The 461373-nt window shown below is 56.8% G+C and carries 403 protein-coding genes, 9 tRNA genes, 3 rRNA genes, 1 other RNA gene, 2 pseudogenes and 1 other annotated feature (2 of these 419 running past the window's edge); of the genes and pseudogenes, 152 read left to right on the top strand and 266 right to left on the bottom strand.

Translation table 11 applies throughout. The features are described 5' to 3' along the window. Nucleotides 1–72 carry the final stretch of a pyridoxal phosphate-dependent decarboxylase family protein gene (locus SOM40_RS15565; protein ID WP_320530309.1) on the top strand. The gene continues 1395 nt to the left of window position 1, outside the view, so only the last 72 of its 1467 coding nucleotides appear in the window; the start codon falls outside the window, past its left edge; the stop codon is at nt 70–72. Between the two features lie 46 nt (nt 73–118). Here the strand turns inward: SOM40_RS15565 and SOM40_RS15570 are convergent, their stop codons facing one another. The 3 genes from SOM40_RS15570 to SOM40_RS15580 are packed head-to-tail and all read right to left on the bottom strand — an operon-like array spanning nt 119 to nt 3887. Beyond that, nucleotides 119–2302 (bottom strand): polysaccharide biosynthesis tyrosine autokinase, encoded by a 2184-nt coding sequence (locus SOM40_RS15570; RefSeq protein WP_320530310.1) that lies wholly within the window; start codon nt 2300–2302, stop codon nt 119–121. Next, nucleotides 2284–2748 (bottom strand): arsenate reductase/protein-tyrosine-phosphatase family protein, encoded by a 465-nt coding sequence (locus SOM40_RS15575; protein WP_106995309.1) that lies wholly within the window; start codon nt 2746–2748, stop codon nt 2284–2286. The genes SOM40_RS15570 and SOM40_RS15575 overlap by 19 nt, the downstream gene beginning before the upstream one ends. Next, nucleotides 2748–3887: a polysaccharide export protein gene (locus SOM40_RS15580; protein WP_106995310.1), complete on the bottom strand. Its 1140-nt coding sequence runs from the start codon at nt 3885–3887 to the stop codon at nt 2748–2750. The genes SOM40_RS15575 and SOM40_RS15580 overlap by 1 nt, the downstream gene beginning before the upstream one ends. 499 nt (nt 3888–4386) lie before the next feature. Here SOM40_RS15580 and SOM40_RS15585 point away from each other — a divergent pair, with 499 nt between their 5' ends. After that, nucleotides 4387–4719, top strand: a complete 333-nt coding sequence (locus SOM40_RS15585; protein ID WP_032612537.1) for an RcnB family protein — start codon at nt 4387–4389, stop codon at nt 4717–4719. 106 nt (nt 4720–4825) lie between these two features. On the opposite strand, the gene apbC is transcribed toward SOM40_RS15585, so the two are convergent. Beyond that, complete coding sequence (apbC, locus tag SOM40_RS15590) at nt 4826–5935, bottom strand: iron-sulfur cluster carrier protein ApbC (protein ID WP_166182974.1); 1110 nt, start codon at nt 5933–5935, stop codon at nt 4826–4828. Nucleotides 5936–6071: 136 nt separating this feature from the next. Here apbC and metG point away from each other — a divergent pair, with 136 nt between their 5' ends. Then, a complete protein-coding gene (metG, locus tag SOM40_RS15595; protein WP_106995313.1) occupies nt 6072–8105 on the top strand; it encodes a methionine--tRNA ligase in 2034 nt (677 codons plus the stop codon). 105 nt (nt 8106–8210) lie between these two features. Here the strand turns inward: metG and SOM40_RS15600 are convergent, their stop codons facing one another. Genes SOM40_RS15600 through SOM40_RS15610 form a run of 3 tightly spaced genes read right to left on the bottom strand, consistent with a single transcriptional unit; the run spans nt 8211 to nt 11130 of the window. Next, nucleotides 8211–8681, bottom strand: coding sequence for a YehS family protein (locus SOM40_RS15600; protein WP_106995314.1), 471 nt, complete (start codon nt 8679–8681; stop codon nt 8211–8213). Between the two features lie 47 nt (nt 8682–8728). After that, nucleotides 8729–9448: a two-component system response regulator BtsR gene (gene btsR / locus SOM40_RS15605; protein ID WP_106995315.1), complete on the bottom strand. Its 720-nt coding sequence runs from the start codon at nt 9446–9448 to the stop codon at nt 8729–8731. After that, nucleotides 9445–11130, bottom strand: coding sequence for a sensor histidine kinase (locus SOM40_RS15610; protein WP_106995316.1), 1686 nt, complete (start codon nt 11128–11130; stop codon nt 9445–9447). The genes btsR and SOM40_RS15610 overlap by 4 nt, the downstream gene beginning before the upstream one ends. Before the next feature lie 217 nt (nt 11131–11347). Between SOM40_RS15610 and mlrA the strand changes: the two genes are divergently transcribed. Both mlrA and SOM40_RS15620 read left to right on the top strand, forming a co-directional pair. Beyond that, the gene (gene mlrA / locus SOM40_RS15615; protein ID WP_106995317.1) at nt 11348–12082 is read left to right on the top strand and encodes an HTH-type transcriptional regulator MlrA; all 735 of its coding nucleotides are present in this window, start codon (nt 11348–11350) and stop codon (nt 12080–12082) included. A gap of 59 nt (nt 12083–12141) precedes the next feature. Next, nucleotides 12142–12255: a protein YohO gene (locus tag SOM40_RS15620; RefSeq protein WP_106995318.1), complete on the top strand. Its 114-nt coding sequence runs from the start codon at nt 12142–12144 to the stop codon at nt 12253–12255. On the opposite strand, the gene SOM40_RS15625 is transcribed toward SOM40_RS15620, so the two are convergent. The 8 genes from SOM40_RS15625 to bglX form a co-directional block, all read right to left on the bottom strand. Further along, the gene (locus SOM40_RS15625; RefSeq protein ID WP_166182977.1) at nt 12230–12967 is read right to left on the bottom strand and encodes an ABC transporter permease; all 738 of its coding nucleotides are present in this window, start codon (nt 12965–12967) and stop codon (nt 12230–12232) included. The genes SOM40_RS15620 and SOM40_RS15625 overlap by 26 nt on opposite strands. Continuing rightward, the gene (locus tag SOM40_RS15630; RefSeq protein ID WP_320530311.1) at nt 12951–13901 is read right to left on the bottom strand and encodes an ABC transporter ATP-binding protein; all 951 of its coding nucleotides are present in this window, start codon (nt 13899–13901) and stop codon (nt 12951–12953) included. Before SOM40_RS15630 ends, SOM40_RS15625 begins: the two co-directional genes overlap by 17 nt. Further along, nucleotides 13894–15051 (bottom strand): ABC transporter permease, encoded by a 1158-nt coding sequence (locus tag SOM40_RS15635; protein ID WP_320530312.1) that lies wholly within the window; start codon nt 15049–15051, stop codon nt 13894–13896. Before SOM40_RS15635 ends, SOM40_RS15630 begins: the two co-directional genes overlap by 8 nt. Nucleotides 15052–15066: 15 nt before the next feature. Further along, nucleotides 15067–15984 carry a glycine betaine ABC transporter substrate-binding protein OsmF gene (osmF, locus tag SOM40_RS15640; protein WP_166182979.1) on the bottom strand — a complete coding sequence of 306 codons (918 nt, stop codon included), beginning with the start codon at nt 15982–15984 and terminating at the stop codon, nt 15067–15069. Nucleotides 15985–16054: 70 nt separating this feature from the next. After that, nucleotides 16055–17290: an MFS transporter gene (locus SOM40_RS15645; protein WP_320530313.1), complete on the bottom strand. Its 1236-nt coding sequence runs from the start codon at nt 17288–17290 to the stop codon at nt 16055–16057. A gap of 48 nt (nt 17291–17338) precedes the next feature. Next, nucleotides 17339–18898, bottom strand: a complete 1560-nt coding sequence (locus tag SOM40_RS15650; protein WP_320530314.1) for an MFS transporter — start codon at nt 18896–18898, stop codon at nt 17339–17341. After that, nucleotides 18895–20247: a glycoside hydrolase family 28 protein gene (locus SOM40_RS15655; RefSeq protein ID WP_320530315.1), complete on the bottom strand. Its 1353-nt coding sequence runs from the start codon at nt 20245–20247 to the stop codon at nt 18895–18897. Before SOM40_RS15655 ends, SOM40_RS15650 begins: the two co-directional genes overlap by 4 nt. A gap of 314 nt (nt 20248–20561) precedes the next feature. Then, nucleotides 20562–22859 carry a beta-glucosidase BglX gene (gene bglX, locus SOM40_RS15660; protein ID WP_312995371.1) on the bottom strand — a complete coding sequence of 766 codons (2298 nt, stop codon included), beginning with the start codon at nt 22857–22859 and terminating at the stop codon, nt 20562–20564. A 188-nt stretch (nt 22860–23047) separates the two neighbouring features. Between bglX and dld the strand changes: the two genes are divergently transcribed. Further along, a complete protein-coding gene (gene dld, locus SOM40_RS15665) occupies nt 23048–24793 on the top strand; it encodes a D-lactate dehydrogenase (protein WP_106995327.1) in 1746 nt (581 codons plus the stop codon). Between the two features lie 100 nt (nt 24794–24893). Beyond that, nucleotides 24894–25448, top strand: coding sequence for a GNAT family N-acetyltransferase (locus tag SOM40_RS15670; RefSeq protein WP_320530316.1), 555 nt, complete (start codon nt 24894–24896; stop codon nt 25446–25448). A gap of 90 nt (nt 25449–25538) precedes the next feature. Here SOM40_RS15670 and pbpG read toward each other — a convergent pair whose 3' ends face one another. Together pbpG and SOM40_RS15680 are read right to left on the bottom strand one after the other, a co-directional pair. Continuing rightward, nucleotides 25539–26459: a D-alanyl-D-alanine endopeptidase gene (gene pbpG, locus SOM40_RS15675; protein ID WP_106995329.1), complete on the bottom strand. Its 921-nt coding sequence runs from the start codon at nt 26457–26459 to the stop codon at nt 25539–25541. A 167-nt stretch (nt 26460–26626) separates the two neighbouring features. Beyond that, on the bottom strand, nt 26627–27214 hold the full coding sequence (locus SOM40_RS15680; protein ID WP_106995330.1) for a Yip1 family protein: 588 nt from the start codon (nt 27212–27214) through the stop codon (nt 26627–26629). A 150-nt stretch (nt 27215–27364) separates the two neighbouring features. Between SOM40_RS15680 and SOM40_RS15685 the strand changes: the two genes are divergently transcribed. Together SOM40_RS15685 and SOM40_RS15690 are read left to right on the top strand one after the other, a co-directional pair. Then, complete coding sequence (locus SOM40_RS15685; RefSeq protein ID WP_106995331.1) at nt 27365–27631, top strand: hypothetical protein; 267 nt, start codon at nt 27365–27367, stop codon at nt 27629–27631. A gap of 24 nt (nt 27632–27655) precedes the next feature. Next, a complete protein-coding gene (locus SOM40_RS15690; protein WP_106995332.1) occupies nt 27656–28216 on the top strand; it encodes a DedA family protein in 561 nt (186 codons plus the stop codon). A gap of 1 nt (nt 28217) precedes the next feature. On the opposite strand, the gene SOM40_RS15695 is transcribed toward SOM40_RS15690, so the two are convergent. The 7 genes from SOM40_RS15695 to map all read right to left on the bottom strand — a co-directional run bounded on the left by SOM40_RS15695 (nt 28218) and on the right by map (nt 36795). Beyond that, entirely contained in the window at nt 28218–28991 is a 774-nt protein-coding gene (locus tag SOM40_RS15695; RefSeq protein WP_320530317.1) for an SDR family oxidoreductase, read from the bottom strand. Nucleotides 28992–29042: 51 nt separating this feature from the next. Further along, nucleotides 29043–30461, bottom strand: a complete 1419-nt coding sequence (mdtQ, locus tag SOM40_RS15700; RefSeq protein ID WP_320530318.1) for a multidrug resistance outer membrane protein MdtQ — start codon at nt 30459–30461, stop codon at nt 29043–29045. 134 nt (nt 30462–30595) lie between these two features. Then, on the bottom strand, nt 30596–31990 hold the full coding sequence (locus tag SOM40_RS15705; RefSeq protein ID WP_106995335.1) for a glycoside hydrolase family 1 protein: 1395 nt from the start codon (nt 31988–31990) through the stop codon (nt 30596–30598). Between the two features lie 12 nt (nt 31991–32002). After that, entirely contained in the window at nt 32003–33868 is a 1866-nt protein-coding gene (gene bglF, locus SOM40_RS15710; RefSeq protein WP_106995336.1) for a PTS beta-glucoside transporter subunit IIABC, read from the bottom strand. Nucleotides 33869–34002: 134 nt separating this feature from the next. Then, nucleotides 34003–34836, bottom strand: coding sequence for a BglG family transcription antiterminator LicT (gene licT / locus SOM40_RS15715; protein ID WP_106995337.1), 834 nt, complete (start codon nt 34834–34836; stop codon nt 34003–34005). A 157-nt stretch (nt 34837–34993) separates the two neighbouring features. Then, the gene (dusC, locus tag SOM40_RS15720) at nt 34994–35926 is read right to left on the bottom strand and encodes a tRNA dihydrouridine(16) synthase DusC (protein ID WP_106995338.1); all 933 of its coding nucleotides are present in this window, start codon (nt 35924–35926) and stop codon (nt 34994–34996) included. Between the two features lie 89 nt (nt 35927–36015). Next, on the bottom strand, nt 36016–36795 hold the full coding sequence (map, locus tag SOM40_RS15725) for a type I methionyl aminopeptidase (RefSeq protein ID WP_106995339.1): 780 nt from the start codon (nt 36793–36795) through the stop codon (nt 36016–36018). Between the two features lie 215 nt (nt 36796–37010). Between map and SOM40_RS15730 the strand changes: the two genes are divergently transcribed. The 6 genes from SOM40_RS15730 (at nt 37011) to SOM40_RS15755 (ending at nt 41900) form a co-directional block, all read left to right on the top strand. Beyond that, on the top strand, nt 37011–37409 hold the full coding sequence (locus SOM40_RS15730) for a CidA/LrgA family protein (RefSeq protein ID WP_106995340.1): 399 nt from the start codon (nt 37011–37013) through the stop codon (nt 37407–37409). Continuing rightward, nucleotides 37406–38101 (top strand): CidB/LrgB family autolysis modulator, encoded by a 696-nt coding sequence (locus SOM40_RS15735; protein ID WP_142486475.1) that lies wholly within the window; start codon nt 37406–37408, stop codon nt 38099–38101. Before SOM40_RS15730 ends, SOM40_RS15735 begins: the two co-directional genes overlap by 4 nt. A gap of 128 nt (nt 38102–38229) precedes the next feature. Then, a complete protein-coding gene (cdd, locus tag SOM40_RS15740; RefSeq protein ID WP_313825156.1) occupies nt 38230–39114 on the top strand; it encodes a cytidine deaminase in 885 nt (294 codons plus the stop codon). Nucleotides 39115–39242: 128 nt separating this feature from the next. Continuing rightward, on the top strand, nt 39243–39965 hold the full coding sequence (sanA, locus tag SOM40_RS15745) for an outer membrane permeability protein SanA (protein ID WP_106995343.1): 723 nt from the start codon (nt 39243–39245) through the stop codon (nt 39963–39965). Nucleotides 39966–40092: 127 nt separating this feature from the next. Continuing rightward, complete coding sequence (locus SOM40_RS15750) at nt 40093–41442, top strand: type II toxin-antitoxin system HipA family toxin (protein ID WP_320530319.1); 1350 nt, start codon at nt 40093–40095, stop codon at nt 41440–41442. Beyond that, nucleotides 41439–41900, top strand: a complete 462-nt coding sequence (locus SOM40_RS15755) for a helix-turn-helix domain-containing protein (RefSeq protein ID WP_166182992.1) — start codon at nt 41439–41441, stop codon at nt 41898–41900. Before SOM40_RS15750 ends, SOM40_RS15755 begins: the two co-directional genes overlap by 4 nt. A 39-nt stretch (nt 41901–41939) precedes the next feature. Here SOM40_RS15755 and mglC read toward each other — a convergent pair whose 3' ends face one another. The 7 genes from mglC to SOM40_RS15790 form a co-directional block, all read right to left on the bottom strand. Continuing rightward, complete coding sequence (gene mglC / locus SOM40_RS15760) at nt 41940–42950, bottom strand: galactose/methyl galactoside ABC transporter permease MglC (protein WP_106995346.1); 1011 nt, start codon at nt 42948–42950, stop codon at nt 41940–41942. 15 nt (nt 42951–42965) lie between these two features. Then, nucleotides 42966–44486 carry a galactose/methyl galactoside ABC transporter ATP-binding protein MglA gene (mglA, locus tag SOM40_RS15765; protein WP_106995347.1) on the bottom strand — a complete coding sequence of 507 codons (1521 nt, stop codon included), beginning with the start codon at nt 44484–44486 and terminating at the stop codon, nt 42966–42968. A 71-nt stretch (nt 44487–44557) separates the two neighbouring features. Then, on the bottom strand, nt 44558–45556 hold the full coding sequence (gene mglB / locus SOM40_RS15770; RefSeq protein ID WP_166182993.1) for a galactose/glucose ABC transporter substrate-binding protein MglB: 999 nt from the start codon (nt 45554–45556) through the stop codon (nt 44558–44560). A 294-nt stretch (nt 45557–45850) separates the two neighbouring features. After that, nucleotides 45851–46873 carry an HTH-type transcriptional regulator GalS gene (gene galS, locus SOM40_RS15775; protein WP_225758399.1) on the bottom strand — a complete coding sequence of 341 codons (1023 nt, stop codon included), beginning with the start codon at nt 46871–46873 and terminating at the stop codon, nt 45851–45853. Nucleotides 46874–47028: 155 nt separating this feature from the next. Beyond that, a complete protein-coding gene (yeiB, locus tag SOM40_RS15780; RefSeq protein ID WP_225758398.1) occupies nt 47029–48186 on the bottom strand; it encodes a DUF418 domain-containing protein YeiB in 1158 nt (385 codons plus the stop codon). 17 nt (nt 48187–48203) lie between these two features. Beyond that, entirely contained in the window at nt 48204–48872 is a 669-nt protein-coding gene (folE, locus tag SOM40_RS15785; protein WP_106995351.1) for a GTP cyclohydrolase I FolE, read from the bottom strand. A gap of 117 nt (nt 48873–48989) precedes the next feature. Then, nucleotides 48990–50123, bottom strand: coding sequence for a YbfB/YjiJ family MFS transporter (locus tag SOM40_RS15790; RefSeq protein WP_106995352.1), 1134 nt, complete (start codon nt 50121–50123; stop codon nt 48990–48992). A 141-nt stretch (nt 50124–50264) separates the two neighbouring features. Here SOM40_RS15790 and fghA point away from each other — a divergent pair, with 141 nt between their 5' ends. Continuing rightward, nucleotides 50265–51101, top strand: coding sequence for an S-formylglutathione hydrolase (gene fghA, locus SOM40_RS15795; RefSeq protein WP_320530320.1), 837 nt, complete (start codon nt 50265–50267; stop codon nt 51099–51101). 93 nt (nt 51102–51194) lie between these two features. Here fghA and cirA read toward each other — a convergent pair whose 3' ends face one another. From cirA to yieE, 3 genes are all read right to left on the bottom strand, one after another. Beyond that, entirely contained in the window at nt 51195–53165 is a 1971-nt protein-coding gene (gene cirA / locus SOM40_RS15800; RefSeq protein WP_320530321.1) for a catecholate siderophore receptor CirA, read from the bottom strand. A gap of 189 nt (nt 53166–53354) precedes the next feature. Then, entirely contained in the window at nt 53355–54824 is a 1470-nt protein-coding gene (locus SOM40_RS15805; protein WP_262672863.1) for an amino acid permease, read from the bottom strand. A gap of 178 nt (nt 54825–55002) precedes the next feature. Further along, on the bottom strand, nt 55003–55872 hold the full coding sequence (gene yieE, locus SOM40_RS15810) for a DNA-binding transcriptional regulator YeiE (protein WP_106995356.1): 870 nt from the start codon (nt 55870–55872) through the stop codon (nt 55003–55005). 122 nt (nt 55873–55994) lie between these two features. Here yieE and SOM40_RS15815 point away from each other — a divergent pair, with 122 nt between their 5' ends. From SOM40_RS15815 to SOM40_RS15825, 3 genes are all read left to right on the top strand, one after another. Then, nucleotides 55995–57041, top strand: a complete 1047-nt coding sequence (locus SOM40_RS15815) for a YeiH family protein (protein ID WP_320530322.1) — start codon at nt 55995–55997, stop codon at nt 57039–57041. Nucleotides 57042–57106: 65 nt separating this feature from the next. Next, nucleotides 57107–57964, top strand: a complete 858-nt coding sequence (gene nfo / locus SOM40_RS15820; protein ID WP_320530323.1) for a deoxyribonuclease IV — start codon at nt 57107–57109, stop codon at nt 57962–57964. A 2-nt stretch (nt 57965–57966) separates the two neighbouring features. Then, entirely contained in the window at nt 57967–59043 is a 1077-nt protein-coding gene (locus SOM40_RS15825) for a sugar kinase (protein WP_320530417.1), read from the top strand. A 34-nt stretch (nt 59044–59077) separates the two neighbouring features. Here the strand turns inward: SOM40_RS15825 and SOM40_RS15830 are convergent, their stop codons facing one another. The 5 genes from SOM40_RS15830 to rihB form a co-directional block, all read right to left on the bottom strand. Continuing rightward, on the bottom strand, nt 59078–60334 hold the full coding sequence (locus tag SOM40_RS15830; RefSeq protein WP_320530324.1) for a NupC/NupG family nucleoside CNT transporter: 1257 nt from the start codon (nt 60332–60334) through the stop codon (nt 59078–59080). Nucleotides 60335–60424: 90 nt separating this feature from the next. Further along, entirely contained in the window at nt 60425–61360 is a 936-nt protein-coding gene (locus tag SOM40_RS15835; RefSeq protein ID WP_320530325.1) for a pseudouridine-5'-phosphate glycosidase, read from the bottom strand. Continuing rightward, nucleotides 61353–62288 carry a pseudouridine kinase gene (locus SOM40_RS15840; protein ID WP_320530326.1) on the bottom strand — a complete coding sequence of 312 codons (936 nt, stop codon included), beginning with the start codon at nt 62286–62288 and terminating at the stop codon, nt 61353–61355. Before SOM40_RS15840 ends, SOM40_RS15835 begins: the two co-directional genes overlap by 8 nt. Before the next feature lie 264 nt (nt 62289–62552). Next, nucleotides 62553–63806 (bottom strand): NupC/NupG family nucleoside CNT transporter, encoded by a 1254-nt coding sequence (locus tag SOM40_RS15845; protein ID WP_320530327.1) that lies wholly within the window; start codon nt 63804–63806, stop codon nt 62553–62555. Nucleotides 63807–63902: 96 nt separating this feature from the next. Next, nucleotides 63903–64835 (bottom strand): ribosylpyrimidine nucleosidase, encoded by a 933-nt coding sequence (rihB, locus tag SOM40_RS15850; RefSeq protein WP_320530328.1) that lies wholly within the window; start codon nt 64833–64835, stop codon nt 63903–63905. Nucleotides 64836–64963: 128 nt separating this feature from the next. Here rihB and SOM40_RS15855 point away from each other — a divergent pair, with 128 nt between their 5' ends. Then, nucleotides 64964–65662 carry a transcriptional regulator YeiL gene (locus SOM40_RS15855; protein WP_320530329.1) on the top strand — a complete coding sequence of 233 codons (699 nt, stop codon included), beginning with the start codon at nt 64964–64966 and terminating at the stop codon, nt 65660–65662. A gap of 41 nt (nt 65663–65703) precedes the next feature. On the opposite strand, the gene fruA is transcribed toward SOM40_RS15855, so the two are convergent. Genes fruA through fruB form a run of 3 tightly spaced genes read right to left on the bottom strand, consistent with a single transcriptional unit; the run spans nt 65704 to nt 69486 of the window. After that, nucleotides 65704–67401 (bottom strand): PTS fructose transporter subunit IIBC, encoded by a 1698-nt coding sequence (gene fruA, locus SOM40_RS15860; protein WP_225758391.1) that lies wholly within the window; start codon nt 67399–67401, stop codon nt 65704–65706. Between the two features lie 16 nt (nt 67402–67417). After that, nucleotides 67418–68356 carry a 1-phosphofructokinase gene (gene fruK, locus SOM40_RS15865; RefSeq protein ID WP_039031046.1) on the bottom strand — a complete coding sequence of 313 codons (939 nt, stop codon included), beginning with the start codon at nt 68354–68356 and terminating at the stop codon, nt 67418–67420. Then, complete coding sequence (gene fruB / locus SOM40_RS15870) at nt 68356–69486, bottom strand: fused PTS fructose transporter subunit IIA/HPr protein (protein WP_166183003.1); 1131 nt, start codon at nt 69484–69486, stop codon at nt 68356–68358. The genes fruK and fruB overlap by 1 nt, the downstream gene beginning before the upstream one ends. Nucleotides 69487–69843: 357 nt before the next feature. Between fruB and setB the strand changes: the two genes are divergently transcribed. Further along, complete coding sequence (gene setB / locus SOM40_RS15875; protein WP_320530330.1) at nt 69844–71025, top strand: sugar efflux transporter SetB; 1182 nt, start codon at nt 69844–69846, stop codon at nt 71023–71025. Here the strand turns inward: setB and SOM40_RS15880 are convergent. Further along, nucleotides 71022–71276: a YkgJ family cysteine cluster protein gene (locus tag SOM40_RS15880; protein ID WP_142486493.1), complete on the bottom strand. Its 255-nt coding sequence runs from the start codon at nt 71274–71276 to the stop codon at nt 71022–71024. The two genes, setB and SOM40_RS15880, sit on opposite strands and share 4 nt — an antisense overlap. 163 nt (nt 71277–71439) lie before the next feature. Between SOM40_RS15880 and yeiP the strand changes: the two genes are divergently transcribed. Then, complete coding sequence (yeiP, locus tag SOM40_RS15885) at nt 71440–72012, top strand: elongation factor P-like protein YeiP (RefSeq protein ID WP_014884579.1); 573 nt, start codon at nt 71440–71442, stop codon at nt 72010–72012. 60 nt (nt 72013–72072) lie between these two features. Here the strand turns inward: yeiP and uxuA are convergent, their stop codons facing one another. Next, the gene (uxuA, locus tag SOM40_RS15890; protein WP_106995366.1) at nt 72073–73263 is read right to left on the bottom strand and encodes a mannonate dehydratase; all 1191 of its coding nucleotides are present in this window, start codon (nt 73261–73263) and stop codon (nt 72073–72075) included. A gap of 205 nt (nt 73264–73468) precedes the next feature. On the opposite strand from uxuA, the gene SOM40_RS15895 reads away from it, so the two are divergent. From SOM40_RS15895 to yejF, 9 genes are all read left to right on the top strand, one after another. After that, nucleotides 73469–74935 (top strand): mannitol dehydrogenase family protein, encoded by a 1467-nt coding sequence (locus SOM40_RS15895; RefSeq protein ID WP_106995367.1) that lies wholly within the window; start codon nt 73469–73471, stop codon nt 74933–74935. Nucleotides 74936–75056: 121 nt separating this feature from the next. Beyond that, on the top strand, nt 75057–76043 hold the full coding sequence (locus SOM40_RS15900) for a CobW family GTP-binding protein (protein ID WP_106995368.1): 987 nt from the start codon (nt 75057–75059) through the stop codon (nt 76041–76043). Between the two features lie 32 nt (nt 76044–76075). Beyond that, on the top strand, nt 76076–76780 hold the full coding sequence (locus SOM40_RS15905) for a phosphatase PAP2 family protein (protein ID WP_106995369.1): 705 nt from the start codon (nt 76076–76078) through the stop codon (nt 76778–76780). 426 nt (nt 76781–77206) lie between these two features. Then, nucleotides 77207–77776, top strand: coding sequence for a bifunctional murein DD-endopeptidase/murein LD-carboxypeptidase (gene mepS / locus SOM40_RS15910; protein ID WP_106995370.1), 570 nt, complete (start codon nt 77207–77209; stop codon nt 77774–77776). Nucleotides 77777–77957: 181 nt separating this feature from the next. Beyond that, on the top strand, nt 77958–79514 hold the full coding sequence (gene pdeN / locus SOM40_RS15915; RefSeq protein WP_225758388.1) for a cyclic di-3',5'-guanosine monophosphate phosphodiesterase PdeN: 1557 nt from the start codon (nt 77958–77960) through the stop codon (nt 79512–79514). Nucleotides 79515–79589: 75 nt separating this feature from the next. After that, nucleotides 79590–81395: an extracellular solute-binding protein gene (locus tag SOM40_RS15920; RefSeq protein WP_320530331.1), complete on the top strand. Its 1806-nt coding sequence runs from the start codon at nt 79590–79592 to the stop codon at nt 81393–81395. Between the two features lie 9 nt (nt 81396–81404). After that, entirely contained in the window at nt 81405–82499 is a 1095-nt protein-coding gene (locus tag SOM40_RS15925; RefSeq protein WP_312188484.1) for a microcin C ABC transporter permease YejB, read from the top strand. Beyond that, nucleotides 82499–83524, top strand: coding sequence for an ABC transporter permease (locus SOM40_RS15930; protein ID WP_312188482.1), 1026 nt, complete (start codon nt 82499–82501; stop codon nt 83522–83524). Before SOM40_RS15925 ends, SOM40_RS15930 begins: the two co-directional genes overlap by 1 nt. Nucleotide 83525: 1 nt before the next feature. Further along, a complete protein-coding gene (gene yejF, locus SOM40_RS15935; protein ID WP_106995375.1) occupies nt 83526–85115 on the top strand; it encodes a microcin C ABC transporter ATP-binding protein YejF in 1590 nt (529 codons plus the stop codon). Nucleotides 85116–85118: 3 nt separating this feature from the next. Here yejF and SOM40_RS15940 read toward each other — a convergent pair whose 3' ends face one another. The 3 genes from SOM40_RS15940 to rsuA all read right to left on the bottom strand — a co-directional run bounded on the left by SOM40_RS15940 (nt 85119) and on the right by rsuA (nt 87716). Beyond that, nucleotides 85119–85463: a YejG family protein gene (locus tag SOM40_RS15940; RefSeq protein WP_106995376.1), complete on the bottom strand. Its 345-nt coding sequence runs from the start codon at nt 85461–85463 to the stop codon at nt 85119–85121. Nucleotides 85464–85796: 333 nt separating this feature from the next. Next, nucleotides 85797–86993 carry a Bcr/CflA family multidrug efflux MFS transporter gene (locus tag SOM40_RS15945; protein ID WP_320530332.1) on the bottom strand — a complete coding sequence of 399 codons (1197 nt, stop codon included), beginning with the start codon at nt 86991–86993 and terminating at the stop codon, nt 85797–85799. 15 nt (nt 86994–87008) lie between these two features. Further along, a complete protein-coding gene (gene rsuA / locus SOM40_RS15950; protein ID WP_106995378.1) occupies nt 87009–87716 on the bottom strand; it encodes a 16S rRNA pseudouridine(516) synthase RsuA in 708 nt (235 codons plus the stop codon). 151 nt (nt 87717–87867) lie between these two features. Here rsuA and radD point away from each other — a divergent pair, with 151 nt between their 5' ends. Continuing rightward, nucleotides 87868–89628 carry a DNA repair helicase RadD gene (gene radD, locus SOM40_RS15955; protein ID WP_320530333.1) on the top strand — a complete coding sequence of 587 codons (1761 nt, stop codon included), beginning with the start codon at nt 87868–87870 and terminating at the stop codon, nt 89626–89628. Nucleotides 89629–89754: 126 nt separating this feature from the next. Then, entirely contained in the window at nt 89755–90039 is a 285-nt protein-coding gene (gene rplY, locus SOM40_RS15960) for a 50S ribosomal protein L25 (RefSeq protein WP_106995380.1), read from the top strand. Nucleotides 90040–90090: 51 nt separating this feature from the next. On the opposite strand, the gene yejK is transcribed toward rplY, so the two are convergent. Continuing rightward, complete coding sequence (gene yejK, locus SOM40_RS15965; protein ID WP_106995381.1) at nt 90091–91098, bottom strand: nucleoid-associated protein YejK; 1008 nt, start codon at nt 91096–91098, stop codon at nt 90091–90093. A 134-nt stretch (nt 91099–91232) separates the two neighbouring features. On the opposite strand from yejK, the gene SOM40_RS15970 reads away from it, so the two are divergent. From SOM40_RS15970 to SOM40_RS15980, 3 genes are all read left to right on the top strand, one after another. Then, nucleotides 91233–91460: a YejL family protein gene (locus SOM40_RS15970; protein ID WP_032612681.1), complete on the top strand. Its 228-nt coding sequence runs from the start codon at nt 91233–91235 to the stop codon at nt 91458–91460. A gap of 19 nt (nt 91461–91479) precedes the next feature. Beyond that, nucleotides 91480–93240 (top strand): LPS biosynthesis-modulating metalloenzyme YejM, encoded by a 1761-nt coding sequence (yejM, locus tag SOM40_RS15975; RefSeq protein WP_106995382.1) that lies wholly within the window; start codon nt 91480–91482, stop codon nt 93238–93240. 71 nt (nt 93241–93311) lie between these two features. Next, nucleotides 93312–93388 (top strand) — tRNA-Pro (locus tag SOM40_RS15980). A 50-nt stretch (nt 93389–93438) separates the two neighbouring features. On the opposite strand, the gene SOM40_RS15985 is transcribed toward SOM40_RS15980, so the two are convergent. From SOM40_RS15985 to SOM40_RS15995, 3 genes are all read right to left on the bottom strand, one after another. Further along, entirely contained in the window at nt 93439–94842 is a 1404-nt protein-coding gene (locus SOM40_RS15985) for a DUF1996 domain-containing protein (RefSeq protein ID WP_320530334.1), read from the bottom strand. Nucleotides 94843–94933: 91 nt separating this feature from the next. Next, nucleotides 94934–96118: an MFS transporter gene (locus SOM40_RS15990; RefSeq protein ID WP_320530335.1), complete on the bottom strand. Its 1185-nt coding sequence runs from the start codon at nt 96116–96118 to the stop codon at nt 94934–94936. Nucleotides 96119–96143: 25 nt separating this feature from the next. Next, nucleotides 96144–96404, bottom strand: a complete 261-nt coding sequence (locus SOM40_RS15995; protein ID WP_106995385.1) for a DUF2534 family protein — start codon at nt 96402–96404, stop codon at nt 96144–96146. Between the two features lie 192 nt (nt 96405–96596). On the opposite strand from SOM40_RS15995, the gene eco reads away from it, so the two are divergent. Beyond that, entirely contained in the window at nt 96597–97094 is a 498-nt protein-coding gene (eco, locus tag SOM40_RS16000) for a serine protease inhibitor ecotin (RefSeq protein ID WP_166183018.1), read from the top strand. 36 nt (nt 97095–97130) lie between these two features. Here eco and mqo read toward each other — a convergent pair whose 3' ends face one another. After that, a complete protein-coding gene (mqo, locus tag SOM40_RS16005) occupies nt 97131–98786 on the bottom strand; it encodes a malate dehydrogenase (quinone) (protein ID WP_320530336.1) in 1656 nt (551 codons plus the stop codon). A 188-nt stretch (nt 98787–98974) separates the two neighbouring features. Between mqo and SOM40_RS16010 the strand changes: the two are divergent. Next, a pseudogene (locus tag SOM40_RS16010) lies at nt 98975–100265 on the top strand (SulP family inorganic anion transporter). Here the strand turns inward: SOM40_RS16010 and mgtE are convergent. The 6 genes from mgtE to SOM40_RS16040 all read right to left on the bottom strand — a co-directional run bounded on the left by mgtE (nt 100228) and on the right by SOM40_RS16040 (nt 107601). After that, nucleotides 100228–101664 (bottom strand): magnesium transporter, encoded by a 1437-nt coding sequence (gene mgtE / locus SOM40_RS16015; protein WP_166183021.1) that lies wholly within the window; start codon nt 101662–101664, stop codon nt 100228–100230. The pseudogene SOM40_RS16010 and the gene mgtE overlap by 38 nt on opposite strands. 140 nt (nt 101665–101804) lie before the next feature. Next, nucleotides 101805–103448 (bottom strand): multidrug ABC transporter permease/ATP-binding protein, encoded by a 1644-nt coding sequence (locus SOM40_RS16020; protein WP_261644365.1) that lies wholly within the window; start codon nt 103446–103448, stop codon nt 101805–101807. A 76-nt stretch (nt 103449–103524) separates the two neighbouring features. Beyond that, nucleotides 103525–104175, bottom strand: coding sequence for a DNA oxidative demethylase AlkB (gene alkB / locus SOM40_RS16025; RefSeq protein WP_320530337.1), 651 nt, complete (start codon nt 104173–104175; stop codon nt 103525–103527). Next, nucleotides 104175–105239 carry a bifunctional DNA-binding transcriptional regulator/O6-methylguanine-DNA methyltransferase Ada gene (gene ada / locus SOM40_RS16030; RefSeq protein ID WP_320530338.1) on the bottom strand — a complete coding sequence of 355 codons (1065 nt, stop codon included), beginning with the start codon at nt 105237–105239 and terminating at the stop codon, nt 104175–104177. Before ada ends, alkB begins: the two co-directional genes overlap by 1 nt. A gap of 72 nt (nt 105240–105311) precedes the next feature. Continuing rightward, nucleotides 105312–106367 (bottom strand): FAD:protein FMN transferase ApbE, encoded by a 1056-nt coding sequence (gene apbE / locus SOM40_RS16035; RefSeq protein WP_166183025.1) that lies wholly within the window; start codon nt 106365–106367, stop codon nt 105312–105314. Between the two features lie 121 nt (nt 106368–106488). After that, a complete protein-coding gene (locus SOM40_RS16040) occupies nt 106489–107601 on the bottom strand; it encodes a porin OmpC (protein ID WP_320530339.1) in 1113 nt (370 codons plus the stop codon). Between the two features lie 738 nt (nt 107602–108339). On the opposite strand from SOM40_RS16040, the gene rcsD reads away from it, so the two are divergent. Together rcsD and rcsB are read left to right on the top strand one after the other, a co-directional pair. Then, nucleotides 108340–111012 carry a phosphotransferase RcsD gene (gene rcsD / locus SOM40_RS16045; RefSeq protein ID WP_106995395.1) on the top strand — a complete coding sequence of 891 codons (2673 nt, stop codon included), beginning with the start codon at nt 108340–108342 and terminating at the stop codon, nt 111010–111012. Between the two features lie 16 nt (nt 111013–111028). Further along, on the top strand, nt 111029–111679 hold the full coding sequence (rcsB, locus tag SOM40_RS16050; RefSeq protein WP_106995396.1) for a response regulator transcription factor RcsB: 651 nt from the start codon (nt 111029–111031) through the stop codon (nt 111677–111679). 115 nt (nt 111680–111794) lie between these two features. Here rcsB and rcsC read toward each other — a convergent pair whose 3' ends face one another. Together rcsC and gyrA are read right to left on the bottom strand one after the other, a co-directional pair. Then, nucleotides 111795–114638: a two-component system sensor histidine kinase RcsC gene (rcsC, locus tag SOM40_RS16055; RefSeq protein ID WP_320530340.1), complete on the bottom strand. Its 2844-nt coding sequence runs from the start codon at nt 114636–114638 to the stop codon at nt 111795–111797. A gap of 143 nt (nt 114639–114781) precedes the next feature. Next, nucleotides 114782–117418 carry a DNA topoisomerase (ATP-hydrolyzing) subunit A gene (gene gyrA / locus SOM40_RS16060; protein ID WP_106995398.1) on the bottom strand — a complete coding sequence of 879 codons (2637 nt, stop codon included), beginning with the start codon at nt 117416–117418 and terminating at the stop codon, nt 114782–114784. Between the two features lie 132 nt (nt 117419–117550). Here gyrA and ubiG point away from each other — a divergent pair, with 132 nt between their 5' ends. The 4 genes from ubiG to yfaE all read left to right on the top strand — a co-directional run bounded on the left by ubiG (nt 117551) and on the right by yfaE (nt 122365). Then, entirely contained in the window at nt 117551–118279 is a 729-nt protein-coding gene (gene ubiG / locus SOM40_RS16065) for a bifunctional 2-polyprenyl-6-hydroxyphenol methylase/3-demethylubiquinol 3-O-methyltransferase UbiG (protein WP_320530341.1), read from the top strand. Between the two features lie 334 nt (nt 118280–118613). Further along, nucleotides 118614–120899, top strand: coding sequence for a class 1a ribonucleoside-diphosphate reductase subunit alpha (nrdA, locus tag SOM40_RS16070; RefSeq protein WP_225758373.1), 2286 nt, complete (start codon nt 118614–118616; stop codon nt 120897–120899). Nucleotides 120900–120980: 81 nt separating this feature from the next. Then, complete coding sequence (nrdB, locus tag SOM40_RS16075) at nt 120981–122111, top strand: class Ia ribonucleoside-diphosphate reductase subunit beta (RefSeq protein WP_106995401.1); 1131 nt, start codon at nt 120981–120983, stop codon at nt 122109–122111. Then, on the top strand, nt 122111–122365 hold the full coding sequence (yfaE, locus tag SOM40_RS16080; RefSeq protein ID WP_312077429.1) for a class I ribonucleotide reductase maintenance protein YfaE: 255 nt from the start codon (nt 122111–122113) through the stop codon (nt 122363–122365). Before nrdB ends, yfaE begins: the two co-directional genes overlap by 1 nt. 23 nt (nt 122366–122388) lie before the next feature. On the opposite strand, the gene glpQ is transcribed toward yfaE, so the two are convergent. Together glpQ and glpT are read right to left on the bottom strand one after the other, a co-directional pair. After that, on the bottom strand, nt 122389–123441 hold the full coding sequence (gene glpQ, locus SOM40_RS16085; RefSeq protein WP_320530342.1) for a glycerophosphodiester phosphodiesterase: 1053 nt from the start codon (nt 123439–123441) through the stop codon (nt 122389–122391). Between the two features lie 11 nt (nt 123442–123452). Further along, complete coding sequence (gene glpT / locus SOM40_RS16090) at nt 123453–124805, bottom strand: glycerol-3-phosphate transporter (RefSeq protein WP_166183030.1); 1353 nt, start codon at nt 124803–124805, stop codon at nt 123453–123455. 256 nt (nt 124806–125061) lie between these two features. Between glpT and glpA the strand changes: the two genes are divergently transcribed. From glpA to glpC, 3 genes are read left to right on the top strand one after another with little or no spacing between them, the layout of a single operon-like run. Continuing rightward, nucleotides 125062–126690 (top strand): anaerobic glycerol-3-phosphate dehydrogenase subunit A, encoded by a 1629-nt coding sequence (gene glpA / locus SOM40_RS16095; protein ID WP_312188447.1) that lies wholly within the window; start codon nt 125062–125064, stop codon nt 126688–126690. Further along, a complete protein-coding gene (gene glpB, locus SOM40_RS16100) occupies nt 126680–127897 on the top strand; it encodes a glycerol-3-phosphate dehydrogenase subunit GlpB (protein ID WP_320530343.1) in 1218 nt (405 codons plus the stop codon). Before glpA ends, glpB begins: the two co-directional genes overlap by 11 nt. Next, nucleotides 127894–129084, top strand: coding sequence for an anaerobic glycerol-3-phosphate dehydrogenase subunit GlpC (gene glpC, locus SOM40_RS16105; protein ID WP_320530344.1), 1191 nt, complete (start codon nt 127894–127896; stop codon nt 129082–129084). Before glpB ends, glpC begins: the two co-directional genes overlap by 4 nt. 31 nt (nt 129085–129115) lie before the next feature. Here glpC and SOM40_RS16110 read toward each other — a convergent pair whose 3' ends face one another. Both SOM40_RS16110 and SOM40_RS16115 read right to left on the bottom strand, forming a co-directional pair. Further along, nucleotides 129116–130315, bottom strand: a complete 1200-nt coding sequence (locus SOM40_RS16110; RefSeq protein WP_320530345.1) for a nicotinamide mononucleotide deamidase-related protein YfaY — start codon at nt 130313–130315, stop codon at nt 129116–129118. Between the two features lie 93 nt (nt 130316–130408). After that, entirely contained in the window at nt 130409–130951 is a 543-nt protein-coding gene (locus SOM40_RS16115) for a YfaZ family outer membrane protein (RefSeq protein ID WP_106995409.1), read from the bottom strand. A gap of 270 nt (nt 130952–131221) precedes the next feature. On the opposite strand from SOM40_RS16115, the gene SOM40_RS16120 reads away from it, so the two are divergent. After that, nucleotides 131222–132670, top strand: coding sequence for a catalase (locus SOM40_RS16120; RefSeq protein WP_320530346.1), 1449 nt, complete (start codon nt 131222–131224; stop codon nt 132668–132670). 39 nt (nt 132671–132709) lie between these two features. Here SOM40_RS16120 and SOM40_RS16125 read toward each other — a convergent pair whose 3' ends face one another. The 9 genes from SOM40_RS16125 to SOM40_RS16165 all read right to left on the bottom strand — a co-directional run bounded on the left by SOM40_RS16125 (nt 132710) and on the right by SOM40_RS16165 (nt 141029). Further along, nucleotides 132710–133069: an Rpn/YhgA-type helix-turn-helix domain-containing protein gene (locus SOM40_RS16125; protein WP_320530347.1), complete on the bottom strand. Its 360-nt coding sequence runs from the start codon at nt 133067–133069 to the stop codon at nt 132710–132712. Between the two features lie 23 nt (nt 133070–133092). Next, nucleotides 133093–134460 (bottom strand): o-succinylbenzoate--CoA ligase, encoded by a 1368-nt coding sequence (gene menE / locus SOM40_RS16130; protein ID WP_320530348.1) that lies wholly within the window; start codon nt 134458–134460, stop codon nt 133093–133095. Further along, nucleotides 134457–135422 (bottom strand): o-succinylbenzoate synthase, encoded by a 966-nt coding sequence (gene menC / locus SOM40_RS16135; RefSeq protein WP_320530349.1) that lies wholly within the window; start codon nt 135420–135422, stop codon nt 134457–134459. Before menC ends, menE begins: the two co-directional genes overlap by 4 nt. Then, nucleotides 135422–136279, bottom strand: a complete 858-nt coding sequence (gene menB / locus SOM40_RS16140; RefSeq protein WP_312995293.1) for a 1,4-dihydroxy-2-naphthoyl-CoA synthase — start codon at nt 136277–136279, stop codon at nt 135422–135424. Before menB ends, menC begins: the two co-directional genes overlap by 1 nt. Continuing rightward, nucleotides 136276–137052 carry a 2-succinyl-6-hydroxy-2,4-cyclohexadiene-1-carboxylate synthase gene (menH, locus tag SOM40_RS16145; RefSeq protein WP_320530350.1) on the bottom strand — a complete coding sequence of 259 codons (777 nt, stop codon included), beginning with the start codon at nt 137050–137052 and terminating at the stop codon, nt 136276–136278. The genes menB and menH overlap by 4 nt, the downstream gene beginning before the upstream one ends. After that, nucleotides 137049–138719, bottom strand: a complete 1671-nt coding sequence (gene menD / locus SOM40_RS16150) for a 2-succinyl-5-enolpyruvyl-6-hydroxy-3-cyclohexene-1-carboxylic-acid synthase (protein WP_320530351.1) — start codon at nt 138717–138719, stop codon at nt 137049–137051. Before menD ends, menH begins: the two co-directional genes overlap by 4 nt. Before the next feature lie 88 nt (nt 138720–138807). After that, complete coding sequence (gene menF, locus SOM40_RS16155; protein WP_320530352.1) at nt 138808–140103, bottom strand: isochorismate synthase MenF; 1296 nt, start codon at nt 140101–140103, stop codon at nt 138808–138810. Between the two features lie 96 nt (nt 140104–140199). After that, a complete protein-coding gene (gene elaB / locus SOM40_RS16160) occupies nt 140200–140505 on the bottom strand; it encodes a stress response protein ElaB (RefSeq protein WP_106995417.1) in 306 nt (101 codons plus the stop codon). Between the two features lie 62 nt (nt 140506–140567). Next, nucleotides 140568–141029 (bottom strand): GNAT family N-acetyltransferase, encoded by a 462-nt coding sequence (locus SOM40_RS16165; RefSeq protein ID WP_320530353.1) that lies wholly within the window; start codon nt 141027–141029, stop codon nt 140568–140570. 73 nt (nt 141030–141102) lie between these two features. Between SOM40_RS16165 and rnz the strand changes: the two genes are divergently transcribed. Beyond that, the gene (gene rnz / locus SOM40_RS16170) at nt 141103–142020 is read left to right on the top strand and encodes a ribonuclease Z (RefSeq protein ID WP_166183043.1); all 918 of its coding nucleotides are present in this window, start codon (nt 141103–141105) and stop codon (nt 142018–142020) included. 66 nt (nt 142021–142086) lie between these two features. Then, nucleotides 142087–143091 carry a chemotaxis protein gene (locus SOM40_RS16175; RefSeq protein WP_106995420.1) on the top strand — a complete coding sequence of 335 codons (1005 nt, stop codon included), beginning with the start codon at nt 142087–142089 and terminating at the stop codon, nt 143089–143091. 93 nt (nt 143092–143184) lie between these two features. Here the strand turns inward: SOM40_RS16175 and nuoN are convergent, their stop codons facing one another. The 14 genes from nuoN to lrhA all read right to left on the bottom strand — a co-directional run bounded on the left by nuoN (nt 143185) and on the right by lrhA (nt 159696). After that, nucleotides 143185–144642, bottom strand: a complete 1458-nt coding sequence (gene nuoN / locus SOM40_RS16180; RefSeq protein WP_320530354.1) for an NADH-quinone oxidoreductase subunit NuoN — start codon at nt 144640–144642, stop codon at nt 143185–143187. 6 nt (nt 144643–144648) lie between these two features. Next, nucleotides 144649–146178 carry an NADH-quinone oxidoreductase subunit M gene (nuoM, locus tag SOM40_RS16185; RefSeq protein ID WP_106996020.1) on the bottom strand — a complete coding sequence of 510 codons (1530 nt, stop codon included), beginning with the start codon at nt 146176–146178 and terminating at the stop codon, nt 144649–144651. A gap of 76 nt (nt 146179–146254) precedes the next feature. Further along, nucleotides 146255–148096, bottom strand: a complete 1842-nt coding sequence (gene nuoL, locus SOM40_RS16190; protein ID WP_261644415.1) for an NADH-quinone oxidoreductase subunit L — start codon at nt 148094–148096, stop codon at nt 146255–146257. Then, a complete protein-coding gene (gene nuoK / locus SOM40_RS16195; protein WP_032612773.1) occupies nt 148093–148395 on the bottom strand; it encodes an NADH-quinone oxidoreductase subunit NuoK in 303 nt (100 codons plus the stop codon). Before nuoK ends, nuoL begins: the two co-directional genes overlap by 4 nt. Beyond that, a complete protein-coding gene (nuoJ, locus tag SOM40_RS16200; RefSeq protein WP_106996022.1) occupies nt 148392–148946 on the bottom strand; it encodes an NADH-quinone oxidoreductase subunit J in 555 nt (184 codons plus the stop codon). Before nuoJ ends, nuoK begins: the two co-directional genes overlap by 4 nt. Nucleotides 148947–148957: 11 nt before the next feature. Continuing rightward, nucleotides 148958–149500 carry an NADH-quinone oxidoreductase subunit NuoI gene (nuoI, locus tag SOM40_RS16205; RefSeq protein WP_225758355.1) on the bottom strand — a complete coding sequence of 181 codons (543 nt, stop codon included), beginning with the start codon at nt 149498–149500 and terminating at the stop codon, nt 148958–148960. Nucleotides 149501–149513: 13 nt separating this feature from the next. Continuing rightward, nucleotides 149514–150491 (bottom strand): NADH-quinone oxidoreductase subunit NuoH, encoded by a 978-nt coding sequence (gene nuoH / locus SOM40_RS16210; protein ID WP_142486547.1) that lies wholly within the window; start codon nt 150489–150491, stop codon nt 149514–149516. After that, nucleotides 150488–153211, bottom strand: a complete 2724-nt coding sequence (nuoG, locus tag SOM40_RS16215) for an NADH-quinone oxidoreductase subunit NuoG (protein ID WP_225758354.1) — start codon at nt 153209–153211, stop codon at nt 150488–150490. Before nuoG ends, nuoH begins: the two co-directional genes overlap by 4 nt. Nucleotides 153212–153266: 55 nt before the next feature. Beyond that, entirely contained in the window at nt 153267–154604 is a 1338-nt protein-coding gene (nuoF, locus tag SOM40_RS16220) for an NADH-quinone oxidoreductase subunit NuoF (RefSeq protein WP_225758353.1), read from the bottom strand. Continuing rightward, complete coding sequence (nuoE, locus tag SOM40_RS16225) at nt 154601–155101, bottom strand: NADH-quinone oxidoreductase subunit NuoE (protein ID WP_320530355.1); 501 nt, start codon at nt 155099–155101, stop codon at nt 154601–154603. The genes nuoF and nuoE overlap by 4 nt, the downstream gene beginning before the upstream one ends. Before the next feature lie 2 nt (nt 155102–155103). Continuing rightward, nucleotides 155104–156906, bottom strand: a complete 1803-nt coding sequence (gene nuoC, locus SOM40_RS16230) for an NADH-quinone oxidoreductase subunit C/D (protein ID WP_225758352.1) — start codon at nt 156904–156906, stop codon at nt 155104–155106. 89 nt (nt 156907–156995) lie between these two features. Beyond that, a complete protein-coding gene (nuoB, locus tag SOM40_RS16235; protein ID WP_032612787.1) occupies nt 156996–157670 on the bottom strand; it encodes an NADH-quinone oxidoreductase subunit NuoB in 675 nt (224 codons plus the stop codon). 15 nt (nt 157671–157685) lie between these two features. Beyond that, the gene (gene nuoA, locus SOM40_RS16240) at nt 157686–158126 is read right to left on the bottom strand and encodes an NADH-quinone oxidoreductase subunit NuoA (RefSeq protein WP_166183049.1); all 441 of its coding nucleotides are present in this window, start codon (nt 158124–158126) and stop codon (nt 157686–157688) included. A 631-nt stretch (nt 158127–158757) separates the two neighbouring features. Continuing rightward, nucleotides 158758–159696 (bottom strand): transcriptional regulator LrhA, encoded by a 939-nt coding sequence (gene lrhA, locus SOM40_RS16245; RefSeq protein ID WP_320530356.1) that lies wholly within the window; start codon nt 159694–159696, stop codon nt 158758–158760. 947 nt (nt 159697–160643) lie between these two features. Between lrhA and SOM40_RS16250 the strand changes: the two genes are divergently transcribed. Together SOM40_RS16250 and yfbR are read left to right on the top strand one after the other, a co-directional pair. Further along, complete coding sequence (locus SOM40_RS16250; RefSeq protein WP_032612793.1) at nt 160644–161858, top strand: pyridoxal phosphate-dependent aminotransferase; 1215 nt, start codon at nt 160644–160646, stop codon at nt 161856–161858. Between the two features lie 95 nt (nt 161859–161953). Further along, the gene (gene yfbR, locus SOM40_RS16255) at nt 161954–162553 is read left to right on the top strand and encodes a 5'-deoxynucleotidase (RefSeq protein WP_106996029.1); all 600 of its coding nucleotides are present in this window, start codon (nt 161954–161956) and stop codon (nt 162551–162553) included. Nucleotides 162554–162610: 57 nt separating this feature from the next. Here the strand turns inward: yfbR and SOM40_RS16260 are convergent, their stop codons facing one another. From SOM40_RS16260 to yfbV, 4 genes are all read right to left on the bottom strand, one after another. Beyond that, entirely contained in the window at nt 162611–164443 is a 1833-nt protein-coding gene (locus SOM40_RS16260) for an SLC13 family permease (RefSeq protein WP_312188406.1), read from the bottom strand. Nucleotides 164444–164520: 77 nt separating this feature from the next. Next, nucleotides 164521–165180, bottom strand: coding sequence for a sugar phosphatase (locus SOM40_RS16265; protein ID WP_225758349.1), 660 nt, complete (start codon nt 165178–165180; stop codon nt 164521–164523). 11 nt (nt 165181–165191) lie between these two features. Continuing rightward, nucleotides 165192–165686: a YfbU family protein gene (locus SOM40_RS16270; protein WP_106996032.1), complete on the bottom strand. Its 495-nt coding sequence runs from the start codon at nt 165684–165686 to the stop codon at nt 165192–165194. A gap of 92 nt (nt 165687–165778) precedes the next feature. Beyond that, nucleotides 165779–166234 carry a terminus macrodomain insulation protein YfbV gene (gene yfbV / locus SOM40_RS16275; RefSeq protein ID WP_106996033.1) on the bottom strand — a complete coding sequence of 152 codons (456 nt, stop codon included), beginning with the start codon at nt 166232–166234 and terminating at the stop codon, nt 165779–165781. A 336-nt stretch (nt 166235–166570) separates the two neighbouring features. On the opposite strand from yfbV, the gene ackA reads away from it, so the two are divergent. Together ackA and pta are read left to right on the top strand one after the other, a co-directional pair. Beyond that, complete coding sequence (gene ackA, locus SOM40_RS16280; protein WP_166183053.1) at nt 166571–167773, top strand: acetate kinase; 1203 nt, start codon at nt 166571–166573, stop codon at nt 167771–167773. Nucleotides 167774–167849: 76 nt separating this feature from the next. Beyond that, a complete protein-coding gene (gene pta / locus SOM40_RS16285; protein ID WP_320530357.1) occupies nt 167850–169988 on the top strand; it encodes a phosphate acetyltransferase in 2139 nt (712 codons plus the stop codon). 55 nt (nt 169989–170043) lie between these two features. Here pta and yfcD read toward each other — a convergent pair whose 3' ends face one another. From yfcD to yfcF, 3 genes are read right to left on the bottom strand one after another with little or no spacing between them, the layout of a single operon-like run. Next, a complete protein-coding gene (gene yfcD / locus SOM40_RS16290) occupies nt 170044–170586 on the bottom strand; it encodes an NUDIX hydrolase YfcD (protein WP_106996036.1) in 543 nt (180 codons plus the stop codon). Between the two features lie 55 nt (nt 170587–170641). Continuing rightward, on the bottom strand, nt 170642–171193 hold the full coding sequence (gene yfcE / locus SOM40_RS16295; RefSeq protein WP_320530358.1) for a phosphodiesterase: 552 nt from the start codon (nt 171191–171193) through the stop codon (nt 170642–170644). Between the two features lie 44 nt (nt 171194–171237). Then, a complete protein-coding gene (yfcF, locus tag SOM40_RS16300) occupies nt 171238–171882 on the bottom strand; it encodes a glutathione transferase (RefSeq protein ID WP_225758348.1) in 645 nt (214 codons plus the stop codon). A 144-nt stretch (nt 171883–172026) separates the two neighbouring features. On the opposite strand from yfcF, the gene yfcG reads away from it, so the two are divergent. From yfcG to SOM40_RS16320, 4 genes are read left to right on the top strand one after another with little or no spacing between them, the layout of a single operon-like run. After that, entirely contained in the window at nt 172027–172656 is a 630-nt protein-coding gene (yfcG, locus tag SOM40_RS16305) for a GSH-dependent disulfide bond oxidoreductase (RefSeq protein WP_262663466.1), read from the top strand. 51 nt (nt 172657–172707) lie between these two features. Beyond that, entirely contained in the window at nt 172708–173076 is a 369-nt protein-coding gene (gene folX / locus SOM40_RS16310) for a dihydroneopterin triphosphate 2'-epimerase (RefSeq protein ID WP_106996039.1), read from the top strand. 13 nt (nt 173077–173089) lie between these two features. Next, nucleotides 173090–173983 carry a TIGR01777 family oxidoreductase gene (locus SOM40_RS16315; RefSeq protein WP_320530359.1) on the top strand — a complete coding sequence of 298 codons (894 nt, stop codon included), beginning with the start codon at nt 173090–173092 and terminating at the stop codon, nt 173981–173983. Nucleotides 173984–174040: 57 nt separating this feature from the next. Beyond that, on the top strand, nt 174041–174550 hold the full coding sequence (locus SOM40_RS16320; RefSeq protein WP_166183064.1) for a GNAT family N-acetyltransferase: 510 nt from the start codon (nt 174041–174043) through the stop codon (nt 174548–174550). 50 nt (nt 174551–174600) lie between these two features. Here SOM40_RS16320 and hisP read toward each other — a convergent pair whose 3' ends face one another. The 15 genes from hisP to pdxB form a co-directional block, all read right to left on the bottom strand. Further along, nucleotides 174601–175374, bottom strand: coding sequence for a histidine ABC transporter ATP-binding protein HisP (hisP, locus tag SOM40_RS16325; protein ID WP_106994731.1), 774 nt, complete (start codon nt 175372–175374; stop codon nt 174601–174603). Nucleotides 175375–175382: 8 nt separating this feature from the next. Further along, a complete protein-coding gene (gene hisM, locus SOM40_RS16330; RefSeq protein WP_106994730.1) occupies nt 175383–176096 on the bottom strand; it encodes a histidine ABC transporter permease HisM in 714 nt (237 codons plus the stop codon). Beyond that, entirely contained in the window at nt 176093–176779 is a 687-nt protein-coding gene (locus tag SOM40_RS16335) for a histidine ABC transporter permease HisQ (RefSeq protein WP_106994729.1), read from the bottom strand. The genes hisM and SOM40_RS16335 overlap by 4 nt, the downstream gene beginning before the upstream one ends. Nucleotides 176780–176867: 88 nt before the next feature. Beyond that, the gene (gene hisJ, locus SOM40_RS16340) at nt 176868–177650 is read right to left on the bottom strand and encodes a histidine ABC transporter substrate-binding protein HisJ (protein WP_032612831.1); all 783 of its coding nucleotides are present in this window, start codon (nt 177648–177650) and stop codon (nt 176868–176870) included. 242 nt (nt 177651–177892) lie between these two features. After that, the gene (gene argT, locus SOM40_RS16345; protein WP_106994728.1) at nt 177893–178675 is read right to left on the bottom strand and encodes a lysine/arginine/ornithine ABC transporter substrate-binding protein ArgT; all 783 of its coding nucleotides are present in this window, start codon (nt 178673–178675) and stop codon (nt 177893–177895) included. A gap of 297 nt (nt 178676–178972) precedes the next feature. Beyond that, entirely contained in the window at nt 178973–179542 is a 570-nt protein-coding gene (locus tag SOM40_RS16350; RefSeq protein ID WP_106994727.1) for a UbiX family flavin prenyltransferase, read from the bottom strand. A gap of 88 nt (nt 179543–179630) precedes the next feature. Then, on the bottom strand, nt 179631–181148 hold the full coding sequence (purF, locus tag SOM40_RS16355; RefSeq protein WP_106994726.1) for an amidophosphoribosyltransferase: 1518 nt from the start codon (nt 181146–181148) through the stop codon (nt 179631–179633). 33 nt (nt 181149–181181) lie between these two features. Next, nucleotides 181182–181670, bottom strand: coding sequence for a colicin V production protein (cvpA, locus tag SOM40_RS16360; RefSeq protein WP_106994725.1), 489 nt, complete (start codon nt 181668–181670; stop codon nt 181182–181184). Between the two features lie 185 nt (nt 181671–181855). Beyond that, a complete protein-coding gene (gene dedD, locus SOM40_RS16365; protein WP_225758345.1) occupies nt 181856–182551 on the bottom strand; it encodes a cell division protein DedD in 696 nt (231 codons plus the stop codon). Next, the gene (folC, locus tag SOM40_RS16370) at nt 182541–183809 is read right to left on the bottom strand and encodes a bifunctional tetrahydrofolate synthase/dihydrofolate synthase (RefSeq protein WP_106994724.1); all 1269 of its coding nucleotides are present in this window, start codon (nt 183807–183809) and stop codon (nt 182541–182543) included. Before folC ends, dedD begins: the two co-directional genes overlap by 11 nt. A gap of 68 nt (nt 183810–183877) precedes the next feature. Beyond that, nucleotides 183878–184783 carry an acetyl-CoA carboxylase, carboxyltransferase subunit beta gene (gene accD / locus SOM40_RS16375; RefSeq protein ID WP_039030948.1) on the bottom strand — a complete coding sequence of 302 codons (906 nt, stop codon included), beginning with the start codon at nt 184781–184783 and terminating at the stop codon, nt 183878–183880. Between the two features lie 142 nt (nt 184784–184925). Then, complete coding sequence (locus SOM40_RS16380; RefSeq protein WP_106994723.1) at nt 184926–185585, bottom strand: DedA family protein; 660 nt, start codon at nt 185583–185585, stop codon at nt 184926–184928. A 27-nt stretch (nt 185586–185612) separates the two neighbouring features. Further along, entirely contained in the window at nt 185613–186425 is an 813-nt protein-coding gene (truA, locus tag SOM40_RS16385) for a tRNA pseudouridine(38-40) synthase TruA (RefSeq protein WP_166183072.1), read from the bottom strand. Next, complete coding sequence (locus tag SOM40_RS16390; protein ID WP_262672917.1) at nt 186425–187438, bottom strand: aspartate-semialdehyde dehydrogenase; 1014 nt, start codon at nt 187436–187438, stop codon at nt 186425–186427. Before SOM40_RS16390 ends, truA begins: the two co-directional genes overlap by 1 nt. A 67-nt stretch (nt 187439–187505) precedes the next feature. Then, nucleotides 187506–188642 carry a 4-phosphoerythronate dehydrogenase PdxB gene (gene pdxB / locus SOM40_RS16395; RefSeq protein WP_262672918.1) on the bottom strand — a complete coding sequence of 379 codons (1137 nt, stop codon included), beginning with the start codon at nt 188640–188642 and terminating at the stop codon, nt 187506–187508. 113 nt (nt 188643–188755) lie between these two features. Between pdxB and flk the strand changes: the two genes are divergently transcribed. Beyond that, nucleotides 188756–189760, top strand: coding sequence for a flagella biosynthesis regulator Flk (gene flk, locus SOM40_RS16400; protein WP_262663456.1), 1005 nt, complete (start codon nt 188756–188758; stop codon nt 189758–189760). A gap of 89 nt (nt 189761–189849) precedes the next feature. Here the strand turns inward: flk and SOM40_RS16405 are convergent, their stop codons facing one another. Together SOM40_RS16405 and fabB are read right to left on the bottom strand one after the other, a co-directional pair. Further along, on the bottom strand, nt 189850–191028 hold the full coding sequence (locus SOM40_RS16405) for an MFS transporter (RefSeq protein ID WP_320530360.1): 1179 nt from the start codon (nt 191026–191028) through the stop codon (nt 189850–189852). Nucleotides 191029–191095: 67 nt separating this feature from the next. Beyond that, nucleotides 191096–192313, bottom strand: coding sequence for a beta-ketoacyl-ACP synthase I (fabB, locus tag SOM40_RS16410; protein ID WP_166183080.1), 1218 nt, complete (start codon nt 192311–192313; stop codon nt 191096–191098). A gap of 158 nt (nt 192314–192471) precedes the next feature. On the opposite strand from fabB, the gene mnmC reads away from it, so the two are divergent. Beyond that, nucleotides 192472–194475, top strand: a complete 2004-nt coding sequence (mnmC, locus tag SOM40_RS16415; protein WP_320530361.1) for a bifunctional tRNA (5-methylaminomethyl-2-thiouridine)(34)-methyltransferase MnmC2/FAD-dependent 5-carboxymethylaminomethyl-2-thiouridine(34) oxidoreductase MnmC1 — start codon at nt 192472–192474, stop codon at nt 194473–194475. A 35-nt stretch (nt 194476–194510) separates the two neighbouring features. Here the strand turns inward: mnmC and SOM40_RS16420 are convergent, their stop codons facing one another. From SOM40_RS16420 to prmB, 6 genes are all read right to left on the bottom strand, one after another. Continuing rightward, the gene (locus tag SOM40_RS16420; RefSeq protein ID WP_106994715.1) at nt 194511–194789 is read right to left on the bottom strand and encodes a YfcL family protein; all 279 of its coding nucleotides are present in this window, start codon (nt 194787–194789) and stop codon (nt 194511–194513) included. A 13-nt stretch (nt 194790–194802) separates the two neighbouring features. Beyond that, a complete protein-coding gene (locus SOM40_RS16425) occupies nt 194803–195348 on the bottom strand; it encodes an elongation factor P hydroxylase (protein WP_106994714.1) in 546 nt (181 codons plus the stop codon). Further along, nucleotides 195348–196157 carry a sulfite exporter TauE/SafE family protein gene (locus SOM40_RS16430; protein WP_320530418.1) on the bottom strand — a complete coding sequence of 270 codons (810 nt, stop codon included), beginning with the start codon at nt 196155–196157 and terminating at the stop codon, nt 195348–195350. Before SOM40_RS16430 ends, SOM40_RS16425 begins: the two co-directional genes overlap by 1 nt. After that, the gene (gene mepA / locus SOM40_RS16435; RefSeq protein ID WP_320530362.1) at nt 196157–196981 is read right to left on the bottom strand and encodes a penicillin-insensitive murein endopeptidase; all 825 of its coding nucleotides are present in this window, start codon (nt 196979–196981) and stop codon (nt 196157–196159) included. Before mepA ends, SOM40_RS16430 begins: the two co-directional genes overlap by 1 nt. Before the next feature lie 2 nt (nt 196982–196983). Continuing rightward, nucleotides 196984–198069, bottom strand: coding sequence for a chorismate synthase (aroC, locus tag SOM40_RS16440; RefSeq protein ID WP_106994711.1), 1086 nt, complete (start codon nt 198067–198069; stop codon nt 196984–196986). Between the two features lie 76 nt (nt 198070–198145). Further along, nucleotides 198146–199078, bottom strand: coding sequence for a 50S ribosomal protein L3 N(5)-glutamine methyltransferase (gene prmB / locus SOM40_RS16445; RefSeq protein ID WP_312079998.1), 933 nt, complete (start codon nt 199076–199078; stop codon nt 198146–198148). 157 nt (nt 199079–199235) lie between these two features. Between prmB and smrB the strand changes: the two genes are divergently transcribed. Then, the gene (smrB, locus tag SOM40_RS16450) at nt 199236–199787 is read left to right on the top strand and encodes an endonuclease SmrB (protein ID WP_106994709.1); all 552 of its coding nucleotides are present in this window, start codon (nt 199236–199238) and stop codon (nt 199785–199787) included. A 45-nt stretch (nt 199788–199832) separates the two neighbouring features. Here smrB and sixA read toward each other — a convergent pair whose 3' ends face one another. The 4 genes from sixA to SOM40_RS16470 all read right to left on the bottom strand — a co-directional run bounded on the left by sixA (nt 199833) and on the right by SOM40_RS16470 (nt 204427). Beyond that, nucleotides 199833–200318 (bottom strand): phosphohistidine phosphatase SixA, encoded by a 486-nt coding sequence (sixA, locus tag SOM40_RS16455; protein WP_106994737.1) that lies wholly within the window; start codon nt 200316–200318, stop codon nt 199833–199835. A gap of 210 nt (nt 200319–200528) precedes the next feature. Next, the gene (gene fadJ / locus SOM40_RS16460) at nt 200529–202676 is read right to left on the bottom strand and encodes a fatty acid oxidation complex subunit alpha FadJ (RefSeq protein WP_320530363.1); all 2148 of its coding nucleotides are present in this window, start codon (nt 202674–202676) and stop codon (nt 200529–200531) included. Continuing rightward, the gene (fadI, locus tag SOM40_RS16465; protein ID WP_225758337.1) at nt 202676–203986 is read right to left on the bottom strand and encodes an acetyl-CoA C-acyltransferase FadI; all 1311 of its coding nucleotides are present in this window, start codon (nt 203984–203986) and stop codon (nt 202676–202678) included. Before fadI ends, fadJ begins: the two co-directional genes overlap by 1 nt. Nucleotides 203987–204142: 156 nt before the next feature. After that, the gene (locus tag SOM40_RS16470) at nt 204143–204427 is read right to left on the bottom strand and encodes a YfcZ/YiiS family protein (protein WP_106994706.1); all 285 of its coding nucleotides are present in this window, start codon (nt 204425–204427) and stop codon (nt 204143–204145) included. A 371-nt stretch (nt 204428–204798) separates the two neighbouring features. On the opposite strand from SOM40_RS16470, the gene fadL reads away from it, so the two are divergent. Continuing rightward, nucleotides 204799–206136: a long-chain fatty acid transporter FadL gene (gene fadL, locus SOM40_RS16475; protein ID WP_106994705.1), complete on the top strand. Its 1338-nt coding sequence runs from the start codon at nt 204799–204801 to the stop codon at nt 206134–206136. 47 nt (nt 206137–206183) lie between these two features. Here fadL and mlaA read toward each other — a convergent pair whose 3' ends face one another. Beyond that, nucleotides 206184–206936: a phospholipid-binding lipoprotein MlaA gene (mlaA, locus tag SOM40_RS16480; protein ID WP_106994704.1), complete on the bottom strand. Its 753-nt coding sequence runs from the start codon at nt 206934–206936 to the stop codon at nt 206184–206186. Between the two features lie 315 nt (nt 206937–207251). Between mlaA and SOM40_RS16485 the strand changes: the two genes are divergently transcribed. The 5 genes from SOM40_RS16485 to SOM40_RS16505 all read left to right on the top strand — a co-directional run bounded on the left by SOM40_RS16485 (nt 207252) and on the right by SOM40_RS16505 (nt 209986). Further along, the gene (locus SOM40_RS16485) at nt 207252–208193 is read left to right on the top strand and encodes a formate/nitrite transporter family protein (RefSeq protein WP_106994703.1); all 942 of its coding nucleotides are present in this window, start codon (nt 207252–207254) and stop codon (nt 208191–208193) included. A 75-nt stretch (nt 208194–208268) separates the two neighbouring features. Further along, nucleotides 208269–208340 (top strand) — tRNA-Arg (locus tag SOM40_RS16490). 131 nt (nt 208341–208471) lie between these two features. Further along, nucleotides 208472–208693: a hypothetical protein gene (locus tag SOM40_RS16495; RefSeq protein ID WP_320530364.1), complete on the top strand. Its 222-nt coding sequence runs from the start codon at nt 208472–208474 to the stop codon at nt 208691–208693. Between the two features lie 124 nt (nt 208694–208817). Continuing rightward, entirely contained in the window at nt 208818–209357 is a 540-nt protein-coding gene (locus SOM40_RS16500; protein ID WP_320530365.1) for an isochorismatase family protein, read from the top strand. An 89-nt stretch (nt 209358–209446) separates the two neighbouring features. After that, entirely contained in the window at nt 209447–209986 is a 540-nt protein-coding gene (locus tag SOM40_RS16505) for a DUF2058 domain-containing protein (RefSeq protein WP_106994700.1), read from the top strand. 42 nt (nt 209987–210028) lie between these two features. Here the strand turns inward: SOM40_RS16505 and SOM40_RS16510 are convergent, their stop codons facing one another. The 8 genes from SOM40_RS16510 to SOM40_RS16545 form a co-directional block, all read right to left on the bottom strand. After that, a complete protein-coding gene (locus tag SOM40_RS16510) occupies nt 210029–211393 on the bottom strand; it encodes an HlyD family type I secretion periplasmic adaptor subunit (protein ID WP_106994699.1) in 1365 nt (454 codons plus the stop codon). Then, nucleotides 211380–213566, bottom strand: coding sequence for a type I secretion system permease/ATPase (locus SOM40_RS16515; RefSeq protein ID WP_261644457.1), 2187 nt, complete (start codon nt 213564–213566; stop codon nt 211380–211382). The genes SOM40_RS16510 and SOM40_RS16515 overlap by 14 nt, the downstream gene beginning before the upstream one ends. Nucleotides 213567–213662: 96 nt before the next feature. Continuing rightward, nucleotides 213663–215012 carry a TolC family outer membrane protein gene (locus SOM40_RS16520; protein WP_225758327.1) on the bottom strand — a complete coding sequence of 450 codons (1350 nt, stop codon included), beginning with the start codon at nt 215010–215012 and terminating at the stop codon, nt 213663–213665. 181 nt (nt 215013–215193) lie between these two features. Continuing rightward, complete coding sequence (locus tag SOM40_RS16525; RefSeq protein WP_320530366.1) at nt 215194–220122, bottom strand: hypothetical protein; 4929 nt, start codon at nt 220120–220122, stop codon at nt 215194–215196. Nucleotides 220123–220389: 267 nt separating this feature from the next. Beyond that, a complete protein-coding gene (locus tag SOM40_RS16530) occupies nt 220390–220731 on the bottom strand; it encodes a tryptophan synthase subunit beta (RefSeq protein WP_106994696.1) in 342 nt (113 codons plus the stop codon). A 26-nt stretch (nt 220732–220757) separates the two neighbouring features. Then, entirely contained in the window at nt 220758–222704 is a 1947-nt protein-coding gene (gene lapD, locus SOM40_RS16535) for a cyclic di-GMP receptor LapD (RefSeq protein WP_320530367.1), read from the bottom strand. A 9-nt stretch (nt 222705–222713) separates the two neighbouring features. After that, the gene (gene lapG / locus SOM40_RS16540; protein WP_166183224.1) at nt 222714–223409 is read right to left on the bottom strand and encodes a cysteine protease LapG; all 696 of its coding nucleotides are present in this window, start codon (nt 223407–223409) and stop codon (nt 222714–222716) included. Nucleotides 223410–223418: 9 nt separating this feature from the next. After that, nucleotides 223419–225080 (bottom strand): Mur ligase, encoded by a 1662-nt coding sequence (locus SOM40_RS16545; RefSeq protein ID WP_414672280.1) that lies wholly within the window; start codon nt 225078–225080, stop codon nt 223419–223421. A gap of 128 nt (nt 225081–225208) precedes the next feature. Between SOM40_RS16545 and SOM40_RS16550 the strand changes: the two genes are divergently transcribed. From SOM40_RS16550 to SOM40_RS16575, 6 genes are all read left to right on the top strand, one after another. Further along, nucleotides 225209–226087: an alpha/beta fold hydrolase gene (locus tag SOM40_RS16550; RefSeq protein ID WP_501050320.1), complete on the top strand. Its 879-nt coding sequence runs from the start codon at nt 225209–225211 to the stop codon at nt 226085–226087. A gap of 10 nt (nt 226088–226097) precedes the next feature. Continuing rightward, nucleotides 226098–229457: a CapA family protein gene (locus SOM40_RS16555; RefSeq protein ID WP_320530369.1), complete on the top strand. Its 3360-nt coding sequence runs from the start codon at nt 226098–226100 to the stop codon at nt 229455–229457. Nucleotides 229458–229525: 68 nt separating this feature from the next. After that, a complete protein-coding gene (locus SOM40_RS16560; protein WP_320530370.1) occupies nt 229526–229876 on the top strand; it encodes a hypothetical protein in 351 nt (116 codons plus the stop codon). Beyond that, a complete protein-coding gene (locus tag SOM40_RS16565) occupies nt 229873–231318 on the top strand; it encodes a hypothetical protein (RefSeq protein ID WP_320530371.1) in 1446 nt (481 codons plus the stop codon). The genes SOM40_RS16560 and SOM40_RS16565 overlap by 4 nt, the downstream gene beginning before the upstream one ends. 238 nt (nt 231319–231556) lie before the next feature. Next, a complete protein-coding gene (gene lpxP / locus SOM40_RS16570; RefSeq protein ID WP_207630124.1) occupies nt 231557–232477 on the top strand; it encodes a kdo(2)-lipid IV(A) palmitoleoyltransferase in 921 nt (306 codons plus the stop codon). A 373-nt stretch (nt 232478–232850) separates the two neighbouring features. Continuing rightward, on the top strand, nt 232851–232910 hold the full coding sequence (locus SOM40_RS16575) for a hypothetical protein (RefSeq protein ID WP_223610505.1): 60 nt from the start codon (nt 232851–232853) through the stop codon (nt 232908–232910). A gap of 62 nt (nt 232911–232972) precedes the next feature. On the opposite strand, the gene alaC is transcribed toward SOM40_RS16575, so the two are convergent. Both alaC and SOM40_RS16585 read right to left on the bottom strand, forming a co-directional pair. Then, a complete protein-coding gene (alaC, locus tag SOM40_RS16580) occupies nt 232973–234202 on the bottom strand; it encodes an alanine transaminase (RefSeq protein ID WP_106994688.1) in 1230 nt (409 codons plus the stop codon). A gap of 126 nt (nt 234203–234328) precedes the next feature. Then, nucleotides 234329–234559 (bottom strand): hypothetical protein, encoded by a 231-nt coding sequence (locus SOM40_RS16585; RefSeq protein ID WP_225758318.1) that lies wholly within the window; start codon nt 234557–234559, stop codon nt 234329–234331. Between the two features lie 29 nt (nt 234560–234588). Between SOM40_RS16585 and SOM40_RS16590 the strand changes: the two genes are divergently transcribed. Together SOM40_RS16590 and SOM40_RS16595 are read left to right on the top strand one after the other, a co-directional pair. Further along, a complete protein-coding gene (locus SOM40_RS16590; RefSeq protein ID WP_166183240.1) occupies nt 234589–236295 on the top strand; it encodes a sensor histidine kinase in 1707 nt (568 codons plus the stop codon). Nucleotides 236296–236298: 3 nt separating this feature from the next. Then, complete coding sequence (locus SOM40_RS16595; RefSeq protein WP_320530372.1) at nt 236299–237036, top strand: LytR/AlgR family response regulator transcription factor; 738 nt, start codon at nt 236299–236301, stop codon at nt 237034–237036. 41 nt (nt 237037–237077) lie between these two features. On the opposite strand, the gene glk is transcribed toward SOM40_RS16595, so the two are convergent. Beyond that, a complete protein-coding gene (gene glk / locus SOM40_RS16600) occupies nt 237078–238043 on the bottom strand; it encodes a glucokinase (protein WP_312080191.1) in 966 nt (321 codons plus the stop codon). Nucleotides 238044–238247: 204 nt separating this feature from the next. On the opposite strand from glk, the gene SOM40_RS16605 reads away from it, so the two are divergent. After that, nucleotides 238248–239483: an ion channel protein gene (locus SOM40_RS16605; protein ID WP_320530373.1), complete on the top strand. Its 1236-nt coding sequence runs from the start codon at nt 238248–238250 to the stop codon at nt 239481–239483. Here the strand turns inward: SOM40_RS16605 and ipdC are convergent, their stop codons facing one another. Next, nucleotides 239484–241139 carry an indolepyruvate decarboxylase gene (gene ipdC, locus SOM40_RS16610; protein ID WP_320530374.1) on the bottom strand — a complete coding sequence of 552 codons (1656 nt, stop codon included), beginning with the start codon at nt 241137–241139 and terminating at the stop codon, nt 239484–239486. A 183-nt stretch (nt 241140–241322) separates the two neighbouring features. Here ipdC and SOM40_RS16615 point away from each other — a divergent pair, with 183 nt between their 5' ends. After that, entirely contained in the window at nt 241323–242321 is a 999-nt protein-coding gene (locus SOM40_RS16615; protein ID WP_320530375.1) for an aldo/keto reductase, read from the top strand. Between the two features lie 126 nt (nt 242322–242447). Further along, nucleotides 242448–242786 carry a DUF2502 domain-containing protein YpeC gene (ypeC, locus tag SOM40_RS16620; protein WP_106994681.1) on the top strand — a complete coding sequence of 113 codons (339 nt, stop codon included), beginning with the start codon at nt 242448–242450 and terminating at the stop codon, nt 242784–242786. A gap of 29 nt (nt 242787–242815) precedes the next feature. On the opposite strand, the gene SOM40_RS16625 is transcribed toward ypeC, so the two are convergent. Then, nucleotides 242816–244057: an Nramp family divalent metal transporter gene (locus SOM40_RS16625; protein WP_106994735.1), complete on the bottom strand. Its 1242-nt coding sequence runs from the start codon at nt 244055–244057 to the stop codon at nt 242816–242818. Between the two features lie 347 nt (nt 244058–244404). Between SOM40_RS16625 and SOM40_RS16630 the strand changes: the two genes are divergently transcribed. Continuing rightward, nucleotides 244405–245592, top strand: coding sequence for a NupC/NupG family nucleoside CNT transporter (locus SOM40_RS16630; protein WP_166183252.1), 1188 nt, complete (start codon nt 244405–244407; stop codon nt 245590–245592). Nucleotides 245593–245642: 50 nt separating this feature from the next. Here SOM40_RS16630 and SOM40_RS16635 read toward each other — a convergent pair whose 3' ends face one another. The 3 genes from SOM40_RS16635 to SOM40_RS16645 all read right to left on the bottom strand — a co-directional run bounded on the left by SOM40_RS16635 (nt 245643) and on the right by SOM40_RS16645 (nt 248232). Next, nucleotides 245643–247829 (bottom strand): EAL domain-containing protein, encoded by a 2187-nt coding sequence (locus SOM40_RS16635; protein ID WP_320530376.1) that lies wholly within the window; start codon nt 247827–247829, stop codon nt 245643–245645. Between the two features lie 210 nt (nt 247830–248039). Beyond that, nucleotides 248040–248115 (bottom strand) — tRNA-Ala (locus SOM40_RS16640). Between the two features lie 41 nt (nt 248116–248156). After that, a tRNA-Ala gene (locus tag SOM40_RS16645) sits at nt 248157–248232 on the bottom strand. Between the two features lie 220 nt (nt 248233–248452). On the opposite strand from SOM40_RS16645, the gene SOM40_RS16650 reads away from it, so the two are divergent. Both SOM40_RS16650 and SOM40_RS16655 read left to right on the top strand, forming a co-directional pair. Then, complete coding sequence (locus SOM40_RS16650; RefSeq protein ID WP_106994678.1) at nt 248453–248812, top strand: YfeC-like transcriptional regulator; 360 nt, start codon at nt 248453–248455, stop codon at nt 248810–248812. 1 nt (nt 248813) lies between these two features. Next, entirely contained in the window at nt 248814–249209 is a 396-nt protein-coding gene (locus SOM40_RS16655; protein ID WP_106994677.1) for a YfeC-like transcriptional regulator, read from the top strand. 42 nt (nt 249210–249251) lie between these two features. Here the strand turns inward: SOM40_RS16655 and gltX are convergent, their stop codons facing one another. Next, nucleotides 249252–250667 (bottom strand): glutamate--tRNA ligase, encoded by a 1416-nt coding sequence (gltX, locus tag SOM40_RS16660; protein WP_106994676.1) that lies wholly within the window; start codon nt 250665–250667, stop codon nt 249252–249254. A 257-nt stretch (nt 250668–250924) separates the two neighbouring features. On the opposite strand from gltX, the gene SOM40_RS16665 reads away from it, so the two are divergent. From SOM40_RS16665 to SOM40_RS16685, 5 genes are all read left to right on the top strand, one after another. Next, nucleotides 250925–251000: transfer RNA gene (locus tag SOM40_RS16665), tRNA-Val, on the top strand. A 42-nt stretch (nt 251001–251042) separates the two neighbouring features. After that, a tRNA-Val gene (locus SOM40_RS16670) sits at nt 251043–251118 on the top strand. A 30-nt stretch (nt 251119–251148) separates the two neighbouring features. Beyond that, nucleotides 251149–251224: transfer RNA gene (locus SOM40_RS16675), tRNA-Val, on the top strand. Between the two features lie 4 nt (nt 251225–251228). Further along, nucleotides 251229–251304 (top strand) — tRNA-Lys (locus SOM40_RS16680). A 129-nt stretch (nt 251305–251433) separates the two neighbouring features. Beyond that, nucleotides 251434–251775 (top strand): FlxA-like family protein, encoded by a 342-nt coding sequence (locus SOM40_RS16685; RefSeq protein WP_166183260.1) that lies wholly within the window; start codon nt 251434–251436, stop codon nt 251773–251775. Here the strand turns inward: SOM40_RS16685 and SOM40_RS16690 are convergent. After that, nucleotides 251772–252707, bottom strand: a complete 936-nt coding sequence (locus SOM40_RS16690) for a LysR family transcriptional regulator (RefSeq protein ID WP_262672944.1) — start codon at nt 252705–252707, stop codon at nt 251772–251774. The two genes, SOM40_RS16685 and SOM40_RS16690, sit on opposite strands and share 4 nt — an antisense overlap. Before the next feature lie 89 nt (nt 252708–252796). Between SOM40_RS16690 and SOM40_RS16695 the strand changes: the two genes are divergently transcribed. Next, entirely contained in the window at nt 252797–253795 is a 999-nt protein-coding gene (locus tag SOM40_RS16695; RefSeq protein ID WP_106994673.1) for a bile acid:sodium symporter family protein, read from the top strand. Here SOM40_RS16695 and SOM40_RS16700 read toward each other — a convergent pair. The 3 genes from SOM40_RS16700 to zipA all read right to left on the bottom strand — a co-directional run bounded on the left by SOM40_RS16700 (nt 253792) and on the right by zipA (nt 257070). Continuing rightward, nucleotides 253792–254007, bottom strand: a complete 216-nt coding sequence (locus SOM40_RS16700) for a DUF3820 family protein (protein ID WP_032612964.1) — start codon at nt 254005–254007, stop codon at nt 253792–253794. The two genes, SOM40_RS16695 and SOM40_RS16700, sit on opposite strands and share 4 nt — an antisense overlap. Nucleotide 254008: 1 nt before the next feature. Further along, nucleotides 254009–256024 carry an NAD-dependent DNA ligase LigA gene (gene ligA, locus SOM40_RS16705; RefSeq protein ID WP_262672946.1) on the bottom strand — a complete coding sequence of 672 codons (2016 nt, stop codon included), beginning with the start codon at nt 256022–256024 and terminating at the stop codon, nt 254009–254011. Between the two features lie 68 nt (nt 256025–256092). Then, entirely contained in the window at nt 256093–257070 is a 978-nt protein-coding gene (gene zipA, locus SOM40_RS16710; protein ID WP_320530377.1) for a cell division protein ZipA, read from the bottom strand. Nucleotides 257071–257300: 230 nt separating this feature from the next. Between zipA and cysZ the strand changes: the two genes are divergently transcribed. From cysZ to crr, 5 genes are all read left to right on the top strand, one after another. Then, nucleotides 257301–258062: a sulfate transporter CysZ gene (gene cysZ / locus SOM40_RS16715; RefSeq protein ID WP_320530378.1), complete on the top strand. Its 762-nt coding sequence runs from the start codon at nt 257301–257303 to the stop codon at nt 258060–258062. A gap of 154 nt (nt 258063–258216) precedes the next feature. Next, a complete protein-coding gene (cysK, locus tag SOM40_RS16720; RefSeq protein WP_106994669.1) occupies nt 258217–259188 on the top strand; it encodes a cysteine synthase A in 972 nt (323 codons plus the stop codon). 379 nt (nt 259189–259567) lie between these two features. Then, nucleotides 259568–259825: a phosphocarrier protein Hpr gene (ptsH, locus tag SOM40_RS16725; protein WP_000487600.1), complete on the top strand. Its 258-nt coding sequence runs from the start codon at nt 259568–259570 to the stop codon at nt 259823–259825. Nucleotides 259826–259870: 45 nt separating this feature from the next. After that, nucleotides 259871–261598, top strand: a complete 1728-nt coding sequence (gene ptsI / locus SOM40_RS16730; RefSeq protein WP_320530379.1) for a phosphoenolpyruvate-protein phosphotransferase PtsI — start codon at nt 259871–259873, stop codon at nt 261596–261598. A gap of 43 nt (nt 261599–261641) precedes the next feature. After that, nucleotides 261642–262145: a PTS glucose transporter subunit IIA gene (gene crr, locus SOM40_RS16735; protein ID WP_032612978.1), complete on the top strand. Its 504-nt coding sequence runs from the start codon at nt 261642–261644 to the stop codon at nt 262143–262145. Nucleotides 262146–262193: 48 nt separating this feature from the next. Here the strand turns inward: crr and pdxK are convergent, their stop codons facing one another. The 10 genes from pdxK to SOM40_RS16785 form a co-directional block, all read right to left on the bottom strand. Beyond that, nucleotides 262194–263030: a pyridoxine/pyridoxal/pyridoxamine kinase gene (gene pdxK / locus SOM40_RS16740; protein WP_320530380.1), complete on the bottom strand. Its 837-nt coding sequence runs from the start codon at nt 263028–263030 to the stop codon at nt 262194–262196. A 5-nt stretch (nt 263031–263035) separates the two neighbouring features. Next, a complete protein-coding gene (gene cysM / locus SOM40_RS16745; RefSeq protein ID WP_106994666.1) occupies nt 263036–263947 on the bottom strand; it encodes a cysteine synthase CysM in 912 nt (303 codons plus the stop codon). Nucleotides 263948–264061: 114 nt separating this feature from the next. Then, nucleotides 264062–265156: a sulfate/thiosulfate ABC transporter ATP-binding protein CysA gene (gene cysA / locus SOM40_RS16750; protein ID WP_320530381.1), complete on the bottom strand. Its 1095-nt coding sequence runs from the start codon at nt 265154–265156 to the stop codon at nt 264062–264064. Continuing rightward, nucleotides 265146–266021, bottom strand: coding sequence for a sulfate/thiosulfate ABC transporter permease CysW (gene cysW, locus SOM40_RS16755; protein WP_106994663.1), 876 nt, complete (start codon nt 266019–266021; stop codon nt 265146–265148). Before cysW ends, cysA begins: the two co-directional genes overlap by 11 nt. After that, nucleotides 266021–266854: a sulfate/thiosulfate ABC transporter permease CysT gene (cysT, locus tag SOM40_RS16760; RefSeq protein WP_106994662.1), complete on the bottom strand. Its 834-nt coding sequence runs from the start codon at nt 266852–266854 to the stop codon at nt 266021–266023. The genes cysW and cysT overlap by 1 nt, the downstream gene beginning before the upstream one ends. Further along, a complete protein-coding gene (locus SOM40_RS16765; protein ID WP_106994661.1) occupies nt 266854–267870 on the bottom strand; it encodes a sulfate ABC transporter substrate-binding protein in 1017 nt (338 codons plus the stop codon). Before SOM40_RS16765 ends, cysT begins: the two co-directional genes overlap by 1 nt. A 175-nt stretch (nt 267871–268045) precedes the next feature. After that, nucleotides 268046–268945 (bottom strand): Dyp-type peroxidase, encoded by a 900-nt coding sequence (locus SOM40_RS16770; protein WP_166183274.1) that lies wholly within the window; start codon nt 268943–268945, stop codon nt 268046–268048. A gap of 93 nt (nt 268946–269038) precedes the next feature. After that, nucleotides 269039–269614: an RpoE-regulated lipoprotein gene (locus SOM40_RS16775; protein ID WP_312191340.1), complete on the bottom strand. Its 576-nt coding sequence runs from the start codon at nt 269612–269614 to the stop codon at nt 269039–269041. Between the two features lie 62 nt (nt 269615–269676). Further along, nucleotides 269677–270126 carry a DUF2919 domain-containing protein gene (locus SOM40_RS16780; RefSeq protein WP_106994658.1) on the bottom strand — a complete coding sequence of 150 codons (450 nt, stop codon included), beginning with the start codon at nt 270124–270126 and terminating at the stop codon, nt 269677–269679. Then, a complete protein-coding gene (locus tag SOM40_RS16785; RefSeq protein ID WP_106994657.1) occupies nt 270113–270538 on the bottom strand; it encodes a GNAT family acetyltransferase in 426 nt (141 codons plus the stop codon). The genes SOM40_RS16780 and SOM40_RS16785 overlap by 14 nt, the downstream gene beginning before the upstream one ends. 213 nt (nt 270539–270751) lie before the next feature. On the opposite strand from SOM40_RS16785, the gene amiA reads away from it, so the two are divergent. Together amiA and hemF are read left to right on the top strand one after the other, a co-directional pair. Beyond that, nucleotides 270752–271627, top strand: a complete 876-nt coding sequence (amiA, locus tag SOM40_RS16790; protein WP_106994656.1) for an N-acetylmuramoyl-L-alanine amidase AmiA — start codon at nt 270752–270754, stop codon at nt 271625–271627. Then, entirely contained in the window at nt 271627–272526 is a 900-nt protein-coding gene (gene hemF / locus SOM40_RS16795; RefSeq protein ID WP_320530382.1) for an oxygen-dependent coproporphyrinogen oxidase, read from the top strand. Before amiA ends, hemF begins: the two co-directional genes overlap by 1 nt. A 103-nt stretch (nt 272527–272629) precedes the next feature. Here hemF and maeB read toward each other — a convergent pair whose 3' ends face one another. Continuing rightward, nucleotides 272630–274909 carry an NADP-dependent oxaloacetate-decarboxylating malate dehydrogenase gene (gene maeB, locus SOM40_RS16800; protein ID WP_320530383.1) on the bottom strand — a complete coding sequence of 760 codons (2280 nt, stop codon included), beginning with the start codon at nt 274907–274909 and terminating at the stop codon, nt 272630–272632. A gap of 290 nt (nt 274910–275199) precedes the next feature. Here maeB and tal point away from each other — a divergent pair, with 290 nt between their 5' ends. Both tal and tkt read left to right on the top strand, forming a co-directional pair. Further along, nucleotides 275200–276150 (top strand): transaldolase, encoded by a 951-nt coding sequence (tal, locus tag SOM40_RS16805; RefSeq protein WP_106994652.1) that lies wholly within the window; start codon nt 275200–275202, stop codon nt 276148–276150. Between the two features lie 19 nt (nt 276151–276169). Beyond that, nucleotides 276170–278158, top strand: a complete 1989-nt coding sequence (gene tkt / locus SOM40_RS16810) for a transketolase (RefSeq protein ID WP_320530384.1) — start codon at nt 276170–276172, stop codon at nt 278156–278158. Between the two features lie 68 nt (nt 278159–278226). On the opposite strand, the gene SOM40_RS16815 is transcribed toward tkt, so the two are convergent. The 3 genes from SOM40_RS16815 to aegA all read right to left on the bottom strand — a co-directional run bounded on the left by SOM40_RS16815 (nt 278227) and on the right by aegA (nt 281985). Next, nucleotides 278227–279270 (bottom strand): DUF1176 domain-containing protein, encoded by a 1044-nt coding sequence (locus SOM40_RS16815; protein ID WP_320530385.1) that lies wholly within the window; start codon nt 279268–279270, stop codon nt 278227–278229. 124 nt (nt 279271–279394) lie between these two features. After that, a complete protein-coding gene (gene nudK, locus SOM40_RS16820; protein WP_106994734.1) occupies nt 279395–279970 on the bottom strand; it encodes a GDP-mannose pyrophosphatase NudK in 576 nt (191 codons plus the stop codon). 65 nt (nt 279971–280035) lie between these two features. After that, entirely contained in the window at nt 280036–281985 is a 1950-nt protein-coding gene (gene aegA / locus SOM40_RS16825; RefSeq protein ID WP_320530386.1) for a formate-dependent uric acid utilization protein AegA, read from the bottom strand. 217 nt (nt 281986–282202) lie between these two features. Here aegA and narQ point away from each other — a divergent pair, with 217 nt between their 5' ends. Then, the gene (gene narQ / locus SOM40_RS16830; protein WP_320530387.1) at nt 282203–283897 is read left to right on the top strand and encodes a nitrate/nitrite two-component system sensor histidine kinase NarQ; all 1695 of its coding nucleotides are present in this window, start codon (nt 282203–282205) and stop codon (nt 283895–283897) included. Between the two features lie 196 nt (nt 283898–284093). After that, nucleotides 284094–287207 (top strand): multidrug efflux RND transporter permease AcrD, encoded by a 3114-nt coding sequence (gene acrD, locus SOM40_RS16835; RefSeq protein ID WP_225758303.1) that lies wholly within the window; start codon nt 284094–284096, stop codon nt 287205–287207. Between the two features lie 107 nt (nt 287208–287314). On the opposite strand, the gene ypfM is transcribed toward acrD, so the two are convergent. Next, nucleotides 287315–287374 carry a protein YpfM gene (gene ypfM / locus SOM40_RS16840; RefSeq protein WP_015572204.1) on the bottom strand — a complete coding sequence of 20 codons (60 nt, stop codon included), beginning with the start codon at nt 287372–287374 and terminating at the stop codon, nt 287315–287317. A gap of 388 nt (nt 287375–287762) precedes the next feature. Between ypfM and SOM40_RS16845 the strand changes: the two genes are divergently transcribed. Genes SOM40_RS16845 through SOM40_RS16855 form a run of 3 tightly spaced genes read left to right on the top strand, consistent with a single transcriptional unit; the run spans nt 287763 to nt 289474 of the window. Next, nucleotides 287763–288119, top strand: a complete 357-nt coding sequence (locus SOM40_RS16845; RefSeq protein ID WP_106994645.1) for an ArsC family reductase — start codon at nt 287763–287765, stop codon at nt 288117–288119. Nucleotides 288120–288122: 3 nt separating this feature from the next. Continuing rightward, the gene (gene dapE / locus SOM40_RS16850) at nt 288123–289250 is read left to right on the top strand and encodes a succinyl-diaminopimelate desuccinylase (RefSeq protein WP_262663399.1); all 1128 of its coding nucleotides are present in this window, start codon (nt 288123–288125) and stop codon (nt 289248–289250) included. A gap of 26 nt (nt 289251–289276) precedes the next feature. Beyond that, nucleotides 289277–289474 carry a YpfN family protein gene (locus SOM40_RS16855; RefSeq protein WP_095453344.1) on the top strand — a complete coding sequence of 66 codons (198 nt, stop codon included), beginning with the start codon at nt 289277–289279 and terminating at the stop codon, nt 289472–289474. Nucleotides 289475–289924: 450 nt separating this feature from the next. On the opposite strand, the gene ypfH is transcribed toward SOM40_RS16855, so the two are convergent. From ypfH to dapA, 6 genes are all read right to left on the bottom strand, one after another. Next, entirely contained in the window at nt 289925–290620 is a 696-nt protein-coding gene (gene ypfH / locus SOM40_RS16860) for an esterase (protein ID WP_320530388.1), read from the bottom strand. A 73-nt stretch (nt 290621–290693) separates the two neighbouring features. Further along, the gene (locus SOM40_RS16865) at nt 290694–292694 is read right to left on the bottom strand and encodes a tRNA(Met) cytidine acetyltransferase TmcA (protein ID WP_320530389.1); all 2001 of its coding nucleotides are present in this window, start codon (nt 292692–292694) and stop codon (nt 290694–290696) included. A gap of 15 nt (nt 292695–292709) precedes the next feature. Further along, the gene (gene ypfJ, locus SOM40_RS16870) at nt 292710–293573 is read right to left on the bottom strand and encodes a KPN_02809 family neutral zinc metallopeptidase (RefSeq protein WP_106994641.1); all 864 of its coding nucleotides are present in this window, start codon (nt 293571–293573) and stop codon (nt 292710–292712) included. A 122-nt stretch (nt 293574–293695) separates the two neighbouring features. Next, nucleotides 293696–294409 (bottom strand): phosphoribosylaminoimidazolesuccinocarboxamide synthase, encoded by a 714-nt coding sequence (gene purC, locus SOM40_RS16875; protein WP_032613044.1) that lies wholly within the window; start codon nt 294407–294409, stop codon nt 293696–293698. 109 nt (nt 294410–294518) lie between these two features. Beyond that, nucleotides 294519–295553, bottom strand: coding sequence for an outer membrane protein assembly factor BamC (gene bamC, locus SOM40_RS16880; RefSeq protein WP_106994640.1), 1035 nt, complete (start codon nt 295551–295553; stop codon nt 294519–294521). Nucleotides 295554–295569: 16 nt separating this feature from the next. Next, nucleotides 295570–296448: a 4-hydroxy-tetrahydrodipicolinate synthase gene (gene dapA / locus SOM40_RS16885; RefSeq protein WP_166183304.1), complete on the bottom strand. Its 879-nt coding sequence runs from the start codon at nt 296446–296448 to the stop codon at nt 295570–295572. Nucleotides 296449–296593: 145 nt separating this feature from the next. On the opposite strand from dapA, the gene SOM40_RS16890 reads away from it, so the two are divergent. Next, nucleotides 296594–297163, top strand: coding sequence for a glycine cleavage system transcriptional repressor (locus SOM40_RS16890; protein WP_207630081.1), 570 nt, complete (start codon nt 296594–296596; stop codon nt 297161–297163). Then, nucleotides 297163–297633: a thioredoxin-dependent thiol peroxidase gene (gene bcp / locus SOM40_RS16895; protein WP_166183306.1), complete on the top strand. Its 471-nt coding sequence runs from the start codon at nt 297163–297165 to the stop codon at nt 297631–297633. The genes SOM40_RS16890 and bcp overlap by 1 nt, the downstream gene beginning before the upstream one ends. A 138-nt stretch (nt 297634–297771) precedes the next feature. On the opposite strand, the gene SOM40_RS16900 is transcribed toward bcp, so the two are convergent. After that, nucleotides 297772–298833, bottom strand: coding sequence for an AI-2E family transporter (locus tag SOM40_RS16900; protein ID WP_106994636.1), 1062 nt, complete (start codon nt 298831–298833; stop codon nt 297772–297774). A gap of 221 nt (nt 298834–299054) precedes the next feature. On the opposite strand from SOM40_RS16900, the gene bepA reads away from it, so the two are divergent. Further along, nucleotides 299055–300518, top strand: a complete 1464-nt coding sequence (gene bepA, locus SOM40_RS16905; protein ID WP_320530390.1) for a beta-barrel assembly-enhancing protease — start codon at nt 299055–299057, stop codon at nt 300516–300518. A gap of 10 nt (nt 300519–300528) precedes the next feature. Continuing rightward, nucleotides 300529–300888, top strand: a complete 360-nt coding sequence (arsC, locus tag SOM40_RS16910) for an arsenate reductase (glutaredoxin) (RefSeq protein WP_106994634.1) — start codon at nt 300529–300531, stop codon at nt 300886–300888. Nucleotides 300889–300921: 33 nt separating this feature from the next. Here the strand turns inward: arsC and SOM40_RS16915 are convergent, their stop codons facing one another. From SOM40_RS16915 to SOM40_RS16930, 4 genes are all read right to left on the bottom strand, one after another. Then, the gene (locus SOM40_RS16915) at nt 300922–301623 is read right to left on the bottom strand and encodes a DnaA inactivator Hda (protein WP_207630125.1); all 702 of its coding nucleotides are present in this window, start codon (nt 301621–301623) and stop codon (nt 300922–300924) included. Between the two features lie 95 nt (nt 301624–301718). Then, nucleotides 301719–303008, bottom strand: a complete 1290-nt coding sequence (gene uraA, locus SOM40_RS16920; RefSeq protein ID WP_106994632.1) for a uracil permease — start codon at nt 303006–303008, stop codon at nt 301719–301721. Nucleotides 303009–303095: 87 nt separating this feature from the next. Next, a complete protein-coding gene (upp, locus tag SOM40_RS16925; RefSeq protein WP_106994631.1) occupies nt 303096–303722 on the bottom strand; it encodes a uracil phosphoribosyltransferase in 627 nt (208 codons plus the stop codon). Between the two features lie 248 nt (nt 303723–303970). Then, nucleotides 303971–305401: a 6-phospho-beta-glucosidase gene (locus tag SOM40_RS16930; protein WP_320530391.1), complete on the bottom strand. Its 1431-nt coding sequence runs from the start codon at nt 305399–305401 to the stop codon at nt 303971–303973. 279 nt (nt 305402–305680) lie between these two features. On the opposite strand from SOM40_RS16930, the gene purM reads away from it, so the two are divergent. The 4 genes from purM to ppx all read left to right on the top strand — a co-directional run bounded on the left by purM (nt 305681) and on the right by ppx (nt 311163). Further along, entirely contained in the window at nt 305681–306718 is a 1038-nt protein-coding gene (gene purM, locus SOM40_RS16935; protein ID WP_106994629.1) for a phosphoribosylformylglycinamidine cyclo-ligase, read from the top strand. Next, the gene (gene purN / locus SOM40_RS16940; RefSeq protein ID WP_225758298.1) at nt 306715–307356 is read left to right on the top strand and encodes a phosphoribosylglycinamide formyltransferase; all 642 of its coding nucleotides are present in this window, start codon (nt 306715–306717) and stop codon (nt 307354–307356) included. Before purM ends, purN begins: the two co-directional genes overlap by 4 nt. A gap of 201 nt (nt 307357–307557) precedes the next feature. Next, nucleotides 307558–309618, top strand: coding sequence for a polyphosphate kinase 1 (gene ppk1 / locus SOM40_RS16945; protein ID WP_261645233.1), 2061 nt, complete (start codon nt 307558–307560; stop codon nt 309616–309618). 3 nt (nt 309619–309621) lie between these two features. Next, nucleotides 309622–311163, top strand: a complete 1542-nt coding sequence (gene ppx / locus SOM40_RS16950) for an exopolyphosphatase (protein WP_106994626.1) — start codon at nt 309622–309624, stop codon at nt 311161–311163. Between the two features lie 7 nt (nt 311164–311170). Here the strand turns inward: ppx and SOM40_RS16955 are convergent, their stop codons facing one another. Further along, nucleotides 311171–313411 carry an EAL domain-containing protein gene (locus SOM40_RS16955; protein WP_320530420.1) on the bottom strand — a complete coding sequence of 747 codons (2241 nt, stop codon included), beginning with the start codon at nt 313409–313411 and terminating at the stop codon, nt 311171–311173. Nucleotides 313412–313757: 346 nt separating this feature from the next. On the opposite strand from SOM40_RS16955, the gene SOM40_RS16960 reads away from it, so the two are divergent. Continuing rightward, a complete protein-coding gene (locus SOM40_RS16960; RefSeq protein ID WP_106994624.1) occupies nt 313758–313946 on the top strand; it encodes a YfgG family protein in 189 nt (62 codons plus the stop codon). Between the two features lie 60 nt (nt 313947–314006). Here SOM40_RS16960 and SOM40_RS16965 read toward each other — a convergent pair whose 3' ends face one another. The 7 genes from SOM40_RS16965 to guaB form a co-directional block, all read right to left on the bottom strand. After that, complete coding sequence (locus tag SOM40_RS16965) at nt 314007–314732, bottom strand: fimbrial biogenesis chaperone (protein ID WP_475421998.1); 726 nt, start codon at nt 314730–314732, stop codon at nt 314007–314009. Then, nucleotides 314729–316048, bottom strand: a complete 1320-nt coding sequence (locus tag SOM40_RS16970; RefSeq protein WP_225758297.1) for a fimbrial protein — start codon at nt 316046–316048, stop codon at nt 314729–314731. The genes SOM40_RS16965 and SOM40_RS16970 overlap by 4 nt, the downstream gene beginning before the upstream one ends. Nucleotides 316049–316063: 15 nt before the next feature. Further along, nucleotides 316064–318583: a fimbria/pilus outer membrane usher protein gene (locus SOM40_RS16975; protein WP_320530392.1), complete on the bottom strand. Its 2520-nt coding sequence runs from the start codon at nt 318581–318583 to the stop codon at nt 316064–316066. 59 nt (nt 318584–318642) lie between these two features. Beyond that, nucleotides 318643–319353: a fimbrial biogenesis chaperone gene (locus SOM40_RS16980; protein WP_320530393.1), complete on the bottom strand. Its 711-nt coding sequence runs from the start codon at nt 319351–319353 to the stop codon at nt 318643–318645. Nucleotides 319354–319429: 76 nt separating this feature from the next. After that, nucleotides 319430–319984 carry a fimbrial protein gene (locus SOM40_RS16985; protein WP_313824568.1) on the bottom strand — a complete coding sequence of 185 codons (555 nt, stop codon included), beginning with the start codon at nt 319982–319984 and terminating at the stop codon, nt 319430–319432. A gap of 688 nt (nt 319985–320672) precedes the next feature. Then, nucleotides 320673–322250, bottom strand: coding sequence for a glutamine-hydrolyzing GMP synthase (guaA, locus tag SOM40_RS16990; RefSeq protein WP_106994618.1), 1578 nt, complete (start codon nt 322248–322250; stop codon nt 320673–320675). 63 nt (nt 322251–322313) lie between these two features. Further along, nucleotides 322314–323780, bottom strand: a complete 1467-nt coding sequence (gene guaB / locus SOM40_RS16995; protein ID WP_106994617.1) for an IMP dehydrogenase — start codon at nt 323778–323780, stop codon at nt 322314–322316. 159 nt (nt 323781–323939) lie between these two features. On the opposite strand from guaB, the gene xseA reads away from it, so the two are divergent. From xseA to SOM40_RS17010, 3 genes are all read left to right on the top strand, one after another. Then, nucleotides 323940–325313: an exodeoxyribonuclease VII large subunit gene (gene xseA / locus SOM40_RS17000; protein WP_320530394.1), complete on the top strand. Its 1374-nt coding sequence runs from the start codon at nt 323940–323942 to the stop codon at nt 325311–325313. Between the two features lie 135 nt (nt 325314–325448). Then, a complete protein-coding gene (locus SOM40_RS17005) occupies nt 325449–326468 on the top strand; it encodes a M4 family metallopeptidase (protein WP_320530395.1) in 1020 nt (339 codons plus the stop codon). Next, on the top strand, nt 326469–326819 hold the full coding sequence (locus SOM40_RS17010) for a protealysin inhibitor emfourin (protein ID WP_142486688.1): 351 nt from the start codon (nt 326469–326471) through the stop codon (nt 326817–326819). Here the strand turns inward: SOM40_RS17010 and SOM40_RS17015 are convergent. The 13 genes from SOM40_RS17015 to SOM40_RS17075 form a co-directional block, all read right to left on the bottom strand. After that, nucleotides 326816–327037 (bottom strand): zinc ribbon domain-containing protein, encoded by a 222-nt coding sequence (locus SOM40_RS17015; RefSeq protein WP_106994614.1) that lies wholly within the window; start codon nt 327035–327037, stop codon nt 326816–326818. The genes SOM40_RS17010 and SOM40_RS17015 overlap by 4 nt on opposite strands. 52 nt (nt 327038–327089) lie before the next feature. Beyond that, nucleotides 327090–328124: a Gfo/Idh/MocA family oxidoreductase gene (locus SOM40_RS17020; protein WP_320530396.1), complete on the bottom strand. Its 1035-nt coding sequence runs from the start codon at nt 328122–328124 to the stop codon at nt 327090–327092. Between the two features lie 62 nt (nt 328125–328186). Next, nucleotides 328187–329740: a peptide MFS transporter gene (locus tag SOM40_RS17025; RefSeq protein ID WP_106994612.1), complete on the bottom strand. Its 1554-nt coding sequence runs from the start codon at nt 329738–329740 to the stop codon at nt 328187–328189. A 300-nt stretch (nt 329741–330040) separates the two neighbouring features. Then, entirely contained in the window at nt 330041–331513 is a 1473-nt protein-coding gene (gene der, locus SOM40_RS17030; protein ID WP_166183342.1) for a ribosome biogenesis GTPase Der, read from the bottom strand. Between the two features lie 110 nt (nt 331514–331623). Further along, nucleotides 331624–332802 (bottom strand): outer membrane protein assembly factor BamB, encoded by a 1179-nt coding sequence (bamB, locus tag SOM40_RS17035; protein WP_106994610.1) that lies wholly within the window; start codon nt 332800–332802, stop codon nt 331624–331626. Between the two features lie 10 nt (nt 332803–332812). Further along, nucleotides 332813–333433, bottom strand: coding sequence for a YfgM family protein (locus SOM40_RS17040; RefSeq protein ID WP_225758293.1), 621 nt, complete (start codon nt 333431–333433; stop codon nt 332813–332815). Between the two features lie 13 nt (nt 333434–333446). Then, nucleotides 333447–334721 carry a histidine--tRNA ligase gene (gene hisS, locus SOM40_RS17045; protein WP_106994608.1) on the bottom strand — a complete coding sequence of 425 codons (1275 nt, stop codon included), beginning with the start codon at nt 334719–334721 and terminating at the stop codon, nt 333447–333449. A gap of 91 nt (nt 334722–334812) precedes the next feature. Next, nucleotides 334813–335931 carry a flavodoxin-dependent (E)-4-hydroxy-3-methylbut-2-enyl-diphosphate synthase gene (ispG, locus tag SOM40_RS17050; protein ID WP_106994607.1) on the bottom strand — a complete coding sequence of 373 codons (1119 nt, stop codon included), beginning with the start codon at nt 335929–335931 and terminating at the stop codon, nt 334813–334815. A 30-nt stretch (nt 335932–335961) separates the two neighbouring features. Continuing rightward, nucleotides 335962–336960, bottom strand: a complete 999-nt coding sequence (rodZ, locus tag SOM40_RS17055; protein WP_106994606.1) for a cytoskeleton protein RodZ — start codon at nt 336958–336960, stop codon at nt 335962–335964. Nucleotides 336961–337252: 292 nt separating this feature from the next. Then, the gene (rlmN, locus tag SOM40_RS17060) at nt 337253–338419 is read right to left on the bottom strand and encodes a dual-specificity RNA methyltransferase RlmN (protein WP_106994605.1); all 1167 of its coding nucleotides are present in this window, start codon (nt 338417–338419) and stop codon (nt 337253–337255) included. 169 nt (nt 338420–338588) lie between these two features. Further along, complete coding sequence (gene ndk / locus SOM40_RS17065; protein ID WP_320530397.1) at nt 338589–339020, bottom strand: nucleoside-diphosphate kinase; 432 nt, start codon at nt 339018–339020, stop codon at nt 338589–338591. A 155-nt stretch (nt 339021–339175) separates the two neighbouring features. Continuing rightward, nucleotides 339176–341500: a peptidoglycan glycosyltransferase PbpC gene (gene pbpC / locus SOM40_RS17070; RefSeq protein ID WP_320530398.1), complete on the bottom strand. Its 2325-nt coding sequence runs from the start codon at nt 341498–341500 to the stop codon at nt 339176–339178. A gap of 1 nt (nt 341501) precedes the next feature. Continuing rightward, nucleotides 341502–346469 (bottom strand): alpha-2-macroglobulin family protein, encoded by a 4968-nt coding sequence (locus tag SOM40_RS17075; protein ID WP_320530399.1) that lies wholly within the window; start codon nt 346467–346469, stop codon nt 341502–341504. A gap of 286 nt (nt 346470–346755) precedes the next feature. Here SOM40_RS17075 and SOM40_RS17080 point away from each other — a divergent pair, with 286 nt between their 5' ends. The 4 genes from SOM40_RS17080 (at nt 346756) to SOM40_RS17095 (ending at nt 351387) form a co-directional block, all read left to right on the top strand. Beyond that, a complete protein-coding gene (locus SOM40_RS17080; protein WP_106994601.1) occupies nt 346756–348300 on the top strand; it encodes a PTS transporter subunit EIIC in 1545 nt (514 codons plus the stop codon). 11 nt (nt 348301–348311) lie between these two features. Then, nucleotides 348312–349679: a 6-phospho-alpha-glucosidase gene (locus SOM40_RS17085; protein ID WP_262663366.1), complete on the top strand. Its 1368-nt coding sequence runs from the start codon at nt 348312–348314 to the stop codon at nt 349677–349679. An 89-nt stretch (nt 349680–349768) separates the two neighbouring features. Continuing rightward, on the top strand, nt 349769–350617 hold the full coding sequence (sseA, locus tag SOM40_RS17090) for a 3-mercaptopyruvate sulfurtransferase (protein WP_225758288.1): 849 nt from the start codon (nt 349769–349771) through the stop codon (nt 350615–350617). Continuing rightward, nucleotides 350617–351387, top strand: coding sequence for a MurR/RpiR family transcriptional regulator (locus tag SOM40_RS17095; protein ID WP_106994598.1), 771 nt, complete (start codon nt 350617–350619; stop codon nt 351385–351387). The genes sseA and SOM40_RS17095 overlap by 1 nt, the downstream gene beginning before the upstream one ends. Before the next feature lie 18 nt (nt 351388–351405). Here SOM40_RS17095 and sseB read toward each other — a convergent pair whose 3' ends face one another. From sseB to trmJ, 11 genes are all read right to left on the bottom strand, one after another. Next, on the bottom strand, nt 351406–352182 hold the full coding sequence (gene sseB, locus SOM40_RS17100) for an enhanced serine sensitivity protein SseB (protein WP_106994597.1): 777 nt from the start codon (nt 352180–352182) through the stop codon (nt 351406–351408). 95 nt (nt 352183–352277) lie between these two features. Further along, on the bottom strand, nt 352278–353564 hold the full coding sequence (gene pepB, locus SOM40_RS17105; protein ID WP_106994596.1) for an aminopeptidase PepB: 1287 nt from the start codon (nt 353562–353564) through the stop codon (nt 352278–352280). A 60-nt stretch (nt 353565–353624) separates the two neighbouring features. Continuing rightward, nucleotides 353625–353825, bottom strand: coding sequence for a Fe-S cluster assembly protein IscX (gene iscX / locus SOM40_RS17110; protein WP_106994595.1), 201 nt, complete (start codon nt 353823–353825; stop codon nt 353625–353627). Between the two features lies 1 nt (nt 353826). After that, entirely contained in the window at nt 353827–354162 is a 336-nt protein-coding gene (fdx, locus tag SOM40_RS17115) for an ISC system 2Fe-2S type ferredoxin (protein WP_106994594.1), read from the bottom strand. A 1-nt stretch (nt 354163) separates the two neighbouring features. Beyond that, a complete protein-coding gene (hscA, locus tag SOM40_RS17120; protein ID WP_312998897.1) occupies nt 354164–356014 on the bottom strand; it encodes a Fe-S protein assembly chaperone HscA in 1851 nt (616 codons plus the stop codon). Between the two features lie 14 nt (nt 356015–356028). Next, nucleotides 356029–356544 (bottom strand): co-chaperone HscB, encoded by a 516-nt coding sequence (gene hscB / locus SOM40_RS17125; protein ID WP_106994592.1) that lies wholly within the window; start codon nt 356542–356544, stop codon nt 356029–356031. A gap of 77 nt (nt 356545–356621) precedes the next feature. Further along, on the bottom strand, nt 356622–356945 hold the full coding sequence (gene iscA, locus SOM40_RS17130; RefSeq protein WP_039029731.1) for an iron-sulfur cluster assembly protein IscA: 324 nt from the start codon (nt 356943–356945) through the stop codon (nt 356622–356624). 15 nt (nt 356946–356960) lie between these two features. Beyond that, nucleotides 356961–357347, bottom strand: a complete 387-nt coding sequence (gene iscU / locus SOM40_RS17135) for a Fe-S cluster assembly scaffold IscU (protein WP_004866383.1) — start codon at nt 357345–357347, stop codon at nt 356961–356963. Nucleotides 357348–357370: 23 nt separating this feature from the next. Further along, a complete protein-coding gene (locus SOM40_RS17140) occupies nt 357371–358585 on the bottom strand; it encodes an IscS subfamily cysteine desulfurase (protein WP_320530400.1) in 1215 nt (404 codons plus the stop codon). A 117-nt stretch (nt 358586–358702) separates the two neighbouring features. Then, nucleotides 358703–359194, bottom strand: a complete 492-nt coding sequence (gene iscR / locus SOM40_RS17145; protein ID WP_032613130.1) for a Fe-S cluster assembly transcriptional regulator IscR — start codon at nt 359192–359194, stop codon at nt 358703–358705. A 234-nt stretch (nt 359195–359428) separates the two neighbouring features. Further along, nucleotides 359429–360157: a tRNA (cytosine(32)/uridine(32)-2'-O)-methyltransferase TrmJ gene (gene trmJ, locus SOM40_RS17150; protein ID WP_106994590.1), complete on the bottom strand. Its 729-nt coding sequence runs from the start codon at nt 360155–360157 to the stop codon at nt 359429–359431. A gap of 138 nt (nt 360158–360295) precedes the next feature. Here trmJ and suhB point away from each other — a divergent pair, with 138 nt between their 5' ends. Continuing rightward, complete coding sequence (gene suhB, locus SOM40_RS17155; RefSeq protein WP_207630082.1) at nt 360296–361102, top strand: inositol-1-monophosphatase; 807 nt, start codon at nt 360296–360298, stop codon at nt 361100–361102. A gap of 46 nt (nt 361103–361148) precedes the next feature. On the opposite strand, the gene SOM40_RS17160 is transcribed toward suhB, so the two are convergent. Together SOM40_RS17160 and SOM40_RS17165 are read right to left on the bottom strand one after the other, a co-directional pair. After that, on the bottom strand, nt 361149–362114 hold the full coding sequence (locus SOM40_RS17160; protein ID WP_320530401.1) for a nickel/cobalt transporter: 966 nt from the start codon (nt 362112–362114) through the stop codon (nt 361149–361151). After that, complete coding sequence (locus tag SOM40_RS17165; protein ID WP_320530402.1) at nt 362105–362743, bottom strand: DUF1007 family protein; 639 nt, start codon at nt 362741–362743, stop codon at nt 362105–362107. The genes SOM40_RS17160 and SOM40_RS17165 overlap by 10 nt, the downstream gene beginning before the upstream one ends. 123 nt (nt 362744–362866) lie before the next feature. Between SOM40_RS17165 and csiE the strand changes: the two genes are divergently transcribed. Next, the gene (gene csiE / locus SOM40_RS17170; protein ID WP_166183369.1) at nt 362867–364144 is read left to right on the top strand and encodes a stationary phase inducible protein CsiE; all 1278 of its coding nucleotides are present in this window, start codon (nt 362867–362869) and stop codon (nt 364142–364144) included. Here the strand turns inward: csiE and SOM40_RS17175 are convergent. The 4 genes from SOM40_RS17175 to SOM40_RS17190 form a co-directional block, all read right to left on the bottom strand. After that, complete coding sequence (locus tag SOM40_RS17175) at nt 364141–365277, bottom strand: 3-phenylpropionate MFS transporter (protein ID WP_106994585.1); 1137 nt, start codon at nt 365275–365277, stop codon at nt 364141–364143. The genes csiE and SOM40_RS17175 overlap by 4 nt on opposite strands. A gap of 81 nt (nt 365278–365358) precedes the next feature. Further along, nucleotides 365359–366195, bottom strand: a complete 837-nt coding sequence (locus SOM40_RS17180; RefSeq protein WP_320530422.1) for an aldose 1-epimerase — start codon at nt 366193–366195, stop codon at nt 365359–365361. Next, nucleotides 366192–367634, bottom strand: coding sequence for a sugar porter family MFS transporter (locus tag SOM40_RS17185; protein ID WP_320530403.1), 1443 nt, complete (start codon nt 367632–367634; stop codon nt 366192–366194). The genes SOM40_RS17180 and SOM40_RS17185 overlap by 4 nt, the downstream gene beginning before the upstream one ends. Before the next feature lie 71 nt (nt 367635–367705). Next, nucleotides 367706–370981, bottom strand: a complete 3276-nt coding sequence (locus SOM40_RS17190) for a DUF5107 domain-containing protein (RefSeq protein WP_320530404.1) — start codon at nt 370979–370981, stop codon at nt 367706–367708. Nucleotides 370982–371096: 115 nt separating this feature from the next. Between SOM40_RS17190 and SOM40_RS17195 the strand changes: the two genes are divergently transcribed. Continuing rightward, complete coding sequence (locus SOM40_RS17195; protein WP_320530405.1) at nt 371097–372293, top strand: ROK family transcriptional regulator; 1197 nt, start codon at nt 371097–371099, stop codon at nt 372291–372293. A gap of 126 nt (nt 372294–372419) precedes the next feature. Then, nucleotides 372420–372842: a DoxX family protein gene (locus SOM40_RS17200; protein WP_106994580.1), complete on the top strand. Its 423-nt coding sequence runs from the start codon at nt 372420–372422 to the stop codon at nt 372840–372842. Between the two features lie 48 nt (nt 372843–372890). On the opposite strand, the gene glyA is transcribed toward SOM40_RS17200, so the two are convergent. Then, entirely contained in the window at nt 372891–374144 is a 1254-nt protein-coding gene (gene glyA, locus SOM40_RS17205; protein ID WP_320530406.1) for a serine hydroxymethyltransferase, read from the bottom strand. 305 nt (nt 374145–374449) lie between these two features. On the opposite strand from glyA, the gene hmpA reads away from it, so the two are divergent. From hmpA to SOM40_RS17230, 5 genes are all read left to right on the top strand, one after another. After that, nucleotides 374450–375640 (top strand): NO-inducible flavohemoprotein, encoded by a 1191-nt coding sequence (gene hmpA, locus SOM40_RS17210; protein ID WP_320530407.1) that lies wholly within the window; start codon nt 374450–374452, stop codon nt 375638–375640. A gap of 441 nt (nt 375641–376081) precedes the next feature. Beyond that, nucleotides 376082–376564 (top strand): PAAR domain-containing protein, encoded by a 483-nt coding sequence (locus SOM40_RS17215; protein ID WP_225758278.1) that lies wholly within the window; start codon nt 376082–376084, stop codon nt 376562–376564. A gap of 113 nt (nt 376565–376677) precedes the next feature. Continuing rightward, nucleotides 376678–377838, top strand: a complete 1161-nt coding sequence (locus SOM40_RS17220; protein WP_320530408.1) for a YPO3983 family protein — start codon at nt 376678–376680, stop codon at nt 377836–377838. Beyond that, the gene (locus SOM40_RS17225) at nt 377831–378238 is read left to right on the top strand and encodes a DUF943 family protein (RefSeq protein WP_225758277.1); all 408 of its coding nucleotides are present in this window, start codon (nt 377831–377833) and stop codon (nt 378236–378238) included. The genes SOM40_RS17220 and SOM40_RS17225 overlap by 8 nt, the downstream gene beginning before the upstream one ends. Before the next feature lie 96 nt (nt 378239–378334). Further along, complete coding sequence (locus SOM40_RS17230) at nt 378335–378409, top strand: hypothetical protein (protein WP_501050877.1); 75 nt, start codon at nt 378335–378337, stop codon at nt 378407–378409. A gap of 265 nt (nt 378410–378674) precedes the next feature. Here SOM40_RS17230 and glnB read toward each other — a convergent pair whose 3' ends face one another. The 5 genes from glnB to purL form a co-directional block, all read right to left on the bottom strand. Then, nucleotides 378675–379013: a nitrogen regulatory protein P-II gene (glnB, locus tag SOM40_RS17235; RefSeq protein WP_106994577.1), complete on the bottom strand. Its 339-nt coding sequence runs from the start codon at nt 379011–379013 to the stop codon at nt 378675–378677. A 79-nt stretch (nt 379014–379092) separates the two neighbouring features. Next, nucleotides 379093–380430, bottom strand: a complete 1338-nt coding sequence (gene glrR / locus SOM40_RS17240) for a two-component system response regulator GlrR (protein ID WP_166183382.1) — start codon at nt 380428–380430, stop codon at nt 379093–379095. After that, nucleotides 380427–381185 (bottom strand): two-component system QseEF-associated lipoprotein QseG, encoded by a 759-nt coding sequence (gene qseG, locus SOM40_RS17245; protein ID WP_225758275.1) that lies wholly within the window; start codon nt 381183–381185, stop codon nt 380427–380429. Before qseG ends, glrR begins: the two co-directional genes overlap by 4 nt. Continuing rightward, a complete protein-coding gene (gene qseE, locus SOM40_RS17250) occupies nt 381182–382615 on the bottom strand; it encodes a two component system sensor histidine kinase QseE/GlrK (protein ID WP_106994574.1) in 1434 nt (477 codons plus the stop codon). The genes qseG and qseE overlap by 4 nt, the downstream gene beginning before the upstream one ends. A 550-nt stretch (nt 382616–383165) precedes the next feature. Further along, entirely contained in the window at nt 383166–387053 is a 3888-nt protein-coding gene (gene purL, locus SOM40_RS17255; protein WP_320530409.1) for a phosphoribosylformylglycinamidine synthase, read from the bottom strand. Between the two features lie 267 nt (nt 387054–387320). On the opposite strand from purL, the gene mltF reads away from it, so the two are divergent. Then, entirely contained in the window at nt 387321–388877 is a 1557-nt protein-coding gene (mltF, locus tag SOM40_RS17260) for a membrane-bound lytic murein transglycosylase MltF (RefSeq protein WP_146145531.1), read from the top strand. Here mltF and tadA read toward each other — a convergent pair. From tadA to murQ, 4 genes are read right to left on the bottom strand one after another with little or no spacing between them, the layout of a single operon-like run. Beyond that, nucleotides 388759–389298: a tRNA adenosine(34) deaminase TadA gene (gene tadA / locus SOM40_RS17265; RefSeq protein WP_225758273.1), complete on the bottom strand. Its 540-nt coding sequence runs from the start codon at nt 389296–389298 to the stop codon at nt 388759–388761. The two genes, mltF and tadA, sit on opposite strands and share 119 nt — an antisense overlap. 30 nt (nt 389299–389328) lie before the next feature. After that, nucleotides 389329–389964: a phosphatidylglycerophosphatase C gene (gene yfhb, locus SOM40_RS17270; protein WP_106994571.1), complete on the bottom strand. Its 636-nt coding sequence runs from the start codon at nt 389962–389964 to the stop codon at nt 389329–389331. Between the two features lie 3 nt (nt 389965–389967). Further along, nucleotides 389968–391320 carry a PTS transporter subunit EIIC gene (locus SOM40_RS17275; RefSeq protein WP_106994570.1) on the bottom strand — a complete coding sequence of 451 codons (1353 nt, stop codon included), beginning with the start codon at nt 391318–391320 and terminating at the stop codon, nt 389968–389970. A gap of 10 nt (nt 391321–391330) precedes the next feature. Then, entirely contained in the window at nt 391331–392224 is an 894-nt protein-coding gene (murQ, locus tag SOM40_RS17280; protein WP_166183389.1) for an N-acetylmuramic acid 6-phosphate etherase, read from the bottom strand. Between the two features lie 118 nt (nt 392225–392342). On the opposite strand from murQ, the gene SOM40_RS17285 reads away from it, so the two are divergent. Together SOM40_RS17285 and SOM40_RS17290 are read left to right on the top strand one after the other, a co-directional pair. Then, a complete protein-coding gene (locus SOM40_RS17285) occupies nt 392343–393191 on the top strand; it encodes a MurR/RpiR family transcriptional regulator (RefSeq protein WP_166183391.1) in 849 nt (282 codons plus the stop codon). Between the two features lie 56 nt (nt 393192–393247). Beyond that, nucleotides 393248–393508 carry a YfhL family 4Fe-4S dicluster ferredoxin gene (locus SOM40_RS17290; protein WP_106994567.1) on the top strand — a complete coding sequence of 87 codons (261 nt, stop codon included), beginning with the start codon at nt 393248–393250 and terminating at the stop codon, nt 393506–393508. Here SOM40_RS17290 and acpS read toward each other — a convergent pair. From acpS to rseD, 12 genes are all read right to left on the bottom strand, one after another. Then, on the bottom strand, nt 393505–393885 hold the full coding sequence (gene acpS, locus SOM40_RS17295; protein ID WP_106994566.1) for a holo-ACP synthase: 381 nt from the start codon (nt 393883–393885) through the stop codon (nt 393505–393507). The genes SOM40_RS17290 and acpS overlap by 4 nt on opposite strands. Next, nucleotides 393885–394616 carry a pyridoxine 5'-phosphate synthase gene (pdxJ, locus tag SOM40_RS17300; RefSeq protein WP_106994565.1) on the bottom strand — a complete coding sequence of 244 codons (732 nt, stop codon included), beginning with the start codon at nt 394614–394616 and terminating at the stop codon, nt 393885–393887. Before pdxJ ends, acpS begins: the two co-directional genes overlap by 1 nt. 27 nt (nt 394617–394643) lie before the next feature. Continuing rightward, entirely contained in the window at nt 394644–395351 is a 708-nt protein-coding gene (gene recO / locus SOM40_RS17305) for a DNA repair protein RecO (protein WP_262673035.1), read from the bottom strand. An 11-nt stretch (nt 395352–395362) separates the two neighbouring features. Next, the gene (gene era / locus SOM40_RS17310) at nt 395363–396268 is read right to left on the bottom strand and encodes a GTPase Era (protein ID WP_106994563.1); all 906 of its coding nucleotides are present in this window, start codon (nt 396266–396268) and stop codon (nt 395363–395365) included. Continuing rightward, complete coding sequence (rnc, locus tag SOM40_RS17315) at nt 396265–396945, bottom strand: ribonuclease III (RefSeq protein WP_106994562.1); 681 nt, start codon at nt 396943–396945, stop codon at nt 396265–396267. Before rnc ends, era begins: the two co-directional genes overlap by 4 nt. Nucleotides 396946–397168: 223 nt before the next feature. Beyond that, nucleotides 397169–398143: a signal peptidase I gene (gene lepB, locus SOM40_RS17320; protein WP_142486736.1), complete on the bottom strand. Its 975-nt coding sequence runs from the start codon at nt 398141–398143 to the stop codon at nt 397169–397171. A 17-nt stretch (nt 398144–398160) separates the two neighbouring features. Next, nucleotides 398161–399960: a translation elongation factor 4 gene (gene lepA / locus SOM40_RS17325; RefSeq protein WP_106994560.1), complete on the bottom strand. Its 1800-nt coding sequence runs from the start codon at nt 399958–399960 to the stop codon at nt 398161–398163. Between the two features lie 183 nt (nt 399961–400143). Next, nucleotides 400144–400620 carry a SoxR-reducing system protein RseC gene (gene rseC / locus SOM40_RS17330; protein ID WP_106994559.1) on the bottom strand — a complete coding sequence of 159 codons (477 nt, stop codon included), beginning with the start codon at nt 400618–400620 and terminating at the stop codon, nt 400144–400146. Next, a complete protein-coding gene (rseB, locus tag SOM40_RS17335; protein ID WP_106994558.1) occupies nt 400617–401570 on the bottom strand; it encodes a sigma-E factor regulatory protein RseB in 954 nt (317 codons plus the stop codon). The genes rseC and rseB overlap by 4 nt, the downstream gene beginning before the upstream one ends. Continuing rightward, on the bottom strand, nt 401570–402220 hold the full coding sequence (gene rseA / locus SOM40_RS17340; protein ID WP_106994557.1) for an anti-sigma-E factor RseA: 651 nt from the start codon (nt 402218–402220) through the stop codon (nt 401570–401572). Before rseA ends, rseB begins: the two co-directional genes overlap by 1 nt. 31 nt (nt 402221–402251) lie before the next feature. Then, complete coding sequence (rpoE, locus tag SOM40_RS17345; protein ID WP_032613187.1) at nt 402252–402827, bottom strand: RNA polymerase sigma factor RpoE; 576 nt, start codon at nt 402825–402827, stop codon at nt 402252–402254. Continuing rightward, entirely contained in the window at nt 402824–402901 is a 78-nt protein-coding gene (rseD, locus tag SOM40_RS17350) for a rpoE leader peptide RseD (protein WP_223263911.1), read from the bottom strand. Before rseD ends, rpoE begins: the two co-directional genes overlap by 4 nt. Nucleotides 402902–403249: 348 nt before the next feature. Between rseD and nadB the strand changes: the two genes are divergently transcribed. Continuing rightward, complete coding sequence (gene nadB, locus SOM40_RS17355) at nt 403250–404869, top strand: L-aspartate oxidase (RefSeq protein ID WP_106994556.1); 1620 nt, start codon at nt 403250–403252, stop codon at nt 404867–404869. Here nadB and trmN read toward each other — a convergent pair. Continuing rightward, on the bottom strand, nt 404854–405591 hold the full coding sequence (trmN, locus tag SOM40_RS17360; RefSeq protein WP_225758267.1) for a tRNA(1)(Val) (adenine(37)-N(6))-methyltransferase TrmN: 738 nt from the start codon (nt 405589–405591) through the stop codon (nt 404854–404856). The two genes, nadB and trmN, sit on opposite strands and share 16 nt — an antisense overlap. Nucleotides 405592–405723: 132 nt before the next feature. Between trmN and srmB the strand changes: the two genes are divergently transcribed. Beyond that, nucleotides 405724–407052 carry an ATP-dependent RNA helicase SrmB gene (srmB, locus tag SOM40_RS17365; RefSeq protein ID WP_106994554.1) on the top strand — a complete coding sequence of 443 codons (1329 nt, stop codon included), beginning with the start codon at nt 405724–405726 and terminating at the stop codon, nt 407050–407052. A 51-nt stretch (nt 407053–407103) separates the two neighbouring features. On the opposite strand, the gene grcA is transcribed toward srmB, so the two are convergent. Then, nucleotides 407104–407487: an autonomous glycyl radical cofactor GrcA gene (gene grcA, locus SOM40_RS17370; RefSeq protein WP_039029771.1), complete on the bottom strand. Its 384-nt coding sequence runs from the start codon at nt 407485–407487 to the stop codon at nt 407104–407106. Nucleotides 407488–407801: 314 nt separating this feature from the next. Here grcA and ung point away from each other — a divergent pair, with 314 nt between their 5' ends. Further along, nucleotides 407802–408491 (top strand): uracil-DNA glycosylase, encoded by a 690-nt coding sequence (gene ung, locus SOM40_RS17375; protein WP_166183406.1) that lies wholly within the window; start codon nt 407802–407804, stop codon nt 408489–408491. Nucleotides 408492–408580: 89 nt separating this feature from the next. Here ung and SOM40_RS17380 read toward each other — a convergent pair whose 3' ends face one another. Continuing rightward, on the bottom strand, nt 408581–409681 hold the full coding sequence (locus SOM40_RS17380; protein ID WP_320530410.1) for a tRNA/rRNA methyltransferase: 1101 nt from the start codon (nt 409679–409681) through the stop codon (nt 408581–408583). Nucleotides 409682–409887: 206 nt separating this feature from the next. Between SOM40_RS17380 and trxC the strand changes: the two genes are divergently transcribed. The 5 genes from trxC to SOM40_RS17405 all read left to right on the top strand — a co-directional run bounded on the left by trxC (nt 409888) and on the right by SOM40_RS17405 (nt 415609). Further along, entirely contained in the window at nt 409888–410307 is a 420-nt protein-coding gene (trxC, locus tag SOM40_RS17385; RefSeq protein WP_106994551.1) for a thioredoxin TrxC, read from the top strand. Between the two features lie 71 nt (nt 410308–410378). Beyond that, complete coding sequence (locus tag SOM40_RS17390) at nt 410379–411077, top strand: tRNA-uridine aminocarboxypropyltransferase (protein WP_106994550.1); 699 nt, start codon at nt 410379–410381, stop codon at nt 411075–411077. Nucleotides 411078–411112: 35 nt separating this feature from the next. Continuing rightward, the gene (locus SOM40_RS17395; RefSeq protein WP_320530411.1) at nt 411113–413776 is read left to right on the top strand and encodes a bifunctional acetate--CoA ligase family protein/GNAT family N-acetyltransferase; all 2664 of its coding nucleotides are present in this window, start codon (nt 411113–411115) and stop codon (nt 413774–413776) included. Nucleotides 413777–413886: 110 nt separating this feature from the next. Further along, nucleotides 413887–415242, top strand: coding sequence for a CDP-diacylglycerol--serine O-phosphatidyltransferase (pssA, locus tag SOM40_RS17400; RefSeq protein ID WP_261645259.1), 1356 nt, complete (start codon nt 413887–413889; stop codon nt 415240–415242). A 61-nt stretch (nt 415243–415303) separates the two neighbouring features. Then, the gene (locus SOM40_RS17405; RefSeq protein ID WP_501050879.1) at nt 415304–415609 is read left to right on the top strand and encodes a YfiM family lipoprotein; all 306 of its coding nucleotides are present in this window, start codon (nt 415304–415306) and stop codon (nt 415607–415609) included. Here SOM40_RS17405 and SOM40_RS17410 read toward each other — a convergent pair. The 9 genes from SOM40_RS17410 to rluD form a co-directional block, all read right to left on the bottom strand. After that, on the bottom strand, nt 415606–416913 hold the full coding sequence (locus SOM40_RS17410; RefSeq protein ID WP_106994547.1) for an MFS transporter: 1308 nt from the start codon (nt 416911–416913) through the stop codon (nt 415606–415608). The genes SOM40_RS17405 and SOM40_RS17410 overlap by 4 nt on opposite strands. Nucleotides 416914–417065: 152 nt before the next feature. Then, nucleotides 417066–417521 (bottom strand): DUF4385 domain-containing protein, encoded by a 456-nt coding sequence (locus tag SOM40_RS17415; protein WP_320530412.1) that lies wholly within the window; start codon nt 417519–417521, stop codon nt 417066–417068. Between the two features lie 115 nt (nt 417522–417636). Further along, a 5S ribosomal RNA gene (gene rrf, locus SOM40_RS17420) occupies nt 417637–417752 on the bottom strand. Between the two features lie 96 nt (nt 417753–417848). Beyond that, nucleotides 417849–420754 (bottom strand): 23S ribosomal RNA (locus SOM40_RS17425). A 219-nt stretch (nt 420755–420973) separates the two neighbouring features. Continuing rightward, nucleotides 420974–421048 (bottom strand) — tRNA-Glu (locus SOM40_RS17430). A gap of 87 nt (nt 421049–421135) precedes the next feature. Beyond that, nucleotides 421136–422675: ribosomal RNA gene (locus SOM40_RS17435) — 16S ribosomal RNA — on the bottom strand. Together the 16S, 23S and 5S rRNA genes with 1 tRNA gene alongside form the textbook arrangement of a ribosomal RNA operon. Before the next feature lie 433 nt (nt 422676–423108). After that, on the bottom strand, nt 423109–425682 hold the full coding sequence (gene clpB, locus SOM40_RS17440) for an ATP-dependent chaperone ClpB (protein WP_320530423.1): 2574 nt from the start codon (nt 425680–425682) through the stop codon (nt 423109–423111). Nucleotides 425683–425811: 129 nt separating this feature from the next. After that, a complete protein-coding gene (yfiH, locus tag SOM40_RS17445) occupies nt 425812–426543 on the bottom strand; it encodes a purine nucleoside phosphorylase YfiH (protein WP_320530424.1) in 732 nt (243 codons plus the stop codon). Beyond that, nucleotides 426540–427520 carry a 23S rRNA pseudouridine(1911/1915/1917) synthase RluD gene (gene rluD, locus SOM40_RS17450; RefSeq protein ID WP_106995040.1) on the bottom strand — a complete coding sequence of 327 codons (981 nt, stop codon included), beginning with the start codon at nt 427518–427520 and terminating at the stop codon, nt 426540–426542. The genes yfiH and rluD overlap by 4 nt, the downstream gene beginning before the upstream one ends. Nucleotides 427521–427648: 128 nt before the next feature. Here rluD and bamD point away from each other — a divergent pair, with 128 nt between their 5' ends. The 4 genes from bamD (at nt 427649) to pheA (ending at nt 430430) form a co-directional block, all read left to right on the top strand. Beyond that, nucleotides 427649–428386, top strand: coding sequence for an outer membrane protein assembly factor BamD (bamD, locus tag SOM40_RS17455; RefSeq protein ID WP_106995039.1), 738 nt, complete (start codon nt 427649–427651; stop codon nt 428384–428386). Between the two features lie 275 nt (nt 428387–428661). Beyond that, nucleotides 428662–429003, top strand: coding sequence for a ribosome-associated translation inhibitor RaiA (gene raiA, locus SOM40_RS17460; protein ID WP_106995038.1), 342 nt, complete (start codon nt 428662–428664; stop codon nt 429001–429003). Between the two features lie 110 nt (nt 429004–429113). After that, nucleotides 429114–429239: a sequence feature (Phe leader region), on the top strand. Beyond that, entirely contained in the window at nt 429115–429162 is a 48-nt protein-coding gene (locus tag SOM40_RS17465; protein WP_193312005.1) for a hypothetical protein, read from the top strand. It overlaps the preceding feature by 48 nt. 30 nt (nt 429240–429269) lie before the next feature. Next, complete coding sequence (pheA, locus tag SOM40_RS17470; RefSeq protein ID WP_106995037.1) at nt 429270–430430, top strand: bifunctional chorismate mutase/prephenate dehydratase; 1161 nt, start codon at nt 429270–429272, stop codon at nt 430428–430430. On the opposite strand, the gene SOM40_RS17475 is transcribed toward pheA, so the two are convergent. Genes SOM40_RS17475 through aroF form a run of 3 tightly spaced genes read right to left on the bottom strand, consistent with a single transcriptional unit; the run spans nt 430427 to nt 433562 of the window. Then, nucleotides 430427–431299: an SMP-30/gluconolactonase/LRE family protein gene (locus SOM40_RS17475; RefSeq protein WP_320530425.1), complete on the bottom strand. Its 873-nt coding sequence runs from the start codon at nt 431297–431299 to the stop codon at nt 430427–430429. The two genes, pheA and SOM40_RS17475, sit on opposite strands and share 4 nt — an antisense overlap. A gap of 60 nt (nt 431300–431359) precedes the next feature. Beyond that, entirely contained in the window at nt 431360–432481 is a 1122-nt protein-coding gene (gene tyrA / locus SOM40_RS17480) for a bifunctional chorismate mutase/prephenate dehydrogenase (protein ID WP_106995035.1), read from the bottom strand. 10 nt (nt 432482–432491) lie between these two features. After that, nucleotides 432492–433562 carry a 3-deoxy-7-phosphoheptulonate synthase AroF gene (gene aroF, locus SOM40_RS17485; protein ID WP_106995034.1) on the bottom strand — a complete coding sequence of 357 codons (1071 nt, stop codon included), beginning with the start codon at nt 433560–433562 and terminating at the stop codon, nt 432492–432494. Between the two features lie 559 nt (nt 433563–434121). Between aroF and SOM40_RS17490 the strand changes: the two genes are divergently transcribed. Both SOM40_RS17490 and SOM40_RS17495 read left to right on the top strand, forming a co-directional pair. Further along, nucleotides 434122–434517 (top strand): DUF2382 domain-containing protein, encoded by a 396-nt coding sequence (locus tag SOM40_RS17490; protein WP_320530426.1) that lies wholly within the window; start codon nt 434122–434124, stop codon nt 434515–434517. A 34-nt stretch (nt 434518–434551) separates the two neighbouring features. Beyond that, nucleotides 434552–435565 carry a YsnF/AvaK domain-containing protein gene (locus SOM40_RS17495; protein WP_320530427.1) on the top strand — a complete coding sequence of 338 codons (1014 nt, stop codon included), beginning with the start codon at nt 434552–434554 and terminating at the stop codon, nt 435563–435565. A gap of 138 nt (nt 435566–435703) precedes the next feature. On the opposite strand, the gene SOM40_RS17500 is transcribed toward SOM40_RS17495, so the two are convergent. The 7 genes from SOM40_RS17500 to ffh all read right to left on the bottom strand — a co-directional run bounded on the left by SOM40_RS17500 (nt 435704) and on the right by ffh (nt 441104). Further along, complete coding sequence (locus SOM40_RS17500; RefSeq protein ID WP_320530428.1) at nt 435704–437041, bottom strand: PepSY-associated TM helix domain-containing protein; 1338 nt, start codon at nt 437039–437041, stop codon at nt 435704–435706. Nucleotides 437042–437102: 61 nt separating this feature from the next. After that, nucleotides 437103–437420: a DUF2946 family protein gene (locus SOM40_RS17505; RefSeq protein WP_501050881.1), complete on the bottom strand. Its 318-nt coding sequence runs from the start codon at nt 437418–437420 to the stop codon at nt 437103–437105. Between the two features lie 199 nt (nt 437421–437619). After that, the gene (rplS, locus tag SOM40_RS17510) at nt 437620–437967 is read right to left on the bottom strand and encodes a 50S ribosomal protein L19 (RefSeq protein WP_006178051.1); all 348 of its coding nucleotides are present in this window, start codon (nt 437965–437967) and stop codon (nt 437620–437622) included. A gap of 41 nt (nt 437968–438008) precedes the next feature. Then, entirely contained in the window at nt 438009–438776 is a 768-nt protein-coding gene (gene trmD, locus SOM40_RS17515; RefSeq protein ID WP_106994998.1) for a tRNA (guanosine(37)-N1)-methyltransferase TrmD, read from the bottom strand. Nucleotides 438777–438806: 30 nt separating this feature from the next. Next, a complete protein-coding gene (gene rimM / locus SOM40_RS17520) occupies nt 438807–439343 on the bottom strand; it encodes a ribosome maturation factor RimM (protein ID WP_370635116.1) in 537 nt (178 codons plus the stop codon). A 15-nt stretch (nt 439344–439358) separates the two neighbouring features. Further along, entirely contained in the window at nt 439359–439607 is a 249-nt protein-coding gene (rpsP, locus tag SOM40_RS17525; RefSeq protein ID WP_106994996.1) for a 30S ribosomal protein S16, read from the bottom strand. Between the two features lie 135 nt (nt 439608–439742). Then, nucleotides 439743–441104, bottom strand: coding sequence for a signal recognition particle protein (gene ffh, locus SOM40_RS17530; RefSeq protein ID WP_320530430.1), 1362 nt, complete (start codon nt 441102–441104; stop codon nt 439743–439745). Between the two features lie 166 nt (nt 441105–441270). Here ffh and SOM40_RS17535 point away from each other — a divergent pair, with 166 nt between their 5' ends. Then, nucleotides 441271–442062: a cytochrome C assembly family protein gene (locus SOM40_RS17535; protein ID WP_106994994.1), complete on the top strand. Its 792-nt coding sequence runs from the start codon at nt 441271–441273 to the stop codon at nt 442060–442062. 18 nt (nt 442063–442080) lie between these two features. After that, nucleotides 442081–443367: an HlyC/CorC family transporter gene (locus SOM40_RS17540; RefSeq protein ID WP_106994993.1), complete on the top strand. Its 1287-nt coding sequence runs from the start codon at nt 442081–442083 to the stop codon at nt 443365–443367. Nucleotides 443368–443420: 53 nt separating this feature from the next. On the opposite strand, the gene grpE is transcribed toward SOM40_RS17540, so the two are convergent. Further along, complete coding sequence (grpE, locus tag SOM40_RS17545; protein WP_146145537.1) at nt 443421–444014, bottom strand: nucleotide exchange factor GrpE; 594 nt, start codon at nt 444012–444014, stop codon at nt 443421–443423. A 121-nt stretch (nt 444015–444135) separates the two neighbouring features. Between grpE and nadK the strand changes: the two genes are divergently transcribed. From nadK to bamE, 3 genes are all read left to right on the top strand, one after another. Continuing rightward, nucleotides 444136–445014 carry an NAD(+) kinase gene (gene nadK, locus SOM40_RS17550; protein ID WP_077227861.1) on the top strand — a complete coding sequence of 293 codons (879 nt, stop codon included), beginning with the start codon at nt 444136–444138 and terminating at the stop codon, nt 445012–445014. 85 nt (nt 445015–445099) lie between these two features. Beyond that, entirely contained in the window at nt 445100–446761 is a 1662-nt protein-coding gene (gene recN, locus SOM40_RS17555) for a DNA repair protein RecN (protein WP_166183439.1), read from the top strand. 151 nt (nt 446762–446912) lie between these two features. Further along, a complete protein-coding gene (gene bamE / locus SOM40_RS17560) occupies nt 446913–447254 on the top strand; it encodes an outer membrane protein assembly factor BamE (protein ID WP_166183442.1) in 342 nt (113 codons plus the stop codon). 95 nt (nt 447255–447349) lie between these two features. Here bamE and SOM40_RS17565 read toward each other — a convergent pair whose 3' ends face one another. Together SOM40_RS17565 and SOM40_RS17570 are read right to left on the bottom strand one after the other, a co-directional pair. After that, nucleotides 447350–447637 (bottom strand): RnfH family protein, encoded by a 288-nt coding sequence (locus SOM40_RS17565; RefSeq protein ID WP_106994989.1) that lies wholly within the window; start codon nt 447635–447637, stop codon nt 447350–447352. Beyond that, nucleotides 447627–448064, bottom strand: a complete 438-nt coding sequence (locus SOM40_RS17570) for a type II toxin-antitoxin system RatA family toxin (RefSeq protein WP_207630083.1) — start codon at nt 448062–448064, stop codon at nt 447627–447629. Before SOM40_RS17570 ends, SOM40_RS17565 begins: the two co-directional genes overlap by 11 nt. 156 nt (nt 448065–448220) lie before the next feature. Here SOM40_RS17570 and smpB point away from each other — a divergent pair, with 156 nt between their 5' ends. The 3 genes from smpB (at nt 448221) to SOM40_RS17585 (ending at nt 450227) form a co-directional block, all read left to right on the top strand. After that, nucleotides 448221–448703, top strand: a complete 483-nt coding sequence (gene smpB / locus SOM40_RS17575; RefSeq protein ID WP_039030084.1) for an SsrA-binding protein SmpB — start codon at nt 448221–448223, stop codon at nt 448701–448703. Nucleotides 448704–448793: 90 nt separating this feature from the next. After that, nucleotides 448794–449156: a transfer-messenger RNA gene (gene ssrA / locus SOM40_RS17580) on the top strand. A 201-nt stretch (nt 449157–449357) separates the two neighbouring features. Next, on the top strand, nt 449358–450227 hold the full coding sequence (locus SOM40_RS17585; RefSeq protein WP_320530431.1) for an HNH endonuclease: 870 nt from the start codon (nt 449358–449360) through the stop codon (nt 450225–450227). Nucleotides 450228–450347: 120 nt separating this feature from the next. On the opposite strand, the gene SOM40_RS17590 is transcribed toward SOM40_RS17585, so the two are convergent. From SOM40_RS17590 to SOM40_RS17625, 8 genes are all read right to left on the bottom strand, one after another. Then, nucleotides 450348–450560, bottom strand: a complete 213-nt coding sequence (locus tag SOM40_RS17590; protein ID WP_320530432.1) for an ogr/Delta-like zinc finger family protein — start codon at nt 450558–450560, stop codon at nt 450348–450350. A 68-nt stretch (nt 450561–450628) separates the two neighbouring features. Further along, nucleotides 450629–451729 (bottom strand): phage late control D family protein, encoded by a 1101-nt coding sequence (locus tag SOM40_RS17595; protein WP_320530433.1) that lies wholly within the window; start codon nt 451727–451729, stop codon nt 450629–450631. Further along, the gene (locus SOM40_RS17600; protein ID WP_320530434.1) at nt 451726–452211 is read right to left on the bottom strand and encodes a phage tail protein; all 486 of its coding nucleotides are present in this window, start codon (nt 452209–452211) and stop codon (nt 451726–451728) included. Before SOM40_RS17600 ends, SOM40_RS17595 begins: the two co-directional genes overlap by 4 nt. Next, nucleotides 452208–455282 carry a phage tail tape measure protein gene (locus tag SOM40_RS17605; protein WP_320530435.1) on the bottom strand — a complete coding sequence of 1025 codons (3075 nt, stop codon included), beginning with the start codon at nt 455280–455282 and terminating at the stop codon, nt 452208–452210. Before SOM40_RS17605 ends, SOM40_RS17600 begins: the two co-directional genes overlap by 4 nt. Further along, nucleotides 455275–455394: a GpE family phage tail protein gene (locus SOM40_RS17610; RefSeq protein ID WP_007848878.1), complete on the bottom strand. Its 120-nt coding sequence runs from the start codon at nt 455392–455394 to the stop codon at nt 455275–455277. Before SOM40_RS17610 ends, SOM40_RS17605 begins: the two co-directional genes overlap by 8 nt. Before the next feature lie 14 nt (nt 455395–455408). Next, nucleotides 455409–455711 carry a phage tail assembly protein gene (locus SOM40_RS17615; protein WP_059307185.1) on the bottom strand — a complete coding sequence of 101 codons (303 nt, stop codon included), beginning with the start codon at nt 455709–455711 and terminating at the stop codon, nt 455409–455411. Between the two features lie 53 nt (nt 455712–455764). Beyond that, the gene (locus SOM40_RS17620; protein ID WP_320530436.1) at nt 455765–456280 is read right to left on the bottom strand and encodes a phage major tail tube protein; all 516 of its coding nucleotides are present in this window, start codon (nt 456278–456280) and stop codon (nt 455765–455767) included. 9 nt (nt 456281–456289) lie between these two features. Beyond that, entirely contained in the window at nt 456290–457462 is a 1173-nt protein-coding gene (locus SOM40_RS17625; RefSeq protein WP_320530437.1) for a phage tail sheath protein, read from the bottom strand. A gap of 120 nt (nt 457463–457582) precedes the next feature. Here SOM40_RS17625 and SOM40_RS17630 point away from each other — a divergent pair. Continuing rightward, a pseudogene (locus SOM40_RS17630) lies at nt 457583–457867 on the top strand (tail fiber assembly protein); the annotation flags it as partial. Here the strand turns inward: SOM40_RS17630 and SOM40_RS17635 are convergent. The 4 genes in view from SOM40_RS17635 to SOM40_RS17650 are tightly spaced (each overlapping or abutting the next) and all read right to left on the bottom strand, a layout consistent with a single transcriptional unit that may run on beyond the window. After that, on the bottom strand, nt 457839–458438 hold the full coding sequence (locus SOM40_RS17635) for a tail fiber assembly protein (RefSeq protein WP_320530438.1): 600 nt from the start codon (nt 458436–458438) through the stop codon (nt 457839–457841). The pseudogene SOM40_RS17630 and the gene SOM40_RS17635 overlap by 29 nt on opposite strands. After that, nucleotides 458438–460222: a phage tail-collar fiber domain-containing protein gene (locus SOM40_RS17640; RefSeq protein ID WP_501050321.1), complete on the bottom strand. Its 1785-nt coding sequence runs from the start codon at nt 460220–460222 to the stop codon at nt 458438–458440. Before SOM40_RS17640 ends, SOM40_RS17635 begins: the two co-directional genes overlap by 1 nt. Then, on the bottom strand, nt 460219–460824 hold the full coding sequence (locus SOM40_RS17645) for a phage tail protein I (RefSeq protein ID WP_312997798.1): 606 nt from the start codon (nt 460822–460824) through the stop codon (nt 460219–460221). The genes SOM40_RS17640 and SOM40_RS17645 overlap by 4 nt, the downstream gene beginning before the upstream one ends. Continuing rightward, nucleotides 460817–461373, bottom strand: partial view of a baseplate assembly protein gene (locus SOM40_RS17650; protein WP_320530440.1) — the 3' portion only. 352 nt of this gene lie beyond the right edge of the window; only the last 557 of its 909 coding nucleotides appear in the window; its start codon lies off the right edge, out of view — the gene reads right to left on this strand; it ends in the stop codon at nt 460817–460819. Before SOM40_RS17650 ends, SOM40_RS17645 begins: the two co-directional genes overlap by 8 nt.

A 461373-nucleotide genomic window follows, 5' to 3' on the forward strand; every position in this document is an offset into this window, starting at 1 on the left:
GTGACGCTGGAGGATGTCAAAGTCCTGCTGTCACTGGTAGAACGCACGGCGCACGAGCTGCTGGCGAAGTAAGTTGTTCAACCCGGCAGCGCTCGCTGCCGGGTCTTTATTCCCCTCGTTATCTCGCTTTATTCTTTGCGCTCTGCGCTGCGGAATAGCCGTAAGCATCGTAACCCGAAGCATAATAGCTGGCCGCAGACTTCACGACGTCGTTCAGGATAGCCCCTTTAATGTTGACCCCCATCTGCTGCAGGCGACGCTGGCTGACCTCCATCTCCCGGACGCTGGTAACGTTGAAGCGTGCCACCAGCAGCGTGGAGGCTGCCACCCGGCCCACCAGCGCGGCATCCGTAACGGCCAGAATCGGCGGAGTATCGACAATCACCATGTCGTACTGCGCGCTGGCCCAGACCATAAACTCGCGGAAACGGTCGTGCATCAGCAGCTCAGACGGATTGGGCGGATAATGCCCGCAGGTTACCACATCAAACTGGCCGCTGGCGTAAGTCTGAATTGCCTGCGGAAAGGCCACTTTACCTGATAGCACGTCCGACAGGCCGGCATCATTGCGCAGGCCAAAAATATTGTGCACGTAGCCTTTACGCATATCGGCATCGATAAACAGCACCCGCTGATCGACCTGGGTCACCAGCGCTGCCAGCGAGGTGCTAACCAGCGTTTTGCCGCAGTCCTGAGACGGGCCACTGAACATCAGAATGTTATTTTCGGCATCCATCATGGCGAAGTGCAGGCTGGTACGTAACCCGCGCACCGCTTCGACAAAATTATCCAGCGGCCTGTCGATCGGTAAAAAAGGCACGTCGGTGGTTTTATGCCGTCTGCAGTAGTGGAAGAAATAGCGGTTTCCCACCCGGGTTTTACCGTGCAGCCACTCCGAATGAGGCAAGGTGGCATAGACGCTAATCCCTTCACTTTCCAGCTGTTCAGGGGCGTTGATCCCGCGTCGCAGTGCCGATCTCGCCAGCACCCCGCCTGTCGAGACGAAGAAGCCAAACAGGGTCGCAATGACCACGATTAACGCCTTACGCGGCTTAATGGGTGCAGGCTGCGTTACCGCCGAATCGATAATACGTACGTTACCGATGGTACTGGAGCGGGAGATATTCAGCTCCTGCTGTCGGGTTAGCAGCTGCAGGTAAACCGCCCGGCCAGAATCGACATCGCGGCTGAGGCGCAGGATCTCCTGCTGCGTCGACGGCATCGTCCCTACCCGTTTGTTCAGCCGCTCCCGCTCGCTCTCTAACGTCTGACGTTTTTCACGCAGCGCCCGATAGGTGGGATGGTCCTTTTTAAAGTGCTGGGAGATCTCGGCTTCGCGGAAGGTCAGCTCATTCAGCTGATTATCGACGTTAACGATCTGCTCCAGCACCGACTTGGCTTCGAGGGTCAAATCCACCGAATCGCGCTGCTTACGGTAGGTGTTCAGACGCTCTTCAGCCAACTCCAGTTCACTGCGGACCTGTGGCAGCTGGCGCTGAAGGAAGCTGAGGCTCTGTGAGTCCTGCGCAGCCTGACGAGCAATGTTCTGTTGCAGATAGCTCTGCGCAATGTGATTCAGCACGGTGGCGATGCGCGCGGGATCCTGCCCGGTCAGGCTCAGCGAGAGGATCCCGCTCTCTTTGCCCTGCTCCGTGACGCTAAACTGGCGGCTCAGGGCGTTTATCGCTTCCAGCTGCGCGTGCTGCCGCAGTCTGAAACGCGTCCCTGCCGGTGCCGTCAATTCGCGAACGGCGATCGTTACTCCGGCGTGCTGCAGCGGGGTCCCTACGGTGCCGCGCGCGCTAAAGCCCTCCCCTTCCAGCAGGTAGTGCCCGTTCTCTTCGGCGGTAAGGGTCATGCTTTGGGTGGCCGGAAGCGTCAGATTATCGAGGATCACTGTGGCGGCAGGTTGTCCGGTAAGCTTCGCCCAGGCCTTGCCGATAACCGGCAGACGAACCTGGGTTATCTCATCGCGTAAGCGCAATGCCTCTACGGTTTCACCGAGGATCATCCGCGATTTCAGCAGTTGCATCTCGGCGCCGGAATCCGATGCCCGCTCCGGTGCCAGCTGGTTTAAGGTTTTGAGAATGCTGTTCTGCTGCTTATTTTCTACTTGCACCATGGCATCTGCGACATAGACCGGCGATGCAAATAACGCATACAACGTCCCGCAGAGCGCAAACAATAGCGTGACGCTAAGAATACACACGCGATGATCAATTAACTCCCCCAGAAGACGTGCCAGATCCAACTCTTGATTATCAACAGCATAACCCTGTGCATTCACGTTTTTCGACGACATGACCGTAATCCCTTTACTGTAAGTCGGTTAGTCCATTCCTGACTTGCTTCGCCAAGCAGGCGAAAAACATATTCAAAGGCTTCCATGCCTTTACCGTACGGATCGGGGATCTCCTGTTCCCTTAGCCATTGCCCATACAGCAAGGCCTTACCACGCGCCTCCGGTGCGATGAGCGAAATCCGGTTAATTTGTCCTGACTCCATGGCGAGGATCAGATCGTATTCCCGCATCATTGCCGCCGTGAGCGGGCGGGCAACGTGATCTGCCAGCGACAGGCCATACATGGCCGCGATCTGCTGGGCATGGCGATCTGCCGGATGACCGGCCAGACCGCAAATGCCCGCCGAAGCGATGGATAATGCCGGTAACTGCTGCTGTAAGAGCCGTTCCCCGAGCGGGGAGCGGCATATATTTCCAGTACACACCACCAGAATGGACTGGATCATTATTCAGGCCACGACTTAATAAAGCGCACGGTTTCCGTCAGATCATGTACACCGCTGATGGTAGGCACCAGTTGGGTCAGCACCCGGTTCCAGCGAGAGACCGGCGCCGTCGTCACGTAGACGATATCGTAGGGCTGGAGCTGAAACTCTGTGCCGAGCACCATGGCTGACGCGTCGCGGGCATTCAGCTGCCAGATGCGCGCAATTTTGCCGTCCGGGCTTTTCCCGGTGGTGGAGCGGATGACAAAGATGCCGGTCGCATCGGCCATGTCCTGATTCAGACCACCGGCGCTGGCCAACGCTTCTGCCAGCGTCATACCGCTGCGATCCATCTTCAGGGTGCTCTGTTTCACCACCTCGCCCATGACAAAGACTTTCAGGGCATCATTGCGCGGGATAAACAGAATATCCCCCGGCCACAGCAGGCGGTTTTGCGTGAGATCGCCATGCTGCATCAGGGCGTAGAGGGAAATTCGCGTATCTTTGCCGCCGTGGGTGAGCACCACGTTGCGCCAGTCGGCATCAGCAGACAGGCCTCCCGCCGCATTGATCGCATCCATAATGGTCAGGGGGATATTGGTAATCGGCTGCTGGCCGGATTTGACCACTTCGCCAGTGACATAGGCTTTCTGCGAACGGAACGCCGCGATACTGACATCGACCTGCGGGCTTTCAATCACCCTGTCCAGCCGGGCGGTGATCTCCTGGCGCACCTGAGCGAGGGTCTTACCCGCAACCTGGAGCTTACCGACATAGGGATAAAAGAGCGTGCCGTCGGCACCGACCCAGTTACCGGTATCGCTGGCGCTACGATACTGCCCCGCCGGTGTGGTGAGTTCCGGGTGATCCCAGACGGTGATCATCAGCACATCCCCGGGGCCAATCCGGTATTCCCAGTTTTTTAATTCCTCGTCCAGATTCGGATTTGACTGAGATTTCTCACGATCGCCGCGGAGCTGTTCAATGACGGAGGGTGTTAACGGCCAGACATCCACTTTCTTATCCAAATCAAGCGAACTGTCGGCGACAGCAACGTTATTTTTCCCAGAAGTATTGATATGTTGGCCGGGCGTAATTGTGCAGCCTGCTAATAACAGGGCGGCCAAAAAACCCGCGCCGGTGCGGAGTGGGATTGTCATTAATTAATAATACTCTACGAATTACGTTAATAGCCCATTAATTTCTGGATAACTCCCGGCAATAGATATACGTAATTAATATTTAAAATATTAATTAATATCAGAGAGTTACAATAAAATAACCTGACAAAAGAAATGCACCAGCCGGGCTGACGATTGTCTGGTAACTTCTTTAGATAGGAGAAAGCAAAAACAACACCAATAAATTAGGCTTTATCATAAGCATTCTACAAACAAAAAAATACATCCCAGACACGACTATATTGGCATTGGGGATTGCTTTCGGATTTTATAAAAGGAAACATAGAAAATATAAAGATAAAATAACAATGCATTCACGATAAAAATAATTAGAACCAGCCCGGCATGTACAAGGATGTGTTGATTTGTTACATTTTTTACCAGCCCAGCCAGCCGGCAAAACATAAAATGGAGTATCTGTTGCTCGGTCACGAATCAGCAGACCAAGAGTAATGGCCACGGTTAATCTGGAGAAAAAATGACGAAAGGTAAAATTCTACTTCTGGGCGTACTGATGTCACTGGCGAGCGCGGCGTTTGCTGCCCCACAAGCCGCCGCGGCACCCTCTGGCATCCAGGCCTATGAGGAACAGGAGTTTGTAGCCGATTTTACGAAATTTAAGATTGGTGATTTCGCCCCGGCACAGTATCTGACACCTGAGTACACCATCAAGCAATATAAGCTGCGCAACCTGCCTGAACCACAAGCTGGCACGCACTGGACCTATATGGGTGAGAACTACGTGCTGGTGGGTGATACCGACGGCAAGATCTATAAAGCGTATAACGGCGATATCTTCTACCACCGTTAATCGCAAGGTAAACGTAAAACGGTCGCCCTGAGGTGACCGTTTTTTGTGTTTGCACCCTCTCCCGTGGGAGAGGGTCGGGGTGAGGGCATCAGGCCGCACCCAAATGTTACACCGCGCGGAACGCGATATCCCCGGGGATCACTTCTCCCTGCCAGTAGAGCTGGGCCGCGACGCGATCCGCCAGCTGGCGATACATCTCAGCAAACTCACTTTCAGGACGGTTGACCACGGTCGGCTTCCCGCTGTCGAGATCTTCACGCAGCGTAATGTGCAGCGGCATCTGCCCCAGCAGCTGGGTGTGATACTGCGCCGCCAGCTTCTCTGCCCCGCCTGCGCCAAAGATCGCTTCATGATGACCACAGTTGCTGCAGATATGCATGCTCATGTTTTCGACCACGCCCAGCACCGGCACTTCAACCTTCTCGAACATCACGATGCCTTTTTTGGCGTCGATCAGCGCGATGTCCTGCGGCGTGGTGACCACTACCGCCCCGGTAACGGGGATGTTTTGCGCCAGCGTCAGCTGAATATCACCAGTACCCGGCGGCATATCCAGCACCAGATAATCGAGATCCGGCCACATCGTCTCCTGCAACATCTGCAACAGCGCTTTGCTGGCCATCGGCCCGCGCCACACCATGGCATTGTCGTCGGTCACCAGATAACCAATCGAGTTGGTTGCCAGGCCGTAAGCCATGATCGGTGCCATATGGGTGCCATCCGGCGAGGTTGGACGCTGATTTTCGGCGCCCAGCATGTTCGGAATGGAAGGCCCGTAGATATCGGCATCGAGGATACCGACCTTCGCCCCTTCGGCAGCCAGCGCCAGCGCCAGGTTCACGGCGGTGGAGGATTTGCCCACCCCACCCTTGCCGGAGCTGATGGCGATAATGTTCTTCACGCCGTTGATGCCCGGTTGGTTTTTCACCCGCTTCAGGGTGGCGATAGCGTGGGACAATTTCCAGTCAATGGCCTTCGCCCCGGTGATGCGCAGCAACTCAGCACTGGTTTGCTCTTTCAGCGTCTCAAACGCATTGTTCCAGACGAAAGGCATCTGCAGCTCAACATGCAGGGTATCATCCAGCCACGCCACGTGATGCAACGCCTTGAGAGCAGTGAGATTGTGCTTCAGGGTGGGGTGCTGAAAATTAGCCAGCGTTCCGGCGACCATTGCGCGCAAGGCTTCCGGTGATTTGGCCTGGGATTGAGAACTCATCCCGACTCCTTTTGTTATTGTGGATAAGAGCTTTGTTGAACAAGTTTACCTGAAAGGCCATGGTTTGTGCTTACTTAATAATGCCCCATTTGGTACTATCAAAGCCCTTTTCACTACCAAAGAAGTAATGTCCACTATGACTCAAGTCGCGAAAAAAATTCTGGTAACGTGCGCTCTGCCGTACGCAAACGGCTCAATCCACCTCGGCCACATGCTGGAGCATATCCAGGCTGATGTCTGGGTCCGTTACCAGCGAATGCGCGGCCATCAGGTTAACTTCATCTGTGCAGACGACGCACACGGCACGCCGATCATGCTTAAAGCTCAGCAGCTTGGTATCAGCCCGGAACAGATGATTACTGAAATGAGTCAGGAGCATCAGACGGATTTTGCTGGCTTCGACATCAGCTACGACAACTATCACTCCACGCACAGCGACGAGAACCGTGAGCTGTCGGAGCTGATCTACACCCGTCTGAAAGAGAACGGTTTTATTAAAAACCGCACCATCTCTCAGCTCTACGATCCGGAAAAAGGCATGTTCCTGCCGGACCGTTTTGTGAAAGGCACCTGCCCGAAATGTAAATCCCCGGATCAGTATGGCGATAACTGCGAAGTGTGCGGCGCGACCTACAGCCCGACCGAGCTGATTGAGCCGAAATCTGTGGTATCCGGTGCGACGCCAGAGATGCGTGACTCCGAACACTTCTTCTTCGACCTGCCGTCCTTCAGCGAAATGCTGCAGGCGTGGACCCGCAGCGGCGCGCTGCAGGAGCAGGTGGCGAACAAGATGCAGGAGTGGTTTGAATCCGGCCTGCAGCAGTGGGATATCTCCCGCGATGCGCCTTACTTCGGCTTCGAAATCCCGAACGCGCCGGGCAAATACTTCTACGTCTGGCTGGATGCGCCAATCGGCTACATGGGTTCCTTCAAGAATCTGTGCGACAAACGCGGCGACACCACCAGCTTCGAGGAATACTGGAAGAAAGATTCCGACGCCGAGCTGTACCACTTCATCGGCAAAGACATCGTCTACTTCCACAGCCTGTTCTGGCCGGCAATGCTGGAAGGCAGCGGTTTCCGCAAGCCTACCAACCTGTTCGTGCACGGCTATGTGACGGTGAACGGCGCGAAGATGTCCAAATCCCGCGGCACCTTCATCAAGGCCAGCACCTGGCTGAACCACTTTGATGCCGACAGCCTGCGCTACTACTATACGGCGAAGCTCTCTTCCCGTATCGACGATATCGACCTGAACCTGGAAGATTTCGTCCAGCGCGTCAACGCCGACATCGTCAATAAAGTAGTCAACCTGGCTTCCCGTAACGCCGGCTTTATCGCCAAACGTTTTGACGGCGTGATGGCGGCTGAACTGGCGGATCCGGCGCTGTACAAAACCTTCACCGACGCGGCTACCGTGATTGGCGAAGCCTGGGAAAGCCGTGAATTCGGTAAAGCGGTGCGTGAGATCATGGCCCTGGCCGATCTGGCTAACCGCTACGTTGACGAGCAGGCGCCGTGGGTAGTCGCCAAACAGGAAGGCCGCGATGCCGACCTGCAGGCGATCTGCTCCATGGGTATCAACCTGTTCCGCGTGCTGATGTCCTATCTGAAGCCGGTACTGCCACAGCTGGCCGCGCGTACCGAAGCGTTCCTGAACACCGAACTGAGCTGGGACAGCATTAACCAGCCGCTGCTCGGCCACAAGCTGAACGCCTTCAAGGCGCTGTACAACCGCATTGAGATGAAGCAGGTCGAAGCGCTGGTTGAGGCGTCGAAAGAAGAGGTGAAAGCCGCAGCCGCACCGGTTACCGGCCCGCTGGCGGACGATCCGATTCAGGAGACCATTACTTTTGATGATTTCGCCAAAGTTGACCTGCGCGTAGCGCTGATCGAGAACGCGGAATTCGTCGAAGGCTCTGACAAGCTGCTGCGTCTGACCCTGGACCTGGGCGGCGAGAAGCGCAACGTCTTCTCCGGCATCCGTTCTGCTTACCCGGACCCGCAGGTGCTGATTGGTCGTCAGACAGTGATGGTGGCGAACCTCGCCCCACGCAAGATGCGCTTCGGCATCTCGGAAGGGATGGTGATGGCCGCAGGCCCTGGCGGGAAGGACATCTTCCTGTTAAGCCCTGATGAAGGCGCGAAGCCTGGTCAGCAGGTGAAATAACAAAAAAGCCGGATTCATCATCCGGCTTTTTTTATGGCATTTTGTTTTCTCCCTCTCCCCGTGGGAGAGGGTCGGGGTGAGGGCATCAGGCCGCACCCTGCCGCATCACGCCTTCGGGTGATGCACCCGGTGCGTCAGTCCGCGCAGGAAATTACGCAGGAACTGGTCCCCGCACTCGCGGTAGTTTTTATGATCCGGGGCGCGCATCATGGCGGTGATTTCCGGCATTGAGACGCGGTATTTCTGCTCGGTCATGATCGCCAGAATATCGTCAGTCTTCAGGGAAAAGGCGATGCGCAGCTTTTTCAGCACCGTGTTGTTGTTCACCCGACGCTCCAGCGCCAGCTCAGGCGCGGACTCATCTTTGCCGCGCTTGTCGTAGATCAGACCGTTCAGGAAACCTGACAGGATGATGTCCGGGCAGCGAACAAACCCGTCTTCATCTTCTTTGGTCATCCAGGTGTCGAAACCTGCCGACGTGGACTCCATATCGGAAAGCGCAAGAATGCGCACCATGTCGTTATTGTTTGCTTTCAGGGTGTAGCGCAGGCTACGAAGAATGTCATTGCTAATCATGTGTGCCTTTAACTGTCGATGATGCTCTGCCGCGCAGTGTACCAGTTTTACAGCCCTATCGCCTCTTTCAAACTTTTCAGATAGCGACGGCTGACCGGCACCGTCTGCCCGGCCCGCAGCACCAGCTCCGCCTGCCCGTTCTCCTCGAGGCGGATCTCTTTCAGGTGCGCCATGTTCACCAGATACTGGCGATGACAGCGCAGCAGCGGCGTGCGGCTCTCCAGGGTGCGCAGCGTCAGCTCGGTAAAGCCCTCTTTGCCTTCACCGCTGGTGACAAATACCCCGCTCATCCGGCTGCTGACGAAGGCCACGTCGTCCATCTGCAGGAGATAAATGCGGCTGTGGCCAGTACAGGGGATAAACTTCAGCGGCTGCTGATGCTCCGCCAGCAGGGACACGTCCTGCACGTTGCGCTCCTGGCGCAGACGGTTGAGGGTCTTTTCCAGCCGCTGTTCTTCAATGGGTTTCAGCAGGTAGTCAAAGGCGTGCTCTTCAAAGGCTTTGACCGCGTACTCGTCAAAGGCAGTAAGAAACACGATGTAGGGTCGATGCTCCGGGTCGAGCATCCCCACCATCTCCAGGCCGCTGATGCGCGGCATCTGGATGTCCAGGAACAGCACGTCCGGGCGCAGCTTATGCACCGCGCCGATGGCTTCGATGGCGTTAGCACATTCGCCAACAATCTCGATATCACTCTGCTCCTGCAGCAAAAACCGCAGGTTTTCCCGCGCCAAAGGCTCATCATCGACAATCAGCACATTCATCATGCGTGCTCCTCCAGAGGCAGTCTTAAGGTTATGCGGGTAAAGCAGTCCGGCTCGCAGACGACGGTGATGCCGCAATCCTCACCAAAATGGGCGCGCAGGCGTTTATCCACCAGCCCCATCCCCAGGCCGCCGCCCTCGGTAGTTGAGGTATAGAGCCCGGCGTTATCTTCAATATCCAGCACCAGATAGCGGTTAAAGCGGCTGGCGGTGATGGCAATTTCTCCGGTGCCCAGCAGCTGCGAGGTGCCGTGCTTAATCGCATTCTCGACGATCGGCTGCAGGGTAAAGGCCGGCAGCTGCTGCCAGGCCAGTTCATCCGGCACCGAGAGCGTGACATGCAGGCGCGACTGAAACCGTGCCTGCTCAATTTGCAGATAGGCGTTCACATGTTCGATCTCATCGGCCAGGGTGACGATCTCCGACGGCCGCTTCAGGTTCTTGCGGAAAAAGGTCGAGAGAAACTGCACCAGCTGCGTCGCCTGCTCGCTGTCCCGGCGGATCACCGCCTTGAGGGTGTTCAGGGCATTAAACAGAAAATGCGGGTTGACCTGAGCGTGCAGGAGCTTGATTTCCGACTGGGTCAGCAGCGCCTTCTGCCGCTCGTACTGTCCGGCCAGGATTTGCGCCGACAGCAGCTGGGCAATCCCCTCCCCCAGAGTTCGGTTGATGGAGCTGAACAGGCGGTTTTTCGCTTCGTACAGCTTAATGGTGCCCATCACCCGCTGATTTTCGCCGCGCAACGGGATCACCAGCGTTGAGCCCAGCTTGCACTGCGGGTGCAGCGAGCAGCGGTACGGCACTTCGTTACCGTCGGCGTAGACTACCTCACCAGTCTCGATCGCGCGAAGCGTATAGGTGGACGAAATCGGTCTCCCGGGCAGGTGGTGATCGTCCCCGGTGCCGGTAAAGGCCAGCAGTTTTTCGCGATCGGTGATGGCGACGGCGCTGATATCCAGCTCCTGATGCAGGACCTGGGCCACCTTCATGCTGTTCTCTTCGTTAAAGCCCTGGCGCAGGATCCCCTCCGTCGAGGCTGCGACCTTCAGCGCAGTGGCCGAGAAGGCGGAGGTGTACTTTTCAAACATCGCCCGCTTGTCGAGCAGAATGCGCATAAACAGCGCGGCGCCCACCGTGTTAGTAACCATCATCGGCGCGGCAATGCTGCCGACCAGATGCAGGGCATCCTCGAACGGGCGGGCGATGAGTAAAATGATCAGCATCTGTACCAGCTCGGCAACCAGGGTGACCATCCCCGCCGTGAGCGGACTAAAGACTTTATCCGGGCGGCCGCGCCGGACCATCACGCTGTGGACCAGGCCGCCGAGCAGCCCTTCGACGATGGTCGAGATCATACAGCTCAGCGCCGTCATTCCGCCCATCGAATAGCGGTGCAGCCCTCCGGTCAGGCCCACCAGCCCGCCGACCACCGGGCCGCCGAGCAGGCCGCCCATCACCGCGCCAATCGCCCGGGTGTTGGCAATGGAGTCTTCAATGTGCAGGCCGAGATAAGTGCCAAGGATGCAGAAGATGGAGAAGGTAACGTAGCAGAGCAGCTTGTGCGGCAGGCGGACGGTGACCTGCATCAGGGGGATGAACAGGCGTGTTTTACTCATCAGCCACGCGATGACCAGAAACACACACATCTGCTGAAGCAGCAGCAACACCAGATTAAATTCGTACATGCCCACAAACCACAACGCTAAAACCGCGTAACATACACTGAAGCGTCTTAACTTGCCTGGCAGCACGCGGATAAAAATGTGTTTTCGTGTCAGGCATCACACCTTTTACTCAACGTATTCCGAAATTCACATTAATAGTGCAAAAAAAGAGCAATCCTTCCTGGTTCAGCAAACTGCGTCTACAGTTAATCTGGGCATGTGCAAGCCGGGGGAAAACATGGCGCTCTACACGATTGGGGAAGTGGCACTCCTGTGTGATATCAACCCTGTAACGTTACGCGCATGGCAACGACGTTACGGACTACTCAAACCACAGCGAACCGACGGCGGGCACCGGCTGTTTACCGATGCAGATATCGATCGCATCCGGGAGATCAAGGGCTGGATTGATAACGGCGTTCAGGTTGGCAAGGTCAAGACGCTACTGAGCCCGGAAGGTCAGGAGGAGCAGGACATCTGGCGCGAACAGCAGGAGGTGCTGCTGCGTTATCTGCAGTCCGGCCATCTGCATCGCCTGCGCGTGTGGCTCAAGGAGCGCGGCAGCGAATACCCGGCGCAAACCTTAATTTCGCACCTGTTCGTCCCGTTACGCCGCCGACTCCAGTCCCAGCAGCCCACGCTGCAGGCGCTGCTGAGTGCGCTGGACGGGGTATTGATCAACTACATCTGCATCTGTCTGGCCACCGCGCGAAAGAAGAACAGCAAGGATGCGCTGGTTGTCGGCTGGAATGTGCAGGATACCACCCGCCTTTGGCTGGAGGCGTGGATAGCCGCGCAGGAGGGCTGGCGCGTCGACGTGCTGGCGCACTCGCTGGTGCAGCTGCGCCCGGAGCTGTTCGACGGGCAGACGCTGTTGGTCTGGTGCGGCGAATCCCCTACCGCAGCGCAGAAGCAACAGCTTACCCAGTGGCAGGCGCATGGCTATCCCGTGTTCCCGCTTAAAGGCAATTAATGGTTCATTAACAGCCGTGCTTCACCGTATAATCGCTCTGTTAACATCAGGAGCACATTATGAAGGCAACCAAAGTCGCGGTTATCACCCTGTTCATTCTCATGGCCGTTAGCGGTATTGGCGGCGTGATGCTGGCAGGGTATTCGTTTATTGTCCGTGGCGGTGTCGGCTGAGGCGCTTAGCCAGCCGCTCAAAGGCACGATCCACCACAATCGCCGCCAGCGCCACCAGCAGCGCCCCCTGGATAATATAGGCCGTATTAAACCCGCTTAAGCCGATAATAATCGGCGTCCCCAGCGTGTTAGCCCCCACCGTGGAGGCAATGGCCGCCGTACCGATATTGATAATCACCGAGGTGCGGATCCCGGCCAGCATAACCGGCGCGGCGAGCGGCAACTCCACGTTGCGCAGGCGCTGCCAGCCGCTCATCCCCATCCCTTCCGCCACGCTGATGGCCGCTGCGGGCACTGACGCCAGCCCCGCCAGCGTCGCCTGCAGAATCGGCAATACTCCGTAAAGGATCAGCGCGATAATCGCGGGCTGCTGTCCAAATCCCATCACCGGCACCGCAATCGCCAGTACCGCCACCGGCGGAAAAGTCTGTCCGACCGCGGCGATGGTCTCCACCAGCGGGCGAAACTCACGCCCGGCCGGGCGGGTGACGGCGATCCCGGCTCCGGCGCCCAGCACAATCGCGATCAGGCTTGAGGCACCCACCAGCCAGAAGTGGGACAGCGTCAGGCTAACAAAGCTCTCCTGCTGATAGACCGGGCGCGGCAGCTCCGGGAACAGGGCGCTGAACAGCGGTCCGCTGTGGGGCATCCACAGGAGGAGCGCCACGAACAGGGCCACCAGCCACGGGAGCGGATCACGTAACCACGTCATGCGCCGCCTCCTGATTGAGCAGATCGCGGAACCAGAGGGTGCCGCACGGGCGATCCTCGTCGTCCACCACCGGCAGGCTTTCGCTGCCGCTGCTGACAAAGGCCGAGAGCGCATCGCGCAGGCTCATGGAGGCCCGCAGCGGGCTGACCTGACTGACGGCGATCTCCCGTCGCATCGACTCGCCCACCGTGCGCAGCGACAGCAGGCGCACGCCCAGCTCGCTGCGGCCAAAAAACTCGCGCACGAACTCATTCCCGGGCTGGGTCAGCAGCGTCAGCGGCGTCCCCTGCTGCACCACTCTGCCGTTATCCATCAATACCAGATGGTCCGCCAGCCGCAGGGCTTCGTCGATATCGTGAGTGACCAGAATAATGGTGCGGCCCAGGATGCGGTGGATGCGGGTCATCTCCAGCTGCAGGGCGCTACGGGTCACCGGATCGAGGGCGCCAAAGGGTTCATCCATCAGCAGCACCTCCGGGTTAGCGGCCAGCGCACGCGCCACCCCTACCCGCTGCTGCTGACCACCGGAGAGCTGATGCGGAAACCGCTCGCGCAGCACCGGATCCAACCCCAGCAGGGCCATCAGCTCATCCACCCGATCGTCGATTTTTTGCCGGGACCATTTTTGCAGCTGCGGCACGGTGGCGATGTTGCGCGCCACCGTCCAGTGCGGAAACAGCCCGATGGATTGAATGGCGTAGCCCATCCGGCGACGCAGCTCCAGTACCGGCAGGCTGCGGATCTCCTCTCCGGCAAAGCGGATCAGGCCGCTGTCGTGCTCCACCAGTCGGTTGATCATCTTCAGGGTGGTCGATTTGCCCGACCCCGAGGTACCAATCAGCACCGAAAAAGCCCCTTCGGCAAAGGTCAGGTTCAGATCGCTGACCGCCGGCTCCCCGGCAAAGGTTTTATTTACATCATGAAATTCAATCATTGGTCTTCCTTCCCAACAGGGCGATCCACAGGGCAAACAGCGCATCCACCACCACCGCCAGGACGATAGTCGGGATCACCCCCAGCAGGACCAGATCCAGCGCGCTGCTCAGCAGGCCCTGGAACACCAGTGCCCCGAATCCTCCCGCGCCGATTAACGCCGCAATCACCGCCATCCCCACCGTCTGTACCGCTACCACCCGCAGGCCACGCAGCAGCACCGGCAGCGCCAGCGGAAGCTGGATCTGCCAGAAACGCTGACGGGTGTTCATCCCCATCGCGTCGGCGCTCTCCAGCACCTCGGCCGGCACCTGGCTGAGCCCCGCCAGCACCCCGCGCGCCAGCGGCAGCAGGGCATAGAGCACCAGCGCGATTAGCGCCGGGGTCATGCCGGTCCCGGCAATCCCCAGCGACGACAGCCACGGCCAGGCGCGGGTCAGCCCGGCCAGAGGGGCAATCAGCAGGCCGAACAGCGCCACGGACGGCACGGTCTGAATCACGTTCAGCACCGCAAACACCGGCCCCTGCGTCGTCGGGCGGCGATAACAGAGGATCCCCAGCGGCACCCCGACCAGCAGCGCCGGCACCAGGGTTCCTGCCAGCAGGGTCAGATGCTGGGCGAGGGCAGCGTTAAAAATATCCTCGCGGTTGGCATACTCTTTCAGCAGGGAGAGAGAATGGAGTTCGCCGCTGAATAACAGCCCCAGCGGCAGGATCCAGATTTGCACCTGCAGCAGCCAGCGCCAGATCGGCTGCGGGCTGAGCCGGCGAATGGCATCACTGCAGGCCAGCAGGCAGAGCGCCAGCCATAGCCACAGGCCGCTGCCCACCGCGGTACGCGCCAGCGGGCTCTCCGCGGTGGCGAGATGCGACGCCGCCAGCCCGGCACTCCAGACCAGCCCGGCGAATAGCAGTTCGCACACCACCAGCGTCGCCACTAACGCCCATCGCCCGCGGACCAGGGTTAACCCCAGCAGCAGGCCCAGCGGTAACAGCAGCAGCGCAGGGGAAAACGACCACACCTGCCAGAGGGCACGCCCCTCTCCGGACACCAGCCGGTTAGGAGCGAAATTAACGAAAGGTAACGCGCCTGCGGCCAGGGCTATGACAGCCAGCAGCAGCAGGACGCGGTTATGACATCTTATCGGCACTGAACTATCCTGGGGCTACTTCACCAGCCCTTTCTGCTTCAGGTAATCTGCCGCCACTTTTTTGGCATCCAGCCCTTCCACTGCAATGCTGGCATTCAGCTGTTGCAGGGTTTTTTCATCCAGAGTTTCAAATACTGGCTTCAGCCAGGCATCCAGCTCCGGGTAGGCTTTCAGCACCGCTTCGCGCACCACTGGCGTAGGAGCATAGATCGGCTGAACGCCTTTCGGATCGGTCAGGGTTTGCAGACCCAGCGCCGCTACCGGACCGTCGGTACCGTAGGCCATCGCCGCATTCACGCCCGAGGTTTGCTGGGCCGCCGCTTTGATGGTCACCGCGGTATCACCGCCCGCCAGGGAGAGGAGCTGGCTTTGGTCCAGCTTGAAGTCGTAGGCTTTTTCAAAGGCTGGCAGGGCGTCCGGGCGCTCGATAAACTCCGCCGAGGCGGCAAGCTTAAAGTCGCCCTTCTCTTTCAGATAGCGGCTCAGATCGTCGAGGGAGGTGAGCTTGCCTTTCTCCGCCACGTCCTTACGCACCGCGATGGTCCAGGTATTGTTGGCCGGTGCCGGAGTGAGCCATATCAGCTTGTTCTGTTCGGCATCGAGCTTTTTGACTTTCTCATACCCGGCGCTGGCATTTTTCCATGCCGGGTCGTTTTCATCTTTGAAGAAGAAGGCCCCGTTGCCGGTGTATTCCGGGTAAATATCCAGCTCGCCGGAGGTGATAGCTCCGCGTACCACCGGGGTGGTGCCGAGCTGCACTTTATTGACGGTTTTTACGCCGTGACTCTCCAGCACCTGCAAAATGATATTGCCGAGCAGCGCGCCTTCCGTATCAATTTTTGACCCGACCTTTACCGGCTCTGCGGCCTGCAAAGGCAGGCTCAACGCCGCCAGCAGCGCCGTTGAGCCAACAATCCCCTTTAAGATAGTCATTCCACTTTCCTCATGATTTTGCCGCCTTTTTCAGAGGCTTGAGAGAAAAGCGTAGTCGAAAAGCGAGGTTTTAGCCCTGGTCCGGCAGTTTTAACGGAAGGGTAAGCACGCTGGCGGCAAAGTACAGAATGGCAATCACCCACAGCGTCCCTTCCACGCCGAGCGGGGCCACGCACAGGGTGACAATCAGCGGGCCGACAAAGTTGCTCAGGCCGGAGCCCAGATTAAGGCAGGAGATGGCCGCGCCTTTGTTATCCGGTAATAACGATGGGATCAGGGCGCTGAGCGGTCCGAACGCCCCCAGCCCGATGGCATAAAGCGCCAGCGCGCAGAACAGCGCCGTTTCGCTGTCGCCAAACAGCACCGGGGCGTAACACACCGCCAGCATCGCCAGCCCGCACAGGGTGCCGGAGAACCAGACCACGGTGTTGCGCCAGCCGATGGTGTCCCCCAGCCAGCCAAAAAAGTAGCTGGCGAAGATGTTAACCAGGTTCACCAGCCCCCAGACGGTAAGCCACTGTGCAATGCTGAAGCCGAAGCGCGGCAGGTAGACCGGCATCAGGATCACCAGCGAGAACTTGCCGATGTCGTTGATGGTTTTGACGATTACCCCCAGACGCATTTTCGGTTCGCGCACCAGCACCATGATGCCTTCAGTGAGCGCCGCGCCCATGCCGCTCCCCTGCTCCACCTGCGGGCGATCGCGATTGAGCACCAGGGCGCAAAAAGCCCCGAGCATCACAAAGACAAAGCCGCTCAGCAGGGTGGCAGTTTCGCCGACTTCAGGCAGCATCAGGCTGGAGTACCAGGGCCCGACGATGGTCATCCCCACGCCAAAGGCGATCCAGAACCAGGAGACCGCCCGGCCGAGGATCCGCGGCTCGCAGCGCTGGTTGATCCACACCAGGAAGGAGTAGGCAAACAGCGGGTAAGCCACGCCGCGCAGGGCGTGACTGGCCACCATCAGCGGGTAGTTGCCCTGCGGCAGGGCATAGCCGATAAACGGAATCGAGCCGAGAAAGTAGACCGCCGTCGCGGCCCACATCAGGCGACGCAGGCCCAATACCCCGGCACCAATTCCCGAGAACCAGGAGACGGCCGCCACGCTCAGGCCAAATACCGACGAGAGCAGGCTGATGTGGAAGGCGTCATAGCCGCGGTTTTGCAGCATCGAGGCCAGCCAGCTTTGCTCGATGGTGGCGCCGGTAATAAACAGGAAAATGCCGATAAAGCCCCAGCTCAACTCCCGGGGCAGCCCCAGCCGGGCCCAGATCCCTTGCTGTATGAATACGCTGTGTTCTGTCATCTGTGTGGTCTTAACGGACCGGGCACGGGGCCCGGTGCTGGTTGAGGATTATGCATTTTTCAATTGCGGGGAGGCGTGACGCGCCAGCATCCGTTTACGGTTGAGGTAGCCGACGCTGTTCTCGCCCCAGCAGTGCTCGTACGGCATGCCGGTCAGGCTCTCGATGACCTGACGGTTTTCGGCGCTGACGCTGGCTTTGCTGCCGCCCTGCTTCAGACGCGCCACCTCTTCGTTAAGAATGGCGTGGGTCCGGCTGTTGACGCGGAACTGGAAGGCAGACCAGATCCCCCAGATAGTAAGGATCACCGGGAGCACAATCATGATCACCATGATCATGTTGATGGCCGACTGTGGCTGGGCGGCCTGCCCGGAGACAAAACCCGACATCTGCAACGCCACGCCAACGAGGAAAATCGACATCGCCTGCGAGGCTTTACGCAGCAGGCTCATAAACCCGGCGAAGATCCCCTCCCGACGCTGGCAGGTGAGGAGCTCGTCCACGTCCGCCACGAAGGTGTAGTTGTTCCACGGAATGGCGTAGATCCCACCGCGCGCCAGACCGGCAATCGCCGCCCCGGCATACAGCAGCACCATCCCGCCGGTCTGGTGGAAGTACGCCGACACCAGCAACGCGAAAGCCACCAGCGCCATCGACGCCTGAGTGGCAAAGGCGCGGGACGGGGAATAACGCAGGGTCAGCCAGGTGGCGATCCCGACGCCGAAGAACTGCAATGCGTTGATGACGCCGAGCAGATTAGAGGCCATCACTGAGGAGGTCATCAGGGCAAAGACCACGAAGTAGGTAAAGACCGAGTTGAAAATATCCTGTGCTACCGAACCGCCGAGGTACATCCCCAGGTGCGAGCGGAAGGTTTTAATTTTCAGGGTCGAGACGAAGTCGTAGTAGATGTGGTACACACGGGTCGCCAGGGGCTCTTTCGCCTCCTCTGCGTCATGAACTTCGCTCTGCTGGATCTCCTCCAGCGAGCGCTCCCAGGTGCCGAAGTAGACAAAGAACAGCACGATCATGAACGAGACGGTAAAGATAGCCCCGGTGTAGAAGAATGAGTCTGAGGATTCGGGACCGAAGTAGGCCACCAGGCGGCCCGGCAGGAAGGCGGCGGCAAAACCGGCCAGCTGGGCAATGTACATGCGGGCGCTGGTCAGTTTAGAACGCTTTTTAAAGTCGGAGGTCATCTCTGCCGACAGGGTGTCGTAAGGGATGATGATCATGGTGTAGACGATCTCAAACAGGATATAGAACAGCAGGTACATCCAGTAGTTGAAGCCCTCCACCCACAGCAGGCTGTAGACCGACACCAGCGGGATGCTGGCCAGCAGGAAGAAGCGGCGTCGGCCAAAGCGACGGCCAAGCGCGGTCTTATGGAAGTTATCGGAAATGTAACCGATGACCGGACACATGATCACATCGACAATACGCGCCACCGCAAACAGCGAGCCGGCCTGGATCGGCGTCAGCCCGCAGAAGGTGGTTAAGAAAAACAGCAGCCAGGCGCTGACCAGCGTAAAGGCACCGGAGCCAATCACGTCCGCCAGCCCGTAACAGACATAGTTACGCAGTTTTATTTCTCGCACTTTTTTTATCATTTTTGTTCCCCTGAATTTGCCGGGTCGATACGGATGCTCTCTTCATCCCAGCCCGCGGGTAACGGCTGCGGACGGGTGATCTGGATAGCGTGCAGCTGTAATCCCTCAATCCCTGCGGCATACAGCCCGGGCAGGCCGTGCGGATAAGGCTCCACCCCGTGGGCGCGGCCGGTTTGCGGGTTGAGTCGCCAGGCATTATCCCGCCCCATCCCGGTCGGGCGTTGCGGGTTGCAGGGCGGGCGCAGGTCATAGCAGCCCTGCTCGTCGCTGGCGCTCAGGCGCTGGGCGAAGTTCAGGCCGTTGAAGGTCACGTCGTGGAGAGCGCCGGGGATATCGCTGTGCAGGTTGATGGCCCCTTCCCCGCTGCCGCTGAGATTCGAGAAGGTGATCTGGCTTATCGCCCCCGGCTGAATATCCGGGGCGCGATGGCGGACGGAGATAAAGACCGGATCGGCTTTGCCCCAGTGGCAGGGGTCCCCGTGCTGGCAGTCGAAAATAATGTTGCTGAACAGCATCTGGCTGAACTGGCCGCCATCCCGGGAGACCAGGCCGATAGCGCGGTTGGATTCGAAGATGATGCAGTTGCTGACCACCAGGTTGCGGATATCAGCGAAGGTCTCGGTCCCGACTTTGATGGCGCAGCTTTTCGAGCGGATGATGCAGTTGTTGACCGTCACGTTCTCGACCGGCTGCTGTAGTTCTGCGGCTTTGGCGGTGGTTTTCAGGCAGATGCCGTCATCGGCGGCGCTGAAATAGCTGTCGCTGAGGTGGACGTGCTGGCAGCTGTCGATATCCAGGGCATCGGTATTGGAGAGGGTGAGATCGTTATCGATAGTGATGTTGTGGATGAACACATGGTTGCAGCTGACCAGGTGCGCGGTCCACATCGGCGCGTCACACAAGGTGATATCGCGGATCCGCACCTGCTGGCACCCTTCCAGCACCAGCATCCGCGGGCGACGGGTTTTCGGCTGGCGGTAGCCCTGGGCGTCCGGGTGCGGAGCAAACCAGGCGCTGGCATTGCCGTCGATGCGGCCTGCGCCGCTCAGGGTCAGGTGATGCGCGTCGCGGGCGTAGAGCAGCGCCATCCTTGATTGCTCGGCCATGCTTTGGGTTTCGGCGGCCAGGTAGTCAACCGCGTGGGGGCTGGCCAGCAGATGCGCGCCCGCCTCCAGATGCAGGGTGAAGTTGGACGGTAACACCAGCGTGCCCGTCAGCCAGATCCCCGGCGTCACCACCAGCGTGCCACCCCCGGCCTGGTCGATGGTATCGATCAGGCTCTGCAGCGCAGTGGTAACGGAAGTCAGACCGCTGCGGTCGAGGTCGAGTTGTTCTAACGAGAGCTTCATGTTGGTACCTGTCAGCTGTTAAGTGACAGGCATTACACGCGGTTTTATCCCCCGGCTCGCGGGCCGTTTCTGCGGATTTTGAGCGAAGAGTGAAGATCATCACGCCTGAATGCGATGGTATAAAGCGCTTTTGATGGGGGTCACGTTTTGGCGCAGGAGGCAAAAATGAAATGTGGAAATCATCACAATTCATTGTCTGGAAAGGGGAATAAAGCGAGGGTTAAACGCATTTCTGGACAAAGGAAAGAAAAAGTGCGGGGCCGGTCACGTATTCAGTGACGCGGCCCCGTTTGGGTATTGCCGGGTGGCGCTATTTACAGCAGCTCGAACTCGCCCTTATTCACACGGGCAGAATCGACGCCAATAAAGACGTTGAACTTGCCCGGCTCGGCGGCGTATTTCATCTGCTGGTTCCAGAACTTAAGCGCATCCACGTCAATCGGGAAGCTGACAGTTTTGGTTTCGCCGGGTTTCAGGTGCACCTTCTCGAAGCCACGCAGCTGTTTCACCGGACGACTCATGGAGGCGGTCACATCCTGGACGTACATCTGGATCACCGTATCCCCTTCACGTTTGCCGCTGTTGGTCACCTCGACGCTGGCCGTTACCGTGCCATCCGCTTTCATCGTTGGCGCCGACATTTTCACGTCGGAAACGGTGAAGGTGGTGTAGCTCAGGCCATAGCCAAACGGATAGAGCGGGCCATTGGCTTCGTCGAAATAGCGCGAGGTGTACTTGTTCGGTTTATCCGCGTTGTAAGGACGACCGGTATTCAGGTGGCTGTAGTACACCGGGATCTGCCCGACGGAGCGCGGGAAGGACATCGGCAGTTTGCCCGACGGATTGTAATCGCCAAACAGCACGTCGGCGATAGCGTTCCCGCCCTCGGTGCCGGCGAACCAGGTTTCCAGAATCGCATCCGCCTGCTGGTTCTCGTCAACCAGCGCCAGCGGACGGCCGTTCATCAGCACCAGTACCAGCGGTTTACCGGTGGCTTTCAGCGCGGCAATCAGCGCCTTCTGGCTCTGTGGCAGAGTGATATCAGTACGGCTCGACGCTTCATGGGCCATGCCCTGCGCTTCACCCACGACGGCAACCACCACGTCGGACTGCTTCGCGGCGTTAACCGCCTCGTCGATCATCTCCTGCGCCGGGCGCGGATCGACCTTCACCGCCTCTTCATACTGGTTGAGGAAGGTGACGATGTCGTTGTCGCTGGTAACGTTGGCGCCTTTGGCGTAAATCACCTTGCCCTTGTCGCCCAGAGCGTCTTTGATGCCGGTCAGCACGGTCACGGACTGATCGGCCACGCCTGCCGCAGACCAGCTGCCCATCACGTCGCGCTTGCTGTCCGCCAGCGGGCCAACCACCGCAACGGTGCCGGATTTGGCCAGCGGCAGCGTTTCCAGACGGTTTTTCAGCAGCACCAGGCTTTCGCGCGCCACGTCGCGGGCTTCTTTGCGATGTAAACGGCTCTCGGCGTTGGTGTCCGTCGGATCGGACTCTTTCGGCCCCAGGTGGCTGTAAGGATCGTTAAACAGCCCCATGTCATACTTCACGTTCAGAACGTGGCGCGTGGCATCGTCCAGCTCCGCCATAGTGACTTTACCGCTCTTCACCAGACCCGGCAGATACTTGCTGTAGTACTCGTCGCTCATGCTCATGTTGATGCCGGACTTCAGCGCCACCCGCACCGCGTCTTCCGGGTCAGAGGCCGTGCCGTGCTTGATCAGCTCTTTGATCGCGCCGTGGTCGGAGACGGTGATGCCCTTAAAGCCCCACTGGTCGCGCAGCACATCTTTCAGTAGCCAGGCATCGGAGGTCGCAGGGGTGCCGTTCAGCGAGTTCAGGGCCACCATAACCGCGCCGCTCCCGGCATCGAGACCGGCTTTGTACGGCGGCATATAGTCGTTAAACAGGCGCTGCGGGCTCATGTCGACGGTGTTGTACTCCTTCCCGCCCTCCACTGCGCCATAGGCGGCGAAGTGCTTAACGCTGGTCATCACCGAGTAGCGATCGGCTGGGCTTTTGCCCTGCATCGCTTCAACCATGGTTTTGCCCATCGTTGCGGTTAAATAGGTATCTTCCCCGAAGCCTTCTGAGCCACGGCCCCAGCGCGGATCGCGTGAGACGTCGACCATCGGCGCCCAGGTCATGTTGAGGCCATCATCCGCCGCTTCGTAAGCCGACACGCGGCCGACGGTTTTCACCGCCTCGAGGTTAAAGGAGGAGGCCAGCCCGAGGCTGATTGGGAAGACGGTACGCTGGCCGTGAACCACGTCATAGGCGAAAAATAATGGGATTTTCAGGTGGCTGAGTTCCATCACCTGATCCTGCATTTTGCGGATATCCTGACGGGTGACGGTGTTGAAAATTGCCCCCACCTGCCCGTTTTTAATCATCTCGCGGATGGCTTCTTTCGGGTTATCCGGGCCGACGCTAATCAGACGCAGCTGGCCGATTTTCTCATCGACCGACATCTTTGTGAGCAGATCGGTGACAAAAGCGTCGCGGGCTTCCGGCGTCAGCGGATGATTGCCAAACAGGTCATCAGCCAGCGCGGGTTGCAGCGCCAGACTCACAGCTACCCCTACAGAACAAAGCCATTTCATCTCGTTTACTCTCTCATCAATAACCGCCGGATAGTCGCGGCCAGACCGTACGAAAAGCGCAGTGTGCCATAAACCCTGTGAACCTTGCAGGGTTTATTCTCTGATTTTTCTGGTGAATACTGGTTCGCTTAAACATTAATCGCGCTATGATTTTGGACACGCATTTGAATAACCACAAGGGGTGGACGATGTCTTCTGATAACACCAGCTTCATTAACGAACTGTCACGTCTGGTAGGCCAGGCGCACCTGCTGACCGATGCCGCGAAAACGGCCCGCTACCGCAAGGGCTTTCGCTCCGGACAAGGCGACGCGCTGGCGGTGGTCTTCCCTGGCACCCTGCTGGAGCTGTGGCGGGTGCTCAGCGCCTGCGTGGCGGCAGACAAAATCATTCTGATGCAGGCGGCCAATACTGGCCTGACCGAAGGCTCCACGCCGAACGGCAACGATTACGACCGCGACATTGTAATTATCAGCACCCTGCGCCTCGACAAGCTGCATCTGCTGGATAAGGGCGAGCAGGTGCTGGCCTATCCGGGCACCACGCTCTACTCCCTGGAGAAGGCGCTGAAACCACTGGGCCGCGAGCCGCACTCGGTGATCGGCTCGTCCTGTATCGGCGCCTCGGTGATCGGCGGGATCTGCAACAACTCCGGCGGCTCGCTGGTGCAGCGCGGCCCGGCTTATACCGAAATGTCCCTGTTTGCGCGTATTGATGAACAGGGCAAACTGACCCTGGTGAACCACCTGGGTATCGATCTGGGCGTCACGCCGGAGCAGATCCTCAGCAAGCTGGATGACGATCGCGTCAAGGACAGCGATGTACTGCACGACGGCCGCCATGCTCACGATCATGACTACATCTCCCGGGTACGCGAGATCGACGCCGACACCCCGGCGCGCTATAACGCCGACCCGGATCGTCTGTTTGAATCTTCCGGCTGTGCCGGCAAGCTGGCCGTCTTTGCCGTGCGCCTCGACACCTTCCCGGCCGAGAAACGGCAGCAGGTGTTTTACATCGGCACCAACCAGCCTGAGGTGCTGACCACCATTCGTCGCCACATCCTCGGGGAGTTCACCCACCTGCCGGTGGCCGGTGAGTATATGCACCGGGATATCTACGACATTGCCGAACGCTACGGCAAAGATACCTTCCTGATGATCGACAAGCTCGGCACCGACAAGATGCCCTTCTTCTTCACCATGAAGGGGCGCACCGATGCGATGCTGGAGAAGGTATCGCTGTTTAAGCCGCACTTTACCGACCGCTTTATGCAAAAGCTGGGCAATGCCTTCCCGGCGCACCTGCCGCCGCGGATGAAAAGCTGGCGGGATAAGTACGAACATCATCTGTTGCTGAAAATGTCGGGCGACGGCATTGCCGAAGCGCAGACCTGGCTGGCGGAATTCTTTAAAAGCGCCGAGGGCGACTTCTTCGCCTGCACCCCTGAGGAGGGCAGCAAGGCCTTTTTACACCGCTTTGCCGCCGCCGGGGCCGCGATCCGCTATCAGGCGGTACACGCCGACGAGGTGGAAGACATTCTGGCGCTGGATATCGCCCTGCGCCGCAACGATACCGAGTGGTTCGAGCAACTGCCGCCGGAGATCGATAGCCAGCTGGTGCATAAGCTCTATTACGGCCACTTTATGTGTTATGTCTTCCATCAGGATTACATCGTCAAAAAAGGGGTGGATGCCCACGCCCTGAAGGCGCAGATGCTGGCGTTGTTGAAGGCGCGCGGCGCGCAGTACCCGGCGGAACACAATGTGGGTCACATTTACGAAGCTCCGGCCGCATTAAAGCAGTTTTATCGCGAAAATGACCCGACAAACAGCATGAACCCGGGCATTGGTAAAACCACCAAGCATAAAAACTGGAAAGAGCAGCCTGAAACAGCGGGGCATGGTGCGCAAGCCACTGATCAAACCAGTTAGCCAGGGTGGGCCCGCTATTAAGCCCATACAAATCGTACTAGAGTAGCCACGGGTCGCCAGGGAAACGTTTCTCTGGCTTTTTTGCGAGGAGCGGACACCTATGTCGGCTATTGAAATTTTTTCCGAAACTGACGTTCAGATTCGCGATGCAGAGGCGGAGGACGCGCATGCCATTGCCGCCATTTACGCCTGGCACGTCCTTAACGGGCGCGCCTCCTTTGAAGAGGTTCCCCCTGGCGTAGACGAGATGCGCCAGCGTATTAGCGCGGTGACCAGTCAGGGTTTGCCGTGGCTGGTGGCGCTCTATCGGGGGATTGTGGTGGGCTTCAGTTACGCCACCCTCTATCGCCCGCGCCCCGGGTACCGTTACACCATTGAAGATTCGGTTTACGTCGAGGCCAGCACGCCCGGACGCGGCTTTGGCAGCGCACTGCTGAGTGCCCTGATTGCCCGTAGCGAAGAGGGGCCGTGGCGGCAGATGATCGCCATCGTCGGGGATGGGCCAAACAATGCCGGTTCGTTACGCCTGCATAAAAAACATGGATTCGAAGTGGCGGGACAGCTCAGAAGCGTGGGCTACAAGAAAGGGGACTGGCGCGATACGCTGATTATGCAGCGCCCCCTCAATGACGGTGACTGGACGCTGCCGGAATAGTGTTTTATCGCCGGGTGGCGCTGCGCTTACCCGGCCTACACACCCCGTAGGCCCGTGCAAGCGAAGCGCCGCCGGGCATTTACAAACAACTCAATCGTTTTGCGCTGTCGCCATCTGGGCGGCTTTTTGCTTTTTATAGCTCAGCGCCGCGGCCGGTACCGGCTGCACCTTCCCGGTTTCAATCCAGGTCCGCAGACGGCTTGCATCGGCAAAGTGGGTATATTTGCCGAAGGCATCCATCACCACCAGCGCCACCGGCTTGCCATTAAAGACCGTACGCATCACCAGACAGTGGCCCGCGGCGTTGGTAAAGCCGGTTTTGGTCAGCTGAATATTCCAGTTATCGCGGTAAACCAGATGGTTGGTGTTACGAAATGGCAGGGTATAGGCCGGATTCGAGAAGGTCGCCATCTCTTCACGGGTGGTGCTGAGCTGGCCGAGCAGCGGATACTGCTTAGTGGCAATCAGCAATCTCGTCAGATCCTGCGCCGTCGAGACGTTATGAATCGACAGGCCGGTTGGCTCCACAAAGCGCGTCTGAACCATCCCCAATGCCTTCGCTTTCGCGTTCATCGCGCGGATAAAGGCGTTATAGCCGCCCGGATAGTGATGCGCCAGGCTTGCCGCAGCGCGGTTTTCCGAGGACATCAGCGCCAGCAGCAGCATGTTTTTGCGGCTGATTTCACTCTTCAGGCGCACCCGGGAGTAGATCCCTTTCATCTCCGGCGTCTGGCTGATATCGACCCGCAGTTTTTCATCCAGCGGCAGTCGGGCATCAAGCACCACCATCGCGGTCATTAATTTGGTAATCGAGGCGATCGGGCGCACCAGATTCGGGTGGCTGGAGTAGATCACTTTGTTGGTATTCAGATCGACGATCATGGCGCTACCGGAGGCAATCTCCGGCTGGGCCGCAGTAGCCACAGCGGCAGGTTTGGCGATCGCCGGGGTCGCCACTGGCACAGCCAGCAACAGTGCAAGACTCAGTAAAGAAACGCGGAATTTCAGCATGGTGAGATTTCTGATAATTATTCATGCACGTAATAACGTACACCGCCCGGGTGATGGCGCGAACGCGGGCTGGCTAAGGCATCATAGCCGTCCGGATGCCTTGCTGCCAGTAGTTAATCGTGAACAGATGCTGCATTGCTGGCAATTACGCCAGCAATGCAGTGACCTCAGAAGAGACGATATCCATAACCCCAAAGAATAACCGTCAGCGCCAGCAGCACCTCAAGTAACAGCACGCCGATGGCGAGAGTAGAGCCGGAGAAGCTACGGCCCTCTTCTTTGTTGATCTTCAGGAAGGTAGGAATACCGATATAGAGCAGATACCCGGTATAAAACAGCGCCAGGGTTCCTACCAGCGCGCATAGCCAGACGATCGGATAGAGCGCCACAATCCCGCTCAGAAACAGCGGTGTTGCCACATACCCGGCAAACACCATGCAGTGCGTCAGCGAAGGCCGCTGCGGATATTTGCGCGCCATCCAGTAAATCACCCGCCCCATCGCCGCCACCCCGGCCAGCATCAGCGCATAAAACACCACGGCCAGCGCCAGGCCGGTGGTCCACGACAGTTTGACGATATTGCCGTCATCAAAATCCCAGCCTATTTGCGTGGTACCAATAAACGCGCATATCACCGGCACGGCGGCCATCAGCAACACATGGTGGGTATAGTGATGGCTGACCGTTTCGTTTTCGCCTCTGATCACGTGCATTTCACGATCGGGATGGGAAAAGAGTCCCCAGACATGGTTCATAACGCCCCCTTGTTGTCGGCCCGCTAGCTATTACTCAAGTATAATGCAGGCCTGAGATTATTTTTTGTACAGTATAAAAATGCCGCTAATGGCGTGGGGTTCTGATATGTTAACCCCTGTTAAACAGGGTTTTACAGGAAGGAGTCTCTGATGCCGGAATTCGTTTTTTTCAAAAAGGGAAACAAAACTACTGCACTTGAGAAGTCCGATGTGCAGGGAGCCGCGCTGTTCATCAATCAGGGGTATGAAAAGCAGTTCGAGGAGATTATTGCCCCGGACGGCCAGCACGCGCTGGCCCGATTGGCCGATATTAAAAAAGAAGAAGAGATCGCCCCTTTTGCCTGGGCGACAGGTGCTGCCTTTTTTGGGGTTATCTTCGCCATTATGATGGTCGTGGGATACCTGTTCGGCAACTAACGTATCCTGCGCTACGCTTAACCCATGGATATCAATACTCTCATTGCACAGTATGGCTATGCCGCGTTGGTTGTTGGCAGCATAGCGGAAGGCGAAACCATCACCCTATTGGGGGGCGTGGCGGCGCATCAGGGACTGCTACGTTTCCCCCTGGTAGTGGCCGCCGTGGCGCTCGGCGGGATGATCGGCGATCAGTTGCTCTACCTGGTTGGGGTGCGGTTTGGTCCGGCAATCCTGCGACGTTTTTCCCGCCATCAGAAGAAAATCGACCGCGCCCAACAGCTGATTCAGCGTCACCCCTACCTGTTCGTCATCGGCACCCGCTTTATGTACGGCTTTCGCATCATCGGCCCGCTACTGATCGGCGCCAGCCGTCTGCCGCCAAAAATTTTCCTGCCGCTCAACATTGTCGGGGCCATCATCTGGGCGCTGATCTTCACTACCTTAGGGTACGTCGGGGGTGAAGTGCTGGAGCCATGGCTGCACTCGCTAAACCAGCACCTGCGCCACTGGATCTGGCTGATCCTGGTGGTGGTGCTGGTTCTCGCGGTACGCTGGTGGCTAAAACGCCGGGATCGCCACTGATTTACTCCGCCGGTTTAAACTGCGGATTGCCCAGCATAAAGCCGCCATCGACGATAAAGGATTGTCCGGTGGCGTAGCTGGCGTCGGTGTCACACAGCCAGGCCACCAGGCTGGCGATCTCTTTGGTATGCCCCGGTCTTGCGAGCGGAATGTTCGGCATCGAGCCCGGCTCCACTTCACTGTCGTCCATGTCGTTCATCGGCGTGGCGATGGCCCCCGGCGCGACGGCGTTAACCAGAATATTGTGATGCACCAGCTCCATCGCCATCGACTTGGTGAGGCCGCCGAGGGCATGTTTTGCCGAGGTGTAGGCGCTGGCATCCGGCAGCGGGGTATGTTCATGCACCGAGGTGATATTGACGATCCGCCCGCCCTCACCCTGCTTTACCATCTGCCGGGCGGCGATCTGCGAGCAGAGAAACGCCCCATCCACGTCGACGCTAAAAATGGATCGCCACTGCTCATACTCCATCTCCAGAAACGACGCTTTGACCATCGTCCCGGCGTTGTTGACCAGCACGTCGATACGTCCGAAGCGCTCAATCAGGGTCTCGATCGCCTTCGCCCCGTCCGGTAGCTGGCTGAGATCCAGATGAATGGCCTCGGCCCGCTGTCCGCGCGCCTCGATCTCACGACAGGTTTTCATCGCCCCCTCTTCATCCGAGTGCCAGGTGACGCCAATATCAAACCCACGCTCCGCCAGCATCAGCGCCGTGGTTTTACCAATCCCTGAATCCGATGCCGTCACAATAGCCACACGATTGTTTGAACCCATACTCACCTCCAGAAAGAAGACAAAGAGATAAGTATAGTTACTTCTCATTTTCTACCCGTGCTGATAGCCGCCGCCCAGCGCGGAGGTCAGCTGCAGGGTGGCATCGATGTACTGCCCCTGCAGCGTGAGCGCGGCCAGGTGTTCCTGCAGAGCCGGTATTCGCGCTTCGCTGACGCGCGTTCCGGCGATAATTCCCGCCTTATAACGCGCCTGTGCCAGGGCCACCACGCGCGCGGCATCCGCCTCAACGCGCTGCTGGTGCTGATTTTTTTCCATTAACGTTTCGACCTCGCTGGCGGTACGGGTCACCTGATTCACCGCCTCCACCACCGCTTTGTTGTAGTTGGCGATCGACAGATTGCTTTGGGCCTGGGCGATATCGAGGTTGGCATTCAGGCGTCCGCTGTCAAAAATCGGCAGGGTCAGACCGGCGGTGACGCCCATCTGCTGCGCCGAGGAGCGGAACAGGTCGCTTAAGTGCAGCGCATCCTGCTGCAGAAACGCCATCAGGTTCACATCGGGATAAAACGCGGCTTTCGCGGCATCCACCTCATGCAGGGAGGCTTCAATATACCAGTGGGCTTCCTGCAGATCGGGGCGGCGGGCCAGCAGCTGGTAGCCCAGCGAGACCGGCAGCGTGGTCGCGACGGTGGGTAAGGCGTGCGGGGCGAGGGTTACCGACGGGGTGTTGGTCAGGGCTTCAAGGCGTGCCTCGATGGCTTTCAGGTTGCCGTTCACCTCAGCCAGCCGCTCATCGGTTTTACCGGCATTGATGTCGATTTCAACCCCTTCCACGGACGAGGTGATGCCATGCTGATACAGCTCCCGGTCGGTACTGATAATATTCCCCTGCTCCTGCCTGATGGCGGTTAAGACATGCCCGACCGCAGCCTGGGTCTGCCACTCCCAGTAGAGGCGCGCCACGCTGCTGGCAAGCAGCTGCCGGGTCTGCTCCAGCTCCGCCTGTTGCGCGTTAACTTTCCCGATGCGGGCCTCCACCTGAGCCCGGTCTTTGCCCCATAAATCCAGATCCCAGCCAGCGGTAACGCCAAAGTTGCCGTTGGTGTACCACGGGCCGGTGGTGCCGGCCGCCGGATCGGTGATCGCAAAGGGCCCCATCAGCCCTTCGGCGGACATTTTTTGCCGCTCGGCATCGGCAGAGAAATCCACCTCCGGGCCTTCAGCAGCCATCGCCATTTTGGCCTGCGCTTCGGCAAGAGCAATGCGCTGACGGGCAATCTGCATATCCGGCGCGTCGGCCTGGGCCTTTACGATCAGGGCCGTCAGCTGCGGATCGTGCAAATCCTCCCACCACGCATTTTTGGGCCATTGCCCGGCCGCCAGCCCGGTCTCTATTTTCATGACGGGGATCTGTTGATGAAGCGAGGCCGCCGTATCATGGTGAGGGGCACAGGCAACCAGGAAAAGGGAGAGAGGCAGGCAGAAACAGTAAAAACGTGAAGGTTTCATCAGGTTATTCACATAAAAAAGAAGGCTGCAAAATACGCCCGCTGCGCTTCATTTTTTTAGGAATCGGTGGCAATCCACACTTTGTCATACCTTTACACAGATAGAAAAGGCGCCCGGCGGGCGCCCTTGTGGCATTAGTCTTTCAGCGACGCGCCTTTGGTGGCAATCACCTCCTGATACCAGTAAAAACTCTTCTTACGGCTGCGCGCCAGGGTGCCTGCCCCGCTGTCGTCGCGATCGACGTAGATAAAACCGTAGCGTTTCGAGAGCTCTGCTTTGGAGGCGCTCACCAGATCGATTGGCCCCCAGCTGGTGTAGCCCATCACCTCCACGCCGTCGTCAATCGCCTCGCGCACCTGCACCAGATGGTCGTTGAGGTAGCTGATGCGGTAATCATCCTGCACCACGCCGTCGGCGTCCGGCTTGTCCTTCGCCCCCAGACCGTTCTCGACGATAAACAGCGGCTTCTGATAGCGATCCCAGAGCACGTTCAGGAGGGTGCGCAGGCCCACCGGGTCGATCTGCCAGCCCCACTCTGAACTGGCCAGATGCGGGTTCGGCACCATATTCAGGATGTTGGCCCGCGCCTGCTGGTTCAGCTCTTCGTCGGTGGTGACGCAGCCGGTCATGTAGTAGCTGAAGGAGATGAAGTCGATGGTCGATTTCAGCGCCTCGCGATCCGCCTCGGTGATATCCAGCTGAATGCCATTATCAAGGAAGTAGCGCAGCATGTAGCCCGGGTAGGCCCCGCGGCACTGCACATCGCCGAAGAACTGCCAGGCGCGGTTCTCCTGCAGGGCTTCCAGCACATCGTCCGGCTTGCAGGTCAGGGGATAGACCAGGCCGCCCAGCAGCATGTTGCCGATTTTCGCGTCCGGGATGATCTCGTGGCAGGCTTTTACCGCCAGAGCGCTGGCCACCAGCTGATGGTGGATCGCCTGATAGACCTCCGCCTTGCTGCTGGTTTCCGGCAGGCCGACGCCGGTCATCGGCGCATGCAGAGACATGTTGATCTCGTTAAAGGTGAGCCACAGCTTGACCTTGTGCTGGTAGCGGGTGAAGACGGTGCGGGCGTAGCGCTCGAAGAAACCGATCACCTGACGGCTGCCCCAGCCGCCGTACTGCTTCACCAGGCCCCACGGCATCTCGTAGTGCGAGAGGGTCACCAGCGGCGTAATGTTATGCGCCGCCAGCTCGTCAAACAGCCTGTCATAGAAGGCCAGCCCGGCCTCGTTCGGCTGCTGCTCATCGCCATTCGGGAAGATCCGCGTCCAGGCTATGGAGACGCGCAGACAGCTGAAACCCATCTCGGCGAACAGTTTGATATCCTCCGGGTAGCGATGATAGAAATCGATCGCCACATCCTTGATGCCGCTGTCGCCCGCCACCCGCTCTACTACCGGGCCAAACACCCCCTGCGGCTGGACGTCAGAGGTGGATAATCCTTTACCATCGTCCAGGTAAGCGCCTTCTACCTGATTCGCGGCAACCGCGCCGCCCCATAAGAAATCATCCGGGAAAGTTTTCATTACGTTCTCCTGTTATTGATGGCTGACGCAAAGCAACGGTGCGCCGGCCTGAACGGCGGTCGCCGCCACGGTCGCGACATCACGGTAGTCGTCACTATTGCTGATAATAATCGGGGTCGCCAGATCGTATCCGGCATCGAGAATGGCCTGACGGTCGAACTCCAGCAGCAGATCGCCCGGCTGTACTTTGTCACCCACCTTGACGTGGGTGGTGAACGGCTTGCCGTCGAGCTTCACGGTGTCGATCCCGACATGGATCAGCACTTCGATGCCGCTGTCGCTCAGCAGGCCGATGGCATGTTTAGTGGCAAATATTGAGGCCACTTCCCCGGCAAAGGGGGCAATCACTTTGTTATCGGCAGGAATAATCGCCGCCCCCTGCCCCAGCAGGCCGCTGGCAAAGGTGGCGTCCGGCACCTGGTCCAGCGCCAGCACCGTGCCGCGCATCGGGGAGAGGACCGTCTCTTCATCGGCGTTAACCACCGCCGGGGAAGAGTCCGGGGCCGGGCTGGCAGGCATGCCGGCGATCAGGGTCAGGGCGCAGCTCAGCACCAGCGCCACCACCATTCCCGCAATCCCGCCCCACAGCGTGGCGTCCACCCCGGTTGGGGGGATCATCTGCGCGATGGTGAAGATATTGCCGAAGCCAAAGGAGTAAACGTGAGTATCGAAGAAACCGACAATCGCGCCGCCCACCGCTCCGGCCACGCAGCCGAAGATAAAGGGACGACGCAGGGGCAGGTTCACGCCATACACCGCCGGTTCAGTGATACCGAAAATCCCGGCCGTGACCGAGGAGCCCGCCAGCATTTTCAGCCTGGTATCCCGGGTACGCAGGAACACGCCGAGCGCGGCCCCCACCTGGCCCATCACCGCCGGTAACAGCATCGGCAGCATCGAGTCATGGCCCAGCACCGCGAGGTTATTGATCATCAGTGGTACCAGCCCCCAGTGCAGGCCGAAGATGACGCACACCTGCCACACCGCGCCCATCGCGGCACCCGCCAGCCACGGGGCAAGCACGTAGATCCACTGATAGCTGTTGGCCAGCATCTGGCTGAGCCAGGTCGCCACCGGGCCAATCACCAGAAAGGTCAGCGGTACCGTAACGCCGAGGCAGATCAGCGGGGTGAAGAAATTTTTCATCGCCGACGGCAGGCGTTTATTGCCCTGCTTCTCGAGCCAGCAGCTGACCCAGGCGGCAAGGATGATCGGAATGACCGACGTGCTGTAGTTAAACCAGATCACCGGAATGCCGAGAAAGGCATTGGCCGCCGCGCCCGCCTGCTGGCTGGCCTCGAAGGCCTGAATCATGGTCGGGTGCACCAGCGCCCCGCCAATCACCATGGTGATAAACGGGCTGCCGCCAAACTTTTTCCCGGCGGTATAGCCGAGCACCAGCGGGAAGAAGAAGAACAGCGCGTCACTGGTGGCAAACCAGATTTTGTAGGTGCCGCTGTCGGTAGTCAGCCAGCCGCACACCACCGCCAGCGCCAGCAACCCCTTCAGGATCCCCGAGGCGGCAAGGACGCCGATAAAAGGGGTAAAAATGCCGGAGACAATATCGATAAGCTGGCCGCCAGGGCTGGTTTTTTCGCCCTGTTCCTCGATGACAGGTGCCGCGTCGTCAGCCAGCCCCGCCTCCTGGCACACCGCCTGCCAGACGTCGTGAACGTGGTTGCCAATCACCACCTGAAACTGGCCGCCGCTTTCGACCACCATGATCACGCCAGGATGTTTCTTGAGCCCTTCACTATCCGCTTTGTGTTTGTCTTTCAGTTTGAAACGCAGCCGGGTCGCGCAATGAACCAGGCTGACGATGTTCTCTTTGCCGCCAATGTGGCCGAGAATATCCTTCGCCAGTGCTTGATATTCCATCTCTGTTTCCTTCTTCACTGCCCGCTGGCAGGGTTTGACTGAGTCTAAAAACAAAAAAACCCGAGAACGACGCCCTTTCGGGAGCCGCGCTCAGGTTTTGCCTGCGTAGTGCAGTAACAATCCAGGTTGGGGACTTAGCGCCCCTCTTTTCTCACGCGCTCAATATGAATGGTGAGAAACATAATTTCTTCGGTGGTCAGCTCGCGCTGATAACTCTTTTGCAGATGCCGGGCGATCTTCTCGGCGCACACCCACGCTTTCGCGTAGTTATCTTTTACCGCCGAGTGCAGCGAGGCATCGTCATCCGCGACCACGGTGCGGGTCAGCATCCGCTGGGCGAAAAACTTCAGATGGGTGACGAAGCGCTGATAACTTAGCGACTCCTCGTCATACTCCAGCTGTAAGCTGTATTTCACCAGCTGCAGGATCTCCTGCATCACCCGGGTGACGTGCATCACCTCCGGCATCTCGCTGTGGAGCTGGGCGGTGACCAGATGCAGGGCGATAAACCCGGCTTCATCTTCACCCAACTCCACGCCCAGCCGTTTCGCGATGATGGCCCGGGCCTGCTGGCCCAGCTCAAACTCGCGCGGGTAGAGCCGCTTGATGTCCCACAGCAGCACGTTTTTGATCGCCAGCCCCTTCTTCTGCCGCTCAATCGCAAAGTAGCAGTGGTCGGTTAAGGTGATGTACAAACTCTCCTGCAGCTTGCCCAGCCGCTGCGCCGCCAGCCCGATAATGCGGTCGCAGGTGGTCATCACTTCCAGCGGGATCTGGCTGAGTAACTCCCCCAGCCGCTGCACCAGCTCATCGCTTTGCAGGGCAAACACTTTCTCGATGTTCTCTTTCGGGACCGCGTCGCCAGGGTGCTTTTGAAAGGCCAGCCCACGGCCCATCACCACCTGTTCGCGCCCCTGCTCATCCAGAACAACCACCACATTGTTATTCAGTATTTTGGCGATTTTCATTCCATGCCCCAGAAACAAAAAAACCTGACCTCCGGCAGATGCCAGAAAATCAGGTTTTGCCTGCCGCAGCAGTAACAATCCAGTTAACGCACTTTACCAGTTTCGCGCTTCGCCTCAATGCGCCCCGCTGAAAAACGTGACGCAGATCGACGTTGGCTTATTTTGACTGAATCACCCGGGCGATCTCTGCCGAAGATTGCAGGGCGCGGATCTCCTGAAACAGGTCCAGCGCGTCGTCGTACTCTTTACGCAGATAGCTCAGCCACTGCTTGATGCGCGCCACGTGGTACAGGCCAGTGTCGCCCTGCTTTTCGAGGCGGGTATATTTCTTCAGCAGAGTCACCACCTCCGGCCACGGCATTCGCGGCTCGTTGTATTTGATCACCCGGCTGAGGTTAGGCACGTTGAGCGCCCCGCGCCCGATCATCACTGAATCGCAGCCGGTTTCCGCCATACAGGCCAGGGCGCTTTCGCGATCCCAGATTTCGCCGTTAGCCACCACCGGAATGGTCAGACGCCTGCGGATCTCGCCGATGGCCTGCCAGTTAATGCGTTCGGCTTTGTAGCCATCCTCTTTGGTGCGGCCGTGAACCACCAGCTCGCTGGCACCCGCCTGCTGCACCGCATCGGCAATTTCAAACTGCCTTTCGCCGCTGTCCCAGCCCAGACGGACCTTCACCGTGACCGGCAGATGGGAGGGCACTGCCTCGCGCATCGCTTTCGCGCCGCGGTAGATTAGCTCGGGATCTTTAAGCAGCGTGGCCCCGCCGCCGCTGCCGTTGACCATTTTCGATGGACAGCCGCAGTTCAGATCCACGCCCCAGGAGCCCAGCTCAACGGCGCGGGCGGCATTTTCCGCCAGCCACTCGGGATATTGCCCCAGCAGCTGTATTCGCACCAGAGTACCGGAAGGGGTGCGGCTCTGGTGATGCAGCTCCGGGCAGAGTCTGTAAAACGATTTTACCGGCAACAACATATCCACCACCCGCAGGAACTCGGTGATGCAATGATCATAATCGTTAACGTCGGTCAGCAGCTCACGCACCAGCGAATCGAGCACGCCTTCCATCGGTGCCAGTAATACACGCATATCAGTACCCGTCAAAAAAGAGGCGCTATAGTAGCCGCTCCCGCCAAAGGTGGGAAGCGTCAGGACAGAGATGCGTGTGGGTTGCGGCTTTAATCGGGAATGGACTCTTCGGGACGCAGGGTCAGCACCTCAAACCCATCTGCTGTCACGGCGATGGTATGTTCCCACTGGGCAGATAGCTTTTTGTCACGGGTCACCACCGTCCAGCCATCTTTCTTCGTTTTGATCCGGCTGCCGCCCTGGTTGATCATCGGTTCGATGGTAAAGACCATCCCCTCCTGTAATACAGGGCCTTCGCCAGGTTTGCCGTAGTGCAGGATCTGCGGCTCTTCATGCATCTCCTTGCCAATGCCGTGGCCGCAATATTCCCGCACCACGCTGTAGCCCTGGCTTTCAACGTATGACTGAATGGCGTGGCCGATATCGCCCAGTGTGGCACCCGGTTTGACGGCCTTGATCCCCTTCCACATCCCTTCGTAGGTCGCTTTCACCAGCCGGCGGGCCAGAGGCGAAACGTCACCAATGAGATACATTTTACTGGAGTCGGCGATCATGCCCGCGTTTTCGAGGGTGATGTCGACGTTGACGATAGCCCCGGATTTAAGGTGTTCCGACTCTTTAGGGATCCCGTGGCAGACCACGTCGTTGACCGAGGTGTTCAGCACGTAGGGGTAATCATATTGCCCTTTGCTGGCCGGACGGGACTTAAGCTGATCGACGATAAAGGCCTCGGCGCGATTGTTGATCTCCATAGTGGATACGCCAGGCTTAATAAAGTCGTCCAGCATGGTGAACACCGAGGCCAGCAGTTCACCCGCGTGGCGCTGGCGAGCCAGCTCGTCGGCGGTTTTAATGAGAATTGATGGCATTGTTTACCTCCAGTAAAGGGTAAGGGCCGGATTTGAGCATCATTATCTTTATCTGTTGATCGTATCTTGTCAGCGCCGCGTTGTCTCCTGCGGTTTGGGGAAATGCCCAACGTTCCAGAAAGTAATGTCTGGTATGCTCAAAAGTCATGATGTGATCCGTAGCACGTTTCCGGTTTTAATTGTATGATGAATGCGTTCCATTAAGGACTTTCACCATGAAGAAATCATTGATAGTTGTCTGGCAATACCTGCGCGCCTTCATCCTGATTTATGCCTGCCTCTATGCGGGTATCTTTCTCGCCTCCCTGCTGCCCATTACCATTCCCGGCAGCATTATTGGCATGCTGATCCTGTTTGTGCTGCTCGCGCTGCAAATCCTCCCGGCAAAATGGGTCAAGCCCGGCTGCTCGGTATTAATCCGCTATATGGCGCTGCTGTTCGTGCCGATTGGCGTGGGGGTGATGCAGTATTACGACCTGCTGAGTGCGCAGTTTGGCCCGATATTTGTCTCCTGCACCATAAGTACGCTGGTGGCATTTTTAGTGGTGAGCTGGAGCACGCATCTGGTGCACGGGGAACGTAACGTGGTTGGACAGAAAGGACAGAACAAATGATGGCCAATATCTGGTGGTCGCTGCCGCTTACCGTGGCGGTATTCTTCGCCGCCCGCAAGCTGGCGGTGCGCCTGAAGTTCCCCCTGCTTAACCCCCTGCTGGTGGCGATGGTGGTGATTATTCCGTTCCTGCTGCTGACCGGCATTCCTTATGCGAAATATTTCCAGGGCAGCAAGGTCCTCAACGATCTGCTCCAGCCTGCGGTGGTGGCGCTGGCGTTTCCGCTGTATGAACAGCTGCACCAGATCCGCGCCCGCTGGAAGTCGATCATTACCATCTGCCTGGTGGGTAGCGTGGTGGCGATGATCACCGGTACGTCGGTGGCATTGCTGATGGGGGCGACGCCGGAAATCGCGGCCTCTATTCTACCTAAATCCGTGACCACGCCGATCGCAATGGCGGTGGGTGGCAGTCTCGGCGGTATCCCGGCGATCAGCGCCGTGTGCGTTATTTATGTCGGTATTCTCGGGGCGGTATTAGGGCATACGCTGCTGAATGCGATGCGCATTCGCACTAAGTCAGCCCGTGGTCTGGCGATGGGCACCGCCTCGCACGCCCTCGGCACCGCCCGCTGTGCGGAGCTGGATTATCAGGAAGGGGCATTCAGCTCCCTGGCGCTGGTGATCTGCGGGATCATGACCTCCCTTATCGCGCCGTTCCTGTTCCCGATTATTCTGGCGGTCATGGGCTAAAATTTGCGACGCGTCGCGCATTTTTCATTTGAGTTTCATAAGTTGCACAAATAATGAGATCTGAGTCACATATAAAGCCGCATCGGCTCCGTACACTACCGATCCATTAACCTTTAAGAGGCAACGTCATGCATCCACGTTTTCAATCAGCTTTCGCTCAGCTTGCAGAGAATTTGCAGTCAGCCCTGGCCCCGGTTCTGGCGGATGCACACTTCCCCGCCCTGCTGACGGCTGAACAGGTCACCGCCCTGAAAGGTGCTACCGATCTGGATGATGACGCGCTGGCCTTTGCACTTCTGCCCCTGGCGGCGGCCTGCGCCCGTGCGGACCTCTCTCATTTCAACGTCGGCGCCATTGCGCGCGGCGTGAGCGGCACCTGGTACTTCGGCGGCAATATGGAGTTTATCGGGGCCACCATGCAGCAGACCGTGCATGCAGAACAGAGCGCCATCAGCCACGCCTGGCTGCGCGGGGAACACTCCCTGCAGGCCATTACCGTGAACTACACGCCGTGCGGCCACTGTCGTCAGTTTATGAACGAGCTCAACAGCGGTTTGCAGCTGCGCATCAACCTCCCGGGCCGCGCCCCGCATACCCTGGAAGATTATCTGCCGGACGCCTTCGGACCTAAGGATCTGGAGATTAAATCCCTGCTGATGGATGAGCAGGATCATGGTTATGCCGTCAGCGGTGACGCGCTGGCCCAGGCGGCAATTCTCGCTGCTAACAAGTCACACGCACCGTACAGTAACTCCCCGAGCGGCGTGGCGCTAGAGTGTCGCGATGGCCGACTCTTCACCGGCAGCTATGCCGAGAACGCCGCCTTTAACCCGACGCTGCCCCCGCTGCAGGGCGCCCTGAACCTGCTCAGCCTCAACGGTTACGACTACCCGGACATCCAGCGCGCCATTCTGGCGGAAAAAGCCGACGCACCGCTGATCCAGTGGGATGCCACTGCCGCCACGCTGCGCGCCCTGGGTTGCACCAGCATCGACCGCGTTCTGCTGGCGTAAGTCCTTGATGCGGGCAGCAATGCCCGCACAATTGATGAAAATCCCTCCAATTAAACCGCCGTTTCTTGCGCTTACCAGACGGGTAAAGTAGCCTGAGTGAAATTTCACCTTTGGTAAGAGTCATCTGTATGTTAAAGCGCGTGTTTTACAGCCTGGTTGCCCTGATCGCCATTGTGCTGCTGACTGCGCTGGGCCTCGACCGCTGGATGAGCTGGAAAACGGCCCCCTATATCTTTGATGACCTTCAGGACCTGCCCTACCGTCAGGTCGGCGTAGTGCTCGGCACCGCCAAGTATTACCGCACCGGGGTGATCAACCAGTATTACCGTTACCGCATTCAGGGAGCACTCAACGCCTACAACAGCGGGAAGGTCAACTACCTGTTGCTGAGCGGCGATAACGCGCTGCAGAGCTACAATGAGCCGGTCACCATGCGTAAGGATCTGATTGCCGCAGGCGTTGACCCGGCGGATATCGTGCTCGATTACGCGGGTTTCAGAACCCTCGATTCGATTGTGCGCACCCGCAAGGTGTTTGATACCAACGATTTCATCATCATCACTCAGCGCTTCCACTGCGAGCGCGCGCTGTTTATCGCCCTGCATATGGGCATTCAGGCGCAGTGTTATGCCGTCCCGTCACCGAAAGACATGCTCACCGTGCGGGTGCGCGAGTTTGGCGCTCGCCTCGGGGCACTGGCCGATCTCTATGTCTTCAAACGTGAGCCACGCTTCTTAGGCCCGCTGGTGCCAATCCCGGCGATGCTCGAAGTGCCGGAAGATGCCCAGGGCTATCCGGCGGTCACGCCAGAGCAACTGCTGGAGATGCAGAAGAAGAAAGCCACCCCCTGAGTTTAATGCGTCCTGTAGCACACATTAAAACCTTCCATGCCCATCCGTGAGTAATATAAGTTACATTAACTGGCAAATTGCTGGTTAATGCGTAATATTTTACTCATGTGGCAAGGAGGAGACGATAATGGAGTCATTAACAATACAGGCGTGGTTGTACAGCGAATGGCAAGACATTGCGATCGTCACTTTCCCTTATAGCGATAATGACGACTGGCGAACCACGGAGGTCAATTATCTCTCTGATTACGCTATCGATTTTCTTGACTACGACGATCATCATGCCGTCTCACTGAATTATCCTGTCTCCCTCTACTTTGATGATCGGGGTAAACCAGGCTGGCTGAGATTCCTGGATGACATCATTCCAGGCGGCGCGAGTCGTCGTTACTGGATAAACTATCTCGACATTAACGATCTGCCCATCGGCCAGCAAAATTTTATCCTGCTGAAATATGGCACGATGTCTCCTGTTGGTAACCTACGTATTAAAGAATCCGTTCCCGATTATCATCCGCGCGCGGAAGCGCACTATTTTACGGTAGAAGATGTTATTAACCGCGCCGCCGATTTTCTCGATTATGCTCAGGAGAGAGGCGCTGCAGCCGGTGGGGCAACAGGTGCCGGCGGGGAGGCGCCAAAATTATTGTTGCGTTGCAGCAAGGAACAAAAGATCTGGATCGATACCTGGCAAAATAACCCTGGTAACCAGGACAGTTATTATCTGGTTAAGTACCCTCGGGGTGCGCGAAACGAAATCGACTGCAATATATTGAGAGCTGAATTTCATTATTATCATGAGCTGACAGCCATGGGGTTCAGTACTATCCCCACCGAAGGGATGAGGCTACTGGAAGGTCGTAGCTACCCTTCCTTATGGCTGCCCCGTTTTGATATCGCAAGAAATGCGCAAGGGGAGTTAATCAAGTTAGGGATGGAATCTGTCTATTCCCTGTTACAAAAGGGCCCGGGGGTTACTCTCGATCATGAAACAACGCTTCGCACATTAATCGACAAAATCACACGCAGTAATATGTGTTGCGAGCAGGGATATAATTTCAATATTCCTGACTTTGTTGTCGAATGGGTTCGCCGAGACCTGTTGAATATTTTGTTTGGCAACAGTGACAATCACGGTCGTAATACCGCTTTTATCAGAACGGAAAATAAAATTTATCTGGCCCCCATATACGATTTTGCCCCAATGAAAGCAGATCCGGAAGGGATACCACGCTCAACAAAGTGGTCATCACCCTATGAATCAGGCGGTGAGTACGATTTCAACGGTATCGCTCAGGCGCTGTCTGATTTAGTTCCCGCTCCCCAACTGTTAGCTGCATTACGGGAAACATCAGCGCAGCTTGCTGGGCTTAAAGCACGCTTACAAGACCGTGGTGTGCCCGGGCAGATTCTTGAGATGCCCGCTACTGGTTTCAACTTTATTGCCGATAAACTGACGCGCTGGAAATTGTTATGAAATCTTCTGATAAGAAACAGTCAGACCTGAGTGCCACGCTGGCAAATCTACGCAGCCGTAATCAGCGTCTCCCCTCCTCTCCGCTCCCCATAGCGGACGAAGCGCTTATTACAGGATCAGGCCGTCAGCGATTCTCACCCAATAAACCCAGAGTCAATACGCTGGACCGTAAACCGGTGATGCATGCCATTATCCGGGACCTGTTACTGGGGAATATCACGCAAGGCCAGGCATTGAAGCGACTCAGGATCGAAGTTTTAGGGCTGCGTCAGGATGATTATGCTCGTCTGGTGAAGGTGGCACGTAAGACGTTATCAGAAGTGGAAAATGATAAAGGCAATTTTTCTGCGGAGATGATTAATAAAGTCTTTAAACCGTTCGGGCTGGAAACCGGACTGGTCCCCACCTCAAAATCACTTATCGTGTCGCTGTTAGCAAATGAACCCCAGCAACCATAAAAAAACCCGCATTACGCGGGTTTTTTATTATCACCAATCTTACTTCTTACGTGCGTACTTCAGGGAGTCCAGCGCAACGGCGAAGATAATGATCGCGCCTTTAATAATGTACTGCCAGTACGGGTTCACGCCGATATAGGTCAGGCCGTAGTTGATAACGGTGAAGATGATCACACCGGTTACCACGCCCAGCACAGTACCCACACCGCCGCTGAAGGAGACGCCACCCACCACGCAGGCCGCAATCGCATCCAGCTCATACATAAAGCCGAGGTTGTTTGTGGCAGAGCCGATACGGCCCGCTTCCAGCAAACCACCGAACGCGTAGAACACGCCGGAGAGGGCATAGATAACCAGCAGGTTCAGCGCCACGTTAACACCGGAGACTTTCGCCGCTTCCGGGTTGCCGCCGATAGCGAAGATGTTTTTACCGAAGCGGGTTTTGTTCCACAGCACCCAGACAAAGGCCACTGCAATCAGGGCGTAGAAGGTGATGTAAGAGAGGCGGAAGCTGCCCAGCGCGATAAAGCCCTGCGCAAAGGTAGAGAAGCCGCTGTCGAAACCGGAAATCGGCGAGGCACCCACGAAGTCGTAGTACAGGGAGTTGATACCGTAAACGATGATCATCGTACCCAGGGTGGTGATGAACGGCGTTACGTTCAGGTAAGCGATAATGATGCCGTTAATCAGACCGATGATCGCACCGATAGCGCAGACAATCAGGACTACCACGATAATCGGCATGGTCGCCATCTCCGGGAACACCTTGTTGGCGTTTTCCATCGACTGCAGAAGCGTTGCCGCGACAACCGCCGCCAGACCAACCTGACGACCGGCTGACAGGTCAGTACCCTGGGTGACGATCAGACCCGCTACGCCCAGGGCGATAATAATACGCACCGAAGACTGGGTCAGAATGTTACTTAAGTTCAGGAGACTTAAGAATGTCGGATCCTGGAAAATAATAATGGCCAGCAAGACTAAAAGAACAACGTAAATACCGCCTTCTTTCAGATAAGTAAGAAAACTTTTCTTATTTAACGCACTCATGAGGAGCCCCTAATCTTAAAGGTGCAAAGACGCAAGACGCAAAATTTCGTTTTGCGTTGTCGTTTTGGTTTCAACAATTCCGGCAACGAGACCATTGCTCATGACCAGAATACGATCTGTGATCCCTAACAATTCCGGCATTTCGGACGAAATAATAATGATCCCTTTATCTTTCTTGGCTAATTCAGCAATCAGCTGATAAATTTCAAACTTTGCACCCACGTCGATACCACGGGTGGGTTCATCCAGCATCAAAATTTCAGGCTGGGTTAATAACCAGCGTCCGATAATTACCTTCTGCTGATTACCACCGGAGAGCGAGCCAATTTGCGTGCGGTGACCTGGGGTTTTCACGCGCATCGAGTCAATTACCCATTGGGTATCGCTCTTCATGCGGGAATTATCCAACAGACCGATTTTATTTTTGTAATTCTGAATATTAGAAATTAACGAGTTAAAGTTAATATCCAGATAGGCGTAAATACCGGTTGAGCGGCGCTCTTCCGTCACCAGCGCAAAACCGTGGTTAATGGCTTCGTTGGCGTTATGATTATTGATCTTTTTCCCGTGCAGAGTGATGGTCCCGCCGGATTTCTCGCGAATACCAAACAGGGTCTCCACGATATCGGTACGCTTGGCCCCCACCAGACCAGCAATCCCGAGGATCTCCCCTTTATGCAGGTCGAAGGAGATATCGCGAATGGAAGGCTGACGCAGCGACGTGAGGTTGCGTACTTCCAGAATCACTTCACCCGGCTTGTTCTCTTTCGTCGGGAAACGCTGGTTCAGGGAGCGACCCACCATCATGGCGATGATCTTGTCCATGTCCAGCCCTTCCAGCGGCTGAGTGGCAATCCACTGACCGTCGCGCAGCACCGTGATCTCATCACACAGCTGGAAGATCTCTTCCATTTTGTGCGAGATATAAACGATGCCGCAGCCACGATCCTTCAGCTTACGGATAATGGTGAACAGGTGGTTCACCTCTTTCTCCGTTAATGAAGAGGTCGGCTCATCCATAATCACGATTTTGGCGTTATAGGAGAACGCCTTGGCGATTTCGATCATCTGCATCTGTGAAACCGATAACGTACCCACGCGCGCACGCGGATCGATATCAATATCCAGTTCATCAAAAATGGCTTTCGTATCGCGATACATTTTGTCCTGATCGACAAATACGCCTTTGGTCGGATAACGACCCAACCACATATTGTCCATCACCGAACGCTGAAGTACCAGGTTAAGTTCCTGGTGAACCATCGAAATACCGTTTTCCAGTGCCTCTTTGGCAGAATGGAAATCGATCTCTTTCCCCTGAAAAACAATGCTGCCAGAATCTTTTTGATAGATCCCAAATAAGCATTTCAATAATGTTGATTTACCCGCACCGTTTTCACCCATTAAAGCGTGAATGGAGTGAGGCCGTACTTTTAAATTAACATTATCCAGTGCTTTAACCCCGGGAAAAGACTTGTTGATATTGCTCATTTCCAACAAGAATTCACCGGACGACTGAGTCGTTGTGCTGACCATAATTATACCTTCTCGGCCTCGCGTCGCGTGATAAAAGGGCGCAGAAACTGCGCCCAGTGGAATACTAAAACTTATTTACTGGTGAACTGCGCCAGGTTTTCTTTATCTACGCCAACGTACGGTACGCGAACAACTTTGTTTTCGATTTTCCAGTTGGTACCGTCAGCAGCGCCTTTGCCGTCTGCCAGGTTTTTCGCCAGATCGAAGGTAGCTTTCGCCTGGTTGTTAGCATCGTTCAGCACGGTACCGGCCATTGCGCCAGATTTAACCAGCGCCATTGCTTCAGGCAGGGCATCCACGCCAAATACCGGCACAGAAGATTTGTTGTGAGCTTTCAGCGCTTCTACAGCACCCATTGCCATCGCATCGTTGTTGGCGATAACCACTTCGATTTTGTCAGCGTTCGGGCCGGACAGCCAGGCGTCCATCTTGTCTTTCGCCATCGCGGTATCCCACATGGCGGTATCTAACGCCAGCTGCTGGGTTTTCAGACCCTTGTCGTTCAGCTCTTTGATCACGTAAGTGGTACGGGCTTCAGCATCCGGGTGGCCCGGCTCGCCTTTCAGCAGAACGAACTGAACCTGACCGTCTTTGTTCAGATCCCAGTTCGGGTTAGCAGCCCAGTGTTTAGCAATCAGGTCGCCCTGAATGATGCCGGATTCTTTGGAGTCGGTGCCCACGTAGAAGGCTTTGTCATAGCTATCCAGCGCTTTACGGGAAGGTTCTTTGTTGAAGAACACGATTGGCACATTCTGGCCACGTGCTTTCTCAATAACGGTGCCCGCAGCAGCCGGGTCAACCAGGTTGATTGCCAGGGCTTTTACGCCTTTAGCCAGCAGGACGTCAATCTGGTCGTTCTGTTTGGACTGGTCATTCTGAGAGTCATTCATCAGCAGCTGAACGTCTGGCGCCCCTTTGCCCTCTTTCTCGATGGCTTTACGCACAACAGACATAAAGTTGTCGTCGTATTTATAGATAGTCACACCAATACGGCTATCTGCGGCGTGCGCGGTCGCACCAAAAAGCATGCTTGCCATAACAGCAGACAGAGTCAACACCTTCTTATTCATGATATCTCCGGTTTTTTTTATGCAGGGTAGTTCGTGTGAATAACGATCGGCGGCGGCATGTTAAAGAAACGTTACTGCCCGCCGAAGTCCACTTATAAAATTTCTATCTTCCTTGGTCGGTAACGCTCCAGAATGCGTTTTTTTGGATGTTTAACGTGCCGTGGCTATAGTAAAAACGATTACTCACCGTTACATAGCGTTTCAGTCACTAAAACGCTGACATCATAGACAGCGCATTGTTAACTTACTGTGAATTTACTCACAAATTGAAAACGGTTACATCACGACGAATTATTAGTTAGTGATCGGCACCACAATTTGCCGAATGGCAACCGAATGGCGACGCACTAAAGTCGGCATGAAACAGTGGGTTGCGTTGATATCGAGCTTGCCAGCGGCCCCCTGTAACGCCAGCTCCGTGGCCAGCCGCGCCATAGAGGCGATGGGGTAGCGCACCGTTGTCAACTGCGGGTCCGTGTAACGGGCAATGGGAATATCATCGAAACCAATCAGTGACAAATGCTGTGGCACCGCAATGCCGTTATCTTTCAGCGCGGTTAGCGCCCCTGCGGCCATGCTGTCATTGTAGGCAAAGACCGCGGTCAGCTGCAGATTGCGCCCGAGCAGCTCCACCATGGCTGCCTCCCCGCCCTGCATGTCCGGCGAGCCGGTGCCGATCCAGCTGTCCGGGGCGGTAATACCCTGCTCCAGCAACGCTTTTTGCCAGCCTTCACGACGCATTTCGTCATCTTCAATGCGGTGGTTTGACGCAAGATAGCCGATGCGCTGATGGCCATTATTCACCAGCATCCGCGTCGCCATCATCGCTCCGCTGACGTTATCAAGGCAGACGCAGCGGTGGGCATAGCCCGGCACGATGCGGTTGACCAGCACCATGCCGGGGATCTGCTCCATCAGGGCAGACAGCTCCTCATCGCTTAAGGCTTTTGAGTGAACGATCAGGGCGTTACAGCGCTGACGGATCAACACCTCAATGGCGTTACGCTCTTTTTCCGCCTCGTGGTAGCTGTTGCCGATCAGCACATTTTTCTGGTGCTCCTGAGCAACCATGTCTACGGCTTTCACCAGGGCACCAAAGAAGGCGTCAGACACATCCATCACCACCACGCCGATGGTATCGCTGACCTGGGTTGCCAGTGCCTGAGCATTCGCATTAGGCCGGTAGCCCAGCGCCGTGACGGCTTTCATCACGCACTCACGCGTCTCCGGACTGACCAGCGCGCTGTTATTAAGAACCCGGGAAACGGTGGCGACAGAAACGCCCGCCTGACGCGCGACGTCACGAATGGTGATCATATTCACCACCCTTATTTAGATTGCAGCAACTCACAGACACCCCCTGTGTTTAGCAAGGTGACTATTCTGGCAGCGAGAAAGGGAGGACTACGTGAAGAAGCTCACAAGGATGAAAACGGTTACATCCGTTTTGTTAATGATTGTGATCCAGATCGTTATCCGGATGTATTACTTAATGAAACACCTGCAGCACGTGCGGTTAATTGCCGCCATAGCCATTCCAGCGGCCCCTGACGGAAATAACGCAGCCAGAAAACAGAGAAAAGGATATTTACCAGCCATATTGGCAGGACGAAACCCATTAGCTGCAGGCGATCAAACTGCATAAACAGGCCGAGGTGATAGAACAAGGTGGTGCAGATCAGCGTCTGTAAAAGGTAGTTGCTGAGCGCCATGCGTCCGACGCAGGCCACCGCGATCACCAGACGGTAACGGCAGAGCTGCGGCCAGAAGCCATAGATGAGTGCGGCATAGCCTATCGTCTGCAACGGCGCGCTCAGTTCACGCGGTGCCTGTAATAAAAATGCGCACCAGCGGTAATCCCAGTGCAGATACCACTGGGCGATCACCGCCGGAAGATTAATCGCCAGCCCGGCCAGCACCAGCCAGATCCCGGTTCGCCGGTAATGACGCAGGCTAAACTCGCCTTTCAGCCAGCCGGTACGCATCAGCGCGGCGCCGATCAGCATCATCCCTGCCAGCTGCCAGCCGTACTGCGCCCCGAGCGCCAGCAGGCTGTTGCCAATCATATCGGCCCGGTTGCTGATGGCCTCCATTCCGCCGCCCAGCTTCCAGTACTGCTCGTACTGCAGGTTGGCCGCATCCGGCACCCAGGAACGGTTGGTGGAGCCGCCAGAGATCACCCCCAGCAGCAGCAGGATAGCCACGCCGATAAGGAACAGCACCACGCCGGTATTGAAGAGATTTTTGATATCGTGCGCATCGCGGATGATGCGCCAGCAGATCAGCCCCACCAGCCCGTAGGCCAGCAGAATGTCGCCGTCCCAGAACAGCAGGCCATGAATAAATCCGAGCAGTACCAGCAGCGAAAGCCGGGCCTGGATCCAGCGTTTACCGCGCTTCAGCAGCAGCTGAAGGCCGGCCCCGAACAGCAAGGCAAACAGAGTGAGGAATTTGACCTGGGCGAAGAGATCCAGCACTGCCCATGTCCAGGCGTCGCTGAGGGTAATATCGCCATACCAGGCGGGATTGAGATAAGCGGCTTTCGGCAGACCGAAGCCGCTGATATTGAGCAGCAGAATACCCAGAATAGCGACGCCACGAACGAAATCCAGCGTGACATTTCTTTCCATCTATTCTGCCCTGATGATCAGTCGTGGTGACGCACGGCGCGCAGGAACTCCTGACGGGTGTTCTGGCTGGATTTAAACAGGCCGCCCAGCGAGGTGGTCGTGGTAGCGCTGGTCGCATCGCGAATACCGCGCGCTTTCACGCAGTAATGCACCGCGTCAATGGAAACCGCCACGTTGTTAGTGCCAAGCAGCGTCTGCAGCGCGATCAGGATCTGCTGGGTTAAACGCTCCTGCACCTGCGGACGCTGGGCAAAGAACTGCACGATGCGGTTAATTTTCGACAGACCAATGACTGCATCTTTCGGAATATAGGCCACGGTCGCTTTGCCGTCGATGGTCACAAAGTGGTGTTCACAGGTGCTGGTCAGGGTGATATCACGCACCGTTACCATCTCATCCACCTTCATTTTGTTTTCAATGACGGTGATTTTTGGGAAATTGGCGTAATCCAGGCCGGAGAAAATCTCATCGACATACATTTTGGCGATGCGACGCGGGGTCTCCATCAGACTGTCATCGCTCAAATCGAGATTCAGCAGCTGCATGATTTCGGTCATATGGCCTGAAATAAGACGTTTACGTGTTTCGTTGTCCAGATCCTGAACCGGTGGACGCAACGGGGTTTCAAGGCCGTGCGCAACCAGTGCTTCGTGGACGAGAGCTGCTTCTTTACTCATTGATGACATTCTTTTCTCCTGCAGGTGTGGCGCGCTTCTGCCCTACATGGGGCAAAATGTGCAGTCATTGTGCGCGAGGCGGCGAGCATAATCCAGTATTCACCGCGATAATTATTGCAATTGCCGTTACCTTTCAACCTGACGCTGCCAGACCAGCCCGCCCGCCACGAAAAGGGCGATACCCGCAAGGCCCAGAGCGGGCTCCAGCTGGTGGGTGAGCCAGCTCGACAACGCCGAGGTCATCGGGCCAATCAGCTGCCCGATGGCATAGCCAGTGGTGAGTAATCCGGCCATGTAACGCGTATGATTCGGTGCCAGTTCACGCCCGTAAAGCAGCGAGAGCTGTACCGCACATAAAAATCCGCCGCCCACCAGCAATGCACCGGTCACCAGACCGGCCATCCCCGGCAACAGCCAGGCAGCAATCACCCCCACCGCCTGCAGCCAGAGCACCAGCGCCAGTCTGCGATTCGTGGTGGAGAGATGGCGCAGAGCGATACTCAGGGCAATGCCCAGCACCGAAGCCACGCCGAAAACCGGCCAGACAAACTGGGCAAACGCGCTGCCAGGAAAGCGCAGCGCCGCCATCTGCGACAGAAAGGTCGCCGGGAGAATATAGCCAAACCCGGCCAGACTGTAGCTCCAGACCAGACGACGCAGATCCCGGGTCAGCGCCAGCGGCTCCGGCGTGGTACCCGGGCGGTGCAGCTGTCCGGCACGCGGCAGATAGCGAGCCACCACGGCGATCAGCACCAGTGCCAGCACGCCGTAGATTTGCCATGCCGCGCTGGCCGACAACCCCTGGGCCTGGATCCACACCGCCAGCAGACCGCTTATCGTGATGCCTGCCCCCGGCCCGGCGAAGACCGCGGCACTGAGGCCTGGCTTACCGAAATGGGCCAGCCGATCGTTGGTCCAGGCGGCGATCAGTACCATCGACCAGCCACTCATGCAGCCAATGACAAACCGCAGCAGCCCGTGGACCACAGCGTTATCGGCGACGGCCGAGAGCAGGGTCAGCGCCACCGCGCCAACAATCCCCAGCCACAGACGGCCTTCGACAAACCGGTGCGCGCGCATGGCATCCCATGCCCCCACCAGATAGCCGAGGTAGTTCATGGCCGCCACCAGCCCGGCGCTGGTCAGGGTCAGTTGCCCTGCCGCAATCATCAGCGGCACCTGGGGTGTAAAGGCGAAACGCCCTATTCCCATCGCCACCACCAGAACCACAAAACCGCTGAGCGCGATACGCAGCGCCATGACCACTCCAGATGTTAAAGTTTCGTAAATTCATGATGCAGGATATGTCGTTAATGCGGAAGTGAAAGTTACTCACTCGTTATTGAATTATCTGTATTATGACCTTCATCTCTTTATACAACCTTCCTGAAGGAGCCCTGCATGGAACTGCTCGAAGAGCACCACTGTTTTGAAGGTCGACAGCAGCGCTGGCGTCATGACTCGGCAGTGCTGAACTGCGCCATGACGTTCAGCATTTTTCTGCCACCAACTAACGGTGCCGCAAAACCGCCGGTGCTGTACTGGCTCTCCGGCCTGACCTGCAACGATGAGAACTTCACTACCAAAGCGGGCGCCCAGCGCGTGGCAGCGGAACTGGGGATCGCTCTGGTGATGCCGGATACCAGCCCGCGCGGTGACTACGTGGCAGACGATGCCGGTTACGACCTTGGCAAAGGTGCCGGGTTCTACCTCAACGCCACTCAGGCACCCTGGGCGAATCATTACCGGATGTACGATTACCTGCGCGATGAGCTGCCGGCGCTGATCCAGGCGGAGTTTGCGGTATCCGATCGCTGTGCCATCAGCGGCCACTCAATGGGCGGCCACGGTGCGCTGGTGATGGCGCTGAAAAACCCGGGTAAATATGTCAGCGTGTCGGCCTTTGCACCGATCGTGAATCCGGCTCAGGTGCCGTGGGGGCAAAAAGCGTTCAGCCATTATCTGGGTGAGGATGCAGCGACCTGGCAGGAATGGGACAGCTGCGCGCTGATGCTGGCCAGCCTGCCGGAACAGGCGATCCCGACGCTTATCGATCAGGGTGATGCCGATCAGTTCCTGGCGAGCCAGTTACAACCGGCGGTACTGGCGGAAGCCGCGCGCCAGAAGGCCTGGCCGCTGACGTTACGCATCCAGACCGGCTATGATCACAGCTACTACTTTATTGCGTCGTTTATTGAAGATCATCTGCGCTTCCATGCGCAGCAGTTGTTGAAGTAAGTGCGGCCTGATGCCCGGTGGCGCTTCGCTTACCGGGCCTACAAGTGCCCTATGTAGGCCGGGCAAGCGCAGCGCCGCCCGGCGATCCCACCATCAGAACTGGTAATCCACCGCCATAAAGTAACGGCGTCCTTCTTCGGTGTAGCTGTAGTCGTCGCGGCTCAGATCTTTATCCAGCAGGTTCATGACCCCCGCACGCAGCTTGACGTTTTTGGTTGCCTGCAATGCGCCACCGGTATTCCACACCACGTAGCCGCCCGGCGTTGCATCCCCATCGGTAACGGTGCGTTTCTCACCGGTGTAATTGCCCTGCACGTAGAAGGACCACGCCTGCGTTGCCTGCCAGTCAAGGGTGCCGTTCGCGGTATGGAAAGGCATGTCGGAGAGCGGCTTGTTGTCGCCGTTGCTGATATCACGCCCGTCGTTGTAGGTGTAATTCAGCGTCATGCGCCAGTCTTCGGCAATCGGGAATTTCACCTCCGTCTCCAGGCCGCGGATACGCGCCTTGTTGACGTTGTAGTAACGGAACACCGGTTCGCCGTCGGCGTTCAGGCCGACGTAGTTCGGATAGCCCTGCGCCTGATTAACGTTCGCGGTACGCAGAATGCTGATGCGATCATCAACGTCGTTCTGGAAAGCGGTAATGCTACCCTGCACGCCCTCTAACCAGCCCTCTTCCCCGTTATAGTAGAGACCCAACTCGATGCTTTCGCTGGTTTCCGGCTTCAGATCCGGGCTACCGACAATTTCACAGGCACCGCGGCAGGAGCCGGTGGTCCAGTCCGGGCTCAGTTGCAGCAGGGATGGCGCTTTGAATGCCGTCGCCCAGCCGCCTTTTACCGTCAGGGTGTCGGTGGCGTTGTAGACCAGATAAGCACGCGGGCTCCAGTGGTCGCCGTAGGTTTCGTGATCGTCCATACGCACGCCGGTGGTCAGCGCCAGCGGCTCGAAGATCCGCCATTCATCTTCCAGGAACAGCGCATACTGGCTGGCAGAGGTGTTACTGCTGCTACCGCCGGTGATGTTAACCGGATCTTTCAGCTTGTCATGACGCCATTCCCCACCAAAGGTCAGGAGCTGGTTAATCTCTCCCAGCGGCAGAACGTATTTGCCGTCAATAGAGTTGCTTTCGGAAGTGATTGGGTTGCTGTTGCTCGGGTTCTTGTTATCCACCTTCTCGCCGTAGAATTTCAGCTCGCTGTTGCCCAGGCCCCAGCGGCCGTTGTGGCTCAGGGAGTAGTTCTGGCGCTCAAGGCGGTTCTGATCCAGCGAGTCGGAATCGCGGTCCTGACGGTCAAAGCCGTAGCCGGCGGTGAAATCGTGGTTCTCGTTCGGGGTCCAGGCAAATTCCACGTTGGCATCACGGCTGGTGAAGCCCTCGATACGCGGGGTTTCCCCGGTGGCGCTGGTTGTTGAATCCTGAGGATCGTCTTTATCGCGTTTTGACAGGCTACCAAAGGCTTTCAGCCCGAGGACGCCATCCACCAGCGGACCGCTGGTATAGAACTGGCCACCGTAGGTGTCACCGCGATCGCGATGCTCCTGAATGGTGGTGTCGGCGGTGAGGGTGCCGGTCCATTTCTGGCCGATCTTTTTGGTGATGATGTTGACCACACCGCCCAGGGCATCGGAGCCATAGAGGGAGGACATCGGCCCGCGCACCACTTCGATACGCTCGATAGCATCAACCGGAACCCAGTTAAGGTCGAAGTCGTTATGGCGGAAAACGGCGTTGCGCGAGTTGACGCGTTTCCCGTCAACCAGGATCAGCGTATAGCTGCTGTCCAGACCGCGAATACTGACACCCTTACGGTTGTCCCCTTCGTCAGTTAATTGCACGCCCGGAACGTCCCGTAACACATCTTTCAGGTTCTGCACTGGCTTACGCTGCAGATCCTGCTGGGTAATGACGCTGATACTGGCCGGGGCATCCTTCAGGTTTTGCTCGTTGGCCGAAGCGGTCACCACCATCGTGTCGCCAGATTCCGCCGCAACAACCGGCAGGGTCAGGGACAGAGCAGACGCACACAGCCCTCCCCGAACGAAGGGATTCAACCTAAACATTTACTATCTCCATGAGGTAAACACAGCAAAATCAAATATGTACTGCTCACAACTGCTTTTTATTAATTCGATAATGATAAGGCAAACGATAACTATTATCAATTCAATTGTTAAAAGTTATGTCAAGATGGCATACTGTGGAGATAAAAAAACCCGCTCGGATGAGCGGGTTAAAGAGAGGCGTTGCGTTTATTTTTTGAAGCTATTCGGGAATTCCATTTCGCTATAGCTGACAAACTTCGATCCCTTCGTCAGCTTGTAGCCAAACCAGATGATCAGGAACAGCGGGATACCAATATAGGTCGCTGCCACGCCGCCCCAGTCGATGGTGTCAGCCAGGAAGGCTTCGTAGTTCTGACCGAGGGTAATGATCAGACAGAGCACAAAGGCGAAGATCGGACCCAGCGGGAAGAACCCGGAACGGTACGGCAGATTATTAATGTCATAACCCTGCTTCACGTAGCCGCGACGGAAACGGTAGTGGCTGATGGCGATACCCAGCCAGGCGATAAAGCCCGTCATCCCGGAGGTGTTCAGCAGCCACAGGTAGACCGTCTGGTTGCCGAACATCGAGGTCAGGAAGCACAGGCAGGCAATCACGGTAGTGGCATACAGCGCGTTACGCGGCACGCCGCCCCGGGACAACTTCGCGAAGATACGCGGCGCTTTGCCGTCGCAGGCCAGGGAGTAAAGCATACGGGTAGAGGCGTACATCCCGGAGTTACCCGCCGACAGTACCGCCGTCAGGATCACCGCATTCATCACCGCCGCCGCTGAGAGCAGACCGGCATGCTGGAACACCAGGGTGAACGGGCTGACGCTGATGTCTTTTACATCGTTACGCAGCAGGCTCGGATCGGTATACGGAATGATCAGGCTGATAATCAGGATAGCGAACACATAGAACAGCAGGATACGCCAGAAGACCTGCCGCACCGCGCGCGGAATGTTCTTCTCCGGGTTTTCGGATTCACCGGCGGCAATACCGATAAGCTCCGTACCCTGGAAGGAGAAGCCGACGATCATCGCCACGCCAATCATTGCCGAGAAGCCCCCGGCAAACGGCGCATCGCCAATCCCCCAGTTGCTCCAGCCCGCAGGTTCGGTGCCTTTGAAGATGCCAACAATCATCGCCACACCTACGATGATAAAGATGATTACCGTGGCGACTTTGATCAGCGAGAACCAGTATTCCGCTTCGCCAAAACCGCGCACGGAGATGTAGTTCAGCAGGAAGATCACCCCGAGGAAGAGCGCACTCCAGATCCAGCCCGGCGTATCCGGGAACCACCATGTCATCACCAGCTGCGATGCCACCAGATCCACGGCGATGGTGACCGCCCAGTTGTACCAGTAGTTCCAGCCCAGCGCGAAGCCGAAGCCTTCTTCCACGTATTTCTGACCGTAGGTAGAGAAAGAACCGGATACCGGCATGTACGCCGCCAGTTCACCCAGGCTGGTCATCAGGAAGTAGACCATCAAACCGATCAGGATATAGGAAAAGAGCGCGCCGCCCGGGCCCGCTGCAGAAATGGTCGCACCAGAGGCGACAAAAAGACCTGTACCAATAGAACCGCCAATGGCAATCATCGTCAGGTGACGCGCCTTGAGTTCGCGACGTAGCGCGGGCGCTTCTGTGGTTTTAGTTTCGGAAACCATATGAAAATGCTGTCCATTCAAAAAATGAGGCGCGATTGTAGCAGACGATCGCCAGCTCTTCCGGCACAAATGCCCGGTTATAAGAGAGCTTCATGACCGGACCAGGATTATAAGTAAAGCAGAGAATAGTATTGGTGCGCGGAATAGATCCCGGCGGACAAAACGCCGCCGGGCGGGATTACATTTCGCAGTAACGCAGAAAACGCTGCAGGGAGTTAGAGAGGTGCTTCTGGCGGTGATGGATGCGCCACAGGGTGCGCACCAGCTTGTTCGGCAGCGGAACGGGGATCTCCACCAGCGTGCCGCTCTCCAGCTGTTCGGCAATCACCCGGCGGGACAGGCAGCTGATGCCGAGACCGTGGCGTACCGCATGTTTGATGGCTTCCGAATTGCCCAGCTCCATGCCCATATGGAACTGTGGCAGGTGCGATAGCAGCAGATAATCGACGATCTCCCGCGTGCCTGACCCCTGCTCGCGCAAAATCCACGGTGCCTGCGCCAGCCGCTCCAGGGTTACCTCCTGCTGTAATAAAGAAGAGGCCGGCGAGGCGAAGACCACCAGCTCATCCTCCAGCCAGGGATCAGCAATGATGTCGGCGTTGTGGCACGGCCCTTCGATAAGGCCGATATCCACCCGAAAATCGATCACCGCGTTGATCACGTCCTGGCTGTTGCCAACGCTCATTTCCAGCGGCAAACCCGGGAAATCGCGGCGATAGCGGGCAATCACCTCCGGCAGGATGTAGTTGCCGATGGTGCTGCTGGCATAGACGCGGATGGCGCCGTTGTCTTCACGAAACAGCTGTTCGATCTCGACGGTCTGCTCCAGCAACGCCAGCGCGCGGGGATAGAGCAGGCGCCCGTGCTCGTTCACCACCAGCCGCTTCCCTACCCTGTCAAAGAGCTGAACCCCCAGCTGACCTTCCAGATCGGTCAGCGCGGCGCTGACCGCAGACTGGGACAGAGCCAGCATCTGGGAAGCCTGGGTAGTCGACCCGCTTTTCAGCACTTCGGCAAAGACCTCAAGCTGGCGTAATGTAATGTGCATAGTTGCCATCCGGAACGGTAAGCACCCTGCTTACCACTTATAGAGATTAATTATAAATATATAATCAATTTTATTTTTAAACCAGCGCGCCGTAACCTTTAGCCAGAGAAAAGGAGAAGGCTATGACAACACTCACCCTACAGCATCATCATTCAGTCCGGCGCTACATTCCTGGCCTGGCGCTGAGCGCGCTGGTCACCGGAGTGGCCTTATGGGGCGGCAGTATTCCGGCGGTGGCCGGGGCGGGATTCAGTGCCCTGACGCTGGCCATCCTGCTGGGTATGGTCGTCGGGAATACGGTCTATCCGCACATTTACAAACCCTGTGATAGCGGCGTGATCTTCGCCAAACAGCACCTGCTGCGCCTCGGGATCATCCTGTACGGTTTTCGCCTGACCTTCGCGCAGATTGCTGACGTTGGCGTCAGCGGGATCGCCATCGACGTGTTAACCCTGACCAGCACCTTCCTGCTGGCCTGCTTTATCGGCCAGAAGGTGTTCGGGCTCGACAAACAGACCAGCTGGTTGATTGGCGCCGGGAGCAGCATTTGTGGCGCCGCGGCGGTGCTGGCGACCGAGCCGGTGGTGAAGGCCGAGGCCAGCAAGGTGACGGTTGCCGTGGCGACGGTGGTGATCTTCGGTACCCTGGCGATCTTCCTCTATCCGGCGATGTATCCGCTGATGGCGCACTGGTTTAGCCCGGAAACCTACGGGATTTATATCGGCTCGACGATGCATGAGGTGGCCCAGGTGGTAGCAGCGGGTCACGCCATCAGCCCGGAAGCAGAGAATGCGGCGGTGATCGCCAAAATGCTGCGGGTGATGATGCTGGCCCCCTTCCTGCTGATTCTGGCGGCGCGCGTGAAACAGCTTGCTCCGGCGGGCAACGGCGAGAAGAGCAACATCACCATTCCGTGGTTTGCGATCCTGTTTATTGTGGTGGCGGTGTTTAACTCATTCCATCTGCTGCCTAAAGCGGTGGTCGAAATGCTGGTGACGCTGGATACGGTACTGCTGGCGATGGCGATGGCGGCGCTGGGTTTGACCACTCACGTCAGCGCCCTGAAAAAGGCCGGAGCCAAACCGCTGCTGATGGCGCTGGTGCTCTTCGTCTGGCTGATTGTCGGCGGGGGTGCCATTAACCTGGCGGTACACAGCCTGCTGGCATAAACCACTTCATCCTTCTCCTGTTAACCCGCTATCATAAGCGTTTGCGGGTTAACAGGAGTCCTAGTATGAAATATGTTGGAGCGCACGTCAGCGCTGCTGGCGGTCTGGCAAATGCCGCCATTCGTGCCGCCGAAATTGAGGCGACCGCTTTCGCCCTGTTCACCAAAAATCAGCGCCAGTGGCGCGCCGCGCCGTTAACCACTCAGGTAATTGATGAGTTCAAAGCGGCCTGCGAAAAATACCATTTTACCTCCGGTCAGATCCTGCCCCACGACAGCTTCCTGATTAACCTCGGTCACCCGGAACAGGAAGCGCTGGATAAATCCCGCGCGGCTTTCCTCGATGAGGTACAGCGCTGCGAGCAGCTCGGCCTGACGCTGCTGAATTTCCACCCGGGAAGCCATCTGTCGCAGATCGACGAAGATGCCTGTCTGGCGCGGATCGCCGAGTCGATCAATATCGTGCTGGAACAGACTCAAGGGGTGACGGCAGTAATTGAAAATACCGCCGGACAGGGCAGCAACCTCGGGTTCCGCTTTGAGCATCTGGCGGCCATCATCGACGGCGTGGAGGATAAAACCCGCGTCGGTGTCTGCATTGATACCTGCCACGCCTTTGCCGCCGGTTACGACCTGCGCAGCAGTGAAGATTGTGCAAAAACCTTCGCGGAATTTGAACGCATTGTGGGCTTTAAATACCTGCGCGGCATGCACCTCAACGATGCGAAAAGCACCTTTGGCAGCCGCGTTGACCGCCACCATAGCCTGGGTGAAGGCAATATCGGCCACGACGCGTTCCGCTTTATCATGCAGGACCCGCGTTTCGACGGTATTCCGCTGGTGCTGGAAACCATTAACCCGGATATCTGGGCGGAAGAGATCGCCTGGCTGAAAGCACAGCAGCACGCTGAGGCCACCGCATAATGATGAACGAAAGGGAAAAGCAGATCCTGAAGATCCTGCGGCGCAACCCTCTTATTCAGCAGCATGAAATCGCCCAGATCCTCGATATCAGCCGCTCGCGCGTGGCCGCGCACATTATGGATTTAATGCGGAAAGGGGCGATCAAGGGTAAGGGCTATATCCTCACCGAACAGGATTATTGTGTGGCGCTTGGCGCGATCAATATGGATATTCGCGGCGTGGCCGACATTCGCTTCCCTGAACCCTCCTCCCATCCGGGGGCGATTCATTGCGCGGCAGGTGGCGTGGCGCGAAATATTGCCCATAACCTGGCGCTGCTGGGCCGCGAGGTACACCTGATCTCCGCGGTCGGCAGTGATTTTTATGGCGAAACCCTGCTGGAGCAAACCCGGCTGGCGGGCGTAAACGTTCAGAGCACGATCCGCCTGCACGGGCAAAGCACGGCGACCTACCTGTCGATTGCTAATCCGCAGGACGACACCGTGCTGGCCATCAATGATACGCACATCCTGCAGGAGCTAACGCCGCACTTGCTGAACCAGTCGCGCGAGCTGCTGGCCCATGCCGGGGTGGTGCTGGCCGACTGTAATCTCACGGCGGAGTCCCTGGAGTGGGTCTTTACCCTCGCCGGAGATGTTCCGGTGTTTGTCGACACGGTTTCAGAATTTAAAGCCGACAGAATCAAGCCCTGGCTGTCGCGCATCCATACCCTCAAGCCGACGCTGAAAGAGCTACAGATTCTGGCGGAGTGCGACGATCGTCAGGCCGCGCTGACCGCCCTGCATGAGAAAGGGGTGCAGCGGATTGTGGTGTGTCTGGAAGATGATTCGGTGCTGTGCAGTGAGCAAGGCGCGGAGCCGTTCCTGCTGGCCCCTCCTGAGCACCCTGTGGTCGACCGTTTTGGTGCCGATGATGCCTTTATGGCAGGTCTGATTTACGGTTTCCTCGACGGGAGCGATTTTGCTGATGCGGCGCGGTTTGCCCTCGCCTGCGCGGCGCTTTCCCGCGCCAGTGAAAGCATTAACAATCCGAGCCTGTCAGTGGATAACGCCTGGTCCCTGCTGAACAATCCGCAGTAAAAAAGCCGGGTAGTGTCGCTACCCGGCCTGAATGTCACGAGCCCGCTAAACCGATAAAGAACCCGGCGATGGTGGCGCTCATCAGATTAGAGAGCGTTGCCGCCACCAGCGCCCGCACGCCAAGCTGGGCGATCTCAGGGGCGCGCTGGGGCGATACTGCAGAAAAGGCCCCCACTACTACCCCAATCGAGCCGAAGTTCGCGAAACCGCACAACGCGAACGAGATAATGGCGATGGTTTTCACGTCCAGTTGACCGACAGTTTGCAGATACGGCGAGAAGTTGAGGTAGGCGACGAACTCGTTAATCGCCAGCTTCTGGCCAATCAGGCTGCCCGCCAGGGTCGCATCCTGCCATTCGACGCCCATGATCCACGCCAGCGGCGCGAGGGCGTAGCCAAACAGTCCTTCGAGGCTCAGACTTTCGATGCCAAACCAACCGCCGATGCCGCCCAGGATACCGTTCAGCAGGGCAATGATCGCTACAAACGCCATTACCACCGTCGCGACCCCGGCGGCGATTTTCAGCCCGGTCATCGCCCCGGTGGCTGCGGCTTCGATAATGCTTTTTGGCGGCGTCTCGCTGAAGGAGAGATTATCAAAAGTGACCTGCGATTCCTCGGTGGCCGGACTGAGCAGGCGGGCAAACAGGATCCCGCCGGGGATCGCCATCAGCGAGGCGGCCAGCAGATAGTCAATCGGCACCCCCATCCCCGCGTAGCCAATCAGCATCGACCCGGCAATCGACGCCATCCCGCTACAAATGGCGGTAAACAGCTCGTTGCGGTTCAGCTTATCGACAAAGGGTTTGACGATCGCCGGGATCTCGTTCTGCCCGAGGAAGATGGTGGTCACCGCGACAAAGGATTCAATTTTGCTGATGCGCAGCGCTTTCTGGAAAATACCGCCCAGCACGCGGATCAGCAGCCCCATCACCCCGATGTAGTACAGCAGGCTGATCAGCGCGGTGACAAAAATAATGGCGGGCAGCACCCGGAAGGCAAACACGAACCCGGCCCCGTCAAAGAGAGTGTCCATCTTTGGCCCGACCAGCGCCCCAAAGATAAAGGCGCTGCCGGCATCGCTGTAGGACATGACCTTACTCACCCCGATAGCAGCCTGTTCGACCAGCCATTTGCCGGGTGGGAAATAGAGCATGATGCCGCCGATCGCCACCTGCAATACGAATGCGGCGCCGACGGTGCGCAGGCTGATACGGCGTTTATTGACCGACAGGAGGAAGGCTATCGCCAACAGTACCGCCATACCCAGCAGACTTCTCATTACGTCCATAATGATTTCCTTACCTGAAAACCCGGCGACAGGCCGGGTATCCGTGATTCCACTGCGAAGACAGGCGACGGCAAACTGCCTGTGAAAGGGTTACGCCATACGCTGATACGCCTTCGCGATATCGCAGGCCAGGCGGGCATTGTTAAAGACCAGCTGGATATTTGATTTCAGGCTGTCGCCGCCGGTCAGTTCCGCCACACGGGCCAGCAGGAACGGGGTGCTGGCTTTGCCGGTCACGCCCTGCTCTTCCGCTTCCCTTACCGCCTGGTCGATAGCCGCATTGATAGTCTCTTCCGCCATCGCAAACTGCTCGGGAATGGGATTGGCAATCACCAGGCCGCCGTTGAGACCGGTCTGCCATTTCACCGCCATTGCCCGGGCGATGGCCTCGGCGCTGTCGAGACGGATGCTGACCTCAAACGGGCTGGAGCGGCAGAAAAAGGCCGGCAGGGACTGGGTCTGGTAGCCAATCAGCGGCACGCCATTGGTCTCTAAGTATTCGGTGGTTAAGCCGAGATCGAGAATCGATTTCGCCCCGGCGCAAACTACGGCGACGTTGGTTTTCGCCAGCTCCTGTAAATCAGCGGAAATATCAAAGGTGTGCTCTGCGCCACGGTGAACGCCGCCGATCCCGCCGGTGGCAAAGATCTTAATCCCGGCCATCGCGGCAATGATCATGGTAGAGGCCACCGTAGTGGCGCCGTTGATGCCTGCAGCCACCACAAAAGGAAGATCCCGGCGGCTGACTTTGGTCACCGCATGGCCTTCGCGGCCTAATAATTCAATCTCCTCTTTACTCAGCCCAACTTTCATTACGCCACCAATAATCGCAATGGTGGCCGGAATAACCCCCTGCTGGCGGATCGCATCTTCGACTTCCAGCGCCGTCTGGGCATTTTGCGGGAAAGGCATGCCGTGAGAAATAATGGTGGATTCAAGCGCCACAATTGGTTTGTTATTATTTAAAGCGTCCTGAACCTCAGGAGAAATTTGCAGGAACTCAGCAGGAAATTTTAATTCAGACATGTTCTCTCTCCATTAATGCGTTAACGTTTTCAGACGATAAATCAGGGTTATTGGTATATACGGAAGCCAGCGCCAGCGAAGAGCAGCCCTGGGCAAAACGAACGGAATCTTTAAATGTGGCGCCTGCCAGCCAGCAAAAAGCGAGCCCGGCCATCATTGCATCCCCCGCGCCGGTGACGTTGACTACCTGAGTTTTAAACGGCGCTGACCAGCCGCTTTCACCCGCGTTCTCACTGTAATAAACGCCGTCACCGCCCATACTCAGCACCAGCCGGAACAGGCCATGCTGGTGAAACCAGGCCGCCACTTTCGGCGCGTCCGCCGCGCAGGAGAGCGGGATGCCGCTCAGGGTTTCTGCCTCCAGCCGGTTGGGTTTCAGGGTGTGGATATGGCTCAGCCAGTCGCTAATTTTGCTGCACTTCCAGGCCGAGACCGGATCGACGAACAACGGCGTCTGGCCTGCATTCTCAAAGATCCATGCGAGGGCTGACTCGCTGAGATTGCAGTCCACCACTACCGCTTTTGCCGCGCGGATAAACGCCAGATGATGGGCCAGATAGTGCGGATTGATGTGGTCAGAAATCGCCATATCGTTGATGGCAACCAGCATCTCCCCGGTATTGTCGAGTAACGATAAATAGCTGGAGGTGCCTTCTCCCGGAATAACCTGGCACTTATCGATCTGCACCCCGGCGGCCTGGGTTTGTGACAGCAGCGACTGACCGTAAAAATCGTCGCCTACCGCGGAAAGGAGCCAGACATTTTTACCCAGTAGCGCCAGATTTTGCGCAATATTGCGGCCTACGCCCCCGGGTGTGAATTTTATTTTTCCTGGATTAGAGTCGGCGTAATTGAGGGAATCATGTGAATATCCCGCCACGTCCATATTTGCAGAACCAATAACAACAATATAATCCTTTTCACGCATAGAACATCCTCTGGCACGCTGGCCATCGCAATGACAATTAAGCGATTCGGTAACATTAAAAGTTATTAGAGCATATGTTTACATTCGAACACGTGTTCATATTATGCACAAGGAGGGGGAAGTAAAGGGAATGGAATAAGGATCGTTAAACGATCATGAACAGAATCACAATTATTTGTAGAGACAGTTTTTACTTCGACAAAATAGTGCGATCGGCGACACGTTTAAGCATCATAAAAAATCGCCGCTTTCGCGGTGATTGCCTTATCCAGCCAGCCCAATAAAGAACCCGGCGATGGTGGCGCTCATCAGATTAGAGAGCGTGGCGGCTGCCAGCGCCCGTAATCCCAACTGCGCAATCTCAGGTGCGCGTCGGGGCGAGACGGCAGAGAACGCCCCCACCACTACGCCAATAGAGCCGAAGTTAGCAAAACCACACAGGGCAAAAGAGATGATGGCGACGGTCTTCGTATCCAGTTGCCCCGCGGTTTGCAGCCAGGGCGAAAAGTTGAGATAGGCAACAAATTCATTGATCGCCAGCTTTTGACCAATCAGGCTACCGGTAAGATGGGCATCGCTCCAGTCTACGCCCATCAACCATGCCAGCGGGGCCAGCAGATAACCAAAGATCCCCTCCAGCGTGGCGTGACCATACCCGAACCAGCCCCCGACGCCGCCGATAATACCGTTGATCATCGCGATGATGGCCACGAACGCCATCACCACCGTTGCCACCCCGGCGGCAATTTTTAGCCCGGTCATTGCGCCACTCGCCGCCGCTTCAATCACGCTTTTTGGCGGTGTTTCGGTAAAAGAGAGATTATCGAACGTCACCTGCGACCTTTCCGTTGCCGGGCTCAGTAATCGGGCAAACAGGATGCCGCCCGGGATCGCCATCAGCGACGCGGCCAGCAGGTAGTCAATCGGCACGCCCAGGGCTGCATAGCCAATCATTGTCGAACCAGCGATGGAGGCCATCCCGCTGCAAATCGCGGTAAAGAGCTCGTTGCGGTTAAGCCGATCGATAAACGGCTTCACGATCGCCGGGATCTCGTTCTGCCCAAGGAAAATCGTTGTGACGGCGACAAAAGATTCGATTTTGCTGATGTTAAGTGCTTTCTGAAAAATACCGCCAAGAATACGGATCAGCACGCCCATCACGCCAATGTAATAAAGCAGACTGACCAGCGCGGTTATAAAAATGATGGCAGGCAGCACGCGAAAGGCGAAGACAAACCCGGCGCCGTCAAACAACCTATCCATTTTGGGCCCGACAAGAGACCCAAAAATAAAGGCACTGCCTGCGTCGCTGTAGGTCATCACCTTGTGTACGCCAAGCGCCGCCTGCTCGGCCAGCCATTTACCCGGTGGAAAATAGAGCATGATGCCGCCAATGGCGATTTGCAGCAGCAGCGCCGCCCCTACGGTGCGCAGACTGATGCGCGTTTTATTTACTGACAGCAGAAACGCAATTGCCAGTAATACCCCCATACCCAGAACACTTCTCATGACGTCCATAATGATTATCTCTTAATGGCCGATTGGATCGCGTGACGGGCAACCCGGGGTCACCCGTCAGGGCCGCGCAGCAGAAATACCCTGCGCTTATGGGAGTCAGGCGTACTTGCGCACGCACTCTTCCACTAAATCCCAGAACCAGCCGGTATCGATAGTGATACCGACTTTGGTATTCGCCGGTTTACCGAGCACACCCAGTTCATCGCAGACGGTACGGCCATAGCAGGGACCGCTATTGACGTCGATTTCGACATACATCTCCTGGGTTTTAATCCCGGCAGGATTAATCAGATAGCCGATGCAGGTGGCGTCGTGTACCGGGCCGCCGGCTAAACCGTAGTTTTCAAACTGGGTTTTGAGGGTGAAGTTCATGATGTCGCTGAACAGCTTGCCGGCCGGGCCGCCGACGTTTTCCATCCTGGCGATAACGTCGGCGGTGCAGACCGTCTGGTTGGTGAGATCCAGGCCCATCATCACCAGCGGCACGCCGGAGGTGAAGACCACCCGAGCCGCTTCCGGGTCGGCAAAGATGTTAAATTCCGCAGACGGGGTGAAATTACCTGTTCCGTATGCCCCGCCCATCAGCACGATTTCGCGAATCTTCGGCAGAATAGCGGGCTGCATACGCATCGCCACCGCAATGTTAGTCAGCGGGCCAACGGGAACCAGGGTGATATCACCCTCGCTTGCCATCAGCGTATCAATAATGTATTTCACCGCGTGGGTACTTTCTGCTTTGCGGGTTAATGGCGCGAATACCGGACCGTCCAGGCCCGTTTCGCCATGAATATTATCGGCTACGATCTGCTGGCGCATAATCGGCTGTGGCATCCCCGCGTAAACCGGAACGTTAATATCCAGCGACTGGCACACATTTAATCCATTGACTAAGGTTTTATCCAGCGTTTGATTACCGGCAACGATCGTTATTCCTAATAAATCAATCGCCGGATGTTTTGCCGCTAGCATTATGGCAATCGCGTCATCATGGCCAGGATCGCAATCAAGAATAATCTTTCTCTTTTCCATTTTTACTTCCTCAGTTCGCTGTTACGTTAATTGAGATTCATCAAAGGCACGGGGGTTATGTCGACGATTGAATCCTAACAACGGACTACGTATGCTAAATATGAGAAATCTCACATCAGGAAGCCGCCGTGAAAGAGATCCACAATGAGGCGTTAAAAGAGCAATTGATTCAGGAATCTGGCTATAAGCAACGGTTTTCTGCGGATATTTTACGCGATACCCGCTTAGTACAGATGGCGGCCGGGGGGTTTATTGTCAAAGAGGGCAGCCAGCCGACTTATCTCTTCTACCTGGTGCGCGGGCGGGCAAAACTGTACGCCACCCTGCCCAACGGCAAGGTCTCGCTGATCGATTTCTTTAGTGCGTCCTGTTTTATTGGCGAAATTGAATTAGTCGATGCCGATCACGAACCGCGGGCGGTTCAGGCCATTGAGGAGTGCTGGTGCCTGGCATTACCGATTAAACAGTACCGCCCTGTATTATTAAACGATGCGACTTTTTTACGACATCTTTGCGTTACGTTGAGCCATAAAAATTACCGTAATATCGTCTCCTTAACTCAAAACCAGTCTTTCCCGCTGATTAATCGCCTGGCAGCATTTATATTACTCACACAGAATTGTGATATATATCGCGAAAAACATACCCAGGCCGCCGAATACATGGGCGTATCGTACCGGCACCTTTTATTTGTTATTGCGCAATTAACGCACGACGATGTGCTGGTGAAACAGAAGGCAGGATACATTATTAAAAATAAGCCGCGGCTTACCGCTCTGGCGCGGGAAATGGATCCGGGAAACAACTTCACGACCTTATTACAATAAAAAAAGGCAGAGTTTCCTCTGCCTTTTATCTTTCTGCGTAATTATGCTGCTTTCGCGGCAACCACTTCAGCTTCCGGGCGTTTCAACACCGCGTAAGAGAGACCTGCCACCAGCGTACCGGCGATAATCGCGAACAGGTAACCCAGCACCGGGGTAATCGCACCCGGGATCAGCAGAACAAACAGACCGCCATGCGGCGCCATCAGTTTTGCGCCAACCGCCATGGAGATGGCACCGGTCACGGCACCGCCGACGATACAGCACGGCAGAACGCGCATCGGGTCACGGGCAGCAAACGGGATAGCCCCTTCGGTGATAAAGCACAGGCCCAGAACCAGCGCTGCTTTACCGCCTTCCTGCTGCGCCTTGTCGAACTTACGACGGGCAATGATAGTCGCCAGGCCCAGCGCCAGCGGTGGCACCATACCTGCCGCCATAATCGCCGCCATCGGAGCATACGTCTGGGTACTCAGCAGGCCAACGCCGAACGCGTATGCTGCTTTGTTCACCGGACCACCCATATCGGTACACATCATGGCGCCGAGGATCGCACCCAGCAGGACCGCATTGGCGGTGCCCATGGTCTGCAGCCAGTGGGTCAGGCCTTCAAGGATACCCGCGACCGGCTTACCGATCAGGTAGATCATAGCCAGACCAACAACCAGGCTGGAGAACAGCGGAATGATCAGAATCGGTTTCAGCGCCTCCATGCTCTGCGGCAGTTTCAGCTTCGAGCTGATCAGCTTCGCCACGTAGCCTGCGAGGAAGCCCGCGATGATCCCGCCGATAAAGCCAGAGCCAGTGCTCACGGCCAGCATACCGCCGATCAGACCCGGGGTCAGACCCGGACGGTCAGCAATGGAGAATGCAATGTAACCTGCCAGCACCGGCACCATCAGCGCGAACGCCGAGCCGCCACCAATCTGCATCAGCGCCGCCGCCAGGGTACCTGGCTCTTTGAAGGCTTCGATACCAAAGGCGAAGGAGAGCGCGATACAGAGACCGCCCGCTACCACCATCGGCAGCATGTAGGAGACGCCCGTCAGCAGGTGACGATAGGCCCCGGCGGACTCTTTCTTGCCTTCAGAGGCCGAAGAGGCGGTGTTACCTGAAGGCTGGAACAGTTTGGCTTCCGCCTGCGCTTTATCCAGCTCCTGAGCCGTTTTCTTCAGCGCCAGACCGGTGGAGGTGCGGTACATCGGCTTACCGGCAAACTTCGCCAGATCCACTTCGATATCCGCGGCCACGATCACCAGGTCCGCTGCCGCCACCTCTTCCGGAGTGATGGCATTGCCTGCGCCCACTGAACCACGGGTTTCAACTTTTACCCACCAGCCACGTTTTTTGGCTTCGGTTTCAATGGCTTCTGCGGCCATAAAGGTGTGCGCGACGCCGGTCGGGCAGGCGGTAACCGCCACTACGCGTTTCGGACCGCTGGAAACAGCCGTTGCCGTTTCCGCAGCTACAGGGGCGGTATACAGCGCCGCATGGCCTTTCGCTTCGCTCAGGAACAGTTCCGGGTGGGCGACGGCGCGATTGATATCGCCCAGCCACACTTTTTTGCCGTTCAGCGAGCTGTCGGCCGGGATCTTGTCGCCCAGGACGATAACCAGTTCGGCATCGCCCGGGTTGTCGATGAAATCAAGGTGTGCTTTATGTCCCGCCGAACCCAGCAAGGTTTTCGCCATATAGGCGCGCGCCTGTCCGAGTGCAGAGTCAATAATCAGCAGCGTTTTCATTATGCCTCTCCTGCTGTCAGTTAAAAGGTTTCAAGTCAACGCGCGCCATCATCGCGGCTAACTGGGTACGATCGGTGATCCCAACATTGCTCTGGCTGACGGCCAGGGCAGCAACGGCGGTGGCAAGACGTAACGTATGTTCACTGGATTCACGCATCAACAGGCCGTAAATCAACCCGCCCACCATCGAATCGCCGGCACCCACGGTGCTGACCACTTCCATCGACGGCGGTTTGGCGATCCACTCGCCGGACGCGTTAACCCACAGCGCGCCCTCGGCACCCAGGGAGATCACCACATGAGCGATACCCTGCTCACGTAAGGCATGGGCGGCTTCAATCACGTCTTTTAATTCTGGCAGCTTACGGCCGGCCCAGATCTCAAGTTCGCGACGATTCGGTTTCACCAGCCACGGCGCGGCTTTCAGACCGGCCACCAGCGCATCGCGGCTGCTGTCAAAGATGATGCACGGACACTGGCTGCGCAGGCGCGTCATCCAGTCGGTGAACGCTTCCGGGCTGACGCCGGACGGCAGGCTGCCGCTGACGCAGACCATGTCGAACTGGCCCAGCCAGGTGAGGGAGTCATTAACGAAACGCTCCCAGTCGGCCTGAGTGACTTCAAAACCGGAGAAGTTCAGGTCGGTCACTTCACCATCTTTTTCGGTCATTTTCACGTTGATGCGGGTACGGCCCTGCACCACCTGAAAACGGTTGGCGATCCCCAACTCGCTGAACAGCTGCTGGAAACCATCCTGGTTATCTTTGCCAAGGAAACCGCCGACGGTGACGTCGATCCCGAGATCCTTCAGCACTTTCGCAACGTTAATCCCTTTACCTGCTGCGTGCAGGCCAGTGGTACGCACGAGGTTAACTTCGCCGCGTTCAATTTCCGGGCAAAAGCCCACGAGGTCGTAAGCCGGGTTCAGCGTAATGGTGGCAACACGTCTGCTCATTATGCGCCCTCCCCCAGACCGGCCGCGATGGCCTCGCCAATCGCTTTCAGCGCCTGTTCAGCATCGGCACCCTGCGCGGTGAAACGCAGGCGATGGCCTTTCTTCACGCCCAGCGCGACAACCTTCATCAGGCTGCGACCGTTGGCCGGTTTCCCGCTGCCGTCGAGGTTGGTAACGGTAACGTCGCTGTTGAACTGCTTAATGGTATTGACCAGCATGGTGCCCGGACGTGCGTGCAGACCATGTTCGTTACGCACCACAAACTCGGCGCTCAGCAGTTCATCGGTATTTACATCGTCGCTGGTCAGCAGCGCCAGCAGGGTCGCGGCATCGGCTTTCAGCAGTTGTTCAGCTTTTTTGTTCAGCAGCAGGTCGCTCAGGCGCTTCAACACCTCAACCGGCTGGTCATCAGCCATCGCCACGGTAACCAGCATGGCGGCACTTTCACCGGCGGTATCGAACGGCGTGGCCGCACGGCTGACGGCAATAGCGCTGCGCAGGTTGCCTTCAGCACAGTCGTTCAGCCAGACGCCCTGACCGAGGTTCAGCGGCTTATCGTTAATAGCGTGAGCCACAAAGGCGGTATCCACGGCACCGGCCTCTTTCAGGCGACCGGCGTTGAGCGCCTGCAGGGTCACCAGATCAGATGCCACTACGTCGAGGGTCAGCATGTCGTTATCCAGCTTCAGGGCTTCGCTCTGCTTTTCACCCATCAGCAAGGCGCGCAGCTCTTCAGCGGTAGTGGCGGATTTCAGCTGTTCAGCCACCGAGTCATCGCTCAGGACGTGCGTCAGCTGACGCAGCAGGCCGAGGTGTTCATCACTGCTGGCGGCAATCCCAATGGCGACATAGGCCACCTGGCCTTCGCCCCAGAGCACGCCCTGCGGGAACTGATAAACCTGAACGCCGGTTTTCAGCACCTGATCGCGGGTATCGGTGGTGCCGTGTGGAATGGCGATGCCATTGCCAAGGAAGGTTGAGGTCTGTTGTTCACGAGCGAGCATGCCGTCAACGTAGCCGTTGGCGACGTTGCCCGCCTGCACCAGCGCGGCGGCGATCTGCCGGATAGCCTCTTCTTTAGTACCGGCCTGTTCGCCGGGATGAATGTCCTGTACGGATAACTGGAACATGGTTCTCCACTCCTGCTGAAATTGAATCGTTTCAGCTTAAATGTGAAAAAAGGCGCCAATCCGTTTAGGTTAGGTAAACCAATTAGCGCTGAAACGTTTCAAGAAGTCTTGCGCTTTACGCGTTACCTTGCAAGTAATGGCTGATTTCAGCATGCAAAATTTAGAGTTACAGCACATTTTTGCTTCAGATTCACGCTTCCGACACCGAGCCACCGCTCGGTTTCAGCAACTTCAGCAAGCGCAGCGACAGGATGAAATACCTTTTTGATTTTTTGTGAGGTAAGGGGTGTGGATATCTGTCTATTTTCTGACAAGCGGCGTACACTCCGCCTCTCTTCATATCACTGATACAGAAACATGCACACGACCCCCGCCGCTGCCTCTCCGAAGTCATTTGATTTGACCTCATCGGCATTTCTCATTGTTGCCTTTCTCACCGGGATTGCCGGGGCGTTACAAACCCCTACCCTGAGCCTGTTCCTCACCAACGAGGTGCATGTCCGTCCGGCCATGGTCGGCTTCTTCTTTACCGGGAGTGCCATCATCGGCATCCTGGTCAGCCAGTTTCTGGCCGGGCGTTCGGACAAGAAAGGCGACCGCAAATCGCTGATCGTCTTTTGCTGCCTGATGGGCGTTTTCGCCTGCCTGCTGTTTGCCTGGAACCGTAACTATTTCGTGCTGCTGTTTGTCGGCGTCTTTCTCAGCAGCTTTGGCTCTACCGCTAACCCGCAGCTGTTCGCCTTAGCCCGGGAGCATGCCGACTATACCGGCCGCGAGGCGGTGATGTTCAGCTCGATCCTGCGTGCCCAGGTGTCACTGGCATGGGTGGTCGGGCCGCCGCTGGCTTACGCCCTGGCAATGGGATTTGGTTTCACGGCGATGTATCTCAGCGCCGCGGTGGCGTTTGTGGTCTGTGGGGCGATGGTGTGGTTTTTCCTGCCGACGATGCGCAAAGAGCCGAAGCTGGCCACCGGGGTGCTGGAATCCCCCCGCCGCAACCGTCGCGACGCCCTGCTGCTGTTTACGGTTTGCACTTTAATGTGGGGCACCAACAGCCTGTACATCATCAATATGCCGCTGTTTATTATTAATGAGCTGCATCTGTCCGAGAAGCTGGCCGGGGTGATGATGGGCACGGCCGCCGGACTGGAGATCCCGACGATGTTGATTGCAGGCTACTATGCTAAACGCTTCGGTAAGCGCTTCCTGATGCGCGTTGCCGCCGTTGCGGGTCTGCTGTTTTACGTCGGGATGCTGAGCGCCCACTCGCCGGTGGTGCTGCTGGGATTACAGCTGCTGAACGCCATCTATATTGGCATTCTCGCCGGGATCGGCATGCTCTACTTCCAGGATCTGATGCCGGGCCAGGCGGGTGCCGCCACGACGCTGTATACCAATACCACCCGCGTGGGCTGGATTATTGCCGGTTCAGTGGCCGGGGTAGTGGCCGAGATCTGGAGCTATCATGCGGTATTCTGGATTGCGCTGGGGATGTGCATCCTCACCACGCTCTGCCTGACGCGCATTAAAGATATTTAAGGCGCGGTGAGCGCCTCGAGTTCGAGCAGCCAGGTCATGGCCTGCCCGCGCGAGGTGCTGCACATCTCAAGCGACGGCTGGAGCCCGGCACAGACTTTCGGCCGCAAGCTCGAGCCGAAGATTTTGCAGCGCTGCTGCGCGTCCAGCTGGACGCAGGGGGTGTTAGCAGGCTTGCCGTTGGGCATCCCGGGAATAGGACTTGAGATGGAGGGGGCGGTGCAACATGCTCCGCAGTCCGGACGGCAATCCATAAACGTACATTACCTGAAAGAAAGCCGCTCCCGCGGGCGTGACGCGCACAGTAACACCTTTTGCGTATTGATAGCAAAAGCCACGAAATCCACTTGCCTGAAATGCCGCGCGCGAGTACTTTGACGCGATATTTTTGACCTTCCCGTGAACAGGATTACTGCAATGCCAAGAGCGAACGAAATTAAGAAAGGTATGGTGCTGAATTACAACGGCAAGCTGCTGATTGTGAAAGACATCGATATTCAGGCACCAAGCGCCCGTGGCGCAGCAACGCTGTACAAAATGCGTTTTGCTGATGTGCGTACCGGTCTGAAAGTTGAAGAGCGTTTCAAAGGCGACGATATCGTGGATACCGTTACCCTGACCCGTCGCTATGTCGATTTCTCCTACGTTGACGGCAACGAATACGTATTTATGGATAAAGAAGATTACACCCCGTACATCTTCACCAAAGATCAGATTGAAGAAGAGCTGCTGTTCATCCCGGAAGGCGGAATGCCGGATATGCAGGTTCTGACCTGGGATGGCGTGCTGCTGGCACTGGAACTGCCGCAGACCGTCGATCTGGAGATCGTGGAAACCGCACCAGGCATCAAAGGTGCCTCCGCTTCCGCACGTAACAAACCAGCAACCCTGACCACCGGTCTGGTGGTGCAGGTTCCGGAATACCTCTCCGCAGGCGAGAAGATCCGCATCCATATCGAAGAAAAACGCTATATGGGTCGTGCTGACTAATGTGGTCATTGCCCGGTGGCGCTGCGCTTACCGGGCCTACAAAAAAACCGGCAACTGAACCTACAGAAGTTCTGGATACTTCGTCATCTTCAGCGCCAGCTCCACGCCGCGCACCTCGGCCATCCCCTTCAGACGCCCAATCGCCGAGTAACCCGGGTTGGTTTTCTTACGCAGATCGTCCAGCATCTGATGCCCGTGATCCGGACGGAATGGAATAGGACGCAGATCGCCTGCCTGCTTACGGCGCTGCTCCTCACGCAGAATCGCATCGACTACCGCCACCATGTTCACGTCGCCGCCAAGGTGCGCCGCTTCGTGGAAGGTTTTCGGGTTATCTTCCCGGCAGGTGGCCCGCAGGTGGGTGAAGTGGATCCGGTCGCCAAAGGTTTCAATCATCTGCACCAGGTCATTATCGGCACGCACGCCGTAGGAGCCGGTACACATGGTGAAGCCGTTGTTGATGCTGTCGACGGTCTCTTTCAGCCACTGCATATCCTCAATAGTGGAGACAATACGCGGCAGGCCGAGGATCGGACGCGGAGGATCGTCCGGGTGGATCGCCAGACGTACGCCCGCCTCTTCCGCTACCGGCACGATGGCGCGCAGGAAGACGGCCATGTTTTCCCGCAGTTGGGCTTTGTCGATGTTGCCATACTCCGCCAGACGCGCGCGGAACTGGTCGAGGGTGTAGCCCTCTTCCGCACCCGGCAGGCCGGCGATGATGTTACGGGTCAGTTTTTCAATATCGGCATCGCTGGCATTGTCGAACCATACCTGGGCCTGCTGCTGCTCTTCGGCAGTGTAATCTGCCGCCGCGCCGTCGCGCTTCAGGATGTGCAGCTCGAAGGCGGCAAAGGCGATCTGGTCAAAACGCAGCGCTTTTGAGCCGTCCGGCAGTTCATATTCCAGGTCGGTACGCGTCCAGTCGAGGATTGGCATAAAGTTGTAGCACACGGTATCAATCCCGCAGGCCGCCAGGTTGCGGATGCTCTGCTGGTAGTTGGCAATCCAGGTCTGGTAGTCGCCGGAGTGAGTTTTGATCTCTTCATGAACCGGGATACTTTCCACCACCGACCAGGTCAGTCCTTTCTCTGCCAGCAGCGCCTGACGCGCTTTGATCTCCTCCACCGGCCATACCTGACCGTTGGGAATATGGTGCAGTGCGGTGACGACGCCCGTTGCGCCAGCCTGACGCACATCATCAAGAGAAACCGGGTCTTTCGGCCCGTACCAACGCCAGGTTTGTTCCATTGATTCACCCTCTAAAGTTGTTATACCAATATTATCTACCGAGATGACGACTACCATACATGCCTGACCAGACAGGTCAATGTGTCTCGCTATATTGATTGATCCATCTCACAGTTCCCGGATAATTACGGCTCACCAATTCAATTTGCTGTCATATAACTTTACACTGGCATTGTTAATTAATGGTTAATCAGGTGTTTATTTCATGAAGACAATTGCCTCCACCGCGCTACCCGCTCACGTGTTACAGCCGCAGTACGATCGCCAGGCATTACGCTCCCGTATCGTCCATTTCGGCTTTGGTGCCTTTCATCGGGCGCATCAGGCGCTCCTGACCGATCGGGTGCTCAACGCCAACGGCGGCGACTGGGGGATATGTGAGATTAGCCTGTTTAGCGGCGATACGCTGATGAGCCAGCTGCGCGCGCAGGATCACCTGTTTACGGTGCTGGAAAAAGGCGCTGAGGGTAATCAGCCGATCATCATCGGGGCGGTCCATGAATGCCTGAACGCTAAGCTTGATTCGCTGGCGGCCATTATCGAGAAATTTTGCGAGCCGCAGGTGGCGATTGTCTCGCTGACCATCACCGAAAAGGGTTACTGCATCGATCCGGCCACCGGCAAGCTCGATACCCGCAATGAACGCATTATTCACGATCTGGACCATCCCGATGCGCCGCACTCCGCGCCGGGGATCCTCGTCGAAGCCCTCCATCGCCGTCGCGAGCGCGGTCTGACCCCGTTCAGCGTGCTCTCCTGCGATAACATCCCCGATAACGGCCACGTGGTGAAAAACGCGGTGCTGGGGATGGCCCATAAGCGTTCCCCGGAACTGGCAGAGTGGATCGCCGCCAACGTCAGCTTCCCGGGCACCATGGTGGACAGGATCGTACCCGCCGCCACCGACGACTCGCTGGCCGAAATCGCCCGTGAAGTGGGGGTTGAAGATCCGTGCGCTATCAGCTGTGAGCCCTTTATCCAGTGGGTGATCGAGGACAATTTCGTCGCCGGTCGTCCGGAGTGGGAAGTGGCTGGCGTGCAGATGGTGCAGGACGTCCTGCCGTGGGAGCAGATGAAGCTGCGCATGCTCAACGGCAGCCATTCGTTCCTGGCTTATCTCGGCTATCTGGCCGGTTTTGCCCATATCAACGACTGCATGGCGGACAGCGCCCTGCGTGACGCCGCCCGTCGTCTGATGCTTGAAGAACAGGCTCCGACGCTGCGCATTACCGGGGTGGATTTGACCGCCTACGCCGACAGCCTGATTGACCGCTTCGCCAATCCGGCGCTGCAGCACCGCACCTGGCAGATTGCGATGGACGGTAGCCAGAAGCTGCCGCAGCGGATGCTGGAGAGTATTCGTCTCCACCGCCAGCGCGATACCGCCTGGCCGCTGCTGGCCCTCGGGGTTGCGGGCTGGATGCGTTACGTCAGTGGCGTGGATGATGCGGGTAATGCCATTGATGTCCGCGATCCGCTGAGCGATAAAATTCGCGCCATTGTTGAGACCAGCAGCGAAGAGGAGCGCGTCACCGCCCTGCTGGCGCTGAGTGAAATCTTTGGCACCGACCTGCCGCAGGATCCGCAGTTCGTGGATGCCGTTACCGCGGCTTACCAGCGCATCCGCCAGTCGGGCGCCCGCCAGGCCATTATCGATACGCTCCAGGGTTAACCGGTGCGTTTCAGGCGAGCGGGACGTCTCCCGTTCGCCCTCCCCCTTCCCAGGGCTGTTTTTTTGCGGCAGGATTACTGATAATTGTTATAGCATTACATTTATCACCCCTGGAGCACCTGTGACTAAAACCAATCTCATTACTGGCTTTCTCGGCAGCGGGAAAACCACGTCGATACTGCACCTGCTGGCGAATAAAGATCCCGGTGAAAAATGGGCCGTGCTGGTCAATGAATTTGGCGAGATCGGCATTGATGGCGCCCTGCTGGCCGATAACGGGGCGCTGGTGAAGGAGATCCCGGGGGGATGTATGTGCTGCGTGAACGGCCTGCCGATGCAGGTGGGGCTGAACACCCTGCTGCGTCAGGGCAAGCCCGACCGGCTGCTGATTGAACCCACCGGGCTGGGCCATCCGAAGCAGATCCTCGACCTGCTGACCGCCCCGGTCTATGAGCCGTGGATCGATTTGCGCGCCACCCTGTGCCTGCTCGACCCGCGTCAGCTGCTGGACGAAAAATATGTCCAGAACGAGAATTTCCGCGATCAGCTTGCCGCTGCCGACATCATCATTGCCAATAAAGAGGATCGCGCCACCGCGGAAAGCCGTGCCGCGCTGGATATCTGGTGGCAGCACTTCGGCGGTGAACGTCAGCTCTCGCACACCACCCAGGGGAATATCGATAATGCCCTGCTTGACCTGCCGCGGCGTAATCTGCAGGCGTTGTCCGCCAGCGCTGCCCATGCCCACAGCCACGGCGAAAAACAGGGTCTGGCCGCGCTGAGCCTGCCTGCTCACCAGCGCTGGCGTCGCAGCCTGAACAGCGGCCAGGGGCATCAGGCCTGCGGCTGGGTATTCGATGCCGACACCTGCTTCGACACCATCGGTTTGCTGGAGTGGGTCCGGCTGGCACCGGTCGACCGCGTGAAGGGGGTGATGCGTATTCCCGAGGGGCTGTTACAGGTCAATCGCCAGGGGGCCGATTTTCACATCGAAACCCAGGGTGTCACGCCGCCGGATAGCCGAATAGAGTTAATTAGTGCGGTTAACACCGACTGGAACGCCCTACAGTCGAGCTTGTTGAAGCTTCGTTTAGGTTCGGGCGACTAACGTTGCCTGTTTTGACAGCTCAGGGCATGATGATGAAAACCCGACTAATTCCCATTTTATTGCTCAACCTCGCTGGCCTGGCGCTCTTTTTATCCTGGTATCTGCCGGTCAACCACGGTTTCTGGTTCCCGCTGGACAGCGGGATATTTCACTTCTTTAACCAGCAACTGGTAGAGAGTCGCGCCTTCCTGTGGCTGGTGGCGATCACCAATAACCGGGCCTTTGACGTCTGCTCCCTGCTGGCGATGGGCTACCTGATGCTGACCTTCTGGCGCAACGAGAGTGCTGCCGGGCGGCGGCGTATTCTGATGATCGGCCTGGTGATGCTGCTGACGGCAGTGGTCTTGAACCAGCTGGCACAGGCTCTTATTCCGGTGAAACGCTCGAGTCCGACGCTATTTTTCCCGGATATCTACCGCGTCAGTGAATTGCTGCATATTTCGACAAAAGACGCCTCGAAGGACAGTTTCCCGGGCGATCATGGCATGATGCTGCTTATTTTCACCGCCTTTATGTGGCGCTATTTTGGTCATAAGACTTTCGCATTAGCCCTGATTATTTTTATGGTTTTCTCTTTCCCGCGGGTAATGATTGGCGCGCACTGGTTCAGCGATATTGCCGTCGGATCCCTTTCAGTGGCGTTGATTGGGCTTCCCTGGTGTCTGATGACCCCCTTAAGCGATCGCTTAATAGGCTTATTTGATCGCTATCTGCCCCGGGTAATTCAACAATCTTAAAACAAATTTCTAACCAAAATTAATAGTTTCAGTCAGGGATTATCACCAATCCCTGATTGATTATCTTCCTGCATCCCTCCCCACTGTCATCTTCCTGTAATAGTAATAACGTTAGAAATTAACAGGTTGTTCAATACTTAACCTAAATTAAGCCGCCATATTGCTTTGCCGGTTGCTCACTTTCGGTATCACATTTTCTTATAAAAAAAAGGATATTTTTGCTCGCAATGACCGCGTCGATCGGGTACTCTCAGACTCGTTTTACCTCAGCGCTGCAATTATTATCGTTGTAAATAAATTTGTGCGATTCGCCACAGATTTGACCATAAAGAATTGTCTGATAGTGCGCAGGTATTTAGTCTCGTCTCGCTTGGCATTTTTTATAACGATATTTGTCGTTAAGGACTTCAAGGGATAATAAACAACATGGTCAAATCTCAACCGATCTTGAGATACTTCTCACGGGTGATCCCGGCGATTGCAGTAGCGGTTCTGCTTTCAGCTTGTAGCGCATCGAATACCGCAAAGAATATGCATCCTGAGACGCGTGTTGTGGGGTCGGAAGACGCCTCTTCACTGCAAGCTTCTCAGGATGAATTTGAAAAAATGGTCAGCAATCTGGATATTAAATCCCGATTAATGGACCAGTATGCTAGCTGGAAGGGCGTGCGCTATCGCCTGGGCGGCGATACACGTAAAGGGATTGATTGTTCCGGTTTCGTACAACGTACTTTCCGCGAGCAGTTTGGTTTAGAACTTCCGCGTTCGACCTATCAACAACAGGAAATGGGCAAATCGATCTCGCGTAGCAGCTTACGCACCGGCGATTTAGTGCTGTTCCGTGCGGGTTCTACCGGCCGTCATGTCGGCATCTATATTGGTAACGACCAGTTTGTCCACGCGTCCACCAGCAGTGGTGTGACTATCTCCAGTATGAACGAACCGTACTGGAAAAAGCGCTACAATGAAGCGCGCCGTGTACTGACTCGCAGTTAACCGCCTGTGCTGTCCGTTTCCCTTGACTGACAGCATGGTAAAAAAGCACTGCTTATGCAGTGCTTTTTTTTTGTACCTCAACATGGAAATCAGGTCTGGCCGTTCCAGGCTATAGTCTGATAGTTGCGTGAGTTTAGCCGTCATGATAACGCGGGCGGCACATCAGGATCCGATAACATTTATGTTTACCCGCCATTTATCAACCCGTCGAAGAGTGCTGATGCTCAGCGTCCTTGTCGGTCTTATTGTCGCCCTGCTCTGCGGCGGTATGCAGTTTTTTTTCAGTTATCACAAACGGGAAGTGAAATACGATAATCTGATTACCGACCTCCATGACTACATGGCCGATTATTTTAAAGAGCTGCGCATCTCAGTTGATGAATTGCAGCCGCTGACCTTAAGCCAGTGCCACGAAGTCAGCGCCGAACTAACTTCCCGCGCCGCATTCAGCCTTAACGTCCGGGCCTTCCTGCTGGTAAAAGATAAAATCGCCTTCTGCTCGTCAGCTACCGGGCCATTGCATGTGCCCCTCAGCGAGCTGGTGCCGGATATCGACATTAGTAAAGAGGTCGATATGGTCCTGCTGCCCGGTACGCCGATGATGCCGAAAAAACCGGCCATTGTGTTATGGCACCGAAATCCGCTGCTGGATAACGGCGGGGTATTTACCTCTATTAATCTCAACCTGACCCCCTATCTGTTATATACCGCCCGCCAGGATGAATTTGCCGGTATTGCCCTTATTATCGGCAAGACCGCTTTTTCGACCTATTCAAACCAGTTAATCCCTGTTTCGGACCTGAAGGAACACCCTGCGCGCGCCAGCCAGATTGAGGGGCTGCCGCTCACCATTCATCTGTACGCCGAAACCTGGACGCTGGCCGATTTGCAATTTGCGCTGCTGTTTGGGCTGATGTGTGGCTCCAGCATTGGGGTGCTCTGTTTCTACGGGCTGATGAACCGCGCCAATCCGCGGAAAGAGATCCTCACCGCCATTAAGCAGAACCAGTTTCACGTGGTCTATCAGCCGGTCGTGGATGCGGTTACTCTACAGCCGGGCGGCGTGGAGGTGCTGATGCGCTGGCACCATCCCGGCGCCGGGGAGATCCCGCCTGATGCCTTTATTAGCTTTGCGGAAGCGCAGAAATTAATTGTGCCACTGACGCTGCATCTCTTTGACCTGATCCTGCGCGACGCCCCGGCGCTGAAAAAATGCCTCCCGCCGGGTTCCAAGCTGGGGATTAATATCTCGCCGGGCCATCTGCATGCCGACAGCTTCAAGGACGATATGCGCAAATTCGCCGCCTCGCTGCCGCCAGATCATTTCCAGATTGTGCTCGAAATTACCGAGCGCGATATGCTGAATCAGCGGGAAGCGACGAAGCTGTTTGAGTGGCTGCATCTGGAAGGGTTTGAAATCGCGGTAGATGACTTTGGGACCGGGCACAGCGCCCTGATCTACCTTGAGCGTTTCACCATGGACTATCTCAAAATCGACCGGGGCTTCGTCAACGCCATCGGCATGGAGACCGTCACCTCCCCGGTGCTGGACACGGTGCTGACCCTCGCCCGGCGGCTGAATATGGTGACCATCGCCGAAGGTGTCGAGACCCCCGAGCAGGCGAAATGGCTGCGCGATCACGGCGTCAATATGCTTCAGGGCTACTGGATCAGCCGCCCGATGCGCCTGGAGCAGCTTATGACCTGGAAACCGGATATACATCCCGACAGCGAATAATTTCCCAACCACCGCTACGTCACTTATTATTCAGGTATCCGGCCCGGCCAGAGTGTAAGAGGAAAACGTAGCGGAATGATTGTGCGCATAATAGTGCTGCTGATGGCGATGATGAGTGGGCTCAGCCAGGCGCAAACCTTCAAAGAGAGCTACGCGTTCGCGGTGATTGGCGAGCCGAAATACGCCATCAACTTCGATCATTACGATTACGTCAACCCCGCTGCGCCGAAAGGGGGCAGCGTCACCCTGGCGGCCATTGGTACCTTCGACAACTTCAACCGCTACGCCCTGCGCGGCGTGGCGGCCGAGCGCACCGACGCCCTCTACGATACCCTCTTCACCACCTCTGACGATGAGCCCGGCAGCTACTATCCGCTGGTAGCAGAGCAGGCACGCTACGCCGATGATTTTTCGTGGATGGAGCTGACCATCAACCCGCTGGCGCGCTTTCATGACGGCACGCCGGTGAAGGCCAGCGACGTGGCCTTCACCTTCCATAAATTTATGACCGAAGGGGTGCCGCAGTTCCGGCTGGTCTATAAAGGGGCCACGGTGACGGCCATCGCCCCGCTGACGGTGCGCATTACGCTGACCAAACCCAATAAAGAGGATATGCTGAGCCTGCTGACCCTGCCGGTGATGCCTGAAAAGTTCTGGAAAGATCACAAGCTCAGCGATCCGCTCGCCACCCCACCGCTGGCTGGCGGGCCGTACCGCATCACCCGCTGGCGGATGGGCCAGTATCTGATCTACTCCAGGGTGAAGGATTACTGGGCGGCCAACCTGCCGGTGAACCGGGGCCGCTGGAATTTTGACACCCTGCGCTACGACTACTATCTGGACGATAACGTGGCCTTCGAAGCCTTCAAAGCGGGTGCCTTTGATATGCGGGTGGAGAGCAGCGCCAAAAACTGGGCCACGCGCTACATCGGGAAAAACTTTGACCGCGGCTTTATCGTGAAAGAGGCGCTGAAAAACGACTCCGCTCAGGATACGCGCTGGCTGGCGTTTAATATTCAGCGCCCGGTATTCAGCGATCGCCGTGTTCGCCAGGCCATTACCCTCGCCTTTGATTTTGAGTGGATGAACAAGGCGCTGTTCTATGGCGCCTACAGCCGGGTTAACAGCTATTTTCAGAATACAGAGTACGCGGCAAAGGGATACCCGGATGCCGCGGAACTGACCCTCCTCGCCCCGCTGAAAAGCGCGATCCCCGCCGAGGTGTTTACCACCGTCTTCCAACCGCCGGTCTCAAAGGGCGATGGCTACGATCGTAATAACCTGCTGAAAGCCAGTCAGCTGCTGGACGAGGCTGGCTGGGAGATCAAAAATAAGCGGCGGGTCAACAAGCAAACCGGCAAACCGCTGAGCTTTGAGCTGCTGCTGCCCTCGGGCGGTAATAACCAGTGGGTGCTACCGTTCCAGCACAATCTTGAACGGCTGGGCATTACCATGAACATCCGCCAGGTGGATAATTCGCAAGCCACCAACCGCATGCGCAACCGTGATTACGATATGATGCCGCGCCTGTGGCGGGCGATGCCCTGGCCCGGGACTGACCTGCAGATCTCCTGGTCCTCGGAATACATTGATTCAACCTATAATGCGCCGGGGGTGAAAAACCCGGCCATCGACGCCCTGATTGCGCAAATCGTTGCCGCACAGGGCGATAAAGAGAAGCTGCTGCCCCTCGGGCGGGCGCTGGATCGGGTCCTGACCTGGAACTATTACATGCTGCCAATGTGGTTTATGGCCCAGGACCGGGTAGCCCGCTGGGATAAATTCGCCCTGCCGGCCCAGCGCCCGGTCTATGCGCTCGGGTTTGAAAACTGGTGGTATGACGTTAACAAAGCGGCGAAATTACCCGCCGAGCGGCGTTAAGGATACGCAATGGGCGCTTATTTACTTCGTCGTTTACTGCTGATAATCCCCACCCTGTGGGCGATTATTACCATCAACTTTTTTATCGTGCAGATCGCCCCGGGCGGCCCGGTGGATCAGGCGATTGCCGCCATCGAGTTCGGCAACAGCGGGTCGATGCCCGGCGGGGGCGATGAAGGGATGCGCGCCAGCCACGCCCGCACCGGGGTGGGCAATATCAATGAGAGCCACTATCGCGGCGGGCGCGGCCTCGATCCGGAGGTGATCGCCGAGATCACCCAGCGCTACGGCTTTGATAAACCTATCCACGAACGCTACTTCAAAATGCTGGGGGACTATCTGCGCTTTGATTTTGGCGACAGCCTGTTCCGTAGCGCCTCGGTGCTGCATCTGATCAAAGAGAGCCTGCCGGTGTCCATCACCCTGGGGCTGTGGGGGACCCTGATTATCTACCTGGTCTCGATCCCGCTCGGCATCCGCAAAGCGATGTATAACGGCAGTCGGTTCGATATCTGGAGCAGCACCTTCATTATTATTGGCTATGCGATCCCGGCGTTCCTCTTTGCCGTGCTGCTGATCGTCTTTTTTGCCGGGGGGAGTTATTTCGACCTCTTCCCGCTGCGCGGGCTGGTGTCGACCGATTTCAGCACCCTGCCGTGGTACAAGAAGATCACCGACTATCTGTGGCACATCACTCTGCCAGTGCTGGCGACGGTAATCGGCGGCTTTGCGGCCCTGACCATGTTGACCAAAAACACCTTCCTCGACGAGATCCGCAAGCAGTACGTGGTCACCGCCCGCGCCAAAGGGGTGAGCGAGCGAGGCATCCTGTGGAAACATATTTTTCGTAACGCCATGCTGCTGGTGATCGCCGGCTTCCCGGCCACCTTTATCAGCATGTTCTTTACCGGCTCCCTGCTCATTGAGGTGATGTTCTCCCTCAACGGTCTGGGGCTGCTCGGCTACGAGGCCACCGTCTCGCGGGATTATCCGGTGATGTTTGGCACGCTCTATATTTTCACCCTGATTGGCCTGCTGCTGAATATCCTCAGCGATATCTGCTATACGCTGGTCGATCCACGCATTGATTTTGAGGGTCGCTGATGCCGCGCTTAAGCCCCATCAACCAGGCCCGCTGGGCTCGCTTTCGGGCCAATCGCCGCGGCTACTGGTCGCTGTGGATTTTCGCCCTGTTTTTCGTCCTCAGCCTGTGCTCAGAGCTGATTGCCAACGATAAACCGCTGCTGGTGCACTTTAACGATCGCTGGTACGTCCCGGTGGTGAAAACGTACAGTGAAAGCGACTTCGGTGGCCCTTTCGCCACTGCGGCGGATTATCAGGACCCGTGGTTACAGGCGCAGCTCAACGACCATGGCTGGGTGCTCTGGACCCCGGTCCGCTTTGGTGCCACCAGCATTAACTTTGCCACCACCACCCCGTTCCCGTCTCCGCCTTCGGCGCAAAACTGGCTGGGTACCGATGCCAACGGCGGGGACGTGCTGGCGCGCATTCTCTACGGGACGCGGATCTCGATTCTGTTTGGCCTGCTGCTGACCCTGTTTTCCAGCGTGATGGGGGTGCTGGCCGGGGCGATTCAGGGCTACTACGGCGGCAAAATTGACCTCTGGGGGCAGCGGTTTATCGAAGTCTGGTCCGGCATGCCGACGCTGTTCCTGATCATTCTGCTCTCCAGCGTGGTACAGCCCAACTTCTGGTGGCTGCTGGCGATCACGGTACTCTTTGGCTGGATGGCGCTGGTGGGCGTGGTGCGGGCCGAGTTCCTGCGCACCCGTAACTTCGACTATATCCGCGCCGCCCAGGCGCTGGGGGTAAGCGATCGCGGGATCATTTTCCGCCACATGCTGCCGAACGCCATGGTGGCCACCCTGACCTTCCTGCCGTTTATTCTGTGCAGCTCCATCACCACCCTCACCTCGCTCGATTTCCTCGGCTTTGGCCTGCCGCTGGGGTCGCCGTCGCTGGGCGAGCTGCTGTTACAGGGCAAAAACAACCTGCAGGCGCCATGGCTCGGGATTGCCGGTTTTCTCTCCGTCGCCGTGCTGCTTTCGTTGCTGATTTTTATTGGCGAAGCGGTCCGCGATGCCTTTGATCCGAATAAGGCGGTGTAAGATGACCCAGCCTCTGCTTCACATTGACGCCCTCTCCATTGCCTTTCGCCAGCAGGGTGAGTTGCGCACTGTGGTGAATGATATTTCCCTGCAAATCGATGCCGGGGAGACGCTGGCGCTGGTGGGGGAATCGGGTTCCGGGAAGAGCGTCACCGCCCTCTCCGTGCTGCGCCTGCTCCCCGCCCCGCCGGTGGTCTATCCGCAGGGCGATATCCTGTTTCACGGCCAGTCACTGCTGCATGCCGACGAGCGCACCCTGCGCGGGGTGCGGGGCAACAAGATCGCCATGATTTTCCAGGAACCGATGGTGTCGCTGAACCCGCTGCATACCCTCGAAAAACAGCTCTACGAGGTGCTCTCCCTGCACCGTGGGATGCGTAAGGAGGCTGCCCGCGGGGAGATGCTCGACTGCCTCGAGCGCACCGGGATCCGCAACGCCGCCAAACGGCTGGCGGATTTTCCCCATCAGCTCTCCGGCGGTGAACGCCAGCGGGTAATGATTGCCATGGCGCTGCTGACCCGCCCGGAATTGTTGATCGCCGATGAACCCACCACCGCCCTCGATGTTACGGTGCAGGCGCAGATCCTCCAGCTGTTACGCGAGCTGCGCGACGAGCTGAACATGAGCCTGCTGTTTATCACCCACAACCTCAGCATCGTAAAAAAGCTGGCCGACCGGGTGGCGGTGATGCAGAGCGGCCGCTGCGTGGAGCAGAACCGGGCCGCGACGCTGTTAGCTGCCCCGCAGCATCCCTACACCCAACGTCTGCTCAACAGCGAGCCTGCCGGGGACCCCGTTCCGCTGCCAGATACGGCGCAACCGCTGCTGAGCGTAAAAGATCTGTCCGTGGCGTTTCCGGTGCGCAAAGGCCTTCTGCGTCGGGTGGTGGATAATAAGCAGGTGCTGAACAACGTCAGCTTCACGCTGCGCCCCGGAGAAACTTTGGGGCTGGTGGGCGAGTCCGGCTCGGGGAAGAGTACGACCGGGCTGGCGCTGCTGCGCCTGATCGCCTCGAAAGGGGAAATTGAGTTTGACGGCCAGCCGCTGCACCGCTGGGATCGCCGACAGATGTTGCCCGTCCGCCACCGGATACAGGTGGTGTTTCAGGATCCGAACTCCTCCCTGAATCCGCGTCTCAACGTACAGCAAATTATTGAGGAGGGGCTACGGGTGCATCAGCCTGACCTCAGCGCGCAGGCGCGTGAAGAGGAGGTCATTCGGGTGATGGGCGAAGTGGGGCTGGATCCGCAGACCCGGCATCGCTATCCCGCCGCCTTTTCCGGCGGCCAGCGCCAGCGCATCGCCATTGCCCGCGCGCTGATCCTGCGCCCGGAGCTGATTATTCTGGATGAACCGACCTCATCGCTGGATAAAACCGTGCAGGCGCAAATCCTGGCCTTGCTGAAAAATCTGCAGGAGAAACACCGGCTGGCCTATATCTTTATCAGCCACGATTTACAGGTGGTCAGGGCGCTGTGTCATCAGGTGATTGTGCTACGGCAGGGAGAGGTGGTCGAGCAAGGGGAGTGTCAGCGCGTGTTTGCCGCGCCGACGCAGGAGTATACGCGTCAGCTGTTAGCGTTACGCTGACGCTCAGACAGGAGCCTGACCTGCTACGGATTCGGCGATCGCCACCCCGAAGTTTTTCAGGCGGCAGGTCGCCGCGAACTCATCCTGGCTTTTCACGAACAGGCACGGTTCGCCTTCGCACTCCAGGACCGAGCTGTAAAGCTCAATATCGGTCAGGGCCTGACTCAGTTTTTCCATCACCGGCCATGCGTTGCCCTCTTCCGGGCCCAGCAGCTTGAGCGCCACCAGACAGTTGTCACCGTTCGCGGCATTTTGCGGAATCGGTTCAACCTTCGAGCCTGCAAAACCCGCCGACCAGCGATAGCTTTGCGGCAAGCGATGAATAATGGAGAGCTGTAATGTATTCACGTCTGTTCCCCGGAAGCACAATATACTTCACAATCTATTTACATTTATAGTAACACATCATTAAACACTTGCTCTGTTTTGAGTAAGAAAACGCTTACACCCAGTTCCTGCGGGCTCTGGCGTCTTATTTATCAGGGCTTTTAGTCAGTGTTTCAGATCGATAGCGGCGCTATATGTACCCGTTTCTGTGATCTAACACAACCTTTTTAGGTACAAAGCTGTGACTATTTACACAAATATATTTTACATAAAAGAAACAAACATGGCCTCAGAGAAACCAGTTTTGATTGACCCGAATCAAAAAAGGGCCCCATCGGGACCCTTTTTTGTGCGTTATTTCACCGCTTTTCGGGGCCGACTGGCGTAGAGGCAGAACAGAATTGAGCCGGTGGCGCACAACGCAATTGACCAGAGCATCGGCCAGGCGCTGGTAAAGGTCGCGAGCGACAGCAGCGCCCCAACAATGGCACCAATGCCGAAGCGGAAAGTGCCCGCCAGAGACGAGGCGGTCCCGGCCATATGCGGGAACTCGTCGAGGATCACCGCCATCGCGTTAGACGACACCATCGAGATACAGCCGACAAACGCCGCGATACCCACCACCAGCGTCCAGAAGCCGACGTCGAAGAAGGCAGTCACCACCATCCACACCGCCATCACGAACTGGATCCACAGTCCGATGCGGAACATGTTCAGCGCCCCCACCTTGCGGACGAAGCGGCTGTTAATCATGGTCAGCACAAAGATGAACACCACGTTCAGCGCAAAGTAGTAGCCAAAATGCTGCGGGGAGACGTGGTTAAGCTCGATGTAGACAAACGGCCCGGCGCTGAGGAAGGAGAACATCCCGGCAAAGCTGAAGCCGCTGGACAGCATATAGCTCAGCACGCGCTTATGGCGAAACAGTGAGGCAAAGTTACCGAGGGTGGTGCGGATATGAAACTTCTGCCGATGCTCAGCGGGCAGGGTTTCCTTAATAAAGAAGAAGATCATCGCCGAGGCCAACAGAGCCGCCAGCGCCAGGATCCAGAAAATCGCGTGCCAGCTGAACCACACCAGCACCGCGCCCCCGACCATCGGGGCCACCAGCGGCGCAACGGTGGTGACCAGCATGACGAATGACATCATGCGGGAGAACTCTTCTTTCGGGTAAATATCACGCATCAGGGCGTTGATCACCACGCTGGCCGCCGCGGCCGCCAGGCCGTGGAAGAAACGCATTACAATCAGGTGATCGATGGACTGCGCCATCGCACAGGCCGCTGCGGCAGCGGCAAACACCAGCGTCCCGCCCAGCACCACCGGTTTGCGGCCCAGGCTGTCGGCCATCGGCCCGTACAGCAGCTGGCCGAGGGCAAAGCCGAGGATGTAGGTGCTGAGGGTCATTTGTGCGCTACCCGCCGGGACGCCAAATTGCTCAGCGATCACCGGCAGCGCGGGCAGATACATGTCGATGGACAGCGGCATCAGCATGGCCAGCAGGCCAAGGATAAAGACAATGCTGAACGACGATTGTGGCCTGGTGGTCACAGTTAACTCCTGAAATTAGCGGGAAGAGAGGCCAACGCTGGCAATTTCTTCTTCCGTCAACGGGCGGTATTCGCCTGGCGCAAGGTCCGGGTCGAGAGCGATCTCGCCGATCCGTTCGCGATGCAGACCGACAACGTGATTACCCACGGCCGCAAACATGCGTTTTACCTGATGGTAGCGCCCTTCGCTGATGGTCAGACGCACTTCGGTAGGGGTGATCACTTCCAGCACGGCGGGCTTAGTCAGATCTTTTTCATTATGCAGCTGGACGCCATGGGCGAATTGTTCTGCCGTGCTGTCGCTCACCGGCGATTCCAGGTTCACCAGATAGGTCTTCTCGCACTGGTGGCGCGGGGAGGTAATACGGTGCGACCACTGACCATCATCGGTCATCAGCACCAGGCCGGTGGTGTCGATATCCAGACGTCCGGCGGCGTGCAGCTTGTGTGCCACAGGCTCATCCAGGAAGTAGAGCACGGTCGGATGATCGGGATCGTCAGTCGAGCAGACATAGCCTTGCGGCTTATTGAGCATGAAGTAACGCGGGCCGTTCTGCTGGGTCAGCGAATTGCCTTCATATTCCACCTGATGCTCAGGCTGGAGTTTGAACGCGCTGTCTCGCACAATATCGTCATCCACAGTAACGTGGCTGCCGCGAATCAGACGCGCAGCAATAGCGCGGCTTACGCCGAGTTGCTGAGCGATAAACTTATCAAGTCGCATGAAATAATTTTAGCCTTAAAGGTGCCAGGAGCCGGACGAGGCGCCCGGAAAAGAAGCAGTTAACAACAGCTCAGTATAACGGGCTCTGTGCGCCACTCAAGGGAAAAAGTTTCGTGGCATACTATATGCGGGATAACAAAGCTGAGTAACCATGACCTTTACACTTCGCCCCTATCAACAGGAAGCCGTGGACGCCACCCTCGCCCACTTTCGTCAGCATAAAGAACCGGCCGCCATCGTCCTGCCCACCGGGGCGGGCAAAAGCCTGGTGATCGCCGAGCTGGCGCGCCTGGCACGCGGGCGCGTGCTGGTGCTGGCGCACGTCAAAGAGCTGGTGGCGCAGAACCATGCCAAGTATCTGGCGCTGGGCCTCGAGGCCGATATTTTTGCCGCCGGGTTACAGCGCAAAGAGAGCCACGGCAAAGTGGTATTTGGCAGCGTGCAGTCGGTGGCGCGCAATCTGGACAAGTTTCAGAGCGAGTTCTCGCTGCTGATCGTGGATGAGTGCCATCGCATCAGCGATGACGATGACAGCCAGTATCAGCAGATCCTGGCCCACCTGAAGAGCGTGAACCCGCACATCCGTCTGCTGGGGCTTACCGCCACCCCGTTCCGCCTCGGTAAAGGCTGGATCTATCGCTTTCATTATCACGGCATGGTGCGCGGCAATGAAAAGGCGCTGTTCCGCGACTGCATTTACGAGCTGCCCCTGCGCTACATGATTAAACACGGCTACCTGACGCCGCCGGAGCGGCTGGACATGCCGGTAGTGCAGTACGATTTCAGCCGGTTGCAGGTGCAGAGCAATGGCCTGTTCAGCGAGGCGGATCTCAACCACGAGCTGAAAAAGCAGGATCGTATTACCCCGCACATCATCAGCCAGATAATGGAGTTTGCCGCCGAACGCAAAGGGGTGATGATTTTTGCCGCCACCGTGGAGCACGCCCGGGAAATCACCGGCCTGCTGCCCCCCAGCGAAGCGCGGCTTATCACCGGCGAAACGCCGGGCAACGAGCGCGACCGACTGATTGACGATTTTAAGGCGCAGCAGTTCCGCTACCTGGTCAATGTGTCAGTGCTCACTACCGGCTTTGACGCCCCGCACGTGGATCTGATCGCCATTCTGCGTCCGACTGAATCGGTCAGCCTCTATCAGCAGATTGTCGGCCGCGGCCTGCGCTTAGCCCCCGGCAAAACCGACTGCCTGATTCTGGATTACGCCGGGAACCCACACGACCTGTACGCCCCGGAAGTTGGGGCGCCAAAGGGGAAAAGTGACAACGTCCCCGTGCAGGTATTTTGTCCCGGCTGCGGGTTTGCCAACACCTTCTGGGGCAAAACCACCGCCGATGGCACCCTGATTGAACACTTTGGTCGCCGCTGTCAGGGCTGGTTTGAAGATGACGAGGGCCATCGCGAGCAGTGCGACTACCGCTTCCGCTTTAAAAACTGTCCGCAGTGTAACGCCGAAAACGACATTGCTGCCCGCCGCTGTCGCGCCTGCGATACGGTGCTGGTCGATCCCGACGATATGCTGAAAGCGGCCCTGAAGCTGAAGGACGCGCTGGTGCTGCGCTGCAGTGGGATGGTGCTGGCCCACGGCGCGGATGAGAAAGGCGAATGGCTGAAAATTACCTATTACGATGAGGATGGCGCTGATGTGAGTGAGCGCTTCCGTCTGCAGACGCCCGCCCAGCGTACCGCCTTTGAGCAGCTGTTTATCCGCCCGCATACCCGCACGCCGGGTGTGCCGCTGCGCTGGGTAACCGCGGCGGACATCGTCCATCAACAGCCGCTGCTGCGCCACCCTGACTTCGTGGTGGCGCGGAAAAAAGGGCAGTTCTGGCAGGTGCGTGAGAAAGTTTTTGATTATGAAGGTCGCTACCGCCGGGCCAATGAATTACGGGGATAAAGGGACTTTTCATTGATGTGCGGGTCATTTGAGTATAAAATGCCGCCCGCTTCACATCCGTGAGGCTGAACACTTACCTGCTGCTGGGTCGCCTGTAGCAGGAATAATATGTACAGAGAGAAATCAATGTTAACTATCAATGTAGAAGCACGTAAAGAGCAGGGCAAGGGTGCGAGCCGCCGCCTGCGCGTAGCAAACAAATTCCCTGCCATCATCTATGGCGGCGAAGCTGCTCCGATCGCAATCGAACTGGACCACGACAAAGTGTGGAACCTGCAGGACAAGCCTGGTTTTTACGGCGAAGTTCTGACCCTGGTTGTTGACGGTAAAGAAGAAAAAGTGAAGGTTCAGGCTGTTCAGCGTCACCCGTTCAAGCCAAAACTGTCTCACATCGACTTCGTTCGCGCGTAATCGCTAACGTATCGAGAAAAAACCCCGCATTGCGGGGTTTTTTTATGGCTGTTATTTACCGCCAGAGGTGCGGCGCTGCAGCTGATCGCGCAGGTTTGGCGGGGTGCCTTTAATGGTCAGCGTGTCGGTCGCCGGATCCCAGAAAATGCGCTCGCCCAGCAGCATGGCATCGAAGTTAATGGTTAGCCCACCGCCGCTACCGGCAAATTTGGTGAGCTGACGCAGGGTGCTGCGATCCGCCGGGAAGCTCTCTTCCAGCTCATAGCCTTTCTCTGCCGTAAAGTCCTGGAAACTCACTTCGCTGACGCCGGCCAGCTCTTTAGAGAGGGATTCCAGTTCGATCTCCTCTCCCGCCTGCAGCTGCTCGTTGCAGTAGGCGTACACCTGCTGACGCACGTTCTGGCGCTCGGATTTGTCCAGCTCGGCTTCCGCGGTGAAGTCATCCACCGCCTGTAGCAGGCCTTTGTTCTGTGCTTTGGCGTTCAAACCTTCGCTGGCGCCGAGGAAATCCATAAAGAAGTCGGCAACCTTGCGCCCTACCCGCCCTTTCAGGAAGGTCAGATAGCGGGTCGATTCCGGATTGGTTTCCCATTCGGTCAAATCGATACGCGCCACGATATCCGCGTGGTTGATATCCAGATAGTGGGTAGAGCTGATATCCAGCTGCTCATTGACGCGCATGCTGCTTAAGTTGTTCAGTACCGCCACCAGCAGGTACTCCACCGCCAGGTAACGATAGTGGCAGAACAGGACGATACCACCGTCGGCAAACGGGTACTTTGCCAGCTCATCGCGCAGACGGCCGGTAGCGGCCCGGCTGAAGGCGAGGAAATCCTCTTCGCCCTGACGCTGCAGGCGCAGGGTCTGCGCCAGTTCACTCTCTTCGCTGAACAGGCCATAGGCTTTGTTTTTGGCGCTGTACACCCGGTGCAGCTCCGCGATCATGTCGACCGCGGTAGGGGTAGGTTCCAGTAACGAATCGCGCAGCACCAGCTCAAGGGTTTGCTCATCACGCTTGATAAGCTGGTGCAGGGCAATCTGGTTGATATCCAGACTCATGATAAACTCTCCTTTTAGACCGGGCCGTATTCAACCACCCGCCAGACATGTATGCAACCGAAGATAAAAAAGGGGAAAAAAAGCTGTTGCTACGGTAATATGTTGCCCTTTCCTCTACAAACAGATTTCGATTTATGCCACAACTCTCCCGCTACAGTGATGAACACGTTGAACAAATGCTCAGTGAGCTGCTCAACGTACTGGAAAAACATAAGGCGCCAACCGACCTTTCCCTGATGGTTCTGGGCAATATGGTGACTAACCTTATCAATACCAGCGTTGCGCCGGCCCAGCGCCAGGCGATCGCGAAATCTTTCGCTCAGGCCTTACAGTCCTCGGTTAACGACGACCAGGCGCACTAAGGGAAACGAACGACAGTTTATGGTGACGAATCGTCAGCGCTACCGTGAAAAAGTCTCCCAGATGGTTAGCTGGGGGCACTGGTTTGCCCTGTTTAACATTCTGCTGGCGATGGTGCTGGGCAGTCGTTATCTGTTTGTCGCCGACTGGCCGACGACACTGGCCGGACGCGTCTATTCGTGGATGAGCGTCATAGGCCATTTCAGCTTTCTGGTCTTCGCCACCTATTTACTGATCCTCTTCCCGCTGACCTTTGTTGTCATGTCGCAGCGGCTGATGCGGTTTGTCTCCGCGATCCTGGCCACTGTGGGCATGACGCTGCTGCTTATCGACAGCGAAGTCTTTACCCGTTTCCACCTGCATCTTAATCCTGTCGTCTGGGAACTGGTGATTAACCCCGACCAAAACGAAACTGCGCGCGACTGGCAGCTGATGTTTATCAGCGTGCCCATTATCCTGCTGATTGAGATGCTGTTTGCCACCTGGAGCTGGCAAAAGCTGCGCAGCCTGACGCGTCGTCGTCGCTACGCCAAACCGGTTGCCGCTCTTTTCTTCGTGGCCTTTATCGGCTCGCACTTCATGTACATCTGGGCTGATGCCAACTTCTATCGGCCGATCACCATGCAGCGCGCGAACCTGCCGCTCTCTTATCCGATGACCGCCCGCCGCTTCCTCGAGAAACACGGCCTGCTGGATGCGCAGGAGTATCAGCGCCGCCTGATTGAGCAAGGCGATCCCGAAGCGGTATCGGTGCAGTATCCGCTCAGCGATCTGCGCTACCGTGATATGGGCCAGGGCCAGAACGTCCTGCTGATCACCGTTGACGGCCTGAACTACTCGCGCTTTGAGAAGCAGATGCCGACGCTGGCGGAGTTTGCCGATAAGAACATCAACTTTACCCAGCATATGAGTTCCGGTAACGCCACCGATACCGGGATCTTCGGCCTGTTCTACGGCATTTCGCCGGGCTATATGGACGGCGTGCTGTCGTCGCGTATTCCTGCGGCGCTGATCACCGGCCTGAACCAGCAGGGTTACCAGCTGGGGCTGTTCTCGTCTGATGGCTTCAGCAGCCCGCTCTTCCGTCAGGCGCTACTGTCCGACTTCTCGCTGCCGGCCACCCGCAGCCAGTCCGACGCTCAGACCGCCGGACAGTGGATCAGCTGGCTGAACCGCTATGCCCAGGACGATAACCGCTGGTTCTCCTGGGTTGCCTTCAACGGCACCACCCTGGATGACAGCAACCAGAAAACCTTTGCCCGTCGCTACGCTCAGGCTGCCGGCGATGTGGATGCCCAGATTGCCCGGGTGCTGAACGCCCTGCGTGAATCCGGCAAGCTGGAGAATACGGTGGTGGTGATCACCGCGGGTCACGGCGTGCCGCTGGGCAACGAGCGCAACGATGTCGACTGGTCCCGCCCTCGTCTGCATGTTCCGCTGGTGATCCACTGGCCTGGCACACCATCGCAGCGCATTAACATGCTGACCGATCATAAAGATGTGATGACCACTCTGATGCAGCGTCTGCTCCACGTCAGCACGCCAGCCAATGAGTATTCCCAGGGTCAGGATCTGTTCAGCGCCACCCGTCGCCACAACTGGGTGACCGCCGCCAGCAACAATACGCTGGCCGTCACGACGCCAGCCCTGACGCTGGTCCTGAGCAGCAACGGGAATTACAAAACCTATAACCTGCAGGGTGAAAAACTCAACGACCAGACGCCGCAGCTCAGCCTGCTGTTACAGGTGTTGACGGATGAAAAACGGTTCATCGCTAACTGATTTAAAATTAATCAGTTAGCCTGAACTGACCTTGCATTAAACGCGGAAATAGGTAGTATAAATTTTCGTGTCGGCACGTAGCGCAGCCTGGTAGCGCATCGTCATGGGGTGGCGAGGGTCGAGAGTTCAAATCTCTCCGTGCCGACCAAAAATTCCTCAAAAAAAACCAACCGCTTGCGGTTGGTTTTTTTATGCCTGTCAGATTTCCGGAGTATGTTTGTACCCGGTCAGCATCAGCATCAGGCTCTCTCTGGAATCCGCCGGGCTGAACTGGTAGTGGTTGCCCTGACGATCGCCACCGATGTACCAGGAGATCTCCGTTTTCCCTGCGGCCAGCGCTTTACGCACCGCCTTGTCGACATCCACCATCCGGTACTCACGCTTGTTGTTGAGATACAGGATCGCATCCGAACTGTAGTTGCAGGAAGGCCGTTTTTTCCAGGTAACGGTGGCCGGATCCCAGTCGTTGCTGGCGGGATAGAAGAAGATCTGATCCGCGCCGTTAGCTTCGACTTTCCCACCGAAGATACGCACTTTGTACTTAAACAGAGACGGATCCTGGCCGGTCGGCAGTGCAGGGATCTTAAATTTCACCAGGCTCATGGTCTCGACGTTACGGGTACGACCGCCGTTCTTCCAGTTATCCTGAATTAACAGGGTCTGTGCCGTCGGAACCGGCGTGGTTGGCGCCTCGCTGCTCACCCAGACGTTGGCCTTCGCTTTCGAATAGCCATACGGGACGTTGGTGCCGCAATCCATGCCCTGGTTCATGCACATCTCGGTCATAAAGCGCGCTCCCTCTTCGGTCCAGCCGTTCATAAAGTCGGCATGGGCGGTGTACAGACTGCCCCAGTGCTCCTCGCGCGCGTCGCCGTTCATGGTGGGATCGAGGGACAGCTGCGCTTTGGCGGTATCCAGGGAGGTGATACCGTGCAGCACGTAAGCCACGTTCATGTTCACCGTCGGGATCTTCACCGGGAAGCCGGAAGGACACTGCCCTTTCACATCATAGGCCGCGTTAGCCATCCCGTGGTGCGGCTTCAGGTTGATGCCATCCCAGCAGTTGGGGAACTGGATGCCGATGTTAAACTGCACCGCATCTTTGGCTTTTCTCAGGCCGCACACCTCCCCGATTTTATTGCTGTAACCTTTGCCATTGGCGCATAAAAAGGTGATCCGCGAGTTAGGCCTGGTGCCGTGATGATCCCCCGCCACCATCGCCAGCCCGGCAGGGAACGGGCTAAGTGGATATTGATCGACGTTGTTCGCCTGGTAGTAAGTTTTCTGATAGGCAGGCTTGACCACCGTGCCGTCCGGAAGACGCAGGGAGGGTGCCCAGTAGGCCGAGCTGTCGGCTTTGTTATCGCAGGTGGTTTCTGACTGCTTGCGCAGCGAGGCATAGGATGAGAACGCATCGGTGCGGGTGTTGCCAAAAAAGTCGTGCCACATCGCCTGATTGACTTTGCCGAACATCATTACGGCGTCGTCCCCCAGAGTGTGGTTGTAAGCGCAGACAACGTGCGCCTGCGGGCCGGCATGAGCGTAAAGAGAAGGCAGCAGCAGAGCTGATGCCAGCGCGGAATACAGTGTGGTCCTTTTCATAAAAATCTCCTGATAGAAAGGACCACATTGGTAACAAAACGGCGCTAACTCTCCGAATTTTTAACGCAATAATTTTCCGCAGCTGCGCACTTTACAACGCTGCCGGTCGCCTGAGGAGATAGGCCAGGGTCACGAGGCAGATCGCCGCTCCGGCGTAGAAGGTATATTCCGCCCCCCACACTTCCCAGATGATGCCCGCGCCCAGGCTGGCAATCAGCAGCGCCACGCCGCTCACCATGCTGAACAGACCAAAGGCGGTACCGCGCAGATCGGCGGGTGCCGTTTTCGCGATCATCGCGGTGAGCAGTCCCTGAGTCATCCCCATATGGATGCCCCACAGCGCCACGCCGAGAATAATCCCCGCCCAGTGGGTGGTGAGCGCCAGCACGATATCCGCCGCGATCAACACTACCAGCCCCCACTGCAGCAGGCGGGTGTGGCTCATGACGTCAGAGAGTTTGCCGAACGGATAAGCAGAAAAGGCATAAAGCAGGTTCATGGCGACCATCACCAGCGGGATCAGCGCCAGCGGAATATCCGCCTGCTGGGCTCGCAACACCAGAAAGGCCTCACTGAAGCGGGCCAGGGTAAAGACCGCGCCGAGACCAATCACCCACCAGCAGCTGGCGCCGAGGCGTTTCAGGTTCTCTTTTTTGATCGGATTGGTGCGTTTATGGGCGACGGGAGAGGTAGGTTCATGCAGGCCAAAAAAGAGCAGCGCGACGGCAAGCACGCCGGGGATAACGGCGATCCAGAAGATGGTGCGAAAGTCGTCGTTCCACAGCAGCATCATGCCGACCGCCAGCAACGGACCAAGAAACGCGCCGATGGTGTCCATCGACTGACGCAGCCCGTATGCCGCCCCGCGCAGTTCCGGCGGCGTCACATCGGCCACCAGCGCGTCACGGGGCGCGCCGCGGATCCCCTTCCCTACCCGGTCAATTAAGCGTGCCCCGAGGATCATCCCCGACGAGGAGGCGAGCGCAAACAGTGGCTTGCTGGCCGCACCCAGCCCGTAGCCCAGCAGCGCCAGCCCTTTGCGTTTCCCCAGATAGTCGCTGATGGCGCCGGAGAAGACCTTGACGATCAGCGCCGTGGCTTCCGCCAGACCTTCGATTAGGCCAATAAAGATGACGCTGGCACCCAGCGTAGTCACCATAAACAGCGGTAATAAGCTATGAATGATCTCCGAAGAGATATCCATCAACATGCTGACGCCGCCAACCACCCAGACCCCTTTGGGGATCCGGCTCAGCGTGGAAAAACGGGAGACCATGCGCCACTCCTGCTAGCGGGAAAACTCAGTGCTTATCGCTGTCCCCGAGGAAAAAAATCCCCAGCGGAATTGCCAGCAGAACGGTAAAGACCGTGCTGTAGACCAGCACCATCGCAGATTGCAGAACGTACATGCTGGTGGTCCACGACGTCAGCGGGATGTTGTACTGCTCAATCACACCGACGATCGTCACACGGCCCACTCCAATCACCGCGATCATAAACACCGTCAGCAGTGCCAGCAGAAATTTTTTCCCGGCCGGCGTGTTAAGTTTTTGGCGTACCATGCATTTATTCCTTCACAGATGAATAACAATGATTGCCGCTCACCCTACCACGATCGTCGCCCCGGCACCAATCCAGTATTTAAAACCACAATAAAGGCAAATAACCAGTGATATAAACCAGATATAAATAAAATAAAGGCAATAAACACCACTTATGATAGTGTAGACGAGAATCGTTTGACATAAAAAGGAATGACTGTGAAAAACGCACCTAAAAGCGTCGTCGCCCTGCTGGCCCTGGCCTGTGCCAGCGCATATGCCGCCCCTGCCGCTCAACCGCTTGAGAAAACGGCCCCGTATCCGCAGGCGGAGCACGGGATGAAGCGCCAGGTTATCGACCTGCCCGCGCAGAAAGATGAAGCAAATTATAAAGTTGAGCTGTTGATCGGCCAGACGCTGGAGGTGGACTGCAACGTGCACCGCCTCGGCGGGCAGTTAACCAGCAAGACGCTGGAAGGCTGGGGCTATGACTATTACGTCTTTGATAAGGTCACCTCGCCGGTCTCTACCATGATGGCCTGTCCGGAAGGGAAAAAGACCGCCAAATTTGTGACCGCTAACCTGGGTGAGCACAGTCTGCTGCGTTACAACAGCAAACTGCCGATTGTGGTCTATACGCCGGAAAACATTGAGGTGAAATACCGCATCTGGCAGGCCGACGAGAAGGTCGGGAACGCCGTCGCGCGTTAATAAAAAAGCCGGGTCAGATAACCCGGCTTTTTTGTATCAGAGCGCGATATCCGCGACCGGTTTGCTTTCCGGCTGGGATGTCGCCTGCGGCTCAGCCTGAGGCGCCGCATCCGGTGCCTGCGGCTTTTCATACTTCAGCTGCAGTACGCGGCTGGTGTACTCCAGCTCCTGCTCGGTAGCGTCAACGTTGCCGTTCAGCGCCGTACCGTAAGACGGAATAATGGTCTTCAGCTTCGCCTGCCATTCCGGGCTGGCGACTTTGTCTTTGAACACTTTTTCCATCAGATGCAGCATGATCGGTGCAGCAGTGGATGCCCCCGGGGATGCACCCAGCAGCGCGGCCACGGTGCCCTCTTTATCGCTGACCACTTCGGTGCCCAGACGCAGCACGCCGCCTTTCTCTTCGTCACGCTTGATGATCTGCACGCGCTGACCCGCCTGCCACAGACGCCAGTCTGCCTGCTTCGCGTCCGGGTAGTACTCTTTCAGCGCCTCAAAGCGATCGTCATCGGAGAGCATCACCTGGCTAATCAGGTATTTCACCAAATCGAAGTTATCCAGACCAACATCGACCATGGGTCCCACGTTCGAAGTGGTGGTAGAGCTGAGCAGATCCCACAGCGAACCGTTCTTCAGGAACTTGGTTGAGAAGGTCGCGAACGGCCCGAACAGCACCACACGCTTGCCGTCAAGAATACGGGTGTCGATGTGCGGTACCGACATCGGTGGTGCGCCCACGGACGCCTGACCATACACCTTCGCCAGATGACGGTTCACCACTTCCGGGTTTTCCGACACGAGGAACTGGCCGCCAACCGGGAAGCCCGCGTAGTTTTCCGCTTCCGGAATGCCGGTTTCCTGCAGCAGCTTCAGCGCCGCGCCGCCCGCACCGATAAAGACGAACTTCGCCTTGATGACGTGCTCTTCTTCATTGTGCTTGAGATCGGCAACGGTCACGCTCCAGGTGTTGTCCGCGTTACGCTTAAAGCCGCGCACTTCGCTGTTCAGCGACAGGTTGAAGTTCTCTTTTTTCTGCAGAGAGCCCACCAGCTGACGGGTAATTTCGCCGTAGTTCACGTCGGTACCGATTTCGGTCCGGGTCGCCGCAACTTTCTGGTTCGGGTCTCGCCCTTCCATGACCAGCGGTGCCCACGCTTTGATCTGAGCGTGATCTTCGGAGTACTTCATCCCGCGGAACAGCGAGCTTTGCTGCAGGGCAGCATAACGACCGCGCAGGAAGTTAACGTTGTCGTCGCCCCAGACAAAGCTCATGTGCGGGACGGTGTTAATGAAGCTGTGCGGATCGTGCAACACGCCGCTGTTCACCTGGTGAGACCAGAACTGACGGGAGATCTGGAATGCTTCGTTGATCTCCACGGCTTTCTCAATGCTGATAGAGCCGTCTTTCTTCTGCGGAGTGTAGTTCAGCTCCATTAAGGCCGAGTGGCCGGTACCGGCGTTATTCCAGCCGTTGGAGCTCTCCTGCGCCACGCCGTCCAGACGTTCAACCATGGTCATGGACCAGTTCGGCTCAAGTTCGTGCAGATAGGTTCCCAGCGTGGCGCTCATGATCCCGCCGCCAATTAACAGAACGTCCGTTTCCTGATCCTGCGATGCCTGAGCCTTCGCCGCCATCGGGGCAACGCTAAAGCTTGCCGCCGCAGCCAGCAACAGGGCAGTCATTTTTTTCATAATTAGTGCCTTCGTAATAAGCGTTTTGTTCGCTATGTATGCAGATGAAGTCGATTGCGGCGCCACGGTAGCAATAATTAAATATTGTTTAAAGGTTAAATAATTATTGTAATTATGATAATTAATGTCGTGATGTTTGTAGGGGCATAACGCTGCCGGGCTGGCAACCTGGGCGTTTTCCCGCTACTATGCTGCCCTTTGTGATCGGCCGCACAGATCCTGCCCAGCGCCACTAACCTGCGAAAAACTATGTCTCAAACCCATACCTCTCCCCGGACCTTATCGGTTCTGCGTTCTCCGTCGCTGTTGATGCGTGAAACCCTGGCCGGTGTCATCACCGCCCTGGCGCTCATTCCGGAGGTCATCTCCTTCTCGGTAGTGGCGGGCGTCGATCCGAAAGTGAGCCTGTTCGCCTCGGTGGTGCTGTGCCTGGCGCTGTCGGTAATGGGGGGACGCCCGGCGATGGTGACCGCCGCTGCGGGTTCCGTGGCGCTGGTGATTGGGCCGATGGTTCATCAGCATGGCGCGCAGTATATTCTGCCGGCGGTGCTGCTGGCGGGCCTGATCCAGATCCTGTTTGGTGCGCTGGGGATGGCGCGCCTGATGCGCTTTATTCCCCAGTCGGTAATGACCGGGTTTGTGAACGCGCTGGGGATTTTAATTTTCTTTGCCCAGGTGCCGCATTTCTGGAGCAAAAGCCCGCTGATTGTCGGCCTGTTTGTTCTGACTCTGCTGATTGTGCTCTGGGCGCCCCGCTACATTAAAAGTATTCCTTCTCCGCTGATTGCGATTGTGGTCCTGACCCTGTTTACCGTTACCAGCGGCCAGCTGCTGCCGACCGTCGGCGACGAAGGCTCGATCGGCGGCGGTCTGCCGGGGATCACCCAGATGCTGGTGCCGCTTAACCTGCATACCCTGAGCATTATCTGGCCCTGCGCGCTGAGCATTGCCTTTGTTGGCCTGATGGAGTCGCTGCTGACGGCGAAACTGGTGGATGAGCTGACGGCCACCCCATCCAGCAAGCGCCGCGAGAGCATGGGGCTGGGCGTGGCCAATATCATGGCGGGCTTCTTTGGCGGGATCGCCGGGTGCGCGATGATCGGTCAGACCATCGTTAACGTCGAAATGGGTAAAGGCCGCAGCCGCGTCTCTACCCTGGCCGCCGGGCTGGTGCTGCTGTTGTTGGTCACTGCCCTGAGCGAGGTGATGGCCAAAATCCCGATGGCGGTGCTGGCGGGTATCATGGCGATTGTCGCGGTGAAAACCTTCAACTGGCACAGTATTCAGCCGGGCACCGTCAAAGATGCCCCCGTGGCTGAAACGCTGGTGATGCTGGTGACCGTCGCGGCCACCGTCTCAACCGGCAATCTGGCAATTGGCGTGCTGGGCGGGATTATCCTGATGGCGATCCTCCCTGCCCGCCTGCGACGCCATAGCGCCGCTACAGCAGAAACAGCGTCGCCAGACCAAGAAAAATAAAGAACCCGCCGGTATCGGTGATAGCGGTGATCATCACGCTCGACCCCACTGCGGGGTCGCGCCCGAGGCGGGTCATGGTTAACGGAATGATCACCCCCATCATCGCCGCCACCAGCAGGTTCAGCACCATCGCCAGGGTCATCACCCCGCCCAGGGCCATATCGTCGTATAGCCACCAGGTGATACCGCCCATAATTCCGCCCCACACCAGGCCGTTGATCAACGCCACCCCCAGCTCACGCAAAATCAGGAAGGTAAAGTTGCCCGGCTGAATGTGCTGCAACGCCAGGGCGCGCACAATCATGGTGATGGTCTGGTTACCGGTATTGCCGCCAATGCCTGCCACGATGGGCATCAGCGAGGCCAGGGCCACCAGCTGGGAGATGGTGTGTTCAAATCCATCGATGACACGGGAGGCAATAAACGCGGTGCAGAGGTTGATCGCCAGCCATGCCCAACGGGTTTTCACCGCCTTGCTCACCGGGGCATAAACATCCTCTTCCGCGCTGAGGCCCCCGAGGGCGCGCATATCGTTGTCGGTCTCTTTATAGACCACATCGACGATCTCATCGATGGTCAGTCGCCCTAACAGCTTGCCCACGGCATCCACTACCGCGGCGCTGAGCAGGTTGTCACGCTCGAAGGTACGCGCGGCTTTTTCAGCATCATCTTCCGGGGAGAAGAGCATCGGCTGGGGGTCCATCACCTCGCTGACCTTGCTCTGGGCGCTGTTGAGCAGAATGGTCTGCAGCTCCAGCTCGCCGAGCAGGGTTTTATCCCGGGAAGTCACAAACAGCTTATCGGTGTTTTGCGGCATTTTACCGAGCCGACGCAGGTAACGCTGGACCGTGCCCAGGGTGACGTCCGGGCGTACGGTGATCACGCTGAACTCCATGATCGCCCCGACGCGGTCCTGCTCATAGTGCATGACCTGGTGGACGCGGGCGCGTTCCTGAGGCGGCAACGACGCCAGCAGGCGTCCGGTCAGGTTGCGCGGCAGGTGCTGAACGAGATAGATCTGATCGTCGATATCCAGGGTACGCAGCGCATCGAGGATCGCGTCGTCGCTCATCTCATCGATCAGATCTTCCCAGACGTTCTCGGACGCCTCCACCAGCACCTGACCACGCTCGTGATCCTGCACCAGCCGCCACAGGGCATGGCGCTCTTCCGAAGGTAAGGCTTCGAGGGTGTCGGCCAGATCCGGCGGCGGTAAATGGGCTACCAGCGCCCCTACCTCAGCAATATCGTCGGCTAAGGTGCCGACGTCATATTGCTCAGCCAGGGTCAGTTTACCCAGCAGGGTAGAGGTGAGCGCTTTGTCGGTGGTCATCAGCCAGATCAGGCGCGCACGCTCTTCATCGCGCAGCCGTGCGCTGTTCTTATTCAATACAGACATAATTCATAAATCCATTAAATGAGTTGGCATTAAGCATAGCGCGGGGTTGTGTAAATTTTAATAAACGAATCGGCGGGAAGAACAAAAAAGCGGCAGTTACAGACCGGGGACGGCGAAACCGCCCCCGGCATATTTGATACTCAGGCGGTACGGGCTACCGCATCACGCGACGCGGCATCGCGTTCAGCGCCGGTCAGCTCACTCAACTGACCGCTGCGCATCTCCAGCAGGCGGTCGGCATGAATAAAGTAGTGATCGTCATGGCTGATGGCGAAGATGGTTTTACCCATCTGCTGCATCAGCGGCAGCAGCACCTGGTAGAACTCGCGGCGGAAATGCGGGTCCTGATCTGCGGCCCACTCATCCAGCAGAATGATGTCGCGCTCTTCTGCCAGCGCCAGCAGCAGCGCCACGCGCTTCTTCTGCCCTTTCGACAGCTTGAGGTTGAGGATCTTGCCATCCTGCAGCTCCAGCTTGTGCGACATTTGCAGATGCGCCAGCCACTTCTCCACCAGCGCCGGATCGGCCTGCTTGCCTTCCGGGCCCAGCAGCTGATCGAACAGCCACACGTCGGTGAACACCGCAGAGAACAGCTTGCGGTAATCTTCCGGTTTTTCGGCGCTCAGCGGTTTACCGTCCAGCAGGATCTCCCCCGACTGGGGCTGATACAGGCCGGTGAGGAGCATCGCCAGCGTCGATTTTCCGCTGCCGTTACCGCCAATCAGGAACAGCAGCTCGCCGCGGTTAAGGGTTAAGTTCACCGGCCCGACGGAGAAGTCGTTGTCCTGATAGGTAAAGGTGACGTTGCGCAGCTCCAGCGTCTGCCAGTCCGGGAAGGCCTGCGGGCGCGGGAATTCCGCTTTGTAAGGGGCCAGCGAAAACTTGCGCAGCTTGTTAAAGGCCACCTGGGCGCTGAGCAGGGTCGGCAGCGCACCGACGGCGGAGAGCAGCGGCGTACGCAGGAACAGCAGGGTCAGCGAGTAGGTAGCGGCGACGTTGGTATCCGCCCAGCCGAGGCTGTTCGCCATCCAGAAGACCAGGCCAATCGCCCCCAGCATCATGATATTTGACCAGTTGACCGCGCTCAGGTGGAAAGTATCGGCCCGCACAATGTGGTGGCGATATTCGCGGGCATCCGGGATATAGAGATTGTTGAAGATGTGCTCGGCACGCTCGCGGTTCAGGGTCAGCTCTTTGCGCCCTTCCAGCACCGTCTGATAGTCGTTATAGAGCTTATCTTCGGTTTCACGCAGCACCGCCATGTGTTTGTAGACGCGCGACACCAGCATGTAGCCGCCCCAGATGGTGATCACAATCCACAGGGCGGTGATCGCCAGCATTTTGGTGGAGAGCCAGGCCAGATAGGCGGCTGAGCCGAAGGTCAGAATAATCCCCTGCACCAGCTCCGGCAGACGCACAAAGGCGATGGTGATTGAGCGCACATCACTGGTCAACCCGGCCAGCAGAGAGGCGCTGCCCAGCTGCTCGACGCGTTCAACCTGGGTATCCAGAATACGCTTGATAAACTCGCTGCGCAGGCGGAAGACGAAGTGGTGACCGAGGGTGGTAAGCGCCAGCTGCGAACCCAGGGTGACCGCCATCAGCAGCACCAGCAGGCCGAGAAATTCCGGCAACACCATCAGGGTGGTGTCCACCGTTTCAATTAAACGCAGGTTAATAAAGGCGATAAGCCCAATACCCAGGGCGGCGCTGAGCAGGCTTAAGGCCATCACCGCGATAAACGGCCAGCGGTATTGGCGCCAGACCAGTAACAGGAGTTCCATGCAGAGCAATCCAGACAAGAAAAAACAGCCAGCAGTGTAAACTGCTCGCCACTTACATCAAGAATAATTCTTATTTTTATTCGTTATTCGCCGCCTGACGGAAGGTCAGGTTGTAGCGATACTCCCCTGTGACAGGGTGTTCTCCCGGCTTAAGAGGCTGGATACCGTGATAAAACAGGCGGGATGGCCCGCCCCACACCACCACATCACCGTGCTCCAGCAGCAGGCGTTGCAGCGGATCGTTGCGGCGTAATCCGCCGAACTGGAAGACGGCGGGCAGGCCGAGTGAGACCGAGACAATCGGCGCCCGCAGGTCGGCTTCGTCTTTATCCTGATGCAGGGAGAGTTTGGCCCCGATGGCGTAGCGGTTGATCAGACAAGCATCCGGCTTAAAGTCGGGATAACCGGCCGCGCAGGCCGCATCATGGCACAGGGCGGCAAAAGCGTCCGGCATTGGCGGCCAGCGGGTGTCAGTCAGGGGATCGTCCGGAGAATAGAGGTAGCCGCGTTGATTGGTGGTCCAGCCCAGCCCGCCGCAGTTGGTCATCGCCACCGACATGGTGTATCCCCCCGGGGTGACCATCTGGCGAAACGGCGAGGCGCTGGCGACCTGTTCGATCCCTTGCATTAAGGCCGGGGCCCGTGCCAGCGCAAAGCGGCGCAGGATCACCGCCCCGGGCGCCAGCGGCTCCTGCCAGGGTTCAGCATCCGCAAAAAGATCCAGCATTATACCTCCTCTTTATTGGCTTCACGGCGCAGCAACGCCGCTTTACGGGCCGTGCCCCAGCGGTAGCCCGAGAGTCCGCCGTCGCTACGCACCACCCGGTGGCAGGGGATAATAATCGCCAGCCTGTTGGCGGCACAGGCCCGGGCCACCGCCCGCACCGCACCGGGATGACCTATGGCGTTGGCCACCTGCTGATAGCTCGCGGTCTCCCCACCCGGAATGGCACACAGAGCCTGCCAGACCTGACGCTGGAAGGCGGTACCGCGAATATCCAGTGGCAGGGCCAGTGCCACGGCGTGATTATCCACGCTGGCGATCACCTGGGCGACGCGCGCGGCGAAGGCGGCATCGGCCTGTTCTCGTTGGGCGTGGGGAAAGAGTGTCTCCAGCTCGGCAATCAGGGCGCGATCCTCATCCCCGGGTAAAATGGCGCAGACGCCGCGCGCGCTCTCCGCCACCAGGCAGCGCCCCAGCGTGCAGCTGCTCAGGGCATAACGCACGGTGGTTTCCTCCCCGCCGTTGCGGTACTGCTTCGCCGTCATGCCCAGCGTGGCGTCAGCCTTGCGATAGTAGCTGCTGCTGTCGGGAAAACCCGCCGCCAGCACCGAATCGGTGATCTTCTCGCCCTGGGCCAGGGCGTCGCGGAGTCGTTTCGCCCGGGCCGCCTGCTGCCAGGCTTTCGGCGTCATGCCGGTGAAGGATTTGAACAGACGATGCAGGTGATACGGGCTCACCGCCACCGCTTGCGCCAGCATGTCCAGCGTCAGCGGTTGCTCCTGCTCCAGTAAGCGACAGGCTTTTTCGATGGTGGCGATCCGCTGCGCCTGGGGATCCAGTTGATCCGGGCGGCAGCGCTTGCAGGGACGAAAACCCGCCAGCTCAGCCTGACGGGCATCGGCGTAAAAGCGAACGTTTTCGCGCAGAGCGTGGCGCGCCCGGCAGGAGGGACGGCAGAAGATGCCGGTGGTCTGTACGGCAAACACAAACTGACCGTCGGCACTCTCATCACGGGCCAGCACCGCCAGCCAGCGTTGATCATCATTTATCAGGTTCGGCTTTTTCATGATCGGCTCCTTATATAAGCATACGCCTAGCCTGCCTGAACGCCACCCGACAAAAACCTGCAACCTTGCTTTTTAATTCGCCCCATTGACGAGGAAGCTGGCGAACTGCGGGGACATCCAGGTTTTGAAGCCCTCCCCTTCGCGGACGATCATATAGACCGCCAGACCCTGCTCGCGCACGATCTCTTTGGCTTTCTCTGTTCCCAGCACCATCAGGCCGGTATCCCAGGCATCCGCTTCCAGCGCCGTCGGGGCGATCACCGTCACCGACACCAGATTGTGGGTAATCGGGCGGCCGGTCTGGGGATCGATCACATGGGAGATGCGTTTTCCGTCCAGCTCATAATAGTTACGGTAACTGCCGGAGGTGCTGATGCCGTGGCCGTTAATATCCACAATGGCCTGCACGGCATTTTGCCGATCGGTGGGTTTCTGGATCGCCACGCGCCAGGGCTTATCGCTGGCATTCATGCCGCGGCTGACCAGCGCCCCGCCCACCGACACCAGGTAGCGCGGGATCCCCTCTTCGGCCATCAGTTGGGCCAGGTGATCGGCGGCATAGCCCTCTCCGACCGTCGATAGATCAACGAACAGATCGGGGATATCTTTTTCGAGGTATTGCTTGCCGGATTGATTAATGACCGTCAGATGCTGCAGGCCCGTCTGCGCCCGGGCATCGTCAATCTGTGCCTGATCGGGAGTTTTCACCGGCTGTTTGTTCGGGCCAAAGCCCCAGAGGTTAACCAGCGGACCGACGGTGATATCCATCGCGCCGTTGGTTTTATAACCCACCCGCAGCGACTCGGTGACGATATCGGCCATCGCCTCACTCACCGGCCAGGGGGAGGTGCTCTGGGAGTGATTAAAGCGCATCAGGGCGGAGTCATTTTTATAGGTAGACATCAGCTGGTCATCGCCGTCCAGCTGGGACTGGATCTTCCCACGCAGCTCTTCCGCCCGGGCCGCCGGGAGATCAATCACGCTAACGCGCCAGAAGGTGCCCATGGTTTTGCCTTCCAGCACCGTGGCGGCAGCGGTTTCGCTCTTGACCGGAGGAGTGGGTGCATCGCACGCAGACAGCATAAAAAGTGTCGCCAGAAAACCGACGCGCAGAAAAGTAATTTCCATTGGTTATTATCCTCAAGCCTGAGACCGGCAAGAGTACACTAAAAAGCAGGCTTTGTAAGGCGCTGATAGTAAGGCCAAAAAAAGGGGCCAGTTGGCCCCTTTTTGCACTACTGCGTAAGACTTAGAACTGGTAAACCAGGCCCAGGGCTACGATGTCATCAGTGCTGATGCCGGCACGGTCGGTGAAGGCATTTGCATCCAGCAGGTTGATTTTGTAATCAACATAGGTGGACATGTTTTTGTTGAAGTAGTAAGTCGCGCCAACATCAACATATTTCAGCAGATCCTGGTCGCCGTTACCTTCGATGTCCTTACCTTTAGACTGCAGGTAAGCCACGGATGGACGCAGGCCGAAGTCGAACTGGTACTGTGCAACCACTTCGAAGTTCTGTGCTTTGTTCGCAAAGCCGTAAACAGCGTTAGGGGTATCGCTCTGAGAGTCACCAAAACGGGTCGCGTTGTAAGTCTGGGAGTACTGCGCTGCCAGATACAGGTTGTTCGCGTCATATTTCAGGCCGCCGCTGTACACTTCAGCACGGTCGCCTCGGCCGTAAACGCCTGGGCCGTTCTGGTCTGCGGTACGTTTGGAAGAGGCTGCTGCTGCACCTACGCTGAAGCCTTCGCCCAGATCATAGGTCAGGGAACCGCCGAAGCCGTCACCGTTCTGTTTCAGCAGGCTACGACCACCCTCGTTTTCACCGCTGACGCTGCCATTTTTACCTTGGTACTGCAGAGCAAAGTTCAGGCCATCAACCAGACCGAAGAAGTCCTGGTTACGGTAGGTCGCAACGCCGTTACCACGGGATTGCAGGAAGTTGTCGGCACCATAGGTGTCGCCGCCAAACTCTGGCAGAACGTCGGTCCATGAGGTTACGTCGTAGATCACGCCGTAGTTACGACCGTAGTCGAAAGAACCTGCTTCAGCGAATTTCAGACCGGCGAAGGCCACACGCGTCCAGGACTGGTTGTCGCTCTCGCTGGTGTTGCCCTGAATCTGGTATTCCCACTGACCGTAGCCAGTGATCTGATCGTTAACCTGAGTTTCGCCTTTGAAGCCGAGACGCATGTAGGTCTGATCGCCATCAGCGCCGTCGTCATCAGAGAAATAGTGCAGACCGTCTACTTTGCCGTAGAGATCTAATTTGTTGCCGTCTTTGTTGTAAATTTCAGCCGCATTTGCTGCGCCTGCTACCAGCAGTGCTGGTACCAGGAGGGACAGTACTTTAACTTTCATTATTTTAACCCTCTGTTATATGTCTTTTATTACCACTGCTTACTGATTAACCCTCTTAACCAGTCGGCAAGTTCATTCTCCTCAAAAATACAGAATAATCCAATAAGAATATGATACGAAAACTTTTAAGATGTTTCATATTGCCGCATAGATGTTTCAGTTTGTAAAAATGAGGGAACTTTTTTGCCGCACGCAAAGTTAAAAAATAAAGCACTAAAAAACAAAATTTTAAAATTAATTATAAAATTCAATGAGTTATATAAAAATTCATTATAGCACTGATTGTCAAAACAAAAATTCATCCGGCTACTAAAATATCTCTCGCTATCATCATTAACTTTATTTATTACCGTCATTCATATTTGAATGTCTGTTTATCCCGAATTGAACCGAATGCAATGCGTTCGGTTTTTTTTTACCTTTCTTTACGCAAATCTCGCATATTTGTGCTACCTACCTGAAACTATAACGACTATTAATTAAATCTTAGCGTGCTATTTTTAGCTTTAAAAATAGAATGCCTAATTTAATTTCTTGTTAATTCGTGCTATTTTTTCCATATATTGTCCCTTATTTGTACAATAAAAGTTCTACCGTACAGATTTAAGACACCCCCTCTGCCTCACGCAACGGAGCGAAAAAGTCAGCCTCTAAGTGGCGTGAAGCTGGAAATTCGATTATTACGCTTTATACTGCCCTATTCGCCTGAAGCGCAGCCATAACGGGTTAAACACATCAATGAGTCAGTCAGAAACCACAGCCGCGAACAAATTTTCTCTGCTTCCGGGCAGTATTACCCGTTTCTTTCTTCTATTGATCGTTGTGCTGTTAGTCACCATGGGCGTAATGGTACAGAGCGCGGTGAACACCTGGTTAAAAGACAGAAGCTATCAGATTGTTGATATCAGCCACGCCATGCATAAACGTATCGACACCTGGCGCTACGCAACCTGGCAGATTTACGACAACATCGCGGCCACCCCAACGACCTCCTCCGCTGAAGGATTGCAGGAGACGCGCCTGAAGCAGGACGTCTACTATCTGGAGAAAACGCGGCGCAAAACCGAAGCCCTGATTTTTGGCTCACACGACAGCGCTACGCTGGAGATGACCCAGCGCATGTCGACCTATCTCGATACGCTGTGGGGCGCGGAGACCGTGCCCTGGTCGATGTACTATCTCAACGGTCAGGACAACAGCATGATCCTGATCTCCACCCTGCCGCTGAAAGACCTCTCCTCCGGTTTTAAAGAGTCGTCGGTGGGTTCGATTGTCGATTCCCGTCGTGCGGAGATGCTGCAGCAGGCCAATGCCCTGGATGAGCGCGAAAGCTTCTCTTCCCTGCGCCGACTGGCCTGGCAGAATGGCCACTACTTTACCCTGCGCACCACCTTCAACCAGCCAGGCCATCTGGCGACGGTGGTGGCCTTCGATCTGCCGATCAACGATCTGATCCCCCCGGATATGCCGCTCGACAGCTTCCGCCTCGAGCAGGACACCTCGGTGCAAAACCAGCGCGCGCAGACGGACAAAGAGAGCCCCGATAGCGTCTCGATCTCCTTTAACGGATCGAAAATCGAGATTGCTTCCTCCCTGAACACCACCGGTATGCGTCTGGTCTGGCAGGTGCCTTTTGGTACGCTGCTGCTGGATACGCTGCAAAATATCCTGCTGCCGCTGCTGCTCAATATCGGTTTGCTGGCGCTGGCGCTGTTTGGTTACAGCACCTTCCGCTCGCAGCCGGGTCGCCAGAGCGATGTTCCCGTCGCCAGCGGCACCAGCAACGAGCTGCGCGTCCTGCGCGCATTGAATGAAGAGATTGTCTCGGTGCTGCCGCTCGGTCTGCTGGTGCACGACCAGGAGGCCAACCGCACGGTGATCAGCAATAAGATCGCCGATCACCTGCTGCCGCACCTGAATCTGCAGAACATTACCAGCATGGCCGATCAGCATCAGGGCGTGATTCAGGCCACCATCAATAATGAGCTGTACGAGATCCGCCAGTTCCGCAGCCAGGTGGCGTCACGCACGCAGATCTTTATCATTCGCGATCAGGATCGCGAGGTGCTGGTGAATAAAAAGCTCAAGCAGGCTCAAAGGCTGTACGAGAAGAACCAGCAGGGCCGGGCGGCCTTTATGCAAAATATTGGCGACGCCTTCAAACTGCCGCTGAAGGCGCTGGCCAGCGAAGCAGCGCAGTTAAGCAGCCCGGAAAGCCTACAGCTGTCCAGTCATGCCGATACGCTGGTGCGGCTGGTGGATGAGATCCAGCTCGCCAATATGCTGGAAAATGACAGCTGGAAGAGCACCGCCACGCTGTTCTCGATTCAGGATCTTATCGATGAGGTGGTGCCGGAAGTGCTGCCGGTGATCAAGCGTAAAGGGCTGCAGCTGCTGATTAACAACCCGCTGCGCGCCAACGATGAGCGCCACGGCGACCGTGACGCGCTGCGTCGCATCCTGCTGATGCTGATCCAGTACGCGGTGACCACCACCCAGATTGGCAAAATCACGCTTGAAGTGAGCAGCGATGAGTCGGCCGATGACCGTCTCACCTTCCGTATCCTCGATACTGGCGAAGGGGTCACGGCCAGTGAAATCGACAATCTGCATTTCCCGTTCCTGAACGATACCCAGGGTGACAACTACGGTAAAGCCAACGCCCTCACCTTCTGGCTGTGCGATCAGCTGGCGCGTAAGCTTGGCGGTCACCTGAATATCAAAGCCCGTGAGTCGCTGGGCACCCGTTATTCATTGCATGTGAAAATGCCGGCCACCCCGCAGGAAACCGAGGACGATGAGGGCCTGCTGGACGACGTGGTGATTATGGTGGATGTGACGTCGAATGAGATCCGCAGTATCGTGGTGCGTCAGCTGGAAAACTGGGGTGCGACCTGTATCTCCCCGGACGAAAGGCTGGCAAGTCAAGAATATGATCTCTTTTTAACGGATAATCCGTCTAATCTTACTGCCTCGGGCTTGCTTTTAAGCGATGATGAGCCAGGCGTGCGAAAAATTGGCCCCGGCCAGGTGCGCGTCAACTTTAATATGAGCAATGCGATGCAGGAAGCTGTACTACAACTAATAGAGGAGCAACTGGCGCAGGAAACGATCCCGGAATCCCCACTGGGCGGCAATGAAAATGCCGAACTGCAGGCCAGCGGCTATTATTCTCTCTTCGTAGACACAGTACCAGATGATGTTAAGAGGTTGTATACTGAATCCGCCGCGAACGACTTCGCAGCGCTGGCTCAGACAGCACACCGGCTCAAAGGGGTGTTTGCCATGCTTAATCTGGTTCCAGGCAAGCAATTATGTGAAACGCTGGAACATCTTATTCGTGAGAAAGATGCCGCCAGCATAGAAAAATACATCAGCGACATTGACGATTATGTCAAAAGCTTGCTGTAGCAAGGTAGCCTTATACATGAACAATATGAACGTAATTATTGCCGATGACCATCCGATTGTACTGTTCGGTATTCGCAAATCACTTGAACAGATCGAGTGGGTGAATGTAGTCGGCGAATTTGAAGACTCCACAGCACTGATTAATAACCTGCCAAAACTTGATGCGCACGTGCTCATCACCGACCTTTCCATGCCTGGAGATAAATACGGTGACGGGATCACGCTGATCAAATACATCAAGCGTCATTTCCCGAGTATTTCGATCATCGTGCTGACCATGAACAACAACCCGGCTATTTTAAGTGCCGTTCTGGATCTCGATATCGAAGGGATTGTCCTGAAACAGGGCGCACCAACCGATCTGCCAAAAGCGCTGGCCGCGCTGCAGAAAGGGAAGAAATTTACCCCGGAAAGCGTCTCCCGTCTGCTGGAAAAAATCAGCGCTGGCGGTTACGGTGACAAACGTCTGTCACCGAAAGAGAGCGAAGTGTTGCGTCTGTTTGCAGAAGGTTTCCTGGTAACGGAAATTGCCAAGAAGCTGAACCGCAGCATCAAGACCATCAGTAGCCAGAAGAAATCTGCGATGATGAAACTGGGTGTGGAAAACGATATCGCCCTGCTGAACTATCTCTCTTCCGTGACCCTGAGTCCGGCAGATAAAGACTGATAACTACATGCCCGGCGGCATGGTAAATGTAAAAAGGCAACGTAAGTTGCCTTTTTTTATGTTTGCGCCCTCTCCCGGTGGGAGAGGGTTGGGGTGAGGGCATCAGGCCGCACTCCTATACTCGCGTTTTCCTCACCCGCTCCGCATACACCGACAGCGTCTGTTTCAACACGTCCAGCGTCACCGGCTTGGAAAGACAGCTGTCCATCCCCGACTCCAGACAACGCTGCTTCTCTTCTGCCAGCGCGTTGGCGGTGACGCCCACCACCGGCAGCGTCAGGCCCAGCTGGCGAATACGCTGGGTGAGGCGATAGCCGTCCATGTTCGGCATGTTCACGTCGCTCAGGACGATGTCGATATGGTTTTTACTCAACACGTTCAGCGCATCCACGCCATCGTTCGCGGTTTTACACTGATAGCCCAGCGAGCCCAGCTGATCGGCCAGCAGACGGCGGTTAATCGGATGGTCATCCACCACCAGGATCATCATGTCCTCGTTCAGCGACTGCGCTGATTCAGGGGACGGCAGCGCGGCCGAGCCATCGCCTGCGTCCATCTCGATACGATAGATGCGCGCCAGCAGCGCAATCAGCTCGTGCGGCGAGGCCACGCTGTTCACCCACTCGCCGTGGGCACGCTCCTGAGCAATACCGATGTGGCGACGGCAGAAGATCACCGCCGCTTTGCCCTGCCACGGCTGCGTCAGCTCATCGTCGGTGAGGAGTATGTCTTCCGCATCCGGTGTTTGCCCGGTGTAGCGCGCCACACGAATACCGTGCGGCGTCAGCAGGGACTCCAGATAGGCATACAGCGAGGCATTATTGACCGCCAGCCAGCAGCGTTTATCACTTAATCCATCCACCACGATGCTCGGGGACTGCGCGGCATAGAGCGGAATGCGGATGGTAAACTGACTCCCCATACCCGGCTCGGTATCCACCGAGATATCGCCGTCCATCATGCTGATCAGTTTTTCACAAATCGCCAGCCCCAGACCGGTACCCTGGAAGTTACGCTGCACCCCCGTTCCCACCTGGAAGAACGGATCGAAGAGTTTGACCACCTCTTTGGCCGGAATACCCACCCCGGTGTCGCGCACGCGGATGCTCAGATAGTCCCCTGCCCTCGCGACATGCATCACGATGCAGCCCATATCGGTGAACTTAATGGCGTTGCTGAGCAGGTTGGAGATCACCTGCTGCAGGCGCATCGGATCGCCCTCCAGCGATACCGGCACGTCCGGCTCAATAAAGCAGTACAGCCCCAGCTGTTTCCGCACCACCAGCGGCAGATAGTTGGCGCTGATATGGTTCATCACCTCGCGCGGCGAGAATTCGCGCGGTTCAATTTTCAGCTGTTCGGACTCAATTTTGGAGAAGTCGAGAATATCGCTGATGATTTTCAACAGCAGGCTGGAGGAGTTGTTCATCGCCGTCACCAGACGGTCAACGCCCCGGGGCAGCTCTTTAGTCTGCAGCAGATCGAGGTTACCGATAATTCCGTACAGCGGGGTGCGCAGTTCGTGGCTGACGGTGGCGAGGAACATCGATTTCGACTGGCTGGCCTGTTCAGCCGACTGGGCCATATCCTGCAACGACTCTTCCATTTTGACGCGCGCGGAGACATCCACCAGCACGCAGATGGCGACGTTCTCATTGCGATAGCGCGAGTGCACAAAGCTGATCTGCAGGTTGGTGTTGTTGCTGGTCAGTACGTCGACGAAGTTGACCTGCTGCCCGCAAATGATCTGCGTCAGCCGCTGCCGGTCCTCGTGTGTCAGCATATTCAGATAGTTGTGCGCCAGCTCGTTACTGAGGATGTTGGTACCGTCCAGGGTACGCAGAATACAGATCCCCACCGGCGCAGAGGCGACAATCTTGCGGTTGAACTGCTCATGCTCTTCGAGGCGCTGGGCGTCGATCTCCGCCGGAATAAAGATTTTGCGCTCGTACATCCGCGCCAGCGTAAACAGCGCAATCCCCACCAGCACGTTCAGCAGTACCGAATTGAGGATCAGCATGCGGATACGCTCCAGCACCAGATCCACCGGAACGGAATAGACGATGCTCAGGGACGATGGCGGCAGGCTGTTTTTCAGCACCAGATCGCGGAAACCGGAGGTATAACCAAACCACGACCGCTCCTGCATCCAGCGAGGGTCGACCTTGAGACGGGATTCCGGCCCCGCCAGGGAGATAAGGGGATGGCCATTTTCATCGAGAATAGTCACGCCCATCGGCAGGTTGCCGGGGGTGAAAAAGTTCTCCATGCGGATAGTCTGTTCAGTGCCGAGCATCGCCTGCAGGCGGTTGGCCAGATAGACCGGCGTCATGGCGTAAAAGTACCCTACCCCGGGACGCGGGCCCTGGCTTATCCAGAACAGATTGTTGCCGCGCTCATCCTGCGGCGCATTGCGGTATTTCATGATCCGCTCATGCAGGCTTTTCAGGGCGTTATCACGATCCATCGGCACGTCACGCAGGCCAAAGTTGGCCATGCAGAGGTTTTCACTACCAATCAAAAAGACCCGGTTCAGATCGTAAGCTGCCGAGAAGTTATCGCGCCAGTAGCGCATAAACCAGGCCAGCGACTCCAGCGACCCGCGCCATGCCGGGCCCATCGCAGAGCAATCAGAATCGGGGAACAGCGGCTCAAAGCTGGGCACTTCGGTTTTGCTGTCGCGCCCGCGGGTGGCCAGCACGCCGTTTTCCGCCGTCAGACGGTTCTCGGCGATGTACTTGAGCTCCTTCATGACGTCTGCGGTGCGCTGAATGTAGCGCTGGGACTGTTCGTAGCTGAGGTTAAATTCCTGACGGATCTCCGACTCCTTCTGGTGCAGCGCGTTGACGATGTAAAACACCGAAAACAGGGCGATCAACACCCAGATCAGGAGCGCCAGCGCCCGAAACAGATAGCGAGAAACTTTCAGCGTGGTTCGAAAGGAGACGAGGTATTTCAAGGGGGCGAGGCTCCGCCATCAGGGTCAAAAGGAATGGGCTTAAGGTAGCGGTAAACGCGCGCGGTCGCAATGTTAGGTTGTCTGCAATTACGTGTGCTACAAAAGAAAAGGGCCGGAAACCGGCCCTTTATCGTCAGGAGACGTTACTCTTCAGCATCATCCGCTGCATCGTCGTCGGTGTCCGCTTCCGGTGCGATCTCATCGTCACCTTCTGCGACGCTGCCGTCGATGGAGTCGAGCTCTTCGTCATCCACCGGCTCAGCGACGCGCTGCAGACCCACTACGTTTTCATCTTCCGCAGTACGGATGAGGATAACGCCCTGGGTGTTACGGCCCACCACGCTGATCTCAGACACACGGGTACGCACCAGCGTACCGGCATCGGTGATCATCATGATCTGGTCGGCATCATCAACCTGGACCGCGCCAACAACGGAGCCGTTACGCTCGGTCACTTTGATCGAGATAACGCCCTGAGTGCCGCGGGACTTGGTTGGATACTCGTCCTGGGCGGTACGTTTACCGTAGCCGTTCTGCGTGACGGTCAGGATTGCGCCTTCGCCACGTGGAACAATCAGGGAGACCACGCTGTCTTCGCCCGCCAGTTTGATGCCGCGAACGCCGGTCGCGGTACGACCCATGGCGCGCACGGCGCTCTCTTTAAAGCGCACCACTTTACCGGCGGCAGAGAACAGCATCACTTCGTCGGAACCGGAGGTCAGATCCACACCAATCAGTTCATCGCCTTCGTTCAGGTTGACGGCGATGATACCGGCAGAACGTGGGCGGCTGAACTCGGTCAGAGCGGTCTTCTTCACCGTACCGCTGGCGGTCGCCATAAAGACGTTCACGCCCTCTTCGTACTCACGTACCGGCAGGATTGCGGTAATACGTTCGTTCGCTTCCAGCGGCAGCAGGTTAACGATCGGACGACCACGCGCGCCACGGCTCGCTTCCGGCAGCTGATAAACCTTCATCCAGTACAGACGACCCCGGCTGGAGAAGCAGAGGATGGTGTCATGGGTGTTGGCCACCAGCAGGCGGTCGATAAAGTCTTCTTCTTTAATACGTGCTGCAGATTTGCCTTTACCACCACGACGTTGTGCTTCGTAGTCGGTCAGCGGCTGATATTTCACATAGCCCTGATGAGACAGGGTGACCACCACGTCTTCGCGGTTGATCAGATCTTCAATGTTGATATCAGAACTGTTGGCGGTGATTTCAGTGCGACGCTCATCGCCGAACTGATCGCGGGCCAGCTCCAGCTCTTCACGGATCACTTCCATCAGACGATCGGCGCTGCCAAGGATATGCAGCAGCTCGGCAATCTGTTCCAGCAGTTCTTTGTACTCGTCGAGCAGTTTTTCGTGCTCAAGGCCGGTCAGTTTCTGCAGACGCAGATCCAGGATGGCCTGAGCCTGCTGTTCGGTCAGGTAATACTGACCATCACGTACGCCAAACTCTGGCTCCAGCCACTCCGGACGCGCAGCATCATCGCCCGCACGTTCCAGCATCGCAGAGACATTCCCCAGCGCCCATGGCTGAGCCACTAAACCTGCTTTCGCTTCGGCAGGGGTTGGGGCACGACGAATCAGCTCGATGATTGGATCGATGTTCGCCAGCGCAACCGCCAGGGCTTCAAGGATGTGCGCACGATCGCGAGCTTTACGCAGTTCGAAAATGGTACGACGGGTCACCACTTCACGGCGGTGACGGACGAACGCGCTCAGAATGTCTTTCAGGTTCATGATCTTCGGCTGGCCATGGTGCAGCGCAACCATGTTGATGCCGAAGGAGACCTGAAGCTGGGTCAGGGAGTAGAGGTTGTTAAGAACCACTTCCCCTACCGCGTCACGTTTGATCTCAATCACGACGCGCATGCCGTCTTTATCAGACTCATCACGCAGCGCGCTGATCCCTTCAATACGCTTCTCTTTAACCAGCTCGGCAATCTTCTCGATCAGGCGCGCTTTGTTCACCTGATACGGGATTTCGTGGACGATGATGGTCTCACGGCCGGTTTTGGCGTCCGCTTCCACTTCAGCGCGGGCGCGAATATAGATCTTGCCGCGACCGGTACGGTACGCTTCTTCAATGCCGCGACGGCCATTAATGATGGCGGCGGTCGGGAAGTCCGGACCCGGGATGTGTTCCATCAGCCCTTCAATGCTGATCTCTTCATCGTCGATATAGGCCAGGCAGCCGTTGATCACTTCCGTGATGTTGTGCGGCGGAATGTTGGTCGCCATACCTACGGCGATACCGGATGCACCGTTTACCAGCAGGTTAGGGATCTTGGTTGGCATCACATCCGGAATGCGCTCGGTGCCGTCGTAGTTATCGACGAAATCAACGGTCTCTTTTTCCAGATCGGCCATCAGCTCATGGGCGATTTTCGACATACGGATTTCCGTATAACGCATCGCCGCGGCGGAGTCGCCGTCAACCGAACCGAAGTTACCCTGACCATCAACCAGCATGTAACGCAATGAGAATGGCTGCGCCATACGGACGATGGTGTCATAAACTGCTGTATCACCATGCGGGTGATATTTACCGATTACGTCACCAACGACACGGGCAGATTTTTTGTAGGCTTTATTCCAGTCATTGCCCAATACGTTCATGGCGTATAGTACGCGACGGTGTACCGGCTTAAGTCCATCGCGGACATCCGGCAGCGCACGGCCAACAATGACCGACATCGCATAATCCAGATAGGAGCTCTTCAGCTCTTCCTCGATGTTAACCGGTGTAATTTCTCTCGCAAGGTCGCTCATCTAACCGCTATCCCTCTACTGTATCCCGGATTCAAAGGTCGGAAATTATAACACACCCGCTTAGGTTTAAACTAATTTGCTTTGTTATCCTGATATACTTCCTCGTCTTTAAATTACGGAGTAAAAGCGTCCATGAATGCGGAAAAATCCCCGGTGGCTCCCAACGTTGACCAGGAAGAGATCGCCAAATTCGAAGCCGTCGCCTCGCGCTGGTGGGATCTTGAAGGTGAGTTTAAACCCCTGCACCGCATTAACCCCCTGCGTCTGGGCTATATCGCCGAGCGTTCCGGCGGCCTGTTCGGTAAAAAAGTGCTCGATGTAGGCTGTGGCGGCGGCATCCTGGCAGAGAGCATGGCGCGCGAAGGCGCTACCGTGACCGGCCTGGATATGGGCTTCGAGCCGCTACAGGTGGCGCGACTGCATGCGCTGGAAAGCGGCGTTCAGGTGGAGTACGTGCAGGAAACCGTCGAAGAGCACGCGGCGAAACATGCCCATCAGTATGACGTCGTCACCTGCATGGAGATGCTGGAGCACGTTCCCGACCCGCAATCGGTGGTAAAAGCCTGTGCGGCGCTGGTGAAACCGGGCGGCCAGGTGTTTTTCTCCACCATCAACCGCAACGGCAAGGCGTGGCTGATGGCAGTAGTCGGCGCGGAATACGTGTTGCGGATGGTGCCAAAAGGCACTCACGACGTGAAAAAATTCATCAAACCCGCCGAATTGCTGGGCTGGGTCGATGGCACCTGGCTGAAAGAGCAGCATATCACCGGGCTGCATTACAATCCTCTGACCGACACGTTCAAACTGGCGCCAGGCGTGGACGTTAACTACATGCTCCATACCACTGCAAAAAAAGACTAAGGTTAGCCACTCTTTTTCTAATGAATGCGCAACCCTCAGTTGCGCATTTTTGACGACCCGTTGAAGAAATCAGCAGTCGATCAAATTTTCATTTTTTTTTCTACATTATTGACATCACGTCCAGGCCTTACGGCACGAGGACTTACGCTTTTTTACCCTTTCACAACCTGAATTTAACCTCAAAATCAACTCTTGTGCTGAAAAGAATCCTTACTAGAATACTCACCATCTTGCGTTATGCTTAACGCACAACCCCTATATATAGTATTTATCCACAGAGGTCTGTGGATAAGCGGGGGATATTTTCATTTTTCACGGACAGGTAAAAACCCACATGAATCAGAGTCTGCTGGTGACAAAGCGCGACGGTGCTACCGAGCGTATCAATCTGGACAAAATCCATCGTGTTCTCGACTGGGCAGCAGAAGGACTGAACAACGTATCTATTTCTCAGGTGGAACTGCGATCTCACATCCAGTTCTATGACGGCATCAAAACGTCTGATATCCACGAAACCATTATCAAAGCTGCGGCGGATCTGATCTCCCGCGAAGCACCGGATTATCAGTACCTCGCTGCCCGTCTGGCCATTTTCCACCTGCGTAAAAAAGCTTACGGCCAGTTTGAGCCGCCAGCGTTGTTCGATCATGTGGTGAAGATGGTAGAGCTGGGCAAATACGACACGCATCTGCTGGAAGACTACACGGAAGAAGAGTTCAAGCAGATGGACGGGTTTATCGATCACTGGCGTGATATGAACTTCTCCTACGCCGCGGTGAAGCAGCTGGAAGGTAAATACCTGGTCCAGAACCGTGTGACCGGCGAAATCTACGAGAGCGCCCAGTTCCTCTACATTCTGGTTGCCGCCTGCCTGTTCTCTGGCTATCCGCGCGATACCCGTCTGGAATACGTGAAGCGTTTCTACGATGCGGTGTCCACGTTCAAAATTTCTCTGCCAACGCCGATCATGTCCGGCGTGCGCACCCCAACCCGCCAGTTCAGCTCCTGCGTGCTGATCGAGTGCGGCGACAGCCTGGACTCTATTAACGCCACCTCCAGCGCCATTGTGAAATACGTTTCCCAGCGCGCCGGTATCGGCATCAACGCCGGTCGCATTCGTGCCCTGGGTAGCCCGATCCGCGGCGGTGAAGCGTTCCACACCGGCTGTATCCCGTTCTACAAACACTTCCAGACCGCAGTCAAATCCTGCTCCCAGGGCGGCGTGCGCGGTGGTGCAGCGACCCTGTTCTACCCGATGTGGCATCTGGAAGTTGAAAGCCTGCTGGTCCTGAAAAACAACCGTGGCGTGGAAGGTAACCGCGTGCGTCACATGGACTACGGCGTACAGATCAACAAGCTGATGTACACCCGTCTGCTGAAAGGTGGCGACATCACCCTGTTCAGCCCGTCCGACGTCCCGGGCCTGTACGACGCTTTCTTTGCCGATCAGGATGAGTTCGAGCGCCTGTACGTTCAGTACGAGCAGGACGACAGTATTCGTAAGCAGCGCGTGAAGGCGGTTGAACTGTTCTCCCTGATGATGCAGGAGCGCGCCTCGACCGGCCGTATCTACATCCAGAACGTCGACCACTGCAACACCCACAGCCCGTTCGATCCGGTCGTTGCCCCAGTGCGCCAGTCCAACCTGTGCCTGGAGATCGCCCTGCCGACCAAACCGCTGGAAGATGTGAACGACGAAAACGGCGAGATCGCCCTGTGTACGCTCTCCGCGTTCAACCTGGGTGCGATTAACAGCCTCGACGAGCTGGAAGAGCTGGCAGTGCTGGCGGTCCGTGCCCTGGATGCGCTGCTGGATTATCAGGATTACCCAATCCCGGCGGCCAAACGTGGTGCGATGGGTCGTCGTACCCTCGGCATCGGTGTGATCAACTATGCCTACTGGCTGGCGAAAAACGGCAAGCGTTATTCCGACGGCAGCGCCAACAATCTGACGCACCAGACCTTCGAAGCCATTCAGTATTACCTGCTGAAAGCCTCCAACGATCTGGCCATTGAGCAAGGCGCCTGCCCGTGGTTCAACGAAACCACCTACGCCAAAGGCATTCTGCCGATCGACACCTACAAGAAAGACCTGGACGCGATCGCCAACGAGCCGCTGCATCTTGACTGGGAAGCTCTGCGCGAATCCATTAAGACTCACGGCCTGCGTAACTCCACGCTCTCTGCCCTGATGCCGTCCGAGACCTCCTCGCAGATCTCCAACGCCACCAATGGCATCGAGCCGCCGCGCGGCCACGTCAGCATCAAAGCGTCGAAAGACGGGATCCTGCGCCAGGTGGTGCCGGACTACGAGCTGCTGAAAAACAACTACGAGCTGCTGTGGGAGATGCCAAATAACGACGGCTACCTGCAGCTGGTGGGCATCATGCAGAAGTTTATCGACCAGTCGATCTCTGCCAACACCAACTACGATCCGTCACGCTTCCCGTCCGGAAAAGTGCCGATGCAGCAGCTGCTGAAAGACCTGCTTACCGCCTATAAATTTGGCGTGAAGACCCTGTACTATCAAAACACCCGTGACGGTGCGGAAGATGCGCAGGACGATATGGCCCCGTCCATTCAGGATGATGGCTGCGAAAGCGGCGCATGTAAGATTTAATGTAAATGCCGGGTGGCGCTACGCTTACCCGGCCTACGATTTTGTTTGCCCGATCTACAAAATCTCTCACAGGACACACTCATGGCATACACCACCTTTTCACAGACGAAAAACGACCAGCTCAAAGAGCCGATGTTCTTCGGCCAGCCGGTCAACGTGGCACGCTACGATCAGCAAAAATATGACATCTTCGAAAAGCTGATTGAAAAGCAACTCTCCTTCTTCTGGCGTCCGGAAGAAGTTGACGTTTCCCGCGATCGCATCGACTTCCAGGCGCTGCCGGAGCATGAAAAGCACATCTTCCTCAGCAATCTGAAGTATCAGACGCTGCTGGACTCCATCCAGGGTCGTAGCCCGAACGTGGCGCTGCTGCCGCTGATCTCCATCCCGGAGCTGGAAACCTGGGTTGAGACCTGGGCCTTCTCCGAGACGATCCACTCCCGCTCCTACACCCACATCATCCGTAACATCGTCAACGATCCGGCGATTGTGTTCGATGATATCGTCACCAACGATCAAATCCTGAAGCGCGCGCAGGGCATTGCGCACTTCTATGATGACCTGATCGAGATGACCAGCTACTGGCATCTGCTGGGTGAAGGTACCCACAGCGTGAACGGCAAAACCGTCACCGTGAACCTGCGTGAGCTGAAGAAAAAACTCTACCTGTGCCTGATGAGCGTAAACGCTCTCGAAGCGATCCGTTTCTACGTCAGCTTCGCCTGCTCCTTCGCCTTCGCAGAACGCGAGCTGATGGAAGGCAATGCCAAAATCATCCGTCTGATCGCCCGGGATGAAGCCCTGCACCTGACAGGCACCCAGCATATGCTGAACCTGCTGCGCAGCGGCGTGGACGATCCGGAAATGGCTGAGATTGCAGAAGAGTGTAAGCAGGAGAGCTATGACCTGTTTGTTCAGGCGGCGCAGCAGGAGAAAGAGTGGGCTGAATACCTGTTCCAGGGCGGCTCGATGATCGGCCTGAACAAAGATATTCTCTGCCAGTACGTCGAGTACATCACCAACATCCGCATGCAGGCGGTGGGTCTTGACCTGCCGTTCCAGACCCGCTCCAACCCAATCCCGTGGATCAACACCTGGCTGGTGTCCGATAACGTCCAGGTGGCGCCGCAGGAAGTGGAAGTGAGCTCCTACCTGGTCGGTCAGATTGACTCCGAAGTCAACACCGATGATTTGAGCGACTTCCAGCTCTGATGAGCCGCGTGACGCTTCGCCTGACTGGCACAGAACTCCTGTGCCAGGATGAACACCCTTCCCTGCTTATTGCGCTGGAATCCCACCGGATTGCAGTTGAATACCAGTGCCGTGAAGGCTACTGCGGCTCCTGCCGCTGCCGCCTGGTGACCGGTCAGGTTGACTGGATCACCGAGCCGCTGGCCTTCATCAACGAAGGGGAAATTTTGCCCTGCTGCTGTAGGGCAAAAGGCGATATTGAGATCGAGATGTAAAAAAGGGCCTTCCGGCCCTTTTTTTATTTTAAGAACGTCACCGCTTTATCCGGGAAATCTGTAAACAATCCGTCCACACCCGCCTGGTTGTACAACACCTCATAAAGCTGATTCACATCCGTCGCATATTCCGGCAGCTGGTCCGCGCGCACCGTATAAGGATGGACCTGCATCTTGCTGGCATGCGCCTCTTTCACCATCGTCGTCAACTTCACGTGGCCCGGCGTGGAACCCTCTGCCACCAGCATGTGGTAATCCGGGCCGATGCCGTCGGCGTACTGCGCAATCTGCTTCATCGCACCCGGTGTAAACATCCAGTCGTAACTGTAGTTCACCCACGTCCCGTCCGACTGCTTCTCCTGGGTTTCATTCCAGTCGGTGTAAGCAATCAGCTGCACCAGATTGAGATCCATCCCCAACTTCGGCTCCAGCTCGGTTTTGATGCGCTTCAGCTCAGCGGCGTCAAAACACTGCAGATACACTTTGTCCTTCTTGCTGGTGTAGCCATAGTGTTTCAGCACCTCCAGCGTTTTCGCGGCAATGTCTTTCCCTTCCTGGTGGTGGAACCACGGCGCTTTGATTTCCGGATAGATACCGATATTTTTACCGGTTGAGTGGTTCAGCCCCTGAACAAACTCAATCTCTTCCTGGAAGGTATGGATGCGGAAGTCAGATTTGCCCATCGGGAAACGTCCCGGATAAACCTGCACCTTCTTGCCATTTTCAATCTCGAAACCTTCGGTAAACTTCAGGGAACGGATCTCCGCCAGGGTAAAATCAATGGCGTAGAACCGGCCATCCTGGCGCGCACGGTCCGGGAAACGCTCCGCCACGTCCGTCACGCGATCAAGATAGTGGTCATGCAGGACGACCAGCTGGTCGTCCTTCGTCATCACCAGATCCTGCTCCAGATAATCCGCGCCCTGTGCATAGGCCATCGCTTTCGCTGGCAGCGTATGCTCCGGCAGATAGCCGCTGGCGCCGCGATGGGCGATAACGATTTTTTCCGCCGCCAGGGCGGACCCTGTCATCAGGCCCGCCAGCAGCAATCCGGTTGTTAAGTGAGATAATTTCATGGCAATGTTCCTTATTGACGACGTGCCAGCACTTCCGCGTGATGACGTTTCTCACCGATCATCACGACAATCAGCAGCAGTACCGCCAGTACGCTACCGCCGATCATCACCATAAAGCCGCCGTCCCAGCCGAAGAAGTCAACGGTATAGCCCACGATGGCGCTCGCCGCGACCGACCCACCCAGATAGCCGAACAGACCGGTAAAGCCTGCCGCCGTGCCTGCCGCTTTTTTCGGGGCCAGCTCCAGGGCATGCAGACCGATCAGCATAACCGGACCATAAATCAGGAAGCCGATGACGATCATGCAGGCCATATCCACACCCGGGTTGCCCGGCGGGTTGAGCCAGTACACGACGGTGGCGATGGTCACCAGGGTCATAAAGAAGACGCCCGTCGCACCGCGGTTACCTTTAAACACCTTGTCCGACATCCAGCCGCAAATCAGCGTGCCCGGGATCCCGGCGTATTCATACAGGAAGTAGGCCCAGGAGGATTTATCCAGCGCGAAGTGCTTCACCTCTTTCAGGTATGTCGGGGACCAGTCCAGAATGCCGTAGCGCAGCAGATAAACGAACACGTTCGCCACCGCGATATACCACAGCAGTTTGTTGGGCAGCACGTACTTCATGAAGATCTGTTTTGCCGTCAGCTCTTCTTCATGCTTCTCACTGTAATCATCCGGATAGTCATTTTTGTACTCTTCAATCGGCGGCAGGCCGCAGGATTGCGGCGTATCGCGCATCAGCGCAAAGGCAATAATCGCCACCACAATGGCGCCAAAGGCTGGCATATAAAGGGCAGCGTGCCAGTCGTTGAACCAGGCCATCCCCAGCAGGAACAGCAGAGGCGGAAGACCGCCCCCTACGTTATGCGCGCAGTTCCACACCGACACGATACCGCCACGCTCTTTCTGCGACCACCAGTGCACCATGGTACGTCCGCATGGCGGCCATCCCATCCCCTGGAACCAGCCGCAAAGGAACAGCAGGACGAACATGACGGCAATACTGGAGGTTGCCCACGGCACAAAGCCCATAAACAGCATGACCGCTGCCGCCAGGATCAGACCGGCAGGCAGGAAAACGCGCGGATTCGAGCGATCGGACACTGAACCCATAATGAATTTGGAAAAACCGTAGGCGATAGAGATCCCCGACAGCGCGAACCCCAGATCGCCACGCGAAAAGCCCTGCTCCACCAGATACGGCATGGCGAGCGCAAAGTTTTTACGCACAAGATAATACGCCGCGTACCCGAAGAAGATCCCCAGGAAGATTTGCCAACGCAGACGGCGGTATAGCGGATCAATTTCTGCCTCTGGCAGACGCGCCCGATGCGGCGCAGGTTTGAAGATACTGAGCATAACAGCCTCCGTGGCCAGGTATTGAATTTACAGGGGCTTAACTGCCCCCGACTCCAGCGAGGCCGCGATGTTAAGAAATCTCAGTGATTGTTACTGTGAATCAACGCACAGATTGTTACAGAAATATGACAGAATGCGCAAAAAAGCTCATGAAATCACGTTTCACTTTCGAATATCGCTCGTTTGTGCTCGAAATCAAACAAACCACAGTTTTAGTGTGGCTAAATGATAAAAAAACGAACACAGAGGGATGACAATGACCATTCACGATCCTCGGTTCAGCGATGTGATAATCATTGGTGGTGGCGCTACCGGCGCTGGGATCGCACGCGATTGCGCCCTTCGCGGCTTAAGCGTCACGCTTCTGGAGCGCCATGATATTGCGACAGGCGCAACCGGGCGTAACCACGGCCTGCTGCACAGCGGCGCGCGGTATGCGGTCACCGACGCTGAATCCGCGCGCGAATGTATTGCTGAAAACCAGATCCTCAGGCGTATAGCCCGCCACTGTATTGAACCGACCGACGGCCTTTTTATCACCCTTCCCGAGGATGATCTCGCCTTTCAGGACACCTTTATCACCGCCTGTCATGCAGCTGGCATTCAGGCTGAGGCTATGGACCCGGCGCTGGCGCGGCGGCTGGAACCTTCGGTTAACCCGGCGCTTATCGGCGCGGTGAAAGTCCCTGACGGCACCGTCGATCCGTTCCGCCTGACCGCCGCCAATATGCTGGACGCCCGCGAGCATGGCGCGCGTATCCTCACCGGGCACGACGTGACCGGGCTTATCCGGGAAGGTAATCGCATCTGCGGCGTGCGGGTGTTTAACACGCAATACAACGAACACGGCGAGCTGTATGCCGCCGTCGTGGTCAACGCGGCGGGGATCTGGGGGCAGCGCATTGCGGAATACGCCGACCTGTCGGTGCGCATGTTCCCGGCGAAAGGCTCGCTGCTGATCCTCGACCATCGCATCAATAACCACGTGATCAACCGCTGCCGCATACCCTCTGACGCCGATATCCTCGTCCCGGGCGATACCATTTCGTTAATAGGTACAACCTCAACCCACGTGGACTACAGCGAGATTGATTACAACCGCGTGACCGCCGAAGAGGTCGACATCCTGCTACGCGAAGGGGAAAAACTGGCCCCGGTGATGGCGCAGACGCGTATTCTGCGCGCCTACGCGGGCGTACGTCCGCTGGTCGCCAGCGACAACGACCCGAGCGGACGTAACGTCAGCCGTGGCATTGTGCTGCTCGACCATGCCGCGCGTGACGGTCTGGATGGGTTTATCACTATCACCGGTGGCAAGCTGATGACCTACCGTCTGATGGCCGAGTGGGCAACCGATGCCGTCTGCCGCAAACTGGGCAATACCCAATCGTGCGTGACGGCAGAACAGCCTCTGCCCGGATCGCGGCAGTCCACTGAGAAGACGCTACAAAAAATCATCTCCCTCCCTGCCCCTCTGCGTGGTTCGGCCATCTATCGCCATGGCGACAGGACGCCGGTCTGGCTGGGCGAAGGGCGGCTGAGCCGCAGCCTGGTATGCGAGTGTGAAGCCGTTACCGCCGGGGAAGTGCAATACGCGGTGGAGAACCTGACGGTCAATAGCCTGCTCGACCTCCGCCGCCGCACCCGCGTCGGAATGGGGACCTGCCAGGGAGAGCTCTGCGCCTGTCGTGCCGCCGGGCTATTGCAACGTTTTCATACCACTACCGCCACCCAGTCGCTCGATCAGCTTAGCGCATTTTTAAACGAGCGCTGGAAGGGCATTCAGCCTGTCGCCTGGGGTGATGCCCTGCGTGAAAGCGAGTTTACCCGCTGGGTCTACCAGGGGCTTTGCGGTCTTGAAAAGGAGCAACAGGATGAAATTTGATACCGTGATTGTCGGCGGCGGGTTGGCGGGCCTGCTCTGTGGCATCAAACTGACGAGGCAGGGGCTGCGTTGCGCCATTATCACCCGGGGCCAGAGCGCCCTGCACTTCTCGTCGGGCTCTCTGGATCTGATAGACGAAGCGTACCGCGATCAACTGCCGCCAGAGCACCCCTATCACCTGACTGGCGCGCAGCATATTGACCGCTTTGCGCTGGAAGCCGAAGCGCTACTGGCGGACTGCGGGGCACGCCTGAAGGGGAGCGCCAGGCAAAATCATCAGCGCGTCACGCCGCTCGGCACCCTGCGCTCCGCCTGGCTCAGTCCGGAGGAGGTACCCGTTGCCCCGTTTAATGCCGCGCGTGTGCGGGTCGTGGGTATCAGCGGTTTTCTGGATTTTCAGCCCCATCTCGCGGCGGCGTCACTTTGCCGTCAGGGGGTTAATGCCGAAACGGCAGAGATAGAGCTGCCCGAGCTGGATGTCCTGCGAGACAACCCGAGTGAGTTTCGCGCGGTGAATATCGCCCGCTTTCTTGATAACGAAGATAAATGGCCGCTGCTGTATGACGCGCTCAGGCCGCTCGGCGAAAGCTGTGACGCGCTGTTGATGCCCGCCTGCTTTGGCTTACGCGACAACCGCCTCTGGCGCTGGCTCTCGGATCGTCTGCCCTGCACGCTCGGTCTGCTGCCAACGCTGCCCCCTTCCGTACCCGGCATTCGCCTGCATACCCAGCTGCAGCGCAAATTTGTTGCGCAGGGTGGCGTCTGGATGGCAGGGGATGAGGTGAAGAAAATGACGCTGTCGGACGGCGCGGTAAGTGAAATCTGGACGCGCAATCACGATGATATTCCGCTTCGTGCCCGCTATACGGTGCTGGCAAGCGGCAGTTTCTTCAGTAACGGACTGCTGAGCAGCCGGGATGGCATCCGGGAAGCCATTATGGGGCTGGATGTGCGGCAAAGCGCCTCCCGCGCGGACTGGTATCAGAGTGATTTCTTCTCGCCGCAGCCCTGGCAACAGTTCGGCGTGATTGCCGATAATCAGCTACATCCGCAACTTGCTGGTAAGCCAGTCAGTAATCTCTTTGCCATCGGCTCGCTGCTGGGCGGATACGATCCTGTCGCCCAGGGATGCGGTGGCGGCGTCTGCGCCGTGACGGCACTGTATGTCGCAGAGCAGATTAGCCAGCGCACGGAGGCTGAACGATGAACGATACCCGTTTTGAAAGCTGCATCAAATGCACGGTGTGTACCACCATCTGTCCGGTCAGCGGCGTAAATCCGCGCTATCCTGGTCCGAAACAGGCCGGACCGGACGGCGAGCGTTTGCGCCTGAAGGACGGCAGGCTGTACGACGAGGCGCTGAAATACTGCATCAACTGCAAACGCTGCGAGGTGGCCTGTCCGTCCGATGTCAAGATCGGCGATATCATCCAGCGCGCCCGGGCGCGCTATAGCAGGCAAAAACCGTCCTTACGGGACGCCATTCTGAGCCACACCGACCTGATGGGCAGCCTGTCGACGCCGTTTGCCCCGCTGGTGAATACTGCGACCTCTCTCAAACCGGTGCGCCAGCTGCTGGATGCCACGCTGAAGATAGACCATCACCGCAGTCTGCCCAAATATTCTCACGGCACTTTCCGCCGCTGGTACAAGTCCGTCGCGGCGGAGCAGGCGAAGTTTACCGACCAGGTGGCCTTTTTCCACGGCTGCTATGTGAATTACAACCACCCGCAGTTGGGTAAAGATCTGCTGAAGGTGCTTAACGCCATGGGAACAGGCGTTCAACTACTGAATAAAGAGAAGTGCTGCGGCGTACCGCTGATTGCCAACGGGTTTACCGATAAAGCGCGCAGGCAGGCCAAAAGCAATGTCACCTCCCTGCGCGAAGCCATTGTCGACAAGGGTATTCCGGTGCTGGCAACCTCGTCCACCTGCACCTTCACTCTGCGCGACGAGTACCCGCATCTGCTGGACGTGGATAATAGCGGGCTGCGCGAGCATATCGAGCTGGCGACGCGTTTCCTGTGGCGCAAACTGGATAGCGGGCAGACGTTGCCGCTGGGGAAATTGCCCCTGAAAGTGGTGTATCACACACCCTGCCATATGGAGAAAATGGGCTGGTCGCTCTATACGCTTGAACTGCTGCGGTTAATTCCGGGCCTTGAGCTGACGGTGCTGGATTCGCGCTGCTGCGGTATTGCGGGAACCTACGGCTTTAAACGTGAGAACTACGCAACGTCACAGGCGATTGGCGCCCCGCTGTTCCGCCAGATTGAAGAGAGCGGCGCCGATATCGTGGTGACCGACTGCGAAACCTGCAAGTGGCAGATTGAGATGTCCACCAGCAAGCGCTGTGAACATCCGATTACCCTGCTGGCGAAGGCGCTGGGCTGAACAGCGCCGGGGAAAGGCCCCGGCACAGGTTTTACTCAACGAACAGCGATTCGACGACGTTGATCCAGCCATGCTCGCTGGCTACCGGCTTATCATTCAGCCAGCGGCGCAGCATGTTCAGCGCCATCATCGCGCAGACCTCCTGACGGACTGCCAGGCTGTAGCGCGTTGTGCTCATTTTCACCCGCAGGGCGTGGGTGCCTTCCGGGGTAGCCAGGGCAAAGTTGAGATGATCCTCTTCCGCACCCGACACTGCCAGTGCCAGACCGGCAAAATGTTTCACACGCCGCTCGGCCACCCAGTGGGCAGTTTGCGCCAGGGTCTCCTCCTGGGAAGGTACTACCTCGCTGGCCAGCAATGGAGCGCTTACCCGGGAGAGTTGTAACGCCAGCAGGCCACCGGTAAATTGCTCGCTGAGGGTCAGGCTCAGTTGGCGGGCCTGCAGATCGCGGGCGATTTGCGCCGGGAGCCCTTCGGTGCCTTCAAAGATCAGGTTCTCACCCGCCACGCGCTGCACCTCAGGCCACAGGGCCAGTATTGCGGCCTTCTCGGTTGCCGGACCGGTTAATTTCAGTTCGATAATCGGCATCGAGGAGCGATAGCCCATGGTCACACCTGGCGGCAACGTCAGGTGATCGAGGCTCTGGGCCAGGTCACTCTCCGAGCGGCCGAAGGTGGTGAGACGCAAACAGATTGGCGGTTCGGGAAAGGTAAAACGCTGACGCAGACGCGGCAGGATCTCTTTTTCCACCATCACCTTGAATTCAGACGGGACGCCGGGGGTGAAGAACATCAGGCAGCGATTAAGCTGAACGGCAAAGCCGCAGGCGGTGCCGACCGGGTTATCAACCAACTCCGCGCTGGCCGGAATTTCTGCCTGCTTGCGGTTGCTGGGGGCCATCACCTTGCCGCGATCGCTGAAGAACCGCTCCATATGGCTGAGCCACTCGGTGTGCAGCACCAGCGCTTCGCCTTTCGCCGTGGCGGCGGCCAGCGCGCTCAAATCGTCGCTGGTGGGGCCGAGGCCCCCATTCACAATCAGCACATCTGCCTGTTCGCTACGCTCACGCAGAACGTTGACCAGCGCCTCCAGCGAGTCGCCCACCGTGTTACGCCGCGTTAACGGTAATCCCTGCTCAAAGAAAATATCCGCCAGCCAGGCCGCATTGGTATCAGTGATTTGTCCATGCAGTACTTCATCGCCAGTGGACAGCATCTCCACGTTTATCATTGTGTTCTCCCGCATTTGTGGTGAAAACACTATAACGCAATCGGCTGTGGGGGGAAGAGGGAAACAGGCGCGGCAGACGCCGCGCCGGGGGGATCAGAAGCCTGCGCTCACACCCACGTACGGGCCATCGGCAATCGCGTTGTCACGGTTGCCGTCTTTGCCCGCCAGGTTCAGGTAACGGTAGCCCGCCTCGATGGTGATCGGGCGCATGATGGTCCAGCGCGCACCAGCATTGGCCTCTTCGTAGCTATCGATACCGCTGGAGAGGGAGTCCGGGGAGTAGTAATACTCGCCAAACAGACCAAAGCTGTTGCCAATTTTCCACTGCAGGCCGCCGCCTACTGCTGCCGCATAGCCTTCATCGCTGTCTTTCGGGTGGGTGTAGATACCTTTCCCGCCCACGGTAGCGAGGAACGGACCGAGAGGCACGTTCAGGCCCAGTCCGACGCTGGCCACGTCACCCTCATCGTCGTTATTGGTCCAGTTGCCGGTCGCAAACAGGCCCGACGTTTCCGTGCCAAAACCGACGCCAACGTTGGTGTAGTCCTCACCGGCCTGGCCGCTGATGGAAATTGCGTTTGCTGCCGCAGAAACGAACATCAGGCCGCCAAGGCCCAGTAATGCCACTTTTTTCATTGTCGTGATCCCGCACAATTATTGAGATAAATTCCAAAAACGCGTGATTTTAACGTGAGTCGGCCAGGGATCAACGCTGAGGTGATGTAATAAAAAAATTAGATTGTAACGAGTTGATACTTACAGGTTTTAACAATGTTAAATTCTGAGAAACACTTTACGCCCGCTTTGGTTGCGTCCGATCAATACCCGCCCTGACTAACTTCTTTAGATTATCTTTCGCTCAAAACGGAAATTTAAAGACCAATACTCACACATCAGGGAGAAAACATGAGCAAGAAAGGTTTAACCACCGCCTCCGGCTGCCCCGTGGTTCATAACAATAATGTTGCTACGGCGGGCCCACGTGGACCAATGCTGCTGCAGGATGTCTGGTTTCTGGAAAAACTGGCGCATTTCGACCGGGAGGTGATCCCGGAACGTCGGATGCACGCCAAAGGTTCAGGCGCCTACGGTACCTTTACCGTGACCCAGGATATCACCGCCTTTAGCCGGGCGAAGCTGTTTTCCGCCGTCGGTAAAAAAACCGATCTCTTTGTGCGCTTCTCCACCGTTGCGGGTGAACGCGGCGCCGCCGATGCCGAACGCGATATCCGCGGCTTCTCCATCAAGTTTTATACCGAAGAAGGTAACTGGGATCTGGTCGGAAATAACACGCCCATCTTCTACCTGCGCGATCCGCTGAAGTTCCCGGATCTGAATCACGTGGTAAAACGCGATCCGCGTACCAACCTGCGTAATCCGACTTACAAATGGGATTTCTTCTCTCAACTGCCAGAAACGCTGCACCAGCTCACCATTGACTTCAGCGATCGCGGCCTGCCGTGCTCCTATCGCACCATGCACGGCTTTGGCAGCCACGCCTTTAGCTTTATTAACCACAACAACGAACGCTTCTGGGTGAAATTCCACCTCAAGTCCCAACAGGGTATTGCTAACCTGAAGGATGATGAAGCCAAACGCCTGGTCGCAGAAGATCGTGAGAGTTCCCAGCGCGATCTCTTTACCTCTATCGAAAAAGGCGATTTCCCACGCTGGACGTTTTACGTGCAGATCATGCCAGAAAGCGATGCCGCGAAGGTGCCGTACAACCCCTTTGATCTGACCAAGGTCTGGCCGCACGGCGACTATCCGCTGATGGAAGTGGGCGTGCTGGAGCTGAACCGTAACCCGGATAACTACTTTGCAGAAGTTGAGCAGGTGGCGATGTCGCCTGCTAACGTGGTGCCGGGGATTGGCTTCTCACCGGATCGCATGTTGCAGGGTCGTCTCTTCTCCTACGGCGATGCCCACCGCTACCGTTTAGGTGTTAACCATCATCAGATCCCGGTGAACGCCCCGCGCTGTCCGTTCCATAACTACCATCGCGACGGTGCGATGCGTGTGGATGGCAACAGCGGCAACGGTGCTACCTATGAGCCAAACAGCTTTGGCGTTTTCCAGGAACAGCCGGACTTCAGCGAGCCACCGCTGTCGCTGGAAGGTGCAGCCGATCACTGGAATCATCGTGAGGATACTGACTACTTCAGCCAGCCGCGCAAGCTGTTTGAACTGCTGAGCCCGGAAGAGCACCAGCGGATGTTTGCACGTATCGCCGGGGATATGCGGGATGTGCCGGCATTTATTCAGGCGCGCCAGATTGCCCTGTTCAGCGAGGTTCATCCTGACTACGGGGCGGGTGTTCAGGCAGCGCTGATGCGCTTAGCCGAAGAGAAGTAAAAACAGAACGGGAGCCCAGGCTCCCGTTCTGTTGCAGGATTAATGTCTGGCCTGCTCGACAATCTCGGGTGCCAGCCCGGTCAGTTGAGTGACAGTCTCCGGCAGCAGGCCCTTTTCCAGCATCACCTTCGCGATGCGAAGCGCCTCCTGTTCGATGCCTTCCGCTCTGCCCTGATTTAATCCCTGAGCCATCCCCTCTTCCCGGAGATATTGCGCGATATTCATTAACGTCTCCTTATGCTGATGATCCTTTGTCCTGTCTGCTAATGCCTGCAAAAACGCTGCGGGATCGGCGGTATGACCGGCCTTGAGAAGATAGTTGAGCAACGTTTTGAGCTGGGCGTTGCCAGTGTATCCCAGCGCCAACAGCCTGACCAGTTGCTCATGGAGTTCCAGCATGTCCCGCTGTCGGGGCTCGCAAATCAACCTTTCAACGACTGATAAACCCACTGTTGCAGAGCGCGTCGGGAGATCTTAATCCCGCCATTTTTCAGTTCGGTCGGGAGGACCAGCCAGTGCACCGGCTGCTGAAAGCGTGCCAGCTTATCGCCGACCCAGTGTGGCAGTTGCGCGATATCCACTCCCGCTTCGCACTCGACGACCGCTACAGGCCGCTGTCCAAACTCGACGTCATCGAGGGGAACGACATACACCTGGCTGACCTGAGGATGAGTACCGATCACCCGCTCCACCTCTTCCGGCTGGATCCCCTCTCCGCCGCTGAAAAAGAGGTTATCCATCCGACCGAGGATCGTCAGGCGTCCGGCATTCATCTCGCCGCGATCGCGAGTGGCGAACCAGCCTTGCGCATTGGCGACGGGGACAAGCTGGCCATCACGCCAGTAGCCGCTGGCCATGCTGGCGGCCTTTAACCACACCTCCCCCTCTACCAGCTTCACTTCCCGACCCGGCAGCGGATAGCCGACATCCGCCAGGCCATCCGCCTCTTTGGCGCAGACCGTGGAGGCAAACTCCGTCAGGCCATACCCGCACCAGCTGCGAATACCCCGGCTGGCAGCCCGCAGGGTTAACTCACCCGGGATCGCCGCGCCACCCAGCAGTACCGCTTTTAGCGCCACCTTTTCCTCACCGTTGAGCAGGCGCCAGAGCTGCGTCGGCACCAGCGAGGCATGGGTACAGCCCTGCAGCATCTGCTCCAGAGGTTGTTTTTCACAGACGGTCAGGCGGGCACCCGCCAGCAACCAGCGCCACAGGATCCCCTGCCCGGAGACATGGAACAGCGGCAGGGAGAGCAGCCAGTCGTCCTCCCCGGCGTAGGGCAGAAGGGCCAGCACGCCTTCAGCGCTGGCAAGGTGCGCAGCACAGGTGTGCACCGCCGCTTTCGGCAGCCCCGTCGAACCCGAAGTTAACGTCATGGTCGCCAGTCGTTCAGGCTGCCAGGCCGCGCCGGTACTCCCCTTATGCCGATCCATCTTCAGGGCAGACAGGCTGGCATAACCGCCCTCGCCGTTAAGCACCAGCGCAAAGCGCAGCGTCAGGGGCGGGAGCAGGATCTCCACCACGGAACGGGGCAGCTGCGGGTTCACCGGCAGGATCCGCGCCCCGCACTGCAATAGCGCCAGCCACGCCAGCAGCGTGTCGGGATGATTATGCGCCTGCAGCATTACCCCATCCCCTTCCCTTACCCCCTGCAGGACAAAGCCACTCGCCAGCGCATCGATACGCTGGCAGAGGTCGCGCCAGGTCAGGCATTCGCCATTGAGCCGCAGGGCTGTTTTTTCAGGATGGACAGCGCACCAGTGCCGCCACGGCCAGTCGGAAAAGGTCATAGCAGCGGCTCCAGCGCCTCGCGATCCCGACACGGCAAGGTATTGCCTGGCCAGGGCCGCAGTAACTGCGCCTGCATCAGGTTCAGGGTATCCAGGCCGGGAACGGTGCCCGGCGTGAACTGCGCGGCAATCCGCGCCAGCTGGGTCAGGCCGAGGCTCGACTCAATCGAGGAGCTGATCACCGCCGTCAGCCCGAGGGCATGAGCTGCTTCTACCTGCTCGCGCACCTTCGCGATACTGCCGGTGAGGGTGGGTTTGATCACCACCGCGCGAACGCCCGGTTGGGCAACCCATTCAAAATCGTCTTCGCGCAGGCTTTCATCCCAGGCGATGGAAATTCCTGTCTCGCAGGCAAATGCCAGCGAGTCCGCCCGCGTTTTGCAGGGCTCCTCGAGAAAGGCAATGCGGTCCCGGTAGGCCGGGTTAACGTACTTCGCGAACTGCTGCGCTTTCAGCGGCGTCCAGGCGCGGTTGGCATCCAGGCGTAGACGCAGATCCGGGATAGCCTCCAGCAGCAGATTCGCCACCATCCCGTCGCGCACCGCTTCGTACAGACCCACCTTGATCTTCGCCACCTTCTCGCCCGGCATAGCGGCGAGCACGGCAAAAAGTTCGTCAGGATCCCCGGTGCAAAGCGGGGCCGCGCGATAATCCGCCTCTTCCGGCAGGGAACCGTCCAGCTCCGCCAGCGCGCAGCTGATGCCAAAGTCCACCGCAGGCAGACCAGGCAGCAGAGGCGCTTCGCCGTCGCGCCAGGCGAGGGTCCACGCCCGCAGGGCGGCTTCGGCCTCCTCCAGCGATTCGCGGCTGAAGCCCGGCAGAGGGGAGACTTCTCCCCACCCGTGCCGATCGCCCTGCTGCAGATGAACGAACAGACCGTCGCGGGTTTTTAACCGCCGTTCGCGCAGCACCACACCCGCGTCCATCGGTAGCTGCCAGCGGTAGATCTGTACGCTGCGCATTACGGATTCCGTTTGTATTTACTGAAGTCCGGCTGGCGCTTCTCGTTGAAGGCGTTGCGTCCTTCCTGACCCTCTTCGGTCATGTAGAACAGCATGGTGGCATTGCCCGCCAGCTCCTGCAGCCCGGCCTGGCCGTCGCAGTCGGCGTTCAGCGCCGCTTTCAGGCAGCGCAGCGCCATCGGACTGTTTTGCAGCATCTCACGGCACCAGCGGACGGTCTCTTTTTCGAGGTCGGCAATCGGCACCACGGTGTTAACCAGGCCCATATCCAGCGCTTCTTGGGCGTTGTACTGACGGCACAGGAACCAGATCTCACGCGCTTTTTTCTGACCGACGATGCGGGCCATGTAGGACGCTCCCCAGCCGCCGTCGAAGGAGCCGACTTTCGGGCCGGTCTGGCCGAAGATGGCGTTCTCTGCGGCAATCGTCAGGTCGCACATCATGTGCAGCACGTGACCCCCGCCGATGGAAAAGCCAGCAACCATCGCCACTACCGGTTTCGGGCAGGTGCGGATCTGGCGCTGGAAGTCGAGGACGTTCAGGTGATGCACGCCGGAGTCATCCTGGTATCCGCCGTAATCGCCGCGCACTTTCTGATCGCCCCCGGCGCAGAAGGCTTTTTCGCCTTCCCCGGTGAGAATAATCACGCCGATGTTGTCGTCGTAACGGGCATCTGCCAGAGCATTGATCATCTCCTTGACGGTGACCGGACGAAACGCGTTACGCACTTCGGGACGGTTGATGGTGATTTTGGCGATCCCGTCCGCCGATTTGTGGTAACGAATGTCGGTGTAACCTTCGGAGCAGTCCTGCCATTCCACCGGTGCGTAGAGCATGTTTTCATCAGGGTAGATCATAGAGTGTCCTTTATGGGTAGACGGAGTATCTGAGCCAGACGCTCGGCCACCGCATCGGGATTTTCCCGATGGGCGTTATGTCCGGCATGGGAAATTTGATGGCCTGTCGCGGGCAGTTCCCGGGCAATCGCCCTGAACTTCTCATCCCGCTCGCCATACAGGTAAAAAAAAGGGATTACGCACTCAGCGAGCGCAGGCCGTAAATCGGGTTGTTCGGCCAGAGAGGTCGCCTGCAGCATTGCGGCGAGGGTCGTGCCGTTGTTGCGGCTGCGCAGGGCCACCAGCGCCTGACGCTGCACGTCGGTTAATGACGCGAAGACCGGCTGTTGATACCAGTCGGCAAACACCGCTTCTAAGGGTTCATGGCGAAAACGCGCGGCCCAATGGGCATCTGAGGCGCGGCGGCGTGCCCTTTGCTGAACATCTCGTAACCCCGGATGCGCCCCTTCAACAATCAGCCCCTGCAGCCCTTTTGGGCGCTGGCAGGCGTGATACATCGCAATGCGGCCGCCGAGGGAGTACCCCACCAGCCAGTAAGTGAGTATGTTGTAACTAACAAGAGTGCGATTCAGCAGAACGCTCAGGTCGCTGAAACCGCTCACCGCAATGGACGCCGATTCGCCATGTCCCGGCAGATCGAGATACAGCCGGGGATAGTCACCCAGCCTCTCTCCTGCCAGCTGCCATTCACGGCGATCGCCGGAAAAGCCGTGCAGGAACACCAGCCAGGGTTTTCCTGGCGCACCAGCGCAGGGCGTCCCTTGCAGGATCATAGATGGCTTACCTGCGCCAGCAGGCTCTGCAGCATCTGCGCGCCGTCGCTGTCGTTGACCATCACTTCGATAAGCGTGGCGCGAGGTTTGCTCCACGCCGTATTCAGGGCGCTCTCCAGCTCGATCCAGTTCATCGGGCGCTGATAGCGGAGGCTGAACATCGCCGCGGCATGTTCAAACTGCACGTTCTGCGGCATCAGATAGAAGCGCTCCCGCTCACTCTGGGGTGTCGGCAGCAGGGAGAAAATCTGCCCGCCGTTATTGTTAATCACCAGCAGCACAAAGGGCGCCGAGGCCTGACGTAACAGCGCCAGGGCGTTGAGATCGTACAGCGCCGACAGATCGCCAACGATCGCCAGCGTCGGCCGGACGTTGGCGCGCTGGACGCCGGCTGCGGTGGAGATCAGCCCGTCAATGCCGCTGGCGCCACGGTTACTGAACACCGGATAGCCTGCCGGCAGGCGGGAAAGCGCATCAATCAGACGCACCACCAGACTGTTGCCGACAAACAGCTGCCCCTGCTCGGGCAGATAGCGATGAATCTGGTGCGCCAGCTGCGCCTCGCCAAATTCTTCGCTGTGTTGCGCCGTCAACTGCCAGGCCTGACGGGAGAGTTCCGGGATCGCCGCGGCCCAGGGGGCGCGTTTTTCCGCCGGATGCAGCTCCAGCCAGTCGGCCACATTCGACACCAGCCGACGGCCGCGATGGTGGGCTGGATCCAGCCGACCTTCCCGCGGGTCCACCAGCCAGTACTCTTCCGGCGTGCAGGTGGCCTGCCACTGCAGCAGCCGTTTCCCCGTCAGGCTGCCGCCCAGCTGGACCACAATCTGCGCCTGCTCCAGCTCGGTGACGGCTTTCGCATTGCCAAGCCACAGATCGGCGCACGGCAGCGGCTGCCCGGTCTGGGAGAGCACGTCGCCAATCAGCGGCCAGCCGAGGGTTTTTGCCCACTCCGCCACCTTTTTACCTTCCGCCGCGCTCATCCTGCCCGCGAGCACCACGCCGCGTTTTTGCCGCCAGAAGAACCAGTCGCGCTGTTTAGGGCTTGAGAGTTCTGCCGGGGCGCTCAGCCAGGGTTTATCGCTCTGCCACCAGTCGCCCAGCGCCTGCTGCCAGGCAAGATCGGTTTCGTCCATTTCGCCATACAGCGGCTCGGCAAAGGGACAGTTAATGTGCAGCGCGCCCGCACGCAGGGCACCCAGGGCGTTATCCACCGTGGAGGCCAGCCAGCGGGCGGGGATATCCCGGGTGGGACGCGGCAGGGAGAGCGTTTCCGTGGGGTGAGAGGCAAAAAGGCCCGGCTGGCGAATGGCCTGGTTTGCGCCACAGTCGATCAGCTCCGGGGGACGATCCGCCGTCAGCAGGACCAGTTTTTCGCCGGTCAGCCCGGCCTCAATCAGCGCCGGATAGAGGTTCGCCACCGCCGTACCGGAGGTGACAATCACCGCCACCGGGGCGTTACTGGCTTTCGCCAGCCCCAGCGCCAGATGCCCAAGACCGCGCTCATCAAAGTGGGTGTGATGAATAAAGGCGCGGTTCTCCGCAGCAGCCAGGGTCAGCGGCGTTGAACGCGAACCGGGTGCGATGCAAACGTGCCTGACGCCATGGCGGGTCAGGGCTTCAAGGATCACCGCCGCCCAGCGCCGGTTAAAGGAACTCACTGACATGGAATTGTCCGGTATCAATATTACGACGTAGTATAAATAATAGAAAAAGATGTAATTTTGATATGAGTCGGGTAAGTACGACTCAGTATTAATCCTTTAGGAGCAGTGAGCGCAGTCCGGCGGCTTTATTTTCAATCTCCTGCCACTCCTGTTCAGGGTCAGAACCACTCACAATTCCCGCGCCGGCGTAGAGGCGCACGCCGCTCCCCTGCACGCTTGCCGAGCGTAACGCCACGCAGAACTCGCTTTGCGCTAATGACAGATATCCGGCGGAACCGGCATACCACTCCCGGTCGAAAGGCTCATTGCGGGCGATAAACTCCCACGCAATATGTCGCGGCAGACCGGCGACGGCCGCGGTAGGTTGCAACCGCATCAGGCACTGTTCATCGTCCGGCTGTTGCAGCACCGTCCAGATGCAGCGGCGCAGATGCTGAACCTTACGCAAGCGCACGATTTGCGGCGGCAGGACGTCAAGCATCCCGCCATCGCGCTGCAGGCGCTGACAGATATCCTCGACCACCAGCATATTTTCCCGCTGGTTTTTATCGTCATTCATCAGCCAGTCGCCCAGGCGGGCGGCCTGGGCATCATCCGGATGGCTGGCGACCGTACCGGCCAGCGCCTCGGTGCGCAGCAGGGTTCCGCGTCGCCGCCACAGCCGCTCCGGCGACGAACCGAGAAAGGCATGAGTCGCATCAAAACGGATAAAAAAGTGGTAGCACTGGAAATTCACCCGACGGCTGGCGGCCATCAGGGCGGCAGGATTAACCGGCAGGTTGAACTGCAGATCCGTTGCCCGGGCCAGCACCACTTTGTCGAACTCGCCCCGGGCAATGGCGTCGGTTGCCCGGGTGACCAACGCCAGCCAGCCGGATTTCTCAGGCCGATGGGTTTCGCTCACTACCGGCTGGACAACCGCGTCAACGGGCTGGCTCTCCTGGAGAGAGCCTACGAATTCGCGCGCGCATTGCGCATCGTTTTTCAGCGAGGTAGCGCTGCAGAGGATCAACCGCAGCGTCGCGGTTCCGCCGTGACGTTGCCACAGCAGACGCGGCAGGAACAGGTTGCCCTTGTGCGGATCGAACGCATTCACGCCCACCGCCCGAAGGTCAGGACATTGCGGATAACAGTGTAAAAATTGACGGGCAGTAGTGAGAGAGGAGAAGTGTTTCGTCGCGCCCAGCGCGGCGTACTCTTCATCGCCGTTACGCTGCTGCCAGTAAAACTGAGGGAAAATCTGCTGGGCATTCAGCCAAGCGAGAGGGTCAAACGCGTCGTTGAGCGCAAAGGAGACATCAAGGTGATGCAGACCAGGCGCATCAGGAAAATCGTCTGTTAACTGATGGCAAAGGCCTGCCAGTGCGGTGGAAATCGAGTGCACGCGAACTTCTCCCGGCTCAAAAACCTCACATTATACGGGGTAGTTGCCTGAAAAAGCAGTACCCACGATTTGGCAGGGAGAAGCGTGCGTGTTGAATTAACGGCGGGCGAGCAGCAGACCGAGCACCAGACCGGCGGCGGCACCTACCCCAATACCCTGCCATGGTTTTTCACGGACATAATCGTCTGCACGATAGACCGCTTTTTTAGCGCGATAATAGTAAGTATCCGACGCATGGCTCACGCGCGTCTTCACGTCGTGAAGCGCCTGTTCGGCACGCGCCTTCAGCTCAATGTACTTTTGATCGGCCGGATCGCCTGAAGAACGAAGGACTTCTTCCAGCGTTTCACTTAACAGCGTCAGATCATCATCAACATGCGTTTCCGAAGATTGGAAGGACATAGTTTTCTCCTTGTGGTTGCATCAGTCCGCTAACTATAGACAATCCCTGCCGATTCTGCCTGCTACGCTTGTTCCGTCTCTTTGGCCATTCCGATATGCGGGATGCCATCTTCATCGTAGATTTCGGTCACTGGCGCAAAGCCAAAATGGGCATAAAACGCCTGCAAATGCGCCTGAGCCCCCAGATATAACGCCTTGTTCGGCCAGTACTTTTCGCAGGAGCGCAGCGTTTGCTCCATCAGGGTATAACCCAGTTTTTCGCCCCGGGCCTGACCGCTGACAATCACCCGGCCAATCACAACGGGGGAAAAATCGTCGTCGCTTTTCAGAATCCTCGCATAAGCCACCAGCTGGTTATCTTTCCAGCCGAGGATATGCCGGTTCTCCCCCACCAGGTCGTCGCCGTCTATGTCCTGGTAAGGGCAGGTTTGTTCCACCACAAAGACGTCGCAGCGCAGCTGAAGTAAAGCGTAGAGAGTGGGAACGGTCAGCTCGCTATGGTGCAGATCTTGCCACTGGATCATCGGGGTCTCCTTATCGTCTCGGTAACCGTTATACTAATGACTTTTCGTCCCCGGCACAGAGGCTGAATGCATTATGGAGCTGCTTTTTTTAGGAACATCCGCTGGCGTGCCAACCCGGTCGCGCAACGTCACCTCAATTCTGCTGGACTTACAGCACCCGACCCGCGGCGGATTGTGGATGTTTGACTGCGGCGAAGGGACGCAGCACCAGCTGCTGCGCACCGCCAGCCATCCCGGCAAGCTGGATAAAATCTTTATTACCCACCTGCATGGCGATCACCTCTTTGGCCTGCCGGGGCTGCTGTGCAGCCGCTCGATGGCGGGCAATATCCATCCGCTGACCATTTACGGCCCATCCGGCATCCGTGAGTTTGTCGAAACCAGCCTGCGCATCAGCGGATCCTGGACCGATTATCCTCTCGAGATTGTCGAGATAAGTGCCGGGGTGGTGTTCAGCGATGAGGCATATACCGTGACCGCCGCGGCGATGAATCACCCCGTGGAGTGTTACGGCTATCGCATTGAGGAGCAGGATAAACCCGGCGCCCTCGATGGCGCGGCGCTGGTTGCCGCCGGAGTGCCTTTTGGCCCGCTGTTCCAGCAGCTGAAGCGTGGGGAACGCATTACCCTCGAGGATGGACGGACGATCGATGGCGCCGACTATCTCTCCCCACCGCGCCCGGGCAAGAAGCTGGCTATTTTCGGCGATACCGCCCCCTGCGAGAGCGCTCTCGCGCTGGCTCAGGGTGTCGATCTGCTGGTGCATGAGGCCACGCTTGAGGCCGCGATGGAGGAGAAAGCCAACAGCCGCGGTCACAGTTCAACGCGTCAGGCGGCCAGGCTTGCCTGCGACGCGCAGGTGAAGAAACTGGTCATTACCCATGTCAGCTCCCGCTATGACGCAGAGGGCTGCACCATGCTGCTGGCAGAGTGCCGCGCCCTGTTTGCCGACTGTCAGCTGGCAGAAGATTTTGCCGCGATGCGTGTTTAATGCTCTGGTTTTCCCCGAGTCTGCCGATAACCCCTAACAGGCAGGTATTTTTCACTCGAGGGTAGAATGGATAATTTCCAGAAAGACATTGATGACAGGGCAAATCTGACCCTGTCGAACCGTTTTGAGCTGTTGCTGTTCCGTCTCGGCACCTCAATGAACGAAAACAAATCTGAGCTGTTCGGCATCAACGTCTTTAAGCTTCGCGAGATTGTGCCCATGCCAGCGTTCACCAAGCCGGCGGGCATGAAGTCACCCCTGATGGGGATGGTTAATATTCGTGACCAGGTGATCCCGGTTATCGACCTCGCCGCTGTGGCAGGCTGCAAGCCGACAACGGGTCTGAACATTCTGCTGATCACCGAGTATGCCCGCAGCGTGCAGGCTTTTGCCGTCGAGTCGGTGGAGAACATTATGCGACTGGACTGGAAGCAAGTGCATGCGGCGGAAACCGCGGTCAGCGGACGCTATATCACCAGCATTGCCTGTCTGGACGAAAAGACCGACACCAACGATCTGGCGATGGTGCTGGACGTGGAGCAGATCCTGTATGACATCACCCCGGCCAATCACGACCTGCATGCCACCGACCTGAAGACCACCCAGTTCAACATCAAGCCGGGTGCCGTGGCGATTGTGGCGGAAGACTCCAAAGTGGCGCGCTCGATGCTGGAGAAAGGCTTGCAGGCGATGGCGATCCCGGCGTTGATGCATATCACTGGCAAAGAGGCATGGGAGAAGATTGGCGTTCTCGCGGCACAGGCTCAGGCGGAAGGGGTGCCGATCACCGATAAGATCGCCCTGGTGCTGACCGACCTCGAGATGCCGGAGATGGACGGCTTTACCCTGACCCGTAAAATCAAATCCGATGCGATCCTGAAAGACATTCCGGTGGTGATCCACTCTTCCCTGTCCGGCAACGCCAACGAAGACCATATCCGTAAGGTGAAAGCCGATGGCTATGTGGCGAAGTTCGAGCTGAACGAGCTGTCATCGGTGATTGAAGAGGTGCTGGAGCGTTCAACGAAGAAGATTGATGGGCCGTTGATTAGTCGTAAGCAGCTGGCTTAAGTCTGCTGCGGGCTGGTGCCCTCACCCCGTCCCTCTCCCACAGGGAGAGGGCGCAAACCATAAAAAAACCCGCCGAGGCGGGTTTTTTGTTTTCTACATCAGCGGCATCGCGTGTTGCACGATGGTAATCAGCGGCTGCGGATAGATACCGAAGATCAGTACCAGCAGCGCAGAGATCAGCACCACAATACCCCCGGCGCTGTACTGCCAGTTGCCTGGCGCATCGCGGTTGAGCTGCTGAGGTGCGCTCAGGTACAGGCTCACGGCAACGCGCAGGTAGTAGTAGAGACCAATCGCGGAGCCAATAACGACACCCGCCGTCAGCCACCACAGACCCGCCTGCACACCCACGGCCAGCACGTAGAACTTACCGATAAAGCCGAGCGTCATCGGGATACCCGCCAGGGAGAGCATCATCACCGTCATCACCGCAGAGAGGATCGGACGGTGCCAGAACAGACCACGGTAGGAGAACAGTGAATCCGCATCCGGGCCACGGTACGGGCTGGACATCAGGCTTACCACGCCGAACGCGCCAAGGCTGCTGAACAGATAACCGGCCAGGTAAACGCCCACGGTTTCCATCGACATGGAGCCGCTTTGCAGCGCAATCAGCGCCACCAGCAGATAGCCCAGGTGCGAGATGGAGGAGTAACCGAGCAGACGCTTGATATTGGTCTGGCTCAGCGCCATCAGGTTACCGAAGATGATGGAGACAAAGGCAATAATACCCAGCACCACACGCACCGCTTCGCTCTCGCCTACCGGTGCGTACAGGAACAGACGCATCACCACACCGAAGATAGCGATTTTGCTCGCCGTCGCCAGGAAGGTGGATACTGGTGCCGGCGCGCCCTGGTAAACGTCTGGCGTCCACAGGTGGAACGGCACCAGAGAGAGTTTAAAGCCGAGGCCAACAATCATCATGCCCAGACCCGCCAGCAGCAGCGGCTCGTGCAGCATGCCGTCGCCGAGGCTCTTGCCGAGCGCCATGAAGGAGAGGTTCCCGGACTGAGCATAGATCAGCGCAATACCGAACAGCAGGAAGGACGACGCAGCAGCAGACAGGATCGTGTACTTGATACTCGCTTCCAGAGAGCGCTTCTGACGGAAGGCATAACCGATCAGGCCGAACAGCGGGAGAGAGATCAGCTCAATACCGAGGAACAGCGCCGCCAGATGGTTCGCATTCGCCAGCAGAATACCGCCGAGGGCAGCAATCAGAACCAGCAGATAAAACTCTTCTTTGTTGTCGTTGTAACCTTCCAGCCACGGGTAGGCAAAGGTACAGGTCGCCAGGCTGGCTAACAGCACCAGACCGGTATACAGCATGGCGAAACCGTCAACGCGCATCAGCGGGGTGACATCCATCGCGCCCGCCTGGCCAACAAACCAGAGGGAGACTAACGCAGCGTTCAGACCCAGAACCGCCAGCGTGGCATTCAGGAAGTGATTGCGTCGCCACGCAATGGAGAGCATCACAACCACCACCGTCAATCCGACGATCAGCAGCGGTAGCAGCGCAATCAGTTGTTGTGGAGTTATTGTCATGGCGATTTACGGCCTTGTAGTAGAAGCAGAATTAACAAACCACTGCTGGATGTTACCCATCGCGGAGTGCGAGGTATCCAGAATCGGCTGCGGATAGAAGCCCAGCAGCACCAGCAGTACGACCAGCAGCAGGATGATGAACAGCTCGCGCAGCGACATCCCCGGCAGCTCTTTGGCAGCGATTTCACTCTTCGCTTTACCGAAGTAAGCGCGGTGCAGCATCGCCAGGGAGTAAACCGAAGCGAACACCAGACCGAAGGTAGAGACCACGGTGATCAGCGGCACCACTTTGAAGCTGCCGAACAGGATCATGAATTCGCCGACGAAGTTACCGGTGCCCGGCATCCCCAGGGTAGCCACTGCGAAGAACATCGACATCGCTGGCAGCCATTTCATTTTACCCCACAGGCCACCCATCTGACGCATGTCACGGGTGTGCAGGCGTTCATACAGCTGGCCGCACAGGATGAAGAGACCGGCTGCAGACAGACCGTGAGCAATCATCTGGATCACCGCGCCCTGGTACGCCAGCTGGCTACCGGTGTAGATAGCAATCAGCACGAAGCCCATGTGGGAGACGGAGGTGTAGGCAATCAGACGTTTGATGTCGTACTGGGTGAAGGCCATCCAGGCACCGTAGAAGATACCGATCACGCCGAGCCACATGGCAATCGGGGCGAACTCTGCGGAGGCATTCGGGAACAGCGGCAGGGCGAAACGCAGCAGACCGTAGGCCGCCGTTTTCAGCAGGATGCCCGCCAGGTCAACGGAACCGGCCGTTGGTGCCTGGGAGTGCGCATCCGGCAGCCAGCCGTGCAGTGGCACCACCGGCATTTTCACCGCAAACGCGATGAAGAAGCCCAGCATCAGCAGATATTCAACGCCGTGGGACATCGGGGTCTTCAGCAGGTCCTGATAGTTGAAGGTCCAGACGCCGGTCGCGTTGTAGTGCACGAACACCAGCGCCAGGATGGCAATCAACATCACCAGACCACTCGCCTGGGTGTAGATGAAGAACTTGGTTGCCGCCGTGATACGCGTTTTACCGTCGGACGCCTTATGGCCCCACAGCGCGATCAGGAAGTACATCGGCACCAGCATCATCTCCCAGAAGAAGAAGAACAGGAACATGTCGATGGCAAGGAACACGCCGATAACGCCGCCCAGGATCCACATCAGGTTCAGGTGGAAGAAGCCCTGGTATTTTTCGATTTCTCGCCAGGAGCACAGTACCGCCAGAACGCCGAGCAGACCGGTCAGCACCACCATCAGCAGCGACAGACCATCAATCGCCAGGTGAATGGTGATACCGAAACGCGGGATCCACGGCAGAATGAATTCAGACTGCCACTGCGGAATACCCGCGGACTGGGTCAGAGAGTAGCCGCCCTGCAACCAGAGTTGCAGGCCAAGCGCAAGCGTCAATCCCATGGTGATCAGCGCAATCCAGCGCGGCATCTTCACGCCAAAGCGTTCGGTCTGCCAGCACAGGAACCCACCGATAAAGGGAATTAATATTAGCCAGGGTAGTAACATGGCGATTTGCATTCCTTTTTAAGGCCCCCGGAAGGGGCCTGATTTTCAACGAATTCGAATTAAATTCACTTAACGATCAACGCAATACCATCAGCAGCGCCAGCACCACAACCGCACCGATGCTCATGGACGCCACATACCAGCGCAGATACCCGTTCTCGCTGAACAGCAGGCCTTTACCTGCAAAGCGGGAGAGGATTGCCGGGGTGTTCATCAGTGAGTTCAGCGGATCGCGTTTAATCAGCCACGCAATGCCGAGGAAAGGTTTCACGAAGATCATGTCGTACAACCAGTCGAAGCCCCACGCGTTGTACCACCAGGTGCCCAGCAGACGGCCCGGCGCACTGTTGGCAACGGCAGTTACCAGCGTACGTTTACCGAGCCACAGCCATGCAGCAATCAGGATGCCCGCAATGGCGACCACACCCGAGGTGATTTCAAGCGTCAGAACGCGACCGTGCTCAAGCTCGGTGGTGTCCGGCAGTACACCCTGCAGCGGTGGCACAATCATCGCGCCAACGAAAGTGGAGAGTACCAGCAGCACAATCAGCGGCAGGTGGTGGGTGATCCCCTTCCCTGCGTGAGCGTGAATTTGTTCTTTACCGTGGAAGACGATGAAAATCATACGGAAGGTATACAGAGAGGTCATGAATGCACCGACCAGACCCGCAACCATCAGATTGATATGACCATTTGCCATGGCGCCCGCCAGGATTTCGTCCTTACTGAAGAAGCCCGCGGTGATCAGCGGCAGTGCCGCCAGCGCCGCGCCGCCCACCAGGAAGCAGACGTAAACCAGCGGAATGGATTTGCGCAGACCGCCCATCTTGAAGATGTTCTGCTCGTGGTGGCAGGCGAGGATCACCGAACCGGACGAGAGGAACAGCAGCGCTTTAAAGAACGCATGCGTCATCAGATGGAAAATCGCCGCATCCCACGCCTGGACGCCCAGCGCCAGGAACATGTAGCCAATCTGGCTCATGGTGGAGTAAGCGAGAACGCGTTTAATGTCAGTTTGCACCAGCGCAGCAAAGCCTGCCAGCACCAGCGTTACCGCACCTACGATACCCACCAGATGCAGGATTTCCGGGGTCATCAGGAACAGACCGTGGGTACGCGCAATCAGGTAGACACCGGCGGTCACCATGGTCGCGGCGTGGATCAGCGCGGAGACAGGGGTTGGACCCGCCATCGCGTCAGCAAGCCAGGTCTGCAACGGCAGCTGTGCGGATTTACCCACAGCACCACCCAGCAGCATCAGGGTTGCCCACCACAGCATGTTGTTGCCTGCTTCGAAGTGCGCTGGCGCCAGTTCCACCATTTCGCGGAAGTTCAGCGTGCCCAGTTCGTTGTAGAGAATGAACAGCGCGAAGGCGAGGAAGACGTCACCCACACGGGTCACGACGAACGCTTTCATGGCCGCTGCGCCATTCTTCGGATCGGTATAGTAGAAACCGATCAGCAGGTAAGAACAGAGACCTACGCCTTCCCAGCCGAGATACATCAGCAGCAGGTTATCGGCCAGCACCAGAACCACCATGCTGGCGATAAACAGGTTGGTGTAGGCGAAGAAGCGGGAGTAACCCTCTTCACCGCGCATATACCAGGAGGCGAACATGTGGATCAGGAAGCCCACGCCGGTCACCACGGAGAGCATGGTCAGAGAGAGACCATCCAGCACCAGGTTGAAACCGATGTTGAAATCACCGACTGACATCCAGGTCCACAGCGGCACGCTGTAGGCCTGACGTCCGTTACTGAAGAAGTCGATACCCGCATACGCTGTGACCAGCGCAGCCAGACCGATTGAGCCCATCCCGATGGTTGCAGACAGATTCTCAGACCAGCGGCCGCGAGAAAACGCCAGCAACAGGAAGCCGATCAGCGGAAAAATAATGGTTAAGGCAAGCATGTTCATCCACGCAACTCACTTACTGAATCGATGTTCAGGTTCTGGCGGCGACGGTGGAGCTGCAGTAACAGCGCCAGGCCAATACTCGCTTCGGCAGCCGCAAGGCTGATGGCGAGAATGTACATCACCTGACCATCGGTCTGGCCCCAGTAGCTACCGGCGACCACAAAGGCCAGCGCGGCAGCGTTGATCATGATCTCCAGGCCAATCAGCATAAACAGCAGATTGCGGCGGATAACCAGACCGGTTAAGCCCAGCACGAATAAAATCGCTGCGAGGATCAGTCCGTGTTGTAAAGGGATCATGCGCGTTCCTCCGTTTTTCTTTTCGCGCTGTCGTCCTTGCGGTTGCTCAGCACCTCGCCAGCACGCTCTTCGCGACCGACGTGGAATGCCACGACCAGGCCTGCCAGCAGCAGCATCGAGGCCAGTTCAACCGCCAGTACGTATGGCCCGAACAGGGTGATACCCACCGCTTTGGCGCTGATTGGCGTACCGTCGATACCCTGGTCATTAACGCCCAGAATGGCGTAAACGATCACCGCCAGCATGATGGCCGACAAAATTGCCGGACCAATCCACACCTGCGGTTTCAGCCACTGACGTTCCTGTTCGATTTCCGAGCCGCCGAGGTTCAGCATCATCACCACGAAGACGAACAGAACCATAATGGCCCCGGCGTAAACGATGATTTCAAGCGCACCCGCAAAGTGTGCGCCCAGCGCAAAGAACACCCCGGAGATGGCCAGCAGCGAAATGATTAAATAGAGCAGCGCATGCACCGGGTTGGTGTGCGTAATCACTCGCAGCGTAGCCAGGATGGCGATCAGGCCACAGATATAAAAAGCGAATTCCATTGCCCCTCTCCTTACGGTAACAGGCTCTTGACGTCGATAGGCTTGGCTTCGTTCTCTGCTTCGCCCTTATCTTTGCCGTCGATTGCCATACCCGCCATCCGGTAGAAGTTATATTCCGGGTATTTGCCCGGACCGGAAATCAGCAGATCCTCTTTTTCGTACACCAGATCCTGACGCTTGTATTCGCCCAGCTCGAAGTCCGGGGTCAACTGAATCGCCGTGGTCGGGCACGCTTCTTCACACAGACCGCAGAAGATGCAGCGTGAGAAGTTGATGCGGAAGAACTCCGGGTACCAGCGACCGTCTACCGTCTCGGCTTTTTGCAGAGAGATACAGCCGACCGGACAGGCTACCGCACACAGGTTACAGGCAACGCAGCGCTCCGAACCGTCCGGATCGCGCGTCAGCACGATACGGCCACGGTAGCGCGGCGGCAGATATACCGGCTCTTCCGGGTACATCCGGGTTTCGCGTTTGGCAAACGCGTGCAGGCCGATCATCCAGATACTGCGCAACTGGGTGCCGGTGCCTACCAAAATTTCTTTCAAGGTCATGGTCTAAAGCCCCTTATGGCTGCTGCCAGAGAATGACAGCCGCCGTTACCAACAAGTTGACGAGCGTCAGCGGCAGGCACACTTTCCAGCCGAAGGACATTACCTGGTCATAACGCGGACGCGGTAATGCTGCGCGAATCAAAATGAACATCATCATGAAGAACGCGGTTTTCAGCGCGAACCAGATGAACGGCGGTAAGAACGGGCCATGCCAGCCACCAAAGAACAGCGTTACCATCAACGCGGAAATGGTGACGATACCGATGTACTCGCCCACAAAGAACAGACCGAATTTCATACCGGAATATTCAATGTGGTAACCGTCGGCCAGTTCCTGTTCGGCTTCTGGCTGGTCAAACGGGTGACGGTGACACACCGCCACGCCCGCGATAGCAAAGGTAACAAAACCGAAGAACTGCGGGATCACGTTCCAGATGTCGGCCTGGTTGTTGACGATGTCGGTCATGTTGAATGAACCGGCCTGCGCCACCACGCCCATCAGGGAGAGACCCAGGAACACTTCGTAGCTCAGGGTCTGCGCAGACGCACGCATCGCACCCAGCAGGGAGTATTTGTTGTTACTGGACCAGCCGGCGAACAGCACCGCGTAGACCGCGAGGCCTGCCATCATCAGGAAGAACAGGATCCCGATGTTCAGATCCGCCACAACCCAGGTCGGGCTGACCGGAACGATAGCAAACGCCAGCAGCAGCGAGGTAAAGGCGATCATCGGTGCCAGAGTAAAGATCACGCGATCCGAGAAGCGCGGAACCCAGTCCTCTTTAAAGAACATCTTGATCATGTCCGCGACCAGCTGGAGTGAACCACCCCAGCCCACGCGGTTCGGTCCGTAACGGTTCTGGAACAGACCGAGCAGACGACGTTCACCAAAGCTCATGAACGCGCCGCAGGTAACGACCACCAGCAGAATAACAACCGCTTTCAGGATGCTCAGCAGGATGTCGATAAGATCGGGCGTAAACCAACTCATGCTTTTGCCTCCTGCAGGTTATCAAGGCGCGCACCCGCCAGCACTGGCGCGATGCCAGGCAGACCCATCGGCAGACCCACCTGCCCTGCTGTCAGACCTTCAGAGATAATCAGCGGCAGGCTGATTGTCTGGCCTTCATAGCTAAAGCTGATGTTCGCGCCTGCGTTGACGCCAAGCTTCGCGGCATCTGCCGGGTTGAGCTTGATGTATGGCTGCGGCATACGGGTCTGGAAGACCGGGGAACGCTGGGACATTTCGTCGCTACCAAACAGATGGTAGTACGGTGCAATACGCCAGTTACCCTCTTCCGCCTGGAAGCGTGCCGGCACGGTGGAGAAGAACTCGAGACCGGTTTCGCTTGCTTCAAACAGACGTACGCCCGGATCGCCGTGACGCAGAGAACCGCCCACTTCGGCCTGGAACTTGTTCCATGCCTGCGGGGAGTTCCAGCCTGGCGCCCATGCGAATGGGATCTGCGAACGCGGTGCAGACGGCTGGTTGTTCCCTTCCATCGAGAAGGCGAACATGGTGTCTTTGTCCTGCGGTTGACGCGGTTCATGCACGCTGATGTTGGCACGCATCGCGGTACGACCGCTGTAGCGGTGCGGTTCACGGGCCAGTTTCTGGCCGCGAATACGGAAGCTGGCTTCCGGTGCCGCATCTTTAATGCCTGCCAGCTGCGGCAGTTGTGCCACGGCAGCGTCGATCACGTGGTCGAGCTGGGTCCAGTCCACTTCACGGCTCAGCACGGTGCTGTGCAGGGAGTGCAGCCAGCGCCAGCTTTCCAGCATCACGATGTTGCTGTCGTAGTAAGCCGGATCATAAACCTGGAAGAAGCGCTGGGCGCGGCCTTCGTTGTTCACCACGGTGCCGTCGCTTTCAGCGAAGCTTGCCGCAGAGAGCACCAGATGCGCTTTGTCCATGATTGCCGTGCGCTGATGGTCGATAACCATCACCAGCGGCGCTTTAGACAGAGCGGCATCCACGCGGGCAGCAGAAGCATGACGATGCAGGTCGTTTTCCAGCACCACCACCGCGTCAGCAGAACCGGATTCCAGTTCGCTTAACGCTTCTTCCAGAGAGCCGCCGCCAATCATGCCCAGACCGATGCTGTTTACCGCACGGGCAATCATGGTCACGCCAACGTCCGCACCGCGACCTTTCAGGGCTTTAGCCACGTTGGCAGCCGCTTCAATGATCTCTGCGCTACCGGCGTTAGTACCGGAAATGATCAGCGGTTTCTTCGCACCGGCCAGCGCCTGCACGATCACGTCAACCTTGTTCTGCAGATCGCGATCCAGTTCAACGGCCGGGGAGCTGCTATCCAGCGCGTGGGCGATAGCAAAGCCGAGGCGCGCCTGATCTTCAACCGGGGCACGGTAGGTCCAGGCCGCGATGTCGTCCAGACGGGTATTGTCGACGTTAGTGACAAACAGCGGATGTTTGGCGCGCTGACCGATGTTGAGGATCGCTGCGATCTGCCAGTCAGCCACTTTCTGGGCCGCTGCCATTTCACGCGCCTTCCCTTTCACCGCCTGACGAACCGCCAGGGCAGCGCGAGCGCCGGTCTGGGTTAAATCTTCACCCAATACCAGAACCGCATCATAGGATTCGATTTCGCGCAGGGCCGGAGTATGAACCCCGCCTTCGCGCAGCACTTTCAGCACCAGCTGCAGACGTTCCTGCTCGCCCTGAGCGATACCGGTGTAGAAGTTATCCGCACCCACCAGCTCACGCAGCGCGAAGTTGCTTTCAACGCTGGCACGCGGGGAGCCGATACCGATCACTTTCTTCGACTGGCGCAGAATATCTGCCGCGCCCTGCATCGCCTGCTCGGCGTTCAGGGTGATGACGTCGTCGCCACGGCGCTGAACCGGCTGACGCGGACGGTCTTTCAGGTTCACATAGCCATAGCCGAAACGACCGCGGTCGCAGAGGAAGTAGTGGTTAACGGTACCGTTGTAACGGTTTTCGATACGACGCAGTTCGCCATAGCGTTCACCCGGGCTGGTGTTACAGCCGAGGGAGCACTGCTGGCAGATGCTTGGCGCAAACTGCATGTCCCATTTACGGTTGTAACGCTCGGAGTGCGTTTTATCGGTGAAGACGCCGGTCGGACAGATTTCGACCAGGTTACCGGAGAATTCGCTCTCCAGCACACCGTCTTCCGGACGACCGAAGTAGACGTTGTCATGTGCGCCATAGACGCCCAGATCTTCGCCGTCGGCGTAGTCTTTGTAGTAACGCACGCAGCGATAGCAGGCGATGCAGCGGTTCATTTCGTGAGAGATGAACGGCCCCAGATCCTGGTTACGGTGGGTACGCTTGGTGAAACGGTAACGACGGAAGCTGTGCCCGGTCATCACGGTCATATCCTGAAGGTGGCAGTTACCGCCCTCTTCACAGACCGGACAATCGTGCGGGTGGTTGGTCATCAACCACTCCACCACGCTTTCACGGAACTGTTTCGCTTCCGTATCGTCGATAGAAATAAAGGTACCTTCGGTGGCTGGCGTCATACAGGACATCACCAGGCGACCACGCGTGTCTTCCGCGTTTTGATATTGCTTCACCGCACACTGGCGGCAAGCACCGACGCTCCCCAGCGCCGGATGCCAGCAAAAATACGGAATATCAAGGCCGAGGGACAGACAAGCTTCCAGCAGGTTGTCCGCGCCATTGACCTCGTATTCTTTGCCGTCTACATGAATCGTAGCCATTAGCATGCTTCCAGTTGGCTCGAATTAACTCCGAGCGTTAATCAAAATTCTGTTTTTACCAGCGCGCTTTCAACAGGTTCGGCTGAATACCATTGATTGAATGGGTATTGCTGAACGGTTGCTTGATGCCTGCTTCGAATTCGTCGCGGAAATATTTAATCGCGCTCTGCAGCGGCTCAACCGCACCTGGCGCATGCGCACAGAAGGTTTTACCCGGGCCCAGGAATCGACACAGTTGCTCAAGTGTCTCGATATCACCAGGCTGGCCTTCGCCACGCTCGATAGCACGCAGGATCTTCACGCTCCACGGCAGACCATCACGGCACGGTGTACACCAGCCGCAGGACTCACGGGCGAAGAACTCTTCCAGGTTACGCACCAGCGGTACCATGCCGATCTCGTGGTCGACGGCCATCGCCAGCGCCGTACCCAGACGGCTGCCTGCTTTACCAATGCTTTCGAATTCCATTGGCAGATCGAGATGGGATTCAGTCAGGAAGTCCGTCCCTGCCCCACCCGGCTGCCAGGCTTTGAATTTCAGGCCATCACGCATGCCACCGGCGTAGTCTTCCAGAATCTCACGGGCGGTGGTGCCAAACGGCAGTTCCCAGACGCCAGGATTCTTCACGCGACCGGAGAAGCCCATCAGTTTGGTACCGGCGTCTTTACTGGTAGAGATGCCCTGATACCACTCCACGCCGTTAGCGAGGATGGCCGGAACGTTACACAGGGTTTCGACGTTGTTAACGCAGGTCGGTTTACCCCATACGCCGGAGCTCGCCGGGAACGGTGGCTTGGAACGCGGGTTAGCACGGCGGCCTTCGAGGGAGTTAATCAGCGCGGTCTCTTCACCACAGATATAACGCCCTGCCCCGGTGTGCACGAACAGCTCGAAGTCAAAACCGGTGCCGAGAATGTTTTTGCCCAGCAGGCCCGCTTCAGTGGCTTCGGCAATCGCGCGACGCAGGTTTTCTGCTGCTTCGATGTACTCGCCGCGCAGGAAGATGTAGCCGCGGTAGGCTTTCAGCGCGAACGCGGAGATCAGCATGCCTTCCACCAGCAGGTGCGGCAGCTGCTCCATCAGCAGGCGGTCTTTATAGGTGCCTGGCTCCATTTCATCGGCGTTACACAGCAGGTAACGGATGTTCATGGATTCGTCTTTCGGCATCAGGCTCCACTTCAGACCGGTGGAAAAGCCTGCGCCGCCACGCCCTTTCAGGCCAGCGTCTTTTACCGCATTAACGATTTCGTCCGGCGCCATACCGCTCAGAGCTTTGCGCGCCCCGGCGTAGCCGTTTTTGCTCTCGTATTCTTCAAGCCATACCGGCTGTTTGTCATCGCGCAGACGCCAGGTCAGCGGATGAGTCTCAGCAGTACGAATTACAGTTTTCATTTGTACTGCTCCAGCAGGTCAGGAATGGCTTCCGGCGTCAGATGGCTGTGAGTGTCCTCATCAATCATCATGGTCGGCCCCTTGTCGCAGTTGCCCAGGCAGCAGGTTGGCAGCAGGGTAAAGCGACCATCAAAGGTGGTCTGCCCTGGCTTGATATCGAGCTTTTTCTCGATAGCGGCCTGGATGCCCTGATAACCGGTGATGTGACAAACGACGCTGTCACAGTAGCGGATCACATGGCGGCCAACCGGCTGACGGAAGATCTGGCTGTAGAACGTGGCTACGCCTTCTACGTCACTTGCCGGAATACCCAGCACTTTTGCGATCTCATAGATCGCCCCATCCGGCACCCAACCACGCTGTTTCTGTACGATTTTCAGCGCTTCAATGGACGCCGCACGTGGGTCTTCGTAGTGGTGCATCTCGTGCTCAATGGCGGCACGTTCTGCTTCACTCAGCTCAAAAGCCTCGGTTTGTAGTTGTTGATTCTCGTGCATAATTAGCGGTCCACATCTGACATAACAAAATCGATACTACCCAGATACACAATCAGGTCGGAGACCAGACTGCCGCGAATGGCGGCCGGGATCTGCTGCAGGTGCGCGAAGCTTGGCGTACGCACACGGGTACGGTAGCTCATGGTGCTGCCGTCGCTGGTCAGGTAGTAACTGTTGATACCCTTAGTCGCTTCGATCATCTGGAAGGATTCTTGCGCCGGCATGACCGGGCCCCAGGAAACCTGCAGGAAGTGCGTGATCAGGGTTTCGATATGCTGCAGCGTGCGCTCTTTCGGTGGCGGCGTGGTCAGCGGGTGATCCGCTTTGAACGGGCCTTCCGGCATGTTATTGAGGCACTGCTCAAGGATGCGCAGGCTCTGGCGCAGCTCTTCCACTTTCAGCATCACGCGGGTGTAGCAGTCGGATACACCGCCGCCAACCGGGACTTCAAAGTCGAAGTTCTCGTAGCCAGAGTAAGGACGGGCTTTACGCACGTCGAAATCAATACCGGTGGCACGCAGACCTGCACCTGTTGTACCCCACTCCAGCGCCTCTTTCGCGCCATAGGCAGCAACGCCTTTAGAACGGCCAATCAGGATGGTGTTACGCAGCGCGGCTTTCTCGTAGGAGGCCAGACGCTTCGGCATCCAGTCGAGGAATTCACGCAGCAGACGGTCCCAGCCGCGCGGCAGATCGTGTGCCACCCCGCCGATACGGAACCAGGCCGGGTGCATACGGAAACCGGTAATCGCTTCCACCAGATCGTAGATTTTCTGACGATCGGTAAAGGCGAAGAAGACCGGAGTCATCGCGCCGACGTCCTGAATGAAGGTGGAGATGTACAGCAGGTGGCTGTTAATACGGAACAGTTCTGACAGCATCACGCGGATCACATTAACGCGATCCGGGGTGGTGATACCCGCCAGTTTCTCAACGGCCAGCACGTATGGCATTTCGTTTACGCAGCCGCCGAGGTACTCGATACGGTCGGTATACGGAATGTAGCTGTGCCAGGATTGACGCTCGCCCATCTTCTCAGCACCACGGTGGTGGTAACCGATATCCGGAACGCAGTCGACAATCTCTTCGCCATCAAGCTGAAGAATAATACGGAATGCACCGTGCGCAGACGGGTGGTTTGGACCGAGGTTGAGGAACATGAAGTCCTCGTTGTCGGTACCGCGCTTCATGCCCCAGTCTTCCGGCTTGAAGGTCAGCGCTTCCATCTCCAGATCCTGTTTGGCTTTGGTCAGCTCAAACGGGTCGAATTCGGTGGCGCGCGCCGGGTAGTCTTTACGCAGCGGGTGACCGGTCCAGGTTGGCGGCATCATGATGCGCGTCAGGTGCGGGTGACCGTCAAAGGTCATGCCGAACATTTCCCAGGTCTCACGCTCATACCAGTTGGCGTTCGGGAAAAGTTTGGTGATCGTCGGCAGATGCATGTCGTTTTCAGACAACGCCACCTTGAGCATGATATCCGTGTTGCGGTCTATTGAGAGCAGGTGGTAGAAAACGGAAAAATCCGCCGCGGGTAAACCGTGGCGGTGAGTACGCAGACGTTCGTCCATGCCGTGTAAGTCAAACAGCATAACGTAAGGTTTAGGCAGTTTCTTTAAGAAATCAACCACTTCCAGTAACTGCTCACGCTTCACCCAAACAACGGGTACCCCGGTGCGGGTGGCCTGAACAGTAAAGGCATCCGGCCCAAAACGGTTGCGCAGTTCGCCAATGACCGGGTCATCCAGATGATCCCGTGTTTGCCAGGCGGCGTCTTGCGCGGTTAAGTCGGTCATAGTGTTCACCATTGCAAAAGGTCCGTGGTGACTGTCGGGCGTGGCTTCGCGCTATTTGAATAGTGATATGCGAAGGTTATCTCCATGCCCACAGGCGCAAATTAAATTTCGTCCGGTGTACGCAGATTGGTCACTGCAATACGTTCGCCGCGTTTACGCTCGCGTTCGGACTGCATGTTAGCGCGGTACACGCCCTGGTCGCCCACGACCCAGGAGAGCGGACGGCGTTCTTTGCCAATCGACTCCTGCAACAGCATCAGAGCCTGCATATAGGCTTCTGGACGCGGTGGGCAGCCCGGGATGTAAACGTCCACCGGGATGAACTTATCTACACCTTGCACAACAGAATAAATGTCGTACATACCGCCAGAGTTTGCACAAGCACCCATGGAGATAACCCATTTTGGCTCGAGCATCTGGTCGTACAGACGCTGAATGACCGGCGCCATCTTGGTAAAGCAGGTTCCCGCTACCACCATCAGGTCAGCCTGACGCGGAGAGGCACGCAGTACTTCTGCACCAAAACGCGCAACGTCATGCACCGCAGTGAATGACGTCACCATTTCAACGTAGCAGCAAGAAAGGCCAAAGTTGTATGGCCAGATGGAGTTCTTACGACCCCAGTTGACCATATCGTGCATGGCATTTTCGAGCTTGCCCATGTACACGCTTTTATTGACTTCTTGCTCCAGGGGGTCGGTTACGATCTCCTGCTTTTGCAGGGGGTAACGGTCATTCTCACCGTTAGGATCTATGCGGGTGAGCGTATAATCCATCTTATTGCCTCGCTGTTACTGCTGACGATTAGAGATACTGTTTTCCGGGTTGGTACGTTCACGGCGTGAACGTGCAGGTGTCCAGTCCAGCGCGCCGATACGCACCAGATAAACCAGACCGGCCAGTAACACTAAAATGAAAATTGCGGCCTCGACAAAGCCTACCCAGCCACTCTCACGAATGGAGGTCGACCATGCGAACAGGTAAAGCGCTTCCACGTCAAAGATGACGAAGAACATGGCCACCAGATAGAACTTGGCGGACAGGCGTAAACGCGCGGTACCTACCGAATCGATACCCGATTCAAATGGCGTGTTTTTGTGCCTTGCCCGGGCGCGACCGCCGAGGAACCAGCCGCCGATAAGCATCAGGCAGCACAGGCCAATGGCAACGATAAGAAAGATTGCGAATGCCCAGTGATGAGCGATGACTTCTGTGGATGTTGACATACTCATTGCTTACTCATCAAAAGTGATACCTGAAAACCCTGCTCTTTCTGGCAGATGGGCATCACATCGATTCATGGGGAGGAACAAATAACCGTACACTAACTGTCGAAAAATGAGACATAGACAGCAAAATGATGTGGTTTTTTACTCCTTTCTATAACCTTTTGTCAACTTTAACAAAAGTTTCTTCACATTAGATTACATCGTTCGATCTTCATTAACATTTAATGCCCTTTACCCTCAAAAAGTGTGAGGCGCGTTCCGGCGTGGGGGTGTTGAATCGAGTCCGTATCAATCTAATACAAAGATTACCCGTCTATTTTGACAGGATTTGCCGCTGATTCCTCCCCCCAAAGAGGAGTATTTTCTTGATCTGTGACACGCTTTTGTTAATTCAATCAAAAAAACGGCAACATCTTTGCTGCTTTTTTAACATGCCCATTGACATTAGAGAGAAGCGGGGAAGCGAGTTTTGCAAGGCAGGATGGACAACTATCGGATTGATATTGAACAAGATTGTCGTAAACGTAAGGTAAACCTCAGGGGGCAGATGCAAAAAAAGAACCACTTTGCTGGTCTTCAGCCGTAGTGGTTCTTTTTCGTTGGAACAATTGTTATCAAATTATGAGTGATTCGTTTACTCGAAATCGCGCTCGGTCACCAGGGTGTCGTCCCCCCCTTCCGGAGTAACATTGTTGTACTGCCAGGGGTTGTCGTAGTTTTCCATGGCGTTAAAAATGGTTTGCGCCAGTTCATTTTTGCTGAGCGGGTTGTGGCACAGCATATACTCCGTATCCGGCAGCGCAGGCAATCCATCCGCTTTCCCTAATACCCGTAAATCCGGACTCATCATCTCAACCGGGCGTGCCGTGACGCCAAGCCCCGCTTTTACCGCTGCGCGAACCGCAGGCAGCGTTGAGGCTACATAAGCGAGTCGCCATGGCACGTTGGCGGCATTGAGCGTGGCCAGCACGATGTCGCGGAACGGGCTGGGATCGTCCAGCAGCACCAGCGGAACCGGCTCCCCGCGCTGCAGAGAAAATTCTGCGGCACAGTACCAGTGCGTCGGCGAAGTACGCAGCGTCAGACTGTTAAACTGGCCGGTACGGTGAGTAGTGACCACCAGATCGACCTCCTGCTCCTGCAGCATATCGACCATATAGGCATTGCGTTTAACCCTGACATCCAGCGCAAGTTTCGGATAAACCGAACTGATGCGGTTGAGCAGGAACGGCAGAATAGTATCCGCCGACTCATCAGACGCACCTAAAGTTAAGACACCCTGCAGATTACTAAACATTAAGGATGTACATGCTTCATCATTGAAACGTAGGATTTTTCTGGCATAACCCAGCAGCTGAATCCCGTGTTCCGTTAACAGCTTATTGCGGCCATGACGGGCAAAAAGCTCTTTACCCACCAGTTGCTCCAGTCGTTGCATTTGTTGACTGACCGCAGATTGGGTACGGCAAACTGCGGCCGCGGCAGCAGCAAAGGTGTTCAGATCGGCGACCGCCACAAAGGTTCTCAGCAGATCGAGGTCGAGATTCAGTATCGGACGATTTGCATTAATCATATCTTTTCACTTACAGGTTGCTCGTACGGAGCTGCCCCGGGTTTAAGCTGTGTGCGTAAAAGTAATACAGTTCCTTCTGAAAAAAATCCTCTGACGTCCCGGTCTGGCATTGTGCCTGCGTAATGTAATTGTGCTGGGTATATCAGTGGTCAGAAACAACTTATCTGACGATATTTTTATTCTCAACAACGTTCGAGATATATAGATGTTTGCCGGATGATGTAAATTCCATAAAAGAAGATGCATTTCCAACGTCAACTTTATCGCAGTACAGGTTAAGCAGCAATGGTGTCACTTAACTTCTCAAGGCAGAGATAATTCTAACAATAACAATAAACTATTAAAGGTTAACGTATCAAGGCCTGGAGTGACCTGTTATCTTTCTTCGCTAAACTCAGTGACATCTTACCCTAAAACCTTTTTATTTATAAGCCTTATTGCGTTTCCAGTGATTTAACCTGATTGATAACTCGCTAAACTAATTTTATTTATATTAACGAAAGTTGCGATTTCGCCTTTATTTGGAAATAACTAATAATTCGATCAAGACTTAATGATTAATAATACTTAACATTAAATTCACACGGGCAACCTTTATATAAAAAGGCAGGGAAGTAAACGCTACTGCATTTCATTCAGCTTTTACGAAATGTTCCTGTAGGAAACTGTAGCACTGCCAGCCTAAGTCGCTCAATACGCGGCTTTTTTACAGCGTAAAATCCATTTTAATACGCTACAACCAAAATAAATCACCAAATAACAATAAAAATATGGCCCATAAAATGTAAGCAAAGTTAAAAAACAGTTAAAAATTTCAATATCACTTTCGGGGAATGGACAAAATCTTCTTCTGCCAACGCTTCAAAATCGGCCAAGCGAGGAGTACATTGTTCCGTGCTAACTTCCACGGCAGGAAGTAGCAATAACAGCGAAAAGGTTAAAGATTCATGTCACCCATCGAAAAATCCAGCAAGTTAGATAACGTTTGTTACGACATTCGTGGCCCGGTTCTTAAAGAGGCAAAACGTCTCGAAGAAGAAGGTAATAAAGTACTTAAGCTCAATATCGGCAACCCGGCGCCATTTGGTTTTGATGCACCGGATGAAATTCTGGTTGATGTGATCCGCAACCTGCCGACGGCGCAAGGCTACAGCGACTCCAAAGGTCTCTACTCTGCGCGTAAAGCCATCATGCAGCACTATCAGGCGCAGGGCATGCGCGATGTCACCGTAGAAGATATCTATATTGGTAACGGTGTTTCCGAGCTGATCGTCCAGGCGATGCAGGCCCTGCTGAACAGCGGTGACGAAATGCTGGTCCCGGCACCGGATTATCCGCTGTGGACCGCGGCGGTGTCGCTCTCCAGCGGTAAAGCGGTGCACTACCTGTGTGATGAATCCGCTGACTGGTTCCCGGACCTGGATGACATTCGAGCCAAAATCACCCCGCGCACCCGCGGGATCGTCATCATCAACCCGAACAACCCAACCGGCGCCGTTTATTCTAAAGAGCTACTGCTGGAGATTGTCGAGCTGGCCCGCCAGCATAACCTGATCATCTTCGCGGACGAGATTTACGACAAAATCCTGTACGACGCGGCGCAGCACCACTCCATTGCGGCGCTGGCGCCGGATCTGCTGACCGTCACCTTTAACGGGCTGTCCAAAACCTACCGCGTCGCCGGTTTCCGTCAGGGCTGGATGGTGCTGAACGGGCCGAAGAAACACGCCAAAGGCTATATCGAAGGTCTGGAGATGCTGGCCTCCATGCGTCTGTGCGCCAACGTACCGGCCCAGCATGCGATCCAGACGGCACTGGGCGGCTATCAGAGCATCAGTGAATTTATCGTGCCTGGCGGGCGCCTGTATGAGCAGCGTCAACGCGCCTGGGAGCTGATTAACGATATTCCGGGCGTCTCCTGCGTGAAGCCAAACGGCGCGCTCTATATGTTCCCGAAAATTGATATCAAACGCTTCAACATCTTTGACGATCAGAAGATGGTCCTCGATTTCCTGCTGCAGGAAAAGGTGTTACTGGTGCAGGGCACCGCATTTAACTGGCCATGGCCGGACCATGTGCGCATCGTTACCCTGCCGCGTGAGGATGAACTGGAGATGGCCATCAGCCGCTTCGGGCGATTCCTCGGCGGATACCATCAGTAATTCGACCCTCGGGCTGCCACTGGTAGCCCGATTTGCATCTCACCGCCCCTCCCCTCACAATGAAACCTGTCGCTGTGCAAGACCAAAGGTAACTTATGAGTCAGAGTCATTTCTTCGCCCATCTTTCCCGCCTGAAACTGATTAACCGCTGGCCGCTGATGCGTAACGTGCGTACCGAGAACGTCTCCGAGCATAGTCTGCAGGTTGCCATGGTGGCCCACGCGCTGGCAGCCATCAAAAACCGCAAGTTTAACGGCCAGGTCAATGCCGAACGTATCGCCCTGCTGGCGATGTACCATGATGCCTCTGAGGTGCTGACGGGCGATCTGCCGACCCCGGTGAAGTACTTCAATTCGCAAATTGCCCAGGAGTACAAAGCGATCGAGAAAATCGCTCAGCAAAAACTGGTCGATATGGTGCCGGAAGAGCTGCGGGATATCTTCGAGCCGCTGATTGACGAGCAGAGCTACAGCGAAGAGGATCGGTCGATCGTCAAGCAGGCGGACGCGCTCTGCGCCTACCTGAAATGTCTGGAAGAGCTCTCAGCCGGCAATCATGAGTTTCTACTGGCGAAAACCCGCCTGGAAAAGACCCTTGAGGCGCGCCGCAGTCAGGAGATGGACTACTTTATGCAGGTGTTTGTTCCGAGCTTCCAGCTGTCGTTGGATGAGATCAGCCAGGATTCGCCGTTGTAATGTGTTGCCGGGTGGCGGCTTCGCCTTACCCGGCCTACAAAACCGTATCCCGCTGCTTTAAAACGGGAACAACACCGGGATCATCACTATGCATACCACCATCACCAGAATGGTGAAGGGCACGCCGAGCTTCACGAAGTCGCTGAAGCTGTATTTGCCGGGTCCCAGCACCAGGGTGTTAACCGGTGACGAGACCGGCGTCATAAAGGCGGCTGACGCGGCCATCGCCACCATCATCGCAAAGGGATAAGGCGATACCCCCATCGATTTCGCCATCGCCAGCGCAATGGGTGCCATCAGGACCGCAGTTGCGGTGTTGGAGATAAACAGCCCGATGGTGGCGCACATGACAAACAGACACATCAGCATCATGTAAGGGCCGTAGCCTCCCCCCAGCTCCATCAACCCTTTCACCACCAAATCGACCCCACCGGTTTTTTGCAGCGCCAGCGCAAAGGGCATCATGCCGACAATCAAAATGATGCTCGGCCAGTGAATCGCTTTGTAAGCGCTTTCAGCGTCGATACAGCGGAATTTGCCCATCAGCAGGCAGGCCACGATCGCTGCCACCGGATTAGGGATTTCGTCGGTCAGCATCAGGGCGACCATCAGCACCAGACAAAAAATGGCGTGCGGCGCCTGGCTGTGGGCGGGAGAAGCATCGCTCACTTCGATGGGTAAATTGAGCACCACAAAATCGCGACCTCTCTGACCCAACTGGGTGATCAGCTTCCAGTTGCCCACCACCAGGAAGATATCCCCCAGTTCCAGGGGCTCATCTACCACCGAGCCGTCCATCGCTACACCGTCGCGTTTTAACCCCACCACGTTCAGACCGTAACGGGTACGAAAGCCTATTTCGCGGATGGTTTTACCGAGCAGCTCCGACTCGGGGATCAGCGACACCTCCGCCATCCCCACGTCCAGCGCCTGATCGGAGAAATACTCCCCGCGCAGAACCATCGGCTCCAGCAGCTGTTCGCTGCAAAAGTCGCGCAGATCGACATCCGCGGAAGACATATCAATCAGCAGCACGTCCCGGGCGCGAAACTCCGATACGCCGTTAACGTTCACAATCACCCGGCGAAAACGACGCCAGCGTTCCACACCAATAACGTTTGCCCCGTAGCGTTCGCGAAGTTTCAGGTCATCCAGACGCTGACCGATCAGCGGTGAGCCAGGGCGGAGCGCCAGGCGGCGGGCCCGTCCGGTGAGGCGATACTCTTTGATCAGATCGCGGAAGGTACGGCGCTTCCAGCCGTCGCGAGGTTTATCCTGCTTATCGCTCTTCAGGGCAAAGCGGGTCAGCAGCATATAGATAATACCCAGCACGAGGATCACCAGCCCCAGCGGCGTCACGCTAAAGAAGCTAAAACCTTCCAGCCCCTCACGCAGCAGTTCACTGTTGACCACCAGGTTCGGCGGCGTGGCCACCAGCGTCATCATGCCGCTGATAAGCCCGGCGAAACTGAGCGGCATCATCAGGCGCGAGGGCGAGATCTGCATGCGCATCGAAACGCTCAGCACCACCGGAATAAAGATTGCCACCACCCCGGTGGAGCTCATAAACGCCCCCAGCCCGGCGACGGTCAGCATCAAAAAGATCAGCATTTTGGTTTCGCTGTTGCCCGCCACGCTGACCAGCCATGAGCCCATACTGGTCGCCACGCCGGTGCGCACCAGGCCGTCGCCGATGATAAACAGGGCGGCAATTAAAATAACGTTGGGATCGCTAAAGCCAGAGAAGGCTTCCGGGAGGGTTAAGGTGCCGCTGAGCACAAAGGCCACGATCACCAGCAGGGCCACGGCATCCATGCGGACTTTGCCGGTCGCAAACAGAATAATCGCGATAAGAAGCAGGCTTAAGACCCAAATAAGTTCACCGTTCAAAACAGATCCTTGTCAGAAGAGAGTGACGCCGATAGTGCCATAAAAAAGCCCCAACAATGTGGGGCTATATCATGGGATTACATTTTTTGGGAGACGGTTACATTCCCGTCGGCTGTACGGCTGACGGCGACGGCCTCCAGCGTGCTGAGCACGAGGTCGGCCTCCTGCAGACGCGGCGAGTTGGCGGGAACATTGACGGCGATGACATGGCAGCCGGCATTAAGACCTGCCAGCACACCAGCGGCGGCATCTTCCACCACCACGCACGCTTCTGGCGCCAGCCCCAGCAGCTTCGCGCCGAGTAAAAAGGCATCGGGCTCCGGCTTGCCGCGCGTCACCCGCTCTGCGGTGATAAACACCTCCGGTACCGGCAACCCTGCCGCTCTGTGCCGGGCATGGGCCACAGGAACCGAGCCGGAGGTGACGATAGCCCACGGGATCCCCGCTTCATTCAGGTGTTTGAGCAGCGCAAGCGCCCCCGGCAGCGCGGTGATACCCTCGGTATCGGTGGCTTCAACCTGCTCAAGCCAGGTAAACTCCGCCTGGATCTCTGCTTCGCTTCTCCCCTGGAGAAAGTGCCGTAAAGAGGTTATGGCCTGTTTGCCATGGATAAAATTCAGCACCTCCTGATGGTCGATGCCATGCCGGTCAGCCCAGCGACACCAGGAGCGCTCCACCACCGGTAACGAATCGACCAGCGTACCGTCCAGATCAAACAGAAAACCTTTACACTGCACATCAACCTCCGTCAGGCGTTAATAATTTGTTGGATCTCATTGCTGCTCAGATGGTACTGACGCGGGCAGGCGTGCCATACGCTGAGCATCCGCTGATACTTTTCCCACATCGGGGTCTGGGCGTTAAAGCCATGGGTACCGGCATCGAAATGGGTGTAGCGCCCTTCCACATTAACCATAAAGCGGACATAGCTCAGGTAACGGGATTCGGTGGCCGCATCAAAGCCCAGGAAGGTGACACGACGTTCGTCGATGGTCTGGGCATCTTTCAGGTTAGTCCATGAAACATGCAGGGCGTGGTACATCTCCATGATGTCGATAACGGTACGACAGGTCTCTTCCTTAAGTTCGCCAAACTCGCGATCCAGCTCGCGCATCTGTAAACCGAAACCACGTTCGACGATAGTCTGCAAGCGGCGATAGCGCTCGGCGTTGTCGGGATCAAGCATCGTCATCATTTTGTACTGGTTAGATAAAATCAGACGTTGAGCGTGGGTCATTTCCATCTTTCGACTCCTGTTGCACATGGCAGCGTAAAAAAAAGACACGGTAACGGGGGGTTACTGTGCCTTCTTTTAGCGATCGTTTCGATGATCAATCACAAGTCATCGAGGAATGTTTTATCAAGTTGCTTGAATGCCCGCTTCAGGGTATCGGCCAGCGCCTGATAGTCGGGTTTACCCTCGACCGGAGCCAGCGCCTGACCGGCATCCTGCAACTTGCCGCGAACTTCATAGAACCAGGACAACACTGACGGCGGCAGTGGCGTTACCGAACGTTTACCCAGCCACCACAATCCCTGCATCGGCAGGCTCAGGGCGAACAGCGCGGTAGCCACCGCAGGCCCGAGTTGCCCACCCAGTGCAATCTGCCAGCACAGGGTAAAAACGGCGAGGGGCGGCATCAACCGAATAGCGTGGCGGGTCGCGCGGATCACGCGGTTTTCAATGAAGACGGGTGCCAGCCGCTTTTCCAGTGGCCACGTCTTCGAATAATGCTGTCCCCGGCGAAACAGGCTAAAAAAGCTCACGGAAGGGTTCACGGGTGTCGACATGGCTTACCTCAACTTCACATATAAAGATTAAAAAATTCGTGCAAAACCACAACTGGTCATGACATCGTTCAAAAACTTTTGTCAGCGCTACCCAGTATCGGGTATCCTGTGCCGGCCTGCAAAGGCCTTAGACGAGGAATGTTCACTCGTCAAATTATCGCACATTATGCCATTGCCGGAAAAATGCGCAAAATGGCATAAAATCATATGTATTCCTTTCGTCATGCCGAAATGTACTTCGGGCATGATGTTAATCATAAATGTCAGCGATATCTTGCGCTACGATCCTTGACTCACTGACGTTTTTTTAGCCACGTATCAATAATAGGTACTTCCATGTCGAGTAAGTTAGTACTGGTTCTGAACTGCGGTAGCTCCTCACTTAAATTCGCTATCATCGATGCGATCAACGGTGAAGAGTACCTTTCTGGTTTGGCCGAATGTTTCCATCTTCCTGAAGCACGTCTTAAGTGGAAAATGGACGGCAGCAAACAGGAAGCGGCTTTAGGTGCAGGCGCCGCTCACAGCGAAGCGCTGAACTTTATCGTTAACACTATTCTGGCACAAAAACCAGAACTGTCCGCTCAGCTGACTGCTATCGGTCACCGTATCGTTCATGGTGGCGAGAAGTACACCAAATCTGTAATCATCGACGACTCCGTTATTCAGGGCATCAAAGACTCCGCCTCTTTTGCACCGCTGCATAACCCGGCTCACCTGATCGGTATCGCTGAAGCACTGAAATCCTTCCCGCATCTGAAAGACAAAAACGTGGCCGTATTCGACACCGCGTTCCATCAGACTATGCCGGAAGAGTCTTACCTCTATGCCCTGCCGTACAAACTGTACAAAGAGCACGGCGTTCGTCGCTACGGCGCACACGGCACCAGCCATTTCTACGTGACGCAAGAAGCTGCGAAAATGCTGAACAAGCCGGTTGAAGAAGTGAACATCATCACTTGCCACCTGGGCAACGGCGGTTCCGTTTCTGCTATCCGTAACGGCAAATGCGTTGATACCTCTATGGGTCTGACCCCGCTGGAAGGCCTGGTGATGGGTACTCGCTCCGGTGATATCGATCCGGCAATCATCTTCCATCTGCACGATACCCTGGGCATGAGTGTTGAAGATATCAACAAAATGCTGACTAAAGAGTCTGGCCTGCTGGGTCTGACCGAAGTCACCAGCGACTGCCGCTACGTTGAAGACAACTACGCCGAGAAAGAAGACGCTAAACGTGCAATGGACGTTTACTGCCACCGTCTGGCCAAGTACATCGGTTCTTACACTGCACTGATGGACGGTCGTCTGGATGGCGTGGTCTTCACCGGTGGTATCGGTGAGAACGCAGCAATGGTGCGCGAGCTGTCCCTGGGCAAACTGGGCGTGCTGGGCTTTGACGTTGACCATGAACGTAACCTGGCTGCGCGCTTCGGTAAGTCTGGCTTCATCAACAAAGAAGGCACCACTCTGGCAATGGTTATCCCAACCAACGAAGAGCTGGTTATCGCGCAAGACGCGAACCGTCTGACTGCCTGATTCCACACCGCCAGCAATGCTGGCGGTGCTGTTTTGTAGCCCGCCTGATTTCGGCGGTAACGAAAGAGGATAAATCGTGTCCCGTACTATTATGCTGATCCCGACCGGAACCAGCGTAGGCCTGACCAGCGTCAGCCTCGGTGTGATCCGTGCGATGGAACGCAAAGGCGTTCGTCTGAGCGTGTTTAAGCCAATCGCTCAACCACGTGCTGGTGGCGATGCCCCAGACCAGACCACCACTATCGTTCGTGCGAACTCTAACCTGCCAGCCGCTGAACCGCTGAAGATGAGCCACGTTGAGTCTCTGCTCTCCAGCAACCAGAAAGACGTGCTGATGGAAGAGATCATTGCTAACTATCACGCTAACGCTCAGGATGCGGAAGTGGTGCTGGTAGAAGGCCTTGTTCCGACGCGCAAGCATCAGTTTGCTCAGTCCCTGAACTTCGAAATCGCCAAAACGCTGAACGCGGAAATCGTGTTCGTGATGTCCCAGGGTACCGATACCCCGGAACAGCTGAAAGAGCGTATTGAGCTGACCCGCAGCAGCTTCGGCGGCGCGAAAAATGCCAACATCACCGGCGTTATCGTTAACAAACTGAACGCCCCGGTTGATGAGCAAGGCCGTACTCGCCCTGACCTGTCTGAAATTTTCGACGACTCGTCCAAAGCGAAAGTCGTGAAAATCGATCCGGCTAAACTGCAGGAGTATAGCTCCCTGCCAGTGCTGGGCGCGGTGCAGTGGAGCTTCGATCTGATCGCCACCCGTGCAATCGATATGGCGCGTCACCTGAACGCCACCATCGTTAACGAAGGCGATATCAACACCCGTCGCGTGAAGTCCGTGACCTTCTGTGCGCGTAGCATTCCGCACATGCTGGAACACTTCCGTGCAGGTTCCCTGCTGGTGACCTCCGCTGACCGTCCTGACGTGCTGGTTGCAGCCTGCCTGGCGGCGATGAACGGCGTGGAAATCGGTGCGATCCTGCTGACCGGTGCCTATGAAATGGACCCACGCGTCAGCAAACTGTGCGAACGCGCATTTGCCACCGGCCTGCCGGTCTTCATGGTAGACACCAACACCTGGCAGACCTCACTGAGCCTGCAGAGCTTCAACCTGGAAGTGCCGGTTGATGACCATCAGCGTATCGAGAAAGTGCAGGAATACGTTGCCGGTTGCATCAATGCCGACTGGATTGAATCCCTGACCGCGACCTCCGAGCGCAGCCGTCGTCTCTCTCCACCAGCCTTCCGTTATCAGCTCACCGAGCTGGCGCGTAAAGCGGGCAAACGCGTTGTGCTGCCAGAAGGCGACGAACCACGTACCGTTAAAGCCGCAGCTATCTGTGCCGAGCGCGGTATCGCTACCTGTGTGCTGCTGGGTAACCCGGATGAGATCACCCGCGTTGCTGCTTCTCAGGGCGTTGAGCTGGGTGCAGGTATCGAAATCGTGGACCCGGAAGTGGTGCGCGAAAGCTACGTTGCCCGTCTGGTCGAGCTGCGTAAGAGCAAGGGCATGACTGAAGCCGTTGCCCGCGAACAGCTGGAAGACAACGTGGTTCTCGGTACCCTGATGCTGGAGCAGGACGAAGTTGACGGTCTGGTTTCCGGTGCCGTTCACACCACCGCGAACACCATCCGTCCGCCGCTGCAGCTGATCAAAACTGCACCAGGCAGTTCGCTGGTTTCGTCCGTGTTCTTCATGCTGCTGCCGGAACAGGTATACGTGTACGGTGACTGTGCGATCAACCCGGATCCAACTGCTGAACAGCTGGCCGAGATCGCAATCCAGTCTGCTGACTCCGCGATTGCCTTCGGTATTGAACCGCGCGTAGCGATGCTCTCCTACTCCACCGGTACCTCTGGTGCAGGTAGCGACGTAGAGAAAGTACGTGAAGCGACCCGTATTGCTCAGGAAAAACGCCCGGATCTGGTTATCGATGGCCCGCTGCAGTACGACGCCGCAGTTATGGCTGACGTAGCGAAATCCAAAGCGCCGAACTCGCCGGTTGCGGGTCGCGCTACCGTGTTCATCTTCCCGGATCTGAACACCGGTAACACCACCTACAAAGCGGTACAGCGTTCAGCCGACCTGATCTCTATCGGGCCGATGCTGCAGGGTATGCGCAAGCCGGTGAACGACCTGTCTCGTGGCGCGCTGGTAGACGATATCGTCTACACCATCGCCCTGACCGCGATCCAGTCTTCCCAGCAGTAAGCAGCACCCCAACGTAAAAAGGCGACCCGCGGGTCGCCTTTTTTTATGGTCGCGATTAAGCTTCTTCGTGCTTAACCGGCTCGTTGCTGGCATTGCGGCTCATCCAAAGGGCCAGCGCTTTCAGCGAATCTGGCGTGAAGTCATCGCAACGCGCGGTGATTTCCGCCGGGGTCATCCAGCAGACTTCACTCACCTCTTCCTCCTGCAGCGCAAACGGACCGTGGGAGACACAGCTGAAAAGGCCTCCCCAGACGCGGCAGTGGCTATCTTCAAAGTAGAACTGCCCATGCTCGGCAAAGGGTACGCCGGCAATTCCCAATTCCTCTTCCGCTTCGCGGCGAGCGGAATCGAGTAACTGCTCATCGGCCTGCACCACGCCACCGGCGGTAGCATCGAGCATGCCGGGCATAAAGTCTTTCGTTTCGGTACGGCGCTGAACCAGAATATTGCCCATCCCATCATGCACGACGATATAGGTCGCGCGATGACGCAGGCGCTGCGCCCGCATCTGCTCGCGGCTCGCCTGTGCGATTACCTCATTGTCTTCGTTGACAATATCCACCCATTCCGTACTTGCCAAATGACTCTGCTCCACCATCGGGAAACCTTCTCTTTAAAGCGCTCTCGCGGCGCGTTTACTGTTGAGGAGTAAATTACGGATTAATCTCTGACTGCGCAATAACCTGGCCATCATTCAGCGTCATAACGCACAAATGGTTTCCATCCAGCATGCCGTAGCTGGGGGAAAAACCGCCTTTGGGCAGGCTGACCGAGCCAGGATTAAAGTGTATGAGGTCGCCCTGCTTCCCGGCTACCGGAATATGAGTATGGCCGTAAACCAGCACATCGCCAGCATTCAGCGCGGGCAGGTTATCCGGACCAAACAGATGACCGTGGGACACAAACAGGCGGCAGTTCTCCAGCAGGATCTGCTGCCAGGGGGCGGTGATAGGAAAGTGCAGCAGCATCTGGTCAACTTCGCTGTCGCAGTTACCGCGCACGGCGATAATTTGCGACGCGTAAGCGTTGAGCCGATCGGCGACCTCAGCAGGCGCGTAGCCTTCGGGCAGCGGGTTGCGCGGGCCGTGGTTCAGTACATCCCCGAGGATCACCAGCCATTGCGCCCCGCTCTGGTTAAACAGCGAAAGCACCCGTTCGGTCGCCGGCAGCGAGCCGTGGATGTCCGATGCAAACATCAGCTTCATCAGTAATTCCTTGTGTCGAAAAGCTGCCCCATTATACCGGAATATTAGCCCGCCCGCTTCGCTGACAACGCCACGTACCGCTGCACGGACGCCCGCTGCCACTGGAAATTAGCGTAATCCACCAGCTGCTGGGGCACGTCGTCGCCATTGAGCACCAGACGGTTGAGCATCAGGGCCAGATCCGCATCGGCAATACACCACTCTCCGAAGAGGTTTTGCTGGCCGTGGGCAAGCAGCGACGAGGCGACATCGTAGAGCTGGTTTGCCGCCCGCTGCGCATTTTCGCTGAGGGCCGGTTTTTTCACCCCGCCAAACACTACGTCGGTAGAGCGCTCCTCACGGATCGGCATCAGATCGCTGCGCAGCCACGCCTGGATCTGGCGTGCGCGAGCGCGTTTTTGCCGATCGTGAGGGAAGATCCGCTCCCACTCCGGCGGGGCAAAATGCTCCTCCAGATATTCGGCAATGGCCGAGGATTCACTGAGTTCAAAGCCGTCGATCTCCAGCACCGGCACGCGGCGGGTCAGGGCATAGCCTCGCCACTGCGGCTGTCGATTTTCACCCCGGCTGAGATCCACGGTCTTCAGGGTAAAAGGCAATCCCTTCTCGGCCAGCGCGACATACACGCTCATGACGTAAGGGGAGTAATAATCGGCATCTGACCACAGGGTAATCGCAGGTTGGCTCATAAAATCCTCGTAACGCTTCGGAAGGTGGGTATATATCCAAAATATAACCTCCTGCCCCGGCTGTCACTTGATGAAAACTCACGATTTATCATCACCACCTATACTCGATCTTATGCCGCAATAATCGTTATGACAGGAGTTGCGATGATTGACCTTTACTACGCCCCTACCCCCAACGGGCATAAGATCACGCTTTTTCTGGAGGAGGCCCAGCTGGATTACCGCATCCTGCCGGTTGATATCAGCAAAGGCGAACAGTTCCGCCCTGAGTTTCTCGCCATCTCGCCTAACAATAAAATCCCCGCCATCGTCGATCATGACCCGGACGATGGCGGTGCCCCGCTGAGCCTGTTTGAGTCCGGTGAGATCCTGCTCTATCTGGCGGAAAAAAGCGGCAAGCTGCTGAGCGGCGAGTTACGGGAGCGCCACGTCACCCTGCAGTGGCTCTTCTGGCAGGTGGGCGGGCTGGGGCCGATGATTGGTCAGAACTATCATTTTAACCACTTTGCACCGCAGCCCATCCCCTACGCCATCGAACGTTTTCAGGTTGAGACGCAGCGACTCTATAACGTGCTGAATAAGCGTCTGGAAAAATCGCCGTGGCTGGGAGGGGAGCACTACAGCATCGCGGATATCGCCTGCTGGCCGTGGGTCAATACACATGAAAACCATCGCGTCGACCTGGCATCGTGGCCTGCGGTGAACAACTGGTTTGAACGCATCCGCACCCGTCCGGCAACCGAGCGCGCGATGCAAAAAGTGCAGCAGATATAAACGGTTTCCTCATGTATCATGGTGGCAATAATGACACCGAGGAAGCCTGTAATGTCCCAGCACGACGCGATTATTCGTATTAAAAATTTACGCCTGCGCACCTATATCGGCATCAAAGAGGAGGAGCGCGCCAACCGTCAGGATATCGTCGTTAATGTGGTGATCCACTACCCGGCCGACAAGGCCCGTGACAGTGAAGATATCAATGACGCCCTGAACTATCGCACCGTCACCAAAAGCATCATTCAACATGTCGAGAGTAACCGCTTCTCTTTACTGGAAAAATTAACTCAGGATGTGCTGGATATCGCACGTGAACATCACTGGGTCACCTATGCTGAAGTAGAGATCGATAAACTTCACGCCCTGCGCTATGCCGACTCCGTCTCAATGGCGTTAAGCTGGCAACGCCAGGCGTAACCCTGGAGGTTGTATGAAGCTCCTGATAACCGGCGGTACTGGCCTGATTGGCCGGCATCTGATCCCTCGTTTGCAGACGCTCGGCCATGAGCTTACGGTGGTGACGCGCAGTCCCGAGAAAGCGCGTCAGGCCCTCGGCTCCGGCATCGATATCTGGAAAGGGCTCACCGAGCATCAGGATCTGAACGGCTTTGATGCCGTCATCAATCTGGCGGGTGAACCCATCGCCGACAAACGCTGGACGAAAGAACATAAGCAGCGGCTGTGCAACAGCCGCTGGAACATCACCCAGCGACTGGTGGATATGTTCAAGGCCAGCGACACGCCGCCGTCGGTGTTTATCTCCGGTTCAGCATCGGGTTATTACGGCGATTTAGGCGAAGTGGTGGTCACCGAAGAGGAGCCGCCGCACAACGAATTTACCCATAAGCTGTGCGCCCGCTGGGAGCAGATCGCCTGCGGGGCGCAGAGCGAGCAGACCCGTGTTTGCCTGCTGCGCACCGGCGTAGTGCTGGCGCCAAAAGGCGGGATTCTGGCGAAGATGCTGCCGGTGTTTAAGCTGGGTCTCGGCGGCCCGATGGGCAATGGTCGTCAGTATCTGGCGTGGATCCATATCGACGATATGGTGAATGGTATTCTCTGGCTGCTGGATAACGATCTGCGCGGCCCGTTCAATATGGTCTCCCCCTACCCGGTTCGCAACGAGCAGTTCGCCCATGCCCTGGGGCATGCGGTACATCGCCCGGCCGTGGTTCGCGCTCCGGCCTCCGCTATCCGCCTGCTGATGGGAGAATCCTCGGTGCTGGTGCTGGGCGGTCAGCGCGCGCTGCCGAAGCGTCTGGAGGCGGCCGGGTTTGCCTTCAGGTGGTACGACTTAGAAGAAGCCCTGGGAGATGTGGTAGGTTAAATCTATCCGATCGGCTGTGTTAAATTGGTCCGCCCGTTCTCATAGTAAGGCGTTACGATGGCCACAATTACCACTCCCAGGCTGACACTTTCCCCTTTTGAGCCCGCTGACTGGCCCTTCTTCCTGCGGCTTCGCGAATCGCCTGAAATCATGCGCTATATGGCCGCTATTGCCGCAGAAAAAGAGACCCGCCGCCTGTTTGCTGCCCGCCTGACGGCTCCGCACACCTTTGTCATTCGAGCCCAGGATGACGACACCCCGCTGGGGGATATTGGGCTGCAAATCAGCGCTAAATATCCTGAAGAAGCCGATATTGGTTATACGGTGATCGCCGCCGCGCAGGGCCGGGGCATTGCCAGCGAGGCGCTGCAGGCCGTCTGTGAATATGCTTTTATTCGGGTGGGCGTAAAGGCGGTTAACGCCTATGTGCTGGCGGATAATGGTGGTTCGGTGCGGGTGTTAGAGAAAGCGGGCTTTGTACGTACCCAGGTGCTGGAACAGGCGTATGAGATTAACGGCGTGCGGTATGACGACTGGGTTTACCGGCTTGAGTACGGTGCGGCCTGATGCCCTCACCCTGACCCTCTCCCGAAGGGAGAGGGAATAAACATCAAAAACTACTTCAACGATCCCTTCAGGAATTGCTGCAGGCGTGGACTCTTCGGGTTCGCCAGCACCTCATCCGGGTGCCCCTGCTCTTCGATTACGCCCTGATGCAGGAAAATCACGTGGTTGGAGACGTTACGGGCGAAGCCCATCTCGTGAGTCACCACCACCATCGTTTTCCCCTCTTCGGCCAGCTGCTGCATGATGCGCAGCACTTCGCCTACCAGCTCAGGATCGAGCGCGGAGGTGGGTTCGTCGAACAGCAGCACTTCCGGCTCCATCGCCAGCGCACGGGCGATGGAGACACGCTGCTGCTGACCGCCGGAGAGATGCACCGGATACTTAATCTGCTGGCGCGCGTCGATACCCACTTTCGCCAGGTATTTCTCCGCACGGGCACGGGCTTCCTGCTTGCTTAAGCCCAGCACTTGCACCGGCGCTTCCATCACGTTCTCCAGCACCGTCATGTGGCTCCAGAGGTTGAAGTGCTGGAACACCATCGTCAGTCGGGTACGCAACATCCGCAGCTGGTGCTTGTCCGCTACCTTCAGCTGACCGTCTTTGTCCTGCACCAGATTAATGTTCTCGCCGCTGACCACAATCTTGCCGGCGCTCGGCTTTTCGAGGAAGTTGATGCAGCGCAGGAAGGTACTTTTACCCGACCCCGACGAGCCGATAATACTGATCACATCGCCCGCATTTGCCTGCAGCGACACCCCTTTCAGCACTTCATGTTCGCCGTAGCGTTTGTGCAAATCGATAACGTTTAATTTGTTCTCAGCCATCTTAATTCTCAGTGCGTCGAAGGTTTGACATGCTGCAACCAGCGTTTTTCCGCTTTGCGGAACAGGCTAATCAGGACGTAAGAAATGATTAAATAGAGCACCGCCGCGATGCCGAAGGCGGTAAACGGCTGATAGGTCGCCGAGTTAATGTCGCGGGCGATTTTCAGCAGATCCGGCACGGTGGCGGTAAAGGCCAGCGCGGTGGAGTGCAGCATTAATATCACTTCGTTGCTGTAGGCAGGCAGCGCAATGCGCAGCGCCGACGGCAGGATAATGCAGCGGTAGAGCTTCACGGAAGAGAAGCCGTAGGCTCGCGCCGCCTCAATTTCACCGTGTGGCACGGAGCGGATCGCCCCGGCAAAGATCTCGGTGGTATAGGCGCAGGTGTTCAGCGTTAACGCCAGCACGGTGCAGTTCAGCCCGCTGCGGAAGAACGCGTTCAGCATCTCGGTGCCTTTGACGATCTCCAGCGTGTACATCCCGGAGTAGAAGACCAGCAGCTGCACATACAGCGGCGTCCCACGGAAAATATAGGTAAACAGCCAGATGGGGAAGCGGATGTAGTTATTGCTGGAGACGCGACCAATGGCGAGAAACACCGCCAGAATGCCACCCATCACCACGGAAGAAATCAGCAGCCAGAGGGTGATCGCCACACCGGTAAAGCGGTATCCGTCGGTCCACAGCAGCGATTTCCAGTATTCCTGAATAATCTCGATCACAGGTCAGCCCTCTTCACACCCACGGAGTAGCGACGCTCAAGCAACAGCAGTACACCATTGGAAACGGTGGTAAACACCAGATAAATCACCCCGCACACGATGGCGAAATAGAACGGTTCCCAGGTACTTTTACCCGCCAGCTGCGTGGCTTTCACCACATCTTCCAGCCCCAGTAACGAGACCAGCGCCGTCGCTTTGAGGATAACCTGCCAGTTGTTACCGATGCCCGGCAGCGCAAAGCGCATCATGGCCGGAAACATAATACGGCGGAAGGTTTGAGAGGAGGTAAAACCGAAGGCCGTGGCTGCTTCGATATGCCCTTTCGGCACGGCGATATAGGCGCCACGGAAGGTTTCCGTAAAGTAGGCCCCGTAGATAAAGCCCAGGGTGATGATACCGGCCACCATCGGATCGATATCAATCTGTGCCATACCGATGGCATCCGTCAGGCCGTTAAGGGCGATTTGCAGACCGTAGAAGATCAGCAGCATCAGCACCAGGTCAGGCACACCGCGGATCAGGGTGGTATAGCCTTCAAACAGCAGAGCCAGCGCCCGATTGGTCGAAAGCTTCGCGCCCGCGCCCGCCAGGCCTATTAACACCGCCAGCACTACCGAACTGAGAGCCAGTTCAAGGGTGACGAGTGCGCCTTGTAAAATTACGCCAGAAAATCCGTACAGCATACCGCCTGCCCTGTCGTGTCGTGAGTGGTGACGCCGTGTCTTTTCCCCTCCCCTAACGGGAGGGGTCGCACGTTATTGAGTGGGGCGTTTAGCCACCGTAGACATCAAAGTCGAAGTATTTCTTCGCCAGTTTTTCGTAAGTCCCGTCCGCACGCATCTCGGCAAAGGCTTTATTCAGCGCTTCTCGCAGTTCGTTGTCCTCTTTACGCAGCCCCATACCGGTGCCCACGCCGAAGAGTTTTTCGTCCTTAATGGACGGACCGCCGAACTTATAATCTTTCCCGACAGGCTGCTTCAGGAAGCCTTCGCTGGCGGCAACTTCGTCCTGGAAAGCGGCGTCGATACGGCCCGCAGTCAGGTCAGCGTAGATATTCTCCTGGCCCTGATAAGAGACGATTTCGATCCCTTTCGGTGCCCAGTGCTCGTTACCAAAGGTCTCCTGGGTGGTGCCCTGCAGCACGCCCACACGTTTACCTTTCAGTGACTCCAGGGTTGGCTGGATATCGGAAGATTTTGCTACCACCAGACGGGAATCCGCTGCATAAAGTTTGTCTGTGAAGGCAATCTCCTGCTGGCGTTTTTCGGTGATGGAGAGTGAAGACATAATGGCGTCGATTTTTTTCGCTTTCAGCGAAGGGATCAGCGCATCCAGTGGGTTTTCAACGAAGGTACACTCTGTTTTGATACGTTTGCACAGCTCTTTCGCCAAATCGATATCAAATCCTACCAGTTCACCCTGCGCATTCTTCGATTCGAAGGGGGCATAAGTCGGATCAGTACCAATACGTACTTTTTGCGGAATTGCTGCGAATGCCGCAGTAGCGCTGGAAAATGCCAGAGCCAGAGAAAGTGACAACACCAGTTTTTTCATATCTATCCTCAACAGACTGTCTTCTTACGGGATTTTAACGCCGACGGGGGTGCTCTTAATGTGCCATTAATCGCCGCGGCAAGGCAAAAGATTATGCCCCGCGCGCGCGAAAAAGTGCATTGCGAGTGCTTAACTATTCACTTTATAACCAATGCGGCACAGGATATGCACCGTTGTGGTTCGCAATTGTTACTGGCGCACCATAACAGGGAACCATTATGGTGCGCACCCGTCAGTAACGGTTAGTCGCCGTAGACATTGAAGTCGAAGTATTTCTTCGCCAGTTTGTCGTAGGTGCCGTCTTTACGCAGTTCGGTAAAGGCTTTATCAAATGCCGCTTTCAGTTCGGCATCGTCCTTACGCAGGCCGATCCCGGTACCGTCACCAAAGTATTTTTTGTCTTTGACCGACGGACCCGCAAAGACAAACTCTTTCCCTGCCGGTTGTTTCAGGAAGCCTTCGCTCGCCGCGACTTCATCCTGGAAAGCGGCATCCAGACGCCCTGCCGCCAGATCGGAATAGATTAAATCCTGGTTCTGGTAGGCCACCACATCGACGCCTTTTTCACGCCAGTTGGCATTGGCAAAGCCTTCCTGGGTGGAGCCCTGCAGGACACCAACGTGCTTACCTTTCAGCGAATCAATGGTCGGCTGGATCGGCGAGCCCTTCGCCGCAATCAGGCGTGAATCCGCTGCGTACAGTTTTTCAGAGAAGGCGATCTCCTGCTGACGCTTCTCGGTAATGGAGAGCGAGGAGATAATCGCGTCGATTTTCTTGGCTTTCAGGGAGGGGATCAGCGCATCAAAGTCGCTGCCCACCCAGGTGCATTTCACGGACATGCGTTTGCACATCTCATTCCCCAGGTCGATATCAAACCCGACAAAGTCGCCTTTCGCATCTTTCGATGAGAACGGCGCATAGGTCGCGTCAGTACCGATACGTACGGTCTGTGGGAGCGCCGCATAGCTGCTTGCCGCTGCACTTAATCCCACCAGCAAAGACAGAGCCAGAACCGTCTTCTTCATACATTACCCTCAAGTGTCGTGATTTTATTTTGTAATAGATGATGTTGTGTGTTGTTGCAGGCGATCCCTTGCAGGTCTTATGCCAGATTGCAATTAGTGCAAAATTACGGCGTTAAATATGTTAACGAAAGGTTGCAAGATTGCCTTAATGGTGAAAGATAGCAGGTCTGCCAAACGAACCGCAGTGGGAAGAAAGGAAAAAAGGAATTAAATGTTGAGGATATGATCGCGGTTGCAGAATTGCCCTGAAACAGGGCACGTTGCGCTGACCTGCCCCAGAGCAGGACACCTTTGCCGTCAGACGCCCTGCCAGCGGGCGAAGAGATCGTCCGGCAGTTCAATGTCGAACTGGTCAATCACCCGGTTCACGGTTTGATTAATGACGTCATCCAGGCTTTGTGGGCGGTGGTAAAACGCCGGGACCGGCGGCATGATCACCGCCCCCAGCTCGGCAGCCTGAGTCATCAGCCGCAGGTGGCCCAGATGGAGCGGGGTTTCACGCACGCAGAGCACCAGCGGGCGGCGCTCTTTCAGCACCACGTCGGCGGCGCGGGTCACCAGAGTATCGGTATAGCTGTTGACGATGCCGGAGAGGGTTTTGATGGAACAGGGCAGGATCACCATCCCCGCGGTCTTAAACGACCCGGAGGAGATGCTGGCGGCGATATCGCGGGCATCGTGCACCACATCGGCCAACGCCTGAACGTCACGCAGGGAGTAATCGGTTTCGAGAGAGAGGGTCTGACGCGCGGCCTGGCTCATCACCAGATGGGTTTCAACGTCAGCGACGTCGCGTAATACCTGCAGCAAACGGACACCGTAAATCGCGCCGCTGGCCCCTGAGAGCCCTACTATCAATCGTTTCATATTATCGCCCTTACTGTAACAGGGCAGACTGTGCAGGATTTTGGCGGGAGTTGCAAGCGAGGGCGGACGCCCTCGCCTGCGATAAGGATTAACCTTCGTTGTGCATCTCTAAGCTTTCGAGATCGTTCGCCATCTGCACGGCTTTCGCGTCGTCGTTACGCAGAGAGTCGAGATAGTCGAGATACTGCTGATCAACATCTTTGGTGACGTAGATACCGTTAAACACCGAGCACTCAAACTGCTGAATATCCGGGTTCTCGGCGCGCACCGCGTCGATCAGATCGTTCAGATCCTGGAAAATCAGGCCATCGGCGCCGATGATCTGGCGGATCTCGTCCACTTCACGACCGTGAGCAATCAGCTCGTTGGCGGTCGGCATGTCGATGCCGTACACGTTCGGGAAGCGAATTTCCGGTGCCGCAGAGGCCAGGTAGACCTTCTTCGCCCCTGCTTCACGGGCCATCTCGATAATCTGCTCTGAGGTGGTGCCACGCACGATGGAATCATCCACCAGCAGAACGTTCTTGTCGCGGAACTCAGCGCGGTTAGCGTTCAGCTTGCGGCGTACCGATTTACGGCGCAGATGCTGGCCTGGCATGATGAAGGTGCGGCCAACGTAGCGGTTTTTCACAAAGCCCTGACGGTACGGTTTACCCAGGATACGCGCCATCTCCAGCGCGATATCGCAGGAGGTTTCCGGGATCGGGATAACTACGTCGATGTCCAGATCTTCCCACTCGCGGGCAATCTTCTCCCCGAGCTTGGTACCCATATTCACACGGGCGCTGTAGACGGAGATCTTGTCGATGAAGGAGTCCGGACGAGCAAAGTAGACGTACTCGAACAGGCACGGATTAGTGACCGGGTTTTCCGCACACTGGCGGGTAAACAGCTGGCCTTTCTCAGTGATGTAGACCGCTTCGCCCGGGGCAACGTCGCGCAGGAACTCGAAGCCCAGGGTGTCCAGGGCCACGCTTTCGGAGGCCACCATATACTCGGTGCGGCCATCGCCAATATCACGTTTACCCAGCACCAGCGGACGAATACCGTTCGGATCGCGGAACGCGACCATACCGTGGCCGATAATCATCGCCACGCAGGCATAGGCCCCGCGAATCAGACGATTCGTCGCCGCCACGGCAGCAAAAATGTTGTCGGCTTCCAGCGGATAGTGACGGAAATTATCCAGTTCGCTGGCAAAGACGTTAAGCAGAATTTCAGAGTCAGAAGTGGTGTTAATGTGGCGACGCTTCTCTTCAAACAGCTTTTTACGCAGCTCGTGGGCATTGGTCAGGTTGCCATTGTGGGCAAGCGTGATGCCATACGGAGAGTTAACGTAGAAAGGCTGCGCTTCAGAGGCGCTGGAACTGCCTGCGGTAGGGTAACGAACGTGACCAATACCCATGTTACCCTGCAGACGCTGCATATGGCGGGCTTCAAACACATCGTTTACCAGGCCGTTGGCCTTACGTAAACGGAAGCAGTTGTGTGCATCAATGGTGATGATACCCGCAGCATCCTGCCCACGGTGCTGAAGCACCGATAATGCGTCATAAATAGACTGGTTTACCGGCATGAAACCGGCGATACCGACAATACCGCACATTCGTCATTTCCTCGTTAAGCCACATCTCAGGGTTTATGCCCTGGGCAAAAAACTCGACGAGCTTTGCAGATAGTCGAAGAACAATCTGATGATGAAGCTGAACTGCGGGATCAGCTGCGACTTCTGCCAGTCTTCACTTTTTGAAAACCCGGTAAAGGTATCAAGGAAGAACAGTATCGCGGCTACAATCAACGCTCCTCGCAATGCACCGAAACAGATCCCGAGCACCCTGTCCGTTCCTGACAAACCGGTTTTCTCAACCAGCTGGCCAATCACGAAGTTAACAATGGCGCCTACAATCAGCGTCGCGATAAACAGCACCGCGATGGCGATTCCGTTTCGGACCAGTTCATCTTCAAAGCCCGTGAACCAGACAGACAGGTAAGTGTAGTAATGACTGGCAACAAAGAAGGCACAGCCCCAGGTTACCAGCGATAACGCTTCACGAACAAAGCCACGGATCAGGCTAACCAGACAGGAAAAACCTATCACCGCAATGATGGCGTAATCAATCCAGACCATATACGTCCCACGATTAAACGCCCTGTCATCCAGTTCGGGGCGAATTCTAACAGAAAAAGAAAACGTTTGCGTAGGGATTTCCTTCCCGCGCGTAAATAAAAAAAGCGCTGAAAAAATATTCAGCGCCCCAGGCGGGTTACCTTCTCAGGCAATCTGCTGCGCCTGTTTTTTAGTCAGCGAAAAACTCAGTTCACGCTGTAGTTCATCACTACGCCGCTCAGACCGGAGAGTTGATTCAACTCGCCAAGCGACCCCTTCAGCTTATCTCTCGATGCATCCGGGCCGACGAGAATACGGGTGATTTTACCCTGTACCGGCGTCGTAGGTGAAGTGTAAACGCGATACCCCGCGCCACGGAGTTTAGCCACCACCTCGTTGACCTTGTCGGCATTTTTCAACGCGCCGAGCTGCACGACATAGGCTTTACCGGTTGGCGCAGGTTTCTCTTCTGCCGCCGGTTTGGCCGGAGGTGTTTCCGTCGCCGCTGCCAGCTGCTGGCTGGTGTTATCGCGCTGCGGTTTCGGCTTCTCAACCGGTTTTGGTTTTTGCACCGGTTTTGGCGCATACTGCTCCACCGGCGCCGGATCCAGTTCGTTGTTATTCCCGGTCGCGAGACGCGTAGGGTCTAAGGACGGTGCCGCGGCATCGCCCGCCTGCACCTCTTCAGCCGCGCCTTCAGGCGGTTGAGCAGGTAACGCCTGCGTCGCCGCCGGCAGCATATCCGGCTCATCCCGGTCGCCAGGTTTCGGCACCAGCGGGATCGCTGCAAACTCATCCTGATAATGTTTTTTCTGTCCATCAAGCAGCCCGGGGAGAATAATCACTCCCAGCGCCACCAGCACAATGGTGCCTGCTAAACGGTTCTGAAACTTACTTGCCACCGGTTCTCCCCGCATCCATTACGTCCATGACATGTGCCACCGTGTGGAAAGATCCACACACCAGCACGGTATCTTCTGGTCTGGCATCCGCCATCGCCGCACGCCATGCCAGCTCGACGCTGGCAAAACTCTGGCCCTCGCCGAGATGTTCCATCAGCTGTTCAGCCGTCGCCCCGCGTGGGCCTTCCAGAGGTGCACAATACCAGCTATCGACCACAGTCTCCATGCAGGCCAGCGTGCCGCCAATATCTTTATCATGAAGCATACCGATAACCGCCAGTACGCGCCCGGTTTTTGGCAATGATTTGAGACGTCCGGCGAGGTAAGCCGCGGCATGGGGGTTATGCGCCACATCCAGAATCAGACGCGGTGAGTCGCTGACAATCTGGAAACGTCCGGCAAGGATAGCCTGCTGAATGCCGTCGCGAATGGCCTGCTCGTTCACCGTCAGACCGCTGGCGCGCAGGGCGGCCAGTGCCGTGGCGGCGTTCGGCTGCGGCACCTGCGGCAGCGGCAGGTTGTCCAGCGCGCCTCTGGCATCTTCAAAGCGCCAGCCACTCTCCGTCACGCTGTAGCGCCAGTCGACGTCACGACGCTGCAACAGCGCACCCTTCTCCCGGGCCACATCAGCGATGGTGTGCGGCATATCGGGCTCGCCGACAATCGCCGGTTTACCGGCGCGGAAAATACCGGCTTTCTCACGGCCAATGCTTTCGCGATCGGGCCCCAGCCAGTCGGTATGATCCAGCGCGATGCTGGTAACCACCGCCACGTCCGGATCCACGATGTTAGTGGCGTCCAGCCGCCCGCCTAACCCGACCTCGAGGATCACCACGTCCAGCTGGGCCTGCTTAAACAGCCACAGCGCCGACAGCGTGCCGTATTCGAAATAGGTCAGCGACGTGTCGCCACGCGCGGCTTCGATCTCTGCGAACGAGGCGGTATGGGCTGATTCAGCGAGTTCGGTGTTCTGTACCCGCACACGCTCGGTGTAGCGCACCAGATGGGGCGAACTGTAGACACCCACTTTGTAGCCCGCCGCCATCAGCATGGATTCCAGCGTGCGGCAGGTGGTGCCCTTGCCGTTGGTGCCTGCCACCGTGAAGACAAAAGGAGCCGGTTTCAGAACGTCAAGGCGCGCCGCTACCTGGCTGACGCGCTCAAGTCCCATGTCGATGGCTTTACTGTGCAGGTTTTCCAGATAAGAAAGCCACGCGGCCAGGGGCGACGTGGCTTGGGGAAGAGTGATATTTTCCATGTTGCGCGCTTTTCAGTTACGGTTAGAAAGCAAAAGGGCAGCGCCATTGGCCCTGCCCTTTTCAGTTATCAGGCCTCGGGTTCCTGATCCGGTACTACCACGCCTTCGCGCGGCTCATCCGGGCTCGGCGACGGCAGATTCATCAGCTTCGCCAGAACGCTTGCCAGTTTCAGGCGCATTTCCGGACGGCGAACGATCATGTCGATAGCGCCTTTCTCGATAAGGAACTCACTGCGCTGGAAGCCCGGCGGCAGTTTCTCACGAACCGTTTGTTCGATAACACGCGGGCCGGCAAAGCCGATCAGCGCTTTCGGTTCAGCGATGTTCAGATCGCCCAGCATCGCAAAGCTTGCCGATACGCCGCCCATGGTCGGGTCGGTCAGTACGGAGATATACGGCAGACCGCGTTCCTGCATTTTCGCCAGCGCTGCGGAGGTTTTCGCCATCTGCATCAGCGACATCAGCGCTTCCTGCATACGGGCACCACCGGAGGCGGAGAAGCAGATCAGCGGACAGTTGTCCTCCAGCGCCTGCTCTACCGCACGCACGAAGCGCGCGCCGACCACGGAACCCATTGAGCCGCCCATAAAGGAGAACTCAAACGCTGCTGCGACAACCGGCATCTCGTGCAGAGTGCCTTTCATCACCACCAGGGCGTCTTTCTCGCCGGTCTCTTTCTGCGCAGAGGCCAGACGGTCTTTGTATTTTTTGGAGTCGCGGAACTTAAGCACATCTTTCGGCTCAAGCTCGCTGCCCAGTTCAACCAGAGAACCTTCATCCAGCAGGCTATGCAGGCGGTTACGCGCCGACATACGCATGTGGTGATCGCACTTCGGACAAACTTCCAGATTACGCTCCAGCTCGGCACGGTACAGGACCTGGCCACAGCTGTCACATTTGGTCCACACCCCTTCAGGAATACTCGCTTTGCGGGTTGGGGTGATGTTGCTTTTAATTCGTTCAATCCAGCTCATTGATAACCTTTCTGCCTGAACCAGGTTTGCTGTAAGGGGCGCATAATGCCATTTTTGCCCCCGACAGACCATGAATGTTGCACATTAAAACATAACAGCCCGAAACTTTGGATAAAAAAGTGGTCGAACCGCCGTCGTGCTTTTATTTTGCCTGTTTTGCCGCCGCGCGCCGGTGACGAATAATTTCGATCACGCCCGGCAGAATGGAGACCACAATAATCCCTACGATCAGTAACTTGAGGTTTTCCTGAATCATGGGAATAGTACCGAAGAAATAGCCCGCGTAGGTAAAGCTGAGTACCCATAACAGCGCACCCGTCACGTTATAAAGCGCGAACTGACGGTACGACATATGACCCATTCCCGCAACAAAGGGGGCAAAGGTTCTGACGATGGGCACAAAGCGCGCGAGGATAATGGTTTTACCGCCGTGCTTCTCATAAAACGTATGGGTTTTATCCAGATAGCTGCGACGGAAAATCTTCGAGTCCGGGTTACTGAACAACCGGTCGCCAAATAGCCGACCAATAGTGTAGTTCACCGCATCGCCAAGGATCGCGGCGATAAGCATCAGGACCACCATCAGGTGAACGTTGATGTCGTTGGTTTCGAGGGAGGCCAGCGCCCCCGCCACGAACAGCAGCGAATCGCCCGGTAAGAACGGCGTCACCACCAGCCCGGTTTCACAAAACAGGATCAGGAACAGAATGGCATAAACCCAGACGCCATAATCAGCGACCAGCTCGGCCAGGTGAACATCAATATGCAGAATGAAATCAATCACAAAGCGAATAAAATCCATATTGTCTAAACCTTTATTGCACGGCTATCAGTCCGCTAAAAACAGCGGGCCCATTGGCGGTTTTGGAAGGTCAAAACGATCCGGGTAATCGACCGAGACCAGATAGAGCCCTTCCGCTCTCGCCGTTGCTGCTGCCAGGGTTCTGTCCTTCGCTGCCAGCAACTCTGCAATCCAGCTCTCCGGCTGGTGTCCGGCGCCCACTTCCATCAGGCTGCCAACAATATTCCGTACCATATGATGTACAAAGGCATTGGCTTTGATATCAACCACCACATACGCGCCATACCGGCTGACGTTAATGTGCATCACGTTGCGCCACGGCGTGCGCGACTGGCACTGAACCGCGCGAAACGAGGTAAAGTCGTTTTCGCCAATCAGCGCCTGCGCGGCGCGTTGCATACGTTCGGCATCCAGCGGCGCGTAAAAATGCGTTACGCCCTGGCCCAATACAGCCGGACGCAGGCGCTGGTTATAGATGATATAGCGGTAGCGGCGCGCGGTGGCGCTGAAACGCGCGTGAAAATCATCGGGCACAGTTTTGACCCAACGCACCGCGATGTCTCCAGGTAAATTCGCATTTACCCCCAGCGTCCAGGCCGCGTCTTTACGCACCGCAGTGGTTTCAAAGTGAACCACCTGCCCGGTACCATGGACACCGGCGTCGGTACGCCCCGCGCACAGGACATTGATGGGCTCATTCGCCACCTGAGAGAGCGCTTTCTCCAGCTTCTCCTGGACGCTGCGCACCTCATTCTGTCGCTGCCAGCCATAATATTTACTGCCATCGTACTCAATCCCGAGAGCAATTTTATGGACCGGCTTTTGTTCCACTTCTGACATCAGTACAGATACTCCTGCACCAGTTTCTCAGCGACTTTTACCGCCATCAGCGCGCCGCCGAAGCGGACATTATCGGCCACCGACCAGAACTGGATCTGCTCCGGCATGCCATAATCGTTACGCACACAGCCGATGGAGAGACGGGCGTTGCCCGTTGCGTCACCCACCTGGGTCGGGAACTCGCTCTCTTCGGACAGCTCGATCTCCTCAACGCGGGCAAAGGCGTCGCGCGCCTCTTCCGCCGCCAGTGGACGCATCGCTTCAAAACTCACCATCTGGGCATGACCGTAAAACACCGGCGACTGCACGCAGTTGGCGGAGATCATCAGGCCGTCATCCTGCAGGATCTTGCGCACCTGATCGACGATCTGGCGCTCTTCGCGCACGCTGCCTTCGCGATCCGGCAGCAGTGGCAGCATGTTGAAGGCCAGCTGACGACCAAAGAAGTCCTCTTCATCCACCGGAATACCGTTCAGCAGCTTGGCGCTCTGCCCGGCCAGCGCATCCACCGCTTTTTTACCGTGGGCAGAGGCCGACAGCAGGCTGGTCACGGTGATGCGGGATAGACCGCCGTCATCGATCAGCGGTTTCAGGGCGGTCAGCAGCTGGCTGGTGAGGCTGTCCGGGACGGCGATGATATTACGGTTACGGTAGTCGGCCAGTACGAACGGGTTGACGTCCGGCACCACCAGCGGTACGTCCGGCTCAAGGGCGAACAGGCCGCTGGAATCAATCACCAGACAGCCCGCGTTGGTGGCTTCTTCAATATAGGTTGCGGAGGCTTCAGCCCCGGCGACAAAAAAGGCCAGCTGCGCCTGAGTCCAGTCAAATTCAGCCGCATCCTGCACGCGTACCGATTTGCCCTCATAACGCAGATGTTCACCTGCGCTCTCATTACGCGCCAGGGCAAAGATCTCCCCCACCGGGAACTGACGCTCAGCAAGGGTTTCGAGCAGGGCTTCGCCCACGGCGCCCGTTGCGCCCAGTATGGCAATGTTCCAGCCTTCAGACATGGTGGTTTACTCCAGAAATAAAAAAGCGTCCCCGGCGGGTTATCCGCCAGGGAGCATTAAGAAGACATTAACGTACCGGGTGATGAGTGGCGTTGAAGCCCAGCTTATGCAGCAGTGATGCCGCCGCAGCGTCATCACACATCACATACAGGGAAGACCATTCGCGGCGCTCCACATAGTGCTTGCGCAGCTTGTCGAACTCACCCGGCATACCCGCTACTTTTCGCAGCAGCGCGTCATCGCGGCGCACATCATACACTAAATGCACCAACCTTTTCAGCGTTGCCTGATCCAGCGGGCCATGCAGAGTAATGCGGCCAAAATCCGGGGTCGGCAGCAGAGTATCCAGCGCCACCTGCTGCGATTTGCCAATAAAGGCGCTGTAGGCCTCGAACACCTGAGTGGTGCCGCGTGCTTTACCTTCCAGGGTATAGCCCGCGATGTGCGCGGTGCCAATATCCACTTTATTCAGCAGGGCCACGTTGAGATCCGGCTCCGGCTCCCAGACGTCCAGCACCACGCTGAGATCCTGACCGGCATCCAGACGCTTCAGCAGCGCGGCATTATCCACGACCGGGCCACGACAGGCGTTGATCAAAATAGCGCCCGGCTTCAGGCGGCTAATCAGGGCCTCATCGGCCAGATGCAGGGATTTATAGGGCCCGTCTTTAAACAGCGGCGTATGGAAGGTGAGCACGTCACATTCGGCAACCAGCTCGTCCAGGCTGCGGAAATCGCCCTCATCGCCACGGTCGGCACGCGGGGGATCGCACAGCAGCGTGCGGATACCTAACGCCTCGAGACGCTTTTGCAGGCGACTGCCGACGTTACCCACCCCGACAATACCGACGGTGCGATCGGCGAGGGTAAACCCGTCACGCTCGGCCAGCATCAGCAGGGAAGAGAAAACATACTCCACGACCGCGATGGCGTTACAGCCCGGCGCGGCGGAAAAACCGATCCCCGCCTGCTTCAGCCACGCGTCATCCACATGATCGGTTCCCGCGGTCGCCGTACCGACAAACTTCACCCCTTTGCCAGACAGCAGCGCCTCATTCACTTTGGTCACTGAGCGCACCATCAGCGCGTCGGCATCATCCAGCTCAGCGAGCGGGATCGGGCGTCCGGGAACGGCCTTAACCTCACCCAGGCGGCTGAATAGCTCGCGGGCGTAAGGCATATTTTCATCAACGAGGATTTTCACGTCTGAGTACCTGTTTGAGAGGAAGTTAACCGGTCAAGTGTGCCATAATCTGGCCGCCAGGCATATACGTAACCTGGTTTACGCTGAGTAACGACTTTAAGGATTTTTTGACGATGCAGCCCATTTCAGGTACGCCGCCGCAACCTCCGGGTGACGGCCCGCGTCCGTCTCATGTCGCAGGCGAACAGCCCCTCTCAACACAGCAGCGCACCGTACTGGAACGCCTGATCACCCGGCTGATTGCCCTGACGTCGCAGCAAAATGCGGAGGTATGGGCCGGGGTCAAACACGATCTGGGCCTGAAGAGTGATGCGCCCATGCTGTCGCGCCACTTCCCTGCAGCTGAGCAAAACCTGAACCAGCGCCTGAACACCGCGCAGCAGAACCACACCACCCGGCAGATGGTCTCGCAGCTGACAGAGCTGTTAAGCCAGGGAAATAACCGCCAGGCGGTCAGCGATTTTATTCGCCAGCAGTATGGCCAGACGGCGCTGAGCCAGCTAACGCCCGACCAGCTGAAGACGGTGCTGACGCTGCTGCAAAATAACCAGCTCGCTATTCCGCAGCCACAACAGCGTCAGGCAACTGAACGCCCACTGCTGCCCGCCGAACACAATACGCTCAAGCAGATGGTGACCAAACTGGCCGCCGCCACGGGCGAGCCGACCAAACTGATCTGGCAGTCGATGCTGGAGCTGTCGGGCGTGAAGGCGGGTGAGTTAATTCCGGCCAGACAGTTTACCCATCTTGCCACCTGGCTGCAGGCCCGCCAGACCCTGAGCACCCAGACCGCGCCAACGCTGCACAGCCTGCAGGCGGCGTTGAAACAGCCGCTGGAAACCCGGGAGTGGGACAGCATTCAGGATTACGCCCGCCAGAACTGGCAGGCTACGCCGCAGACGGTGCTGACCACCGCCCAGGTGCAGGATCTGTTGAATCAGATCTTTATTCGCCGTAGCGAGCGAGAAGCGGGTGTGCCGGAGGCGCGAAACATTCAGCCAATCTACAGCCCACTGTTTGCGCCGGTCGTGGAAACATTCAAAACCCTGTCTGCCCGCCCCGGGCTGATGTTAATTGCGTTAATTATTGCGCTGGCGATTTTCTGGCTGGTGGCGTGATGTTTTGCCCGGTGGCGCTCCGCTTACCGGGCCTACAAAAGCACGAACCGTAGGCCGGGTAAGGCGCAGCCGCCACCCGGCACTAACCGCTACGATTTACGAAACGCCACTAAGGTGACGACAATCCCCACCACCGCAGAAACCGCCCCCGCAAGGAACACCGACGGATAGCCAAACGAGGTGGCTAACAGCCCCGCCAGCGGCCCGGTGACCCCGTATGAGATATCCTGAAATGCGGCATAACCGCCCAGCGCCGTACCGCGTACCTGTGGAGCGACACGTTTAACCACCTCGACACCGAGTGCCGGGAAGATCAGCGAACAGCCGCAGCCGGTGAGGGCTGCGCCCAGCAGGGCGACCGGCTCGGTTGGCGCCTGCCAGAGCAGCACAAGGCCAAGGGTTTCAATCACCAGCGACGCCACCGCTACCCTCACGCCGCCATAACGATCCGGCATCCAGCCGAACAGCACCCGCATCAGGACAAACGCGCCGCCAAAGGCGGTGAGCGTAAACCCGGCCATCGCCCAGCCGCGGCTCATAAAATACAGCGAGACGAAGGTCCCAATCACCGCAAAACCTACGCCCTGCAGCGCAAGCCCCAGCCCCGGCTGCCAGATTTGCCCCACCACGCTCCACAGGGAGGGGCGTTCGCCTTTATGAGCCGGAACGTTACGCACCGTGCCGTTAAATGCCCATGCCAGCAGCGGTAATACCATCGTGGTAGCAGCCAACGCCGCAAAGCCAAACTGACTGTTAATGAACAGACCCAGCGGAGCACCTGCCGCCAGCGCACCGTAGATGGCCATCCCGTTCCACGACATCACTTTGCCGGAACGTGCGGGCCCGACCAGCCCCATTCCCCAGGTCAAAGTGCCGGTCAGGAGCTGACTTTCACCAAAGCCGAGAATTAAGCGCCCCACCACCAGCAGCGCGAATTTATACGCAGCATCCACCGGCAGCAGCGCGGCCAGTAGCCATGCACCGCCCGCCAGTGCGCAGGCAAACATGCCCTGCAGCGCCGAGCGTTTTGCGCCATGTTGATCCGCCAGACGTCCGGCGTAGCCGCGGGTTAACACCGTGGCTAAAAACTGAATACCCACGGCGATGCCGACCATGGTATTGCCATAGCCCAGCTCCTGATGAACAAACAGCGGGATCACCGGCAACGGCAGGCCAACGGTCATATAGGTCAGGAATACCGCAAAGGCGATGCGGAACAGGGAGGTATTCCCGGAGGAGGCGTTTTTTTCTGAGGTAACGGCCGTCATGCATAACTCCGATTTCAGGCATAAAAAAGGGAGCCCTCAGGCTCCCTTCTACTATACATTCAAACGCTTATGCTTTCAGCTTACGCATGACCAGCGTGGCGTTGGTGCCGCCGAAACCGAAGCTGTTAGACATCACAGTGTTCAGCTCACGCTCGGTTGGCGCGGTGACAATGTTCAGGCCAGCAGCCTGCTCGTCCAGCTCTTCCACGTTGATGCTTGGGGCGATGAAGCCGTGTTCCAGCATCAGCAGGGAGTAGATCGCTTCCTGCACGCCAGCCGCACCCAGTGAGTGACCGGTCATGGCTTTGGTCGCGGAGATGGCCGGGCTGTTGTCGCCAAACACTTCGCGGATTGCACCCAGCTCTTTCACGTCGCCTACCGGAGTAGAAGTACCGTGGGAGTTCAGGTAGTCGATTGGGGTATCCAGGCCGTGCATCGCCATCTTCATGCAGCGCACTGCGCCTTCACCGGATGGTGCAACCATGTCTGCGCCGTCAGAGGTTGCGCCGTAGCCAACGATCTCAGCATAGATATGCGCGCCACGGGCCAGAGCGTGTTCCAGTTCTTCAACCACCACCATACCGCCGCCGCCTGCGATAACGAAGCCGTCACGGCTCGCATCATAGGTACGGGACGCTTTTTCTGGCGTTTCGTTGTATTTGGTGGACAGGGCGCCCATTGCGTCGAATTCACAGGCCATTTCCCAGCCCAGCTCTTCGCCGCCGCCAGCAAACACGATGTCCTGTTTGCCCAGCTGAATCTGCTCTACCGCGTTACCGATACAGTGAGCGGAAGTCGCACAGGCGGAGCTGATGGAGTAGTTTACGCCGTGAATTTTGAACGGTGTTGCGAGGCACGCGGATACCGCTGAGCCCATCGCTTTGGTCACCACGTAAGGACCCACCGCTTTCAGGCCGCGCGGGCTACGCATGGCGTCAGCACCGAACACCTGCGCTTTTGATGAGCCGCCGGAGCCAGCGATCAGACCCACACGTGGGTTGTTCTGGTAAACCTCTTCGCTCAGGCCTGCATCAGCAATCGCTTCCTGCATGGAGAGGTAGGCGTAGATAGAGGCATCGTTCATGAAACGGACCACTTTGCGATCGATCATGCCCGTGGTGTCCAGTTTGACATTACCCCAGACATGGCTGCGCATGCCAGAATCTTTAAACTCTTCAGAGAAGGTGATCCCGGAGCGTCCTTCTCGCAGAGATGCCAGGACTTCCTGCTGGTTATTACCGATGCTGGAAACGATGCCCAAGCCAGTAATCACTGCACGTTTCATTCAATACCTCTGTAAGTCGCACTATTTTAAGTTTCGAGTCGCACAATAGCGTACACTTGTACGCCGAACAAGTCCGATCAGCCATTTTCTGCGGAAATTTGCACCAACAGACGCACATCGTTAAGATCGCGGCACAGCCTGTCAGACGAGTAACTTACGTGAAACAAAACGCCATACAACCTGCCAACCTCGAATTCAACGCTGAGGGTACACCTGTTTCCCGAGATTTTGATGATGTCTACTTCTCTAATGATAACGGACTGGAAGAGACACGTTATGTTTTCCTCGATGGAAATCAGCTGAACGCCCGTTTTCCGGCACATCCCCGCGATCTGTTCGTGGTGGCGGAGAGCGGTTTTGGCACTGGCCTGAACTTTCTTACCCTCTGGCAGGCCTTCGATCGCTTCCGTGCGGCCCACCCTGAGGCTACGCTGCAAAGATTACATTTCATCAGTTTTGAGAAATTCCCGCTGGCCGCCGCCGATCTGCGTCTGGCCCATCAACACTGGCCGGAATTAGCGCCCTGGGCTGAGCAGCTCCAGGCCCAGTGGCCGCTGCCCATCGCGGGCTGCCATCGTCTGCTGCTGGACGGCGGGCGCGTCACGCTCGATATCTGGCTCGGCGATATCAACGACCTCACTGATCGGCTCGATGACTCCCTTAACCAGCAGGTTGACGCCTGGTTCCTCGACGGCTTTGCGCCGGCCAAAAACCCGGATATGTGGAGCCCGCAGCTGTTTGCCGCGATGGCCCGCCTGGCCCGCCCCGGGGCAACGCTCGCCACCTTTACCTGCGCCGGATTTGTGCGTCGTGGCCTGCAGGAAGCCGGCTTCACCATGCAAAAAACCAAAGGCTTTGGCCGTAAGCGCGAAATGCTCGTCGGGGTGATGAAGCAGGATCGCCCCTCCCCTGCCCGCACGCCATGGTTTACCCGCACCGCCAGCGACGGGCGGGAAACCGCCGTGGTGGGCGGCGGGATTGCCAGCGCCCTGCTGTCGCTGGCGCTGTTACGCCGTGGCTGGCAGGTGACGCTCTACTGCGCCGACGATGCCCCGGCAACGGGCGCCTCCGGTAATCGTCAGGGGGCGCTCTATCCTCTGCTGAGTGCCCAGGATACGGCGCTGAGCCAGTTTTTCCCGACGGCATTTACCTTCGCCCGTCGTCTGTACGATGCCCTGCCGGTGGCATTTGATCATGCCTGGTGCGGCGTCACCCAGCTTGGCTGGGACGAGAAGAGCCAGCAGAAAATTAACCAGATGCTCCTTATGGACCTGCCCGAGCAGATCGCCGTGGCGGTCGATGCCCAACAGGTGGCAGAGAGCACCGGCGTGCCGACCGACTGCGGCGGGATCCAGTATCCGCTCGGCGGCTGGCTGTGCCCGGCGCAACTTACTGCCGCAGTCATCACTCTGGCGCAGACCCTCGGCCTGCAGGTGCACTATGGCCGCCAGGTTACGTCTCTGGAGCAGACCGATACGCAGTGGAAATTACACTTTGCCAACGGTGAGCAGGCACAGCACGGCAGCGTGGTGCTCGCAAACGGGCATGGCATCAACCAGTTCAGCCAGACCGCACCGCTGCCGGTGTATCCGGTGGGCGGACAGGTCAGCCATATCCCGGCAGCCCCGCAGCTGAGCCAGCTGCGTCAGGTGCTCTGCTACGACGGGTATCTGACCCCGCAAAACCCGACTAATGGCCAGCACTGTATCGGCGCCAGCTATCACCGCGGGCAGACCGAGCCGCAGTACAGCGACGACGATCAGCAGCATAACCGTCAGCGGCTGATCGACTGTTTCCCCCAGGCGGCATGGGCGCGTGAGGTGGATGTCAGCGCAGGAGAAGCGCGGAACGGTATTCGCTGTGCCACCCGGGATCATCTCCCGATGACCGGGGCGGTGCCGGACTATGACGCCACCCTGGCGGCGTATCAGGATTTAGTGAACAACAAAGACCAGGCGGTGAGTGCCCCTGAATTCCGCAATCTGTTTATGCTGGGCGGGCTGGGTTCACGCGGGCTCTGTACGGCGCCGCTGACGGCAGAAGTTCTTGCCGCGCAAATGAGTCACGAGCCGATCCCGCTGGATGCGCATACGCTGGCGGCGCTGAATCCGAACCGGTTATGGGTGAGGAAGTTGTTGAAGGGGAAGATGGTTAAAGCGTAGGCCCGGTAAGCGTAGCGCCACCGGGCGATTCCCGATTAGTTCAGGCTGGCTTTCTGAAACAAGGTTTCCCACATCCCCAGCACTAACGACTGGTCGCGCGGAGAGAGTTCGCCGGCCAGAATGGCTTTTTCCAGGCTACGGGATACTTCGGCGTGCACCGCCTGTGGTGAATGGTCGTCTCCGGCTTCCAGCTCGGCAACGGCCAGCGTCAGGTGTCCACGCAGATAACCGCTGGCAAACAGCTCATCATCACTGGCGTGCTCAACCATGTCATCAATTAACGCCAGAATGCGTGATTCAAATTCTGCGATCATCTTCTTTCCTCTATTAAAGATCTTCCGGCCACGGGAAGCATTCCGCCGTGATCTCCGGCGTGTGGTAATAATTCTGTAAAGCCTTGATCAAGCGCGCCGGACGTTCCGGGATGCCGTTCTCAAGATAGTCCATCACCTGCGCGTGAACGCGGCGCTGGAAGACAATACGATCTGGCTCGAAGTCGCCTTCGAGGTTGTCACAGCTGACGTTGAACGGGAATCCTGCCGCCACGCAGAACAACCATTCCAGCGCCTGGGGTTTCACTTCCACATCTTCAAACTGTCCCTGGGTCGCCGCGTCACGTCCGTCCGGGCAGTACCAGTAGCCAAAGTCCACCAGCTCGCGACGCGCTTTTCCGGCAATACACCAGTGCGATATTTCATGCAAACCGCTGGCATAAAAGCCGTGTGCAAAGACGATCCGGTTATACGGAAGCTCAGCATCTGCAGGAAGATAGATCGGTTCGTCGTCGCCTTTAATCAGACGGGTATTAAAATCATCAGCAAAACAGCCGTCGAATATCTCGATCAGCTGTTCATATTTATGCGTACTGTTCATTAGTTCATCCCCAACCAGTGGAGGATCTCCTGTCCGTGGCTGTCATAAAGAAGTTTGGCACTCATGACGGCCGAGACAATGACAATCATCGGACGGATGAGCTGTTGCCCTTTGCTTAATACCAGGCGCGATCCTACCCGTGCGCCCATAAACTGTCCGGCCATCATCACAAAGCCGGTCGCCCAGATCACCTTCCCGCCGATAATAAACAGCAGCAGGCCGCCGAGGTTAGAAGTGGCGTTCAGCACCTTGGCGTGAGCGGTGGATTTGGCGAGGTTAAACCCGGCCAGGGTCACAAAGGCCAGGGCGTAAAACGACCCGGCACCCGGGCCAAAAAAGCCATCATAGAAGCCGACGCAGCCACCCGCGATCAGGGCAAACGGCAGACCGTGCAGGCGGCGCTGACGATCCTCTTCCCCGAGCTTTGGCATCAGCAAAAAGTAGAGACCAATACAGATGATGAGGATCGGCAAAATCTGGCGCAAGATGTCGGACTGCACATGCTGAACCAGCAGCGCCCCGGAGGTCGACCCGATAAAGGTCATCAGAATATTGAGCTTCTGATCCGCAAGGCTCACCACCTTGCGGCGGATAAAATAGATCGACGCGGAGAGCGACCCACCGCAGGCCTGCAGCTTGTTGGTCGCCAGCGCCTGGGCCGGGCTCATCCCCGCCGCCAGCAGCGCCGGAACGGTCAGTAATCCGCCGCCGCCGGCCAGGGCATCAATAAATCCGGCCAGCATGGCGATAAAAAACAGCGCCACCAGCAACAGCGGCGACACCATAAACAACTCGGTAAATTGGTCCATCACAGGGCATGCTCATCCAGTAGCGCCTGGCAGGAAGGCGGCAACGGCGGCGGTGTCTTCTTCACAGGCTTAGTGGGTCCAGGTTTCGCTGGCTCAAACCAGCTTTGTAATTCCGCGCCGCAGCCATCACCTGGCGGCGGTAACGGCTGATCTTCACACTCAAGGCTGTTTGCCGGGCAACGCAGGCGGACGTGCATATGTGCCCGGTGCTGGAACCACGGCCGCACTTTGCGCAGCCAGTCGCGGTCGATTCCGGCATCTTCACAGAGCTGCTGCTTGATGGCCGGGTTGACGAAGATGCGCGTCACCTCGTTATCTTCCGCCGCCAGCTTGATCATGCTGGAAACGTCCTGCGACCAGCGCGACGGCACCACACGCTTACCGTCGCTGGCGACCAGATCGAGCGCCTGCGGCCTCAGCAACTGGGAGGAGGACCAGCGCGTTTTTGGCAGCTGGAGGAAGATGTCGACATCCAGCCCGGTCTGATGGCTGGCGTGGCCGCTGTTGAAGCGTCCGCCCGCAGGCATGCCCATATCGCCAATCAGCATCGTGCCCAGCCCCAGGTTATGCACCTGATTACCCAGCCGCTGAATAAATAGCACCAGATCCGGGTGGCCAAAGTAGCGGCGCTGATCGGTGCGCATCACCTGCCAGGTATCGGACTGCAGCGGCAGCGCCTGGGCACCGACGATACAGCCATTGGAAAAGGCGCCAATCGACTGGGCGCTCCCGGCGACCGGATGAGTGATTTTCTGCCACGGCGTTGCCGCCAGCGAGGCCCCGCTGGCGAGCAGCGCCAGCAGAGCAATTGCGGTTTTTTTCATGGTTACCAGCGTGGAAGAGGAGTCGTCACATCCGCATTCTGCGCGCGCTGGCGCAGGAAGTGATCCATCAGCACGATCGCCAGCATCGCTTCTGCGATCGGCACAGCGCGGATCCCGACGCACGGATCGTGACGCCCTTTGGTGATCATCTCGACTTCTTCGCCCGCGCGGTTCAGGGTGCGCCCCGGTACGGTAATGCTGGAGGTCGGTTTCAGCGCGATATGGGTAACAATCTGCTGCCCGCTGCTGATCCCGCCGAGCACGCCGCCCGCGTGGTTGCTCTGGAAGCCCTCTTTCGTAATCTCATCCCGGTTCTCGCTGCCGCGCAGGGCCACAACGTCAAAACCGTCGCCAATCTCTACCCCTTTCACCGCGTTGATGCTCATCATCGCATGGGCGATATCGGCATCGAGGCGGTCAAAGACCGGCTCACCCCAGCCCGGCGGCACGCCGTCAGCCACCACCGTGACTTTAGCACCGATGGAGTCGCCCTCTTTCTTCAGGCCGCGCATCAGTTCATCCAGCGCCTCCAGCTTTGAGGCATCCGCGCAGAAGAATGGGTTCTGTTCGACCTGATCCCAGTCTTCGATCGCCAGCGGGATATCGCCCATCTGGGTCAGACAGCCGCGGATCACGATGCCAAATTTCTGCGCCAGATATTTTTTAGCGATAGCGCCTGCGGCAACGCGCATGGCGGTTTCACGGGCGGAAGAACGACCGCCGCCGCGATAGTCGCGGAAACCGTATTTTTGCTCGTAGGTGTAATCGGCATGGCCCGGACGGAACACGTCCTTGATGGCGCCGTAGTCCTGCGAACGCTGATCGGTATTCTCAATCAGCAGGCCAATGCTGGTGCCGGTGGTGCGTCCTTCGAAGACGCCTGACAGGATTTTGACTTGATCCGGCTCGCGGCGCTGGGTGGTGTAGCGCGATGTCCCGGGGCGGCGGCGGTCGAGATCGTGTTGTAAATCGGCCTCAGTCAGTTCGATGCCTGGCGGTACGCCATCAACGATGCAACCCAGCGCCAGACCATGCGACTCACCAAAGGTGGTCACGCGGAATAATTGTCCAATACTGTTTCCTGCCATCACGGCTCCGTTTTCGTTGTTCTGTGTTTGAGCTTTCTGTGTTTGCGCAATGTGAAACGGGCCGAAGCCCGTTGGATTAATCTTTGTAGATGCTGAAGTGTTCGCGCGCGGCGAGAAGCTGCGCTTTGGTCAGCATGAAGACGCCGTCGCCACCGTTGTCGAACTCGAGCCAGGTGAACGGCACATCCGGATATTGCTCCATCAGATGTACCATGCTGTTACCCACTTCACAAATCAGAATGCCGTCATCGGTCAGATATTCCGGCGCGCAGGCAAGAATGCGGCGGGTCAGCTTCAGGCCGTCAGAGCCGGACGCCAGGCCCAGCTCAGGTTCGTGGCGATATTCGTTCGGCAGGTCGGACATATCTTCTGCGTCAACGTATGGCGGGTTGGTGACGATCAGGTCGTATTGCACTTTCGGCAGATCGCGGAACAGATCGGAACGGATCGGCGTTACGTGATGGATCAGGCCGTGCTCTTCAATATTGTGTTCCGCTACCGCCAGCGCATCAGAGGAGATGTCCACCGCGTCCACTTCCGCATCCGGGAAGGCGTAGGCGCAGGCAATGGCGATGCAGGCGCTGCCGGTACACATATCCAGAATGTGCTCCGGCTGATGGTCAATCAGACCAGCAAACTGGTTGTTGATCAGCTCACCGATCGGCGAGCGCGGCACCAGCACGCGTTCATCGACAAAGAACTCATGTCCGCAGAACCAGGCTTTATTGGTCAGGTAGGCGACCGGGATACGTTCGTTGACGCGGCGGATCACGCGCTCAACGATGCGGTGTTTCTCGCTGGAGGTCAGGCGCGCAGAGCGCATATCTTCCGGAATATCCAGCGGCAGATAGAGGGATGGCAGCACCAGCTGCACCGCCTCGTCCCACGGGTTATCGGTGCCGTGACCGTACCAGATATTGGCCGCGCTGAAACGGCTGACCGCCCAACGCAACATGTCCTGAATGGTTTGCAGCTCATTCACCGCTTCATCGACAAAAATTTTATCCACTATGTTCTCCAGGGCATGCTCGCTAAATTTTCGGCGGCTAGTGTGCCACGAAGACGGCGATAAATCAGCATTGTCGCTAACGCCTTGCGGGTAAAAAATGCGTTTTGCCGTGCGGCGAGTCAGGTACACTGTCGGAAATAAGAGATGAGACGGACCCATGAAAAAGAAAACATCGCTGAGCGAGGAGGATCAAACGCTGTTTCGTCAGCTGATGACCGGCACGCGTAAAATCAAGCAGGACACCATCGTCCACCCTCCGATACGCAAAAAAGTGAGTGAAGTGCCGGTAAAACGGTTAATCCAGGAGCAGGCCGACGCCAGCCACTATTTTTCCGATGAGTTCCAGCCGCTGCTGAACACCGAGGGCGCGGTAAAATATGTGCGCGCGGATGTCAGCCATTTCGAGCTGAAAAAATTACGTCGCGGGGATTATTCGCCGGAGCTGTTTCTCGATCTGCACGGGTTGACCCAGATGCAGGCCAAGCAGGAGCTGGGAGCGTTGATTGCCGCCTGTCGCCGGGAACATCTTTTTTGCGCCTGCGTGATGCACGGTCACGGGAAGCATATCCTGAAGCAGCAAACGCCGCTGTGGCTTGCCCAGCATCCACACGTGATGGCTTTTCATCAGGCACCCAAAGAGTACGGCGGAGATGCCGCCTTGCTGGTGCTGATTGAAGTTGAAGAGTGGCAACCGCCTGAGCTGCCCTGACAGGCAGGCGGGTGGCTGAGGCTACCCGCCTGGATGTGGTTTACGTCAGATAGCTTTCGCCATCTTCAGATTGCAGGGGCTCATCTGCCAGTTGAACACGCCGACACCCGTTTCATCGAGGGTGACATTGGCAATGGCAGAGGTACTGAACATCGGCGGCGTTTCGCCCGGGCAGAGTTCAGAGACCAGGTAGCCGACTAACGGCAGATGGGAAATCACCAGCGCAGAGGTAACACCTTCACTGCTCAGGGCCTGAAGATAGGCACTGACCAGACCTACATCGCCACAAGGGGTAAGCTCTTGCAGGATATCGACGCCAGCAGGCAGGTTCATACACTCCCCTACCACGTCCAGTGTCTGTTCAGCACGCAGGAACGGGCTGACGAGGACACGCTCAATATCCACTTTTTGCCCTTTCAGCCAGGTTGCCATTTGACGGGACTCGTCACAGCCGCAAGGCGTCAGAGGACGAACAGAGTCACTGGCAGCATCGAGTGCCGCGTCACCGTGACGCATGATAAAAACTTGCATATTGCACCGCTTTTGTTGACCAGGATCACCGGTGTTAACACCCCGCGTGAACACATCACGAGGTAGAAAACCCGATGGCCGGGCATTGTGCCTGATCCATCCGTTGAATGAAACGCTGTTTTTTACCTCAACGGCGTAAGTATAGTCAATGTCAGTTTATAAATTAGACAGGACCAGACCCTTCAACGGCGGATTTACTCTTATTTGACCTTAATTTACCGGGTCAGTTTCCTTTGCTGGCCAAAATCGCAGCCCCTGATCCGCCATCTGCAATAATGTGTCACACGGTGTAAACCGCGGCCCATATTGCACAGCCAGTCGTTGTAAAATCGCAACAACTTCACCCGCGCCAATGCTATCCATATAGCGGAACGGGCCACCCAGGAAAGGTGGAAAACCAATGCCAAACACCGCGCCAATATCGCCGTCGCGAGCGTTTTTAATCACCCGCTCATCAAAGCAGCGCGCCGCCTCGTTGAGCATCATCATCACGCAGCGTTCTGCGCACTGTGTCGCAGACAATTTGCCCTCGCCGGTGGGCTTAATAAGCCCATAAATCGCCGGGTCTACCTGCTTCTTGCTTTTACGCCCTTTTGGATCGTAAAGATAGAAACCACGTCCATTTTTTCTGCCTTTGCGATCGTCATTCAAAATTGCAGAAACAATGTTTGCAGGGGCGCTAAATCGTTCCCCGTAAGCACTTTCCAGCACAGGTATAATTTTAGTGCCGGTATCGATTCCCACCTCATCCAAAAGTTGGATTGGCCCAACGGGGAAACCAAACTTCACCAGCGCATTATCAATGTGATCAACCTTTTCCCCTTCGATCAGCAGGCGCATGGCTTCGTTGATATAAGGGGCCAGAATACGGTTAACGTAGAACCCGGCTTTATCCGCCACTACAATCGGCGTTTTACCCTGCATTTTCGCCAGCTTTACAATAGTAGCAACGGTCTGCGGGCTGGTGCCGGCGTGGGGAATCACTTCTACCAGCGGCATTTTTTCAACCGGGCTAAAGAAATGCAGCCCGATCACCTGTTCAGGACGCGCGGCCTGGGCCGCAATATCGCCAATTGGCAGCGATGAGGTGTTAGAAGCAAAGATAGTGTGCGGCGCGCAGTGCGCTTCGACCTCGGCCACCATCTGCTGTTTCAGGGCCAGATCTTCAAATACCGCCTCAATCACCACATCGCGATGGCGGAATCCGCTGTAGTCCGTGGTACCGGAGATCAGCGCCAGCTGGCGATCGCGCTCGCTGGCTTTGATATGGCGGCGTTTGACCTTCTTATCAAGCAGCTGCCAGCTGTACTGCAGGGCGTGGTTGATCCCTTTCGCATTGATGTCTTTGATCCGCACCGGTAATTTGCCCTTGCTGGCGGTCACGAAGGCGATACCGCCTCCCATCAGTCCGCCACCCAGCACGCCGATGGCCTCAAGCGGTGCAGGTTCCGCCTCGCTGCCGGGATCTTTTTTCACCTCGGTGCTGGCAAAGAAAATGCTGCGCAGCGCCTGCGACTGCGGGGTCATCGCCAGCTCACCAAAGGCTTTAGCTTCTGCGGCATAGCCGCTGCTGCTGCCCTGGGTCAGACCGGTATGGATAACCTCGAGAATGCGTTTTGCCGCCGGGTAATTCCCCTGGGTTTTTTGTTCGGTTTTGTTCGCCACCATTCTGAACAGCAGCGTGCGGCCCAGCGGACCTGCCAGCACGCGCTCGCGCACCGGTAAGCGACGCCCGGCCGGTTTGTCTTTCAGAGCCAGCGCAACCGCGGATTCAAGCAAAATCGACGGCGGAACCACCTCATCCACCAGCCCGACCTTCAGGGCCTGACGCGGACGCAGCTGTTTGCCGGTGAGGATCATCTCCAGCGCCGTGCTGACGCCCACCAGCCGCGGCAGACGTTGGGTGCCGCCCGAGCCGGGCAGCAAGCCGAGCTGCACTTCCGGCAGGCCCAGCACCGTTTTGCCGTCGTCGGTACAGATCCGCCCGTGACAGGCCAGCGCCAGCTCCAGACCGCCGCCGAGGCAGGCGCCGTGGATCGCCGCAATCACCGGGATCGGCAGGGCATGAATTTCAGCCATGATCTGCTGCCCCTGACGGGCCAGATCTTCCGCTTCCTGGGCGCTGCTCGCGCGGGCAATCATGTTGATATCGGCCCCGGCAATAAAGTTGTCCGGCTTGGCCGAGATAAATACCAGCCCGCGAAGCGTTTTGTTTTCACGCACCTGCTTGAGGATGGCGCGCACCTGACCGCCAAATTCGGCTTTCAGGGTATTCATCTTTTCGCCTGGCGCATCGATGGTGACTACCGCCACGTTGTCCAGTCGTACATGCAGGGTAAACGCCGTTGTCATCTCCATTATTCCGCCTCCAGAACCATTGCGGCACCCAGACCACCCGCCGCGCAGGCGGTTACCAGGCCAAACCCACCGCCGCGACGGCGTAACTCATGCAGCGTCTGGGTGATCATCCTCGCGCCGGTCGCCGCAAAGGGGTGACCGTAGGCAATGGAGCCGCCCAGCACGTTAAATTTGCTTTCATCGACCTCGCCCGTCGCGTGGGCCCGGCCTAACACATCCCGGGCAAAGCGTTCGCTGGCCAGCAGCTGCAGGTTGGCCAGGGTCTGGGCGGCAAAGGCTTCATGCATGTCGATAAGCGTCAGGTCGGCCATCGTCAGCCCGGCACGCTCCAGCGCCAACGGCGTGGACCAGGCTGGCCCCAGGAGCATGTCCTGCCAGACATCAATGGCGGTAAAGGCATAGCTGCGCAGGTAACCGAGCGGAGTCAGGCCCAGCTCTTTAGCGCGGGATTCGGTCATCAGGATCACCGCCGCCGCACCGTCGGTTAACGGCGTACTGTTGGCGGCGGTCACGGTGCCGTGCTTGCGGTCAAATGCCGGGCGCAGTTTTGCGTAATCCGCCAGCGTTGAGGTGCCGCGGATATTGTTGTCTTCACTGAGCGGCTCGCGGTATGGCGGGGTGTAGGCCGTCATCACCTCTCCCGCCAGCTTGCCTTCGGCCCAGGCCTGAGCGGCGCGCTGATGTGAGCGGTGCGCCAGCGCATCCTGCTGTTCGCGAGTGATGCCGTAGGTCTTCGCCATCTGTTCGGCGGTGTCGCCCATCCGCAGGCCGGTGGAGTACTCGGCGACGGCAGGCGGCACAGGGAGCAGATCGCGCAAGCGCAGGCGCGAGAAAAGCGATAAGCGCTGCCCGATGGTGCGGGCTTTGTTGACGTCCACCAGCACGCGGGCCAGTTTTTTGCTGACGCCTATGGGTAATACGGATGAGGAGTCGGCCCCGCCGGCGATCCCGGCGCGAATGGTGCCTGTTATCAGGCTTTCCGCGACGTTCGCCACCGCCTGAAAGCTGGTGGCGCAGGCACGGCTGACGCTGTAGGCATCGGTATGGACATTCATCCCGGTGCCCAGCACGATTTCACGGGCGATATTGGGCGCTTCCGGCATCTGCACCACCTGGCCAAAGACCAGCTGTTCAATCACCTCGGGCGGTATTTCGCTGCGAGCCAGTAACTCCCCTACGACCATTTTTCCCAGATCGACTGCAGGTATGCCATGAAAAGCCGTCGCCTGACGGGCAAATGGCGTGCGTAATCCACTGACAATGGCAATGCGATCCCCCTGACGGGTGATTAGCGGTAATGCCTGACTCATAACGCTCCCCTGTGAATAACAAATACGCAAAGTGGTCTGACCTGATAACAGTCTTAACCAAATTTTTACATTAGCCAATCGGGGAGAAGAAAAATTGCGAGCGAAGCCACAGAGCTCAAATGAAACGCCCCCATGAATGGAGGCGTTGAAGGGAAATTAACGCAGACCGAGCTGGAAAATCAGGGACTCAGCTTCGCAGCTGAACACGAAGTCGATGTCCAGGCGCACCCCGCCGTCCACTTCGGTGAAGGTGGAAGAGATGTCGCACGGTTCAGACTCCACGCCGCGTGCTTTCGCGGTCAGGGCTGCCAGCGTCTCTTCGGCTTCAGCACGGCTGGCGAAGACACGGCTGTAAGAGGCGGTGCAATCCGTGTTATCCACGATGGTACCCACATCCATACAGCAGCAAACCGGGGTTTCATCAGCACTGCATTTACTCATAGTAGATTTCCTCTGTAGTCGCGCACGGCGCGAAATAGACACAATGCTGATATTTTACGCCCCGCCCGGGAGGGGCTCCAGTCGTTAATGGCGTAAACGCCGGTAAGTGAGCAATATCACACGTAAAAATGATCTAAAACAAAAATCACCCGTTCGGAGTAAGCGAACTGGTCACAATTTTGCCAACCAGATCCCGTTTCGAAAAACATATCAGTAAATATTAATAAACACACTTGCAACATTCCATCTGGTCAGACCTATACTCTCGCCACTGGTCTGATTTCTAAGTGTTACCACAGACCCTACACTTCGCGCTCCTGTTACGGTGTGTAACAAATATTGAATAAAAATAACTCAATGAGGTTATGGTCATGAGCCAGAAAACCCTGTTCAAAAAAACTGCGCTCGCAATCGCAGTGGCAATCGTCTCCACCTCCGCCTGGTCAGCGGGCTTTCAGCTTAACGAGTTCTCCTCCTCAGGGCTGGGCCGCGCCTATTCCGGGGAAGGTGCCATCGCTGATGACGCAGGGAACGCGAGCCGTAACCCGGCGCTGATCACCATGTTCGATCGCCCGACTTTCTCTATCGGTGCCGTCTATATCGATCCTGATGTGAATGTCACGGGTAACTCCGCCTTAACAGGACAAAGTGCAAACCAGGACAACATCGCCCCTACTGCATGGGTGCCTAACGTGCACTTTGTTATGCCAATCAATGATCAGTTTGGTTGGGGTGCGTCTGTTACCTCCAACTACGGTCTGGCAACCGAATTTAACGATAGCTACGGGGCAGGTATCTACGGCGGTAAAACCGATCTGGAAACCCTCAACCTGAACCTGAGCGGGGCTTATCGTCTCGACAGCAACTGGAGCTTTGGCGTGGGCTTTGATGCCGTTTACGCGAGAGCCAAAATTGAGCGTTATGCCGGTTCGCTGGGTCCATTGCTGTCACGTCAGCTGACCGGCCGTGTACCGCCATCCTACCTGAATGGTATTAACGAACCTGACGATCAGATTGCCTACCTGAAAGGCGACGAATGGGGCTTCGGCTGGAACGCCGGTATCCTGTACGAGCTGGATAAAAATAACCGCTGGGGTCTGACCTACCGTTCAGAAGTGAAAATCGACTTCGAGGGCGATTATAAGAGCTCCATCAACCCGGCTCTGAACAGCATCCTGGGCAGTATGGGTCTGCCGTCAGGCACCGGTGGTCGCACCGAGAGTGGTTCTCTGTCGCTGCATCTGCCAGAAATGTGGGAAGTCTCCGGGTATAACCTCGTGGCGCCACAGTGGGCTGTCCACTACAGCCTGACCTACACCAGCTGGAGCCAGTTCCAGGAGCTGAAGGCCACCGGCAGCAACGATCAAACCCTGTTCTATAAAGAAGAAAGCTTTAAGGACGCGTACCGTATTGCGCTGGGTACCACCTACTACTACGACAAGAACTGGACCTTCCGCACCGGTATCGCCTTTGATGACAGCCCGGTTCCGGCCAACAAGCGTTCTATCTCTATTCCGGATCAGGACCGTCTGTGGCTGAGCGCCGGTATGTCCTACGCCTTTAACGATGATGCCTCTATCGACGTTGGCGCATCTTACATGCATGGTCAGAAAGTGAGCTTCACCGAGGGCGAAGGCGCGGCGGCGTATAACTTCACTTCCGAAGGTAAGGCGTGGCTGTTCGGGACCAACTTCAACTACGCGTTCTAATTACGTAGCGATAAAAAAAGGTGAGCCTCGTGCTCACCTTTTCTTTTTTATTCCGCATCAATCTCGGAGAGTTCATTCTCGATCGCTTTTGCGTTCGGGTTATCTTCCGGTTTCAGCTTGCCGCCGTTAGCAATAAAGTCATGGTTCTGGAAGTAAGCTTCACGCACCATGAGGTACGGATCGGAGGACTGACGCAGCAGGCCGTCGGAATCCAGCAGCTGGGCGCGCGTCTCCACCCCTTCCAGCGTCCATTTACCTACCGATAGCGGCCAGGTCAGCCATGACAGCACCGGATAGAGGGTATCCACCGCATCACCACCGTCTTCACGCAGGGTGAAGCTGCCGTAGAACGGTAAATGGACATACGGGCCGTAACCTACATTGTAATGACCCAGGGTACTACCGAAACGGTGGGGCTGCTCGCGTTGCAGCTTCGGATTCGCCATTCCGGCAACATCAATAAAGCCACCCATCCCTAACAGGGTATTCAGGAAGAAGCGGGTGAAATGGACCATCCCCTGATAGGGATTGCCCTGCAGGAAGTAGTTCGCCATCACCGCAGGCTCTTCAAGGTTGCTGGTGAAGTTGCTCAGCCCGTTACGGGCAGGTTGTGGAACATAGTCACGCCATGCCACCGCAACCGGACGCACCACATAGGGATCCAGCACGTTGTAGTTGAAGTTATACATGGAGCGGTTGAATCCTTCCAAAGGATCGGAGCGCCCCTGTTGCTCGCCAGAACTGGCGCAGCCCATCAGCAACGTGGTGCCCAGCGCAACCACCGACAGCCGAAGTTTCATATCTTTCTCCCTGTTAAGTATGGCTATCACCAAAAGCCATCCGTACTGGCGCTTTCGCGCTCCGTCTGTAAATGTGCAAGTGATTGTATCAGCACGCTTACTGATGTCTACGACCACAAATCGGGGCAATAAAGCACCTTCTTTATGATCTCAGAATAGCCTGGCTTTACGTTTTCGTTAGGCTGGCAATTTTATACGGCCTTAGCCGGGGATGTATCGCGTTTATTGCCATAACAGGAATTTAAGAGCATACCCACGGGCGATGAGATAAAAACCGCTACGCTTATGGGTATCAGTCACATCAGGAGCACCACAATGGACGAACTCAAAGAAGAGAAATTAGACAATCATACTGAAGAGCTGGAAGTTGAAAGCGAGGAGAACCGCCGGGGAAAGAAGATTGAGGTCGATGAGGACCACCTCCCCTCGCGCGCCATGGCCATCCACGAACATATTCGCCAGGACGGTGAAAAAGAGCTGGAACGCGATGCCATGGCTCTGCTGTGGTCGGCCATCGCTGCCGGGTTATCAATGAGCGCCTCTTTTCTGGCCAAAGGGATTTTTCACGTTCAGTTTGAAGGTATTCCCGGCGGGATGGTACTGGAAAACCTCGGCTATACCTTTGGCTTTATTATCGTGATTATGGCGCGCCAGCAGCTGTTTACCGAGAATACCGTCACCGCGGTACTGCCGGTGATGCAGAGCCCGACATGGGGCAATTTCGGCCTGCTGATGCGCCTGTGGAGCGTGGTGTTATTCGGTAATATTATCGGTACCGGCGTCGCGGCATGGGCGTTTGAATATATGCCTATATTTGACGAGCCCACCCGCGACGCGTTTGTGAAAATAGGCACCGGAGTGATGGAAAACAGCCCTCTCGAAATGTTCTCTAACGCCATCATCTCCGGCTGGATCGTCGCCACCATGGTGTGGATGTTCCCTTCTGCCGGATCGGCCAAAATCGTGGTTATTATTCTGATGACCTGGCTTATCGCCCTGGCCGATACCACCCATATCGTGGTGGGCACGGTGGAGATTTTATATCTGGTCTTTAACGGCACCATCCACTGGAGCGAGTTCTTCTGGCCCTTCGCGATCCCTACCCTGGCAGGCAATATCTGCGGCGGCACCTTTATTTTTGCCCTGCTGAGCCATGCGCAAATTCGTAACGATATGTCGAATAAGCGCAAAGCCGAGATCAAAGCCAAAGAGCAGGCCCGGCAGGAGGAAGCGGAAGAGAATAAAAAATCGGCCTGAATGGCGACACTTTAAGCAGTCAGGCGGTGGCGAGCTTAACGCCTTGTATAAATGGCGTTATACTCGTGCCGCTTTGTCCCCTTAGTTAAATGGATATAACGAGCCCCTCCTAAGGGCTAGTTGCAGGTTCGATTCCTGCAGGGGACATTCTCCCGTCTTCCGTTCCGACTGATCCTTCCCAGCCAATAGCACCCATACACACAACGTCCCACATCGCTGTGCTGTACTCTCGCGCCGTTAAAACGAATTCGCATCTCAAAAAATAACGGAGAAAGCACATGAAGAGAATCCTGATCGTTCTGGCCTTAATCGCCCCTTGCTCTGCGTTTGCCGGGGTTATCTTTCACCCGGTTGAGCGCGCTGCGATAGTGGCAAACTCCGCGCATCCGGTCGCTGCCGCGACGGTCACCGCGCAGGCAAGAAACCACCGCGCCGCCAGAGTGGACGCCGTTAACTGCAACGATGGTCGCTGCGTACAGCACGGTAACGTGGTTCGCTAAGACGCCTGAGCTCCGGACTATCGGAGCTCCCCCCACCAAACCAGGGCGCTGACGCCCCTGAGCAAAAACAGTTACTCTAGAACGCTGACTCACCATGCCACCAGTCCGGTTTACAGAGGGTAATATGTCAAAAGCGCTACTCATCATCGATATGCAGAATTTTGTAAAAGAGAGAATCCAGCAGGGCGTGGATTACTTCCCTCAGAACAGCATTGAAAACATGACCTCGGTAATTGAAAAATTCAGAACCTCTGGCACCCCCGTCATCCACGTACGCCACCAGACGCCTGAGCAGGGTTCTCCTCTCCATCACAGCTCGCCATCAAGCCAGCCTCTTGACGCGTTCAAAGAGCACGCTGACGAACCGGTATTTATTAAACACACCTCCTCCGCATTCAGCTCAACGGGATTACTGGCTTATCTCCAGGAGGCGCATATTGCTGAGGTGGTGGTTATCGGTGCTGTGGCCGGGTTTTGTGTTAACTCAACCGTCAGAATGGGCGCGGATCTTGGGGTAAAGATGACGGTGCTAAACGATGCGGTACTCAGCTTTGAGCTGGAAAGCCATCAGCTCAGCGCAAAGGCCATTCATGATGTGACCCTGGGTCTGCTCGACGCCGGTTTTGCTCAGGTTACCGACGCCGCGGCGTTCCAGCTTTCCTGAATACTGTGCCCCGGGCGTCCATCACCTGGCACGCCACCAACGCTCCAGGGTATAATCTGCCAATCATTTGACGGATTTCAGAAACGAACATGACCAAACTCACACTACAAGAGCAGATGCTTAAAGCTGGCTTAGTCACCAGCAAAAAAATGGCGAAAGTGCAGCGCACCGCCAAAAAATCCCGCGTGCAGGCGCGTGAGGCACGCGAAGCGGTTGAAGTGAATAAGCAGGCGCAGGTTGAACGTGATAAAGCGTTAAGCGAGCAGCAAAAGCAGGCCGCCCTGGCGAAAGAGTATAAGGCGCAGATCAAGCAGTTAATCGAGATGAACCGGATCGTGGTGGCAAAAGGCGATATCGGTTTTAACTTCACCGACGATAACCTGATCAAAAAAATCTATGTCGATAAAACCACGCAAGCACAGCTGATCAATGGCCGTCTCGCCATTGCGCGTCTGGTTGCCGACGCGGGCCGTGAGAGCGAATATGCGATTATCCCCGCCATCGTTGCCGAGAAAATTTCCCAGCGTGATGCGAGCTATATCGTGTTAAGCAGCGAATTGACTCAGGAAGCGAAGGACGAAGACGATCCATACGCCGATTTTGTCGTGCCTGACGATCTGATGTGGTAATACTGACAGACCACCTCTCCAGGAGGTGGTCTGTCTCCCTTCTTAACGCTCGTGGAACGCCTCCGCTCTGGCGCGCAGGATCGGTTTCAGCAGATAGGCCATCACCGTTTTCTTACCGGTAATAATATCCACCGAGGCCACCATCCCCGGAATAATCAACAGTGGTTTCTCATCCGTACCGAGGTGGTTTTTGTCGGTGCGCAGACGAATAATGTAAAAACTCTTCCCGTCTTTGTCGGTCACCGTGTCGGGGCTGATCTGCTCCAGCGTGCCCTTTAGTCCGCCATAGATGGTGTAATCGTAAGCGGTGAACTTCACCGTCGCTTCCTGGCCCGGACGTAAAAACGCGATGTCCTGCGGGCGAATCTTCGCTTCCACCAGCAGCGTATCGTCCAGCGGAACAATCTCCACCAGGTCGTTACCCGGCTGGATCACGCCGCCGATGGTGTTGACCAGCAGCTGCTGGACCACGCCGCGCACCGGGGAAGTCACCAGGGTGCGGTTCACCCGGTCGGAAATCGCCTTGCCCGAGGCCTCAATTTTGCTGAGATCGGTTCGCGCCTCGTTGAGCTGCCCCAGCGCCTCGCTGCGGTAACGCCCCCGCGTTTCGCTGACCTTACTCTCAATCTCCTTGATGGCCGCTTCCGCCCGGGGAATGGCGAGCAGCACCGAGTCCAGCTGTCCCTGGGTTTCCACCACGCCACGACGCAGGCGCAATACCTCTACTTTTGAGATTGCCCCTTTGGCCACCAGGGGTTCAGACATACTGACCTCCTGCTGCTGCAGCCCGAGGCTACGGCGGTACTGGCTGACCTTGCCCTGGAAGTCGAGCAGCTCCTGCTTCTTCTGCACCAGCTGTTCGTTGAGTCCGTCCAGCTCGCTCTGGATACGTTTGTTAACGCTGGCGAACAGCTCCATTTCACCATTGGCGATATCCGGCGCCTTCTGCACAATCTCCGGTGCCAGGGTCAGCGTTTTCGCATCGTCAAGCTGAGCGGTCAGACGCTGGATCCGTGCCTGCAGGGCCAGCCGATCGGCGTCGGACTCCCCGGCGTTGGAGCGAAACTGAGTATCATCCAGACGCAGCAGCGGCGCCCCGGCTTTCACCACCTCCCCTTCATGCACAAAGACCTCGGCCACGATCCCGCCTTCGAGGTTCTGCACCTTCTGCAGGCGCGAGGAGGGAATGGCCCGCCCTTCCCCACGCGTCACCTCATCAATATTCGCCAGCGACGCCCAGAGGATCATGGCGATAAAGAAAGCGAAGATGGCCCACAGCGTGACGCGCACCACCCGCGGGGCATCATCCAGCAGGGCTTTGTTGACCTCGTTAGTGGTGAACGGTGCGGGCTGTTTATCTCCTGACAGCCAGCTCATCAGGCGGCTAAGCGACTCAACGATTCGCATGAATTTGTCCCTTCTTCAGCGCGCTCATGACGCTCTCTTTCGGGCCGTCGGCAATAATTTTGCCGTTGTCGACAATAATAAGACGGTCCACCAGGGTCAGCAGCGACGCACGATGCGTCACCATCAGCAGCGTTTTGTTGCTGATGACCGGTATCAGCGCCTTTTTAATCAGATCTTCGCTGGTGTTATCCATCGAGCTGGTGGGCTCATCCATCAGCAGTACCGGCGGATCGAGCAGCAGCGCGCGCGCTAAAGCCACCGCCTGCCGCTGGCCGCCGGAGAGGCTCATCCCCCGCTCGCCCACCTGCATGTTGTACCCGGACGGATGGCGACGGGCGAACTCGTGTACCCCGGTGAGGGTGGCGACCCGCAGCATGGTCTCGTCGTCAACGTAGCTGGCGCCGTAGACCAGATTCTCCCGCAGGGTGCCGCTGAACAGATGGATATCCTGCGGGGCATAGCCGATGTTGTGGCGCAGATCGTGGACATCGATCTGGCGGGCATCAATACCGTCAATCAGCACATTGCCGCTGTCCGGCTGATAAAAACCGACCAGCAGTTTCGCCAGCGAGCTTTTGCCCGACCCGCTGCGGCCGATGATCCCTACCTTCTCGCCGGGCTGGATGGTCAGCGACACATTGCTGAGCGAGGCGTACTGGTTGCCCGGGTAGACGAAGGTGACGTCGCGCAACTCAATGGCGCCGGAGAGCGTTTCCCGCTTCAGGGGCACCTCGTCATCCTGCACCTCCTGCTCGAGGTTCATCATCCGATCGATAGTGGCTTTAGTCATCCGCGCCCGCTGGTAGCGGGTGATCAGGCTGCACAGCTGGCCGATGGGCATCATGGCGCGACGGTGCAGCAGGTAGCAGGCAATCAGCCCGCCCATGCTCAGGTTGCCGCCAATAATGATGTAGACCCCGGCCACGATAATGGCCACGCCGCTGAACTGCTGTAGCCAGGCGGTAAAGTTCACCGCCACATAGGAGAGCGACTTCACCCGCAGCTCCAGCTTGCTCAGCTGGCCGGTCAGGTGTTCCCACTGATACTGGCGCTCGCTCTGGGCGTTATTGATCTTGATGGCATCCAGGCCGGTGAGCGTCTCCACCAGCATCGCCTGGCGTTCGTTGGAGAGCTGATAGGTTTTCTTGACCCGCGACATCAGCGGGCGCTGGATCAGCCAGTTCACCAGCAGCGCCAGCGGATAGCAGAGCAGCGGGATAAACACCAGCGGCCCCCCGATGATGCCAATCACCAGCAGGATCAGCAGGGTAAACGGCAGGTCGATAAAGGCGGTCAGCGTCAGCGATGAGAGGAAGTCGCGGATCGACTGGAACTCCTGGAAGTTCTGCGCGAAGCTCCCCACCCGCGGCGGGCGGAGCTTCATCTTCATCCCCAGCAGCCGCTCGAACAGCGCCGAAGAGACCACCAGGTCGGTCTTTTTACCCGCCAGGTCGAGGCAAATACCGCGCAGGATCTTCAGTACAAAGTCGAACACATACGCAATGCTGATACCGATCGCCAGTACCCACAGGGTGGCCGTGGCCTGGTTGGGCACCACCCGGTCATAGACGTTCATTACAAACAGCGGGGCGGCGAGCGCCACCAGGTTCACGAGGAAGCTGGCGACCACCGCATCCACGTAGAGGAATTTCGACAGCCTGAGCGTGTCCTGGAACCAGGCGGTAGTGCGCGGCAGCGTGGCCGTCGGCTGGGCATCGAATTCATGTTCCGGGGAGATAAAAATCACCCGGCCGCTGTAGTTTTCCGCCAGCGTCTCGGGCGATACGATAATCTCACCCCCTTCCGTTTCGCTGGGCAGCAGACGCGCGCGCTGCTGCTCATCCCAGCCAATCAGCACCGCGGTCTGATTGTTTTTCAGCAGCAGAATGGCGGGCAGTGACATCGCAGTAATGTTTTCCAGCGGACGCTGCACCACCCGCGCCTTGAGCCCTGCCCGTCCGGCAGCGCGCGGAAAGGTTTCAATCGTCAGGGTATGGGCTTCCAGCGGCAAGCCGGTAGTCAGGACGTTGCGGCTGGTGGCAATGTTATGCAATTTACAGACGATCATCAGCGCATCCAGGAGCGGATCGTCATGGCTTTGCCGCGGATCCTGCCTGCCCTGTGCCTGCGGGGTGGTCTCAATGCGCTCGGAGGAGTCAATATCAGGCGTCATTCTCTGCCTCAGTGTTCTGCAGACCGATGCCGCAGATAAAAAAGAGAGGGTTGTCCCGGTGTCAGCCGGCATAACCCCCGTCAGCCTTCAAAGGCCCTATTTTAACTCAGGCAGCTCTGCCTGGGTACGTTGCGCCTGATCGAGCGGCTGCGCTGCCGACGGCGCCTGAATGTTCAGGTTCCTGAGCAGCTCACCGGTACGGGCGTTGATGCGATAGGTGGTAAACATGTCGACAAACTGCAGCTCAACGTAGCGGCGCTGGGCGCTGAACACTTCGTTTTCGCTGTCGAGCATATCGAGCAGGGTGCGGTCGCCCAGGCTGAACTGCTCCTGATAGGCGCTACGCACCTGTACGCTGCGATCGGCATACTCTTTGGCGATCGGCACCTGCTGGTGGGCGTTTCTCAGGGCGTTCCAGGCCAGACGCAGATCTTCGTTCAGCTGACGCTGGGCATTCTTTTTCACATCCTCCGCCTCTTTCATTTTGTAGGCGTAAGAGGTGAGCGTGGCCTGATCGCTGCCGCCGTTATAGAGGTTGTAGCGCATGCGCAGCATCGCCTGCCACTCCTGGCTGTGCCCGCGGGTGCCATCGATGTTGTTATCCATGGTACGTCCAACTTCAACGTTCACATCCGGGTAGAAGCGCGATTTTGCCGCCTCATACTGCTGGCGGGTCGCTTCCACATCGGCATCGGCCTGTTTCAGCAGCGGGTTGTTTTCCAGCATCACCGAACGCGCAGCATCCAGCGAGGCGGGAACCGCGATTTTAGCGGGCATCACCAGAGTATCAGGCTCTTTGCCAGTGACGCTCTGGTAGTTAGCGCGGGAGTCTTCGAGGTTAGTTTGCTCGGTCAGCAGATTGTTGCGCGCCTGTGCCAGACGGGCCTGAGCCTGCTCAAAGTCTGCCTGACGACCCACGCCCTGCTCGGTACGCAGGCGGATCTGATCGAATACCCGCTCGTGATTCTTGAGGTTATCTTCTGCCAGCGCCACCATCTTCTGGCGCATCAGCACATCGAGATAGCTCTGGATCGCCTGCAGGGCGGTGGATTCGCTGGTATTCAGCACCGTCCAGGCCCGGGAGTTGACCGTCGCTTTCTGGCGGCCCACTTCGCTGGTGGTCGCAAAACCATTGAAGACGTTCTGGCGCAGGTTGATAGCGGACTCGCTGCGGTGCAAATCACGCAGATGATCGCCTCCTGCACGGGTGCTGGCGTTATCGGTTTGCTCCCAACCGGTACCAGCAGTGAGATCCAGGGTCGGCAGATAGCCACCTTTGGCGGCGCGAAGATCCTGATCGGCGGAATATCGGCTGTTTACCGACGCGTTAACTTCCGGGTGCCACAGCAGGCTGTCTTTTACGGCCTGCTCCAGGGTAGTGGCCTGGCTCTGCGTGGCGCTCAACACCAGCGCCGCACCCATCATAATCTGACTATAGTGTTTCATCTTGTTGTTTTTCCTTCACATCCCTTGAGTGTGGATCATTATCCACCTGAGAAAATCCCATCAGACCGAGGGATAAAATGCATCCTGCGGGTTTATGATCGGACGGGATCCTTCGTCTGACCTGAATTCAAATCATCGTTGTTGCCGCGCAGAGCCCAACCGCACTCTGCGCGGCAGCCGATCAGGCGTGATCTTCCGGTTTGGCGATCAAGTTATCCAGCATCGCTTCGTTTCCGGCATCGTAACCTTCCGTTCCGGCTATCTCGCCACCTTCAGCGGGAACATGTTCGATCTCCGCTGGGCCATCCGCCGCATCGCTCTGCGGCCCGGCCTGAATCAGGGTGCTGAGATCGTTATGCTCTTCGTCATGAATGAGATCGCTAAAGTTCAGCTGCTCGTCCTGATCCGGACCGGCGCTCTGCAGCGTAGTGAGGGTTTCACTCTGCGCATCGTTCAGCAGCGCATCACCGGCATGATCGGCCGTTGGCGCTGCGGTGGTGTTGAGCATCAGATTATCGTCATCAATTAACGAGGCAGCGTGATCGTCAGCATCCAGGCTGCCGGTATGCGACAGCTTATCGCTCGCCTCGCCGTCATGATCGGTATGGCTCTCCTCAACGCTGTGGCTGGCCATCAGAGGGTGATCGTCGTCAACAGCGTCATCAGCATGCTCTTCCCCACCGTGGCTTTCGCTGACGACGGTGCCGCCCTCTTTACCGTCAATGGTAAAGTCACTTTGGTGCTGATTGTCGGCGGTAGAGCCTACTTCCAGCGTGATGTCACCGAAATCGCTCTCACCGTTCGGGAGTTCAACAGTGACCTGGCCGGTAAAGTGCGAGGTGTCGTTATCGAAGGTCAGGTGGTAGACCTTGTTGTCCGCGTCGTAACTGACGCTGGTGTAGTTACCCGTAAAGGTCGCATTCTCAGGAATGCCCCCCAGCGTGAGGCTGGTCAGATGGTCGCTGCTGTCTGAGCTTTCCAGATTCACGTCGAGGTTCAGGGTGGCCGTGGTGGTGACGGTGGTACTACCGCCGTGCGTTCCGGAAGGCCCGTCGCCGAAAACAACGCCCTCGATGCCGTTGGCACTCTGGAACGGCGACTTCCCGGTATCGTTATCGACCACATGCAGGTTGTCTATGTCGTTGTTTTTGCCGTTCTGCGGATGATCGACACCGGTGACGGTGTAGTCAGCTTCATTACCCTGAACAAAGATATAGTCCTTACCTACGCTGCTCTGCGGTAAGCCCTGGTTGCCAGTAATGCCGTTGAGCGGTCGGAATTCATAGTGATCCTGCGACCAGTCGCCCTGCTGGTAGTAGCCACCAGTATGATCACCCACCACAAAGATATCGGTATGGGTCTTATCGCCATTGTTGGCGTTGGCGTTACCCTGGCTGGTGTAGTAGTGGATCTGATCCGGGCTGTCGGCCTTCGGCACAAAGTCGCCCTGAATCTTGCCGTCCGGGCTATCCGGGGTCAGCCAGACATGCACGTTACTGCCGATCGCCACGATGACACCGTTCTGGATATCGTACCCGTTCGGATCGCCGCTGCCGCCGTTGATGTGGATGATTTTGTCATCTGACGTCTCGGTCGTCTTATCGCCAGGGGTAACGGTAACGGTCAGTTTGACGTCGGCGTCTGCATCGGCATCTGCATCGGCATCTGCATCTGCGTCGGCATCCGCGTCAGCATCGGCATCCGCATCCGCATCGGCGTCCGCGTCGGCATCAGCATCCGCATCTGCATCAGAATCCGCATCGGCATCCGCGTCAGCATCTGCGTCTGCGTCTGCGTCTGCGTCTGCGTCTGCATCAGAATCGGCATCCGCGTCAGCGTCCGCATCGGCATCAGCATCGGAATCTGCATCCGCATCGGTATCTGCGTCAGCGTCCGCATCTGAATCCGCATCGGCGTCAGAATCTGCATCGGCGTCGGCGTCCGCATCAGCATCAGCATCAGCATCAGAATCTGAGTCTGCATCTGCATCTGCATCTGCATCAGCGTCAGAATCTGCATCTGCATCCGCATCAGCATCGGCATCCGCGTCTGCATCGGAATCCGCATCGGCATCGGCATCGGCATCCGCGTCAGCGTCCGCATCGGCATCTGCATCTGCATCCGCGTCGGCATCCGCATCGGCATCAGCGTCTGAATCAGCATCCGCGTCGGCATCCGCATCCGCGTCGGAATCGGCATCAGCATCCGCGTCGGAATCGGCATCAGCATCCGCGTCGGAATCGGCATCAGCATCCGCATCAGCGTCCGCATCTGCATCTGAGTCAGAATCGGAGTCCGCATCCGCGTCGGCGTCCGCATCCGCGTCGGCATCGGCGTCGGCGTCGGCGTCGGCATCAGCGTCTGAATCGGCATCCGCGTCGGAATCGGCATCCGCATCAGCGTCCGCATCAGAATCGGAATCCGCATCGGCGTCCGCATCCGCATCAGCATCAGAATCGGCATCCGCGTCGGCATCGGCATCGGCATCAGCGTCTGAATCGGCATCCGCATCAGAATCGGCATCGGCGTCAGCGTCTGCATCAGCATCGGCATCGGCATCGGCATCAGCATCCGCATCAGCATCAGCATCAGAATCTGAGTCTGCATCCGCATCCGCGTCAGAATCGGCATCGGCGTCAGCGTCTGCATCGGCATCAGCGTCGGCATCCGTATCTGAGTCAGAATCGGAGTCAGCATCCGCATCCGCGTCGGCATCGGCGTCGGCGTCTGCATCGGAATCCGCATCGGCGTCAGAATCGGCATCGGCATCGGCATCGGCATCAGAATCGGCATCGGCATCGGCATCGGCATCAGCATCAGCATCAGCATCAGCATCAGCATCAGCATCAGCATCAGCGTCGGAGTCCGCATCCGCATCCGCATCCGCATCCGCGTCGGAATCGGCATCAGCATCAGAATCGGCGTCTGCATCAGCATCGGCGTCGGCATCGGCATCCGCATCAGAATCGGCATCAGCATCCGCGTCGGCGTCTGCATCTGAGTCAGAATCGGAGTCCGCATCCGCGTCGGCATCGGCATCTGCATCGGCATCCGCATCTGCATCTGCATCGGCATCCGCGTCGGCATCAGAATCTGCATCTGCGTCAGAATCTGCATCGGCATCCGCGTCGGCGTCGGCATCTGCATCCGCATCCGCATCTGCATCTGAGTCAGAATCGGAGTCCGCATCCGCGTCGGCATCGGCGTCTGCATCGGAATCCGCATCAGCATCTGCATCAGCGTCTGCATCGGCATCAGAATCTGAGTCTGCATCCGCATCTGAGTCAGAATCGGCATCCGCGTCAGCGTCGGCATCGGCATCGGCATCGGCATCGGCATCGGCATCTGCGTCTGCGTCTGCGTCTGCGTCGGAATCTGCATCGGCATCAGCATCAGCATCGGCGTCCGCATCAGAATCTGCATCTGCGTCAGAATCCGCATCGGCATCGGCATCGGCATCGGCGTCAGCGTCTGCATCAGAATCGGAATCCGCATCCGCGTCGGCATCGGCGTCTGCATCGGAATCCGCATCGGCATCTGCATCGGCATCTGCATCGGAATCCGCATCGGCATCCGCATCGGCATCCGCATCGGCGTCAGAATCGGCATCGGCATCGGCATCGGCATCCGCATCAGAATCGGCATCCGCATCAGCATCCGCGTCGGCGTCTGCATCTGAGTCAGAATCGGAGTCCGCATCCGCGTCGGCATCGGCATCGGCATCGGCATCGGCATCGGCATCAGAATCGGAGTCTGCATCGGCATCAGCATCTGCGTCGGCATCGGCGTCGGCATCAGAATCGGCATCCGCATCAGAATCGGCATCCGCATCAGCATCAGCATCCGCGTCGGCGTCTGCATCTGAGTCAGAATCGGAGTCCGCATCCGCGTCGGCATCGGCATCGGCATCAGAATCGGCGTCCGCATCCGCGTCGGCATCTGCATCTGAGTCAGAATCGGCATCGGCATCAGCATCCGCGTCGGCATCGGCGTCTGCATCGGAATCCGCATCAGCATCTGCATCTGAGTCAGAATCGGAGTCCGCGTCGGCATCGGCGTCTGCATCGGAATCCGCATCGGCATCCGCATCAGCATCTGCATCAGCGTCTGCATCGGCATCGGCATCGGCATCAGAATCTGAGTCTGCATCCGCATCTGAGTCAGAATCGGCATCCGCGTCGGCATCGGCATCGGCATCTGCGTCTGCGTCGGAATCTGCATCAGCATCGGCGTCCGCATCAGAATCTGCATCTGCGTCAGAATCCGCATCGGCATCGGCATCGGCATCGGCGTCAGCGTCTGCATCAGAATCGGAATCCGCATCCGCGTCGGCATCGGCGTCGGCGTCTGCATCGGAATCCGCATCTGCATCGGCATCCGCATCGGCATCGGCATCGGCATCCGCATCGGCGTCGGCGTCGGCGTCGGAATCTGCATCCGCATCTGAGTCAGAATCGGAGTCCGCATCCGCGTCGGAATCCGCATCTGCATCCGCGTCAGCGTCGGCATCGGCATCGGCATCGGCATCGGCGTCAGAATCTGAATCGGAATCAGCGTCCGCATCAGCATCAGAATCGGCGTCCGCATCCGCATCCGCATCCGCATCTGCATCCGAATCATCACTATCGAGCAGCGTTAATTCTTCCGGGGGCTCATCATCGGGGAAATCAAGGCCGGTCGTCGGGTAGCCTGCATCAGGGTCAACAATCTCAGCGGTTAAATCGAGCACGACGTGGGTATGCGACCCGCCGCCGCTGCCGCCTGGTTCACCGCCAGAATTAACGGGCTGAGGACCTGCGGCTGGCGCCTCCAGGGTCTGCGTCGGGTCCTGCCCGTCGGCAATGGCCTGCTGAATAGCAGCCACGTCCTGCTGCTCGGACGCCGTGGCGTCAGTGGTCACGTGCCCTGTGCTGTCCCAGTGGCTGTCACGGCCCAGATCTACCTGTTTGCCGTCCGCCAGCGATAAGGTAATCGCGCCAGTCGCGCCCGTCTGAATTTGTTCCCCGTCGAGGATCCTGTCGCCTTCCGTCAGCAACCTTGTGCTGCCGTCAGGACTGACTGCGAATACCTGCCCTATTACTGCTTTGACGATCCCGGATACGCCGCTCATATATTGTTTCCCTCAATCCTTTACATGCCCAATTCATCCATTACTCAGGCTTAGAATGCTAAAAAAGAATTAAATCTGTATTAGTAATTTGCTGTGCAACGCTGACAAGGATACGCCTCTCAATAAGAAATTTATTGATGCAGGTCCGTGTCAGCCCCCTATATTAATTGATGACATGAATAAATAGGAATCTAAAAAGGTATGCACTATCAAAACAGGGAGCCAGGCTAATGGCTCCCTATTAATCCGTCAGGTAATGAAGGCAGCTTAAATAAGCCCCTCGTCATCATCCGCGATTAATCCTTCCAGACCACTCAGCGAGCGGCGCGCCTGCGCGCGGCTGGTGAGCTTCGCCTGCGCGGCCGGTGGCAGGTCGGTAATGGTGATGACGCCTTTGCTCATCAGCACCTCGATCAAATCCTCCAGCACACGCACCATCTCCAGGTCGCTCTGCCGCAGTTGATACAGCGTGGCTTCACGGATTTCTCGCTGGCGCATCCACTCGTCAATCTCGGGGGTGCAGAGATCATGCTGTTCCGTCATGGTGGTAAAAGGCGTCAGCTCCACCCGTATAATTCGTCTTTCCGTATCGCGTTCTACGTAATACATTTTCAGCCTCCATTCACTCTGTGAGGTTAATTTCTACCCAGTGTACTGGCGTCAGCGAAATAGCGCCCCATCGCACCCTGCAGGCCAATGTTTTCCAGAATCGCCAGTTCCCCAGCTGTTTCCACTCGTTCGGCAATAAGGGGAAGATTAATCTGGCGGGTTGCCCAGTAAATGGCCTCAATAAACAGTTTCTTATCATCTTCGCTGTCTATATTACGAATATAACTGCCATCGACTTTAATCCAGGCCAGACCCCACTGCGGTAAATTGCCAATAAGATGGAAGCGACCACCAAAATGCTGGATCCCCAGACGGCAACCCAACGCCTTCAGGCGACTGACCAGCACGTTGACGCGTTCGACGTCGGGAAGTTCGTTCTCATCCAGCTCCAGGGTCAGCAAGGCTGCCAGCTGCGGCGCGCCTTTCAGCGGTTGCAGGAGAGCATTCAGACTCTGGTCGTCAGCCACGCTGGCACCGCTGATACTCAGCGCCAGCGGGCGCGGCGATTTAGCCAGCTCCTGCAGGGTCTGCTGGAGCATCACGATATCCATGCGGCGACTGAGATCGAGACGGTGGATCCACGGCATAAAGCGTCCCGCCGGCACCAGCTCACCCTCCCGGGTTTTAATGCGGGCGAGGATCTTATGGTGCAGCACCACATGCGGGTTATTACACGCATACACCGGCTGCGAAAAGAGCTCGAAGGCACCATTGCTCAGCACCGCGTCCAGCCGGGTGTACCAGCTGTGATGATCCTCTTCGCGCTCACCGGCCGGGGCAGTATCGGGGCTGGCAAAGAAGCGCATCTCGGTTTCCGCTCTCGCCAGGGCCTGATCCGCCTGCGCCAGCACCGCCTGCGGGGTATCGCCGACGTTAAAAGGCACCAGCGCGAAGTGGGCCACCGGCGAAAGGTCACTCATGCCGGTTTCAGACAGCGCCTTCAGCTGGGTGGTGAGGGTGTTGCTCAGGTTATCCAGATCCTGTCCCAGCATCAGCGGGGCGATAATAGCGAACTCCCCGCCACGCACGCGGGCGACAAAGCCTTCGTTGTGAAAATAGTTGCGCTGCAGACCGGTAAGAATATCCGCCACCGCCACCAGCAATTGATCGGATTTCGCCCCGCCCAGACGCTGGTTGAGACCCATCAGATCCTGGACCCGCAGCAGCATGATGTGTCCGGCAGGGTTCTCTTCATCGCTCAGGCGCGACTGCAGCTGCATATCAAACGCCCGACGGTTGCTCAGCCCGGTCAGACTGTCGTGATAGGCCTCCTGACGCAGGGATTCGGTGCGCCGGGCCTGATCGCTGAATAACACCTTAAGCTGGGTCACCATCATGTTGGTGGCCTCAACCACCCGCCGCAGCTCCGGGGTCTTCGGTAAGGCCGATACATTGAGAAACTCACGGCGGGTGATCGCCATCGCCTGGTCGACGATATAGTTAAGCGGGCGCAGCATACGCCGTAACAGCAGGGTGGCGGCGAGCAGGAACAGCAGGCTACAGCCGGTCAACCACAAAAAGCTGGCGACAATGCTGTTCCACAGGCGGGCCAGGGCGAACATCGGATGGCTGACCACCTCGACCCGGGCGGCCTGTGTCCAGCCGCGCATCACAATGGCGTCGCCTTCACCGGGGCTGAGGTGCACCAGCCGCACGAACCACTGCGGAACGCGGGTATTCTGGGGTACATCGCTGCGCTCGATGATCGGTTTATTGGTCTTAATGTCGATCACGCGAATGCGATAGAAATAACCGCTGTCGAAGATGGAGTTGACCATTAGCTCGGTCATGGTCGGGTCATCGATATGGGTGGTCAGCGACAGCCCCAGCGCCGTCGCCGCATCCTGCGCGTGGGCGCTGAGCTGATTGCGGTACTGCTCGCGGGAACTCTCAAGGGTTACCACGAAGTTGCCGCAGAAAATGACAAACGTAAATAAACAGATGCCGATCAGTAGCTGTTTATAAAGAGACATGGCCCTATCCTATTCATTAATTTCAAATCCTTCTGCACGCATGCGGGTGAGAAGATCCTGCCAGCGGGAGAGCCGTTTGCTGTCGCCCACGCGTTTGTTGCCGCCGGACTGCGGCAGCCAGAGCCCTTCGCCGTTAAACGCGTAGACCGGAAGCAGGTCCGTACGCTGGGTGGCCGGCAGGATGGCGGTTTTCAGATTATCCAGAACCAGCGGGATCGCTGTGGGGGTGGAATACCATGTCACCACCATGTGCGCCTGATTCAGTTCGAGTGCTTTTACATAGGTAATACGTAACTGGTTCGCGGGCACGCCCATTTCACGCAGGGTGAAATATTTCGCCAGCGCAAAGTCCTCGCAGTCCCCTGCCCCTTTACGCAGAAATTCAATCGGCGTTGCCCAGTAATCCTGCTGCTTCCAGACGACGATATCATCCCGAAAAGCCATTCTGGCGTTAAAAAACTGATTAACCTGCTTTAACTTGTCCTGGATCGTGCCCTGCGACGGGGTGTTAAGCAAGGCCGCCCACTCAGCGATCCGCTGTCGGGCGGCGGGGGTGGCCGGGCCATACAGCCGCTCGGTGCGGGTGCTGATGGCGCTGAAATCCCACCCGGCACCGAGCCCTGGCGAGATAACCAGCAATGCCACCAGCCAGAGCGACAACCAACGTCGACAACGCACTGATATGAGGGAGCGAAGAGGTCGCATAGAGGCGGCTTACTGCTCGTCTGACCGGGCGCGCCAGCGTTGGCGATACGCGACATAGCCAGAGAGGTAGTGCTCGACGTCGTCGATCCGCACCCGATAGCTGTGGTGACGAATAAAAAAGCTGCCGACGATCCGCGGCGGATTTTTAAAGAACATCGCCAGTTCCGGCCAGAAAAAGCCATTCGCCAGATAGCGGGCGCGGGTCTCCAGCGCCTGATTGAACACGTTCATATCGAAGCCGGCCAGCAGGTGCTTATGCGGCGAGGTCTCAAGCCGGGCGATCATCTTTGATGCCGCCATCATCAGCTCCAGCAGCGTGGGATAGGTGGTAACCCGGTTCTGGACAAAGTCGAGGTGGTCGCGCACGTTATCCAGCCCAAACTGATAGTAACGCTCCAGCGGCCGGTAGAGCGTCAGCTCGTTGACGCAGTAGCTGAGCCAGTGATCGTGGGCCTGCCAGTGCTTCTGTTCGATAAAGTGATCCATCGCTCGCTCGACCATCTCCAGCCAGCGCGGGGCCTTCGTCAGGCCGTAAAGGCGCATCAGCGCGAAGGCTGCTTCGCCGTCGTAATAGATAATGCGGTGCGCCGCCTTGAGAGAGAGACCCCCGGCATTCAGCACATGCACAAACCCGCCGGTCTGCGGATCCTGCATAAAGCCGATCCCGTTCGCCAGCCGCGCCATCTGCGCCAGGTAGCGGTTATCCCCGGTCAGCTTGCTGTATTTCGCCATCGCCAGGATGCACACCGCGTTGCCGCCAAGCTTGATCTCATCCCCGGTATCCACCAGGAAATCGGCCTCGCTGCCATCCGGCAGGGTATAGGTGCGAATGAAGCTGGTGCAGAGGTCGTTTAGCGCCCGCTCGATGGCCGCGAACTGCTCTGGCTCGCGCGTGACTTCCCAGCCTTCAAGCAGGGCATAGGTTGAGCTGGCGTGACGCAGGGCGTTATAGGTCGGAATGGCACGATCGAAGCAGGGAAACCAGCCGTAGTGGTAGCGCCCGGTAGCAGTGATCTGGCGCGCCAGATAGTCGGTGGCCGAGGCGATCATCGGCTCCAGGGCCGTCGCCTGCCAGTCGGAGAGCTGGCGATAGCCGCTGTTACGCCCGGTCGATTCGATGGGCAGCAACTGCTCGCCGTCGCAAAACAGCGCCCGGGTGGTGAAGCGCCAGAGCGTCTGGTCAGGCTGTTCGGGCCAGTTCAGCACCGCCCCGAAGCGGCGGCGGGAGAAATGGGCCAGGTTGTTGGCATTCGGCGTGGCGACGCCGTGGTCACCGTGGTAGAGCAGCGCGTTAGCGGCAATCTCCTGCTCCAGCATGGCGTAGCGAAACGCCGGATCGAGGCTCAGGCCATAGCGAAAATAGTTACGCTTGGTTTTGCCGAGTCGGGCTTCCAGCGAGTCCCAGCGCAATGCCTCCACCTTATCGACAAGGTCAACCCGCAGCCAACAGACGTCAGTGCCGCTCTGCTGTTGCCACGCCTGTAGCGCCTGCGCCCCCTGCTGCCAGGCCTGTTCAAAGGTGTCGCCGCAACCCTGCACAATGTGGGCACGGCGTTGACTGTCGGAGGCACTAAAAAAGATCGCCCAGGTGGGGCAAATCGACGGTTTAGGCGCAACGTCCAGCAATTCCATCGCCGGGCGGGTTTGCGCAAGTAAGTCGCTGAGCGGCATGTTAACTCCTGAAAACGCCAGAGGCACCCTGTCAGAAAAATCTTAACCGATGATACCATTATGTATGACAAGTTGTGTATTCTGTATGTCTGTTGTTTCCCCGGGGCGGTGTTGTGAGTCGATGGTGTGTGTCAGGATTTCTGCTGCTGATAAGCGTTTTCGCTTACGCTGAGACGCCCCTGCTGTGGAACCAACCGCCCAGCCGACAATACTGTCCAACCAGCAACGACGCCGCCTGGGTGCAGTACCCGAGCGGCGAAGCCTGCATGCGCTATTTCAGCGCGGGCACGCTGCGTGACGCCCCCCTGGCACTGGTGGTACTGAAAGGCGACCGGGTCGCGCAGATTAAACGATCCCCGGACGCTATTCCCGGCAATACCGCCAACGCTCAGCGCCGTCAGGCCCGGGCCATGCTGCGCCAGACCGGATTGCCGACGATTATTATCGCTCGTCCCGGCACCTACGGCTCCAGCGGCAACCACTACCGCCGCCGCCAGGCGGAAGAGTTTCAGGCGATCGCGGCAACCCTCGACGCCATCAAAGCCCGATACGGTATTCAGCGTTTTATCCTCAGCGGACACAGCGGCGGAGCCACTGCCGCCTCGGCGCTGCTGGCTACCGGTCGGCGGGATATCGACTGCGCGGTGCTGACCTCCGGTGCCTGGGGGCTGCTGGAGCGGGCGCAGCGTATGCGCCAGCAGCGCAATGCGCCCCCCGCCCCCGCGCTGGACGGCACGGGATTGCCTCATCCCTGGGACCCGCTCGATCATATTAGCGGGATCGCCGCCGATCCCCTGCGGCTGATCCTGGTGATCGGCAACCCGCAGGATCGCAACACCCCGTTCGATCTGCAGGCGCGCTTTGCCGCTGCGCTGCGCGAGCATGGCCACCGGGTAATGCTGCTCGAACGTCCCGCCGCTCCGCCGGAGTCCCACGATCTGCTGGGTAATGCCGCGATCAACGCCATTAAGCTTTGTCCGCAGCGCGGGCATACCCCAAAACTGTAAGGACAGAACCATGAGCCAGACATCACTCCGCCCACGCCACGCTGACGCACCGGGATGGACGGCCGCCGACCTCGAAAAACTGTCCGGCGGCATCTGGCATAATCGTCCGGATGCGGACTGGCGTGCCGACGACATTGCCCTTTTTCACGACAAGGCGCACGCCACCCGCCCCTGCCTGTTTATTGCCATGGATACCGACACTTGGCTCAAGGGCTCCGGCAATACCGGGATTTACGCGGGCTGGAACGATACCCATCTGTCGCTTTCGCGCCACGCCTCCCGCTACTGTGGGGCGATCGTCCAGCGACGCCTTGAGGATCTGCCTCCCGACTTTCCCCAACTGGTGGTGGGCAACAGCTATCAGGCGCTGCAGAGGCTGGCGGAAGAGGCCCGGCGACGGCTGGACGGCAAAGTGGTGGCGATCACCGGTACGGTTGGGAAAACCACGACCAAAGCGATGCTGGACAGCATTCTTGCACCCCGCATGTCGGTGGTGGCGAGCCGCGGCAACCACAACACCCGTACAGGGGCATTGGTCACGCTGGCCCGTACCGCCTGCAACCCGCAGTCAGTGGTAATGGAGGTGGCAATCTCGGCCCTGTGGATGCGCAACGGCGGGATCGGCCTACGTATCAAGCCGCATATCGTCATCGTGACCGAAGTCGGCATCACCCAGGTGGGGAAAAACGTCACCTCTCTCGAGGATGTGGCGCGCTTTAAAGCCCGCATCAGCCAGGGTCTGATTCCGGGCGGCTACGCCATTCTCAACCGCGACATGGCCATGTATGACCGCGTGGCAGAGAGCGTCCTCCGGGACGGCGCCCGCATCATCAGCTACGGTTTCGACGCCGCCGCCGACGTGCGCATCACGGCGTTTACTCCGGACGTGCACGGGAGCCAGATTACCCTTCTCTTCCGCAACCAGACCCTGCGTTACCGGCTGGCGGTGCCCGATAAGGGTGGCGCGCTTAACTCGGTGGCGGCGCTGATTGCCGCCGAGCTGCTGGGCGTCGGCGTGGCGCAGAGTATCACCAGCCTGGAGGCCTGGCGCGGCGACGGCCAACATATGGGCATTACCGCGCTGCCGCTGCCGGACGGTGGTGCCGTTACCCTGATTGACGACAGCTACAACGCCGAATACCTGTCGATGCTCAACGCCTTTGAGGTGGCGGCGCAGCGTGCCCGCGACGGCGGTGGCCGGGTCATTGCCCTGCTGGGGCGGATCGTCAACCTCGGCGAGCAGTCCGGGGCGATCCACCGCGCGCTGGCAGAGCCCCTGCTGGCGGCGGACTGCCAGCAGGCATTTTTGCACGGCGAGGAGATGGCGACCCTGCACGATGCCCTGCCGGACGGCGTTCGCGGCGGTCATTTCCTTACCGCAGAGGCGCTGGTGGAGGCCGTAGCCCCGACGTTGCGCGACGGCGATATCGTGCTGGTCAAAGGCAGCGCGCGCAATTCCGACTTTAAGCGGGTCGCCGGCCTGCTGAAAGCCCGATTCGCCGCCCCGCCTGCGCTCGGGAAAGGGCAAACCGCGCGCCTGCTGATCAATCTCTCCACCGGCGAACAGCGGGTATCTCAGCTGAGCGGCAGCGTCTTTGCGCCGACGTATCTCAGCCAGCTGCTACTGACCTGCTGCATGGCGGATCGTCTGCTGGCAAAAAAAATCACTCTCGATACCCCGGTAAAGGTGCGCAACATTGCCGCCGCCATCCTGGAGGGCAACCCGACGCTCGGCCTGCCCCGGGGTAGCACGGCAACGGTAAAATCGCTGGTGCAGGGGATGCTGATCCATACCGCCTGCGATGCCGCTATTCACCTCGCGGAGTTGCTGGCGGGCAGCAGCGCAGAGGCGCTGAAACAGCTCCGGGCGCTGAGCGCCACACTGGGCATGCACCACACCCATCTCAATAACGTCTCCGGCCGCCCGCACCCGGGACAGCGCACCACGCTGGGCGATATTGCCCGGCTGATGCGCCATTTCCATCTGCGCTACCCGCACCTGTTGCCGTGGCTGGGGGAGTATGAGGCGGCGATCGGCGAGCGGGTGTACCGTAAAACCGGCAACCTGCACAGTGACGGCAGCGCCTGGGGGCAGTTCGGTGCCGGGCGCTGGGGCGTCGCGCTGCAGTGGGTAGCGGGTGAGCTGTGGCTGGCCTGCGCCGCCGGAGCAAATGACGCCTTCCATCTCGACTATCTGCTGGATGAACTGCTGGCCCGGGCCGAAGGCCGACCGCCCGCACCGGCGTCAGTCGTCCGGCAGATCGAAAAGCCAGCCGCCACCCTCACCCTGCTGGGGGACACCTATTTTGGCGAGTGGTACACCCGCCGGCGCCAGGCGCGCGGGATGGATGACGCCCTCCAGCGCCACGGGTATGACCACAGTTTTGCGGCGATCGCCCCGCTGCTGCGCGGCAGCGACTTTACCCTCGCCAACTTCGAAGCGGCCCTGACAACCGACCTGAGCGCCAGTCTGGAGGGCCGCAAACCCTTCTGTCTGATCGGAGATCCGACCGCCTCGGTTGCCGCCCTGCGCAAACAGGGCATCGACGCGGTAGCGCTGGGTAACAATCACGCCATGGATGCCGGGTTGCCGGGTCTGCACAGCACCCTGGCGGCGTTTCGCGAGGGCGGGATCGCCTGCATCGGGGCCGGACTCAATGCTCAGCAGGCGCATGCCCCGCTGGTGCTGACGGTGGGTGGCAGGCAGTACAAGATTTTCAGCGCCTACTGGTATCGCCGCTATATGGAGCAGGAGTGCGCCTTCTACGCCCGGCCGCGCCGCGCGGGCGTCGCCTGCCTGAGCGGCGGGCTCATCGAACAGCTGCGACAGGAGAAAGCCAGCGCCCGTCCGGCCACCACCATCGTGCTCGCCCACTGGGGGCTGGACTACCGCTGGACCACCGCCGGACAGCGGGCACAGGCGAAGCGCCTGAGCGAGGCCGGGGCCGATCTCATCATTGGTTCCGGGCCGCATATGGCGGGCGATGCCGCCCGGCTGGACGAGAGCCTGGTGGTCTACAGCATTGGCAACGCCGTGTTTAACAGCAACGGCGAATACCGGGAGCGTGGCATGCCCGCATACGGGTTTATCGTCCGCCTGCTGCTCGGTCATTCGATACCGCAGATCCAACTCCTGCCAATTTTTACCGACAACAAACGGACCTTCTGGCAGCCGCGCCCGGTTAACGAGGCTGAGTTTGCCGATCTGATCGCCCAGCTGAAATTGCAGGGAATGGCAATTGGCGAGCACTGCGCGGCCTGGCGTGCCGTCAACGTGGACGGCGAATATATGCTGACCATGACCCTGGACAGCCGCTTCGGTCTCATGACTTCAGATGAGGGGCCCGCCATGAATACTAAAAAATTATGAGGCGTGAATGTTGAGGGCGAATACATACTGACCATAACGCCGCTGTGATACAGGGTCAGGACACATTGATGAGCGTGCCACTGCAAAACATACCCCGCTGCGGGCTTATGCTGTTCATGCTACTCCTGGGGGTCAGCGGATGCTCTTCCGGGGACAATACCGCCAGCCGGGGACGACCGGTGCAAAAATACTACCGCCCCGCGTACATTCCGCCCCCGGCGATGCCCGTGCAGCGCGCGCCGGAACCCTGGAGCGTAGCGCCAGAGGAGGCGCCGCCGGTGAAAGCGAAAAAACGCCCGCCGAACAAAGCCGCAGAACAACGTCAGCCCAGAGCGATGCCGGTGCTGGATAATTCGTTGCCCGAGCAGATCTGGCAACCGGCGATAAGCCGTCAGACGAGTCTGGAGCTGAAATCATGACCGAACGCGCCATCGGTGAACTGAGCAGCCAGCCTGATATCAGGCGCCCGACCCTGCCTCTCTGGCAAAACGGTCTGGTGATTATCATCACCCTCACCTACCTCATCTGCGAGCTGGCATTTAACTCGCGCCTGCTCGATCTGGTGGGAAGTCTCTCCACCCCCGAGGACATCCACAGTATGGAACGCTATGGCCGGGCGTTAACCGCTATTGCTGCGGCCCTGCTGGTGCTTCAACTGGTGCTGGCAGGCAACGTCCGACTGAAAAAACGCGGCATCGATTTTCCCCCGCTGTACGTGGCAAGCATGGTGTTTTCGCTCTGCCTGCTCACCGGCGTGGTGACCTGGCAGACGGTGGAACGCGTGATTGAACAGCAGGTCGCGCAAAGTACCGGCGAATTTCGTCAGAAATCGCTGCTGGCACAGCTCTACCAGCAATCCTTGATTGACGGGCACCAGACGCTGGAGGGGATCCCGCTGGATGAAGACGGCGGGCAGCGGCAGACCTGGACCAGCCCCTCGGGGAAAGCATTTCTGGCGATGCTGCCGCTGCTGATGAGCTCGGTCAGCCGCTATCACCCGCTGCTGGAAAGCGAGACGGCGCAGAACCTGCGCGACAGCATCAGCGTCCAGGAGGGAGGGATCCTCGGCTATTACAAAGCCTGGCTGGCGGCGCGTGCGGACATTTATAAGGACTATCTCGACTATTCCAGCGTGACGCAGAAAAACGTGCGTTATCACGAGGCGATGATCCCTGCCCGACTCGACTGGGAGGCGTTTTTCATGCTGGACGTGGTGCAGAGCAGGCTGCGTGAAACGCTGGCGCTTCCCCCTCAAAGCCGGGTTCGCTCTGAATACCCCAAAGATGACGCCCTTAAGCAGTTTGCCCTTGAGCTGCAGGCACCCCATCTTGATTACGCCGTGCAACAGCAGCTCCCCCATCTGCAGGCCGCGCTGGCCAGCTATGGCCCAGGCGGTGCGAATGAAAAAGCGGGAGAGGATGCGGCGCGGGCGGTGATTGTTCCGCCGATTGCGCTGATGTTCTCACTGCTCGGCGCGCTTACCCATCTGGCAAAACTGCTCTATCTGCTGCTGCTCCCCCTGAGTGCGGCCCTGCTGTATATCACCTCGTGGCGTCCGGTTCGCCTGCTCAACCGCCATGCGCTACTCTTTCCGGTGCTGTTGATTTGCCTGCTGCTGGGGATGTTCAGCGTGATGAATAACAGCATCACGGCCTCTCCGGCCTATCATGCCTTGCGTCATGGGTTACAGGGTGCGGACGTGGCGATTACCGGGGCGTCCTCGTCACTGAGCGGCGGCGCGCTGCTGCGGGTCATTCATGCGGTCAGCATCGGGCAAAGTTACAGCTATCCGTTAAACCACGCCCTACGCCAGAATCTGTTGATGGACTTTGATTTTGGCTACGAAACGCGTGATAAGTAAGGTCTTTTCCAGGACAATAAACAGGCCTGTTTTTTGCTGGTTTTTCAAGCGTGAAGTTGTGATAGCCGTTAAGATATATTCAGTGCTACATTACGCCGCCACGCGGCGACACGCATTATCAGACCAGTTGACCTGTACGGTAACCACCTGGAACCATTAATATTAAGACGGGTCATAAAAACAGTACGGCGTATCGCCCGTCTGGCGCTACCTCCACACTCTTCAAAAAGGTCGTTTTATCTTGTCTCAATGCAAATTCACACTCGCCCTCTTGCATCCCCGTTACTGGTTTACGTGGTTTGGTCTGGGCGTCTTGTGGCTGCTCGTACAACTCCCCTACCCGGCGCTGCTCTGGTTGGGCTCCACCCTCGGTAGCCTCTCGCGTCGTTTTCTTAAACGCCGGGAATCTATCGGCCGCAGAAACCTCGAACTCTGTTTTCCGGCCCTGTCGCCCGAAGAGCGCGAGCATCTGATTACTGAGAATTTTAAATCCATCGGCATGGCGTTACTGGAAACCGGAATGGCCTGGTTCTGGCCGGACCATCGGGTACGCAAGTGGTTCGATGTGGAAGGTCTGGAAAATTTACAGCGCGCGCAGGCTAAACACCGCGGCGTAATGGTGATCGGCGTGCACTTTATGTCGCTGGAGCTGGGCGGTCGCGTGATGGGGTTATGCCAGCCGATGATGGCCACCTATCGACCGCACAACAGCCTGCTGATGGAGTGGGTGCAGACCCGCGGTCGTATGCGCTCCAATAAAGCGATGATCAGCCGGAATAATTTACGCGGACTGGTTGGCGCCCTGAAAAAAGGGGAAGCGGTATGGTTTGCCCCCGATCAGGATTATGGCCGCAATGGCAGCAGCTTCGCCCCGTTCTTCGCGGTAAAAGAGGTCGCCACCACCAACGGCACATTCGTGATTTCACGCCTGTCTAAATCGGTAATGCTGACCGTGACGATGGTAAGAAAAAACGATAGCAGCGGCTATCGCCTGTTTATTATGCCGGAACTGGAAAATTACCCTGAGGAAGAGGTGGCCGCCGCGGCGTATATCAACCAGGTGATCGAGAAAGAGATCATGCGTGCACCTGAACAGTATTTATGGGTGCATCGCCGCTTCAAAACCCGTCCTGAAGGCGAACCCTCCCTCTACCGTTAACCCTCTGCTAAAGGTTAGTTTCGCCTTGAAACTAGCCTTTTCAATAACCTGTAATCACCCTGATTTATCGTTAGCACGCTATGTTGCTCAAGGGCCATTTATTACCCTGGGAAATTAAACTGTCGCCGTTCCACGACACTCGTAAGTCGCGGAAAGTATTTAAAAAAACCCCTCTTGTCACCCCTGAAATTTAAGCGTACATTAGCGCCGTCTGGCTACCTGAAAGCACAGAATTCTGAGCTGGAGTCGATGTCAAAACGGGGATAATTCTCATTTCCGCTCTGGCCTGACTTCACCTCTCTATACTCAGTTGGACTCTGAATTTAATGCGTATCACGATATACGCGGAGCGATGAACGTGAAATATTTCTTTATGGGTTTTTCAGTTATTGTGTTCGCCTGGGTCGGCACCTTTGCCCTGATGATGAACTGAGCAAAGAAAATGCAAAAAAACAGGCGCCACTGGCGCCTGTTTTTTTATGCTTATTGACTGGCTTACTCAGACGCGGATTTTGTCCCCTGCGGCAACAGCCCGTCGGCCCGGAACATACTCTTGATCCCCCTCACCGCCTGGCGAATACGGTCGCTGTTCTCAATCAGCGCGAAACGCACGTGCGTATCACCATATTCGCCAAAGCCCACCCCCGGTGAGACGCAGACTTTCGCGTCCTGCAGCAGTTTCTTGGCGAACTCCAGCGAGCCCATCCCTGCATAGGCGTCCGGGATTTTTGCCCAGACGTACATGGAGGCTTTCGGCATCTCAACCATCCAGCCCGCCTCATGCAGCCCTTTGACCAGCACATCGCGACGGCGTTTGTACTGTGCGGCGATATCCTTCACGCACTGCTGATCCCCTTCCAGAGCAGCAATGGCCGCCACCTGCAGTGGCGTAAAGGTGCCGTAGTCATGGTAGCTCTTGATGCGCGCCAGGGCATTCACCAGCGTCTTGTTGCCGACCATAAAGCCGATGCGCCAGCCCGCCATGTTGTAGCTTTTCGACAGGGTGAAGAACTCCACCGCCACGTCGCGCGCGCCGGGAACCTGCATAATCGACGGGGCTTTCCAGCCGTCATAGACGATATCGGCGTAGGCCAGATCATGTACCACCAGCACGTCGTAGCGCTTCGCCAGGGCCACCACCTTCTCAAAGAAATCGAGTTCGACACACTGGGCGGTCGGGTTGGAGGGGAAGCCGAGGATCATCATCTTCGGCTTCGGATAGCTTTCGCGGATAGCGCGCTCCAGCTCGTTGAAAAAGTCGACGCCTTCCACCAGCGGCACAGAGCGTACCTGCGCCCCGGCGATGACCGCGCCGTAAATATGAATTGGGTAGCTGGGGTTCGGCACCAGCACCGTGTCGCCATGATCCAGCGTGGCCAGCATCAGATGCGCTAGCCCCTCTTTCGAACCGATGGTGACGATGGCTTCACTCTCGGGATCGATCTCAACCTGATAGCGGTCCTGATACCAGCGCGAGATGGCGCGGCGTAAACGGGGGATCCCTTTGGAGGTGGAGTAGCCATGCGTATCCGGGCGCTGGGCGACCGTGCAGAGCTTTTCCACGATATGGGGCGGCGTAGCACCGTCCGGGTTGCCCATACTGAAATCAATAATGTCTTCGCCGCGCCGACGCGCAGCCATTTTCAGTTCAGCGGTAATATTAAAAACATACGGGGGGAGACGATCGATACGCGAAAAACGGCGTTCAGGACTGGAATCAGCCATAGATACCTCAGATAACGTTAGCGCCCGGACCGTCCGAGCGACGTCGCCACGATGTGTGGCGTGCTTAGAAAATAACCCGAAAAAATTCGGCTTGTCGAGAGGGGAAAAATAAAAAAAGACGTAGCGCTAAAACGGGAACTCTGCTGCGACTAAAATGGGAAGTAAAAATGAATAGCGGCATTTCTGATGCCATTTTATTAACACTTTAATATCAATAGATTTACGACTTTCGGGTGGGTTTTCTCGTAAGCGCACCTGGCAGGTCAACCTGACACTATCCCCTTTGAAAAGTGCGCCTTCTCCCCATTTGATAAAACTGACGGATAACTGGTCATTGGGCGTCAGGTTTTTTATCATGGTTGTTTCCCGTTTGCCCAGGTCATCCCGTGCACGAAATATTCGATATGCTGCTGGCGGTCTTCGATCGCGCGGCATTAATGCTGATTTGCCTGTTCTTCCTGATCCGTATCCGCCTGTTCCGCGAGCTGCTGCATAAATCGGCCCACTCGCCGCGCGAGCTGCTGGCCGTGACCGCCATTTTCTCAATGTTTGCCCTGTTCAGCACCTGGTCCGGGGTGCCGGTGGAGGGCTCCCTGGTCAACGTGCGCGTAATTGCCGTGATGTCCGGCGGGATCCTGTTTGGCCCCTGGGTCGGGATCATCACCGGCGTCATCGCCGGGACCCACCGTTACCTGATCGATATCGGCGGCGTGACGGCGATCCCCTGCCTGATCACCAGCATCATCGCGGGCGTGCTGTCGGGCTGGATCAACCGTAAGGTTCCCAAAAAGCAGCACTGGCGGGCGGGCATTATCGCCGGGATGATCTGCGAAACTCTCACCATGATCCTGGTGGTGGCCTGGGCACCGACCATTGAGCTTGGGCTGGATATAGTGTCGAAAATCGGCATCCCGATGATCCTCGGCAGCGTCTGCGTGGGCTTTATCGTGCTGCTGGTACAGAGCGTGGAGGGCGAAAAAGAGGCCAGCGCCGCCCGTCAGGCCAAGCTGGCGCTGGATATTGCCAATAAAACCCTGCCGCTGTTTCGCGATATTAATGTCGAATCCCTGCGTCAGGTGTGCGACATCATCCGCACCGACATTCACGCCGATGCGGTGGCCATTACCAATATTAATCGGGTGCTGGCCTACGTGGGCGTGGGGGAGCATAACTACCGGGATAATGACGATACCGTCAGCCCCACCACCCGCCAGGCCATCAGCGATGGCAAAATCATCATCAAGAATAACGATGAAGCCCACCGCACCCCGGAGATCCACTCCATGCTGGTGATCCCGCTGTGGGAAAAAGGGGTCGTTACCGGCACGCTAAAAATTTACTACTGCCACGCCCACCAGATTACCTCCTCCCTGCAGGAGATGGCGGTCGGGCTGTCGCAGATTATCTCCACCCAGCTGGAGGTGTCCCGTGCCGAGCAGCTGCGGGAGATGGCTAACAAAGCCGAGCTGCGCGCGCTGCAGAGTAAAATCAATCCCCATTTCCTGTTCAATGCCCTGAATGCCATCTCCTCGTCGATCCGCCTCAATCCGGACACCGCCCGGCAGCTGATCTTCAATCTGTCGCGCTATTTGCGCTACAACATTGAGCTGAAGGATGATGAGCAGATCGACATCAAAAAAGAGCTCTACCAGATTAAGGATTACATCGCCATCGAGCAGGCGCGCTTTGGCGATAAGCTCACCGTCATCTATGACATTGATGAAGAGGTGAACTGCGTCATCCCGAGCCTGCTGATCCAGCCGCTGGTGGAGAATGCCATTGTTCACGGCATTCAGCCGCGCAAGGGCAAAGGCGTGGTGACGATAAGCGTGGCGGAGTGCGGCAACCGCGTGCGGGTGGCGGTACGCGATACCGGCCACGGTATCGATCCCCAGGTGATTGAGCGGGTGGAGTCAAACGAGATGCCCGGTAATAAAATTGGTCTGCTGAATGTTCATCACCGCGTTAAGCTGCTTTATGGTGAAGGGCTGCACATTCGCCGCCTGGAGCCGGGCACCGAGATCGCTTTTTATGTGCCCAATGAACGGTCTCCCGTTCATGCGCAGACGTTGTTATCGCCCTGGAGAGAGTGACCCATGAAAGTCATCATTGTGGAAGATGAAATACTCGCGCAACAGGAGCTGAGCTGGCTTATCAAAGAACATAGCCAGATGGAGATCGTCGGCACCTTTGAGGACGGGCTGGACGTGCTGAAATATCTTCAGCACAACAGGGTCGACGCCATTTTTCTGGATATCAATATTCCGTCGCTGGACGGCGTGCTGCTGGCGCAAAACATCAGTCAGTTTGCCAGCAAGCCCTTTATCGTCTTTGTCACCGCGTGGAAAGAGCATGCGGTGGAGGCCTTCGAGCTGGAAGCCTTCGACTATATTCTCAAGCCGTATCAGGAGTCGCGGATCGTCAGTATGCTGCAAAAGCTTGAGCAAGCCTGGCAGCAGCAATCCGGCGCGGGACAGGTCGCCGCCTCGCCGATCACGCGCGAAAATGACACCATCAATTTGATCAAGGATGAGCGCATCATCGTGACGCCGGTGGACGATATCTACTACGCCGAAGCGCATGAGAAGATGACCTTTGTCTATACCCGTCGCGAGTCGTTTGTGATGCCGATGAACATCACCGAATTCTGCGGCAAGCTGCCGACCAGCCATTTTTTCCGCTGCCACCGCTCATTTTGCGTCAACCTGCATAAGATCCGCGAGATCGAGCCCTGGTTTAACAACACCTACATTTTGCGGCTGAAGGATCTGGATTTTCAGGTGCCGGTGAGTCGCAGCAAGGTGAAAGAGTTTCGCCAGCTGATGCACCTGTGAGGATGGTCCCCGGCGAACGGACGTTCACCGGGGAGGAAGGATTACAGCACCTGTCCCAGGGTCTGACGCAGATGCGCGCCCGCGCCCAGCAGGCCCGGGTTGTCATGGACAATCAGGTATACCGGGATATCGCGGACGTAGTCGCGGAAGCGGCCCTTGTCTTCAAAGCCGCCGCGGAAACCGGAGGATTTAAAGAAGTCGAGGAAGCGCGGCACAATGCCGCCCGCGATATAAACCCCGCCAAAGGTGCTCAGATTCAGCGCCAGGTTGCCGCCAAACCGCCCCATGATCACGCAGAACAACGACAGCGCGCGACGACAGTCGGTGCAGCTGTCTTCCAGCGCACGTTCGGTCACGTCTTTCGGCTGCAGGTTTTCCGGCAGTCGCCCGTCGGACTTCACGATCGCCCGGTAGAGATTCACCAGCCCAGGGCCAGAGAGCACGCGCTCCGCCGACACGTGGCCCAGTTCTGCGCGCAGCTCTTCGAGGATAATGCCCTCTTCTTCGCTGTTCGGCGCGAAATCGACGTGGCCACCTTCCCCTGGCAGGCTGATCCAGCGCTTGTCGACGTGCACCAGATGCGAGACGCCCAGCCCGGTGCCGGCGCCATAGACGGCGATCGGTTTACCTTCCACCGGCTGGGTGCCGCCGAACTGGATCAGATGCTCCGGCTTTAACATCGGGATCGCCATCGACACCGCAGTAAAGTCGTTAATAATTTCCAGATGCGCAAACCCGAGGTTCGCTTTCATCTCCGCCGTGGAAAAGGCCCAGGTGTGGTTGGTCATCGCCACCCAGTCACCGGTAATCGGGCAGGCAATAGCGATACTGCCATCCTCCACGCTGACATCATGCTCGGTCAGATAGACACGAACCACCGCTTCAAGGCTGGGATAATCCAGCCCGGAATAGGTTTTGGCGCGGGAGATCTCCCCCGTATTGACGTCACATAACGCCAGACGCGCGTTAGTGCCTCCTACATCTCCTACCAAAGCATACTTTGTCATTCTTCTACTGCTCCGCTAAAGTCAAAATAACTCTTTGGCACACTCTAAATTCAAGGCCCGATAACAACAACGGCCTGAATAAAAGCACCCCAGGATAATCGATCTTCGTCACAGAATAACTTTACCGTTTCAGCACCATTTGCACTATTAGCATCAGTCTGAGCGTGCAAAGTAATGACCGCCATTTTTTACAAGGAAATCATCATGCTCCATCCGCGAGCCAGAACGATGCTGCTGTTGGCCCCTCCCGCGCTGATTATTGGCGTCGCCTCCAGCCTGATTCTGATTGTGATCATGAAAGTTGCCTCCGTATTACAGGCAGTACTTTGGACGTCATTACCTTCCGCAGTCGGCCTTAACGCGAGTTCTCCGACCTGGGTGGTGTTGACCCTGACCCTGACCGGCATCGCCGTGGGGCTGGTGATCCGCTACAGCCCCGGTCATGCCGGGCCGGACCCGGCGACAGAGCCGCTGATTGGTGCCCCGGTGGATACAGCCGCCCTGCCCGGGCTGATTATCGCCCTGATTATTGGCCTGGCGGGGGGCGTCAGCCTCGGGCCAGAGCATCCGGTGATGGCGGTGAATATCGCACTCGCCGTTGCCGTGGGATCGCGCGTGTTTCCCCGGGTCAACGCCCTGGACTGGACCATTCTCGCCTCGGCGGGCACCATTGGCGCGCTGTTCGGCACGCCCGTCGCGGCGGCGCTGATATTTTCCCAAACCCTGAGCGGCAACACCGAGATCCCCCTCTGGGATCGCCTGTTCGCCCCACTGCTTTCCGCTGCTGCGGGTGCCCTGACCACCAGCCTCTTTTTCCATCCCCACTTCTCCTTGCCCATCGCCCATTACAGCCAGATGCAGCTGGCCGATATCTTTAGCGGGGCGATTGTCGTCGCCATCGCCATCGCGCTGGGGATGGTGGCGGTCTGGTGCCTGCCGCGCCTGCACCGGCTGATGCATCGCCTGAAGCACCCGGTACTTATCCTCGGGACAGGTGGGTTGATTCTGGGGATCCTCGGCGCTATCGGCGGCAATATCACGCTGTTTAAAGGGCTGGATGAGATGCAGCAGATGGCATTCAGCCAGCTGTTCAGCGTTTCAGATTATCTGCTCTTCACGCTGATCAAACTGGCGGCGCTGGTGGTGGCAGCAGCCTGCGGTTTTCGTGGTGGCCGGATTTTCCCGGCGGTGTTTGTCGGTGCCGCGCTGGGGTTGATGCTGCATGAGCACGTCGAGGCGGTCCCGGCGGCGATTACCGTTTCCTGTTCGATTCTGGGGCTGGTGCTGGTTGTCACACGGGATGCATGGCTGAGCCTGTTTATGGCGGCAGTGGTGGTGCCAGACACCACCCTGCTGCCGCTCCTCTGTATCGTGATGCTGCCCGCCTGGCTGTTGCTGGCGGGCAGACCCATGCTGGCTGCCTCTAACGAGGATAAATAATCAGGCGCTTTTACGCGCTTCCAGCGCCTGGATGATGCCACTCAACAGCGGTGGAACATCGGCTTTCGGCAGCATGACCTCAATCAGCGAAAGCCGTTCCGGGTGCGCCACTCTCTCCAGCACCTCTTCCAGCTGCACCGCCTCACTCACCCGCCAGCACTCGGCCTGACAGTTCAGGCTGAGGGCCTGCGGGATCTGCGTCCAGTTCCACAGCGCAATGTCGTTATAGCGCTGATTCGGGCCATGAATGGCGCGCTCAACCGTGTAGCCTTCGTTGTTCAGGACCATGATCACCGGGCACTGTTTGTCCCGCAGCATCGAGCCCAGCTCCTGGATAGTGAGCTGCGCCGCGCCGTCGCCGGTAATCGCAATCACGCGGCGATCCGGACAGGCCGTCTGCGCGCCATAGGCGGCGGCAAGGGTATAGCCAATCGAGCCCCAGATCGGCTGAACGATAAAATTCACCTCCTCAGGTAAACGCAGCGCGCCCGCACCAAAGGCGGATGTTCCCTGGTCGGCGAGAATAATATCCCCCGGGCGAATAAAGTTTTGCAGCGTTTTCCAGAAGCTGTCCTGGCTCAGCGTCCCGGGGTGAACAGCATGCAGTTGCCGGGGCTGACGGGTCTCTGTAGTGGCGCTGGCGTACTGATGGCACAGGCTGGAGAGGACCTCAATCGCCTGAGTCATCGGGATCCCGGTGTACCAGACATCCCCGATCCGCGAGGCGTGCGGCTGTACGTCGATCGTCTGCTGATGCGTGAGCTTGTGGGTGAACCCGGCGGTGAGCGTATCGGTAAAGCGCGTCCCCACGCAGATCACCGTATCGGCGCCTTCAATGGCCTCGTTGACCCCGGCGGCACTGGCAGAGCCGCTGTAGGTGCCCGCGAAGCCCGGTTTGCGCTCGTCAAAGATCCCTTTCCCCATCAGCAGGGTGGCGTGGGCCATCGGCGTCTGCTCCACCCAGCGCTGGAGCTGGCTTTTCAGGCCGTAGCGCAGGACGAGGAAATCGGCCAGCAGCGCGGTGCGCTCACTGGCCGCCAGTCTTTTCTCTGCCGCCTGGCGGAAGGCATCGAGGCGGAAACTGTCGCTTTCATATATACGATCAATGAGAGCGCTTACAGGCGGGGTGGCAGGTTTTTTTGCCACATCGGCCGGCAGCATGATGTAGCCCGGACGGCGCTCCCGGAGCATTTCGGTCAGCACCCGGTCGATTTCATAGCAAGCATTCTGTTCGGTAAGGTGCGCCTGGGCGACGGTCACGGGCTCACTCATTTTATAGAAGTGACGAAACTCGCCATCACCCAGCGTATGGTGCAGCAGTTCCCCTCTTTTCTGCGAGGCGCTGCCCGGCGCGCCCACGATATGCAGAACCGGAACATGTTCGGCGAAACTGCCCGCAATACCGTTCATGGCGCTGAGCTCGCCCACCCCAAAGGTGGTCAACAGCGCGGCAAAACCTTTGCAGCGCGCATAGCCATCGGCGGCGTAGGCCGCATTCAACTCGTTAGCACAACCCACCCAGCCAATATCCGGGCTGGCGATAACGTTATCAAGGAACTGTAAGTTGTAGTCGCCTGGCACGCCAAACAGGTGATCGGCACCACAATCTGTAAGGCGGTCCAGCAGGTAATCGGCGACGGTGTAGGGGGTAAGCATGACTGTTATCCTTATAATGTTGACGTCACTTTGAGTATTGAAGAAGCATGATAGCTGTCCAGGAATGGCGATATTCAGATCATGGAAACCATGCTTTACATATTTTTGCGCGCTACTCTGTGTGCCTCAGTCGTGGTGTAAACGTATACACTGAAAGACTATCTGACGCAGAGGGAAAAACTCATGGTTTATCAGGCGGAGCAAAATCGTTATCAATCAATGTTGTATCAACGATGCGGGCAAAGCGGTCTTAAGCTGCCTGCCATCTCCCTCGGGCTGTGGCACAACTTCGGCGATGCCACGCTGATCGAAAACAGCCGTCAACTTTTACATCGTGCTTTCGATCTGGGGATTACCCATTTCGACCTTGCCAATAACTACGGTCCACCGCCGGGATCGGCGGAGCGTAACTTCGGCCGGATCCTGCAGGAAGATTTCGGCAATTTGCGTGATGAGCTGATCATCTCAAGCAAAGCGGGCTATACCATGTGGGAGGGGCCGTACGGCGACTGGGGGTCGCGTAAATACCTGATTGCCAGCCTCGATCAAAGCCTGAAACGCATGGGGCTGGAGTATGTCGATATCTTCTATCATCACCGCCCGGATCCGGAAACGCCGCTACGGGAGACCATGAAAGCGCTCGACCATCTGGTGCGTCAGGGCAAGGCACTGTACGTCGGACTGTCCAACTACCCGGCGGAGCTGGCCCAACAGGCCATCGACATCCTCGACGATCTGGGCACCCCGTGCCTTATTCACCAGCCAAAGTTTTCTATGCTGGAACGCGCTCCGGAAGAAGGATTACTGGATGTGCTTACGCAGAAAGGAGTGGGATGCATTGCGTTTTCGCCGCTCGCAGGCGGCCAGCTTACCGACCGTTATCTGAACGGTATTCCGGCAGATTCCCGCGCCGCCAGCGGCAGCCGCTTCCTCAACCCGGATCAGGTCACCGACGAGAAGCTGGAAAAAGTGCGCCAGCTCAATGCCCTGGCCGAACGCCGTAACCAAAAATTGTCGCAGATGGCGCTGGCCTGGGTATTACATCACGAGGCCATCACCTCGGTGCTGATCGGTGCCAGCAAAACGGCGCAAATCGACGATGCGGTGGGGATGCTGGCGAATCGTCACTTCACCCCTGAGGAGCTGAGCGAAATAGAATCAATCCTGAGCAGCGTTATTTAAAAGCACTTTTAGCAAAAAGTGCTACGCCTTCTGAATTAGGAGTTAAAGCGATTATCCGGGGCTTTACCGCCCCTTAATATTGCGTTAACAAGCCGCTTACGGCTCCGATCGTGAAGGAGAATAATAATGTTCAGGTCCCTGATTCTGGCAGCAGTATTAATGGCTTCAGCCCCGCTGGTCGCTAATGCTGGCGAAATCACCCTGTTGCCATCCGTAAAATTACAAATTGGCGATCGCGATAATTACGGTAACTACTGGGACGGTGGCGGCTGGCGTGACCGCGGCTACTGGCATCGTAATTATGAATGGCGTGGCAAACGCTGGCACAAACATGACAACGGCTACCACCGTGGCTGGGATAAACGTAACGCCTATGAACGCGGCTACCGTGAAGGCTGGCGCGATCGTGATGACCATCGCGGCCGCAAAGGTCACGGTCATGGCGGACACGGTCATCGTCACTAATACGAAAAAGGCGCCTCACGGCGCCTTTTTTATAATCCCAACGCAGTGCCGATAAGCAGCCACAGATTCAACGCCACCACCAGCACCACTATCGCCCACCCTGCCCGTTTCACCAGCACGCTGTTCACCAGATCGCCCATCAACGTCTTATTACTGGTGAACACCAGCAGCGGCACCAGCGCCAGCGCAATACCAAAGCTCAGCAGCACCTGGCTCATCACCAGAATGCGGGTCGGATCGAGCCCCATCAGGATCACAATAAAGGACGGCAGCATGGTGACGGCACGACGCACCCATAGCGGAATATGGAAGCGCACAAATCCCTGCATCACCACCTGTCCCGCCAGGGTACCGACCACCGTTGACGAAAGACCCGCTGCCACCAGGCTCAGGCCAAAAATGGTGGCCGCGGCGTGGCTGAGTAACGGTTCGAGGGTCAGATAGGCCTGATCCAGATCGGCCACACCGGTATGACCGTTAAAGTGGAATGCTGCCGCGGCGGTGGCCATCATCGCCAGGTTAACAAACCCGGCGATGGTCATGGCGATCGCCACATCCCATTTGGTTGCAGAATAACGCTCATGCCGCGACCCATCGTGCAGGTTCTGGGTCAGCGAGGAGTGCAGATAGATTACGTGCGGCATAATGGTGGCGCCCAGCACCCCGGCCGCCAGGAACACCGCTTCCGTGGTGGGCAGGCTCGGGATCGCCATCCCTTTGCCGAGCTGGACGACGTCAGGCTGGGAGAAGATCAGCTCAACGATATAGGCCGCCGCCACGAACAGCAGCAGGCCGCCAATCACTTTTTCGAGCGGTTTTTGCCCGCGGCGTTGCAGCATCAGGATCAGGAAGGTGGCAATACCGGTTAACACCGCCCCCTGAAGGAGCGATACGCCCAGGATCAGCTTAAAGCCGATTGCGGCACCGATAAACTCCGCAAGGTCGGTCGCCATGGCGATAATTTCGGCCTGCACCCAGTAAAACCAGACCAGCGGACGCGGATAGTGGTCGCGGATCTGCTCTGCGAGGTTTTTGCCGGTGGCGATGCCCAGTTTTGCCGACAGCACCTGGATCATCATCGCCATCAGGTTAGCCCACACCACCACCCACAGCAGTTTATAGCCGAAGCTGGCCCCGGCCTGAATGTTGGTCGCAAAGTTACCGGGATCGATGTAGCCAATAGCGGCAATAAACGCAGGTCCCATTAATGCAAACCGCATTTTGCGTGCTGCTTTGCCACTGCTACTCTCATCAATGCGACTGTTGGTCATTTTTGCCTCAGAAATATAGCCTTTGCTATGTTTAATGCTATCAAAATGCGAATGATTATCAAGTTCATTTAAAATGGTTATATTGATTACAGTGATAGCGAAGAACAATAAGCAGGCTGAAAACGTGGAAAGGCTGCCAAACGATAAATACACGCAACCTTTGTGAAGCGTAGCACACAAACTTAACTTTTAACTCATTTACACAACATAACAAAAACGTATCGTATGTCACTATTTTTGAGTCTCGTCACAGGACGTGACTATAGTGTGGCTTTGATCTCGTTTTCTTTACGCTTGTTTCATAGAATGTGCAGCGAAATTAAACCTGCCTCATATTTGGAGCAAATATGGACCGCGTCCTACATTTTGTCCTGGCACTTGTTGTCGTTGCCGTGCTTGCGTTGCTGGTCAGCAGCGATCGTAAAAAAATCCGCATTCGTTATGTTATTCAATTACTCGTTATTGAAGTTCTGCTCGCGTGGTTCTTCCTGAACTCCAACGTGGGTCTGGGTTTCGTAAAGGGCTTCTCCGAGATGTTCGAAAGCCTCCTCGGCTTTGCCAACGAAGGGACTAACTTCGTATTCGGTAAAATGAACGATGAAGGTCTGGCGTTCTTCTTCCTGAAGGTTCTGTGCCCTATCGTCTTCATCTCTGCCCTGATCGGTATTCTGCAGCACATTCGCATTCTGCCAATTGTGATCCGCGCTATCGGTACCGTGCTGTCTAAAGTGAACGGCATGGGCAAACTGGAATCTTTCAACGCCGTAAGCTCCCTGATCCTCGGTCAGTCTGAGAACTTTATCGCCTATAAAGATATCCTCGGCAAAATGTCCCGCAACCGCATGTACACCATGGCGGCTACCGCAATGTCTACCGTTTCCATGTCTATCGTGGGCGCGTATATGACCATGCTGGAGCCAAAATATGTGGTGGCTGCACTGGTTCTGAACATGTTCAGCACCTTTATCGTTCTGTCCCTGATCAACCCGTACCGCGTGGATGAGAGTGAAGAGAACCTGCAGATGGCGAATCTGCACGAAGGTCAGAGCTTCTTCGAAATGCTGGGCGAGTACATTCTGGCAGGTTTCAAAGTGGCGGTTATCGTTGCCGCGATGCTGATCGGCTTTATCGCCCTGATCTCCGCGCTGAACGCCCTGTTTGCTGCTGTGCTGGGTATCTCCTTCCAGGGCATTCTGGGTTATATCTTCTACCCGGTCGCCTGGGTGATGGGTGTCCCGGCAAGCGAAGCGCTGCAGGTGGGCAGTATTATGGCAACCAAACTGGTTTCTAACGAATTCGTCGCCATGATGGATCTGCAGAAAATCGCCGGTTCCCTCTCCCCGCGCGCTGAAGGTATCCTCTCTGTCTTCCTGGTCTCCTTCGCCAACTTCTCTTCTATCGGCATCATCGCGGGTGCGATTAAAGGCCTGAACGAAGAGCAGGGTAACGTGGTCTCCCGCTTCGGTCTGAAGCTGGTTTACGGCTCTACGCTGGTCAGCGTCCTGTCTGCGTCTATCGCTGCACTGGTCCTGTAATCAGCTCAAAAAAAACCGGGGACTTATCCTCCCCGGTTTTTTTACGTCTGTTATTCACTGAGCGGTTGCGGTTTACCTATCAGATACCCCTGCAGATAATCCACCCCCGAGGCGAGCAACATCTCACGCTGCTCCTCCGTTTCGACAAACTCCGCCACCACACACAGCGATCGGGTCTTCGCCAGATTGCAGATCGATTTCACAATCATCGCATCCATACTGTCGCTACAGATATCCTTCACGAAGCAGCCATCAATCTTAATGACGTCCGCCTGCAGGCGCTTGAGACGTTCGTAATTGGCATAGCCGGTCCCGAAGTCGTCGATGGCAAGTTTAAAGCCATAATGACGCAGCTGCTGAATGTTGGCGATGCTGACTTCGGAATTCGAGAAGGCCTGCTCTTCGGTCACTTCGATGATCACCGTCTGCGGTTTCACCCGGTAGCGTTCAAACAGAGCAATGATCTCCGCCGCGACCTCTTTCTGCATCAGCGTCAAAGGCATCAGGTTCACCGAGAAACGCGCGCAGCGGTCTTCCGAGGGATGATCCCGCAGCCATACCAGTACCGCTTCCACCACGCTGATATCGAAGCGCCGGCTCAGGTTAAATTGCGCCACCAGCGGCAGAAACTTATCGGGCGTCAGCAACTCGCCTTCACTCTCCAGCCGCGACAGGATTTCGTGGTAGCCCACCCCATCGCCCCGCTGGATCGGTTGGGCATAGAGACGTAAACCGCCCTCATCCAGGGCCCGTTTCACCCGGCTAAGCATCAGGACGCGCTCGGTCGTCTGCCCCGAGACCGTCTCAAGGCTGTTATTCAGCGACAGGACCTGATGCGCCGAGCAGGACTTTTCCGCCAGCCAGCTGAGCTGCCCGAGCGTATGGTAGAGACTTTCGCCGCACTGGTATTCCACGCCTCCCCAGGCGGCGCCAAACTCAATGTCCAGCCCGGTGTTGTTCCAGTAGATTTTACGGCTGTTGAGGTGATCCACGATGTGCTGTAACCGCGCCCCGGTTTCCGGGCCGCTCAGCACCACCACCAGTTCGTTACCGGGGATCTGGAATACCTGTTCATTAGGCATCAGCAGCGGCTGCAGCTGGCGAATAATGGCGCGTTTACACTGGACGCGCATCATCAGGCCATAATGACGGCTCAGGAATTCCAGATTATCCATCCGCAAACAGCACAGGGTGGTGCCCTTGTTGTCCGTCAAAAAGGATTCCAGGGCGCGCAGGTTACGTAAACCGGTCAGCGGATCGATCAGCGCCCTCTCCTGCCAGCCGCGTTTGAGCCATTCGCTGCGCTGATAAATGCGTGACATGTAAGCCAGGCAGATAGCAAAGGAGATCAGGACCGATAGTACGAAGGCCAGCGAGTAGCCGTTCTGCACGCCCTGCAAAAAGTTACTGTTGTAGGTGAGTAACATCAGGGCACTCAGTGCCCAGCCAAGGACAATCAGCGGATAGCGAAAGCGGCTAATGCCAATTGTAAATAAAATGAAAATAACAGGTACCAGATAGCCGGCAATAATATCTGAAGTAAAGGGTAAACAGAGCACAAGAAGGCCAGCAATAAGGCAAAGAAGTAATACAGATGTAAATAACTGGTTTCGGGATGAGAATGAATTATGTATATTTCTTCCCCAGAATGCGCGGGCATAATTAGGATTAATAACCATTCTTATCGGATAATAGAACAACATGGTGAAGATGATAACGGCGCAAACCAGGCTTTGAACATCGACCACATGATAAATTACCGAGCCGCGGTCCGTGAAATTGGCGAGAGTAACGGGAAAATCACATAAATAGCCGGCCAGGAACATTGTCAGTTTTATTACCAGCGGCAGGACAAATCCCAACCACGTAATACGCGCCGCCATGAACCGACTGGGTACGTGGTAGCGCCAGCGCGGCCCCACCTGCCAGCGGAGCATGGCGCAGACTCCCAGCGTGCTGAACACCTGACAAAAGAGCAAGATAAGATCCTGCTTTGCCGACAGTTCCAGGTTCCATTCATTCAGTATGGCGAAGCTGATAATAATTGGCAGGACAGCCTGACGTCCGAATAATAATAGGATCGCCAGCATGACGCTCAGCGGCATCCAGGCAAGATAAACCTCAAAGCCATCGATAACAGATTTCGGGGAAATAAGGCGGGAAAATGGCACGACAATCATGCATAACGCCAGAGCAAGCACAAAGCTTTTTCCGTTAAAATGACTTTTGCTTTTCATTAATTTTATTTAACTATTAACCTGGCGTTATTAAATTCATATTAATCATAGATTCTTTAAAACCCTGATACAACATTCCAGGCCAGGAAAAGTCATTACATTTAGTAAAGTTTTTACCGGAAAAAGCTATTTATTTGTCAATGCGGTGAAACTAAAGGAGTTTATTGCAGGCATAAAAAAAACCCCGCCATTCGGCGAGGGTTCAAATTTTGGTGGAGCTAAGCGGGATCGAACCGCTGACCTCTTGCATGCCATGCAAGCGCTCTCCCAGCTGAGCTATAGCCCCACAATGTTGTTTACGCACCAGACTCTGTTGGGTTCAGAGTTTGGTGGAGCTAAGCGGGATCGAACCGCTGACCTCTTGCATGCCATGCAAGCGCTCTCCCAGCTGAGCTATAGCCCCATCGCGTAAAGCGTGTCGTGTTGACGGGCGGCATAATATGAATTCCCTTGCCGGGTGTCAACGGCAAATTCTCACTCTGGCGTTCAACCGCTGAAAATTCAAGCAAATGAATCACATTGCGAGAACGCTCGCAGCCATGAGTTAATCTTGTCACGTTTTCCAGTAAAACGGTGTTATAAAATGAACCTCTAATTACCCACACTCTTACTCAGGAAATTGCATGATCAAGGAACGAATGACGCCAGAAGAGTTGGCCCGGCTCACTGGCTATAGCCGCCAGACCATCAATAAATGGGTGCGTAAAGAGGGATGGTCCACCTCGCCAAAACCCGGCGTTCAGGGCGGTAAGGCGCGTCTGGTCCATGTTAATGAGAAAGTACGGGAATTTATTCGCAATGCGCGTCGGGCTCCGGAGGCGGCCACATTACCGGAAGCCTCTACGGATAACTCGTTGCAGGCCTTGCTGATCACACTGGCCAATGAAATGACGCCGGCAGAACAGAAACAGCTTACCTCTTTATTACTCCGGGAAGGGATCACCGGATTGTTACAACGCTTAGGGATTCGCGATCAGAACTGATATGAAAAAATTACGTAGCAAAATGACCACCGAAGAGCTGGCGGAGACGCTGGGCGTCGCCAGGCAGACCGTAAACCGCTGGGTGCGCAAAAATGGCTGGAAGACGGAAGGCATTAATGGGGTAAAAGGTGGGCGCGCGCGCCTCATTCTTATTGATGCGCAGGTGAAGGCGCACATCATGAATATTCCGGCCATTCGTAAACGCCAGGCGCTCTACCAGCTGGCAGAAACCGCAGCCAGTTACGGTGACGCTAAGCCCGTGGCGGTGCTTCCTGGGATCATCAATGCGCTGGAGAATATGACCTTAGCGGAACAGGAGCGGCTTGAAACGCTGCTTACCCGGGAAGGGATACAGGGTTTTCTCGTGCGGCTGAGCATTCATCAGCCAGCGGAATAAAAAACGGCAGGGAAACCTGCCGTTTTGTTTTTTACGTCCTGATTACTGCTGGCTTTCGCGCTCAGCAATAAAGTCCAGCGCTCTGTTGATACGCGCCACGCTGCGGGTTTTGCCAATCGCGTGCACCGTAACGTCCAGCGCCGGAGACTGACCTGCACCGGTAACGGCTACGCGCAGCGGCATACCGACTTTACCCATCCCAACTTCCAGCTCATCTGCTGTCGCCTGAATAGCATGATGCACATTCTCAGCGCTCCAGTCGGTAATGGCGGCCAGCTTGTCGCGAACCACTTCCAGTGGCTGACGTGCAACCGGACGCAGATGCTTCTTCGCGGCGTCGGCGTCAAACTCGTCATACTCTTCATAGAAGTAGCGGCAGTTTTCTGCGATCTCTTTTAGGGTCTTGCAACGTTCACCCAGCAGTTTGATCAGGTCGGCCAGCTGCGGGCCGTTGCGGGTGTCGATGTTTGCCTGCTCAATGTGCCACTGCAGCTGGGTTGCAACATACTCTGGCGGCAGGGTATTGATGTAGTGATGGTTCAGCCACAGCAGTTTATCGGTATTGAACGCACTGGCAGACTTCCCTACCGCGCTCAGGGTGAAGAGCTGGATCATCTCTTCACGGCTGAAGATCTCCTGATCGCCATGGGACCAGCCCAGACGCACCAGATAGTTGAGCAGCGCTTCCGGCAGATAGCCATCGTCACGGTACTGCATTACGCTGACCGCGCCATGGCGTTTGGACAGCTTTTTACCGTCGTCGCCGTTGATCATCGACACGTGAGCATAAACCGGAACCGGTGCATTCAGCGCTTTCAGGATGTTGATCTGACGCGGGGTGTTGTTAATGTGGTCTTCGCCACGCACCACGTGGGTGATCGCCATATCCCAGTCATCAACCACAACGCAGAAGTTATAGGTTGGAGAACCGTCAGTACGGCGGATGATCAGATCGTCCAGCTCCTGGTTGCTGAATTCGATCGGGCCGCGGATCTGATCGTCAAAGATGACCGACCCTTCCTGCGGGTTTGCGAAACGCACTACGCACGGCTCATCCGCGGCGTGATGCTGATGATCGTGGCGGCAGCGACCGTCATAACGTGGCTTTTCATTATTCGCCATCTGCTCTTCGCGCAGGGCTTCCAGACGCTCTTTTGAGCAGTAGCACTTATAGGCTGTACCCGCTTCAAGCATCTCATCAATAACCGCGTTGTAGCGATCAAAACGTTTAGTCTGGAAATACGGGCCTTCATCCCACTCCAGATTAAGCCAGTTCATACCATCCATGATGGCTTCGATTGCTTCCGGCGTGGAGCGTTCGAGATCGGTGTCTTCGATACGCAGCACAAACTCACCGCCCTGGTTGCGAGCAAACAGCCAGGAATAGAGAGCAGTACGCGCGCCGCCGACGTGCAGATAGCCGGTCGGGCTTGGCGCGAAGCGAGTTTTGATTTTCATGAAGTGGCCTTACAGTGATAAAGATGCCGACAACCGGCATATCCTGGAAACGAAAGTGGGCAATATTCTATCACTCCCGCCTGATTCCTCAATCTTGTTGCTGTCAGATCCTCATTCATAGCCGTTTTTGTTTAGAAATCATGCATCACTGGCGGTTTCGCGATCGTTTTGTTTAATTTTACGACGAACGAACAAAATCTTTAGAAAAGCCGTTGACTCATTTTCAACTCTCCCTATAATGCGACTCCACACAGCGGGGGTGATTAGCTCAGTTGGTAGAGCATCTCCTTTACACGGAGGGGGTCGGCGGTTCGAGCCCGTCATCACCCACCATCTACTTCGATAGATGCCGCAGTGTAGATAAGAATTGAGAATGGGCGATTAGCTCAGTTGGTAGAGCATCTCCTTTACACGGAGGGGGTCGGCGGTTCGAGCCCGTCATCGCCCACCATTCTCACCTTATCGATAGCAGTTCCGAAATGGGCGATTAGCTCAGTTGGTAGAGCATCTCCTTTACACGGAGGGGGTCGGCGGTTCGAGCCCGTCATCGCCCACCATTTCGGGTCGTTAGCTCAGTTGGTAGAGCAGTTGACTTTTAATCAATTGGTCGCAGGTTCGAATCCTGCACGACCCACCAATGTAAAAAAGCGCCCTAAAGGCGCTTTTTTGCTATCTGCAATTCCTGCAATTTCCGCCAATACTGGTAGTCTGACTCAAGTCCTTCTATTCCCTGCCGATATCACTTCTTTAGGCAGAGGAAATTAGCATGACCACTATTCAAACATCCGCAGCGTCCGTACAACCCCAACGCAGTAGCGGCAGCAGCTCGAGCGGGAACGATCTCTCCTCACAGATCAGCCGCCTGACCTCGCAAATCACCAAACTGACCCAGCAGCTGAAGGATGTCGCCAACGGCAGTGGCTCGGCAGAAGAAAAAAAGAAACAGCAAGAGCTGCTGCAAACGCAGATCAAAATGCTGCAAGCACAACTTGCGCAGCTGCAGCGTCGTCAGGCGGAAGAAGCGCAGCAGAAGCAGGAGGCACAACAAGCCAAAGCTGAAGGTGTTAAGGCCCCTTCCAGCGATCGCCAGATTGATGTCTACGTTTAACACTTCTCTGTAGTAAAGAGTGGATCCCGTATGCGGGCCTCGGTCAACTGCTGCGCCTGCATACGTACCACTTCCCACAGCGCCTGCGCCGCCCCTGACAGTGAGCGGTTCTTGCGACGAACCAGCATCAGCTTACGCTCGACGACAGGCGTGAAGCGTTTGACCGTTAAGCGGCTCCCCTGGGGCAACGGCAGCGCCAGGGCTGGCAGCACGCTGATGCCAATCCCGGCTTCCACCATCGGAAAGAGCGTGGCGGGATGGCCAATCTCCTGCACAATCGTCGCCCTCACCTGCTGCCCGGCAAGGGCTGCATCGATCAGCGGTCGACTGCCAGAGGCATAATCCTGTAACACCAGCTTCGCCCCCTGCAGCGCCTGCCAGGTGACCTCCTCAAGGGCGGCAAGAGGATCGTCGTCGCGGCAGAGGAGTAAAAAGGGTTCCGAGAGCACCTCTTCGCACTCGAGATCGCTGACCGGCCCCGGATCGATGACGATGCCGAAATCCACCTCTCCCTGACGAATACTCTCCAGCACCCACTGCTGGGGGCGATCGTGCAGCACAAAATTGATATCCGGGTACTGATGATTACTGAACGCGATACAGTGCGGAATGAGATGCGCCGAAATGGTCTGACTGGCAGCGACCCGTACCGTCCCGGAGAGCTGCTGCCCTACCCGACCGACGTCCCGCAGCGTGCTGGAAAGCTCGTCGAGGATCCGCTCCAGCCGGGCCGCCAGCTGATGGCCCGCCTCGGTCAGCATCACTTCCCGGGTAGTTCTGTCGATCAGCCGGACGCCGGTCTGCTGCTCAAGCTCTTTCACACTGTGACTGACCGCCGACTGGCTCAGGCCGATAATCTCGCCTGCACGGCTAAAACTTTTCGCCTGCGCGACGGTGACAAAAACACGCAGCTGTCGTAACGAGTAATTCATCTGTTTTACTCATGAATAGATGCAATAAATCAATTTTATTTCTCAAAAGGAAGAAAGCACAATAGCGCTATCTGTTTTCAGGAGTGTTTATGAAACTTTTTCGCATTCTCGATCCGTTCACTATTACCCTTATCGTCGTGGTACTGCTCGCCTCCTTCTTCCCCGCTCGCGGTGGCTTTGTTCCTTTTTTTGAGGGACTTACTACCGCCGCCATCGCGCTGCTGTTCTTTATGCACGGGGCCAAACTCTCCCGGGAAGCGATTATCTCTGGCGGTAGCCACTGGCGACTGCATCTGTGGGTGATGTGCAGCACCTTTGTCGTCTTCCCGGTGCTGGGCGTGCTGTTTGCCTGGTGGGCACCGATCAATGTCGATCCGACCCTGTATAGCGGCTTCCTGTACCTCTGTATTTTGCCGGCCACGGTGCAGTCAGCAATCGCCTTTACCTCAATGGCGGGTGGTAACGTGGCGGCTGCCGTCTGCTCGGCGTCCGCCTCCAGCCTGCTGGGGATTTTCCTCTCGCCGCTGCTGGTTGGGCTGGTGATGGACATGCACGGTGCGGAAGGCAGTCTGGAGCAGGTGGGCAAAATCATGCTGCAGCTGCTGCTGCCGTTTGTGCTGGGGCATCTTTCCCGGCCGTGGATCGGGGCCTTTGTGGCGAAGCATAAGAAGTGGATTGCCAAAACCGATCAGTCGTCGATTCTGCTGGTGGTTTATTCCGCGTTCAGCGAAGCCGTGGTGAACGGCATCTGGCATAAGGTCGGGGTCGGGTCGCTGCTGTTTATCGTGGTGGTCAGCCTGGTGTTGCTGGCGATTATCATTGGCATCAACGTTTTTGCCGCGCGTCGCTTCGGGTTCAACAAAGCCGATGAAATTACCATTGTCTTCTGCGGCTCGAAAAAGAGTCTGGCGAACGGGATCCCGATGGCCAACATTCTGTTTCCGACCTCGGTGATTGGGATGATGGTGCTGCCGCTGATGATCTTCCACCAGCTGCAGCTAATGATTTGCGCGGTCATGGCGCGTCGTTATAAACGCCAGACCGACGAGCTGCAGGCCCAGGAGCAGGCCCGCACGGCGAAAGTTTAAGGGCGACGCAGGGGCTGAACCAGCTGGGTCAGCCCTTCGGTTTTAATCAGTAACGTGAGCGCCATCAGCTCACCCAGATGCCCGGCAGGAAACTCATCCTTACGGGCAAACCACAGCAAATACTCTTCCGGCACATCAATCAGCCGACGGCCTTTATACTTCCCGAACGGCATCTCGGTATTGGCTATCTCGATAAGCTGCGCTTTATCCACGTTACTCTCCTAACAGACGCAGCATCTCTGCTTCATCAATGACGTCAATCCCCAGCTCCTGCGCCTTCGCCAGCTTGGAGCCCGCCGCTTCTCCGGCAATCACCAGGTCGGTTTTCTTCGACACGCTGCCAGCCACTTTCGCCCCCAGCGCCACCAGACGCGCTTTGGCGTCATCGCGTGAGAGCTGGCTCAGGCTGCCGGTCAGCACCACGGTTTTCCCGGCAAACGGGCTGTCGATCTCTTCGGCGTTGATCACCTGCGGCGCAGGCCAGCGAATGCCTTCCTTAAGCAACTGACCGATCACCTCACGGTTGCTCTCTTCCGAGAAGAAGTTAAAGACGTGGGTGGCGACCACAATGCCGACGTCCGGCACCTTTTGCAGCTCGTCAATCGTCGCCTTCTCAAGCGCCTCCAGCGTGCCAAAGTATGCCGCCAGCCCTGCTGCGGTCGCCTCCCCTACTTCGCGGATACCCAGCGCGTAGAGGAAACGGGCGAAGGTGGTCTCTTTGGATTTTTCCAGCGCGTCAGCCACGTTCTGCGCGGATTTCGGTCCCATCCGATCCAGCCCGGTCAGCTTGCCCGGCGTCAGGCGGAACAGATCGGCCGGCGTATGGACATACTCTTTCTCAACCAGTTGGTCGATGATTTTGTCCCCCATGCCGTCGACATCCATCGCCCGGCGGGAGACGAAGTGCTTCAGGGACTCTTTGCGCTGGGCACCGCAGACTAAACCGCCGGTACAGCGAGCCACGGCTTCACCTTCGACACGTTCAACGTCTGAGCCGCACACCGGACAGTGGGTCGGGAATTCGACCGCACGCGTATCCTCAGGGCGCTCTGACTCTACCACGTTGACCACCTGTGGGATCACATCCCCGGCCCGGCGGATGACCACTTTATCGCCAATGCGCAGCCCCAGACGGTCGATCTCATCGGCGTTATGCAGGGTGGCGTTGCTGACCAGCACTCCGGCCACCTGGACAGGCTCCAGACGGGCAACCGGCGTTATCGCCCCGGTACGGCCGACCTGGAACTCCACGTCGCGCACGAAGGTCATCTGCTCCTGGGCCGGGAACTTAAAGGCTACCGCCCAGCGCGGCGCACGGGCGACAAAGCCCAGCTGCTCCTGAAGCGCGAGGGAGTTGACTTTGATAACCACCCCGTCGATATCAAAGCCCAGCGTCGGACGGTCTGCTTCAACCTGGCGATAAAACGCCAGCACCGCTTCAGGCGAATCGCACAGCTGCACGCGGTTACTCACCGGCAGCCCCCAGGCCTTAAACTGCAGCAGGCGGCCCAGATGGGTATCAGGCAGCTCGCCTCCCTCCAGGATGCCTACGCCGTAGCAGAAGAAGGTCAGCGGTCGCTTCGCGGTAATGCGCGGGTCCAGCTGGCGTAACGAGCCTGCGGCGGCATTACGTGGGTTAGCGAAGATTTTTCCGCCAGTGCGGCGCGCTTCTTCGTTAATTTTTTCAAATCCCGCTTGAGGCAGGAAGACTTCGCCACGCACTTCCAGACGTGCCGGAATATTCTCGCCATGCAGCTTAAGCGGGATAGCGCGGATGGTGCGGACGTTGGTGGTAATGTCCTCGCCGGTTGTGCCGTCGCCGCGGGTGGCAGCGCGGGTCATCACGCCGTTTTCATACAGAATGCTGACGGCCAGGCCATCCAGCTTCAGCTCGCAGCACCAGCTCAGGGCATCGGCCTGCTTCAGGCGATCCTGAACGCGTTTGTTGAAGGCGAGGAAACTCTCTTCGTCAAAGACGTTATCCAGCGACAGCATCGGTACTTCATGACGCACCTGGCTAAAAAAGGCCAGCGGCGCGGCGCCGACACGCTGGGTCGGTGAGTCCGGGGTAATTAAATCGGGACGCTGCGCTTCAAGCTCGCGCAATTCACGCATCAGTCGGTCATATTCCGCGTCCGGCACTTCGGGCGCATCCATCACATGATAGAGATATTCATGGTGGCGAAGCGTGGTTCGCAGTTCGGTGAGTTGTTGTTCGATTGAGTCCATGTCGCACCATTAATGAGAAAAACCCCCGACATGCGGGGGTTGAGGTGGTGTGAAACAAACGCGGAAACTTACGCGTTAGCTTCTTTTACTTCGCGGATGCGGTCCTGATACTCGCGCAGTTTCTGCGGCGTCATCATTCGACGCTGATCGTCGAGCACCATACCGCCGACTTCGTCCGCGATATGCTGGGCAGACTGCAGCATCAGCTTAAAGTTTTGCAGTTCATCGCCGTAAGACGGCACCTGCATAAAGATGGTAATGCCCGGGGTGGTAAAATCACCGGTCATTTCCGGATCAAAGGTGCCCGGGTTAACCATGTTCGCCAGGCTGAACAGGGAAGGACCGCTCCCGTCCGGGCTCAGGTGGCGATGGAAGATATTCATATCGCCAAATTTAAAGCCCGCCTGATGGATGCTGTTGAGCAGCACTTCGCCATTAATCGTTGTGCCATGATGGGCCGCTACGCTCATGACGATCACCGTCTCTTTGCGCTGCGGTTTTTCAACCACTGGGGCGGCTTCAACTAACGGCTCTGGCTCAACAACAGGCGCAGGCGCAGGGGCCGGTTGCGGCGCTGGCGCGACAGGCTGAGGTGCCTGCTGCTGCACGACCGGCTGCGGTTCAGGCTGAGCAACATACTGGGGTTGTGGCGCCGGTTGCTGGCGCACAGGCTCATGCTGCTGCGGTTGCGGCTGGTGTACCGGCTCAACCACAGGCTGCGGCGGCGCAGCGGGACGCGGCTGAGCAGATGCGTAAGGCGGCTGGTACTGATGCTGCGGAGGCTGACGAGGCGCTTCTTGCTCCCCATGGCCTGCGCCGGGCGCAGTATTGGCCCGATGAACACGTACTTCACCCACACCCTCGTCTTCCGTGTCTTCGATATCGTCATCGTTATCGTCGTCACGAGTAGACTTCATGCGCTTCAGTGGGCGATCGCGAAACATAGAAGAGCGCTCTTTACGGCTGGTCCAGAACCCATGGACCAGTAAAGCGATTATGGCGATCGCGCCAACAATGATTAATATCAGACGCAAATCCTGCATCATTATATTCTCTGTTGTTCTAACACCTTGCCACCACGGCAAACATTTACTCACTAAGAGTATTTGCCGATTACGTCAAGTGCAAGTCTATGGGGAGCATTCACAGCATAAAGATGAACTAAATCGTGCTTTTTGCTGTTTTTTCGAACATTTCCGAACTGGTGAATGCGCCGCAACTGGCTAATATAGGCAGGCAATTTCACTGGTTGTGATAAAAGGAGCTCAACCTGGTTATGGTTTCATCAACATCTTCCCCTCCCCGCAGCGGCGTCTGGTACTTTTCTCAGGGCTGGAAACTGGTTTCGCTCCCGGGTATCCGGCGCTTTGTGATCCTCCCTCTGCTGATTAACATTCTGCTGATGGGAGGCGCCTTCTGGTGGCTGTTTACTCGCCTGGACAGCTGGATCCCGGCCATTATGAGTCATGTGCCCGACTGGCTGCAGTGGCTCAGCTATCTGCTGTGGCCGCTGGTGGTGATTTCCATCCTGCTGGTCTTTGGGTATCTCTTTTCCACGATAGCCAACTGGATTGCCGCCCCCTTTAATGGCCTGCTCGCCGAACAACTTGAAGCCCGGTTAACGGGTGCGACACCGCCAGATACCGGGGTGCTGGGCATCATGAAGGATCTGCCGCGTATTATGAAACGCGAATGGCAAAAGTTCGCGTGGTACCTGCCGCGCGCCATCGTGCTGCTGATCCTCTACTTTATTCCGGGTATCGGGCAGACGGTGGCCCCGGTGCTATGGTTCCTGTTCAGCGCGTGGATGCTGGCGATCCAGTACTGTGACTACCCGTTCGATAACCACAAAGTCCCGTTTAAAGAGATGCGCACGGCCCTGCGTGCCCGCAAGATGATCAACATGCAGTTTGGCGCGCTGACCAGCCTCTTCACCATGGTTCCGTTCCTGAATCTGTTCATCATGCCGGTTGCGGTGTGCGGCGCGACGGCGATGTGGGTCGACTGTTACCGTGATAAACACGCGTTGTGGAAATAAGTTAAATAAAGGGATGGCTTATGCCATCCCTTATTCCATACTGGATAGCATTATTTCTCATCAGCATATAGATATGCGAATTCCTTACTTCCCCATACTTAATCAACAGGTATGCTGGGTCGGTATCCCAATTTCAAACAGTTAAGGACAGGCCATGAGTAAGATTTTTGAAGACAACTCGCTGACTATCGGTCACACGCCCCTGGTTCGACTGAACCGTATCGGTAATGGACGCATCCTGGCGAAGGTAGAATCTCGTAACCCAAGCTTCAGCGTAAAATGCCGTATCGGTGCCAATATGATTTGGGATGCGGAAAAGCGTGGCGTGTTGAAACCTGGCGTTGAGCTGGTTGAACCAACCAGCGGTAACACCGGTATTGCTCTGGCCTACGTTGCCGCCGCGCGCGGTTACAAACTGACCCTGACCATGCCGGAAACCATGAGTATTGAACGTCGCAAGCTGCTGAAAGCGCTGGGCGCGAATCTGGTCCTGACCGAAGGCGCAAAAGGGATGAAGGGTGCGATTCAGAAAGCAGAAGAGATTGTTGCCAGCGATCCGGCAAAATATCTCCTGCTTCAGCAGTTCAGCAACCCGGCTAACCCGGAGATTCACGAGAAGACCACCGGCCCGGAAATCTGGGAAGATACCGACGGTCAGGTGGATGTCTTTATTTCCGGCGTGGGTACCGGCGGTACGCTGACTGGCGTGTCTCGCTATATTAAAGGCACGAAAGGTAAAAAAGATTTGATTACCGTTGCCGTTGAGCCAACCGACTCCCCGGTAATTGCTCAGGCGCTGGCCGGTGAAGAGCTGAAACCAGGCCCGCATAAAATTCAGGGTATTGGCGCAGGCTTTATTCCGGGCAACCTGGATCTGAAACTGATTGATAAAGTTGTGGCTATCACCAACGATGAAGCCATCTCTACCGCCCGTCGTCTGATGGAAGAAGAAGGTATTCTGGCCGGGATCTCCTCCGGTGCTGCCGTCGCTGCTGCGCTGCAATTACTCGAAGATGAAACCTTTACCAATAAGAATATCGTGGTTATTCTTCCTTCCTCGGGTGAGCGTTATTTAAGTACTGCACTGTTTGCCGATCTCTTCACAGAGAAAGAATTGCAACAGTAGTGCCAGAATGTAAATATCGCGTAAAAAAGCACCCATCCGGGTGCTTTTTTGTGGCCTGCTTCAAAGTTTTATCTCGTCTGGCATTGCTTCACCCTGTTAGCTCTGGTATTTAAGCTGACAATTATTTTGAAGCTCGAAATTAATCGATACACGAATTCCCGCTGCTGAATCGATTTTATGATTTGGTTCAAGTCTTGCTTTCGCGGCATAATGTTTAATGTCGAACGAGACGTCAGCAGCCTGACATGCCAGTACCGGAATACGTTTGACACATCTGTGCCTCGTGCCGTTAAGCCGGTGCTAACAATACAGGCTAAAGTCCTGCCGCCAGGCTAGACTTTAGTTCCACAACACTAAACCAATAAGTTGGGGAAATACAATGTTCCAGCAAGAAGTTACCATTACCGCTCCGAACGGTCTGCACACCCGCCCTGCTGCTCAGTTTGTTAAAGAAGCAAAAGGCTTCACTTCTGAGATCACTGTGACTTCCAACGGCAAAAGCGCCAGCGCAAAAAGCCTGTTCAAACTGCAGACTCTGGGCCTGACTCAGGGTACCGTTGTGACCATCTCCGCAGAAGGCGAAGACGAGCAGAAAGCAGTTGAGCATCTGGTAAAACTGATGGCTGAGCTCGAGTAAGTATCCGGGTTCTTTGTAAAAATCAGTCACAAGTAAGGTAGGGTTATGATTTCAGGCATTTTAGCATCCCCGGGTATCGCTTTCGGCAAAGCACTGCTGCTGAAGGAAGACGAGATCGTCATCGACCGGAAAAAAATTTCTGCCGACAAGGTTAGTCAGGAAGTTGAACGTTTTCTGAGTGGTCGTGCAAAGGCATCTGCGCAACTGGAAGCGATCAAGACTAAAGCTGGCGAAACTTTCGGTGAAGAAAAAGAAGCCATCTTCGAAGGCCACATCATGTTGCTCGAAGATGAGGAGCTGGAGCAGGAAATCATAGCCCTGATTAAAGATAAGAACATGACAGCGGATGCCGCTGCGCATGAGATTATCGAAGGTCAGGCGACTGCTCTCGAAGAGCTGGACGATGAATACCTGAAAGAGCGTGCGGCTGACGTGCGTGATATCGGTAAGCGCCTGCTGCGCAACATCCTCGGCCTGGCCATCATCGATCTGAGCGCGATTCAGGACGAAGTGATCCTGGTTGCTGCTGACCTGACCCCGTCAGAAACCGCACAGCTGAACCTGAACAAGGTGCTGGGTTTCATCACTGACGCTGGCGGCCGTACCTCCCACACCTCTATCATGGCGCGTTCTCTGGAACTGCCAGCCATCGTGGGTACCGGTAGCGTGACCGCGCAGGTTAAAAACGACGACTATCTGATTCTGGATGCCGTAAACAATCTGGTTTACGTCAACCCAACCAACGAGCAAATCGAAGAGCTGCGTGCCGTTCAGGAACAGGTTGCCACCGAGAAAGCCGAACTGGCAAAACTGAAAGATCTGCCGGCGATCACGCTGGACGGTCATCAGGTTGAAGTTTGTGCCAACATCGGTACCGTGCGTGACGTTGATGGCGCTGAGCGCAACGGCGCGGAAGGTGTAGGCCTGTACCGTACTGAATTCCTGTTCATGGACCGTGACGCCCTGCCAACCGAAGAAGAGCAGTTTGCTGCTTACAAAGCGGTAGCTGAAGCGTGTGGCTCACAGGCGGTTATCGTCCGTACCATGGACATCGGTGGCGACAAAGAGCTGCCGTACATGAACTTCCCGAAAGAAGAGAACCCGTTCCTGGGCTGGCGTGCGGTGCGTATCGCCATGGATCGTAAAGAGATCCTGCGCGACCAGGTTCGTGCCATCCTGCGTGCTTCCGCTTTCGGTAAACTGCGCATCATGTTCCCGATGATCATCTCTGTTGAAGAAGTGCGTGCACTGAAGAAAGAGATCGAAATCTACAAACAGGAACTGCGCGACGAAGGTAAAGCATTCGACGAAGCTATCGAAGTCGGCGTGATGGTGGAAACCCCAGCCGCGGCAACGATTGCCCGTCATTTAGCGAAAGAAGTCGATTTCTTTAGTATTGGTACCAACGATTTAACCCAGTACACCCTGGCAGTTGACCGTGGTAATGATATGATTTCACATCTTTACCAGCCAATGTCACCGTCCGTGCTGACGCTTATCAAGCAAGTTATTGATGCTTCTCATGCCGAAGGCAAATGGACTGGTATGTGTGGTGAGCTTGCAGGCGATGAACGTGCTACACTTCTGTTGCTGGGTATGGGTCTGGACGAGTTCTCTATGAGCGCCATTTCCATCCCGCGCATTAAGAAGATCATCCGTAACACGAACTTCGAAGATGCGAAGGTATTAGCAGAGCAGGCTCTTGCTCAACCGACAACGGACGAGTTAATGACGCTGGTTAACAAGTTCATTGAAGAAAAAACAATCTGCTAATCCACGAGATGCGGCCCAATTTACTGCTTAGGAGAGATGGCTAATGGGGTTATTTAGTAAACTGTTCGGTGACAAAGGCAACAGCGACACCGGAACTATTGAGATTGTTGCTCCGCTGTCTGGTGAAATCGTCAACATCGAAGACGTGCCGGATGTCGTGTTTGCAGAGAAAATTGTTGGTGATGGCATTGCTATCAAACCGACCGGTAACAAAATGGTTGCGCCGGTTGATGGTACCATCGGTAAGATTTTTGAAACCAACCACGCATTTTCTATCGAATCTGATAGCGGTATTGAGCTGTTCGTTCACTTCGGTATCGACACCGTCGAGCTGAAAGGCGAAGGCTTCAAGCGTATCGCTGAAGAAGGCCAGCGCGTTAAAGTTGGCGACCCGGTTATTGAATTCGATCTGCCACTGCTGGAAGAGAAAGCCAAGTCTACCCTGACTCCGGTTGTTATCTCCAACATGGACGAAATCAAAGAACTGATCAAACTGTCCGGCAGCGTTACCGTGGGTGAAACCCCGGTTATCCGCATCAAGAAGTAACTTCTTGCCGCACAGAAAAATGGCGCCTTCGGGCGCCATTTTTGTTTGTCAGGCCGGGAGAACCAGCTCGTCGTACCCCTTCTCCTGGGTGTGCTGCATCACCTGCGTTACCCTGTCCCCTGCCCGGCTTATCGCCGCAGCCACGCTCTCGTTCTGCACCAGCGCGCTGACCAGTTCAGAACAGAACAGATCCCCGGTGCCTTTCAGATCGGCTTTGATGCGCGGGTGAGCGCTGACCGTCACGTTATCGTGGGAGACTAAAACTACGTGGATGCTGTCAGCATCACCGGCAACCGGCGCACTGGTGATTGCCACCCACTGCAGAGTATCGGATAGCAGCCCTCTGGCAGCGGCAATGGCGCTGGCGTTGTCCCGACACGATGTGCCGCTGAGCACTTCCAGCTCGTAGACGTTTGGGGTAATTCCCTGCGCCAGCGGCAGCAGGTGCTGACGGTAGGCTTTCGGGATCTCCGGTTTGACGTAGGTGCCGCTGTCGGTGTCACCAATCACCGGGTCTACCAGGATCAGAACATCGGGATGCTGCGCCTTTACCACACGCAGCCACTCCGCCAGCAGGGCAATCTGGCTGGCGCTGCCCATATAGCCGGTAGTAACCGCCTTCAACTCGCGCAGCACGTCGCGCTCGCCCAGCGCTTTCAGATAGCCGCTGAACCACTCGTCGGGGATCACCCCGCCGTAGAAGGTGTCGTAATGCGGGGTATTGCTGAACAGCACCGTCGGGATCGCCGTCACGTTGAGGTGATGCTGGCGAATGTTGGGCACCGCAATGCTGTTACCGACGCTGCCGTACACCACCTGGGACTGCACCGCCACAATATCGGTCTGCTGCGCCCGGGAGTTGTCCCGGAATAAAATCATTTCCATAGCCTTTAGATCCCTGCGCCCTGCGCATAGCTCTCCTCACCAAACACGCCGGTAGAGAGGTAGCGATCGCCGCGATCGCAGATGATCGCCACCACCACTGCCCCCGGCGTTGCCGCTGCTACCCGCAGGGCGCCGGCTACCGCGCCGCCAGAACTGACGCCGCAGAAGACCCCTTCGCGCACGGCCAGTTCACGCATGGTATTTTCCGCCTCGCGCTGATGAATATCCAGCACCTGGTCCACAAGCGAGGCATTAAAAATACCCGGCATGTACTCCGCAGGCCAGCGGCGAATGCCCGGAATGCTGCTGCCCTCTTCGGGCTGCAGGCCGACAATGGTGACTGCCTTTTCCTGCTCGCGCAGAAAACGGGATACCCCGGTGATGGTGCCGGTGGTGCCCATACTGGAGACGAAATGGGTGATGCGGCCTGCGGTCTGCTGCCAGATCTCCGGGCCGGTCGTCGTGTAGTGTGCGTAAGGGTTATCGGGGTTGTTGAACTGATCGAGCAGTTTGCCTTCGCCGCGGTTCGCCATCTCCAGCGCCAGGTCGCGGGCCCCTTCCATCCCCTGCTCTTTGCTGACCAGAATAAGCTCGGCGCCATAGGCCAGCATCGCAGCACGCCGCTCCTGGCTCATGTTGTCTGGCATCAGCAGCTTCATGCGATAGCCTTTGAGGGCGGCAATCATCGCCAGTGCGATGCCGGTATTCCCGCTGGTGGCCTCAATCAGCACATCGCCGGGTTTAATTTCACCGCGCTTTTCCGCCTCGACAATCATCGACAGCGCCGCACGGTCTTTGACCGACCCCGCCGGGTTATTGCCTTCCAGTTTGATCCAGATTTCGCTGCCGTTGTCCGGCCCCATGCGCTGCAGTTTGATCAGAGGGGTGTTGCCGATGGTTTGTTCGAGTGTATTCACGATTTTTACTCAATAAAAAAGCCGGGTGGCGCATCGCTTACCCGGCCTACATCCGTGCTTTTGTAGGCCCGGTAAGCGTAGCGCCACCGGGCGATAAACATGGTCAATAACCTATCAGGCAGATTCCGCCAGAGCAAGATCTCCCCGCGTCTCGATGCGATCCTTATCGTGATAAATGCGCGCATGTTGCAGGCCGACAAACAGCCGTTCGCCGCGGTATGGCGGCTCCTCGTCGCGCATCACCACCGTCAGCGGTTCGTCATACCAGCCCAACGGCTGTACCACTAACTGGGTGTAGTGACCTTTCGGACTGGCCTCCAGCACCTGCACCGGCAGCGGCGAATCGAGGCTGGTGCGACGGCTGACGTCAACTTCCCACGGGCGCAGGAACAGATCTACCGGGCCCTGATAGCCAGGGGTGTAACCCAGCGGCCAGCGATGGGCACCGACGTGGAACTGACCGCCGCGAACCGTGCCGTGCAGGCGGTTCACTTCGCCCATAAATTCGAGTACAAAGCGGGTGGCCGGTTCACGCCAGAGCTGTTCTGGCTCATCGACCTGCTCGATATTCCCCTGGCTCATCACCACCACCCGGTCGGCCACTTCCATCGCCTCTTCCTGATCGTGGGTCACGAAGACGCTGGTAAATTTCAGCTCTTCATGCAGCTGACGCAGCCAGCGGCGCAGCTCTTTACGCACCTGGGCATCCAGCGCGCCGAAAGGTTCATCCAGCAGCAGGATCTGCGGCTCAACCGCCAGGGCGCGAGCCAGCGCCACGCGCTGTTTCTGCCCGCCGGAAAGCTGGGCCGGATAACGGTCTGCCAGATGGGCCAGTTGCACCATCTCCAGCAGTTTGGTCACTTTCGCCTTGATAGTGGCGGCATTGGGACGCTCGCGACGCGGCAGTACCGTCAGGCCGAAGGCGATGTTGTCGAACACCGTCATATGGCGGAACAGGGCGTAATGCTGGAACACAAAGCCCACCTTACGATCGCGCGCATGCTGGCGGCTGACGTCGGTACCGTGGAAACGGATGTGCCCGCTGGTCTGGTGCTCCAGACCGGCGATAATACGCAGCAGCGTGGTTTTACCGGAGCCAGACGGCCCCAACAACGCCACCATTTGTCCGGAAGGGATATCCAGCGAGATATCGTTCAGCACCTGGGTGCGACCAAAGGACTTCTTAATATTGGCAATCTCAATGCTCATGATTTCCCTCCTGATGCTGGCGTTTGGCCTGATTCTCTAAACGCCACTGCACCATACTCTTTAAAAACAGGGTCAAAATAGCCATCAGCGTCAGCAGGGCTGCGGCGGTAAAGGAACCGACGGTGTTGTAGTCCTGCTGTAGCAATTCAATTTGTAACGGCAGCGACAGGGTTTCGCCGCGGATCGAGCCGGACACCACCGACACCGCGCCAAACTCGCCAATGGCGCGGGCGTTGGTCAGCACCACACCATACAGCAACGCCCAGCGGATGTTCGGCAGCGTCACGCGGCGGAACATCTGCCAGCCGGACGCGCCAAGTAAAATCGCCGCTTCGTCTTCATGACTGCCCTGACTCAGCATCACCGGCACCAGCTCGCGCACCACAAACGGACAGGTCACAAAGACCGTCACCAGCACCATGCCCGGCCAGGCGAACATAATCTGTAAGTTATGTTCATCCAGCCAGCCGCCCAGCGGGCCGTTGGAGCCGTAGAACAGCAGATATACCAGACCGGCCACCACCGGCGAGACCGCAAACGGGATATCCAGCAGGGTCAACAGGAGCTGGCGGCCCGGGAAGTCAAAGCGCGTTACCAGCCAGGCCAGCAGGATGCCAAACACCAGGTTCACCGGCACGGTAATCAAGGCAATCATTACCGTCAGCCAGATGGCGTGCAGCATGTCCGGGTCGGCCAGGTTTTGCAGCGCGGGCATGATGCCTTTGCTGAACGCCTGGACAAAGATGTACACCGTCGGCACAACCAGAATGAAGGCCGATACCAGCACGCCGGTACCAATCAGCAGCCATTTTCCCCAGTTAATGCGGGGGGCGTCGTAGCGTTTCAATTGAGTGATTTCCGCCATCAGTGACCTACCACGCGTCGACCAAAGCGACTTTGCAGAGTGTTAATCGAGAACAGCAGCAGCAGCGAGGCCGCGAGGATCACCGAGGCGATGGCACTCGCCGCCGGGTAATCAAACTCCTGCAAACGAACAAAAATCATCAGCGAGGTGACTTCGGTTTTCCACGCGATGTTACCGGCGATAAAGATCACCGCGCCGAACTCGCCGAGGCTGCGGGTAAACGACAGTGCGACACCGGCCACCAGCGCCGGAGAGAGCTCCGGCATAACCACTTTGCGGAAACTCTGCCAGCGCGTCGCGCCCAGGGTTTCGGCCGCTTCTTCATATTCCGGACCTAACTCCTCCAGCACCGGCTGCACGGTTCGCACCACAAACGGGATACTGGTAAAGGCCATCGCCACCGCAATGCCGAGCCAGGTATAGGTCACCTTGATATCAAACTTCGCCAGCCACTCACCGTAAAAGCCGTTCACCGAGAACAGCGAGGCGAGGGTTAAACCGGCCACCGCGGTAGGCAGCGCAAACGGCAGATCCATTAGCGCATCCAGCAGCGTGCGGCCCGGGAAGCGGTAGCGGGTTAAAATCCACGCCATCAGCAGGCCGAACACACCGTTGAAAATTGAGGCCACAAACGCCGACAGCAGCGTCACCTTATAGGCCGCCACCACCTGCGGGTTACTGATCACTTCCCAGTACTGGGACCAGCTCATCTCAGAGAGCTGGACCACCAGCGCACTGAGCGGTAATAACAAAATCAGACAGACGAACAGCAGGCTGGTCCCGAGGCTTAAGGTAAAGCCCGGCAGCACACGTCTGGTAGAGACTGCAAACATTACTTACGCCCCGCCGCCAACAGTTTGTCTAACTCACCGCCGCTGACGAAATGCGTTTTCATCACCTCAGGCCAGGCGCCAAAATGGTCTTCCACGCGGAACAGGTCGGTCTGCGGGAATTTGTCCTTCAGTTTGTTCATCACGTCCGGGTTGTTCACGCGATAGTAGTAATCGGTGATCACGGTCTGCGCCTGCGGGCTGTAGAGATAGTTGAGATAGGCTTTCGCCGCCTTCTCTGTCCCGTTGGCTTCGACGTTTTTATCCACCCACGCCACCGGGAACTCCGCCAGAATGTTGGTCTTCGGGATCACCACTTCGAAGCCCTGGGCTTCGTACTGTTTGCGGATGTTGTTCACTTCCGACTCAAAGCTGATCAGCACATCGCCCAGACCGCGTTCTGCGAAGGTGGTCGTCGCGCCGCGACCGCCGGTATCAAACACTTCGACGTTTTTCAGGAACTGCGTCATGAACTGTTCGGTTTTGGCTTTATCGCCGCCGTCAGCTTTGTCCGCAGCACCCCAGGCAGCCAGATAGGTATAGCGGGCGTTGCCGGAGGTTTTCGGGTTCGGGAAAATCAGCTTCACGTCAGAACGTACGAGGTCGTTCCAGTCGTGGATATTCTTCGGGTTGCCCTTACGCACCAGGAAGCCCATGGTGGAGTAGAACGGTGAGCTGTTGTTCGGCAGACGGCTCTGCCAGTCGGCCGGGATCAGCTTGCCCTTGTCGTGCAGGATCTGCACGTCGGTCACCTGGTTGTAGGTCACCACATCCGCTTTCAGCCCCTGCAGGATCGCCAGCGCCTGTTTGGACGAACCGGCGTGAGACTGTTTGATGGTCAGCTTGTCGCCGTTATTGTCTTTCGCCCACTGCTGTTCAAACGGCGGGTTGAGGGCGGCAAACAGCTCGCGGGAGACATCATAAGAGCTGTTCAGCAGTTCGGTTGCCTGCGCCTGAGCGACCAGCAACACTGAAGCTGCCAGCACCAGAGATCCTTTTTTCAGTACAGTAACGGCCATTGCGCACCCTAAACGTTGTGATGATTTTCTTAGGGTCATCATATTTATAACGAGTACTAAAGGAGTAACGGTTTTATATACCGTTTGGTGATTTGCAAGCAGAAAAGGGAATAAGGGTGCGGGGGAAATGCCGGGTGGCGCTAGCGCTCACCCGGCCTACAGAAGAACAGTACTTTTACAGCGCCAGCAGACGCTCAACAGAGGGGGCGAAGTAGTAACCGCCGGTCACCGGCCTGGTGAAGCGCAGCATGGCGTCACGCTTGCCGTCGGTATCGCCAAACATGCTCAGCAGCTGCTGTTCGATGTTGTACAGACGCGCGCAGTAGGCGCAGAAGTAGAGGCCGTGCGTCCCGCTGGCGGTGCCGTACGGCAGGCTCTGGCGGACAATTTTCAGTCCTTTGCCATTCTCTTTCAGATCCACACGGCTCAGGTGGGAGGTCGCCGGGCGATCGTCGCCGTCGATCTCTTCATTGGCCTCTTTGGTACGGCCAATCATCATCTCCTGGTCCGGCACGCTCATGCGGTTAAGCTGCTTGAGGTTGTGCTCCCAGCGCTGGACGAACACGTAGCTGCCGCCCGCGTCCACGCCCTCTTTGATTACCGCCACTTCACGACGCGTCTCATCCCCTGCCGGGTTCTCAGTGCCGTCTACGAAGCCGCTCAGATCGCGATCTTCCACCCAACGGAAACCGTGGGTCTCTTCTTTAACCTCAACGCAGTCGCCAAACGCGGCGATCGCGGCCTGGGCAATGGAGAAGTTCAGGTCGTGACGCAGGGAGAGAATATGGATCAACACGTCGTACTGGGTGGCCGGAGCCAGACCTTTGCCGTAAGGGACAAAGTCTTTCAGCTCTTCAGCCCCTTCCCCACCGCTCAGCTGACGCCAGACGTTGTGGCCGAACGCCACTACCGCGCCGCAGTGGGCATCCGGAAATTTGGCCTGGAAGGTGGCCAGTTTATCAACGAAAATTTTGCTGGCCGCACGCAGGGCATCGATATCCCCTTTAACACTGGCTTCGATCCAAATCGCCGCGCGGCAATGTTCTGGCAAAATGCCACTCTGAACCTGAGACATCGCTCCTCCTGAAAAAAAGATGCCACGACGTCGTGGCATAGATGGCGGCGATTATACCCGCTTTTTCAGCGAGGCGGCTTGTCCAGGCGCAATTTACTGCTGCCAGATAATTTTGCTGATTTTCCAGTTCTTCAGCGTGTCATCAGCAGGCATTAATCCGTCCGGGCCGTTCCAGGTTCCGCTGAACTGATAGCTGATATGCTGGCTGCCGTCGGCCTTACACTCCACCGCCACGCTGTCATCGCCAGGCACGCTTACGCAGTTGCCGTAGGCTTTCTGATACAGGTCGCTGAACGGGGTACCGATTTTCACCCCAGTGTCGGTTTCGATTTCGCTGTCCAGCACCTCAATGCGCCCGACAGTGGATTTATCACCGTTAATCACCAGCGCCAGCTGGTCATCTTTCAGCGCTTCGAAGTAGTGCACGATGGTGCCGTTTTGCGTTCTCATGCCGCTGCGCAGACGGTAATCACCGCCTAACGCCGATTCGATAGCGCTCTGTTCCAGCGCCGTGGCGGCAGTGATATTGCCCACGCCCTGTTCGGTCACTTCGGTAGATGAGCCGAACCAGTTCCAGGGATAAGCCGCAGACCAGTTCACGGCGGAGAGCGTTGAACAGCCCGTCAGGACAACGGGGAGCGCGCATAACAGTAAACGCAACGATTTCATCGGGAGTTCCTTTCTGGTTAATCTAACGCTTGTTGGAGTGCAGCATCGCTAAAAAGTGCCGTTTAATCTTTCTCGGGCGTAAAACAGGCGCGTAAACGGGGATGGGTCACCAGCCACAGCAGCGCCACGATATCGGCCACCAGCAGGGCAATGCCGATGCCGCTTAGCGCTTCCCCCTTCAGCCACAGCAGGGGTTGCCAGCCCAGCAGCACCACCTGGGCGAGGATTAACAGCCAGCGCAGCGCGCGCCAGATACGCGGCATCAGATGACGCCGCCCGCTGAGTAAAAAGGCCAGCACCGCCGGGATCCCCGGCAGCAGTCCGAGCCAGAAGTTATCATGATCGGGATAAAACAGGTTCAGCAGCGTGTTGCCCTGATCGCGGGAGGCACCGGCCAGCACGAACAACACCCAGGTGCGCGCCTGGAGGAGCAGCACGCACCAGAACAGAAACGGCAGGCGAACCCGGCCGTGGCTGTCATAGTCGCCAGGGTGAAAATCAATACTCTTCATCTTCTATCAGGCGTTTTCCCAGGGTCAGCACGTCGGCATGTTCATAGTTGAGGCGCTCGTACATGCCCAGCACCATGTCATTATCTTCACGCACCATAATCTGAATTTTGGGGCAGCCGCGGGCAATCAGTTTCTTCTCCAGACGATTGAGCAGCGCGTTGGCAATGCCACGCCCGCGAAACTCCGGGTGAACGCCCAGGTAGTAGGCCGAGCCGCGATGCCCGTCGTAGCCGCCCATCACCGTGCCCACCACTTCACCATTCACTTCCGCGACCAGAAACAGACTGACGTCATGATTGAGCTTACGCTCAATGTCCATCTCCGGATCGTTCCAGGGCCGCAGTAGATCGCAGCGCTCCCAAAGGGTGATCACCTCTTCGAAGTCTGCCTGGCGAAAAACGCGTATCTCCATGGTATTAACCGCCTTTTTGGGTTCAAAAACAGTGATTATGACGCGAACGCCCTCTTTCGCCAATATCCAGCGAAAAAGGTCAGGAAATTTGGCATAATGGCACTTTGTCACGTATTGAAATGAAAAGTAAAACAATTCACCACACGGACTGTCGTAACGGAAAAGACGATACGATATAACACCAGGACACTCATTTTTTACACTTCAGGCCGCATGAGCACATTCAAACCCTTAAAAACACTCACATCGCGTCGTCAGGTTCTTAAAGCGGGGCTGGCGGCATTGACGTTAACGGGCATCGCCAGGCAGGCTCAGGCAAAAGACGAGAGCACGCTTAAAACCAGCAACGGCCACAGTAAACCCAAAGCCAAAAAAAGCGGCGGAAAACGCGTGGTGGTACTGGATCCGGGTCACGGCGGCATCGATACCGGCGCCATTGGCCGTAACGGCTCTAAAGAAAAACATGTTGTACTGGCGATTGCAAAAAACGTCCGGTCAATTTTACGCAGCAACGGCATTGACGCCCGCCTGACCCGCTCCGGCGACACCTTTATTCCGTTGTACGACCGCGTGGAGATCGCCCACAAGCACGGCGCGGATCTGTTTATGTCGATTCACGCGGACGGCTTTACTAACCCATCGGCGGCGGGTGCTTCGGTATTTGCCCTTTCCAATCGTGGCGCCAGTAGTGCCATGGCAAAATACCTCTCCGACCGTGAAAACCGTGCGGATGAAGTGGCCGGAAAGAAAACCACCGACAAAGATCATCTGCTCCAGCAGGTGCTGTTTGACCTGGTGCAAACCGACACCATCAAGAACAGCCTCACCCTCGGCTCGCATATTCTGAAGAAGATTAAGCCGGTGCACCGTCTGCACAGCAAAGGCACCGAGCAGGCGGCGTTTGTGGTGCTGAAATCCCCGTCGATTCCCTCCGTGCTGGTGGAGACCTCCTTCATCACCAACCCGGAAGAAGAGCGACTGCTGGGCACCACGGCGTTTCGCCAGAAGATCGCCAACGCCATCGCCTCCGGGATCATCAGTTACTTCAACTGGTTCGATAACCAGAAAGCGCACTCCAGGAAACGTTAATGAAACCCAATGCACAGCTGGTCAAAACCTTCCTGCTCCAGTTGCAGGATGAAATTTGCCAGAAACTGAGCGCCGTCGATGGCGGTGAATTTCAGCAGGATGAGTGGCAGCGCGAAGCTGGCGGCGGCGGGCGCAGCCGCGTGCTGCGTAACGGCGGCGTGTTCGAGCAGGCCGGGGTCAACTTCTCCCACGTGCACGGCGATGCCATGCCCGCCTCGGCCACCGCGCACCGCCCGGAGCTGGCGGGCCGCAGCTTTGAAGCGATGGGCGTCTCACTGGTGGTGCATCCGCATAACCCCTTCGTGCCCACCAGCCATGCCAACGTGCGCTTTTTTATCGCCGAAAAACCGGGTGCCGATCCGGTGTGGTGGTTTGGCGGCGGCTTCGACTTAACCCCCTTCTACGGCTTTGAGGAAGACGCTGTCCACTGGCATCAGACCGCGCACGACCTGTGCCAGCCCTTTGGTGAAGATATCTACCCGAAATACAAAAAGTGGTGCGACGACTATTTTTACCTGAAGCACCGTGACGAGCAGCGCGGAATTGGCGGCCTGTTCTTTGACGATCTGAATACCCCGGATTTTGATACCGCCTTCAGCTTTATGCAGGCGGTGGGTAACGGCTATACCGACGCCTACCTGCCAATTGTCGAGCGGCGGAAAAACCACGATTACGGCGTGCGCGAGCGCGAGTTCCAGCTCTATCGTCGAGGGCGTTACGTGGAGTTCAATCTGGTGTGGGACCGCGGCACGCTGTTCGGCCTGCAGACCGGCGGACGCACGGAGTCGATTCTGATGTCGATGCCGCCGCTGGTGCGCTGGGAGTACAACTTTGATCCAAAAGAAGGCAGCCACGAGGCTGCCCTAAGTGAGTTTATTCAGGTTCGGGACTGGATTTAACCCCTCACCCTAACCCTCTCCCCAAAGGGGAGAGGGAACCGCACGGAGCCGTCTTTTCACCCTCGCCCCTCTGGGGAGAGGGCCGGGGTGAGGGGAAGCCCCCTTACAGCGGCTGGGTCTGCGCCTCTACCACCGCCAGCGCCACCATATTCACAATCCGACGCACCGAGGCAATCGGGGTTAACACGTGCACCGGTTTCGCCACGCCCATCAGTACCGGCCCGACGGTCACCCCTTCCGAACTGGAGACGCGCAGCAGGTTATAGCTGATACGCGCCGCTTCGACGTTCGGCATAATCAGCACGTTGGCTGAGCCTTTCAGCGGGCTGTCCGGCATCCGCTCGTTACGGATGCTCTCCACCAGCGCGGCATCGCCGTGCATCTCCCCGTCAATCATCAGCTCCGGCGCGCGCTCGCGCACCAGATCCAGGGTCTGACGCATCTTACAGGCCGCCGCCGATTTGGAGGAGCCAAAGTTGGAGTGCGACAGCAGGGCTACTTTCGGCTCGATACCGAAGCGACGCACCGTTTCCGCCGCCATTACCGTGATCTCCGCCAGCTGCTCCGGGGTCGGATCGTCGTTGACGTAGGTATCGGCAATAAAGGTGTTACCGCTTGGCAGCAGCAGGGCGTTCATCGCCCCGGCAGTATGAACCCCTTCGCGATAGCCGAAGATCTCCTGCACCACGCTGAAGTGCTCGTGATAGTCGCCAATGGTGCCGCAGATCAGCGCGTCGGCTTCGCCGCGATGAACCATGATCGCCCCGATCACCGTGGTGTTGCTGATCACCGCCCGCTGGGCCTGCTCCTGGGTGATCCCCCGGCGCTTCATGATGGCGTAATACTCGCTCCAGTACTCCTTGAAGCGCGGATCGGATTCGTTGTTGACGATCTCAAAGTCCACGCCCGGCTTGATCTGCAGCCCCAGCTTCTGGATACGCATCTCGATCACGCTCGGACGGCCAATCAGGATCGGCTTCGCCAGACCTAAAGTGATCAGCTCCTGGGTAGCGTGCAGGACGCGCGCCTCCTCCCCTTCCGCCATCACCACGCGTTTTGCGTCGGTGCGCGCCTGGGAGAAGATGGGCTTCATAAACAGATTGGTTTTGTAGACGAACTCGGTCAGCTTATCGACGTAAGCATCGAAATCCTGAATCGGGCGTGTCGCCACGCCGGAGTCCATCGCCGCTTTAGCGACAGCCGGGGCGATTTTAACAATCAGACGCGGATCGAACGGTTTCGGAATGATGTAGTCCGGGCCAAAGCTCAGATCCTGATCGCCATAGGCCGAGGCCACCACTTCGCTCTGCTCGGCGTGGGCCAGCTCGGCAATGGCGTGCACCGCCGCCAGCTTCATCTCTTCGTTAATGGCAGTGGCGCCGACGTCCAGCGCCCCGCGGAAGATGAACGGGAAGCAGAGGACGTTGTTGACCTGGTTCGGGTAATCGGAACGGCCGGTACAGATGATGGCATCCGGGCGGACCGCTTTCGCCAGCGGCGGCAGGATCTCCGGCTCCGGGTTTGCCAGGGCGAGGATCAGCGGCGCGCGCGCCATCTTCATCACCATCTCTTCGTTCAGCACTTTCGGGCCCGAGCAGCCGAGGAAGATATCCGCCCCGTCCATCACCTCCGCCAGGCTACGCTTGCCGTCGTCGTCCACGGCGTAGGCGGCTTTGGTTTCGGCCATATTGGCCTCGCGGCCTTTGTAAATAACGCCTTTTGAGTCGCAGACCACGATGTTGTGCTTCTGCATCCCCAGCGCCACCAGCAGGTTCATACAGGCAATGGCTGCCGCGCCCGCGCCGGAGACCACCATGCGCACGTCAGAGAGGTTTTTCTCCACCACCCGCAGGCCGTTGAGGATAGCGGCGGTGCTGATGATCGCTGTCCCGTGCTGATCGTCGTGGAACACCGGAATGTTCATCCGCTCGCGCAGCTTCTGCTCGATGTAGAAACATTCCGGGGCTTTGATATCTTCGAGGTTGATGCCGCCAAAGGTCGGCTCCAGCGCTGCCACCACGTTGATGAATTTGTCCGGATCGAGTTCATCCACTTCAATATCAAACACGTCGATACCGGCGAATTTCTTGAACAGTACGCCCTTGCCTTCCATTACCGGTTTACCGGCCAGCGCCCCGATATTGCCCAGCCCCAGCACCGCGGTGCCGTTGGAGATCACCGCCACCAGGTTGCCACGGGCGGTGTATTTGTAGGCCGCCAGCGGATCTTTTTCGATTTCGAGACAGGGCGCGGCCACGCCCGGGGAGTAGGCTAATGCCAGGTCGCGCTGGGTCGCGAGGGGTTTGGTTGGGGAGACCTGAATTTTACCGGGAACGGGGAATTCATGAAAATCGAGGGCACTCTGTCTTAACTGCTCGTCCATTGTAAGGTTCCTTTCACGTATCGTTCAAAATGGGTGATGTTGTTATGGTCGGAGTTCACCCTGGGTGGCGGATAGTATCGCTGCTGCCCGCCGTTCAAACTTTGAAGGCTGCCAAACTCTCATCATCAAAAAACAAAAATTGTTATCAATTTATAACAATCATGTTACCTGCCCATCAAAGCAAGACCATGTCCGTCTGCTATGCTTTTTTGTTAAGTACATCGCGAATTTCGCAGAAGTGTGATCTAACACACTCCACCAACTCTTTTATTTCCAAGGAGTAATTATTTATGAACCAACTAGACGGCATCAAACAATTCACCACGGTCGTGGCTGACAGTGGGGATATCGAATCCATCCGCCATTACCAGCCACAGGATGCGACCACCAACCCGTCGCTGCTGCTGAAAGCCGCCGGGCTGTCGCACTTCTCGCACCTGATTGACGATGCGATTGCGTACGGTAAAGGACGCGGCAAAACCAAAGAGCAACAGGTCGCTGAGGCCAGCGATAAGCTGGCGGTCAATATTGGTAGCGAAATTCTGAAAAGCATCCCGGGACGGGTCTCTACTGAAGTGGACGCACGCCTCTCCTTTGACCAGGAGAAAAGCATCGCCAAAGCGCGGCGTCTGGTGCAGCTCTACGAAGAGCAGGACGTCGAGAAATCGCGCATTCTGATCAAACTGGCCTCCACCTGGGAGGGGATCCGCGCCGCCGAGGTGCTGGAGAAAGAGGGGATTAACTGCAACCTGACGCTGCTGTTCTCCTTTGCTCAGGCTCGCGCCTGCGCCGAAGCCGGGGTGTTCCTGGTGTCACCGTTCGTCGGGCGTATTTATGACTGGTATCAGGCACGCCAGCCGATGGACCCCTACGTGGTAGAAGAAGATCCGGGCGTGAAGTCCGTTCGCAATATCTACGATTACTATAAGCAACACCGCTACGAAACCATCGTGATGGGCGCCAGCTTCCGCCGCACCGAGCAGATCCTCGCCCTCACCGGCTGTGACCGCCTGACCATCTCCCCTAACCTGCTGCAGGAATTGCAGGATAAAGAGGAGTCGGTGATCCGCCGCCTGGTACCGTCCTCAACGGTACTGCCAAAACCAAAACCGATGACTGAAGCCGAATTCCGCTGGGAGCATAATCAGGACGCCATGGCGGTCGATAAGCTGTCAGAAGGGATCCGTCTTTTCGCGGTCGACCAACGCAAACTCGAAGATCTGCTCGCCGCCAAACTGTAACCTTGCCATGGAGTGAACTATGTCCCGTAAAGAGTTAGCCAATGCCATTCGCGCCCTCAGCATGGATGCCGTGCAAAAAGCCAATTCCGGTCATCCAGGCGCACCAATGGGCATGGCCGATATCGCTGAAGTATTGTGGAATGATTTCCTGAAGCATAACCCCAACGATCCAACGTGGTACGACCGCGACCGCTTTATTCTCTCTAACGGTCACGCCTCGATGCTGCTTTACAGCCTGCTGCACCTCTCCGGCTATAACCTGCCGCTGGAGGAGCTGAAAAACTTCCGCCAGCTGCACTCGAAAACCCCGGGTCACCCGGAGCTGGGTTATACCCCTGGGGTGGAGACAACCACCGGCCCGCTGGGTCAGGGGCTGGCGAATGCGGTCGGGCTGGCGATTGCTGAGCGCACGCTGGCGGCGCAGTTTAACCAGCCGGGACATGAGATTGTCGACCACAACACTTATGTGTTTATGGGTGATGGCTGTCTGATGGAGGGGATCTCCCACGAGGTCTGCTCCCTGGCGGGCACCCTGGGGCTGGGCAAGCTGATTGGCTTCTACGATCACAACGGCATCTCCATCGACGGCGAGACCGAGGGCTGGTTCACTGACGACACGGCAAAACGCTTTGAAGCCTATCACTGGCACGTGGTGCACGAGATTGACGGCCACGATCCCGAGGCGCTAAAAGCGGCCATTCAGGAAGCGCAAAGCGTGACCGATAAACCGTCGCTGATTATCTGTCGTACGGTCATCGGATTTGGCTCCCCGAACAAAGCCGGCAAAGAGGAGTCACACGGCGCGGCGCTGGGGGAAGAAGAAGTGGCCCTGACCCGTCAGAAGCTGGGCTGGAAATACCCGGCCTTTGAGATCCCTAAAGAGATCTACAAAGCCTGGGATGCCCGTGAGGAGGGCGAAAAAGCGCAGGCGGCCTGGAACGACAAATTTGCCGCCTACCAGAAAGCCCATCCGGAACTGGCGGCCGAGTTCAGTCGTCGCATGAGCGGCGGCCTGCCGGAGAACTGGGAAGAGACCACCCAGGCACTGATCGAGGATCTGCAGGCCAACCCGGCGAAGATCGCCACCCGTAAGGCCTCGCAGAACACCCTCAACGCCATTGGCCCGATCCTGCCGGAGCTGCTGGGCGGCTCAGCGGATCTGGCCCCGAGTAACCTGACCATCTGGTCGGGCTCAACCTCACTCAAAGAAGATCTGGCCGGGAACTACATTCACTACGGGGTGCGCGAGTTCGGTATGACCGCCATTGCCAACGGTATCGCCCATCACGGCGGATTTGTGCCTTACACCGCCACCTTCCTGATGTTTGTCGAGTATGCGCGTAACGCCGCGCGTATGGCGGCGCTGATGAAGGCCCGGCAGATCATGGTCTACACCCACGACTCCATCGGGCTGGGAGAAGATGGTCCGACCCACCAGGCAGTGGAGCAGCTCGCCAGCCTGCGTCTGACGCCAAACTTCAGCACCTGGCGGCCATGCGATCAGGTCGAAGCCGCTGTGGGCTGGAAGCTGGCGGTGGAGCGCCATAATGGCCCGACGGCGCTGATCCTCTCTCGCCAGAACCTGGCGCAGATTGAGCGCACGCCGGAGCAGGTGAAAAATATCGCCCGCGGGGGCTATATCCTGAAAGACAGCGGCGGCAAGCCAGATGTGATTCTGATTGCTACCGGGTCGGAAATGGAGATCACCGTTAAGGCGGCGGAGAAGCTGACCGCTGAAGGTCATGCGGTACGGGTAGTGTCCCTGCCTTCAACGGATATCTTTGATGCCCAGGATGAAGCGTATCGTGAGTCGGTGCTGCCTTCTGACGTGACGGCGCGTGTCGCGGTCGAGGCGGGTATCGCGGACTACTGGTACAAGTATGTCGGGCTGAAAGGGAAGATTGTCGGGATGACCGGGTATGGTGAATCGGCGCCTGCCGACAAGCTGTTCCCGTTCTTCGGCTTCACCGTGGAGAACGTGGTGGAGAAGGCGCAGGCCTTGCTGTAAGTGCTTTGCCCGGCGGCGCTACGCTTGCCGGGCCTACAAACGGCAACCGAATGGTTGCCGTTTTGCTTTTACCTTGTAATCCACAACGTCGGCCAGGAGTCGGGTCCATGCCAGTTATCGCAGCTCGGCTCTTCGGCGTAACGCACCAGACGGAAACGCTGGCCGGTAAAGCGCCAGCGCGTCTGGATCCCGCAGTCAGCAATCCCGCGCCCTAAAGCCAGGGTGGTCAGCTCGCGGCTCTTCTCATCGAAACTGGCATTCATTAACTCCATCTCGCTGCTATCGCTCGACGGCACAAACGGCAGGCGCAGGCGCACCAGATGGGAAGCAAACGGCTTTTTGCGCGACACCAGCCAGGCCAGATCGACGGTGTTATACGCTCCGGCCTCGCAGCTGACGATCAACAGCGCTTTGTCATCGGTTAAGGCGGTGACCCGCACTTCACGACGCGTCGGATCGAGAGAACACTGGCTGCTGTTGATGCGCCAGGTGCCATAGTCGGTAAGATCGCTGCGCTCCTCACGGGTCAAAGGTGTGGGGGTCGGGTTGACCACCGCCACCTCTTTCAGGGCCGGTGCGGGCGGGACGCTCAGCGGCGGCTGCGCGCCTTTGTTGATCCACGCGGTTTCACTCCCGCCACGCTTCTGCTGGGCGTCAATAAACTGCAGCGCCTCTTTCAGTCCATCAAGGGAGATAACCTGCTTGCCATCCGCGAGGGTGATGGCCTTTTTTTGCTGAAGGGTGGCCAGCAAGGCGGTAATGGTGGCGGTATGATCGGTAGTCAGACGCCAGGAGGTAACCTGCCAGTGCGGGGGAGCAAGCTGCAGCGGCTCGCCGTCGAGCTGCAAGCGAGGCGCGATGGCGGGCGCTTTGGGATCGATTGTCGCCAGCCCACCGAGATCGATACGCAGCACCGCATCGGTTTTCGCCCCGGCGCTGCGGCTCAGGGTCATCACCAGCCCGTTATGCTCACCGGTATTGCGCGCAATGCAAAAGTTCTGGTTGTTGCAGGTCACCTGCCAGTCAGTAAACGACTGCTGAGCAGGTGCCGCCTGAACCAGAGATGCGGGCAGCACGCTGAGCATAAAGATAAGAAAAAGGCTGTGACGCATGAATAGCAGGATCCCGGAAGCAAAAACTGACAAACAGACCGTATCTTCCTGCTCAGGCCGGGCTTACTCAATCGGATTTATCGGATAGATTTATATAAAATACATCTTATTAAGGATAATAAGATCAATCCATTAACCCAGAACTGCGCAAATACTGTAAGAGTATCACCGTTTTGCCGTCCCGTATTTCACCCGATTGTACCATCAATAGCGCCTCGCTAAAGGGCAGCTCCAGGACCTCGATCTCTTCGTCTTCGATGCCGCCGCCCTTGCCCGCACGCTGGGCATCGCTGTATTCCGCCACGAAGAAATGGACGATTTCCGTCACCCCACCGGGGGACATGTACAGCTCAAACACCTTACGCGCCTCACCGACAATAAACCCGGTCTCTTCAATCGCCTCTTTGCGAATGCAGACTTCCGGCTCATCGTTATCGAGCAGCCCGGCGCAGGTTTCAATTAAGCGTCCGTCGGGATTGCCATTCACCCAGGTGGCGATACGGAACTGGCGGATCAGCACCACGCTCTGCTTCGCAGGGTTATAGAGCAGGACCGTGGCGCCGTTACCGCGATCGTACACTTCACGTTTGTGGCGCACCACTTCGCCGTTACGCCGCGTCAGATCGTAGGTCAGGTTGCGCAGAATGAAATAGTTATCCGAGAGGCACTTGTCTTTAATCAGTTCAATTTTCAAGGTTATACGGGCTCCGTTGCGCGTCATGGGAGTCATTTTACGCTGTGAAGCCTGCGTTGTCGTTCGTCGGCTTAATGCGCCGCGGGCGCGTGAACCCCAAGCCAGTCGACGATGCCCTGGGCGGCGTGTCGCCCTTCCGCCATCGCGGTGACCACCAGATCGGCACCGCGCACCGCGTCGCCCCCGGCAAAGATCTGCGGGTTGCTGGTCTGATAGCGGTAGCGCGACTCGACGCTGGCGGCGATCCGCCCCCAGTCATCCACCTCGACGCCCTGCGCCTGTAGCCAGGGCATGGCATGCGGGTTGAAGCCAAAGGCCATGATCACCGCATCGGCAGGCATCACAAACTCGCTGCCCTCGATGGGCACCGGGCGACGGCGGCCCTGGGCATCCGGCTCGCCCAGCCGGGTGCGCAGTAGCCGAATACCGTTAACCCGCCCGGTCTCGTCGAGGGTTAGCTCAACCGGTTGAACGTTGAATTCAAAGGCGGCTCCCTCTTCCCGGGCATTTTTGACCTCTTTTTTCGAGCCCGGCATGTTGGCTTCGTCCCGGCGGTAGGCGCAGGTCACGCTGGCAGCCCCGTGGCGCAGCGCGGTGCGTACGCAGTCCATCGCCGTATCGCCCCCGCCGAGCACCACCACGTTCAGCCCGGCGGTATCGACAAAGGGCTCTTCCTCCGACGACGGCAGCCCCATCAGCTGCCGGGTGTTGCCCACCAGGAACGGCAGGGCATCGTAAACGCCGGGCGCATCCTCATGGGGAATGCCCGCTTTCATCGAACGGTAGGTGCCCACCCCGACAAACAGGGCATCGTACTCGCTGAGCAGCTGCGCCAGCAGGATATCTTTGCCCACCTCGCAGTTGAGCTCGAAGCGAATGCCCATTGCCGTGAAAATCTCACGACGGCGGGCCAGCAGGGATTTATCCAGCTTAAAGGCCGGAATGCCGAAGGTGAGCAGGCCGCCGATTTCCGGGTGGCGATCGAAGACCGTGACGCTGACCCCGCGGCGGATTAACGCATCGGCGCACGCCAGCCCGGCGGGCCCGGCCCCGATAATCGCGACCTGCTTATTGACGGGGATAACATGGCTCAGATCGGGCCGCCAGCCTTTGGCCAGCGCCTGGTCGGAGATATAGCGTTCGATATTGCCGATGGTCACCGACCCGGCAACGTCGCGCACCGTGCAGGCGCCTTCGCACAGTTTATCCTGGGGGCAGACCCGGCCGGTTACCTCCGGCAGGCAGTTGGTCTGATGGGATAACGCCACCGCGGCTTCGATATCCCCGGCCTTTACGCACTCAATCCACTGGGGAATGTGGTTGTGCAGCGGGCAGGTCCATTCACACACTGAATGCTCCCCGCAGGTCAGGCAGCGGTCGGCCTCACGCTGGGCCTGCGCCGGGCGGAACGGCAGATAAATTTCGTTGAAATTACCCGCTCGTGCTTCGGGAGTCAGTTTATCCGGCTCGCCGCGGGCGGTCAGGGCAAACATCCGCTCGCGTTTGCTGACCTCACGGGGAGCGAGCGCCGCCCCGGTCTGCCACGGCTGCGCCTCATGACGCGCCGTGCGTACCTGCCGCGTGCGGGCCAACTGGTTCAGGGTAGCGGGCGTAACGCGCGTCAGGGCATCCGCCGGGCAGTTCGCTACGCAGGCCGGGCCCTCCGGGCGATCCAGGCACAGATCGCATTTCTGCGCGGTGGTGGTGACGATCTCCATGGTGCCAAACGGGCAGGCCACCATACAGGCTTTGCAGCCGATACATTGCTTCGCGTCAACCTGCACGCTGTCGCGCATCCGGCTGATGGCCCCGTTCGGGCAGCTCTGGATGCAGGGGGCGTTTTCACAGTGGTGGCAGGTGACGGCGCTGTGTGTGTTGCCCTCTTTCACCACGGTGATACGAGGGGTAAAATGGCGCGCGCTGAGGGCATGCTGTTCATTATGATGCGCCATGACGCACGCCACTTCGCAGGCACGACATCCAATGCATAGCTGGCTGTTGGCCATAATAAAATGATTCATCACGGTTCCCCTGCTGGGCTGAATAACCTTATTCTTTATATGAATAATGTATTTACCCACCGCAACGGATTCAGGCAATGTTCAATTGCCCAGGAACGCGAACTATTTCGCCTGAACCTGTGTCAGATCAATTAATTTCATTCCTGATGAAATTACGTTTCATTCCCCAGCGGAAATGCTTATCAGGTCTGTATCGTATTAGCTCAGGACGCGATTTGTGATTGTAAAACAACCGGTTTCACGCAGCCTTGCCCGGGCCTTTTTCGCCATCATTGCGCTGTCGCTACTGACCAGCGCCATCGCCCTGTTTACTCTCGCCAGCAGTCAGCGCGACGCCGAAGCGATCAACCTGGCGGGGTCATTGCGCATGCAGAGCTATCGCCTGGGTTACGATATGCAGCGGGGCAGCGCCGATCTGCTGCCCCATCGCCAGACCTGGCAGCAAACGCTGAACGCCCCCGCCCTGCTGACGCTGAAAAGCTGGTACGTGCCGGATGAGGTTCAACAGCATTACCACCAGCTGCAGCTGGCGTGGCACGGGGTAAGCGAGAAGCTCGATCAGGGCGATTACGCCTGGTATCAGAACCATATGGATGAGTATGTGGCGCGTATTGACGCCTTTGTCCTCTCCCTGCAGCATTACGCCGAACATAAAATCCAGCTGGTGTTCGCCATCTCCTTTGCCGGCGGGATCGGCATCATCCTGCTGGCATTCAACACGCTGCGGCGGATCCGCCGGCAGGTGGTCGCCCCGCTCAATCATCTGGTCGCCTCCAGCCTGCACATCGAACAGGGCCGGTTTGATACCCCGGTGCCGGATACCGATCTGCCGAACGAGCTTGGTCTGCTTTCCCGCACCTTTAACCATATGGCCACCGAGCTGCACAGCCTGTATCGCTCGCTGGAAATTTCGGTTGAAGAGAAGACCCACCATCTGCACGAGGCCCACCAGCAGCTGGAGATGTTGTTTACCTGTTCGCAGGAGATGAACACCAGCAAGATCGACAGCCACTGTTTCCGTCATATCCTGCAAACCGTGCGCGAATACACCGGAATTACCTGGCTGGCGCTGCATACCAGCGACGGCTGGAAAATGCAGGAGGGCGAGGCCGCTGAACATCTTGAGACGCAGGTATTGCCGGTTATTATGCTGGAGACTCGCTTCGGTGAGCTGCGCTGGCAAAGCGAGCAGCGCGCCGTTCCGATCCCACTGATGAAAAACGTCGCCACCATGCTCGGGCGTGGCCTCTTCTCCAACCAGGCTCAGAAGCACTACCACCAGCTGCTGCTGATGGAGGAGCGCGCCACTATCGCCCGCGAGCTGCACGACTCGCTGGCGCAGGTGCTGTCGTATCTGCGTATCCAGCTGACGCTGCTCAAACATGCGGTGCCGGAGGAGAACGAACCGGCGCAGGCGATCATTACCGATTTCTCCCGGGCGCTAAATGCCGCTTACCGCCAGCTACGCGAGCTGCTGACCACCTTCCGCCTGACCCTGAATCAGGCCAACCTCCCCGCCGCGCTGCAGGAGACGCTGGACGATCTGCAGAAGCAGACCAGCGCAACACTGCGCCTCGATTGTCGGCTCTCCTCCCTGGCGCTGGACGCCCAGATGCAGGTTCACCTGCTGCAGATTGTGCGCGAGGCAGTGCTGAACGCCATCAAGCACGCCCAGGCCAGCGATATCCAGGTCAGCTGCGTTACCGCCCCGGACGGCAGCCATACGGTGAGCATTCGCGACGACGGGATTGGAATTGGCGACGCCAGCGAGCCGCCGGGGCACTACGGTCTGAACATCATGCGCGAGCGCGCCGACAGGCTCGGAGGCACCCTGCACTTCTCCCAGCCACCCGGCGGAGGGACGCAGGTCAGCGTCTGTTTCCGCTCGTCAGCCAGTACCGAGGGTAAATAACGGTAAAATCAGGGGGAATGTCACCGCTCAGCCATGGGGATGGGCAATACTCACCGCTTCAGGATAATCGCGCGGATAAAGCGCATGATAATTTACATTATCTCCTTTATTTCTCCACGTTTGGCATCCGCCTTGCCGCTAGAGTGATGCGGGCAATGTACAATGACGACGCGCAGCAAAACGAGGTCTTATTTTAATGGCGAATTTTTTCATCGATCGCCCCATTTTTGCCTGGGTGCTGGCAATTCTGTTGTGCCTGACCGGCACGCTGGCCATTTTTTCCCTTCCTGTTGAGCAGTATCCGGATCTGGCTCCGCCTAACGTGCGGATCACGGCTAATTATCCCGGGGCCTCCGCACAGACCCTCGAGAATACCGTCACCCAGGTGATCGAGCAGAACATGACCGGCCTCGACAACCTGATGTACATGTCCTCCCAGAGCAGCGCCACCGGGCAGGCGACGGTCACGCTGAGCTTTACCGCGGGCGCTGACCCGGATGAAGCGGTGCAGCAGGTGCAGAACCAGCTCCAGTCCGCGCTGCGTAAGCTGCCGCAGGCGGTGCAGAATCAGGGCGTGACGGTGCGTAAAACCGGCGATACCAACATCCTGACCATCGCCTTTGTCTCCACCGACGGGTCGATGGACAAGCAGGATATCGCCGACTATGTCGCCAGTAATATTCAGGATCCGCTCAGCCGCATCAACGGCGTGGGGGATATCGACGCCTACGGCTCGCAATACTCGATGCGCATCTGGCTCGACCCGGCGAAGCTAAACAGTTTCCAGATGACGGCGAAAGACGTCACCGACGCCATCGAATCGCAAAACGCGCAGATTGCGGTCGGCCAGTTGGGCGGTACGCCGTCTATTGATAAGCAGGCGCTGAACGCCACCATCAACTCCCAGTCGCTGTTGCAGACCCCCCAACAGTTCCGCGATATCACCCTGCGCGTCAACCAGGACGGCTCGGAAGTGCGGCTGGGTGATGTCGCCACCGTGGAGATGGGCGCGGAGAAGTACGATTACCTGAGCCGCTTCAACGGCAAGCAGGCCTCCGGTCTGGGGGTCAAGCTGGCCTCCGGGGCCAACGAGATGGCCACGGCTGAACAGGTCATCAGCCGCCTCGATGAGCTGTCGCACTATTTCCCCCACGGGCTCGAATACAAAATTGCCTACGAAACCACCTCTTTTGTGAAGGCTTCGATTGAGGATGTGGTGAAAACCCTGCTGGAAGCCATCGCCCTGGTGTTCCTGGTGATGTACCTGTTCCTGCAAAACTTCCGCGCCACGTTGATCCCGACCATTGCCGTACCGGTGGTGCTGATGGGCACCTTCACGGTGCTGTACGCCTTTGGCTATAGCATCAACACCCTCACCATGTTTGCGATGGTGCTGGCGATAGGCCTGCTGGTGGATGACGCCATCGTGGTGGTGGAGAACGTCGAACGTATCATGAGCGAAGAAGGGCTCTCCCCGCGCGAGGCGACGCGAAAATCGATGAAGCAGATCCAGGGGGCGCTGGTGGGGATTGCCATGGTGCTGTCGGCGGTGTTTGTGCCGATGGCCTTCTTTGGCGGCACCACCGGCGCGATCTACCGCCAGTTCTCTATCACCATCGTCTCAGCGATGGTGCTGTCGGTACTGGTGGCGATGATCCTCACCCCGGCGCTGTGCGCCACCCTGCTTAAACCACTGCATAAGGGCGAGCAGCACGGCCAGAAAGGATTTTTTGGCTGGTTCAACCGCATGTTTAACCGCAACGCCGCGCGCTATGAGGCGGGCGTCGGGCGGATATTGCATCGCAGCCTGCGCTGGGTGCTGATCTACGTCCTGCTGCTGGGCGGTATGGTGTTCCTGTTCCTGCGTCTGCCCACCTCGTTCCTGCCCCTGGAAGATCGAGGCATGTTCATTACCTCAGTGCAGTTGCCCAGCGGCTCTACCCAACAGCAGACCCTGAAGGTGGTCCAGCAGGTCGAGCAGTACTTCTTCACCAAAGAGAAGGATAGCGTGCTGTCGGTCTTTGCCACCGTGGGCTCTGGCCCCGGCGGGAACGGGCAGAACGTGGCGCGTATGTTCGTGCGCCTGAAAGACTGGGATGAGCGCGATGCCAAAACCGGCAGCTCGTTCGCCATTATCGAGCGCGCCACTAAAGCCTTCAGTCACATCAAAGAGGCGCGGGTCTTCGCCAGCAGCCCACCGGCGATCAGCGGGCTCGGCAGTTCGGCAGGTTTTGATATGGAGCTGCAGGATCACGCCGGGGCCGGGCATGTGGCGCTGATGGCCGCGCGCGACCGCCTGCTGGAGCTGGCCGGGGAAGATCCTTCCCTCACCCGCGTGCGTCACAACGGTCTGGATGACAGCCCGCAGCTGCAGATTGATATCGACCAGCGTAAGGCGCAGGCGCTCGGCGTGGACATTGACGATATCAACGACACCCTGCAAACCGCGTGGGGATCGAGCTATGTGAACGACTTTATGGATCGGGGCCGCGTGAAAAAGGTCTACGTGCAGGCGGCGGCCAAATATCGCATGCTGCCGGACGATATCAACATGTGGTATGTGCGTAACAAAGATGGCGGTATGGTGCCCTTCTCGGCCTTTGCCACCTCGCGCTGGGAGACTGGCTCCCCACGTATGGAGCGCTACAACGGCTATTCGGCGGTAGAGATTGTCGGTGAGGCCGCGCCAGGCGTGAGTACCGGTACGGCGATGGATGTGATGGAAAATCTGGTCCAGCAGCTGCCTGCCGGTTTTGGTCTTGAGTGGACTGCGATGTCCTATCAGGAGCGCCTCTCCGGTGCCCAGGCACCGGCGCTGTATGCTCTGTCGCTGCTGGTGGTGTTCCTCTGTCTGGCCGCCCTGTACGAGAGCTGGTCGGTGCCGTTCTCGGTGATGCTGGTGGTGCCGCTGGGGGTGATTGGCGCCCTACTCGCCACCTGGATGCGCGGGCTGGAGAATGACGTCTACTTCCAGGTCGGGCTGCTAACGGTTATTGGCCTGTCCGCGAAGAACGCCATTCTGATTGTTGAGTTTGCTAACGAGATGAATGAGAAAGGTCAGGAGCTGATGGCAGCGACTCTTGATGCCTGTCGCCAGCGCCTGCGTCCGATCCTGATGACCTCGCTGGCGTTTGTTTTTGGCGTGCTGCCGATGGCTACCAGCTCTGGCGCGGGATCGAGCAGCCAGCACGCGGTGGGAACCGGGGTGATGGGCGGGATGATCTCCGCGACCATCCTCGCCATTTACTTTGTGCCGCTGTTCTTTGTGCTGGTCCGTCGGCGTTTCCCGTTAAAGGAACGACAGAAATAAGATGTTGAAAATGAAAAAGGCGTCCTTACCGGCCGCCTTTTTTGTGTGTTTATTTCCACACTATAGTTATTTAGCTAATTAAGTGCTCTTGCATTTCTTCCTGAATGTCATTTACGAAGCATGCCTTCGATAAAATCTTTCCAGTTCCCCAGTTCACGTTCAATCATAACTACCTCTCTTATTATTATGGCCATTCTACGAGAATATATCATCATTGTGAAGACTTTTTAATCAGTTCTTCTGCTCTACCCCCGTTGGTACCACTGGCTTGTAGATAATATGGGTCCAGTCCGATAAATTTTATGTGACCAACTGCAATATTTTGAAATAACCTTGATTAACGATGAAAAAATTAATTAGCGACTGTTCTTACACGTCTTTTTAGCGCCTGGACTTCTATGCGATAAAGATGAAATAATATTCATAAGCTGTACGTTATTTATGCCAGTCATGGATATAAAATAATGTCATAAAACAAATGTGTTATATTTCCGCAATCATTGAAGCTTCGAAAATACTGAGCAACTGGCCACGATTAAGACAAAAGGATTCACCATGATCACCCTGTACGGCATCAAAAATTGCGACACTATCAAAAAAGCCCGCCGCTGGCTGGACGATAATCACGTCGATTACCGTTTTCATGACTATCGCGTCGACGGTCTGGATGCTGATTTAATGCAGAAGTTTATCGCTGAGCTGGGCTGGGAAGCGCTGCTGAACACCCGCGGCACCACCTGGCGCAAGCTGGAAGAAAATCACCGCGCCAGTATCAATAATGCCGACAGCGCCGCTGCCTTAATGCTTGAAATGCCAGCAATCATCAAACGCCCATTGCTCTGGGCGCCCGGTAAGCCTATGCTGCTGGGTTTCAACGAAAAGCAATACCAAACCTATTTTATTGAGGTGTAGTCTATGTCATGCCCGGTCATTGAGCTGACTCAGCAGCTTATTCGCCGCCCCTCCCTGAGCCCGGATGATGCGGGTTGTCAGGCGCTGATGATCGAACGCCTGCGGGCGATTGGTTTTACCGTCGAACCTATGGATTTTGGCGATACGCAAAATTTCTGGGCCTGGCGCGGTCAGGGCGAAACGCTGGCGTTTGCCGGACATACTGATGTGGTGCCAGCCGGTGACGCTGACCGCTGGATCAATCCCCCTTTCGAACCGACGATCCGCGACGGCATGCTGTTTGGTCGCGGCGCGGCGGACATGAAGGGTTCCCTGGCAGCGATGGTGGTTGCCGCCGAACGCTTCGTGGCGCAATACCCGAACCATAAAGGCCGTCTGGCGTTTTTAATCACTTCCGATGAAGAAGCCAGCGCCAAAAACGGCACCGTGAAGGTAGTGGAAGCGCTGATGGCGCGCAACGAACGTCTGGATTACTGCCTGGTGGGCGAGCCGTCCAGCACCGAGGTGGTGGGTGATGTGGTCAAAAATGGCCGTCGCGGCTCGATGACCTGTAACCTCACCATTCACGGCGTGCAGGGGCACGTGGCCTATCCGCATCTGGCCGATAACCCGGTACACCGCGCCGCGCCGATGCTCAACGAGCTGGTGGGAATCGAGTGGGACAAGGGCAACGACTATTTCCCGCCGACCAGCATGCAGATTGCTAACATTCAGGCAGGCACCGGCAGCAACAACGTCATCCCCGGCGATCTGTTTGTACAGTTTAACTTCCGCTTCAGTACCGAACTGACCGACGAGATGATCAAAGCCCGCGTCGCGGCCCTGCTGGAGAAACACCAGCTGCGCTACAGCGTGGAGTGGTGGATTTCCGGCCAGCCGTTCCTGACCGGCCGCGGGAAGCTGGTGGATGCGGTGGTTAACGCTATCGCGCACTATAATGAAATTAAACCGCAACTGCTGACCACGGGCGGCACATCCGACGGACGCTTTATTGCCCGTATGGGTGCACAGGTGGTCGAACTTGGGCCGGTGAATGCCACCATTCATAAAATTAATGAATGCGTGAATGCCGCTGATTTGCAGCTGCTGGCCCGTATGTATCAACGTATCATGGAGCAACTCGTCGCCTGACGGTTGCCCTGAAGAAGGATAAGCGAATGGACTGGCTGGCTAAATACTGGTGGATTTTGGTACTGGTTTTTCTGGTAGGCGTGCTGCTGAACGTGATCAAGGATCTCAAGCGCGTTGACCATAAGAAATTCCTCGCCAACAAACCTGACCTCCCCCCACATCGTGACTTTAACGACAAGTGGGATGATGAAGACGACTGGCCGAAGAAGGACCAGAAGAAGTAATGTCTTAACCCTCTCCCCGCTGGGGAGAGGTCTTCTCAGTTCAATGTCTTGCTCTCGCAGCGATAAAATAATTTTATTAAACGACAGGGCCTAAAGCGGCTCCACGGTCCGGCTGAAAATCGCTGAGGCGTTTCCTGCAGGCCGGGGCGAGGCGCAGGGACGCGCCGAGAGGGCATAGCCTGCAAGGATGCAGGCTGGTGCCCGACCCGAAAGCCGGAAGGAATAAGCCGAAGGGACCGCGAAGCGGCGATTTTCTTGCCGGGAGCCCGGGTTGCCAGGGTGGTGGCGATTGAGCCACCCTGGCACGTTCACCGGTTTCGCAGTAACAGAGAAGCACGATTCTGAAGGTGAACGGAACCACCACCGCTGCGGCATGTACCCCCTCACCCTAACCCTCTCCCTCAGGGAGAGGGAATAGTATGTGCACATCCTCAGGTTGCAAAGAACCCTTCAGAGAAACTCAACAATGCCGTCGTCGTTCGGCTTACCGCCGCTGAGTGCTTCATCGAAGTAGTGTTTCGGCACGGTAAAACGCAGGTGATCCAGCGCAAACTGCATACTGCGATCGTCAATGGCGTGTCCCAGATCGTCAACAATATCCAGCGTCACATCGCCGCCCGCGCGGATCAGCGCTTCCTGACCGGCAACCGCATGGGACAGCTCAATGACGTGATCCTCCCCGCCGTGGATCAGGTGGATAGTGGTCGCCGTATTCGCCCGTTCCGGCAGGGTCGCGTAGCGGCCATTGAACGCAATCACCCGCGAGGCTAACCCCGGCTCGGCTTTTACACTCTCCAGCGCCATGATCGCCCCTTGAGAAAAGCCGATCAGCGCGGTGGCATTCGCGCCAACACCGCTTTGCTGCTGCCAGTAACGCACCGTCCCGACAAAGGTCGGCATGATCGCATCCACCCGCTCCTGACGGCTCTCTTCAGTCACGCCCTGCACCGAAAACCACTGCCGACCATTGGGACCGCATGGCTCCGCGCCGCCCACGCTGACCACCAGGGCATCAGGAAACAGAGGCGCAAACAAGCTGCCAATCTGCGCCATATTGGCCGGGTTATCGCCGACGCCATGAAACAACAGCAGCAGCTGTTTAGCCGGACGCTCGGGGCTCTGGACAACAAAATGGTCATGTTTCATGGCAGTCTCCTTATTTGATAAGCGGGATTCTACGCTTGACAGGCAGAATGAACATGCCAGTTTACTGATGAAGTCATTGAAAAAATTGCCATTGCAAAACGGTGTGCTTCAGCCTCTGGCAGCGTTCGCTATCCAGCTGCGTCAGCGCTTGGCCCGTCTCGATACGCAGCTGGCTCAGCAGGGCTTTGCGTCCGCTGAGGCCTAACGCGCGGCTCAGGTCGCTGTCATCAAGCCCCTGTTCGATTTTGCCCCGCACGCCTGCCAGCGGCAGATCCGTCGCCTGCAGCAGTCGCGTCAGGCTGGCCACCGCCGCCGTAAAGGGGCGGTGCGCAAAGGCAAACCCGGCGAGATCCAGCCAGTCATCATCATTAAGGGTAGCCTCACCTGCGGACGCTACCGGGATCTTTTCACCGTTCCAGCGTTCAATCACCGGCGCATCGCGACTGAGCCGCTGCTGCTCATGCTGGCACAGCGCCTGCCCCGCCGGGCTGAGCGGCAGCATCGCCATCGCCGTATAGCAGCCGCTGCTGGCCTCGCGGTGGCTGCCCATACGCACCAGCACAAAGCCACAGTGCTGCCAGAAGCGCCAGAGTTCCTCGGTATAGCCGAAGCTGACGGACAGGTAGTCGATATTCTCCTGCTGGCGGGCGGTGGCAATCAGCGCCCGGCCAATGCCTTCGCGCTGGCGAGCGGGATGGACCGCAACGCGCGTTACCCGCCGGGCGATAAGGGTGGCGGCCTGCGGGGAGCCGCCGTGAGCGGCCAGCGACTGCGCCACCAGGTTGCCGCGTGGACGGCGGTAGCCCGCCCACACCGCCTGGCTGAGCGCCGGACTCAGCCCTCCCTCCTCCAGCAGCCACAGCGCACCGCAGACGTCATCAGCCGTTCGGGCGACGGCAAAATGCTGCCCTGGGGCATCCATCATCCGCCGCAGATCAAGCGGTGAGGTCCGGTAGTGCGCGGCACAGAGCAATTTATAGACCGCCGCCGGAAGGTCAGGATCACGGCTCCAGGCCTCCTGCTCCAGCGGCGTACAGACGATCTCCCCCTGCGGGGGGCGCTCGTCGGGCGTATCATCAAACAGCAACACCTCGGCGATAATGCGCTCCAGCGGGCAGCCCGCGGCCCAGCGCACCGGGTCGTTCAGGGTGAAGTAACGCAGCCCGGCAAAGCGGGCGCAGAATTTCAGCAGAAATCCCCTGCCGGTGCCCTCATAACCCTGCACCGTGGTGGTCAGCAGCACCCGGGGGAAACGCGTCACCAGCCGCGCCAGCAGCGGGCCGGGGATCGCCGCCGCCTCATCAACGATCAGCCAGTCGGCGCGCTCGTCCGAAGCCAGCAGCGCGTCCGGGGCCATAAAGTGATAACGGTCGCCACCGAAGCGGGCGATAACCTCCGTCGCCGCTCTGGCGGGTGCAGTTACAATGGCATGGCCTGCAATGCGTTGCAGCAGCATGCCTGCCAGCGCCGACTTTCCGCGCCCGCGCGCGGCGGTCACGGCGGCGACCCCTGCGGGCATCGTCGTCAACTGAGCGAGGATCGCGGCCTGCTCCCGCTGCGGCTCACCGCTGGCCGGGTGCCAGTCGGGAGCAGGCAGGTTCTGCAATCGGGGAAAAGACGCGCCCTGCTGCCAGAGTAAAACCTGCGGGTCGCGCGTAATATGACGGCAGAAATGTTCAATAAAGCGAGGAGTGGGGATCGGCTCGGGCCTGTCGCTCCAGCGCAGCGAATCCTGGTCGGCCAGCTCCGGCCAACACGCCAGGGCTGGGGTGAGTAAAACCAGTACACTTCCGGCTCGCAGCGTGCCGCCGACGGCCGCAAAGGCCGAGACGTCGAAGCCCTGGCGGGCATCGAAGATGGCGTGGAGAAATTCACGGCCCAACAGTTGATTCAGCGCCTGGGGTGAACAGGACGGGAGCTGGGGGGCGTCGTCGCCAACCCACAGCCAGTCTCCGGGATGTTTTTCTTTCAGCAGCAGCGCCTGCTGCTGCGTCCATGTCTCATCCCCGCTCAGCACCAGCAATCGCCGGTGCCCCTCCCGCGCCAGTTGTTCCGGTAACCTGGATAGATTCATCCCTGACATTGAGAATTACATGGCCTTACCGAAGGTATTGCACTGGGCAGGATCGCCGCCGTCAAAGCCTTTTTTGAACCAGCTATAACGCTGTTCTGACGTCCCGTGAGTAAAGCTGTCCGGCACCACATGCCCCTGACTCTGCTGCTGCAAACGATCGTCGCCAATCGCCTGCGCGGCGTTAAGCGCCTCTTCCAGGTCTCCCGCCTCCAGCACGCCCTCCTGCTGCATATTGTGGCCCCAGACCCCGGCAAAGCAGTCAGCCTGCAGCTCCATACGCACCGACAGCGCATTCACTTCGCTCTCGCTGGCATTCTGCTGAAGCTGGCGAACCTTTGGCTCAATGCCGAGCAGTTTCTGCACGTGATGGCCCACTTCATGGGCGATAACGTAGCCCTGGGCAAAATCGCCGTCGGCGCCCAGCTTGCGTTTCATGTCATCGTAGAAGGAGAGATCGATATAGACGGTGGCATCGGCAGGACAGTAGAACGGCCCCATCACCGATTGCCCGGTCCCACAGCCGGTACGCGTGGCACCGCGGTACATCACCAGCTTCGGCTGCTGGTAGGTGCGACCCATTTTGTCGAACAGCTGACCCCAGGTATCTTCCGTGGTGGCCAGGATCACCGAGGTAAATTTTGCCGCTTCATCTTCATTTGGACTGATGGAGCGCGTCGCCTGCTGCTGCTGCGGCATCGGTTGCCCGGTGAGTAACCCGCTCAGGTCGACCCCGTAGTAACCTGCTACCACGACCACCAGCAGAATAATGATACCGCCCTTTCCCCCCGGCAGCCGGAAGCCCGGCCCGCCCATTGACGGACCACCGCTACTACGTCTGTCATCTACATTGTCGCTTCCACGACGCCCTTGCCAGCGCATAACCACCTCGAAATTATCATCTTAATAATAAATATGATCGTAGGCGGTTCGGGGCAAGATTACCACTGGAAACAAAGGTGAGATGCCAGAGGAACAGAGGTTCCCCTGGCGACAGGGCAGGATTAGTCGAGTTTAACACCCAGACGGTGGGCAACGGCTTCGTACGCTTCAATCACACCGCCCAGGCTTTGGCGGAAGCGGTCTTTGTCCATTTTATCCAGCGTCTCTTTGTCCCACAGGCGGCTGCCGTCCGGTGAAAATTCATCACCCAGAACCACCTCGCCTTTATACAATCCGAATTCCAGTTTGAAGTCGACCAGGATCAGGCCGGCGTCATCAAACAGCTTCTTCAGCACGTCGTTGGCTTTGAAAGTCAGCTCCTGCATGCGCGCCAGGTTCTCTTTGCTCACCCAGCCAAAGGTTTCGCAGTAAGATTCGTTGACCATCGGATCGTGCATGGCGTCGTTTTTCAGGAACAGGTCGAACAGCGGCGGATTGAGCTCGATGCCCTCTTCAATACCCAGACGCTTCACCAGGGAGCCTGCGGCGCGGTTACGGACGACACATTCCACCGGTACCATATCCAGCTTTTTCACCAGACATTCGGTATCGGACAGCAACGCTTCCATTTGCGTAGGGATGCCCGCTTCTTCCAGCTTGCTCATAATGAAGTGGTTGAACTTGTTGTTCACCATCCCTTTACGGTCAAACTGTTCAATGCGCGCGCCATCTCCTGCTGACGTATCATTGCGGAACTCGAGCACCAACAGATCCGGGTTCTCCGTGCTGTATACGGTTTTCGCTTTGCCACGATACAACTCAGCTTGCTTCTGCATCTTCATTACTCCTGGTGTGATGATTTGTGTTCAAAACTGGAGATATTATGCCACGCACACGTTTGCGTAGCACGAAAATAAAAAGGGCTGGATTCACCAGCCCTCTTTTTTATTTGCTGAATGCCGCCTGGAAGACAGCGACCAGCGCATCGTTCTGCGACTGGGTCAGAGTGTGACCTTTCGGATCGATAAACTGCAGGCTGCTACGGTTGTCCAGATCGCCGACCTGAAGCTTGTAGTCGCCGGAAGCCAGACCCGGATCGCGTGCGCCCAGCGCTTCCCAGCTGCTGTCAGACAGCGGCTTGTAGGTCACCGCCATGCTGCCGGTCGAGCGGGTGCTGTCGGTCACTTTCATGCCGACGCGCTCAAGCGTGGCAGGCAGACGCTGCCAGACCTGGTTGAACGGACCACGTACGACAAGCATTGGCAGACCGGTTTCGTCGGCAGCGCTCTGCACGTCGAAGGTTGCGCCATTGCGGCTCTGGGCAGCATTGGCAGCGTCGGTTGCGTTTTTGTCGAGGCCCGCAGCGATGGTGTTAAGCATCTCGGTACTGTAGCGCTGCAGGGAAGCGGCATCCGAGACGGGCTTGCCTGCCTGCTCGAGGTTCAGCAGCTTAACCACGACCGCCTGCTGATAACCCTGAGGTTTAACAGAGACTTGATAACGTCCACGGTACTGTTGATCTTCATCCAGACGGGACCATTCGATCCAGTCTGTCGACAGCGTCTGGCTGGCGTCATCGCGTTGCGTGATTGTGTAGTTCTTCGACTGAATCACGCTGACAACCTGCGGCCACAGAGCGGCATTACGCGCGCTCTCAACCTGCAGCGTCGCGGTATCGCCGGTGAACTGAGTACGCGCCCCGCTTACCAGCGCCAGAGGCTGTGCTGGCGGACGGATATCAAGCGCTTTGCCTACCGCGCCGCTCCCGTTGGTGACCGGAATGTTATAGTCGCCATTTTGAACGGGCAGGATCATGCCAGCGGGCGCATGAAGTTCAGCAAGCGGCGCAGCATCCAGATAGGATTCGTCACCGCTCACCTGGCGCTTGTAGCGTGAATCTGAGCTACAGGCCGCGAGCAGCATAACAAGCGAAACACCCGCAACCTTCACCAGGCGCGACTTCTGTACTGAGTAAGCCATCAAATCTCCCTAAACTTTACAGCAGACCGGCATGCTTCAGCGCGCCAGTGACCGTTTCGCGACCGTGGTCGGTAATCGGGGTCATCGGCAGGCGCAGCGTATCGGTCGCTACAAGTCCCAACTCCTTACATGCCCATTTCACTGGGATCGGATTGGGTTCGACAAATAATTTGTTGTGCAGCGGCATCAGACGCTGGTTAATCACGCGGGCTTCCTGGAAATGACCGGCAGCCGCCAGTTTACACATTTCAGCCATATCGCGGGCTGCAATGTTGGAGGTCACGGAAATTACCCCGTGGCCGCCGAGCTGCATAAAGTCCAGCGAGGTCGCATCATCACCGCTCAGCAGAATAAAGTCGTCTGAAACCAGCTCTTTGATCTGATGAACACGGCTTAAGTTCCCGGTCGCCTCTTTAATACCGATAATATTTTTTACTTTCGCGAGACGGCCAACCGTTTCTGGCAGCATATCGCAGCCAGTGCGCGACGGCACATTATACAGGATTTGTGGCAAGTCAGTATGTTCAGCGATGGCTTTGAAATGCTGGAACAGACCTTCCTGGGTCGGACGGTTGTAGTATGGCGTTACCGTCAGGCAACCGACCACACCCGAGTCGTTGAAGCGCTGGGTCAGGCTGATGGCTTCAGCGGTCGCGTTGGCACCCGTACCGGCGATAACCGGGATACGCCCGTCAGCCAGTTCGAGGGTCATCATGACCACTTCGCCATGCTCTTCATGGCTCAGCGTTGCAGATTCACCGGTAGTCCCTACCGAAACAATCGCCGAGGTTCCGCTGGCGACATGATAATCAATCAGTTTCTTCAGGCTTGACCGGCAGACATTACCTTTCTCATCCATCGGTGTAACAAGCGCAACAATACTTCCCGTGAACATGGGCCATCCTCTGTGCGTGCAAGAGCCTCAATGGTACGTTTGGTGCTGTAATAAAAGCAAGGGACATGAGGCCTCCAGGTTATTGTATGCCGGTTTTTTTTATGCTTTCCTTAGAAAGACTAAACCATGCAAAGGAAGAACCGGTTTGACAACATCATCACAACATTACCTGGTTATCACTGCGCTGGGTGCTGACAGGCCGGGGATCGTAAACACCATTACTCGCCACGTCAGTAGCTGCGGCTGCAACATTGAAGACAGTCGTCTGGCGATGCTGGGGGAAGAGTTCACCTTCATCATGCTGCTTTCCGGATCGTGGAATGCCATCACCTTAATTGAATCGACCCTGCCGTTAAAAGGCGCAGAGCTGGATCTGTTAATCGTGATGAAGCGCACCACCGCACGTCCGCAGCCAGCGTTGCCGGCAACCGTCTGGGTCCAGGTGGAAGTGACTGACTCCCCGCACTTAATCGAACGCTTTACCGCCCTGTTTGATAGCCATCAGATGAACATTGCCGAGCTGGTCTCCCGTACCCAGCCGGGCGAAGGCCACACTATCCCTAAACTGTTTATCCAGATCACCGCGCACAGCCCGGCCTCTCAGGATGCATCAAATATAGAGCAAGCGTTCAAAGCCCTCTGTACAGAATTAAATGCGCAAGGCAGTATAAACGTCGTCAATTATTCCCAGCATGAACAAGACGGAGTTGAGTAATGAATCCACTGAAAGCCGGTGACATCGCACCGAAATTTAGCCTGCCCGATCAAGACGGCGAGCAAGTAAATTTAACCGACTTCCAGGGACAGCGTGTTCTGGTCTACTTCTACCCGAAAGCCATGACGCCAGGCTGTACCGTACAAGCGTGCGGTCTACGTGACAACATGGATGAGTTGAAGAGCGCGGGCGTGGAAGTGCTGGGTATCAGTACCGATAAGCCTGAAAAGCTGTCTCGTTTTGCCGAAAAAGAGTTGCTGAACTTCACGCTGCTCTCCGATGAAGACCATCAGGTCTGCGGTGAGTTTGGCATCTGGGGTGAGAAAACCTTTATGGGCAAAACCTACGACGGTATCCACCGCATCAGTTTCCTGATCGATGCCGAAGGTAAAGTTGAACATGTGTTTGATGACTTCAAAACCAGCAATCACCACGACGTGGTATTGAACTGGGTGAAAGAGAACGCCTGAAGGTAAACGCAAAACGGCAACCTGAGTTGCCGTTTTTAGTGTTTGCGCCCTCTCCCCGTGGGAGAGGATTGGGGTGAGGGCATCAGTCCGCACAAAACCCGTAGGCCCGTGCAAGCGTTAGCGCCGCCGGGCAACAGACTACTCCTCAACCGCCGGCACATCCGGCCAGGCATGCACCACCGCTTTAATCAGCGTTGCCAATGGGATGGCAAAGAACACCCCCCAGAATCCCCATAACCCGCCAAAAATCACCACCGAGAGAATAATGACTAACGGGTGCAGGTTGACCGCTTCCGAGAACAGCACCGGCACCAGCAGGTTACCGTCCAGGCCCTGAATAATCAGATAGACTGCGAAACAGCTCCAGAACTCGGTGCCCAGACCAAACTGGAACAGCGCCACGCCCACTACCGGAATGGTGACCACGAAAGCCCCGATATACGGGATCAGCACCGAGAAGCCCACCAGCACCGCCAGCAGCAGCGAATAGTTAAGACCAAAGATGAAAAAGCCAATCCAGGTGGCTATACCGACAACGATCATCTCCAGCACTTTGCCGCGGATATAGTTGGTAATCTGCTGGTTCATCTCCTTCCATACCTGCCCTGCCAGGCCACGGTTACGCGGCAGCACGCGGCGCACCGCGTTAAGCATCTGCTCTTTATCTTTGACCAGGAAGAAGACCATCAGCGGCACCAGCACCAGATAGACCGCCAGCGTCAGCAGGCCCACCAGCGACGCGAGGGAGAATTTCACCACCGTGTCCCCCATCGTCATGATGCGAGTACGCATGTTTTCAGCCATCGCATCAATAATGCCCGCATCCATCAGAGCCGGATAACGACGCGGCAGGGTGGCGGCAAAATCCGAGAGCTTGCTGAGCATGCCAGGCATATCGCGAATCAGGTTGATCCCCTGCTGCCAGGCAATCGGCAGCACCACAAAGGACATCACCAGCAGGATACCGACAAAAAAGACCAGTACGATGATGCTGGCCCAGCGGCGGGAGCAGCCGATATTTTCCAGCCGGACCGTCGGCCACTCCAGCAAATAGGCGAGCACAATCGCCACCAGCAGCGGGGCCAGCAGCCCGCTAAAGAAGAAGAGGATGCCAAATCCGGCAACCAGAATAACCAGCAGCGCAATGGCCTCCGGATCGCTAAAGCGTCGGCGGTACCACTGCATTAATAACTCGAGCATGCAACCTTCCCTGAAGATGATGGCTGGACGTAAAAGGTGAATTGTATCGGAGAGTCAATGAAAAGACTTTCGCTTTTTCTTGCTCTGTCACAAAACGCAAAAGCCTGAAAAGAGGGATTTTCTTATCGCCCTGACGCGGCTACACTCGCAGAGCAGCCGCAGGTGAACGATATGCGGGTTATTCGGTCAAATTAGCACACCCACCAGACAGGACAGAGGTTATGTTCAGGCAGTTGAAAAAAATGTTGGTTGCGACGCTCATCGCTGCGCTGGCCGCCGGCCAGATGGTGCCTGCGTTCGCTGACTCTGCAGAATCATTGCCGGACATGGGCACCTCGGCAGGCAGCACGCTCTCCATTGGTCAGGAGCTGCAAATGGGCGACTATTACGTGCGCCAGCTGCGCGGCAGTGCGCCGCTGATTAACGATCCGCTGCTGGTGCAGTACATCAATTCCCTGGGAATGCGCCTTGTCTCCCATGCGGATTCGGTGAAAACCCCTTTCCACTTCTATTTAATCAATAACGATGAGATCAACGCCTTCGCCTTCTTCGGCGGCAATGTGGTGTTGCACTCGGCGTTATTCCGCTACGCCGATAACGAAAGCCAGCTGGCCTCGGTGATGGCGCACGAAATTTCCCACGTCACCCAGCGCCACCTTGCACGCGCAATGGAAGATCAGAAGCGCAGCGCCCCGCTCACCTGGGTGGGCGCGCTGGGCTCCATTCTGCTGGCGATGGCCAGCCCGCAGGCGGGGATGGCGGCGCTGACCGGTACGCTGGCGGGTACGCGTCAGGGAATGATCAGCTTTACCCAGCAGAATGAACAGGAAGCTGACCGCATCGGTATACAGGTGCTGCAGCGCTCCGGGTTTGACCCGCAGGCGATGCCGAATTTCCTTGAAAAGTTACTCGATCGGGCGCGCTACTCCTCGCGTCCACCGGAAATTTTGCTGACCCACCCTCTGCCAGAAAGCCGTCTGTCGGATGCGCGTAACCGTGCCAACCAGATGCGTCCGGTAGTGGTGCAGTCCTCGGAAGATTTCTACATGGCGAAGGTCAGAAGCCTCGGCATGTACAACTCCGGGCGTAACCAGCTGACCAACGATCTGCTGGACGCGCTGGCGAAAGGCAACGTGCGTGAACAGCGCGCGGCCCAGTACGGTCGGGCGTTACAGGCGATGGAGGCCAGCAACTATGATGAGGCCCGCAAGAACCTGCAGCCGCTGCTGACCGCAGAGGCCAACAATGCCTGGTATCTCGATCTGGCCACCGACATCGATTTAGGGCAGAAAAAAGCCCAGGATGCGATTAACCGACTAAAAGGCGCCCGGGAAATACGCACTAATCCGGTCCTGCAACTCAACCTGGCGAATGCTTATTTACAGGGCGGACAACCGCAGCAAGCCGCGCCCCTCCTCAACCGCTACACCTTCAGTAATAAAGACGATCCTAACGGTTGGGATCTGTTGGCCCAGGCGGAAGGCGCCCTTGGCCATCGCGATCAGGAGCTGGCGGCCCGCGCCGAAGCTTACGCCCTGGTCGGACGCCTGGATCAGGCTATCTCCCTGCTGAGCAGCGCCAGCTCGCAGGTGAAACTCGGTAGCCTGCAACAGGCCCGTTACGATGCCCGCATCGATCAGTTGCGCCAGCTGCAGCAGCGCTACCGTCCGTATGAAAAGATGTAAAGGAGAAGAGATGTCTGACGCGGTTACGATCTACCACAACCCTCGCTGCTCAAAGAGCCGCGAAACACTAGCCCTGCTGAAATCCAACGGCGTTGAGCCGCAGGTGGTGCTCTATCTGGAGACGCCGCCGGATGCCGACACCCTGCGCACGCTGTTAAGCCAGCTGGGTATGAGCAGTGCCAGAGCGTTAATGCGCCAGAAAGAGGAGCTTTACAAAGCGTTAGGCCTCGCTGACAGCGCGCTCACTGAAGAGGCGTTAATTCAGGCGATGGTGGATAATCCGAAGCTGATCGAGCGCCCGATTGTGGTGGCAAACGGTAAAGCACGTATTGGCCGTCCACCTGAACAGGTGCTGGAGATTGTGAAGTAAGTAAAATGGCCCGGTAGCCTGCGTGCGCCGGGCCTACAGATTGAGGATATCTTTCACAAAGGGAATGGTGAGCTTTCGCTGGGCGGTGATAGATGCCCGATCCAGCTGATCGAGGGTCACAAACAGCGTACGCATCTCACGATCCAGCCGTTTTAACAGAAAACGTCCCACGTCTTCCGGCAGTTCAAACCCCCGCAACCGCGCCCGCAGCTGCAACGCCTGCAATTTATCTTCATCGGAGAGCGGCTGTAATTTGTAGATCTGCCCCCAGTCGAGGCGAGAGGCCAGATCGGCCAGCCCCAGGTTTAACTGACGCGGTGGACGATCGCCGGTGATCAGCAGCCGGGTTTTCCCGGACTCCAGAATGCGATTGTAGAGATCAAAAATCGCCATCTCCCACAGCTCATCCCCCGCCACGCATTCGATATTGTCGATGCAGACCAGCGACAGCTGTTCCATCCCATCGAGCACTTCCGGCACAAACCAGGTACGCTTATCCAGCGGCACATAGCCGACCGCATCCCCGCGCTGCGAGAGTTCGGCACAGGCGGCATGCAGCAGATGGCTGCGCCCCGCGCCTTCGCGTGACCAGATATAGATGTAACCGCTGTGCTCCTGGCGCAACACGTTTTGCAGTGCAGCCAGTAAAGAGGGGTTATCACCCGGCCAGAAACTCGCGAAAGTTTCGTCGTCGGGAAGATAAAGTGGCAAAGAGAGCTGTGCCGGTGCGTTCAGAAATACCTCAACCAGGTCTTACTCGGAATCGGCCCAGAGTTTAACACGGAACAAGCGGGGAGAGAACCGGGCGGAGCGGCCGCCCGGTTAGAGGATTAATGGGAGACTTTTTCTGTCTCTTCCGCGTCCAGGACCACTTCTTCCGGGCGCAGAACGGAGATCAGTTTGAAGATCAGAGCCAGGGCAATACCAACGATGGTTGCCAGCGCCATGCCTTTCAGCTCGGCCGCACCAATGTGCACCTTGGCACCGCTGACGCCAATAATCAGGATCACCGAGGTCAGGATCAGGTTCTGTGCTTTGCTGTAATCCACTTTCGATTCAATCAGGACGCGGATACCGGAGGCACCGATTACCCCGTACAGCAGCAGCGAAACGCCGCCCATCACCGGGACCGGGATGATCTGGATGGCTGCCGCCAGTTTACCCACGCAGGAGAGCAGGATAGCGATAATCGCCGCGCCGCCGATTACCCAGGTGCTGTACACGCGGGTAATGGCCATCACACCAATGTTCTCACCGTAGGTGGTGTTTGGCGTTGAGCCGAAGAAACCGGAGATAATGGTCGAGAAGCCGTTGGCAAACATCGAGCGGTGCAGGCCCGGGTCGCGGATCAGGTCGCGCTTGACGATGTTTGCCGTGACCACCAGGTGGCCGACGTGCTCGGCAATCACCACCAGCGCGGCAGGCAGAATGGTGAAGATAGCAAACCACTCAAAGCGCGGAGTGTAGAAGGTTGGCAGCGCGAACCAGTGGGCCTGGGCGATCGGCGTAGTATCCACCACGCCCATGGCGAAGGAGAGCGCATAGCCCGCCAGCACGCCAATCAGGATCGGGATAATCGCCATAAAGCCACGGAACAGCACGGAGCCAAAGATTGTCACGCCCAGGGTCACCAGCGAGATGATAATGGTTTTGGTATCCGGCGCCTGACCGTCGGCAGGCAGCAGGCCCGCCATGTTCGCCGCGACACCGGCTAACTCCAGCCCGATGACGGCAACAATGGCGCCCATTGCCGCAGGCGGGAACATCACGTCCAGCCAGCCGGTACCGGCTTTTTTCACAATGAAAGCCACCAGACAGAACAGCACGCCGCACATGATAAAGCCACCCAGCGCCACTTCGTAGCCCAACGGCAGCAGCAACAGTACCGGGGAGATAAAGGCAAAGCTTGAACCCAGATAGGCCGGGATTTTCCCTTTACAGATGAAGAGGTACAGCAGCGTCCCGATACCGTTAAACAGCAGCACGGTGGCCGGGTTAATGTGGAACAGGATTGGCACCAGCACGGTTGCGCCAAACATCGCAAACAGGTGCTGCAAACTAAGCGGGATTGTCTGTAAAAGCGGCGGTCTTTCACTCACCCCGATAGCACGGCGCGTCATAGTGTTTTCCTCTGAGTATTATTGGTTGTGTGTGTTTTATTCAAAAAAAAGCCGACTATCAAAGTCGGCTTTTTTATCATTATGCGATTACTTAGTACCAAAAATCTTATCACCGGCATCACCGAGACCCGGGATAATGTACCCGTGCTCGTTCAGACCCTGATCGACAGAGGCGGTGTACAGCTCCACGTCCGGGTGCGCTTTTTCCAGCGCGGCGATGCCTTCCGGCGCGGCAACCAGTACCAGTACCTTGATGCTGCTGCAGCCCGCGTTTTTCAGCAGGTCGATAGTGGCGATCATCGAACCACCGGTCGCCAGCATCGGGTCAACAACCAGCGCCATACGCTCGTCGATGTTGGAAACCAGCTTCTGGAAATACGGAACCGGCTCCAGCGTCTCTTCGTCGCGATAAATACCAACCACGCTGATACGCGCGCTCGGGACGTGCTCCAGCACGCCTTCCATCATGCCCAGACCCGCACGCAGGATTGGCACAACGGTAATTTTTTTACCTTTGATCTGCTCAACCTGTACCGGGCCGTTCCAGCCTTCAATGGTGACAGTTTCAGTTTCCAGATCGGAGGTTGCTTCATAGGTCAGTAAGCTGCCAACTTCAGAGGCCAGTTCACGAAAGCGCTTAGTGCTGATGTCATGCTCACGCATCAGGCCCAGCTTGTGTTTAACGAGTGGGTGTTTCACTTCCACAATCTTCATTCTATTTCTCCTTCGGGTGGCAGCCACAAAAAAAATCGCCGGATTATACCGCTTTTTGCGGACTACGCCATACCCATCTTGCTTGACCGGGATCAACCAAAGTGAATAACGGGCTGCAGAGAGTATAAAAGAGACAAATAAAACCGGAGGGGTAAGCGGCAGTTTTTATGCCCGGCGGCGCTGCGCTTGCACGGGCCTACAGGGGTTGTAGGCCGGGTAAGGCGAAGCCGCCACCCGGCAATGCAGAATTAAAGCGACTCGCCGTTGCTGGCAATCACCTGCTGATACCAGGCGAACGACTTCTTCTTGCTGCGATTCAGCGTGCCGTTGCCTTCGTTATCTTTATCGACGTAGATAAAGCCATAGCGTTTTTTCATCTCGCCGGTGCCGGCTGAGACCAGATCGATACAGCCCCACGGGGTGTAGCCCATCAGATCCACGCCATCTTCCACCACCGCTTTTTTCATCTCGCGGATATGGGCGCTGAGATAGTCAATGCGGTACTGATCGTTCACCGTGCCGTCGCTCTCCAGCACGTCGATGGCACCAAAACCGTTTTCGACGATAAACAGCGGCAGCTGGTAGTGATCCCAGAACCAGTTCAGGGAGTAGCGCAGCCCCACCGGGTCAATCTGCCAGCCCCAGTCCGATTTCTGCACGTAGGGGTTGGAGACCAGACTTTTGCTCTCGTCGTAATCCAGCTGCGGGTTATCCGCTGTCGCCTTGGTGGCAAACGACATGTAGTAGCTGAAGCCGATGTAATCCACACAGCCCTGCTTCAGCGCTGCTTTGTCCTCTTCGGTGATATCAAGCTCGAAACCGCGACGGGCAAAATAGTTGAGCAGATGCTGCGGATAGGCACCACGCACGTGCACGTCGGTGAACCAGTAGCGGCGATGCATGGCGTTCATCGCCATCATCATGTCGTCCGGAGCGCAGGTCAGCGGATAGATAGGACACATGGCGATCATGCAGCCGATACGCAGCGACGGGTTGATTTCACGTCCGGCCTTTACCGCCAGGGCGCTGGCCACCAGCTCGTAGTGCGCCGCCTGGAACATCACCGGCTCGCGATCTTCACCCGGCTGATAGTGCAGGCCGGAGTTGGTGAACGGGGCAAAATCTTCGTGGAAGTTGGCCTGGTTGTTGATCTCGTTGAAGGTCATCCAGTACTTCACTTTGTGCTGATAACGCTTAAACACCACGCTGGCAAAGCGCACAAAGAAGTCGATCAGCTTGCGATTACGCCAGCCGCCGTATTCGCTCACCAGGTGATACGGCATTTCGAAATGCGAGAGGGTTATCACCGGTTCGATGCCGTGCTTCAGGCACTCATCAAAGAGATCGTCGTAAAACTGCAGGCCCGCCTCGTTGGGCTGCTGTTCATCGCCTTTGGGGAAAATACGCGTCCAGGCAATCGAGGTGCGGAAGCATTTAAAGCCCATTTCTGCAAAGAGTTGGATGTCCTCTTTGTAACGGTGATAGAAATCGATGGCTTCATGGTTGGGGTAGTTTTTGCCCGGCAGCACGCCGTCGGTGATCTCGCGCGGGACGCCGTGCGCGCCTGCGGTCATCACGTCTGCGACGCTCGGGCCCTTCCCGCCCTCCTGCCAGCCGCCTTCAAGTTGATGCGCCGCCACCGCGCCGCCCCACAGAAAACCCTCTTTGAATCCTGACATGCGATATCCCTCATTCAGCGTTAATTATCGGCAAAAAAGAGTACAGAAACCGGTTTCAGTGAAATGATGTGCATTCAGCGAAGGGGTTGCAAGTATAAGAATGTACCCGGTTTCATTTTCGTGAACGGGTTCAAGTTTGCGTGCCAGCGCGCGATTTTTGCTGGATTTTCAGGGCCCCATTTTTCTGTTGCAGAATGGGCTCGCAAACGTTTGCCTGGACTGTTAGAATTGCGCCGATTTTTCTTACAATCGCAATGCAATCGCGTGGGGACTTGAGCCGTGACCAACAAAACTTCTCTCAGCTACAAAGATGCCGGTGTAGATATTGACGCAGGTAATGCGCTGGTTGACCGTATCAAAGGGGTAGTTAAAAAGACCCGCCGCCCGGAAGTCATGGGTGGGCTGGGAGGATTCGGCGCACTGTGCGCGCTGCCGCAAAAATATCGCGAACCGGTTCTGGTCTCGGGCACTGACGGCGTGGGCACCAAGCTGCGCCTGGCGATGGATCTGAAACGCCACGACACCATCGGTGTTGACCTGGTTGCCATGTGCGTGAACGACCTGGTGGTTCAGGGCGCTGAGCCGCTGTTCTTCCTCGACTACTACGCCACCGGCAAGCTGGACGTCGACACCGCAGCCAGCGTGATCAGCGGTATCGCTGAAGGCTGTCTGCAGTCTGGCTGTGCGCTGGTCGGCGGTGAAACCGCTGAAATGCCGGGGATGTACCACGGCGAAGATTACGACGTAGCCGGCTTCTGCGTGGGCGTTGTCGAAAAATCAGAAATCATTGACGGCAGCAAAGTGACCGACGGCGACGTGCTGATTGCGCTGGGCTCCAGCGGTCCGCACTCCAACGGTTACTCTCTGGTGCGTAAAATTGTTGAAGTGAGTGGCTGCGATCCGCTGACCACCGAGCTGGAAGGCAAACCGCTGGCCGATCACCTGCTCGAACCCACCCGCATCTACGTGAAATCCATCCTCGAACTGATCGAGAACGTGGATGTTCACGCCATCGCCCACCTGACCGGCGGCGGCTTCTGGGAAAATATTCCGCGCGTACTGCCGGACAACACCCAGGCGGTAATCGACGAATCCTCATGGCAGTGGCCGGCAGTGTTCAACTGGCTGCAGGATGCCGGTAACGTCAGCGATCATGAAATGTATCGCACCTTCAACTGCGGCGTGGGGATGCTGATCGCTCTGCCAGCCAGCGAAGTGGACAATGCCCTGGCGCTGCTGCAGGCCAAAGGTGAAAACGCGTGGAAAATCGGTATCATCAAAGCATCTGATTCCGAACAGCGTGTGGTCATTGAATGAAAAACATAGTGGTGCTCATTTCCGGTAACGGAAGTAATTTGCAGGCTATCATCGATGCCTGCGAACAGAAGAAGATCAACGGCACCATTCGCGCAGTATTCAGTAACAAGGCCGACGCGTTCGGCCTTGAGCGCGCCCGCGACGCAGGCATTGCCGCCCATGCGCTCGGTGCCTCGCAGTTTGCCAGCCGCGAGGCCTTTGATCGCGAGCTGGTGCAGGAGATCGACGCCTACGCCCCAGACGTGGTGGTGCTGGCGGGCTACATGCGGATCCTCAGTCCGGCCTTTGTGGCGCACTATGCCGGGCGACTGCTGAATATCCACCCTTCCCTGCTGCCAAAATATCCCGGCCTGCACACCCACCGTCAGGTGCTGGATAATGGCGACGAGGAGCACGGCACCTCGGTCCATTTTGTCACTGACGAACTGGACGGTGGCCCGGTGATCCTGCAGGCGAAAGTGCCGGTGTTTGCAGGCGACAGCGAAGAGGATGTCACCGCCCGGGTTCAGGCCCAGGAGCATGCCATCTATCCGCTGGTGGTCAGCTGGTTTGTTGATGGCCGCCTTGAAATGCGCGACGGTGCCGCCTGGCTGGATGGCGCGCCGTTACCCCCGCAAGGCCACGCGGCCGAAGAGTAGTCTTTTGCCGGGTGGCGCTATCGCTTACCCGGCCTACAACACCCTCTGCCCCGTCTGCCCGGCAACTCGTTATTATCCCTCAATAAAAAATTTAACTGTCATACTTTTCTGACACAGTTGGACATATAGTGGAAATGCTCGCCATAATAAAGGCGAGACGGATTTACCACGTCCTGTGATTGAACTGGAGTGTGAGTAGTAATGGGTCAGGAAAAGTTATACATCGAGAAAGAGCTAAGCTGGTTAGCCTTCAATGAGCGCGTGCTTCAGGAAGCAGCGGATAAAAGTAACCCGCTGATTGAGCGCATGCGTTTTCTGGGGATTTACTCCAATAACCTGGATGAGTTCTACAAAGTTCGCTTTGCTGAGCTGAAACGCCGAATCATCATTAGCGAAGAGCAGGGTTTAAATTCCAATTCGCGTCATCTGCTGGGCAAGATCCAGTCCCGGGTTCTGAAAGCCGATCAGGAATTTGACAGTCTGTATAACGAGTTGCTGCTGGAGATGGCACGCAATCAAATCTTCCTGATTAACGAGCGACAGCTCTCGGTCAACCAGCAGAGCTGGCTGCGTCACTATTTCAAACATTATCTGCGCCAGCACATCACCCCCATTCTAATTAACCGCGAAACCGATCTGGTGCAGTTCCTGAAGGATGATTACACCTATCTGGCGGTGGAGATTATTCGCGGCGACAGCATCCGCTATGCGCTGCTGGAGATCCCGTCAGATAAAGTGCCGCGCTTCGTCAATCTGCCGCCGGAAACCCCGCGTCGCCGCAAGCCGATGATCCTGCTGGATAACATCCTGCGCTACTGTCTGGACGATATCTTTAAGGGCTTCTTCGATTACGACGCCCTGAACGCCTATTCGATGAAGATGACCCGTGACGCCGAGTACGATCTGGTGCACGAGATGGAAGCCAGCCTGATGGAGCTGATGTCCTCCAGCCTCAAGCAGCGTCTGACCGCGGAGCCGGTGCGCTTCGTCTATCAGCGCGATATGCCGGACGCGATGGTCGAGATGCTGCGTGAAAAGCTGACCATCTCCCGCTACGACTCCATCGTCCCGGGCGGCCGCTATCACAACTTTAAAGACTTTATTGGCTTCCCGAATGTCGGCAAAGCCAATCTGGTGAACAAGCCGCTGCCGCGCCTGCGCCATATCTGGTTCGATAAGTTCCGCAACGGCTTCGACGCCATTCGCGAGCGCGACGTCCTGCTCTACTATCCGTACCACACCTTTGAGCACGTGCTGGAGCTGATGCGTCAGGCGTCGTTCGATCCCAACGTGCTGGCGATCAAAATCAACATCTACCGCGTGGCGAAAGACTCCCGCATTATCGATGCGATGATCCACGCCGCCCACAACGGCAAGAAAGTGACCGTGGTGGTGGAGCTGCAGGCACGCTTCGATGAAGAGGCCAACATCCACTGGGCCCGCCGCCTGACCGAAGCGGGCGTACACGTCATCTTCTCGGCCCCGGGGCTGAAGATCCACGCCAAGCTGTTCCTCATCTCCCGTAAAGAGGGGGAGGACGTGGTGCGTTATGCCCACATCGGTACCGGCAACTTTAACGAGAAGACCGCACGAATTTATACCGACTACTCGCTGCTCACCGCCGATGCGCGCATCACCAACGAGGTGCGCCGGGTCTTTAACTTCATTGAGAACCCGTATCGCCCGGTCAGCTTCGACTATCTGCTGGTATCGCCGCAGAACTCCCGTCGCCTGCTGTATGACATGATCGACAAAGAGATCGCCAATGCCCAGAATGGCCTGCCGGCTGGCATTACGCTGAAGCTCAACAACCTGGTCGATAAAGGGCTGGTGGATCGCCTGTATGCGGCTTCTGGTTCCGGAGTTCAGGTCAATCTGCTAATCCGCGGCATGTGCTCGCTTATCCCTGAACTTGAGGGGATCAGTGAAAATATTCGCGTTACGAGCATCGTCGACCGCTACCTTGAACACGATCGCATCTATATTTTTGAGAACGGTGGCGATAAACGCGTCTACCTCTCTTCTGCCGACTGGATGACGCGCAACATCGATTACCGCATTGAAGTGGCGGCGCCGCTGCTTGACCCGCGGCTGAAGCAACAAATTCTTGATATCATTGACTTATTGTTAAGCGATACTGTAAAAGCACGTTATATCGATAAAGAACTGAGTAACCGCTATGTGCCGCGCGGCAATCGCCGTAAAGTGCGGGCACAGCTGGCGATTTACGACTATATCAAATCACTCGAGCAATCCGATTAACCTATGCCGATAAACGATAAGACCCCACGACCGCAGGAGTTTGCTGCGGTCGACCTTGGCTCTAACAGCTTCCACATGGTCATTGCCCGTGAAGTCGATGGTGCAATGCAGATCATCGGTCGGCTGAAACAGCGCGTCCACCTGGCTGACGGCCTGGGACCGGACAACATGCTCAGCGAAGAGGCGATGGAGCGCGGGCTGAACTGCCTGTCGCTGTTTGCCGAACGCCTGCAGGGTTTCACCCCATCGAGCGTCTGCATTGTCGGGACCCACACCCTCCGCCAGGCGTCGAACGCCACCGAATTTTTAAAGCGTGCGGAGCAGGTGATCCCCTACCCTATCGAGATCATTTCGGGGAATGAAGAAGCCCGACTGATTTTCATGGGTGTGGAACATACTCAGCCAGAAAAAGGCCGCAAGCTGGTGATCGATATCGGCGGTGGCTCCACCGAGCTGGTGATTGGCGAAAACTTTGAGCCACATCTGGTCGAAAGCCGCCGGATGGGCTGCGTCAGTTTTGCACAACTCTACTTCCCGGGTGGGACCATCAGCCGGGAAAACTTCCAGCGTGCCCGCATGGCCGCGGTGCAGAAGCTGGAGTCGCTCGCCTGGCAGTACCGACTGCAGGGCTGGAACGTGGCGCTCGGCGCCTCGGGTACGATCAAAGCCGCACATGAAGTGCTGGTGGAGATGGGCGAAAAAGACGGTTTTATCACCCCGGAGCGTCTGTCGATGCTGATGGAAGAGGTGATCAAACATAAGAGCTTCGAGGCCCTGAGCCTGCCTGGCCTGTCCGAAGAGCGGAAGGCGGTGTTTGTGCCGGGTCTGGCGATCCTGTGCGGCGTGTTCGATGCGCTGGCCATCCGTGAGCTGCGCCTGTCTGACGGCGCGCTGCGCGAAGGTGTACTTTACGAGATGGAAGGCCGATTCCGTCACCAGGATATTCGCAGCCGTACCGCGCAGAGCCTGGCGAATCAGTACAACATCGATCGTGAGCAGGCGAAGCGGGTCCTGGAAACTACCACCCATATGTATGAGCAGTGGGAAACCCAGAACCCAAAACTGGCGCATCCGCAGCTGGCGGCCCTGCTGAAGTGGGCGGCGATGCTGCACGAAGTCGGATTGAACATCAATCACAGCGGAATGCACCGCCATTCGGCCTACATTCTGCAAAACAGCGACCTGCCTGGCTTCAACCAGGAGCAGCAGACTATGATGGCCTCGCTGGTACGCTATCATCGCAAAGCCGTTAAGCTGGACGAGTTGCCGCGCTTTACGCTGTTCAAGAAAAAACAGTTCCTGCCGCTGATCCAGCTGTTACGTCTGGGCGTGCTGCTCAACAACCAGCGTCAGGCGACCACCACGCCGCCAACCCTGACGCTTACTACGGACGACAACCACTGGACGCTGAGCTTCCCGCACGACTGGTTTAGCCAGAACGCGCTGGTGCTGCTGGATCTGGAAAGAGAGCAGCAGTACTGGAGCGCCGTTACCGGCTGGTGCCTGAAGATTGAAGAAGAGCACTCTCCGAACGTCGCCGCCTGATTGCCCTTCAGGCGCTCGTTGCGAGCGCCTGTTGCGGCAGCAAAGACTCCAGCCTGACGGGTTTACCTATTAAATAACCCTGGAAGTAATCAATTCCCAGCGCCTCCGCGGCGCAACGGATCTCTTCGCTCTCGACATATTCTGCCACCACCAGCATCTTCTTCATCCGCGCCAGATGGCAAATCGAGGCCACAATCTGATAATCCAGGCTGTTGCTGACGATATTGCGAATAAAGCTGCCGTCGATCTTCAGGATATCGGCATCGACATTTTTTAAGCGGGCGTAACTGGCGTAGCCGGTGCCAAAATCATCAATGGCGACCCGGCATCCCATCTGCTGCAACTGGTTCATCGTCTGCATGGCCAGCCCGGCATTGCCAAAACTGCTGCTCTCGGTGATCTCAAAAATGAGCTGCCAGCTCTCAATGCCATAGGTTTCCAGCATGCGGCTCACCTCAAGCGGCAGCTGTGTCCGGCAAACGGATGATGGCGACAGATTGATGGCAAAACGCTGTCCCGGCAGACTCTCCCGGTTATCGGCCATAAACTGCAGCGTCTTCTCCAGCACCAGCAGATCAATCCGCGAAGAGAGGCCAAACTCCTGCGCGACGGGCAGAAACTCATCGGGGGCAATCAGCCCGGCACCATCATTTTGTAGCCGGAGCAGCACCTCATGATAGTCATCGCCGCGGATCCCCTTCACCGGCTGCGCCAGCAGGGTAAACTCATCTTTTTCCAGCGCGCGCTGCAGGCGATTCATCATCGCGACTTTGTCTTTCAGGCCGCGTTGCAGATTGATGGCGCCCCGCTGCTGCAGGTTTTCCGGGTGATTGGTCGCCAGGGAGAGATCCGCTATGGTGCTCAGCTCCCCCAGCAGCAGATAAAGATGCACCACCGGGGAACGCACGTAGCAGTAGCTGACCCCAACCTGCGGCTGGAGCGGCATCCCATCCCAGACGAAGCGAAAACGTTTGATATGTAGATCCAGCTCGTCAATACGGGACTGGTGCAGCTCGGTATTCAGCCGCAACACCAGATCGTGCCCGGACAGCTGATACACGCACTCATCCGGCTGCAGATAGTCATGGATCCACGCAGCCAGTTTCTGCTTGTACTGGATACGCAGCAAAACACCGTAGTTACGCCCCAGCACCTCCAGCTCCGGGATGCGCAGGAAGCAGAGCACCGACCAGGGGTTTTTTCCCAGCGCGCGATTGAGCGCCCGCAGGTTTGGTATGTGCACCACCGGGTCGAGAAATGCCAGCCGTCTGGCGCGGATGTTAATCGTGCGCTGACGCGTCGCCAGCATCGCCATATAAACCACCACGAAGGTAAAGACCAGATAGCTGGAGGTGGTGATGGTGAGCTGAATGTCGTAACCCTGTGCCCGGGGAATGTAGCTGTCAAAAAAGTGAATAGAGATAATCAGCACCGGCGTCCAGATAAGGGACATCAGCTTATAACCGAAGCGCATCGATCCCCATAGCATCACCGGCATCAGCAGCGACAGCGTGTAATTGGTACTGAAAATGGTGCTGTTTTCGTTGATCGGCCACAAAAGCAACGCCAGCAGTGCGCCGGTTGCCGCGGTCCAGATAATCACTTCCGTCACCGTCACTTTACGATCGACCTGGCCCACGATCTGCGACAGCAGGCTTCGCAGATAGCGGGGATGGCGGAGAATGCGGATGATGAGATAGCAGAACGGCACGCCCGTCAGGCACCCGACCAGTAAGCCCTGGTAGTTAATCAGCGAGCGGATCCCCGGGGTGCTGATCCCCGCCAGATCAAACCGGGTTTTGTAGACCCCAAGGAAGACGGCGAACTGAAACAGCAGCAGAAAAATCGTGGCCGGGCAGAGCATCTGCCAGAACATCCGTTGCGCCATCAGCCGGGCGTCACCATAGGAGACATTATTGCGGCGGGGAACAAAAACCCGGTATCCACCCCAGCTGAGGGTTATCGGAATCAAATAATGACCAATCGCTACGGTGGTCTCGTAACCGCCCACCAAAGGGTAATAGTGTACAAAAAGCGCAATCACAATGCCTGGCACCGCCGCCATGCCGTAAAACAGCATCATCGACAATAAAAACGCCAATGGCATGTAATAGAGCACCACGATATTTCCCTGAACCTGGGTGTAGGTCGTGGCAAGTCGTGCAACGGGCAGCAGAACGATCGGTAGGATCAGCGGCAATGCCCACCAGCGGTCTTTGTATTTTTTGTATAACGAAAAGATAGTCATAGATGCCATAGTTAACCCACTCATCCAGGGGCAGTTCAGACAGGCATCCAACCTGACGACGTTGTCGTGCAGACGAAATAACGCAAACACGAAAGGAGGAAAGATTTTAGTAAGCCATGGCGAGCGAGATTTGACTTAAATCAAAAATATTATTGCCGAATAAGAATATTCACGTTTTTTAACGATAATTTTGTGCGAATTATCAATGGTGTAAATAAATTAATAATATACATAACAACAGGTGAATTAATCGTTGACGGAATTTTACAAACCGAATAATTGACCCCTGTGGCTTCCGTATGCCTTAATGGCACATCGCCCTCAGGGTATTTTCAGGAACACGACAGTGAGTCAGGCTACACGTATGCGAAAACGACATCGGTTTAACACTCGGATGACGCGAATCATACTGCTAATCAGTTTATCCTTTTTCCTTGGCCGTTTTATTTATTCCTCTATTGGCGCCTGGCATCATCATCAGGAAAAAAAGCAGGCACAGCAATCCAGCCTCTCAGTCGAAGCGCCTGACCGCTAAGTGTTCCAGTGCATGTTGACGTGAGGAGTGTCCCGCGCATCCTTAGTCCTGGCCGACACCCTAACCAGATGTTAATTTGCCCTCTACAGAATGCTGTTCCCCGGCATCATCCAGGTAACGAAACCGTACTGCCCCCTTATTTGTTAAATTGCTTACGTCCTTAAGCGCATAGTTTTTGGTGCTAAAAGGGGCTGTCATCATGTCTGGCTGCTGCTGAACCGCGTTTTCCGCTGAGCCGTTCAGTAAGGTGATAGAGGTAAATGAGATGTGCAGCGGTGTTGGGTTTACGCATTCGATAAACCACTGCGCGCCGTCATGCTTAAGGTGAAAACTCAACCGGGAAACAGCATCCTTTAACGACAGAGAGATCCCTTTCGGACGGTAAAAGATCTTTTGCTGGGTATTCATCGCCAACGCGAGTTTCCGCTCGTCTTTAACCTTGCCAATCGCAGATGGAATTTCATATAAATTCAACCAGAAAACCGATTCGCGGTCTGTCGGAAGCGGCTCCTGATTATAAAGAATACGCAGCGACTGGATCCCTTTCGGTGCCACGCGCTGTACCGGGGGGAGGATCACAAACGGGGCACGAGCAGAATCTGGATCGCCGGTGCCGTCGTCCACCCAGCTTTGCACAATAACGGGATAATCATTGGTATTAACCAACATCAGCGATTTTTCCCGATCGGTAGCCTGATAAATAACCCGCGTTGAGGACGCCATAACACCTGCCTGGGCAGGTGTTATGAGAAGCCAGGCCAGGAGCGCAGCCATATAACGGATCATTGCATCTTCACCAGTACATAGGCAGTGGCATGAACTTTACCCGGCGTGACCGTCTGTCCATTTAACTTTTTCAATGTGGCAATAAAATCGTAAGTGTACCAGGAGTACCCTGCCATAGAACTACCGTCTTTGGTTGCACCTTGCAGGACGGGATACCAGCCTGCGGCGTTGCCACCCGGTGTTAGCGTCGCGATGCCGGGTTGCCCTACAAACGTCAGCGCCTTTGCAGGTTCTTTGCTGTTTGCCACGGTTATACCCACGCCCTTGGCCATGCTGCTATCAAAATAGTTATCCGAAACCAGCGCGCTGACCCCGCCGCTGCCGTTGACAAGCCCCAGCGTTGAGGCTGCACTGTAGGCACCATCCGAGACCTGTAAGCCCAGCGCGGTCTGGGTATCATTAATCCCCGACGTCACTGCGTCACTGCACTCCACCCGGACAGAGAAATTCCCGGTTACCTCCTGCCCTTCTTCCAGTGCATTGGCCGTAATCGTTGGAAACAGGACAAACGGCGTCACGTTACGTGCCACACAAGTGGGGTTGGAATAGAGTTTATTGGCGGTACGCATACCATAGCCAAAGCCATTATCGGATCCCCAAAAGGCATATTTCGTTGCACAGTCATCGCCGGGTTTGTCATGGCCAAAACTGAAAGAGACGTTGTCATCGCCTGACAGCTGAATGTAGGCGTTAGGCTCGGTACAGGTATACATTTTTCCTGCTGAGCTGGCATAGGTGATCCCCGCACAAAAAGAGGCGACCCCGGCAGGGGGAAGCGTACTCACCCGGTACAGCTCTGCCTGCAACGGGGGAATATCCTGCAAGCGAATTTGGATCTTTCCGCCCTCGGTACCGTACGTGGTAATAGGCACTTTTTTCCAGTAGCGAGAGACCACGACACCAGACATGGTCTGGCGTAAGCCCACATAGGCAAACCAGGTTGCATAGACACCATCAAGACCGTCTTGCGCGCCGATATCGACATTGCCGCCAACCCGATCGTCACCGTTGGTGGCGATGAGATAATAAATGTTCGGTAGATCGGCCTGGTCACATTCCCAAAAGACGGTACTCCCTGTCGCGCCAAGGGTTGTATAGTTTGTCGAGGGTACAACGGTGCTCGCAAGCAGGCTTCCTACCGGAACAAAATAGGGGTCCGGCAGATTGATTTTTCCAAAGGGGATAATCGCGCTGTACCCGCTATCTGCCTGCAAGGAAGTACTCTTTTTATTACATGTCGCCCATGATGGCAGTGCCACCCCGAGCAGTAACAGTGCTGCACATAACTTCACCAGCAGCGTATTCCTTTTGTTCATTTGTCCTCCATGCAATCAATTGACACATACAGCGTCGAGCTTAAGTAAGGCATTTCCCTGTTTAGCCGCAGGAAATTTATAGGGCATACGACACTTATCTTCAGCGTCATCACCCCAGCGAACCACTAACTCGCCCTCGGTCTTTTCAGCCCGCACATAGATTTGTCCGCCCTGACCCGCCATACCGACGATATCGCCCTTTTCGTCCAGCACATCCGCCCCCAACGGCACCGGTTGACCATCCTTAAAACGGGTACGGATCAGCAGCGCGGTACCGGTACGGGTACGGAACACCACTTTGACGCCAGCACCTGCCACCGGGGCGATCTGCTTCTCACTGTCCACCAGCTCCGCATCGCCTTCCATCCCCTGAGGATCCAGGGAAATTCGGTTGTAGCGATAAGGCGTCACTGCCGGAACCAACGCATACCCATTGCTGTCGATCACCACCTGCTGCGAGCTATAGATTTTTGCCCCTGTGGCGCCCTTCGCCTCGACCAGCGCAAAGGTATCGCCCAGATACGGCCCCATCGTCAGGCCGCCGGAATGGGCAACAAATGCCCCCTGCGCATTACCCGATGCCTGCCAGTACCCTTGCCCCTGCGAGGCATTCACGCCCAGCGTGGCAAACGTCGTTCGTTTCTGCAGGTTGCCACCGACGGTGGTCTGTTTGTTTTCCTGATCGCGGGTCACGTTCAGGTTGTAGTTTGTGGTCATGGCTTCATCCACCATCCCCGAAACAGCGGTCTGATACTGATCGCCGCCGTCAGAAGAGTGGGTCCAGGAGTTTGTCAGGTCTGCCGCACGCGGACCTGAACCAAACGGAATCGAAAACGATAAGGACGTCATGGTCTGCATACTTCCTTCATCATCGTTATAACTTCCCGTCCGCTGCCGACCCACGGACAGGTTCATGGCGATGCCATACGCGAAAGTATTGCTGTAGCCAAACTGCAGCTGCATATCCTTATTCCGGTCGCCGCGGTAGCTTTGCGCCGAACCGGTCAGGAAAATATTGCCGTAGCTCTGCAGACTCTGACTGACTGACACATCAAAGCGCGCAAGCTGACGATAGGTGCTGGACTGCCAGTCATCCGCCTCGCCGCGCTTCCATGCCTCACGTAAGCCGAGTACATCGCTGAAATCACGATAGCCATCAGTGGAATAGCGATAACCTGCAAGGGAAACCGTCGTGCTTGTTGGCTGGAACGTTTTGCTCCATGCAAGGTGTGCCATCCAGCCCTCGGTGTAGCCCTCGTCGGGTAAATCAGCCCGGGAGTAGGTGGCATCCACGCCAAACGACCCCAGATAACTGCCGTACACCCCACCTATTAACGCTGACTGATAGCCATCGGAAATACGCAGCCCCATGTTCGACGTGATGCTATTGGTTATCCCGCGCTGCCAAATCAGATCGCTGAACGGTGCCTCTTCCCCGCTATCCCGCGTCTTACCTATTTCAACGCTGTAGCGCGAGATGCCTGGACGCATGGATTCAGGGACAGCCGAAAACGGTACGCTAAAATGGCTGACAGAACCGTCGGCTTCGGTAATGGTCACGATAAGATCCCCGCTATAGCTGGTGGGATACAGATCGTTAATTTCAAAGGCACCGGGAACGACGGTGGTCTGATAAATTTCCGTACCGTTTTGCGTCACGGAAACTTTCGCATTCGACGTCGCCACGCCGCGGATCGTCGGGGCATAACCCCGCATTGAATCCGGGAGCATCCTTTCATCGCTCGACAGGCTCACGCCGTTATAATCCAGGCCGGAAAAAAAGCGCCCGTTGGTGATCAATTCTCCCATCATCAGCTGGCTCTGGATAAGGGGTAAGGGCCGCTGCACATAGCTGCGGATATTATTCCATTTACTCCCGCCCTCTTTATCCCAGTTGATGTTGGATAATTGACGATACTGCCAGCTTCCGAGATTAAGCCCACCGTTCAGCGATGCCCACACGGAATCTCTGTCCCTCATTTCATTATCTGAATAGGAGACGTGATAATAGTTAGCAATATAGTTGGCAAACCCCAGCGAACTGCCGGTATCCAGTTCCCGCGGATTGACATAGCCACGCGGCACTTTATTCAACAGCATCTGAGGGATAGTAAAATCCAGCCGAAAACGGGAAGCATCAACATAGGTGCTGCTCCCTTTGGCAACCTGCTCGATCAGTTTGCAGGTACCCTCGGCATTCTCCACATTCTTCAGGCCTATTGCTGTTAGCATCTCAGGCGTTAGGCAGGGTTTCACTGAACCATCGGGTTGCTCAATAAAATCGATATTATATTGCTCAGAAAACTGGCTATTAATATAAATATCCATTTTATACTGGCCAGCCAGGATACTGTTCGGCCTGGTTAAACGCCCTAATAATTCCTCGCTAAATCGCCCCCCGCGGAATAAATCCTTATCAAACACGTAATCGTTGTCCGATGTCGAATTATTTGTACTTACGTGCTCGTTTTCAGAGGCAGCTTGCGCGGCAGAAACCGATGCCAATATCAAGCATAGCATTGCAGGATATTTCATTGATTTGGTATCCATCCCAAATGATTTAACATACAGCAAAGAATTGAATAAAATTCTCTTTAGAGGTTAATGGTATTCACGTTATCAACGCCGTAATCATTGACGACCACTAAACGTAACTGGCTTCCTGCCAGGCGGGATACGGACGCAGAAGGCGTCCATTCGGTCTCTTTTTTCGGTGCTACCAGGGTCGAATCGGCCAGGGTAATTTCTCTACCATTAACCAGTAAACTCGCTTTTCTGACAACGACATGATACCCCGTTGGATTACTTACCTTAATACGCTTGCCATCCAGGCTAAAGCGTAAAGCCTTCACAGCATCGGCAGGAGCACCAGCAATACCTTCAGGACGATAGAAAATTTTCACTCGTGAGGTCACAGCAAGAACCAGTTGATTCGCGGCCTGTTCGTTTTTTTTCAGTAAAGGCAGCTGGCTAAAGCTGAAATAAAAAATAGTTTCGCGGTCCTGTGGTAAGTTATCGCCAATATACTTTATTCTAATTGATTGCCCCGAATTGGGCTCCATACGAAATATTTGTGGCGTAACTATAAACGATGATGAGCTGTCAGCTTTTTCTTTAATTTCCTCATGATCGTCAATCTGCATCTGAAGAAGATAAGCTTTGTTATCAGGATTTCTTAATTGAACTGTTTTTTCTTTTGCTTGCTCAGGGAAAATGACGCGAGTCCCTGTCATTACGACACTGGCAGACGCGGTGTTTATGCCTGATACAATAAAAATAATCAGAAAAATGAAAAACTTGTACATCCCTCGAACTCCACGCCTTTTACAGCTGAATATACATTCTGGCCCGGCGATCTCCGCCAGGCCAGAATGTACCTAATTACAGGTAGCTTACTGTGTATTCCGCAACAGCGCTGATTTTACCTGGAGCAGCAGTAGCCGCATCAACAACATAGTATTGAGCACCAAACTCGTAGCTTGCTGTGGTGGCATTAGCCGCCAGCACCAGACCTGGTACGCTGGTTACACCAGACAGTTGTACTGCGGTGCCGCCTGTACCGGAAGTGGTCAACTGAATACCATAGCCTGTAGCCGCATCCGTAGTGGCGCGGTTACCCAGCGTTCCGGTGGTGCTATCAACATCGTAACCGAGGAATTTGGTGGTGATATTGGTGCTTGAGGTCGAAGACTTACAGCCACTCAGGGAGATGGTAAATGGCGTCAGGCCTGCAGTTTGACCGTTAGCCAGAGTAGTACCAAACTCCGTTGCAGCTACTGTTGGCAGCATGACCACAGAACTGGTTTGTCCGTTAATATTAACGGAACAGGTTTGATCGGTTACTTCACCTTCAAATGTCACCGTCGGCGCAGCCAGTGCAGAATATGGAAGAGCAACTACGGTAAATGCTAAGGCAATTTTTTTTAAACCAGTCATAATATATCCTTATTTAATTAAGCAAACACATCTTCATTCCAATGGAGATGTAATTATTCAGAAAGCAATTTTAAATAAATCTAACGCCATCTTTTCCACCATCATTACCACTAACTATATGCACACGTAGTGAAAGCAATACGAATGCAGATGCAGTGTTATTAGCTGCTGGAGTAATAAGCTTAATAAATTCCAAAATTTAAAACAACCCACTTAATCCGTTCAAAAAACAATCACGAACATATAATACGTTCCATTTCATCAAGTTAAAAAACACAACGTTAAAAATATCGCCAGAATAATAAAAGTCATTTTAGTCGTTGCTTATTAAAGCCAAAGCATAAGCCCTACAAAACCATCTGGCGGACAGGATAAACAACCAATCTACTTACACCCATCAGTTATTTAAACTATTTATAAAGAAAAAAACCATCAATGGATAATAGATATATAAATGATTGGCTTATTCACAAATTAAATAATTTAAAATCAAAAACCCACATAATGATATTAAATTAAAGCGTTTTTTAGAGTAATTAAGTTCTCTTTATTTATTTACTTCATAATATTTTTGCCATTAACAGAACGCATTGTGCATAAAATGTTCACAAAAAATAAAAAAAGCCCTCTGTATTAGAGGGCTTTTATGCGTTCTTCAGGTTATAAACAACCCGGTACGATTAGCAGATTATTCCCATTCAATCGTCGCAGGTGGCTTCCCGCTGATGTCATACACTACCCGCGAAATGCCGTTTACTTCGTTGATGATGCGGTTAGAGACGCGGCCTAAGAAGTCATACGGCAGGTGCGCCCAGTGGGCAGTCATAAAGTCGATGGTCTCAACCGCACGCAGGGAGACAACCCAGTCGTACTTGCGGCCATCGCCCATTACACCCACAGAACGAACCGGCAGGAACACGGTGAACGCCTGGCTGACTTTGTTGTACAGGTCAGCTTTGTGCAGCTCTTCAATGAAGATCGCGTCCGCACGACGCAGCAGGTCGCAGTACTCTTTCTTCACTTCGCCCAGCACGCGTACGCCCAGGCCCGGCCCCGGGAACGGGTGACGGTAGAGCATGTCGTACGGCAGACCCAGCTCCAGGCCGATCTTACGCACTTCGTCTTTGAACAGCTCACGCAGCGGTTCAACCAGACCCATCTTCATCTCTTTCGGCAGGCCGCCCACGTTGTGGTGAGATTTGATGACGTGTGCTTTACCGGTTGCGGATGCCGCAGATTCGATCACGTCAGGGTAGATGGTGCCCTGGGCCAGCCACTTCACGTCTTCCAGACGCAGCGCCTGTTCGTCGAACACTTCCACGAACACGCGACCGATGATTTTACGTTTCGCTTCCGGATCGTTTTCACCCGCCAGCGCGGTCAGGAAACGCTCTTCGCCTTCAACGTGAACGATGTTCAGGCCAAAGTGGTCGCCAAACATGTCCATCACCTGCTGGGCTTCGTTCAGGCGCAGCAGACCGTTGTCCACGAACACGCAGGTCAGGTTTTTACCGATGGCGCGGTGCAGCAGCATCGCGGTTACGGAAGAGTCAACGCCGCCGGAGAGGCCGAGGATCACTTTGTCGTCACCGACCTGCTGGCGAATACGCTCAACCGCATCGTCGATGATTTTTGCTGGCGTCCACAGGGCTTCACACTGGCAAATGTCGATGACAAAACGCTCCAGCATGCGCAGACCCTGACGGGTGTGAGTCACTTCCGGGTGGAACTGCACGCCGTAGAAGCGTTTCTCTTCGTTAGCCATGATGGCGAACGGGCAGCTTTCGGTGCTGGCGACGGTCACGAAGTCAGACGGGATGGCGGTGACTTTGTCGCCGTGGCTCATCCACACGTCCAGCAGCGCTTTGCCGTCGGCGGTCAGGGAGTCTTCGATACCGCGGATCAGGGCGCTCTCAGTCTGAACTTCAACCTGCGCGTAGCCGAACTCACGTTCGTTAGACCCTTCAACGTGGCCACCCAACTGCATCGCCATAGTCTGCATGCCGTAGCAGACGCCGAACACCGGCACGCCGGCTTCGAATACATACTGCGGCGCGCGCGGGCTGTTGTCTTCGGTGGTGCTTTCCGGGCCGCCGGAGAGGATGATACCGCTTGGATTGAATTCGCGAATCTGTGCTTCCGTGACATCCCACGCCCACAGCTCACAGTAAACGCCCAGCTCACGGACGCGACGAGCGACCAGCTGAGTGTATTGCGAACCGAAATCCAGAATGAGAATGCGATGTTTATGAATATTTTCCGTCATTGACGCTAATTCCGAGGCAAGTGAAACAAAATCGCCCGGCATATAGCCGGGCGTGAAAACTTATCAGGAGCCCATACGGTAGTTCGGGGACTCTTTGGTGATGGTCACGTCGTGAACGTGACTTTCCTGAATACCCGCGCCGCTGATACGCACGAATTCCGCTTTAGTCCGCAGCAGGTCGATGGTACCACAGCCGGTCAGACCCATACAGGAGCGCAGGCCGCCCATCTGCTGGTGAATGATCTCTTTCAGGTAGCCTTTATAAGCCACGCGGCCTTCGATACCTTCCGGCACCAGTTTGTCGGCGGCGTTGTCGGTCTGGAAGTAACGGTCAGAAGAGCCTTTGGACATCGCGCCCAGAGAACCCATCCCACGGTACGACTTATAAGAACGGCCCTGGAACAGTTCGATCTCGCCCGGGGACTCTTCGGTACCGGCCAGCATGGAACCCACCATTACCGCTGCGGCACCGGCCGCGATGGCTTTGGCGATGTCGCCAGAGAAACGGATCCCGCCGTCAGCGATAACCGGAATACCGGTGCCTTCCAGCGCTTCTACCGCATCGGATACCGCAGTGATCTGCGGAACGCCCACGCCGGTCACGATACGGGTGGTACAGATGGAGCCTGGACCGATACCCACTTTCACCGCGCTGCAACCCGCTTCAGCCAGGGCGCGAGCGCCTGCGCCGGTCGCAACGTTACCGCCGATGATCTGCAGATCAGGGTATTTTGCACGGGTCTCACGAATACGCTGCAGCACGCCTTCGGAGTGGCCGTGAGAGGAGTCAATCAGCAGGACGTCAACGCCCGCAGCAACCAGCGCATCAACGCGCTCTTCGTTGCCTGCGCCAGCGCCAACCGCAGCGCCCACGCGCAGACGGCCATGCTCGTCTTTACAGGCGTTCGGTTTACGTTCTGCTTTCTGGAAGTCTTTAACGGTGATCATGCCGCGCAGGTGGAAGCTGTCATCCACAACCAGCGCTTTCTCAACGCGTTTTTCGTGCATTTTTGCCAGCACCACGTCGCGGGATTCGCCTTCACGCACGGTGACCAGACGCTCTTTCGGGGTCATGTAGACGCTGACCGGCTGGTTCAGGTCGGTGACGAAACGCACGTCACGGCCAGTGATAATGCCCACCAGCTCGTTATCAGCAGTCACAATCGGATAGCCTGCAAAGCCGTTACGCTCGGTCAGGGCTTTCACTTCGTGCAGAGTAGTGGTTGGCAGAACGGTCTGTGGGTCGGTAACGATGCCAGATTCATGTTTCTTCACGCGGCGAACTTCTTCTGCCTGGCGCTCGATAGACATGTTTTTATGAATAAAGCCAATGCCGCCTTCCTGAGCCAGGGCAATAGCCAGGCGCGCTTCAGTCACGGTGTCCATTGCCGCGGAGAGCATAGGAATGTTCAGGCGAATGGTTTTAGTCAACTGCGTGCTGAGGTCGGCAGTATTCGGCAGAACGGTGGAGTGAGCGGGAACGAGGAGGACGTCGTCAAACGTCAGTGCTTCTTTAGCAATACGTAGCATGGGCAATATCTCTGACCTGGGTGGTTAAATATTGCCGTGGCATTATACAGAGCGTAACCGATTGCATCTACACTTTTTTATAAAAAATGCTTGCGATTGCCTCTTATCAGGTTACTATCGACTGAATAACTTGCTGATTTAGAATTTGATCCCGCTCACATGTTATCCTCTCAATCCCCCTCAATTTATACCGTCAGCCGCCTTAACCAGACGGTCCGTTTGCTGCTTGAGCAGGAAATCGGCCAGGTGTGGATCAGCGGAGAAATTTCTAATTTCACCCAGCCGGCATCCGGTCACTGGTACTTCACCCTGAAAGACAACACCGCTCAGGTGCGCTGCGCGATGTTCCGCAACAGCAACCGTCGGGTGACGTTCAGGCCGCAGCACGGGCAACAGGTTCTGGTTCGCGCCAGTATCACCCTGTACGAACCGCGCGGTGATTATCAGATTATCGTTGAGAGCATGCAGCCAGCGGGTGAAGGTCTTCTGCAGCAAAAATATGAGCAGCTGAAAGCCGCCCTGTCGGCAGAAGGGCTGTTCGATCAGCAGTACAAAAAGCCGCTCCCCTCCCCTGCCCACTGCGTAGGGGTGATCACCTCGAAAACCGGTGCCGCGCTGCATGATATTCTGCACGTCCTGAAACGCCGCGACCCTTCCCTGCCGGTGATCATCTACCCGACCGCCGTACAGGGTGACGATGCGCCCGGACAGATTGTCCGCGCCATTCAGCTTGCCAACGCCCGTCAGGAGTGTGATGTGCTGATCGTCGGGCGCGGGGGTGGCTCGCTGGAAGATCTCTGGAGCTTTAACGACGAGCGCGTGGCCCGGGCGATTTTTGCCAGCCAGATCCCGGTGGTCAGCGCCGTCGGGCATGAAACCGACGTCACTATTGCCGATTTTGTTGCCGACCTGCGGGCACCCACGCCCTCTGCCGCGGCTGAAATGGTGAGCCGTAATCAGCTCGAACTGCTGCGCCAGATGCAGAACGGCCAGCAGCGGCTGGAGATGGCGATGGACTATTTCCTCGCCAACCGCACCCGTCGCTTTACTCAGCTTCATCACCGCCTGCAGCAGCAGCATCCGCAGCTGCGTCTGGCGCGTCAGCAAACCGTGCTGGAACGTCTGCGCCAGCGGATGAACCTCGCGGTGGATAATCAGCTTAAACGGGCGGTCCAGCGCCAGCAGCGCACCACTCAACGCCTGAATCAGCACAACCCGCAGCCGCGCATTTATCGCGCGCAAACGCGTATTCAACAGCTGGAGTACCGCCTCGCAGATAACCTGCGCGCGCGCCTGAGCAGCACCCGCGAGCGTTTTGGTAACGCGGTCACCCATCTGGAAGCCGTCAGCCCGCTCTCAACGCTGGCGCGCGGTTACAGCGTGACGACCGTGACCGACGGCAACGTGCTGAAGCAAACCAAACAGGTCAAAGCCGGGGATCTGCTCACCACACGGCTGTCAGACGGCTGGGTGGAAAGTGAAGTGAAAGGCGTGACGCCGGTGAAGAAAACCCGCGCGCGCAAAAAGGCCTGACACGCGTCAGGTCGTTAAAACTTACATCCTGCGCACTTTCATCCCGCGATTTATCCGACTTGCCTGCCGTTTCGCCACTATGGCATACACTTAAGCTGTTGCTTTTTTCGGCATTGCCATAACAGGAGAGACCGCATGACACGAACTTTTAGCGTGATCCCGCCCTATATCCTTCGCCGTATTATTGAGAGTGGCTCTGAGCCGCAGCAGCGCTGCGCCCGCCAGACCCTGACCCATGTCCAGACGTTGATGGCCCACATGCCGGGAAAACCCGCTGCGCCGCACGTTAATAAGGCCGGACAGCGGGAGCGGGACATTTACAACGCCAGGCAGACCCAGGAGCTGCCGGGCACCCAGGTACGCTATGAAGGGCAGCGCTCTAACGGCGACGTGGCGGTGGACGAAGCCTACGATTATCTGGGCATCACCCATGATTTTTTCTGGAAAAACTATCAGCGCGACTCCCTCGATAATAAAGGGCTGATCCTCACCGGGACCGTGCATTATGGCCGGGAGTACCAGAACGCCTTCTGGAACGGGCAGCAGATGGTATTTGGCGACGGGGACGGCGAGATTTTTAACCGCTTTACCATCGCCATAGACATAGTCGCCCACGAGCTAAGCCACGGCGTTACAGAGACGGAAGCCGGGCTTATCTACTTTGAACAATCTGGTGCGCTGAACGAGTCGTTATCAGACGTGTTCGGCGCGCTGGTAAAGCAGTATCACCTTAAGCAAACCGCCAATGAGGCAGACTGGCTGATTGGCGAAGGCCTGCTGGCTGAGGGAATTAATGGCAAAGGGCTGCGATCGATGTCAGAACCTGGAACCGCCTATGACGACCCTCTGCTCGGCAAAGATCCGCAGCCCGCGCATATGAAAGACTTTATCAAAACGCGCGAAGATAACGGCGGCGTGCATCTTAATTCGGGTATTCCTAATCGCGCGTTTTATCTTGCCGCGACGGCCATTGGCGGCCATGCCTGGGAGAAAGCCGGTTATGCCTGGTATGACACAGTTTGCGATCGACAGCTGGCGCAAGATGCAGATTTTGACGCCTTTGCGAAACTGACGGTAGCACACGGTGAAAAGCGATCGGGTGGTGACGTCGCCGCAGCCATTGAGCAAGCCTGGAAACAGGTGGGAGTGTTGTAAATGCAGGTTCCGGAACTGACGGATGACGCGGTGGTCGAGCTGGCGCGTGAAGGTGGTGTGGCCTATATTCCCCATCTCAGCGGGTTGCGGCGGATCGCGCTCTCGACGCTTAACAGCGCGCAGCGCCAGCGCGTGGTAAACATACTGGAGCAGGCTATTCCACGGGGAGAGCCGCCTGGCCAGCGGTCGTCACCCGGCGGCGGCGACCAGCGCTATTTTCGCATTCAGATCATCTGGACCCGGCACAATCAGGCGCAATACACCGACATCATTGTGCTGGTTCCCGAGCAGGAAGCGCCAGAGTCGCTGGTCGAACTCTGGCAGAAAGGCGAAGGCTGCGTCTGCGATTAAGCGTCAGCCCTGACGAACTCCACGCGCTTTTTCGAGATCAGACCGTGGCCGTTCTGGCAGAAATAATCCACCGCACCACAGGCTTTTAATACCTGGAGTGGCTGATGGCACTCCGGGCAGCGCGCTTCCAGGGCGATATCTTTGTTGCAACGCTCGCAGTGCGCCACGCCGTTTTGCGGCTCCAGCTCTGCATGACAATCCGGGCAGGTAATCGACATGATGACTCCTTTGAAGGACATTCAGTTCTGCACTGATGTTAACACGATGCGTTCACTGAGGGCCACGCAGCTGCTGCTGTAATGTCAGCAGCAGCTCCACCTCTTCCAGTCTGCGCTGCGTCGTGCGGCTTACTTCGGCCGGGGCGCGTGCAAACAGACTGTGCTCCCCCAGAATATGCTCCGCCAGACAGCGCTCATAGATCGTGCCACCAAAACGCCAGGACTGAACCTTGTCGCCCTCGATCAGCTCAAGCACATCTTCTGCCCCGCGCCGGTCGTGGCTCATCACGCGTCCATCCCGCAGATGCAGCCGCAGCCCTTTTTGTCCTCCGGACGGCCCGGCATATTTATTGAGCCAGATCTCCACCGGCACGCCGCTGACCTGCCCCTGAAGATGCGCCTCGCCTTCCGCGGTGGTCAGATCGCCTCTGGCGATATCGCATCCCAGACGATCTCTGGCGGTGACAACCTGCAGGGCAATATCGCCGTCGCCGCCCAGGTAACGCACCGTCTCCCGCATCATCGCCAGCACGTGCGTACCAATATCCAGAATCACCCCGTCAGGATGGCGCAGCGTGCGGGTGTCCGGTTCCCCGGTGGCAAAGTTGAGCGCGATGGGTTCCCCCGCCGCGTTAAACCCGCTCGGCTCCTGTAAAAAACCGTCGATCTTGGCGATGTCCGACAAGTCCCTGACCAATCCCAGCTGCACCAGGTTAATGCGCGCCATCCAGTGATCGAGGGCCAGCACCCTGGAGGCCGCTTCCGGTCTCGCCAACAGCGTTTTCACTCTGTCGATTTGAGCAAGGGTGGCGACAATCGGCTTTTCGACCACAATGCGCGGGATGGAGGACGCCAGGGCCTGCTCGAGCACCTCAAGGTGCTGCAGCGATGCGGTGGTGATAAACAGCGTATCGAGGGGCCGGGCAAGCAGGTCGGCGAGCGTTGGACAGCGGGTGACGCCATCAAGGGTTCTGGCGGGCTGGATATCAAACCCCAGACAGCGCAGGGACGCGCCAAAGGTGTTTTGTAGTGCGGGTAAGTAGGCGGTTTCAACCACCGCGCCAAGTCCAACAAACCCTATCTGCATGTATCACCTCTGTTTTGGCAAGGCCGGAGCGTAACGCACGCCCCGGCCAGGTCGGGCAGATATCAGGCGTTAGTTACGGGTTTCGGCTCGTTTTTTGTCTGCGTATTTTCCAGCATACGACGCACCGGAACAATGAGCACCATCAGGACAGCGGCACAAATCAGCAGTGCGATGGAGCAGCGCGCGAAGAGATCCGGCAGCATATCCAGCTGATCGGCCTTCACATGACCGCCAATCAGGCCCGCCGCCAGGTTACCCAGGGCACTGGCACAGAACCACAGGCCCATCATCTGGCCGCGCATTCTCTCCGGGGCCAGCAGGGTCATGGTCGCCAGACCAATCGGGCTCAGGCACAGTTCACCGAGGGTCAGCATCAGGATACTGCCCACCAGCCAGAACGGCGATACGCCCGCCCCACCATTACTGAGAACGTTCTGCGCCGCCAGCATCATCAGGCCAAAGCCCCCTGCCGCACACAGAATGCCGATCACAAATTTGGTGATGCTGCTCGGGCGAATGTTGTTGCTCGCCAGCTTCGGCCAGGCCCAGCTAAAGACTGGCGCCAGCAGGATAATAAACAGGGCATTAATCGACTGGAACCACACCGCGGGAATTTCAAAATCACCGATCATGCGGTTGGTGTAGTCGTTGGCGAAAAGGTTAAACGAGGTCGGCTTTTGTTCAAACGCAGACCAGAAGAAGGCCGCCGACACCAGCAGGATAAAGCAGACCAGCAGCCTGGCGCGCTCTTTACGGTTCAGACCGGCAAACATGAACAGCCAGATAAAGTAGAGCGCCACCGAGGCGGCAATGACGTACACCAGCACGCTGGCCACGGCAACCGGGTTAATGACAATCACACCCTGGGCAATCAGGGTCACGATAAACGCAATACCCGCCGCCAGGGCCAGTAACCAGCCGCCAACGCCTTTTTTCTTCGCCACCGGGCTGTTCCAGGTAGAATCCAGCCCTACTTCGCTGTCGTAGCGCTTCATCGACGGCACGGCAAACAGGCGGAAGATAACCAGCGCCACCAGCATCCCGATGCCACCGATACCAAAGCCCCAGTGCCAGCCGTGGGATTTAATCAGCCAGCCGGAGATCAGCGGCGCGATAAATGACCCCATGTTGATGCCCATGTAGAACAGTGAGAAGCCGCCGTCACGACGCGCATCGCCTTTCTTATACAGCGTGCCCACCATCACCGAGATACAGGTTTTGAACAGGCCCGAGCCGAGAACGATAAACATCAGGCCGATAAAGAACAGGTTGTTTCCCATCACCGCAGAGAGCGCAATCGACAGGTGGCCGAGGGCAATCAGAATTGAGCCGTACCAGACCGCTTTCTGCTGGCCGAGCCAGTTATCCGCCAGCCAGCCGCCCGGCAGCGCGGCCAGATACATGGTCCCGGCGAAGATGCCGACAATAGCAGAGGCATTTTCACGCGCCAGCCCCATGCCGCCATCATAGACGGTTGCCGCCATAAACAGGATCAGTAGCGGACGAATACCGTAAAACGAGAAGCGCTCCCACATCTCCGTGAAGAACAGCGCGCCGAGCGGATAAGGATGGCCGAAGAAAGTTCGGCTTTCGTTTTTATTAACAGAGGATTGCATAATTCTCCTGAGACGATGTGTCGTGTTGCTTGTTAACACCGGAAGCCAGCCACCCGGTTAGCGATTAGGTAGCTTTTTTACATCCGGCGAAATGTTATTTAACCATTTGATAACCTAAGGCAACTTTTGTCCAGCCCCCGGAGCACCCTAAAAAGACGAAAGTTCGACAATCGTCTTATTTCTTAGATTTTATGTTGGATAAACATGAATAGTGATTGACATCACATCAATAATTATTCATTCCTTTCAGGCATAAAAAAACCCGCGACGGGCGCGGGTTTTTCAGCAGAACAGCAACGATTATTTGCTTTTCTTAATGTGTTTAATCAAACGCTTACGCTTACGCATCTGGTTCGGCGTCAGGGTGTTACGTTTGTTAGCAAACGGGTTATCCCCTTCTTTGAACTGAATACGGATCGGTGTACCCATCACTTCCAGCGATTTACGGAAGTAGTTCATCAGATAGCGTTTGTAAGAATCTGGCAGATCCTTCACCTGGTTACCGTGGATCACCACGATAGGCGGGTTATAACCGCCGGCGTGGGCATATTTCAGCTTCACGCGACGACCGCGCACCAGCGGTGGCTGATGGTCTTCTGCCGCCATGGTCATGATACGGGTCAGCATCGCGGTACCGACACGACGCGTTGAACAGTCGTAGGCTTCGCGTACGGACTCAAACAGGTTACCCACGCCGCTGCCGTGCAGGGCTGAGATGAAGTGAACGCGGGCAAAGTCGATAAAGCCCAGACGGAAGTCCAGCATCTCTTTGACCTGCTCACGCACTTCGTTGCTCAGGCCATCCCACTTGTTGACGACGATAACCAGTGAGCGCCCACTATTGAGGATAAAGCCGAGCAGGGAGAGATCCTGATCGGAGATGCCTTCACGGGCATCGATAACCAGCATCACCACGTTGGCGTCTTCAATCGCCTGCAGGGTTTTGATTACCGAGAATTTCTCAACCACATCGGTAATTTTACCGCGCTTACGCACGCCCGCGGTGTCGATCAGTACGTATTCACGCTCGTCACGCTGCATCGGGATGTAGATGCTGTCGCGGGTGGTGCCCGGCATGTCGTATACCACCACGCGGTCTTCACCGAGAATACGGTTAGTAAGCGTTGACTTACCGACGTTTGGACGACCGACGATGGCCAGCTTGATCGGCAGATCCTGCGGGTTGAAATCGTCTTCCGGCTCCTCTTCACCCTCTTCGCCTTCTTCGAACTGCGCCCAGTATTCGGCGTCTTCGTCGACCTCTTCCGGCGGGTTGATCTCGTCAACGTACGGCAGCAGCGCGGTTTCCAGCAGGCTGGTAACGCCACGACCGTGAGAGGCGGCGATTGGGTAGATATCGCCCAGGCCTAACGACCAGAAATCGGCCATCGCCTGATCGGGATCGATACCGTCCGTTTTGTTTGCCACCAGGAAGGTGGACTTTTCACGTGAGCGCAGGTGCTTGGCGATGGCAACGTCGGCAGGCATCAGGCCCGCGCGCGCATCTACCATAAACAGCACGATATCCGCTTCTTCGATCGCCAGCAGGGATTGTTCCGCCATGCGGGTTTCAACGCCGTCTTCTGTCCCGTCGATACCGCCGGTATCGATACAGATAAACTCACGACCTTCCACTTCTGCACGACCGTACTTACGGTCACGCGTGAGCCCCGGGAAATCCGCAACCAGCGCATCACGGGTGCGTGTTAAACGGTTAAAAAGAGTGGATTTTCCAACGTTCGGGCGCCCGACAAGCGCGACCACAGGTACCATGTTTAAAGCCTCATAAAATTCGATATCACGTCGCGTTTGCGGCGTTTTTTAAAAAATCAAAACGGCCCCTGAAGCAACAGGAGCCGTTGAGTATACTACAACCGCGGTGATTAACGCGTGATCGCGTACAGCGTACCGTCTTTTGCCTGGATCAGCAGTTTGCCGTCAGCCACTACCGGCTCGGTCAGGAAACCGGAACCGTCGACTTTCTCCTGAGCGACAAAACGACCGTTGCTCGGGTCAATCCAGTGCATGTAACCTTCGCTATCACCTACCACCAGGCTGCCGTTATACAGCGCCGGTGCGGTAAGCAGACGGTGCAACAGATCGCTTTGCGTCCACAGCGTCACGCCGCCATCGGTGCTCAGCGCCAGCAGGCGATCGTTCTGATCCACCAGATAGATGCGGTTGCCGTCCACCACAAAATCGTTCACCGAGCCCAGCTCGCGTTTCCACATCACCTGGCCGCTACGCAGATCCATCGCGGTCAGATTGCCGTTATAGGCCAGCGCGTAGACAACGCCATTGACGATAACCGGGGTGGTATCCACATCGCTCAGACGGTCGATTTCGGTCGGACCGGTTGCCTGAGAGATACGCTGCTGCCAGATCAGCTGACCCTGCTGCATCAATACGGCGTTAACGCGACCGTTATCGCCGCCAACAATGGCTGCACCAAAGGCAGTGGCTGGAGCAGATTCACCGCGCAAGGAGAGCGCAGGCATATCCAGGTTAACGGTCCACTTCACCGCACCGTCAGTTTCATTCAGCGCCTGCAGCTGACCGTTAGCGGTATGCACCAGCACCATGCCATCGCTGACGACCGGACGGGAGAGTGCTTCGCCGGCAACGCGGGTTTGCCAGGCAATGGAACCGTCGCTGGCGTTAAGGGCATAGACCTGTGCCTTCTCGCTGCCGATATAGACATGGCCACCAGCTACCGTTACCCCACCTGAAAGCAGAGCCGGGGTGCGTGACAGCCAGCCGCTTTTTTCAGCCAGATTAATCGACCACACCTCTTTGCCGTCATCCGCGTTTACGGCTTTTACCGTGCCTTTGCGGTCAGCCGCATAGACCACGCCGTCCGCAGAAGCCGGATGCAGGTTGGAGTAGAAATCGCCAATGCCGTCACCAACGGAGGTGCTCCAGGCAGTAGACGGTGCAAACTGGTTTTCAACCGTCGGCAGTGGAGACATGGTGACAACATCTTCTTCGCCGCTGAACAGTGAACAGCCGCTCAATAACGTAACGGAAAGCAGTCCTGGCAGAAGTAATTTACGCAATTGCATCGGGTCCCTCTCAGACGGACAAATTATTTATTTTCATCTGCATCATTTCGCTCAGCGCGGGTGAGGCGTTGCTTTTAACACCCGCTTCCCATGCGCTGCGCGCGCCTTGTTTGTCACCCTTGCTCAGCAGTGCTTCGCCACGCAGGTCGGCAACGATTGAGGCAAAGCCTTCACCTTTGACAGAGTCCAGGGTTTTCAACGCTTCGTCTGGTTTCTTCTGCTGCACCTGAATACGGGCAAGACGCAGATTGATGAGCGCTTTCAGGTTGTCGTTGCCTGCGGCTGCCAGACCCTGCTGCAGCTGGGCTGCCGCTTTATCCAGCTCGCCTTTATCAACGAACTGCTGAGCCACTTCCAGCGATGTCAGGGCACCATAGGTGTTTTTGTTGTCTGCGGCAAATTTCTCTGCCGCCGCCAGGGTTTGGGGCTGATCGGCCTTAATGGCGCTCACGGTATTTTCATACTGTAAGGAGGAGCCACGCGCGGAATCGACCTGATGACTGTTCCAGTAACGCCAGCCCACCAGGGCGCCAACACCTAAAATGACCCCAACAGCCAGTGCTTTGCCGTTTTCAGCAAAGAAGCGTTTAATCGCATCAACCTGGTCGTTTTCGTTCTCGTACATTTCCACGCAGTCCTTCTCCTTAGCCCAGTAGAGTGCGCAAGTGCGCCGCAACGCCGTCCTGCGTTACCGTTGTTTGCTCACCAGAGCGCAGATCCTTCACTACCACTTCGCCGTTAGCCACTTCTGACTCGCCAAGCACCAGTGCGATACGCGCGCCCCACTTATCGGCACGGGCGAACTGTTTCTTAAAGTTGCCGCCGCCGTGGTTGGTCATCAGCTTAGCCGCTGGCAGCGCATCGCGCATACGTTCGGCAAGCTGCATTGCCGCAGACTGCGTTTCCGCGCCTGAGGCCACCAGGTATATATCGACAACAGGATCGGCTTTAAATTCCGGATTAACTGCCTGAACTAACAAAACAAGTCGCTCGAGGCCCATAGCGAAACCGACTGCAGGTGCCGCGCGGCCGCCTAACTGCTCTACCAGGCCGTCATAACGACCACCCGCGCAGACTGTTCCCTGTGAGCCGAGGCTGGTGGTCACCCACTCAAACACGGTGCGGTTGTAGTAGTCCAGACCACGTACCAGGCGCTGATTGACGGTATAAGCAATACCCGCAGCTTCCAGCAGTTTGCACAGACCAGCAAAGTGTTCGCGGGAATCTTCATCCAGATAATCGCCCAGGGAAGGCGCGTCGTTCAACAGGGCCTGCACGTCCGGGTTCTTGGAATCCAGCACGCGCAGCGGGTTGCTGTACATACGACGCTTGCAGTCTTCGTCCAGCTTCTCTTTATGCTGCTCGAGGAAGGCCACCAGCGCATCACGATAATTTGCACGCGCTTCAAGAGAACCAATGGAGTTAAGCTCCAGGGAGACGTGGTCAGCGATACCCAGCGCGCGCCACCAGCGGGCGGTCAGCATAATCAGCTCTGCGTCAATATCCGGGCCTTGCAGACCGAAGGCTTCGACACCCAGCTGGTTAAACTGACGATAGCGGCCTTTCTGAGGGCGTTCGTGACGGAACATTGGGCCGATATACCACAGGCGCTGCTCCTGATTGTACAGGAGACCATGCTCGATGCCGGCGCGTACACATCCCGCCGTACCTTCCGGACGTAAGGTCAGGCTGTCGCCATTACGATCCTCAAAGGTATACATCTCTTTTTCAACCACGTCGGTGACTTCACCGATAGCGCGTTTGAATAACGGGGTCTGCTCTACAATCGGCAAACGGATTTCGCTGTAACCGTAGCTGCCGAGCACCTGCTTGAGGGTGCCTTCAATGCGCTGCCAGATGGCGGTCTCGGCAGGCAGATAATCGTTCATGCCGCGAATGGCTTGAATGTTCTTTGCCACGTTTGTTCTCTTTCTATAGACAAAAATGAACCCTGGGGTTCATAACCGAAGGGTTCAATCATACACAGGAAGCGAACCGCTTCCCATCACGTTATTTTTCTACCTGTAGCACGCTGATGCGCTGCGCTTCATCCAGCATGGTGGCTTTGGCGCGAATGCGGGCTTCAAGCTGATCAATCATGTCGTTATTATCCAGACGATCTTTGCGGACGCCATCTTCATAGAGACCACTTTTCTTATTGCCACCCGTAACGCCCAGGGTCGACACCAGGGCCTCACCCGGACCGTTCACCACACAGCCGATAATCGAAACGTCCATCGGGGTGATGATATCTTCCAGACGCTGCTCCAGCGCATTCACCGTACCAATGACGTCGAACTCCTGACGTGAACAGGTCGGGCAGGCGATAAAGTTGATGCCACGGGAGCGAATACGCAGCGATTTCAGGATATCGAAACCAACTTTGATCTCTTCCACCGGATCGGCGGCCAGCGAGACACGCAGGGTGTCGCCAATGCCTTCATTCAGCAGCAGACCGAGGCCAATCGCTGATTTCACTGCACCGCTGCGCGCACCACCTGCTTCGGTGATCCCGAGGTGCAGGGGCTGATCGATCTGCTTCGCCAGCAGACGATAGGATTCAACGGCAAGGAAAACGTCCGACGCTTTAACGCTGACTTTGAACTGGTCGAAGTTCAGACGATCGAGATGATCCACATGACGCATAGCCGATTCGAGCAGCGCCTGCGGAGTCGGTTCGCCATACTTTTCCTGCAGATCTTTTTCCAGCGAACCGGCGTTCACGCCGATACGGATGGGGATGTTTTTGTCGCGGGCGCAATCGACCACCGCGCGGATACGCTCTTCGCTGCCGATGTTGCCAGGGTTGATCCGCAGGCAATCAACGCCGTATTCCGCGACTTTGAGCGCGATACGGTAATCGAAGTGAATATCGGCAACCAGCGGAACGGAGACCTGCTGTTTGATGAGTTTGAACGCTTCTGCCGCATCCATTGTCGGCACGGAAACGCGGACAATGTCTGCGCCTACACGTTCTAACGCTTTGATCTGATTGACCGTCGCTGCCACGTCAGTGGTGCGAGTGTTGGTCATCGACTGAACGGCGATGGGAGCACCATCGCCAATTGGCACATTCCCGACGTAAATACGTTTCGATTTTCTACGTGGAATAGGAGCCTGGTTATGCATGGAAAATCTCCCGCGTTGCCTGTCTGTTACTTACTGTGCTGCTGATTGTTCGGCATTGAGGGTCAGACGCGCAACCTGGTTAGTTCTGATAAAACGGCTCAGATCGACAGGTTTACCCTGGAACTGGATCTGGACCGCTGCCGGAGCACCAATCTTGAGCTTATAGGGCGCCTGGCCTGCCAGATTTAACGTTCCGTCCTTACGCTGCAGACCGCTAAACAGCTTTTTGCCGGTCGCGTCGGTCACTTCCAGCCAGCAATCGGCGCTGAAGTTCATGACCAGTGCGTTCGGGTCGGCCGCTGCAGCGGTCACGCCCGCCGGATCGGATGGCAGAGGCTGAACCGCGTTATCCGCGGTAGCTGCCGGTGCCGTCTCGACGTTTGCCTGTGAAGGCGAAACCACGGCGTTGTCAGCCGGCGCCTGGGCAGTTTGATCAACGACTGGCGCAGCAGTCTGCGCCGTTGCCGTATTCGCCGTACCGGCAGTAACCGCCTGCGGTTCGCTGGCGGTTGCTGAGGCGTCGGTATTCAGGGGGATGCTCTGCGCGCCCTCACCTGCCGAGCCGTTAAGCTCGGCGGAGGATTGGTCGGCCATGGTGGTGATCTCTTCCTGCTGCGCTTTGTGGTTCTGCCACCACCAGGCGCCCGTCAGGCCGATAACCACAAACAGTACCAGCCAGGTAAAGCTCATCAGCCAGCCATCACGCTTTTTACGACGTTTGCCCAGCGAAAAACTCTGCATCGGCGCGACTTTCGCCGCTCTGACCGGTGCCTGTTTTTCCATCATCGGCAGCAGTTCTTCTTCTGGAATATGCACCAGTTTCGCATAAGAGCGGATATAACCACGCAGAAACGTTGAAGCAAGTTCGGCAGGTGCCTTATCTTCTTCAATATCGCGGACCGTGGAAACCTTCAGGCATAAGCGTTCCGCAACGGCTTGCTGGCTTAGTCCGAGTTGTTCACGGGCGTTGCGAAGACGAACGCCAGTGGAAAGTGCTGCATTTTGGTCGTGAGTGGCTTCAGTATTCATTCGCTACAACTACTGGTACGTGAAAATTGAGGATTCTGGCGCCGGTGAGTCACAATGCCACCCGCACCGCGAAACTTCTGGTCAGTTAACCTTAGTAAGACAGCACAACACTGTCAGGTTTTCGTTGACAGAAGCGGCTTGTCAGTGAGGCTAAACTGTTGTTGCGTCGTTACATACTGCCTTAAAGTCATATAAAACGCACCGTAATTATTATCAATACACCGGTGCAATGACTGTTTATTCGCATCTTACGCTGCCACGGCGCAGATAATGCGCCGTGACTGCATAATAATTACACGGCCTTGATGTCGATCGCTTCGCCTTGCATACGTTTACGCAGCGTACGCTTGGTGCGGTCGATAACTTCACCGGCCAGTTGACCACAGGCCGCATCAATATCATCGCCGCGGGTTTTACGCACGATAGTGGTAAAACCATACTCCATCAGCACTTTGGAGAAACGGTCGATACGGCTGTTCGAGCTACGGCCATACGGCGCGCCCGGGAACGGGTTCCATGGGATCAGGTTAATCTTGCACGGCGTATCTTTCAGCAGCGCGGCCAGCTCATGCGCATGCTCGGTGCCGTCGTTGATGTGATCCAGCATGACGTACTCAATGGTGACGCGTCCCTGGTTAGCGTTGGACTTCGAAATGTAGCCCCGCACCGAGTTCAGGAAGGTCTCGATATTGTACTTTTTGTTGATGGGGACGATCTCATCACGGATGGTATCGTTCGGCGCATGCAGCGAAATCGCCAGCGCAACGTCAATCATATCGCCGAGCTTATCCAGCGCAGGCACAACACCTGATGTAGAGAGCGTCACGCGACGTTTGGACAGGCCAAAACCGAAGTCATCGAGCATGATTTCCATGGCCGGAACCACGTTAGTCAGGTTCAGCAGCGGCTCGCCCATCCCCATCATTACCACGTTGGTGATCGGACGGGTGCCGGTCACTTTTGCCGCGCCGACGATCTTCGCCGCACGCCAGACCTGGCCGATAATTTCCGACACGCGCAGGTTACGGTTGAAGCCCTGCTGCGCCGTGGAGCAGAACTTACACTCCAGCGCACAACCGACCTGGGAAGAGACACACAGCGTGGCGCGATCTTCTTCCGGGATATAGACCGTTTCAACGCGCTGATCGCCTACGGCTATCGCCCATTTGATGGTGCCGTCAGCTGAACGCTGCTCTTCCACCACTTCCGGGGCGCGGATTTCCGCGACCTCTTTCAGCTTGTTGCGCAGCACTTTGTTGATGTCAGTCATGTCATCAAAGTCGTCGCTGCAATAGTGATACATCCACTTCATGACCTGGTCGGCACGAAACGGCTTCTCGCCCATCTCTTTGAAGAACTCGCGCATCTGCTGACGGTTCAGGTCCAGCAGGTTGATTTTTCCATTTTTATTTGGAACCGCAGGAATGGCGACTTCGGAGGTATTAACTAATTCAGACATAATATATTCCGGCCTCGTTGTTACACGTTATGGCCCGTGGAGGGTTGAAAAGAAACGCCCCGGAAAGCAGTCTGCTCATCCGGGGCGTTGCATTGTACAAAGTCTCACGCAGGGATGCCACGTTTGCACGCGGCATTTACGAAAATAATGTGTAAACGAAACCGTTAAATTAACGGGTACGTGAGCACACTTCGCCTTCTGCGAAGAAGAAAGCGATTTCGCGTTTAGCAGATTCTACGGAGTCGGAACCGTGGGTGCCGTTCTCGGTGAAGCTGTCAGCGTAATCTGCGCGCAGGGTACCGGCCAACGCGTTGTCCGGGTTGGTTGCGCCCAGCAGATCGCGGTGACGCTGAACAGCATTTTCGCCTTCCAGCACGGAAACCACGATTGGGCCAGAGGTCATGAACTCAACCAGACCGTCGAAGAATGGGCGACCTTCGTGCTCAGCATAGAAACCGCGAGCCTGCTCAACGGTCAGATGCAGCATTTTGGTGCCAACGATTTTGAACCCTGCCGCTTCAAAGCGAGCAAAGATGCTGCCAATAACGTTTTTTGCCACCGCGTTTGGTTTGATGATGGAAAAAGTACGTTCAATAGCCATGATTACCTCTGTGATTTGTTCTGTTGTTTTGCATTCATGCGAAATATATGGCGCGGATTATAATGAGCATTCACGCCATTGCCTATGGATGGATGTAACATTTTTTTAAAATAAGACGAGTTTTAACAACAGATCGGGGCTAAAACCTGTTTTATCTATTGCAACGTAAAATCAGCGGTCGCCACCTGCCCCGCCTCATCCATCACCAACAGTTGATACTCTCCGGCATTTTCAAGATGCAACGTATACGCCCGCCCCTGCGCATTTAGCGGTTCGCCATTGAGAAACCACCAGCGGGCACCGTTACTGCCGCTGGCCAGCAGAGGCAATGACACGCGCGCCTCACCCGGCAGGCGCTTAATCACCGCTCCCTGACGAATACCGGACAGAATCAGCGGTGCCGGGAAAGCCTGGCCGAGCGGCGGGCAGGTTGCAGATGCAGCCGGGATGCGCGCAGCCCGCCGTTCCGCCTGCGGTAGCCAGGGCTCCAGCGGCAGAGGCCAGACGTCAACGCTGTGTTCCTGGGCCTGCGGGCAGTCCGCCGCCACCCGTTTGCCGCTGTTATCCAGCCAGACAGGGAAACGAATCCCGCGGATGCCCTCCTGCTCCGGCAGTAGCAGCGTCGGCGGCTGGCTTCCCTCAAGCAGCCAGGTCGCGAGGCGACGACGACAGTTGCTGTCCCCTTCCGGCAGAGACTGCCCGCCCGGCCAGCAGATCACTCCCCGGCTCACCGAGGCCGGACGCGGGTCGCGCGGCAGGCGCGCCTCATCCAGCGCCGAACGCGACTGCAGCAGGTTGTTGACCTGATTTAACACCGGCACCGCGCTGGCAAAACCAAATTGCCCTGCCACCGGCGTACCGTCCGGTCTGCCGGTCCAGATTCCGATCACGTAGCGTGCATTCAGCCCTATCGCCCAGGCGTCACGGTAGCCATAGCTGGTACCGGTTTTTATCGCCAGGGGTACCACCTGAGCAAGGGCGCTGTCCGGTAGCGGCTGCGCCTCGTTGGCCAGAATGCGGCGGACGATCCACGCCGCCCCGGGCGACAGCAGAGGCCGCTCGAGCAGGGGGTCATCCGGCTGCAGGCGCAGCTTCCCTGCCCGACCCTGACGGGCAAAAGCGCTGTAAGCCGCAGCGATATCTTCCAGACGCGCCCCGGCACCGCCGAGGATCAGGGAGAGGTTCGGCTGAGCGCCTGCGGGCAGCAACAGCGGCAGTCCGGCGTTACGCAGCATCCCGGCAAACTTTTTCGGCCCGTAGGCTTCGAGCACCTGCACGGCGGGCAGGTTCAGGGATCGCACCAGCGCCTCGCTCATGCTGATTGGGCCATGAAAACCGCTGTCAAAATTCCCCGGACGGTAATCGCCGGTGCGGCGCGGGACATCCTGCAGCAGCGAGGCCGGGTGGATCAGCCCGTCATCCATCGCCAGGCCATAGACAAAGGGCTTGAGCACCGATCCCGGAGATCGGATCGCCTGGATCATATCCACATGGCTGAAACGACTGTCGTCGTTGATGTCCACCGATCCGACCCAGCCGCGCACCTTCATATCGGTATGATCGACCACGATCATCGCCAGTGAACTGCGGGGCGGCAGCCGGGATTTCCAGTTCAGCGCCAGCTCCTCCAGCTGGCGCTGGAGTGTGGCATCGAGGGTTGTCACCACTTTGGTATCACGGCTTTTGCTGAGCATCATGCGCGAGAACAAGGGTGCCAGTTGCGGCATCTGCCGGGGGGCCAGCCATACTGGCTCCTCCTGCGATTCGCTCACCTGACGCGCGGGCCAGACGCCCTGAGAGGCCATGCGCCTGAGCACTTTATTGCGTGCCGCCTCGGCACGCTCCGGCCAGCGGTCCGGGCGCAAACGGCTCGGGGCCTGCGGCAGGACGGCAAGCAGCGCAGCTTCGGAGTAGCTCAACTGCGCAGGGGCTTTCCCCAGGTAAGCCCAGCTGGCGGCCCCCACCCCCTGCAGCGTACCGCCAAAGGGGGCACGGTTCAGATAGAGGGTCAGGATCTCACGTTTAGAGAGATGCCACTCGAGCTGGAGCGCGCGCCAGAGCTGACGCGCTTTGCCACCGAAGGTCCGGGGATGAGGATCCAGCAGACGGGCAACCTGCATGGTCAGCGTACTCCCGCCCGAGACCACCTTCCCGGCAGTAAGATCCTGCCAGGCGGCACGTAGCACCGAGAACGGATTTACGCCGGGATGATCCCAGAACCAGCGATCTTCATACTGGATCAGGGCTTCGAGATAGCGGGGGGAAACCTCTTCGATAGTGACCGGATAGCGCCAGATCCCGTCGCGATCGGCAAATCGCCACAGCGGGATGCCCTTCTCGTCCACTACCACCCGGGCAGGATTGACCTCGTGTAGCGGGAGTGGCCACAGGCGATCGGCAGCAATGACGCCGCCCCACAGCAGAAGTATCGCCCCCACCAGCCATAGCCAGCGGGAGCGTATCCATTTCCGATACTGCACGTTACGGAACGACAGTCAGCGGGCCGCTGGCCGCACCCGTTGCCCGCCACTGCGGCACGTACATCGATTCCACCAGCGGCACAGGCACCGTATAGGTTCCCGGGGTGACCGCGCGCGCCAGATAGACCAGCGTCACCGGCTGGTATTCATTGACCGGCACGGCAGCGACAAAGCGATCGTCGCGGAACTCCATATGCTGAATATCGGCCTGCTGCATCTGGTTGAGCAGGTTCTGTACTTCACTCCCGCTCTCCTGCAGGCTGGCGCTGCTGCTGGCAAGGTTCTGGTTTTCCAGTTCCAGCCCGGCAGGCAGCAGGTCAACCACCAGCGCATCCGGCACGCTCTGGCTGGCGGTAACGTTCAGCCAGACCAGCACCAGCTCACCGCTCTTCAGGGACGAGAGGGATTTGCTGCTGCCATCGGTCGCCAGAATCTGACGTTCAATTTTCAAGACGTTAGAAGCAGGCTGCGGCGCGTATTGCGGGTAACCGCTGCTGTCCAGGCGTACCCACAGCGGCGTAGTACCGGTGTTGGTCACCTGCAGAGCAGCCAGCTGATCGGCGTTGAGGTTCTGCACCTGTGGTTTATCTCCGCTGGTACTACCTTCTGCCAGCGTGCTGGTCACCTGCCATGCCCCGGAGAGGTTCTGCAGGGAACGCCCCGCCAGGAACAGGGCATTGCTCTCCTGGGTGGAGAGCCAGCGCTGGCTGAACGCCTGCTGAGAGAGCGCATTCAACAGCGTGTTCTGCGCATCCGGCAGCAGGTTGTACTCTTCCAGCAGGCTGAGCATCATCGCGTTATCCCGCAGCGGGCTGCCGTAATCGGCCATCCAGCTCTGGGTTTCGCTACGCGGGGTTTTGATGGCCAGATCCAGCGCCTGCTGACTACGGGGTGCGTCCCCCATCAGCTTCAGCGCCAGTCCCAGCTGCATCAGCGGCAGACCCGATTTTGCCTGGGCACGACGCTCCCAGATTTCACGCAATGCGCCGAGAGGGGCTTTCTGCTGACGCGCCAGCACCAGCGCGGCATAGGCCTGAATAGCGAACTTGCTACCCGGGGTGTCATCACTGTAGCGGACCGCCATCATGCCCGGATCCTGCAGGTAGCGCAGCAGACGGTTGTTGGCATTGTTAACTGCATCCGTCGGAACGCTGTAACCCTGCTCGCCCGCGCGCACCAGGAAATCGGTGACATAGGCGGTGAGCCAGTACTCTTCCGGCCCCTCCTTATCCCACAGGGCAAAACCGCCGTCGTTACGCTGCATCTGCAGCAGGCGGGAGATGCCAATCTCAATAGCCGCCCGGCGCTTCTCGTCGGTGTCGCCCTTTATGCCCAGGGCGTTCAGCTGGGCGGCACTGGTATAGAGCGACGGGAACAGGCCGCTGGTGGTCTGCTCCAGACAGCCATATGGATAGGCCTGCAGCTCACGAATATAGCGGGCCAGGTTGAGCGGCGGCTTGCCGCTGAGCAGGAGCTGCCCCTGTAACGTCACCGGAGAGAAATTAGCAAGATGCTGTTCCGGCGCGTGCCAGCTCTCACCCGGCTTGAGCATCGTGCCGCTGTTCACCGTCTGCGCCGGGAACGCCGGACGTACGCCGATCTTCCAGCTCTTCTGCTGTGGCGCGAAGGTTTCGCCGGGAAGCGTCAGGCCGCTCACCTGGGCGGCGATTTCCCCCTCGCCGTAACCGTCCAGCGCCCGCACCGGAATAAACAGCGTTGAGCGTTCACCGGCCGCCAGCTGCACCGGCTGCGGCTGGCTACCTTCCAGCGCCAGATTTCCACCCGCGGTCAACGCTACGTTCAGGGTTTGCGGTTTATCCGTCAGGTTGGTCAGATCCAGCGCCAGCCTGGCGTTATCGCCGCTGGCCAGGAAGCGCGGAGTGTTCAGTTCGGTAATAACGGGCGCGGCAACGATAACCTTGCTCTCACTGCTGCCGAAATCGTCATCGGTCCAGGCCTGAGCCATCAGACGCAGCTCGCCGTTGAAGTCACCAATCGGTAACGAAACGGTCCCTTCACCGTTGGCATCCAGTTCTACCGGCTGCGCCTGCTGGGCAATGATAGTGACATGGTTGACCGGCGGTTTACCGCCACGCTTGAGTTCATCCCCATCACCACCAAAGCGCAGCGACGCCAGACGCCCCTGGCCTTCAATCACCTGGCCGTAGATGTCGTAGATGTCCGCGCCATAGCGCTTCTGACCAAAGAATGCCTGCCACGGATCGGGAGTAACGTAATCGGTAATATTGAGTACGCCACTGTCCACCGACGAGACCAGCACGTTGATTTTCTGCGGGGTCGCCCCCTCTTTCACGCTGGCCTTCACTTTGACAGCCAGGGTCTGGTTCGGACGCATTTTCTGTGGGTTATCCAGCGCAATGCTAAGGCGACGGTTTTCATCACCCATCGGCAGATGCAGCAAGCCCACCGCCCGTTTTGGCGTGGCGGATTTGGATTTATCGCCGGGGCGAACCACCAGCGTGGAGAGATAAAGATCGTGACGTTTCCAGGCTTTATCCACCGGGATAGTCATATCCAGCCCCTCGGCCGGGACCTCGATCTCTTTCCACCACAGCGGCCCTTCGCTGGATTCGATCATCGCATAGCCTTTCCCTGCTGCCGGGGCGGCAATGTGCAGCTTGATGCTATCCCCGGGCTGATAGGCCGGTTTATCCAGTTTCAGGGTGACGCGATCCGGGCGTGCTGCCCCCGTTCCGTCGCTGTTATCCTGCCAGCTGTAGCCTGCCCAGAAGCGCACGCTGCTGACCGCCTCGTCCGGGGCTTTCACTTCCAGACGATAGGAGCCCCACTCCACCGGGAAGCTGACTTTTCCGGTTTCGTCGGCGGCCAGATCCAGCGTCTGCTCGCCCTCGATCAGATCTTTTTGATCAAACTGTGACTGCCAGCCGTCGCTCTCCGACCAGTTCCAGGAGTAGTCGCGGCGCTCGCGGATCAGACGCACCTGCAGGCCCGAGACGGCTTTTTTCACCCCGCTGGCATCGGCGTAAACGATATCAAACCCGGCCTGGCTGTTCTCCTCGACAATCGGCTGATTGACGGTGGTATCGGTGCGGTAGTCATAGACCGCTTTGCTGGCGAACTGCGGACGGATGCCCGGCAGGGTTGCGGCTGGCCAGACGGCCTGCTCTGCCCGGCGGGTAACTGGACGGCCACCGGACTCCAGCAGGCTGGCCTGCAAAACAACCTGCAGCGGAGAGTGGGTCTCTTTCCACTGGCTGTCGCTGCTCACCTGCCCGCGTCCCTGCTCGTTGAGGGTCAGTTGCACCTCATCGAGGCTGCGGCTCAGGTTCTCTTCGGCAATATCCCCGAACTGGAAGCCCGGCAGAGCGGCCACGGCTTCCCGCAGCGGGCGCAAGAAGAGCTGGCCCTGCAGGCTGTTGCCGTTGGCAGGGGCGCCGTAGAGGTAATACCCGGTGACATCGAACGCGACAGGATCCTGCGGGGATAGTGGCGTTTTTTGCCCGGCAATATTGAGCGCCATGCGTTCTGGCATAAAGTCTTCGACGTGGAAATCCCACATCCGCTGCTGGTTATCGCCGGTGCTGGCACGAACATGCCACATCCCGGTTTGTGCCCCGCTATCAAGCTGATAGTCAAAGCGGTAAAGCCCGTTAGCAGGCTGGCTGACCACGGTGCGCGCGACCTGCCCGTCCGGGCGCAGCACTTCGAGCTTCACCGGCTGGTCGGGGAGCGGTTTGCCGTCGCTGTCGCGCAGCAGGCCGTTGAGGATCACCGTTTCGCCCGGGCGGTAGAGATCGCGGGGGCCAAACATAAAGAACTGTTTACTAAAGCCCGGCGCGCCGGAGATAGCAAACTCCGCCAGATCCAGCGCCGGGAGGGTGAGATCCAGCAGCGTGGTCTGCCCGTCTTTACGGGCGAGGAGCAGCGCGGCTTCTTTGTCAGTCTGCAGGGTCGCGTGACCGTCGGCGTCGCTGGTGGCCTGCGCCAGAGTCTGCCCTTTATCGTTGAGCAGCTGCACCTCGATCGCCGACTGCGCCGCGCCGTTCTCCAGGCTCTGGGTGAAGATATCCAGCCGGTTATGGTAGCGGTGTGCGGAGAGACCGATATCGCTGAGGGTAAAGAGGGTGGCGGCATTGCTGTAGTTGTAATGCCCGGCCTGATTCATCACCGCGATATAGACACCCGCCTGCTGCAGTGGCTTGATATCCGCCAGCGGCAGGAGCAGTTTTTCGCGGGTATTGCGGGCCGGATTAAGGTCAAAACGGCCGGTGTAGACCAGCTCCGCCATCTTCAGCAGATTGTCGGATTCCCAGTTGGTGAGCGAGCTGCGGTACTCCCACTGGCTGACAAAGGCGGCCAGTGACTCGGGTTTGACGCGGTAGAAATTCACATCGACATTATTAACATTCAGCGCCATCACCGGCAGCCCTTCCACCACCTTACCCGGCAGCAGCGAGCCGCGGCTGGCAAAGCCCACGCTCGGCGCAATATCGCGGGTTGTAATGGCTTTTTCGACGTCGCTGCCAAAGGTGCTTTTATTCAGCGCCAGCAGATCGCGCTCGACGGTAACCACCAGGTTACGGTTCGGCTCCAGATGACGCAGGCGCAGCTCTTTCAGGTTCGGCGCCAGCTCCCAGGCACCGTCAACCTTGCCGCTTTTTTTATCGACCACATGCACCGTGCGGGCGAAATCCTGCGAAGGATCGAGCGGCACGGAGAAGGTCAGCACCAGCGCAGCGGCACCCTCCAGCTGGATCTCAGACGCATCCAACAGGGACAGCGTTTTGCCCTGGCTTTGTGCTGCCAGCTTCTCCAGCGTGGCGTTGTCCGGCTTGACCGGCGCAGAAGCAGGCGCTGGCGTAGAGGTGGAAGCAGTGGCGGTGGCGGGTGCCGCTGAAGAGGTCTTATCGTCACTCTCATCACAGCCGACAAGCGTGATGGAGGTAAGCAGCGCTAATGACAGCGCGGCAAGGCGAAACGGTTTCATCCTTTATCCCTGGCCTTGCGGGCCTGTTGGTCGTCGTCGGGATAAGTATTATCCGCAAGTTTCATTAATACAAAAGCGTTGATTCCAATTCTGGACAACGCCTCGCAAACTTTTCTGTGCCGATAAAGATTTCGTTGCTGGCGCGATCACAGCGTTAAAGGTTACATGTAACCTTTAACGTCATTTGTTTTTAAAACAATAAGATAGCTGGATAAGGTCGCGCTTGCCCTGCTAATTTTAATGCTATGACGCACCCTGAGTGCGCGGTTCAATAAGAGAGAACGACATGAAACGAGCCGTGAACGCCCTACAAAATTTCGGAAAATCATTGTACGGACCTGTACTTATCCTGCCGATAGTCGGTCTGTTCATTGCTTTTGGTAATGTATTAGGTAATGGCGCCCTTGCCGGGTATCTGCCATTCCTCGGCCATCCACTGATCCAGAGCATCGGCCAGCTGATTTCAAAATCCGCCGTCTCGGTGCTGGTTAACCTGGCGCTGGTGTTTGCCGTGGGGATCCCCATCGGTCTGGCAACGCGTGACAAAGGTTACGCGGCGCTGATCGGCCTGGTGACCTTCGTGGTGTTTATCAACGCCATGAACGTGACCATGCAGCTACAGGGGGCGCTGGCTCCCGCTGATCAGATGAAAGCGGCCGGGCAGAGCATGGTGCTGGGGGTACAGGTGCTGGAAATGGGCGTCTTTGCCGGGATCCTTACCGGGGCGCTGTCGGGCTATCTGTATAACAAATACTCCGGCGTGCAGTTTAACGGCGCGATGGCGATCTACTCGGGGCACTGCTTCGTCGCCATCATTATGCTCCCGGTCTCGATGCTTCTGGGGGTGGTAATGAGCGAGCTGTGGCCCTTTGCCCAGCACGGCATCAGCGCCATGGCCTTAGCCATTAAAGGCTCCGGGGCGTTTGGGGTGGCGATTTACGGCTTCCTTGAGCGCATCCTGGTGCCGACCGGCCTGCACCATCTGGTATATACCCCTTTCCTCTACACCGAACTGGGCGGCACCCAGGAGGTCTGCGGCGCCACCTATCAGGGCGCGCGCAATATCTACTTTGCCGAGATGGCCTGTCCGGAGGTGAAGCAGCTCAGCAGCACAGTGGTATGGGATGCCCGCGGCATCAGCAAAATGTTTGGCCTGCCTGCCGCCGCGCTGGCGATGTACATGACCGCGAAACCGGAGCGTAAAGCCGCGGCGAAAGCGATTCTGATCCCGGCGGCACTCACCTCGCTGCTGGTGGGGGTGACCGAGCCGATTGAGTTCTCCTTCCTGTTCGTCGCCCCGCTGCTGTTTGTGGTTCACGCGGTCCTGACCGGGATCGGCATGATGCTCTTTTATCTGCTGGGGGTTCACGCCATCGGCGCCAACGGCATCATCGATTTCATTCTCTATAACCTGCCGCTGGGCACCGAAAAATCCAACTGGCCGATGTACATCCTGGTCGGGTTAATCATGTTCAGCCTCTACTTCGTGGTCTTCCGCTTCCTGATCCTGCATTTCCGCATGAAGACACCAGGGCGTGAAGAGGAAGATCAGGAGACCCGCCTGTACAGCAAACAGGAGTACCAGGCGAAAGGCAGCAATGATGGTCTGGGCGAGGCGATTGTCGTCGGCCTCGGCGGACGCGAAAACATTGAGGTGGTGGACAACTGCTACACCCGCCTGCGCGTCACGGTCAAAGACGTAGCCATCATCGACGAGCCGCGGCTCAAGGCGACGGGCGCGAAAGGCATTATCAAGCAAGGTAACAACGTTCAGGTGGTCTACGGGCTGCATGTCAAAAAAATGCGAGAAGCGGTCGAGACGGTTCTCTGAAGGAGATAAACATGATTACCCCCCCATTTATTCTCTCTATCGCCGGTGGCGGCAGCACCTATACGCCCGGGATTGTGAAAAGCCTGATGGTGCAGCTGGACAAATTCCCGCTGGCCGAAATTCGTCTCTACGACATCGATGAAGCGCGGCAGAGCACCATCGCGCCGGTGGTAGAGAAGGTGATTCGCGATCACAGCCAGGACATTAAGTTCAGCGTCACCAGCGATCCGGAAGTGGCGTTCAGCGGGGCCCATTTCGTCTTCGCCCAGATGCGCGTCGGCCAGTACAAAATGCGCGAGCAGGATGAGAAGATCCCCCTGCGTCACGGCGTGGTCGGCCAGGAGACCTGTGGCCCGGGCGGACTGGCGTACGGCCTGCGCACCATCCTGCCGATGGTTGAGCTGATCGACATGGTTGACCGCTATGCCCATGAGAAGGCGTGGATCGTTAACTACTCCAACCCGGCAGCCATTGTTGCCGAAGGCGTGCGCCGCCTGCGCCCGGAGGCCCGGGTACTGAACATTTGCGATATGCCGGTGGCGGCAATGCGTAACATGGGAGCCATTCTCGGCGTGGATCGCCACAAGCTGGAGGTGGACTACTTCGGCCTCAACCACTTCGGCTGGTTTACCCGCGTGCTGGTGGACGGCGAGGATAAACTGCCTGAGCTGCGTCGCCATATCGCCAGATTTGGTCTGCTGACCGAAGATGCGGCCAAAACCGACCCGCAGCACTCAGATCCGTCGTGGGTGAAAACCTGGCGCAACATCAAGCCGATCATGGACAACTTCCCGGAATATCTGCCGAACCCGTATCTGCAGTACTACCTGATGCCGAACCAGATCGTGGAGCACCAGAACCCGGACTACACTCGCGCCAACGAAGTGATGAACGGACGGGAGAAAAAGCTGTTTGCCGCTGCGGAAGAGTATAAACAGACCGGGATCCTGTCGGATGCCTTCCACGTGGGAGTGCACGGCGAGTTTATCGTGGATGTGGCCCGCTCGCTGGCGTTTAACCTGCGTCAGCGTCATCTGGTGATGGTGGAAAATCGGGGGGCGATTACCAATCTGCCGTACGACGCGATGGTTGAGGTTCCGGCGTATATTACAAGCGAAGGGCCTGAGCCGATCCGCATCGGTCAGGTGCCGCTGTTCCACCAGACCCTGCTGCAACAGCAGCTGGCCTCGGAGCAACTGCTGGTAGAAGCCACCATCGAAGGCAGCTACGAAAAAGCGTTGCAGGCGTTCACCCTGAACCGCACCGTGCCGACGATGGAGCATGCCAAAGCGATCCTGGATGAGATGATCGAGGCCAACCGCGAATACTGGCCAGCACTGCAAAAAGCCTGGCAGGATGGGGAAGCAGTGAAAAAATAAGGGCTTGCTCGCGAGTTGAACGTGGTCCGCTTGTCGGTGTCAGAAAAAACACCGACAATCCATCAATGGATTCATTAATGGAGGCACCCATGTCCACCTCGTATTTTGTCTCAGCCGACTGGCTGATTGAGCACAGTGATGACCCTGAAGTTCAAATCATTGATGCTCGTATGGCTCCTGCCGGTCAGGAACACCTTCGCGATATGCCCGCGGAATACCGCGCCGGACATCTGCCGGACGCGGTATTTTTTGATATCGAAGCGCTCTCCGATCATACCTCTCCCCTGCCGCACATGATGCCGCGCCCGGAAGCCTTTGCCGTGGCGATGCGCGAGCTGGGCATCAGCCGCGATAAGCATCTGGTCGTTTACGATGAGGGTAACCTCTTCTCCGCTCCGCGAGCATGGTGGATGCTGAAAACCTTCGGCGTGGAGAAAGTGTCGATTCTGGCGGGCGGTCTTGCCGGCTGGCAGCGGGCTGAGCTGCCTCTCCAGCAGGGCGATATCTCTCTGCCGGATGGCGATTTCGAAGCCACCTTCGATGCCGGGGCGATCAAGCGCGTCACCGACGTGCTGCTGGCAAGCCACGAGCAGACCGCGCAGATTGTCGATGCCCGCCCTGCCCCGCGCTTTAACGCCGAGGCCGACGAGCCGCGCCCGGGCCTCAAACGCGGCCATATCCCCGGCGCACTTAACGTGCCGTGGGGCGATCTGGTGTTTGAAGGCGAACTGAAAACCACCGACGAACTGCGTGAGATTTTCTCTCGTCAGGGCGTGGATCTCCATCAGCCGATCGTCGCCAGCTGTGGCTCCGGGGTCACCGCCTGCGTCGTCATTCTGGCGCTGGCGACCCTCGGCAAAACCGACGTCACGCTGTACGACGGGGCGTGGAGTGAATGGGGTGCCCGGGACGATCTGCCGGTTGAACCGGCTCAGTAATGGATAACCGTCTGGCGACACTGTTAACGCGCGGGGAGTCTCTGACCCGCGCAGAGTATCGCGTGCTGGCCCATCTCACCGAACATCCCCTGCTGGTGGGCCAGATCACCGTGCGGGAGCTGGCGCAGGCGACCTTCGTCTCTACCGCCACCATTATGCGTCTGTGCCGCAAGCTGGGCTTCAGCGGCTTTAGCGAGTTCACCTGGCACTGCAAGCAGCTGCTGAGCGATACGCCGCACATTGCAGCTGAAGCCAGCCAGACGGCGGAACTCCCCGCACTGTTTAATCAGTTTATTGCTAATTACCAGCAGACCCTGCAGTGGGCGACGCCGGACAAGCGTCGCCGCTTTGGCGAACTGCTGCGGGAGAAAGAGAGCTTCTTTCTCTACGGGGCGGGCTTTTCCTACCTGTTTGCCGAGTACCTGACCAAGAAACTGCAGGTGCTGGGCAAGACGGCGTTTATCTCCGGTCCTGGCGACAGCCGCAATATTTTTCTCAGCAACGCCTCGCGCTATCAGGTCTTCATCGCGGTGTCGCGCAGTGGCGAAACGGAGCAGGTACTGGATAAGGCGCGGATCGCGCAGAACGTGGGGATGACGGTGGTGGCCTTTACCCGGGCGTCGGCAAACACGCTGGCGGGGATGGCGAATCTGCATTTTGCGCTGTACGACGAAGCGGTGCATTTCGCTGCCGAGGCCGCAGGGGTGACGTCGTTTGAGTCGAACCTGGTGCTGCTGATGGATTTACTGCTGCTGGAGGCAACGGGGTGAAGATCACCCCGTGATGGTTCAGATAATGCGGTTGTTTTTGAAATCGCGCAGGAAGCCACCCCAGCGACGTTCATAGAACGGCGTGATGTGCTCGGTGATAAAGTGGCTGATGCCCTTCTCCCCTTTCACCACCTGACAGATATCGATCGGTTCGTCGCCCGGCAGGGTATCGGTCGCCACGCTGCCTGTCGCCTGGATGATCTCTTCGATGTCGCCATCTGCCTCAATCCCGATCAGCAGTACCGGCTGTTCGTCAGCCTGCTCTTTGATCGAGCAGAGAAACGCCCGTTTCACCGGTTTGAGGGTTTTAAACAGGGTGGTCAGGGAGTCAATCATCTGCGCCGGTGGCTCGGCCACTTCCGACAGCAGCAGAGATGCACCGCCCTCCAGCACCTCCTGAGTGCTGAGCGGGTTGCCCTCCTCACCAATCAGATGGCTGATTTCGCGCGGGGTAAACTCTTTCCCGGTCGGCAATTTGGCATTCAGGAACAGGGTTTCGCCCAGCGTCATCTCAAACAGCGTACGCACCGGCATCACCACGAACGCCTGCTCATCTTCAACCGCTTCCTGCAACGCTTCCAGTGAGGAGAAGAACGGGATCACCGAGGTGCCGTCATCCTTTTCCCAGTGCAGCAGATCCAGGGCGCTGTCCTCAACAACCTGCTCACCTTCCGCGGCGGTGCCGGGCACCCAGACGGTGGACTCCAGCAGCGTGCGGAAAAATGCCGGACGATGAGCGGGCTCGGTGGCCGCTTTCTCCAGCAGGGTTTCTAATTCGTTTTTGGTTTCTGACATAGTTTCGTTACTTCAAAATCGCCCGGCGGCGCTACGCTTGCACGGGCCTACGGGTTTTGTAGGCCGGGTAAGCGCAGCGCCACCCGGCAAGCCAATTACTCTGCGGTCAACAGGTTCGCAATAGTACGCACACCCAGACCGGTGGCACCGGCAGACCACTGCTCAACCGCTGCTTTACGGTAGGTGGCGGAGCAGTCGATGTGCAGCCAGCCTTCGTGATAGTTCTCAACGAAGTGCGACAGGAAACCAGCGGCGGTGCTGGCACCGGCCGGATAGGCCGCGCTGGCGGTGTTGTTCAGTTCGGCAAAGTTCGACGGCAGCTGGCTGCGGTGGAACTCGGCCAGTGGCAGACGCCAGAACGGCTCGTTCTCGGCAGCGGCGCTGGCCAGCAGACGGGCCGCCAGCTTGTCGTCGAAGCTGAACAGGGCATGATAGTCGTTGCCCAGCGCCGTTTTCGCCGCCCCGGTCAGGGTCGCCATATCGATGATCAGCTCAGGTTTCTGCGCAGAAGCATCAATCAGGCCATCGGCCAGCACCAGACGGCCTTCGGCGTCGGTGTTCATCACTTCGACGTTCTTGCCGTTGCGGTAGCGAATGATATCGCCCAGCTTGAAGGCATTACCGCTGACCATGTTATCGGCGCAGCACAGGTACAGCTTCACGCGCTTGTTCAGGCCGCGGGTGATGGCAAAAGCCAGCGCGCCGGTAATGGTAGCCGCGCCGCCCATGTCGGACTTCATCGAGTCCATGAACGCGCTCTGCTTCAGGCTGTAACCGCCGGTATCGAAGGTGATACCTTTACCCACCAGGCAGGCATACACCGGGGCTTGCTTGTCGCCGGTCGGGTTGTAATCCAGCGCCAGCAGAACCGGCGGGCGTTCAGAACCACGGCCTACGGTGTGCAGACCCATGTAGTTCTGCTCGCGCAGATCTTCGCCTTTAGTGATGCGATAAGACATCTTGTCGCCAGCGACGTTGCTCAGCAGATCCACCGCGCGCTGCGCCAGCTGCTCCGGGCCTAACTCTTCAGCCGGGGCGTTAATGGTGTCACGCACCCAGTCGATGATGGTCAGACGGCTTTCCAGCTCTTTCTGTGCCGCCGCGTCGAGGCTGGCCCACTCAATTTTACGGGTGCCTTTCGGGCCTTTGTAACCTGACGAAAAGGCCCAGCTGCGATCCACATCCCAGCCTTCGCCGTCGAGGGTGACATGTTTAATGCCCAGACCGTCAATTTTACGCGCCGCGCGCTGGATCAGGCCTAAATCGTCGCTGCCGTTCAGATGCAGGGTAATACCGTCGTTATTAATGCTGTAAGTCGCTTTTTCACCCCAGCGCGCATCGGCAGGCTGAGTAGAGAGCGTAATCTTCATCGCTTCGGTCATTTTTATTTATCCTTATTAGCAACAAGCAAACGGGCCGCCTGAAGGCAGCCCGTAACGTTTTTATTCTGCTTCGTCTAACCAGACTAGCAGAATCGCCTCCAGAACTTTTTCATTGGATGCGTTAGGATCGTCGTCAAACTCTTCCAGGTCGCAAATCCACTGATGCATATCGGTGAAGCGTACGGTTTTCGGATCGAGATCCGGATTAGCGTCGTACAGCGCCTCGCCGATTTCACGGCTGTCTGTCCACTTCAGTCCCATATTAATGCTCGCGTGCGTGGTTAAGCGTATAACGCGGAAGTTCGACCACCAGATCTTCATCGGTGACGCGCGCCTGACAGCTCAGACGACTTTCCGGCTCCAGACCCCATGCTTTATCCAGCATGTCATCTTCATCTTCTGTGCTCTCCGCAAGAGAGTCAAAGCCCTCGCGGACGATGCAGTGGCAGGTCGTGCAGGCACAGGATTTTTCACAGGCGTGTTCCACTTCGATACCGTTGCGCAGGGCAACGTTAAGGATGGTTTCGCCAGTCTCAGCTTCCAGAACTGCACCATCCGGACAGAGGTCCGCATGAGGCAAAATAACAATCTTTGGCATATTAAACCTCGTCCACGGAGTGGCCTTTCAGCGCGGTACGGACAGACTGGTCCATACGACGTGCGGCGAACTCCTGGGTTTGTTTATCAACGTTTTTAATCGCTTGTTCTATGGCGTCAGCGTCATCGCCTTCCGCTACCGCGCTCAGTTGCGCGACGGCGTCGTCAATGGCCTGACGTTCAGCGGCGCTTAACAGCGCGGCATCAGCAGTGAGTGCGCTGTTCAGGCTTTCCAGCACGCGTGCGGCTTCAACTTTCTGTTCAGCCAGCATGCGCGCCTTCACATCCTGCGCAGCAAAACTCATTGAGTCCTGAATCATGGTGGCGATTTCGCCATCGGTCAGACCGTAGGACGGTTTCACCTGGATGGAGGATTCGACACCGGTCGATTTTTCCATCGCCGTGACGCTCAGCAGGCCGTCCGCATCCACCTGGAAGGTGACGCGGATATGCGCCCCGCCCGCTGGCAGTGCCGGAATGCCGCGCAGCGCGAAACGCGCCAGCGAGCGGCAGTCCTGGACCAGCTCGCGCTCGCCCTGCAGGACGTGGATCGACATCGCGGTCTGGCCGTCTTTGAAGGTGGTGAACTCCTGCGCACGCGCCACCGGAATGGTGGTGTTACGCGGGATCACCTTCTCGACCAGGCCGCCCATGGTTTCTAAACCGAGGGACAGCGGGATGACGTCCAGCAGCAGCATTTCGCTGTCCGGCTTGTTGCCGACCAGGATATCGGCCTGGATGGCGGCGCCAATGGCGACCACTTTATCCGGATCGATAGAGGTTAATGGCGTGCGGCCAAAGAACTCGCCCACGCGCTCACGCACCAGCGGCACGCGGGTCGATCCGCCGACCATCACTACGTCCAGCACCTCTTGTGCCTCGACGCCCGCATCTTTCAGCGCGCGACGGCAGGCCAGCAGAGTGCGCTTCACCAGCGGGGCGATCAGTTCGTTGAACTGCTCGCGGCTGATGTCGCCTTTCCAGCCTGCGATCTCAACGGTCACGGACGGGGCATCGCTGAGGGCGATTTTGGCGGCAATGGCGGCGTCCAGCAGCTGACGCTGCAGGCGCGCATCACTCCGATCGGCGATTCCCGCCAGCTCACAGATATGATCCGCCAGCAGGTGGTCAAAGTCGTCGCCGCCGAGAGCAGAGTCACCGCCGGTGGCCAGCACTTCAAACACCCCGCGGCTCAGGCGCAGGATAGAAATATCAAAGGTCCCGCCGCCGAGGTCGAAGACGGCAATCACCCCTTCCTGACCGGAGTCTAGGCCGTAAGCAATGGCAGCCGCGGTCGGCTCGTTGAGCAGACGCAGCACGTGCAGGCCCGCCAGACGCGCCGCGTCTTTGGTGCCCTGACGCTGGGCGTCATCGAAATAGGCCGGAACGGTGATCACTACGCCATCCAGTTCGCCTTCCAGGGTCGCGGTCGCGCGGGCGGCCAGCGCCTTAAGGATATCGGCAGAGACACGGATCGGGTTGAGTAAACCGGCAGTGGTGGCGATCATCGGCAGGCCGTTTTCACTGGCCTGCAGCTGATACGGCAGATGCGGGTAACGACTCTGGATATCTGCCAGGGAACGGCCCATCATGCGTTTTACCGAACTGATGGTGTTGGCAGGATCCTGTGCCGCATTGGCGCGGGCGTCGTAACCCACGCTGTGGCCCTGGGGCTGATAGTGGACCACAGACGGCAGCAGGTGTTGACCCTGCGCATCCGCCAGCGTCTCAGCCTGGCCGCTGCGCACGGTCGCCACCAGCGAATTGGTGGTGCCTAAGTCGATGCCTACCGCCAGACGACGCTGGTGCGGTGCGGCACTTAAGCCCGGCTCACTAATTTGTAATAAGGCCATAATTGCTTCCGAAATTAAAAATCGAGCAGCTTTTCTTCGAGTTGTTCAGCACTGCTTCGCAGTTTATCGAGAAAACGCAGCTTGCGCACAGTGTCCGCCGCCACGTCCCACGTCTCGTTATTCAATTGGTCAACCATCTGCTGATGGCGGGCATCGAACATCCCTTTTACGCGCTTAATAAAACGTTCCAGACGCGCTTCGTCTTTGGCCTGGTCGATCTCATCCAGCTCTTCACGCAGCTCCAGCTGTTCCATCAGGAAAGCGGTGTCGCGGACGGTGTGTTGCTCACTGGCGAGATCAAACCCATGTAGCGAGAGCAGATATTCTGCCCGGCTCAGCGGATTGCGCAGGGTTTGCCACGCCTGATTGATGGTCGCAGAGTGCTGCACCGCCGCCAGCTGTTCCGCCTGGGTGCCGCTGGCGAACTTATCCGGATGGTACTGACGTTGCAGATCCTGGAAACGGGCCGCCAGCGCCTGAGTATCAATTTCATACCCGGCTGGTAACCCAAAGAGGGTGAAGTAATCCATAACAATCTCAGGGTTAGCTGATTAAAACAAACCCCACACACAGTCTGGCTGCGGTGGGGTTAGCAGGTGATACGCAATTAGACGTGGAAGCTTTCGCCGCAGCCGCACTCATCTTTCACGTTCGGGTTGGTGAATTTAAACCCTTCGTTAAGGCCTTCTTTGACAAAGTCCAGCTGAGTGCCGTTCAGGAACTGCAGGCTTTTACCATCGACCACTACCTTCACGCCTTTGTCTTCGAACACGGTATCTTCCGCCGCAGGTTCGTCAACAAATTCCAGTACATACGCCATACCGGAACAGCCGGAAGTGCGTACACCCAGTCGCAGGCCAAAGCCTTTGCCACGGTTTGCCAGGAAGGAGCTTACTCGCGCGGCAGCGCTGTCGCTAAGGGTAATCGACATAACAACCTCAACTAATTATTTTGCTTCACGTTTGCTTTTGTAATCCGCGATTGCGGCTTTAATCGCATCTTCCGCCAGGATAGAGCAGTGAATTTTCACCGGCGGCAGTTCGAGTTCGTCAGCAATATCGGTATTTTTAATTGCCTGCGCTTCGTCCAGGGATTTGCCCTTCACCCACTCGGTGACCAGGGAGCTGGAAGCGATTGCGGAACCGCAACCGTAGGTCTTGAAGCGCGCGTCTTCAATGATACCTTCATTGTTGACTTTAATCTGCAACTTCATCACGTCGCCACAGGCTGGTGCACCCACCATGCCGCTGCCCACGCTGTCATCACTGTTGTCGAAGGAGCCCACGTTACGTGGATTCTCGTAATGATCGATAACTTTTTCGCTGTATGCCATGTTGAATTCTCCTTACAAACCGATTAGTGATGTGACCATTCAATGCTGTTCAGATCCACGCCTTCTTTGAACATTTCCCACAGTGGAGAAAGGTCACGCAGACGGCCAATGGAGTTGCGAACCAGCTTGATGGTGTAGTCAATCTCTTCATCGGTAGTGAAACGACCTAAAGAGAAACGGATAGAGCTGTGTGCCAGTTCGTCGGTCATGCCCAGTGCGCGCAGCACGTAGGACGGCTCGAGGCTTGCGGAAGTACACGCAGAACCGGAGGAGACGGCCAGGTCTTTCAGGGCCATGATCAGCGACTCGCCTTCAACATAGTTGAAGCTGACGTTAAGAATGTTTGGTGCGCCCTGCTCGAGATCGCCGTTCAGGTAGACCTCTTCCATATCCTTCACGCCTTCCCACAGACGGTTACGCAGCGTACGCAGGCGTGCCATCTCGGTTTCCATCTCTTCTTTGGCGATACGGTAGGCTTCACCCATCCCAACGATCTGGTGAACAGGCAGAGTACCGGAACGCATACCGCGCTCGTGACCGCCGCCGTGCATCTGGGATTCGATACGGATACGTGGCTTACGACGCACGTACAGCGCGCCAATGCCTTTCGGGCCATAGATTTTGTGGCCGGAGAAGGACATCAGGTCCACTTTCAGCTGGCTCAGGTCGATAGGCAGTTTGCCCACGCTCTGGGTCGCATCCACGTGGTAGATGATACCGCGGGCACGGCACAGTTCGCCGATGGTAGCGATATCCAGCACCACGCCGATTTCGTTGTTCACGTGCATGATGGAGACCAGGATGGTGTCATCACGCATGGCCGCTTCGAGCTCTTTCAGGTCGATGATACCGTTGCGCTGCGGTGCGAGGTAGGTCACTTCAAACCCTTCACGCTCCAGCTGACGACAGGTATCCAGTACGGCTTTGTGTTCGGTTTTGCTGGTGATGATGTGCTTGCCTTTTTTCTGATAGAAATTGGCCGCACCCTTGATCGCCAGGTTATCGGATTCGGTCGCGCCGGAGGTGAAAACAATTTCACGCGGGTCAGCGCCAACCAGCTCGGCAATCTGATTACGGGCGATATCTACCGCCTCTTCAGCATGCCAGCCAAAACGGTGTGAACGGGAAGCCGGGTTACCAAAGTTTCCGTCCAGGGTCAGACACTGCATCATTTTCTCGGCAACACGCGGGTCCACCGGCGTGGTTGCGGAGTAATCGAGATAGATCGGTAATTTCATTGCTCTTTAAACTCCGTACATCGCTTCAATGCAAGGAATCAGGCAACCGGCTGGATGTACGACCGAGTACGCGGGGCGAGTTATGCCCCGGCCTGATTCTGAAATACTTATTTTTTATTACGCGCGTAATTTGACGTCGATAGCGTCCTGCGCGCGGGTATTACGATGGGACTCGTGCGAGTGCTGACGACCAGAGACGTCCAGCACTTCCTGGTTGTTAACCAGTTCACCAATGGTGATGTTATTCAGGAAGCCGGTCAGACGGTCGCTCAGATCGCGCCACAGCGCGTGAGTCAGGCATTTATCGCCGCCCTGACAGCCGCCTTTACCCTGGCAACGGGTCGCGTCGACGGATTCGTCAACTGCGCTAATCACTTCGCCAACGGCAATACTGCCCGCGTCTTTACCTAACAGATATCCGCCGCCAGGACCGCGGACGCTGGAAACCAGGCCATTTTTACGCAGTCGGGAGAAAAGCTGTTCCAGATAAGAGAGGGAGATTCCCTGACGTTCAGAAATATCAGCCAACGGAACCGGGCCCGATTCGGAGTTGAGCGCAACGTCCAGCATCGCGGTCACGGCATAACGCCCTTTAGATGTCAGTCTCATGTCTTACTTAACCTCAAACTCGCCCCTGCCCGGGGTTTTTATTGTAAAGTGGGGGTATTGCATAGCAGGGCCAAGTCTGACATTCCCGACTAAATTGGTCAACTATTTACTTGACTGTTTTAGTCAGGTATTTAACCTTCTGTGCGCTAATGTTTTTTGCCGGGTGGCGCTTCGCTTACCCGGCCTACAGGTCCGTAGGCCCGTGCAAGCGCAGCGCCGCCGGGCAACATAGCACTACTCTTTATTCTTCTGCTCAATCGACGCCAGAATACCGCGCAGGATGTTCAGCTCCTGGCTTTCCGGACGCGCACGGGTAAAGAGACGGCGGAGGCGGTTCATCACCTGCCCCGGATGCCCGGCGCGGATAAAGCCGGTGCTGAGAAGGGTCTGCTCCAGATGACCATAGAAACGCTCCAGGTCATCCACCAGCGGATACGGGGTCTCTTCCGGCGCAGCGTAGGTCTCTTTCTCCTGGGTTGCCAGCCATGCCATACGCACTTCATAGGCAATAACCTGCACGGCCATCGCCAGGTTCAGCGAGCTGTACTCAGGGTTAGCGGCAATGGCGACGTGATAATGGCACTTCTGCAGCTCATCGTTGGTCAGCCCCACGCGCTCACGGCCAAACACCAGCGCCACCGGCGCATGCTGACCTTCGGAAACGCTTTTCAACCCACATTCACGCGGATCGAGCATCGGCCACGGCAGAGTGCGCGAACGCGCGCTGGTGCCAACCACCAGGCTGCAACCCGCTAAGGCTTCATCCAGGGTATCAACGATCTGCGCATTGCCAATGACGTCGCTGGCACCCGCCGCGAGCGCGATAGCCTGTGAGTCGGGTTTGACCAGCGGGTTAACCAGCCAGAGATTGGTTAAGCCCATGGTTTTCATCGCCCGGGCCACCGAGCCCATATTGCCGGTATGTGAGGTTTCGACCAGTACGATTCGGATATTTTGCAGCATAATTTTTTTACGTTTGAATTCAGTGTCTGAAGAATATTCGCCCATGCTACCATAAACGGAAGACATAATCCGATCCCGCTGCTATACTCTGCGCCGTTTTCGTATCCCCCGTTCTTTAACATCCAGTGAGAGTAACCGATGCAACATCCTATGTTGACCATCGCCGTGCGCGCAGCGCGCAAGGCGGGTAATGTAATTGCCAAACACTACGAAACTCCAGATTCCGTAGAAACCAGCCAGAAAGGCAGCAATGACTTTGTGACTAACGTCGATAAAGCCGCAGAAGCGATGATTATCGAAACCATTCGCAAATCTTACCCGCAACACACCATCATCACCGAAGAAAGCGGTGAGCACGTGGGCGAAGATCAGGATGTTCAATGGGTTATTGATCCACTGGATGGCACCACCAACTTCGTTAAACGTCTGCCCCACTTCTCTGTTTCTATCGCCGTACGCATCAAAGGCCGTACTGAAGTGGCGGTGGTTTACGATCCAATGCGTAACGAACTGTTCACCGCTACCCGTGGTCAGGGCGCACAGCTGAACGGCTACCGTCTGCGCGGCACCAACGCTCGCGATCTCGACGGCACCATCCTGGCGACCGGTTTCCCGTTCAAAGCCAAACAGCACGCACCTGCGTACATGAAAATCCTGGGCAAACTGTTCACCGAGTGCGCTGACTTCCGTCGCTCCGGTTCTGCTGCGCTGGATCTGGCCTACGTTGCCGCTGGCCGCGTGGACGGTTACTTTGAGATTGGCCTGAAGCCATGGGACTTTGCTGCTGGCGAACTGATTGCTCGCGAAGCAGGTGCTCTGGTGTGTGATTTCACCGGCGGCCACAACTACATGCTGTCTGGCAACATCGTTGCAGGTAACCCACGTGTGGTGAAATCCATGCTGGCGAACATGCGTGACGAACTGAGTGAAGCGCTGAAGCGTTAATTCTGTGAATATTGCCCGGTGGCGCTTCGCTTACCGGGCAATATTGCTAAAACGGCCGCATCCCCCGCCCCACCGGCACCGCACTGATCCACATCATCACCGCCGCCACCAGCAACACCACCCCACCGGCTAATGCCAGCGTTGTCCACCCGATCTGTCGCCACAGCACCGGCGCTTTATTACCGCTAAGCCTGACCGCCAGCTGACGAAAACCGTGCACCAGCAGCGCCAGTGAAGAGATAGTGAGCCCCGTTCCCGCCGCCATGGCCAGCGCCGAGGCTACGCCCCAGCTGAACACCCCGATCACCTTACTGAACAGCAGCACCATGATCGCCCCGGAACAGGGTCGCATCCCCATCGACAGAATAATCATCATCCGCGCCCGCCAGTCGTCAGCGCGTTGGATCTGCGTCGGGCTCGGCAGATGCTGATGGCCGCAGCCGCAGTTGGCGTCGTGAACGTGATGCGGGGTAAAGGCTTTAAAGGTCGGTTTACGCAGCAACGCCCGCAGTTTTTTTAGCGCCCGCCAGCAGAGCATTAACCCCAGCACGCCCACCAGGGCATAGCTTCCCTTCTCCAGCCAGAAGCTGCTCATGTGCAGATCCCGCGCCGGGAGCTGCAGCAGGGTTAACACCCCCACCACCAGGGCGATCGCCACCACTCCCTGTAATAAAGAGGAGGCCAGGGTTAAGCCGATGCTCGATTTCAGTTTTGAGGGATGGGTGGCAAGCCAGGTGGCGATCACGATTTTGCCGTGGCCCGGCCCCAGGGCATGCAGCACGCCATATAAAAAGCTGAATACCAGCAGCGACCCGCCCGCCGCCGTCGGATTGTCGGCTACCGCCTTCAGCAAGCCGCTCATCTGCTGATTGACGTCCCGCTGCCAGAGAATGCTCTGACGCATTACCAGCGGCCATGCCTGCCACAGCCAGATGGCCCCTGACACCGCCGCCAGCAAAAACAGCGCCAGCGGCCAGAGATCCGCTACGCGGCGCGCGCGAATTACTGACATTGTAAGGTCACCGTCTGGGCAAACTGTTTGCCGAGATCCATATCTTCCGGAGGCGCATCGTCTTTATCCAGCGAGCTGGCAAAACTCAGCGTCTCATCGCTGGGCTCCGGGGTATCGATGGTGAGGGCGCAGCTTTTTTGCAGCCCAGCGGGCAGCGACACATCGTCATCCTCGGCGTAGCTCATGTCCACGTAGTAGGAGGGATCGAAGGTGGAAAAGGTATATTTCTGCCCGGCCAGCGGCTGCGGCTCCGCCAGCGGCAGGATAAAGGTCAGCACCGCCTGATGATCAACGCGGGTCATACCGTACTGGGTGGGCCGGTTGAGGAATTTCACCTTTTCCCCGTTGTGCCAGAACTCGGTAAAATAGTGCTGACCGAGTACGTTGGCCATCACCTCTGCCGCCAGCTTCTTCCAGATCTCATCCCCCGGCTTTGCGTTTCCGGCATCATAAAGCAGATCGGCGGAGGTCAGCTCATCCATCACCCAGCGCATCTTCAGCCCGGTAAGCTGGTCGTCTTTCACCATGATCTCTGTTTTCAGGGTGATAAAGCTGTGAGGGTGCGCGGCGGCGGCAAAAGACAAAACCGCCAAAAAAAGCGTCGTTGCGCTGCGTTTCACTGTTTGCATCTCTTCCTCACGTCAAAAATTCTGTGATGTTCACCCGCATTCCTGAAGGAAAGCCCGGCATCCTGTGCTATGGCGTAGATCCTTTAGCTATTCTTATCAAACACACTCACTGGAACCCGACAGATGATGACGACTCTCGAAATGCCATCTGCACTTTCCAGTTCGCAGCGCCGCTGCCAGGTTCTGTTGATGCTCTATGTGCCAGGATTCCGTGCCAACCTGCAACGCATCGGTGAAATCAATGGTGTCGATGATGCCCTCTGCCGGCAGGATATCGACGAGATGCGCATGGAGATCCAGCGCTATCACCAGCTCGACATTGCGACACAGCATGATGGCTGCTACCTGCTTGAAGGTAGCCACCTGAACCAACGTTTATGCCTGCTGCACTGGTTGCGCAGGGCGTTACGCCTCTGCCCCCACTTCGTCGCGCAGCAGTTTACCCCATCTCTGAAAATCGCGCTAAAGCAGCTCGGCATCGCCCGCACTTTATATGACGATACCAATCTGCGGGCGCTGATTAATTTTTGCTCCCGCCGCCTGCAGCGTCAGTTTGAATCCCGGGACACGCAGTTTTTGCAGCTCTATCTGCAGTACTGCCTGCTTCAGCACCATCTGGGCCAGAGCCCGGAATTTTCAGTGATTCAGCGCAACTGGACCCAGTCACGTAACGAATATCTGATGGCGCAGGAGATTGTGCGCCACTGGCAGCGCCGCGTGGCGCTGGTGCCCCACGCCGATGAGCAACCTTTCCTGGCGCTGCTGTTTATGATGCTCCGCACGCCGGATCCCCTTCGCGATGCGCACCAGGAGGATGACCGGCTGCGCCGCACCATCACCCGCATGATCGCCCGCTTTCATGGGCAAACCGGCATGCAGTTCAGCGACGAGAAGGGGCTGACCGATCAGCTTTATGTGCATATTTCCCAGGCGCTGGACCGCTCGCTGTTTGGCATCGGTATCGACAACAGCCTCCCCGAGGAGATCCACCGCCTCTACCCGCGCCTGATGCGTACCACCCGGGAGGTGCTGTTCGAGCTCGAGTCGGAGTTTGGCCTGCGCTTCTCCGAGGAGGAGTCGAGCCTGGTGGCGGTGATCTTTGGCGCCTGGCTGATGCAGGAGAGCGATCTGCATGAAAAACAGGTGGTGTTATTGACCGGGGAGGATAAAGCCTGCGAGGAGCTGATTGAGCAGCAGCTGCGGGAGTTAACCCTGCTGCCGCTGAACATTCGCTATGTGACGCTACAGGCCTTTCAGAAGGAGGGCGCCCCGCGCGAGGCCGCCCTGGTGGTCACGCCCTACACCACCGCCCTGCCGCTGTTCTCACCGCCGCTCATCCACGCCGTCGAGGCGTTGAATGCGCAGCAGCAGGAACATATTCGCGCCATGCTGGAATCTTAACGCGCTGCCACCCGCGGACGCAGCAGGATCGCGGGGAGCGCCACCAGCGCCATCACCCAGAACACCCCGTGACCGAGATGCTGGTACAGGAAGCCGGCGAAGACGGTCATGATCGCAATACTGCCCCCCATCGCCACCGCCGAGTAGACCGCCTGCAGGCGGATCACATCGCTGCCTTCGCGGGCCGAGATATAACGCATCGCCGCCAGATGGCACACCGTAAAGGTGCCGCAGTGCAGGATCTGCGCGACAATCAGCCACGGCAGCTCGGTAGTCCAGCCCATGATCCCCCAGCGAACAACGCCGCAGACGGCAGAGAGCAGGAGCAGCTCCCGGGCGCCAAAGCGGCGGAACAGCCGGTTGCTGAGGGCAAAAATGATCACTTCCGCCACCACGCCCAGCGACCAGAGGTAGCCGACGGCCGAGGCCGAATACCCGGCTCCCTGCCAGTAAATCGCGCTGAAGCCATAGTAAGCGGCATGCGCCCCCTGCAGCAGGCAGACGCAGGCGAGGAAGCGCCAGCTCTGGGCCACCAGCGAGCGCCATGCCGGCCAGCCGGCGCTCTCCTGCTGACGGCTTTCGCCCTGCGGCATTACCGACGGGCGCAGCAGCATCCCAAGCAGCATCGAGGCAATCCCGACGCTCAGCAGGGCCAGAATGGCCTGATAGTCATACAGGCTGACCAGCTTGCCCACCAGCGCCGAGCCAATCACAAAGGCGATAGAGCCCCACAGCCGCACCCGGCCATAGTCCATGGTGATCTGCTTCTGCCAGGTATTGGCCAGCGCATCGGTCAGCGGTACCAGCGGCGAGAAGAAGAGGTTAAAGCCCACCATCACTACCACCAGCCAGGCAAACTGCTGGCTAACCCAGAAGCCGGCCATAAATACCAGGGTAAGCAGCGCCAGTACGCGCACGGCTTTGATTAACAGGGAGGGATCGCTGACGCGCGGGGCAATAAGCAGGCTGCCGAGAAAACGCGCCACCAGGCCTGAGCCAAGCAGAACGCCAATCATCTCCGGCGTGAGACCAATCCCTTTGAGCCAGACGCTCCAGAAAGGCAGAAAAATACCGTAGCTAAAAAAGTAGGTGAAGTAGCTGAGCGCCAGCCAGCGCGTGGAATGCAAAACCATGAATCCCTCCCGTTTTGGAGGCGATAGTCTGGCGGTAAAAACAGGCTGGCGCAAGCGGGTATTAACAGCTGATTAACAGGCTCAGGCGGCGCTTTCGACGGCAATCTCCATCGCAAAACGGGTGCTGTCGCCCGGGCCTAAGACCACCAGCCCAGGCTGCCCGGCCATATGGTGAGCGTTGACCGGATGGCTCTGCGGTTCGAGGCACAGGAATGATTTACCCGACATTCTGAACAGCATCAGCCACGGAGTTTGCGCGGTAATTGTGATATTCATCACATCACGCAGGATCGTTGCCACGCCGTTCCAGCCGGAGTAGCCGACATTCAGCCATCCCTCCCTCCCCTGCCGGGCGGTACTGAAATCGATCTCCGGCGGGATATCTCCCTGCCACGCCAGCGGTAAATGGTGCTCCCCTTCCGGCCAGTAGCCGCTGGCGGAAAACTGCAGGCGGCTGTGTTCGTCAACGTAAAACCATGGATGAAAGCCCAGACCGTACAGCATCGGCTGCGGGCCGAGATGGGTGAGCATCAGCTCCGCCCGCAGAACATGCTCGCGCAACTGATAGCGCAGCACCGCCTGATAATCGAAGCCGCAGTCATGCTGGCGGCGCAGCCTCAGAACACACTCTGTATCGGTGAGCGAGGCCACCTGCCAGGGAGACTGCCAGCCATCGCCGTGCAAAAAGAAGCGCTCGTCCACCGGGCTTTGCGGCAGGGTAATATCCCGCCCCTGAAAGGCAAAGCGATTACCCGCCACCCGGTTGGCCAGCGGCACCATCGGAAACAGCGCGCTCTCCCCCTCATCCCACAGCACGGGCTGCCCGTGGGTGAGGGAGAAGAGTTCCTGCAATCCGCCGCCCTGCGGATTGACGCGCATCCGCAGATGCGCGTTTTCTATCAACAGCAGATCCATCAGTGTACGCGCCCGGCATCCGCCGTTGCGGCCACTTTGCTGTGCTGTTTTTCCAGCTGCTCCTCCAGCGCCTCCAGGGTCACGCCTTTGGTTTCCGGGACTTTACGCAGAATGTAGAGATACCCGGCGGCGCAGATCGCTCCGTAGAGCAGGAAACTGCCCGCCGCCCCCAGCCCGGCATTGAGCAGCGGGAAGGTGTAGGTCAGCAGGAAGCAGGCGATCCACAGCGCCAGGGTCCCCATCGACATCGCCAGGCCGCGGACGCGGTTGGGGAAGATCTCCGACAGCAGCACCCAGGTCACCGGAGCCAGCGTCAGGGCGTAGATGGCAATCGCCGCCAGCACCAGCAGCAGAACCGGCCAGCCCATGATGTTCATCGCGTAGGCGCTGGCAATCAGCACGTAGATAATGGTTAAGCCCGAGGCGCCCAACAGCATCAGCTTGCGACGGCCAATTTTGTCCACCAGCGGCAGCGCGGCGAGGGTAAAGACCAGGTTGATGATGCCGGTCGCCACAATCGACTTGAGGGTGTCGTTGATATCAAACCCGGCCGAGGCGAAGATCTCCTGAGCATAGTTGAAGATGACGTTGATCCCGCACCACTGCTGGAACATCGCCAGCACCATGCCGATAATGACGATCGGTTTGACCTGGGGTTGCAGCAGCGTGGAGTACGCCACTTTCTGGGTGTCTTTTTCCAGGGTGTGAGCAATCTCTTTTAAGGTCTGGCTGGCGTACTCCGGGGTGCCAATACGCTCCAGCATGGCGCGGGCACGTTCCGGCTTGCCGGCCTTCATCAGCCAGCGCGGGGATTCCGGAACAAAGAACATCAGAACCAGGAACGCCAGGGCCGGCACCAGCTCGGCACCGAACATCCAGCGCCAGCCGGTTTGTCCGTTCCAGCTCTGGACGATAGCCTCCTGGGTGGCGCCAGGTGCCACCGGCTCGGCAATCATCAGGTTAATCAGCTGCGCCGCCAGTACCCCCACCACGATGGTGAGCTGGTTAATGGCCACGAAGCGACCGCGCTTATCCGCCGGGCTGACCTCGGCGATGTAGAGCGGGCTGAGGGCGGAGGCGAGGCCAATCCCCACCCCGCCGACGATGCGATAGACCACGAACATATCAAAGCTGCTCGCCACCGCCGTGCCCCACGCCGAGGCGCTGAACAGCACCGCCGAGAGGATCAGCGGCCACTTACGGCCAAATTTATCGGCGCACCATCCAGAGATTAAAGCCCCGAAAATACAGCCCACCAGGGCGGAACTCATCGCCCAGCCGGATTGCGCCGGGTCGGTAATCGAGAACCAGGCTTCATAGAAGGGTTTGGCCCCGCCAATTACCACCCAGTCGTAGCCAAACAGCAATCCACCGCAGGCGGCGACCAGACAGATAGTCCAGACGTAGCCCATTTTCAGTTGTGTCTGCGCACTGTTATTCATGTTGATTCCTCTTTAAGGGAAACGCAGGGTACAGAGGGTTAACAGGTGGGTTTCCCCACCTGCAGAGTCAGTTAATGGAAAATACCGGCTGCCTGCGCATGCTGAATCAGATGCGCTTTGTCATGGGCCGGGTTAAGTGCCAGCAAGGCCGCCAGCTGGCGTTTGCAGGCTGCGCTGTCACCCAGTCCGGCATGACCCAGCGCCTCAATGAACAGGCAGTGCTGCTGATGTTGCTGCCCGGCTGGCGTATCCAGCACCACCAGATCCGGCAGCGAGACTGCGAAGAAATCGGCCTCCGGCACGTCGTCGCGATGCGCCTGCACCCAGGCCAGGAACCCCTGGAAGTGACGCTCCGCCGCCGCGCTGTCCCCCAGTTGCCGCAGGGCCATCCCCTGCCAGAACAGGTAATCTGCCGGCTGATCGTTGTAGTAGCGCCCCGCCTCAAGGGTTGAGCCCCCCTGTGCCGCCCGGGTAAAGCAGCGCTGCGCCTCGGCCTGCTCATCGCCGCGGGCGTGGCAGTAGCCCAACAGATACCAGATATCGTTATCGGTTTGCCCCGGCAGACGCCCCTCCCCGAGGTTGTGCGGATAACGCAGGGCCGCTTGCAGCAGGTCAATCGCCTCGCGGAACTCGCCGCGAGCAATGTGCTGCAAGGCGCGGTGCTGCTGGTTGAGCAGATACTGCCCGGTCACCTTACCTTCCCCGCCCTCCCACGGATGGAACTGACGTGCCTGAAGCACCTGCGCCGCAGCGTCGTAGCGCCCGGAACTGTTCCACAGACTTAACAGTTCTGCGGTCAGGTCATCGCGTTTGAGGACCACATTTTCCCGCCCGGTAAGCATGGCGAGGCGGTTCGCCACCGGCTGGCCGGTGAGCTTATTGAGATAATCCAGCTCAAACAGGAAACGCGGGTTGTCAGATTCCAGCTCCACGGCGCGTTGCAGATGCTGCTCCGCCAGCGCCAGGTTGTGCTCTTTATTCCAGGCGTAGATCCCCAGCAGGCGGTGCGCCGGAGCAAACTGCGGCTCCTGCGCCAGGGTGGTTTGCCAGCAGGCGACCGCATCGTCATATCGACGTTTGCTGTACCAGAAGCAGCCCAGCAGATAGCGGGCGAACGGATCATCCTGCAGGCGCTGCAGCATCTGCACTTCATCCAGTGCGTTCGGGAAACGCACCCGGTTGGGCTCACAGCGGCGCGCGGCGGCAATGTAATGGGCACGCGTGGCAGGCTCATCGCTTAACGCGGCCCGCCACAGCTGAGGCAAGGTCTCCTGGCTGTCGAGCAGATCCAGCATCTCGCGGGCGGCGTCGCGCATGCCCATCGAGGTTAACCAGCCCGCCAGCACGCAGGCGTTGGCCCCACGACGACCCGTCACCTGCAACAGCTTGTCACGTGAAACCTCGTCCCGGGCGATCGCCCAACGGGCATAGTGCAGGGTGTAGCTCAGAGGATGGGTTTGCAGACAGCCGTCAATGTAGTCCTGCGCTGCACATTCGCCCTCAACCTGAGCCAGGGCCAGCGCTTTGAGCCCCATCGCCAGATTGTTGCTGGCATTGATCCCGAGGCTGATGTCGACTTTTTCCAGCGCGTCAGCGTAATTCCCGCACTTCATCGCCAGCCGCGCCAGCGACCAGAACGCGGCATCACGGCAGTTTCCGCTCCAGGAGGCTTTGTAGTAGTGATCCCAGGCGGCATCGTCGTCCCCCTGCCGCTCCAGCGCCGTCGCCAGCAGCTGGCTGGCTTCACCATCCCGCGGATTTTTATTTAACTTATGCGCACGCACCAGGGCGGCTTCGGCACAGCGTTGCGCCAGCCCCCAGTCGGCGCGGTTCAGCGCCAGGGTGCCCAGCGCGACGTTGTTGCGATAGTCGTGGGCATCCAGCTCCAGCGCACGGCGGTAGTAATCTTCCGCATAGCGGCTGGCGTGGTTGTACTGCTCCAGATGCTGACCAATAAAATAGAGTTCATCGCTGTTGCTGATGTTTTCCGGCATGGCGGGTGCGGTGGCCGGGTCCGGCAGCGGGGTTTCCTCGGCGATATGTTCCTGGTAATGCAGCAGCGTGCGGCCCGAGGCCTCTTTTATGGTCAGGGTTAAGCGCTGCGGCCATTCGTCCGCCAGCGCCTGCTGCCAGCTTTCACCCGGCATCAGGGTCAGCTGCGTTTCCCACACCGGCTTGCCCTCTGCGGTCAGTTCGAGGCGCACGCCCTGAAGCGGGGCGATGGCGTACAGGCCGAGGTGAAGCTGCTGCTCGCACCGCTCCAGCTTAAGCGCCAGCTGGGTGTTGGCGTTCTGCACCTGCCCCAGCTCGCTGTAGGGCAGGAAATTCTGCACGAAGATCTTCTCTTCATACGGCGCAAGCCAGGTGAAATCAGGCTGGTTATCGGTGAAGACGCCGGTCATCAGCTCAATATAGGGGCCGTTTTCATCGGTCAGATTGCGATCCCAGGCGCGACCAAAATCGTCATGGCCCCAGGACCACTGCTTTTTACCCGGAGAAACGTGGTGATCGGCCACGTGCAGCAGGCCGCCGCGCTCACCATGATGGTAGGCGCCGACAAAATCGTAGGCCGATTTTTCTGCCATGTAGGAGGTCGGGACCGGCACGTTTTTGTAGCGCGAGATGTCCACGCCCGCCGAGTAGTCGACTTTATAGTAGGTGCCGGTGGCGATCGGGAAAGCCGAGACTGCACGCTTGCCGTGGTCAAACACCGCCGTGACGTCCGGCGGGAAGACGCTCTGATGATCGTCCCCGCCCTTCACCGCCGGGTTGGCCCACCACAGGAAGTGGCGCGGCGTGGCGTTGCCGTTGAAGACTTTGCCGGTGATCTCAATCAACGCCCGATCCGGGTAGAGCGTAAAGCCAGTCATCACCTGCAGGCCGCGCATTGGCTCGGCCTCACCCAGCCAGACGGTCTGCGCCCCGCCATCCTGCTGCTGGATGGTCACGTCAACCGGCATAAAGGTGGTCGGGCGATGGTGCTGCGGCCAGTTAAACTCGATCCCGCCGGAGATCCATGGCCCCAGCAGGCCCACCAGCGCCGGTTTCACCACCTCGTTGTAGTAGACGAAATCACGCTCCTGAACTTTGTCATATGCGCGATGAATACGTCCGCCCAGCTCCGGCAGCAGCATGATGCGAATGAAGTCGTTTTCCATCCACACCGCCTGGTAATCACGCATCTCGCGGGTCCCGGTCAGGGTATCGGTCACGCCGTAGGGATAGACCGCGCCGGAGGAACCCTGGTACACGCGTTTTTCCAGGAACATCGGGTTAGTATCTTCTGCGCCGGTGGTCCATGTCGGTAAGGCGATGGTTTCCCGCCAGACGTTAACTGCTCCAGACATAATCACACTCCAGTAAACAAATAACAGTGAAAGACGATAAGATGGCAGTGTAGAGAGGAATTCAGCGCGCTGATTGCGTAATGCTCACGCAATACTATTAACGGAGTTTAGTGAAATGCAGATAGCCGGTCTGAACAACCAGCGGGTGCGGCAGCATAACCGACGCACAATCATGGCGCTGATCTGGCGCTATAAGCGTCTGAGCAAATCGCAGCTGGCCCAGCACACCGGGCTGTCAATCCCCGCCGTCAGTAAGATTCTGGATGAGCTGGTGGCTGACAATAAGCTGGCGCATTCCAGCGAAAACCTCAGCACCCGAGGGATGAACAGCGGTCACTACCAGATCCCGGATGAGGGTCCACTGATACTCTGCATGAATGTCAGCCCCACCAGCATTGAAAGCCAGCTGATCGACGGGCGCATGTCACCCCTGGGGGATTTTACCTGGACCGACGTCAACGCCCGCACCCCAGAGGCGCTGTTGCAGGCCATCGAAAGCCTGTGGCAGCAGCAGCGTAAACGCTGGCCCGGGCAGCGGATTAACCTGGCACTCGGGATCCACGGCCAGGTGGATACCGCCACCGGAGTGTCCCAGATCATGCCCCAGGCACCGTGGAAAAAACCGATTGAGATTAAGTATCTGCTGGAAGAAAAACTCGGCATCACGGTGATGGTGGATAACGACTGCGTGATGCTGGCCCTGGCGGAAAAATGGCAAAACCCGGCCAACCGCGACGATTTTTGCGTGATTAACGTCGATTACGGCATCGGCTCCTCGTTCGTCATTAATGGCCAGGTCTATCGCGGCACGCTCAACGGCAGCGGGCAGATTGGCCACACCATTTTTGATCGCGACGGCGTGGCCTGCGCCTGCGGGCGATACGGCTGCCTGGAGACGGTCGCCTCCCTGTCGGCCTTAAAAAAACAGGCGCGGCTGTGGCTGAAATCACAACCCGGCTCCCTGAGTCTCGACCCGGATACCCTGACCAGCCTGCAGCTGCTGGATGCCTGGCGTCAGGGTGACGTGAATATTCAGCGCTGGGCCGACGAGGCCGCTAACGCCATCGGGCTGACGCTCTACAATCTGCTCAATGTGCTCAACATCAACCAAATCTGGTTCTATGGTCGCAGCTGCACCTTCGGCGAACGCTGGCTGCAAACCATTAATCGCCAGATCGGCTTTACACCCTTCGATCAGGGGGATGCGGTGCGTAACCGGCAAACGGAGATCGCTTTTGGCGGCTTAACCCGGCAGCAGCAGATTATCGGTATTGGTTATCTGTTTGTGGAGGATGCGCTGGAGGCAGGCTGACGGGAACCTGCCGCAGACAGGAAAATTTACATCACCCTGATGCCTGATTTATGAAGAAAACCTGAATGGCGGACCGGCATTTTGTGTATTAGCTTTAAGATAAATCCCACTCATATCGAGCCTGCCATGAACAGATTACGCTATTTCGATTTCGGTCACTCCCGGGCGCTGATCCTGTTGATCGCCCGCCTCGCTCTGATCCTGCTGTTTATTATTTTTGGCGTGCCGAAGATGTTTGGTTTTGACGGCACGGTGCAGTACATGGCGAAGCTCGGCGCCCCGATGCCGATGCTGGCGGCCATCGTGGCGGTGATCATGGAGGTGCCCGCCGCCATTCTGATCGTGCTCGGCTTTTTTACCCGTCCACTGGCGGTGCTGTTTGTCTTTTATACCCTGGGTACGGCGGTGATTGGTCACCACTACTGGGATATGAGCGGCGATGCGGTGATGCCGAACATGATTAATTTCTTCAAGAACATCAGTATCGCCGGCGGGTTTCTGCTGCTGGCGGTCGCCGGGCCGGGGGCTATCTCCATCGACCGACGTTAGCCATAAAAAAAGGCCGCATAAGCGGCCTTTTTGTTCTGCGGGGCAGAATTAGGCGTAAACCGGGAAGCGCGAGCAGATATCGAGCACTTTGGCTTTCACGCGTTCGATAACGGCTTCGTCATTGATGTTGTCCAGCACGTCACACATCCAGCCAGCCAGCTCTTTCACTTCCGCTTCTTTAAAGCCGCGGCGAGTCACAGCCGGAGAACCGATACGGATACCGGAAGTCACGAATGGGCTCTTCGGATCGTTTGGTACGCTGTTTTTGTTGACGGTGATGTTGGCGCGGCCCAGGGCAGCGTCAGCTTCTTTACCGGTCAGGTTTTTATCCACCAGATCCAGCAGGAACAGGTGGTTTTCAGTGCCGCCGGAGACCACTTTGTAGCCACGGTTCAGGAACACTTCCACCATCGCTTTGGCGTTTTTGGCAACCTGCTGCTGGTAAACTTTGAACTCAGGCTCCATCGCTTCTTTCAGCGCCACAGCTTTGGCTGCGATCACGTGCATCAGCGGGCCGCCCTGCGCGCTTGGGAATACCGCAGAGTTCAGTTTCTTATACAGATCGTCGTCGCCGCCCTTCGCCAGGATCAGTCCACCGCGTGGACCCGCCAGGGTTTTGTGGGTGGTGGTGGTGACCACGTGAGCGTGTGGAACCGGGTTCGGGTAAACGCCTGCGGCGATCAGACCCGCCACGTGCGCCATGTCGACGAACAGGTATGCGCCGATGCTGTCGGCGATTTCACGCATTTTTGCCCAGTCAACCACGCCGGAGTAAGCAGAGAAGCCACCGATGATCATCTTCGGTTTGTGCTCTTTAGCCTGCTTCGCCATGTCTTCGTAGTCAATTTTACCGGTCTCATCAATACCGTAAGGGATGATGTTGTAGAGTTTGCCGGAGAAGTTAACCGGGGAGCCGTGAGTCAGGTGACCGCCCTGCGCCAGGTTCATACCCAGCACGGTGTCGCCCGGCTGCAGCAGCGCGGTGTAAACAGCGAAGTTAGCCTGAGAGCCGGAGTGCGGCTGCACGTTAGCGTAGTCTGCGCCAAACAGCTCTTTGGCACGGTCGATCGCCAGCTGCTCAACGATATCCACATACTCGCAACCGCCGTAGTAGCGCTTGCCCGGGTAACCTTCAGCGTATTTGTTGGTCAGCTGAGAGCCCTGCGCCTGCATCACGCGCGGGCTGGTGTAGTTTTCGGAGGCGATCAGTTCGATGTGCTCTTCCTGACGTACTTTTTCCTGCTCCATAGCCTGCCACAGTTCGGCATCATAATCGGCAATGTTCATTTCACGCTTTAACATCCGCATCTCCTGACTCAGCTAACAAGTAAATTTTTGCCTGAAAAAGGCGGTCCAGTTGGACGACGGGCAACAGTATAACTGATTAGCAGAGTGATAACAGGTCTTGACAAACGATTTTACGCAAACGTTTACCTACCCGCCACGCAAGGGTTTGAGCAATAACGCTCTCACCCTGTAAACTGGATTTCTTTTCAGGTTTGTGATGCAGTTAATTCACGTTGCAAAGAACCATTTACAACGCAGGGTTATTTTTTATAAGATGCATATAAAATACATCATTAAAGTAACATTTGAAGGAAGCTGCTATGTTAGACGCTCAAACCATCGCTACCGTTAAAGCCACCATTCCCCTGCTGGTTGAAACCGGCCCGAAACTTACCGCCCATTTTTACGATCGCATGTTCGCGCACAACCCGGAGCTCAAAGAGATTTTCAACATGAGCAACCAGCGTAACGGCGATCAGCGTGAAGCGTTATTCAACGCCATTGCCGCCTACGCCAGCAACATTGAGAACCTGCCGGCGCTGCTGCCAGCGGTGGAAAAAATTGCCCAGAAACACACCAGCTTCCAGATCAAACCCGAGCAGTACAACATCGTGGGCAGCCACCTGCTGGCGACGCTGGATGAGATGTTCAGCCCGGGCCAGGAAGTGCTGGACGCGTGGGGCAAAGCTTACGGCGTGCTGGCCAACGTGTTTATCAAACGTGAAGCGCAGATCTACAGCGAAAACGCCAGCAAGAACGGCGGCTGGGAGGGCACCCGCGCCTTCCGTATCGTGGAAAAAACGCCGCGCAGCCAGCTTATTACCAGCTTTGAATTTGAGCCGGTCGACGGTCAGCCGGTTGCCGATTACCAGCCGGGCCAGTATCTGGGCGTGTGGCTGAAGCCTGAAGGCTTCCCGCATCAGGAGATCCGCCAGTACTCCCTGACCCGCAAGCCAAACGGCAAAGGCTATCGTATTGCGGTGAAACGCGAGGAAGGTGGTCAGGTCTCGACCTGGCTGCACAACGAAGCCAACGTCGGTGATGTGGTACATCTGGCCGCACCGGCGGGTGATTTCTTTATGGCGGTGGATGCTAATACGCCAGTGACGCTGATCTCCGCGGGTGTCGGTCAGACTCCAATGCTGGCGATGCTGGATACCCTGGCGAAATCGCAACATCAGGCGCAGGTGAACTGGTTCCACGCCGCAGAAAATGGCGAAGTGCATGCGTTTTCTGATGAAGTGAAAACTCTGGCTGCCGGTCTGCCGCACTTTACCGCGCATACCTGGTATCGCCTGCCGACAGACGATGACCGCGCCGCAGCGCGCTTCGACAGCGAAGGTCTGATGGCGTTAAGCCAGCATAAAGATCACTTCCACGCGCCGGAGATGCAGTTCTACGTTTGTGGCCCGGTGGCGTTTATGCAGTATGCCGCGGCGCAGTTGGTTGAGCTGGGGGTGAATAAAGAGAACATTCATTACGAATGCTTCGGCCCGCATAAGGTGCTGTAATGCAAAAAGCCCCTCTTCTGGAATAAGCCCATAAAGTTGGACTGTTCATGTTAAGCGGTTTTCAGGGCCTGGGTTCGGTAGTCTACCGGACTCAGGCCTTTTAATTTCAGGTTTGTCCGCTCCAGATAGATTTCTCTATCAGAGCATTATTCAAGCATTTCCCTTTGCACAATATGCTTCGCTTCATGCTCTGGCCTTCAATTAAGCCTGATAGCCTGCCATCAGATACTGTCAGCCCCGCTCCGAGCGCAATAAAGGCGCACCTTCTGCATCGAGCTTTGAGAACGTATACCACCTTCATCACTGGCTTTTCCGACAGGCTGTAAGAGAAATTTTCCCGCTGAGGAGGTCCAATATTGGCGACAGGTAAAGCTATTTACCCTGAAGCTACCCAGTGTATGATGGGATACTTATTAACCACACAAACAAAAAGGATTTTATATGTCACAGCAATACACCAATGAACTGCCCCCAGAAATGGCGGCTTCATTATCAATGCCGCCGTTCTCAGCAGAGCAGAAAGCGGCGATGCCGGATAGCGCACGGGAGCTTGTCGAAGCACAGGAAGCTTTTATGTGTGATCATCCGGCGACGGCGATTTTCCGGATTGCCGTTGATGGCAGTCTGACAGCACGAGGTGGTGTGGTGCGGGCAGCATGGAATGGTGGTGAGATTGAGCTTGAGGGCGGGCGCAGGGTCAATATCGCGCTGGAAGGCGATGAGGTGGTTTACCCTGACGGCACTAACGCACGGATTATCAACGGCTGCGGAAAGAACATCACTAAAAACGAGCGCGGGATTGCGCTTGTGGACAGCCTTCTGAGCAACGGCGACCAGATTATCAGTACACCGCAGGCAACCGGTATGCTGGTTGAGCGTGACGGTATGCCGATGGACGAGTCGTTTCTGGCGAAAGGAGTCTGAAGACGATGTGGGTCAACAGAGGCTGTATCGTTCACGGTAAAAACGTCGGGCTTGACGGGGATAAAACGTCCACGGGCTCTGTCTGCTATGCCTCCCGTCCCGGCATGTCGGTGATGGGGAAGCTGAAACTCTATATCGGGGATAAAACCTCGCACTGCCCGAAATGCGGCGAGGTCGGGGTGATCGTCAGCGGAGATCACCGGCAGACAAATATGGTGGCGGTTGCGGTAGACGGTTCCGCCATTCGCTGCGGGTGCACGACAGGGACAAACTGGCTCATCGCGCCGGGTGTGGTTGAGGTGTCAGACCCGATGATGATGACGGTTGCATCCGGGGCAGAGCCGGTGCAATACGCCCAGACGGCGAAAGCCCGGCCAACGGCTGCTGTACCGGCAGAAGCACCGCCTGAACCTCTGCCGCTTCCGGTGCGGATTTATACCACGAAGCGCCTTATGGATGATTATGACGCGAAGGACATGCATTGCGGCGATCTGAGCGAGGAGGTGCTGAAAGGGCGCTTTGGCCTGACGGATGTCTCGGCAAAAGTGAACCCGTATACGCTAACCCTTGCACCGTCAGCTCCCACCAGTCCGTATGGCGGATTTTATCCGGGCAACCTGACGGAGAGTAAGCCGGTCATTATCAGCCGGGATGAAAGCGCCCGGCTGATGTTTGATGAGTTCCGGGGGCTGGCGAAGGTATTCTCGTTTCAGGGGGAATATCAGGACATCATCACAGAGATGATCAGCCATATGCAGGGTAACAGCGGTAGGCCGTACAGTAGCCCTCTGTTGGATAAGGCGCTTAAAGAGCAGATTTTGAATGACCGTTCTGAAAAAAGCTCGTTGTTGAAGATTAAAAAGGCTTTGGATGATGCTGTGAGCTACGAATATGGCTTTATCCCGCAGCGTAAAGAAAGCGTATTATTCGACGACAAGGGCAACTTTAATGACGTCAATGATGCTGTATTACCTAAATTTGACCATCTGGTCGACCGGACTAACGGGCTGGTGATTACCGTCCATGATACCTGGGCCACGCATATTACGCTGGAATCACTGGAGGTGATGGGTGACCACTACCGAGCAAAGGTGCATTACCGAATTCAGGATCACTTCGGACTTGATGATGCAGATATCCTGAACCCTATTTACCGTGAGGGGCGACTTTTTCGTATCTGGTTTGTGCTGCAGCGCTATATGAAATATGGCTACAGGCCATTTATCACCGAGATGAATGCGACCGTGGAAATTAGCGGGAGGAGAGGTGAATAAACGGCTGATCGCGGGCATCATTGCTGCAGCTTCCGGGGGTTATCTGCTATGGCAGTATCAGACCCCAGTGGAGATTGTAGCAGTTCATGACAGTTATAAAATATTGGTCAGACATTTTCCGTACCTGAAAAGCCGTCGGATAGACTGGTGGGAAGCTAATAAGGACATGATTCAGGAAAAATACGGGATTCCACACAAAGATGAAGACGGCTTCTATCACGTTTTGATTATGGATTTTGGGAATGGATATCGTACTGAACCGAACGAAAGCTTGCTGTGGTTTACAGATGAGGTTTTTTGTTTCAATGACATGTCGACAGAGGCTCGGTGTATTGATAGAAAACCACTTTTCGATGTGAGATGGAGTAGGAATTACGGGCTGAAATATGAGTCATATTAAACTGGAGGCGGGGTGAATAAGCGGTTGATAGCGGACGTTATCGCTGTCGCAGGCTGTGGCTATCTGCTCTGGCAGTATTTTACACCGGTAGAGATTGTGACTGTTCACGACGGAAATACGATTCTGGTCAGACATTTTCCGTACCTGAAAAGCCGTCAGATAGCCTGGTGAGAAGCCAAAATAGAAAAGGATCTTCTTGAGATCCTTTTTTGAGAGCGTGTATTTCTTGCCCTGTAAACGAAAAACCACCTGGAGAGGTGGTTTAATCGAAGGTTAACCAGTTAGGCTAATGTTTATAGCCATAGTAAGGCTTAAACCTCAAGAATTCAGCATAGTCTTGTACACCCTATACCAATGGCTGCTGCAAGCGGCATTTTACGTGTCCGTCCGGTTGGACTCAGCTTGCGCGGGCCAACGGGCAACAAACGACGCGGGATTAAATCGCCTCGTCGTCTTCTTCGCCGGTACGGATACGGATCACGCGCGACACGTCAAAGACGAAAATTTTGCCGTCGCCGATTTTGCCGGTCTGCGCAGTGCGGATAATGGTATCCACGCAGGTCTCGACGATGTCGTCCGACACCACGATTTCAATTTTTACCTTCGGCAGGAAATCGACCATGTATTCCGCGCCACGGTAGAGTTCCGTGTGGCCCTTCTGACGACCAAAGCCTTTCACTTCCGTTACCGTCATGCCGGTGATGCCGACTTCCGCCAGCGCTTCGCGCACATCATCCAGTTTGAAAGGTTTAATAATCGCATCAATCTTTTTCATGGTGTTCCTTAAACTTATGCCTGTCAGCTGCCTCGTAATCGGTTGCTCACAGTATCATATTCAGGCGGAATTTAGCGTATCACTCTTTAAAATCGTTTGCTTCCAGCTCATGGCGCGACAGCAGCTTATAAAACTCGGTGCGGTTACGTCCGGCCATCCGTGCGGCATGGGTGACGTTGCCTTTGGTGATCTGCAGTAGCTTACGCAGATAGTTGAGCTCGAACTGGTTACGGGCCTCGACGAAGGTCGGCAAGGCGGTGTTCTCCCCCTCCAGGGCCTGCTCCACCAGCGCATCGCTGATCACCGGCGAGGAGGTGAGCGCCACGCACTGCTCAATCACGTTCACCAGCTGGCGCACGTTACCGGGCCAGCTGGCGGTCATCAGCCGCTTCATGGCATCAGTGGAGAAGGCCCGCACGAAGGGCTTATGCCGCTCGGCGGACTGGCGCAACAGCTGGGTGGCCAGCAGGGGAATATCTTCCGCCCGCTCCGCCAGCGCCGGGATCTTCAGGTTGACGACGTTAAGGCGATAGAAGAGGTCCTCGCGGAACTCGTTGCGCGCCATCGCCTTGGGCAGATCCCGGTGGGTGGCCGAGATAATGCGCACGTTGATGTCGATATCACGGTTACTGCCCAGCGGCCTGACCTTACGCTCCTGCAGCACGCGCAGCAGCTTGACCTGCAGGGGAGCGGGCATATCGCCAATTTCATCGAGGAACAGCGTGCCGCCTTCTGCGGCCTGGAACAGCCCTTCCCGGCTGCTGACCGCGCCGGTGAAGGCCCCGCGCGCATGACCAAACAGTTCTGACTCCAGCAGCTGCTCGGGCAGCGCCCCGCAGTTGATGGCGATAAAGGCATTTTTGCCCCGCGGGCTGGCATTGTGGATCGCCTGGGCGAGGATCTCCTTCCCGGTGCCGCTCTGGCCGTTAATCAGCACGCTGACATCGGACTGCGCCACCATCCGCGCCTGCTCCAGCAGCCGCAGCATGATCGGGCTGCGGGTGACAAATGACTCCCGCCACGTCTCGTCCCCGGACGGCGCGGCATGTTCCAGCGCGTCATCAATGGCTTTGTAAAGCGCGTCTTTATCTACCGGTTTGGTGAGGAAGCTGAAGACGCCCTGCTGGGTGGCCGCCACGGCATCGGGGATCGAGCCGTGGGCGGTAAGGATAATCACCGGCATGCCGGGCTGGAGCTTCTGGATCTCGGTAAACAGCTGCATGCCGTCCATTTCATCCATCCGCAGATCGCTGATGACCAGATCGACCTTCTCGCGCCCCAGCACTTTCAGCCCTTCCTGACCGCTTTCGGCGGTCACCACGCTGTAGCCCTCGCTCACCAGACGCATGCCCAGCAGCTTCAGCAAGCCGGGGTCATCATCCACCAGCAAAAGATGCGCAGGTTTTCGGCTTGTCATGGCTTTCCATCCTCCTGGTTCGGGGTATCCGCCGCGTCGCCGTCAGCGGATGGTGTCGCACTCTTCGGCGCATCCGGCAGATAGTTACTGACCGGCTTACGGGTGGAGAGCTGCCGTTCAATATCGGTCAGGTTTTCCAGCTTCCGCGTGGTGGTGTCCAGCTGCGTGCGTAAATATTGCTGCTGCTGGCGCAGGTTATCCAGTTCGCCATCGGTGGTCTGCTGTAACTTGCCGTAGCGGGAACGCTCTTCCGCCAGCTGCAGCTGTAGTACCTGCCCGTGTCGCCAGAGCTGGTAAAGCGGGCGCACCTGGGCGGGGATCTGCGGGCTCAGCGCATCCAGCCGGGTGGTCAATACCCGCCGCTCCACCGGGTTAATTTTGGCATTCGCCAGCAGGATCCCGCGTTTAAAGCTCTCCTGCCAGGTGTCATCGGTCCAGCCCCGGGCCTCTGCGCGCGCGGCGGCGGGTGAGAGGCGGTCCGCGCAGTCCATGCCGCGCAGCCAGAAGAGCGGGTTGCTGTCGGTCTCCTGACCGTGCAGCTGCCAGATATTATTGCAGTCGGTAGAGAGGAAGTCCGCCAGCTGATGTTCAGGCAATTTTTCATCCTGCTTGTCGCTAATCGCTGGAGCGGGTGCGTGGGTGACGCAACCGGTCAGCAGCAGGCAGGGAAGGCTCAGGCGAATAAAGTGGCCGGAAAAGACCGCGTTAATGGCGCGGGAAAAGACGTGTGACATACTCACCAGACTTAGATTCATTTCAGTGATTTTTCCGACTCAAGCGGCAGTTCGATGCGAAAACAGACATCGGTACGGTCGTCAGTGACAAGATTAAGCTCTCCCTGCATACGACGAATACAGTCGCGGGCGATACTCAGCCCCAGACCGCTTCCCTTAACCGCCCCTTTGCGTTGATGGCTCCCCTGGAAAAAGGGTTCGAAGATCATCGTTTTTTCATCGTCGGGGATCGGGTTTCCGGTGTTGGCGACATCGATACAGACGCGTGAGTCGCGCGTAAAACTGCGAACATAAATGGTACCGGATTCAATGCCATAGTGCACCGCGTTGGAATAAAGATTATCCAGGACGCTCATCAGCAGCATGGGTTCGGCTAAACAGGCGGGCGTCGAGAGTGCCAGTTCAGTATGCATCATTTTAGCCCGGGCAGGCAGGCTGTGGGCGGAGAGCACCATATCCACCAGCGGCGCCAGCTCGACGCGCTCCAGCTCGGGGATGCCGTCGGCCAGCTTGCGGTTGTAATCGAGCAGCTGCTCAATCAGCTTTTGCAGATTGCGGCTGCTGGCATCGAGGATCTCCACAATCTCCCCCTGCTCTGGCGTTAGCGGTCCGGCGACCTCGTCGGCCAGCAGTTCGGTCCCCTCACGCATGCTGGCGAGCGGGGTTTTCAGTTCGTGGGAGATGTGGCGTAAAAACTGGTGGCGCTGGGATTCGAGCCACGCCAGCCGCTCTGAGAGCCAGATGATCCGTTGTCCGACCGAGCGCAACTCGCGCGGGCCGGTAAAGACTACGGTATTGCCCAGCGAGCGACCCTCCCCCAGCCGGTTGATCATCCGCTCGATGCCCTTGACCGGGCCGATGATCATGCGGGTGAAGAGCAGGACCAGCACCAGGCTGACCAGAAACAGCACCAGCGCCTGCCAGCCAAAGAACTGGCCGCGCTCGGCAATCTCCTGCTGGAGCTGCTGCCCGCGGGAGAAGATCACCGCCCGGGTCGCCTGCACCATCTCGGCGTTGGCATTGGCGAAGGCTTCCAGCCGCATGGCAGACATCGCATCGGGGCCGCTGTTAAGGCACTGGAGCTGCGCCAGGGCATTAATATCCTGGCGTAAGGCCTGATAGAGCTTGTCATCCGGCAATACCCCGGCATGGGCGTCGAGCATTTCGCTGTAGCGCTTACGCTGATTTTGATAGACGGTTGCCAGGGTTCGGTCGTCGAGGACGCAATACTGCCGGTAGCTGCGCTCCATCTCCAGCGCGGCATTGGTCATCGCCTCGCTGCGGCGGGCATCAATCAGGGTAGTACGGTTGGTGAGCGCCGCCTGGGCGCTGAGGGCGTTCAGGCTCTGCCATGCCTGCCAAGCCAGGACCAGCAAAGGCAGCAGGATCAGCAGGAATGCCATCATGACTAACTGTCGCAAGGAGCGAGGGAAAACAGGCCAGCGTTTCAACGCATTACTCTCTGTCGCGAGGAGGTAAGAGGATGCTAGCTGGACAACCCTTCAGATACAACAAAGCCGGGTTAAAAACCCGGCTTTGTTATGGAATGAGGCGGTGCCTAACTCGACGTTTCGCCCTGGGTCTGATAAAGCAACGCTATGATCAGTAGTTGGACGGCAGGCACCTTTTTGTGCGTCATTCGAAGTTTATGTAGCGCGTCCCGAAGGGGCTGACATAAGAGGGTGAATGAGCCACTGGTTATTATTATGCAACAGATGTGCCAGAATGCAAATAAAAATATTAAAGTGTTAATTTATATGATTTTTTATAGATACCAGCGGTAATTTCGGATGGGATGATTTTCAGGCTATCTGTCGCTTATTAGCAACACCCTTGCAGGGTTATTCTGGGTGCTATAAATATCAACAGGTTAAATGTCGCCAATTGGCGACATCATAATGTGAGGGTTGTCGCACATTTGCGACACCGGGGAATTGCCGGGCGGCACGGCGTTTGCCCGGCCTACAAAACAAAACGGCAACCGTGGTTGCCGTTTTGGATTTAACCCAACTGCTTACGCGCGTTGCGGAAGATACGCATCCACGGGCTGTCCTCGCCCCAGTTCTCCGGGTGCCAGGAGTTGCTGACGGTGCGGAACACGCGCTCAGGGTGCGGCATCATCACCGTAACGCGGCCGCTTTCGCTGGTCACTGCGGTGATCCCGTTGGCAGAGCCGTTCGGGTTCGCCGGGTAGGTCTGCGTGACTTTACCGAAGTTATCGACAAAGCGCAGCGCCACCAGGCCTTTGCTCTCCAGCTCTGCCAGATGCGCGGCGTTACGCACTTCCACCTGCCCTTCACCGTGAGACACGGCAATTGGCATCTGCGATCCCACCATTCCCTGCAACAGCAGAGATGGGCTCTGGGTCACTTCCACCAGGCTGAAACGCGCTTCGAAGCGGTCGGACTGGTTACGCACAAAGCGCGGCCAGGCTTCGCTGCCCGGGATCAGCTCGCGCAGGTTCGACATCATCTGACAGCCGTTACAGACGCCCAGGGCCAGAGTCTGTGGACGGTGGAAGAAGGTTTCGAACTCGTCGCGGACGCGGTCGTTGAAGAGAATGGATTTCGCCCAGCCCTCACCGGCTCCCAGCACGTCGCCGTAAGAGAAGCCGCCGCACGCCACCAGCGCCTGGAAATCAGCCAGACCGGTCCGGCCTGCCAGCAGGTCGCTCATGTGCACGTCGATGGCATCGAAGCCCGCACGGTGGAAGGCAGCCGCCATCTCAACGTGGGAGTTGACGCCCTGCTCGCGCAGAACGGCCACTTTCGGACGGGCGCTCTTCGCGATATACGGCGCGGCGATGTCTTCATTGATGTCGAAAGAGAGCTTCACGTTCAGGCCCGGATCGGTGTCGTTGGCTTTCGCCTCGTGCTCCTGATCGGCGCACACCGGGTTGTCACGCAGACGCTGCATCTGCCAGGTGGTTTCTGCCCACCACATGCGCAGCGTAGAGCGGCTTTCGGCAAATACCGCCTGACCGTTGGATTCAATAACAAAGCGATCCCCGGTCACCGCTTTACCCAGATAGTGCACACAGTCACCAAGACCGTGCTGTGCCAGCAGGGCTTCTACCGCCTCGCGATCGGCAGCACGCACCTGAATTACCGCACCCAGCTCTTCGTTGAACAGCGCCGCCAGACGGTCGTCGCCCAGGCTGGCAATGTTGGCTTCCACGCCGCAATGGCCGGTGAAGGCCATCTCCGCCAGGGTAACCAGCAGGCCGCCGTCAGAACGGTCGTGGTAGGCCAGCAGTTTGCGTTGCGCCACCAGCGCCTGAATGGCGTCGTAGAAGCCTTTCAGCTGCGCTACGTCGCGTACATCTGCCGCCTTGTCACCCAGCTGACGGTAAACCTGCGCCAGCGCGGTGGCACCCAGCGTGTTGTGACCTTTACCCAGGTCAATCAGCAGCAGGGCGTTGTCTTCGGTAGAAAGCTGCGGCGTGATGGTATGACGCACATCTTCCACGCGGGCAAACGCAGTAATAACCAGCGACAGCGGAGAGGTCATCTCGCGCTGCTCGCTGCCTTCCTGCCAGCGGGTCTTCATCGACATGGAGTCTTTACCCACCGGAATGGTCAGACCCAGCGCCGGACAGAGCTCCTCACCCACCGCTTTCACCGCTTCGTACAGCCCGGCGTCTTCACCCGGGTGACCGGCTGCGGCCATCCAGTTTGCGGAGAGTTTGATGCGTTTGATGTCGCCAATCTGCGTGGCAGCGATATTGGTCAGCGCTTCACCTACCGCCAGACGGGCAGAGGCGGCGAAGTCCAGCAGGGCAACCGGGGAGCGTTCGCCCAGCGCCATCGCTTCACCGTAGTAGCTGTCGAGGCTAGCGGTGGTCACCGCGCAGTTCGCCACCGGCACCTGCCACGGGCCAACCATCTGATCGCGGGCAACCATGCCGGTCACGGTGCGGTCGCCGATGGTGACAAGGAAGGTTTTCTCCGCCACGGCCGGGAGATGCAGAACGCGGTTAACCGCCTCGGCAACGGTCACACCCTGCAGGTTGAGGGCTTTGCCGCTGGCCTTGCGGGTCTGTACGTCGCGGGTCATCTTCGGCGTTTTACCCAACAGCACATCCAGCGGCAGGTCAATCGGCTGGTTGTCGAAATGGGTATCGCTCAGGGAGAGGTGCATCTCTTCGGTGGCTTCACCGATCACCGCATACGGGGCGCGCTCGCGGCGGCACAGCTCATCGAACAGCGGCAGCTGATCCGGGGCCACCGCCAGCACGTAGCGCTCCTGGGATTCGTTACACCAGATCTCCAGCGGGCTCATGCCTGGCTCATCGCTCAGGATGTCGCGCAGATTGAAGCGACCGCCGCGGTTGCCGTCGCTCACCAGCTCCGGCATGGCGTTGGAGAGACCGCCCGCGCCGACGTCGTGAATAAACAGAATTGGGTTGGCGTCGCCCAGCTGCCAGCAGCGGTCGATCACTTCCTGGCAACGGCGCTCCATCTCCGGGTTGTCGCGCTGTACGGAGGCAAAATCGAGATCCGCATCAGACTGGCCGGAGGCCATAGAGGAAGCCGCCCCGCCGCCCAGACCGATGTTCATCGCCGGACCGCCGAGTACGATCAGCTTCGCACCCACCACGATCTCGCCTTTCTGCACGTGATCGGCGCGGATGTTGCCGATCCCGCCCGCCAGCATGATCGGTTTGTGGTAGCCGCGCAGCTCTTCGCCGTTGTGGCTCTCCACTTTCTCTTCGTAGGTACGGAAATAGCCGTTCAGGGCCGGACGACCAAATTCGTTGTTAAACGCCGCGCCGCCCAGCGGGCCGTCGGTCATGATATCAAGCGCAGTCACAATGCGCTCCGGCTTACCGAAATCCTCTTCCCATGGCTGTTCAAAGCCCGGAATACGCAGGTTGGAAACGGAGAAGCCCACCAGACCCGCTTTTGGTTTTGCCCCACGACCGGTAGCGCCTTCGTCACGAATTTCGCCGCCGGAACCGGTCGCTGCACCCGGCCACGGCGAGATCGCCGTCGGGTGGTTATGGGTTTCGACCTTCATCAGGATATGCGCAGGCTCGTGATGGAAGTCATAGCGCCCTGCTTCGCGATCGGCGAAGAAGCGGCCCACCTCGGAACCTTCCATCACCGCGGCGTTGTCTTTATAAGCAGACAGCACGTGGTCAGGGGTTTTCTCCATGGTGTTTTTGATCATTTTGAACAACGACTTCGGCTGCTGCTCGCCGTCAATAACCCAGTCGGCGTTGAAGATCTTGTGGCGGCAGTGCTCGGAGTTAGCTTGGGCGAACATATAGAGTTCGATGTCGTTCGGGTTGCGGTTGAGCTTAACGAACGCGTCCTGCAGGTAGTCGATTTCATCTTCCGCCAGCGCCAGGCCCAGACGCAGGTTGGCATCAATCAGCGCCTGACGGCCTTCACCCAGCAGGTCCACGCTCTGGACGGGGGCTGGCTGGTGGTGGGAGAAGAGCTGCTGCGCGTCGTCCAGAGAGGCAAACACGCTCTCCATCATGCGGTCGTGCAGTTCGGTTGCCACAACGGCCCACTGCGCGTCAGTCAGGGTAGAGGCTTCAACATAATACGCCACGCCGCGCTCCAGACGGTCAATCTGGCTCAGACCACAGTTGCGGGCGATATCGGTTGCTTTAGAAGACCAGGGGGAGATGGTGCCCGGACGAGGCGTAACCAGCAGAAGTTTACCGTTTGGGGTATGGCTGCTCAGGCTTGGGCCATACTTCAGCAGGCGTTCAAGCCGGACCAAATCCTCTGCCGTTAAGGGAGCATTCAGGTCAGCAAAATGGACATACTCAGCGTAAATATTGCTTACCGGAAGGTCGGCCGCCTGAAAACGTGCCAGCAGTTTGTTGATACGGAAGGCAGACAGTGCAGGCGAACCACGCAGAATTTCCATCATAAGTCTCTCGTCTTCGAAGCGCCGGAGGCGCTTACAGTGTGCGCAAGGGGGAAAACGGGCGCCATTATAGTGGATCCTGAGCGCCGACGAAACCGTTTGCGTCGTAATAAAATCGACGCCGTCATTTAACCATTGGTGTTGCCTATCCCGCTAATAAGTTGCCAAGTGGCGTAACTTTACGCAAAATGCCGCGAAATCTTTGGTAATACTTGTTTTTACTGTGGCGACGACAAAGCAGAATAATAGACAGCGCATAGAATCAACTTATTGAAAAAATTAAAGATTAATTATCTGTTCATCGGCATCGTAACCTTGCTGCTGGCAGCGGCCCTTTGGCCTTCAATCCCCTGGTTCGGCAAGGCCGAAAATCGCATCGCCGCCATTCAGGCGCGGGGGGAGCTGCGCGTCAGTACCCTCTCCTCGCCGTTGACCTACAGCGCCATCAACAACAAAGCGATTGGCCTGGACTACGAGCTGGCACAGCACTTTGCTGACTATCTGGGCGTTAAGCTCAGGATCACCGTGCGCCAGAACATCAGCCAGCTGTTTGACGACCTGGATAATGGCAAGGCCGATATGCTGGCCGCCGGACTGGTCTATAACAGCGAGCGCAGCAAAAACTATCAGCCTGGCCCCACCTATTACTCCGTCTCGCAGCAGCTGGTCTATCGCGTCGGCAGCCTGCGCCCGCGCACCCTTGCCAGCCTCAGCGCTGAACAGCTCACCGTCGCCCCGGGGCATGTGGTGATTGACGACCTGCGGGCGCTGAAAGAGAAGAAGTACCCTGACCTCAACTGGACGGTGGATGAGAAGCTCGGCACTACGGCGCTGCTGCAGCAGGTCATCGACGGCAAACTGCCCTACACCATCGCAGACTCGGTAGCCATCAGCCTGTTCCAGCGTGTTCATCCTGAACTGGCAGTGGCGCTGGACGTCACTGACGAGCAGCCCGTCACCTGGTTCAGCCCGCTCGATGGTGACCAGACGCTCTCTGCCGCGATGCTCGATTTCTTCAACGGGATGAATGAGGACGGCACCCTGGCGCGTCTGGAGGAGAAATACCTCGGCCATGGGGATGACTTTGACTATGTCGATACCCGCAGCTTCCTGCGGGCGGTGGATAATGTGCTGCCGGATCTGCAGCCGCTGTTTGAGAAGTACGCCCAGGAGATCGACTGGCGCCTGCTGGCCGCTATCTCCTATCAGGAGTCGCACTGGGATGCCCTCGCCACCTCACCCACCGGGGTGCGCGGCCTGATGATGCTGACCAAAAACACCGCCCAGAGCCTGGGCCTGACCGACCGTACCGATGCCGAGCAGAGCATCAGCGGCGGGGCGCGCTATCTGCAGGCGATGATGGATAAGGTGCCGGAGACAGTACCGGAAGAGGAGCGGATCTGGTTTGCGCTGGCGGCCTACAACATGGGCTATGCCCATATGATCGACGCCCGCGCCCTGACGGCCAAAACCAAAGGCAACCCCAACAGTTGGGCAGACGTCAAACAGCGCCTGCCGATGCTGAGCCTGAAGCCGTATTACAGCAAGTTAACCTATGGCTATGCGCGTGGGCACGAGGCGTACGCCTACGTGGAGAATATCCGCAAATACCAGATAAGCCTGGTGGGGTATCTGATGGAGAAAGAGAGAGAGGCGCAGGCGGCCCAGCAGCTGGCGCAAAGTTATCCGGTGGTATCGCCGGATGAACTTACTCGCCCGATAACTTCGATTCTGCCTTTTGTTGCTTTTTCTGCTGACGCCGCATTCGAAAGAACTCACTTAGCATCTCCGAACACGCTGGTGCCAGCACCCCGCCCATCACGTTGACCTGATGATTCATGCCGGGATGTCTGAGCACATCCAGCAGCGAACCTGCCGCCCCGGTTTTTTCATCCCGCGCGCCATACACCACCGTGCCGATTCGGCTGTGGATCATGGCGCCGGAGCACATCACGCAGGGTTCGAGCGTGACATAGAGGGTGGTATCCAGCAGGCGGTAGTTTTGCAGCACCAGACCGCCCTGGCGCAGAGCCATAATTTCGGCATGGGCAGTGGGATCGTGACGCCCAATCGGGCGGTTCCAGCCTTCGCCAATCACCTGGTTATTGTGGACCAGCACGGCGCCCACCGGGACTTCACCCTCTTCCCAGGCGCGTTTGGCAAGCTGGAGCGCATGGCGCATCCAGTATTCATGATTAAGTTCAAGGTCGGACAACGCAGCATACTCCAGTCTGAAAAGCGGGCGCATTATACACACCCGCTATGCATAATCACAAAATCATTCCAGTTGCTGAAGTTCGCCAAGGGGGGTGACGCGCCAGCGGTGCTGGCAGAAGTACAGGAGGGGGTTATCCTGCTTGCTGTCGCTGTAGCCGCTGTAGAGGCGCAGCGGGGTACCAATTTTCTTCTCCAGCTGCACCACCTTCTCGTGGCCGAGGCAGCGCATGGTCAGCACCCAGCCACCGTATGCGCGCCCCATCTGGGTGGCGATCAGGTTGACGCGTGGCAGCCAGGGGGTATCGAAATAGACCTGCTCCACCAGCGACTGCGGCGAGCCGGTAATCAGCCAGATGTCAGCATCGTTGGCGTTGAGGTAGTTGGTGAGCCGCTCCTGCACCACCGGGAAGGCGGTGACATGCCCGCGAAACCAGCTGACAAACTCTTTCTCCAGCTGTTTAAGGCGCGCTTCGCTGTGGCCGAAGGTGCAGCCCCACAGCAGCAGGCTCATCGGCCAGCGGGCGGCGCGGCCTTTAACCAGCAACACGCCGCCGATGATGGGTAACAGAGGCAACACGAGCAGGGCATTCAGGGGTTGTCGGCGCAGTAAATAGCGCATAAATGTGCCGAACATATCCTGCTGATGCAGCGTTCCGTCCAGATCAAAAAAGACTACGCGACGCTCGTGATTGGCCAAACCTTACTCCTCTGGATCAGTAAACCCTAACAGCCAGGTAAACAGGAACCCGGCGATAACCGCTACCAGATAGCCTAACAGATAGAGCATGACTTTTCCGGTCACGATGGTTAATGCCAGCGGTAATCCGGAAATACCGAAGGTAATAACGGTCGCCACTTTCCAGTAACTGATGAGCGCCCCACCGACCGCACCACCAAGACAGGCACCGATAAACGGCTTGCCCAGCGGCAGGGTCACGCCGAAGATCAGCGGTTCACCGATCCCCAGCAGCCCGACCGGCAGCGCCCCTTTGATGACCTTTTTCAGGCGTTCATTCCGGGTTTTCATCAGCACCGCAATTGCCGCGCCGATCTGCCCGACACCGGCCATCGCCAGAATAGGCAGCAGCGCGTTGTAACCATGCGCCTGCACCAGCTCAACGTGGATCGGCACCAGGCCCTGATGTAAGCCGGTCAACACCAGCGGCAGGAAGGTGCCCGACAGTACCCCGCCCACGAGGAAGCCACCGCGATCGATAGCCCAGGAGGCGCCATGGGCGATGGATTCCGAGATCACGCCACCCAGCGGTTGCAGGGCGATAATCGCCACGCTGCCGGTGATTAAGGTTGTCAGCAGCGGATTAAAGATCAGCTCCAGCGAGCCCGGCAGGAGGTTGCGCAGCCGTTTCTCGATCCAGCACATCAACACCACCACCAGCAGCACGGCGATCACCCCACCCCGCCCAGGCTGCAGCGCTTCACCAAACAGAGTGATTTGCGCCAGCTGTGGGCTGGAGAGGATCCCCGCCATGACCCCGCCCATCGCCAGCGAGCCGCCAAACACTTTGGCGGTGTTGACCCCCACCAGAATGTTCATGATGGCAAAGACCGCGCTGCCGAAAATGCCGAGGATCCCCAGCAGGTTTGGATAGTGGGTCGCGAAGTCGCCAACAATGTCCGGGCGTTTCAGGATATTGATGATCCCGGTGATCAGCCCCGAGGCGATAAAGGCCGGGATCAGCGGAATAAAGACGTTGGCCAGCTGGCGCAGCGCGTCGCTCATCGGGGCTTTGTATTTGGCCTTCACCTGGGCTTTGGTACGCTCGGCATCATCCATCACCGCCCCGCCCATCAGGGAACGCATGGCGTCCACGACCTGCGCAGCCTTGCCAGGGCCGACGATCAGCTGATGCTGCTCCCCCTGCTTCACGTAGCCGCTGACCCCGGGCAGTTTTTTCAGCCGCGCCAGATCGAGCTTGTCATCATCCTGAACTTCCACCCGCACCCGCGTCATGCAGTTTTCCAGACGCAGAATGTTGTTCTCCCCGCCAATACCCGCAAGGATATCGCTGGCGAGGGCTGCTGTTTTTTCCATGTACGCCTCTTTAGTTTTCTAATGCCGCACGTAAGAATCCCTGATGCGCGTCGAGTCTGGCGCGCGCGGCTGCGGCATCCAGCCCGCTTAAGATCATCAGAATGGCCGGTTTGACGTCATACCCGGTCTGTTTCAACACCTCTTCCGCCTCGTCACGGGTGGTGCCGGTGGCTTCCACCACCATGCGGCAGGCCCGGTCGATGAGCTTCACGTTGGTGGCTTTCATGTCCACCATCAGGTTCTGGTAAACCTTGCCAAACTTCACCATCGCCCCGGTGGAGATCATGTTCAGCACCAGCTTTTGCGCGGTGCCGGATTTCAGGCGGGTGGAGCCGGTCAACGCCTCCGGGCCGACAACCGGCGAGATGGCGATTGCAGCGACCTGGGCAATGGGTGAGCCCGGGTTACAGGAGATTGCCACGGTGGTGCAGCCAGTCTGGTTCGCGTACTCGAGGCCGCCAATCACGTACGGCGTGCGCCCGGAGGCTGCCAGCCCGACCACCAGGTCCTGCGCGGTCAGGTTGAGAGCTTTAAGATCGTCTTCGCCGAGCTGTTTGCTGTCCTCGGCCCCTTCCACCGCTTTCAGCAGCGCTCCCGGTCCACCGGCAATCAGGCCGATGACCAGGCCATGCGGCACGCCAAAGGTTGGCGGGCATTCAGAGGCGTCCAGCACGCCAAGACGCCCGCTGGTGCCCGCTCCCATGTAGATGATACGCCCGCCCGCTTTCAGCGCGGCGGCGGCGGCATCCACGGCTTTCGCTACCTCGGGTAATGTCTCTTTCACTGCCTGCGCGACCAGCGTATCCTGTTGGTTAAAGCGATTAACCAGGTCAAGCGTGGAGAGCGCGTCGAGATCCAGGGTCTGTGGATTGCGGGATTCTGATACCAGTGAGCCGAGATTCATTTTTTTGTGCCTCAAGAATTTTTAATTCATAATAGTCGCATTATAATGGAATATAAAATTCATTCAGGCGAGCAGAATTCGCATTTGCTGCAGTCATCACATTTCGCCAGGAGTCTTTATGAACTGTTTAATTCGTATCCGCCAGCGATACGCGGGCTTTGCCCAGAGCGATAAAAAACTGGCGGACTTTTTACTTACCCAGCCCGATCGTGCCCGCCATTTAAGCTCCCAGCAGCTGGCAAGCGAGGCGGGCGTGAGCCAGTCCAGCGTGGTGAAATTCGCGCAAAAAATTGGCTTTAAAGGTTTTCCGGCGCTGAAGCTGGCGCTGAGTGAAGCCCTGGCCAGCAATCCGAATCCGCAGTCCATGCCGGTGCACAACCAGATCCGCGGCGACGATCCGATGCGCCTGGTGGGCGAAAAGCTGATCAAGGAGAAAGTTGCGGCGATGCACGCCACGCTGGACGTGAACAGCGAGGAGAAACTGCTGGAGAGCGTCGCCATGCTGCACGCGGCCCGGCGGGTGATCCTCACCGGGATCGGCGCGTCCGGGCTGGTGGCGCGCAATTTTGGCTGGAAGCTGAATAAGATCGGCCTGATCGCCATTGTCGAACAGGATATGCATGCCCTGCTGGCCACCGTGCAGGCGATGGCGCCTGACGATTTGCTGCTGGCTATCTCCTATTCCGGCGAACGTCGGGAGATTAACCTTGCCGCCGATGAAACCCTGCGCGTGGGCGGGAAAATTCTGGCGATCACCGGCTTTACCCCCAACGCGTTGCAGCAGCGGGCCACCCGCTGTCTTTACACCATTGCCGAAGAGCAGGCCACCCGCAGCGCGGCTATCTCCTCCACCAGCGCGCAGATGCTGCTGACCGACCTGCTGTTCATGGCGCTGGTTCAACAGGATCTGGAGCGGGCTCCGGAACGCATTCGCCACAGTGAGGCGCTGGTAAAAAAACTGGTTTGAACAGGGAATGAGCGTATAATGCCCGCCCTGTTTGTGTTGTTTCTGAGAATTTCCTGATGGCGCTGTTAATCACCAAAAAATGCATCAATTGCGATATGTGCGAACCTGAATGCCCGAACCAGGCGATTTCGATGGGGGACAGCATTTATGAGATTAACAGCGACCGTTGCACCGAATGCATTGGCCATTACGAGACGCCAACCTGCCAGAAGGTGTGCCCTATCCCCAATACCATCCTGAAGGATCCGGCACATTCTGAATCCGAAGAGCAACTGTGGGACAAGTTTGTCCTGATGCACCACGCGGACAAGATTTAACTTTCGATAATCACCGTGGCACAGGCGTAATGGCGTTCATCCGCCAGCGTGACGTGCATATGCGCCACGCCCAGCTTTTCCGCCAGCGTTAACGCCTCGCCCCACAGCCTGAGGCGCGGTTTACCCAATTCATCGTTAAACACTTCGAACTGATTAAACGCCAGGCCGTTGCGGATCCCGGTGCCGAAGGCTTTTGCCGCCGCCTCCTTCACCGCAAAACGTTTGGCCAGAAAACGCACCGGCTGCTGGTGCGTATTCCAGATGGCCCATTCGTTATCGCTGAGCACCCGGCGGGCAAGGCGATCGCCGCTACGGGCAATCACCGCTTCGATACGGTCAATCTCAACGATATCCGTGCCTAAGCCGAGGATAGCCATTACTTGCGCGCTTCCAGCATCAGGCGTTTCATCTCAGCCACCGCCTCTTTCAGGCCGCTCATCACTGCACGACCGATAATCGCATGGCCGATGTTCAGCTCGTGCATCTCCGGAATGGCGGCAATGGCTTTGACGTTATGGTAGGTCAGGCCGTGGCCGGCATTGACCTTAAGGCCGAGGCCCGCTGCATAGGTGGCCGCTCTGGCGATGCGATCCAACTCTTTCGCCCGGGTGGCGTCGTCTTCGGCATCAGCGTAGCAGCCGGTATGGATCTCGATGAACGGCGCGCCCACGTCGGCGGCGGCTTTAATCTGCGCTTCATCGGCATCGATAAACAGCGACACCAGGATCCCGGCATCCGCCAGGCGTTTGCAGGCATCACGCATCTTATCCAGCTGACCAGCCACGTCCAGCCCACCCTCGGTGGTCACTTCCTGACGCTTTTCCGGCACCAGGCAGCAGAAGTGCGGTTTGGTCTCAACGGCAATCGCCAGCATCTCTTCGGTGACCGCCATCTCCAGGTTCATGCGCGTATCCAGCGTCTGGCGCAGGACACGTACGTCACGATCGGTGATATGACGACGATCTTCGCGCAGATGCACGGTAATGCCATCGGCGCCCGCCTGCTCGGCAATGAATGCCGCCTGAACCGGATCGGGATATGCCGTCCCGCGCGCGTTACGCAGGGTGGCGATGTGGTCAATGTTGATGCCTAACAGTAATTCAGCCATGACAATCCTCGGTTTTCTTTTGATTCGTTAACGCTTCGGCACAAACTGCCGGAATAATTCGCGGCTCTTAAGGGGCTTGCCACCAAGATACGGCTTGAGCGCAATGCGGGTAAAGCGTTTTGCCGCCCGCAGGGTGCTGACGTCGGGAAACTCGCGCTCCGCCAGCGCCCGCAGATCCCGTCCGGTGAAGGTGCTGTTGTCGATAACGACGCTGGCGATAAAGCCCTTCTCTTCGCGATAGCGGTAGGTCATGGCGTCTTCGACCGGATCGCCGCTACCCGCACAGTGCAAAAAATCGACGCCGTATCCCAGATGCCCGAGCAACGCCAGCTCAAAGCGACGCAGCACCGGTTCAGGCGAGCCGGTAACGCCTGCCAGCGCCTGCAGACAGTGCAAATAGTCGAAAAAGAGTTCAGAGAAGCGGGTTTCATGTTCAAGAACGCGCGTGATCAGCTCGTTCACATACAGACCGCTGTACAGCGTAATACCAGAGAGGGGGAGCGCCAGAGAGACGGCTTCGGCACTGCGCAGGGTTTTGACTTCCCCACGTCCGCCAAAGCGTACCAGCAGCGGTGTGAAGGGTTGTAGCGCGCCCTTCAGATTAGAACGTTTTGAACGTGCGCCTTTGGCAACAAGGCGCACGCGGCCTGACTCTTCCGTGAAGAGGTCCAGCATCAGGCTGGTTTCGCTCCACGGACGGCTGTGAAGGACAAAGGCTCTTTGCCATCCATCCACGTTTTAGTGACTTAAACGTCGTCGCCGTAACCAAGACTACGCAGCGCGCGCTCGTCATCGGCCCAGCCAGATTTCACTTTCACCCACAGTTCAAGGTGAACCGGAGCTTCAAACATCTCCTGCATGTCCTTACGGGCTTCGATACCAATGGTTTTGATCTTGGCGCCTTTGTTGCCAATCACCATCTTCTTCTGCCCTTCGCGCTCAACGAGGATCAGCCCGTTGATGTCATACCCGCCGCGCTCGTTGGTCTGGAAACGTTCGATTTCCACGGTCACAGAGTATGGCAGTTCAGCGCCGAGGAAACGCATCAGCTTTTCACGGATGATTTCAGACGCCATAAAGCGCTGAGAACGGTCAGTGATGTAATCTTCCGGGAAGTGATGAATCGCTTCCGGCAGATGCTTACGTACGATGCCTGCGATGGTATCCACGTTCAGACCGGTCTCGGCAGAGAGCGGGACGATATCGAGGAAGTTCATCTGGCTACCCAGCCACTGCAGATGCGGCAGCAGATCGGCTTTTTCCTGCACGTTATCAACTTTGTTGACCGCGAGGATCACCGGCACTTTGCCGTCGCGCAGCTTGTTCAGCACCATCTCGTCGTCCGGCGTCCAGCGGGTGCCTTCAACCACGAAAATCACCAGCTCAACGTCTCCGATAGAGCTGCTCGCCGCCTTGTTCATCAGACGGTTAATGGCGCGTTTCTCTTCCATATGCAGACCCGGGGTATCGACATAAATGGCCTGATACGCTCCTTCGGTATGGATCCCGACAATACGGTGACGGGTGGTCTGCGCCTTGCGGGAGGTGATGGAAATCTTCTGTCCCAGCAGATTATTCAGCAGGGTTGATTTGCCTACGTTCGGACGTCCGACGATGGCAACAAAACCGCAGTAACTCTTTTCTTCGCTCATTCCAGCTCCAGCATTTTTAACGCCTGTTCGGCGGCAGCCTGTTCCGCCTTGCGACGGCTTGAACCTGTGCCAACCACCGGTTCACTCAGGCCACTGACCTGGCAATGGATGGTAAATTCCTGATCGTGTGCTTCGCCACGAACCTGCACCACCAGATAGGATGGCAGCGGCAGATGGCGACCCTGCAGATACTCCTGCAAACGGGTTTTTGGATCTTTCTGTTTATCACCCGGGCTGATTTCATCCAGGCGCGACTGATACCAGTTCAGGATCAGCTGCTCAACCTTCTGGATGTCGCTGTCGAGAAAAACACCACCGATTAACGCTTCGACGGTATCCGCGAGAATAGATTCACGACGGAAGCCGCCGCTTTTCAGTTCGCCAGGCCCGAGTCGCAGGCACTCACCCAGTTCAAATTCACGGGCAATTTCGGCGAGCGTATTGCCACGTACCAGCGTTGCGCGCATGCGGCTCATATCACCTTCGTCCACACGCGGGAAACGATGATAAAGCGCATTCGCAATAACAAAACTTAAAATGGAGTCGCCCAGAAATTCGAGTCGCTCGTTGTGTTTGCTGCTGGCACTGCGATGGGTTAATGCCTGTTGCAACAACTCCTGATGCTGAAAAGTGTAGCCCAGCTTCCGTTGAAGCCGATTAATTACGATGGGGTTCATGCGATACCAATAGAATAAATGCGTCAAAAATGCAGCACACGAAACCGTCCTGAGGGAGCCAACGCGGTTTCGTGTGCCGTGGCACTGAATCAGCGCCAACCTTAAACTTCGGGGGAATATTCTATACGCAACGACAGGGGTTGTCGTTAGTCAGAAGAGATTTATCACTGAAATAATTCACGTAGCCTCTAATTAAAGAGACTACGTGCTCATTTATCAGGAATTAATGGATGCCGCCAATACGATTTAACCGTACGCCGGTTGGCCACTCGCCTTCCTGTTTCTCAAAGCTCATCCAGATGGTGGTCGCTTTGCCAACCAGATTCGCTTCCGGCACAAAGCCCCAGTAACGGCTGTCCGCGCTGTTGTCGCGGTTATCACCCATCATGAAGTAATGTCCCGGTGGCACAATCCAGGTCGCCAGCTGCTGTCCCTGCTGCTGATAGTACATCCCCAGCTGATCCTGAGCGATGGAGACGGTCAGGATACGGTGCGTTACATCACCCAGCGTCTCTTTACGCTCGTTCAGACGAATACCGTTCTCTTTGGTCTCGCCTTTTGGCAGCTGGAAGAATCCGCTGGTGGCTTCGCCGCCGTTGCGACGGGCAAACGTCTGCACGAAATCACTTGGCTCAACGCCGGAGTAGGTTACCGCCAGCGCGCTTCCGCACGCCGTACCGGAGCTGCAGCCTGGCTGAACCGTCACCTCTTTCGAGACCGGATTATACGTCACCTTATCGCCCGGCACGCCGACGGTGCGCTTGATGTAATCCAGACGCGGATCGTCCGGATATTTAAACACCACGATATCGCCACGTTTCGGATGACCGGTTTCGATCAGCGTCTTCTGATAGATCGGATCTTTAATGCCGTAGGCAAACTTCTCCACCAGAATAAAATCACCGATCAGCAGCGTTGGCATCATCGAACCGGATGGGATCTGAAAAGGTTCATAGATAAACGAACGCACCACCAGCACAATCGCCAGCACCGGAAAGACGGAAGCGCCGGTTTCCAGCCAGCCCGGCTTCGGGCTGACCTTTTTCAGGGTTTTCGCATCCAACTGGTCGCCCGTGGCCGCCTGTGCGGCAGCCTGACGTTCGTGGCGTTTCGGGGCAAAGATAAACTTATCCAGACACCACAACAGCCCCGTCACCAGGGTGGCAATCACCAGGATCAGGGCAAACATGTTCGCCATGCCAACTCCTTATAGGATTATTTTCCGTCTTTACCCACGTGCAGAATGGCGAGGAACGCTTCCTGCGGCAGCTCGACGTTACCGACCTGCTTCATACGCTTCTTACCTTCTTTCTGCTTCTGGAGCAGCTTTTTCTTACGGCTGACGTCACCGCCATAGCATTTTGCCAGAACGTTTTTACGCAACTGTTTCACCGTCGCACGGGCGATGATGTGGTTGCCAATGGCCGCCTGAATCGCAATGTCGAACTGCTGGCGTGGGATGAGCTCTTTCATCTTCTCGACCAGCTCGCGACCACGGTACGGGGCATTGTCGTTGTGGGTGATCAGCGCCAGCGCATCAACGCGCTCGCTGTTGATCAGCACATCCACACGCACCATGTTAGAGGCCTGGAAGCGTTTGAAGTTGTAATCCAGGGACGCATAACCGCGGGAAGTGGACTTCAGACGGTCGAAGAAGTCGAGCACCACTTCCGCCATCGGGATTTCATAGGTCAGCGCAACCTGGTTACCGTGGTAAACCATGTTGGTCTGCACGCCGCGTTTTTCGATACACAGCGTGATGACGTTACCCAGGAACTCCTGCGGCAGCAGCATGTGACACTCCGCGATCGGCTCGCGCAGCTCATGAATATTATTCAGCGGCGGCAGCTTGGATGGGCTGTCGACGTAGATAACTTCTTTCGAAGTGGTCTCTACTTCGTAGACTACCGTCGGGGCGGTGGTGATCAGGTCCAGATCGTATTCACGCTCCAGACGCTCCTGGATGATCTCCATGTGCAGCAGGCCGAGGAAGCCACAGCGGAAGCCGAAGCCCAGCGCCGTTGAGCTTTCTGGCTCATAGAAGAGGGAGGCATCGTTCAGGCTCAGCTTGCCGAGCGCGTCACGGAAGTTCTCGTAATCGTCAGAGCTGACCGGGAACAGACCCGCGTAAACCTGCGGTTTTACCTTTTTGAAGCCTGGCAGCGCTTTATCTGCCGGGTTACGCGCCTGTGTCAGGGTATCGCCTACTGGTGCGCCGAGAATGTCTTTAATGGCGCAAACCAGCCAGCCTACCTCGCCGCATTTCAGCTCGGTACGGTCAACCTGTTTTGGCGTGAAGATCCCCAGACGGTCAGCGTTATAGACCTGTCCGGTGCTCATCACTTTAATTTTGTCGCCTTTGCGCATGGTGCCGTTTTTGATACGCACCAATGAGACAACGCCGAGATAGTTATCGAACCAGGAGTCGATGATCAGCGCCTGCAGTGGCGCATCAGCGTCACCTTCCGGGGCCGGGATGTCACGCACCAGACGTTCCAACACATCGGGAACGCCGACGCCGGTTTTTGCCGAACAGCGCACAGCGTCCGTGGCATCGATACCGACGATATCTTCAATCTCTTCCGCTACGCGCTCAGGATCGGCGGCTGGCAGGTCGATTTTGTTCAGAACCGGCACCACTTCAAGGTCCATTTCCATCGCGGTATAGCAGTTGGCCAGGGTCTGGGCTTCTACGCCCTGCCCGGCATCAACCACCAGCAGCGCGCCTTCACAGGCCGCCAGCGAACGGGATACTTCATAGGAGAAGTCAACGTGGCCTGGGGTGTCGATAAAGTTGAGTTGGTAGGTTTCACCGTCAGACGCTTTATAGTCGAGCGTAACGCTCTGCGCTTTAATGGTAATACCGCGTTCGCGTTCCAGGTCCATGGAGTCCAGTACCTGGGCTGCCATTTCACGATCAGACAGGCCACCGCAAATCTGGATAATACGGTCAGACAGCGTCGACTTACCGTGGTCAATGTGAGCAATGATCGAAAAGTTACGTATGTTCTTCATATAGTTAAATAATTATGCCTTACGAATTCCTGGAGGCCGCTGTTCATAGCCTGACGTTTTTCAGTGCGAAAACGCAGCATTCTACACTACATCTCCTTCACCGGGAAATGCTCTTCCAGCAAGCTTAGCGCTTAGATCCGGCGTTTTCTTTTATGAGATGTAAATAAACAAAGCCCGGTGACATCACCGGGCTTCAGAAGAGAGCATTTCGACACGAAGTTGATCGGGGGGCAAGCCGACGCTGAGAATAACGGGCTGCCACTCCTCGCGCACGGCAAGCCTGGACGAAAAGCCGCGGGCGAGTAAAAAGCCACCCACGCCCCCCAGGGCTGCACCGCACATCGCGGCAGGATCGGTACCAAACAGCACCTGGAATAGACCGCCCAGGGCGAACAGCCCCACCAGCGGAGAGAGATAGACCAGCATCGCCGAGCCGAGCAGGCTGCCTTCGGCGATCCCTAACTCGACTTTTTGACCTGTCACCAGCGGCTCTGTGCTGGGCACGCTAATGGTATGTGATGTTTGCGGCCCGAGTTTGTTCAGCACCCGACTTCCGCAACCGGCGCGGGAGGCGCAGCTGTTACAGGACGCTTTAACGTCACAGTGAACCAGCGCAACGCCCTCATGCCATGAAACGACAGTTGCCCACTCTTTGATCATTGTCCGGCCCTGAATTTAATGCTGTCGGCGATGCGTTTCGCCGTCTGCGGCGGCAGTTCGCCCACCACGGTGATCTCGGCGTTATCACGCACGCTGGTACTCACGGTGCGGCGTCCGGTACGCAACATCTGATCGGCGCTGACCGGTGTTGCCCGATTGACGTTAACCGAGAAGCTGAACAGACCGTCGGAGTAAAGACGGGATTCAACCGCGGTATCAATCGTCGGCAGCTGACGTCGACTGCTGGACACTTCACTGAAGCCCTGAGGGATCCAGTCTGGTGCCCAGTTAAACTTGATGGGATCGCCTGCCGGCACAGAGAGCAGCGGCGGCAGGTTGGCTTTTGCCAGATTCTGCATGCTGTTGCCGACCTGATCGTCAATGGTGAAGGAGATCACCCGGAACTGTTCCAGCGTCTCGCCATCACGATCCAGCAGATCAACCCGCATGGGTAATTTTGTTTCCGCATCCATCCAGACGATATAGCTGTAACGCGTTCCGTCCCTTGCAACCACACGCAGTACTTCACATAGCCGATCGGCGATGCGGGTACGACCTACGGCGATAAAATCGTAGTAAGGGGCAAGCCGTTTGAAGTCGGTATAGATGAGCGAAGGCAGCGAATCAACGATGTAATCGCCGTTCAGCGTAAAGGGTTCAAGACCCGGCTCAAAATAGCTGATTTCATTGCCACGCTGCACGACTTCGCGGCGCGGACCATCCATCTGCAAAAGCTGGGCAAGCGGCTGTTTATCAAGACGGGCATGGCGATAGCGTAACGACTCTACACCCTGCTTATTGATACTGATAAAAGCCAGCTCATAGTTGAGTGACTGGCTGGCCTGGTTCATCTGCTGTAACAACGCCCCGGACGATACATCAGCCGAGGCGTTGACAGTGAACAACAGGCTACCCGCCATCAGAGACATGGCGCACCAAAGTTGCTTCATTACTGCGATTGCGTTCCTAAAGTTTGGTTTCCAGGCACTTGCACAGCAGCCTGCTGGGTTTGCGCCTGCTCAAACTGAAGTTGCTCGGAATGCAGACGGCGCTGCAATTCGTAGTCCTGCAACATCGCATTAATGCGACGGCGTTGCTCTTGTACCTGCTGCTGCTGACCGGCGCCTGCCGATGCATCAGAAGGAATACCCAGGCTTACCGGGCTGGCTTTGCCCATCATCGGCAGTGTGTTAAACACTGGCGCTTCAGGTTGCTGGCTCACTTCAGATTGATTGTTATACTGCTGGACGCCAACAATAACTGCAAGCGATACGCACGCAGCGACGCCCATTTGCGTCAGTTGACTCGCCCAGGGACGCACTTTGTTCCAGAAAGGCATCTTCTGCCACAGGTGCGGTGCCGGTTGGGCTTCAGGAATCAGCGGAGTGGCCTGAGAAACAGGTTCATTCTCGATGGCAGCCATTACGCGAGCTGAGATATCGAAATGGAGGACGTCGCTGGTATCACCGCGCAAGGTATCGCGGATGAGATGATAACTCTCCCAGGTTTTTTGCATCTCAGGAGAGCGAGAGAGCTCGTTGAGCATCTCGCTGTCCAGCGTCTCACCATCCATTAAAGCGGAAAGTTGTTCTTTCTGCATGCCTAATACCTTTTCCAGTATCCCGCTATCGTCAACGCCTGATTAGCGGTTGAACTTTATTATCAATAGCTTCTCGCGCACGAAAAATTCGTGAGCGAACCGTACCGACCGGGCAATCCATGATAGCGGCTATCTCTTCATAGCTCAGGCCATCTAACTCCCGCAACGTAATTGCCATGCGTAAATCTTCCGGGAGCGACTCGATGGTGCGAAAAACTATTTGTCTCAGTTCTTCTGACAACATTAAGTTCTCAGGGTTCGAAATTTCTTTTAACGCGCCGCCGCTTTCAAAATTTTCTGCGTCGATGGCGTCAACATCGCTTGAAGGCGGACGACGGCCCTGAGCGACGAGGTAGTTCTTGGCAGTATTGACCGCAATACGATACAGCCAAGTGTAAAAAGCACTATCTCCCCGGAAAGATTCCAGCGCGCGATAGGCCTTGATAAAAGATTCTTGCACCACATCAGGAACATCCCCTGAGGGTACATAGCGGGATACCAGACTCGCCACCTTATGCTGGTAGCGCACCACCAGTAAGTTAAAGGCTTTCTGATCTCCCTTCTGGACCCGTTCAACCAGAATCTGGTCCGTTAACTGCTCGCTCATCCGAGGTAATGTCTCCCCAAACCTAAAATCCACGCGTTATCGAAACGCCACTCCAAACACTGCACTGTGAGCAAGCAGTTGCTTTGAGGGTCTTTTTTTCGAAAAGTTCCGTCACGCCTTTGTTTTTGTTAATCGCGTCGCAGACTGTTCATTTTCTATCATTATAAGTCTGATACTGAAACGCACCCAGTTTCTGATAAGAATTGGCATTTTACCGCTTGCAGGGTACCGCAAGACGGGCTTTATTTCACCACATAATCTGAAGCTAACGATCTGCTTCGCAAAATATTTTCGCTCTTTTTGTGTCTGTCCGCGCCAGACGCCCTGTTTAGCCATTGCAACCCAGCTTAAAAAAAACGTGCGATTCATCGCAATCGGGTGCTATGCTGGCCAAACATTGTTTAGTAAATTAAACACACATCATGAACGCAATTTCTGAACTCTCCTGTGACGTACTGATTATCGGCAGCGGTGCCGCTGGCCTTTCACTGGCGCTGCGACTTGCCTCACACCAGAAAGTGATTGTCCTCAGCAAAGGTCCCATCAGCGAAGGCTCCACCTTCTATGCACAGGGCGGGATTGCCGCTGTGTTTGATGAAACGGACAGTATCGACTCGCATGTGGAAGATACTCTGATTGCCGGCGGCGGTATCGTGGATAAACACGCCGCGGAGTTTGTCGCCAGTAACGCCCGTCACTGTGTGCAGTGGCTTATCGATCAGGGTGTGTTGTTTGATACGCATGTGCAGCCCAACGGGGAAGAGAGTTACCACCTGACCCGGGAAGGCGGCCATAGCCATCGCCGTATCCTGCATGCTGCGGATGCTACCGGTAAAGAGGTGGAAACAACGCTGGTGAGCCAGGCGTTGAGTCATCCGAATATCCAGGTACTGGAACGCAGCAATGCGGTGGATTTGATCATTTCCGACAAGATTGGCCTGCCGGGCACGCGCCGCGTCGTGGGTGCCTGGGTCTGGAACCGTAATAAAGAGACGGTAGAAACCTGCCGCGCCAAATCGGTGGTGCTGGCAACGGGCGGTGCCTCTAAGGTGTATCAGTACACCACCAACCCGGATATCTCCTCAGGCGACGGGATTGCGATGGCCTGGCGTGCAGGTTGTCGCGTAGCCAACCTGGAATTTAATCAGTTCCACCCCACCGCGTTATTCCACCCTCAGGCCCGCAATTTCCTGCTTACCGAAGCCCTGCGCGGTGAAGGTGCGCACCTGAAACGCCCCGACGGCACGCGCTTTATGCCGGACTTCGACGAGCGAGGCGAGCTGGCCCCGCGTGATGTCGTGGCCCGCGCCATCGATCATGAAATGAAGCGCCTGGGCGTGGACTGCATGTATCTGGATATCAGCCACAAGCCCGAAGAGTTTGTGCGTCAGCACTTCCCGACCATCTATGAAAAACTGTTGGGGTTGGGCATCGACATCACCAAAGAGCCGATGCCTGTGGTGCCCGCAGCGCACTATACCTGTGGCGGGGTGATGGTGGACGATCATGGCCGGACCGATGTCGACGGTCTGTATGCCATCGGCGAAGTGAGTTATACCGGTCTGCATGGCGCCAACCGTATGGCATCTAACTCCCTGCTGGAGTGCCTGGTCTACGGCTGGTCGGCGGCAGAAGATATCTCAAAGCGTATGCCTTATGCCCGCCAGGCGGAAAACCTGCCTGCCTGGGATGAGAGTCGCGTGGAAAACCCGGATGAACTGGTGGTGATCCAGCATAACTGGCACGAGCTGCGCCTCTTTATGTGGGATTACGTCGGGATTGTGCGCACTACCAAGCGACTGGAGCGTGCCCTGCGCCGCATTACAATGCTACAGCAGGAGATTGACGAGTATTACGCCCACTTCCGCGTATCGAACAACCTGCTGGAGTTACGTAATCTGGTTCAGGTGGCTGAGTTAATAGTGCGCTGCGCAATGATGCGTAAAGAGAGCCGCGGCCTGCATTACACGCTCGACTACCCGGAACAGCTTGAGCATTCCGGGCCGTCGGTGCTCTCGCCGCTGGCTCACATAAACAGATAGAACGGGTGGGTCAGCGCCGTGTAATCTTCGGAATAACGCTGGTCTGGCCCACGGATCACCATCCTGTCGCTGAAGCACTCCCCTTCTTTCGGCGACAGCGCCACCAGCACCCGGTGCGGCAGTCTGCCGTCCGTGTCAGCAATATCGGTGCGCAGGCGCAAATACCACCCCATCTCCAGAGCATTATTAATAAGCGTACTGCCCGCGCTTTCCGGTAATACCACGCAGAAAAAGCCCTCTTCAGTGATCAACGCCGCCGCACAGGCTAACAGTGCGCTGTGATCGAGGGAGCCGGTTGAACGAGCTTGATCGCGCTCGGGCGTTGCGCACCCGACGCCGGGTTCATAATAAGGAGGATTGCTGACAATTAAGTCATAGCGAGCCGTTTGCTCTGGCGCCCAGGTAAGTACATCCGCACAATGGAGAGTGATACGAGCAGCCCAGGGTGATTCAGCCACGTTTTCCGCCGCCTGTTCGGCCGCCTGTGGATCCAGCTCAACCGCATCCAGGGTAACAGACTCCCCGGTACGCTGAGCCAGCATCAGCGCTAATAATCCGCTGCCGCTGCCAATATCGAGGATACGTTTAACGCCCGCTACCGGTGCCCATGCCCCCAGTAAAATGCCATCAGTGCCGACTTTCATCGCACAGCGATCGTGCGCGACAAAGAACTGCTTAAAGGTAAAACCATCGCGGCGCAACTGCGCTTTGAGTTGAGACATGTCAGAGCAACCTTCAAAATGAAACGGGTGTAGCATAGGGGAAAGCGTAACGACGGAAAAGGGATATCCACACAAACAGATGAAGATCGCAGCCATAACGTCTATAATCAGCGCCCCACACAGAGGTAGAACATGACTGTAACGACTTTTTCCGAACTTGAACTCGACGAAAGCCTTCTGGAAGCCCTCCAGAATAAAGGCTTCACACGCCCGACTGCCATCCAGGCGGCAGCCATTCCGCCTGCGTTAGAAGGCCGCGACGTACTCGGTTCAGCGCCGACAGGCACCGGTAAAACAGCGGCGTACCTGCTGCCCGTCTTGCAGCATCTGATTGATTTTCCACGCAAGAAATCCGGCCCACCGCGTATCCTTATTCTGACCCCGACACGTGAGTTAGCCGTTCAGGTTGCGGAGCATGCGCGTGAACTGGCCGCCAATACCCATCTGGATATCGCGACCATCACCGGTGGCGTGGCCTACATGAACCACGCCGAAGTGTTCAGTGAGAACCAGGATATCGTGGTCGCTACCACCGGACGTTTGATGCAGTACATCAAAGAAGAAAACTTTGACTGCCGTGCTGTTGAAACGCTGATTCTGGATGAAGCGGACCGCATGCTGGAGCTAGGCTTCGCGCAGGATATTGAACACATCGCAGGCGAAACCCGCTGGCGCAAACAGACCATGCTGTTTTCTGCGACGCTTGAAGGTGATGCCATTAAGGACTTCGCTGAGCGTCTGCTTGACGATCCGGCTGAGGTCTCTGCCACGCCGTCCACGCGTGAGCGCAAAAAAATTCACCAGTGGTATTATCGTGCCGATAACTACGAGCATAAGCTCGAGTTACTTAAGCACCTGTTAAAACAGGATGATACGACGCGTACCATCGTCTTTGTACGTAAACGCGAGCGTGTGCATGAACTGGCTGAACAACTCCGTGCCGCAGGGATTAACAACTGTTATCTCGAAGGCGAGATGGCACAGATTAAACGTACCGAAGGGATTAAACGCCTGACTGAAGGTCGCGTAAATGTGCTGGTTGCCACCGACGTGGCGGCGCGTGGTATTGATATTCCTGAAGTAAGCCATGTGATTAACTTCGACATGCCGCGCAGCGGAGATGTCTACCTCCACCGTATCGGTCGTACCGGACGTGCAGGCCTGAAAGGCACGGCGATTTCTCTGGTAGAGGCGCATGACTATCTGCTGCTGCAGAAAGTGGGCCGCTACATCGACGAGCCGGTGAAAGCGCGCGTGATTGATGAACTGCGCCCGACGACGCGTCCGCCAAGCGAAAAAATGACGGGTAAGCCGTCGAAGAAAGTACTCGCTAAGCGTGCAGAGAAAAAAGAGAAAGAAAAAGAAAAACCACGCGTGAAGCAACGCCACCGTGATGCTAAGAACGTAGGCAAGCGTCGTAAGCCAAGCGGCAGCGAGCCAGCTTCGCAGAAAGAAGAGTAAAAAAAACGCCGGGGTTAACCCGGCGTTTTGTTATCTGCATACTGACAGCGATTAGAGGCTGGCAGTAAAGGTACGGGCAATTACGTCACGCTGCTGCTCTGCAGTCAGTGAGTTGAAACGAACAGCATAGCCAGAAACGCGGATGGTCAGCTGCGGATATTTTTCCGGATGCTTAACGGCGTCTTCCAGTGTTTCGCGACGCAGTACGTTAACGTTCAGATGCTGACCGCCTTCCACACGCACTTCCGGTTTGATTTCCATTGGGATTTCGCGATATTCGATCTCGCCCAGGGCATTAACCTGAACAACTTCATCTTCCGCAAAGCCTGCTTTTGCACATACGCAGCGCGCTTCGCCTTTTTCGCTGTCCAGCAGCCAGAAAGAGTTCAGCAGGTCGTCGTTTGCAGCTTTAGTAATCTGGATACCAGTAATCATGTGATGCCTCCCTTAAACTACACTATTGGGTGTCGCCCGTTGTTTAGGGCAATTGGTAAAACCATTGTTGCTTGAGTGTATATATATCAGTCAACCCCTCGGCATTCTTTGACTTAAATCAATAAAAACCACACAATAAAAAGGGTGATAGCGGGAGATTATTGTTTTATATCAATTTTCCCCAAAGCCAGAATTCAAAAAACGTCGTAATTTTTTAAATATTTTTCAGTAAGATGACCTTTTTCCCCCGGCAATTTTGCGCCCTCGTCATAAGCAGTTAAGCTAGGGACAGAGAAAATTCGCAGGAGAGCGAGATGACAACACCTTTAACCTGGCACGATGTACTGGCCGATGAGAAAAAGCAGCCTTATTTCGTCAACACCCTGAATACGGTAGCCGCTGAACGTGAGTCCGGTACCACCATCTATCCGCCTCAGAAAGACGTCTTTAATGCCTTTCGTTTTACCGAGCTGGCCGATGTCAAAGTGGTGATCCTGGGCCAGGATCCTTATCACGGACCGGGTCAGGCGCACGGTCTGGCCTTTTCCGTGCGTCCGGGCGTGGCTACCCCTCCTTCCCTGCTGAATATGTATAAAGAACTGGAAGCCTCGGTCCCCGGCTTTACCCGGCCTGCGCATGGCTATCTGGAAAGCTGGGCGCGTCAGGGCGTACTGTTGCTCAACACCGTGTTGACGGTTCGCGCCGGACAGGCGCATTCACATGCCAGTCTCGGCTGGGAGACATTTACGGATAAAGTCATCAGCCTGATTAATCAGCATCGGGAGGGGGTAGTATTTTTACTGTGGGGATCGCACGCGCAGAAGAAAGGGGCGATCATTGATACCCAGCGTCATCATGTCCTGAAAGCACCGCACCCATCACCGCTGTCAGCGCATCGCGGCTTTTTTGGCTGCAATCATTTTGTGCTAGCGAATGAATGGCTGGAGAAACAGGGCGAAACGCCAATTGACTGGATGCCAGAGTTACCGGCTGAAAGTGAGTAGATAAGATATGTAGGCCCGGTAAGCGTAGCGCCACCGGGCATATTGCCGGGTGGCGGCTTCGCCTTACCCGGTCTACAGACAAAGCGGGATTACGCTTTGTTCTGACGCCACCACTCCGCCAGCAGAACGCCGGTCGCAACGGATACGTTGAGGCTTTCTACATTGCCGGTGCCATCAATAGAGACGCTCAGATCGGCGCTGGAAAGTGCCGCATCGGTCAGACCATCACGCTCCTGACCCAGAACCAACACCATTTTACGCGGCAGCGCCGCTTTAAACAGCGGCGTCGTACCTTTGTGGCTGGAGGTGGTCACAATGGCATAGCCTGCTTTACGGAACTGCTCAATCGCTTCCAGTACGCTGTCGCCAGTGATCGGCTGAACGTGCTCCGCACCGCCTTCTGCCGTACGGATTGCCGCACCGGATTCCAGCAGAGCCGCATCCTGCAACAGTACCCCTTTCACGCCGAAATGGGCGCAGCTGCGCATCATCGCGCCGAGGTTGTGCGGGTTGCCTACGTCTTCCAGGGCAAGTACGCAGTCATCTTCATCAGCCTGGCTGACCCACTGCTTAACGGTTGTCCCGTTACGTTTCTTAATCAGGAAGCAGACGCCACCGTGGTGTTCGGTGCCAGACGCTTTAGTGATCTCTGCATCGTCTACAACGTGGTAGGCTTTGCGATTAGCCGCCATCCAGCGCAGCGCTTCTTTGAAACGCGGCGTGACGCTCTGGATAAACCAGGCACGCACGATGCAGTCCGGACGGCTCTGGAACAGGGCCTGACAGGCATTTTCGCCATAAACGCGGGTCTCTTCCGCGCGCTGACGGCGGATCACTTCCGGATCAATAACCGCTTTACCGGCCATGCTGCCGTGATCGACAGGCGCTTTGGACTCATCGCCTGGCGCGCGGGATACGGTACGCCATGGGGACGCATCGCGGTTAAAGTCGTCGCGTTTGAAATCATCACGCTTACGGTCGTCACGTTTACGATCGTCGCGTTTGCGGTCATCACCGCGGCTGTTTCTCTCATCGCGGGCGGGGCGACGGCCACCGTCTGCACGAGATGGCCCTGGACGCCCGCCACCTTTTCCGGTACGCGGATTTTCGGTGCGTTTATCAGAGTCATCATCACTGCGGACATACATCACTTTGACCTTGCCGCTTTTGTTTTTCAGTTCGTCGTTCATGCTTTTCTCCACCAGCGCTGCGCGAAGCGCGCAGATTACCCGATGTACCCGCGCATAGCCATTACTTCGTATAAAAGCCTGTGACTATTGTTCTCATTGAATAAAACGCATTGTCGTTTCAAACAGGGTCGTTGATAATATGTAACATATTGGAAACATAACCGGCATGTTGCCGATTTGTCCCCCCGCTCTACCTGAGGTTAGTTATGAATACCGTATGTGCCAACTGCCAGGCTCTTAACCGCATTCCGGATGATCGAGTTGATGATGGAGCAAAATGCGGACGCTGCGGTCATGAATTGTTCGATGGTGATGTCATTAATGCTACCGGTGCAACTCTGGATAAACTGCTGAAGGACGATCTGCCGGTAGTGGTCGATTTCTGGGCCCCGTGGTGCGGCCCGTGCCGTAACTTCGCGCCAATCTTTGAAGATGTCGCTGAGGAGCGTAGCGGGAAAATGCGTTTCGTAAAAGTGAACACCGAGGCTGAACGTGAGTTAAGCGCCCGCTTCCGCATTCGCAGCATCCCGACCATCATGATTTTCAAGAATGGTGAAGTTGTCGATATGCTGAACGGTGCAGTCCCGAAAGCGCCGTTTGATAGCTGGCTGAACGAATCCCTCTGATATTCCGGGGCACGTAACTTGTGCCCCGCCCTCGCCTCTGCGAGAATGGCGTTTTTTCTGCGCACTCCCCCATGACTGATAACGCCGTACTGCAATTGCGCGCTGAACGCCTGGCGCGTGCGACTCGCCCCTTTCTTGCCCGTGGTAACCGCATTCGTCGCTGTCAGCGTTGCCTGCTGCCGCTTAAGCAATGCCTGTGCGCGACCCTGACCCCCAGCCATGCCGAAAGCCGTTTTTGTCTGGTGATGTTTGATACTGAACCGATGAAGCCCAGCAATACCGGACGGCTGATCGCGGATATTTTACCGGATACTATCGCCTTCCAGTGGTCACGCACTGAACCGCCACAGGCGCTGCTCGATCTCGTCACCAGCCCCGATTATCAACCGATGGTAGTGTTCCCGGCCTCCTATGCCGGTGATACGCGTCAGGTGCTGACGGCTCCGCCTTCCGGAAAGCCGCCGCTGTTTATCATGCTGGATGGTACCTGGACCGAGGCGCGCAAGATGTTCCGCAAGAGCCCTTATCTGGATGCTTTGCCGGTTATCTCCGTCGATCTGTCGCGCGTTTCAAATTACCGACTCCGGGAAGCCCATGCGGACGGCCAGTACTGCACCGCCGAAGTGGCAATTGCCCTGCTGGATCTGGCGGGAGATGTGCAGGCGGCGAACGCGCTGGGCGATCACTTCTCTCTTTTCCGTGAACGCTATCTGGCCGGAAAACCCATTCGTACGGGAAGCATCACAGCAGCGGAGCCGGAAAGCGTTTAAAATCATCAGGTCACTCGCCCTTTCAGGAGACTTGTATGAGCCAGCGCGGGTTAGAAGCCTTACTCCGCCCCAAATCCATCGCCGTGATCGGCGCGTCGATGAAACCCGAACGCGCCGGTTACCTGATGATGCGAAACCTGCTCGCAGGCGGTTTTAACGGCCCGATCCTGCCGGTGACGCCCGCGTATAAAGCCGTGCTGGGCGTCCTGGCCTGGCCCGATGTGGACAGCCTGCCCTTTATCCCCGATCTCGCGGTGCTCTGTACCCATGCCCGACGCAATATAACGCTCCTTGAGGCGCTGGGGAAAAAGGGCTGTAAAACCTGCATCATTCTCTCCTCGCCGCCTGAACAGCAGAAAGAGCTGATGGCCTGCGCGGCGCGATACCAGATGCGACTCCTGGGGCCAAACAGCCTTGGCCTGCTGGCCCCCTGGCAGGGGTTGAACGCCAGTTTCTCTCCCGTTCCGATACGTAAAGGCAAGCTGGCCTTTATCTCCCAGTCGGCGGCCGTCTCCAATACCATCCTCGACTGGGCCCAGCAGCGCGAGATGGGATTCTCCTACTTCATCGCCCTGGGCGATGGGCTGGACATTGATGTCGACGAGCTGCTGGATTTCCTGGCGCGCGATACTAAAACCAGCGCCATCCTGCTTTACCTTGAGCATCTTAGCGATGCGCGACGCTTTGTGTCGGCGGCCCGTAGCGCCTCGCGCAATAAACCGATTCTGGTGATCAAAAGCGGACGCAGCCCGGCCGCCCAGCGTCTGCTGCATTCGCATTCGGGGATGGATCCGGCCTGGGATGCGGCCATCCAGCGTGCCGGCCTGTTGCGCGTTCAGGATACCCACGAACTCTTTTCCGCTGTCGAAACGCTGAGCCATATGCGTCCGCTCCGGGGAGAGCGGCTGATGATCATCAGCAACGGTGCCGCCCCGGCCGCGCTGGCGCTGGACGAGCTCTGGCTGCGCAACGGGAAGCTGGCCGCGCTCAGCGAAGAGACACTCCAGCGCCTGCGTGAGACGCTTCCACCCGGCGTAGAGCCCGGTAATCCCCTTGATTTGCGCGATGATGCCAACAGCGATCGCTATATCAGCGCCCTCAACATCCTGCTGGAAAGCCAGGATTTTGATGCCCTGATGGTCATTCACTCCCCAAGCGCTGCAGCGCCGGGTAGCGAAAGCGCCCGTTCATTGATTGAGGCCGTGAAGAAGCATCCACGTGGGAAATACGTGTCGCTGCTAACCAACTGGTGCGGTGAGTTTTCTTCGCAGGAGGCGCGGCGCCTGTTCAGCGAAGCGGGATTGCCAACATACCGCACCCCGGAAGGCACCATCACCGCCTTTATGCATATGGTGGAGTACCGGCGTAACCAGAAACAGCTGCGGGAAACACCTGCGCTGCCGGGGAATCTGACGGCCAATACCGGACATGCCCGGGCCCTGCTGCAACGCGCCATTGATGACGGTGCGCGTTCGCTGGATACCCATGAGGTGCAGCCGATCCTCAACGCCTTTGGCATGCATACCCTACCGACCTGGATCGCCAGCGACAGCGCGGAAGCGGTGCATATCGCCGAGCAGATTGGTTATCCGGTGGCGCTGAAACTGCGCTCCCCCGATATCCCGCATAAGTCAGAAGTACAGGGCGTGATGCTGTACCTGCGCACCGCGGCGGAAGTTCAGCAGGCGGCAGATGCGATTATCGATCGCGTTAAAATGACCTGGCCTCAGGCACGGATCCACGGCCTGCTGGTGCAAAGCATGGCCAACCGTGCGGGTGCGCAGGAGCTACGGGTGGTGGTAGAACAGGATCCGGTCTTCGGCCCGCTGATCATGCTGGGTGAAGGAGGCGTGGAGTGGCGCCCTGAAGAGCAGGCGGTGGTTGCCTTACCTCCACTGAACATGAACCTCGCCCGTTATCTGGTCATTCAGGCAATCAAGAGCAAGAAGATCCGCGGGCGCAGCGCCTTCCGGCCGCTGGATATCGCCGCCCTGAGCCAGTTCCTGGTGCAGGTATCGAACCTGATTGTCGACAGTCCGGAAATCCAGCGCCTGGATATTCATCCTTTACTGGCCTCCGGCAGCGAGCTGACGGCGCTGGATGTGACGATGGATGTGGCAGCCTTTACCGGCGATCGCGAAAGCCGACTGGCGATCCGCCCTTACCCCCATCAGCTTGAGGAGTGGGTGGAGATGAAAAATGGCGAGCAGTCGCTATTTCGTCCCATTCTGCCGGAAGATGAACCGCAGCTGCAGCGCTTTATTGCCCAGGTAACAAAAGAAGATCTGTACTATCGCTACTTTAGTGAAATCAACGAATTTACCCACGAAGATTTAGCCAATATGACGCAGATCGACTACGATCGGGAAATGGCGTTTGTTGCCGTCCGCCGCACTGATGAAGGCGATGAGATCCTTGGCGTGACGCGCGCTATCTCCGATCCCGATAACGTCGATGCAGAATTTGCGGTGCTGGTTCGCTCCGATCTAAAAGGGTTGGGGTTAGGAAGACGGTTACTGGAAAAGCTGATCGGTTATACGCGAGATCACGGACTTATCCGCCTCAACGGCATTACTATGCCCAACAACCGTGGCATGATCGCCCTGGCGCGAAAATTAGGCTTTACCGTTGATATTCAGCTGGAAGACGGCATTGTCGGGTTGACGCTGGCGCTGATGTCGGCAGGTAAACAAGAGTAAGGTACTGGAAATGTTGACCACTTTAAACGGCACTGATGGTATGATTGCCCGCTTCTGTTGTCTGCATAGTCCACATAATCCTTCAATGAACAGAGAAGAAACGCACTGTGATGTTGTCCAAATTTAAGCGTAATAAACATCAACAACACCTTGCTCAACTACCGAAGCTTTCTCAGTCAGTTGATGATGTAGAGTTCTTTTATGCTCCCGCCGATTTTCGGGAGACGCTACTGGAAAAAATTGCCAGCGCAACGCATCGTATTTGCATTATCGCGCTTTATCTTGAACAGGATGAAGGCGGCAGCGCCATTTTACGCGCGGTATACGAGGCCAAACGTCAGCGCCCTGAACTGGATGTACGCATCCTGGTTGACTGGCATCGCGCCCAGCGCGGCCGTATCGGTGCGGCTGCATCTAACACCAATGCCGACTGGTATTGCCGCATGGCGCAGGAAAACCCTGGCGTAGACGTGGCGGTTTATGGTGTCCCGGTCAACACCCGTGAAGCGCTCGGTGTACTCCATTTCAAAGGCTTTATCATTGATGACAGCGTGCTGTACAGCGGCGCGAGCCTGAATGACGTCTATCTGCATCAGCTGGATAAATACCGTTACGATCGCTATCACCTGGTGCGTAACGCCCGTATGGCGGACGTCATGTTCGGGTGGGTGGATCAGAACCTGGTGCACGGTCGCGGCGTGAATCGTCTTGACGATCCCCATCGTCCAAAAAGTCCGGAGATCAAAAATGACATTCGCCTTTTCCGTCAGGAACTGCGCGATGCCATGTTCCATTTCCAGGGTGATGCAGACAACGAACAGCTTGCGGTGACTCCGCTGGTAGGCCTGGGAAAATCCAGCCTGCTCAATAAGACCATTTTCCATCTTATGCCGTGTACCGAGCATAAGCTGACCATCTGTACGCCATACTTCAACCTGCCGGCTGTGCTGGTGCGTAATATCATTCAGCTCTTACGCGACGGCAAAAAGGTAGAGATTATCGTGGGCGATAAAACCGCGAACGATTTCTTCATTCCGGAAGATCAGCCGTTTAAGATCATCGGTGCCCTGCCTTATCTGTATGAGATCAATCTGCGCCGCTTCCTGAGCCGCCTGCAGTATTATGTGAATACCGATCAGCTGGTGGTACGTCTCTGGAAAGATGAAGACAACAGCTATCACCTGAAAGGGATGTGGGTTGATGATGAGTGGATGCTGCTGACGGGGAATAACCTCAACCCGCGCGCATGGCGACTGGATCTTGAGAATGCCATTCTGATCCACGACCCGCGTCATGAACTGGCCGCTCAACGCGAGCGTGAGCTGGAGCTGATCCGCACCCACACCACGGTGGTGAATCATTATCGCGATCTGCAAAGCATCGCTGATTATCCGGTTAAGGTCAGAAAGCTGATCCGCCGTCTGCGCAGGATCCGAATCGATCGCTTAATCAGCCGCATCTTGTAATCTTCAGCCCTGTCATTGACGGGGCTTTTTTATGGAGGTCGTTGTGCGTTATTTCCTGTTAATGAGCTGCCTGGTACTGTGCGGCTGCAGCCATATGGCTCAGGATAGCTGGTCTGGTCAGGATAAGGCGCAACACTTTTTAGCATCGGCGATGCTATCAGCCGCGGGTAATGAATATGCCCAACGCCAGGGTGTTAGCCACGATCGTAGCGCTGCGTACGGCCTGATGTTTTCGGTAAGTCTGGGAGCATCGAAAGAGCTGTGGGACAGCCGCCCGGCGGGGAGCGGCTGGAGCTGGAAAGATTTTGCCTGGGATATCGCCGGGGCCACTGCTGGCTATAGCCTGTGGCAACTGGCGGAGCACTAAAGACGGATCCCCTTCCCTTTTCGGTGCAGCATTAAAGAGACGACAAACGCCAGCGCGCCCATCAGCGTGACGTACCAGAAGAAGGTCGTTTCACTGCCTACCGACTTCAGTGACAGCGCGACATATTCCGCCGAACCGCCAAACAGCGCATTCGCCACCGCATAAGACAACCCAACTCCCAGGGCACGCACCTGAGCGGGGAACATCTCTGCTTTAAGGATACCGCTGATCGAGGTGTAAAAACTGGCTATGATCAGCGCGACCATTACCAGGGCGAACGCGGCATAAGGGGAAGAAACATGCTGAAGCGCCGTGAGAATAGGTACTGTGCATAACGCCGACAAGCCGCCAAAGATCAGCATTGAATTCCGGCGGCCGATTTTATCCGATAGCGCGCCGATAACAGGCTGAATGAGCATAAAGACAAATAGCGCCCCCGTCATGACCATACTCGCCACGTTAGCGTGCATGCCCGTGGTATTAACCAGATACTTCTGCATATAGGTCGTGAAGGTATAGAAGGTGAGCGAGCCGCCTGCGGTAAAGCCAAGCACCATCAAAAATGCTTTCCGGTTACGCCATAAACCTTTAAACGAACCCGCCTCTTTTAACGCTCTTACCTCTTTTCGTGACGTTTCTTCCAGCTGACGGCGTAACCATAACGCCACAACGGCAAGTACTGCGCCGAGCGCAAAAGGAATACGCCATCCCCATGCCCGGAGATCTTCATCACTTAACACCTGCTGCAGGATCACCACGGCCAGGAGCGCCAACAGTTGACCGCCAATCAGCGTTACATACTGAAAAGAAGCATAAAAACCTTTACGCCCTTCCACTGCGACTTCACTCATATAAGTCGCGCTTGTGCCATATTCTCCCCCGACGGAAAGCCCTTGGAACAATCGCGCCAGTAACAGTAAGGCCGGTGCCCATGTGCCAATAGCGTCATAGCCGGGCAAACAGGCGATAACTAAAGAGCCGAAACACATCATGCAGACGGAGATCAGCATGGACGTTTTACGCCCTTTACGATCGGCGATACGACCAAACAGCCAGCCGCCAATCGGACGCATTAAAAAGCCAGCAGCGAAAACGCCTGCCGTTTGCAGCAGCTGGGTCGTGGTATTGCCAGATGGGAAGAAGATATGGGCAAAGTAGAGTGAGCAAAACGAGTAAACGTAAAAGTCGAACCATTCAACCAGATTGCCTGAAGATGCGCCGACGATTGCCCAGATCCTGCGGCGAGTGTCGCCGTCTGCTGCTTTTTTACTATCCGTATCTGTACTTGCTACGGTTTCTGTCATTTTAAATCCCCTGTCTTACATTGCGGGCCATTGCACCCATTCCAGTAAAACCAGATTTAAAATTTAACGTTAGGTAAAAAAATTGTTTCTATTATGTTTCATTTAATTTTGTGAGACATATCATAAAATGGGGGCTGCCAGGGAAGCCATTTTCATCCCCATTTTTTTTGATGCGCTTGTTTTCTTTGCAAATAATCTTCGTCAGCGCGAATTTTATCCCACCATCCTTTGAAAACTTTTGCCGCTTCGGCTTTAACAGGATCATGATCTAACGGACGAACATTGCGTTCAGCGTCGTACTTTTTCCCGCCTTTATGGTTGGCGTAGCGTCTGGCGCGGGTATAACCCATCTGAATAAATTTTCTGGCCATATCCATGCCAACAAAATCGTCTTGCTGGCGGTATTGCTCAAATAACGCGTAAATCTCCTGCGCAGATTTTGTCGCAACCTCAGCATTCTTGTATCGCCAGTAAGGCAGGATTTCACTTTTGTAAGGTTCAACCAGCAGAACACCTTGCTCTCCCCGCCCCACCTGGTAAAGCTCAGGGTGATCACGAAAGTTGGTGTTGGCGAAATCCTGTTCATAGTTAAAGGGTGGGTTCGGCAAAATAACCTCGCTGATGATGCGTATCTTGTTATTTTAGCCAGAGATTGTGAAATTTGCCCGGTTCGGGAAATGCAAAAAACCCCGCACCTTCCGGTACGGGGTTTCTTTAATTGATGCCTGGCAGTTCCCTACTCTCGCATGGGGAGACCCCACACTACCATCGGCGCTACGGCGTTTCACTTCTGAGTTCGGCATGGGGTCAGGTGGGACCACCGCGCTACAGCCGCCAGGCAAATTCTGTTGTTCACCCCGCCTCAGGCGTGATGAGTAATCTGTAATCAGCTGAAAATCGTCTTCTCAAGTCCGCCGAAACAGCTTCGGCGTTGTAAGGTTAAGCCTCACGGTTCATTAGTATCGGTTAGCTCAACGCATCGCTGCGCTTACACACCCGACCTATCAACGTCGTCGTCTTCAACGTTCCTTCAGGACCCTTAAAGGGTCAGGGAGAACTCATCTCGGGGCAAGTTTCGTGCTTAGATGCTTTCAGCACTTATCTTTTCCGCATTTAGCTACCGGGCAGTGCCATTGGCATGACAACCCGAACACCAGTGATGCGTCCACTCCGGTCCTCTCGTACTAGGAGCAGCCCCCCTCAATTCTCCAGCGCCCACGGCAGATAGGGACCGAACTGTCTCACGACGTTCTAAACCCAGCTCGCGTACCACTTTAAACGGCGAACAGCCGTACCCTTGGGACCTACTTCAGCCCCAGGATGTGATGAGCCGACATCGAGGTGCCAAACACCGCCGTCGATATGAACTCTTGGGCGGTATCAGCCTGTTATCCCCGGAGTACCTTTTATCCGTTGAGCGATGGCCCTTCCATACAGAACCACCGGATCACTATGACCTGCTTTCGCACCTGCTCGAGCCGTCACTCTCGCAGTCAAGCTAGCTTATGCCATTGCACTAACCTCCTGATGTCCGACCAGGATTAGCTAACCTTCGTGCTCCTCCGTTACTCTTTAGGAGGAGACCGCCCCAGTCAAACTACCCACCAGACACTGTCCGCAACCCGGATTACGGGTCCACGTTAGAACACCAGCCATTAAAGGGTGGTATTTCAAGGTTGGCTCCACGCAGACTGGCGTCCACGCTTCAAAGCCTCCCACCTATCCTACACATCAAGGACCAGTGTTCAGTGTCAAGCTATAGTAAAGGTTCACGGGGTCTTTCCGTCTTGCCGCGGGTACACTGCATCTTCACAGCGATTTCAATTTCACTGAGTCTCGGGTGGAGACAGCCTGGCCATCATTACGCCATTCGTGCAGGTCGGAACTTACCCGACAAGGAATTTCGCTACCTTAGGACCGTTATAGTTACGGCCGCCGTTTACCGGGGCTTCGATCAAGAGCTTCGCGTTGCCGCTAACCCCATCAATTAACCTTCCGGCACCGGGCAGGCGTCACACCGTATACGTCCACTTTCGTGTTTGCACAGTGCTGTGTTTTTAATAAACAGTTGCAGCCAGCTGGTATCTTCGACTGATTTCAGCTCCACGAGCAAGTCGCTTCACTTACCATCAGCGTGCCTTCTCCCGAAGTTACGGCACCATTTTGCCTAGTTCCTTCACCCGAGTTCTCTCAAGCGCCTTGGTATTCTCTACCTGACCACCTGTGTCGGTTTGGGGTACGATTTGATGTTACCTGATGCTTAGAGGCTTTTCCTGGAAGCAGGGCATTTGTTGCTTCAGCACCGTAGTGCCTCGTCATCACACCTCAGCGTTAGTAAGGTTCCGGATTTACCTGGAACCTCCGCCTACATGCTTAAACCGGGACAACCGTCGCCCGGCCAACATAGCCTTCTCCGTCCCCCCTTCGCAGTAACACCGAGTACAGGAATATTAACCTGTTTCCCATCGACTACGCCTTTCGGCCTCGCCTTAGGGGTCGACTCACCCTGCCCCGATTAACGTTGGACAGGAACCCTTGGTCTTCCGGCGAGCGGGTTTTTCACCCGCTTTATCGTTACTTATGTCAGCATTCGCACTTCTGATACCTCCAGCAGACCTCACAGTCCACCTTCGACGGCTTACAGAACGCTCCCCTACCCAACAACACATAGTGTCGCTGCCGCAGCTTCGGTGCATGGTTTAGCCCCGTTACATCTTCCGCGCAGGCCGACTCGACCAGTGAGCTATTACGCTTTCTTTAAATGATGGCTGCTTCTAAGCCAACATCCTGGCTGTCTGTGCCTTCCCACATCGTTTCCCACTTAACCATGACTTTGGGACCTTAGCTGGCGGTCTGGGTTGTTTCCCTCTTCACGACGGACGTTAGCACCCGCCGTGTGTCTCCCGTGATAACATTCTCCGGTATTCGCAGTTTGCATCGGGTTGGTAAGCCGGGATGGCCCCCTAGCCGAAACAGTGCTCTACCCCCGGAGATGAATTCACGAGGCGCTACCTAAATAGCTTTCGGGGAGAACCAGCTATCTCCCGGTTTGATTGGCCTTTCACCCCCAGCCACAAGTCATCCGCTAATTTTTCAACATTAGTCGGTTCGGTCCTCCAGTTAGTGTTACCCAACCTTCAACCTGCCCATGGCTAGATCACCGGGTTTCGGGTCTATACCCTGCAACTTAACGCCCAGTTAAGACTCGGTTTCCCTTCGGCTCCCCTATACGGTTAACCTTGCTACAGAATATAAGTCGCTGACCCATTATACAAAAGGTACGCAGTCACACCACAAGGGTGCTCCCACTGCTTGTACGTACACGGTTTCAGGTTCTTTTTCACTCCCCTCGCCGGGGTTCTTTTCGCCTTTCCCTCACGGTACTGGTTCACTATCGGTCAGTCAGGAGTATTTAGCCTTGGAGGATGGTCCCCCCATATTCAGACAGGATACCACGTGTCCCGCCCTACTCTTCGAGTTCACAGCACATGTATCTTCGTGTACGGGAGTATCACCCTGTACCCTGCGACTTTCCAGACGCTTCCACTGACACACATGCTGATTCAGACTCTGGGCTGCTCCCCGTTCGCTCGCCGCTACTGGGGGAATCTCGGTTGATTTCTTTTCCTCAGGGTACTTAGATGTTTCAGTTCCCCTGGTTCGCTTCGTTAAGCTATGTATTCACTTAACGATAGTGCAACGGATTGCACTGGGTTTCCCCATTCGGAAATCGTCGGTTATAACGGTTCATATCACCTTACCGACGCTTATCGCAGATTAGCACGTCCTTCATCGCCTCTGACTGCCTAGGCATCCACCGTGTACGCTTAGTCGCTTAACCTCACAACCCGAAGATGTTTCTTTCGATTCATCATCGTTTTGCGAAAATTTGAGAGACTCGAACACACTTACCATCTGCTCTTATTACGGAGAGCAGACACAGTGTGTCGTTTCAATTTTCAGCTTGATCCAGATTTTTAAAGAGCAAATATCTCAAACATGACTTAACAGTCAGTTTTGAGATACTGATTGGTTGTGCCTTTCACTCACACCCAGCAAGTGGCGTCCCCTAGGGGATTCGAACCCCTGTTGCCGCCGTGAAAGGGCGGAGTCCTAACCGCTAGACGAAGGGGACACGATGTGTCGCGACTTCGCAGCCGTCTTGCTCGTTACTTTTCATCAGACAATCTGTGTGGACACTGCAAAGGCAGGTTCTTTAAGGTAAGGAGGTGATCCAACCGCAGGTTCCCCTACGGTTACCTTGTTACGACTTCACCCCAGTCATGAATCACAAAGTGGTAAGCGCCCTCCCGAAGGTTAAGCTACCTACTTCTTTTGCAACCCACTCCCATGGTGTGACGGGCGGTGTGTACAAGGCCCGGGAACGTATTCACCGTAGCATTCTGATCTACGATTACTAGCGATTCCGACTTCATGGAGTCGAGTTGCAGACTCCAATCCGGACTACGACGCACTTTATGAGGTCCGCTTGCTCTCGCGAGGTCGCTTCTCTTTGTATGCGCCATTGTAGCACGTGTGTAGCCCTACTCGTAAGGGCCATGATGACTTGACGTCATCCCCACCTTCCTCCAGTTTATCACTGGCAGTCTCCTTTGAGTTCCCGGCCTAACCGCTGGCAACAAAGGATAAGGGTTGCGCTCGTTGCGGGACTTAACCCAACATTTCACAACACGAGCTGACGACAGCCATGCAGCACCTGTCTCAGAGTTCCCGAAGGCACCAAAGCATCTCTGCTAAGTTCTCTGGATGTCAAGAGTAGGTAAGGTTCTTCGCGTTGCATCGAATTAAACCACATGCTCCACCGCTTGTGCGGGCCCCCGTCAATTCATTTGAGTTTTAACCTTGCGGCCGTACTCCCCAGGCGGTCGACTTAACGCGTTAGCTCCGGAAGCCACTCCTCAAGGGAACAACCTCCAAGTCGACATCGTTTACGGCGTGGACTACCAGGGTATCTAATCCTGTTTGCTCCCCACGCTTTCGCACCTGAGCGTCAGTCTTTGTCCAGGGGGCCGCCTTCGCCACCGGTATTCCTCCAGATCTCTACGCATTTCACCGCTACACCTGGAATTCTACCCCCCTCTACAAGACTCTAGCCTGCCAGTTTCGAATGCAGTTCCCAGGTTGAGCCCGGGGATTTCACATCCGACTTGACAGACCGCCTGCGTGCGCTTTACGCCCAGTAATTCCGATTAACGCTTGCACCCTCCGTATTACCGCGGCTGCTGGCACGGAGTTAGCCGGTGCTTCTTCTGCGAGTAACGTCAATTGCTGAGGTTATTAACCTCAACACCTTCCTCCTCGCTGAAAGTACTTTACAACCCGAAGGCCTTCTTCATACACGCGGCATGGCTGCATCAGGCTTGCGCCCATTGTGCAATATTCCCCACTGCTGCCTCCCGTAGGAGTCTGGACCGTGTCTCAGTTCCAGTGTGGCTGGTCATCCTCTCAGACCAGCTAGGGATCGTCGCCTAGGTGAGCCATTACCCCACCTACTAGCTAATCCCATCTGGGCACATCTGATGGCAAGAGGCCCGAAGGTCCCCCTCTTTGGTCTTGCGACGTTATGCGGTATTAGCTACCGTTTCCAGTAGTTATCCCCCTCCATCAGGCAGTTTCCCAGACATTACTCACCCGTCCGCCACTCGTCACCCGAGAGCAAGCTCTCTGTGCTACCGTTCGACTTGCATGTGTTAGGCCTGCCGCCAGCGTTCAATCTGAGCCATGATCAAACTCTTCAATTTAAGTTTGATGCTCGTGAATTAAACTTCGTAATGAATTACGTATGTTCACTCAGAGACTTTGGTATTCATTTTTCGTCTTGCGACGTTAAGAATCCATGTCACTTTGAGTGCCCACACAGATTGTCTGATAAATTGTTAAAGAGCAGTGCAACGCGGCTTTCGCTCACCGTTGCGAGGTGGCGTATATTACGCTTTCCTCTTTCAGAGTCAAGCGATAATTTCACGCTTTTCTCTGCTGACCCGGCGGCTTGTTTGCCGTTGTTCCGTGTCAGTGGAGGCGCATTATAGGCAATTCTTCTGGGGTGGCAAGTATAAAGTGAAAATCATTGTCTGACCGCTCACTTTCCAGGCAATTTTGCATCAAGACACCTATTCTTGCCTGGTTTTCAAACAAAAACGAGCCCCTGAGAGCCCGTTTTTGCCGTTTTGTGACTTACTGCACTGCCACAATCTGGTCGTCTTTTTTCACCAGCTGTATCGTTTTGCCCGGGATCAGCTTCCCGGAGAGGATTTGCTGAGCCAGCGGGTTTTCGATCTGTTGCTGAATAGCGCGTTTTAAAGGACGAGCCCCGTATACCGGATCGTACCCATTCGCACTCAGCAGCTGCAGCGCGTCATCCGCAATCTGCATTTCATATCCACGCTCTTCCAGACGTTTGTACAGACGCTGCAGCTGAATATGGGCAATCGACGCAATGTGTTTTTCACCCAGCGGATGGAAGACCACCACCTCGTCGATACGGTTAATAAACTCAGGACGGAAGCTGTGGCTAACCACTCCCAGTACCAGATCCTTCATGTGACCGTAATCGAGTTCGCCGAAACGTTCCTGAATCAGATCGGAACCCAGGTTCGAGGTCATAATGACAACCGTGTTACGGAAGTCGACCGTTCTCCCCTGCCCGTCCGTCAGACGCCCATCATCCAGCACCTGCAGCAGGATGTTAAACACATCCGGATGTGCCTTTTCCACTTCATCCAGCAGGATGACGGAATATGGACGACGGCGAACCGCTTCTGTCAGATATCCGCCCTCTTCATAACCGACATAGCCCGGAGGCGCACCCACGAGACGCGACACGGAATGTTTTTCCATAAACTCGGACATGTCGATACGCACCATCGCGTCATCGCTATCGAACATAAAGTTCGCCAGCGCCTTACACAGTTCCGTCTTACCGACACCGGTTGGCCCGAGGAACAGGAAGGAGCCAATTGGACGATTAGGATCGGACAAACCTGCCCGGCTACGACGAATGGCATTCGATACTGCTTCAACCGCTTCATCCTGACCAATAACGCGATGATGGAGATCCTCTTCCATTCGCAGCAGCTTGTCGCGTTCGCTCTCCATCATTCTGGCAACCGGGATCCCGGTCCAGCGCGCCAGCACGTCGGCAATTTCTACTTCCGTCACTTTATTACGTAACAGACGCATGGTCTTGCCTTCCTGCTGGGTTGCCGCTGCCAGCTGTTTTTCCAGCTCCGGAATTTTACCGTACTGCAGCTCAGACATCTGGGCCAGATCGCCCACGCGGCGCGCCTGTTCGATGGCTATCTTCGCCTGCTCCAGCTCAGCTTTAATAGTCTGAGTACCGGAAAGGGACGCTTTTTCCGCTTTCCACTCTTCCTCTAAGCCGGAATATTGGCGCTCTTTGTCGCTCAGCTCTTCATTAAGCATATCCAGGCGCTTCTTACTCGCCTCATCCGACTCTTTCTTCAGCGCCTGCTGCTCAAGCTTGAGCTGAATGATTCGCCGATCGAGCCTGTCCAGCTCTTCCGGTTTTGAGTCTATCTGCATCCGGATGCTGGAGGCGGCCTCATCGATAAGGTCGATCGCTTTGTCCGGCAGCTGCCGGTCAGCGATATAGCGGTGCGACAAAGTCGCTGCCGCCACAATAGCCGGGTCAGTGATCTGCACGTGGTGGTGCAGCTCATAACGTTCTTTCAGGCCACGCAGAATGGCGATGGTATCTTCCACTGTCGGTTCAGCCACAAACACTTTCTGGAAGCGGCGTTCCAGGGCGGCATCTTTTTCAATGTACTGACGATACTCATCCAGCGTGGTGGCACCCACGCAGTGCAGCTCACCACGAGCCAGCGCCGGTTTCAGCATGTTCCCGGCATCCATGGCGCCGTCCGCTTTACCGGCACCCACCATGGTGTGCAGTTCATCGATAAACAGGATGACGTTGCCCTCCTGTTTCGCCAGATCGTTGAGCACGCCTTTTAAGCGCTCTTCAAACTCACCGCGGTATTTGGCCCCGGCCACCAGCGCGCCCATATCCAGCGCCAGTACACGACGGCCTTTTAAGCCTTCAGGAACTTCACCATTCACGATACGCTGCGCTAACCCTTCGACGATGGCAGTTTTACCGACACCCGGCTCACCGATCAGCACCGGGTTATTTTTGGTCCGGCGCTGCAGAACCTGAATGGTACGGCGGATCTCTTCGTCACGACCAATGACCGGGTCAAGCTTGCCCTGCTCAGCGCGCTCAGTCAGATCGACCGTATATTTCTTTAATGCCTGACGCTGATCCTCGGCACCCTGATCGTTCACGCTTTCACCTCCACGCATCTGTGCTATCGCCTGTGTCACGTTAGCGGTGGTTGCGCCGGCCGTTTTCAGCAGGTCGGTCAATGTGCCACGTGATTCAAGCGCCGCCAGAACAAAGAGCTCTGACGAAATAAAGTTGTCGCCGCGTTTCTGCGCCAGTTTGTCGCAAAGATTCAGTACGCGAACCAGATCCTGGGACGGTTGTACATCCCCGCCCGTGCCTTCTACCTGAGGTAGACGGCTCAATGCCTGATCGATGGCTGTACGTAACTGGCCCGCATTAATGCCGGCAGACGTGAGTAAAGGACGAACCGATCCCCCTTCCTGATTCAATAAGGCGCTCATGAGATGAAGAGGTTCGATAAATTGGTTGTCGTGCCCCAGTGCGAGTGACTGGGCATCAGCGAGAGCAAGCTGGAATTTATTAGTAAGACGATCCAGACGCATAACTCCTCCCATAACAGGTCAAAATTGCTACTGGAGATTAAATGAGGTCATCCCTCAATTATTCAAGGTGAATGACCTGAATTATGCGAAAAGAAAACGGCGCGTACCGGATCGTCTTGATTCTATAGGTTATATCAGCCAAATGAAACTTGCCATACGACCTGTCGTCTTGTCGCGACGATAGGAGAAGAAATCACCCTTTTCGCTGAAAGTGCAGCGATCGCCGCCATAGATCTGGTTGATGCCAAGATGGGTCAGGCGTTGACGGGCAAGCTGATAAATATCCGCCATGTACTTCTCCCCTAGCGGGCGAAAAGCGTTCTCTGCCTGCGCATCGTGCGCCATAAAGGCCTCACGAACTTCCGGGCCTACTTCAAAAGCCTGCGGACCAATCGCCGGGCCGAGCCAGGCGAGGATGTTATCCGCGCTATCCGCAAAGCAGGCTACGGTTTCTTCCAGCACGCCGGCGCAGAGTCCACGCCAGCCGGCATGGGCCGCGGCCACTTCGGTACCCGCACGGTTGCAGAAAAGCACCGGCAGGCAGTCGGCGGTCATGACGGCGCAGACGGTGCCCGGAGTATTGCTGTAAGAGGCATCGGCGCGTTTCGAGGCATAGGGTTCGCCGGTAAGACTGAGAACAGCCGTACCATGAACCTGCTCAAGCCAGACCGGTTTCGAGGGTAACTGGCCAGCAGCAAACAACCGCTTACGATTCTCTTCTACATGGTTGAGATCGTCACCACAGTGTGCGCCCAGGTTTAAGGACTCCCAGGCTCCCTCGCTGACACCCCCGATGCGGGTGGAACTGCAGGCCGCCACGCCTGCTGGCGCCGGCCACTCAGGGACAATCAGTTTGGTCATAACCAGTCCACTGCGTCCTTATGCTCTTCAAAATCGGCGCGCATGGCGTCGATAAGATCCACCATATCCTGTGGAATTGGCGCATGCCACTCCATCTCGATACCGGTGATCGGATGATAGAGACGCAGCATCGTCGCATGCAGAGCCTGGCGGTCAAATTTACGCAACATGGCGATAAACTCCTCTGACGCGCCTTTTGGCGGACGCGGACGGCCACCGTACAGCTGATCGCCCACCAGCGGATGGGTGATGTGCGACATATGCACGCGGATCTGGTGAGTACGACCGGTTTCCAGACGCAGACGCAGACGTGTATGGATACGGAAATGCTCCATGATGCGATAGTGCGTGACCGCCGGTTTACCCATCGGATGAACCGACATATGGGTACGCTTGGTCGGATGGCGACTGATAGGCTGCTCTACAGTACCGCCGGAGGTCATATGACCGATTGCCACCGCTTCGTATTCACGAGTGATTTCACGCAGCTGCAGTGACTCAACCAGACGCGTTTGCGCTGGAATAGTTTTGGCCACGACCATCAGGCCGGTGGTGTCTTTATCCAGACGGTGAACGATCCCCGCACGGGGTACGTCAGCGATCGGCGGATAATAGTGCAGCAGTGCATTCAGCACTGTGCCATCAGGGTTGCCTGCGCCAGGGTGGACAACAAAGTCACGCGGCTTGTTGATCACTAAAATGTCGTCATCTTCGTAGACGATGTTCAGCGGGATATCCTGAGGCTCAAAACGGACTTCTTCTTCGATATCAGCATTGATGGCGACCACTTCCCCACCCAACACTTTCTCTTTTGGCTTGTCCCAGATCTTGCCGTTTACCAGCACGCGCTGGTCAAGAATCCATTCTTTTATGCGTGAACGCGAATAATCAGGGAACATTTCGGCCAAAGCCTGATCTAAGCGTTGTCCGAGTTGTTTTTCGGAGACTGTTGCGGTGAGTTCTACTCGTTGTGCCATAGACTGCTTCTTCGTTTAACGTTGGGTTTTACGGCTTTGCCGTTTAATATAGTGTGCTATTGTAGCTGGTCTTAATCGGGAGCAGGAAAGATTCTCCCGGACAAACATTTGAGGAAAGTCAAAACGTCATGACGCGCATGAAATATCTGGTGGCAGCGGCCACGTTGAGCCTGGCTTTGGTGGGCTGCTCCGGTTCGGGTGAACAGGTCCCTGACAATCCGCCGAATGAAATCTATGCGACTGCTCAGCAAAAGCTGCAGGACGGTAACTGGAAACAGGCGATAACGCAACTGGAAGCGCTGGATAATCGTTATCCATTTGGCCCGTATTCCCAGCAGGTACAGTTGGATCTGATCTACGCTTACTATAAAAATGCCGATCTGCCACTGGCCCAGGCGACGATTGATCGCTTTATGCGTCTGAATCCGACCCATCCAAATATTGATTACGTCATGTATATGCGCGGCCTGACTAACATGGCGCTGGATGACAGTGCGCTGCAAGGCTTCTTTGGGGTTGATCGTTCAGACCGTGACCCTCAGCACGCCCGCGATGCGTTCAATGACTTCTCCAAACTGGTACGTGGCTATCCGAACAGCCAGTACGTGACGGATGCCAGCAAACGTCTGGTGTTCCTGAAAGATCGTCTGGCGAAATATGAATACTCTGTTGCGGAATACTATACCCGCCGCGGAGCATATGTTGCCGTCGTGAACCGTGTTGAAGGCATGCTGCGTGATTATCCGGATACTCAGGCAACACGCGATGGCCTGAAGCTGATGGAAAATGCCTATCGCGAGCTGCAGATGACATCTCAGGCTGACAAAGTGGCGAAGATTATCGCTGCCAACAGCAGTAGCTCCTGATTCTTTTGGTAGATAAATGCAAAACGGCAGCCTCAGGGCTGCCGTTTTGTTATCCGTTTTCGGATTAAGCTGAACCGGTTTAGCTCGCACCAATCCTATCAACTATGGCCGCAATTTCTTATTACGACAAGGCAAAAGTTGCTTCTTCCTGTCCTGCCTCACAAAAAGAATCCGTTGACAAAAAGTGACATTAAAATGTGATTTAGATCACACAAATTGACATTAAGAACGGTATGCTGGAATCACCAAGACGGGAAAGACAAGAGGTAAAATTTATGACAATGAACATTACCAGTAAACAAATGGAAATTACTCCGGCTATCCGCCAGCACGTCGCAGACCGTCTCGCCAAACTGGATAAATGGCAAACACACTTGATTAACCCGCATATCATTCTCTCTAAGGAGCCACAGGGTTTCATCGCTGACGCAACTATCAATACTCCAAACGGCCATCTGGTCGCCAGCGCGAAACATGAGGATATGTACACCGCAATCAACGATTTGATTAACAAGCTGGAACGGCAGCTCAATAAAGTGCAACACAAAGGTGAAGCCCGTCGCGCCGCAACATCGGTGAAAGACGCCAGCTTCGCAGAAGAAGTTGAAGATGAATAATCCTTTACATTGAGTCTATCGCCAACGCGCCTTCGGGCGCGTTTTTTGTTTTTTATTGACAGGGTGAAAACAGTACGGGTACTTTAAGACTGTCTTTTGAAGGAATCATCCATGACCATTAAACCGTTTTTCTTCGCATTCTTTTTTACCTTCCCCTGATTGGGAGGCGTTTCGTCGTGTGATAAAGAATGCGAAGACGAACAACAAGGCCTCCCACACCGGGGGGCCTTTTTTATTGATAACGATAATATGATTAAGGCAACGCTATGACACCGGAAAACCCGTTACTGGATCTGCGAGACAAGATCAGCGCTCTGGATGAAAAATTGCTGTCGCTGCTGGCCGAACGCCGTGCGCTGGCCGTCGAGGTAGGAAAAGCAAAGCTGGCGTCGCATCGTCCGGTACGCGACATCGATCGTGAGCGCGACCTGCTGGAACGCCTGATCAATCTCGGCAAGACCCACCATCTGGATGCACACTACATTACCCGCCTGTTCCAGCTGATTATTGAAGACTCCGTCCTGACGCAGCAGGCGTTGCTGCAACAGCATCTCAACAAGACCAACCCGCATTCGGCGCGTATTGCCTTCCTGGGGCCGAAAGGGTCCTATTCCCACCTCGCCGCGCGTCAGTATGCGGCCCGTCACTTCGAAGAGTTTATTGAGAGCGGCTGTGCGAAGTTCGCGGATATCTTCAACCAGGTAGAAACCGGGCAGGCAGATTACGCTGTCGTGCCGATCGAGAATACCAGTTCCGGCGCAATCAACGACGTATACGATTTGCTCCAGCACACCACCCTGTCGCTGGTTGGCGAGATGACTATCCCTATCGACCATTGCGTGCTGGTATCCGGCACCACCGACCTCGACAAAATCGAGACGGTATACAGCCACCCGCAACCCTTCCAGCAGTGCAGTCAGTTCCTGAACCGTTATCCGGGCTGGAAAATTGAATATACCGAGAGCACCTCGGCGGCGATGGAAAAAGTGGCGCAGGCCAATTCCCCTACAGTGGCCGCGCTGGGCAGCGAAGCGGGCGGCGCGCTGTATGGGTTGCAGGTGCTGGAGCGTAACCTCGCTAACCAGACGCAAAACATCACCCGCTTCATCGTGCTGGCGCGTAAGGCGATTAATGTTTCCGATCAGGTTCCGGCTAAGACTACCCTGCTGATGGCGACCGGTCAGCAGGCCGGTGCGCTGGTAGAAGCCCTGCTGGTACTGCGAAATCACAATCTGATTATGACCAAACTGGAATCACGCCCGATTAATGGCAACCCGTGGGAAGAGATGTTTTATCTCGACATCCAGGCCAACCTGGAATCTGCATCCCTGCAGAAAGCCCTGCGCGAACTGGGTGAGATCACCCGTTCAATGAAGGTGCTGGGCTGCTATCCGAGCGAAAACGTGGTCCCGGTTGATCCTGCTTAACGCGCTATAAACGGCCCTTTTTTCACCCCTGCCACGCTGACGGGCAGGGTGAAAATGGCGCCCGAAAGGGGATAGGCCGCAATCTCTTCAGGCTCCATATTCTCCCGGGTGGTGGTGATAAACAGCGTTTGCATATCATCGCCACCGAAACAGACCATCGTCGGACAGCGCACCGGCAACCGGTACTCTTCCAGCTGTTCACCCTGGGGTGAAAAACGTGCGATCCGCCAGCCGTCGAACAGCGCGCTCCAGTAACATCCTTCGACATCCACGGCCGCACCATCCGGGATCCCCTCCCCTGGCTGGAACCGACGAAAGACCTCCCGTTTACCCGGCTCGCCCTGCTCATCCAGCGGGGTGCGATAGATCACTGCGTTAGGGGTGTCGGAGGTATACATCCATTGCCTGTCGTCGCTGAATGCCAGACCGTTATGACCGTGGATATCACACTGAATGACCTCCGGCGTCAGGTCGTTATCGATCCGCATTAGCAGGGCGCCGTTGTAGTCCCCCGGCGCCCAGAAGGTGCCCGCATAGAAGCGGCCAAAATGATCGGTTCCCCCGTCATTAAAACGCGCCAGCTGTGGGTTGGACGGATTATCACAGACCTTGCGTTGCAGCAGGCCGTGTTTATCCGCCAGCCAGATGCCCGTCCGCATGGCGACAATAAAGCCCCCACCCTCGCGTAGCGCGAAGCAGCCCACCTCTTCATGGAAGGATAAAACCTTGTGTTCACCTGTGGCGAGGTGGTAGCGATGGATCTCGCCCTCCAGAATATCTGCCCAGTAGAGGGCGCTTTCCGCTTCGCTCCAGGTCGGACACTCCGGTAAGTGCCCCGTATATTCAAACAGAACGCGTGGTTCAGCCATGACAAATCCCCAAAATGAAAAAAGCCAGCAGTGCTGGCTTTCAGTATATACATCATCAGATTACTGGCGACTGTCATTCGCCTGCCGTAGCAGAATGCGACTCTCGCTCTGGAAGCGTTGGGCATAATCGCCAAACCAGTGTTCAACCTTACGGAAGCTGTCGATAAACGCCTGCTTATCGCCGTGTTCCAGGAGGGTGATCGCCTCCCCAAAACGCTGGTAGTAACGCTTGATCAGCGCCAGGTTATTGCCCGAAGACATAATGATATCTGCATAAAGCTGCGGATCCTGGGCAAACAGCCGTCCGACCATCGCCAGTTCGAGACGATAGATCGGTGACGACAGCGACAGCAGTTGCTCAAGCTGAACATTCTCTTCCGCCAGGTGCAGGCCATACGCGAAGGTTGCGAAGTGGCGCAGCGCCTGGATAAAGGCCATATTCTGATCGTGCTCGACGGCGCTGATCCGGTGCAACCGCGCGCCCCACACCTGAATCTGCTCCAGGAACCACTGGTAGGCTTCAGGCTGACGGCCATCGCAGTAGACGACTACCTGCTTCGCCAGGCTGCCGCTGTCCGGGCCGAACATCGGGTGGAGCCCGAGCACCGGACCGTTATGCGCGGCCAGCATCGCCTGCAGCGGACCATTTTTTACCGAGGCCAGATCGACCAGAATACAGTCTTCCGGCAGCGGTGGCAGTTTAGCAATAATCTCTTCGGTGACATGAATCGGGACGCTGACAATGACCATGCCCGCGTCGGCAACCATCGTCTGCGCCTGGGCCCAGTCCTCTTTTTCGAGAATGCGCACCTGGTAACCAGAGAGCGTCAGCATCTTCTCAAACAGACGTCCCATCTGCCCGCCGCCACCAACAATCACCACCGGACGCAGGGTCGGACAGAGCGTTTTAAAACCTTTGTCGTTTTCGCTGGAGTAAGACTCACGCATCACGCGGCGCAGCACATCTTCAATCAGATCCGGCGAGACGCCCAGCGCCTGGGCCTCTTTGCGCCGGGATGCCAGCATAGAGGCTTCGCGCTCCGGCACGTAAATCGGCAAACCGTATTTACTTTTCACTTCGCCGACTTCAGCAACCAGAGCCATACGGCGCGCCAGCAAATCCAGCAGCGCCTTATCCACCTCGTCAATTTGATCGCGCAAGGCGGTCAATTCAGCAACCATAACAAACCTCTTAAGCCAGACGCGTCGCCAGCTGGCCGTTCAAATCTTTGTGGATCTCACGCAGCAGCGCATCGGTGGTTTCCCAGCTGATACAGGCATCGGTTACGGAAACCCCGTGCTTCATGGCGCTGCGCGGCTGTTCGGATGACTGATTGCCTTCATGGATGTTGCTCTCAATCATCAGGCCAATAATCGAACGGTTGCCATCTTTGATCTGCGCGACGACGGATTCCGCCACCGCAGGCTGACGACGGTAATCTTTATTCGAATTACCATGACTGCAATCTACCATCAGTGCCGGGCGCAGTCCCGCCTGTTCCATCTCTTTTTCACACTGGGCAACATCTGCCGGACTGTAGTTTGGCGCTTTGCCACCGCGCAGGATGACGTGGCCATCCGGGTTGCCCTGAGTCTGCAGCAGACAAACCTGGCCGGCCTGGTTGATGCCGACAAATCGGTGCGGCATGGCCGCAGCACGCATGGCGTTGATGGCTGTCGCCAGGCTACCGTCGGTACCGTTTTTAAAGCCAACCGGCATTGAGAGACCGGAGGCCATTTCACGGTGAGTTTGTGATTCTGTGGTACGTGCGCCGATGGCGGACCAGCTGAACAGATCGCCCAGGTATTGCGGGCTGTTCGGATCCAGCGCTTCCGTTGCCAGCGGCAGGCCCATGTTAACCAGCTCCACCAGAAGATTACGCGCAATCTTCAGGCCAGCTTCCACATCAAACGAGCCATCCATGTGCGGATCGTTAATTAACCCTTTCCAGCCGACGGTGGTGCGGGGTTTTTCAAAATAGACGCGCATGACCAGGTAGAGGCTATCGCTGACCTCCTCGGCCAGAGCTTTAAAACGATGCGCATATTCGATGGCGGTTTCTGGATCATGAATGGAGCACGGACCACATACCACCAGCAGACGCGGATCGCGCCCGGCAATAATGTCGGAGATGGTCTGGCGGGAGTGCGCAATTTGCGCCTCTTGCTCAACGCTCAGCGGGAATTCCGCTTTCAGTTGATCCGGAGTGATCAGAATATGTTCATCACTAATATGTACGTTGTTCAGCGCGTCTTTTTGCATGATTGCGATCCTGGAAGCTCGTTTGCGATAGTTGTTTCCTCGATGAGGAAGCCCAACGATACCACACCGAGTAAAGATTGCAATCCACAATTCGTAAACATTACGTTACATAGCTATTAAAAGAGTCATAAAAACGGTAAATCCGTAAACTTATCATTACATTTAGTGGATTTTCTGTTTAACTTAAGCTCGCCCTTTTGCTTATAAAAAAATTACTACATTTCACAAGAGAAACCGGTTCGCAATATTGATTGTTTTTAATGAAAGAAATACTGGCGACATTACATTTTTGTCGTTAATAGTGCCTAATACCAATAAGATAACTTTCGATATATATTAATCTGGAGGCACGGAGAACTTACGGAATATTCTTATGCCATTTACGTAAATTAGATCCCGTCGCATAAATTTACTTATGCTAACAATTTACTTGGGCTTTTTTCTGGCCCACGTTTTTTTTGATCTATGCTTAATTAAGATTGGTAAACAATTTCATAAGCCTACCTTGGTTAATCCTGATTTAAGGCTTTTATTTAAATAGTAATATCCCGGGTAAAACATGACGGATAAATACGATGACGGAAAAAAGCGGCACACCGTTACCCTCGCAGAAGAGCGCCTTGAGCTGGGTACGAAGAAAGTTGTAGATCGCCGCGTACGTATCACCCGCGCCACGCGGGTCGACGAGAAAAATATTACCGCCGAATTGACGCAGGAAAATGCGGACATCAAGCGCTTCGCCAAAAACGAAGTGTTGGAAGCGCAAAATATTCCTCAGATCCGGCAGGAAGGTGATGTAACGATCATCCCCATTATTGAAGAGCGTGTTGAAATAATTAAACATTACGTTCTTACTGAAGAAATCCACATTATTAAGAAACGCAGTACCGAGAGACATCAGGAAATTATCACATTGCGTTCTCAGGAAATTATTATTTCAACGGAAGATAAATGACATCCTTTACGACTTAACATGAGGAATATGAAATATGGCACATGAAAAAATCGTTACGGCGTTCACCCAACCGCAGCAGGCGGAAGTTGCTAAACAGAAACTTATTGCCGAAGGTGTACCAGAGGATGACATCGATATTATTGCGGGCGAAAGATTACATGTTGAAGACAAAGAGATTCGCCACCCAAGCTTCTGGCAGCGTCTGTTCGGCGATGATGTCGATGATAACTATGCAGCAGAATACAGCAAAGCCATCCGGGCAGGCGGCGTACTGCTGACGGCTCGGGTTGATGAGGATGACGCAGGCAGAATTGAAAACCTGCTGGATACCTATTCAAATGATTATGCTGTAAACAGCGGCCCAGGTAACGATCTCTATGGTAAAAATTACCTCGGTGAAACGAATGATGTGGGTAACCGCACTCAAGGACAGCCTGGGGTGAACACGGCCGCTCCTCTTTTAGATGAAGATATCGTGACCAATAAACCGCTACCTGCTGATGCTGACTATGTCAGCGGAGGCACTGTTTCATCGGGTGTCGCAGGACGTGTCTCAGATACAACCTCAAGAGATTACGACGCGCCAACAGATTTTCCGGAGCGTGTTTCAGATGATATTCAGGCGAATCCGTCTTACAGAGAAGACGATAGCCGTGAAACGCTGAAGCTGGCCGAAGAGCAGATCGACGTTAGTAAACGCCGGGTGAGCGATGGTAAAGTTCGTCTGCGCCGCTATACGGTTGAAGATGAGGTCTCGAGAGATATCTCTCTTACCGCCCAGCATGCCAGCGTTTTCCGTTCTGCCATTAACGAACCGGGTTATCTTAACGATGTGGACTGGTCCGAGAAGACGCTTGAAGTTGAAGAGTCTCATGAGGAGCCAGTGGTAGATAAAACGACTTATGTCCGCGAAGAAGTCGGCCTGCGTACAGAAACCACAGAGCGTGCTGAAACGGTGAAAGACACGGTTCGTCGACAGGAAGTTGAAGTCGATAAAAACGACCTTGACAGCGATCTCAATAAAACGAAGTACCCACCAAAAGAGTAATACCTTGCAGGCGTGTTAACTGGGGTTCGTCACCCGATGGACGACCTTGCAAATAAGCGTTAAAAAAGGGGGTTAGCATGATGCTACCCCCCTTTTTTATCTACAGGTTTTCTGATGCTGTGAAAGCACTGTACTCGTTCACACGCGCTTTAATACAAGCACGTCAGCAATAACCAACAGCAGCAGGCTACAACCCATCACCGGCATTGCCAGGCCCAGCAGAACGCTTACGACAACGCACACAGCGCGGCCCCCTACTGGTAGCGCCAGCCAGCTCTGACACAGCGTCTGGGCCGGTTCCGTCGCCGCCTGCCGGGGGCGACGCATCCACCACATCCGGTAGCCCCAAACAATCATGACGCATAGTGCGAGTCCAAAGGCGATCAGCACCAGCTGATTAGGCAGGCCAAACAGCACACCCATGTGGAAATCCACACCCCAGCGGGTCAGTTTGGCCATCAGCGGGTAATCCGCAAAGCGGGTGCGATCCACAACGGTCAGGGTCGCGGGGTCCACTGCCACGGCATCAACCTGCGTCGGCCAGCCGCGATCGATCTCCGTCACCGTCCACGCCTGAGAAGCACGCTTCGCCGGGCGGATCTCCAGCTTCGTGGCATCAATGCCCGCGGCATTTGCCGCCTGCAGCACGCCGTCATAGAGGGCCAGGTCCGGCTTCATCTCCGGCATGGGCATGGTCATGTGATGACCCTGGTGCTCAGCATGCGGATCGGCTTTTTCAGCCGGGCCATGTAGCTGCGTGTTCACCTGCGGTGTGAGCCAGTTCATCTCTGCCCGCAGTTTATCCACATTCCCCCCCGCCCACTGGGACCAGGTCAGGCCGGTGGCCGAGAAGAGCAGCATGCCCAGCAACAGGCTCCAGCCGAGGGAGACATGCAGACGACGGCGATTCTGAAATCGGTTATTGATGCGCCTTTTTGGCCGGGTATAGAACCACAGGGCAATCCCCCCCAGCGCGGCGATCCACATCCACGATGCTGCCAGCTCGCTGTAAAGACGTCCCACCTCTCCCAGCAGCAAAGATCGATGCAGATAATCAATTTTCTGGCGTAACGGCAGAATGCCGCTGGTGCCGTAGACGGTCATATCTCCGCGCACCTCCAGGCTCACCGGATCGATAAAGATGGCCCGGTTTTCCGAGGCATTCAGCGCCGGGTCAATATACATCACCCGGGTGGTTTCCCCTGTTGTCAGGCCCGGACGTATCGCCTGTAGCCGCAGCTCGCCCCCGGTCACCTTTTCCGCGACGGCGATTTGCTCGGCAAGGGGACGTGCGGTGCCCCCGGTCTCGCTGAACAGCGCGTGATGATAAAGCGCATTTTCCAGCTGCGGCGTTGCGACATACAGCGTTCCGGAGAGCGCGGCGATAAAGATAAACGGTCCGACAAACAGACCAATATAGAAGTGAAGACGACGCAGCAGGTTGCCCCATGCTGCGCGCGGAGTGCAGGTAGTCATGCTTTCCCTTTTTAAGGCAAAAAGTTATCGATACACCGGGGTGTACGTTTTTTTACGCGGATTAAGCAGACAGGTGCGGTGGCGCGCGGGTATCGGGACAGAGCCAGGGGAAGAAATGCCAGTGGTATACGGTAGGTCGCGGTGGTGTGAGACGTTGTCGGAGTAAGACCGCGCTTAACAGCAGCACCAGGGCCAGGATAACGCCCGGCACATGGGCCAGCAGCACGCAGTACCCGCAGGCTTCGGCATGGTCGACAGGGATACTGTCAGACGGCGCATGGTGCTCCGTCATCATGCTCATGTCGTGGTGCATGCCGGGCATCGCGCTCATGGGATCTTTTTGCAACGAGACAGAGACCAGCGGCGCAAAGACGATCATCAGGATCGCAAATAACGCGAGACCTGCCGCGATACGTTGCCACTGTGCCTGATGCTGTTTTGTCGTCACTTCCCCTCCGTCAAAGCCCGGGCATTGTAAACGATTTATGACGGCAAGGTTAACGTGCAGAGCACACAGAGATAAAAAAAGGGCCAGCCTTTCGGCCAGCCCTTTTTACAGGATGTCGCTTAAGCGAATCTTAGTTCAGACGCTCTTTAATACGAGCAGACTTACCAGTACGCTCACGCAGGTAGTACAGTTTAGCTTTACGTACAGCACCACGACGTTTAACAGCAATGCTGTCAACTACCGGAGAGTGAGTCTGGAAGACACGCTCAACGCCTTCGCCGTTGGAAATTTTACGAACAGTGAATGCAGAGTGCAGACCGCGGTTACGAATAGCGATAACCACGCCCTCGAATGCCTGCAGACGTTTTTTGGAACCTTCAACAACCCATACTTTCACTTCCACGGTATCACCCGGACGGAAGGAAGGTACGTCCTGCTTCATCTGCTCTTGTTCAATTTGCTTAATAATGTTGCTCATAATTTAATCTCTTATCCTGGGTAAACTGATATTCGGGGGCCTCAGGCCATCCCATCATGTTTCTGCTGCTGGTGCGCGTGTTCTTTTTTGAACTCGGCCAGCAACTTTGCTTGCTCTTCAGTCAGAGCCAGGTTTTCCAGAAGTTCAGGTCTTCTAAGCCAGGTACGGCCCAGCGACTGCTTCAGGCGCCAGCGACGAATCTCGGCATGGTTTCCCGACAGTAATACCGGCGGTACCTCCATCCCTTCTAACACTTCAGGACGGGTATAGTGTGGACAGTCCAGCAATCCATCAGCAAAAGAGTCTTCTGTTGCTGATGCTTCATGGCCCAGTACTCCCGGAATGAACCGGGAAACGGAGTCAATCAGCGTCATTGCCGGTAACTCACCACCGCTGAGAACGTAATCGCCGATAGACCATTCTTCGTCAATCTCGGTCTGAATTACGCGCTCATCTATCCCTTCGTAGCGACCGCACACCAGAATCAGTTTCTGATTCGTTGCCAGTTCGCTGACGCCCGCTTGATCAAGCTTGCGTCCCTGAGGTGACAGATAAATCACCTTTGCGCCTTCACCTGCCGCGGCTTTTGCTGCTGCGATGGCATCCCGTAAGGGTTGAACCATCATGAGCATCCCCGGTCCGCCGCCGTAAGGACGTTCGTCCACGGTACGGTGCCGGTCATGGGTGAAGTCACGTGGACTCCAGCTTTCGATGCTCAGCAGGCCATTTTTTACTGCCCGGCCAGTTACCCCGTAATCAGTAATCGCGCGGAACATTTCAGGAAACAGGCTAATTATGCCAATCCACATAGCGCCGTCTTTTACCGTTTTCAGGAGAATTTAAAAACCAGGATCCCAATCTACTTCAATGGTTTGAGTAGCGAGATCGACTTTCTTGATAACCTGCCCATCGAGGAACGGAACCAGCCGCTCCTTGATACCGAACGCATCTTTCAGGTTTGCCTTAATGACGAGAACGTCATTGGATCCGGTTTCCATCATATCGATGACTTTCCCCAGACCGTAACCTTCAGTGGTCACTACCTGGCAACCGATAAGGTCTTTCCAGTAGTAGCCATCTTCCAGCTGAGGCAGCTGCGACGAATCCACGACAATTTCACAATTAGTCAGTGCATTCGCGGCATCGCGATCGTCAACGCCTTTCAGCTTGATGACGATGTCCTGATTGTGGTGACGCCAGCTTTCCAGCTCGACCTCTTGCCACTGACCCGCCTTCTGGATAAACCAGGGCTGATAGTCAAAAATGCTTTCAGCGTCTTCGGTGGAGGAAAACACTCTGAGCCAGCCACGGATACCGTAGCAAGAACCCATTTTGCCCAATACAATCGGTTCAACAGGTGCTTTTTTGCTCATCATGACCACCGTGACAGATTAAGCTGCTTTGTTTGCTGCTTTGATCAGCGTAGCAACGCGATCGGATACAGTAGCGCCCAGGCCAACCCAGTGAGCGATACGATCCAGATCCAGACGGGTTTCTTCTTCTGCGCCAGAGGCCAGTGGGTTGAAGAAACCAACGCGCTCGATGAAGCGACCGTTGCGTGCATTACGGCTGTCAGTAACAACAACCTGGTAGAACGGACGCTTTTTCGCGCCGTGACGTGCTAAACGAATAGTTACCATAACATCCTCTTGTGTGAATAAAACACCGGGCTCCATCGGAGGGAAGGAGCCCGGTGTCATATTAAAAGCCCGAAAATTTTACTGATTTCTGGGGAAAATGCAATCAACAGTTGCGGATCCGCCGTAAAAGGCCGATTAACGCCCAGGGAATCCTGGCGGCATCATCCCTTTCATCCCACGCATCATTTTGGCCATACCGCCCTTCTTCATCTTCTTCATCATGCGCTGCATGTCGTCGAACTGCTTCAGAAGGCGGTTAACGTCCTGGACCTGCATCCCGCAGCCCGCCGCGATACGGCGTTTACGGGAGCCTTTAATGATTTCCGGCTTGGCACGCTCTTTCAGCGTCATGGAGTTAATAATCGCCTCCATCCGCACCAGAACTTTATCGTCCATCTGCGATTTTACGTTGTCCGGGATCTGGCCCATGCCCGGCAGCTTGCCCATCAGGTTCGCCATACCGCCCATGTTTTTCATCTGGCGCAGCTGTTCCAGGAAGTCGGTCAGATCGAAGCCGTCGCCTTTTTTCAGCTTGGTCGCCAGCTTCTCGGCCTGCGCGCGGTCAACTTTGCTCTCGATATCTTCGATCAGCGACAGCACGTCGCCCATGCCGAGGATACGGGAAGCGATACGGTCCGGGTGGAACGGCTCCAGTGCTTCGGTCTTCTCGCCGACGCCGAGGAATTTAATCGGCTTACCGGTAATATGACGAATAGAGAGCGCCGCACCGCCGCGGGCGTCGCCGTCCACTTTGGTCAGAACCACACCGGTTAACGGCAGTGCTTCGTTAAACGCTTTCGCCGTATTCGCCGCATCCTGACCGGTCATGGCATCGACCACAAACAGGGTTTCAACCGGATTGATCGCGGCATGTACCTGTTTGATTTCGTCCATCATCGCTTCATCAACGTGCAGACGACCGGCGGTATCCACCAGCAGCACGTCGAAGAACTTCAGCTTCGCTTCTTTCAGCGCCGCATTAACGATGTCGATCGGCTTCTGCGACACGTCAGACGGGAAGAAGTCGACGCTAACCTGTTCAGCCAGGGTCTCGAGCTGCCTGATCGCCGCCGGGCGATAGACGTCAGCAGAGACGACCAGCACTTTCTTCTTGTGCTTCTCGCGCAGGAATTTACCCAGCTTAGCGACGCTGGTGGTTTTACCCGCACCCTGCAGACCGGCCATCAGCACTACCGCTGGCGGTTGCGCCGCGAGGTTCAGGCTCTGGTTCTCTTCGCCCATCGCCGAAACCAGTTCGTTACGGACGATTTTGACGAACTCCTGACCCGGGGTCAGGCTCTTGTTCACTTCATGTCCAACCGCTTTCTCTTTAACGCGGTTGATGAAATCACGCACGACCGGCAACGCGACGTCTGCTTCAAGCAGTGCCATGCGCACTTCGCGCAGCGTCTCTTTGATGTTGTCTTCGGTAAGGCGTCCACGGCCGCTGATGTTGCGCAGCGTGCGCGACAAACGATCGGTTAAATTATCAAACATTGTCTCTCGCCTGGGGTAGAAACGTTAGGTCGCTGACGCGACACGTACACAGAATTTTGCCGCAGTATAACATGATGCCGCCTTTGTTGTTATGCAACGGTTGGAGCACGCGTCACGTAACGTTATACTGCCTCTCTTTCTCATCAGGATAACTGTCGACACCTCTATGCCTGTTTTCGCACTGATCGCCCTTGTGGCGTACTCTGTCAGCCTCGCGCTGATCATCCCTGGCCTGCTACAAAAAAACAGCGGCTGGCGGCGAATGGCTATTTTGTCGGCTGTCATCGCGTTGATAAGTCATGCTTTTGCGCTCGAAGCGCGCATTCTGCCGGGAGACGGCAGCGGGCAAAACCTGAGCCTGCTTAACGTCGGGTCGCTGGTCAGCCTGATGATCTGTACGGTGATGACCATTGTGGCCTCGAAAAACCGCGGCTGGCTGCTGTTGCCGATAGTCTACGCCTTTGCGCTGATCAACCTCGCCTTTGCCACCTTTGTGCCAAACGAGTTCATCACTCACCTTGAAACCACTCCGGGGATGATGGTGCATATTGGCCTGTCGCTGTTCTCATATGCGACGCTGATCATTGCCGCACTGTACGCGCTCCAGCTGGCCTGGATTGACTACCAGCTCAAGAACAAAAAACTGGCCTTCAGCAATGAAATGCCGCCGCTGATGACCATCGAGCGCAAGATGTTTCACATCACCCAGGTCGGGGTAGTCTTGCTGACGCTCACGCTGAGTACCGGCCTGTTTTATATGCACAATCTCTTCAGCATGGAGAATATCGACAAGGCCGTGCTCTCCATCATCGCGTGGTTTGTCTATATTGTCCTGTTATGGGGCCATTATCATGAAGGCTGGCGCGGTCGCCGCGTAGTCTGGTTCAACGTTGCGGGAGCAGGCCTCCTGACAATGGCTTATTTTGGTAGCCGCATCATCCAGCAGATCGCCGGCTAAGCAACCAAGGAGTTCCCCCTGGAACACATCTCCACCACCACGCTGATCATCACCCTGATCGTTATGGTGGTTATCTCCGCCTATTTCTCCGGCTCAGAAACCGGCATGATGACGCTGAACCGCTACCGGTTACGTCATCGCGCCAAACAGGGTAACCGGGCCGCCCGTCGCGTGGAAAAACTGCTGCGCAAACCGGATCGCCTGATAAGCCTGGTGCTTATCGGCAATAACCTGGTCAACATTCTCGCCTCTGCGCTGGGCACCATTGTCGGCATGCGTCTGTACGGCAACGCCGGGGTCGCCATCGCCACCGGGGTGCTGACCTTTGTGGTACTGGTTTTTGCCGAAGTGCTACCGAAAACCGTCGCCGCGCTCTACCCCGAGAAGGTCGCCTATCCCAGCAGTTTCCTGCTGGCGCCATTACTCATCCTGATGATGCCCCTGGTCTGGCTGTTAAACGGCGTGACGCGCGTGCTGATGCGCATGGTGGGCATTAAAGCGGATGTGGTGATCAGCAGCGCGCTGAGCAAGGATGAACTGCGCACCATCGTGCATGAATCACGCTCGCAAATTTCCCGCCGCAACCAGGATATGCTGCTGTCAGTACTGGATCTGGAAAAGGTCAGTGTCGACGACATCATGGTGCCGCGCAACGAGATCGTCGGTATCGACATTAACGATGACTGGAAGGCGATTGTCCGCCAGCTGACCCACTCCCCGCATGGCCGCATCGTGCTGTACCGGGATTCGCTGGATGACACCATCAGCATGCTGCGCGTGCGCGAAGCCTATCGTCTGATGACCGAGAAAAAAGAGTTCACCAAAGAGGTGCTGCTGCGTGCAGCGGATGAGATCTATTACATCCCGGAAGGCACACCGCTCAGCACCCAGCTGATTAAATTTCAGCGCAACAAAAAGAAAGTGGGTCTGGTGGTCGATGAGTATGGCGATATCCAGGGTCTGGTGACGGTAGAGGATATTCTGGAGGAGATCGTGGGCGACTTTACCACCTCCATGTCCCCTTCCCTCGCCGAAGAGGTCACGCCGCAGAACGACGGCTCGGTTCTGATTGACGGTAGCGCGAACGTCCGTGAACTGAACAAAGCCTTTAACTGGCAGATGCCGGAAGAGGAAGCCCGCACCATTAACGGCATGATTCTGGAAGCGCTGGAGGAGATCCCGGCGGCAGGTACGCGGGTGCGTATTGGCCAGTACGATATTGATATCCTGGACGTGCAGGACAATATGATTAAGCAGGTGAGAGTGTTGCCGGTTAAACCGCTCAGGGAGAGCGTCGCGGAGTAAGCTGTTGTAGGCCGGGTCAGGCGAAGCCGCCACCCGGCACTACGGGAGGCCATTTACGCCTTAGCTTTCGCCACGGAGACCATCGCCGCGCGAATGGTACGACCGTTCAGGGTATAGCCTTTCTGCATCACCATCAGCACGTTACCGGCAGCCACGTCTTCAGACTCCACCATCGCAATCGCCTGATGCACGTTCGGATCCATCGGCACGTTGGTGTCGGCAACCACTTCCACGCCAAACTTCTTCACCACGTCGAGCATGGATTTCAGCGTCAGTTCGATCCCTTCAACCATCGGGGCCAGGTCCGGGTTCGCTTTATCCGCTACTTCCAGGGCGCGATCCAGGCTGTCGATAACCGGCAGCAGTTCGTTGACGAACTTCTCCAGCGCAAATTTATGCGCCTTTTCAACGTCCAGCTCGGTACGGCGACGCAGGTTTTCCATTTCCGCTTTGATACGCAGGATGCCATCGCGCTCGCGATTCTGGGCTTCAACTACCTGAGCTTCCAGATTCGCAATTTTTTCATCGCGCGGATCCACCTGCTCAGCACCAGCCTCAGGCTCTGCAGCCTCAACCTCTTCGTGCTGTTCCGTGATAATTTCTTCCGGGGCTTGCCCCTCAGGCGTTTTCTGTTCTTTACTACTCATGAATTTCTCCGCGTTTTTCTGCATTCAACTCGCTAACTTCGCTTATTATGGGGATCAGTTTCCGGGATTCAAGGGAACAAGCCACATTGTCATCATTCATTCGCACAAGGACCTTCAGAAAATGAGCAACCATTTCAAGTGTATTGGGATTGTCGGTCATCCACGTCACCCTACTGCGTTGACGACACATGAAATGCTGTATCGCTGGCTGTGCGCGAAGAACTACGATGTGATTGTTGAACAACAGATTGCCCAGGAACTGCAGCTTACCAATGTCAAAACCGGCACGCTGGCGGAAATCGGTCAGCAGGCCGACCTGGCGGTGGTGGTCGGGGGCGACGGCAATATGCTCGGCGCCGCGCGAACCCTCGCCCGTTACGATATTAAAGTCATTGGCATTAACCGTGGCAACCTGGGCTTTTTAACCGACCTCGACCCGGATAACGCCCAGCAGCAGCTCGCCGACGTGCTGGAAGGCCACTACATCAGTGAAAAACGCTTTTTACTGGAAGCCCAGGTGTGTCAGCAGGATTGCCAGAAGCGGATCAGCACCGCCATTAACGAAGTGGTACTGCATCCGGGAAAAGTAGCGCACATGATTGAATTCGAAGTCTATATCGATGAAATCTTTGCCTTCTCGCAGCGCTCCGATGGGCTGATTATTTCTACTCCCACCGGCTCTACGGCCTATTCGCTCTCAGCGGGCGGCCCGATCCTCACCCCGTCGCTGGATGCCATCACTCTGGTGCCAATGTTCCCGCATACCCTCTCGGCACGCCCGCTGGTGATCAACAGCAGCAGCACCATCCGGCTGCGTTTCTCGCACCGCCGTAACGACCTGGAGATCAGCTGCGACAGCCAAATCGCGCTGCCCATTCAGGAAGGGGAAGATGTGCTCATTCGCCGCTGCGATTATCACCTGAATCTGATCCACCCGAAAGACTACAGCTATTTCAACACATTAAGCTCCAAGCTCGGCTGGTCGAAAAAATTGTTCTGAAATAGCATCCAGGACTTTACTGTATAAAAAACCAGTTTATACTGTACACAAACACAGTTATGGTTTTTCATACAGGAAAACGTTTATGCTGGCACAACTGACCATCAGCAACTTCGCCATCGTTCGTGAGCTCGAAATTGATTTCAACAGCGGAATGACAGCTATCACCGGGGAAACCGGTGCCGGTAAATCTATTGCGATTGATGCGCTCGGGCTGTGCCTTGGCGGTCGTGCCGACGGCGACATGGTTCGCGCTGGCGCCAGCCGCGCCGATCTCTGCGCTCGTTTCTCCCTGAAAGATACCCCTGCCGCCCTGCGCTGGCTTGAACAGAACCAGCTTGAAGATGGGCGTGAGTGCTTACTTCGCCGTGTTCTCAACAGCGACGGCCGCTCCCGTGGCTTTATTAACGGTACCGCGGTGCCGCTGTCCCAACTGCGCGAACTGGGCCAACTGTTAATCCAGATCCACGGCCAGCACGCCCATCAGCAGCTGATCAAACCTGAGCAGCAGAAGTCCTTACTCGACGGCTATGCCGGTGAGTCTGACCTTATGCAGCTGATGGCGGCGCACTATCGTCAGTGGCACCAAAGCTGCCGTGAACTGGCGCTGCATCAACAGCAGAGCCAGGAGCGGGCAGCCCGCGCCGAACTGCTGGCCTATCAGCTGAAAGAGCTAAACGAATTCAGCCCGCAGCCGGGCGAGTTTGAGCAGATTGACGAAGAGTACAAACGTCTCGCCAACAGCGGTCAGCTGCTCTCCACCAGCCAGCAGGCGCTGAACCTGATGGCCGATGGCGAGGATGTGAATCTGCAAAGCCAGCTCTATACCGTGCGCCAGTTAGTGACCGAGCTGGCGGGCATGGACAGCAAAGTGTCCGGTATGCTGGATATGCTGGAAGAGGCGGCGATTCAGATCTCTGAAGCCAGTGACGAGCTGCGTCACTACTGCGAGCGTCTTGATCTCGATCCCAACCGTCTGTTTGAGCTGGAACAGCGCATTTCGCGCCAAATTTCTCTGGCGCGTAAGCACCACGTTTCGCCTGAGGAGCTGCCTGCATTCCACCAGTCCCTGCTTGATGAGCAACATCAGCTCGACGATCAGGCCGACTCGCTGGAGACCCTCTCTCTGGCCGTCAGCGTGCATCACCAGCAGGCGATGCAAACCGCCACGCAGCTGCACAATGTCCGCCAGCGTTACGCTCAGGAGCTGAGCCAGCACATCACAGAGAGCATGCATCTGCTATCGATGCCGCACGGCGTTTTCACTATCGACGTGAAGCTCGAAGACAATCACCTGACGGCCGAAGGGGCAGACCGCATTGAATTCCGCGTGACCACTAACCCGGGCCAGCCGCTGCAGGCTATCTCCCGGGTCGCGTCCGGCGGTGAGCTGTCGCGTATCGCCCTGGCGATTCAGGTGATCACGGCGAAGAAAATGGAAACCCCGGCGCTTATCTTCGATGAAGTGGATGTCGGTATCAGCGGTCCGACCGCGGCGGTAGTCGGTAAACTGCTGCGTCAGCTTGGCGAGTCCACCCAGGTTATGTGTGTGACCCACCTGCCGCAGGTTGCAGGTTGCGGCCACCATCACTTCTTCGTCAGCAAAGAAACTGACGGCGAGATGACCGAAACGCACATGCAGCCGCTGGACAAACGCGCCCGTCTGCAGGAACTGGCCCGTCTGCTGGGCGGCAGCGAAGTCACCCGCAACACGCTGGCGAACGCGAAAGAACTGCTGGCCGCGTAAACTTTTTCGGTATCTCAGGGTCATACAGAATAATAAAAACGCCGACAGACCTGACGCCAGAGGTTTTAATGTGGTGAAAGGTCTATTATCATCGGCATATTACATATGAGCCGTCGCGTATTGCCCGGGCCGGAAAAGGAATCAAATCACTATGCGCTGTAAAACGCTGACCGCTGCCGCAGCGGTTCTTCTGATGATGACCGCAGGCTGCTCCACTCTGGAAAAAGTGGTTTACCGCCCTGACATCAACCAGGGGAACTATCTCGCTCCTAACGATGTGTCTAAAATTCGTGTCGGTATGACGCAGCAGCAGGTTGCCTATGCCCTGGGTACCCCAATGATGTCCGATCCATTCGGCACCAATACCTGGTTCTACGTGTTCCGCCAGAAGCCAGGCCATGAAGATGTGTCCCAGCAGACACTGACGCTGACCTTCAGCAGCAGCGGCGTACTGACCAACATCGACAACAAACCGGCGCTCACCAAAGAGTAAGGTTTCAGAAATGCAAAAAGGTGCTCATTGAGCACCTTTTTTGTTTTCTCGCAGCCTGTAGCCCCGGTAAGCGCAGCGCCACCGGGGAAGCTAACTTATTTAGCGGACTTCTCCGCGCGCTGGCGACGCAGCTCTTTCGGATCGGCAATCAGCGGGCGATAGATCTCCACCCGATCACCGTCCCTCACGCTATCGGCCAGTTTGACCGGACGGCTGTAAATCCCGACTTTGTTTTTCGCCAGATCGATATCGCTGCGCAGCGTCAGCAGGCCGGAGGCGCGGATCGCCTCTTCAACGGTGGCACCCTCTTCCAGGGTTACGCGCTGCAGATACTGCTTTTCCGGCAGCGCGTAGGCCACTTCCACCACGATGTTAGCCGGCACTGTAGACCTCTTTGGCGCGCACCGTAAAGGCCTGGACCATATTCGCCGCCAGCTCTTTAAACACGCGACCAAACGCCAGCTCAATCAGGGCGTTGGTAAATTCAAAGTCGAGATGGAACTCGATCCGGCAGGCATCGGCACTGAGCGGGACGAACTTCCATCCGCCCATCAATTTCTTGAACGGGCCATCCACCAGATGCATCAGAATGCTCTGGTTATCGGTCAGGGTGTTACGGGTGGTGAACGTCTTGCTGATCCCGGCTTTGGAAACATCCACCGCTGCCGTCATTTGCGTCGGGCCTGAGTCCAGCACGCGGCTCCCGGTACACCCCGGGATAAACTCCGGATATGACTGAACGTCGTTCACTAACTGGTACATTTGTTCCACACTGTAGGGGACAAGCGCAGTACGACTAATCTGAGGCATAGCATTTTTCCTGATCAAACAACCGACAAATAATAGCATTTATCACCTGTTAAAAAAACGCTGAGCCTCATCTCGTGCTAATATAGCGCGTTAGACCTCACAGGACGCAATGAGGTGACTTTTTGACATCAGATTACCTACGGCTTCACGACACTTATGACGAAGAAAAAAGCACATAAACCTGGCTCGGCAACCATTGCGCTCAACAAGCGTGCCCGCCACGAGTATTTCATTGAAGAAGAATTCGAAGCTGGCCTTGCGTTACAGGGCTGGGAAGTTAAATCGCTGCGTGCGGGTAAAGCCAACATCGGCGACAGCTACGTGATCTTCAAAGACGGCGAAGCCTTTCTGTTTGGCGCGAACTTTCAGCCGCTGACGGTCGCCTCGTCCCACTACGTCTGCGATCCCACCCGCACCCGTAAGCTGCTGCTGAACAAGCGCGAGCTGGATTCCCTTTTCGGACGCATCAACCGCGAAGGTTATACCGTCCTCGCCCTGTCGCTGTACTGGAAGAACGCCTGGTGCAAAGTGAAAATTGGCGTGGCGAAAGGTAAGAAGCAGCACGACAAACGTAACGACGCCAAAGATCGCGAATGGCAGGTTGATAAAGCGCGCATCATGAAGCACGCAGGCCGTTAATATCCGGGCACTTATTGAGCGATTCAATAAGTTAGCGTTCCGGACTGGTATCCGGGCTGCGAATTCTGGTATACTTGCTGTAACACTATTGGGGCTGATTCTGGATTCGACGGGATTTGCGAAACCCAAGGTGCATGCCGAGGGGCGGTTTGCCTCGTAAAAAGCCGCAAAAAAATAGTCGCAAACGACGAAAACTACGCTTTAGCAGCTTAATAACCTGCTAAGAGCCCTCTCTCCCTAGCTTCCGCTCTTAAGACGGGGATCAAGAGAGGTCAAACCCAAAAGAGATCGCATGGAAGTCCTGCCTGGGGCTGAAGTGCTAAAACTAATCAGGCTAGTTCGTTAGTGGCGTGTCTGTCCGCAGCTGGCGTGCGAATGTAAAGACTGACTAAGCATGTAGTACCGAGGATGTAGAAATTTCGGACGCGGGTTCAACTCCCGCCAGCTCCACCAAATAAAACAAGGGGTTACGTGAAAGCGTAACCCCTTTTTCTTTAGCAATGGCGGCAAAATGGCGATAGGTCATAAGCCAGCCATCAGTTCTTTAGGTGTTCACTCATCTTAGGAAAAGTCTTAATCATTGGAAGCCCTGATGCTTAGTAGGTAAGAAAATAAATCCGTAACTTCGGGATCTAACTGTCATGAGGAGGCAAGATGTTTTTCCACAGCAAAGAGCAGGCCTTAGAACATTTCCATAGCCGTTTTAGTAATAATGAGTTCACTTGCGTAATCAAATTTCATGAAATCTTTGGTAAGTATTCTTATGCTGTAGAGCCTAATTCTACAAACTTTGCACAGCAGGATAGCCAGGTTAACAATCCCTCGTCCTTAAAACAACCCTCTTCGAAGCGTAATAAATCAATATTAGGTGCACTATCTACCTCAAGTAAACCTGCATCGGAGGCTGGCTCATTTATTAATAATGCATCGTCAAAGTCTAAAAATAAATCAGTAAAGAGTAGTATAGAAGTAGACGATGAGCAGTTGTCAGACGAAGCTATTAGGGCAGTGATTGCAAGTAAAGCGAAACGCATAAAGCCGGTACCATATGTTCGTGAAGATTTTAGTTCGTTCTCAACACTAAATATCAATCAAAACGATTCAGAACGACCGCGTTGTATTTATTGTGGTGATTATAATTCCGGTATTGTGCGCGATCATGTAGTTTCTGTTGCATGGCGAGGTGGCAAGAGACACTATGACCGCCGCCATACCGTGCCTTCTTGCCCACAGTGCAATAATCTGCTGGGAGATAAGCCCTTACATAACATTGCAGATCGCGCAGCGTTTCTAGTTGGTGCGATTGAGCGTCACGAGCGTCGATTTTTGAATACTGCAGACAGGACTGCGGAGGAATTGGCAGAGCTAGATCATTTCTTGGCAATTACGCTAAAAAGTGCAATGTACGAAAAAGCAGTGGCTTTACAACGTATCGAATATGCTAAACAAGTTTCTGCAGGATATTACGATTATGCAACCATCAAGCATTTGGTAAAACAAGGCAAAGAAATCCCAGAAGAATAATCGGCAGGATCAATTTGATACTCATGATTATTAAACTTGGATATATATAACCCTTGATTATATTTTTTATTGCTATTTAAAGTAAAAAAAATTCAAACCCGCCAGTGGCGGGCTTATTCACTAGATAAGTTGCTGTTGAATTCCTTTTGGATGGGAAGGTGCAGAGCTGATTTTTTGCGGACGGCATACTGAACGAACAAATGTTTCATGCGTAACGAAGGTATGACCGCATTCAATGTTGGTACACTGGTTGTAACGTTCCTTAGTTTCGCTGGACACCTGAAAACTGCTGCGTGTATGTGCTGCCAGTCCGCACAATGGGCAGTTCATCATTATAGTTTCCCTCTCACCTTTGCTGATATCGCAATAATGATACATCATTACCCATTAATGAGAACTAATTATTCCATTTCGAGATCATCAATTTTCACTTCAAGCTCCAGACTGGTAACAAAGCCGTAATCCGGGCTGATGGCGTGCGTCAAAGTTGTTATGGTCCATTCCGCGTCATCTATTGGCTGCTTAAATCCGCTGACCTTCACCGGCATTTCCGTATAGAGATCGGCCCTGCCTTCTGCGAGCTGCAGGGAGAACGAAGCCACCCCGCGCTGCAGCCGTTCCCACTGCATTTTCGCAGCCCGTTCAGCGTTAGCCCTGTTTGCATAGGTCCGGTTAAGTACCAGCACGTTTTCATCCGTACCGACCAGGTAATCCCCCTGTTTAGCCTCCGGCTCATTTGGTTTCGTGGTCTTCCTGCGGCGGCGCTTAACTTTCGTCGTTTCCTTTTTCTTTGGCTCCCGGGTATGCAGCCAGCTGGCAATAACGCCGGTATAAGCGCCACGATCTGCCAGGGTGAAACGGTGGCCGTCACCATCTTTTCGTGTGATGGTCACAACCGGCAGCGGCTTTCCGCTTGCCGTTCTCCCCTGCCCCTGCCGGATAAACAGCAGGTTGCCACTTTTGACTGATGCTATAGCCCCGTACTGACGCGCCAGCTTCATCAGAAAACTTGCGTCGCTTTCGTTCGTCTGGTCCAGGTGATCCAGTGGCCGGTCTGACAGGTCCTGACCGATAGCCATTTGCAGATTATGGCGGGTGGCGATTTCCCTGATAACCTCCCCCACGGTTGTCTGATGCCAGGACTTTTCACGGCGGATATTCAGGGTTGCCCGGAAATCAGCACTGCGGGCGCGAATCGTGAGGCGATCAGGCGCGCCGCTGTGCTCAATTTCATCGACGGTAAAAGCGCCTTTAGGGAAGAGTGGCTGGCCTTCCCACCCCAGCGCAAACTGAATCACCGCACCACGACGCGGCAGGACAATCTGCCCGTCCGCATCATCCAGTTCCAGATCAAGCTGGTCCGCTTCAAAGCCCCGGTTATCGGTGAGCATCACGCCCATCAGGCGGTTATTCAGTGCGGTTGTAACGTCCTTACCTTCGATAACAATACTGAAGGCCGGGCTTTTTCCGTACAGGCTTAGGAGTTCAGAACTGAAATTCACTGCAGCAACCCTCCAACCGTATTAGTAATATTCCCTATCGCAGACGATGCAGAGTCTTTCAGGTTACTGAGCTGGTCACTCAGGCTGCCGAACATACCGGACAGCGATTCATCCACCCGTTTGAGCGTCAGCGTAAACTCAATCCGCCGTGGCATCCCGCTTTCGAAAAATTCTGTCTTTGTCTGGCTCAGGCCCTCAATCACGAACATGCCGTATATGGTCCCGCTGCCCTCGATCAGGGGCCATGCCTTACCCTGTTCCGCCATCTGCTCCAGCGCCAGCAGTGACAGCCTGCCCCCAGTGATTTCCGGCAGCAGGACGCCGGACATCGTCAGTGAATCGTTATCCGGGCCAAGAAACTGCGTTGACGGGCGGCGGTTGATGCGGCCGTTAACCGCGTGCCGCCAGTTGCGCTGATACTGCAGCTCCTGATACGGCACCGTGCGCAGCATGAAAACGTATAGCCCCAGCACCATCATCATGATTCATATCCCCCCTGGTCACTGTAATTGCTGCGCGCTTTCGCGCGGGTGCGGCGCTCGCGCTCGTCGAGCTGGCGGGCAACTTCGCGCGCAATATCCTGCGGATTCTGCCCTGGCTGCGCATGAATTGTGATCGGCGCGTGCGTTTCAAAGTGCATTACTGTCGGTGCGCGCTCCGCCTTCGCGGGCTGGCTCTGTTTGTATGCCATTGCGGGAAGGCTGAACGGATGCAGGGGGGCGGCTTCTGCAGGTGCCGCCGCCATGCCCAGGGTTCCGGCCACAACCGAAGCCAGCGCCGCCGTGCGCCGCCTGCTGGTCACGTTTGCCGGGCCGTTCACAATTTCGGGGCCATTCTCTCCGACTATGCCAAACTGGCCGCGCGGGATTGCGCCCCCGCTGTCATACATGCCCGCAAAGCCCATCATGGGAAATCCGCCAGGCGGCAGCACCACTTTCCCCTCACTGTTCACCGTGGCGGGCTGTTGCTTCACCACCTGGCCCGGCAGCTTCGCTTTCGCAGCCTCCTGGCTGACAATGCCCAGTTTTTCAAGCAGCCACGACACGCCAGATTTAAGCGACTCCAGCGGCTGCATCACCATGTTCAGGCCTTCAGCCAGGGCCTCACCAAACCTTTTCCCCATGGCGGCTGCGTTGTTCAGCTCCTCAGCCGTGGATTTAACCGGCATCAGCAGATCCCGGAACCATCCCCAGAGCGCCAGCACCTTATCCCCTATCCACTGGAATAAAGGCCGGACAGGCTCAAAGGCTGCGCTGATGGGGGCGGCCGCAGCCCTGAACCCTTCCACCACGCCGCCCAGAAAAGCGCCGATTGGCTGCCAGTACTTCCAGATGACCAGTGCCGCCCCCGCAAGCGCAGCAACTGCTAGGCCTACGGGACTAAGTAGCGCACCCAGTAATCCCGAAATACCGAACAGCGCGCCGCGAAGTAATGCGAGCGGGCCGGATACCAGAAAACGCAGGACGCCTCCGGCAGCGGTCAGCCCTCCACGAAGCGCCGCCAGGGGATTCATCACCGCGGCTATCACGCTGCGCGTTCCGGCCATTCCGGCGCGGAATACTGCCAGCGGCGCACCCGCCACCGCCTTTAGTGCATTGCCCACGAGTCCGGCCGAACGCTGTAGGGCATTCAGCGGGGCAGTAAGCAGGCCAGTGCCAGCCCCCGTGGAAGCCATTCCGCGCCGTAACAGGGAAAGCGGCGCATTCGCCAGCCATGTCAGCGCGCTGCCGGTGCGCGTAACCGCCGCGAATACAGACGGCAGCGTTTTTACGCCGAGCATGGATAAGCCAAACCGTAGAACCGCCAGCGGCCCCAGCACAGCCGCCACCACAACGGCTAACGTACCAAGCCCAAGCGTGATCGCAGCGGTAGTGGCTGCCACTTTCATCAGCGTGCCTGCCAGCTGCGGATTAACTTCAATCCAGCGCCGTAGCGCCCCGGTTACGCTTTTCACATAATCCATGATATCCATCAGCGGCTGGCGCAGCGTTTCGCCCAGGCTACTGAAGGCATTCTGCGCCCCTGTTTTTACCAGCATCCACTGCGCAGAAAGGGAGTCCCGGTTGATGTCCGACTCTTTCTGCATTGAGCCATTTGCGCTATTACCGGTAGTGAGCTGCAGCTGACGGCGTAGCTCAGGCAGGTTGTTAGCCAGCTTTGCGGCATCATCGCCATATTCCTTGCCAAACAGCATTGTCATGGCGGACAGGCGCTTGTCCTGCGGCAGCTTTTCCACCTTTTCAATCACCCGCAGAATGGTGCCCATGGCATCCTTCGTCATCTGCTTTTCAAGCTCTTCAGGCCTGAGCTTCAGCATATCCATGCCATCCATAAAGCGGTCACTTTGCATGGTGGCAATGGACAGCTCACGCACCATGGCGTTTGCGGCGCTGGCTGCCACTTCCGGCGCGGCGCCCAGTGACAGGAACGTGGAGCCAAGCGCCGCAGCCTTGCGAAAGTCCAGACGGTCAGCCACGCCCCCCATGCGCTGCAGCACGTCGATAATGTCCGCGCCCTTAGACATCGCGTTATCGTCCAGGTAGTTCAGCGCATCGCCCAGTTGCTCAATATTGCGGGTCGGCACCTTGTAGAGACTGGCGATTTTACCCAGCCCTTCGGACAGTTCATCGGCGGGCAGTTCAAACGCGGTTGCCGCTTTGGCTGCCGTACTGGCAAAGGCCAGAAGGTCACGCTTCTGGTCTTCCCATGAATCATTCGGGTTCGCCACGTTCATACGTGCGCCACCTTCGACCAGGGCGGCATAGTCCACCGCGCCATTTTCCATGGGCAACTGTTCGCTGGCAGCCTTGATCGCATCCTGCATTTCATAGAACCGGGCGGTGCGGTTGCCGTCATCGTCACGCAGTCCATTGACCTGCTTTGCCACGCCTTTCATGGCATCTTCCATGCTGGCATAGCCCTTCACCGCCGCCACAACCGGTGCGCCCATTGCCAGCCCTGCAGCTGAGGTTGTGGCCCCGGCTCCGGCGATGCGATCCCGTACCTCCAGACTGCGGGAGTACCGCTCCCTGACGGCGTTAACCCTGGCCTGCTGCTCACCGAGCCGTTTAAGGGATTTCTGCTGACGGTCCAGCGCCTGCCGGGTTTCGTCGGCATTCTGGCGCAGCTCGCGCTGGGCGCTGCTGAGTTTGCGGGTATCCATTCCGGCCTCGTTCAGCGCAAGGCGCTGCTTCTGCACCGACTGGCGCAGGCCGTTGTATTTAATCTGCAGCTCCGACACGCGGTTTCTGGCCTGCTCAAGCAGGCGTGCCTGCGCCGCCGTCGGGCGGTTTGTGTTGGTAAACTGCGTGGCGAGCCTGGCCGCTTCTTCGCGCGCGGCTTTGAGGTTATTACCGGTGATTGCCAGCTGCGCGCTGGATTTACGAAAGCCATCAATTTTGCCCGCCTGAGCGTCTAACTCTTTCAGCCTGGCGCGGCTCTGTTGAATGGCGGTAGCCAGCTCTTTTGAACTGGCCTGCGCAGAACGGAATGGGCGGGTGAGCTTATCAACCGCATTTAGAATCACCTGCAGGCGCAGGTTAGTGTCACTCATCGCTGGCCCCGCTTCTCTGAATCGCTTTATGCCGCCACTCCAGCACCTCGGTCAGCGGCATAACGTCAGTGACGGACGGCGGCCAGTGAAAAATGGTGGCGATATCAGCCACCAGATCGTCAACCGTCAGGCTGTCGGTAAACCGGCAAGCACCGACTTCTTCAACAAAAAAGTCACCACCTCAACGGACAGCGCGGTGAGATCGGCGGGGTCCAGCTCTGCCATTTCCTGCGCCGTCAGGGTCGGCGTGGAGATACGCGGGATAACGGTCATCATTGCGCCCACGTCCATATCCATGATGGCCTGCAGGCGGGTGCCACGCAGCGCGCCGGACTGCGGTTTGCGCAGTACAATTTCCGTAATTTCACTGTTACCACGTTTGATGGGGGTATCCAGCTGTACGGTCTTTTCAGTCAGCTTGTCGGTCATGTTCTTTTCCTGTTAATGGATTACTGGCGCGGCTGCCCGCGCCGTTAAGTTAATCAGAGGCCCAGGGCATTACGGTGCGCTTCCATCAGGTCCACGCCGTCAACGATTTCAATCATGTTGACCAGATCGACCTCATAGAGCACTTCACCGTTGATCGTCAGCTTCGCGTAGCTGTTGGTGCTGCTCACTTTGGTGGTGTTGCTTTCGCCGGTCTTCCATTCCCCGGAATCCAGCTCCTTGTGTCGTCCGCGCACGACCAGCTCCACGGCCTGCACTTCCCCGGTGTCGTCACGCTGAATGGAGCCGGTAAAGCGCAGCTGTATGCCGTCAACAGTGGTCGATCCCATCTGCCTGAATAACAGCAGTTCGGTGCCCCCAACTGAAAATTCCGTGTCCAGCGCGCCGTCATCCAGCCCCAGATCGATATCCACCGAGCCGGGCATACCGCCGCCGCGATACTTTTCAAACTTGCGCGTGAATTTCGGCAGGGTGACTGACTCAACGATCCCCTGCCAGTTGTTACCCGCGTTGAACAGGTTCAGGTGTTTTAACTTGCGTGGTAAAGCCATGGGGTCCCCTTACGCGCTAACCCGGCTGGAGAAATCCAGCAGGTATTGATCGGTGATGCGCTGGCGCAGCATCAGGTTTTCAAGCGGTGGCACCGGCGTGTAGTCGTAGTCGATAGTGAGCTTCCCGGCCTTCAGGGAGTCCTTATCGTTCACGGATTCATCCAGCCAGCAGTCTGCACCGATGATGTAGCCCTGCGTTTTGAGATTGCGCAGTTTGGCGCGGATACCTTCGATAATGTCACGGGCCAGCGACGGGTTAAGCACGCCATCCACTGCCCACATGTGCGCTTCTGCGATGGTGTCAGCCAGCACCTGCGCTGTGCGGGTGTAGTTTTCAAAGGCAAACAGCGGATCGTCACTGAGGCAGCGGGAACCCCAGAAGCGGAAGCCGTCTTTACGGATCAGCGTGGTCACATCGTTCTGGTTGAGCACTCCCGCATCAGTGGCCGGGTCCTGCAGATCCCAGAACACATCTGCAGAAAGGCCGGTGACGCCGTTCACGCCCACGTTGGACAGTGTTTTGTGCCAGCCGGTCTGTTCGTCGATTTTGGCGCGCAGGCCGAGCGCACGGGCGGAGGCGTAAGCCGTCGCATCTGCATTCAGCACGGTGTCAAAGTTGATGAAATCAGGCCAGATCAGCATCCCTTCGCGCTGGCTGAAGTTATCGCGGTAGGCAATAGCTTCCTCCAGCGTTTTGCAGCCGTAGGCGGACAGGTAGGCAAACCCGCGCAGACTCTGCGCCACGCTGAGCAATTCTGTGGCAACCGCCTGCGTGTCATGCCCGGGCACGCCGAGAATGCGCGGCTTGACGCCGAGCTGTGACTGCGCCGAAAGCAGGGCCTTGATGCCGGTTTTCTTTCCGTCAGCGGTCACGCCGCCGATGATGTTGGAGGTGGTTTCCGCTTCGGTTTCGCCCTGCGCCACGCGCACGACAACCGTCACAGGTTTTGCCTGGTCTGCAATCGCATCCAGCGAGCGGGCCAGCGTGCCGGACTCGCCCGCTTTGCCGCTGGCGGTCAGTACATCAGTCAGCAGGACCGGCTTGTTGAGGGGAAACATGGCAGCATCGGCATCATCGCCGGTGCAGACCATGCCCACGATAGCGGTGCTCACCGTGGTAATGGATCGGGTGCCGTCGTTGACTTCAATAACGCGCACGCCGTGGTGGTAATCCTGAGCCATAAGGCAGTCTCTCCGGTTACAGGGGGTCTGCTTATGTTCTGGGTGATGAGCCTGTAACGCACGTTACCCGCTATGTACCACTGATGGCACAATAAGAATCCGCACTGTCAGACGGGCGTCATCCCACCCCCTACCCATGAGCAGCAGATTGCAGATTGCAGATTGCAGATTGCAGATTGCAGATTGCAGATTGCAGAAAATGATAAGCAGAGCAGAATTGCTGATGCCAACAGCTTCATGAACAAAAAACAGTGGCCTGGCAAAGCAGCGCTTGGTCGGATTAAGGGGGACGAGCTGGCACAGTACAACGCATGGCTGGATTATCTTGATGCGCTGGATGCAGTAAATGCAACCAGCGCACCGGATATAATTTGGCCTATATCTCCGGCTTCGGCGGAAGGTTAATTTCAGGGGCGGTGCTGGTATCAACTTTGGTCAGTTTGTAACGGTACCGCTGCCATTCAGCCAGGCGTGGCACGTCTGCGTCGTCAATATAGCCTCCAGTCTGAGCATCTGCCAGTGGGGCGATAACCTCCGCAGCCTCTGCCAGTAACGCGGTTTTCTGCCGTTCGGCCTCTGCGACATCGGCAGCGTACTGCGCTTTCGAGTCCGTTACCCACTGACTACCATTCCATTTATCATATGGCGTTGCAGGGGATTGCGTGGTGGTATTTTGCGGATAATCACCTGGCACAGTAATGGTAATTTTTTCACCTGTCATTGTGCTGTATACCACCTCACCGCGATGATCAACAATATACTCCCAGGCTTTGCCATCCGATGTTCTGCAAACAGCAAAGCCTTCTTTGATTATGTTCGGCGCATCAATACACGAGTTGGCAGGAATACCCACTCCCATAGCCAGATACTCGATCGATGAGGAAAGATATTCTCGCGTCTCACCATCGTAGTTGAATACAGTGATATCGCCCGCCTCGGTAGCAAGTAGTTCACTGTTTAATTTTGCCAGAACCATTATGCCGCCCTCACAATATAGTTAAACGCGACGTTCCAGGGACGTGTATCCGCTGGGATAACATATGCATCACCAGAAGCCGCACCATTATCGTTATTAATAGAACCTGCCGCGCCATTGGTATTTTGACATGTAATGTTGACGGCATCGGACAAGATGATAGAACCAGGGTTAAATGCTCCGGCAAATGTTGAAAGAGAAAAACCCAGGTAACCTACACGGGGTCCCTGCCCAGTGTTGATAGCCCGACCAGAATCAACACCCCGGCTATCATCCCAGCCACGAATAAAATATCCCCGGAGATCAGGAAGCGTACCCGCTGGGTAAGCAGACGCTAGTTTTGGATATTTTGCTTTGTCAAAAGCCGCGCCATTGCATTTTATCCATCCATCTGGCGGCGTTGCCTGCGGCCACGGAATGGGAACGCCTACTGGTAAAGCCGAGCCTTCCCCTAAACCCAGGTAATCAAGAATGCCCGCCACCGACTTGCCGGACAGATCGGTTAAGGTGCTGTTTAGCGGCTGCTTGCCAGCAAGGGCATTTGTCATGGTAGTGGCGAAGTTTGGATCGTTACCCAGCGCCTCTGCCAGTTCGTTCAGCGTATCCAGTGCCGCCGGGGACGAAGCAACCAGCGCCGCAATAGCTGATTTAACAAAGGCAGTGGTGGCAATCTGCGTATTGTTCACCGTCTGCGCGGCAGTGGGCGCGGTTGGCGTTCCGGTCAGAGCAGGGTTTGCCAGCGGGGCCTTAAGCGCCAGCGCATTGTTTATCGTTGTTGCCACCGCCTGCACAAAGGCCGTGGTGGCAATCTGCGTATTGTTCGCCGTCTGCGCGGCAGTGGGCGCGGTCGGTGTTCCGGTCAGAGCAGGGTTTGCCAGCGGGGCCTTAAGCGCCAGCGCATTGTTTATCGTTGTTGCCACCGCCTGCACAAAGGCCGTGGTGGCAATCTGCGTATTGTTCGCCGTCTGCGCGGCAGTGGGCGCGGTCGGTGTTCCGGTCAGTGCCGGGCTTGCCAGCGGGGCCTTCAGCGCCAGCGCATTGTTGATGGTGGTGCTGAAAGCGGGATCGTTGTTGATTGCGGCGGCAAGTTCTTTCAGCGTGTCCAGCGTGGCCGGTGCACCGTTAATCAGGGCAACCAGCGCCGCCTGTACAAAGGCCGTACTGGCAATCTGTGTTGAGTTATTTCCCGCCGGTGCGGTTGGCGTTTTCGGCGTGCCGGTCAGCGTCGGACTATCTTTTGGCGCATACTGACTGTGAGGATCTGCAGCAGCAAGGTGCTTTGCCATCAGGTCATCCACATACACCTTAAGCTCCAGCACCTTATCATCCACGTACTTACGGGTTGCCAGCACCACGGAAGGGTCAATTTTAAGCGTGATATTATCGGTACTGCTGGTAATCAGCACCATGCGCACCGTCTGGGTACGCCCGCTTCCCTCTGCCAGCTGCGGCTTGTAACTTTCCGGGCAATTACCGACGGCAATCAGCGCGCCGGTATCGTCGAACAGCCCAACCTCACGAATCCACCAACCGCCCTCCGTTTCGGGGATCACCTGCTCAGCAATCATCTGGCTGCTGTTCTGCGGATCGATATACAGCATATTGAGGTCGGCGCGGCGCTTTTCGGCTACCAGTTTTGTCTGTTGTGCGCTGGGCGTGGGCAGTACACCGCCACCATCACCCACCGCCATCTGGGTAATTTTCAGCGGAACACCGAGTGCGGCGGCGCTTGCCAGTTTCGCCGCGCCTATCTCCGTCAGCAGGGTATAAAATTTTGCGCTCATGGATTCACTCTCATTGTGTCAATAACATGGACCGCGCCGCCCTCGTAAGCGGTGCCGCCGGAAATAATGGTTTCGTTGATGTACGGATAAATCGTGATTTCTTCGCCGGTATAGGTAGCAGCACCTACCCACAGATCGCCGCTGGTCTGCAGGTTAATGGACATACCCACCAGGTGACGGCTGCACGGTTTGGCATCACTAATCAGCCGCTCCAGCTCCAGATAGGTTTCTTCCGTAATGCCCTGGTCCTGCACGCCGATATCCAGGCGAAACGTGCCCGGCGCTTCACCGGTCTGCCACCACTCAACGATGCGGATCAGAAAGCCGAACGGCTCCACGACACGTCGCACGGCGCTGGTTGTTCCTTTGTGCTGATGGATATAGAAAGCGTCCTGCACCACCCGGCGCTTCACGCTTTCGGTCCAGCTTTCGTCCCAGCGGTCAACGGAAAAGGCCCAGGCCAGATACGGGAGAAAAGCAACGGGACACGTTGCCGGATTCCATAAATCACGCAGCGGCACCTGCAGATCGGATATCCCACTGCAGGTCTGCGCCAGGCGGCGCTCAAGCGGTGACGAACCGGGCGGCAGCAGGTTATTCATCCGTGCCCCCGTTGGTTACGCTCCATTCCGTACAGGATGCTGCCTGCGTCTTATCCAGCACCACATCATCCAGCGGGGACGCCAGTTCCACACGCTGGACACCCTCAACATGCAAAGCGGCATAAATCGCACTACGCCGGATATCACGTCCCAGCCGCGTCTGACTGGCGATGTACTTCTGCAGGCTGGCTTTAGCCTCAGCCATCACCGGCTCAGCTTCCGGGCCGGGATACAGGAAAATCGTTGCATCAACGCGGTACGGGATAATTTCGGCGCTGCGCACCATCAGGCGATCCGCAACCGGGCGTACGCTCTCACTGTTAAGCGCCTGCTCAACAACCGCCAGCAGCTCCGCCCCTGCCGTACCGTCTCCCTCACGGCTCAGCACGGTAAGCAACACCTCCGCCGGTGCCGGACTGGTTGCGCTGGCGTCCGCCACGCGCCCGTCCGCACTTTTAGCATGAAACTCATATGCCGCCGTCGGCCCCGCAACGGACAAACCTTCGAATGCAGCAGGAACACGCAGACGCAGCGCCTCGTCACTTTCCA

The sequence above is a fragment of the Leclercia sp. CFBP8987 genome (genome assembly GCF_034044995.2).
GTDB classification, from domain to species: Bacteria; Pseudomonadota; Gammaproteobacteria; order Enterobacterales; family Enterobacteriaceae; genus Enterobacter; species Enterobacter tamurae.

Coding starts and splice junctions, on each gene's coding strand:
- SOM40_RS15570 (WP_320530310.1), bottom strand. CDS start 2,302: ATGTCGTCGAAAAACGTGAATGCACAGGGTTATGCTGTTGATAATCAA.
- SOM40_RS15575 (WP_106995309.1), bottom strand. CDS start 2,748: ATGATCCAGTCCATTCTGGTGGTGTGTACTGGAAATATATGCCGCTCC.
- SOM40_RS15580 (WP_106995310.1), bottom strand. CDS start 3,887: ATGACAATCCCACTCCGCACCGGCGCGGGTTTTTTGGCCGCCCTGTTA.
- SOM40_RS15585 (WP_032612537.1), top strand. CDS start 4,387: ATGACGAAAGGTAAAATTCTACTTCTGGGCGTACTGATGTCACTGGCG.
- apbC (WP_166182974.1), bottom strand. CDS start 5,935: ATGAGTTCTCAATCCCAGGCCAAATCACCGGAAGCCTTGCGCGCAATG.
- metG (WP_106995313.1), top strand. CDS start 6,072: ATGACTCAAGTCGCGAAAAAAATTCTGGTAACGTGCGCTCTGCCGTAC.
- SOM40_RS15600 (WP_106995314.1), bottom strand. CDS start 8,681: ATGATTAGCAATGACATTCTTCGTAGCCTGCGCTACACCCTGAAAGCA.
- btsR (WP_106995315.1), bottom strand. CDS start 9,448: ATGATGAATGTGCTGATTGTCGATGATGAGCCTTTGGCGCGGGAAAAC.
- SOM40_RS15610 (WP_106995316.1), bottom strand. CDS start 11,130: ATGTACGAATTTAATCTGGTGTTGCTGCTGCTTCAGCAGATGTGTGTG.
- mlrA (WP_106995317.1), top strand. CDS start 11,348: ATGGCGCTCTACACGATTGGGGAAGTGGCACTCCTGTGTGATATCAAC.
- SOM40_RS15620 (WP_106995318.1), top strand. CDS start 12,142: ATGAAGGCAACCAAAGTCGCGGTTATCACCCTGTTCATTCTCATGGCC.
- SOM40_RS15625 (WP_166182977.1), bottom strand. CDS start 12,967: ATGACGTGGTTACGTGATCCGCTCCCGTGGCTGGTGGCCCTGTTCGTG.
- SOM40_RS15630 (WP_320530311.1), bottom strand. CDS start 13,901: ATGATTGAATTTCATGATGTAAATAAAACCTTTGCCGGGGAGCCGGCG.
- osmF (WP_166182979.1), bottom strand. CDS start 15,984: ATGACTATCTTAAAGGGGATTGTTGGCTCAACGGCGCTGCTGGCGGCG.
- SOM40_RS15645 (WP_320530313.1), bottom strand. CDS start 17,290: ATGACAGAACACAGCGTATTCATACAGCAAGGGATCTGGGCCCGGCTG.
- SOM40_RS15650 (WP_320530314.1), bottom strand. CDS start 18,898: ATGATAAAAAAAGTGCGAGAAATAAAACTGCGTAACTATGTCTGTTAC.
- SOM40_RS15655 (WP_320530315.1), bottom strand. CDS start 20,247: ATGAAGCTCTCGTTAGAACAACTCGACCTCGACCGCAGCGGTCTGACT.
- bglX (WP_312995371.1), bottom strand. CDS start 22,859: ATGAAATGGCTTTGTTCTGTAGGGGTAGCTGTGAGTCTGGCGCTGCAA.
- dld (WP_106995327.1), top strand. CDS start 23,048: ATGTCTTCTGATAACACCAGCTTCATTAACGAACTGTCACGTCTGGTA.
- SOM40_RS15670 (WP_320530316.1), top strand. CDS start 24,894: ATGTCGGCTATTGAAATTTTTTCCGAAACTGACGTTCAGATTCGCGAT.
- pbpG (WP_106995329.1), bottom strand. CDS start 26,459: ATGCTGAAATTCCGCGTTTCTTTACTGAGTCTTGCACTGTTGCTGGCT.
- SOM40_RS15680 (WP_106995330.1), bottom strand. CDS start 27,214: ATGAACCATGTCTGGGGACTCTTTTCCCATCCCGATCGTGAAATGCAC.
- SOM40_RS15685 (WP_106995331.1), top strand. CDS start 27,365: ATGCCGGAATTCGTTTTTTTCAAAAAGGGAAACAAAACTACTGCACTT.
- SOM40_RS15690 (WP_106995332.1), top strand. CDS start 27,656: ATGGATATCAATACTCTCATTGCACAGTATGGCTATGCCGCGTTGGTT.
- SOM40_RS15695 (WP_320530317.1), bottom strand. CDS start 28,991: ATGGGTTCAAACAATCGTGTGGCTATTGTGACGGCATCGGATTCAGGG.
- mdtQ (WP_320530318.1), bottom strand. CDS start 30,461: ATGAAACCTTCACGTTTTTACTGTTTCTGCCTGCCTCTCTCCCTTTTC.
- SOM40_RS15705 (WP_106995335.1), bottom strand. CDS start 31,990: ATGAAAACTTTCCCGGATGATTTCTTATGGGGCGGCGCGGTTGCCGCG.
- bglF (WP_106995336.1), bottom strand. CDS start 33,868: ATGGAATATCAAGCACTGGCGAAGGATATTCTCGGCCACATTGGCGGC.
- licT (WP_106995337.1), bottom strand. CDS start 34,836: ATGAAAATCGCCAAAATACTGAATAACAATGTGGTGGTTGTTCTGGAT.
- dusC (WP_106995338.1), bottom strand. CDS start 35,926: ATGCGTGTATTACTGGCACCGATGGAAGGCGTGCTCGATTCGCTGGTG.
- map (WP_106995339.1), bottom strand. CDS start 36,795: ATGCCATCAATTCTCATTAAAACCGCCGACGAGCTGGCTCGCCAGCGC.
- SOM40_RS15730 (WP_106995340.1), top strand. CDS start 37,011: ATGAAGAAATCATTGATAGTTGTCTGGCAATACCTGCGCGCCTTCATC.
- SOM40_RS15735 (WP_142486475.1), top strand. CDS start 37,406: ATGATGGCCAATATCTGGTGGTCGCTGCCGCTTACCGTGGCGGTATTC.
- cdd (WP_313825156.1), top strand. CDS start 38,230: ATGCATCCACGTTTTCAATCAGCTTTCGCTCAGCTTGCAGAGAATTTG.
- sanA (WP_106995343.1), top strand. CDS start 39,243: ATGTTAAAGCGCGTGTTTTACAGCCTGGTTGCCCTGATCGCCATTGTG.
- SOM40_RS15750 (WP_320530319.1), top strand. CDS start 40,093: ATGGAGTCATTAACAATACAGGCGTGGTTGTACAGCGAATGGCAAGAC.
- SOM40_RS15755 (WP_166182992.1), top strand. CDS start 41,439: ATGAAATCTTCTGATAAGAAACAGTCAGACCTGAGTGCCACGCTGGCA.
- mglC (WP_106995346.1), bottom strand. CDS start 42,950: ATGAGTGCGTTAAATAAGAAAAGTTTTCTTACTTATCTGAAAGAAGGC.
- mglA (WP_106995347.1), bottom strand. CDS start 44,486: ATGGTCAGCACAACGACTCAGTCGTCCGGTGAATTCTTGTTGGAAATG.
- mglB (WP_166182993.1), bottom strand. CDS start 45,556: ATGAATAAGAAGGTGTTGACTCTGTCTGCTGTTATGGCAAGCATGCTT.
- galS (WP_225758399.1), bottom strand. CDS start 46,873: ATGATCACCATTCGTGACGTCGCGCGTCAGGCGGGCGTTTCTGTCGCC.
- yeiB (WP_225758398.1), bottom strand. CDS start 48,186: ATGGAAAGAAATGTCACGCTGGATTTCGTTCGTGGCGTCGCTATTCTG.
- folE (WP_106995351.1), bottom strand. CDS start 48,872: ATGTCATCAATGAGTAAAGAAGCAGCTCTCGTCCACGAAGCACTGGTT.
- SOM40_RS15790 (WP_106995352.1), bottom strand. CDS start 50,123: ATGGCGCTGCGTATCGCGCTCAGCGGTTTTGTGGTTCTGGTGGTGGCG.
- fghA (WP_320530320.1), top strand. CDS start 50,265: ATGGAACTGCTCGAAGAGCACCACTGTTTTGAAGGTCGACAGCAGCGC.
- cirA (WP_320530321.1), bottom strand. CDS start 53,165: ATGTTTAGGTTGAATCCCTTCGTTCGGGGAGGGCTGTGTGCGTCTGCT.
- SOM40_RS15805 (WP_262672863.1), bottom strand. CDS start 54,824: ATGGTTTCCGAAACTAAAACCACAGAAGCGCCCGCGCTACGTCGCGAA.
- yieE (WP_106995356.1), bottom strand. CDS start 55,872: ATGCACATTACATTACGCCAGCTTGAGGTCTTTGCCGAAGTGCTGAAA.
- SOM40_RS15815 (WP_320530322.1), top strand. CDS start 55,995: ATGACAACACTCACCCTACAGCATCATCATTCAGTCCGGCGCTACATT.
- nfo (WP_320530323.1), top strand. CDS start 57,107: ATGAAATATGTTGGAGCGCACGTCAGCGCTGCTGGCGGTCTGGCAAAT.
- SOM40_RS15825 (WP_320530417.1), top strand. CDS start 57,967: ATGAACGAAAGGGAAAAGCAGATCCTGAAGATCCTGCGGCGCAACCCT.
- SOM40_RS15830 (WP_320530324.1), bottom strand. CDS start 60,334: ATGGACGTAATGAGAAGTCTGCTGGGTATGGCGGTACTGTTGGCGATA.
- SOM40_RS15835 (WP_320530325.1), bottom strand. CDS start 61,360: ATGTCTGAATTAAAATTTCCTGCTGAGTTCCTGCAAATTTCTCCTGAG.
- SOM40_RS15840 (WP_320530326.1), bottom strand. CDS start 62,288: ATGCGTGAAAAGGATTATATTGTTGTTATTGGTTCTGCAAATATGGAC.
- SOM40_RS15845 (WP_320530327.1), bottom strand. CDS start 63,806: ATGGACGTCATGAGAAGTGTTCTGGGTATGGGGGTATTACTGGCAATT.
- rihB (WP_320530328.1), bottom strand. CDS start 64,835: ATGGAAAAGAGAAAGATTATTCTTGATTGCGATCCTGGCCATGATGAC.
- fruA (WP_225758391.1), bottom strand. CDS start 67,401: ATGAAAACGCTGCTGATTATTGACTCTGCACTCGGACAGGCGCGCGCC.
- fruK (WP_039031046.1), bottom strand. CDS start 68,356: ATGAGCAGACGTGTTGCCACCATTACGCTGAACCCGGCTTACGACCTC.
- fruB (WP_166183003.1), bottom strand. CDS start 69,486: ATGTTCCAGTTATCCGTACAGGACATTCATCCCGGCGAACAGGCCGGT.
- setB (WP_320530330.1), top strand. CDS start 69,844: ATGCACACGACCCCCGCCGCTGCCTCTCCGAAGTCATTTGATTTGACC.
- SOM40_RS15880 (WP_142486493.1), bottom strand. CDS start 71,276: ATGGATTGCCGTCCGGACTGCGGAGCATGTTGCACCGCCCCCTCCATC.
- yeiP (WP_014884579.1), top strand. CDS start 71,440: ATGCCAAGAGCGAACGAAATTAAGAAAGGTATGGTGCTGAATTACAAC.
- uxuA (WP_106995366.1), bottom strand. CDS start 73,263: ATGGAACAAACCTGGCGTTGGTACGGGCCGAAAGACCCGGTTTCTCTT.
- SOM40_RS15895 (WP_106995367.1), top strand. CDS start 73,469: ATGAAGACAATTGCCTCCACCGCGCTACCCGCTCACGTGTTACAGCCG.
- SOM40_RS15905 (WP_106995369.1), top strand. CDS start 76,076: ATGAAAACCCGACTAATTCCCATTTTATTGCTCAACCTCGCTGGCCTG.
- mepS (WP_106995370.1), top strand. CDS start 77,207: ATGGTCAAATCTCAACCGATCTTGAGATACTTCTCACGGGTGATCCCG.
- pdeN (WP_225758388.1), top strand. CDS start 77,958: ATGTTTACCCGCCATTTATCAACCCGTCGAAGAGTGCTGATGCTCAGC.
- SOM40_RS15920 (WP_320530331.1), top strand. CDS start 79,590: ATGATTGTGCGCATAATAGTGCTGCTGATGGCGATGATGAGTGGGCTC.
- SOM40_RS15925 (WP_312188484.1), top strand. CDS start 81,405: ATGGGCGCTTATTTACTTCGTCGTTTACTGCTGATAATCCCCACCCTG.
- SOM40_RS15930 (WP_312188482.1), top strand. CDS start 82,499: ATGCCGCGCTTAAGCCCCATCAACCAGGCCCGCTGGGCTCGCTTTCGG.
- yejF (WP_106995375.1), top strand. CDS start 83,526: ATGACCCAGCCTCTGCTTCACATTGACGCCCTCTCCATTGCCTTTCGC.
- rsuA (WP_106995378.1), bottom strand. CDS start 87,716: ATGCGACTTGATAAGTTTATCGCTCAGCAACTCGGCGTAAGCCGCGCT.
- radD (WP_320530333.1), top strand. CDS start 87,868: ATGACCTTTACACTTCGCCCCTATCAACAGGAAGCCGTGGACGCCACC.
- rplY (WP_106995380.1), top strand. CDS start 89,755: ATGTTAACTATCAATGTAGAAGCACGTAAAGAGCAGGGCAAGGGTGCG.
- yejK (WP_106995381.1), bottom strand. CDS start 91,098: ATGAGTCTGGATATCAACCAGATTGCCCTGCACCAGCTTATCAAGCGT.
- SOM40_RS15970 (WP_032612681.1), top strand. CDS start 91,233: ATGCCACAACTCTCCCGCTACAGTGATGAACACGTTGAACAAATGCTC.
- yejM (WP_106995382.1), top strand. CDS start 91,480: ATGGTGACGAATCGTCAGCGCTACCGTGAAAAAGTCTCCCAGATGGTT.
- SOM40_RS15985 (WP_320530334.1), bottom strand. CDS start 94,842: ATGAAAAGGACCACACTGTATTCCGCGCTGGCATCAGCTCTGCTGCTG.
- SOM40_RS15990 (WP_320530335.1), bottom strand. CDS start 96,118: ATGGTCTCCCGTTTTTCCACGCTGAGCCGGATCCCCAAAGGGGTCTGG.
- SOM40_RS15995 (WP_106995385.1), bottom strand. CDS start 96,404: ATGGTACGCCAAAAACTTAACACGCCGGCCGGGAAAAAATTTCTGCTG.
- eco (WP_166183018.1), top strand. CDS start 96,597: ATGACTGTGAAAAACGCACCTAAAAGCGTCGTCGCCCTGCTGGCCCTG.
- mqo (WP_320530336.1), bottom strand. CDS start 98,786: ATGAAAAAAATGACTGCCCTGTTGCTGGCTGCGGCGGCAAGCTTTAGC.
- mgtE (WP_166183021.1), bottom strand. CDS start 101,664: ATGTCTGTATTGAATAAGAACAGCGCACGGCTGCGCGATGAAGAGCGT.
- SOM40_RS16020 (WP_261644365.1), bottom strand. CDS start 103,448: ATGGAACTCCTGTTACTGGTCTGGCGCCAATACCGCTGGCCGTTTATC.
- alkB (WP_320530337.1), bottom strand. CDS start 104,175: ATGCTGGATCTTTTTGCGGATGCTGAACCCTGGCAGGAGCCGCTGGCG.
- ada (WP_320530338.1), bottom strand. CDS start 105,239: ATGAAAAAGCCGAACCTGATAAATGATGATCAACGCTGGCTGGCGGTG.
- apbE (WP_166183025.1), bottom strand. CDS start 106,367: ATGGAAATTACTTTTCTGCGCGTCGGTTTTCTGGCGACACTTTTTATG.
- SOM40_RS16040 (WP_320530339.1), bottom strand. CDS start 107,601: ATGAAAGTTAAAGTACTGTCCCTCCTGGTACCAGCACTGCTGGTAGCA.
- rcsD (WP_106995395.1), top strand. CDS start 108,340: ATGAGTCAGTCAGAAACCACAGCCGCGAACAAATTTTCTCTGCTTCCG.
- rcsB (WP_106995396.1), top strand. CDS start 111,029: ATGAACAATATGAACGTAATTATTGCCGATGACCATCCGATTGTACTG.
- gyrA (WP_106995398.1), bottom strand. CDS start 117,418: ATGAGCGACCTTGCGAGAGAAATTACACCGGTTAACATCGAGGAAGAG.
- ubiG (WP_320530341.1), top strand. CDS start 117,551: ATGAATGCGGAAAAATCCCCGGTGGCTCCCAACGTTGACCAGGAAGAG.
- nrdA (WP_225758373.1), top strand. CDS start 118,614: ATGAATCAGAGTCTGCTGGTGACAAAGCGCGACGGTGCTACCGAGCGT.
- nrdB (WP_106995401.1), top strand. CDS start 120,981: ATGGCATACACCACCTTTTCACAGACGAAAAACGACCAGCTCAAAGAG.
- yfaE (WP_312077429.1), top strand. CDS start 122,111: ATGAGCCGCGTGACGCTTCGCCTGACTGGCACAGAACTCCTGTGCCAG.
- glpQ (WP_320530342.1), bottom strand. CDS start 123,441: ATGAAATTATCTCACTTAACAACCGGATTGCTGCTGGCGGGCCTGATG.
- glpT (WP_166183030.1), bottom strand. CDS start 124,805: ATGCTCAGTATCTTCAAACCTGCGCCGCATCGGGCGCGTCTGCCAGAG.
- glpA (WP_312188447.1), top strand. CDS start 125,062: ATGACCATTCACGATCCTCGGTTCAGCGATGTGATAATCATTGGTGGT.
- glpB (WP_320530343.1), top strand. CDS start 126,680: ATGAAATTTGATACCGTGATTGTCGGCGGCGGGTTGGCGGGCCTGCTC.
- glpC (WP_320530344.1), top strand. CDS start 127,894: ATGAACGATACCCGTTTTGAAAGCTGCATCAAATGCACGGTGTGTACC.
- SOM40_RS16110 (WP_320530345.1), bottom strand. CDS start 130,315: ATGATAAACGTGGAGATGCTGTCCACTGGCGATGAAGTACTGCATGGA.
- SOM40_RS16115 (WP_106995409.1), bottom strand. CDS start 130,951: ATGAAAAAAGTGGCATTACTGGGCCTTGGCGGCCTGATGTTCGTTTCT.
- SOM40_RS16120 (WP_320530346.1), top strand. CDS start 131,222: ATGAGCAAGAAAGGTTTAACCACCGCCTCCGGCTGCCCCGTGGTTCAT.
- SOM40_RS16125 (WP_320530347.1), bottom strand. CDS start 133,069: ATGCTGGAACTCCATGAGCAACTGGTCAGGCTGTTGGCGCTGGGATAC.
- menE (WP_320530348.1), bottom strand. CDS start 134,460: ATGACCTTTTCCGACTGGCCGTGGCGGCACTGGTGCGCTGTCCATCCT.
- menC (WP_320530349.1), bottom strand. CDS start 135,422: ATGCGCAGCGTACAGATCTACCGCTGGCAGCTACCGATGGACGCGGGT.
- menB (WP_312995293.1), bottom strand. CDS start 136,279: ATGATCTACCCTGATGAAAACATGCTCTACGCACCGGTGGAATGGCAG.
- menH (WP_320530350.1), bottom strand. CDS start 137,052: ATGATCCTGCAAGGGACGCCCTGCGCTGGTGCGCCAGGAAAACCCTGG.
- menD (WP_320530351.1), bottom strand. CDS start 138,719: ATGTCAGTGAGTTCCTTTAACCGGCGCTGGGCGGCGGTGATCCTTGAA.
- elaB (WP_106995417.1), bottom strand. CDS start 140,505: ATGTCCTTCCAATCTTCGGAAACGCATGTTGATGATGATCTGACGCTG.
- SOM40_RS16165 (WP_320530353.1), bottom strand. CDS start 141,029: ATGATCCAGTGGCAAGATCTGCACCATAGCGAGCTGACCGTTCCCACT.
- rnz (WP_166183043.1), top strand. CDS start 141,103: ATGGAGCTGCTTTTTTTAGGAACATCCGCTGGCGTGCCAACCCGGTCG.
- SOM40_RS16175 (WP_106995420.1), top strand. CDS start 142,087: ATGGATAATTTCCAGAAAGACATTGATGACAGGGCAAATCTGACCCTG.
- nuoN (WP_320530354.1), bottom strand. CDS start 144,642: ATGACAATAACTCCACAACAACTGATTGCGCTGCTACCGCTGCTGATC.
- nuoM (WP_106996020.1), bottom strand. CDS start 146,178: ATGTTACTACCCTGGCTAATATTAATTCCCTTTATCGGTGGGTTCCTG.
- nuoL (WP_261644415.1), bottom strand. CDS start 148,096: ATGAACATGCTTGCCTTAACCATTATTTTTCCGCTGATCGGCTTCCTG.
- nuoK (WP_032612773.1), bottom strand. CDS start 148,395: ATGATCCCTTTACAACACGGACTGATCCTCGCAGCGATTTTATTCGTG.
- nuoJ (WP_106996022.1), bottom strand. CDS start 148,946: ATGGAATTCGCTTTTTATATCTGTGGCCTGATCGCCATCCTGGCTACG.
- nuoI (WP_225758355.1), bottom strand. CDS start 149,500: ATGACCTTGAAAGAAATTTTGGTAGGCACCGGCACCCAGTTGCGCAGT.
- nuoH (WP_142486547.1), bottom strand. CDS start 150,491: ATGAGTTGGTTTACGCCCGATCTTATCGACATCCTGCTGAGCATCCTG.
- nuoG (WP_225758354.1), bottom strand. CDS start 153,211: ATGGCTACGATTCATGTAGACGGCAAAGAATACGAGGTCAATGGCGCG.
- nuoF (WP_225758353.1), bottom strand. CDS start 154,604: ATGAAAACTGTAATTCGTACTGCTGAGACTCATCCGCTGACCTGGCGT.
- nuoE (WP_320530355.1), bottom strand. CDS start 155,101: ATGCACGAGAATCAACAACTACAAACCGAGGCTTTTGAGCTGAGTGAA.
- nuoC (WP_225758352.1), bottom strand. CDS start 156,906: ATGGTGAACACTATGACCGACTTAACCGCGCAAGACGCCGCCTGGCAA.
- nuoB (WP_032612787.1), bottom strand. CDS start 157,670: ATGGATTATACGCTCACCCGCATAGATCCTAACGGTGAGAATGACCGT.
- nuoA (WP_166183049.1), bottom strand. CDS start 158,126: ATGAGTATGTCAACATCCACAGAAGTCATCGCTCATCACTGGGCATTC.
- lrhA (WP_320530356.1), bottom strand. CDS start 159,696: ATGATTAATGCAAATCGTCCGATACTGAATCTCGACCTCGATCTGCTG.
- SOM40_RS16250 (WP_032612793.1), top strand. CDS start 160,644: ATGTCACCCATCGAAAAATCCAGCAAGTTAGATAACGTTTGTTACGAC.
- yfbR (WP_106996029.1), top strand. CDS start 161,954: ATGAGTCAGAGTCATTTCTTCGCCCATCTTTCCCGCCTGAAACTGATT.
- SOM40_RS16270 (WP_106996032.1), bottom strand. CDS start 165,686: ATGGAAATGACCCACGCTCAACGTCTGATTTTATCTAACCAGTACAAA.
- yfbV (WP_106996033.1), bottom strand. CDS start 166,234: ATGTCGACACCCGTGAACCCTTCCGTGAGCTTTTTTAGCCTGTTTCGC.
- ackA (WP_166183053.1), top strand. CDS start 166,571: ATGTCGAGTAAGTTAGTACTGGTTCTGAACTGCGGTAGCTCCTCACTT.
- yfcD (WP_106996036.1), bottom strand. CDS start 170,586: ATGGTGGAGCAGAGTCATTTGGCAAGTACGGAATGGGTGGATATTGTC.
- yfcE (WP_320530358.1), bottom strand. CDS start 171,193: ATGAAGCTGATGTTTGCATCGGACATCCACGGCTCGCTGCCGGCGACC.
- yfcF (WP_225758348.1), bottom strand. CDS start 171,882: ATGAGCCAACCTGCGATTACCCTGTGGTCAGATGCCGATTATTACTCC.
- yfcG (WP_262663466.1), top strand. CDS start 172,027: ATGATTGACCTTTACTACGCCCCTACCCCCAACGGGCATAAGATCACG.
- folX (WP_106996039.1), top strand. CDS start 172,708: ATGTCCCAGCACGACGCGATTATTCGTATTAAAAATTTACGCCTGCGC.
- SOM40_RS16315 (WP_320530359.1), top strand. CDS start 173,090: ATGAAGCTCCTGATAACCGGCGGTACTGGCCTGATTGGCCGGCATCTG.
- SOM40_RS16320 (WP_166183064.1), top strand. CDS start 174,041: ATGGCCACAATTACCACTCCCAGGCTGACACTTTCCCCTTTTGAGCCC.
- hisP (WP_106994731.1), bottom strand. CDS start 175,374: ATGGCTGAGAACAAATTAAACGTTATCGATTTGCACAAACGCTACGGC.
- SOM40_RS16335 (WP_106994729.1), bottom strand. CDS start 176,779: ATGCTGTACGGATTTTCTGGCGTAATTTTACAAGGCGCACTCGTCACC.
- hisJ (WP_032612831.1), bottom strand. CDS start 177,650: ATGAAAAAACTGGTGTTGTCACTTTCTCTGGCTCTGGCATTTTCCAGC.
- argT (WP_106994728.1), bottom strand. CDS start 178,675: ATGAAGAAGACGGTTCTGGCTCTGTCTTTGCTGGTGGGATTAAGTGCA.
- SOM40_RS16350 (WP_106994727.1), bottom strand. CDS start 179,542: ATGAAACGATTGATAGTAGGGCTCTCAGGGGCCAGCGGCGCGATTTAC.
- purF (WP_106994726.1), bottom strand. CDS start 181,148: ATGTGCGGTATTGTCGGTATCGCCGGTTTCATGCCGGTAAACCAGTCT.
- cvpA (WP_106994725.1), bottom strand. CDS start 181,670: ATGGTCTGGATTGATTACGCCATCATTGCGGTGATAGGTTTTTCCTGT.
- folC (WP_106994724.1), bottom strand. CDS start 183,809: ATGGAAAATATCACTCTTCCCCAAGCCACGTCGCCCCTGGCCGCGTGG.
- accD (WP_039030948.1), bottom strand. CDS start 184,783: ATGAGCTGGATTGAACGAATTAAAAGCAACATCACCCCAACCCGCAAA.
- SOM40_RS16380 (WP_106994723.1), bottom strand. CDS start 185,585: ATGGATTTTATTCGCTTTGTGATTGATTTCATTCTGCATATTGATGTT.
- truA (WP_166183072.1), bottom strand. CDS start 186,425: ATGTCAGAAGTGGAACAAAAGCCGGTCCATAAAATTGCTCTCGGGATT.
- SOM40_RS16390 (WP_262672917.1), bottom strand. CDS start 187,438: ATGTCTGAAGGCTGGAACATTGCCATACTGGGCGCAACGGGCGCCGTG.
- flk (WP_262663456.1), top strand. CDS start 188,756: ATGCAGCCCATTTCAGGTACGCCGCCGCAACCTCCGGGTGACGGCCCG.
- SOM40_RS16405 (WP_320530360.1), bottom strand. CDS start 191,028: ATGACGGCCGTTACCTCAGAAAAAAACGCCTCCTCCGGGAATACCTCC.
- fabB (WP_166183080.1), bottom strand. CDS start 192,313: ATGAAACGTGCAGTGATTACTGGCTTGGGCATCGTTTCCAGCATCGGT.
- SOM40_RS16420 (WP_106994715.1), bottom strand. CDS start 194,789: ATGATCGCAGAATTTGAATCACGCATTCTGGCGTTAATTGATGACATG.
- SOM40_RS16425 (WP_106994714.1), bottom strand. CDS start 195,348: ATGAACAGTACGCATAAATATGAACAGCTGATCGAGATATTCGACGGC.
- SOM40_RS16430 (WP_320530418.1), bottom strand. CDS start 196,157: ATGGACCAATTTACCGAGTTGTTTATGGTGTCGCCGCTGTTGCTGGTG.
- mepA (WP_320530362.1), bottom strand. CDS start 196,981: ATGAAAAAAACCGCAATTGCTCTGCTGGCGCTGCTCGCCAGCGGGGCC.
- aroC (WP_106994711.1), bottom strand. CDS start 198,069: ATGGCAGGAAACAGTATTGGACAATTATTCCGCGTGACCACCTTTGGT.
- smrB (WP_106994709.1), top strand. CDS start 199,236: ATGAAAAAGAAAACATCGCTGAGCGAGGAGGATCAAACGCTGTTTCGT.
- sixA (WP_106994737.1), bottom strand. CDS start 200,318: ATGCAAGTTTTTATCATGCGTCACGGTGACGCGGCACTCGATGCTGCC.
- fadJ (WP_320530363.1), bottom strand. CDS start 202,676: ATGGAGATGACAACGGCGTTTACCCTGCATGTACGACTGGACAACGTG.
- fadI (WP_225758337.1), bottom strand. CDS start 203,986: ATGAGTCAGGCATTACCGCTAATCACCCGTCAGGGGGATCGCATTGCC.
- SOM40_RS16470 (WP_106994706.1), bottom strand. CDS start 204,427: ATGAGTAAATGCAGTGCTGATGAAACCCCGGTTTGCTGCTGTATGGAT.
- fadL (WP_106994705.1), top strand. CDS start 204,799: ATGAGCCAGAAAACCCTGTTCAAAAAAACTGCGCTCGCAATCGCAGTG.
- mlaA (WP_106994704.1), bottom strand. CDS start 206,936: ATGAAACTTCGGCTGTCGGTGGTTGCGCTGGGCACCACGTTGCTGATG.
- SOM40_RS16485 (WP_106994703.1), top strand. CDS start 207,252: ATGGACGAACTCAAAGAAGAGAAATTAGACAATCATACTGAAGAGCTG.
- SOM40_RS16495 (WP_320530364.1), top strand. CDS start 208,472: ATGAAGAGAATCCTGATCGTTCTGGCCTTAATCGCCCCTTGCTCTGCG.
- SOM40_RS16500 (WP_320530365.1), top strand. CDS start 208,818: ATGTCAAAAGCGCTACTCATCATCGATATGCAGAATTTTGTAAAAGAG.
- SOM40_RS16505 (WP_106994700.1), top strand. CDS start 209,447: ATGACCAAACTCACACTACAAGAGCAGATGCTTAAAGCTGGCTTAGTC.
- SOM40_RS16510 (WP_106994699.1), bottom strand. CDS start 211,393: ATGCGAATCGTTGAGTCGCTTAGCCGCCTGATGAGCTGGCTGTCAGGA.
- SOM40_RS16515 (WP_261644457.1), bottom strand. CDS start 213,566: ATGACGCCTGATATTGACTCCTCCGAGCGCATTGAGACCACCCCGCAG.
- SOM40_RS16520 (WP_225758327.1), bottom strand. CDS start 215,012: ATGAAACACTATAGTCAGATTATGATGGGTGCGGCGCTGGTGTTGAGC.
- SOM40_RS16525 (WP_320530366.1), bottom strand. CDS start 220,122: ATGAGCGGCGTATCCGGGATCGTCAAAGCAGTAATAGGGCAGGTATTC.
- SOM40_RS16530 (WP_106994696.1), bottom strand. CDS start 220,731: ATGTATTACGTAGAACGCGATACGGAAAGACGAATTATACGGGTGGAG.
- lapD (WP_320530367.1), bottom strand. CDS start 222,704: ATGTCTCTTTATAAACAGCTACTGATCGGCATCTGTTTATTTACGTTT.
- lapG (WP_166183224.1), bottom strand. CDS start 223,409: ATGCGACCTCTTCGCTCCCTCATATCAGTGCGTTGTCGACGTTGGTTG.
- SOM40_RS16545 (WP_414672280.1), bottom strand. CDS start 225,080: ATGCCGCTCAGCGACTTACTTGCGCAAACCCGCCCGGCGATGGAATTG.
- SOM40_RS16555 (WP_320530369.1), top strand. CDS start 226,098: ATGAGCCAGACATCACTCCGCCCACGCCACGCTGACGCACCGGGATGG.
- SOM40_RS16560 (WP_320530370.1), top strand. CDS start 229,526: ATGAGCGTGCCACTGCAAAACATACCCCGCTGCGGGCTTATGCTGTTC.
- SOM40_RS16565 (WP_320530371.1), top strand. CDS start 229,873: ATGACCGAACGCGCCATCGGTGAACTGAGCAGCCAGCCTGATATCAGG.
- alaC (WP_106994688.1), bottom strand. CDS start 234,202: ATGGCTGATTCCAGTCCTGAACGCCGTTTTTCGCGTATCGATCGTCTC.
- SOM40_RS16585 (WP_225758318.1), bottom strand. CDS start 234,559: ATGATAAAAAACCTGACGCCCAATGACCAGTTATCCGTCAGTTTTATC.
- SOM40_RS16595 (WP_320530372.1), top strand. CDS start 236,299: ATGAAAGTCATCATTGTGGAAGATGAAATACTCGCGCAACAGGAGCTG.
- glk (WP_312080191.1), bottom strand. CDS start 238,043: ATGACAAAGTATGCTTTGGTAGGAGATGTAGGAGGCACTAACGCGCGT.
- SOM40_RS16605 (WP_320530373.1), top strand. CDS start 238,248: ATGCTCCATCCGCGAGCCAGAACGATGCTGCTGTTGGCCCCTCCCGCG.
- ipdC (WP_320530374.1), bottom strand. CDS start 241,139: ATGCTTACCCCCTACACCGTCGCCGATTACCTGCTGGACCGCCTTACA.
- SOM40_RS16615 (WP_320530375.1), top strand. CDS start 241,323: ATGGTTTATCAGGCGGAGCAAAATCGTTATCAATCAATGTTGTATCAA.
- ypeC (WP_106994681.1), top strand. CDS start 242,448: ATGTTCAGGTCCCTGATTCTGGCAGCAGTATTAATGGCTTCAGCCCCG.
- SOM40_RS16625 (WP_106994735.1), bottom strand. CDS start 244,057: ATGACCAACAGTCGCATTGATGAGAGTAGCAGTGGCAAAGCAGCACGC.
- SOM40_RS16630 (WP_166183252.1), top strand. CDS start 244,405: ATGGACCGCGTCCTACATTTTGTCCTGGCACTTGTTGTCGTTGCCGTG.
- SOM40_RS16635 (WP_320530376.1), bottom strand. CDS start 247,829: ATGAAAAGCAAAAGTCATTTTAACGGAAAAAGCTTTGTGCTTGCTCTG.
- SOM40_RS16650 (WP_106994678.1), top strand. CDS start 248,453: ATGATCAAGGAACGAATGACGCCAGAAGAGTTGGCCCGGCTCACTGGC.
- SOM40_RS16655 (WP_106994677.1), top strand. CDS start 248,814: ATGAAAAAATTACGTAGCAAAATGACCACCGAAGAGCTGGCGGAGACG.
- gltX (WP_106994676.1), bottom strand. CDS start 250,667: ATGAAAATCAAAACTCGCTTCGCGCCAAGCCCGACCGGCTATCTGCAC.
- SOM40_RS16685 (WP_166183260.1), top strand. CDS start 251,434: ATGACCACTATTCAAACATCCGCAGCGTCCGTACAACCCCAACGCAGT.
- SOM40_RS16690 (WP_262672944.1), bottom strand. CDS start 252,707: ATGAATTACTCGTTACGACAGCTGCGTGTTTTTGTCACCGTCGCGCAG.
- SOM40_RS16695 (WP_106994673.1), top strand. CDS start 252,797: ATGAAACTTTTTCGCATTCTCGATCCGTTCACTATTACCCTTATCGTC.
- ligA (WP_262672946.1), bottom strand. CDS start 256,024: ATGGACTCAATCGAACAACAACTCACCGAACTGCGAACCACGCTTCGC.
- zipA (WP_320530377.1), bottom strand. CDS start 257,070: ATGATGCAGGATTTGCGTCTGATATTAATCATTGTTGGCGCGATCGCC.
- cysZ (WP_320530378.1), top strand. CDS start 257,301: ATGGTTTCATCAACATCTTCCCCTCCCCGCAGCGGCGTCTGGTACTTT.
- cysK (WP_106994669.1), top strand. CDS start 258,217: ATGAGTAAGATTTTTGAAGACAACTCGCTGACTATCGGTCACACGCCC.
- ptsH (WP_000487600.1), top strand. CDS start 259,568: ATGTTCCAGCAAGAAGTTACCATTACCGCTCCGAACGGTCTGCACACC.
- ptsI (WP_320530379.1), top strand. CDS start 259,871: ATGATTTCAGGCATTTTAGCATCCCCGGGTATCGCTTTCGGCAAAGCA.
- crr (WP_032612978.1), top strand. CDS start 261,642: ATGGGGTTATTTAGTAAACTGTTCGGTGACAAAGGCAACAGCGACACC.
- pdxK (WP_320530380.1), bottom strand. CDS start 263,030: ATGGAAATGATTTTATTCCGGGACAACTCCCGGGCGCAGCAGACCGAT.
- cysA (WP_320530381.1), bottom strand. CDS start 265,156: ATGAGCATTGAGATTGCCAATATTAAGAAGTCCTTTGGTCGCACCCAG.
- cysW (WP_106994663.1), bottom strand. CDS start 266,021: ATGGCGGAAATCACTCAATTGAAACGCTACGACGCCCCCCGCATTAAC.
- cysT (WP_106994662.1), bottom strand. CDS start 266,854: ATGTTTGCAGTCTCTACCAGACGTGTGCTGCCGGGCTTTACCTTAAGC.
- SOM40_RS16765 (WP_106994661.1), bottom strand. CDS start 267,870: ATGGCCGTTACTGTACTGAAAAAAGGATCTCTGGTGCTGGCAGCTTCA.
- SOM40_RS16770 (WP_166183274.1), bottom strand. CDS start 268,945: ATGTCTCAGGTTCAGAGTGGCATTTTGCCAGAACATTGCCGCGCGGCG.
- SOM40_RS16775 (WP_312191340.1), bottom strand. CDS start 269,614: ATGAAATCGTTGCGTTTACTGTTATGCGCGCTCCCCGTTGTCCTGACG.
- SOM40_RS16780 (WP_106994658.1), bottom strand. CDS start 270,126: ATGAAGAGTATTGATTTTCACCCTGGCGACTATGACAGCCACGGCCGG.
- SOM40_RS16785 (WP_106994657.1), bottom strand. CDS start 270,538: ATGGAGATACGCGTTTTTCGCCAGGCAGACTTCGAAGAGGTGATCACC.
- amiA (WP_106994656.1), top strand. CDS start 270,752: ATGAGCACATTCAAACCCTTAAAAACACTCACATCGCGTCGTCAGGTT.
- hemF (WP_320530382.1), top strand. CDS start 271,627: ATGAAACCCAATGCACAGCTGGTCAAAACCTTCCTGCTCCAGTTGCAG.
- maeB (WP_320530383.1), bottom strand. CDS start 274,909: ATGGACGAGCAGTTAAGACAGAGTGCCCTCGATTTTCATGAATTCCCC.
- tal (WP_106994652.1), top strand. CDS start 275,200: ATGAACCAACTAGACGGCATCAAACAATTCACCACGGTCGTGGCTGAC.
- tkt (WP_320530384.1), top strand. CDS start 276,170: ATGTCCCGTAAAGAGTTAGCCAATGCCATTCGCGCCCTCAGCATGGAT.
- SOM40_RS16815 (WP_320530385.1), bottom strand. CDS start 279,270: ATGCGTCACAGCCTTTTTCTTATCTTTATGCTCAGCGTGCTGCCCGCA.
- aegA (WP_320530386.1), bottom strand. CDS start 281,985: ATGAATCATTTTATTATGGCCAACAGCCAGCTATGCATTGGATGTCGT.
- acrD (WP_225758303.1), top strand. CDS start 284,094: ATGGCGAATTTTTTCATCGATCGCCCCATTTTTGCCTGGGTGCTGGCA.
- SOM40_RS16845 (WP_106994645.1), top strand. CDS start 287,763: ATGATCACCCTGTACGGCATCAAAAATTGCGACACTATCAAAAAAGCC.
- dapE (WP_262663399.1), top strand. CDS start 288,123: ATGTCATGCCCGGTCATTGAGCTGACTCAGCAGCTTATTCGCCGCCCC.
- SOM40_RS16855 (WP_095453344.1), top strand. CDS start 289,277: ATGGACTGGCTGGCTAAATACTGGTGGATTTTGGTACTGGTTTTTCTG.
- ypfH (WP_320530388.1), bottom strand. CDS start 290,620: ATGAAACATGACCATTTTGTTGTCCAGAGCCCCGAGCGTCCGGCTAAA.
- SOM40_RS16865 (WP_320530389.1), bottom strand. CDS start 292,694: ATGAATCTATCCAGGTTACCGGAACAACTGGCGCGGGAGGGGCACCGG.
- ypfJ (WP_106994641.1), bottom strand. CDS start 293,573: ATGCGCTGGCAAGGGCGTCGTGGAAGCGACAATGTAGATGACAGACGT.
- purC (WP_032613044.1), bottom strand. CDS start 294,409: ATGCAGAAGCAAGCTGAGTTGTATCGTGGCAAAGCGAAAACCGTATAC.
- bamC (WP_106994640.1), bottom strand. CDS start 295,553: ATGGCTTACTCAGTACAGAAGTCGCGCCTGGTGAAGGTTGCGGGTGTT.
- dapA (WP_166183304.1), bottom strand. CDS start 296,448: ATGTTCACGGGAAGTATTGTTGCGCTTGTTACACCGATGGATGAGAAA.
- bcp (WP_166183306.1), top strand. CDS start 297,163: ATGAATCCACTGAAAGCCGGTGACATCGCACCGAAATTTAGCCTGCCC.
- SOM40_RS16900 (WP_106994636.1), bottom strand. CDS start 298,833: ATGCTCGAGTTATTAATGCAGTGGTACCGCCGACGCTTTAGCGATCCG.
- bepA (WP_320530390.1), top strand. CDS start 299,055: ATGTTCAGGCAGTTGAAAAAAATGTTGGTTGCGACGCTCATCGCTGCG.
- arsC (WP_106994634.1), top strand. CDS start 300,529: ATGTCTGACGCGGTTACGATCTACCACAACCCTCGCTGCTCAAAGAGC.
- uraA (WP_106994632.1), bottom strand. CDS start 303,008: ATGACGCGCCGTGCTATCGGGGTGAGTGAAAGACCGCCGCTTTTACAG.
- upp (WP_106994631.1), bottom strand. CDS start 303,722: ATGAAGATTGTGGAAGTGAAACACCCACTCGTTAAACACAAGCTGGGC.
- SOM40_RS16930 (WP_320530391.1), bottom strand. CDS start 305,401: ATGTCAGGATTCAAAGAGGGTTTTCTGTGGGGCGGCGCGGTGGCGGCG.
- purN (WP_225758298.1), top strand. CDS start 306,715: ATGAAAAACATAGTGGTGCTCATTTCCGGTAACGGAAGTAATTTGCAG.
- ppk1 (WP_261645233.1), top strand. CDS start 307,558: ATGGGTCAGGAAAAGTTATACATCGAGAAAGAGCTAAGCTGGTTAGCC.
- ppx (WP_106994626.1), top strand. CDS start 309,622: ATGCCGATAAACGATAAGACCCCACGACCGCAGGAGTTTGCTGCGGTC.
- SOM40_RS16955 (WP_320530420.1), bottom strand. CDS start 313,411: ATGACTATCTTTTCGTTATACAAAAAATACAAAGACCGCTGGTGGGCA.
- SOM40_RS16965 (WP_475421998.1), bottom strand. CDS start 314,732: ATGATCCGTTATATGGCTGCGCTCCTGGCCTGGCTTCTCATAACACCT.
- SOM40_RS16970 (WP_225758297.1), bottom strand. CDS start 316,048: ATGAACAAAAGGAATACGCTGCTGGTGAAGTTATGTGCAGCACTGTTA.
- SOM40_RS16975 (WP_320530392.1), bottom strand. CDS start 318,583: ATGAAATATCCTGCAATGCTATGCTTGATATTGGCATCGGTTTCTGCC.
- SOM40_RS16980 (WP_320530393.1), bottom strand. CDS start 319,353: ATGTACAAGTTTTTCATTTTTCTGATTATTTTTATTGTATCAGGCATA.
- SOM40_RS16985 (WP_313824568.1), bottom strand. CDS start 319,984: ATGACTGGTTTAAAAAAAATTGCCTTAGCATTTACCGTAGTTGCTCTT.
- guaA (WP_106994618.1), bottom strand. CDS start 322,250: ATGACGGAAAATATTCATAAACATCGCATTCTCATTCTGGATTTCGGT.
- guaB (WP_106994617.1), bottom strand. CDS start 323,780: ATGCTACGTATTGCTAAAGAAGCACTGACGTTTGACGACGTCCTCCTC.
- xseA (WP_320530394.1), top strand. CDS start 323,940: ATGTTATCCTCTCAATCCCCCTCAATTTATACCGTCAGCCGCCTTAAC.
- SOM40_RS17005 (WP_320530395.1), top strand. CDS start 325,449: ATGACACGAACTTTTAGCGTGATCCCGCCCTATATCCTTCGCCGTATT.
- SOM40_RS17010 (WP_142486688.1), top strand. CDS start 326,469: ATGCAGGTTCCGGAACTGACGGATGACGCGGTGGTCGAGCTGGCGCGT.
- SOM40_RS17015 (WP_106994614.1), bottom strand. CDS start 327,037: ATGTCGATTACCTGCCCGGATTGTCATGCAGAGCTGGAGCCGCAAAAC.
- SOM40_RS17020 (WP_320530396.1), bottom strand. CDS start 328,124: ATGCAGATAGGGTTTGTTGGACTTGGCGCGGTGGTTGAAACCGCCTAC.
- SOM40_RS17025 (WP_106994612.1), bottom strand. CDS start 329,740: ATGCAATCCTCTGTTAATAAAAACGAAAGCCGAACTTTCTTCGGCCAT.
- der (WP_166183342.1), bottom strand. CDS start 331,513: ATGGTACCTGTGGTCGCGCTTGTCGGGCGCCCGAACGTTGGAAAATCC.
- bamB (WP_106994610.1), bottom strand. CDS start 332,802: ATGCAATTGCGTAAATTACTTCTGCCAGGACTGCTTTCCGTTACGTTA.
- ispG (WP_106994607.1), bottom strand. CDS start 335,931: ATGCATAACCAGGCTCCTATTCCACGTAGAAAATCGAAACGTATTTAC.
- rodZ (WP_106994606.1), bottom strand. CDS start 336,960: ATGAATACTGAAGCCACTCACGACCAAAATGCAGCACTTTCCACTGGC.
- rlmN (WP_106994605.1), bottom strand. CDS start 338,419: ATGTCTGAATTAGTTAATACCTCCGAAGTCGCCATTCCTGCGGTTCCA.
- ndk (WP_320530397.1), bottom strand. CDS start 339,020: ATGGCTATTGAACGTACTTTTTCCATCATCAAACCAAACGCGGTGGCA.
- SOM40_RS17075 (WP_320530399.1), bottom strand. CDS start 346,469: ATGAAACCGTTTCGCCTTGCCGCGCTGTCATTAGCGCTGCTTACCTCC.
- SOM40_RS17080 (WP_106994601.1), top strand. CDS start 346,756: ATGAAACGAGCCGTGAACGCCCTACAAAATTTCGGAAAATCATTGTAC.
- SOM40_RS17085 (WP_262663366.1), top strand. CDS start 348,312: ATGATTACCCCCCCATTTATTCTCTCTATCGCCGGTGGCGGCAGCACC.
- sseA (WP_225758288.1), top strand. CDS start 349,769: ATGTCCACCTCGTATTTTGTCTCAGCCGACTGGCTGATTGAGCACAGT.
- SOM40_RS17095 (WP_106994598.1), top strand. CDS start 350,617: ATGGATAACCGTCTGGCGACACTGTTAACGCGCGGGGAGTCTCTGACC.
- sseB (WP_106994597.1), bottom strand. CDS start 352,182: ATGTCAGAAACCAAAAACGAATTAGAAACCCTGCTGGAGAAAGCGGCC.
- pepB (WP_106994596.1), bottom strand. CDS start 353,564: ATGACCGAAGCGATGAAGATTACGCTCTCTACTCAGCCTGCCGATGCG.
- iscX (WP_106994595.1), bottom strand. CDS start 353,825: ATGGGACTGAAGTGGACAGACAGCCGTGAAATCGGCGAGGCGCTGTAC.
- fdx (WP_106994594.1), bottom strand. CDS start 354,162: ATGCCAAAGATTGTTATTTTGCCTCATGCGGACCTCTGTCCGGATGGT.
- hscA (WP_312998897.1), bottom strand. CDS start 356,014: ATGGCCTTATTACAAATTAGTGAGCCGGGCTTAAGTGCCGCACCGCAC.
- hscB (WP_106994592.1), bottom strand. CDS start 356,544: ATGGATTACTTCACCCTCTTTGGGTTACCAGCCGGGTATGAAATTGAT.
- iscA (WP_039029731.1), bottom strand. CDS start 356,945: ATGTCGATTACCCTTAGCGACAGCGCTGCCGCGCGAGTAAGCTCCTTC.
- iscU (WP_004866383.1), bottom strand. CDS start 357,347: ATGGCATACAGCGAAAAAGTTATCGATCATTACGAGAATCCACGTAAC.
- SOM40_RS17140 (WP_320530400.1), bottom strand. CDS start 358,585: ATGAAATTACCGATCTATCTCGATTACTCCGCAACCACGCCGGTGGAC.
- iscR (WP_032613130.1), bottom strand. CDS start 359,194: ATGAGACTGACATCTAAAGGGCGTTATGCCGTGACCGCGATGCTGGAC.
- trmJ (WP_106994590.1), bottom strand. CDS start 360,157: ATGCTGCAAAATATCCGAATCGTACTGGTCGAAACCTCACATACCGGC.
- suhB (WP_207630082.1), top strand. CDS start 360,296: ATGCAACATCCTATGTTGACCATCGCCGTGCGCGCAGCGCGCAAGGCG.
- SOM40_RS17160 (WP_320530401.1), bottom strand. CDS start 362,114: ATGTCAGTAATTCGCGCGCGCCGCGTAGCGGATCTCTGGCCGCTGGCG.
- SOM40_RS17165 (WP_320530402.1), bottom strand. CDS start 362,743: ATGCAAACAGTGAAACGCAGCGCAACGACGCTTTTTTTGGCGGTTTTG.
- csiE (WP_166183369.1), top strand. CDS start 362,867: ATGATGACGACTCTCGAAATGCCATCTGCACTTTCCAGTTCGCAGCGC.
- SOM40_RS17175 (WP_106994585.1), bottom strand. CDS start 365,277: ATGGTTTTGCATTCCACGCGCTGGCTGGCGCTCAGCTACTTCACCTAC.
- SOM40_RS17185 (WP_320530403.1), bottom strand. CDS start 367,634: ATGAATAACAGTGCGCAGACACAACTGAAAATGGGCTACGTCTGGACT.
- SOM40_RS17190 (WP_320530404.1), bottom strand. CDS start 370,981: ATGTCTGGAGCAGTTAACGTCTGGCGGGAAACCATCGCCTTACCGACA.
- SOM40_RS17195 (WP_320530405.1), top strand. CDS start 371,097: ATGCAGATAGCCGGTCTGAACAACCAGCGGGTGCGGCAGCATAACCGA.
- SOM40_RS17200 (WP_106994580.1), top strand. CDS start 372,420: ATGAACAGATTACGCTATTTCGATTTCGGTCACTCCCGGGCGCTGATC.
- glyA (WP_320530406.1), bottom strand. CDS start 374,144: ATGTTAAAGCGTGAAATGAACATTGCCGATTATGATGCCGAACTGTGG.
- hmpA (WP_320530407.1), top strand. CDS start 374,450: ATGTTAGACGCTCAAACCATCGCTACCGTTAAAGCCACCATTCCCCTG.
- SOM40_RS17215 (WP_225758278.1), top strand. CDS start 376,082: ATGTCACAGCAATACACCAATGAACTGCCCCCAGAAATGGCGGCTTCA.
- SOM40_RS17220 (WP_320530408.1), top strand. CDS start 376,678: ATGGGGAAGCTGAAACTCTATATCGGGGATAAAACCTCGCACTGCCCG.
- glnB (WP_106994577.1), bottom strand. CDS start 379,013: ATGAAAAAGATTGATGCGATTATTAAACCTTTCAAACTGGATGATGTG.
- glrR (WP_166183382.1), bottom strand. CDS start 380,430: ATGACAAGCCGAAAACCTGCGCATCTTTTGCTGGTGGATGATGACCCC.
- qseG (WP_225758275.1), bottom strand. CDS start 381,185: ATGAATCTAAGTCTGGTGAGTATGTCACACGTCTTTTCCCGCGCCATT.
- purL (WP_320530409.1), bottom strand. CDS start 387,053: ATGATGGAAATTCTGCGTGGTTCGCCTGCACTGTCTGCCTTCCGTATC.
- tadA (WP_225758273.1), bottom strand. CDS start 389,298: ATGCGCCCGCTTTTCAGACTGGAGTATGCTGCGTTGTCCGACCTTGAA.
- SOM40_RS17275 (WP_106994570.1), bottom strand. CDS start 391,320: ATGGAAAAAACAGCAGCCCTCGCCAGCGATATCCTTGCGGGTATTGGC.
- murQ (WP_166183389.1), bottom strand. CDS start 392,224: ATGAATCTCGGCTCACTGGTATCAGAATCCCGCAATCCACAGACCCTG.
- SOM40_RS17285 (WP_166183391.1), top strand. CDS start 392,343: ATGAACTGTTTAATTCGTATCCGCCAGCGATACGCGGGCTTTGCCCAG.
- SOM40_RS17290 (WP_106994567.1), top strand. CDS start 393,248: ATGGCGCTGTTAATCACCAAAAAATGCATCAATTGCGATATGTGCGAA.
- acpS (WP_106994566.1), bottom strand. CDS start 393,885: ATGGCTATCCTCGGCTTAGGCACGGATATCGTTGAGATTGACCGTATC.
- pdxJ (WP_106994565.1), bottom strand. CDS start 394,616: ATGGCTGAATTACTGTTAGGCATCAACATTGACCACATCGCCACCCTG.
- era (WP_106994563.1), bottom strand. CDS start 396,268: ATGAGCGAAGAAAAGAGTTACTGCGGTTTTGTTGCCATCGTCGGACGT.
- rnc (WP_106994562.1), bottom strand. CDS start 396,945: ATGAACCCCATCGTAATTAATCGGCTTCAACGGAAGCTGGGCTACACT.
- lepB (WP_142486736.1), bottom strand. CDS start 398,143: ATGGCGAACATGTTTGCCCTGATCCTGGTGATTGCCACCCTGGTGACG.
- lepA (WP_106994560.1), bottom strand. CDS start 399,960: ATGAAGAACATACGTAACTTTTCGATCATTGCTCACATTGACCACGGT.
- rseC (WP_106994559.1), bottom strand. CDS start 400,620: ATGATCAAAGAGTGGGCAACTGTCGTTTCATGGCATGAGGGCGTTGCG.
- rseB (WP_106994558.1), bottom strand. CDS start 401,570: ATGAAGCAACTTTGGTGCGCCATGTCTCTGATGGCGGGTAGCCTGTTG.
- rseA (WP_106994557.1), bottom strand. CDS start 402,220: ATGCAGAAAGAACAACTTTCCGCTTTAATGGATGGTGAGACGCTGGAC.
- rpoE (WP_032613187.1), bottom strand. CDS start 402,827: ATGAGCGAGCAGTTAACGGACCAGATTCTGGTTGAACGGGTCCAGAAG.
- nadB (WP_106994556.1), top strand. CDS start 403,250: ATGAACGCAATTTCTGAACTCTCCTGTGACGTACTGATTATCGGCAGC.
- trmN (WP_225758267.1), bottom strand. CDS start 405,591: ATGTCTCAACTCAAAGCGCAGTTGCGCCGCGATGGTTTTACCTTTAAG.
- srmB (WP_106994554.1), top strand. CDS start 405,724: ATGACTGTAACGACTTTTTCCGAACTTGAACTCGACGAAAGCCTTCTG.
- grcA (WP_039029771.1), bottom strand. CDS start 407,487: ATGATTACTGGTATCCAGATTACTAAAGCTGCAAACGACGACCTGCTG.
- ung (WP_166183406.1), top strand. CDS start 407,802: ATGACAACACCTTTAACCTGGCACGATGTACTGGCCGATGAGAAAAAG.
- SOM40_RS17380 (WP_320530410.1), bottom strand. CDS start 409,681: ATGAACGACGAACTGAAAAACAAAAGCGGCAAGGTCAAAGTGATGTAT.
- trxC (WP_106994551.1), top strand. CDS start 409,888: ATGAATACCGTATGTGCCAACTGCCAGGCTCTTAACCGCATTCCGGAT.
- SOM40_RS17390 (WP_106994550.1), top strand. CDS start 410,379: ATGACTGATAACGCCGTACTGCAATTGCGCGCTGAACGCCTGGCGCGT.
- SOM40_RS17395 (WP_320530411.1), top strand. CDS start 411,113: ATGAGCCAGCGCGGGTTAGAAGCCTTACTCCGCCCCAAATCCATCGCC.
- pssA (WP_261645259.1), top strand. CDS start 413,887: ATGTTGTCCAAATTTAAGCGTAATAAACATCAACAACACCTTGCTCAA.
- SOM40_RS17405 (WP_501050879.1), top strand. CDS start 415,304: ATGAGCTGCCTGGTACTGTGCGGCTGCAGCCATATGGCTCAGGATAGC.
- SOM40_RS17410 (WP_106994547.1), bottom strand. CDS start 416,913: ATGACAGAAACCGTAGCAAGTACAGATACGGATAGTAAAAAAGCAGCA.
- clpB (WP_320530423.1), bottom strand. CDS start 425,682: ATGCGTCTGGATCGTCTTACTAATAAATTCCAGCTTGCTCTCGCTGAT.
- yfiH (WP_320530424.1), bottom strand. CDS start 426,543: ATGACCAAACTGATTGTCCCTGAGTGGCCGGCGCCAGCAGGCGTGGCG.
- rluD (WP_106995040.1), bottom strand. CDS start 427,520: ATGGCACAACGAGTAGAACTCACCGCAACAGTCTCCGAAAAACAACTC.
- bamD (WP_106995039.1), top strand. CDS start 427,649: ATGACGCGCATGAAATATCTGGTGGCAGCGGCCACGTTGAGCCTGGCT.
- raiA (WP_106995038.1), top strand. CDS start 428,662: ATGACAATGAACATTACCAGTAAACAAATGGAAATTACTCCGGCTATC.
- pheA (WP_106995037.1), top strand. CDS start 429,270: ATGACACCGGAAAACCCGTTACTGGATCTGCGAGACAAGATCAGCGCT.
- SOM40_RS17475 (WP_320530425.1), bottom strand. CDS start 431,299: ATGGCTGAACCACGCGTTCTGTTTGAATATACGGGGCACTTACCGGAG.
- tyrA (WP_106995035.1), bottom strand. CDS start 432,481: ATGGTTGCTGAATTGACCGCCTTGCGCGATCAAATTGACGAGGTGGAT.
- aroF (WP_106995034.1), bottom strand. CDS start 433,562: ATGCAAAAAGACGCGCTGAACAACGTACATATTAGTGATGAACATATT.
- SOM40_RS17490 (WP_320530426.1), top strand. CDS start 434,122: ATGACGGATAAATACGATGACGGAAAAAAGCGGCACACCGTTACCCTC.
- SOM40_RS17495 (WP_320530427.1), top strand. CDS start 434,552: ATGGCACATGAAAAAATCGTTACGGCGTTCACCCAACCGCAGCAGGCG.
- SOM40_RS17500 (WP_320530428.1), bottom strand. CDS start 437,041: ATGACTACCTGCACTCCGCGCGCAGCATGGGGCAACCTGCTGCGTCGT.
- SOM40_RS17505 (WP_501050881.1), bottom strand. CDS start 437,420: ATGATCGTCTTTGCGCCGCTGGTCTCTGTCTCGTTGCAAAAAGATCCC.
- rplS (WP_006178051.1), bottom strand. CDS start 437,967: ATGAGCAACATTATTAAGCAAATTGAACAAGAGCAGATGAAGCAGGAC.
- trmD (WP_106994998.1), bottom strand. CDS start 438,776: ATGTGGATTGGCATAATTAGCCTGTTTCCTGAAATGTTCCGCGCGATT.
- rimM (WP_370635116.1), bottom strand. CDS start 439,343: ATGATGAGCAAAAAAGCACCTGTTGAACCGATTGTATTGGGCAAAATG.
- rpsP (WP_106994996.1), bottom strand. CDS start 439,607: ATGGTAACTATTCGTTTAGCACGTCACGGCGCGAAAAAGCGTCCGTTC.
- ffh (WP_320530430.1), bottom strand. CDS start 441,104: ATGTTTGATAATTTAACCGATCGTTTGTCGCGCACGCTGCGCAACATC.
- SOM40_RS17535 (WP_106994994.1), top strand. CDS start 441,271: ATGCCTGTTTTCGCACTGATCGCCCTTGTGGCGTACTCTGTCAGCCTC.
- grpE (WP_146145537.1), bottom strand. CDS start 444,014: ATGAGTAGTAAAGAACAGAAAACGCCTGAGGGGCAAGCCCCGGAAGAA.
- nadK (WP_077227861.1), top strand. CDS start 444,136: ATGAGCAACCATTTCAAGTGTATTGGGATTGTCGGTCATCCACGTCAC.
- recN (WP_166183439.1), top strand. CDS start 445,100: ATGCTGGCACAACTGACCATCAGCAACTTCGCCATCGTTCGTGAGCTC.
- bamE (WP_166183442.1), top strand. CDS start 446,913: ATGCGCTGTAAAACGCTGACCGCTGCCGCAGCGGTTCTTCTGATGATG.
- SOM40_RS17570 (WP_207630083.1), bottom strand. CDS start 448,064: ATGCCTCAGATTAGTCGTACTGCGCTTGTCCCCTACAGTGTGGAACAA.
- smpB (WP_039030084.1), top strand. CDS start 448,221: ATGACGAAGAAAAAAGCACATAAACCTGGCTCGGCAACCATTGCGCTC.
- SOM40_RS17585 (WP_320530431.1), top strand. CDS start 449,358: ATGTTTTTCCACAGCAAAGAGCAGGCCTTAGAACATTTCCATAGCCGT.
- SOM40_RS17590 (WP_320530432.1), bottom strand. CDS start 450,560: ATGATGAACTGCCCATTGTGCGGACTGGCAGCACATACACGCAGCAGT.
- SOM40_RS17600 (WP_320530434.1), bottom strand. CDS start 452,211: ATGATGATGGTGCTGGGGCTATACGTTTTCATGCTGCGCACGGTGCCG.
- SOM40_RS17605 (WP_320530435.1), bottom strand. CDS start 455,282: ATGAGTGACACTAACCTGCGCCTGCAGGTGATTCTAAATGCGGTTGAT.
- SOM40_RS17615 (WP_059307185.1), bottom strand. CDS start 455,711: ATGACCGACAAGCTGACTGAAAAGACCGTACAGCTGGATACCCCCATC.
- SOM40_RS17620 (WP_320530436.1), bottom strand. CDS start 456,280: ATGGCTTTACCACGCAAGTTAAAACACCTGAACCTGTTCAACGCGGGT.
- SOM40_RS17625 (WP_320530437.1), bottom strand. CDS start 457,462: ATGGCTCAGGATTACCACCACGGCGTGCGCGTTATTGAAGTCAACGAC.
- SOM40_RS17635 (WP_320530438.1), bottom strand. CDS start 458,438: ATGGTTCTGGCAAAATTAAACAGTGAACTACTTGCTACCGAGGCGGGC.
- SOM40_RS17640 (WP_501050321.1), bottom strand. CDS start 460,222: ATGAGCGCAAAATTTTATACCCTGCTGACGGAGATAGGCGCGGCGAAA.
- SOM40_RS17645 (WP_312997798.1), bottom strand. CDS start 460,824: ATGAATAACCTGCTGCCGCCCGGTTCGTCACCGCTTGAGCGCCGCCTG.